We start from the raw sequence: 451,625 nt of genomic DNA on the forward strand, positions 1-451,625 counted from the left end.
TCCCGCAGCTGTTGGTGGGTGCCGACCGTTGGTCGGCACATCTGTCGGATATCGAGTGAATTCATCCACGCATGGCGTGGATCTACTGGCAACGCCCGCTGTTGGTAGGTGTCGACCTTGGTCGACACATCTATCAGACATCGATATCCGACCCCGTGCCGACCAACGGTCGGCACCCACCATCAGCAGCAGGTTCCAACAGACCGCAGAAAACTGTCGAAGGCGGGGTGGGTCCGGTTGAGGGGGCGTGAGCCGCATGGATGCGGCGACCGAGCTTACATGGACGTACTTGCAGCGCCCCCCTCAACCGGACCCACCCCGCCATCCCACAGGAAACCAGCTTTTGAAGTTGCTTCGGCCGTTGCTGTGGCTTCTGCTGCTTCCGGGCGCCGCCCGGACGACTACAATCCCCTTTATGCTGAAATTCTCGAATACCTCCCGCCGGGGGCGCCGGTGAGCGGCCGTGGTGGCAATGACGGCCAGGTCCGCATCATCGGTGGCCGCTGGCGCAATACCCGCCTGCCGGTGCCGACCCTGCCGGGCCTGCGGCCAAGCAGCGACCGCGTTCGCGAAACGCTGTTCAACTGGCTGATGCCCCGGCTGGGCGGGGCGCGGGTGCTCGACCTGTTCGCCGGCAGCGGCGCGCTGGGCCTGGAGGCCGTCTCGCGCGGCGCCGCCCACGCCACCCTGGTCGAGCGCGATGCCCAGCTCGGGCGCAACCTGTCCGCCGCCGTCGCCAAGCTGCAGGCGGTAGACCAGGTCACCGTGGTCCAGGCCGATGCCCTGCGCTGGCTGCAAAGCGCCCCGGCGCAGCAGGCCGACCTGGTGTTCATCGACCCGCCGTTCGCCGATGGCCTGTGGCAGGACGTGCTGGCCCAGCTGCCGCGGCACCTGGCCGCCGATGCCTGGCTGTACCTGGAATCGCCGGCCGGCCACGTCCCGTCACTGCCGGCGGAATGGCTGCTGCACCGCGAGGGCGGCACCCGTGAGGTGCGCTTTGCCCTGTACCGCCGCGCCACTGCTACACTTTGACTTCATCTGAACATCTGCATCCGCCCATGACCGTGGCCAACCGCCGCATTGCCGTCTATCCCGGCACGTTCGATCCGATCACCAATGGTCATATCGACCTGGTGAGCCGGGCCGCGCCGTTGTTCGAAAAGGTCGTGGTCGGCGTGGCGCAGAGCCCGTCCAAGGGCCCGGCGCTGCCGCTGGAACAGCGCGTGCAGCTGGCCCGCGGCGCACTGGGCCACCACGGCAATGTCGAGGTCATCGGCTTCGATACCCTGCTGGCCCATTTCGTCCGTTCGGTTCAGGGGGGGGTGCTGCTGCGCGGCCTGCGCGCGGTGTCCGACTTCGAATACGAGTTCCAGATGGCCAGCATGAACCGCCATCTGATCCCCGAGGTCGAGACCCTGTTCCTGACCCCGGCCGAGCAGCACAGCTTCATTTCGTCCTCGCTGGTCCGCGAGATCGCGCGCCTGGGCGGTGACGTGTCCGGTTTCGTGCCGGCCGCGGTGCTCGAAGCCCTGCGCAAGGTCCGCGAAGCGAAGTCGGCACAGTCGTAAGTCCCGCTGTACCCGCACCCCATTACGTACACCACCACGCACCATTCCGGGAGGAAACCCATGAACACCACCATGCGCGCGATGCTGATCGCTTCGTTGGCCCTGGCCTTCACCGCCTGCAAGAAGGAAGAGGCCGCTCCGGTCGACGAAGCCAAGCAGGCGCTGGTCGCGCCGTCCAAGGACGACGATGCAGGCTGGAAGAAGTACCTGCAGGAAGTGGCCATCCAGAACATGGGCAACATCACCAACAGCCCGTTCCTGTACTACCTCTCGCCGGAATCGGACCCGGACTTCCAGGCCAAGTACGAGCGCCAGACCGAGAGCGCGACCCAGGCCGTGGCCCGTGGCGTGCAGCCGGGCAACATGCTGGCCTTCGGTTCGTCGGCCTCGGGCAAGATGGCTGACATGATCCAGGCCGTGTTCAAGGACGTGGGGCCGGATTCGATGAAGGGCGTGCGCGTCGTCTTCATCGGCCAGTCGGCCGACAACGCCCGCGTGCAGGCTGCGATCCAGCCGACCGGTGCCGAGTACATTTTCGTCGAAGCCAAGTAAGACCGAGCCATGGCGGCCATGCTCCGGCATGGCCCGGGCGGCGCTCCGCAAGCGCGCCGCTGATGACCTGACCGGCCCGCGCGCCCGCGCTGGCCGGTCCTTGTCCCAAGGCGCGGGCGAGGAGTATCGCCATGTCGCTGAAAATCAACGAGCTCTGCGTCAACTGCGACGTATGCGAGCCGGCCTGCCCGAACCAGGCCATTGCGATGGGTGAAACCATCTACGTGATCGACCCTGCGCGCTGCACCGAATGCGTGGGTCATTTCGACGAGCCACAGTGCGTGGTCGTCTGCCCGGTCGAATGCATCGATCCGGACCCGGAGATCGTGGAAACGGAAGGCCAGCTGCTGGCCAAGCTGCGCCAGCTGCAGCACGATCACCCCGAACTCTATGCGGAGCCCCCATCCGAATGAAGACGCTGATCGTCCGTCCGCTGTTGCTGCTCGGCCTGCTGCTGAGCCCGATCGCCTGGGCCGACAGCCCTGTCCGTGCCGAACGCCCCGACGGCGCCGCCATTGCCAGTGGCCATGCGCTGGCCACCCAGGCCGGCATCGACATCCTGGCGCAGGGCGGCAATGCCTTCGACGCGGCGGTGGCCGTATCGTCCACGCTGGCGGTGGTCGAACCGATCAGTTCCGGGCTGGGCGGCGGTGGCTTCTTCCTGCTGCACGACGCGGCCACCGGCAAGGATGTGATGCTGGACGCGCGCGAGACTGCACCGGCTGCGGCAACGCCCCAGGCGTTCCTCGACAAGCAGGGCAACCTCGACCGTGACCGCTCGGTCAACGGCGCCTGGTCGGCGGGCATTCCGGGCCTGCCTGCGGCGCTGGTCGAACTGTCGGCCAAGCATGGCAAGCTGCCGCTGTCGGCGTCGCTGCAGCCGGCCATCCGCATCGCGCGCGAAGGTTTCCCGGTGTACGAGCGCATGGCCAAGGGCTATGCCTCGCGCCGTGAAGTGATGGAGCGCTTCCCCGGCACCCGCGAGGTCTACCTGCGCAACGGCAAGCAGATCGCCACCGGCGATCTGTTCAAGCAGCCGGAACTGGCGCAGACGCTGGAACGCCTGGCCGCCGGTGGCTTCGACGGCTTCTACAGGGGCCAGACCGGCAGACTGCTGCTGGAAGGCGTGAAGCAGGCCGGAGGCAAGTGGACCGCCGAGGAACTGGCCGGATACCGGGTGAAGCAGCGCGAACCGATCGTCTTCAACTACAACGGCTGGAAGATCACCACGGCGCCGCCGCCGTCGTCCGGTGGCATCGCGCTGGCCAGCATGCTGCAGATCCTCGAAGGCTGGGACATCAAGAAGATGGACCCGGCCCACCGCACCCACCTGGTGGTGGAGTCGATGCGCCGCGCCTACCGCGACCGCACCTTCTTCCTGGGTGATCCGGACTTCGTGCAGATCCCGCAGAAGGTGCTGACCAGCAAGGATTACGCGCAGGGCCTGCGGGCCACCATCCATCCGGAGAAAGCCACGCCCAGCGACCTGCTGTCGGGCAATCCGACGCCGCTGGAAGATGACGAGACCACCCACTTCTCGATCATCGACCGCGACGGCAACCGCGTCGGTGCCACCCAGACCGTCAACCTGCTGTACGGCTCGGGGCTGATTCCGAAGGGCACCGGCGTGCTGCTGAACAACGAGATGGACGACTTCGCGCTGAAGCCGGGCACGCCCAACGCGTTCGGCGTGATGGGCTATGAAGCCAATGCGCCGAAGGCGGGCAAGCGCATGCTCAGCTCGATGACGCCCACCTTCATGGAGAACGCCGACAAGGTGGTGGTGCTGGGCACCCCGGGTGGCAGCCGCATCATCACCATGGTGCTGCTGGGCATCCTCGGCTACGACGCCGGCCTGGACGCACAGCAGGTGGCTGCGCTGCCGCGTTACCACCACCAGTGGCTGCCGGACCTGATCGAAGCCGAAGACGATGCGTTCGATGCCGGCACGGTGAAGCAGCTGCAGGCGATGGGCCACAGGATCGACCTGCCAGGCAACGTTGCTGCCGGTGGCCGCGGTTCCAGCCATGTGTGGGGCAACCTGCAGACCGTGGAATGGGACCGCAAGTCCAACACGCTGTTCGGCGGCAGCGACCCGCGCAACCCGGTGGGCAGCGCCCAGGTCGTGCCAGCGCGCTGATCCGGTCGTGCCGGCCGCGGGCCGGCAATCGGCTGGATCGTCGAAACCCCGCCTTTGCCGGCGGGGTTTTCCGTTTCCTTTCTAGCGATTATTTAACGAGCCGGCGCCGATAATCGACTCATGAAACTCTGGTCTATTCGTGGAAACTCGCAGCGCCTCGATGGCGGTGCGATGTTCGGCAACGCGCCGCGCGCGTTATGGGAAAAATGGGCAGCGCCGGACGAGCTCAACCGCATCGAGCTGGCCTGCCGTGCGCTGCTTGCCAGCCCGCTGGAAGGCAAGACGGTGTTGTTCGAAACCGGTATCGGCGCGTTCTTCGATCCGCGCATGCGCGAGCGCTATGGCGTGCAGGAAAGCCAGCACGTGCTGATCGATTCGCTGCGCGAAGCCGGTTTCGAACACGAGGACATCGATGTGGTGGTGCTCAGCCACCTGCACTTCGATCATGCCGGTGGCCTGCTGGCGGCATGGAGCGAAGGGCGGGAGCCCGAGCTGCTGTTCCCCAACGCGACCTACGTGGTGGGCGCACAGCACTGGCAGCGCGCCGTGCAGCCGCATCCGCGGGATCGGGCCAGCTTCATTCCGGAGCTGCCGGGCCTGCTGCAGGCCAGTGGCCGCCTGGAAGTGGTGGACGGCGAGTACTCAAAGGCGTTGGGGCGCAGCGTGCGTTTCAGCTACAGCGATGGCCACACGCCAGGGCTGATGTTGGCCGAGATCGTCGGCCATGCGCATGCCGGCGAGGGCGCGCATGGTGGCGTGGTGTTCTGCGCCGACCTGATTCCGGGCCGCTCATGGGTACACGTGCCGATCACCATGGGCTACGACCGCAATGCCGAGCTGCTGATCGACGAGAAGCGGCAGTTCCTCGAGGACAAACTGGCGCGCAACGTGCATCTGTTCTTCACCCACGATCCGCAGGTGGCGTTGGCGCAGCTCGGTCGCGATGACAAGGGTCGTTTCGTCACCCTGCATGAGCAGGGTGAACTGAAGGCGCGCGCATTGGGGTAATGAAATGGCCGGGCAATGCCCGGCCTTTCACTGATGCAGTAGAACCACGCCATGCGTGGATGGCGTTCTATCCGGGCGCGACGATTACGACGCCTTCAGGCAGCTGCTCATGAAGGTCTTGCGTGCATCACCGGCCAGCTTCTTGGCGCCTGCATCGGCATTGCACTTGCGCATGCGCTCCTGCTGCGGGTTGACCGCCTTGGTTTCGGCGGCGTGGCCGCTGAGGCAGGCGCTCTGCGCGGTCTTGTAGGCGTCGCCCTTCAGCCCCTTGTTCTTGGCCGAGCAGTCGGCCATGCGCTGCTGCTGGGGGGTGGTGGCGTTGGCGGCCAGCGGCAGGCCGACCAGAAGAACGGCGGCCAGCAGGAAAGAGGCTTTCATCAGGGTGCTCCAGGCGGTGGCGGGTGCGCGGAGCATTCGCTTCCGGCCCGCAAGGCCACGTGAAGAATCGCTGCCCGGTCGCGCCTGCTTGCGTCGGCATTCAGATCAGCGTATTACTTAGCCATATGGGTAAGTATGATCCCGCCATTCAAGAAATCTTCCACGCGCTGGCCGACCCCACCCGTTGCGCGATCGTAGCCGCGCTGGGGCAGGGGCCGTGCACGGTGTCGATGCTGGCCGAGCCGTTCCAGATGGCGTTGCCTTCGCTGATGAAGCACCTGGCCGTGCTGGAACGCAGCGGCGTCGTGCGCAGCCACAAGCAGGGGCGCATACGTACCTGCGAACTGGTGCCGGCGCGGTTGGAGCAGGCCGAGCAATGGCTGGCCGCGCAGCGCGCCGTGTGGGAAGCGCGCGCCGACCGCATGGTCGCGTTTGTTGAAACCCTTCACCGACAGGAGCAGGCCCATGGCCGTGGACGCAGGTAGCAATCCCGACACCGATCTGGTCATCAGCCGCTTGTTGAACGCACCGCGCGCGGCACTCTGGCGGGCCTGGACAGACCCCGAACTGCTGCGCCAGTGGTGGTGCCCGAAGCCGTGGACCACCGAGGTGCGTGCGTTCGACCTGCGCCCTGGCGGGGCCTTCCACACCTTCATGCAGGGCCCCGATGGCGGCAGCAGTGACAATCCGGGCAGCTTCCTGGAGGTGGTACCGCAGCAGCGCCTGGTGTTTACCTCGATGCTGGGCGCGGGCTGGCGCCCGCAGTCACCGTGGCTGGGCTTCACCGCCATCATCACGATGGAGGACGAGGGCCAGGGCTGCCGTTACACCGCGCGGGTGATGCATCCGGACAAGGCGCTGCGCGACCAGCATGAGCAGCTGGGCTTCTTCGACGGCTGGAACACCGCCATCGGCCAGCTGGAGGCCTTCGCGGCCGGGTTGTAATGCCGTGCCTGGGGTCAGATCCCCTTCGCAGCGAAAGGGTTCTGACTCCGGTTCAGCGGATCAACCGACGCGGGTACCGAAGATGCGGTCGCCGGCATCGCCCAGGCCCGGCAGGATGTAGCCCTTGTCGTTGAGCTGGGCGTCGATGGCCGCGGTGTAGATCTCCACGTCCGGGTGCACAGCCTTGACTGCGTCGATGCCCTCCGGCGCGGCGACCAGGAAGATGCCCTTGATGCGGCGGGCGCCGGCGCGCTTGAGCATGTCGATGGTGGCGATCAGGGTGCCGCCGGTGGCCAGCATCGGGTCCAGGATCAGCGCATCGCGCTCTTCCAGGCGACCGGTCAGGCGCTCGAAGTAGGGCACCGGCTGCAGGGTTTCCTCATCACGCTGCAGGCCGACCACGCTGACGCGGGCGGCCGGGATCAGCGACAGCACGCCGCTGAGCATGCCCAGGCCGGCACGCAGGATCGGCACCACGGTGATCTTGGCGCCGGCGATGCGCTGCACGGTGACCGGGCCGGCCCAGCCGGGCAGGGTGTGCGGCTCGGTGTCCAGGTCGGCGGTGGCCTCGTAGGCCAGCAGCGTGCCCAGCTCATTGGCCAGTTCGCGGAAATCCTTGGTGCTGAGTGCGGCGTTGCGCATCAGGCCGATCTTGTGCTGCACCAGCGGGTGGCGCACTTCGACGATCTTCATGGTCGGGAAGGGGAAAAGGAGAGAGGACGCCATTTTGCCGGATCGGTGGGCCGAACCCAAACCCGCGCTTCGTCAAATGTGCAGATCCATGTCATGGCCATGCAACCTTGCGGACATACCGTGCAGACCCATTCTTAACAGGAATGGGGATTCCCAGTGCATATCAAGACTCCGTTGGCCGTTGCCATCACCCTGACCCTGGCGATGGGGGCGGTTGCACCGCTGCAGGCCGCCGGGCAGCAGGCGGTTGCCGCCACTGGCGCGGTGGCCGCCGACGCGGTCGACCTCGACCGCATCGAAGTGCGTGCGCAGCTCGAATCGCAGATCCGCGCGGTCGACCTCAAGCGCAGCAGCGATGCCATCGAGGACGCCGTGTCCTCCGATGCGCTGGGCCAGTACCCGGACAAGAACGTGGCCGAGTCGCTGCAGCGCCTGCCGGGCGTCAGCGTGACCCGTGACCAGGGCGAAGGCCGCTTCGTGGTCATCCGCGGCCTGGACGCCAACCTCAACAGCGTCAGTGTCGATGGCATCGCCATTGGCACGCCGGAGGATTCCAGCCGCGCCGCGCCGCTGGACGTCATCCCGTCCGATTCCACCGAGCGCCTGCGCGTGGTCAAGTCGCCAACCCCGGACATGCCGGGCGATGCCATTGGTGGCGCGGTGCTGGTGGAGTCGGCCTCGGCCTTCGACCGCGACGGTCGCAGCCTGCGCGCCAAGATCGAGGGCAGCCACCAGCAGCTGTCCGGCGAGACCAGCCCCAAGGCCGCTTTCAACTACAGCGAAGTGTTCAACGACACCTTCGGCGTGGCACTGGGCGTGAACTACCAGAAGCGCAAGTTCGAGTCGGACAACACCGAAGTGGAGTACGACGGCGAGGACGATGCCGCACCTGGCGACGTCACCGCGATCAACCTGCAGCACCGCAAGTACGAGATCGAGCGCAAGCGCATCGGTGCCAACCTCAACCTCGACTGGCGCCCGAACGAAGACAGCAAGTACTACCTGCGCACGCTGTACAGCCAGTTCGACGATGCCGAAACCCGCCAGCGGGTGATCTTCAACTTCGACGACGCGAAGATGGTCAAGACCGGCACCGACCAGTACCGCCTGGATGGCATGCCGAAGGATTCGATCGACAAGCGCATGCGCTACCGCACCAAGAAGGAAAACACCTTTGCGGCAAGCCTGGGCGGCGAGAACAAGCTGACCAATGCCGTGGTCGATTACAAGGTGGGCTACACCCGCACCGAAGAGCGCGTGAACGACGAGATGGAGGCCCGCTTCAAGCTCAACGGCAAGGCCTTCAACGGCACCCTGGACCAGCGCAGCCGCCTGCCCAGCTACAGCTTCGACAACCCGCAGTGGCTGGACAACGGCAACTACGCGTTCGACCGCTTCGTGCTCTCGCCCAAGCAGGTCAATGACAAGGAGCACAGCGCGCAGGTCAACGTGCGCTTCGACGGCGACAGCGGCAGCATCAAGATCGGCCTGCTGGGCCGCTGGCGCGACCGCGACGTCAACGTTGATGAGAGCGAGCTGCGCGTCGGCCCGAAGGTGGCGCTGTCGAGCTGGACCACCTCCTCGCCGGAGCATCGCCACGGCAACATGGGTGACGGTATGGATTCGGCCGCGATGCGCGCGTTCTGGGCGGCCAATGGCAGCCAGTACAGTGCGCGGCCGCAGGACCTTGGCGGCAATGCAATGACCTCGCTGGAAGAAGACTACGTGGCCAGCGAGGACATCTTCGCCAGCTACGCGATGGGTACCTGGGACATCGGCGCACTGCGCATCATCGGCGGCGTGCGCGTGGAAAATACCCAGTTCAAGGCCACCGGCAACCAGGTGGACGTGGCGGCCAACGGCCGCAGCTTCACCGTCACCCCGCGCGTGGCCGGCAGCAGCTACACCAACGTGCTGCCAGGCCTGCACCTGCGCTACGACGCCGCAGACGACTGGGTGCTGCGCGCTTCGGCCAACAAGACCGTCTCGCGCCCTTCGTTCGGTGACATTTCGCCGCGCGTGGGCTACAGCCGCGGTGACGAGGAAGTGCGGTTGGGCAATCCGGAGCTGGATCCTTACGAATCGAAGAACATCGATCTGTCGGTGGAGAAGTACATCGGCAGCACCGGCATCGTGTCGCTGGGCCTGTTCCACAAATCGATCGACGGTTACATCGTGGAAACCGTGCGCACCAATGACCCGGACTATGGCGGCTTCGACGTGACCCAACCGATCAACGGCCGCAAGGCCACGGTGCGCGGTGCGGAGTTCAACTGGCAGCAGCAGCTGGCGTTCCTGCCGGCTGGCCTGGACGGGTTGCTGGTTGGTGCCAGCGGCACCTGGCTCGACACTACGTTCGATGCTGGCATCAAGGATCGTGCGGGCGAAGACTTCACCCTGCCGCGCGCCTCCAAGCACGTCTACAGCGCGCACGTCGGCTATGAAAAGTATGGCCTGAGCACGCGACTGGCGGCGGTGTACCGCAGCGAGTACCTGGACAGCATCGGCAAGGGCCGTGCCTTCGACATCTATGTGGCGCCCAACACCCAGCTCGACTTCTCGCTGGACTACAAGTTCACCTCGCGCGTGAGCATGTATTTCGAAGCGCAGAACCTGCTGGACAAGCCGCTTGAGCTGTACCAGGGCACGCGCTCGCGCACCCTGCAGATGGAAGAGTATGGCCGCACCTACGCGCTGGGCCTGAAGGTGGCGCTGTGATGGGGCGTGGCATCACCGTCCTGGCTGCCGCACTGATGGCCAGCCTGGCGGCTGGCTGCACGCCGGCCACGGGCAATGATCCGGCGGCGCCCGCGACGGCAGCGAAGGCCACCGGCGAGCGTGCGGTGGCCACCATCGCCGAGGCGTTCCTGTCGCCGATGACGCCGGCCGACAACATCGATTCGCCGGCGGCCTGGCGTGCACCGGACGGAGCGCTGTGGCTGATCGCCACCGCCAAGGCCACCGACAAGCTGGTGGTCTACGACGGCAGCACCGGCCAGCATCTGCGTGACGTTGGCAGCAGCGGTACCGCGAAGGGGCAGTTCGACCGCCCAAACGGCATCGCGGTGACCGACGACCTGCTGTGGATCGTGGAGCGCGACAATCACCGCGTGCAGGTGCTGAGCCTGCCGGACTTCACCCCGCTGGCGACGTTCGCTGCGGACGACCTGCGCAAGCCGTACGGCCTGTGGGTCGACCGCCGGGCCGATGGCTACAGCGTCTACGTCACCGACTCCTGGGACAACGGCGAGGATGCGCAGGGGCGTGACATCCTGCCGCCGCTGGCTGAACTGGACAAGCGCGTGCGCCAGTACCACGTGACCCGCGACGGTGCCAAGGTCGAGGCGACGCTGGTGGCCAGCATCGGTGATACCACCGAGGCCGGTGCGCTGCGCGTTGTCGAATCGATCTGGGGCGACCCCGAAAACGATCGCCTGCTGATTGCCGAAGAGGACGAAAGCTACGCCAGCGAGTTCAAGGTCTACACCCTGGCCGGCCGCTTCACCGGCACCACCTTCGGCCGCGACGTGTTCAAGGCACAGGCCGAAGGCGTGACCCTGCGCACCTGTGGCAAGGACGGCTGGTGGATCACCACCGAGCAGGGCAAGCAGCGCAGCGTGTTCCACCTGTTCGATCGTCACACGCTGAAGCCGGTGGGCGCGTTCCAGGGCAACACCGTGGCCAACACCGATGGCATCTGGATGATGCAGCAGCCCAGTGCGCGGTTCCCGCACGGTGCGCTGTATGCGGTGCATGACGACCAGGGCGTGGTGGCGTTCGACTGGGAGAGCATCGCCAAGCAGCTCGCGCTGCCGCTGGAGTGTGGCGCATGAGCGGGCGTCACATGATGCATGGCCTGGCGCTGGGCCTGATGCTGGCGTTGCCGTCGCTGTCGTTCGCGGCGGCCGAGCCGAATACCCAGGTGCCGGCGGGCAGCCGCCACTACGCAGCGACGACGGTGCCGGACCGCATCGTCGCCTCGCCGTCGGCTGATCCCAGCCACGCTTTCGCCGTGGCCTGGCGTACCGATGGCAGCGTGCAGGCGCCACTGCTGGAGATCGCGCTGGCTGCAGATTCGCCGGCCATCGAGGGCATCCGTCAGGTGCGTGCGACGACGCGCGCACTGCAGACCGAAAACGGGCTGTCGCATCACCATCGTGCCGACATCGGCGGCCTGCAGCCGGATACCCAGTACGTCTACCGCGTGCAGGGCAATGGCAGCTGGAGCGCGTGGAACCAGCTGCGCACGCTGGCGGCCGCCGACCAGCCGCTGACCCTGCTGTACTTCGGTGACACCCAGAACAAGAACGTGAGCCATGTCAGCCGGGTCGTGCGTGCTGCGCAGAAGGCGGCACCGCAGGCGCGCATGAGCCTGTTTGCCGGCGATCTGGTCAGCGGCGGCGACAACATGGACGACAGCGAGTGGGGCGAATGGTTTGCGGCTACCGGCTGGCTGGCGCAGGAAACGCTGGTGGCGCCGGCAATCGGCAACCACGAGTACTTCGAGGAGTTCGAGGACACCCCGCAGGAGCGCCGCGTGCTGGGCAAGCACTGGCCGGTGACCTTCGCGTTGCCGGGCAATGGCGCTGCCGCCGCACAGCAGACCAGCTACTGGTTCGATGCGCAGGGCGTGCGCGTGGCCGTGGTCGATGGCACCTCGGCACTCGACCTGGGTACGGCCAAGGCGCAGGCGCAGTGGCTGGACAAGGTGCTGACCGGCAATCCGCAGCCGTGGACCCTCGTGCTGCTGCACCAGCCTTTCTATTCGCCGCGCGAAGGCCGTGAGAACGCCGCGTTGCGTGACGTGCTGCTGCCGGTGGTACGCCGCCACAACGTCGATCTGGTGCTGCAGGGGCACGATCACACCTACGGCCGCCGGGGTGAAGGACACGCTGCGACGCCGCAGTACGTGGTGACTGTGGCCGGGCCGAAGCAGTACCGCCTTTCCGACGAAGCACGCAGGACGATGGATCCGGTGGCCGAGGACACCCAGTTGTTCCAGGTCCTGAACGTCGACCCGCAGCGCCTGCGCTATGAAGCGCGCACGGTGACCGGCCGTCTCTACGATGCCTTCGAACTGCAGCGTGACGCCAAGGGCAGCAAGACGCGAACGGAACTGACCGACGGCCGCATCACGCCGCGCGACTGCCCCCGTTCGCAGACCGCCAAGGGTCGCGCCGACCGTTGCTGGGAATGAGCGCGCACCGATGACCACTCCCTATCGTATCCTTCCCCTTGCTGCCATCGGCACTGCCCTGCTGTTGCTGGCCAGTGCGGTGACCGCCGCCGATGCCGTGCTGCACCCGTTCCTTGTGGCCCAGCCGAAGCAGGCGCCGCACGAAGTGAACCTGGCAGTGGAGATTCCGGCCGGCAGCTTCACCAAGTACGAGATCAAGGAAGACGGCCTGGTGCACGTGGACCGCTTCCAGTCGATGCCGGTCGCCTATCCTGCCAACTACGGTTCGATGCCGCGTACCTTGGCCGGTGACAACGATCCGCTCGATGCGCTGGTGCTGACCCGCGAGCCGCTGCATCCGGGTGTGATCGTGCGCTTCCGCCCGATCGGCTACCTGAAGATGATCGATGGCGGCGAGCACGACGAGAAGATCATCGGCGTGCCGACCGACAAGGTCGACCCGACCTACGCCAACATCCGCGATCTGGCCGATCTGCCGGAGATCGAACGGCAGCGCATCGAGGCCTTCTTCCGGGTCTACAAGGACCTGCCGGCCGGCCGCAACCCGGTGCAGCTCAATGGCTGGGGCAACGCTGCCGAAGCACGGGCATTGATCAGCGAGGCGATGCAGCGCTTCAACCGGTAGATCCACGCGATGCGTGGATGCCCCGCCCACGCATCACCTTCACCGTCGCTGGCTATCATGTGCGCCTTCCATATCGAAGGCGGTGCATGTGTCGGTAGCGTTGCTATGGTTCCGTCGTGACCTGCGGCTGCAGGACAATCCGGCCCTGCAGGCCGCGTTGGAGGCGGGCCACGAGGTGGTGCCGGTCTACATCCACGCGCCGCACGAGGAAGGTGAGTGGGTGCCGGGCGCGGCCTCCGACGCGTGGCGCCACCGTTCGCTGGCGGCGCTGGATGCCGACCTGCGCTCGCGCGGCTCGTCGCTGGTGCTGCGCCGCGGCGACAGCCTGGCGACGCTGCAGGCGCTGGTCGAACAGATCGGCGCCGAGGCGGTGTACTGGAACCGCAAGTACGAACCGGCTACCCAACCGCGCGACGCGGAGATCAAGCGCACGCTGCGCGAGCAGGGCATCGATGCGCAGAGCTGCAATGGCAGCCTGCTGTTCGAACCCTGGGACATCGCGACCCAGCAAGGCCAACCGTACAAGGTATTCACTCCGTACTGGCGCAACGTACTCAGCCATTGGCGCCTGCCGGCGCTGACGGCCGCATCGAAGGCACTGACAGCGCACGCGGTCGACAGCCTTGCGCTGGATGAGCTGCGGCTTTCGCCTGCGCTGGACTGGGATGCCGGTTTCTGGGAGCACTGGCAGCCGGGCGAGGCCGGCGCGCTGGAGGCGTTGTCCGTGTTCGAGGACGGTGCGTTGCGCGGCTATCGCGAGCAGCGCGACCTGCCGGATCGCGTCGGAACGTCGCGGATGTCGCCGCACCTGCACTTCGGCGAGATCGCGCCATGGCGCATCGCCCATGCGCTGGAGGGCCTGCGCAGTGCCGGCACCGACGCAGACATCGACGGCTATCTGCGCCAGCTGGGCTGGCGCGACTTCGCCTACCACCTGCTGCACCACTTCCCGAAGACCCCCACCGACAACCTCAACCCGCGTTTCGATCGCTTCCCGTGGGCCACGCCCAGCGCGGCGCAGCTGCATGACTGGCAGCGTGGCAACACCGGCGTGCCGATCGTCGATGCCGGCCTGCGCGAGCTGTGGCACACCGGCTACATGCACAACCGGGTGCGGATGATCGTGGCCAGCTACCTGTGCAAGCACCTGCGTGCGCACTGGTTGCATGGCGCGCGCTGGTTCTGGGACACCCTGGTCGACGCCGACCTGGCCAACAACACGATGGGCTGGCAGTGGGTGGCCGGTACCGGCGCAGATGCCGCGCCGTACTTCCGTGTGTTCAATCCGGTGACCCAGGCCGAGAAATTCGATCCGCAGGCGCGCTACATCACGCGCTGGGTGCCGGAACTGGCTGCGCTGCCGCTGAAGGCACGCTTCGCGCCATGGCAGCATCCGCTGCTGCTGGAGGCGCATGCCCCTGGCTATCCGCGCACGCCTCTGGTGGACCTGGCGGCGGGTCGCGATGCCGCTCTGGCTGCTTACCGCCAGTCGGCAGCGGGGTAAAGGGCGGGCTGAGTGATCTGGTCAGATAGCTGAACGCGGCCCTGTCGGCGTTCTGCATCATCATTCCGGCATCGCATCGGGCTGTTTATTCTCTTTGCGCCCGCAAGCCGCCGGCCGACCGGAAACCAAGGAGAACCCCATGATCCGCAACACCACCCGCAACGTCGCACTGGCCCTGATGAGTGCGGCCGTCCTGTCGGCCTGCGCCACCGGCGGCTCCTATGTGCAGAGTGACCAGTACGGCAACCCGACCGAGCAGCAGAACCGCACCGGCCGCAACGCGCTGATCGGTACCGCCATCGGTGTGGCTGCCGGCCTGCTGACCGGCGACAGCGCCACCGAGCGCCGGCAGCACGCGCTGATCGGCGCCGGTATCGGCGCACTCAGTGGTGCCGCTGTCGGCCAGTACCAGGATCGCCAGGAACGTGCACTGCGCGAGCGCACCGCCAACACCGGCATCGATGTGCAGCGCCAGGGCGACAACATCATGCTGAACCTTCCGGACGGCATCACCTTCGACTTCGGCAAGGCGACGCTGAAGCCGCAGTTCTATGGTTCGCTCAATGGCGTGGCAGGCACTCTGCGTGACTACAACCAGACCATGATCGAAGTGGTCGGCCACACCGACAGCATCGGCAGTGATGCGGTCAACAACCGCCTGTCGAAGGAGCGTGCCGACTCGGTGGCGCAGTACCTGATCGGCCAGGGTGTGCAGAGCGTGCGCATTGAAACGCTGGGCGCCGGCAAGTCGTACCCGATTGCCGACAATAGTACCGATGCCGGCCGTGCCAAGAACCGCCGCGTCGAGATCCGCGTGATTCCGCTCAAGCAGTAACGCGCAGCGTTACTGCTGTTCCGGCGCAGCCGGAACGAAAATGCCGCCCTTGCAGGCGGCATTTTCAGTAGGTGCCGAGCCTGCTCGGCACACCGATGGCGTTCCCGTTCGCTGCGTTTGCGTGCAGCGCCGACCAAGGTCGGCATCTACCGGGAGTCTGCCCGCCGGAACGAAAATGCCGCCCTTGCAGGCGGCATTTTCAGTAGGTGCCGAGCTTGCTCGGCACACCGGCAGCGTTTCCGGTTGCTGCGTTTGCGTGCAGCGCCGACCAAGGTCGGCATCTACCGGAAGTCTGCCCGCCGGAACGAAAATGCCGCCCTTGCAGGCGGCATTTTCAGTAGGTGCCGAGCTTGCTCGGCACGCCGATAGCGTTCCCGTTCGCTGCGTTTGCGTGCAGTGCCGACCAAGGTCGGCATCTACCGGAAGTCTGCCCGCCGGAACGAAAATGCCGCCCTTGCAGGCGGCATTTTTGTGGGTGCCGAGCGTTGCTCGGCACACCGCATGACCGCGTGCTTTTTCGCTTTTGTAGAGTCGAGCGATGCTCGACTGCGTGTATGGAGTCGAGCATGGCTCGACTCTACAGAAGGCGGTCGAGCAAGCTCGACCTCTACCAGAGCGGAATGCCCGGCTCACACCGTCGCCGTCGGCCGCACCACGATTTCATTCACGTCCACATCCGCAGGCTGTTCGATCGCAAATCTTACGGCGCGGCCGATCGCATCCGGTTGCAGGGCGATCGCGCGGTAGCCGACCATCATCTCGGCGGCGGCCGGATCGGTGATGCTGTCGGCCAGCTCGCTTTCCACCACGCCCGGATGGATGCAGGTCACCCGCAGCTCGCGGTGCTCCTGCCGCAGGCCGTCGGAAATCGCGCGCACCGCATACTTGGTCGCGCAGTAGACCGCTGCGGTCGGCACGACCGACAGCGCGCCGACCGAGGCGATGTTGATGATCTGGCCGCTGCGCTGGGCGATCATGCCGGGCAGCACGGCGGCAATGCCGTACAGCACGCCACGGATGTTCACGTCGATCATCCGGTCCCATTCCTCCACCTTCAGCGAGCCCATCAGCGACAGTGGCATCACGCCGGCATTGTTGACGATGACGTCGATTGCGCGGAAGCGTTGCCGGGCGGCTTCGGCGAAGGCCTCCACCTGCGCGCGCCGGGTCACGTCCAGGGCATGCACCAGCACCTCGGCCCCCTGCTGGCGCAGCTCGTCGGCCAGCACCTGCAGACGATCCACGCGGCGTGCACCCAGTACCAGGCGTGCCCCGGGTTGCGCGAGGGAACGGGCGATGCCGGCGCCGATGCCGCTGGAGGCGCCGGTGATCAGGATGGTTCGGGAAGGGGTCATGGCGGTGTCTCTGAAGGGTAGGGAGTGCCGGGGTGTGCCCGGCATTGCCACGGTAGACGGCGGACCTTGTCGCGATAAGATGGCGACTGCTGATCACCTTGTTCAGATTTGCTAACCAATGGCCATCGATCTCAACGCTCTGGGGGTGTTCCAGCGGGTGGCTGACTGTCGCAGCTTCACCGCCGCGGCCGAGCAGCTCGGCGTGACCCGTTCGGCGGTCAGCCAGACCATCGCCAAGCTGGAGCAGTCGCTCGGTGTAGCCCTGGTGCTGCGCACGACCCGCAGCGTCAGCCTCACCGATGCCGGGCAGGCACTGCTGGTATCGGTCAGCCCTGCGCTGGCGGAACTGGGCGATGCGCTGGAGGCCAGCGTGCGCCGGCAGGCCGTCGTGTCCGGGCAACTGCGGCTTGCCGTCTCCTCCATTGCCGAGGCGTTCCTGGCCGGCCCGATGCTGGCGGCATTCGCTGCGCGCTATCCGGAGTTGCAGCTGGACATCACCGTGACCGATGAAGCGTTCGATATCGTCGGCGCGGGCTTCGATGCAGGCGTGCGTCTGGGCGAGGTCATTGCCCAGGACATGGTCGCGGTGCCGGTATCGGCGCGGCAGCGCCAATTGGTGGTGTGCTCGCCGGGCTATCGTGATGCCCATGCGCTGCCGGCGCACCCACGGGAACTGGCCAGGCATCGCTGCATCGGCTGGCGCAGTGCGCCGGGCAGGGCGCCCTATCGCTGGGAGTTCGAAGAGCGGGGCCGTGAGTTCAGTGTCGATGTGCAGCCGGAAATCACCAGCAACGACATGGGGGTGATGGTCAGGCTGGCCTTGGCCGGCGCAGGCCTGGCCATCGGCATGGAAGAGACCTGGCGGCCGTGGCTGCAACGCGGCGAGCTGGTGTCCGTGCTGGACGCGTATTGCCCGCGGTTTGCCGGCTTTTTCCTGTATTACCCCAGCCGTCGGCAGGCCGAGCCGAAACTACGTGCGCTGGTCGGGCACGTGCTGTCCGAACTGTAGAGTCGAGCATGGCTCGACTCTACAAAAGCGCGGTCGAGCATGGCTCGACTCTGCAGAGGGCATCATGCCGCCGAGGCGGCAACCTTCTCCAGGATCCGCTTGCCGCTGCTCTCCAGCGCGGCGTCTTCCTGCGCCTTCTGCTGCTGTGCCAGCTTCGCGCCCGGGCACTGCGCCAGCATGTAGTTGGCGTCGAAGTTGAGCTTCTCGACCAGGAAGTCGACGAACGCACGCACCTTCGGCGAGACCAGGCGGCCACCGGCGAACACGGCGTTGAAGTCCACCTCCGGGCCGGTCCAGCCGGCCAGCACGCGGCGAACCATGCCGGACTCGACGAACGGTTTGGCCATCACATCGCCAGTCAGCAGCAGGCCTTCGCCGCACACCAGTGCGCCGTTCAGTGCGGACATGTCGTTGGCAGTCATCAACGGCGTGACCGGGAAGTCACGCAGTTCGCCACCGTTCTCGCCCAGCTGCCAGGTGAAGCGCGGCGAGTTGCCGGTGTGGTACGGCTTGCGCATCGCCAGGATGCGGTGGAACTGCAGCTCTTCCGGATGCAGCGGCTCGCCATAGCGTTCGATGTAGGCCGGGCTGGCGAACACCTGCGTGCGCAGGCTGCCGAGCTTGCGCGCGACCAGGTTGGAGTCGGGCAGGGCACCGACGCGCAGTGCAAGATCCGCTTCGCCGGCAATCAGGTCCAGCTTCTCGTTGCCCATGTGCATGTCCAGGCGGATCTCCGGATACTGCGCATGGAACTGGCCCAGCAGCGGCGCGATCCAGGTGATGCCGATCGAATAGGGAACGGTGAAGCGCAACCAGCCGCGCGGGCCGGACTGCAGCTGGCTCACCGCACTCTCGGCTTCTTCAAGCTCGCGCGCGATGCGCTGGCAATGCTCGTGGTAGATCGAACCGGCTTCGGTCAGGCCGAGGCGGCGCGTGGTCCGGTGCAGCAGGCGCGCGCCCAGGCGCGTTTCCAGTTCCTGCACTTTGCGGCTGACCGTGGTCTTGGGAAGGCCGAGCGATTTGGCAGCGGCAATGAAGCTGCCTTGCTCGACCACCTTGACGAAGATCAGCGTCTCGTTGAGATCGTGGGACATGGTCGGGGGTCCTGGACGTCGGGGATGGGACAATCGTGACAGAACGATTGGACCGGGAACGGGATGATTATTCCCCTTAATCAGGACTAATCAAGTAAAGGTTTGAGGTCTATCGTGGCGCCATTCGTTATTTGGAGCCCGTCCGCCATGAGCCTGCGCAACATTCTTGCCCGTCTCCGGAATGCCGGCCAGAACACCCTGGACCTGGCGATGACCGTTGAAGCCCGCCCGAGTTCCTTGGTGCACAAGGATTTCCGGGAGTTTACCGCGCCCATGCGTCAGCAGCGTGGCGGCGTCATCCGCCTGGCCCCGCACAAGGGGGACCGGCTGCGTCGAATTGGGACTATCCCGGATTTGGGAGGAAATGTCCCGTGAATGGGATGCTGACGCCCGAAGTCCTGGTCCTCGGCGGCACCGGCGCCGTGGGCCAGGGCGTGGTCGGTGCATTGCTGGAAGCCGGCAGCCCGGTGCTGGTGGTCGGTCGCGATCCGGGCCGGCTGGCGGCACTGCACGAACAGTTCGCCGATGAGCCGGGCCTGGAAACGCTGCTGGGTTCGCTCAGTGATGACGGCTCGGCACGGGCGCTGGCCGAGCGCATCGCGCAGCGTCCGCGTCCGTTGGCAGCGGTGATCGCCGCAATGGGCGGTCCCTACCGCCGTGGCCGCGTGACCGATCGCAACGGTGACGAGCTGATGGGCGCGATGCAGGCCGACCTGATGCCGCACGTGCATGCGGTTCGCCACCTGCTGCCGCTGCTGCAGGACAACGTGCACGCGCGCCGCTACGTGATGATCGGCAGCCCGGCCAATGCCAAGCCGTGGGCGGGTTACGGCGAGACCTCGATCACCACCGCCGCGCTGCGCATGTACGCGCAGGTGGTGCATCAGGAAGCGCAGGCGCTGGGCGTGCGTGCGCAGATGCTGGAAGTCTGCAGCCCGGTCTGTACCCCGGCCAACGCGGCCAACGCCTGCATCGAGTGGCCCAGCTCGCTGCTGGTCGGCCGTCGCGTGGTCTCGCTGCTCGATGGTTGCCGCGACAACCGCGCCATCGTCCGTTGCGACAGCAGCGATGCCGAACTGCCGCGCGGCCTGCTGCACCTGGAAGTACCCCCGCTCTGGCGCGATACCGCAGGCGTCGCTTGACCTCGACCAAGGTTGAGGTCGCAGTATGCGCCGCCGATTTTCGCAACACCTTTTCATATAGCTGTACCACCCCTCCGTACGGATGCATGCCATGACTTCCCCCAATACCACCCCACATCGTTTCGGCCATCGCATCGCGATGGCCGGCGTGTCGATCCTCGCCGCGGCCGTGCTTGCAGCCTGCAGCGGCGGCCATGCCGAAGAAGCCGGTGCGCCGCCGCCGCCGCAGGTCAGCGCCGCGCCGGTGCTGGTCAAGCAGGTCAGCCAGTGGGACGAGTTCAGCGGCCGCGTCGAAGCGGTGCAGAGCGTTGAACTGCGCCCGCGCGTGTCCGGCTACATCGACAAGGTCAACTATGTCGAAGGCCAGGAAGTGAAGAAGGGCGAAGTGCTCTTCACCATCGACGCACGCAGCTATCAGGCCGAGTACGATCGTGCCGCCGCCGAACTGGCCCGCGCCCGCACCCAGGCCACGCTGGCCCGCAGCGAGTCCGAGCGTGCCAAGCGGTTGTCCGAGCAGCAGGCGATCTCCACCGAGACCGCCGAGCAGCGTCGCGCTGCCGCCGACCAGTCCGGTGCGGCCGTGCAGGCGGCGCAGGCTGCGCTGGACGCGGCCCGCCTCAACCTGGAGTTCACCAAGGTGCGTGCCCCGATCGACGGCCGTGCCGGCCGCGCGATGGTCACCGCCGGCAACCTGGTCACCGCCGGCGACAGCGCCAGCGTACTGACCACGCTGGTCTCGCTGGATACCGTGTTCGTCTACTTCGATGCCGACGAAAGCACCTTCCTGCGTTACGCACAGATGGCACGCAAGGGCGAGCGCCCGAGCGAGCGCGACAGCGATCTGCCGGTGAAGGTCGGCCTGTCCGGTGAAGAAGGTTACCCGCACTCCGGCAAGGTCGACTTCCTCGACAACCAGGTGGCCCGCAGCACCGGCACCATCCGCGTCCGCGCGCTGCTGGACAATGCCGACCGCCAGTTCACGCCGGGCCTGTTCGCCCGCGTGCAGCTGCTCGGCAGCGGCCAGTTCCAGGCCATGCTGATCGATGACAAGGCCGTGCTGACCGACCAGGACCGCAAGTACGTCTACGTGGTCGACAAGGATGGCAAGGCGCAGCGCCGCGACATCCAGCTCGGCCGTACCGCCGAAGGCCTGCGCATCGTCGAGCACGGGCTGGCTGCCGGTGACAAGGTGATCATCGACGGCGTGCAGAAGGTGTTCATGCCGGGCATGCCGGTGCAGGCCAAGGCCGTGGCGATGCAGCCACAGGCCGCGCCGGCACCGGGCCGCGACGCCACCGCCGCACTGAACCACTGATCCGCCGTCTCCTGATTCGCGTTTCCGCTTAGCTGCCGGCGCCAGCGGCAGCCTTCCCTGCCTTCGTCATATCGGCGAGGGGCAGGGCGGCTGTTGCCCGCCGACGGCATTTCCCAGGAATTCCTCCATGGACTTTTCCCGTTTCTTCATCGACAGGCCGATCTTCGCGGCGGTGCTGTCGATCGTGATCTTCGCCGCAGGCCTGATCACGATTCCAATCCTGCCGATCAGCGAGTACCCCGAAGTGGTGCCGCCGTCGGTGGTGGTGCGCACGGTGTATCCGGGCGCCAACCCCAAGGTCATTGCCGAGACCGTCGCCACGCCGCTTGAAGAGGCGATCAACGGCGTCGAAGGCATGATGTACCTGAAGTCGGTCGCCGGCTCCGATGGCGTGCTGCAGATGACCGTCACCTTCCGCCCGGGCACCGACCCGGACGCGGCGGCGGTGAAGGTGCAGAACCGCGTGGCGCAGGCGCAGGCGCGCCTGCCCGAGGACGTGCGCCGGCAGGGCGTGACCACGCAGAAGCAGTCGCCGACCTTCCTGATGGTGGTGCACCTGACCTCGCCGCAAGGCAAGTACGACACCCTGTACCTGCGCAACTACGCACGCCTGCACGTCAAGGATGCGCTGGCGCGTATTCCGGGCGTGGGTGACGCACAGATCTTCGGTGGCGGCGATTACGCCATGCGCGCCTGGCTGGACCCGGACAAGGTGGCTTCGCGCGGCCTGACCGCCAGCGACGTGGTGCGCGCCATGCGCGAGCAGAACGTGCAGGTCTCGGCCGGCCAGCTCGGCGCCGAACCGCTGCCGAACAGCCAGTTCCTGACCCTGATCAACGCCCAGGGCCGGCTGAAGACCGAAAAGGAGTTCGGCGACATCGTGCTCAAGAGCGGCGTCGATGGCGAGATCGTGCGCCTGGCCGACGTGGCCCGCCTGGAACTGGGTGCCGGCGACTACACGCTGCGCTCGCAGCTGGACGGCAAGAACGCGGTCGGTATCGGTATCTTCCAGTCGCCGGGTGCCAATGCACTGGAGATCCGTGACCAGGTCATCTCGACGATGGACGAGATGCAGAAGACCATGCCGGCCGACGTGAAGTACGAAGCGGTGTATGACACCACCATCTTCGTGCGCGACTCGATCAAGGCCGTGGTCTCCACGCTGCTGGAAGCCATCGCGCTGGTGGTGCTGGTGGTGATCCTGTTCCTGCAGACCTGGCGTGCCTCGATCATCCCGTTGATCGCGGTGCCGGTGTCGGTGGTCGGTACCTTCGCTGCGCTGTACCTGCTGGGCTTCTCGATCAACACGCTGAGCCTGTTCGGCCTGGTGCTGGCGATCGGCATCGTGGTCGACGATGCGATCGTGGTGGTGGAGAACGTCGAGCGCAACATCGAAGAAGGCCTGTCGCCCACCGCGGCGGCCCACCAGGCCATGCGTGAAGTGTCCGGCCCGATCGTGGCGATCGCGCTGGTGCTGTGTGCCGTGTTCGTGCCGATGGCCTTCCTGTCCGGTGTCACCGGCCAGTTCTACAAGCAGTTCGCGGTCACCATCGCCATCTCCACGGTGATCTCGGCGATCAACTCGCTGACCCTGTCGCCGGCCCTGGCCGCGCGCCTGCTGAAGGCCCACGGCGCGCCGAAGGACGGCCCGAGCCGCCTGATCGACCGCCTGTTTGGCTGGGTGTTCCGCCCGTTCAACCGGTTCTTCAAGTCCAGCTCGGAGAAGTACGAGCGTGGCGTGGCCCGCATCCTCGGCCGTCGTGGCGCGGTGTTCGTGGTCTACGCGATCCTGCTGGTCGGTACCGGCGTGATCTTCAAGCTGGTGCCGCCGGGCTTCATCCCGACCCAGGACAAGCTGTACCTGATCGCCGGTGTGAAGCTGCCGGAAGGCTCGTCGATCGCGCGTACCGATGAAATGCTGCGCAAGGTCGCCAAGATCGCCCAGGAAACCGACGGCGTGGCCCACACCATTTCGTTCCCGGGCCTGAACGCGCTGCAGTTCACCAACACGCCGAACACCGGTGTGGCGTTCATTCCGCTCAAGCCGTTCGCCGAGCGTCATGGCCGTACCGCCGCGCAGATCAATGCCGAGATCAACCAGAAGATCGCCGGCCTGCAGGAAGGCTTCGCGTTCGCGATGATGCCGCCGCCGATCCTCGGCCTGGGCAACGGCAACGGCTACCAGATGTTCATCGAGGACCGCGGCAACCTGGGTTACGGCGCATTGCAGAATGCCGTGCAGGCGATGCAGGGCACCGTTGCGCAGACCCCGGGCATGGCCTTCCCGATTTCCAGCTACCAGGCCAACGTGCCGCAGCTGGATGCGGAAGTGGACCGCGTCAAGGCCAAGGCGCAGGGCGTGCAGCTCACCGAGCTGTTCGACACCCTGCAGACCTACCTGGGTTCGGCCTATGTCAACGACTTCAACCAGTTCGGCCGTACCTGGCAGGTGATCGCGCAGGCCGACGGTCCGTTCCGCGAGACGGTCGAGGACATCGGCAAGCTGCGTACCCGCAATGACCGCGGCGAGATGGTGCCGATCGGTTCGATGGTCACCATCAAGCAGACCTTCGGCCCGGACCCGGTGCTGCGCTTCAATGGCTATCCGGCAGCGGACCTGGCCGGTGAAGCCGACCCGCGCCTGCTGTCGTCGGCCGAGGCGATGAACAAGCTGACCGAGATTGCCGGCAAGGTGCTGCCGGTGGGCATGACCACCGAATGGACCGACCTGAGCTACCAGCAGGCAACCCAGGGCAAGGCGGCCTTCATCGTGTTCCCGGTGGCGATCATGCTGGCCTTCCTGGTGCTGGCCGCGCTGTACGAGAGCTGGTCGCTGCCGCTGGCGGTGATCCTGATCGTGCCGATGACCCTGCTGTCGGCGCTGTTCGGCGTGTGGCTGACCGGCGGTGACAACAACGTGTTCGTGCAGGTCGGCCTGGTGGTGTTGATGGGCCTGGCGTGCAAGAACGCGATCCTGATCGTCGAATTCGCCAGAGAGCTGGAGATGGGCGGCAAGGGCATCGTTGAAGCTGCGCTGGAAGCCTGCCGCCTGCGTCTGCGCCCGATCGTGATGACCTCCATCGCGTTCATCGCCGGCACCGTGCCGCTGGTGCTGTCGCACGGCGCAGGCGCCGAGGTGCGCTCGGTGACCGGTATCACCGTGTTCGCCGGCATGCTGGGCGTGACCCTGTTCGGACTGTTCCTCACCCCGGTGTTCTACGTCGCCCTGCGCAAGTTCGTCACCCGCAACGGCGGTGGCCAGCTGGTGCAGCACGGCGAGCCGACCATCCATCACTGACATGGAACCCCGTCGCCGCCGGTCACAGGCCGGCGGCGGCTTTCCCCTCACAAGGCATGCATCCATGAATACCCATCAGAACAAGATCGCGCTGGTCACCGGCGCTACCCGCGGCATCGGTGCCGAGACCGTGCGCCAGCTGGCGCAGGCCGGCGTGCACACGCTGCTGGCCGGCCGCAAGCGCGAGACCGCCGTGGAGCAGGCACTGAAGCTGCAGGCCGAGGGCCTGCCGGTGGAAGCGATCCAGCTGGACGTGACCGATGCTGCCAGCATCGCCGAGGCGGTCGAGCAGGTGCGCCAGCGCCATGGCCGGCTCGATATCCTGGTCAACAACGCCGGCATCATGATCGAGAACCCGGCGCAGGCTCCCTCGGAACAGTCGCTCGATACCTGGAAGCGCACCTTCGATACCAATGTGTATGCGCTGGTGGCGGTGACCCAGGCGTTCCTGCCGCTGGTCAAGCAGGCCAAGTCCGGTCGCATCGTCAACGTGTCCAGCATGCTCGGCTCGCAGACCCTGCACGCCGACCCGGCGTCGGGCATCTACGACTTCAAGATTCCCGCCTACAACGCCTCCAAGGCGGCGGTGAACAGCTGGACGCTTAGCCTGGCCTACGAACTGCGCAACACCCCGATCAAGGTCAACACCGTGCATCCGGGCTACGTGAAGACCGATATGAACGGCGGCAACGGCGAGATCGAAATCAGCGAAGGCGCACGTTCCAGCGTGGAAATGGCGCTGATCGGCGAATCCGGTGCCAGCGGCAGCTTCACCTACCTGGGCGAGGTGCTGCCATGGTGATCCGCACGTTGGCGATGGCCGTCTCCAGCCTGGTGCTGGCAGGCTGTGTCAGCGTCGGCCCGAACTACAAGGCGCCGGTGCAGGAACCGGTCGTCCTGCAGGGCGCACAGCAGCCGGTGTTCACCAGCACGTCGCCGGTGGCCAGTTGGTGGGCGCAGTTCGATGATCCGGTGCTGGAAGAACTGGTGCATGGCGCACTGTCGGACAACCTCGATCTGCGCGTGGCCGTGGCCCGCGTCAGCCAGGCCCGCGCGGTGTTCGTCGAAAGCCGTTTCGACCAGGCCCCGCACATCACCGCAGGCGGCAGCTACGACCGCCGCAAGCAACCCGATCCGCAGCTGGGTGGGCAGCGGGTGTTCAGTGAAAGCTACCAGCTCGGCTTCGACGCCGGCTGGGAGCTGGATCTGTTCGGCCGCAAGCGCCGCGCTGCAGAAGCCGCGCGTGCCGACCTCGATGCCGAGCAGGCCAACCTGGCCGACGCGCAGGTGCTGGTCGCCGCCGAAGTGGCGCGCAATTACTTCGAGCTGCGTGGCACGCAGAAGCGCATCGCGGTGGCCCAGCACACGCTGGAAAACCTGCGCGATACGCAGAAGCTGACCGAGGCGCGCTGGGAACTGGGCGCCGGCAGCGAACTGGATGTGCAGAGCAGCCGCGCCCGCCTGAAGGCGATCGAGGCCGACATCCCGCTGCTGGAAGTGTCCGAGGCACAGTCGCGCAACCGCCTGGCGGTGCTGCTGGGTCAGCGTCCGGAAGTGCTGACCGCGATGCTGGCGCCGCAGGACGTGCCGGCGTTCGCCAAGGCGTTGCCGCTGGGTGACACCCGCGAACTGCTGCGCCAGCGCGCCGACGTGCGCGTGGCCGAACGTCGACTGGCGGCCGCGACCGCACGCGTCGGCGTGGCCACCGCCGATCTGTTCCCGCGGCTGTCGCTGTCCGGTTTCGTCGGCTTCCTTGGTGGCGATGCCAGCGGCCTGGTCAACGGCAACAACAAGGCCTGGTCGCTGACCCCGTCGCTGAGCTGGGCGGCCTTCGATTTCGGCACCGTGCGTGCACGCCTGCGTGCCAGCAAGGCCGAGGCCGAAGGTGTGGCCGCGCAGTATGAGCAGGCGGTGCTGCTGGCGCTGGAAGACACCGAGAACGCGCTGACCCGCTACTCCAAGCAGCAGGCGCGGCTGGCGATCGTGGTCGAGCAGGCGCAGGCGGCACGACGTGCCGAATCGCTGGCACAGATCCGCTATCGCGAGGGATCGGAGGACTTCCTGACCCTGCTGGACGCGCAGCGCACGCAGCTGGCCGCCGACGATGCATTGGCCGCGGCCGAGGCAGAAGTGAATGTCAGCGTGGTGGGTGTGTACAAGGCACTGGGCGGCTGGGGACAGTCGCCGCAGCCGCCCAGCGTGGCGCAGCTGCAGTAACCCCGAGGGGACGGAGGCGGTAGCGTCCGTCCCCTTCTTGTTTCAGGGCCGTTGATCGGCCCCCCGCCATCGTGCCGCCTTCTCCGGCAGCCAGCGCCTGGCAGTGGATGATGAATCCGCAGTTCGGCAACCGGGGCAGGGAAGCACCGTGCAGGCTGTGCACGTTGTCACAGTCATGACGTTTCTGACTCTGCCGGAAGCCGTGTCCGCCGTGTAACTAGTGGGACAGGCTCTTGGGAGGACAGGTGATGACCGATGGCAAACACGATACCCAGCGCAGGTTGTTCGGAGATCCGGGGCCACCCGGCGCGGGGCTTTCGGTGGCGGTGGTGGTACTGATGGTGCTCGCGTCGATGGCGGCTGCGATCGGGTTCATACGGCTGCCGGATCCGCTGCTCGGCCTGGGGCTGATCGGCGTGTCCGTGTTTCTGGCCGTCGGTGCCCGCATCTGCCAGGCACGCGACCAGCATCAGGCACTGTACCGCCTGCTGTCACGGCAGCCGCCGCCGTAGCCGCGGCTGCCGTGCAGGTTCAGCGCTTCGGCCAGTCCAGCTCGACCACCAGCGGGAAATGATCCGATGGCAGCACGCCGTCGATGCGGCGGTCGTCGGTAAGGAAGCTGCGCGCATGGAAGCCGCGCACCAGCACCCAGTCCAGCTGTGCGGTGGCGTTGCCGGTGAAATCATGGAAGGTCAGGCGCGGGCCCTGCGGTGCCTTCACCTGGGGGCGGGTGTCCTCCAGCACGTGGGTGAACGCTTTGTAGGTATCGCCGCCGGGTTCGCTGTTGAAGTCGCCGGTCAGCACCACCGGCAGGTCGGCCGGCAGGGTGGCCAGACGCTTGCCGATCAGCTCGGCACCCTTCACCCGGCGCGGTTCGTCCTCGTCGCGGTAGGGCAGGTGGGTATCCATGAAGTAGAAGCGACGACCATCCTCCAGGCGCCGGAACAGCGCCCAGGTGACCATGCGCGGATACAGGTTGCCCCAGGTGATGCTGCCGGGCACGTCCGGCGTATCGGACAACCAGAAGTTGCCGGACGCCTCGATGGCCAGCACCTTGCTGTCGTAGAACACGCCCATGTGCTCGTCGCCGCTGCCACCCCGGCGGCCTTCGCCGAACCAGCGGTAGCCGGGCAGGTGCTCGGACAGGTAATCGGCCTGTTCCTTCACCAGTTCCTGGGTGCCGATCACCGCCGGGTGCGCATCGAGAATGACCTTGACCATCGCATCGCGACGGTCCGGCCAGCGCTTGCCAGGCTCGGTATCGGCCGGGGTGCGGACATTGAACGACATCACTTTCAGCGGCGCAGGCGTGGCCGCGCAAGCGAAGACAGGCAGAGCAAGTGCCAGCAGCGCGCACAGCGCCCGGCGATGGAAACGCGGCAACATCGTGGAATCCCTCCATTCCATGAAAACGGTTTCATGGAGCATGCCATGGAAGGCGAGGGCAGCGGTATGCCGGGATGGGCGGCTGGCAATGCCGGGCGGGCGGTGAGAGCGCCGCCCGGCGGATCGCGTGAGGGCGGTCAGGAGATCACGGGTACTCAGTCGGCGGGCAGGTACCACTGGCCATTCTGGTCAATCCAGTACACCCGGATGTAGGGAGTGCCGTCCTCTTCGAAGTACGTCACTTCGCAACGCTGATGGTAGTAGGGCCCCATCTTGACCCGGACGCAGTTCGTGTTCTCCGGACCACCGCCACCACCGCTGGCGGCGGCCTGGGACGGCGAGGAGAGAGCTCCAACGGCAAGCATCAGTGCGGCCATCGAGGCCAGGTGCAGTTTCATGGTCATCATCCTTGTGTCTGCAATCGCGCATCTGCGCGTTGTCGTGCAACGTCCCGCGCGACGCCAGGCTGACGTGCGGGAGTTGCTGCATGCGCGCCGGCCCGCTGGGCGACCCGGCGCATTTCCCCGGCTCAGTCGCGCAGGTAGGGGTTGCCGTACTCGTCGATCCAGTATTCGGCTGTGTAGACGTTGCCGAATTCATCGGTGTAGGTTTCCGTGCAATGGTGGTGGACGCGGTTGCGGTCCACATTCACTGGCACACAGGAAACATTTTCTCTCGGGACCCCTGTGTTGGCGTCCGCCACCGGTGCCAGGGTTGCAGTGGCTACCACCAACGCGGCCATTGCGGCCAGTTGCAGTTTCATAAGCATCATCCTTGCTTCTGCAATCGCGCACATGCGCACGGGGTGTGTATCACGCGAACCCGACCATCGGAAGTGCCTCGCTGCGATCAGTCCTCGATCTCACCGCGACGAGTTGCAGCGCGTACCGCCTGCGCGGTAGTCGCAACACCGAGGCGCTGGCGTGCATGGCGCAGGTGGTTTTCCACGGTGCGTGCGGAAAGCCCGAGCGTGGCGGCAATTTCCGCCTGGCGACGCCCGGCAGCGACCCAGCGCAGCACCTCGCGCTCGCGCGTGCTCAGCAGGCTTCCGGAAAGTTCTGCAGGAACTTCAGCCAGACCGCGCGCGGCGCGGAATGCTGCGGTTGCAGCAGCCTCCAGCTGCAGGCGTGCGCTGGCGGATGCATCGATGGAGGTGCCTGCGAAACTGATTGCACCCTCCAGCCCGGTGGTACCGAACACCGGCACCTGCAGGCCGTGCAGGCCTTCGCCACGCGGTTGCTTCACCACCTGGTAGCGCTCACCGCGCAGACCTTGGCGTTTGCTCCAGAAGAACGGCGCGTCGCTGTCCAGCACGTGGCGATTGACCGGGCAGGCATGCAGATAGCGGGCGAGGTCGGTATCGCTGCCATCGCCGAACCAGTCGCCGTCGATCCAGTACACGCGCTGCGTGCCGCGCTCCAGTCCGGTGCCGGTGGCGAACACCAGCACGCGGTCGTAGCCGAGCGGTGCGGCGATGCTGCGCAGTACCGCGCCCACCGCGTCCAGCGAGCGGGCGCGTTCCAGCGCCAGCAACGCCTGCACCAGCGCGGTCATCCGGATCAGCGCCCGGCCAGTGCGTCGAGCAGGGTGCGTGCAGCCAGCTTGCCGAGCGCATTGCCCGCCAGCGGGCTGTCGCCGGTCAGCAGCAGGCGATCCTGCAGCACGCTGCCATCGATGCCTTCGTTGACGATCTGCACACCCTGCTGCGCCAGCCGCTCACCGAAGAACCACTGCAGCTGGCCCGGCATGTAGCCGATCTCCGGTGTCTGCCGGTCCATTGCATCGGGGAAGGCGCAGATGCGGTAGCCGCGGAACAGCGAGCCGCCATCGGCTTCGTCGACGCCTGCGGCCAGCAATGCCGCAGGGCCGTGGCAGAGGGTGATGATGTGGCGTTGCTCGGCCATCGCCCAATGCAGCACCGCCTTCACCGCGCGGCTCTGCGGCAGCCCGATCAGCGCGCCATGGCCGCCGGGAATGAACACTGCCGCATAGTCCGATCCTGCTCCCAGTGCGGCCACGACATCGTCCAGCGCCAGCGGCTGGCGGAAGCGTTCTTCATAGCGTTCGTACAACCCGCCGATCTGCTTGTCCTCGCGCGGGAAGGCCCACCACTCGAACTTGGTGGCGTTGCCCGACAGCGTGGCCACGTCGATGTCGAAGCCGGCCTTGTCCAGGTGATACATCGGCAGCAGGGTTTCCACCGGATGGTTGCCGGTGGAGAACAGATGGCCGTTGGCGGTAGGCAGGTAGCGCTCGTCGGCGGCGATCATCAGCACCTTCCAGCGACCATCGCGGCGTGCGTCCGGATAGTCGGCACCGGACAGGTTGCTCTTCGGCGACGTGAACTGCGACAGCGAGTACGGCGAGGGGAAGAAGGCATCGCGCTCGGCCGGATCGGGGCTGGGCTGGCGACTGGGCTCTTGCGTGTTCATGCGGACCTCCTGCGGGGAACGTAAGGCCAGCATAGAAGCGTGGATGCGCACGCGCGATGAGGGATTTCCCTCAATCGCCCGAGGCTATCTGGCTGCTGCCCCGTGCTGCTGCATGTCCTCGTGCAGGATCCGCCGCAGCTCGATGATCGCGGGCGTGGCTTCCTGCACGCTGTGCCCGGACACGATCACCTTCTCCGACACGGCGTTGGGCAGGTGCGAGCTCCAATACGGCACCAGCCCGTCATCGGTCTTTTCCAACGGCCCGTCGGCCTTGGCGCGGGCGATGATCGAGTGGTACTGCACCTTGGGCGCCATCGGCAGGTCAGCCACGGCGCGGACGAACGCGTCGTCCTTGTCCAGATTCTGGATGCTGTTCATCTGGTAGCCGTGCTTGCCATCGTTGCGGTCGACCTGGCCATCGTTGGCGATGGTGGCGACATCCTCCAGCACGGTCAGCGGCAGCCGCACCAGGCGACCGATCCAGCGGCCCAGACGGGTGCCGGCGACGTCGGTGCCACGGTGCGGCGTGGCGATGAACACCACCCGTGATACTTCCGGCTCCGGCAGGAAGGTCAGTACCGGCGCCCCGCGGGTGCGCAGCAGTTCGCGCTGCGCCGGTGTCATCTGCGCAGTGGCCAGCAGGGTATCGACCAGGTGGTCGCCGGACGACGAGACCATAAGCCGCGCGATCACCCCGCCCATGCTGTGCCCGACCAGCACCATGTCATGCGAGGCCTGTGCCTTGCCGCTGGGGTCGAAGTGCCTGAACACGTCGGCCAGCGTGTGGCGCATCGCATCGTGGCTCATCGCGATGGGCATGTTGGTCGGGTAGTAGAACTGCCAGATCTGGAAATCCTGGCGGATCTCGTCGTCGCGCATCAGCTCGTTGGCAACGTTGACCCAGGCTTCCGGGCTGCTGGCCAGGCCATGGATCATCAGCAGCACGCGCCGGTTCGGATCGTAGGGCTGCATCATGTACAGGTGCGGCGTGTCGATGCCGCCCTTGCCGCCGAACAGCGAGCGCAGCGACTGGTGGCTGAAGTTGGATCTCGCCAGCCACAGCGCGTAGCCGGCGGTAAAGTTCGCCGCCAGCGGTACCTCCTGCCCGTGCAGGGTGACTTCGGTGACCTGGTAGGGATCGTGGATCTCCAGTTCCGGCTCGTCGTCGTGCAGCACTTCCCATAGATTCTTTCCGGAGAAGCGCAGCAGCACCGTCATCGACGGCGAAGGCATCTCGCTCCAGCTCTGCGTGGTCGCAGGGGCGGTGTGCGTGGGGGGTGCCGTGGTGGCGGTGGTGCCTGCCGGATCATCCATCACCGCCACCAGCTCGGCGCCGAAGCCGTCGCGGCGGTGCACGCTGCGCAGCGTGCCGGTGAATGACAGCGAAGCGGCCGGCACCAGCTCGGTCGGCGTGCGCGTGTCCAGCGGCGACGCCTCGGTGGAAGGCGCCAGCACGAAGGTCCAGCGGCCCAGCTGGAAATGACTGGCCTCACTGTGCACGCGGCCGGTCGCGTAGGCGTTGTACAGCTGCACCGAGGCTTCCTGCACGGCCAGGTTGTAGTAGTCGCGCACCTGGGTCTGGCGGTCTTCGAAGCCGCGCTGGTTGGCGGTGCGTTCGGTGAAGAACAGATAGGCATAGGCCTGGCGTGCGACCTGCATCCACGCGTCCAGGCGCGGCTGGAAGTCGGCGTCCAGTTCGGTGATCGCGGTCTTGGCGCGGCCTGACGCGGAGTACTCGCGCTTGGGGGCGGGCAGGGTCATCGCGTACTGCAGCCACAGCTCGGCCAGGCTCGAACGCTTGTCTTCCTCGCGCACCACGATGCTGCCTTCCATCGCCTCGATGCAGGGCAGGCCGGGCTTGGCACAGACGCCTTCATCAAGGCCGGCCACGCGCAGGGTCTCGGTGGTCGCTGCGCTGAGCTTGCCGGAGGTCAGGATGTCGCCGCGCTTGAGGGCGATGTACTGCCCCGGCGTGACCGAGGCGACCTGTACCGACGGCCCGAACTGGCGCAGCGTCGCGCAACCGCCCAGGGTGAGCAGCACGGTGATGATGAGGGTCGTGCGGCCGATGAAGCCCAAGCCCGTGGTAGCCATACGATCCTCCTGCGCGGTGGCGCCACTCTATCGTCCGGCCAGTCAAAGCGGAAGATACCGGGCGGTCGGTTTGTGCCTTGAAACCGCCGCCATGCAAGCGATTCAGGCATTCGCGTGTGACACTAGGGTGAATGGAGGCATGCAAGGACGGCGATGCGTTGGCTTGAGACACGGATTCCACCACCGCTGGTGATGCTGCTGTGCGGTGGCATCGGCTACCTGGCCAGCTGCCTGGCAGCGGGCCTGGCGGTGCCGCTGCCGATGCCCGCGCTGCTTGCAGGTGCTCTGGTGACGCTCGGTGTGACGCTGAACCTGCTGCCGAAGCTGGCCTTCCGCCGTGCGCGCACCACGGTCAATCCGCTGCGCCCGTCGGCCTCGAGCGCGCTGGTCACGCACGGGGTATACCGCTACACACGCAATCCGATGTATCTCGGTCAGGCGATCGTTCTGACTGGTGCCGTGCTGTACCTGCAGAACCCGGTCGCGTGGCTGGCCGTGCCGCTGTTCGTGCTGTACATCACCCGGTTGCAGATCGTGCCGGAAGAGCGGGTGCTGTCGGCTCGTTTTCCCGAAGCGTATGCGCTGTTCCGCCAACGCGTACGCCGTTGGCTGTAGCGCGGGCCGGGTGGTCACGCGGCACACTGCCTGCACGAAAAACAGGCACAAAAAAGCCGGAACCCCGTTGATGGAAGTTCCGGCTTCTTGTGGCCTCGACAGGCCATACAGATGGTGGAGGTGGGCTCTACCGTAGTTGGGTCGCAGGCCTTTGTTGTGTGTGGTTCGGTGCCTATGCAGCGTCGGCGATACCCCCATCCATACCCCCGGTTTCGCCCGCCTGATCGCGCTGCTCCATCTGGTCCTGAATCCAGGAATCGATCTCCGATTCGACCCAGCGAACGGAGCTGCCCAGGTGGACCGGCTTCGGGAACTTACCAGCCGAAATGCGCAAATACAGGGTCGACTTGGCCATGCCGACGCGTGCCAGCACCTCCGCGCGACGCAGGAGGCGGCTGGGGGTGACTGCGGTGCTCTCGTTCATGCTTCCTCCTTCGGCGCGCCGGCGGCGGCCAGATTGGTGCCGCGGCGGCGGCGTTTCGATACGGGGGCCATGATGCGTTCGGCTTCGGCCCGGTCCCCTCGGGAGAGCTCGATCAGGGCCAGGCCACGGGCCTCCCAGGTGCGCACGGTGGCCTTGCTGGCCTTGGCGAGGTCCACCCCCGACAGGCTGGCCAACACGTGGCCCATCTCGCGGAAGTCGGGAACGATGTCCTGCAGGAGGTCATCCATGCTCGAGCACCTCTCGGATCACGCCCGTGGCAGAATTCCGGCCGGCGAACAGGGAGATCAGGGAATGGATTGGTGGCTTGGCTTCAATCAGTGCTGGCCGATGGGCGAGACGTGTGCGGTCGATTGGGGCGCTTGGGGGCTGATATTGGCAGGCGGCACTCTTTTCAACGCATGGCTGGGCGTGCTGGTGACCGCGACCTCGGCTGTCGCTGTGTTCTGGCTGGGTAGGCAGGCTAATGCGGTGGCCCAGGCTTCCCACGGCATCGCAACGGCCTCGCAGGAGGTTGCCAGAGCTGAAAGACAGCGAGAGGCGCACTTCATCCTGGCATACCTCTATTCGGAGGTCTTGGATACGTATTCCAGCATTAACGGATGGCTGGAACAGGCTGATGTAGTTGAACAGCATTTCCTGCGGATGTCCGACCATGATCGGAAGCAGATTCTCGACGGACTTGGGCCTCTGACCATGCCCCAGACAGAGGCCATTTTCGGCAGGCTTCACGTCATCGATGAGGACGTCGGCCTGCGCTTGGCGCGTGCTTTGGGCACGTTGAAGATACTTCGTCTTGCGCGCGAGCCGATGCTCCGGCTCGCAAACGACGATGAAGGCAGAGCAAGAGTGCGAGCCATAATCACATACGTAAGGAGCCTTAGCGCAGACCTTCGTGTCGTCCATGACGCGGGCATGGAAGCCAATCGACCGCTGGCCTGATAGGGTTCTTTCAGACATTTGGCATCTCCTGCGGCAGTAGTTTTTGGTGCTGCACGTGCTCGATAACCGTCTGCCCACTGGGCAGCAGGATGTGCGACAGGAACGCGGCCTCGAACGTCAGCATGCCGATCTCGATTGCCGTGACCTGGCCTTTCACCCAGTCGCGCAGGATGGAATAGACGGCGATACCGCCGATCTTGAGCGCCTTGGCCTCATGCTCGGTCCGCGTTGCCCGGATCCGTGGGCCGTAGGGGTGTTCCCGCAGCCACGCGGCGGCGTAGCCGCGGGCACTGGCCTTGAGCTGTACCTGCCGCCCGCGGTGCTCGAACTGAATGAACAGCTCGCCGGTCTCGTAGTCCTCACCCGTTGCGAAGCGCTGGCACCCGAAGGATCGCAGCATCTTTTGGATGTCATTGATCGCGTTGTTGCCGCTGGTGGCGTTCTCGTAGGGGAGGCTCATTTGCCCACCGCCTGGCTGTCTGCCTTCCGCTGCCGCCGGACATCGATCACGTCCAGCACCGAGTTGCGGCGCACCACGTCGTGCCCGTCGATCTGGCCGACCACGTTGACCACGCAGACGGCGCGGCGCAGCTCGTCCAGGTCCACGGCCTGCGCGGTCGGCGCGGCGTAGAGTGGGCGCGACCGTCCGCCCTGGACAGGCTCTTCCGCAAAATAGTGGCCGAGGTCAGGCTCCCCCGGCCAATCGATCAGCCACGCCACCGGCTCCCCCACCGGCTGGCGGGCGGCGAGGGCGGCGGCCGCGTAGTCCCTCATCTGCCCCGCCGTGTAGCCGCGAATGGTTCCTTGGCGCATGGTCGAGTCGGTGTAGTGCCCCATCTCGCACGGCTCTGGCAGCGGCGGCAGATCGCCATAATTACCGGTCGGCGGCGGCTGGGCAGTGCTGGCTGCTTGCCATGCGGCCCATGCGATTTCGTACGCGAGTTTTCCGCCATCCAGCGGGCGAGCGGAATCCCACCACGCTTTGAACTGCGCTCGCGCATCCCCCTGACCACCCGGGGAGGGCTGGGCGGAGAGGGCGCGCGTATTCCAGTGTTCTGTCATCGAGGCCCGCAACCATTCGATGCCGTAGCGGAGGGTGCGCTGGTGCCGCTGGATGCAGCCCATGCTCTTGCACTTCAGGGTGAGTCCGTTGTTCTTGTAGGGCACGAACACGGCATCGTTTCCGCAGAGCGGGCAGGGCAACAGGGCATCCCCCAGCCTCACCCTCCCACCGGGCTGCGCGTCCGCCAGGGTCTTGTTGTCGGTGCTCATGCTCGTTTCTCCAGAAGGAAGTTGGGGTCGATCTGCCAGCCGGCCTCGCGGGCTCCCTGCAGGCGAAGCTCGTTGGCGTCGAATTCGTCCAGACCGAGCGCCTGTATCGATGCCTCCAGGTGCTCGGGCGCCAGTGGACGGTTCACAGCGAACAGGGAATAGACGGTGTGTGAGCTGCGGCCCCATGCCGGGGCCAGGTCCATCAGCCGCATCCCTTCTTCGCGGAGGTGGCGGCGTAGCAGCTCCCGCACGGTGCGTGCGTCCTTGGCGATGACCAGCGGGCGGCCGGTGATCTTCCGGCGCACGTGCATTACCTGGTGGCGACGAGCGCTCATGCTGCGTCCCTCATCAGGCCCATGGCCAACGCCTTCGCCGTTCGGTTCGGGACCGCGTTGCCGATCTGCTTGGTGATCTCGGTGGCGTTGCCGGCGAAGTCGTAGACCTCGCCCTCGTCATCGAACGACGTGGCCCGGGCCAGCTCGCGCCAGTGCAGCATCCGGTAGTTGATGTCGATGCGGACCTCGTCGGCGACGTCGGCTGCAGGAGTTGCCAGCTGCACGTGGCCGGTGGCAGTGACGGTCGGCATCGGATCGTCAATGCTATGGGTACGCGGGGTCTGGCCCGGGGCCTCGCCGAAGTTCGGCACCAGGAACGGCTCGGCCAGCGCCAGCGATTCGGAGCAGGTAATGGTGGGCATCGGCTCGCTCGCTCGGCGCATGTCGCCAGTCCGGCCGGTACCGACGTTGCCGCGCATGACGATGGGCTCGGCCAGAGCCATCTCGTTCGATCCGGTCAGCGCAGGCATCGGCGCGTCAGCGTCCAGAACGCGGCTTACGGGATTGCGGCCGTCGCTGTCGCCGTGCCCGGCGCGCATCAGCACAGGCTGGGCCAGGCCGAAGCGGGCCTTGGTGGTGACCGACGGCACCGGCTCAGCCACAGACTGCGCGGTGGCGGTGGCGCCGTAGTACTGGGCCACCAACGGCACAGCCAGCGCCTGGTCGCCGCCCTTGGCGGTGGTGACTGTGCGGATAGGCTCAGCAGCAGAGCGGGGCACGCCCGCGCTGCTGGTGTTCGAGGTGGGCACGATGATCGGCTCCACCAGCTGCGGCCGCGCGCAGCCCGGGCGCTCGGCACCGGCGCCGCCCGTGGTGATGGTGGGAAGCGGCTGATCCAGGTCGCGCGCTGCGCCGCCGCTGCTGGTGGCCAGCACCAGGCCGACGTGGCCGCCGCCGGCAGTGAGCGAGGGCAGCGGCTCATCGGCGGACTTGGCCGTGGCCTGCAGGTGCTGCTCGCTGGTGCCGCGCAGGTGCACCAGCATCGGGTCCGCGCTGACCAGGCCCAGGGCGACGGCCTCTGCGCGGGTGAACACCAGTTTTGGGGTCTGGCCGTCGAGCAGGGCCTGGACGGCATCGATGTAGGGCCGGGGCCAGCTGTACTTCACCGCGCCGGCAAGGATCCGCCGCAGGGTGTTCGGCTTCAGCGGCTTGGTGCGGGTGAAGATGCTCTTGCCGGTCATGGTCCAGTCGATGACCTCGCGCGCGCCGCGCCAGCGCGGGCGGCTGCCCAGCAGGTCGGTACCGCCCACGCGATCGTGCGTGAACTCTGGCCAGGTGAGGCGCTTGCCGTCGCTGCGGCCGATCAGGAAGAAGCGGCGGCGCGTGGTCGGGTCGCCGAAGTCTGCGCAGCAGACGACCTTCCAGTCCACCTTGAAGCCAACGGCCTCCAGCGCGGCAACCCATGCGCGGAAGTACTCGCCGCGGCGCGACTTGATCGGCCGGCCAGTGACCAGACTGCACGGGCCCCAGTCCATGAACTCCGGCACGTTCTCCACCAGCACACGGGCGACGCGCAGCTCGGTGCACCAGCGCACGACGTGCCACGGGTCCATGCGCTGCTGGTCGTGCACCGGCCGGCCGCCGCGCGCGCGGCTGTGGAAGACGCAGGACGGGGCAGCGGTGAGCAGGTCCAGGCGACCCTCGGGGACGATTGTCAGCGGCAGTGCCGACTCCAGGTCCGCGCAGTGGATGCGGTCCGCATGCTCCTTATGGTTGCGGCGGTTCGTCTCGATGGCGACCGGCCAGTGGTTCACGCCGATCATCTGGACCGGCAGGCCCAGCTGGCGCATTGCGCGGGCGGTGCCGTTGGACAGGCCGCCGGCGCCGCAGAACAGGTCGGCCACCAGCATCGGGCGGACCTTTCGCGCGACGCGGATCTCGGGGACGCGGGAGCCGTCAGCCATCAGAAGTCCTCCATGGCGAACAGGCGCGGGAAGGAGCCGCCGGCGGCGACCTCGATGGCCAGCTGCTCACGGAAGGTGCGCTTCTGGCCCGTCGGCCGGCCGTCTTCATCGCTGTCGGAGAAGTTCAGCGAGTCGAGGTCGGCATCGACCAGTTCGACGGCATCCGCCACGTCTTCATCGTCCAGGCCATATTCCTCCTGGGCGGCCTTCACCACGGAAGCGAGGTCAGTGCCCATCCACCATTCGGACTCGGTGACGGCGAAGATCTTGATGGGTGCGGTATCAGTCACGGGATGCTCCTGTCAGTTCTGCGCGCAGCTGCTCAACGCGCGTGCGCCAGTAGTCGATGGTTTCGTCGCTGCTGCTGCGCAGCGTTTCGTGGTGCCCGAGGGCAGTTGCAGCGGTGATCAGGTCGGTAACCAAGCCCGGCCGCGTGGTGCTGGTGCTGCCGCCGGCGCGCAGCTCGGCCACCTCGGCCTGCAGCTGTTCGATGCGCTCGTTGGCCTGGGTCAGCCACTGGCGATAGGCGTCCTTCGTTGGCTGCCGCATCCGGGCGGGGATGCCCGGGACCTCCGGCGCCGGCACCAGCACCAGGCCGCTCATCCCCGGGCCTCGCGGCGGGCTTCGGCCAGGATCTCGCGCAGGTCGTCCTGCACCTTGCGGTCTTCGCCTTGGGCAACGGCAGCGGCCAGGGCACGCTCCAGCGCGTAGACCCGGTCGTTCGGATGGATGTAGGTCATGGCAGAATTCTCAAATTCGACAGGAGGGCGGTCATGGGAGAGAGAGAAATCAACGAGGCGTTCCGATTCCAGATGAAGGACGGAACCATCAAAGGCCTCGGTGTCGATAGCGACGGCAATCTGTACTGGGACAAGAAGCCGATCGAACTGAAACAGCGTTTGACCTTCAGCTGGTGGGTCAACGCGGCGGCTATCCTGGCTGCCATCGCCACCGCCGTGCAGGCAGTTGTGGCGGTGCTCGCATACGTGCAGTCACTCAAGCTGTAGCTCCCATCGCCACCAAGTCGATGTCGTCGACCTTGTCGCGCAGGCAGCGGCGCGCGCGGCGCAGGCGGCCGGCGATGACGGCGCGGTCTTCATGGGCGAAGAAGGTCTCCGCGTGCATGTGCAGCGCACGGCGGTGGTCGCGGCGGTACAGCCGCCAGGTGACGGCGCTGCCGTCGACGGTCGGGAACCGACCCCAGGCGAAGCCCAAGGTCTCCTTCGGCGCCCGGCGGGCGCTGTGGCGGCTCATGGGTTCACCCCGTGCGCGTCACGCTGGTGGTCGGCCAGGCCGATTTCGCGCACCCGGCGCCCGCAGGCGGGACACGGCACTTTCTTCTGGCGGGCCTGCTCCGCGGCGTGGCGAGCAATGTTCTCGGCTTTGCGTTCGGCCTTGGCCGGGCGGCAATCGCAGCAGAGGCGGGCGAATCCCTGGCCGCAGCCGGGCATGTTGACGCCACAGCCCTCGCACACGTCACCGTCGATCATCATGTCGGCGTACTCACCCATGGCTCGCTCCCTTCTTCCCGGCCTTGCGCCGAGCCGAGCCACCCTCGACTACCTGCCGGCGGCTGATCGTGCTTTTGTCGATGCCGGTGGTGCCGAGAACCTGGACCTGCCCGCCAGCGGCGGCGAAGCGCGCCATGTCGCTGGCCAGCTTCTGCCGGTCCTGCTCCTTCTCGCGATCGGTGGCGCCACTGAAGACGGGCTTCACGTGGATGCTGGTCATGCTGCCTCCGCGAGATCAGTGGCGATCTGGCGCAGCGCGGCGCGGCGACCGGCCACCTCGTACTTCCAGTAATCGATCAATCCCTGCAGCGCCTTCAGTGCGCCGAGGTGGATCATTTCGCGCCCACGGACCAGAGCGCCCTGGTAGGAGCCATCCATGACCGCGACGCTGATGGCCACGCCGTTGACGTGCACGCTGTAGCCCTGCTGCTCGCCGAGGCCTTTCACCTTCGCGTAGTCGCTCTCGGCCTTCTTCAGCCCATCAAGCGCGGCACTCAATGCCTCGGCTGCCATCGTGACTTCCTTGGGTTCGGGCATCTTGCTCATGCTGCTGCTCCTTCGTAGACCCAGCGGCGCACGGTCCCGAACGGGACGCCGAGCGCGGCGCTGATCTGGTTGACGGTGTTGCCGCTGGCCCGGAGCTGCCGGGCGCGGCGTTTGGTGGTGGCCGGCCAGTACCGGCCGTGAGGCTGGCGGGGTACCGGCATCCCTTGGCAGCGGGCCATGTCCTGGACCGCGCGGGGCGAGCGCCCGAGGGCAGCCGCGACGGTCATCGCGTCGCGGCCCTCCATCTGGCGCAGAACCCGCAGTTCGCTGGTGCGCCAGAGTTCCATCAGGCGGCCAGCGGGTAGCTGTTGGCCGCGTCCTGCAGACCGTCGATCATGGCCCGGCACATCGCCGGGAACTGCGCCTGGTCGTACAGCTTGGCCGCGCCGGTGGCGTTGATCGGCTTGAACCCCAGCAGGGCCAGGCCGTCGGCGCTGATCGACAGCGGGGCGATGCGCGCGTTGATGTCGCCCAGCTTGATCTTCACCACCTCGCGCGGGGTGGCGGCGGCCGGTGCTGCGGCCTGCGATGCCGGGGCCAGATTCGGCACGCGGTGATGCTGCTCAAACCGTGCGGCGCCTTCCTGCTCATGCAGCGCCTGCGCCGCCGGCGACAGATCTGCACCGCTGGAAGCCTTCGCGGCAGCCAGCTCGGCCTTTGCCGCCTCTGCCTTGGCCGCTTCCTCGGCCTGAGCCTTCGCGCGAGCCTCTTCCTCTGCCAGCTTGCGGGCGCGGGCCTCTTCTTCCTTGCGGATCTTCTCGCGCTCGGCGTCCAGGCGTTCCTGCTCCGCCTGCTGGTGCTGGGAGATGCGTGCCGCCATCAGGTTGCGCAGATCTTCCGCCGACTTCGTGGAGCACAGCTGCACACGGTCCGGGAACAGTGCGGCGTGCGTGCCCACCTCCATCTCCATGACACGGATGTTGGCGCGGATCCGCTCGGCCGATTGGCTGGCGTCGACCTTGGCGTTGGCAGCCACCGAATCCACCGCTTCCTGCATGCTGGCGAAAGAGCGCTTGCCCTTCATGGCGTCGCTGATGTCGGCGATCAGCGTGGCCGGCATCGGGATGGCGTGCTCGCCCAGCGTCTCGTTGATGGCCAGCACGTGCTGCTGCACCGCGCGGCGGGCGGCATTGCCGATCTCGGTGCGGCGCTCGTCCTTGCGGGTCTTGACGCGCTTCTCCAGCGCCAGGCGCTTGGAGCGGGCTTCATCGGCGATGGCGTCGATGGTTTTGAACAGCAGGTCGATGCTCTGGGTCTGGCTGAGGGCGTGCTGCTTTGCCGCCTTCAGCTGGTCCTCGATTTCGCCGCACCACTTCACGGTCTTCTCGGCATCGGCAAAGTCCTGGTCGCTGACCAGCTCGGTGCTGATGCCCTGGAAGACGGCGATGGCCTGCTCCTTCCACTCGGCCAGATTCGACGCGGTGACCATGCCGGTCACTTCGATGCGCAGGGCCGGCATCTGGTCCGGCGCGCGGCCAGCGGCCACCGGCTCAGCCGCCGGCGCCGGGTCATAGGCCATCACGTCAGCATCGAACTGAGCCCAGCCGGCCACGATCTTGGCGCGCAGCTCCGGGTTCGGGGTGTACCAGCAGTGGCGCTCTTCGACCAGCTCATCGCCGGCCCACTTCGACGCCATGAACAGCACGCGTTCGGCGCCGCTGACCATGGCCTGGTGTTCCATCTGCACCTGGTAGTGCAGCGGCAGGCAGGCGTCGCCGCCGTCCACCGGCATCGCCAGGCGCAGGTCGTCGTTGAGCGACTTGTGCTCGAACGCCTTGTCCTCCAGCAAGGTCAGGCCGTCGAAGCTGGCCGAGAACTTGCCGTCCACGCCGACGCAGGGGTAAAGCTCCTCGCCAATGATCTGCTCGGCCAGCGGCCGCGCCAGGTCTTCGAAGCGGTGGCCGTCGGCGAAGCGCTGCAGCGTGGCAGCGTCGTGCTCGATGGTCGCGCCGGTGGCGAACTCGCGCAGCAGCTGGCTGCGGGTCTTGTACGGGCTGCAGCCCATCATTGCCGGCGCGTCGCTGGCGTTGAAGTGGGTGGCGCGGTGCTGGTGCCACGCATCAGTGCCTTGAATCAGGTCCACGGTAAGCATGCTCAGTACTCCAGTGCAGTCTGGGTCAGGCCGCCGGCAGCGGCGGCAACATCACTCTGGGGTTCGCCTTGATCGGCCCTCTGCAGCCGTTCGATCTCGGCGACGATCAATGCGCCAGCCTTTACAAGTTCCCTGACACGGTCATCGGGCGAAGGCTTCCACCAACTGGCATCCCAAGGCCACGAATCCGGAGGATCAGGGCAGTAGTGCTCGCCGGGAGGGATGGCATAGCAGGAGGCGGCCAAGGCAAGTTCGCCGGCCAGGTGTTGGTCGTCTCCGTGAAGCGACCAGCCTTCCTGTTCGATCTGGCGCTGGCGCTCATCGGCAATGAGTTCGATTGCAGTCTTCATTCGGCAACCTCCTCAGCCACAGCCGGACCGGTCTGCTGCGCACCTTCAGGCTTCTGCGCCAGCCCGAGGATCTGCTTCTTCTGCTCATCGCTGAGCGCGCCCTTCGTCTGCGCCATCGTGATGATGGCCTCGGGCGTCTTCTTGCCTGCCTTGATGGCGGCTTCCCACTGAGGCAGGGCTGCTGCGAAAGCTTCATCGGTGTAGGCCGCCAGCGTCTTCTTCTGGGCGGCGGGCGCGCCTTCGGTGGCAAAGGCATCTTCCGGGGTGGTGTCGCCTTCCTTGATGGCGGTGACGATGCCACGCAGCAGGACCAGGTGCTCCAGACCGATGTCCTCGACACCGGCCACGCCAAGCTTCGCGCAGACCTGCTCGGCGGTGACGCCGAAGCGCTGGAAGTGGGCGAGGGCATCGGCGCGGCGGTTGGCCAGCGTCTTGATGTCGCCCATGATCACCTTCCGGGCTTCGACGTACATGTCCTCCCAGAAGGCCTTGGGCACGCCCTTCAGCACCGCGTTGCGCAGCGCGATGGAGCAGGCAGCATTGGCGGTCACGCCGATCATGTCGGGCTTGAAGCGGCGGCCCTGCCGGTCCACGATCCGGCGCTGCACCTCGTAGGTGATGGCGACGTTCCGCTCCAGGTCGTGGAAGACGCCCTGGGCGATGATGAACTCGCCCTTGTCATCGATGACGCGGGCGCCGGCGCGGTTGTTGCCCCACGCAGAGGCAATCACCTCGGCGAACCGAGCGGAAGGGCCTTCGATGGTCTTGCCGTCGCGCGGCAGCGCATAGACGCACTGCTCAGCGATGCTCTGGCTCAGCGTGACCATCTGGATGGCTTCGTCGCGGAACTTCTTCAGCGAGCGGGGGAAGCGGCGGGCGGTGCTGATCTGCTGCTCAATTTCCGAGCGGTTGATCATCGCGGCCATGCCCTCCTCGGGGACGAGCTGGCCTTCCTGTACCTGGGCATTCATTGAATGAAGTCTCCGGCCGGCATGGCCGGCGATGTGGGAATGGGGTGCCCCGTCATCCCGGGGCCACGGAGGGAACGATCGATCCCTGCGCGATGAGTTCAGTGCCGGTCTTTCCCGACTGTCAGCGGCGTTGCATCCGCGCCACTCGTTTACCCATGAGCTTGCGCTGGGGCCTCCGTCACGGCGTCGGCTTCCGGGCATGCTGTGAGGGCATGCCAGCACTGAGGGTTCTCTCCGCGTTTTGTTCCGCTGCAGGAGCCCACAACCCGCCCAGAATTCGGTCAGGCCGCCTGCTGCTGCTCGGCGACCTTGTGGTACGGGTACTTTTCCGGGAACGGCTTGATGTACGCGCCGAAGTGCTTGCCGATGGATTCGGCATCCTTGAACGCCTGGAACTCCTCGGCGCTGAAGTTGGCGTAGTGGTAGACCGAGCCCGGGCCGCGCGCATCGCCGCTGCCGCGCTTGAAGCAGATGGCGAGGGTGTTGGTGGCGGCGTCGTGGCCGATGCTGTGGATCTGCGAGCTGTCGACGTCGAACAGCTGGATGCGGCCGTTGGCCGGGGTGGTGCTGGTCATGTTGTGCTCCAGGGCGGTTAGAGAGGTGCCCGTCTGTTCCGGGCTGTCAGCCATGCGCCACAGGGGGGAAGCGCAAAGCAGGGGGATCAGGCAGCGAGGTCTTCCTGCTGCGTGGTTTCGTTGGCCTGGCCGGGCTGCAGGGTCAGGACCACGTTTTCGCGGATCAGCGCTTCGGTCAGCTCGGCGACTTCGTCGGGGGTGACGCTGGCCGAGGCCTTGAACGTCAGCTCGACGCTGCCGCCTTCCTTCGGGGCGATCACGAACTTCTTCAGCTTCACGTCCACCAGGAAGATCGGCTGCGTGTTGTCGAGCTCACCGTCAATCTGCAGCTCGAAACCCTTGAATTCGTGGCCCACCTTGATGGGCTCCAGGCTCGGGATCTTGATCTCGGTCAGGTGGTCGCCGATGGTCGGCAGCGACTGCTGCTCGCCCTTGCCCGGCTTGCGGAACAGGGCCTTGCGCAGTTCCTTATCGAAGTGGTCCAGCACGAGGTTGCTGGTGCTGGTGGTGATGGAAAGGTCGACCGCCAGGTGCCGCTCATCGCCGTGCTTCTCGATGCGCAGGTTCACGTTGGAGACGGCCGCCGGGTTGTTCTTCAGGTGGAACATGTGGACCTCGTCGGTTGAGCCGGCCGGGCCGGCAGTGGCTTACTGCAGGTCTTCCGCCGGTACCGGCATGGCGGAGGTCAGGGACTGGATGCCGCTGCGGCGCTCGGCAAGCGCTTTCTCGGCGCGGAACCATTCCAGTGCGGTCTGGTAGGCGGCACCGGCAAGCACCGCGCGGGCCATCAGCAGCGACAGGTAGTTGCCGTGCATCACGGCCAGCAGCGCGCCGGCGGCAGCGAAGCCGCAGATCAGCCCCCACATCAGCACCGGCGCAAGGATGTAAGCGAGGCGGCGGCTCACGACATCACCGCCTGCAACATGTCCTGGAAGATCAGGACGGCGGACGCGCCGACGATGAAGCCGATCAGTCCGCCGTAGGCCATGAACTCCAGCGACATGCGCACCGTCTCCTTCCGGATGGCCTGTTCGAAGCTCATGCGGCCTCCGGGTCGGGCTGGTTGCTGAATTCGTCGCGGAACTGGCGACGCAGGCGCAGCGCGTTGTCGACCACCGACAAGCCGCGATGACCCTTGCGCTGCTCTGCATTGAGGCGCTGGAACAGCGGCGCCGGGCTCAGGCCAGTGCAAGCGATCGCATCGCGCACGGCCTGGAACTCGCGGATCTGGCGAACGTTGGTGTTCATGCGGTTTCTCCTTTCAGGCGTGCGAGGGCGGTGTCGATGCGTTGCAGCGTTCCGCCGTTGGGAATGCCCTTGCGGTCGCCCACCTCCGTGATCCATTCGCGGGCGCACTCCAAGGTCTCGATGGCGCCAGCAATGGATGCGTCGGCTTGTTGGAAGCGCTGGACGCCGAGATCGGTGTCACCGAAGGGGTTCTTTCGGGTGGCGAACTCGAGGAGGGCCGCGCGGACAGACACTGGCGTGCTCATGCCGCCACCTGCAGGTCGGCACCCAGGGCAAACGGGTTGGGAAGGGAGCGGCAGGTATCGATCAGCGCCTGGCGGCGCTTGCGCATTGCTTCGGCCTTGCTCAGGTCGGTGCCGGTGTCGGAGATCTCATCGGGGAAGCCGATCAGGACCAGCTCATGGCGGCGGGCCGCTTCCCAGGCCATTTCATCGGTGGCGCCGGCGAACAGCGCCGCGCGGTAGGCGCTGTCCACGCCGGGCATGTTCAGGCCGGCGGCCTTCAGGTTGCCGATCAGGACCGGGATGTTCCGGCGCTGGCGGCGGACGTTTGCCTCGGGGTGAAGGTCCTGGACAGCTGTGTTGTGGGCGGTGTGGTCCATCTCGGGCTCCGGCGGTCCAGCACGGGTTGCTGGGCGACGGCCGCAGATTAGTGGGCTAAACGGTTGAAGTCAAGCACCCTAAACGAGATTCACTAAACGAAGATCGGGTTCGCCTATGGCCGGACACAAAAAAGCCCCGACTGGCGGGGCTTTCTGTTGTCCGACGGGGTATCAGGGGTCTCTTCCCCATCTGAGGCGATAGTCATCGCGCATCTTTCGGCATGCCTGCGAGTGGAACTGCAACATCTCCGGCGTGTACTGTCGGTCCGCGTTCATTTCCTTGTATCGATCGTCGCAGTACTCCACGGCACGCCGATCCTTTGCGCGGGCGGCATCGGTCGCCTGGCGCTCGGCCCATGCGCTATCAGGGCGCTGCTGTTGTGCCCGAACAACGATGACCATGACCACCACGAAGATCACCGCTGCGACAATCGCGGCCACGGCCATTGGAGTGAAGGTAACGGCGCGAGCTCGAGTTTGAGGGACAGGGCCTGGAGAGAGCATGGCTGCCACAGGTGCTCCACATTTGGGGCACGACGCTGCCAAGTCGCTTACTTGGGTACCGCATTCTGCACAGTTGATCAAAGCCATCGGATCCTCCTTGAGCCGCGCTAGAACTCTTCGCCGCGGCGCATGATCGCACCACCGACAATTCGCCCTGCAACATGGAGCGTGTCGACTTCACCGGCCGGTAGCACCGCGCTCTGGTACTTCGGGTTCGTGCTTACGATGTGGAGCCCATTCGGAAGCATCTGCAACCGCTTCACCATGGTGTATCCGTTGAGGTTGATGAGATACACGCCGTCACCCTCGAAGAATCGGCGAGCCGTATCCACCATGAGCACGTCACCAGTTCGAATATCCGGGTACATCGAATCGCCATGCACCGTGATCAACTGGACGCGTCCTTCCTCGGGCAGGAAGCCAATCTGGCTACGAACCTGCCACTCGGCGACGTCTACCTCACGTAGGACCGCAGGGAAGTCTTGATTCACCATGCCACCTCCACCGGATGCCTGACCTTCCATCATGTGGAAGCGAACATACCCGGCGGGAATCTCAGGCGCGGAGACGGTTGGCGAAGGGTTGGAATCGCCTCGCATGGGTAGTTCCCCATAGAGCAGCCAGCGCGGCCGAATAGCCAACGCTGAGCAGATGCTCTCGACGACGTGAGCCTTGATGTTCTCGGGCTGGACCTTCCCCTCCGTCTGCCACTGGCTCACCTGGCCCTTAGTTGTCCCGGCGAGGGTGGCAATCTCCTGGAGGGATCGGCCGGACTCGCGAACGGCCAAAGCCATGCGGGCGGCAAATGTGTCTCTCATTTAGTGAGCTTAACGATTAGGTCGTTTAGTGGGCTTGTACGAATGCGTTTAGCGCTCTACACTCGCGCCATGAACATGACCAAACGTGCAGTGCGAGAGGCCCTCGGCGGCAAAGACGCCGACGTGGCTCGCTTCTTCGGAGTGACGGCCGGGGCGGTCTCCCAGTGGCCCGACGATGAGCTGCTGCCCGAAGGCCGGCAGTGGCAGGCGAGGGCATTGCGCCCTGACCTTTTCGGCGACTACCGGCAGCCACCGGCCAACGATCCCGACCAACACGACGTGGCTGCCTGACCGTGCTCCATGCCCCTCTCCAGCTTTCCCGTGCGTGTGGTGACCGCGGGCCTGGCGTTGGAGAGGGGCTCCCTTCATCCCTGATGTGACGTTGTCCATGGCGCCATCGTGCGCCGCAGTCGCCGCCCCGTCTCCAATCGAGAAAACCGCCCATGAATGTCACTGATGCCGCCTACGACACCGTCCACCAGTACCCGGGCGGCAGTGAGGCCCTGGCGCCCAGGATGGGCATGTCAGCCGCGACCCTGCGCGGCAAGGTCAACCCGAACACCGACCGCAACCTGCTGAGCCTGCAGGAAGCGGACGCGCTGATGGCACGCACCGGTGACTTCCGCATCCTGCACGCGCTCTGCGCGGAGCACGGTTTCATCGCGCAGCGTGTCGATGCACCTGAGTCCGGCACCCTGATCACCGCATTGCTGTCGGCCGCCGCCGCGAAGGGGGACCTGGCCGAACTGGTCTCGAAAGCGATGGCCGACAACCGCATCACCCCGAACGAGGCTGATGACATCTCGCGCGCCTGCCAGCAGGTCATGGCCGCGCTTGTCCAGGTCAGCCAGCACGCCGAAGCGGCGGCGGAGCGGGGTGGGGCATGAGCGTAGCCCCAGGTCACAACGCGGCAGTTAGCGTGCGCCGCCGCCGCCGGCGTGCCATAGGGTGGGTGTCCACCCGAAACGGAGGACATCCCATGAAAGCGCGGCCCGACACGCTCAGGCACCTGCAGTGCTGCCTGGACGTCATCGCCAGTAGCGAACCTATGACCGAGGCCGAGCGTGCGGAGCACCGTAGCCGGTGTGCCGAGGAGCAGGCGAGGGCCGAGGCCCGGCGCGCTGGCGACGGTGCGCCTGACCTTCTGGGGGCACCCCATGCGTGACTACGCCAAGATCGTGCCCACCTTCTGGACGGGCGCCACGGGCAAGGCCATTCGCCGGAGGGGCTCCGAAGGGGTGGTTGTGGCCATGTATCTGATGTCCTCGCCGCATTCCAACATGCTTGGTCTGTTCTACCAGCCGATGCTCTACATGGCCCATGAGACCGGTTTGGGCTTGGAAGGGGCTTCGAAGGGGCTTCTGGTATGTATCGAAGAGGGGTTCTGCCACTACGACGAAGCCAGCGAAATGGTGTGGGTTGTGGAGATGGCCAAGTACCAGATCGGTAACAGCCTCAAGGCTTCCGACAATCGATGTGCTGGCATCCAACGTGAGTACAACAGCCTGCAGGACAACCCTTTCCTCTATCCTTTCTGGCGTCACTATCAGGCGGAATTCCACCTGACGAACGCAAGGGGTGCAGAAGCCCCTTCGAAGCCCCTTGGAAGCCAAGAGCAGGAACAGGAACAGGAACAGGAACAGGATTCTTCATCCTCGCTTCGCTCGGATTCGTCCGCGCCGTTGGCGCTGACCCTCGTCGGCGGAACCGATAAGGAAAAAGAACAGAAGGCCGACCTGAAGGCACGGAAGGCTGACCGCATCCGTCAGATCGCTGAGGAGGCCCAGGTCGCGTTCAACGCAACGCTGGCCAAGCCTGTTGGGCTGCTGGCGAAGTGCACGGTGCTGAACAAGACACGGCTGAAGGCGGTCGAGAACGCCTTGCCGACTGTGCGCCAGCTATGCCAGCAGCTGTTCGGCAGCGAGCGGGTAACGCCGCAGTTCTGGAAGCTGTATTTCGAATCTGTAGCCGAGGACGACTTCAGCTGCGGCAAGGGCCCTTACAACGCACCGCACGAAAACTGGCGGCCGGATTTCCTGTACCTGCTGCGCGATGAAGTGATCGCGAAGCTCGCAGACCGTGCCCTGTCGGAGGCCGCATGAGCGCTCTGCCAGACTTCTACCGTGAGGAGAGGCTGCGGATGTTGCCGCAGGCCATCGAGGCCGAGCAGGCGGTGCTTGGCGGGCTGATGCTGCGGCCGCAGGCCTGGATGGACGTGCAGGACGTGCTGAGCGCGCAGCAGTTCTACCGCCGTGACCACCAGCTGATCTGGCAGGCCATCGAGGACGTGCTGAAGAAGGGCCGCGAGGCAGACGCCGTCACCATCGGCGAATGGTTCGAATCGCGCGGCAAGCTGGAACTGGTCGGCGACGGCGCCTACCTGATCGAGCTGGCCAGCACTACGCCGTCGACGGCCAACATCCGTGGCTATGCCGAAATCGTGGCGGAGACAGCCAAGCGCCGCGCCCTGATCGACGCCGGGCAGGAGCTGATCGATGCCGCGTACAACCCCGAGGGCCGCAGCGCACTGGATCTCATCGGCACCGCGCAGACCCGAATCGGCGGCATGCTGGACAGCGAGCCGTGCGATCTCGAGCCAGTGGCACCGGTCATGGCCCGGGTGTACGACCAGCTTTCGTTGGCCGCGAACACGGGTGGCGGCATCACCGGCCTGCGAACAGGCGTTGCGGATCTGGATGACCTGCTCGACGGCATGCAGGCCGGTCGCCTGTACGTCCTGGCCGCCCGGCCGAAGATGGGCAAGACCACGCTGGCGCAGAACATTGCTGAGCACGTGGCGATGGTTGCAGGCCTGCCGGTGGCGTTCTTCAGCTTTGAAATGACCCCGGAAGAACTGGGCAAGCGGATGCTGGCCAACAAGGCCGGGATCACTGGCAGCAAGCTGCGCGCCGGCAACCTGGACGAAATCGACTGGCAGAACGTAACGCACTGGACCCGGAAGATCGGGGATGCGCCGTTGCACATCAGTCGACCGCGCATCGCCAAGGTTCAGCACGTGTGCGCCCAGGTGCGCCGCATGAAAGCCCGGGACCCGGACCTGGCACTGGTGGTGATCGACTACCTGCAGTTGATGCACGTCGACGGTGACAACCGCGCCGCCGGCATCGGCGACATTACCCGCGCCCTGAAGCTGCTGGCCAGCGAACTGAAGATCAGGGTGCTGCTGCTCAGCCAGCTGAATCGCGACGTGGAGAAGCGTACCGGCGATAAGCGCCCGATCGTGGCCGACCTGCGTGACTCAGGTTCGATCGAGCAGGACGCGGACGCGGTGATCTTCATCTACCGCGACGAGATCTACCACAAGGACAGCCGCTGGGAGGGGACTGCAGAGCTGATCGTGGCGATTCAGCGTGACGGCGCCCCGGGCATGGCCCGCACCTTATACGAGCCAGGCCTGTTCCGATTCTCGACCCTGCCGGAATGGTGGCAGCCCAAGCAGACCAGCGCCAGCGCGCCGGCAGCCGGTACCGGTCCGAAACCTCGCCGTGGCTTGGCCGCCGCTCTCTACCCAGAGGATGCTGCATGACCGCGATGACTGCAGCAGCGCGCAAGATCCGCGCGAAGCGGGCCAGCCGGCCCATCTACGCGACCTGCATGCGCCTGGTCGAGCCGGCCACCGGTGAGGAACTGGGCGCATTCGTGCCCAGCAACGACATCGACCGTCGGCTGGCCAAGGACCGCGGCTACCGCGTCGGCCATGAGTATCGGCTGGAGATCAAGGCCTCGCGCAATGCCGCCTTCCACCGCCTGGCCCATGTCATCGGCCACCTGCTGGTCGACAACGTCGAGGCGTTCCGTGACCTGGACGCGCATGCAGCGCTGAAGCAGGTGCAGCTGGAGTCAGGCATCTGCTGCGAGATGGTCGAGATGGACGCCAGCCCGGTGGTGCAGGCGCTGCTGGATGCCGCCGAGACTGTACTGGGCGCCGGCGCGCGCAAGGTGCTGTCGGGCGTGTTGCCGGAGATCCGCACCATTCCGGTGAAGGTGGCCCAGTCCCTGGCCTTCGATTCGATGGAGGAGGAGGACTTCGCCGCCTTCTTCAAGGGAATCACCGCCTGGATCGGTGACCACTACGCGCACGTCATGCTGGACGACGTGCGCGCGGACTACTGGCGGATGGTCAATGGCCGGCAGCAGCCGGGGAGGGCGGCATGAAGGCGGCAGAGATCAAGGCGATTTATCCGACCGAGGCTTCGCTGTGCGAGCGGCTGATCGAGTGCATGACCGCGTCCGGTGGCTGGGAGGTGTACCCGGAGACGGCCGGCTTCGACATTCTCGCCGTGTGGAAGGCCACCGGCCACCAGCTCGGCGTTGAGGCGAAGCTGCAGCTAAACGCGAAGGTAGCGGACCAGATCCTACCGGCGCACTGGAGCAGCGGCAGCGGCGAAGGGCCAGACTTCCGCGCGGTACTGGTGCCGTGCACGACCGAGGCGAGTTACGGAATCGTGCGCATGCTCGAACTGCTCGGCGTGCAGGTTCTGGTGCCTTCGGATCGGTATCGCTACAGCCGTCCAGGAGAAGGCATCCAGCGGGCCGTGCATCGCAGCGAGCTGACCGATGCTCGCCCATGGGACGCCGCTGCCGGCGCACTGGGGGAATGGAGCAACTCCGCCTGGTTCGATTGGAATCCGGACAAGCGCTGCACGCTGCCGGAAATCGTGCCGAAAGTCGCCGCCGGCGTCCCTTCACCGATCCAGCTGACGCCCTGGAAGATTGGCGCGCTGAAGGTGCTGGCCGACATCGAGCTGGATGGTTTCACAACCGCCAAGGGCGTCCGCGCCCACGGCATCGACCCGCGCCGGTTCTGCGCCTCCGATGGCTGGCTGCAGCAGCTCGGCGATGGCCGCTGGGGGCGCGGGACTATTCCGGCGTTTGACCAGCAGCACCCCGAGGCATTTGCCCAAGTTCTGGCAGAGGCCCGTGCGCGCAGAACTGAGGTGGCGGCATGATCCCCATCGACCGCAGTCTGCTCGCCATCGTTCTCGCGGCAGCGATCAGCCGTCGTGGCTACTGGCCTGCAAGGGCGACCGGCAAGCACTCCCAGGCCCGCCGCTTGCGTGCGGCGGCACGTAGGGGACGAGAGGTGCGTCGATGAAGCACGGGCGATCCACAGGCAACAAGACCAAAGCCCAGCTTGCCCGGCTCGACGCTATCAAGGATATCGGGTGCATCGTGGCACACAGCCTCGGGATCCGACTCGGTGAGGATCCGGTACCGGCTGAGGAGCACCACCTGACCGTTGGGGGGAAGCACGGCCAGAAGCGGCGTGGGCATGACTTCACCATCGGGTTGAACCCCTGGTCCCACCGCGGCGAGCCTTTCGGAGGCATGTCCGCTGCACGGTGCGAAGAACTGTTCGGCCCGTCCTATGCCCGCCAACCGCGCAAATTCCGGGAGGAGGTCGGCAGCGATGACTACCTGCTGGACCTGCAGAACACCCTGATCGAAAAGCATCTGGAGAAGACCTCATGGCGATCCGCCGCCTGATTATCAGCATCGACCCCGGCCGGACCGGCGCCATCGCGGCGCTAGTCGATGGAGCAGCAGGTCCGGTGATCGACATGCCGCTGCTGACCGTCGGGGAGAACCAGGAGGTCGATGCCCGCGGCATCGCTCTGTTCATCCGCGCGGCGAAGGACCTGAACCCCGGCGCGGAGGTAGTGGGGGTGATCGAAAGGGTGCGCGCGATGCCGCCGAGGAAGGGGCCGGACGGAAAGGAGGAGCGCAAGGCCGGTCCCCAGTCGTCCTTCAACTTCGGCGACCATTACGGCAAGGCCAAGGCAGCATTCGAGCTGCTGGGTATTCCCTACCTGCGGGCGGAGCCTGCCAGCTGGAAGCGCCGTTTCGGGCTGACCGGCCAGGACAAGGACGCCGCGCGGCTGCTGGCGATTCAGCGCTTTCCGGCCGCCGCGCTGCAGCTGCAGCGGAAGAAAGACAACGGCAGGGCCGACGCGCTCTTGATCGGACTCTGGGCCGAGCACCAGCTGGCCATGGGAGTAGCAGCATGAGTGACGAAAATGTGGTGCGGCTGCCGGTCAAGCCGAAGGACGCCCCGGCCAATGAACTGACGATCGTCCGCACCTACGGCAGCTGCGCCCACAGCCACTTCCTGGTGGATGAGCGCGCATCGGAAGTGACTTGCCGGGACTGTGGCGAGAAGCTCAATCCGGTCTGGGCATTGGCGCAGCTGGCCCGCGAGGACAGCAGCCTCATCCAGCGCTGGTCTCTCCTTTCGGCCCATGTTCGCCTGCTGCAGGGCCGTACGAAGGTGAAGTGCACCAGCTGCCAGAAGATGGTCACGATCCCCAGCGGGGTTTCCGATTGGAAGGTCAGGGACTTGGCCGAGCACATCCGCAAGGAAGAGGGCCTGTGACGGCGGCCGAACTGCGCATGCAGAAGCGGTACCGGTCCTACGTGCAGAAGCACGGCCGCTGCTCGGTCTGCCAGTTCCGCGCCGCCGGCGCAGCTGGCTTCCACTGCAAGGGCTGGCCTGAGCGGGCCGGATCCTGCGACACCGACAGCAAGCTGCCGGTTTTCCGTTTCGATGACGCCGTACTGGAGGGCATGCGCGATGCGCGCTGAGGTGACCCATGGATAAGAAGCAGCTCGAAGCGCGCCTGGTCCAGTGGGCTGAGGAGTATGGCGGCGGCCGTTACGAAAACATCGGTTTCGCAAGTCGGAACGTTCTGCAGTCGCTGATCGAGCACCAGGGTTTCATGCCGGGCGGTGGCGGATATCGCGGCATCCTGATCAACACGCCTGGCGATGAAGTGCAGTCCGCCGTGCTTGCCATGGAGGCATTCGGCTACATCCGCCCGGCCCGAACCCTTCGTTGCGAGTACTTCCTGAAGAGCGCGCCCTTGGAGCTGAAGCTGCAGAACCTAAGGCGCGTGGGCATTGATATCAAACGTCCCACCTACTACGACTACCTCGCAATCGGAAAGGCATTCGTAATGGGTCAGCTTTCAAAGGAGATGGCAGCATGAAGATGGTCGTTTACATGATGATCGCTGATGCTTGCTGTGGAGATAGTTTCTGCAAGATCGGTGTGACAACCGACCTCGCGGCTAGGGTCAGCGCGGTGCAGACCGGATGTCCGATGCCGATCACTGACGTGGCGTATCTGGAGCTTCCACGCGGCGCCCGGCAGGCAGAGACGCTGTTCCACAGCAAGCTTCAGGCGTTCCACACGCAAGGCGAGTGGTTCCGGATGAACCTGTCGAACCCTGACCACAAACGCGCCATGGCCGAGGCAACGGCAGTGGTGCTGCGGCACCACGGGCTGAGCGAAACGCGCTGGAAGCATATGAGCCTCGACGCCGTTCGATCGCTCTGCAGGGTGTTGCGTCTAGACAATGCGGCCTAGAAACTGGGCACCTTCGCGAAGTACCAACTTCCGACACCTGATGACCACATTCGAAGCCCTGGCAGTCGCCGGGGCTTCGTCGTTTCTACCGATCAACCACCGCGCCGAATCCCCCTCCGCTCGCCGTGAGGCGATTGGGGCTGGCGTCTATGCAACCGGGCGGTTTGCATCCTTGGCGCTACGGCGCAGGGAAGCGCCTAGGCAGCGGTGGTGATCGGCCCTACATCGGGATGAGTTGCCAGATGGGCGCTGGGCCGGACTGTAAATCCGGCGTCTTCGACTCGCGTGGTTCGACTCCACGTCATCCCACCACCTACGCCCGCAGCCCCCCGGACCAACCACATCCTCGCGCACCAGCCGGTTGCGGGGCGGGCACCTATGCAGGAGAAGTCGCCATGGCGCAGATCACCGCACAACAGGCTGGCGGCGTGAACGTCGTGGCCTTCCTCGACATGCTGGCCTGGTCCGAAGGGACCGACAACGGCAAGCAGGTGACCAAGGACCGCGGCTATGACGTGATCGTGGGAGGCAAGCTGTTCAACGGCTACCGCGATCACCCGCGCGTGCTGGTGGACCTGCCCAAGCTGAAGATCCAGTCGACCGCTGCCGGCCGCTACCAGCTGTTGCGCCGCTACTACGACGCTTATCGCAAGTCGTTGGGCCTGAAGGATTTCAGCCCGATGAGCCAAGACTTGATCGCGCTGCAGCAGATCCGCGAGCGCCGCGCGCTGCCGCTGATCCAAGCTGGCAAGATCCCGGAGGCGATCAAGGCGGTTAGCAGTATCTGGGCAAGCCTGCCCGGCGCTGGCTACGGCCAGCACGAACACAAGCTCGCCGACCTGTTGGCGATGTACCGCAAGGCCGGTGGGGCGGTGGCGCCGTGACCGAGCCCGTGAGCACGCTGAAAACCATCGTGGGTACGTTCACTGCAGCCGTGGTGGCGCCGGCGACGGCGGACGCTCTGCGCGAAGCTGAGCGCGTCATCCTGGGCGTGCCACAGTCGGTGCTGTTGGTGGCCATGGCCGGCGCGTTGATCGGCGTTCTCCTTCTGCCGGAGAAGGACGCAGAGCGTGTTGCAGCGGACGCCAGCCGCCGGCGCGGCCACCGGTTCCTGCAGACTGCGGCGCGTTGGGCGGCGCTGGCGGTTGCGGTTGTGGCCTACGCGATCGTGGCCGCATGGGTCATCGCAGTGGCTGCCTCGATCTGGCCAGCACTGGCCGGCGCGCCGCAGCTACCTCTGGCCGGCCTTTCCGGCGTCCTGATTCGCCGGCTGCTGCCGGGCTACGTGCGCCTGGTGGAGAAGGCCACCGGGGCCATCGGAGGCGAGAAGCCATGAGCGTTCTGATTCGATTCTTCAAGGCCCTCTGGGACCTAGTGATTGGCTGGGCTGCCGAGGTGCTGGTCTGGTTGCGCAAGCCCGGTAGCGTCATGAAGGTCTGTTGCGGTGTGCTCGCGTTCGGTTGCATGGTCGCGGGCCTGTCGGCTTACGAGAAAGAGCAGCAGATCAAGGATCTGAGCGCCCAGGTCGTGAAGGTTCGGGCCGACTGGAAAGCAGATGCAGACCGCCTGCAGGCCGACGTGGACACCCGTGATCAGCGCCTGGCCGAAGTCGCCGCTGCACTTAGGGCAGAAGCCGAGAAGCTGGAATCCCTCAAGGCAGAAAGCGCGGCGGCGCTGCAGACCCTCGCCGGCAAGATCGAGGCATCCGAAAAAGAGGCTTCCACCTGGCGCGGTCGTTACGAGCAGCGTCCAGATACCTGCAAGGCGGCGTTGGAGCTGCTCGACTCAGCCTGCCCGGCACTGAAGGGGTACTGACATGCGCGTCTTTCTGATCGCTGCGGCGCTGTTGCTGGCCGGATGCCAGTCGGCACCGCCCAAGACCAATCTGCCGGCCCCGGACATCATCAAGGTGCCGGTGGCCACCTATGTCCCCATCGACGCGGCCCTGATGAAGCGCTGCACCTGGGTGCGGGCTGGCAAGCCCTCGGCGGTGTTCGAGGTCAGCAACGGCCGGAAGCGCTGCTTGGATCAGTACGAGGCGCAGTTGGACACCATCGAACAGGTGCAGGGCAAGCCGGTACCGGAGCGCTGACCCATGGCCGCGAAGAAGACCACCGCCGACAAGGCGATCGGCCTGACCCCGAAGCAGCAGCGCTTCGTGCTGGAGTACCTGAAGGATCACAATGGCACGCAGGCGGCCATCCGTACTGGTTACAGCGAGAGCACAGCCCGGCAGCAGGGATCTCGGTTGCTGACCGACCCGCGCGTTCTTGCCGCTGTCCGGGCTGGCCAGAAGAAGGTGGCCAAGAAGGCAGAGGTCACGGTCGACAGCCTGATGGCAGAGCTGGAACAGGCCCGGAAGCTGGCGCTGAAGGAAAAACAGGCCAGCGCGGCGGTAACCGCCACGATGGGCAAGGGGAAGCTGGCCGGCCTGCTGGTGGAGAAGCACAAGCACAGCGGCGCCGTGGGCACCTACGACCTGAAGAACCTCTCAGACGATGATCTCGACCGCCTTGAACAGATCCTCGGTCCGCTTGCCGACGCTGGCGGAGATTCGGGCGGAGCGGGCGAGGAGGGCGGCTGATCGGGAGCGCGCGCGCATCGCGGAGGACGTCGAAGGCATCCGGGCGCGATCGCAGACGCTGGAGGGCTTCATCAAGGAGCACTGGCGGGTTCTGGAGCCGACCAGACCGCTGAAGTTCGGATGGGCGTTGCGGGCCATGTGCCGGCACCTGGAGGCAGTCACCGAAGGCCGTATCCAGTTCCTTCTGATGACCGTGCCCCCGGGCATGATGAAGTCGCTGCTGATGGTGTTCTGGACGGCGTGGGAATGGGGCCCAGTAGGCCGCCCGGACCTGCAGACGCTGGCCACCTCCTACAGCCAGCCGAACGTGCTGCGCGACAACCTGAAGCTGCGGCGCCTCATCGAGAGCGACCAGTTCCAGGCTGCCTGGCCGATGAAGCTGCGGGGCGACCAGAACGCCAAGGGAAAGTTCGAGAACACCGGTAACGGCTTCAGCGAGGCCAGGCCCTTCAGTTCCATGACCGGTGGCCGCGGCGACCGGGTGAAGGTGGACGATCCGCATTCGACCGAGACTGCCGAGAGCGACGCCGAACGGAACACTGCCGTCCGCATCTTCCGGGAGGGCATCACCGACCGCCTCAACGACATCATATCGTCGGCCATGGTCATCATCATGCAGCGCCTGCACCAGCAGGACGTTGCAGCGGTGGCGATGGAGCTGGACCTGGGCTTCGTCCACCTCAATCTCCCGATGGAGTTTGAGGCGGAGCGGGTCGACAAGGACGGCAAGAAGACTGGCGGCCCGTGCCGCACCTACATCGATGGTGAGCTGTTCTTCGAAGATCCACGTACCGAAGAGGGCGAGCTGCTGTTCCCGGAGCGCTTCCCGCGCCTGGAAGTGGACCGGCTGAAGCGCGCCAAGGGCTCGTATGCGTGGGCCGGCCAGTACCAGCAACGACCGACCCCACGCGACGGCGGCATGTTCAAGCGCGAGTGGTTCGAGATTGTGGACGCCGCGCCGGCCATCTCGGCGGCGCGAAAGGTGAGGCGCTGGGACTTCGCTGCGACCGATCCCAAGGAGAAGACCAGCAGCGACCCTGACTACACGGTAGGCCTGCTGCTGGGCGAAGTCGGCGGCATCTACTACGTCCTGGACGTGGTACGCGACCAGGTATCGCCCGCCGGCGTCGAGCGGTTGCTGAGGAACACCGCTCTGCAGGACGGCAAGGCCATCAAGGTCCGCATCCCGCAAGACCCGGGTGCCGCTGGCAAGAGCAACGCTGCTCACCAGGTGAAGCTGCTGGCCGGCTGGGACGTGAAGGCCGTGCTTGAGTCTGGCTCGAAGCAAGTACGCCTGACCCCGGTGGAGGCCCAGGCAGAAGCCGGGAATGTGAAATTGGTGAGGGCGCCATGGAATCAGGCGTTCTTGGACGAAGTCTGCGAAATACCCAACGCAAAGCACGACGACCAGGGCGACGCGCTGTCAGGCGGATTCGCTGAGCTGGTCACCGGCAGCACCTACAACCTCGGGGACGCACTCTGATGGGCAAAATCGCACAGATCAGGGACGGCCTCGTCAACCTGGTTGCCAACCTGGGCACGCCGCGCGACAAGGCGGCATCGACGTTCTACGGCATGCCGACACTGTCGGAGCAGGAGGCAGACAACGCCTACCGCGGCACTTGGCTGGCGCGGAAGGTGATCGACATCCCGGCGATGGACAGCTGCCGAAAGTGGCGTGGCTGGAGCGCAGACCAGAAGCAGATCAGCGCGATTGAGACCGAGGAGAAGCGGCTCGGCCTGCAGCAGAAGGTGCTGAAGGCGATGATCCGTGCACGGCTCAGCGGCGGCGCCGCGCTCTACATTGGCACAGGCCAATCGGACCCCGCGCTGCCGCTGAAGCCTGAGTCCATTGGTAAGGGCGGGATCCGCCACATCAACGTTCTCTCGAAGCGTGTGCTGCAGGCCGGCGAGCAGGACCTTGACCCGGAATCGCCGGGGTACGGCCTGCCGGCGTTCTACACCCTGACCAGCGGTACGGCTGGCCAGGTGCAGATTCACCCTTCGCGCCTGGTGATCCTGCACGGCGCGGAAAAGCCGGATCCGGAATCTGGCATCGGCGACGGGTGGGGCGACTCGGTGCTTCTGGCCATCAGCAAGGCAATCAAAGATGCTGATGCCAGCGCGGCGAACATCGCCTCGCTGGTGTTTGAGGCCAAGGTCGATGTCATCAAGATCCCGAACTTCATGTCGAGCCTGGCCGACCCGGAGTACGAGCAGAAGGTCCTGCAACGCCTGACCCTCGCGGCGATGGCAAAGGGCGTCAACGGCGCGCTGCTGCTGGACGCGGAGGAAGAGTACGAGCAGAAGCAGGCGCAGTTCGGCGGTCTGGTCGACCTGCTGATGGGGTTCATGCAGCTCACGTCCGGCGCCTCCGACATCCCTATGACTCGCCTTCTGGGCCAGTCGCCGGGCGGTCTCAACGCTAGCGGCGAGAGCGACCTACGGAACTACTACGACCGCATCAGCAGCAACCAGGAGCTGGTGCTGCAGCCGTCGCTGCAGATCCTCGATGAATGCCTGATCCGCTCCGCGCTGGGCAGTCGGCCGCCGGAGGTGTTCTACAACTGGCGCAGCCTGTGGCAGACCACCGACACCGAGCGCGCGGCCATCGGCAAGACCACCGCTGAGACCATCAAGACCATCGCTGAGACCAAGCTGCTGCCGGATGAGGTCATGTCGACGGTGGCGGTCAACATGCTGACCGAGGCAGGTGTCGCGCCAGGCTTGGAAGCCGAGATGCTGGAGTACGGCAAGTCGACGCCGCAGGATGAACCGGGCGAGGACGACGAGGAGATTGCAGCGGCAGTGCCGGTGACCGATGCTCAGCCGCGTTCGCTCTACGTCAGCCGCAAGGTGATGAACGCGGAAGAGATCGCAGCCTGGGCGAAGGAGCAAGGCATCGGCGAACTGCAGGGCGACCTGCACGTCACCGTTGCCTACTCGCGGCAGGCCTTCGACTGGATCAAGGCCGGCAACGCAAACGAGTGGAGCAACAGCGGCAAGGATGAGCTGGTGATCCCGGAAGGCGGGCCGCGCGCGGTAGAGCCGCTGGGCGGTATGTCGGCGGTAATCCTGTTCGCGTCGTCGCAGCTGTCCTGGCGGCATGAAAGCATCACCCGCGCTGGTGGTTCCTACGATTGGCCGGAATACACCCCGCACATCAGCCTGACCAAGGCGACCGTCGACCTGTCGAAGGTCGAGCCGTACCGCGGCCGCATCGTGCTGGGCCCGGAAATCTTCGAAGAGATCCGCGAGGACTGACCATGGTGTTCCTGACTGATCGTGTCTCGGTGTCGGCTCCCCGCCGCACTGCGGACGGCTATCTCGTGGCCGATGCCTACGTGGCCCGCACCGGCATCCAGGAATACCTGGGTGAGGAGCTGGGTCGGCCCGACCTGCTGAAGGTCAAGGTTTACCGGCCACCGGAGGAGGTTTTCTCCGACGCAACGCTGCGCAGCTTCGCGCACCGACCCATGACGAATGACCACCCGCCGGAGATGGTCACCGCCGACAACTGGAAGAAGTACGCGGTCGGACAGACCGGCGACGAGGTTTCGCATGACGAAACGCGCGTGCGCGTCCCGTTGGTTCTGATGGACCAGGCGGCCATCGCCGACTGGGAGTCTGGCAAGCGTGAGCTCTCTCAGGGTTACTCGGCCGAGATCGTATGGGAGGACGGCGTAACCCCCGACGGCGAGGCCTACCAGGCCAAACAAATCAACATCCGCAACAACCACCTGGCCATGTGTCGCCGTGGCCGGGCCGGCTCCCAGTTTCGCATCGGGGATGGGCGCACCCCCGGTGCACCGGATCCGAGCGCCCATCCCCAACCGCAGGAGAACCACATGAGCAACCAGCAGACCCGCATCGTGGTGGTCGACGGCCTGCCCGTCGAGTGCACCGACGCGTCGGCCGCCGCCATCGGCAAGCTGCAGCAGCAGCTCCAGGACGCCCACACCGCCGCTGGCACTGCCGCGGCTGCCCACCAGGCGACCATCGCCGCCAAGGATGCTGCCATCGCGAAGGTCGAGGGCGAGCGCGACGCGCTCAAGAACCAAGTCCTCAGCGACGCGGACCTGGACCAGCGCGTGCAGCAGCGCGGCGACCTGATCGCCAAGGCCAAGGCCGTGCACGACGCCGACTACAGCGGCAAGAGCGACGCCGACGTCCGCAAGGCGGCCGTGGTGGCCAAGCTCGGTGACGCAGCCGTGGCCGGCAAGCATGAGGCCTACGTCGAAGCGCTGTTCGATGGCCTCTTTGCCCAGGCAAAGCCGCGCGACCCGGTGGTCGTTGCCCTCGGCGACCGCACCACCCACCGCCAGCCGGTGCAGGACAACGGCTACGCCGCGTCCGTGGCCGGCCTGGACTACCGCACCGCCGGCCAGAAGGAGGCCTAAGCCATGGCACTGCAGACCACCTATCCGGATACCCAGCCCACCGCCATCGCCGGTGCGCCGGCGACCATGCTGCCGGCCACCGAGATTTCCCGCACCGTCGAGGGCGCGGCCATCGCCTTCGGCAAGGCCGTGGAGCAGGGTGCCACCGACAAGTCGGTGAAGGCCTTCGCCGGTGGCAAGTACGTCGGCATCGCGCTGCTGGACCGCTCGGCCTCGGGCCTGACGGTCACGGCCGGCCAGGTCACCGGCCGCGCCACCGACGCGTTCGGTGTGGGCGATTCCGCGCGCGTGCGCACCAAGGGCGACATCTGGGTCGTCGCCTCGGTCGCCGTCGCCGCGCGCGACGCGGTCTATCTGACCGCTGCCGGCGCATTCACCAACGTCGCCACCGGGAACACCGCAATCCCCGGTGCCAGCTGGGACACCAGCACCACCGCCGCCGGCCAGCTGGCCGTCGTCCGTCTCGGCTAAGGAGCCAAAACCATGCGTGGACAATCCATCCCTCTGATCGATGCCCAGGTAGCTCTGGGCTTCGTGATCGCACAGACCACCATCATCGAGCCGGGTGTCTACCGGACCGTCTATCCGGACATCCAGTACCGCGGCCTGATCCCGGTGGATACGGAAGGCAGCGAGTTCGCCACTTCGGTGACCTACATGTCGCAGGACCAGTTCGGCAAGGCGGACTGGATCAACGGCAACGCCGACGACATCCCCAAGGCAGGAACAACCCGCGCGAAGTTCGAAACTCCGGTCTACACCGCCGGTATCGGCTACGGCTACGGTTTCGAGGAGATCGGGCGCGCACAGCTGCTGGGCATCAATCTCCCGAGCGAAGATGCAGCCGCCGCGCGCCGTGCGTCCGAGGAGATGGTCGATCGCGTAGCACTGCTTGGTGATGCTTCGAAGGGCTTCACCGGCCTGTTCAATGCCTCCAACGTCGCGCCTATCGCTGCGCCGACCGGCGCCTGGGGCACGCTGCAGGCGCCCGGCACCGCCACGCCGGACCAGATCGTCGCGGACATGAACGCGTCGCTGATGAACGTCTTCAACGGCACCAACACCACGGCGATCGCGGATCGCCTGCTGCTGCCGTGGTCGAAGTTCATGCTCATCTCCACCAAGAAGATGAGCGAGTTCAGCGACCTCACCATCCTGCAGTACTTCCTGGCCAACAACGTCTACACCGCCACCACCGGGCAGCCCCTGACCGTGCGCGGCCAGCGCGGTCTGGACAACGCCGGCGTCGGCGGCGTGCCCCGCCTTGTCGCGTACCGCTACGACCCGAACGTGCTGAAGCTGCACATGCCGATGCCGCACCGCTTCCTGCCGGCCTGGCATAGCGGCCCGCTGCGCTGGGACATCCCGGGCGTGATGCGCCTAGGTGGCCTGGACGTCCGCCTGCCCAAGCAGGTCGTCTACCTCGACGGCATCTGATCCGCCTGGCCCCGGCCATGCGCCGGGGCCTCACTGGAGCAAAGCATGAAGATCACGAACAACCACAAGGGCCCGCTGGGCCTTCCGGACGGTACCATTCTGCAGCCGGGTGTGCAGACCCCGGTCGACGGCTGGGAGCAGCTGAAGAAGAACTCGGTAGTGCAGGGCTGGCTCAAGGCCGAGATCCTGATCGCCGAGGGCGGCAAGCCCAGCGCACCGGCACAGGAATCGCTGCTCGGCTCCAACGTGCTGCCGGCCAACATCGAGCTGGGCGAGGGCGTCTCCGTGCAGCTGGGCGAAGTGGTTCGCCAGGCGTTCGAGCACACTGGCCTGACCGTTGCCGACTGGAACGCGCTGGAAGAAGGAGACCGCGAAGCGGAGCTGGCGGCAATGGTGCGCGAGCTGCAGTCCCGTGCAGAAGCCGAGGCCGAGGCCAGGAAGGCCGCTGCCGCTGCCGAAGCTGAGAAGGCCCAGGCCAGCGCCGGCACGGGCACGCAGAACCCGTCGGCCGTCGACAAGGATGCGCTGCTGGTGCGCGCCAAGGAGCTGGAGATCGACGCGAACCGCACCTGGGGTGTGCCGAAGCTGCAGGCGGCCATCGCCGAGGCCGAGGCCAAGAAGGGCGAGGGCTGACCATGTACGGCACGCTGGAAGGCGCGGATCTATACCACCAGGCGCGCGGCAATGCCGCCTGGGCTGCCGGGACGGATGACGCCCGCACTGGGGCACTGGTCCGCGCCACGGACTACATCGACGGCCGGTACCGGGTGCTGCTCGCATCCGGCCGCTGGGCGTCCATGTTCCCCGGCGTGCGTACCGCCGGGCGGGGCCAGCCGAACGAGTGGCCCCGCACCGGTGCGGTCGACTATGACGGTGACCCCATCCAGCCGGATGAGGTGCCCGACGAGGTGGAGCGCGGAGCCTACGAGGCCGCACTGCGCGAGCTGGCCAGCCCGGGCAGCCTGTCGCCGGACTACGTGGCCACCGAGGCAGTAACCAAGGAGAAGGTCGGCCCCATCGAGGTCACCTATGCCGATTCCACGGCCGCTGGCCAGGTGCCCAACCGACCGGTGGTGCCGGCCATCGATGAGATCCTGGCGCCGCTGCTGCGGACGCCAGCAACGTTCCCTGCAGTGAGGGTTGTCTGATATGAGAATCATGAAGCACGGCACCGCGCCGGGCGACAACAAGCACCGCGCCACTTGCAGGAACTGCGGAACGAAGATCGAGTTCATGCAGTCCGAGGCCGCCTACGTTGCCGACCAGCGCGACGGCGACTATCTGCGCATCAAGTGCCCGGTGTGTCCGCGTGACATCACCAAGGCCATCGAAGTTCGGCACTGGGCTTGAAGCCATGAGCGCCTTCTATGCCCGCATGCAGGCGACAGCAGAGCGGTTGATCGCTCGCTTCGGCTATGCCACGCAGCTGGAGCGAGACGGTGCGCCCACGGGGCCGCCGCACAACCCGCAGCCGGGTCCGCCGACGCGGCACGACTGTACGGTGGTGGATCTGGACTACAGCCTGACCGATCGCGACACCACGCTGGTGCAGCAGGGTGACAAGCTGGGCCTGATCTCCACCGCGATCGACATCAAGCTCGGCAAGGACGACCGGCTGCTGCTGGGTGACCAGCTGTATCACTTCATCGACCTGCAGCCGCTGTCCCCTGGCGGGCAGGTTCTACTATTCGAGTTCCACGCCCGACGCTAATGGCCGACTACACACCCCGCGAGCTGGAACTGCTGGCCCGGCGCCTAGAGCCGGCCATGCGCCGCGCGTTCGAGCAGGCCATCGCCGGCGTGCGATCGCAGGTGCAGCTGGACCTGCTGGCGAGCCTCCTGCAGGCCGGGCAGGTGGACGCTGTGCTGGAGGCGCTGGGCTTCGACGGCGAACGCTTCTCGCCGCTGGCCGAGCAAGTGCGCCAGGCGTTTGCCACCGGCGCGGAGGTCGGTATGAAGGAGCTGCCCACGCTGTCGCTGCGGCAGCAGTTACGCGGGCGCTACAACCCGGCCAACGACACACCGCGGCTGCGGTTCGGGTTCGACATGCGCAACCGCGGCGTGGAGAGTTGGCTACAGACGAACTCCTCGCGACTGATCACCGGCGTGGTGGAGGATCAGCGACAGTTGGTGCGCCAGCACCTGGTGCGCGGCATGGCCACCGGCACCAACCCGCGCCAGACGGCGCTGGAGCTGGTCGGCAGAGTGGGAGAGACCGGCCGCCGCAGTGGCGGTATCGTCGGCCTCACCGCGCAGCAGGCGCAGTTCGTGGCCAACGTCCGGCAGCAGCTGGCGAGCGGCGATCCGGCGCAGATGGCGGAGTACTTCGGCCGCAAGCGGCGCGACAAGCGCCTGGACGGGATCGTCAGCCGGGCCATCAAGGCCGGCCAGCCGGTGGCGCCGGCAGACGTCGAGAAGATCGCCGCGCGTTATGCGGACCGGCTGCTGGCGCTGCGTGGCGAGATGATCGCGCGCACCGAGTCGCTGACGGCCATGGCCGCAGGTAGGGAGGAGGCGTTCCGGCAGCAGATCGAGAGCGGCCGCCTGGCGCCGGAGAACGTCGAGGGCACCTGGTCAGCCACCGGTGACGACAGGACCCGCCACAGCCACCAGGCGATGAACGGCCAGGTTCGCCGGTTCGGTGAACCGTTCCAGACGCCCAGCGGTGCGTTGATGCGGTTCCCTGGCGACACCTCGCTCGGTGCTGGGCCGGAAGAAACCATCGGCTGCCGCTGCATGAAGCAGTACCGCGTGAACATGGCGGCGGAGGTGAAGCGTGGCCAGTAAGTTCGGGAGCCAGGTCCGCGCCTTTACCGAGAAGGCCAAGGCCATGCAGGGGGCGATCTTCCGCGAGTCAGCCACCAAGCTGATGGAGGAAGCCAGCACGCCCGAGGGGCAGGGCGGGAGGATGCCGGTGGATACCGGCTTCCTGCGCAACTCTGCAGCTGCATCGGTCGAGGGCATGCCCTCGGACAGCGCGCAGGCCCCTGAGCTGGTGTTCGCCACCATGGAGCTGGGGCAGACCGTGTGGGCTGGCTGGACAGCGAAGTACGCCATGCGCATGGAACACGGCTTCTTCGGCGAGGACAGCCTGGGCAGGACCTATGCGCAGGCGGGCAAGGGCTTCGCGCGCGCGGCGGCACAGCGCTGGGATTTCATCGTGGCCGAGGTCACAGCCGACGTTAAAGGACGGATGGGATGAGCGACACCGCGATCTATGACGCGTTCGCCACTCTCGTGGGGCAGTTCGCCGTGCAGCAGGGCTTGCCCTGCGCCTACCCGGGGCAGGGCTTCACGCCGCCGACTGGCAAGGATGCTCGCTGGCTGGAGCTGCAGTGGTTCCCGAACCAGACGCAGAACTACGGCCTGGCTAACGATGGCCCTTCGCTGCTGCAGGGATTCGGCCAGCTGTCGGCGTGTTACCGGCCGGGGCAGGGGATCATGGTGGGCACGCGGATCACGGACCAGATCATCGCCGCCTTCGCCAAGGGCACGACCTTCGCCGGCATGCGGGTGGAGAGGAAGCCCTGGACCTCCAGCATCATCCCAGACCCGGAGCGGATCATGCACCCGGTCACCATCCCTTGGCGCGGCTTCGTTTCGGGGTAGACTCCGGCCATGAGCCCCAAGCCGCCCAACCTGCACCTGGTCAGCAGCAACGAGATCCCGAACGAGGGTGAGCTGCAGGCCATGCGCGATGCCATCACCCGCATGAAGCGGAACCGGCAGTTGCTGGACGAGTTCTGCGCCGAGCAGGCGCGGTTTGTCAGGGCGGAGTACTTGGCCTACGTGGAGGCAGGGTTCACGCGGCCGCAGGCCATGCAGCTGGTGGCGGCAAAGCTGGGACCCAGCAAGAAATAGCAGTGTTCTACTTTGGAGAGCGTAGGGGAGATGGTTCACCCCAATGGCAGTAGCGCCGGATGACGTGGTCATAACAGGCTGCGATCAGCGCACGTTCGAATCGTGCCCTCTCCACTTATTCAAAGGCCCGCCGCCCAGCGGGCCTTTCTGTTTTCCAACGACCCCGCCCCGTGGCGGGTTTTTTTACGCCCATCGCGAGGAGATACGGCTATGGCCGCTGAAGCAAAGACCAACGCAGGTTCCAAGCTCTACATCTGCGCCGCCCCCAAGAACACCGACCTGACCGAGACCGAGTTCAAGGCCTTGACCTTCGTCGAGGTGAAGAAGGTCGGCAGCGTCGGTGAGCGCGGCATCAATACCAACATCGTCCAGTACGACACCTGGGACACCCAGGTTGCCCTGAAGGGCAAGGGCATCACCAACGCTGGTGATCCGCAGGTGGAGGTGGCCGAGGACCTGGCCGATCCGGGTCAGATCGCCATGCGCGCAGCCGGTGCACCGAACGTCCCCGATGCCTACGCCTTCAAGGTCGAACGCCCGGATGGCTCGCTGGAGTTCCTGCGCGGCCTGGTGGCCGGTCCCAACAGCCCGGGCGGCCGCAATGAGGACTTCGTGTTGAACACCTACACGCTGGCCCTCAACCAGGCGCCCATCCGCGTGGCTGCCCCGGTCACCCCGTAACCCGAACACCCCGGGGGATAGGGCGGCCGCCTGACACGCCGGAACTGATCCGGCCGGCTTCCCCCGGGGCTCTATACCGGATTGCTATCAAGGATCTCGAACATGACCGAACTGACCAACATCGTGGCGGAAGCGCGCCGCCTGGACATCGTGCACCCGGCCAACCAGGAGGCGGTGGGCCTGGTGCTGACCCTGCTGCCTGACAGCCACCCGCAGGTGAAGGCCGCTGGGCGCAAGGCGATCAACGACCGCATCAACCACCGCGGCAAGGTGGGCGCCGAGCAGATCGAGGCGAGCCGCATCAGCATGCTCTGTGCATCGATCGGTGGCTGGGAGTGGCAGGGGGAGCTGACCTTTCACGGGGAGAAGCCCGAGTTCACCCAGCAGACGCTGCAGCAGCTGCTGAAGGAACTGCCATGGGTGGGGGAGCAGGTCGACGTAGCCCTGACCGACCGGGCGGAGTTCTTTCGCCGACCTGACGAAACGGACGGCTGAGGCCGTCTACATCGCCGTCCGCTACGACATGGCGGATGAGAACGGCGAGACCCGGCGCCAGCGGAATGCCCGCTTCGGCATCACCGAAGCGCCAGAGATGGAGATCCCGGACGCGGCTGCCCACGTCTGGGGCTGGTTCTGGGAGCTATCCGCCCGCCGGCACAGCGGCCCGGAGGCGTTGACGTTTGCTGACATCGGCCAATGGGCCTCCCTGCTGCAGATGGAACTGCTGCCGGAGGAGGTCCAGATGCTGATGGCGATGGATGACCAGTACCTGCGCGCGGTGCGCGAAGACCAAAAGGCCGCGCGCGAGCGGGCAATGCAGAACAACGGGAGCGCCTGATGGACATCGCCGAACTTGGCTACAAGGTCGACAGCAGCGGCCTGGTCGAAGGCACCAAGGCCCTGGACGAGAATGCTGCAGCTGCTGACCGTGCTGGTGCTGCCGCCGAGCGCTTGGATAAGCAGCAGATGGACGCCAGCCGGACGGCCTCCTACTGGGCCAATGAGCAGGCCAAGATCAACGCTCGCGTGCAGGAGATGGAGCGGATCGAGCAGAGGGCTGCGGTAGCCACGCGACAGGCAGCCACCGCCACGGAAGCGCATGAGCTGAACCTGCAGCAGCTGCTCGGGCAGATCAACCCGACCGTGGCGGCGCTGAACAAGCTGGCCGAGCAGCAGGACCGACTCGCGCGGGCGCGGGATTTGGGGTTGCTTAAGCCCCAGGTGTGGCAGCAGTACCAGGCCAACATTGACGCCACCCGCGCCTCGGTGCTCAACGCCACCGGCGCGCAGAACGGCATGGGTATGTCCGCGCGGCAGCTGCAGAACAACCTGCGCATGATCCCCATGCAGGTGACTGACATCACCACCAGCCTGATCAGCGGCCAGCCGGCGTGGATGGTTGCGATCCAGCAGGGCGGCCAGCTGAAGGACCAGTTCGGAGGCATCGGGCCAGCCGCGCGCGCCGTGAGCGGCTATGTGCTGGGGCTGATCAACCCGCTGACGCTCACTGCGGCAGCACTGGCGGCCCTGGCCATCGCCGCAAAGCAGTCGGAAGACCAGCTGTTCGATTTCCAGAAGGCTCAGATCCTGAGCGGGCAAGGTGCCGCCATCGGTGCCGCTGGATTCCTGGAACTGGCCAACAGCATCGATCACCTGCAGGGCGTGTCGCGAGGCGGTGCTGTGGCAGCGCTGACGGAGACAGCAAAGGCCGGTCGCTTCGCCGGCGAGCACTTTGAGATGGTGGCGGCTGCGGCAGCCCGTATGGAGGACTCCACGGGTCGGTCTGCCCAGGAGACCGTCCGAGCGTTCGAATCCATCGCGAAGGAGCCGGTGGAGGGCCTGCTGAAGCTCAACGATGCAGAGCGGTTCCTGACCGCCGCGCAGCTGCAGCGCATCACGACGCTGCGAGAGGAGGGGAGGTCGCAGGAAGCCGCCAACGAGGCGATCAGGATCTATGCCTCCCACCTGGACGACGTGGCTAACCGCACTGAGGCAGTGATGCCCGGGATTTCGAAAGGCTGGCGCGACATCAAGGATGACATCGGCGGCGCATGGGGCGCGCTGGGTAGTTTCACCAGTGCAGTGGTCGAGCTGGCTGGCGAATGGGGCGTGCTGGCGCGCCTACCGCGCCTGAGCGACGTTCTTGGGCTCGGCCTGGCCGGTGGCACGCTGGTCAAAAACCTCGGTCTTCCGTCTCTCACCGACGCGCTGAACGGCGCGGCGGCTGCGATGCGAGGCCTGCCGCCGCTGCCCAAGCCCATCGATGAGGGTGGCGCGTTGGATCCACAGACCGCGCGTGACCTGGCTGCGGTGACGCAGGAGCGCGCCACAGCCGAGCAGGCTGCTGCCGAGGCCATCAATGCCCAGGTTGCAGGCCTTGACCGGGCCAGTGCCAAGGAAGCGGCTCGACTGAAGATCATCGCCCAGTACAACAAGCTGGCCGACAACGATGCCCGGCACTTCGACGGGTCCATGCAGCGGCTGATTGCGAAGGCCCAGGCCGACGTCGACAAGTCTTTCAACCGCCGCGACGGCGTAGGTAAGCGCAACGGCGACGACAGCGCCGCGCAGAACATGCTGGCCGCTGCCCAGCGGCAGATCGAAGCCAACAAGCAGCTGGTGGAGACAGGCGTCAAGGTGACCGAAAGCGAACGCCAGGCGATGGCGATCGAGCAGGTGCTGGCCAAGAGCAAGAACACCATGACGGCTTCCACACGGGCGCTGCTGGAGGCGGCGAGGGAGGAGCTTCTGGCATCGGGGCAGCAGTCGGCTGCGTACCTGAAGCAGAGGGAGGCAGCAGAAGCCCTTGCCCGGCAGAAGGCGATCTTGGCTCAGGCCGGCGACAACCGAGCCCGCTCGAACGAGCTGGACCTGATGGGCATGGGTCGCGGTTCGGATGCGGTAGGGATGCTGCGCCGGCAGCTGGACATCCAGCGCGAATACCAGGACGAGATGAAACGCCTCGGTAGCAAGGACGTTGCGAGCGATCAGGCCACGTGGGAGCTGCTGGCGGCGAACGCAGCGGCGCACCGCGACAAGGAGCTGGCCAAGGAGCGCACGTTCCAGGAGCAGCGCCTGGCGATGCTGGGCGACTGGCGCGCAGGCGTGAACCGGGTGTGGGAGGACTACGTCTTCGCTGCCCGCAACGCGATGGACCAGGCCAGCGGGGTGATGAACACCGCGCTCAGTGGCTGGGAGGACCTGTGGGTCCGGTTCGCCGATACCGGGAAGCTGTCCTTCAGTGACCTCGCGCGGTCGGTGATCGCGGATCTGGTCCGCATCCAAGCCAAGCAGGCAGCGGTTGGCCTGCTGGGTAGCCTCGGCGGAAATGGCCTTGGCAGCTTCCTCGGCTTGGGCGGCGGCGTTGGCGGGGTAGTGAAGGAGTCGATTCCGCTACTGGGCTTCGGCGGCGGCCGTGCGCGTGGTGGCGGCGTCACCGGCGACTCCTTCTACGAGGTGGGCGAGGGCGGCCGCCCGGAGCTGTTCCAGCAGAACGGCAGGACGTACCTGATCCCGGGCAATGACGGCAACGTGGTGCCGGCCGCGCCCTTGGCGAGTGGTGGAAGTGGTGGCGGCCAAGTGGTGCAGATCAACAGCACGATCAACGTGCAAAACGATGGCAGCACTGCCGTTGAGACGAATGCTTCTGGAACCAATGCGGCAGAGCTGCAGCGCAACTTCAATGCGATGGCGAATCAGTGGGCGATCGAGCAGTCCCGAGGGAACGGAATTCTCTGGAAGATGCGGAATGGTCGTTGATCAAACGAAAAGGGCCTGCTCGATGCAGGCCCTTTCTTCTTCACAGCGATTCGAGCACTCGGTCTATTGCAAGTCGCTCAACCTCGGCGAACGTCAGGCCCGTGGGATTCGGGTGCTCGAACGAGATTCCGATGTCACCGGCGACTCCCAGCGTACCGATCCCCTTGTCGCTGAACACGATCTCCAGAGTTGCCCCGACCACGTTGGCGGCATGGCCATCGTTCCCGTGTACCGAGAATTTCGAGAGTTTCAGTTTCATGTCAAGCCACACGCTCAGCATATGGAGGAAGCCGGATGGTAGCAGAGACCTTCACTTGGAAGCCGACCAGCACCGGCGGCAGCACGATCAAGGACGCGGTGAAGCGCGTCCAATTCGGTGACGGCTACCGGCAAACCTCGCCGGATGGCATCAATCCCAGGACACGCAGCTACCCGCTCACGTTCACCGGGACCAAGGCGGTGATCGACCAGATCATTGCCTTCCTCGATGCCCATGTTGGCCGCTCCTTCTACTGGCAAAGCCCGCGCGGCCTCCTGCTTTTCGAGTGCACAGCGCAGGGCGAGCCCTTCCCCAACGGCCTGGTGCACAGCGTCACTGCCACTTTCGAACAAACGTTCCAGCCGTAAGGAGATCCCATGGCACGCCAGATTATCGATACCAGCCCGCCGAGTGGTGATCCGGCGCCGACGGCCTTCAACAAGGTCAATGCGATGACTGCGGAGCTCTACCCGTTGGCCACTGGGGCGCTGCAGAAGGATGGCGGCGGGGCGATGACCGGAACCCTGAACAGCTCCGCAAATCTTGGACTGGCCGTGGGTGCGGCAGGCTTTGCTGCGGTATCGCTGTTTGCTACTGGCCCTGGCGGACGAGACTACCGGATCGTCTCCACCGACAATGACAATGGCCTGGGCGGTGGTCAGTTGATCACGTACAACCAGACAGCTGGAGTCATGGCCAGTCGAATCGATACTGGATACAACCAGCTGCCTGGTGCGGACAACAGTCGCACTCTCGGTTCCGCATCGGCGCGATGGTCAGTGGTTTACGCGGGAACTGGCAGCATCAATACATCCGATGCCAGGCAGAAGACCGAAGTACTGCCCTTGGACACCGCGGAGATCGAAGCAGCGATCGCGCTTGGCAAGGAAGTAGGAACATTCCGCTTCTTGGACGCAATCAATGCCAAGGGCGATTCAGCCCGGCTCCATGTTGGCATGACTGTTCAAAGGGCGATTGAACTGATGGAGGCTCACGGCCTGGACGCAACCAACTATGCGTTCATCTGCCACGACACATGGTCGGCTCGGCAAGAGCTGAAGGATGAGCAGGGAGTTGTGATGGACCCTGGATGCTCTGCTGGGGATCTCTATAGCTTCAGAACGGATCAGCTGCTGCTTTTCATCGCCAGCGGCTTTGAGGCGAGACTGCGACGACTGGAGGACGAATCAGCGTGATCACCGCCGACGCTCAACAACTCGAGCCTGGCGGCCGTGTGACCGTGTACGAGCTGGACGCCACCAGCATTGGTGCGGACCAGTTGTGGTTCCACCAGCACCTGCAGGCCGGCGTAATCTGGTGGCAGGGCCAGCAGTACGGGGCCTGGCCGATCGAGGCCACCGGGTTCGCCCAGACCGGCGACCAGCAGCCAGCGCCGCGTCTTCGGGTCGGCAACGGCGACGGCCGCATCGGCGTCATGTGCCAGCTGTACGACGATCTCGTCGGAGCCAGGATCATCCGCCGGCAGACGCTGGTGAAGTATCTGGACGCGGCGAACTTCGCAGAGGGAAACCCGACCGCCGATCCTGGCGAGCACTTCCGGGACGAAATCTGGTTCATCGAGCGCAAGGTCGCCGAGAACAAGGAGATGGTGGAGTTCGAGCTGGCCACGGCCATCGACCTCAACGGGGAGGTGCTGCCGGGGCGCCAGATCATGTCCAACGTGTGCACCTGGCTGCTGCGTGGCGGCTACCGCGGCCCTTACTGCGGCTACACCGGGTCGGCCTACTTCGACATCAACGACGATCCGGTGAGCGATCCAGGGCAGGACGTGTGTGCGGGCCTAGTGCGCAGCTGCAAGCGCCGTTTCGGGGAGAACAACGAACTTCCCTATGGAGGGTTCCCGGCGGCAGGCCTGGTCCGCACCTGATCGCGGCGGAACATCGACAGCTACCCACAGCCCGCCTTGTGCGGGCTTTTTCGTGAGCGAACCATGGAACAGAGCACCCTGCAGGCCATCCAGGCGCATGCCATCGCCGAGTACCCGAGCGAGTGCTGCGGCCTGATCGTGGTCACCGCCGCCGGCGAGGCCTATGTGCCCTGCGCCAACACCGCGGCCAAACCTTCCGACCAGTTCCGCATGCCGGCGGAGGACTATGCCGCGGCGGAGGATCGGGGCGATGTGATCGCCGTGGTGCACAGCCACCCGAACGCCTCCGCTGCGGCGTCCGACGCGGACCGTGTCATGTGCGAGGCCAGTGGACTCCCCTGGCACATCGTCAGCGTGGGCCAGCTGGCTGGCGAGGCGCCTACGTGCCACGACATCCAGACCATCGAGCCGTGCGGCTATGTGGCGCCACTGGAGGGCCGTCAGTTCGCCCACGGCATCCTCGACTGCTACAGCCTGGTGCGGGATTTCTACGCGCTCGAGCTCGGCATCACGCTCAGCCAGTACGTGCGCGACGACAACTGGTGGGACAACGGCCAGGACCTCTACAGCCTGGACCGCCTGCGCGCCGAAGGCTTCGAACTGATCGATGGCACCCCGCGCCGCGGCGACATGATCCTGATGCAGGTCCGTTCGCCGGTTCCGAACCACGCTGGCGTCTACCTGGGCGACGACCTGATGCTGCACCACCTGTACGGTCGGCTGTCTGAGAAGGCCGTCTACGGCGGTATGTGGGCAGAGCGCACCCGCTACATCGTGCGGCACCGTGAGGCACGCCATGACTGACCGCCTGCGCAAGATCCGGCTCTACGGAGCACTGGGCAAGCGCTTCGGTCGTGAGCACTGCTTGGCAGTGGCCAATGCTGCCGAGGCCGTGCGCGCGCTCGGCGTGCTGTTCGACGGCTTCCAGCAGTACCTGCTTGAGGCTGAGGGCAAAGGGGTTCGGTTTGCGATCTTCGTCGGCGGCGAGAACGTCGGAAAGGATCAGCTGCTCGACCCGCCTGGCGAGGAAGTGATCAAGATCGCCCCGGTGCTGGTGGGCGCCAAGAGCGGCGCGCTGCAGACCATCGTCGGCGGCGTGCTGTGGGGCGTGGCCACCTTCATGAGCATTGGCGCTACCGGCTTCGCGCTGGCAGCGTGGTCGGCAGCAGCAAACGTCGGCATGGCCCTGACGCTCGGCGGCGTGTCGCAGATGTTGGCGCCGCCTCCGAAGACGCTGGGCAGCAAGGAAAAGCCCGACAACACCCCGAACTACAGCATGAACGGCACCGTGAACACGCAGGCCGCTGGCGGCCCCGTGCCGCTGGCATACGGCGGCCACGACACCAAAGGAATGCTGGTCGGCTCGGCAATCATCAGTGGCGGCATCTACGCAGAGGATCAGCTGTGACCATGACCCAACCCAGCGCGGCAGTCATGCGCCAGCTGCCGATTGTCGGCGCCATCCGAAACGAGCTCACCACGGCCAAGCCGAGCCACCTGCACCTGGTTGGCGCCAAGAAGGGACAGAGCAAGTCGCGGGAGCCGGTCGAAGGTCCTGACACCCTGCGATCGCGTTCGTTCGCGCGCGTGCTCGACCTGATCAGTGAGGGCGAGATCCGTGGCCTGGTCGCGGGCAACCAGTCGATCTACCTGGACCAGGTGCCGATCCAGAACGCCGACGGCACCCTGAACTTCCAGGGTGTCAGTGTCGAGACCCGCTCAGGGACGCAGGACCAGCCTCACATCGCGGGCTTCCCATCGGTGGAGAACGAGATCGGTGTGGGCGTTGAGCTGCGCAGCAATGCGCCGGTGACGCGTGCCGTTTCGGGATCCAGCTTGTCGGCAATTCGTGTGCGCTTGGCCGTTCCACAGCTGGTGAAGCGCAACACCGAGAACGGCGACGCAGAGGGTTACACCATCGACTACGCCATTGACCTGTCGACGGACAATGGGCCGTTCAATACGGTGATAACGTCTGCCTTCACAGGCAAGACCACGACCGAGTATCAGCGCAGCCATCGCATCGATCTTCCCGCGGGGAGTCAGTGGCAGGCCCGCGTCCGACGGCTGACACCCAACGCTGACAGCCAGACCATCGCCGACACGACCACCGTCGCCTCGATCACTGAGGTGATCGACGCAAAGCTGCGCTATCCGAACTGCGCGCTTGCCGCGATCCAGGTCGACGGCAGTCAGTTCCAGGGCAAGCCGAGCACCGCCTATCGCATCTGGGGCCGCATCATTCGGGTGCCGTCCAACTACGACCCGCTGACCCACACCTATTCGGGTGTGTGGGATGGCACCTTCAAGTCGGCATGGACGAACAATCCAGCGTGGGTGTTCTACGACATCGTGACCAACGACCGGTTCGGCCTCGGCCACCGGATCCCGCAGGCCTACGTCGACAAGTGGAACCTGTACGCGATCGCACGCTACTGCGACCAGCTGGTGAGTGATGGCGTGGGTGGCATGGAGCCGAGGTTCACCTGCAGCCTGTACCTGCAGACCGAGGCCGACGCGTTCCGGGTGCTGCAGGACATGGCGTCCGTCTTCCGCGGCATCAGCTTCTACGCAGCAGGCCAGGTGATCGCCTCGGCGGACATGCCCAAGGATCCGACGTTCACCTACAACCAGGCGAACGTGGTGGAGGGCCGCTTCACCTACGAGGGCACCGGGCGCAAGGCGCGCCACACCGTCGCCCAGGTGTCGTGGACCGATCCCGACGACTTCGGCCGGCAGAAGCCTGAGACGGTGCAGTTGCGCAGTGGCATCGCCCGCTACGGCATCAACAGCACCAGCGTGACCGCGTTCGGCTGCGACCGCCGCAGTCAGGCCCAACGCATGGGCAACCACATCCTCTACAGCGAGAACCTGGAGACGGAGACGGTGGCCTTCGCCGTGGGCCTGGACGCGCTGCGCGTCACGGTCGGGGACATCATCCGGGTGGCCGATCCGGATCGGGCGGGGCGCCGCATGGGCGGCCGTATCCGCAGCGCCACGGCCAGTGCGCTGGTGCTGGACCGGGTGCCGGAGGCCACCGCGGCCGGCCAGACGATCCACGCCACGCTGCCCAGCGGCGTCACCGAGACCCGGACGATTCAGTCGGTGAGCGGCAACGAGGTGCGCGTCACCGTGCCGTGGTCGACCGTACCGGTGGCGCAGTCGGTGTGGGCCATCGAATCGCCCGAGCTGGCGCTGCAGCTGTTCCGGGTGATGTCGATCACCGAGCGCCCGATCACCGGTGAGGATGGCATCACCTACGACGTGGTCGGCCTGAAGCACGTGCCCGGCAAGTTCGCTGCGATCGATGACGGAACCCGGATCGAGCAGCCGCCGATCAGCATCATCCCGCCCAGCGTGCAGCCGCCGCCGGCCAACGTGCACCTGTCGTCGCATTCGGTCATCGACCAGGGCATTGCCACCCACGTGTTGACGATCGCGTGGGACCAGGCCGAGAAGGCCATCGCCTACGACGTGGAGTGGAAGCGCGGCGACCTGGACTGGGTTCGAGCTGGCCGCTCTTCCACGCAGAGCATTGATGTTCCTGGCGTCTACGCCGGGCAGTACCTGGCGCGCGTGCGGGCGATCAATGCCGTGGGGGCGGTGTCACAGCCTGCGATCAGCCCGCTAACAAACATCGAGGGCAAGACCACGCCGCCGCCGGCGCTGACATCGCTTACGGCCACCTCGTTGCCATTCGCGATCGCGCTGAAATGGGGGTTCCCACAGGGCGCCACCGATACTCAGCGGACCGAGATCTGGCGCAGCACCGGCCCCAACCAGGACAGCGCGGTGAAGCTGGGTGACTACGCCTATCCGCAGGATCGATTGCAGCTGGACGGCCTGGCCGCCGGCGCCCGGTTCTACTTCTGGGGCCGACTGGTGGACCGCAGCGGCAACATCGGTCCGTGGTATCCGGCCGGCGCCGGTGTCATGGGCGAGGCCAGCACCGACCAGAGCGACTACGACGCCTACCTCGCTGGAAGGGTCAGTGAGAGCGCGCTGGGCCAGAGCCTGCTGGGCAAGATTGAATCGATCACCAGCCTGCAGCCGCTGCTACCGCTGCTGTGGAGTGCCGACGCCACCTACAGCCAGGGCCGGACCGTGGTGTGGGATGGCAGAACCTACAGCTGGACCAACCCGACGCCTGGAAACCAGCTGCCTCCTGGACCCAACTGGCAGGACGTGGGTGCCGGCATGGCCGGTTACGGCGCGCTGGTGAGTCAGGTCAGCACCAACTCGCAGAACATCGGCATCATCGATGGGAAGGTGACGGCGCAGGGGCAGGTGATCTCTGGAATCAGTGCGCAGGTGTCGCCGAAGGGGGCAGGGGACGCGAGTTGGGGCGCGGGTAGCGTTGACGTGTACGCGGGCACCGTCACGATCCAGAGCGTGTTCGCCAATGCAGACCTGGCGCAGGCCATTCGTACCGATCAGGTCGAGGTCGGGCTGGGCCAGGCGAATGCGGCAGTGCAGTCGGAGGCCACTGCGCGGGCCACTGCGGATGCTGCGCTGGGAAGCCGGGTCGATACAACCAATGCGAGCCTCGCCGGCACGAATGCGACCGTGCAGCAGGTGAGCGAATCGGTTGTCACCCTGAACGGGAAGGTCAGTACGACCTACACCGTGCGTGCGCAGGTGAGCAGCGGCGGCGAGGTGTACATGGCCGGCATGGGTCTCGGTGTCGAACAGCAGCCAGACGGCAGCTACCAGAGCCAGGTCCTGATCCAGGCTGACCGTTTTGCTGTCATCAACCTGGCCAACAACAACGTCACCACGCCGTTCGTGATCCAGGGCGGGCAGACGTTCATCAGCCAGGCGCTGATCGGCACTGGCTGGATCCAGAACGCGATGATCGGTGACGTGATCCAGTCGACGGCGGTCGGTGCTGGCGGGCAGCCGCGGTGGAAACTCGACAAGAACGGAACGTTGACAATGACGGGACCGAGCAATGGGGGATACCTCACGATCAGCGATAGCCTGATCAGAGTGTTCGACGGGAATGGGGTTCTGCGCGTACGAGTGGGGGTGGGCTTTTGAGTCAGGGACTGCAGGTTTTCCATGCTGACGGAAGCGTGGCGCTGGACACGAATTGGCGGATCACTCGCGTCATGGGCAGCGTCGTAACGGGAATCGTGGATGGATTCATTGATGTGCCCAGCCTGGCTCAGGGGGCGCCCTGGTACAGTCTCCTAGCTGCAGATTTCGGCAACATCGTTCCAAACGTAGAGATCAGCGGAACTAGGATCAGCTGGAGTTTCTTCAATGCAGGTGGGACTGCTTATGCCCGCTCTGCGACCATTGTCTATGGGACCTACTGATGCCAGCCGGGATAACCGTATACAACGACGCCAACACCGTGCAGATCGGTGACGACTACAACAACCTCTGTCTCATCAGTAAGGTGTCAGGCCAGTCCACCTTCGACGTCGGCTCAACGGAATCCTGGGGCACGCGGCCGCACGCCGATGTCTCGTTCACCGTGACCGGCTCGAACCCGCCGATGGTTGCGGTGGACACAAGCCAGATGCACTTTTTGCAGCTCAGGAGCGTGGTTGGTAACACTTACAACTACCGAATCTGCTTCGGCGCAAACGCTGGTACTTACGCATACACCTGCTACTTCTTCGACAAGCCGCCGAACTCATCACCGTCAACATACGGGTTGCAGGTCTTCGGTGCCGACGGGTCACTTAGGTACGACTCGCTATTTCGATATGCGCGGGTCGTGGATTTCCTTCGGATCGCCTACAACTCCGGATCGGAGCTGTCCTATCCGGTTCCGGCGGGGAGGACCTACCTGATGGTGCATGCGCAGCCAGGAATGGTTACCGCGAACGTGCCCATTCCAGGTGGCCCGAACTCGTACTACAACATTGTCCAGATCAGAGGCAGCTACAGGCAATCCGCTGATCTGAAGACGGCCATCTATACTGTGCAGACTGGCCCCTCTTCATTCCTTAATCCTATCGTCAACTACGATGCCAGATTTCTGGTGCTCGACGTAACGGGATTTTGAAGCCCGGCCGATGAAGCGGCCGGTTCCTGGCCCATCTTGGAAATAGACATTCCTTCCATGCACCAAGTAGCCGGGCGTTTCGTAGTCGCTCGCGGAGAATTCTGGAGTGGCAATACGAGGATGGCTATGGACCGTGATGAAATCACCCTTGGGAACATCACAGCTCGTCAGCCTTTTGCTGGTTCGTACGTCAACTATGTGCCGGTCATTGTCATTGACAATGACGGCGCAGACCTCCGCATTGATCCTGTCAGTCTCCTTGGAGATACGGTAAGCAATTCGCAGCACGAAAGCCTCCACGCTCTCACCCTGGAAAGAGGCTTCCTGGAAAAGGCTGACGGTTCGCGGCTGGCCAATGATGGCGTCAGCCGCAGAACCCTGTGAGGACGCAGCAAGACCGATGATGGCGGCGATGACGGGCGCACGCATCCAACACTCCCGGTACAGGGGGACTGGGAAGAGGTTACGCCCAATCGGGGGCATGCGCCTTATGGAAAGCCGTTCGCGTTTGGCTGCCGCGACCATGTTCAGGCCACCGGATCGAGCAGATCCTCGCGGTTGTTCCGCGGCGTGTTCACCGCGCGGCTGACGCGGTAGGCCTCCATTGCCGGCGGCTCGCTGGCCAGCAGCATTGCCATGGCGTCGTCAGGGCTGGCGCCCATCCACTCATCGATATGGCCGGCCGTCAGCCACACCGGCATTCGGTCGTGGATGTCGGCCGAGACGCCGCTGCTGTCGCCGGTGATGATGGTGAAGGTGCCCAGGTTGCCGTCGGGCAGCAGTGGGCTGGTGTCTTCCCAGAGCCCGGTGGCCAGTAGCGGCCCGGCGGCGTGGATGAACCACGGATCCTTCTTCCCGTCCTCGGGGCTGACCGACCACTCGTAGTAGCCGGCCATCGGGATCACGCACCGGCGCTTCTTGAACGCCGACCGGAATGCCGGCTTGGTGGCCACTGTCTCGATGCGGGCGTTGATGGTCGAGCCCTGCAGGCCCTTGGCCTTGGCCCAGAACGGCAGCAGGCCCCAAGCTAGGCGGGTGACCTGCCGCCCTTCGCCGCGGTCCAGGATCACCGAAGCGCGCTGCGTCGGCGCCAAGTTGTAGCTGGGCTGGATCTCGGCCAGGCCGGGGGCAAGGTCAGCCAGCCCCGGCTGGCCGAAGTCGATCACGGGGAGCTGGACGAATCGGCCGCACATGGCCGGAGGGTAGCGCTGCAGGCCGTAGCCGGCGTGTGATCCAGAACGGTTCATGGAGGTGGGCGGCCCGTTCGCAGGATCTGCGACGGCCGGTCGTATCCTTCCGGCCATGTATTCCTCCCACGGCTTCCGCACTGCCCCGATTCCCTCTGGCTGGGTCCAGACCGGCGAGCGCTGGGCGCTCTGGTACAACGGCCGGGAGACGGCGAACGTCACGTTCGATGGCGGTCCTGGCGTCCGGCTGTGGATGGAAGGCCAGAAGATGTGGCAGACCAAGGAAGCGCGCGCGGCCAACGTCCGGCAGGCGAAGCGCTACGCCGAGCGCTGGTGCGCGGCCAGGCTCTATCCGTATCTGCCCCTTCGTGAGGCCGTCGCTCGCCTGACCGACAGCACCCCGATCCAGCCCCCGCCACCACTGCCCGGCCTGCCGCCGACCCGTGAGCAGCAGCAACAGGCTCGGCGCCTGGCCGAGGCCGGAGCGAAGGAAGTCGAGCGGATCAAGGCAGCGCTGGAGCCGCGCAAGCCGCCGGCAGAGACCAAGCCCCGCCCGAAGGACGCGCGCAAGGCGTGGGTGAGGGCAGGGCTGCAGCAGATGCGTCGCGGCGTGTAGGCATCAAGCAACCCGCAGCTGCACGACGTTCCCGTCGCGCAGCCGGTCCAGGTAGTCCGCCCATTCCTGCATCATCCGGACGCGCTCATCGAGGTGGGTCGTGCGGTTGTAGGCACGGCCGTTCGGGTCGCGCACGGCGTGCGCCAGCTGGTGCTCGATGATGTCTGGGCGGAACCCGAGCACCTCATCCAGCAGCGTGCGCGCGGTTGCCCGGAAGCCGTGACCCGTCACAGTGTCCTTGTCGAACCCCATGGCGCGCAGGGCAGCCAGCACCGCCACCTCCGACATCGGCCGATCCTTCTTGCCCCGAGCGGGAAACACGTACTTTCCCGACTCGGTGTAGGGCTTCAGTTCGCGCAGGATCTCAACCGCCTGGCGCGCCAGCGGCACGATGTGAGGCTGCCGCATCTTCATGCGTGCTGCCGGAATCGACCACAAGCCGGCATCCAGGTCCATCTCAGCCCATTCGGCCTGCCGTAGCTCCCCTGGGCGCACGAACAGCATGGGCGCCAGCTTGAGCGCTGTGCTGACGATGCCGGCGCCACGGTAGGCATGCAGGGCGCGCAGAAGGCCACCCAGCTGGACCGGGTCGACCACTGCGGCATGGTTCCGTTCTGGGGGCGGGACCAGGGCGCCGCGCAGGTCTGCGACGGGGTTCCGCTCGGCCCGGTCGGTCGCCACGGCATAGCGCATGACCTGGCCACAGTTCTGCATGACGCGGTGCGCGGACTCGAACGCCTGGCGCTCCTCCATCTTCCTGGCGATCTTTAGAAAGTCGGAGGCCTTCAGGTCCGCAGCGCGCAGCTTCCCGATCTGGGGGAAGACGTCATTCTCGAACCACGCCTCGACCTTCTTGCTATACGTCGGAACCCAAGGGCGGGCCGTCAGCCACTCCCGGGCAATCGCCTCAAAGGTGGAGGCAGCATCCACGACGGCGGCCGTTGCCGCCGCCTTCTTCTGCTCGCCGGGATCCACGCCACTGCGCAGGAGGCGCCGGGCGTCGTCTCGCGCGTCTCTGGCGTTGGCCAGCGTAACGTCCGGGTACAGGCCCAGCGCCAGCACCTTTTCCTTCCCCCCGAAGCGGTACTTCCAGCGCCAGCTCTTGGCGCCGGCCACGGTGATGTAGAGGTAGAGGCCACCAGCATCGGACAGCTTCTGTGGCTTGTCGGCTGGCTTCGCGCGGCGGATCGCGACGTCGGTCAGGGGCATGGGGGTATCAGCTTTTCGTGGGCGGTGCGATACCCCTAGATATACCCCCACCGTCTCATAGCCTGCAACGGAACGGCATGGACAAGGGTGGAAAACGAAAAAGCCGGAACCCCTTATTTGACGAGGGATTCCGGCTTTTCGTGGACCCTTGCGGACCCGGTATTGGTGGAGGTGGGCGGAATTGAACCGCCGTCCGAAGGCACTCCATCCCCAGCACTACATGCTTAGCTCGCCGTTAAATCTCGTCCCCGAACAGCACGGCGTGCAAAGCGCATCCGGGAACCAGCCTGTTGTGTTCTAGTGCCGGACTGACAGGCAGCCGCCCAGCGCGATTCCATGATAATGACTCTACGCTGCGAGCATGGACACAAGCAGTTTCGAGGCTCCGCCTAAGTCGGCAGAAGGTCACGCACCGCAGTTTTTAGGCTGCGAGAGCGACCGGAGCGTAGTTGTCGTCGTTGGCAACTAGAGTTTTGCAGCTGGATTTACGAGGAAAGCTACCCCCTCGGCATGCGCCAGGCGACTTCACAACCCCCGTCGAAACCAATGCACCCCCGGTTTCTACAGTGCTGCAAGGTACAGGGCCAATTCCGTGTCGCCACGGTCAGGGCCTGCCCAACGTTGGCAATGCTACGGCAAAACAGCTGAACAGTCACCTTGGCAATCCTCAGGAAGTTGTAGTGCGGCTGGCATAGCGGATTGGTAACTTCATTGGCACGAATTTGCGACACACTGGCGACGACCATCCAAGCCAGGACAGACACGGAGACGGTGGGTGACCGATGCAAGCCAACAACGCAGCCTGCGACAGCTGATCGGGCCGGTCGGTGCCGATTATCAGCGGCGCGCGCTGCCCCCCGGCTGGGTCTGGGCGCTGCTGGGGCTGCTGCTCGCAGCCACCTGGCTGACCGAGCTGCCGGCAACGGCGGCGGCGGCGCTGGTGGCCAGCGCGGTGGTGGTGCACTGGGCGCAGCGCGGTCGCATCCATTGGTTGGGGTGGCGGCTGCCGGGCCTGGCGGTGCTGGCGGCCCTGCTGTGGGGGCCGGAGGTGTTGTCGCAGTGGTTCGAGCACGGCCTGGCCGTGGTGCTGATGTCGCTGGCCAGTTTGAGCATCGGCGTGCATGTGTGGCAGTCGAGGCAGGTCGCCAGGCAGCTGCAGGTCGCGGCCGACGCGCTGGACGATGCGCAGTTGCTGGCGCTGCTGCCACCCGATGCGGCGCAGCTGGCACAGCGGTGGCGCGCGGGCGATGAGCGCCACGCGCCGGAACTGGCGGTGGTGATGCACCTGGCGGTGATGCACGCGGCGCTGGTACCGCGGATGCGGAAGCTGGGCGCGCTGGCCGGTTGAGCCGCGTGTAGAGTCGAGCCTGCTCGACTGATTCTTGTCCAAGCCGAGCATGGCCCGGCTCTACAGAAGGCCAAAGCAGTCGAGCAAGCTCGACTCTACAGGGGCATGCGCAACCGCTTACGCGTCGCGGTTGCCGCGACGCATCACGCGCTGCTTCTCGATCGCCCAGTCGCGGTCCTTGGCGGCATCGCGCTTGTCGTGGGTCTGCTTGCCCTTGGCCAGCGCGACTTCGAGCTTGATCTTGTTCTTGCTCCAGTACATCGCGGTGGGCACGATCGTGTAGCCATCGCGCTCGACCTTGCCAACCAGCTTGTCGATCTCGCTCCGGTGCAGCAGCAGCTTGCGCTCGCGCCGGTCGTTGGCCACCACATGGGTCGAGGCCTGGATCAACGGGGTGATCTGCGCGCCGATCAGGAAGATCTCTCCATCCTTGACGTAGGCGTAGGCGTCGACGATGTTGCCGCGGCCGGCACGGATCGATTTCACTTCCCAGCCCTGCAGGGCCAGGCCGGCTTCGAAGCGATCCTCGATGTGGTACTCGTGGCGGGCACGCTTGTTCAGCGCGATGGTCTTGTTGGCCGTCGCGCTCTTTGCTTTATCCTTGCCGCTGTTCTTGCTCATTTCCGTATTGTCTCCGATTCGGGCCCGCCCGGTCGATTGCCGAAACGTCCTGTATTCATGCCTACTATCCGCCGCAGCGCCCTGGTCGAACATTCGGCCGCGCGCATGTTCGACCTGGTCAACGATGTCCAGGCCTATCCGCGCCGTTTCCGCTGGTGTTCGGCCGCCCAGATCCTGGAGCAGGGCGAAGACCGGCTGGTGGCGCGCCTGGACCTGGGCCTGGGCTCGTTCAGCACCTGGTTCCAGACCGAAAACACCCTGCAGCGCCCGCACAGCATCGACATGCAGCTGCGCGATGGCCCGTTCAAGCAACTGCACGGCCGCTGGGAATTCCATGCGCTGGCCGAAGATGCCTGCAAGGTCACCCTGACCCTGGAGTTCGAGCCCAGTTCGCGCCTGCTGGGCCCGGCCCTGGCGATCGGCTTCCAGGGGCTGGCCGATCGGATGGTCAACGATTTCGTCCGCGTCGCCGACGAGGGCTGAGCGATGATCGAGGTCGAGGTGGTGCTGGCCTGGCCGCAGCGGGTGCTGTCGCGCCGGCTGCAGCTGGAAGAGGGCGCGACCGTGGCCGATGCCATTGCCGCCGCCGCGCTGGACGCCACTGCCGGATGCCCGGCAGTGGCGGTGCATGGCGTGCTGGCGCGCCCGCAGCAGGTGCTGCTGGAGGGCGACCGCATCGAGCTGCTACGCCCGTTGCTGGCCGACCCCAAGGACAACCGCCGGCGGCGCGCGCTCGGCGGTTGATGCCCGCGACCCGTCCGTGCGGACGGGCAGGGCGCCTCAGCGGCCCTTCTTCTTCTTGTCCTTCGGCAGGTTGCGGCCGAACTGGCGCACGGTCTGCTGGGCCAGGGCCTTGTCGTTGCCCGGGAAGTAGTCGCCTTCCCAGCGGGTCACGGTGTCGTTGTCGAAGAACACGACGAAATTCTTCACCTCGGTACGGCCCAGGCGGTTCACGCGCTGGCTGGAGGTGTAGTCCCAGCGCTGGGCGTGGAACGGGTCGGGGATGGACGGGGTGCCCAGCAGCGCGGTGACCTGCTGCTTGCTCTGCCCGACCTGCAGCTTGGCCACGGCATCTTCCCGGATCAGGTTGCCCTGATAGATGGGTTGCTTGTAGATGATGCCGCACCCGGTGGTGGACAGGGCGACGGCGGCGACCAACAGGAGATTGCGCATCGGGACTGGCGGTTGGGGAAATCAAACCGATGATACACTCCCGGCGTGCCACCGCGACCCAATCCGAGGCAGCTGGCGCTAAATCGCCAATGAACGGAGACCTATGGAAACCCACGACCTGCGTAAAGTCGGCCTGAAGGTGACCCATCCGCGGATGCGGATCCTGGCGCTGCTCGAGCAGCGCAATGCCCAGCACCACATGACCGCCGAAGACATCTACCGCCAGCTGCTGGAGCATGGTGACGAGATCGGCCTGGCCACGGTCTACCGGGTGCTGACCCAGTTCGAGGCTGCCGGCCTCGTGCTCAAGCACAATTTCGAAGGCGGCCAGGCCGTCTACGAGCTGGACCGCGGCGGCCACCACGACCACATGGTCGACGTGGACAGCGGCAAGATCATCGAGTTTGAAAGCCACGAGATCGAAGAGCTGCAGCGCAAGATCGCGGCCGATCACGGCTACGAGCTGGAAGAGCACTCGCTGGTGCTGTACGTGCGCAAGAAGCGCAAGTAAGCCGTTCCGGCCAGCCGGACGCGACAGAACCCCGGGCTTGCCCGGGGTTTTTCGTTGTTCACAGTAGATCCACGCCATGCGTGGACGGCCCCATCAGCACCTCCAGATCCACCGCCTCGGCCATCGCCTGGTTGCCGGCATCGCCCGGATGCAGGTGGTCGCCGGAGTCGTAGGCGGCGGCCATCCGTGACGGATCGGCCGGGTCGCGCAGGGCCGTGTCCAGATCGATCACCGCGTCGAACGGGCTGCGTGTGCGCAGCCAGGTGTTGAGCTGTTGGCGCAGCGCCTCCTTGCCGGGCTGGTAGTAGTCGTCCAGCGGCGTGCCGGGCAGGGCGCCGGCGAAGGGCGGCAGGGTGGCGCCCAGGATGCGCAGTCCGCGCCGATGGGCCTGTTCGGCCAGCGCCCGATAGCCGTCCTGCAGCTCGGCCAGCGTAGGACGCGCCTGTTGCCGGGCGAAGGCGGTGCCGGGCCAGCTGATGTCGTTGATGCCGATCAGCACGATCACGCTGGCCACGCCGGGCTGATCCAATGCATCGCGCTGCAGGCGGGCCAGAACCGACTCGCCCATGCCGTCACGCAGCAGCCGGCCGCCGGAGATGCCAGCGTTGACCACCGCGACGCCTCGGGGTGCCAGCCGCGCGGCCAGATGGTCGGTCCAGCGCTGGTCCTGGTCGAGGCTGGCGGTGGCGCCGTCAGTGATCGAGTCGCCGATCACCACCACGCTGCGTGCGCCGGGTGCGGCCTCGACTTCAATCCCGGTCAGGAACAGGCGTGCGGTGGTGGGGGTGGCTCGATCCAGGTCGCGCGCCAGGCTCTGGTTGCCGCCGGCGATCCAACTGGTCTGGCGGCCGTCCCAGTGGAAGGTCTGCAGCGGCGTCGGCCCCGGCACGAAAACGCTGACCTGCAGGGCCTGCTGATTGCCGGTGGGCAGTGCCAGCGGATCGCTCAGCCGTTCCTGGCCCGCGCCGATCAGCACGCCGGGCTGGCCGTCGAAGTGGAGCGGCCGTGGTGCCGCGCCCGGTCGTGCGGCCACGCTGGCCGCTCCTATCCGCAGCGGCTGCGTGCCGTAGGCATTGCTCAACCTTACCCGCAGGCGCGGCCCGCCCAGGCTGATGCGCGCGGCCTGGCGGAAGGTCTGGTCGTGCAGCGATGCCGGGATCAGGGCCGGGAACAGGAAGTCTGCGCCCCACACCGGTTGCGGGCTGGCCTGCCAGCTGGCCACCCAGTGCGGGGCAGGGGTTGCGCTGGCGGCGCCGGACAGGGCGAGCAGGGTGCTGGCAGCGAGCTTGCGGAGGCGGTCCATGGAGCGATTCCGGGGAAAGGAGCCGCCATGGTGATTCCGCCCTCATCTGTGAACTAGACTGCGCATGGACAATCATCTGTGAACTGGATTCATCGCCATGGCGCGACCCGACATCAACCGATCCGGCGAACTGGAAGTCTTCGTGCGGGTGATCGAGACCGGTGGCTTTTCCGCGGCCGCCCGCACCCTGGACATGACCCCGTCGGCGGTCAGCAAGCTGGTGGCGCGGCTGGAACAGCGGCTGGGCACCCGCCTGCTGCAGCGGTCCACCCGCCAGCTGCAGCTGACCCCGGAAGGCTGCGCGTTCTACGAGCGCGGCCTGCGCGTGCTGGCCGACCTGGAGGAAGCCGAACGCTGTGCCAGCGCCCACGCCGAGCCGCGCGGGCGGCTGCGGGTCAATTCCAACGTGCCGTTCGGCCAGCACTTCCTGTTGCCGCTGCTGCCGGCGTTCCTCGAGCGCAACCCGCAGGTGGGGGTGGACCTGACGCTCAATGACGAGGTAATCGACCTGCTTGAGCAGCGCACCGACGTGGCGGTGCGCGCCGGCCCGCTGAAGAGTTCCAGCCTGGTGGCGCGGCGATTGGGCGCGACGCGGATGATGATCGTGGCCGCACCGGCCTACGCGCAGCGGCACGGCCTGCCGGCCAGCGTCGAGGAGCTGCAGGCGCACAACCGCCTAGACATCGGCCATGCGCGGGCGATGCAGGGCTGGCCGCTGCTGCAGGATGGTCGTGAGCGCATGCTGCTGCCCAGCGGCAACGCCCGTGCCAGCAATGGCGATGCGCTGCGCCAACTGGTGCTGGGCGGGCTGGGCATGGCGCGGCTGGCCGCGTTCCAGGTGCAGGCCGACATCGCCGCCGGGCGGCTGCTGCCGGTGCTGGAAGAGGCCAATCCCGGTGACCTGGAGGAGGTGCACGCGGTGTTCCTGGGGCAGGGCGGCTACCTGCCGCTGCGAGTGCGCGCGTTCCTCGATTTCCTGGTGGAAAACGTCGATCTGACGCAGCCACGGGGGTAGTGCCGGCCGCTGGCCGGCAACCTCACGATCTTCGCCGACCCGCATCGGGCTGCCGGCCAGCGGCCGGCACTACCGTGTGGAAGCCGAGCATGGGCTCGGCCGGCGTCAGACCTGCAGCAGCTTGCGCGCGGCGGCGCGCGCTTCCTTGCTCACTTCCACGCCGCCGAGCATGCGCGCCAGTTCTTCCTCGCGTGCCTTGCTGTCCAGCTTCTCCACCGCACTCTGGGTCATGCCTTCCACCGGCGCCTTGCTCACCCGGTAATGCGCGTGGCCCTTGGAGGCGACCTGCGGCAGGTGGGTCACGCACAACACCTGGCGCTTCTCGCCCAGCGCGCGCAGCTTCTGGCCGACGATGTCGGCCACCGCGCCGCCGATGCCGGAGTCGACTTCGTCGAATACCATGGTCGGCACCGCATCCAGGTCCAGCGCCGCCACTTCGATGGCCAGCGAGATGCGCGACAGTTCACCGCCCGAGGCGACCTTGCGCAGGGCGCGCGGCGGCTGGCCGGCATTGGCCGCGACCAGGAACTCCACGCGCTCGGCACCCTGCGGATCGGGCTTGCCGTTGTCCTGCGGCTCCAGTTCGATCAGGAACTGGCCGCCGCCCATGCCCAGCTCGGCGATGATGCCGGTGGTGGTGGCCGACAGTTCGGCGGCGGCACCGCGACGGCTGGCGGTCAGTACTTCGGCCTGTACGCGCCAGGCGGCGGCGGCCTTGTCGATCTCGCCGGCCAGGCGCTGCAGGCGCTCGTCGGCGCCGCGCAACTGTTCCACTTCGGCATGCATGCGTTCGCGCTGCGCGCCCAGCTCGTCCATCGGCACGCGATGCTTGCGCGCCAGGTCGTGCAGGCGGCCGAGGCGCCGCTCGTTCTCTTCGAACTGCTCGGGGTCGGCGTCGAGGTCGTCATGCACGCGGTCCAGCAGCGAAAGGGCTTCGTGCAGCTGGATCGAGGCATTCTCGATCAGGCCGTCCACCTCGCCCAGGCGCGGGTCATGTTCGATCAGGCGCGACAGCTCGTGGCGCACCTGCTGCAGCAGGTCCAGCGCGGAACTGCCGTCGTCGCCGTTGAGCTGGTTGCTGGCTGCCTGGCAGGCGGTCAGCAGGGCGCTGGCATGGGCCTGGCGGCGGTGGCTGGCGCCGAGCGCGGCGATCGACTCCGGTTCCAGGTCCTCGCGGTCCAGTTCGCGCAGCTGGTGCTCCAGGAAGCCGATCCGGTCACTCACGTCGCCCTGTTGCGACAGCGCCAGTGATTCGTCGACCAGTGCCTGCCACGCGGCGGCGGCGCGGCGCACCTGGCGGCGCGCGTCCTCGTTGCGGGCGTAGGCATCGAGCAGGGCCAGCTGCGACGGACGGGTCAGCAACGCCTGTTGTTCATGCTGGCCATGGATCTCCACCAGCAGCGCGGCCAGGTCGGCCAGCTGTGCGAGGGTGACCGGACGGCCATTGATCCAGGACCGCGAGCCGCCGTCGGCGCGGATCACGCGGCGCAGCTGGCACTGATCTTCATCGTCCAGCTCGTTGTCGGCCAGCCACTGGCGCGCGGCCTGCAGCTGGTCCAGCGCGAACTCGGCGGAAAGCTCGGCGCGGGCCGCGCCATGGCGGACCACGCCGCTGTCGGCGCGCAGGCCGGACAGGAAGCCCAGCGCGTCGACCATCAGCGACTTGCCGGCGCCGGTCTCGCCTGAAACCACGGTCATGCCGGGCCCGAACTCCAGTTCGGTGGCGCGGACGACGGCGAAATCCTTGATCGAAAGATGTCTGAGCATGGGTAAGAGGTATCAGCAGCCGCGCAACGCTAGCACGCGGGCGAGGGAGGTCCAATGACTTGCCAAGGGGATGCGCCGCCATTATCTAGTGTCCGTGTCTCACAGGTTGATTCCATGCACGGTTCTCCCGACCAGCTTGCCCCGCGTGCGCGCCATCTGCTGCGCACGCTGATCGCGCGTTATATCCAGGACGGCGAGCCGGTCGGCTCGCAGACGCTGGCGCGTGTGGCCGGCCTGGAGGTCAGCCCGGCCACCATCCGCAACATCCTCGGTGACCTGGAGGACCTGGGGCTGCTGGCCTCGCCGCATACCTCGGCCGGGCGCATTCCGACCGCGCATGGCTACCGGGTGTTCGTCGACAGCCTGTTGCAGATGCAGCCGCCGGGGGAGGGCGAACTGGCCCGCCTGCGCCAGGAGCTGGCCGGCGGCGGCAGCACCCAGGCCCTGCTGGGCAGCGCCTCGGAGCTGCTGTCGGCGATGAGCCACTTCGTCGGCGTGGTCAGCGCGCCACGGCGCGAGCAGTTCGCCTTCCGCCAGATCGATTTCGTGGCGCTGGACGGGCGCCGGGTGCTGGCGATCCTGGTGTTCGCCGACAACGAGGTACAAAACCGGGTCATCGAGACCCGCCAGGAGTTCGCGCCGGGGCAGCTGGAGCAGGTCGCCAACTACCTCAACGCCCATTTCGCCGGGCTGCCGATGGCCGAGATCCGCACCCGCCTGCTGCTGGAGCTGCGCGACGCCCGTTCCGAACTGGAGCAGCTGCTGGCGCACAGCATCGAGCTGGCTGAGCAGGCCCTGCAGCCAGCGGCCGACGACATGCTGGTGGCCGGCCAGACCCGGCTGATGGGCGTGCAGGACCTGTCCGACCTGGAGCGCCTGCGCGAGCTGTTCGAGCTGTTCTCCAGCAAGCGCGAGATCCTGCAGCTGCTGGAGCGGACCATCCAGGCCCCGGGCGTGCGCATCTTCATCGGCGAGGAAACCGGAATGATGCCGCTGCAGGGCGTTTCGCTGGTCACGGCCCCCTATACCGCCAACGGCCAGGTGCTGGGCGTGCTGGGCGTGATCGGGCCCAAGCGCATGGCCTATGACCGCATGATCCCGCTGGTCCAGGCCACCGCTGATGTGCTGGGCGCGGCCTTTTCGCCGGCCGGTCGCACGCCGGGGACATCCGACGCTTGAAACGCAGCATCCCGCCCACACTAGGGTGGGTGGAGGCGGAGATTGACCGCCAGGGACCCAGACATGAACCACGAACATCCAGATATCGAATCCCAGCAGACCGCCGCCGATGCGGCCGCCACCGCCGGCGTCAACGACGAACTGGAGCGCCTGCGCGCCGAAGTTGAACAGGTCAGGGCCGATGCGCTGCGTGAGCGCGCCGACCTGGAGAACCAGCGCAAGCGCGTCGCCCGTGACATCGAGCAGGCCCGCAAGTTCGCCAACGAGAAGCTGCTGGGCGAGCTGCTGCCGGTATTCGACAGCCTGGATGCCGGCCTCAAGGCCACCGGCGATGATCCGCACCCGCTGCGCGAGGGCCTGGAGCTGACCTACAAGCAGCTGCTGAAGGTCGCCGCCGACAACGGCCTGGTCCTGCTGGACCCGACCGGCCAGCCGTTCAACCCGGAACACCACCAGGCCATCAGCCAGGTTCCGACCCCGGGCGCCGCCCCCGGCACCGTGGTGACCGTGTTCCAGAAGGGCTACCTGCTCAACGAGCGCCTGCTGCGGCCGGCGCTGGTGGTGGTGGCCGCCGACTGACGGCAGCGCCGGGCCTTGCCCGGCAACGTTTTCCAGGCGCTGAACACAGCGTTCGGGAGATGGCTTGAATGTTCCACGAGCCTCCCCCACATCGTATTCATCCACCGGCCGAACGGCCGGACTGACCCCAACAAGCATCCTCAGGAGTCTCCCCCATGGGCAAGATCATTGGTATCGACCTCGGCACCACCAACTCGTGCGTGGCGATCATGGACGGCGGCAAGGCCCGCGTCATCGAGAATTCGGAAGGCGATCGCACCACCCCGTCGATCGTCGCCTACACCAAGGACGGCGAAGTCCTGGTCGGCGCCTCGGCCAAGCGCCAGGCCGTGACCAACCCGAAGAACACCTTCTACGCGGTGAAGCGCCTGATCGGCCGCAAGTTCACCGACGCCGAAGTGCAGAAGGACATCGCGCACGTCCCGTACGGCATCCTGGCCCATGACAATGGCGACGCCTGGGTGTCGACCAGCGACGGCAAGAAGATGGCGCCGCAGGAAATCTCGGCCAAGGTGCTGGAAAAGATGAAGAAGACCGCCGAGGACTTCCTCGGTGAGAAGGTCACCGAAGCGGTCATCACCGTGCCGGCCTACTTCAACGACAGCCAGCGCCAGGCGACCAAGGACGCCGGCCGCATCGCCGGCCTGGACGTCAAGCGCATCATCAACGAGCCGACTGCGGCCGCGCTGGCCTATGGCCTGGACAAGGGCGACAACAAGGATCGCAAGATCGTGGTGTACGACCTGGGCGGCGGTACCTTCGACGTCTCGGTGATCGAGATCGCCAACGTCGACGGTGAGAAGCAGTTCGAAGTGCTGGCCACCAACGGCGACACCTTCCTGGGCGGCGAAGATTTCGACAACCGCGTCATCGAGTACCTGGTTGAAGAGTTCAACAAGGACCAGGGCATCGACCTGCGCAAGGACCCGCTGGCCCTGCAGCGCCTGAAGGACGCCGCCGAGCGTGCCAAGATCGAGCTGTCCAGCGCCCAGCAGACCGAAGTGAACCTGCCGTACGTCACCGCCGACGCCTCGGGCCCGAAGCACCTGAACATCAAGCTGACCCGCGCCAAGCTGGAAGCGCTGGTGGAAGACCTGATCAAGAAGTCGATCGAGCCGTGCCGCGTCGCCCTGAACGATGCCGGCCTGCGTTCGAGCGACATCAGCGAAGTGATCCTGGTCGGTGGCCAGACCCGCATGCCGAAGGTGCAGCAGGCGGTGACCGAGTTCTTCGGCAAGGAACCGCGCAAGGACGTCAACCCGGACGAAGCCGTGGCACTGGGTGCGGCGATCCAGGGCGGCGTGCTCGGCGGCGACGTCAAGGACGTGCTGCTGCTGGACGTGACCCCGCTGTCGCTGGGCATCGAGACCATGGGCGGCGTGTTCACCAAGATCATCGAGAAGAACACCACCATCCCGACCAAGGCCTCGCAGGTGTTCTCCACCGCCGAGGACAACCAGTCGGCCGTGACCGTGCACGTGCTGCAGGGTGAGCGCGAACAGGCCCGCTTCAACAAGTCGCTGGCCAAGTTCGACCTGTCCGGCATCGAGCCGGCCCCGCGCGGCCTGCCGCAGGTGGAAGTGTCCTTCGACATCGACGCCAACGGCATCCTGCACGTGTCGGCCAAGGACAAGAAGACCAACAAGGAACAGAAGGTCGAGATCAAGGCCGGTTCGGGCCTGTCCGAGGAAGAGATCGCACGCATGGTCGCCGACGCGGAAGCCAACCGCGAGGAAGACAAGAAGTTCCAGGAGCTGGTGCAGGCCCGCAACCAGGCCGATGCCCTGATCCACGGCACCCGCAGCGCGATCACCGAGCACGGCAGCAAGGTCGGCGGCGAAGTGATCGGCAAGGTCGAGGCGGCCCTGGCCGACCTGGAAACCGCGATGAAGGGTGACGACAAGGCGCAGATCGAAGCCAAGTCGAAGGTGCTGGAAGAAGCCGGCCAGTCGCTGTTCGCCGCGGCTTCGGCCGACCAGGGCGGTGCCGCCCCGGGTGCCGACGCCGGCAACGCTGGCAAGGGCAACGACGATGTGGTCGATGCCGAGTTCACCGAAGTCAAGGACGACAAGAAGTCCTGATCCGGACCGACGCGGGACGCTGCCTGGCAGCGTCCCGTTGTCGCATCAGGGTCCTGGCCGCCACCGGCGTGTCGGGGCGCCCGACGCAAGAGCGGACCTGGTTCCGCTCTTCCGCTTTGACGAATCCCGACTTTCCGGAACCAGATTCACGATATGAGCAAGCGCGATTACTACGAAGTGCTGGGCGTTGCCCGCACCGCCACCGACGACGAGCTGAAGAAGGCCTATCGTCGCTGCGCGATGAAGTTCCACCCGGACCGCAACCCGGGTGATGCGGCGGCCGAAGCCTCCTTCAAGGAGTGCAAGGAAGCCTACGAAGTGCTGTCCGACGGCAACAAGCGCCGCATGTACGACAGCCACGGCCACGCTGCGTTCGAGCACGGCATGGGCGGTGGTGGCGGTCCGGGTGGCCCGGACATGAACGATATCTTCGGCGATATCTTCGGCAACATCTTTGGTGGTGCAGGCGGTGGCCCGCGCCAGGCCCGTCGCGGTGCCGACATCGGCTACGTGATGGAGCTGGACCTGGAAGAAGCGGTGCGTGGCGTTGAGCGCCGCATCGAGATTCCGACCCTGGCCGAATGCGGCGACTGCGATGGCAGTGGCTCCGAAGACGGCAAGGTCGAGACCTGCAATGTGTGCCATGGCCGCGGCCAGGTGCGCATCCAGCGCGGCATCTTCGCCATGCAGCAGGCCTGCCACAACTGCGGCGGCCGCGGCCAGATCATCGCCAAGCCCTGCAAGACATGCCACGGCAACGGCCGTGTCGAGGAAGACAAGGTGCTGTCGGTGAAGGTGCCGGCCGGCGTCGATACCGGCGACCGCATCCGCCTGCAGGGCGAGGGCGAGGCCGGTCCGGCCGGTACCCCGCCAGGTGACCTGTACGTGGAAGTGCGCGTGCGCGAGCACGCCATCTTCCAGCGCGATGGCGACGACCTGCACTGCGAAGTGCCGATCCGCATCTCGCAGGCCGCATTGGGCGACACCGTGCGCGTGGCCACCCTGGGGGGCGAGGCGGAGATCCGCATCCCGGCCGAGACCCAGACCGGCAAGCTGTTCCGTCTGCGCGGCAAGGGCGTGCGTTCGGTGCGCAGCCGCAGCGAGGGCGATCTGTACTGCCGCGTGGTGGTGGAGACCCCGGTCAACCTCACCAACGAACAGCGCAAGCTGCTGGAGCAGTTCGAAGCCACCTTCGTCGGCGAGGAAGCACGCAAGCACTCGCCGAAGTCGGCCACCTTCATGGATGGCGTGAAGGGCTTCTGGGACCGCATGACGTCCTGAGTTTTTCAACGGAAGCGTTGAACGAAAGCGCCGGGCCAAGCCCGGCGTTTTCGTATGCGGTCAACGGAAAAACGCCGCTGGCGTCTGCCCCAGCTGCCGCTTGAACATGCTGGTGAACGCGCTCGGGCTGTCGTAGCCCATCGCCAGCGCCACATCGATGACCTTGTCGCCGACCGCCAGTCGCTCCAGGGCGGCCAGAAGCCGCGCCTGCTGCCGCCATTGCCCGAAGGTCATGCCCAGTTCGCTGGCAAAATGGCGCTGGATGGTCTTCACGTCCACCTCCAGTGCCTGCGCCCAGTCCTGCAGCGTGGCGTCATCGCCAAGGTGCTTCTGGATGTGCTGGCAGATCCGCTGCAGGCGCGGGTCGGTCGCGGCAGGCAGATGTAGTGGCAGGACGTCCATGCGATGCAGTTCGTCCAGCAGCAGGCGCACTACGCGGCCATCGCGGCTGTCTTCGATGTGCTCGCCCTTGATCAGCGTGGCAGCCTGCAGCAGCTCGCGCAGCAGGGGTGCCACCTGTACCGCGAACGGTTCGGCCGGCAACTGCGGCGCGAACAACGGGTCGATGTACAGGCTGCGCATGTGCACGGCGGCGATGCAGTCGACCGCGTGCACCATGCCGGCCGGCATCCAGATCGCACGGGTCGAGGGCACCACCCAGCGGCCCACTTCCGAGCGCACCACCATCAGCCCCGAGATGGCGTAGACCAGCTGGTGGCGCAGATGCTTGTGGCCTGCGATGTGGCTACCGGCCGGGTAGTGGGTGACCCGATAGGTGACCGGGCGATGCTGGGGGACGTCGCGCCAGGGCGCCGCCGGATCGACGTCGCTGGCAATGTCCTTTTTGCGATAGGCCATGACCCGAACGCGGCAGAAGGGAGGGGAGGGCAACCGTAGCATGCGTGGCTCGCCCCCAACCTGACTGCGTCCATGTCCGCCCTGGCTTCTCCCGCAACGACCCCACGCCCGGTGGCTCCCGGTGTGCTGGCTGCCATTTCCACCTCGCATGTCGTCAACGACATGATGCAGTCGCTGATCCTGGCCATCTATCCGGTGATCAAGGGCGGCTTCAATCTCAGCTTCACCCAGATCGGCCTGATCACGCTGACCTACCAGCTCACCGCCTCGATCTTCCAGCCGTTGGTCGGCATGGCCACCGACCGGCGCCCGGCGCCGTACTCGCTGCCGATCGGCATGGCCTCGACCCTGTGCGGCATGCTGCTGCTCGGCTTCGCGTCGAGCTACGCCGTGGTGCTGCTGGCCGCCGCGATGGTCGGCATCGGTTCGGCGATCTTCCACCCCGAGGCCTCGCGCATCGCGCGGCTGGCCTCGGGCGGCCGTCATGGCTTCGCGCAGTCGGTGTTCCAGGTCGGCGGCAATTTCGGTACCGCGCTCGGCCCGCTGATCGCCGCTGCGGTGATCGTGCCGTATGGCCAGCACGCCGCCTCGTGGTTCGCCGGTGCCGCCCTGATCGGCATCGCGCTGCTGACCTATGTCGGCCGCTGGTATGCGCTGCACCTGGGCACACCGCGTCCGGCCAGCACCGCATCGATGGCGCCGCGGCATCCGCCGCGCACCGCGGCCAAGGTGCTGGCGATCCTGCTGGTGCTGATCTTCAGCAAGTACTTCTACATGGCCAGCATCGGCAGCTACTTCACCTTCTACCTGATCCACCACTTCGGCGTTCCGGTGGCACAGGCGCAGCTGCACCTGTTCGCGTTCCTGGTGGCCTCTGCCGCCGGTGGTTTCCTCGGCGGCCCGCTGGGTGACCGCATCGGTCGCAAGCCGATCATCTGGACGTCGATCCTGGGTGTGGCGCCGTTCGCGCTGATGTTGCCGCATGCGGATCTGTTCTGGACGACGGTGCTGGCAGTGCTGATCGGCTTCGTGCTGTCCTCGGCGTTCTCGGCGATCGTGGTCTACGCGCAGGAGATGATGCCGCATCGCATCGGCATGGTGTCGGGCCTGTTCTTCGGCTTCGCGTTCGGCATGGGCGGATTGGGCGCGGCCGTGCTCGGCCTGCTGGCGGACAAGACCAGCATCGAGTACGTCTACCAGCTGACCGCGTTCCTGCCGCTGCTCGGCATCGTGGCGGCCTGGCTGCCGCCGTCGCGGCCTGCGCGCTGAGGGGTTCTGGTTTGCAGGGCTTGCAGTCCTGCACCTGCGGTAGTGCCGGCCGCTGGCCGGCAACCTCAACAGCAAGAGCTGGCTTTCCGTGGGTTGGCGGGGTGGGTCCGGTTGCAGGGGACGCCGTGAACCCATCCATGGGCGCTTGGCCGCGGCATCCATGCCGCGGACACCCCTGCAACCGGACCCACCCCGCCTTCGACAGTTTTCCGCGATCTGTCAGAGCGGCGTTTTGCTCTGGTAGGTGTCGACCTTGGTCGACACGGATGAATTCATTCGATGTCTCACAGATGTGTCGACCAAGGTCGACACCTACCAACAGCACACGGAATCTGTCAGATGTGGGGCGGTGTCGGAGTGCGGGGTGTCCGCGGCATGGATGCCGCGGCCAAGCCCCCATGGGTGAGGGCGCTTTGCTTGCGAAGCACTGCTTCGCAAGCGCCCGAACGCACAGCCGCCAGCGGTTGGGCCGGACCGCGGAGCGGGGTTCACGGCGTCCCCGCACTCCGACACCGCCCCGCCATCCCACGGGATGCCCGCTTTTGACGTTGACGTTGACCTGGCTTGCAAGCAGGTGCAGGGCTGCAAGCCCTGCCGAACCCTCCACCGGGCGTAGAATGCTGGCATGAGCGAATCCCTTGACAACCACCTGGTCCACGGCCGCCGCCAGCGGCCCGACGGCCCGTCGCCGATCGATGTCATTTCGGTCCAGTCGCAACTTGTCTACGGCCACGCCGGCAACAGCGCCGCCGTTCCGCCGATGCGCGCGCTCGGCGTTCGCGTGGCGGAAATCCCGACCGTGCTGCTCAGCAACGCGCCGTTCTACGACACCACCCGCGGCCGCGTGCTGCCCGCCGACTGGTTCGCCGACCTGCTGCTCGGTACCTACGAACGCGGCCTGCCGCAGCGGGCCAGGATGCTGGTGTCCGGTTACTTCGGCAGTACCGCCAACGGTGCCGCGTTCGCCGACTGGCTGGACGAGATCCTGCCGGCCTGCCCGCAGCTGCGCTACTGCCTGGACCCGGTGATCGGTGATACCCATACCGGGCCCTATGTCGAGCCTGGCCTGGAAGCAATCTTCGCCGAGCGCCTGCTGCCGCATGCCTGGCTGGTCACGCCGAATGCATTCGAACTCAATCGGCTCACCGGCATGCCCGCACTGGCCGAAGCCGATGCCATCGCTGCCGCCCGTACGTTGCTCGACCGTGGTCCGCAGTGGGTGATCGCGCATAGCGTCGGTGGAAACCCCGGCGAGCTGGTGACCCTGGCGGTGGGACGCGAGGAAACCTGGCGCTGGACCTCGCCGTTGCTGCCGGTGGATGTGGCCGGCACCGGCGATGTGCTGATGTCACTGGTGGTGTCGTTCCTGCTGCGCGGCGAATCGATGCAGCAGGCGATCTCGCGCGCCATTGCCGGTACCCATGCAGCGCTGGAGGCGACCCTGGACAACGGCTTCGAAGAGTTCGACGTGATCGCCGCGGCGCCTGCTGCGCTGGCCGAAGGTACGCGCTTCCGCGCCGAACGCGTGGCATGAGCGATCTGCACGAACGCACGCCGCGCACGGTCGGCATTGTCGGGAGCGCCGGCGCCTACGGGCGCTGGTTGAGCCGCTTCTTCCAGCAGCACATGCAGCTGCAGGTGATCGGCCATGATCCCGCGGACCCGGCGTCGCACACGCCGGAGCAGCTGTTGGCGCAGGCTGACGTGCTGGTGTTCTCGGCACCGATCCGGCACACGCCTGCGCTGATTGCCCAGTACGTGCAGCAGTCGGCGGGGCGCGAGCAGGACCGCCTGTGGCTGGACGTGACGTCGGTGAAGGAAGCGCCGGTGCAGGCGATGCTGGCCTCGCAGGCTGAAGTGGTCGGCCTGCATCCGATGACCGCGCCGCCCAAGGCACCGACGCTGAAAGGCCGGGTGATGGTGGTCTGCGAATCGCGGCTGCAGCACTGGCAGCCGTGGGTCGACGCGTTGTGCGCGGCGCTGCAGGCCGAGTGCGTGCGTGCCACCCCGCAGCACCATGACCAGATGATGGCGCTGGTGCAGGCGATGGTGCATGCCAGCCACCTGGCCCAGGCTGGCGTGCTGCGCCAGTACCAGCCGCAGCTGGGCGATCTGGCCGCGATGATGCCGTATCGTTCGGCGTCGTTCGAGCTGGATACCGCGATCATTTCGCGCATCCTGTCGTTGAATCCGGCCATCTACGAAGACATCCAGTTCGGCAACCCGTACGTGGCGCCGATGCTGGAGCGGCTGATCGGCCAGTTGCAGTCCCTGCAGGCACAGGTCGGGCAGGGCGACGACGGCGCACGCGGCGCATTCCGTGAGCAGCTGTTGTCGGCCAACCGCAGCGCCTTCGGCGAGCAGGCACTGGCTGACGGCAACTACACCTTCGAGCGGGTGGGCTACCTGTTGGCTGACCTGACCGAGCGCAATGCGCTGTCGGTGCATCTACCAGAAGACCGGCCCGGTTCGCTGCGTGAGCTGCTGAATGTGTTCGAGCAGCACCGCATCAGCCTGGCCTCGATCCACTCCTCGCGCACGCCAAGCGGCGAAGTGCATTTCCGTATCGGGTTCGTGGCGGGTAGCGACCCGGCAGCGATCGCAGCGGCGGCGGCCAAGGTGGACGCCAGCGGCATCGGCCGGGTGCTCGGCTGAATTCATCCACAGGCAGTGTGGATGATTTCTGCGCAAACATGTGGATAACCGCGCGCAGGCCTTGGCAGCCAAGGCTGTCAAGACGGTTGGCGATAAATTGATCACGCTATTGATAGCGTCGAGCCATGCTCGACTGCCTTGGCAAAAAGCGTCTCGACCAAGGTCGACACCTACCAGCGCGGGGCGATGCGGAATCCCCAGCGCGGGGCGATGCGGAATCCGGTGGCGCCGGGCCATGCCCGGCAAACCTCAGATCGTCAGCCGCAGCTCGCCGCCGCTGGTGGTGAACTCGCGGCCGTTGCGCACCAGCTGGCGGCCATCATCCAGCTCGTAGCGCGGCGTGGCCTCGGAGTGGTGCCCGCTGCCATTCGCCTCGGGCTTGAACTCGATGATGATGTGGCTTTCGCCATTGCTGTCGACGGCGGGAAACTGACGGAACGACATCGTGCACCTCCTTCTACGGACTGCGAACGCTGCTTTTGGTCGCCAGCTTGGTCCGGCCGATGTTAGGCGACCGTCATCAATCGATGAACTGCAGCCTAGCCAGTTCAGCGTACAGACCGCCTTCGGCCAGCAACTGTGCGTGCGTGCCCTCGGCCACGATACGGCCCTGGTCCATCACCACGATGCGGTCGGCCTTGAGCACGGTGGCCAGGCGGTGGGCAATCACCAGCGTCGTGCGGCCGGCCATCAACCGCTCCAGCGCCTGCTGCACGCTGTACTCGCTCTGCGCGTCCAGCGCGCTGGTGGCTTCGTCCAGCAGCAGGATCGGTGCGTCCTTCAGCAGCGCACGGGCAATCGCCACGCGCTGCTGCTGGCCGCCGGAGAGGCGGGCGCCGCGCTCACCCAGTTCACTGTCGTAGCCCTGCGGCAACGCACGCAGGAAGCCATCGGCCTCGGCCGCGCGTGCGGCCTGCTCGACCTCGTCGTCGCTGGCCTGCAGACGGCCATAGCGGATGTTCTCGCGCGCACTGGCCGCGAACAACGTCGGCTGCTGCGGTACCAGTGCCAGCTGCGCGCGCAGTTCGGCAGGGTCGGCCTGGCGCACGTCGACGCCATCCACGCAGATGCGGCCGCTGGCCGGATCGTGGAAACGCAGCAGCATCGACAGCACCGTGCTCTTGCCGGCGCCGGACGGGCCGACCAGGGCGACGGTCTCGCCGGGCCGCACGTGCAGGGTGAAATGATCCAGCGCGGCCTGGTCCGGCCGCTGCGGGTAATGGAACACCACATCGTCGAACTGGATTTCGCCACGCAGCGGCTGCGGCAGTGCGTGCGGCTGTGCCGGCGCACGGATCTCGATGTCTTCCTGCAGCAGTTCACCGATGCGGCCCATGCCACCGGCCGCCCGCTGCAGCTCGTTCCAGACTTCGGCCAGCGCGCCGACCGAGCCGCCGCCGATCAGCGCATACAGCACGAACTGGCCGAGGGTGCCGGCGCTCAGGCGCCCCTCGATCACGTCGTGTGCACCCAGCCAGAGCACTCCCACGATGGCGCCGAACACCAGCAGGATGGCGCTGGCGGTGACCAGCGACTGCGCACCGATGCGGCGGCGCGCGGCCTTGATCGCGTCGCCAAGCGCGTGGTCGAAGCGGCCGCGTTCGTATGGCTCACGGGCATGGGCCTGCACCGTACGCACCGCACCGAGGGTCTCGCTGGCCAGGCTGTTGGCATCGGCGATGCGGTCCTGGCTGTTGCGCGCGACGGTGCGCAGCTTGCGCGCGCCGATGATGATCGGCAGCACCGCCAGCGGGATGCCGAGCAGCGACCATGCGGCCAGCCTCGGGCTGGTGACGAACAGCATCGCCAGGCTGCCGACCACGGTCACGCTGCTGCGCAGGGCGACCGACATCGTCGAACCGACCACGCTGCGCAGCAGTTCGGTGTCGGCGGTCAGCCGCGAGACCAGCTCACCGCTGCGGCTGCGATCGTGGAAGCCGGCGCCCAGCTGGATCAGGTGCGCGTACAGCTGGCTGCGCAGGTCGGCGACGACCTTTTCGCCCAGCAGCGACACGAAGTAGAAGCGCGCGGCGGTGCCCAGCGCCATCACCACCGCCACCAGCATCAGCAGGGCGAAGGCACGGTTGATCTGGCCGCCGCTGCTGAAGCCGTGGTCGATCATCTGCTTCACGGCCGGTGGCAGGCTCAGCGTGGCTGCCGAGGACACAGCCAGGGCGAGCAGCCAGGCCGTGAACAGGCCACTGTGGCGGCGCACGAACGGCCATAGCGTGCGCAGGCTGCCAAGGCGGCGCAGCGGCGGGGTCGAAGCGGGGGCGTCGTCCTTGTCAGTCATCCTGGTCGTCGTCTTCTATGCGGATACGATCACGGGTGGCGTCGCGCAGGCGGATTTTCAATGCGTCGACCTGATCGGCAGGCAATTCGATCCGCAGGCACACGCCATTGGCATCGAACTGTTCATCACGCTTCCCGGCACCAAAGGCGGGCAGGGTGGCATGCAGGCTGCCCAGGTCCTCGAAGCCGGCCAGCAGCTGCAGGCGGGCCATGGTGACCAGCGGCAGGCGTGGCGCGGTGCGCAGGCACTCGGCGGCGGCACCGCCGTAGGCGCGGACCAGGCCGCCGGCACCGAGCTTGATGCCGCCGAACCAGCGCGTCACCACCACCATCACCCGGTCGAAACCCTGGCCATCGATGGCGGCCAGGATCGGCCGCCCGGCGGTGCCTGCGGGCTCGCCATCGTCGCTGGAGCGGTAGTCCTGCCCATGGCGGTAAGCCCAGCAGTTGTGCGTGGCATCGGCCACTGCAACCTGCTGCAGGAACGCCATCGCCGCCGCGGCGCCATCAATCGGCGTGGCATGGGCAATGAAGCGGCTGTGTTTGACTTCCAGCGTGTGACTGACCGGCTGGGCGAGGGTATCGGGCATCTCCACCATTCTACGGTGTTGCGCCCGACCTCCGTGGGTCTCAGTCGTCCAGCAACGGGCGAAGGTCGCGCGGCAGGCGCGATTCCGGATACTGCTCGATGTAGCGTTCCAGGCTGGCGCGGGCAAGGTCGCGCTGGCCCGCATCGCGGCGGTCACGGATTTTTTCCAGCCACTGCCGGCGTGGCAGGCGCGCGTCGGCGCCGACTTCTGCCTGCACCGCATCGGCACTCAGGCTGGCATCGCTGCTGCGGCGCATGACGCCCGCCGCGGAACGGCTGGCGGCCTCGCGCTTCATCGAGGTGATCTGTACCCGATCCAGTGCCTGCGCCGGCTCGGCGTTGGCTGCGGCGTTGTCCATGGCCGCTTCGGCCGTGCGTGCCTTGAGCGCCGCTGCCGGAGCGGGCGCGAATGCCGGAGCAGGTGCCGAGTAGGCTGCCGGGGCCGGTGGCGCAGGCGGAGCCGCTGCTGGTGCGGCTGACGGTGTGGCAAAAGGCGCATCGGCGGCGGCCTCTGCCGCCCTTGAACGCGCGGCGCGTGCCGGTGCGTCCACGGGTGCAGGCTTGGGTGCTGCCGCCACTGCGGGTGCACGCGCGGCGGAAGCCGGTGCGGGCGTGGGGGCGGCCATCGGAGTTGCCATCGGAGCAGCCTCAGGCGTTGCCGGCGGTGCAGCCGGTTCTGCGGCTGCGATCTCGGCAGCAGCAGGCGCGGCAGCGACGGCTGCTTCACCTGCCGGGACCGGTGGTGGTTCCGGGCGCAGCTGCCAGGCGATGCCGATGGCGAACACCATCGAGGCGGCGATACCGAACACGGCCGGCCAGCGCGAGCGTGAGCGCCGTGCGCGGGGTGCTTCCGGGGAGGCGGCGGTTGCGGCGGCCGGTGCGTCCACGGCGGCGCGCGCCGCGGCCAGGATGGCGGCGTCGAGCGCGGCCGGCGGCGCCTGTTCGGCGCGACGGCCGAGCAGGCGGGCCAGCTCGCGTTCTTCCGGCGTCAGCGGTTCGTCTCGGTTCATGCGTTCAATCCCGCACGCAGCTTGTCCATCGCATAGCGCAGCCGCGATTTCACTGTTTCCCGGCCTACGCCGGTGATCTGGCCGATCTCCTCCAGGCTCAGTTCCTGATCCAGCCGCAGCTGCAGCACTTCGCGCTGCTCGGGCGGCAGTTGTTCCATCGCCAGCTGGATGCGGCGACGTTGTTCGAATTCGGAAAGCTCGGCTTCCGGGGTCTGCCCATCCTCGATCGCGGCCAGGCGCAGGTCGGCGTCGGCTGGTGCGGAGGGACGATGGCGGGCGGCACGCCAGTGATCGTTCAAGCGGTTATGGGCGATGCGGAACAGCCAGGTGCTGAATGCCGCCTCGGGCTGCCAGCCGGCGCGGGCGCTGATCACCCGCTGCCAGACGTCCTGGAAGATCTCCTCGGCCAGCGCACTGTCGCGCAGTTGCCGCAGCAGGAACCCGAACAGCCGCTTGCGATGGCGCGCATACAGGCTTTCGAACGCGCGCAGGTCACCACCGGCCCAGGCCAGCATCAAGGCTTCATCGGTTGGCAATGCGCTGGCTTCCACGGCGTACAGGGTAAGGCCTGCAGGCGATGGCGCATAGCCGGTGGCGAGGGCGGGCAGGGCAGGGTTCATGGCGCGCAAGGGGCTACGGACAGCAGGAAAAACGTACGGGCGCACGATTCGGGGTTTGCGGGCTTCCATTGCCCCCCGGGTGGCGCGCTATGCTCGACGGCTCAGGGGAGGCGACGCACAGACGGCGCCAAGAGATTGTCATTTGTCCACGTATGCTGAACCGGCGGAAGAGCCACCACACGAGGTCGTGCTGAGCACGGCGCTGGTGCGCGCGCTGCATGCGCTGTTGCCGGAATCGGCGGTGGTCCGTGTGGGCTGGGATGACCCGCAGCTGGGCTGTGGCCAGGGCGGATGGCCCTTGCTGGCGGTGACGGGGTGCGCCTCCGGGGAACCCGGCATCGGCGATGGCCAGCACGGCTGGGAGTACGACGGTGCGCGGCTGCTGCTGTCGGTGGCCGGCGCGGCGCCCTCGTCCGCGTGGTGGGGGCTGGCCCGGCAGGCGATGGAACTGGCCCTGCAGCGTGGCCGCCAGGCCGGGCAGATCAAGGCGCTGGAAGAGGCCGAGCGCCTGCAGCAGGCGTTGTTCCAGATCGCCGACCTGGCCGGTGCCGACCTTGAGATGGGCGAGATGCTGCGCCACGTGCACGGCGTGCTGGGCACGCTGATGTACGCGGAGAACTGCTACATCGTCGAGTACGACGATGTGCGGGACCAGATCCGCTTCCTGTACTTCGCCGACCAGGTGGATGATTTCGTTGCCGATCCATCGCAGAGCCACGCCGCCAGCGAGATGCCTCGCAGTCTGACCGTAGCGCTGCTGCGCCATGGCAGGCCGCTCAGTGGCCCGTCGCGCGAACTGCTGGCGCGGGTGATGGAGCAGGAGCACGACCCCCAGCGCGGGCCGGAAAGCCTGGACTGGCTGGGCGTGCCGATGCTGCGCGATGGCCGCGTATGCGGCGCCATCGTGGTGCAGAGCTATGAACAGGCTGCCCGCTATGGTGAGGCCGAGCGGGCCCTGCTGGGGTTCGTGGCCCAGCACGTGCAGACCGCCATGGACCGGCGCCAGGCGCAGGTACGGCTGGAGCAGCAGGTAGAACGGCGCACGCAGGAACTGCGGCGCGCCAACCGCAGCCTGCAGGATGAAGTGACCGAGCGCCGTCGCGCCGAACAGCTGCAGACCGCGCTGTACAACATTGCCGAGATGGCGATGTCGGCCGACAGCCTGGCCCAGTTCTACGGGCAGGTGCATGGCGTGGTCGGGCGCCTGCTCGATGCGCGCAACTTTTACATCGCACTGGTCAACCCGGCGGGCAATGGACTGGATTTCGTCTATTCGGTGGACGAGCACAATGCCAGTCGTGCGCCGCGACCGTTCAGCCGCGGCCTGACCGAGTACGTGGTGCGCAACCGGCGCCCGCTGCTGGCCTCGCGTGCGCAGATCGACGCGCTGCTGGCCACCGGCGAAGTGCGCGAATCCGGCGCCCGCTCGCATTGCTGGCTGGGCGTGCCCCTGCTGCGCGACGATGAAGTGGTGGGCGCGATCGTGGTGCAGAGCTACAGCGAGAGCAGCACGTTCAGCGTGCACGACCAGCGCCTGTTGACCTTCGTCGCGCAGAACATCGGCACCGGCCTGGCCCGCCAGCGAGACCAGCAGCGGCTGCGCTCGGCGCATGCCGAGCTGGAAAAGCGGGTGGAGGAGCGTACCCGCGAACTGGCCGAGGTGAACGAAAAACTGCTCGGCCAGATCGGCGAGCGCCTGCGTGCCGAACAGCGCCTGACCCATCAGGCCATGCATGACGCGTTGACCGGCCTGCCCAACCGGTTGCACCTGCTCGACCGCCTGCAGGATGCGCTGGCGCTGGCCAGGCGCGAGGGCGGCCCGGTGTTCGCCGTGCTGTTCCTCGACCTGGACCGTTTCAAGCTGGTCAACGACAGCATCGGCCATGCGGCCGGCGACCGCATGCTGGTGGAAGTGGCCAAACGCATCGTGTCGATGGCCGGCCCCGAGGATGTGGTGGCGCGGCTGGGCGGCGACGAGTTTGCCGTGTTGCTGCAGTGCCCGCAGGGCTTGGCACAGGCATTGGACTTCGGCCAGCGGTTGCTGCTGGCGCTGCAGGAATCGATGTGGATCGCCGGGCGCGAGCTGTTCCCGTCCGGCAGCCTGGGCATCGCCTTGTGGAACCCGCGCTACCGCACCGGTGAAGAACTGCTGCGCGATGCCGATGCCGCGATGTACCGGGCCAAGGCACAGGGCCACGATCGTTGCTCGATCTTCGATGAGGACATGCGCGAACAGGCAATGCGCAGCCTCGACCTGGAAGCCGATCTGCGCCGCGCGATCAACAACCGCGATTTCGTTCCCTTCTACCAGCCGATCGTGCGCCTGTCCGATGGCGAAGTGGTCGGGCACGAAGCGCTGCTGCGCTGGCAGCACGAGCGCCGTGGCCTGCTGCTGCCGGGTGCGTTCCTGGAACTGGGTGAGGAAAGCGGGCTGATCGAACAGGTCGACTGGCTGATCTACGAGCAGGTCATCGCCGGCCTGGGCAAGGGCGGCCAGGGCTACGTCTCGGTGAACGTGTCGCCGCGCCATTTCCGTTCAGCGGAATTCAGTGATCGCCTGTTCGGCCTGCTCGACACCCGTGGTGCCGATCCGCGCCGGCTGCGCCTGGAGATCACCGAGGTGGCGCTGCTGGACGATGGCCCGCATACGCTGCGCATCCTGCAGGGCCTGCGCGAGCGTGGCATCCAGGTGCAGCTGGACGATTTCGGTACCGGTTTCTCGGCGCTGTCCTACCTGCACCGCTTCCCGATCAGCACGTTGAAGATCGACCAGAGTTTCATCGCCGGCCTGCACGGCCCGGAAGTGCAGAGCACGCGCGCGCTGGTTGAAGGCGTGCTGTCGCTGGCGCGCACGCTGGGCATCGAGACCATCGGTGAAGGCATCGAGACCGAGGCGCAGCGGCAGACCCTGCGCGAACTCGGCTGTGATTACGGCCAGGGCTACCTGCTGGGCCGGCCCGCGCCCCGGGTGCACGCGGTGGCCTGAGCCGCCGCGTGCTGTTGCATTAGCGCAGGGCGGCGCGGCGTTTTTCGTCAATCCACTTCGAGGCCTGGGCAGGCTGGTAGTTCTGCATCCAGGTCAGCATCTCTTCGATGTCCGAGCCGTACCACAGGTCCTGGCGCTGGTCCGGATGCAGGAAGCGCTCCTCCACCATGCGATCGATCATGCCGATCAGCGGTGCATAGAAGCCATCCACATCGAGGAACGCGCATGGCTTGTTGCCGATGCCCAGCTGGCGCCAGGTCAGCATCTCGAAGATTTCTTCCATTGTCCCGAAGCCGCCGGGCAGGGCCACGAAGCCATCGGCCAGGTCGAACATGCGCGACTTGCGCTCGTGCATCGAGCCGACGATCTCCAGTTCGGTCAGGCCGCGATGGGCCACTTCCCAGTCGGCCAGCTGGCGCGGGATCACGCCGGTCACTTCACCGCCGGCGGCAAGTACGGCGTTGGCCACGGTTCCCATCAGGCCGACGTTGCCGCCGCCGTACACCAGGCGCAGGCCGTCGCGGGCGATGCGGTCACCCAGGGCAATGGCGCGCTCGGTATAGGCCGGCTTGCTGCCAGCGTTGGAGCCACAGTAGACGCAGATGGACTTCATGGGGGTTCCTGTCTCTTGGTGCGGAAACGAAAACGCCCCGCCGGCGACCGGGTCAGCGGTCGCGGGCGGGGTGTCCATGGAGTATGACGCGTTGGGCGGCGTTACGCTGCGGCGGCCTGCTCGCGGCGCGGGCCTTCGCGCAGGGCGCGGCCGACCATGCCCACCAGCAGGTCCAGCTCTTCGCTGTCCATGCCGAAGTGCGGGGTGAACCGCAGCGAGTTCTCGCCGCCGTGGATCACGTTGATGCCGTGCTGGCGCAGCCATTCCTCGGTGGAATTGGCGCCGTAGCACTTGAACTGCGGGGCCAGCTCGCAGGAGAACAGCAGGCCGGTGCCCTGCACCTTGGTGATCAGCCCGCCCAGTTCGCCCTTCAGCTGCTCCAGCTTGCGCACCGCTTCGGTACCCCGTTCGGCGATGTTGGCACGCACCTGCGGGGTCAGCTGGGCGAGGGTGGCGCAGGCCACATCCAGTGCACGCGGGTTGCTGGTCATGGTGTTGCCATAGATGCCCTTGCGGTACAGCTGCGCGGCATGCTCGGTCACCGCCAGCACCGACAACGGGTACTGTGCAGCGTTGAGGGCCTTGGAGTAGGTCTCCATGTCCGGCGGGTCCAGGCCTTCGAAGCCCGGGTAGTCGACCACCGACAACACGCCATGCGCGCGCAGGCCGGCCTGGATCGAATCGAGCAGCAGCAGGCTGCCGTGTGCACGGGTCAGTTCACGGGCCAGCGCATAGAACGCCGGCGGCACCGAACGGCCCGGGTCGCCTTCGCCCATCACCGGTTCCAGGAACACGGCTTCGACGAACCAGTGGTTGCGCGCAGCATCTTCGAACACCTTGCGCAGGCCAGCCTCATCGTAGGGCGCAACGGTGATCACCGAGTCTTCGCCGCGGTAGCTGGCCAGGTGCTGCATGTAGCTCTTGCGGCTGGAATCTGAGTACAGCGCCGGGCGGTCGGTACGGCCATGGAAGCTGCCCTTGACCACCACGCGCTTGATCGCCGCGCCAGCGTGGCGGGCGCCCGGGTCGGTCTGCAGCTTGGCGTTGACGTCGGCGATGCGGGCCGCCAGGCCGACCGCCTCGGAGCCGGAGTTCAGGCACATGAACCGGGCGAACGGGCAGCCGCCACGGCGATGGCCGATCTCGGCGCGCAGGGCCGTGATGAAACGCTGCTGCGACAGGCTCGGGGTCATGATGTTGGCCATCACCTGCGGGCGGGCCATCGCCTCCAGCACGGCATCCGGGGTGTGCCCGAAGCCGAGCATGCCGTAGCCGCCGGCGTCGTACAGCACCGCACCCTTCAGGGTCACCACCCAAGGACCGCGCGCGGCCAGCGCCACATACGGGGTCACTGCGTCATCGGCGTAGAAATTGACGAAGCCGTCCTGCATCGCGTCGATCTGCGCCTGCTCGTTCTGCGCCAGCAGCGGCCCCAGGTCGGCCTGCACGCGCGCGAATTCCTCGGCGGCGGCCTCCACCGCGGCAACCAGCTGCGGATGGCGGGCGGACAGGGCGGTCAGGGTGGCGTCGTCCAGGCCAGTAGTGAGGCGGGTGCCGGGCTGGTTGCGCAGGGGGGCGAGGCGTTCGATGAAGCTCATTGCAGATCTCCTGAAACAATGGGTCGCACGGGTCTTCAAAAGCAAAACGCGCGTCATCACGCGCGCTTGGGGGCAGGCTCGTGCAGCGGACTTCCGGCTCGATGCTAGCACTTGTTTTTTTGCGCGATAACCCCGCAGAAACCTGCTGCATAGCAGCATTTTGCACGACGTTCGCCGCGAAGCGCGCCGGCTCGCAGACGCTGGACGTACAATGCGCGCCATTGTCGACCTGTTGCCGCCCACTGCCTTGAAGAAGTCCGATTTCAACTACGACCTGCCGGCCGAACTGATCGCGCAGGCGCCCCTGGCCGAACGTTCCGCCAGCCGCCTGCTGCTGGTGCCACCCGCCCCGGCAGGCTTCACCGACCTGCAGGTGCGTGACCTGCCGTCACAGCTGCAGCCGGGCGACCTGCTGGTGTTCAACGACACCCGGGTGATTCCGGCCCGCCTGTTCGGGCAGAAGGCCAGCGGTGGCCGCGTGGAGATCCTGATCGAGCGCCTGCTCGGCGGCCAGCAGGCGCGTGCGCAGGTGGGTGCCAGCAAGTCGCCGAAGGCCGGCAGCCGCATCGCGCTGGATGCCGGCGGCGAAGCCGAGGTGCTGGGCCGCGACGGCGAGTTCTACGTGCTGCAGTTCCATGTGCCCGAGTCACTGGAGCAGTGGCTGCTGCACGCCGGCCGCCTGCCGTTGCCGCCGTACATCCAGCGCGAGCCCGGCGTGGACGACCGCGAGCGCTACCAGACCGTGTTCGCGCGTGAAGTGGGCGCGGTGGCCGCGCCGACCGCCGGCCTGCATTTCGACGAACCGCTGCTGGCCGCGCTGAAGGAGAAGGGCGTGGACTTCGGCCACGTCACCCTGCACGTGGGCGCGGGCACCTTCCAGCCGGTGCGTGCCGATGACCTGAAGGACCACGTGATGCACCGCGAGTGGCTGAATGTCGGTGCCGAACTGGTGCAGCAGGTGCGGCGCACGCGCGCGGCTGGCGGCCGGGTGATTGGTGTCGGCACCACGGTGGTGCGTGCGCTGGAAAGCGCGATGCGCGATGGCGAGCTGCTGCCGTTCGCCGGCGAGACCCAGATCTTCATCACCCCTGGCTACCGCATCCGCAGCGTCGACGCGATGGTGACCAATTTCCACCTGCCGGAAAGCACCCTGCTGATGATGATTTCCGCGTTCGCCGGCAAGGACCGCGTGTTCGAGGCTTACCAGCACGCGATCGAGCAGCGCTACCGCTTCTTCAGCTACGGCGACGCGATGCTGCTGTTCCCGCAGGCGGGTTGAGGCGCTGCGCCTGCTACTTGCAGTTCTTGCTGGTGAACGCCCCGGTGCCGGCTGGCTGCACGTCCGCCGCGAGGCGGAAGGCGCTGCCACGTAGCAGGCCTTCGGCCTCCGTCCACGGCGCAGTGCGTTCGCGGAGTGCGATCAGCTCGCGACCCATCTCGATTGCCGCGCGCAGGTTGGTCGCCAGCGGCTTCTTTCCCTCCGGGCCCTTGCGATCGGCCTTGGCGTGGCAGTGGCTGGACTGCCCGCGATAGGTCAACAGGCGTTCGATGGGTAAGCCATCGGCAGTGTAGTCGCGCTGGACATGACTCTGCGAGTAGGAATCCTGCAGCAGATGCAGCAGGGAGCCGAACGCCATGTCGCGTATCAGTGGTTCGTCGTACTCGTGGCCGAACATGAAAAGGTCGGCCCCCGTCCAGTGGCGCTTTTCGGCCTGGAACCAGGGCGCCAGGCCGGCGAACTGACGTACCGGTGCCTCCACGTCCAACTGCTCCAGGCCTCCGCGCAAGGAGAGGCGGTAGCTGTACTCGGCCCAGGCCATCATGTGTTCCAGCGTGGTCGACGCCGCTTCGCCGGGCGCGCTCGCCATGGCGTGCAGGAACTGCATGTCGCCGTAGTGCGAGCGCTGCGCCATCAGTGACGCTTCGCCGTAACCGGCATCGGGATTGCGCTTGGCCTCCAGCATATGAGCCAGCCAGCAGTTCCCGCTCCGGTGCGGCAGCATCACTACCTTCCCCTGGCAGGCGCCAAGGGAGGGCACATCCGGGGGATTGTCGTTCCATTGCAGCCCCATGCTGACATGGCCGCGCTCGGAATGGGCCGCGCAGGATGGTTGGCCGGGGCAGCCGTACGACATCAGCATGATGCGCTCGTGCACGGGCTCGTAGCCGCTATCCAGGATCATCTGCAACGAGACGCCGCGAACGCCAAGCTGGTCCAGCCTGGTGCGCAGATCCTTGGCTTGGGCACGGGTCACCATCTGCAGTTCGAAGGCCGCGCAGGGCGCGCAGGCCAGGGCAGCGGCCAGAATCAGGCAGCCGGCCCGCAGTGCTGGGTGCAGCATCGTTCCCCCCGGTTCGATACGTCGCAGCGGCAGTCTGGACCTTCCGACAGGCGGTCGTCCAGTGCCCGTGACCGCAGGCTAGGATCGCAGCGCGCAGACCCCGGGGAGGGGCCTGTGCCCCACCAAGGAGAACGCTCATGCGGCGGATTGCCGGCCTGTGCCTGATCGTGTGTGGTCTTTCGTCCTGTACCAGCGTGCCCGATATCGCCTACTGGCCCGAGCACGAGGCCGTGCGACTCGACGCACCGGCGCGCAGCGAGCGCATGGTGATCGAGATCGATGATGCAGGGCGGTTCCATTGGCCGGGCCAGTTCGACCGCCTGCAGCACTGGCTGGCGGTCGAGCCGGCCGGGCTGCCCGTGGTGGTATTCATCAACGGCTGGCACCACAACGCATCGCCCACAGACAGCAATTTCACCGATTTTGACCGGTTCCTTGCCAGCGTCGAGGCCAAGGCCGGAACGCCGGTCAGGGGGCTGTACGTGGGCTGGCGGGGCGATTCCATCGACACCCCGCTGGCCTGGGAGCCAAGCGACTTCCTGACCGTATGGGACCGGAAGAACGCGTCTATAACCGTTGGTGAGGGTGGGCTGGCGCAGGTGGTGACGATGCTGCGCGAGCAGCACCCCGAGCGTACGGTCTACATGATCGGCCACAGCTTTGGCGGCTCGGCGCTGTTCCATGCGATCAAGAGCGGGCTGGCGCAGGAGCAGTTGCACGGCTTCGAGTACTTCATGCTCAACCCGGCGGTGGCCGAAGGCGAATTCGATGCGGTCGAGCAGGCGCTGGTCGCAGCGTGGGCGGCATCGCCGGCGTTCAGCGGCGCGGTCTCGATCACGGCAGCAGACGCTTTGCGCCAGCATCGCAAGGTCACGGTGCTGCAGGCGCAGGGCGACAAGGCGGTGGGCTTGGGCTACCGGATCGCCTTCCGCGATACCCCGATCGGCTTTGACCGCCAGCGGCAGACCCACCGTGCCAGGGTCTGCGCTGCAGGGGATGCCTGTCGACCCTCGCCCGCGGATGCCTGTACCGCGACCCTGGCCGATGGCCGCTTCGTGCTGCACGCGGTCAGCGTACCCGGCCAGGGCTGCGTGCCGATGCAGCAGCGGCCGGTATGGGTGATTGCCGGCGAGGACAGCGTCTCGGCCAACCATAACGACATCCTGAATTCGATCCAGGCCGAGGCCTTGGCCGACCTGCTGGCGCAGCGTTGGCGCCAGCGGGCAGTGCGCTGAACGGCGCAGACAGGTCACGGGTTCGTCGGCGCCCGGTTTTGGGAGACAATGGGCGACTATTTGCCTGAATGACCGCTCCATGTCCCGACTGCAGTTCCAGCTCAAGACCCGCGACGGCCGTGCCCGCCGTGGCCGCCTGACCTTCCCGCGTGGCACGGTGGAAACGCCGGCCTTCATGCCGGTGGGAACCTATGGCTCGGTCAAGGGCATCCTGCCGGACCAGGTGCGCGCACTGGGCGCCGAGATCATCCTCGGCAACACCTTCCACCTGTACCTGCGCCCGGGCCTGGACATCATCGCCGACCACGGCGGCCTGCACGGTTTCTGCCGCTGGGATGGCCCGATCCTGACCGATTCGGGTGGTTTCCAGGTGTTCTCGCTGGCCCACCGCCGCAAGATCACCGAGCAGGGTGTCACTTTCGCCTCGCCGACCGACGGTGCCCGGGTATTCCTGGGCCCGGAAGAGAGCATGAAGATCCAGAAGGTGCTCGATTCGGACGTGGTGATGATCTTCGACGAGTGCACCCCGTACCCGGCCACCGAAGATGTGGCCCGTCGCTCGATGGAGCTGAGCCTGCGCTGGGCCCAGCGCAGCCGCAACGCGCATGACGAGCTGGGCAACGACGCGGCCCTGTTCGGCATCGTCCAGGGCGGCGTGCACACCGACCTGCGCAGCCGCTCGGCCGAGGCCCTGCAGGCGATCGGCTTCGACGGCTACGCCATCGGCGGCCTGGCCGTGGGCGAACCGGAGCACGAGCGCAATGCCATGCTGGATCACCTGGACCCGGAACTGCCGGGCGACCGCCCGCGCTACCTGATGGGCGTGGGCCGGCCGGAGGATCTGGTCGAGGGCGTTGCACGCGGCGTGGACATGTTCGATTGCGTGATGCCGACCCGCAACGCCCGCAACGGCCACTATTTCACCTCGTTCGGCACCGTCCGCATCCGCAACTCCCAGTACGCGCGCGACATGGACCCGATCGAGCCGGGCTGCGGCTGCGTGGCCTGCAGCGGCGGTTACACCCGCTCCTACCTGCGCCACCTGGACCGCTGCAACGAGATGCTGGCGCCGATGCTGGGCACCCTGCACAACCTGTTCTATTACGAAAAGCTGATGGCCGACATCCGTGCGGCGATCGAGGCGGGAACCTTCCTGGCCTTCCGTGAGTCCTTCTACGCGGCACGGGGGGCGGTCGCGCCGGCCCTGTAACCGGACACCCCCTGCCAAACGGCCCAAGGACGAACGCCCGGGGCCGTGGCATACTTCAAGGCTGACCCAGATCCGCGGTCGACACGCCGTGCCCGTGAACGGGCCGGAGCGCCGCCCAACCAAAGGACCAACGATGAACCTGCTTGCTTTCCTGATTCCCGCCGCCCACGCCCAGGCCGCCGGCGGCCAACCGCAGGGCATGGGCCTGACCACGCTGCTGTTCCCGATCATCCTGATCGCCATCATGTACTTCCTGATGATCCGCCCGCAGATGAAGCGGCAGAAGGAGCACAAGGCCATGCTGGAGAAGATCAAGCGTGGCGACGAAGTGCTGACCAACGGCGGCATCGCCGGCATCGTCACCGACATCGGCGACAACTTCATCACCATCGAAGTGGCTGACAACGTGCGCATCCGCGTGCAGAAGGGCGCTGTCGGCAACGTGCTGCCGGCCGGTACCCTGAAGTCGGCCCAGTAAGCCACTCCCTTTCCGAAGCACAACCGCGGCGCCGGGGATGGCGCCGCGCGGGACCCAAGCAATGCTCGAATTTCCACGCTGGAAGTACGTCGTCATCCTGATCGTACTGGCGCTCAGCGCGCTGTACGCGCTGCCCAACATCTACCAGAAGGACCCGGCCATCCAGATCACCGCCAACCGTGGCGGGCAGGTCGACGATGCGCTGCGCGACCGCGTGCTGGCCGACCTGAACAAGGCCGGTATCACCACCATTGGCGCCGAGAAGGAAGGGGAGAGCCTGATCGTCCGCCTGCCGGACCTGAAGGCGCAGTCCGCTGCCAGCGACGCCCTGCGTGACACCATCGGCGAGCAGTACACCGTGGCGCTGAACCTGGCCTCGACCGTGCCGGACTGGCTGGCCAACCTCGGCGGTCGCCCGATGGTGCTGGGCCTGGACCTGCAGGGCGGTGTGCACTTTGTGCTGCAGGTCGACCAGAAGGCCGCCCTGGACAAGCGCCTGGACGCCTACACCGAAGACGTGCGCAGCACGCTGCGTGACGCTCGCATCGCCTACCAGTCGGTGGAGCGTCGTGCCGACAACAGCATCGTGGCCAACCTGAGCCCGTCGGCCGGTGATGACGCGGCACAGCTCGCCCGTACCGCGCTGGTCAAGGCGCAGCCGACCCTCGGTTACGACGTCAGCGGCAGCCGCATCACGGTGACCATCCCCGAGGCCGAGATCACCCAGATCGCCAACGGTGCCATCGAGCAGAACATCAACACCCTGCGCAACCGCGTGAACCAGCTCGGCGTGGCCGAGCCGATCATCCAGCGCCAGGGTGCCGACCGCGTGGTCGTGCAGCTGCCGGGCGTGCAGGACACCGCCGAAGCCAAGCGCATGATCGGCGCCACCGCCACCCTTGAATACCGTGCGGTGGTTGATGGCAACGCACAGGACGCGATCGCCTCCGGCCGCATCCCGCCGGAAGCGAAGGTCTACCAGCGCCGTGATGGCGGTGGCCCGGTGCTGCTGAACAAGCGCGTGATTGTCACCGGCGACCAGATGGTCGGCGCGCAGGCGGTGACCGATTCGAACAGTGGCTCGCCGGCGGTCAGCGTCACGCTGAACAATGTCGGCGGCCAGCGCATGTTCGACTTCACCAGCGCCAACGTGAACAAGCCGATGGCGGTGGTCTACACCGAGCGCGTGCCGACCGTGACCGTCGTCGACGGCCAGGAAGTGCGTGGCTTCAAGGTCAACGAGGAAGTGATCTCGGTGGCCAACATCAACGGCGTGTTCGGCAAGAACTTCCAGACCACCGGCCTGCAGAAGAAGGAAGCCGAAGACCTGGCCAAGCTGCTGAAGTCCGGCTCGCTGGCGGCGCCGATGGACTTCGTCGAAGAGCGCGTGGTCGGCCCGAGCCTGGGCGCCGAGAACGTCAAGAACGGTATGCGCGCAGTGGTGTTCGCGTTCCTGTTCACCCTGGTGTTCTTCAGCATCTACTACCGCATGTTCGGCGTGATCACCTCGATCGCGATGCTGTTCAACCTGCTGATCGTGGTGGCGGTGATGTCGATGTTCGGCGCGACCATGACCCTGCCGGGCTTCGCCGGCCTGGCGTTGTCGGTCGGCCTGTCGGTGGACGCCAACGTGTTGATCAACGAGCGTATCCGTGAAGAACTGCGTGCCGGCGTGCCGGGCAAGACCGCGATCGTGACCGGTTACGAGCGTGCCTCGGGCACCATCCTCGACGCCAACCTGACCGGCCTGATCGTCGGTGTGGCGTTGTTCGCATTCGGTACCGGTCCGCTGAAGGGCTTCGCGCTGACCATGATCATCGGTATTTTCGCCTCCATGTTCACCGCGATCACCGTGTCGCGTGCGCTGGCGACGCTGATCTACGGCAGCCGCAAGAAGCTCCAGAACGTGGCCATCTGACGGGACGACACGCACATGAAACTGTTTCCGCTGCACATCCTCCCGAACGACACCAAGATCGACTTCATGCGCTGGCGCCATGTCGCCATGGCGGTCACCATCGTGGTGTTCCTGGCCTCGGTCGCCATCATCGGCTTCAAGGGCTTCAACTATGCGCTGGACTTCACCGGCGGCACGCTGATCGAAGCCCGCTTCGACAAGGCGGTGGACGTCGAGCAGGTGCGTACCAAGCTCGAGGAAAGCGGCTTTGACGGCGCGCAGGTGCAGAGTGTCGGTGGCAACACCGACCTGCTGATCCGCTTGGCCCCGCACGGCGAGCATGCCCCGGGTACCGGCGACGCCGCTGCCGAGGACAAGGCCACCGCCGCGGCCGTGGTGAAGGCACTGTCCACCGCCGACAACCAGGCCACCGTGCTGCGCAACGAGTTCGTTGGCCCGCAGATCGGCAAGGACCTGGCGATGAATGGCCTGTACGCCACCATCTTCATGCTGGCCGGCTTCCTGATCTACATCGCGGTGCGCTTCGAATGGAAGTTCGCGGTCACCGCCAGCATCGTGGCGATGTTCGACCTGATCGTGACGGTGGCTTACGTGTCCCTGCTGGGCCGTGAGTTCGACCTGACCGTGCTGGCCGGCCTGCTGTCGGTGATGGGCTTTGCAATCAACGACATCATCGTGGTGTTCGACCGCGTCCGCGAGAACTTCCGCAGCCTGCGCGTGGACTCGATGGAAGTGCTGAACCGTTCGATCAACCAGACGCTGTCGCGTACGGTGATCACCGCGGTGATGTTCTTCCTGTCGGCACTTGCCCTGTACATGTACGGCGGCAGCTCGATGGAAGGCCTGGCCGAGACGCACATGATCGGTGCGGTGATCGTGGTGCTGTCCTCGATCCTGGTGGCGGTGCCGATGCTGACGATCGGCTTCCTGCGCGTCAGCAAGCAGGACCTGCTGCCGAAGGCGAAGGACGTCGAGGCTCTGGCCCGTCGCCCGTAATCACCTGCGGCGCGCAGCACACAGAGAACCCCGCGCAAGCGGGGTTTTTTGTTGGCAGGGCTTGCAGCCCTGCACCTGCGGTAGTGCCGGCCGCTGGCCGGCAACAGCAACAGCGGGCATTCCGTGGGGTGGCGGGGCGGTGTCGGAGTGCGGGGACGCCGTGAACCCATCCCTGGGGGCTTGGCAGCCGCATCCATGCGGCTGACACCCCGCACTCCGACACCGCCCCACCTCTGACAGATTCACGCGGCTGTTGGACCGCGCGCTGTCGGTAGGTGTCGACCTTGGTCGACACATCTGTCAGATATCGAATGAATTCACCCGTGTCGACCAAGGTCGACACCTACCAGAGCTGGGTGCCGTTCCGACAGATTGCGGAAGTCTGTCGAAGGCGGGGTGGGTCCGGTTGAGGGGGTGTGAGCGGCATGGATGCCGCGACCAAGCCCCCATGGACGGGTTCACGGCGTCCCCCTCAACCGGACCCGCCGCGCCAACCCCCGGATAGCCGGCCTTTGACGTTGACGTTGATTGCAGCCGGTGCAGGGCTGCAAGCCCTGCGAAAAGAGAACCACCCTACGCCAGCGTCGGTTGTGCAATCTTCCCTCGCGCACTACGATCCTGCGGTTCGCGCGCGCAGGCGCGCACCCGTATTCCTGCTGAGCGCCCCGTGCGCCGCATCTGCCAACCCGAGGTATCCATGGTCATCAAACCGCGCGTCCGCGGCTTCATCTGCGTCACCACCCACCCGACCGGCTGCGAGGCCGCGGTCAAGCAGCAGATCGACTACATCCGTGCGCGCCCGCCGATCCAGAACGGCCCCAAGCGCGTGCTGGTGATCGGCGCGTCCACTGGCTACGGCCTGGCTGCGCGCATCACCGCTGCGTTCGGTAGCGGCGCGGCGACCCTGGGCATCTTCTTCGAACGTCCGGGCAGCGAGTCCAAGCCCGGCACCGCCGGCTGGTACAACTCGGCCGCGTTCCACAAGTACGCCGACGAAGCCGGCCTGTACGCCAAGAGCATCAACGGCGATGCCTTCTCCGATGAGGTGAAGGCCAAGGCCATCGAGATGATCAAGGCCGATCTTGGCCAGGTCGACCAGGTGGTCTACAGCCTGGCTGCACCGCGCCGCAAGCACCCGAAGACCGGTGAAATCATCAGCTCCACGCTGAAGCCGATCGGTGAGCCGATCACGCTGCGTGGCCTGGATACCGACAAGGAAGTGCTGACCGAGACCCACCTGCAGCCGGCTACCGCCGAAGAAATCGCCGGCACCGTCGCGGTCATGGGTGGTGAAGACTGGCAGATGTGGATCGATGCGCTGGCCGATGCCGGTGTGCTGGCCAACGGCTGCACCACCACCGCCTTCACCTACGTGGGCGAAGAGATCACCCAGGCCATCTACTGGAATGGCTCGATCGGTGCCGCCAAGAAGGACCTGGACACCAAGGTGCTGGGCCTGCGCGAGAAGCTGGCAAAGATCGGTGGCGATGCGCGCGTGTCGGTGCTGAAGGCCGTGGTCACCCAGGCCAGCTCGGCCATTCCGACCATGCCGCTGTACCTGTCGCTGCTGTTCAAGGTGATGAAGGAAAAGGGCACCCATGAAGGCTGCATCGAGCAGCTGGACGTGCTGTACGACATCCTCTACGGCGGCAGGGCTGACGGCGTGGCGGTCGATCGCCTGCGCCACGACCTGGTCGATGCCGATGGCCACACCGTCGCGCTGGTCGATGAGGAAGGCCGCCTGCGTGCCGACTACAAGGAAATGGCCGCGGACGTGCAGCGCAAGGTGGTTGCGCTGTGGCCGCAGGTGACCAACGAGAACCTGTACGAGATCAGCGACCTGGCCGGCTACAAGGCCGACTTCCTGCGCCTGTTCGGTTTCGGCGTGGACGGCGTCGACTACGAAGCCGACGTCAATCCGGACGTCAGGATCGAGAATCTGGTCGACATGACCTGATCAATGAAAAGGCCGGCGAAAGCCGGCCTTTTCGTTGGGTAGTGCCGGCCGCTGGCCGGCAGCCCCGTGGGTCAACCAAACTCGAACCCCATCTCCGGCAAGGCCGGGCCGACGAAGTCGCCCTGCACATAGTCCACGCCGGCACTGAACAGCAGGGTCATCGAATTGGCGTCGCTGACGAACTCGGCGATGGTGCGGATACCGGCTTCCTGCGCACGCGCGGTGATCTGGCTGATGCGGTCGATGTTCTCGCGGGTGGCGGCCAGATCGCTGGTGAAACCGCGGTCCAGCTTGAGGAACTGCGGCTGGAAGTGGGCCAGCAACTGGAACGAATCCAGCCCCGAACCGAACTGCTCCAGGCCGATGCGGCAGCCCAGGGGCGCGACCTCGGCAAGGAACTGCTGCGCGCTGCGCAGATGGGTGAACACCTTCGCTTCCGGTGCGTGCAGCCACAGCCGTTCGCCCGGCACGCCCTGTGCCTGCAGCTCGCGGCGCAGGGTGGCGATCATCTGCGGATCGTCGAACGATTCCGGGGTGACCTTCACCAGCACCTGGGTGGCATGGCCTTCGCGCGCACGTTGGCCCAGCACCGCGATGGCCCGCGAAACCACCCAGCGGTTGATGTCGGCCAGCAGCCCGTGCTCCTCGGCAATGCCCAGGAACGCGGTCGGGCTCAGCAGCTCGCCGTTGTGCTCCAGGCGCAGGTAGGCCTCGTACAGTTCCAGTGGCTCGCCCTGCAGATTCAGCACCGGCTGGTAGTGCAGCTGGAAGCCGTCGCCGGCCAGCGCTTCGCGGATGCGTGCCACCCAGCGCAGCACGCGCTCTTCCTCCACGCGGTCGGCAGCGGCGGGGTCGAAGATGCGGCAGGTATTGCCCAGCTCGGCAGCGGCCTGCGTGCATTCGCTGGCACGTGCCAGCACCTGGCCGATGCTGGCGATCTTCTCGCCCACCTGCACGCCGCCGATGCTGACCGTCACCGTGGCCGAGCGTGCGCCGATGCTGAAGACATGCGCGGCATAGGCTTCGCGGATGCGCTCGGCCAGCGCAACGGTCTGCGCATAGGGCCCAGCCTGCAGCACGGCGAAGTTGTGTTCGCCGAAGCGGGCCAGCTGCGCGTCCTCGCCGACCACCTCGGCCAGCAGGGCGGCGAGCGCGCCGATCAGCGCGTCGGCCGAGGCCAGGCCGATGTCCGGCAGCAGGCGTGCGTAATGGTCCGGTTCGATCAACAGCAGGCCGAACTGGCCTTCGCTGCGACCGGCCTGGGCCACCGCGCTTTCCAGCTGCAGCATGAAGGTCGGGCGGTTGAGCAGGCCGGTGACCTGGTCACGCTGGCGCAGGTCTTCAACTTCGCGTGCCAGCTCCGGATCGAATTCCATGCGGCGGCGGAGCACCACCTGCAGGCAGGATTCGCCCTCGTAGGTCGCCGCCGTGAATTCCATCGTTGCCGGGAACGCGCTGCCATCTTCGTGACGGGCGTCGAGCTGGTACTGCGGCGGCGGCGCTTCGCCACGGCTGAGGCCTTTCAGCAGCTGCTTGAAGCCTTCCACATGCTGCGCGGCGACCATGTCGAGCAGCGAAATGCCTTCGATGTCGTCGAAATGCTCGTAGCCGAACATCTCCAGATAGGCGTCGTTGGCCCGGATGTGCATGCCTTCATGCACATAGGCGATGGGGTCGCGCGAGGAGGCGATCAGCGCGTCGCAGCGGCGCTCGGTTTCGCGCATCTGTGCCTCGATGCGGCGCAGGCCACGGCGGGCCTGCAGGTCCACCCACTGGTCGCGGACCACGGCCAGCAGATGCTCGGGGCGCTGGCGCAGGGCGAGGGCGCGGATGCCATGGCTGCTGGCCTGCACCAGCTCGTCCTCATCGATGCGCTCGGCCAGCAGCACCAGCGGAATATCCTTGCCGCTGGCGGCGATGTGCTGGGCCACCAGCGGCAGTGGAATGCCCGGCGACGGCGAGGCCAGCACCAGGTCGATGGCCTGGCTGTCCAGCACCTGGGCCAGCTCGGCCGCATCCTGCGGGCGCCACGGGCGCACCGCGATGCCACTGTTGCGCAGGGCGCTGACGATGGCTTCGGCATTCTCGCCGCTGTCATCGACGATCAGCAGGCGGATGGTGATGTCGTTCGCGTTCTGCATGCACTGCTCCCCAATCTGCAAATCTAGATACACGATGCGCGCCGAACCGTCCATGCGCGCCCCCCTTGCGCGCATCGAACGGCGATGTGGTTCACACCACGCCGCCGGCCGCGTGGCCGCTGGCCCAGGCCCACTGGAAGTTGTACCCGCCCAGCCAGCCGGTCACGTCCAGTACCTCGCCAACGAAGTGCAGGCCGGGCACGCGCCTGGATTCCATCGTCGAGGACGAAACCTCGGCGGTGTCCACGCCGCCCAGGGTGACCTCGGCGGTGCGATAGCCTTCGGTGCCGCTGGCCACCAACGGGAACGCGCCCAGCAGCTGCGCGGCCTGGCGCAGCACCGGCTCGTCCAGCTGGCGCACCGGGCGGTCGGGCAGCCAGTGTTCGCACAGGCGCTGCGCAAGCCGCTTGGGCAGTACCTCGCCCAGCACCGTGCGCAGCTCGGCGGCCGGCCGCTCGCGCTTCATCTGGCGCAGCCACTCACCCGCATCCTGGCCGGGCAGCAGGTCCAGTTCCAGCGCGTCGCCGGGTTGCCAGAAGGACGAAATCTGCAGGATCGCCGGGCCGCTCACGCCGCGATGGGTCAGCAGCATGAAGTTCTGGAAGCTCTTTCCGTTGCAGCGCGCCTCGATCGGCAGGGCGACACCGCTGAGCTCGGCCAGCCGTTCCTGGTGCTTGCCGCTGAGCGTCAGCGGCACCAGCCCGGCGCGGGTCGGCAGCACCGCGTGGCCGAACTGGCGTGCGATCTCATAGCCGAAACCGGTGGCACCCATGCTGGGAATCGACAGCCCGCCGGTGGCGACCACCAGCGAGGCGCAATGGAACAGGCCGTGGCTGGTGTGTACGCGGAAGCCGTCGCTGCCGTGCTCGATGCGCTGCACGCTGCAGTCGGTACGGACCTGCACGCCAGCCGCCTGGCATTCGTCCACCAGCATCTTCACGATCTGCTTGGACGAGACATCGCAGAACAGCTGGCCCAGCTCCTTCTCGTGGTAGGCGATGCCGTGCTTGCTGACCAGCTCGATGAAATGCCAGGGCGTGTAGCGGGCCAGCGCCGACTTGCAGAAGTGCGGGTTGGCCGACAGGAAGTTGGCCGGGGTGGTGCCGGTGTTGGTGAAGTTGCAGCGGCCACCGCCAGACATCAGGATCTTCTTGCCGATCTTGTTGGCATGGTCGATCACCTGCACCTGGCGGCCGCGCTGGCCGGCGGTGATCGCAGTCATCAGCCCGGCCGCGCCGGCGCCGATGACCACTACATCGCAGCGGATCGTGCTCATGCCTTGGCGCGCTTGCGCCAGTTCGGGATGATGTCGAGCTGGATCTGGTCGTTGAGAATCTGCACTTCGCCATCCTGGATCAGCACGCTGAAGCGCATCGCACGCTGGATCTGCTGGCCCCACTGCTCGACGAAGGCACCGTCGAGGTCGACCACCGACAGGTTGTCGAAACGCGCCAGTCCCTTGCCCTGCTTGGTCCACCAGATCTCGGAGGCGTTGCCACCGTAGTTCACCACCTGCACCTGGCGGCTGCGGTTGCTGGCCTTGCGGATGCGCGATTCGTCCGGATGGCCCAGGTCGATCCACTGCAGGATGTCGCCGGTGTAGTCGTGTTCCCACAGGTCGGGCTCGTCATCGGTGCTCAGGCCGCGGCCGAATTCGAGGCGATCACCGGCGTTGAGGGCGAAGGCGAGCAGGCGCACCATCAGGCGCTCGTCGGTTTCGGACGGGTGCTGGGCCAGGGTCAGGTTATGGGTCGCGTAGTAGCCGCGATCCATGTCGCTGATCTGCAGTTCGGCCTTGCGGATGGTGGCGGTAAGAGCCATGGGGGATCCGTGGACTAAAGAGGACAATGATAGAGGTTTGCTCCTGGGGTGTCCGTTGCCGGGCTGTCGGCAGGGCGTCAACGTGGCACGCTTGCCGTCCTTGTCCGCCGCAGGAATGGACGCGATGACCCCTCCCAGCCGGTTGCAGCTGCCGCCCGGCCACTGGCCCAGCCTGCTTGATGGCCTGTGTGCGCGATTCCCGCGCATCGACCGCGCGCAATGGCAGGACCGCTTCGCCCGTGGTCGCGTGCAGGACGCGCAGGGCAGGGCGCTGGCGCCGGACCTGCCCTGGCAGGTGGGGCTGGAGATCCAGTACTTCCGCGAGGTGGCCGACGAGGCGGTGATTCCGTTCGCCGAGACCATCGTCCATCTGGATGCGCACCTGCTGGTGGCCGACAAGCCGCACTTCCTGCCGGTGACGCCGGCCGGCCGGCACGTGCGCGAAACCCTGCTGGCGCGTTTGATCGTCCGCACCGGCAACCCCGAGCTGGTGCCGCTGCATCGGCTGGATCGGCTGACGGCCGGGCTGGTGATGTTCTCCACGCAGCCGGCCTCACGCGATGCCTACCAGCGGCTGTTCCGCGAACGGCGCATCGAGAAGATCTATGAGGCACTGGCACCGGCCCTGCCGGGCGTGGCGTTTCCACTGCAGCGGCATAGCCGGCTGGTGCCGGGCGAGCCGTTCTTCCGCATGGCCGAAGCGCCGGGCGAGCCCAATGCGCGGAGCTGGATCGAACTGATCGAGGCGGAGGGACCGATCTGGCACTACCGGCTGCGGCCAGCGACCGGCCGCAAGCACCAGCTGCGCGTGCACATGGCCGCGCTGGGCGCGCCGATCGAGGGCGATGACCTGTATCCGCAACTGAGGTCGCGCCCGCAGGGGGCGGCCGAGCCGCCCCTGCAGCTGCTGGCACAGGGGCTGGCCTTCGATGATCCGCTCAGCGGGGAACGGCGGCAGTTCAGCAGCCAGCGCCGCCTGTGCCTGCCGGATCAGGCGGGGTAGCGCCGTTCAGCGGCCGGGACGCCGGGCCAGCCAACGGTCCAGTTCGGCGGCGAACAGCTGCCGGTCGCGTGGGCCGAGGGGCGGCGGGCCCCCGGTCTGGACCCCGGCGCCGCGCAGCTCTTCCATGAAATTGCGCATCGACAGGCGCTCGGCCATGTTGTTCGGGGTGTACAGCTGGCCGCGCGGGTTCAGTGCGACGGCCTTCTTCTCCAGCACCAGCGCGGCCAGCGGGATGTCCTGGGTGACCACCAGGTCGCCAGCGGCAACCCGCTCGACGATGGCACTGTCGGCCACGTCCAGGCCCTGCGGCACCTGGATCGAGCGCAACCAGCGCGAGGGCGGGGTGCGGACCCACTGGTTGGCGACCAGGGTCAGCTCGATCCCGACCCGTTCAGCGGCCCGGAACAGGATGTCGCGAATGACGCCAGGACAGGCGTCTGCATCCACCCAGATGCGGGGGAGGGCGGGTTCAGCTTGGGTTTCAGCTTCAGTCATTTACCCAGTGTAGGGTAGGAAAAACCTGAATGGGGACTCGGAGTTAGCCACGATCGGCTGCCAGCCCTTGTCACGCCTAGCGGGCGGGCCCTGCCCATGAACGTCCGGGCTATCGCTTTTTGCAGAAAACACGCGTATCGTTGGTCCCACTGTGTTTGCTAGGGTCACCGTGAATCGTGGCCTGGTGCAGTTGATCTCACGATCCGCTCATCGATCCGCTTTACCAACGCCTGCAACTCAGTCTCGGCCCCGATACCCGGTGGCTGCGATTTTTTCAACATGTGTTTCAGGAGTTAGTCAAATGTCTGATCGTCAGACCGGCACCGTCAAGTGGTTCAACGACGCCAAGGGCTTCGGCTTCATCACCCCGGAAAGCGGCCCGGACCTGTTTGTGCACTTCCGTGCCATCCAGGGCACCGGCTTCAAGACCCTGCAGGAAGGCCAGAAGGTTACCTTCATCGCCGTCCAGGGTCAGAAGGGTATGCAGGCTGACCAGGTGCAGGCGGTCTAATCCGTCTGCTACCGTTGGGTAGCCAGAACGCCGGAAGCGAAAGCTTCCGGCGTTTTTTATTGCCCGCCGTTTTGTAGAGTCGAGCTTGCTCGACTGCTTGCAACGACAGTCGAGCAAGCTCGACTCTACAAGCGGCATGCATCCTGCGCGGTACGATGCAGGTCTTCCCAAGGATCATCCTCATGCGCATCGTCCACCATCTGGAAAACTCCCGTTCGCTGCGCGTGCTGTGGATGCTTGAAGAGTTGGGGCTGGACTACGAGCTCCGTCGCTATCCTCGCGATCCGAAAACGCTGCTGGCGCCGCCCGAGCTGCGCAACGTGCATCCGCTCGGCAAGTCGCCGGTACTGCAGGATGGCGAGCTGGTGCTGGCCGAATCCGGTGCGATCCTCGACTACCTTGCCGACCGCTACGACACCCAGCGCCAGCTGTCGCCGCCAGCGATGCCAGCCGAAGGCGCCGAGCGCATTGCCTACCGCTACTGGCTGCACTACGCCGAAGGCTCGGCGATGCCGCCGTTGCTGCTGACCCTGGTGATGGGGCGCATCCGCAACGCGCCGATGCCGTTCTTCGCGCGCCCGATCGCGCGCAGCATTGCCGACAAGGCCGAGCGGGGCTTCATTGGCCCGCAGCGGCGCCTGCACCTGGACTGGATGGAACGCCGCCTCGCCGAAAGCCCATGGTTTGCGGGTGAGCGGTTCAGCGCGGCCGACATCCAGATGAGCTTCCCGATCCAGGCCGCCGCTGCACGTGGCGGTGGCCTCGACGACAAGCCCGCACTGCGTGGTTTCCTCAAGCGCATCGGCGAGCGCCCGGCCTACCAGCGTGCCGAGGCCCACGGTGGCCACCTGCAGGCGCTCAGCGGTAATTGAGGCGGGCGGCGGTCGCCCCCATCTTCAAGGCCATGGATACCGACAGCCCCCGTTTCGACAACCGCCTGCTGCACAGTCTGCCGGGTGACCCCGAATCCGGCCCGCGCCGCCGTGAAGTGCTGGGCGCGGCCTGGTCACCGGTGATGCCCACGCCGGTGGCAGCGCCCGCTCTGCTGGCGTGGTCGCCGGAGGTGGCCACGCTGCTCGGTTTCGATGCCGCTGACGTCGAGAGCGAAGGCTTCGCCCGCGTGTTCGGCGGCAATGCGCTGTACGCCGGCATGCAGCCGTGGGCGGCGAACTACGGCGGGCATCAGTTCGGCCACTGGGCCGGGCAGCTGGGCGATGGCCGTGCGATCTCACTGGGTGAACTGGTTGCGCCGGATGGGCGCCACTGGGAGCTGCAGTTGAAGGGCGCGGGCCCGACGCCGTATTCGCGCGGTGCTGATGGTCGTGCCGTCCTGCGCTCGTCGATCCGCGAATTCTTGTGCAGCGAGGCGATGCACCATCTCGGCGTGCCGACCACGCGCGCGATGTCGCTGGTCGGTACCGGCGAAGACGTGGTGCGCGACATGTTCTATGACGGCCACCCGCGTGCCGAGCCCGGTGCCATCGTGTGCCGGGTGTCGCCCTCGTTCCTGCGCTTCGGTTCGTTCGAACTGCCGGCTTCGCGCGGTGAAACCGCCTTGCTGCAGCAGCTGGTGGATGCCTGCATCGCCCGCGATTTCCCCGAGCTGGAGGGGCAGGGCGAGGCGCTGTATGGCGACTGGTTCGCGCAGATCGCGGTACGCACCGCCGAGATGATCGCGCACTGGATGCGCGTGGGTTTCGTGCATGGCGTGATGAATACCGACAACCTGTCCGTGCTCGGCCTCACGCTCGATTACGGCCCTTACGGCTGGGTCGAGGACTTCGACCCGGACTGGACGCCGAACACCACCGACGCGCAGGGCCGCCGTTACCGCTTCGGTACGCAGCCACAGGTGGCGTACTGGAACCTGAGCCGGTTGGCGCAGGCGCTGGCTCCGCTGTTTGCCGATGTGGCACCGCTGCAGGCCGGTCTGGCCGCCTACCAGTCCACCTTCGTGGCATGCACGCGTCGCGATGCCGCCGCCAAGCTCGGCCTGGCCGCGGCCGACGATGACGACCTGCAGCTCTACCTGCGCTGGCAGCAACTGATGCAGGACGGCGCCATGGACATGACCCTGGCCTGGCGCGCGCTGATGTGGGTCGATCCGGCGGCACCGGATGCGGCGGTGCTGGACGCGGTGTACTACGACGAGACGCGCCAGCAGGCGGTGCGGGCGCCGCTGCAGCAGTGGCTGCAGGACTACGCGACGCGGTTGCGCGCCGATCCGCTGTCGGCCGACGAGCGCGCTGCGAAGATGGGCGCCGCCAATCCGCTGTACGTGCTGCGCAACTGGCTGGCGCAGGAGGCGATCGACCGCGCGGAGCAGGGTGACCTCGGTGGCGTGCACGCCCTGCAGGACGTGCTGCGCGACCCGTATACCGAACGCGCCGGGCTCGAGCACTTCGCCGGCAAGCGCCCGGCCTGGGCCGACAACCGCGCCGGCTGCTCGATGCTGTCCTGCAGTTCCTGAGGGGGGGCTTTTGCAGGGCTGCGCCCTGCACCCGCAGAGGCGAGGTCAACAGCCAGAGCAAAAGCTGGATTCCGTGGTTTGGCGGGGCGGTGTCGGAGTGCGGGGACGCCGCAAGTACGTCCCTGTAGGCTTGGCAGCCGCATCCATGCGGCTGACACCCCGCACTCCGACACCGCCCCACCTCCGACAGATTTCCGGCTGCTGCAGGTAGGTGTCGACCTTGGTCGACACGTGGATCCACGCCAAGCGTGGATGTATTTCATTCAATTCTCGAAATATTCGATTTCGATGGAGATTCATCCACGCATGGCGTGGATCTACTGCAGATCGCAGAAATCTGTCGAAGGCGGGGTGGGTCCGGTTGCGGGAGTGTCCGCGGCATGGATGCCGCGGCCAAGCCCCCAGGGATGGGTTTACGGCGTCTCCCGCAACCGGACCCACCCCGCCATCCCTCGGAATGCGGCTTTTGCTTTCGACTTTGCTTGCGCGTTGGCCTCTGCAGGCGCCGGGCGCAGCCCGGCCGATACCCCTCAACAGGCAGGCAACGGCCGGAACAGGTACCCTATGCCGCCATCAGATAGCCAACGTGACATGACCGACGCCCTCGTCGCTCCGCAGTGGGCCTCCCGCCTGCGCGACATCGCCGACTTCCCCAAGCCCGGCATCCTCTTCAAGGACATCATGCCGCTGCTCGCCCACGGCGAGGACTTCCGTGGTGCGATCACCGCGATGGCCGACCGTTGGCGCGACCAGAAGCTGGACGCGGTGGTCGGCATTGAATCGCGTGGTTTCATCCTCGGCGCCGCGATGGCGCTGGAACTGGGCGTGGGCTTCGTGCCGGTACGCAAGCCGGGCAAGCTGCCGGGCCAGGTGCTGCGCGAGGAATACACGCTGGAATACCGCAGCGACTGCATCGAGGTGCACGCCGATGCGCTGCCGGCTGGCGCCCGCGTCGCGATCATCGACGACGTGCTGGCGACCGGCGGCACGCTGGTCGCCGCGTTGTCGCTGGTGCGCCGCCTGGGTGTCGACGTGGTCGGTGCCGGCGTGCTGGTCGAGCTGGACGGCCTGGGTGGCCGTGCCCGCTGGGAAGCGGAGCTGCCGCTGCACACCGAACTGGTGTTCTGATCGTAGGGTGAGTGCCAACCAAGGTTGGCACCTACCAGAGCGAACCGCCGTGAACCGGTAGTTGCCAACCTTGGTTGGCATCGCTTTTCGCAACCGACGCCATGGACGGGCCAACCAAGGTTGGCCGCTACCAGGTCATGCCGTTGCCAACCGTGGTTGGCAACGCTGCTTCAATCACATCATCCGCACGCGGAATCGACGGCCCTTGATCTTGCCGGCTTCCAGCTTCGCCACGGCCTTGTTGGCCTGCTCGCGCGCGATCGCCACGTAGGAGCGGGTCGGGAAGATCGCGATCTTGCCGATGAACTTGCTCGACAGGCCGGCGTCACCGGTCAGTGCGCCGAGGATATCGCCCGGGCGCAGCTTGTCGGTCTTGCCACCATCGATGCGCAGCGTGCGCATTGCCGCCTGCGGCAGCTCGGCCGGGCGCGAGGTTGCCAGCGGCGTTTTCTGCCAGTCCAGCGGCTGACCCATCTGCGCTTCGATCGCTTCGGCACGGGTCTTCTCGCGGCCGGCCACCAGGCTGATCGCCAGGCCACTGGCACCGGCACGGCCGGTACGGCCCACGCGGTGCTGGTAGCTCTCCACGTCGGTCGGCAGTTCGTAGTTGATCACCGCCGCAAGCTCTTCCACATCCAGCCCGCGCGCGGCCACGTCGCTGGCCACGAGCACGTTGCAGCTGCGGTTGGCCAGCAGCAGCAGTACTTCCTCGCGGTCGCGCTGTTCCATGTCACCGTGCAGGGCGAGGGCGGAGAAGCCGAACTGCTGCAGCGAGTTGGCTACTTCGTCCACGTCCTTGCGGGTGTTGCAGAACACCACCGCCGATTCGGGCGTGTACTTCAGCAGCAGGCCGGCCAGCGCCTTCTGGCGGTGGGCCGGTTCAACCTCGCAGAACAGGTGGCGGATGGCCGGTGCCTGGTCGGCGCCTTCCACGGTCACTTCCACCGCATCGCGCAGCAGGTCGCGTGCCATGGCGCGGATGCTGTCGGGGAAGGTGGCCGAGAACAGCAGGCTCTGGCGGTCCTTGTGGGTGCGGCCGGCGATCTCGCGGATCGGCTCCTCGAAGCCCATGTCGAGCATGCGGTCGGCCTCGTCCAGCACCAGCGTGCGCACCGCACCCAGGTTCAACGCGCGCTTGCGCGCCAGTTCCTGCACGCGGCCGGGGGTACCGACCACCACGTGCGGGTCATGGCCTTCCAGCGACGCCAGCTGCGGGCCCAGCGGCACGCCACCCACCAGCAGCAGCAGCTTCAGGTTGGGAATGCCGGTGGCCAGCTTGCGGATCTGCTTGCCGACCTGGTCGGCCAGTTCGCGGGTCGGGCACAGCACCAGCGCCTGCACGCGGATCAGGCTGGGGTCGATGGACTGCAGCAGGCCCAGGCCGAAGGCGGCGGTCTTGCCGCTGCCGGTCGGCGCCTGTGCGATCACATCACGGCCATCGAGGATGGCCGGCAGGCTCTGCGCCTGCACGGGGGTGAGGGTGGTGTAGCCGAGGGCATCCAGGCCGGGCTGCAGGGCCGGGCTCAGCGGCAGGGTCGAGAAGTCAGTCATGGCGCATTGTACCCGTCCGCGCGGCAGCTCCCGTCCTGGGGTCTTCATCCATGTGGGTGCCGACCTGGGTCGGCACACTCCTGCTCAGCCCAGCACCGCCAGCACGCCCTGGTGGATCGCCAGCCCACCGAACAGCAGCCAGGCGAACAGGATCAGCGCCAGCAGCAGCGGCTTCAGCCCAGCCTGGCGCAGCGCCGAGACGTGGGTGGTCAGGCCGAGTGCGGCCATCGCCATCGCCAGCAGCACCGTATCCAGCTGCACCAGCCCGGCCTGCAAACCAGCCGGCAGCAGATGCAGCGAGTTGAACCCGGCCACCGCCACGAAACCAAACGCGAACCACGGCACCACGATGCGCGCCTTGCTGCCATCGGCGCTGGCCTTGCCACCACGCGCCAGCCATAGCGACAGCGCGACCAGGAACGGCGCCAGCAGCATCACCCGGACCATCTTGGTGATCACCGCAGTATCGGCGGCGGCTTCACTTACCGCACGGCCTGCGGCCACCACCTGCGCCACTTCATGCACCGTCGCACCGGTGAACAGGCCGTACTGGCGTGCGTCCATGGCCAGCCAGCCGTGTGACTGCACCAGTGCATACAGCGCGGGGTACAGGAACATCGCCAGCGTACCGAACACCACCACCGTCGACACTGCGACGGTGACCTGCGCCGCACGGCCTCGCACCACCGGCTCGGCAGCCATCACCGCCGCCGCGCCGCAGATTGCGCTGCCGGCACCGATCAGCATTGCCGCCTCGCGCTCCATCCTGAAAACACGCACGCCCAGCCAGCAGGCCAGGCCGAAGGTGCTGGCGACCACGAGCACGTCCATCAGCACACCGGCCACGCCGACATGGCCGATGTCCTGGAAGGTGAGGCGCAGGCCGTACAGCACGATGCCGGCGCGCAGCAGCCAGTGCTTGGAAAAGCCGACACCGGCCGCGCTGCTCGGCGCCAGCCGCGGGTAGAGGGTGTTGCCGACCACGATGCCGGCGACGATGGCCACCGTCAGCGCGCTCAGGCCGTGCGCCTGCAGCCACGGAAGCTCGGCCAGGTATAGCGAGGCCGCCGCGATCAGGCCCACCAGTAGAAGGCCGGGCAGGCGCGGTTGCCAGCGTTGGCGCAGGGCGGGCAGGGACCAGGGGGAGAGGGCAGGGGCATTCATGACGGGGGCGGGGCGGAAATGATGGCGCCAGCGTGCGCCTGTGCGATTGACCTGTAAAACGAATAATATGGGTGAAAGCTACCTATCAAGCGGGTAATTGTCATGCGCCTGACCTTGCGCCAGCTGCAGGTCTTCGTCGCCATCGCTGACCACGGCAGCACCACCGCTGCGGGCCAGGCCATCGCGCTCTCGCAGTCGGCCAGCAGCGCCGCCCTGCAGGAGTTGGAGGCACATTTCGGCACCCCGCTGTTCGACCGCATCGGCCGTCGCCTGGCCCTGAACGGGCACGGCCGCGCGTTGCTGGAGCCGGCGCGCGCGTTGCTGGTCAATGCCGCCGACCTGGAGCGACAGCTGGCCGCGGGCGGCGACCCGGCGCAGGGTGCACCGCTGCGGCTGGTGCTGGCCGCCAGTACCACCATCGGCAACTACCTGCTGCCGCCGCGCATCGCCGAGCTGCTGCGGCAGGCGCCACAGGCCGAGGTCGACCTGCGCATCGACAACAGTGCCGGCGTGGTCGCTGCCGTGCAGCGGCTGGACGTCGACGCGGGCCTGATCGAGGGCCCGTGCCACGAGCGTGGCCTGCAGGTCACCGCCTGGCAGCAGGATCCGTTGGTGATCGTCGCGGCCGCCGACGCCCCGGCGCGATGGACATTGGATGAACTGCGCCGTGCCCGCTGGCTGCTGCGCGAGCCCGGTTCCGGCACCCGAGAAGCCGTTGAACAGGCCCTGCTGCCGCACCTGCGCGGTTTCGCCCAGACCCTGCAGCTGGGCAATACCGAAGCGATCAAGCAGGCCGCGATCGCCGGCCTTGGCCTGGCCTGCCTCTCGCGCCACGCGCTGGAAGAGCCCCTGGCTCTCGGCCGCCTGCGCGTGCTGGAGACCCCGCTGCCCACTCTGCAGCGCACCCTGTGGCTGGTACGCCACCCGGGCAAGCACTGGTTGCCGGGCTTGCAGGCGTTGTTGGGGGAAGTGGGGTAAGCCATCAGATTCCCATGTGCCGACCAAGGTCGGCACCCACCAGAGCAGAATGCCGCTCCGGCAGATCGCGGAAATCTGGCGAAGGCGGGGTGGGTCCGGTTACGGGGGTGTCCGCGGCATGGATGCCGCGGCCAAGCCCCCAAGGATGGGTTTACGGCGTCCCCCGCAACCGGACCCATCCCGCCATCCCACAGGAAACCAGCTTTTGACGTTGCTTTGGCTGCGGCCGTTGCCTCTGCGGGTGCCGCGTGCAACCCGGCCGACGCCCCCAACCCGTACAATATCCGGATGCCTCTGATTACTCTGCAGAACGTCGACTTCAGCGTCGGCGGCCCGTTGTTGCTGGAAAAGGCCGAACTGTCGATCGAGCCGGGCGAACGCATCGCCCTAATCGGCCGCAACGGCGCCGGCAAATCCACCCTGCTCAAGCTGCTGTCCGGCGACCACAAGCCCGATGACGGCGAAGTCCGCGTGCAGCAGGGCGTGCGCGTCACCCGCCTGGAGCAGGAAGTGCCGCACGGCGCCGCCGGTTCGGTGTTCGACGTCGTCGCCGACGGCCTGGGCGAACTGGGCCAGTGGCTGGCCGAGTTCCATCACCTCAGCCACGCCGAGGTGTTCGATGGCGAAGCACTCGGCAACGTGCAGGCGAAGATCGACGCCGCCAACGGCTGGGGACTGGACCAGCGCGTCAGCGAAACCCTGACCAAGCTCGACCTCGACGGCGACGCCGAGTTCGGCCGCCTGTCCGGCGGCATGAAGCGCCGCGTGCTGCTGGCCCGTGCGCTGGTGTCCAGCCCCGACGTGCTGCTGCTGGACGAACCGACCAACCACCTCGACATCGAAGCCATCGATTGGCTCGAAGCGTTCCTGAAGGGCTGGAGCGGCAGCGTGGTGTTCGTCACCCATGACCGCCGCTTCCTGCGTGCGCTGGCCACCCGCATCGTCGAGATCGACCGCGGCCAGGTCACCAGCTGGCCGGGCGACTGGGCCAACTACGAGCGCCGCCGCGAGGAACGCCTCAACGCGCAGGCGCAGGAAAACGCCCGCTTCGACAAGCTGCTGGCGCAGGAAGAAGTCTGGATCCGCCAGGGCATCAAGGCGCGCCGTACCCGCGACGAAGGCCGCGTGCGCCGCCTGAAGGCGATGCGCACCGAACGCTCGCAGCGCCGCGACCTCAGTGGCAACGTCAAGATGGAAGCCGCGCAGGGCGTCAGCTCGGGCAAGAAGGTCATCGACGTCAAGGATATTTCGTTCGCCTTCGGCGAGCGCACGATGGTCCGTGACTTCAGCACCACCATCCTGCGTGGCGACCGCATCGGCCTGATCGGCCCCAACGGCAGTGGCAAGACCACCTTGCTGAAGCTGTTGCTGGGTGAACTGCAGCCGGCCAAGGGTGAGGTCAACCCCGGTACCAACCTGCAGATCGCCTATTTCGACCAGTACCGCGCGGTGCTGCGCGAAGACTGGAGCGCGATCGAGAACGTGGCCGAAGGCCGTGATTTCCTCGAGTTCAACGGCAAGCGCAAGCACGTGCATGCCTACCTGCAGGACTTCATGTTCACCCCGGAACGCGCGCGTGCGCCGATCACCCGCCTGTCCGGTGGCGAGCGCAACCGCCTGCTGCTGGCCAAGCTGTTCGCGCAGCCGTCCAACCTGCTGGTGATGGACGAACCGACCAACGACCTGGACGTGGAAACCCTGGAGCTACTGGAAGAGCTTCTGGGTGAGTACACCGGCACCCTGCTGCTGGTCAGCCACGATCGTGACTTCATCGACAACGTGGTGACCTCCACGCTGGTGATGGAAGGCGACGGCGTGATCGGTGAGTACGTCGGTGGCTACAGCGACTGGCAGCGCTACGCGGCCAGCATCGCTGCACCTGCCGCGGCCCCGGCAGCCAAGCCGGCGGCAGCTGCACCGGCCGCTGCGGCGGCTACCCCCGCAGCGCCCAAGCGCAAGCTGGCCTACAAGGAAGCGCGCGAACTGGAACAGCTGCCGAAGACCATCGAGAAGCTGGAAGGCGACGTCGAAGGGCTGACCTCGGCGATGAACGACCCGTCGTTCTACACCCGCAGCAGTGCCGAAGTGACCGCGCACACCCAGCAGCTGGCCAAGGTGCAGGCCGAGCTGGATGCCGCGTACGCGCGCTGGGAAGAGCTGGAAGGCTGAGCGCTGGTTGGGTTCGTGCGGACCAACGGTCCGCACCTACCGGAGCCAATGCCCGGTAGATCCACGCCATGCGTGGATATTGGGATCCGTGCGGACCAACGGTCCGCACCTACCGACGCCGATGCCTGGTAGATCCACGCCATGCGTGGATAGCGCGATCAGTGCGGACCAAGGTCCGCACCCACCGGGGGCCAGCGGTCATTTGACCCCGTGCAGATCCCGCAGCTGGCTTGGCCGGCTGCCGAAATACGCCGCCAGATCGGCGATATCCTGATCACTCAGGTCCTTGGCCTGCGGGGTCATCAGCGCATGCTGGCGGTCACCGGCGCGGTAGGCCTGCAGCGCGTGCGCCAGGTAGTCACCGTACTGGCCACCCAGCTTTGGATAGGTCGCATCGATCGGCGCATTGCCGTCCGCCCCGTGGCAGTCGATGCAGCTCTGGTTGGTGGCCTTGCCCTTCACCTTGGCGCGGGCTTCGCCGGCGGCCTCGCGGCCTGCAGGCAGGCCGGCCGATGAAGAAGAACCGTGTTCGCCGCTGGCATGGCCCGGGTCGGCGGCGGATTTCTCGCTGTTTTCAACCTGCGACTGCGAACAGGCGGCCAGCAGCAGGGCAACGGACAGGGCGATGGCATGACGCATCGGATGCGCGGCTTTCGACATGGGCGGGCCTTACTTGACGGTGGACAGGTAAACAGAGAGATCGGCGATCTCCTGTTCGCTGAAGCTCATCGACTGCGCCTGCATCGTTGGATGCCGGCGCTTGCCCTGGCGGTACTCGGTCAGGGCCTGGGCCAGGTACTGCTGGGTCTGGCCGCCGATCTTCGGCACCCGGTAACTGGGGTAGGCGTTCTTGTAGCCGGTGATGCCGTGGCACCCCTGGCAGGTGTAGGCCAGGACGCGGCCATTGTCGAAGTTGCCGGTAGGGGCGGCAGGTGCCGTGGCAGCGGCGGGAGCCGGGGCCGGGGCAGGTGTGGCAGGAGCAGGAGCGGGCTGTGCGGCGGCCCCAAGGGGCAGGAGGACGGCCAGAGCGAGACAAGCGGCGAGCGGCTGCGGGCGCATGGTGTCGTTTCCGGGGATTCGGGTCTGGTCGTTCCGGCGTGGGGTACGGAACGCCCCGAGTATAGCCTCAGGTTTCATCTAGCTGAAATGGGGGTGGGCCGACCAGCGGCGTGAAGACACCATGACCTTTGGGATATGGTGTAGCCGTGAAGTGGTGCATTACTTTGCTACCACACCTGTCCACGCATCCTCCAGGGACCTGACGATGTCGCATCCAACCTTCCTGTCCGGCCGTCGCAGCGGAATCTGCGCTGCCGCACTGCTGATCTCCACCTCCCTGCTGCTGGGCGGTTGCGCCGCAGGGCCCAATTCCGAAGCCAAGGCCGCCGAGACCAAGGAGGAGAAGAAGGTCGATGCGGTCCCGGTCGAAGTGGCGGTGGCCAGCCACCGCGCGGTCGCGGCCAGCTACACCGGCACCGCTGCACTGGAACCGCGCGCCGAATCGCAGGTGGTGGCCAAGACCTCCGGCGTGGCGTTGGCGGTGCTGGTCGAGGAAGGGCAGCGGGTGACCGCCGGCCAGCCGCTGGTGCGTCTGGACCCGGACCGCGCGCGCCTGGCCGTGGCGCAGAGCGAAGCGCAGATGCGCAAGCTGGAAAACAACTACCAGCGCGCACAGAAGCTGGTTGGCCAGCAGATGGTCAGCGCCGCCGATGTCGACCAGCTGCGCTTTGACCTGGAAAACGTCCGCGCGCAGTACCGCCTGGCCACGCTGGAACTGTCCTACACCACGGTGGTGGCGCCGATCTCCGGCGTCATCGCGTCGCGCTCGATCAAGACCGGCAACTTCGTGCAGATCAACACGCCGATCTTCCGCATCGTCGACAACTCGCGGCTGGAAGCCACGCTCAACGTCCCCGAGCGCGAGCTGGCCACCTTGCGTGCCGGCCAGCCGGTGACGCTGGTTGCCGATGCGCTGCCGGGCCAGAGTTTCACCGGCACCGTCGATCGCATCGCACCGGTGGTCGATTCGGGCAGCGGCACGTTTCGCGTGGTCAGCGCCTTCGACGGTGCCGCGCACGCGCTGCAGCCCGGCATGTTCGGGCGCATCCGCATCGATTACGACCAGCGTGCCGATGCGCTCGTGGTGCCGCGCCTTTCGTTGCTCGACGACGGTGAGCCGGCGGTGTTCCGGGTGCGCGAAGGCAAGGTCGCACGGGTTCCGGTCAAGCTGGGTTACGCCGAGGGCCCGTGGGTGGAGATCCGTGATGGCCTGGCGGCCGGTGATCAGGTGGTCACCGCCGGCAAGGTCGCCCTGCGCGACGGCACCGCGGTGCAGGTGATTGCTGATCCGAAGGCCAAGGCGAAAACGGTCGCAGCGTCCGCCACGCCGACAGACAAGGCCGGGAGCAAGCAATGACCGCCCCGGGCCACGACCACGGTGCCTCGCCGGCGAGCGACGGCGCCGCCGCCGGCCTGCGCGGCGGCCTGGTGGAATTCGCCACCCGCCGCCGCGTGACCATCGCCATGTGCACGGTCACCCTGCTGCTGTTCGGCCTGATCGCGCTGGGCAACCTCAAGGTCAACCTGCTGCCCGACCTGAGCTACCCGACGCTGACCGTGCGTACCGAGTACACCGGTTCGGCGCCGACCGAAATCGAAACCCTGATCACCCAGCCGGTCGAAGAAGCGGTCGGCGTGGTCAAGAACCTGCGCAAGCTGAAGTCGGTTTCGCGCACCGGCCAGAGCGACGTGGTGCTCGAGTTCGCCTGGGGCACCAACATGGACCAGGCCAGCCTGGAGGTGCGCGACAAGATGGAAGCGCTGAACCTGCCGCTGGAGGCGAAGGCCCCGGTGCTGCTGCGCTTCAACCCGTCCACCGAGCCGATCATGCGCCTGGTGCTGTCGAGCAGGACCGCGCCGGCCAGCGATGCCGATGCGATCCGCGAGCTGACCGGCCTGCGCCGTTATGCCGATGAAGACCTGAAGAAGAAGCTGGAGCCGGTCTCCGGCGTGGCCGCGGTCAAGGTCGGCGGTGGCCTGGAAGACGAGATCCAGGTCGACATCGACCAGCAGAAGCTGGCGCAGCTGAACCTGCCGATCGACACCGTCATCAAGCGCCTGAAGGACGAGAACATCAACATCTCCGGCGGCCGCCTGGAAGAAGGTTCGCAGCGTTTCCTGGTGCGCACCGTCAACCAGTTCGCCGATCTGGAAGAGATCCGCAACCTGCTGGTCACCACCCAGGGAAGCAATGGCAGCGCGGCTGATTCGGCGCTGCAGCAGATGTTCAATATCGCTGCGTCGACCGGCTCGGCGGCAGCCATCGCGGCGGCCTCGGCGGCGCAGAGCGCATCGTCCGGCGGCGGTTCCAGCGTGGTCGCCAACGGTGTGCCGGTGCGCCTGAAGGACGTGGCCACCGTGCGCCAGGGCTACAAGGAGCGCGAAGCGGTGATCCGCCTGGGCGGCAAGGAATCGGTCGAGCTGGCGATCTACAAGGAAGGCGACGCCAACACCGTCTCCACCGCCGAGGCGTTGCGCAAGCGCCTGGAGCAGATCAAGGGCACGTTCCCGGCCGACGTCGAGATGACCACCATCGAGGACCAGTCGCGCTTCATCGAGCACGCCATCGCCGACGTCAAGAAGGACGCGGTGATCGGTGGCCTGCTGGCGATCCTGATCATCTTCCTGTTCCTGCGCGATGGCTGGAGCACGTTCGTGATCAGCCTGTCGCTGCCGGTCTCGATCATCGCCACGTTCTTCTTCATGGGACAGCTCGGCCTGAGCTTGAACGTGATGTCGCTGGGCGGCCTGGCGCTGGCCACCGGCCTGGTGGTGGATGACTCGATCGTGGTGCTGGAAAGCATCGCCAAGGCCCGCGAGCGTGGCCTGGGCATCCTGCAGGCGGCCATCGCCGGTACCCGCGAAGTGAGCATGGCCGTGGTCGCCTCGACGCTGACCACCATCGCCGTGTTCCTGCCGCTGGTGTTCGTCGACGGCATCGCCGGCCAGCTGTTCCGCGACCAGGCGTTGACGGTGGCGATCGCCATCGCGATCTCGCTGCTGGTGTCGATGACGCTGATCCCGATGCTGAGCTCGCTGAAGGGACGGCCACCGCTGGCGTTCCCGGAAGAGGCACCGAATGAACCGTGGCAGCCGCAGAACCGCTGGCAGAAGCCGGTCGCGCTGGGCCGCCGTGGCGTCGTCGCAACCGCGCGCTGGGGCTTCTTCGCGCTGGCCTGGTTGATCGTGCGTGTGTGGCGCGGCGTGGTGGCGGTGGTCGGCCCGGTGATGCGCAAGACCAGCGATCTGGCGATGAAGCCCTACGCGGGTGCCGAGCGCGGCTATCTGCGCCTGCTGCCGAGCGCGTTGGCCCACCCGGGCAAGGTACTGGGCGTGGCCACGATCATCTTCGTGGCGACCATGGCGCTGGTGCCGATGCTCGGTGCCGACCTGATTCCGCAGCTGGCGCAGGACCGTTTCGAAATGACGGTGAAGCTGCCGGCCGGCACGCCGCTGAAGCAGACCGATGCGCTGGTGCGCGAACTGCAGCTGGCACACGGCAAGGGCGAGGGAGTGGCATCGCTGTACGGCGTCAGTGGCAGTGGTACCCGGCTGGATGCGAGCCCGACCGAAAGCGGCGAGAACATCGGCAAGCTGACCGTGGTGATGGAAGGCGGCGGCAACGCACGCACCGAAGCGGCCATCACCGAACGCCTGCGCAGCACTATGGGCCAGCATCCGGGCGCCCAGGTCGATTTCGCACGGCCGGCGTTGTTCAGCTTCTCCACGCCGCTGGAAATCGAACTGCGCGGGCAGGACATGGCGACCCTGGAAGTGGCCGGCCAGCGCCTGGCGGCGATGCTGCGCGGCAATGCGCACTACGCCGACGTGAAGTCGACGGTGGAAGAGGGTTTCCCGGAAATCCAGATCCGCTTCGACCAGGAACGTGCCGGTGCACTCGGCCTGACCACCCGCCAGATCGCCGACGTGGTGGTGAAGAAGGTGCGCGGCGACGTCGCCACCCGTTACAGCTTCCGCGACCGCAAGATCGACGTGCTGGTGCGGGCGCAGGAAGGCGACCGCGCCAGCGTGGAGAGCATCCGCCGGCTGATCGTCAACCCGGGCAGCACGCGCCCGGTCACCCTGGACGCGGTGGCCGACGTGGTCGCGACCACCGGTCCGAGCGAGATCCATCGTGCCGATCAGACACGCGTGGCAGTGGTGTCGGCCAACCTGCGCGACATCGATCTCGGCGCGGCCATGCGCGAAGTGCAGCAGATGGTGGCCGAGCAGCCGCTGGGTGCGGGCGTTGGCCTGCACATCGGCGGCCAGGGCGAGGAGCTGGCACAGGCGGCGAAGTCGCTGATCTTCGCCTTCGGCCTGGCGATCTTCCTGGTCTACCTGGTGATGGCTTCGCAGTTCGAGTCGCTGCTGCATCCGTTCGTGATCCTGTTCACCATCCCGCTGGCGCTGGTCGGTGCGATCCTGGCGCTGATGCTGACCGGCAAGCCGATTTCGGTGGTGGTGTTCATCGGCCTGATCCTGCTGGTCGGCCTGGTCACCAAGAACGCGATCATCCTGATCGACAAGGTCAACCAGCTGCGCGAGGCCGGCGTGGCCAAGCACGAGGCACTCGTAGAGGGAGCGCGCTCGCGCCTGCGGCCGATCATCATGACCACCCTGTGCACGCTGTTCGGCTTCCTGCCGCTGGCGGTGGCGATGGGCGAGGGTGCCGAAGTACGCGCGCCGATGGCGATCACCGTGATCGGCGGCCTGCTGGTGTCGACCCTGCTGACCCTGCTGGTGATCCCGGTGGTGTATGACCTGATGGATCGTCGCGGCGATGCCTACTACCGTGAACGCGGCCGCAAGCACGCAGGTGAGATCGAGCAGGGTGCCGCCGGCAGCGCGGCGGGTGCGGAGGAACCGGCATGAGCGTTGCCGAGTTCTCCATCCGCCGTCCGGTCACCACCATCATGTGCTTCGTGTCGCTGGTGGTGATCGGCCTGATCGCTTCGTTCCGGTTGCCGCTGGAAGCGCTGCCGGACATCTCCGCACCGTTCCTGTTCGTGCAGATCCCGTACACCGGTTCGACCCCGGAGGAAGTGGAGCGGACCATCATCCGCCCGGTCGAGGAATCGCTGGCGACGATGACCGGGATCAAGCGCATGCGCTCGTCGGCGACCTCCGAAGCGGCGCTGATCTACATCGAGTTCAGCGACTGGGACCGTGATATCGCCATCGCCGCCTCCGATGCCCGCGAGCGCATCGATGCGATCCGCAGCGACCTGCCCGACGACCTGCAGCGCTACAACGTGTTCAAGTGGTCCAGCAGCGACCAGCCGGTCCTGAAGGTGCGCCTGGCCAGTACCACCGACCTGACCACCGCCTATGACATGCTCGACCGCGAGTTCAAGCGGCGCATCGAGCGTATTCCGGGCGTGGCCCGCGTCGATATCACCGGCGCGCCGCCGAACGAGGTGGAGATCGCCATCGATCCGAACCGGCTCAACGCGCACGGGCTGAGCATCAACGAGCTGAGCGAGCGCCTGCGCACGCTGAACTTCTCGATCTCGGCCGGGCAGATCGACGACAACGGCCAACGCGTGCGCGTGCAGCCGGTGGGCGAGATCACCGATCTGCAGGAGATGCGTGACCTGGTGATCAACGCCAAGGGCCTGCGCCTGGGCGACATTGCCGATGTTCGGCTGAAGCCGGCGCGCATGAACTACGGGCGCCGCCTGGACGGCAACCCGGCGGTCGGCCTGGACATCTTCAAGGAGCGCAGCGCCAACCTGGTGGAGGTCTCGCGTGCCGCGCTGGCCGAGGTCGAATCGATCCGCGCCGAGGCGTCGATGCGCGACGTGCAGATCAAGGTGATCGACAACCAGGGCAAGGCGGTGACGTCATCGCTGCTGGAGCTGGCCGAGGCCGGCGCCGTCGGCCTGATCCTGTCGATCACGGTGCTGTTCTTCTTCCTGCGCCATTGGCCTTCGACCCTGATGGTGACGCTGGCGATCCCGATCTGCTTCACCATCACCCTGGGCTTCATGTACTTCGTCGGGGTGACGCTGAACATCCTGACCATGATGGGCCTGCTGCTGGCGGTGGGCATGCTGGTCGACAACGCCGTGGTGGTGGTGGAGAGCATCTACCAGGAACGCGAGCGCATGCCCGGGCAGCCGCGGCTGGCTTCGATCATCGGCACCCGCAACGTGGCCATCGCGCTCAGCGCGGGCACGTTGTGCCACTGCATCGTGTTCGTGCCGAACCTGTTCGGCGAGACCAACAACATCAGCATCTTCATGTCGCAGATCGCGATCACCATCTCGGTCTCGCTGCTGGCTTCGTGGCTGGTCGCGGTCAGCCTGATCCCGATGCTGTCCGCGCGCATGGCCACGCCCAAGCTGGTGCACTCGCAGACCGGCATGATCGCCCGGCTGCAGCGCCGCTATGCCACGCTGCTGGACTGGTCGCTGCACCATCGTGGCTGGAGCCTGCTCGGCATCGTGCTGGTCGTGCTGGTCAGCCTGGTGCCGATGAAGCTGACCAAGATCGACATGTTCGGCGGTGATGGCGGCAAGGACATCTTCATCGGCTACATGTGGAAGGGCGCCTACACCTATCGGCAGATGTCCGATGAAGTGGCACGGGTGGAGAACTGGATCGACCAGAACCGCGAGCGCCTGCATGTGAAGCAGGTCTACTCCTGGTACAGCGAGCAGGAAGGCAGCTCGACCGTGGTCACCCTGGACGAGAAGTACGCCAAGGACATCAAGGCGCTGCAGGAAGAGCTGCGCAAGCGTCTTCCGAAGTCGGCCCGCACCGACTACTTCGTCGGCAACCAGGGCGGCGACGGTGGCGGCGGTGGCAACCAGGGCGTGCAGGTGCAGCTGGTCGGCGACTCCAGTTCGATGCTGCAGGAAATCGGCCAGGAAGTGGTGCCGCTGCTGGCCCAGCGCGCCGAACTGCGCGACGTGCGCATCGACAACGGCGAGAAGGGCGGCGAACTGAAGGTTCGCGTCGATCGCGAGCGTGCCGCGGCATTCGGCTTCAATGCCGAGCAGGTGGCCAGCTTCGTCGGCCTGGCGCTGCGTGGCGCACCGATGCGCGAGTTCCGCCGCGGCGACAACGAGGTGCCGGTGTGGGTGCGCTTCGCCGGTGCCGAGCAGAGCAGCCCGGAAGACCTGGCCGGCTTCAGCGTGCGTACCGGTGATGGCCGCAGCGTGCCGCTGCTGAGCCTGGTTACCGTCGATGTCGGTTCGTCCGCCACCCAGATCGGTCGTACCAACCGCCAGACCACGCTGACCATCAAGGCCAACCTGGCCGAGAAGGTCACCGCGCCGGATGGCCGCAAGGCGATGGAAGCGGTGCTCAAGCCGATGAACTTCCCGGCCGGCTACGGCTTCACCTTCGACGGCGGCGACTACGGCAACGACGACGAGGCGATGCAGCAGATGGTGTTCAACCTGCTCATCGCGCTGGTGATGATCTACGTGGTGATGGCGGCGGTGTTCGAATCGCTGCTGTTCCCGGCGGCGATCATGAGCGGCGTGCTGTTCTCGATCTTCGGCGTGTTCTGGCTGTTCTGGATCACCGGCACCTCGTTCGGAATCATGTCCTTCATCGGCATCCTGGTGCTGATGGGCGTGGTGGTGAACAACGGCATCGTGATGATCGAGCACATCAACAACCTGCGGCGCGGCGGCATGGGCCGCACCCAGGCGCTGGTGGAAGGCTCACGCGAGCGCCTGCGCCCGATCATGATGACCATGGGCACGGCGATCCTGGCGATGGTGCCGATCTCGCTGACCAATACGCAGATGTTCGGCAATGGCCCGGAGTACGCGCCGATGGCGCGCGCGATCGCCGGAGGCCTGGCGTTCTCGACCGTGGTCAGCCTGCTGTTCCTGCCGACGATCTACGCGGTGCTGGACGACCTGCGCAGTGCGGTTACGCGACTGATTCGGCGTGCGCGCGGCCTGGAAATGGTAGAGCCGGGCGCTGCCCGGCTGTAATGCGCGACAACGTGTTGTGGTGTGGGGGAGGCCGGTCGTAGTGGGGCGGCCTCCCCCTTTTTTCGTTCGCCGCGTCCGTTTGCCTTCTGTAGAGCCGAGCCATGCTCGGCTGCCTTTCGCCGCGTCGCGGCGCCGCCCGAGCATGGGCTCGGGCGCTACAGATTCTGTGGCCGGTTGGAAAGGCTTACCCGGCGACCTTGCCCCACACCTTGAAGGTGGTCAGCCACAGGCCGAGCATGCTGCCGATGTTGGTCAGCATGAAGGTCAGCACCACGCGGGTGACGCGGTTGCGGTACCAGCCCTTCAGGCTCTGCGCATCGTCGCGCAGTTTCAGGAAGTCCTCGTACGCCGGTTTGCGCAGCCGCGCTTCCACCAGCGCCGAGAACGCACCGGTCGGGATGCTCAGGCGGAACGGCTTGAACGGAGCCACCGCGATCGCGGTGAGGATGCTCAGCGGATGGCCACCGGCCAACAGGCAGCCCAGGCCCGCCAGGCCACCGGTATACATCGCCCAGGTCGCCAGCAGTTCGGTACCCACGCCCAGTCCACCGCGATAGAAGCCCACGCCGATGCCGGTCGCCACGATGGCCAGGATGCCCAGCGTGAACCACGGAATGTTGCGCTTCTTCGGCACCGCCTCCAGTTCCGCGCGCAGCGGCGCCGGTGCCTCGGTGTCGGTTTCCAGGTAGCGCGCCAGCCCGGCCAGGTGGCCGGCACCGACCACGGCCAGCACTTCGCGCTGCTGCGGGTCGTGCTCTTCGCGCAGGCGCGTGGCCATGTAGCGGTCACGCTCGCCGATGATGGTCTCGTACAGCGCCGGGCTCTCGCTGGCGAACTCGCCGAAGCTCGATTCCAGCATGTCGCCCTGCTTGAGTTTCTCGATCTCGTTCTCGCCCACTTCCTCGGATGAGAACAGGCCGGCACCGAGGCCGGCGACCAGCTTCAGCTTGCCGAAGAAGCCCAGCCGCTGCGACGCACGGCGGAAGGTCAGGCCGACCTCGCGGTCGATCAGGTGAACCGGCAGGTTGCGCTCGCGCGCCAGTTCCACCGCGCGCTTGAGTTCCGCGCCCGGCTCGATGTCGAGCTGTTCGGCCAGGCGGCGCTGGTAGGCGGACAAGGCCAGGTTGGCGGCGAACAGGGCGACGCGGCCCTTGCGGATCACCTCGACCAGGTCCAGCTTGGCCAGCGTGTCCGGGTCGCTCAGCGCCTGCAGGCGCTGCGGGTCCAGCTCGACGGCCACCGCATCGAAGCGGCCGCTGTCGATCGCCTTTTCCACGGCCTCGACGCTGGCGCGGGAGACGTGGGCGGTGCCCAGCAGGGTGTAACGCACGCCGTCGCGTTCGACGACGCGCACCGGCTGGCCGGCGAACAGATCGTCACCGGTCTCGGGAAGGGTTTCAGTCATGGATTCATTCATTGGAAGGTGCGGTGTCGGCGCCATCGCCGAGCGCGCGCTGCATCTGCACGGTATCCAGCCAGCGGCCATGCTTGCGGCCGAGGCCGCGGAACACGCCGACCAGCTCGAAACCGAAGTGTTCGTGCAGCTTGATCGAAGCGGTGTTGGTCGGTTCACCGATCACCGCCACCATCTGCCGGTAGCCGCGTGCCACGCAGGCGTCGATGAGGGCCTGCAGCAGGCCGGTGCCCACGCCCTTGCCCTGGAAACGGGCATCGACGTAGACCGAATTCTCGACGGTCCACTGGTAGGCCACGCGGGTGCGGTAGGTGTTGGCGTAGGCATACCCCGCCACCTGGCCGTCGATCTCGGCGACCAGGTAGGGGAAGCCACGGTCGATGATGTCGCGCATGCGGCGCAGCATCTCGGTCGCGTCCGGAATGTCGTACTCGTAGGTGTTGACGAAGTCGGTCACTTCCACCGCGTAGATCGCGGTGATCGCGTCGATGTCGGCCGCGCCGGCATCACGGATGAGGACGGCCATGCGCGGGCTCCGGCTCAGTCGATGTAACGCTTGAGCAGGTCGCCGTACGCATCGATGCGGCGATCACGCAGGAACGGCCAGATGCGGCGCACGTGCTCGCTGCGCTGCAGGTCGACATCGCACAGCAGCACGGTGGCGTCGGTGCCGGCCTCGGCCAGGAACTCGCCCTGCGGGCCCAGCACGTGGCTGTTGCCCCAGAACTGGATGCCCGACGCGCCCAGCGGCGAGGCTTCGTGGCCGACGCGGTTGCAGCTCAGCACCGGCAGGCCGTTGGCCACGGCATGGCCGCGATGGCTCAGCACCCAGGCGTCACGCTGGCGGGTCTTCTCGTCCTGCACGTCGTCCGGGTCCCAGCCGATCGCGGTGGGGTAGAGCAGCAGTTCGGCACCGGCCAGCGCCATCAGGCGCGCCGCTTCCGGGTACCACTGGTCCCAGCAGACCAGCACGCCGAGGCGGCCCACCGAGGTGTCGATCGGGGTGAACCCGATGTCGCCCGGGGTGAAGTAGAACTTTTCGTAGAAGCCCGGATCGTCCGGGATGTGCATCTTGCGGTACTTGCCGAGCAGGGTGCCGTCCTTCTCGAACACCACGGCGGTGTTGTGGTACAGGCCGGCGGCGCGGCGCTCGAACAGCGAACCGACCAGCACCACGCCATGCTTCTTCGCCAGCGCGCCCAGGCGCTCGGTGCTGGGGCCCGGAATCGGCTCGGCCAGGTCGAACTCGTCCACCGACTCGTGCTGGCAGAAGTACGGGCCGTTGTGCAGTTCCTGCAGCAGCACCAGCTTGGCACCCTGCGCAGCCGCCTCGGCCACGCGTGCTTCGATCACCGCCAGATTGGCGGCGGCGTCACCGTGGTTGCGCTCCTGGATCAGGGCGACGGTAAGGGGGCTGCGCGAGTTCATGCGGGGCGTTCCTGCGGGGGAAAACCTGCATGTTAGCGCGGATGGATGGCGACGGCGTGTTGCGCGCTGAATGGGTGCTGGTAGTGCCGGCCGCTGGCCGGCAATCCCGTGGATCCATCAGGCATTGCATGGTTGCCGGCCAGCGGCCGGCACTACCAATCCTTAAGCCTTCAACAACCCCGCCGGCAGCTGCATGGTGATGCAGTGCAGGCTGCCGTTCTGCCAGATCAGCGAGCGGCAGGGCACCTGCACGATCTCGCGGCCCGGGTGCGCCTTCGCCAGCACGTCGCGCGCCAGGTCGTCAGCCGGGTCGCCGTAGGCCGGCATCAGCACCGCGCCATTGACGATCAGGTAGTTGGCGTACGACGCGGCCAGGCGGCGGCCTTCGTCGATCACCGGCTGTGCCCACGGCAGAGGGAACAGGCGGTACGGCTGGCCATCCTTGGTGCGCAGCGCGGCCAGTTCATTGCCCATCGCCTGCAGCTCGGCATAGTGCGAGTCGCTCTCGTCGTCGCAGGCCTGGTAGACGATGCTGTCGGACGAGGCGAAGCGGGCGAGGGTGTCGATGTGGGCGTCGGTGTCGTCGCCTTCCAGGTAGCCGTGGTCCAGCCACAGTACGCGGTCCTGCTGCAGCCAGTCGGCCAGGTCGGCACTCAGGCTGGCGCGGTCGCGGTCCGGGTGGCGCTCGTGCAGGCACTTCCAGGTGGTCAGCAGGGTGCCTTCGCCATCGGTCTCGATGCCGCCGCCTTCCAGCGCGAACGGAATGCTGCGCACCGGTGCGTCGTTGAACACGCCGGCCTGGTCGAGCACGCCCACCAGCTGGTCATCCAGGGTGGCGTCGAACTTGCCGCCCCAGCCGGTGAAGCGGAAATCCAGCAGCTGGAAGCCGCCATCGGTGCGGCGCAGCGTGATCGGGCCGGAGTCGCGCAGCCAGGTGTCGTCGTAGGCCGCCGTGGTGAAGTGGACCTTGTCCATGTCGATGCGGTTGGAGCGCAGCCGCATCTCGGCATAGGTCTCCACGTCGTCGTCGGCCACGCAGATCAGCACCGGCTGGAAGCGGGTGATGGCCGCGACCAGGGCGATGTAGGTCTCTTCCACCTGGCCCAGGCGCTCGGCCCAGTCGGTGTCGGCGGTGGGCCAGGCAATCAGGACGCCGCTCTGGGCTTCCCACTCGGCAGGAAAACGAAGGGTCTGGTTCATGGTCTCGCTACACAGGCCCGCCCACGGCGGGTAGTAAAGGGATCAACGGATCGGTGGTTTCGGGCCGACTTCGTTCGGGTCCGCCTGGTTGGCCACCACGTCGATCACCTTCTGCTTCTCGAAGTAGACGGTGAACTGCGGGTAGACCCAGCGGTTGATGGTCGGCCATTGCCGTTTCTGCCCGCCGCGCGGCTGCAGCTGTTCGCTTGGCGCACCGAACTGCGCCTGCACCTGCTGCATGCTCTGGCCGCGCACGGGCAGGGCACCGGCCGGCTTCTCGCGGGCACGGTCGACAAGCAGGGTATCGGCCAGCGCCGGAGTGGCGGCAGCCAGGGTGGCCATCACGGCCAGGGCGGACAGGTAACGCTTCATCTCGATCTACTCCCCAGTGGTCAAGAACGGCGATTACAGCAAAATCGGCAGGAAAAAGCCGCATAAAACAAAAAACCGCCCGAAGGCGGTTTCTTGCATCGGGTCGGCCCCGCGTAGGGCCAGCCGCAGCCGGAAGGCTGTGAGGCTTAGCGCTGACGCGCCTTGAAACGCGGGTTCGACTTGCAGATGACGAAGATCTTGCCACGACGACGCACGACCTTGCAGTCACGGTGACGGGCCTTCGCCGACTTCAGGGAGGACAGGACTTTCATGGCATACCTCGGCGTAAACAGTAGTTGTTCGGGTGGAGCGTGGCCGCGATATGCGAAAGACAATCGGCAGTTGACGCTCGTTCAAGCCCGCCATTCTACCGGGCTTTTCCTCATGGTTTCAAGTGGTTGCACAAAAGATCCCGCTGGGGGCGTCGGGCAGGGGCTAGAATGACCCCTTCGAACGCTCTGGGAACCCCATGAATCCACTCGCTCCCGTCCTGACCATCGACGGCCCTTCCGGGGCTGGCAAGGGTACCATCAGCCGCATCATCGCGCGCCGGATGGGCTGGCATTACCTGGATTCGGGCGCGCTGTACCGGGCGGTGGGCGTGGCTGCGAGCTGGGCCGACATCGATACCTCCGACGCGTCGGCCCTGGTGCGCTGCACCTTCGATACCCACGTTCAGTTTGTTGAACAGGGCGAGTCGATGCGGGTCATGGTGAACGGTACCGATGCGACCGACGAGCTGCGCCTGGAGACCACCGGGGCGCTGGCCTCGGCCATCGCGGCCATTCCCGAGGTGCGGGCTGCGCTGAAAGAGCGCCAGCGCGCATTCAGGGAGCTGCCCGGCCTGGTCGCCGACGGCCGCGACATGGGCACGGTGATCTTCCCGGACGCCTCCTACAAGGTCTTCCTGACCGCCAGTGCCGAGGAGCGCGCCGAGCGCCGGCATAAGCAGTTGAAAGACAAGGGGGTTTCTGTTAACTTTGATGACCTCCTGCGCGAGATCATGGCCCGCGACGCCCGTGATGCTCAGCGTACCGTGGCGCCCCTGAAGCCGGCAGACGATGCTGTCCTCATCGACACCACAGGCATCGGCATCGCAGATGTCGTTGCCAGAGTGATGGATCTGCTCCCGGTTCCGGCTGCCTGATCCGTTCGCGCGGGAGCACTGCCAGCAGCATCGGTGGTGGTCGCGCATAGCAGTGCTGTACCAGCTCCGTCGCGCAATGATGCGTGGCGGTTTTCCTACTACACACGACCTGCGTTTCCGGGGTCGACCAACAGGCGGGCGGTCGCCATTCCCCTGAAGGGGACGCCACCGACCCATGTGTCCAACAGAGTAAATCTAATGACCGAATCATTTGCCGAACTGTTTGAAGCCAGCCAGGCCAACCTGGCCAAGCTGAAGCCGGGCGCCATCGTCAGCGGTACCGTTGTTGAAGTCCGCGGCGACGTCGTGGTGATCAACGCTGGCCTGAAGTCCGAAGGCATCGTGCCGATCGAACAGTTCCGTAACGACGCTGGCGAAATCGACGTCGCCGAAGGCGACATCGTCAAGGTCGCCCTCGACTCGATCGAGAACGGCTTCGGCGAAACCGTCCTGTCGCGCGAGAAGGCCAAGCGCGCGATGGTGTGGGACGAGCTGGAAGAAGCGTTGGAAAAGAACGAAACCATCACCGGCCGCATCAGCGGCAAGGTCAAGGGTGGTTTCACCGTGGACATCAAGGATGTCCGCGCCTTCCTGCCGGGTTCCCTGGTCGATGTGCGCCCGGTGCGCGATCCGGCCTACCTGGAGGGCAAGGAACTCGAGTTCAAGCTCATCAAGCTGGACCGCAAGCGTAACAACGTCGTGGTCTCGCGCCGCGCTGTCGTCGAAAGCGAGCACTCGGAAGAGCGCGAGCAGCTGATGGACAAGCTGCAGGAAGGCGCGATCCTGAAGGGTGTCGTCAAGAACCTGACCGACTACGGCGCGTTCGTGGACCTGGGCGGTATCGACGGCCTGCTGCACATCACCGACATGGCGTGGAAGCGTGTGCGTCACCCGTCGGAAGTCGTGAACGTCGGCGACGAGCTGGACGTCCGCGTGCTGAAGTTCGACCGCGAGCGCAACCGCGTTTCGCTGGGTCTGAAGCAGCTGGGCGAGGATCCGTGGGACAACATCGGTCGTCGTTACCCGGCCAACAGCCGCGTCTTCGGCAAGGTCTCCAACGTCACCGATTACGGCGCGTTCGTCGAGATCGAGCCGGGCGTCGAGGGCCTGGTGCACGTCTCCGAGATGGATTGGACCAACAAGAACGTCAACCCGTCCAAGGTTGTGCAGGTCGGTGACGAAGTTGAAGTCATGGTCCTGGACGTCGACGAAGAGCGTCGCCGCATCTCGCTGGGCATGAAGCAGGTTGCCGCCAATCCGTGGGAAACCTTCGCTGCCACCCACAAGAAGGGTGACAAGGTGTCGGGCCAGATCAAGTCGATCACCGACTTCGGCATCTTCATCGGCCTGGACGGCGGCATCGACGGTCTGGTCCACCTGTCCGACATCAGCTGGAACACCACCGGCGAAGACGTCGTTCGCAACTTCAAGAAGGGCGATACCCTGGACGCCGTCGTCCTGGCTGTCGATCCGGAGCGCGAGCGCATCTCCCTGGGCGTGAAGCAGCTGGAGCAGGATCCGTTCGGCCAGTACATGGCTGCCAATCCGAAGGGCTCCAAGGTCGAAGGCGTGGTGAAGGAAGTCGACGCCAAGGGCGCGATCATCGAGCTGGCTGACGGCATCGAAGGTTACGTCTCGGCACGCGACATCGCCAACGAGCGCGTTGACGACGCCACCCAGCACCTGAAGGTCGGCGACAAGGTCGAAGCGAAGTTCGTGGGCATGGACCGCAAGGGCCGTACCCTGCAGCTGTCGATCAAGGCCAAGGACGACGCGGAAATGCGCGAAGTGCTGGAGGAATACCAGTCCTCTTCGGCTTCCAGCGGCACCACCCAGCTGGGCGCGCTGCTGCGTGCACAGCTGAACGGCAACAAGTCCGAGTAATCGGCCTTACGCTGTACGTTGTTTCCTGGACGGCCCGGGCGTTTGCCCGGGCCGTTTCAGGCTGAGATGCCCTTGATGTGAGCCGGTGATGACCAAATCCGAACTGATCGAAATCCTTGCGCGCCGCCAGGCGCACCTGAAGGCCGATGATGTCGATCTGGCGGTGAAGTCGTTGCTGGAAATGATGGGCGGTTCGCTGTCCGCCGGGGATCGCATCGAAATCCGTGGTTTTGGCAGCTTCTCGCTGCACTATCGTCCGCCGCGCCTGGGTCGCAACCCGAAGACCGGCGAATCGGTTGCCCTGCCGGGCAAGCATGTTCCCCATTTCAAGCCGGGCAAGGAGCTGCGCGAGCGGGTCAGCAGTGTGCTGCCGCTGGACGCCGATCCGGCCTGAGCCTCCCGTCGCGCCACCGCGTGCGAATACCGCGGCGAGTCGGATAAGCTACGACCTCCTGCCACTGGAGCTGTCGCATGAAGGTTTTTCGTCTGCTGGTCCTGCTGGCGGTGCTGCTTCTCGGGTTGATCATCGGTGCCATGAACATGGACGAGATGACCATCAACCTGGTGTTCACCCAGCTCAAGACCTCGATCGGCGTGGCGATCATCGCTTCGCTGCTGATCGGCGTCATCGTCGGTGCGGGCCTGGTGCTGGTGAGCGTGGTCATTCCGCTCTACGCCCAGCTGCGCCGTGCCAACAAGTCGGTCGCCACGCCCGTGGCCCCGGTTTCCCCCTCCCAATCTTTTGATGGACGCTGATCGAAGATGGATTTCGTCACCGAGTGGTTCTGGTTCTTCCTGTTCGTTCCCCTGGCGGCGCTGGCCGGCTGGGTAATCGGTCGGCGCGGCGGGCAGCGTCACGGTGACAGCCAGGTCAGCCGCCTGTCGAGCACCTATTTCCGGGGCCTGAACTACCTGCTCAACGAGCAGCCGGACAAGGCCATCGAGCTGTTCCTGCATATCGCCGAGCTGGACAAGGAAACCTTCGAGACCCAGGTCGCGCTGGGCCACCTGTTCCGCCGCCGCGGCGAAGTCGACCGCGCCATCCGCCTGCACCAGGGCCTGGTCAACCGCCACGATCTGAGTGATGCGCAGCGCGTGCAGGCCCTGCTGGCGCTGGGCGAGGACTACATGAAGTCCGGCCTGCTGGACCGTGCCGAGACCGTGTTCACCGAACTTGCGCAGCTGGACCAGCGCGCCCCGCAGGCGCTCAAGCACCTGATCGGCATCTACCAGGCCGAGCGCGACTGGGAAAAGGCGATCGACAACGCGACCCGTTTCGAGGACGTGACCGGCGAGCCGATGGGCAAGCTGATCGGTCAGTTCGAGTGCGAGCTGGCCGAGCGCTTCCGTGGCGCCGGCAAGCTGGAAGAGGCGAGGGCAGCGATCGCCCGTGCCTACCAGGCCGATGCGATGTCGGTGCGCGCGGGCATCATCGAGGGTCGCCTGGAGACCGATGCCGGCAACGCCGAAGCCGCGGTGCGCGCGTTCGAGCGCGCGGCCCGCAACGATCCGGAGTACCTGCCCGAGCTGCTGCCGGCGCTGATGGCGAACTATCGCAAGGTCGGTGACCTCGCGGGCGCGCGTGCCTTCCTGTCGGAAATGACCGAGCACTATCGCGGCATCGCTCCGGTACTGGCGTTGACCCGGCTGATGGAAGAGCAGGAAGGCGTGGCGCCGGCCCGAGCCTACCTGGGGCGCCAGCTCAAGGATCGTCCGTCGGTGCGTGGCGAGTCCGCACTGATCGACCTGACTCTGGCCGAAGGCGCCGACTCCACGGCCACCCTGCATGACCTCAAGCACATCACCGATCAGTTGCTGGTGCGTAACCCGGCCTACCGCTGCACCCGCTGCGGTTTCGGAGCGCGGACGCATCACTGGCAGTGCCCGAGCTGCAAGGAGTGGGGGACGGTCAAGCCGCTGCTGAACTACGCGGTGCTCTGATCCATGCCGTGGTTCGTGATGGGGGCGCTGCTGGGGCTGGCCCTGCTGAGCGCAGCCCTGACCTGGGCAGCCCGTGGCTATGCCGTGCGGCAGCAGTTGATGGACCAGCCCGGCGAACGCCGCAGTCATAGCGTGGCGACGCCGCGCGGCGGTGGTATCGCCATCGTCATCAGCCTGCTGGTTACGGCGGGCGTGGCCATGGTGGCCTGGCCGCACGCCGCGCCGAGCCTGCTGGTCGCCAGCCTTGGCCTGGTCCTGGTGGCCGGCATCGGCTGGTGGGACGACCACAGGCCCCTGCCTGCCCTGCGCCGCCTGCTGGTGCATTTCATTGCGGCAGCGCTGCTGGCCATGCTGGTCAAGGCCAACGGTGGCAGCTGGCTGCTGGCCGGGCTGGTGCTGCTGTTCACCGCCTCGCTGATCAACATCTGGAACTTCATGGATGGGATCAACGGCATTGCCGCCAGCCAGGCGATTGTTGTCGCATTGGGACTGGCGCCGCTTCTGCCCTGGCCCTATTCGCTTGCGGCCCTGGCATTGGGCCTGGCCTGCCTGGGCTTCCTGCCGTTCAATTTTCCGCGGGCGCGGATCTTCATGGGTGATGTCGGAAGTGGCGCGTTGGGCTATGCGGTGGCGGCCGTGCTGGCCATCGCCAGCGTGCGCACGGACATCAACTGGCTCCTGCTGCTGGTGCCGGCCTCGGCTTTCCTTGTGGACGCAGGCTTCACACTGCTGGCGCGCATCATTTCCGGACAACGCTGGATGGAACCCCATACCCAGCATGTCTACCAGCGCGCGGTGCAGGCAGGAGCCAGCCACGCCCGGGTGACAGGGATGTACTTTGCTTTGGGCCTGTTCAGTATTACAGTGACTGTTGTCTGCTCCAAATTGCAGCCGAGGTGGGAGGCTGTCGTGGCGATCGCGTGGTTCAGTGCGCTGAGCGTCCTCTGGCTCCTCCTGCGCAATGGATTGCGCCATCGACAAGGAAATACCTGACTTATGGCTTCACCCTGGCGGGACAGAATCCTCGGCCTGATGCCGCGTTCGGCCATCGTCTGCCACGACCTGTTCATGGTCTGGGCATGTTGGCAGCTGCTCCACGCGGGGCGCTACTCGATCCTGCCCAACGCGCCCGAGCTTCCCCTCTGGAATATCGACACCACGCTGGTACTGCTGCTGCAGGGCCTGGTGTTCTGGCGCGTCGGCCTTTACCGCGGACTGTGGCGGTTTGCCAGCGTCAGCGACCTGCTGAACATCTTCAAGGCCAGCTTCATCGGCATGGTCGCGATCGTGCTGGTGCTGATGTGGAAGCGCTTCGATGGCGTGCCGATGTCGGTGCTGGTGATCTATCCGTTCGCGCTGTCGGCCCTGCTGGGCGCGCCACGCCTGCTGTACCGGGCCTGGAAGGACTACCAGGCGCTGCAGTCCGATTCCAGCGCACGTCGTGTGCTGATCCTCGGTGCCGGCCAGGCGGCTGAGACGCTGGTGCGTGACCTGCGGCGCTCGGGCAACTTCGAGCCGGTCGGCCTGCTCGACGACGCCCCCCATCTGCGCGGGGCCAAGCTGCAGGGCCTGCCGATCCTTGGCACCCTGGACGACGCGCCCACCGTGGTCCGCGAGACCGCGGCCAAGCTGCTGGTGATTGCCATCCCCTCGCTGGATGCCGCCGGCATGCAGCGGATCGTGGCCATCTGTGAAAGCACGGGCGTGCCGTTCCGCACCGTGCCCAAGCTCAGCGACATCCTGCAGGGCCAGTCGCTTCCCGGGCAGCTGAAGGAAGTGGCGATTGAGGACCTGCTCGGCCGCAAGCCGATCATGCCGGACTGGAACCTGATCCGTGGTTGGCTGGGCGGACGTACGGTGATGGTGACCGGCGCCGGTGGCTCGATTGGCTCGGAACTGTGCCGCCAGTGCGCGCGCCATGGTGCTGGCCGGATCATCCTGCTGGAGATCAGCGAACTGTTGCTGCTGACCATCGAGGGCGAACTGCGCCGCAGTTTCCCCGATGTCGAGATCGAAGCCGTGCTGGGTGACTGCGGTGACCCGGCCGTGATCCGCCATGCGCTGTCGCTGCATCCGGTGGATACCGCGTTCCACGCGGCGGCCTACAAGCATGTGCCGGTGCTGGAGCGCCAGCTGCGTGAAGCGGTGCGCAACAACATCCTGGCGACCGAGAACGTGGCCCGGGCCTGCCTGGAGGCGCGCGTCGAGCATTTCGTCTTCATCTCCACCGACAAGGCGGTGGACCCGGTCAATGCGCTGGGTGCCAGCAAGCGCTATGCCGAGATGATCTGCCAGAGCCTGGACCAGAAGTCCACGCACACCCGTTTCGTTACCGTGCGTTTCGGCAATGTGCTGGCCTCGGCCGGCAGCGTGGTGCCACTGTTCCGCGAGCAGATCCTGCGCGGTGGGCCGGTGACCGTTACCGATCCGGAAGTCAGCCGCTACTTCATGACCATCCCGGAGGCCTGCCAGCTGATCCTGCAGGCGGCTGCGTCGGCATCGCACGGTGCGATCTATACCCTCGACATGGGCGAGCCGGTGCCGATCCGCGTGCTGGCCGAACAGATGATCCGCCTGGCCGGCAAGCAGCCGTACAAGGACATTCCGATCATCTATACCGGCCTGCGCCCGGGCGAGAAGCTGCACGAGACGCTGTTCTATTCGGACGAGGACTATCGTTCAACCGCGCACCCGAAGATTCTCGAGGCCGGCGTGCGCACGTTCTCGCGCGACCTGGTGCTGGGTAATGTCCCGCGCCTGCGCGAGGCGATTGCCAGCTACGACACTGCCAGCATCCAGGAGATCCTGTTTGCGACCATGCCGGAGTTTTCGCCAATCGCACAGGATGCTTACATTTCATCCGCTAAAGTCCTGCCTTTTCCGGCACGTGAGGCCAACAGGTACCAATGAGCAAGCGAATCCGCAAAGCGGTTTTCCCGGTGGCAGGGCTGGGGACGCGTTTTCTGCCAGCAACCAAGACCGTGCCGAAGGAGATGCTGCCGATCATTGATCGGCCGCTGATCCAGTACGCCGTGGATGAAGCCATCGAGGCCGGCTGCGATACGTTGGTGTTCATCACCAACCGCTACAAGCATGCAGTCGCCGACTATTTCGACAAGGCCTACGAGCTGGAACAGAAGCTCGAGCGCGCCGGCAAGCAGGAACAGCTGGAGCTGATCCGCCACGTTCTTCCGGAGGGCGTGCGTGCGATCTTCGTGACCCAGGCCGAAGCACTGGGCCTGGGGCATGCGGTGCTCTGTGCCAAAGCCGTGATCGGTGACGAGCCGTTCGCCGTGCTGCTGCCGGACGACCTGATCTGGAACCGCGGTGCGGGTGCGCTCAAGCAGATGGCCGATCTCAACGAGGCCAGTGGCGCCAGCGTGATCGCCGTTGAAGACGTGCCGCACGAAAAGACCGCCAGCTACGGCATCGTGGCCACCGAGGCCTTTGATGGCCGCAAGGGCCGCATTTCGGAGATCGTCGAGAAGCCGAAGCCGGAGGACGCGCCGAGCGACCTGGCGGTGGTGGGCCGTTATGTACTGAGCCCGAAGATTTTCGAGTTGCTGGAACAGACCGGCAGCGGTGCTGGTGGCGAGATCCAGCTGACCGATGCGATCGCGCAGCTGCTGAAGACTGAAGAGGTCGATGCCTATCGATTCGAGGGCACCCGCTTTGACTGCGGCACGCACCTGGGGCTGGTGGAGGCGACGATCCGGTTCGCGCTGGATAACCCGAAGCTGGCTGGCCCGGCGCGCGAGAAGCTGGCGGCGATGCTGGCGGAGTAAGGTTTATCAGGCGCTCCGTGCTGCGCCTTGATTGATACGTGGGGGAGGGGGCGGATGGCCCTCTCCAAAACACGCCAAAGCCCTTCCATGGTGCTCGATGGCGCCATCCATGGCGCCAACGGTTTTGGAGAGGGCCATCCGCCCCCTCTCGATAGTTTCCGTGTTGCGCGGACGGGAAGGGCGGAATCAAGGGCAAGAGCAAAAGCAAAAAGGCAGCCAGTGGCTGCCTTTTTTGCTTGCTGGGGTCAGATCCCTTTGCTGCGCAAAGGGCTCTGACCCCAGCTCTTGATCCTGCCTTTGCTCACCCCTCCGCCGCAGGGAGGCTGGAAGGGCCGGGTCGGCAGGGCTGCCCGGGACCGTTGGCGCCATGGATGGCGCCATCGAGCCCCCATGGATGGGTTCACGGCGTGTCCCGGGCAGCCCTGCCGACCCGGCCCACGCCATGAAGCCCAACGAGGCAGCGCCTTGAACCTTACAGCGCCTCGAAAATGCCCGCCGCGCCCATGCCGGTACCGATGCACATCGTCACCATGCCGTACTTCTGCTGGCGACGACGCAGGCCGTGCAGCAGGGTCGCGGTACGGATCGCGCCGGTTGCGCCCAGCGGATGGCCCAGGGCGATCGCGCCGCCCAGCGGGTTGACCTTGCTCGGGTCCAGGCCGCAATCACGGATCACCGCCAGCGACTGCGCGGCGAAGGCTTCGTTCAGCTCGATCCAGTCCAGCTGGTCCTGGGTCAGGCCGGCCTGCTTCAGCGCCTTCGGGATCGCGGCGATCGGGCCGATGCCCATCACTTCCGGACGCACGCCGGCCACCGAGAAGCTGACGAAACGCGCCAGCGGGGTCAGGCCGTAATCCTTGATTGCCTGCTCCGAAGCCAGCAGCACGGCGCCGGCGCCATCGCTCATCTGCGAGGAGTTGCCGGCAGTGACGGTGCCGCCGAACTGGCCGTTGCGGAATACCGGGCGCAGCTTGGCCAGGCCTTCGGCCGAGGAATCCGGACGCGGGCCTTCATCGGTGTCGGCCACCTTGTTGCGGGTGATGATGCGCTGGCCATCGGCCAGGTCCGGCAGGTGCGAGACGATCTCGTACGGGCTGATCTCGTCCTTGAAGTCACCGTTCTGGATCGCGGCCATGGCCTTCTGGTGCGAGGCGAGGGCGAACGCATCCTGGTCTTCGCGCGAGACCTTCCATTCCTCGGCCACCTTCTCGGCGGTGATGCCCATGCCGTAGGCGATGGCGACGTGGTCGTTGTCGAACACGCTCGGTGCCATCGCGATCTTGTTGCCCATCATCGGCACCATCGACATCGATTCGGTGCCACCGGCCAGCATCAGGTCGGCGTTGCCCAGGCGGATCGCGTCGGCGGCCTGCGCCACGGCCTGCAGGCCGGAGGAGCAGAAGCGGTTCACGGTCTGCGCGGCGATGGTGTTGGGCAGGCCGGCCAGCAGTACGCCGATGCGCGCCACGTTCATGCCCTGCTCGGCTTCCGGCATGGCGCAGCCGATGATCGCGTCATCGATGCGGTTGACGTCCACGCCCGGTGCCTGTGCGACGACGCTGCGCAGCACGTGCGCAAGCATGTCGTCGGGGCGGGTGTTGCGGAACATGCCCTTGGGCGCCTTGCCCACCGGGGTGCGGGTGGCGGCGACGATGTAGGCGTCCTGGATTTGCTTGGTCATTGCAGTGATCTCTTGAATAGGGGTTGGAAGAGGTTGCCGGCCAGCGGCCGGCACTACCGATGTCTTCCGTCAGTTCCGCAGCGGCTTGCCGGTCTTCAGCATGTGCGCGATGCGGGCCTGGGTCTTTTCCTGCTGGGCCAGTTCGACGAAGTGCTTGCGCTCCAGGGTCAGCAGCCACTCTTCGTCGACCAGGGTGCCGCGGTCGACCTTGCCGCCGCACAGCACGGTGGCGATGCGCTCGGCGATCTCGTAGTCGTACGGGCTGATGAAACGGCCCTCCAGCATGTTGACCAGCATCATCTTGAAGGTGGCGATACCCACGTCACCGGCCACCTGGATGCGGCGTGCCGGCAGCGGCGGACGGTAGCCCGCTTCGGCCAGCGCACGGGCTTCGGCCTTGGCGATATGCAGCGCCTCGTAGCTGTTGAACACCACCTTGTCGGTGCTGCGCAGCAGGCCCAGTTCCTTGGCGTTGACCGCCGAGTTGGACACCTTGGCCATCGCCACGGTCTCGAAGGTCTTCTTCAGTTCGGCGAACACGTCACCGCCCGGACCGGCGGCCTGCGAGGCACGCACGGCCAGTTCCTTCAGGCCACCGCCGGCCGGCAGCAGGCCCACGCCGGCCTCGACCAGGCCGATGTAGCTTTCCAGGAAAGCCACGGTCTTGGCGCTGTGCATCTGGAACTCGCAGCCGCCACCCAGGGCCAGGCCGCGCACGGCAGCCACCACCGGCACCAGCGAGTACTTGATGCGCTGGCTGGTGCGCTGGAAGTTGGCGACCATCTCTTCGAACTGGTCGACCTTGCCGGCCTGCAGCAGGCCGAGGGCACCGGCCAGGTCGGCACCGGCGGAGAAGGGTTCCTTCTGCTGCCAGATCACCAGGCCCTGGAAATCCTTCTCGGCGCGGCTGACACATTCTTGCAGGCCATCCAGCACCTGGTCGGACACGGTGTTCATCTTGGTCTTGAAGCTGACCACGGCGATGCCGTCGCCGTCATGCCACATGCGCAGGCCGTCGTTCTCGAACACGGTCTCGCCCGGCGCGAACGTCTCGCCCAGCAGCGGATCGGGGAAGCGCTGGCGCTGGTACACCGGCAGCGACGAACGCGGCAGCTTGGCGTTGCGCGACGGGCTGTAGCTGCCCTCGGCGGCGTGCACGCCGTCGCGGCCATCGAACACCCAGTCCGGCAGCGGGGCGTTGCTCATGCTCTTGCCGGCGACGATGTCATCGGCGATCCACTGCGCAACCTGCTTCCAGCCAGCGGCCTGCCAGGTTTCGAACGGGCCCAGCGACCAGCCGTAGCCCCAGCGGATGGCCAGGTCGACGTCGCGCGCGGTCTCGGCGATGTCGGCCAGGTGGTAGGCGCTGTAGTGGAACAGGTCGCGGAAGGTCGCCCACAGGAACTGCGCCTGCGGGTGCTGGCTCTCGCGCAGCTTGGCGAACTTCTCGGCCGGGTTCCTGATCTTCAGGATCTCGACCACTTCCGGTGCCGCGCTGCGGTCGGCCGGGCGGTAGTCCTGCTTCTCCAGGTCCAGCACCACGATGTCCTTGCCGACCTTGCGGAAGATGCCGGCGCCGGTCTTCTGGCCCAGTGCACCCTTGGAAATCAGCGCCTCCAGCCACTTCGGCGACTTGAAGAATTCATGCCACGGGTCGTTGGGCAGGGTGTCGCCCATGGTCTTGATGACGTGGGCCATGGTGTCCAGGCCGACCACGTCGGAGGTGCGGTAGGTGGCCGACTTCGGGCGGCCGACCAGCGGGCCGGTCAGGCCGTCCACTTCATCGAAGCCCAGGCCGAACTGCTGGGTGTGGTGGATGGTGGACAGGATCGAGAACACGCCGATGCGGTTGCCGATGAAATTCGGGGTGTCCTTGGCGTACACCACGCCCTTGCCCAGGGTGGTGACCAGGAATTCTTCCAGGCCTTCCAGCACGGCGGCATCGGTGGTGGTGGCCGGGATCAGCTCGGCCAGGTGCATGTAGCGCGGCGGGTTGAAGAAGTGCACGCCGCAGAAGCGGTGGCGCAGCTGCTCGGGCAGCACGTCGGCCAGCTTGTTGATGCCCAGGCCCGAGGTGTTGGAAGCCAGCACGGCGTGGTCGGCCACGAACGGGGCGATCTTCTTGTACAGGTCCTGCTTCCAGTCCATGCGCTCGGCGATGGCCTCGATGATCAGGTCGCAGTCCTTCAGCTGCTCCAGGCCGGACTCGTAGTTGGCCGGGGTGATGGCTTCGGCCAGCGACTTGCTGGCCAGCGGCGCCGGGCTCAGCTTGCCCAGGTTGGCGATCGCCTTCAGCACGATGCCGTCGGCCGGACCTTCCTTGGCGGGCAGGTCGAACAGCACGGTGTCGACGCCAGCGTTGGTGAGGTGGGCGGCGATCTGGGCGCCCATGACGCCGGCACCCAGCACGGCGGCGCGGCGGACTAGCAGGGAATTGGACATGGTGTAGGGCCTTTGTTGGTCAGCAGTTACTGGGTGGGTCACACCCGGTGGAATCACGGGGAAGCGGGCAGGGCGCTGGCGCGTGCGGCGGCGCGGAACCCGGCTTCGGCGAAATGGATCAGTTCGTGGGCGGCATGGGCACGATGCGCCGCTTCGGTGACACCGGCGGGACGCTTGATCAGCCCGAAGTCGGCCATGGCATAGGTGAGCGAGCCGGCCAGGAAGTCCAAGCGCCAGTACAGCTCTTCCTTGCTCAGGTCGGGCGCGCATTCGGCAATCGCCTTGCCGAACGCACGCAGCACGTGGCCGTAGTGGTCCGACAGGAACTTGCGCAGGTTGTCGTTCTTCTCGGCGTAGGCGCGCGCGATCACGCGCACGAAGGCACCGCCGTTCTGGCGGTCCTGGGCCAGCGCCAGCGCCGGCTCGACGAAGGCGGCCAGCACCGGGCGCAGCTGCCCAGGATGTTCGCTGCGGGCGCGCTCGAGCTGCGCCAGGCGGGCGCCGGTCATCTCGTCCATGCGGCGGCGGAACACCTCGTTGACCAGGTTTTCCTTGGAGCCGAAGTGGTAATTGACCGCCGCGATGTTGACGTCGGCCTGGCTGGTCACCTGGCGCAGCGAGGTGCCGGCGAAACCGTGCTGGGCGAACAGCTCCTCGGCGGCACCGAGGATGCGGTCCTTGGTCGAGAAGTGGGCGGGCTTGGCCATCGGCGGGCAGACCTTAATCAAACGATTGTTTGATACTAGGACCAGACGGTAGCGTATGGCATTTTGCAGTGCAGCAAAAATGCCCGGGGCGGTCAGAATCCGCTCAGGTGGGTGAATGGGCGCAAAGGGTAGTGCCGGCCGCTGGCCGGCAACCGTGGGCAGCCCGGCGGGCGCCAGCCTGCCGGCCAGCGGCCGGCACTACCACGCCAGCCCTTTATCTTTTACAATTCGCCTACGTTTATCAGGCTAAGCCCGCGTCCCGACGCGGGTTTTTTTCATGTTACCCTTCGGGCCATCAGCGGCCCGATTCCATTGGAGACATCCCATGGCGCTGGAGCGCACCCTTTCGATCATCAAGCCGGACGCCGTTGCCAAGAACGTCATCGGCGAAATCTACGCCCGCTTCGAGAAGGCCGGCCTGAAGGTCGTGGCCGCCAAGTACAAGCAGCTGTCGCGCCGTGAAGCCGAAGGCTTCTACGCCGTGCACCGCGAGCGTCCGTTCTTCAACGCGCTGGTCGAGTTCATGATCTCCGGCCCGGTGATGATCCAGGCTCTGGAAGGCGAGAACGCCGTCCTGGCCCACCGCGACCTGCTGGGCGCCACCAACCCGAAGGAAGCCGCTGCGGGCACCATCCGCGCCGACTTCGCCGAATCCATCGATGCCAACGCCGCCCACGGCTCGGACTCGGTCGAGAATGCCGCGATTGAAATCGCCTACTTCTTCGCCGCCACCGAAGTCGTTTCGCGCTGAGAGTAATGCCGTGAACGAGGTCGTACAGTCCCCCGCCATCCAGCCGCTGCCGAAGTCGGCACCCACGGCTGGCAAGCAGAACCTGCTCGACCTCGATCGCGCGGGCCTGGAGAAGTTTTTCGTCGAGGTTCTCGGCGAGAAGAAGTTCCGTGCCCATCAGGTGATGAAGTGGATCCACCATCGCTACGTCACCGACTTCGATGAAATGACCGACCTCGGCAAGGTCCTGCGCGCCAAGCTGCAGGCCCATGCCGAGGTGCTGGTTCCGAACATCGTGTTCGACAAGCCCTCCGCCGACGGCACCCACAAGTGGCTGCTGGCGATGGGCGTGGATGGCAAGAACGCCATCGAGACCGTGTACATCCCCGACAAGACCCGCGGCACGCTGTGCGTGTCCTCGCAGGTCGGTTGCGGCCTGAACTGCACGTTCTGCTCCACCGCCACCCAGGGCTTCAACCGCAACCTGACCACCGCCGAGATCATCGGCCAGGTGTGGGTTGCCGCACGCCACCTGGGCAACGTGCCGCACCAGATGCGCCGCCTCACCAACGTGGTGATGATGGGCATGGGCGAGCCGCTGATGAATTTCGACAACGTCGTGCGCGCCATGAGCGTGATGCGTGACGACCTGGGCTACGGCCTGGCCAACAAGCGCGTGACCCTGTCGACCTCCGGCCTGGTGCCGCAGATCGATCGCCTGTCGGCCGAAAGCGACGTGTCGCTGGCGGTGTCGCTGCATGCGCCCAACGATGCGCTGCGCGAGACCCTGGTGCCGCTCAACAAGAAGTACCCGATCGCCGAGCTGATGGCCTCGTGCGCACGCTACCTGCGCGCCAACAAGCGCCGCGAATCGGTCACCTTCGAATACACCCTGATGAAGGGCATCAACGACAAGCCCGAGCATGCCCGTGAATTGGCCCGCCTGATGCGCCAGTTCGACAATGCGGTGCAGGCCAAGGATTCGGGCAAGGTCAACCTGATTCCGTTCAACCCGTTCCCGGGCACCCGCTACGAGCGTTCGGAAGAAGCGCACATCCGTGCCTTCCAGAAGATCCTGCTCGACAGCAACGTGCTGACCATGGTCCGCCGCACCCGTGGCGACGACATCGACGCCGCCTGCGGCCAGCTCAAGGGCCAGGTGATGGACCGCACCCGCCGCCAGGCGGAGTTCAACAAGACGCTACAGGCGGGGAAGGGGAGCGATGCCGCGGCCTGACCGCCTCTGGCTGGCCCTGTTCGCAGGCGTGCTGGCCCTCTCGGTCGGCGGCTGCAAATCCCAACCCAAGGCCAAGCTGGGCCCCATCGTGGCGCCGGTGTACTCGGTCCGCGATCCGGACAACGTCCGCCGCCAGATACGCTGGCAGGATCTGCTCGCACTGGCCGCCCGCGACATGCAGGTCGGCAACCTCGATGCGGCCGAGCGCAAGGCCCGTGAGGCGCAGAAGCTGGCGCCGGAGGCTCCGGATGCGCTGGTGCTGCTGGCCGGCATCGACGAGCGCCGGGGCCGCACCCCGCAGGCCGGCGAGAGCTTCCGCAGGGCCGCCGAACTGGCGCCGCAGCGTGGCGACATCCTCAACAATTACGGTGCCTGGCTGTGCCAGCAGGGCCGGCCGGCCGAGTCGCTAGTCTGGTTCGACCGCGCGCTGCAGGCGCCGGGCTATGCCACGCCGGCCGAGGCGCAGGCCAATGCCGGCGGCTGCGCACTGGATGCCGGCCAGTTTGAACGTGCCGAACGCGACCTTCGCGCGGCGCTGACGACACTGCCTGACAACCCGGTCGCACTCGAGGCGATGGCCCAGCTCAGCTTCCGCCAGGGCCGCTACATGGAGGCCCGGGCCTTCGCCGAACGTAGGATTGCGGCTGCACCCGCAACGCGTTCCGTGTTACAACTTGCGTCTCAAATCGAAGCGCGGCTGGGCGATCGGGCGGCATCTGATCGCTATCTCCAGCGGATTCGACAGGAATTTCCGCAGGAAGCGGGCTCCTAACTCCAGGGTTGATGCATTGTGATTGATGACCAGACTGTGAGCGCTCTCGAGACTGCGGCCGGCTGCGGCACCCGCCTGCGCCAGGCCCGCGAAGCGGCCGGACTGACCCTCGAGGATGTCGGCACGCGCCTGCGCATGCCGGTCCAGGTGGTCAAGTCGCTGGAAGAGGAGCAATGGCAGAAGCTCGGCGCGCCGGTGTTCGTGCGTGGCCAGCTGCGCAGCTATGCGCGCCTGCTCAACGTGGATGTGAGCCAGCTGCTGGAGCAGGCCCAGGTCGGCCCGGTGGTTCCGCCCACCCTGGTCAGCCATACCCATACCCCGCGTGCGCGCCGCATTGCCGAGAACCTCGGCCGGCGCATGCTCTATGTCGGCATCACCGCTGTCCTGGCCGTGCCGGTGTGGTTCGCCACCCGTGGCCACTTCGACGGTAGCGCCACCCCGTCGCCGAACACCGCCTCGCTGGACGCGATCCCGGCCGCCGTGCCGGTGGCTCCGTCCGCCGCGGGCGTCGAGCCGGCCACCCCGGTTGACGTGGCGAGCGCCCCGGCCAGCAAGCCGGCCGCAACCCCGTACGTAGCCTCGCTGGCCCCGGTGCCACGTTCGGCCCCGGCGCCGGCCGCTGCCGCCAACACGTTGGAGATGCAGTTCAGCGGCGACAGCTGGGTCGATATCGGCGGCCCGGACGGTGCCACCGTCGAGAAGGCGCTGATCAAGTCCGGCGAAAGCCGCAGCTTCACCCCGGGCCAGGTGACCCGGGTGACCCTGGGCAACGCCTCGGCGGTCCAGGTTCAGCAGAACGGCGCTATCGTCGATCTGACCCCCTACCAGCGAGCCAACGTGGCACGCTTTCAGGTATCCTCTGAAGGCTCCGTAGTCCCGGTTTCGCACTGAGGCGCGGTTTCACCACCTTCGATTAAACCCAATGGTCCCTCCCGATGGGCGGGGCGAGAGTACGCATGGCGATCGACGATCTGCTCGACGAGCACGAACAAAGTGAACGCGTCCGCAGCTGGCTGCGGAAGAATGGCGCCAGCATCCTTGGTGGCGTGGTCATCGCCATCGGTGCCATCGCCGGCTGGCAGTGGTACCAGAAGGATCAGGGCGGCAAGCTGGCCTCGGCCAATGTCGAGTACCAGAAGGCGCTGCTCGGCCTGCAGCAGAACAAGCTCGACGATGCCTCCAAGGCAGTGAAGGCGCTTGAAGCCGGCCCGTCCAGCATCTACGGCGACCTCGCGGCGCTGCAGCTGGCCAAGGCCCAGGTCGACGCCGGCAAGAACGAAGAGGCGCTGGCCACCCTGCGCGGCGTGAAGGTCGAAGGTGACCTGCAGCGCGTGGTCGACCAGCGCGTGGCCCGCCTGCTGGTGGCCACCGGCAAGAGCGACGAGGCGATCAAGCTGCTGGGCAGCGCCGCCGACAGCAGCAGCCTGGAAATCCATGGCGATGCGCTGATGGTGCAGGGCAAGCGTGACGATGCCCGTGCACAGTACGAGAAGGCGCTGAAGTCGCTGGACGTGGCAGCGCCGCAGCGGCGCCTGCTGGAAACCAAGGTTATGGATGCCGGCGGCACGGTCGCCGCCCCTGCGGAGTCGGTTTGATGAGTCAGAAGGTCATGATCACCCGCGTCGCCACCGTGCTCCTGATGGGCATGGCCCTGACCGGCTGCAGCACCGTGAAGGGCTGGTTCGCCGGCAAGGACGCGGCAGCGAAGAAGGCCCAGGAGCCGGCTGAGCTGGTCAAGTTCGAGCCCAGCGTCAAGGTCAACAAGGCCTGGTCGGTCAACCTCGGCAAGGGCGAGCGCCGCATCGGCGTGCGCCAGGGCCCGGCGGTGGCCAACGGTCACGTGTTCGCCGCGGCGATCACCGGTGGCGTGCACGCCATCGACCTGCAGACCGGCAAGAAGGTCTGGACCTGGGAGCCGAAGAAGGAAAAGAAGAAGCCGAAGCTGCGCCTGTCCGGCGGCCCGGGTGTCGGTGAGAACCTGGTCGTGATCGGCACGCTGGATGGCCAGGTCATCGCCCTGGACATCAACGACGGCAGCGAGAAGTGGCGCGCCCGTGTTCCGGGTGAAGTCATTGCCGCACCGGCCGTGGCCCAGGGCCTGGTGTTCGTGCGCAGCAACGATGGCCGCGTGACCGCCTTCGATGCCGGCAACGGCACCCAGAAGTGGTTCAACCCGAGCGAACTGCCGGCGCTGACCGTGCGCGGCAACGCGCCGGTGGTCACCGGCCCGGGCGTGCTGTTCATCGGCAAGGACGAGGGCGCGGTTGCGGCCCTGGCCCAGCAGGATGGCCGCACGCTGTGGGAGCAGAACATCGGCAACGGCGAAGGCCGTACCGAGCTTGAGCGCATGGCCGACGTTGACGGTGCTCCGGTACTGGAGGGCAACACCCTCTACGTGAGCAGCTTCAAGAACCAGACCATGGCCATCGAAGGCCCGACCGGTCGCCCGCTGTGGGCGCGCGACCATGGCGGTGCCGGTGGCGTGGCGGTGTCGTCCGGCAATGTGTTCGTCACCGACAACAAGGGCGGCGTGTTCGGCCTGGACAAGGCGACCGGCGCGGCGATGTGGTCGCAGACCGAGCTGGCGCGTCGTTCGCTGACCGGCCCGGTGCTGCAGGGTGATTACGTGGTCGTCGGTGACTACAAGGGATACGTGCACTGGTTGAAGACCTCCGATGGTGCGATGGCGGCACGGGCGAAGAGCGGCGGTGACGCCCTGCTGGCCCAGCCGGTCGTCGCAGACGGGGTGCTGCTGGTGCAGAACGTTGATGGCAAGCTGACCGCCTTCCGGTTGGCAAATTAAAAATTGGAGTAATCGCGATGCTGCCTTTGGTCGCCCTGGTTGGACGGCCGAATGTCGGCAAGTCGACTATTTTCAATGCGCTGACGCGCACCCGTGACGCGCTGGTCCATGACCAGCCCGGCGTCACCCGCGACCGCAACTACGGTGTCTGCCGTCTGGACGAGGACAATCATTTCCTCGTCGTCGACACTGGCGGTATCGCGGAAGAGGAAGAGGGTCTGGCCGGTGCCACCACCCGCCAGGCCCGCGCCGCTGCGGCGGAAGCGGACCTGATCCTGTTCGTGGTCGACGCCCGTGAGGGTACGTCGGCAATGGACGATGAGATCCTGGCCTGGCTGCGCAAGCTGTCGCGCCCGACGCTGCTGCTGATCAACAAGATCGACGGCACCGACGAGGACAGCGTGCGTTCGGAATTCGCCCGTTACGGCTTCGGCGAGATGCTGACCGTGTCGGCCGCGCATCGCCAGGGCCTGGACGACCTGCTGGACGAAGTGATCCAGCGCCTGCCCGAAGAAGGCAGCGGCGAAGAGCTGGACAACGATCCGAACCGCATCCGCATCGCCTTCGTCGGCCGCCCGAACGTGGGCAAGTCGACGCTGGTCAACCGCATCCTCGGCGAGGAGCGCATGATCGCTTCCGACGTGCCGGGCACCACCCGCGATTCGATCGCGGTGGACCTGGAGCGTGACGGCCGCGAGTACCGCCTGATCGATACCGCCGGCCTGCGCCGCCGCTCGCGCGTGGACGAGGTCGTCGAGAAGTTCTCGGTGGTCAAGACCATGCAGTCGATCGAGCAGTGCCAGGTGGCCGTGCTGATGCTGGATGCCACCGAAGGCGTGACCGACCAGGATGCCACCGTGCTCGGCGCCGTGCTCGATGCCGGCCGCGCGCTGGTCATTGCCATCAACAAGTGGGATGGCCTGACCGAGTACCAGCGCGAGCAGGCCGAGACGCTGCTGTCGCTGAAGCTGGGCTTCGTGCCGTGGGCCGAATCGGTGCGCATCTCGGCCAAGCATGGCTCGGGCCTGCGCGAGCTGTTCCGTGCGGTGCACCGCGCGCACGAATCGGCCAACAAGACCTTCACCACCAGCGAAGTGAACAAGGCGCTGGAAGTGGCCTACGAGACCAACCCGCCGCCGACCATCCGCGGCCACGTCTCCAAGCTGCGTTACGTGCACCCGGCCGGGGCAAACCCACCGACCTTCATTGTGCACGGCACGCGCCTGAAAGAGCTGCAGGAATCGTACAAGCGCTACCTGGAGAACTTCTTCCGCAAGCGCTTCAAGCTGATCGGCACCCCGGTGAGCTTCATCTTCCGCGAGGGTACCAACCCGTACGAGGGCAAGAAGAACGTCCTCACCGAGCGGCAGGTCAAGGCCAAGCGGCGCTTGATGAAGCACGTCAAGGGCAAGTGATGCAGAAGAAGGCGGCCTCAGGGCCGCCTTTTTCGTTCGCGCTGGGTAGTGCCGGCCGCTGGCCGGCAACCTCGCGGAGTCTGACGCGTTCATGGCGTTGCCGGCCAGCGGCCGGCACTACCCCCGCGTTTGCGGATATCGGTCAAGGCGGCCTGGCGGCACCTGCGCGATAATGCGGCCATGAGCATCCGAGAGCTTTCCCCAGCGCAAGCGCGCGAGCGCCTGGCCCACGGCGCCGTGCTGATCGATGTGCGCGAGGCGCACGAACGGGCCGGGGGCATGGCCGAGGGCGCGCGCGGCGTGGCCAAGGGCGAGCTGCAGGCCGACCCGGCTGCGCATCTGCCGCGGCACGACCAGGAAATCCTGCTGATCTGCCAGAGCGGCAAGCGCTCGGCCGATGCCGCGCAGTTCCTGCTGGAGGCTGGATACACCAATGTGGCTTCCGTGACCGGCGGTACCGTGGCCTGGCGCGAGCAGATGCTGCCATTGGTGCAGCCGCTGACCAGTGCGGCCGACCGCGACTTCTACGACCGCTATTCGCGCCACCTGCTGCTGCCGCAGGTGGGCGAGGCCGGCCAGCGCCGCCTGCAGCAGTCGCGTGTGCTGGTGCTGGGCGCGGGTGGGCTGGGCGCACCGGCCGGCTTCTACCTGGCTGCGGCCGGGGTAGGGCATCTGCGCTTCGCTGACCACGACCGCGTGGAGCGCAGCAACCTGCACCGGCAGATCGTGCACACCGAAGCCAGTGTCGGCCAGCTCAAGGTCGATTCCGCGCGCGAGCGGTTGCTGGCGCTGAACCCGTCGATCGAGGTGGAGGCAGTGCCGGAGCGGGTCACCTCCGAGAACGTGGATGCGCTGCTGGACGGTGTGGACGTGGTGCTGGACGGCTCGGACAACTTCCCGCTGCGCTACCTGCTCAACGACGCCTGCATCAAGCACGCCAGGCCGCTGGTGTACGCCGCCATCGAGCGCTTTGACGGCCAGGTAAGCGTGTTTGACGCCGGCCGCCAGCGCGGCGTGGCACCGTGCTACCGCTGCCTGTTCCCGGCGCCGCCGCCGCCGGAGTTTGCGCCGAACTGTTCCGAGGCAGGGGTGCTGGGCGTGCTGCCAGGGCTGGCCGGGGTGCTGCAGGCCACCGAGGTGCTGAAGCTGCTGCTGGGTATCGGCGAGCCGCTGGTGGGGCGGCTGCTGCGCTTTGATGCGCTGGGCATGCGCTTCCGCGAGACCGGCATCCGGCCGGACCCGCAGTGCCCGGTGTGCGCGCCGGGGGTGCCGTTCCCGGGGTATATCGATTACGCCGCGTTCTGCCGGGGTGGCTCTCTGTAAAGTCGAGCCATGCTCGACTGCTCCGCGCGCTGAGGCCAAAAGCAGTCGAGCATGGCTCGACTCTACAAGACATGGTTTCAGGATGATCTGAGGGGTCACTCCCCACATCGTTCCATCTCCAAGACAATCCGGCGCAACATGCGTGCTATTGCCGTCATCGGCATTGCTCTATTGTTGAGCCCGATTCTGGATCTTGGGGAAAGCACCGCATGGCGGTAGAAGCAGCGACCAGCGAGCTGGTCAAGGTCGTGGCCCTGTTGGGCGCGGCGGTGGTGATGGTGCCCTTGTTCCGCCGGGCCGGCCTGGGCTCGGTGCTGGGCTACTTCGCCGCTGGCCTGGCGATCGGACCGTTCGGCTTGGGCTGGTTCTCCGACCCGCAGGCGATCCTGCATACCGCCGAGCTCGGCGTGGTGATGTTCCTGTTCGTGATCGGCCTGGAAATGCGGCCCTCGCACCTGTGGAGCCTGCGCAAGGAAATCTTCGGGCTGGGCACGCTGCAGATCGTCACCTGCGCGCTGGTGCTGACCAGCATCGCCAAGCTGTTCGGCTTCCCCTGGCAGGTCGCCTTCATCGGCGCCACCGGCTTCGTGCTCACCTCCACCGCGGTGGTGATGCAGCTGCTGGCCGAGCGCGGTGACATCGCGCTGCCGTCGGGGCAGAAGATCGTCTCGATCCTGCTGTTCGAAGACCTGCTGATCGTGCCGTTGCTGGCGCTGGTGGCGTGGATGGCGCCGAGCGCGGGCAGCGCGGATGGCGAAGGGTCGCGCTGGCTGTCGGTGGCGATCGGCGTGGGTGCCATCGTCGGCCTGGTGCTGGTCGGCCGCTTCCTGCTCAATCCGCTGTTCCGGGTGCTGGCCGAATCGAAGGCACGCGAGGTGATGACCGCCGCCGCGCTGCTGGTGGTGCTGGGTGCGGCGCTGCTGATGCAGCTGTCCGGCCTGTCGATGGCGATGGGCGCGTTCCTGGCCGGCGTGCTGTTGAGCGAGTCGACCTTCCGCCACCAGATCGAAGCGGACATCGAACCGTTCCGCGGCATCCTGCTCGGCCTGTTCTTCCTCAGCGTGGGCATGGCGCTGGACCTGAGCGTGGTGGCCGCGCACTGGCAGCTGATCCTCGGCCTGGTGCTGGCGTTGATGGCGGCCAAGGCGCTGTGCATCTACGTGGTCGCGCGCATCATGGGCAGCGACCACGCGCAGGCGCTGGACCGTGGCGTGCTGATGGCGCAGGGCGGCGAGTTCGCCTTCGTGCTGTTCTCCGCCGCCGCATCGGCCGGCGTGATCGACCTGGACATCAATGCCAACTTCACCGCCGTGGTGGTGCTGTCGATGGCGCTGACCCCGCTGGTGGTGCTGGTCTACAAGCGCGTGGCGCCGAAGCCGACGGTGAACATGGACGGCGTGGACGAGGCCGACGGCCTGTCCGGCAGCGTGCTGCTGATCGGCTTTGGCCGCTTCGGCCAGGTTGCCAGCCAGTCGCTGCTGGCGCGCGACGTGGATGTGACCATCATCGACAACGATGTGGAGATGATCCAGAGCGCGGCGCGGTTCGGTTTCAAGATCTACTACGGTGATGGCACGCGTTTGGACGTGCTGCATGCCTCGGGCGCGGCCACCGCGCGTGCGATTGCGGTGTGCGTGGACAAGGCCGAAGCCGCCGACCGCATCGTTGAGCTGGTGGCGCATGAGTTCCCGCAGGCCAAGCTGATGGTGCGCTCGTTCGACCGCGAACATTCGCTGCGGCTGATCCACGCCGGCGTCGATTTCCAGATCCGCGAGACGTTTGAGTCGGCGGTGCTGTTCGGCCAGGCCGCGCTGGTGGAACTGGGGGCGGATGAGGATGACGCGGTGGAGATTGCCGAGCAGATCCGCCGCCGCGATGCCGAGCGTTTCGAGCTGGAGATTGCCGGTGGGGGTTTGAATGCCGGCGCGCGGATGATCTACGGCAACAGCCCGCAGGGCGTACCGACGCCGACCCCGTTTACCGCACCGAAGCGCGCGAGCAAGACGCTGAACCCGCAGGACGTGCCGGAAGAGGAAGAGTAGAGCCCGGTCGTGCCGGCCACTGGCCGGCAACCTTGGAGCACCATCCGTCGGTAGTGCCGGCCGCTGGCCGGCAGATACGGAAACGTTCCGACGCCATGAGGTTGCCGGCCAGCGGCCGGCACTACCGGCAGATACGGAATCATTCCGATGCCATGAGGTTGCCGGCCAGCGGCCGGCACGACCGGTGCGCGGTGTCGACGCGCGGCGGTGGGCGAGGGGGCCTGAATCGGGGACAATAGCGTCCCCGCCGCCCCACGCCCGCTCCCGATGACCGATTCCGCCTCCCAGCTTCCTGCCCGCATCCTTGATGGCCGCCGTATCGCCGAGGACCTGCTCGACAGCCTGAAGGTGCGCGTCGACGCCCGCGTGGCCGCCGGTGGCAGCCGCCCGGGCCTGGCCGTGGTGCTGGTCGGCGGCGACCCGGCCTCGACCGTGTACGTGCGCAACAAGCGCCGCGCGGCCGAAAAGGTCGGCATCGAAGCGCATGACTACGATCTGCCGGCCGGTACCACCGAAGCCGAGCTGCTCGACCTGATCGACCAGCTCAACGCCGATCCGAAGATCAACGGCATCCTGATCCAGCTGCCGCTGCCGGGCATCCCCGACGCGCGCAGGCTGATCCAGCGCATCGACCCGCGCAAGGACGTGGACGGTTTCCACCCGGAAAACGTCGGCCACCTGGCGCTGCGCGAGTTCGGCCTGCGCCCGTGCACCCCGCGCGGCATCACCACGCTGCTGGGCCACACCGACCAGCCGGTGCGCGGCCGCAACGCCACCATCGTGGGCGTGAGCAACCACGTCGGCCGCCCGATGGGCCTGGAACTGCTGATTGCCGGCTGCACCGTGACCAGCTGCCACAAGTTCACCCCCAAGGACGTGCTGGAACAGGCCGTGCGCAACGCCGACATCCTGGTGGTGGCGGTGGGCCGCCCGGGCATCGTGCCGGGCGAGTGGGTGAAGCCGGGCGCGGTGGTGATCGACGTGGGCATCAACCGGTTGGATGACGGCCGGTTGGTGGGTGACGTCGGGTTTGAAGCGGCCGCCCAGCGGGCCAGCTGGATCACCCCGGTGCCGGGTGGTGTGGGCCCGATGACCGTGGCCACGTTGATGCAGAACACCCTGGAAGCGGCCGAAGCGCTGAGCTGAATGGTAGTGCCGGCCGCTGGCCGGCAACCCGGTAAGCCGTCCGAAGGTTCATGAGGTTGCCGGCCAGCGGCCGGCACTACCTGCTTTGGTGCGGCCCCTGAATGGATCGCCGCCCGCGCGACACTGCGTCGCATCTACCCCCTGCCACAGGGCGCTAAAACAGGGTAAAATGTCGCGCTTCCCCACATCTCGGGTATGCCGATGCTGCGCATCCAGGCTGAAGCACTCACTTACGACGACGTCTCGCTCGTCCCCGCCCACTCGACCATCCTGCCCAAGGACGTCAACCTCGAAACGCGGTTGACTCGCGACCTGAAGCTGAAGCTTCCGATCCTGTCCGCAGCCATGGATACCGTCACCGAAGCCCGCCTGGCCATCGCCATGGCACAGCTCGGCGGCATGGGCATCATCCACAAGAATCTCAGCCTGGAACAGCAGGCCGCGGAAGTGGCCAAGGTCAAGAAGTTCGAGGCCGGTGTCATCCGCGACCCGATCACCGTCGGCCCGGAAACCACCATCCGCGACGTGCTGGCCCTGACCCAGGCGCACAACATCTCCGGCGTGCCGGTGGTGGGCAGCGACGGCCTGCTGGCCGGCATCGTGACCCACCGCGACATGCGCTTCGAGACCGAGCTGGACGATCCGGTCCGCCACATCATGACCAAGAAGGATCGCCTGATCACGGTCAAGGAAGGCGCCGCCTCTGACGAAGTGCTGCAGCTGCTGCACCGCAACCGCATCGAAAAGGTGCTGGTGGTCAATGATTCGTTCGAACTGCGTGGCCTGATCACCGTCAAGGACATCCAGAAGAACACCGACTTCCCGAACGCTGCCAAGGACCTGTCGACCCGCCTGCTGGTCGGCGCTGCCGTCGGCGTGGGTGGCGATACCGATCGCCGCGTGGAAGCGCTGGTCGCCGCCGGCGTGGACGTGATCGTGGTCGATACCGCGCACGGCCACTCGCAGGGCGTGCTGGACCGCGTCAGCTGGGTCAAGAAGAACTTCCCGAACGTGCAGGTCATCGGTGGCAACATCTGCACCGGCGAAGCCGCACTGGCGCTGCTGGACAGCGGCGCGGACGCAGTGAAGGTCGGCATCGGCCCGGGCTCGATCTGCACCACCCGCGTCGTCGCCGGCGTCGGCGTGCCGCAGGTCACCGCCATTGACTTGGTGGCCGAAGCGCTGCAGGACCGCATCCCGCTGATCGCCGACGGTGGCATCCGCTACTCGGGCGACATCGGCAAGGCGCTGGCCGCCGGTGCCTCGACCATCATGGTCGGCGGCCTGCTGGCCGGTACCGAAGAATCGCCGGGCGAGACCGAGCTGTACCAGGGCCGTTCGTACAAGAGCTACCGCGGCATGGGTTCGCTGGCCGCCATGGAGAAGGGGTCGAAGGACCGCTACTTCCAGGACGCCGCCACCGCCGACAAGCTGGTGCCGGAAGGCATCGAAGGCCGCGTGCCGTACCGCGGCCCGGTGGGCGGCATCATCCACCAGCTGATGGGCGGCCTGCGCGCCACCATGGGCTACGTGGGCTGCGCCACCATCGACGACATGCGCACCAAGCCCAAGTTCGTCAAGATCAGCGGCGCCGGCCAGCGTGAGAGCCACGTCCACGACGTGACGATCACCAAGGAACCGCCGAACTACCGCGCCTGACGCGGGCCGGGCAAAGAGGAACGAGGAAGCTGATTCCCGTTCCTCTTTTTCCATCTGCTGCTGCAAATCTGATTTCGTTTTCCCTACTGCATTGCCAGGGCGCCATGACCAACATCCATAACGACAAGATCCTGATCCTCGATTTCGGCGCGCAGTACACGCAGCTGATTGCCCGCCGCATCCGCGAGCTGGGCGTCTACTGCGAAATCTGGGCGTGGGACCACAACCCGGCCGAGATCGCGGCGTTCGGCGCCAAGGGCATCATCCTGTCCGGTGGCCCGGAATCGACCACGCTGCCGGGCGCCCCGGCCGCGCCGCAGGAAGTGTTCGACAGTGGCCTGCCGATCTTCGGCATCTGCTACGGCATGCAGACCCTGGCCGCGCAGCTGGGCGGTGCCACCGAAGCCGCTGACCAGCGCGAGTTCGGCCATGCCGAAGTGAACGTGATCAACCCGGATGCACTGTTCAAGGGCCTGAGCGACCACGGCGGCGAGCCGAAGCTGAATGTCTGGATGAGCCACGGCGACCACGTCTCCGTTGCACCGCCGGGCTTCACCATCACCGCCACCACCGACCGCATTCCGGTGGCCGCCATGGCCAACGAAGAGAAGCGTTGGTACGGCGTGCAGTTCCACCCGGAAGTGACCCACACCCTGCAGGGCCAGGCGCTGCTGCGCCGCTTCGTGGTGGATGTGTGCGGCTGCCAGACCCTGTGGACCGCCGCCAACATCATCGACGACCAGATCGCCCGTGTGCGCGAACAGGTGGGCGATGACGAAGTGATCCTGGGCCTGTCCGGCGGCGTCGATTCGTCCGTGGTGGCCGCGTTGCTGCACAAGGCCATCGGCGAGAAGCTGACCTGCGTGTTCGTGGATACCGGCCTGCTGCGCTGGCAGGAAGGCGATCAGGTGATGGCGATGTTTGCCGAGCACATGGGCGTAAAGGTGGTGCGCGTGAATGCCGCCGATCGTTACTTCGCTGCGCTGGAAGGCGTGAGCGACCCGGAAGCCAAGCGCAAGATCATCGGCAACCTGTTCGTTGAGATCTTCGACGAAGAGTCGAACAAGCTGAAGAACGCCAAGTGGCTGGCGCAGGGCACCATCTACCCGGACGTGATCGAGTCGGCCGGCAGCAAGACCGGCAAGGCGCATGTGATCAAGAGCCACCACAACGTGGGCGGCCTGCCGGAGCACATGAAGCTGGGCCTGGTGGAGCCGCTGCGCGAGCTGTTCAAGGACGAAGTGCGCCGCCTGGGCGTTGAGCTGGGCCTGCCGCGCACCATGGTCTACCGCCATCCGTTCCCGGGCCCGGGCCTGGGCGTGCGCATCCTGGGCGAAGTGAAGCGCGAATACGCCGAGCTGCTGGCCAAGGCCGATGCCATCTTCATTGATGAGCTGCGCAAGGCGGATCTGTACGACAAGACCAGCCAGGCGTTTGCCGTGTTCCTGCCGGTGAAGTCCGTGGGCGTGGTGGGTGATGCGCGCGCTTATGAGTGGGTGATTGCGCTGCGTGCGGTGGAGACCATCGACTTCATGACGGCGCATTGGGCGCATCTTCCGTATGAGTTCCTGGGGACGGTGAGCAACCGGATCATCAATGAGTTGCGGGGGGTTTCAAGGGTTGTCTATGACATCTCGGGGAAGCCGCCGGCTACTATTGAGTGGGAATGAGTTGAAAGAGCTAGGGCGCCGAAAGGCGCCCTTTTTCTTAATTCCCCGGGTTTCCCTGTCATTTAATCTGAATCATCTTTGGAGTTAACGCCAAGTCACCGGGCTATCTTCTCGGCCTGCGGCCTGCTCCTGACTGCCTGCGCGGTAGGTCTGACGCCGAAGGGACGCTAGTCTGTGGTTGATGTAGATCTCACGAAGTTGCGACTGCAGATCCTCAAATTGAGATCACAGCTGCTCTAAGTGGTCGCTATCGTGTGGGGATTGCCGCGTGGCTTTGAAGCAGCTTTGGTACTGACTGAGAGACAGAAGCAGCTTTGGTACTGACTGAGAGACAGGAGTAAGAGCTGGAGCGCGTAAGAAAATACAGGTGGCTTCAGGTTGTCTCTATCTCCAGATGACGAGTGCTCTATGGACTGACTAGTTGATCCAAGGCTGCCACGGAGGATAGTAGTTGAAGGTGTGGTAAACAAGATAAATGCGAAGTGTGAGGTTGCGTGAGCGTCGCTAGATATCAGTAGTGCACGTCGGGCGGTCACGCTTGGGCATAGGCGCTGTTCTACGAGTGTCGACAATCGGACAACTTCGATCCCGTAAGTGGAAATGCGCCTTGCCTGCTGCGTGCGGAAATTGAATGTCGCGGATGATGTTGAGTTTGATGAGACAATCGCATCTCTTCAAGAGCGAGTTCATGAATGCGGCTAAGCGCTGCGCGTGGTGGCGCTCTCTCCCGATCCTCTAGTTCTCCTTAGTCCGCTACAGGTGGCTCCTAAGCTTGCTTGCGACGAGCCTGCTCGATCAAAGATGGAGGGCGGATTGACGGGGTGCCTTCCGAGGGCGATGATCTCCGCGTTAGGACGGAGGTAGGGGGCAAGGATGGTTGCGGAAGGGAACACGGGGACTCCACCGCAGTTGCATGAAATTCCTCCGCGTGAGGTGGCTGGGCGGGATACTGTGGCTCGTTTCCAGGCGCAATTCCGCGGAGCAGCAGTGGCCTGTCTTCGGATTCTTGATCAGAAAGGGCCTGATCGCGTCTATTGCGATTTTCAAGACGACTTTGTTACCCGGGAGCAAGTAGATGGTTTGCCGGTTTATCATTTTATCCAGGTAAAGACCAAGGCTGCCCGGAAGTACCAGTGGACGCGCTCGGATCTCTTTGGGTTGGCGAAGAACGTTCCGGGGGCTTCAAAGAGTGCGGCAAGCTGTGGCTCTAAGCAGAGGTATAAGGCGCCTAGTAGTGAGCAGCTGGCTAAGGTCAAGGACAGCTTTGTTGGTAAGTTGTTGGATCACACCGCGCGATTTTCCACTGCCTGCGGAAGCGTTACGTTCCTCACGAACTCGCACTTATCTGACGACGTCGAAAGCATCGCCAATGCGATCCTGGAGGGTGACTTCGACGAGCGCACGGTCGGCTATCTGATTCAACACTACGCTTTGATAAATAGTTTGCTGGATCCGCCCGAGGAGGATGAGGTCCGGGCGGCAATCAAGAAGCTTGCCTTCACCGCTGACGTTGACTATGTAGATCCCGGGCATAAGGATTTCGAGATTAAGGCCGGTAAAGTGCTTTTGGAGTTCAGTGAGATTGATCTCAATCACAATGAAAGCAGTGAGTTAGCCACGAAGTTGCTCGCTCTCGTCCAATCCAAATCCAGTCGGAAATTGGTAGCAGAGCTCACTGCCAAAGAGTTGGATGACATGGCTGGTATAGGTCTTGAAGACCTGTTGGCCTTGCTTCCTATATCGAAAGCGGCTTACTACAATTTCATCAATGGCGGTGACGAAAAGGCCCTGAAGAACGCTTCAATTCTACAAAGAAGGCTCAGTCAAGCGGGAGCATCTTCCGAGATCATTGAGACCGCTTCTCGCTGGAAGATCGAATGGGACAATTGGTTCCGAACACATCGTCACGCATACGAGTACGATCTTCTTTTTCTTAAGGCAGAGGTTGCCGCCATCTACGACAAGTGGGCAAAGGGCAACGTGTCGTTTGCTGGGCTACGACACGAAGTTTTGGCGTTGAGATCCACAATCACTGCACGACCCATTGCTGCAATGGTGAGCGATGAAATTCTCGTTGGCGGCGTGCTCGCGTGCCTGGTCCGAGGAGAGACAAATGGAGTTTGATCAGTTCTTCTCTAGAATTAAATCAGAAGCAGTCGAAGTCGATTTTAGGGGCGTGTCGCATTTGCCCTTAGCGGTTCCTCGGCTGAGTAATGAGGCGATGTTTCATCTCCCGCTCATTGCAATCACAATCCTGATGCTCTCCAAAGGTCAGTCAAAGCCGGTGGTAAGTGAGGTTGGTCAACTGGTTGGGGATTGCTATGAGCGTACCTTCCCTGGCTTTCGCGGGTCCGCACAGCATCTCGGTTGGTCTTCTGCTCTAAGGGTAAGAACCGTTCAGGCGCTTGCGTTCTTGGAGCAATCCGGCTTGGTTGATGTTGAGCGTATTCATAAGAAGATATCAGCGACTTGTGCAGGGCGGGATGTCCTAAGCAGGGCGCTAGATGCAAATGGAGATCTTGCATCGAACCTAATGGCCGTTGAGAGGCGGTATCGAGACATTCGTGCGGAAAGGCAGCTGAGGCTGAGCCCAAGATGAGATTAGTTAGCCTAAAGATTGAGGGCAGGAGCCCCAGTGGGTGGTCGTCGGATACACTATATTTCGGTGAGAGAGTTACGCAGCTGTTTGGGAAGAACGGCTGTGGAAAAACGCCGCTCGTCCAGTCAATCGTTTATGCCCTCGGCTATAAGGTGGATTTCCGGGATGAGCTCGTTGCGCACTGTGAATCCGTAGTTCTCGAAGTTGCGAGCGATACGAGAAAATTCTCTATCCGCAGAAGGTTTCACGGCCAGTTCTCCGTGTCAGTTTGGGAAGTTGATAGCGCTCCCGTAGAGTTTCTTAATGAACGGGAATATAGTGCCTTTCTGCTTTCCCTGTGGGGGGTGGAGGATCCAGTCGTGACTACGGTTGGGTCTGTCGCTACGCACATGTACAGTGCGCAGATTCTGCCTATATTCTACCTTGATCAAGACCGGGGTTATTCCGAAGATTATTTTTCCGCAAGTAAATTTGTTAAGGATCAGTATTCTGAGGTCATGCGCCTATTGTTCGGTCTCTCTCCAAAGAACCCATTCGATAAGAGGCGTGAGCGAATTGGTCTGAAGGATCGCTTGGAGCAGCTCGACAGAGGCGTGCTTAGGCTGCAGACCAGCATCTCGGATCTGGGAGCAGACTTGGGGGCGCCTAGGCGCTCGGTCGACGAACTGGACAGAGAGCTGCGGCAGGCGATAGAGCGTCTTAACGCTCTGAGGGAGAGTGGGGGAAGCACGCAAGAGCTGGAAGTTGAACTCGATGCACGCATTGCCGCTCTGGCAGCGCGAGAACGCGAACTGAGTCGCGAGCGAGCCGCTACCGAGGCCAGGATTCGAGGATTCTCTCAGATCAGAAATGAGATTGAAGTCGAGGCTGACACCCTCTATATGAACGAGGAGGCGAGGAGGGTCTTCGCTTCGTTTGATTCGATATGCTCAAAGGAAGGGTGTGGCCTTTTTGTGCGTAGCTCCGAGTCGTATGGCAAAAGTCTTCTGTACTTGAAGGATCAGATCAAGGACTTGGAGGCGACGAACCGTGTGCATCTTCGGAGAATCGATAGTATTGACGAGGAGCTCGGTTCTATTACGCAGCAGCTGGCCGCCCTTCGGGCAGAGCGATCTGAGGCAGCCGGGAAATCTAACGTGAATTCGTTGGTCGAGGCAGTCGCGGGCCTGACCGAGGCTGTGATCAGTCTTAGGCGAGCGAAGGGAATCGAAGAGGAGTTGACCCGGGTTGAAGCGTTGTATGTAGAGCGCCTCCATGAGCGCGATAGCCTTCAGATCCGATTGAGTGATCTTGAAGGAAATCGTGGAGCTGCTGATCTAGATGCGCTTCGGGTTCGCAACTCCCTTGCTGAACGAATCAAGCATTGGTTGGTGGTGCTTGGTACTTCAAATGTCGATCTTCAGGTTCAGGTCGACACGGATTTTGGCGTGACCTTCGGTGGACAAAGGATTTCCAAGTTTAGGGGAAGTACGCTTACTAGAGTGGTTCTTTCTATCCGGACGGCTGCATTCGATTTGTTGGCGCGAAAGGCGGGGCGTCTTCCAAGATTTTTGATCCTAGATACGCCTCGTCAACAAGATATTTCTAGAGAAGATTTGGCTAGGTACATTGCAGAGCTGCAAATGCTCGCGGGTGAGTGGGAAAGCCAGGTTGTGTATTCAACTACCAACCACAGATATGATTTGGGTGAGGGAGATAAGGAGTGGCAGCCTCGTTTCCCAGGCGAGAATCACGACATGTTTCTGGGGCTGGACGTGAATTGAGCGCTTTTTTTGAAGGGGGCTCAGCCTAGGGGGGAGTACATGATTGCCATCGATTCGATGGAATTTGCGTTATGTAAGGCATTAGCGATCAGTAAGTATCAAGCTGGTGGCCGGCCAGCGCCTGCATTTGATGGGCGGGGGGAGTGCCGCCGACGCGGCTTCAGCAAGGTGTCCTACCATCTGTCGCGTACCAAATTTTGGCGCCATGAGCAGGCCGAATGCCAAACGTCTCAAGCGATGAAGGCGGAGAATGCGCACCGGAGGAGGCTGCTTTCCGAACAGTTGCTGGAGGACGACGTCCTAGGGGGCGCCCTGTGCCCCGGTCCTGATCGTAAAGTCGACGAGCACGAATGGACCCTGGGATGCCCTGAGTCTCTCGGCCCGTTCCAAGCAGTTCGCGGCAAAAGACCACTACGGATTAGGCCTGCATTCTAATGAGTTCCGCTACTGAAGGCGGAGGGGGCGTTGAGGGGGAGTAGTCGAGGCGTGCCCGAAGTTCTATAGCTATCGGCGCCAGCGATCGGCTGGCACGGAAGACTCTGGTGGAATTGACCTGCAAGCATAGGCACTAAACGAACTTCTTGGCGTCGGTGTAGAGACGCCGCACTGGCGATATTGTTGAGATCTGTGGGTCGTGGAGGAGAAGCTGTGGCGGAAGTTCTTTACAATACCGTTCCCTTTGATGGGTTATTCAAGGGTAAGGTAACTTTTCTGTTGGGTGAGAATGGCGCAGGAAAGAGCCGCGAACTGGGACGGCTCGCATCTGATTTTGAATCGCGGGGTGTAACTACCATTGCTATTAGTAACACCGCCTTTGACCGATTTCCTGTCAAGAGGAGCCTCCACTACGCTCGCCTCACGCCGGCAATGGGTAAGGGATATGTAAAAAGTGCGTTAAGGCAGGCGCTCTTTAATGGAGATGACGAGCGTCGCGATGCTCGGCAGGTAGCTAGAACGTTCCAGTATGCTGGTTTTGACGAGGTCATTGGTGTTGCGCCACGCTTGCGGAAGTTCGACGTGCGGGAGGCGATGGATACAGTCATAAGGGACGAAAAAATTTCGTCGCAGGACGCTCGTCTAATTGCTATGGCTCTGGAGTCATTCCTGGTGCCTGACGGCGACTCTGGTGCTGGTCCATATTGGCGGGATCTATCAGGGGGTTATTCTGATTATGACTCGCGTGGCTTGGCGGCTGTTGTGCGGAATGAGGTTTCTCTAAAAAGGCTCAGGATTATACGGGAGGTGGATTTCTTCCTCCGAAAAAAAGAAGAAATTTTTCCGCTATATCATGCAAGTTCTGGAGAGCTTACGCTGATTGCTATGTATGCATTTCTCGCAACGCGCATGAAGCAAGGTGCTGCTATTCTAATTGATGAGCCTGAGAATAGTTTACATCCTAGATGGCAGAGTGAATATTGCAGTCGATTGTTCGATCTATTTCATCTCTACGAGCCAAGGATTTTTCTTGCAAGCCACTCTCCTATCGTTGTTTCTGGAGCTGATTCTGGTGGAATTCGGACGAAGATTGTAAATCTCAATCCAGTTTCTTCTTCAAGTGGCGCTGCGATTGTTTCAGAAGGCATCGATAAGAGCATTGACGGAATACTGCTGGAGGCATTCGGAGTTCTTTCGCCTGCAAGTCACTATTTGAGCGAACTCGTTGCGGAGATGTTGAGTGATCTATCCACAAGAAAGAGGAGCTTGAGCTCAGTGTTGTTTGAGATCGATCAACTAAGGGATCGATCATATGACCGCAGACAAATAGAATTCTTGGCTGGCGCCAAAGATCTCGCGGCGGCGGTTGATCGTGAAGCGGGCCAGATTGGGGGGGGGCGTGAATCCTGAGATTGAAAATTTTGTCTTTGATGACGATGAAAAGTCCGCAATCGCGGAAGCGATGTGTGATGTCAAGCCTTGGAAGCACTCAGGGGTGAAAAGTATTCGAAGGAGAATTAAAGATTTTCATTTGAGAATGACCAAAGATACGTGCTGCTATTGCCAGAGAGACCTTACGGGGGAATTCTCGCTTGTTATCGATGTTGAGCACGTGCTCCCGTCTTCGCTGTACAAGCCTCAAACTTTTCTTATGTGGAATCTGAGTGCATCGTGTAAGCGATGCAATATGGATATCAAGAACGACGATGTTTCATTTCTTCAGGGAAGCGGTTCCTTGGAGAGCTCGGCACGCTACAAGTTTGCCCACCCAAACTTCGATGAAGCGGAAGACCACATTGTGCGAGTGGCCGAGCAGGTTGGAAAGGCTCGAATTGTGAAATATGTGAAGAAGTCTGAGGGCAAGGGGCAGTACACATACGAATATTTCAATCTGAGTGAACTTGAGATCGGCTCCTACGATGAGGCGCAAGGCGCAAGCAAGACTGATCCAGAACGAGTGGATATCATTGAAAGCATGCGATGTCGCGTCAATGAAATTACACGGTCTATCTTGGGGGCGGTTAGTTTGAGGTGGCGACGTGGCTGATGCTGTTAGGTTGTCTCTACTTGCGACGCCTCAGCTGGGTGTGGCTATTAATCGGAAACTTGGTTTCGTCCATTTGGGCGGATGCAACTCACTAAAATTTACTCCGGCCTAACCTCCCGACAAGCCCACTCAACCAATCCACGGCAAGCCAGAAACAACCCATCAACAACCCCCTCATCCAAGTGCCTTTCCGGCTCCGCTGCCACCCGGCAGCGGTCCGCCGCGTGCAGCACCTCCAGCACCGTAAGCGCGCCCACCATCGCGCGTTCGCTCTTCGCCAGGCTTACGCGGCGGCCGGGTGACACATCTTTCTCCGGCCAGGGCAGCCCATCGGCTCCCTCTCCCGCACGAATTCGCGTGAGGATGCCGAGCAGGGAGTTCAGGTCGGGCAGGGGCGTGTCGTCGTTGATGGGCTCAACAACGGTGTACGAGGAAAAGGTGTCGGACTTTTTCATGGCGTCGGCTTCCGTGGCTGTACTTAACAGCGCCACCGTGAAGAAGGTGGCGGACGATGCGTGGCTGCAAACCGGGATGAAGTAGCGTCATATGGCCGGTGGGTCCGAAGACCCCCACGCACCGCCCGCCATACAGGCCGACGGATTGCCCGCCGGCACCGCTTGGGGACGGTGCCGACGGGCAAGCGCAAACTACAGACGCATACATCAAACGCGGGTTTGCAGACCCGGCCACCCGTTGTCGGTGGCGCGCCATGGTGTTTACGCGGTCGCTCCGAATACCAATTGAAATTCGCGAAGAGAACGCAGAATTCGAGAGCGGGAATCTATTGTGGCATGCACTATTCGTGCCGTACGCCTCACGATCCGACGCATTCGCGCAGACGCGCTGCTGATCGCGAACAAGAGCGTCGTAATCGCCCGTGCCTTCAGGGGATAGCGAGACAGCCGCCTTTACAACAATTCGTATTCCGAACCGGGCCGCAACGCCGCCCGATCAGAGAGACAGTCCGAAAAGCGAGCCAAAGCCGACACCGAGGTTAGGCGGAAGAAACCTCAACCCACGCCGTCCTCAACCACAGCCGCATTCGCAACCAGCAACTCAATCATCGCCCGCGCCGCAGCCGACTGCCGCCGATGCGGCGCATAGATCACCGAGAACGGCCGCGACCTTCCACGTAGCTGCGGCAACACCTCCATCAGCTGCCCACGCTGCAACCGCTCGCGCACGATGAACGCATAGCTCTGGCAGATGCCGATGCCCTGTTCGGCCAGCGACACCACGCCCAGCACATCGTCGGAGGTCTCGATGGACGAACGCGGCAGCCAGTCCACGTCGCGCCCGTCGTCGCGGAAGATCCACGGCGCCAACCGCCCGGTACGCGGCATCACGAACGGCAGGCACAGGTGCTGCTGCAGGTCGTCCAGCGTCTGCGGCGTACCCCAGCGCTGCAGGTACTCCGGCGAAGCCACCAGCACCAAAGGCGCATCCTCCAGCTTCCGCCCCACCAGCCCACTATCCGGCAGCTGCCCCAGCCGAATAGCCAGATCGAAGCCCTCAGCAACCAGGTCCACGTTGCGGTTGGTGATGTTCAGTTCCACCTGCACCTGCGGGTACTGCTGCGCAAAGCGCGCCAGCACGGGCGGCAACCGGTAGTGGCCATAGGTGGTGGGCACGCTCAGGCGCACGCGGCCGGCCAGCGCACCATCCTGGGCCAGTACGTCGCGCTCGGCGTCGTCCAGCAGGCCGAAGGCGGTGCGCACCTGTTCCAGATAGAGCCGCCCGGCGTCGGTCAGGCCCACGCGGCGGGTGGTCCGCTGCAGCAGCTGCCGGCCCAGCCGCGCTTCCAGGCGGGTGACCGCGCGGCTCAGCACCGAGGGAGTGGTGGACAGCGCCACCGCGCCGGCCGTGAACGAGCCGTGCTCGACCACCGCCAGGAACACCTCTACATCGCCCAGGTAGTCGAACTTGCGGCTCATTAGGCTCTCCGGGGAACAGATGTTTTGCGATGGGGCCAATTTATCGCCGCTGTGGCGATGAATAAAGTGGCGGCCATTCCCCGATAGGAGCTACCCCATGAACCTGATGACCCGGCTGGCCGCAGCGCTGGCCCTGACCCTGGCCGCCAGCGGCGCGCATGCCGCCAACGTGCTGGTGGTGCTGTCCGACGAAAACCACCTGGACCTGAAGGACGGCAAGGTGCTGTCCACCGGCTTCTATCTCAACGAGCTGATGCAGCCGGTCAAGCTGCTGCTGGACGCGGGCCACGAAGTGACCTTTGCCACGCCGCAGGGGCGGGCGCCGACGGTGGATACGTCCTCGGTGACGCCGGCGTACTTCGGCAACGATGCCGCGCAGCTGACGTTGCACAAGGACCTGTTGGAGAAACTGGCGTTGACCTCGCCGACGACCTCGCCGGTGGTCAGCCTGGCGCGCATCGAGCAGCAGGGCTACGCGCGTTTCGATGCGGTCTACATTCCCGGTGGCCACGCGCCGATGCAGGACCTGCTGAAGAGCCCGGCGCTGGGCCGGCTGCTGGCCGACTTCCACCAGCGCAACAAGACCACCGCGCTGGTCTGCCACGGGCCGATCGCGCTGCTGTCCACGCTGCCGGATGCGGCGGGTTTCGTGGCAAAGCTGGAAGCGGGTGCGATGCCGGCTACGCCGAAGTGGATCTACAGCGGCTACCAGATGACGGTGATCAGCAATCAGGAAGAAGAGCAGGCCAAGCCGTTGCTGGGCGGCGGCGAGATGAAGTTCTATCCGCAGACTGCGTTGCAGCGAGCGGGTGCGACGTTCAGCAGCAATGCCACGCCGTGGACCGGGCATGTGGTGGTGGATCGTGAGCTGATTACCGGGCAGAACCCGGCTTCGGCGTTGGAGGTAGGGCAGCGGTTGGTGGAGCGGTTGAAATAGACCCGTTCGCTCCAAGCGCTGTTTTGACGAAGAGCTTCACTAGCGGCTTTTCAGTGGGTCATGACATCGCCGAACGATTCAAAGCCGCACACCCAACGCATCTAGTGTAGGCGTAGTCATCGTCCCCGTAGCACGAATGCCGTGCGCCAACTGGAACATGCGAAGTGCCGACTGTGTCTCCGGCGTCAGTGTTCCGTCAATGGCGCCCGGGTCGTAGCCCTTCGAATAAAGTGCGGCTTGCACACGCATGATCAGCAGCTTGAGCGCATCGGCATCGCGCCCCTCAGAAATCGGCTTGGCTGAGGAGCCGTGATCCACTGTCAGATTGTTGGTTGTAGCAGCCTTGGTCCGGCTCGCGGGCTGAAGGCTTTGCCCCTGATAGGTACCTGTGCCGCTTCCACTTCCACCGCTGCTTGTCGAACTGGCAGGTGCTGTGTAGGTGCTGGGTGGAGGTGTATAGGTCGCTGGTGGTGGGGAGTAGGAGCGATATGAACTGCCAGACCCGGAGGAATGGGAGCGGTGGGAGCTATGCGATCGATGTGAGCTGTGGCTGCGGTGCCCGGCGTACAGATTGTGGCGCCCTGCATTGAGCGAGGTGCTGAGTACGGTTGCGTACTTGCCATCCATCTCCGAAAGTCTGGACAGGTCGGATTGACCCTTGGGTGGCTCGGTGCCAAGTGCCCCCAGCGTGGCGGCGCTGACAATCATCAATGCATTGGACATGATCAGATTTCCAGTACAGGGGAGATCGCCCGGCTGGTCCAGGCAGGGGTGATCCAGGAAAAGAACCCGCCGCATCGCGATCGTACGGCGCACGCGTCACAGGCGGGAAGGTAGTCATTCTTCCATGGAGAGATGCTCTGGACCGCATAAGGCCAAAGCGAGCGGTCCAGTGCGCAAAGAGGCAGGTTGTAGAGCGAAACCGGGATGCCCGCTTCTGCGAGAGTCTCAACCGCTTCAGTCAGGGTGTGGGCATAGTCAATGGGGTCTGCCCATAGATCAGCCTGGTGTGCTTTGGCAAAGCCAATCGGCTCAATGCCCATGAGTGCGACATGCTCGACGAATGGCAGGTTTCGCCAGATGTAGCGGGCAAGCTGCACCAGTCGCTCGACGGTAGGCCGAACCAGAACGACTCGGATTTCCACCCGTTGGCGCGCTGCATCCAGTGCGTACAGGCCGCGTAGTGTCTGGGAGAACGCACCTTCGCTTTGCACGACGTAATCGTGAAGGGCGTAATGGTCCCCATAGAGCGGTACCCCCCAGCTCAGATTCGGATGGAGGTCCGCAAACCGGCTGTGTAGCTCAGGATCGCGCAACCGTCCATTGGAAAGGATATGGATGTGGGTATTCGGTAGTTTCTCAGCGCACTTGCGTACGATGTCGACCAACCCGCTGCCCAGCAATGTAGGTTCGCCGCCACTGATCGCCAGTGATGGCTCTGCGACATCGATCAGGTCGATCAAATCGAGGAGATGATGTACACGCCAGTCGTCCTCCACCTCGCGCGGGGGCTGTGAACACATCAGGCAGTAGCTGTTGCAGCGTTCGGTGGCAAACAGAACGTTGCCGGTATCCCCGCGCCGATAGCGGATGGCTACCTTGCGTTGAAGGGGATTGAGCTCGACGACATCACCGGACTTGCAGAGGGCTGACGGGCCATCCAGGCGCACGTGTGGAACATCGTCAGGAACGTCGAAGCCTTGCGGCGTGAGGACAGCTCCCCAAGGGAGGCGCAACAACGCATCGCTGAGCTGTTCGGGTGCCACCTCCCTGACATCCAGCGCCATTCGCTGCAGGGGCAGGGAGGCTTGGGGGAAGTCGCCAAGATCGACCACCTTCAGCAAAGATGCCTTCGCCGATGGCGACAGAACCGCTTTGGTTTCAAGCGGCAGCATCAATGAGATCCTCAGTGTTCGCTTTCGGAACAGCCCAGGAACGCATCATCCGACGGCCCACTAGATCTTCCCGCTCATAGCGTTCCAGCAGGAAATCGAATAGCCCCATGTTCCGGGCGCAGAAATCGCTGCTCGGTCGGTGACCAATCGGGTCACCCTGGCGTGCGTAGTGCTCGATCGGGTCAGCACCGCACAGTGGCACGAACGCGCAGTCAGCACAGGTCGGAAGCGCCTCAGCCACGCCCGCTTCAAGCAGTCGGGTCATGGCAGGGGAGCCAAGCCAGTGCGCTACCGGTTGCGAAACATCGCCCAACGCGAATGTGTCATCTCCCATGGCCGCCAGCATCCGCGCCTCGTCAGACGGATAGACGCGCCCGTCATGGTCATAGATCACCGCACCAAGACCCGCGCCTGAAGGGGAGCGAAGATCAACGTAGCCATGCCCGAATGAGGTGAAAAGCTGGGAGAGCAGCAAAGATGCGTAGGACTCCTCCATGGCGTAGCCAGAACGATTGACCACCATCAGATGCGCGAAGGCACGCCGGTAAAAGGCGAGGAAATCCGCCGTCGAATAGCCTGTGCGGTGGGCAGTTCTGTTGGCGAATCCATAGGGACTCAGAGGGCGCAGCGAGATGCTGTGGAAACCAAGCTTCTGGTATTCGTCAATGATGGCTTCGGGCACCTCAAGGCTGCGCCGGGTCAGCGTCGTCAGCGCCGACACGCCGTCATCACCCAGCCAGCGGCGTCCGAGCTCTATGCCTTCCACGGTCCGCCGATAGCTGTCGCGGCCCGGGCGGGGGCGGTTGGCATTGTGGAGCGATTCGGGGCCGTCGAGCGATGTCGATAGCTTGAAGCGATGCTCAGCGAGGAATGCCAGTTGGGCTTCAGTGAGGTCGTGCAGAGTGGATGCAAGAACAAAACGAAGGTTACGGCCAGCAGAGCGGTTACGTTCGACAATGCGCCGAGTAATGGCTATGACCTGCTCGAAGTTGAGCAGTGGCTCGCCACCTTGGAACTCAATGGTCAGCTCCCGGCTTGGCCACTCAAACAGCCGCTCTACCGCCTGTTCGGCGTGCGAGCTGGCCATGTCGAAGGCTGTGGCTGTTGTCTCCTGCCGCGACACCTGGCAGTAGCTGCAGGTGTGGTGGCATCGAAGCGAGACCACAAAGATGTGCAGCGCCGGCCCGCCCAGGATATAGGACTTGCGGCTGCGAATCTGGCTCAGCAACGGGGACAGGCTGCTGCGTTCGGTGCCTGCGACTGCCAGATGGCGGGCTTCCAGATCAGCAAAGAGAGCCGAATTTGCCGGTAGCTCGTGGGCGGCGAAGCGCTGCAGGTCTTGCATGTGCATGAGCAGCCAGTCTCCCGCCATGGAGGACACGAATGCCCGATCTGGATCCCAAGGCAAGCGTCGGAAGCGGAACGGCAGCAACTGATATGCCTGAGAGGCGGCAAACGCCTCTGGATGTCTGAATTTGGACATCAGGCAGCAGCCGAGGGCTGGGCCTGGTGTAGCGCGGCCCTGATCAGTTCGAGTTGAAGCCCATGTGTTTCGGCTCGAACGGACGCTCTGATGCGTTCGTCGAGCAGATCACGCGAAAACCGTGTGGAAAGGTCGACCGGCAGCGGGGAGCCATCCGTGGTAGAAAAAACCACCGCAAGATCAGCGCCTTGATTCAACAGTTCCACACCAAACTTGCCCGTGTAGCGATGCGCTGCGCGGGCCACCATGTCATCCGAAAACAGTTGTCGATCAACAATATAATGCGAGCGTTCCATTGCTCATCCCCCCTGGATACGCGAACTTTGCGCCCTACGGGAGAATGTTGCAACTGTGGCAGGGGGGGGGCCGCGTTTAAGGTGGCCGGAGGCAGGGGCTGGCACAGGTTCATCGGACCATCCTTGGGTGAATGGGGCTGACTAGGGGGTCAAATCAGCCTTCTGCCGAGAGCTAGGGCATCCACGCGTGGCGTGGATCTACACTTGGGCCTCCGTCGTAAGGAATCTCTCCCATGTTCTCTGGAAAGGTCGCGGTGGTTACCGGCTCGACCAGCGGTATCGGTCTTGGCATCGCCACCGCGCTGGCGCGGCAAGGCGCCGACATCGTGCTGAATGGGTTCGGCGATGCGGCGGAGATCGAACGCATTCGTTCCCACCTGGAAACCGAGTTCGGCGTGCGGGTCGCGCATGATGGCGCCGACCTTTCGCGAGGCGAGGCGGTGCGCGGAATGATCGAGCACGCCGTTGCGAAGATGGGCCGCATCGACATTCTGGTGAACAACGCGGGCATTCAGCACACCGCATCGATCGAGGAATTTCCCACCGAAAAGTGGGATGCGATCCTGGCGTTGAATCTCTCGGCAGTGTTCCATGCAACGGCGGCGGCACTGCCGCACATGAAGCAGCAGGGCGCCGGGCGCATCATCAACATCGCGTCGGTACATGGGTTGGTAGGCTCGGTGAACAAGTCGGCCTATGTGGCGGCCAAGCATGGCGTGGTGGGGTTTACCAAGGTGACCGCGCTGGAGAATGCGGGCACCGGCATCACCGCCAATGCCATCTGCCCGGGCTGGGTGCGTACCGCGCTGGTCGAACAGCAGATCACCGCGTTGGCGGAGAAGGAGGGCACGGATCAGGAATCCGCCGCGCGTGCGCTGCTGGCTGAAAAGCAGCCTTCGTTGCAGTTCGTGACGCCCGAGCAGCTGGGCGAGATGGTGGTGTTCCTGGCTTCGGACGCTGCCGCGCAGATCACCGGCACAGCATTGCCGGTGGATGGGGGCTGGACGGCCCGCTAATTGGCCGGCTGTGCGCGCCGCTGCAGCATCGGCAGCGCCACCAGCGTGGCGAGAATGGTGAACAGCACCAGCGACGACCCCACCGTGCCGAAGCCCAGGCCGCCCTTTTCCAGCGGCTTGGTGAGCAGGTCGCCGAAGGTGGCGCCGAACGGGCGGGTGAGTACGAAGGCAATCCAGAACAGGATGACCCGGTTGATGCCCTTGATGCGGGTGGCCAGCGCGGTGAGCGCGATGAGGCTGCCGATCAGCAGCGCGCCGCCGGTGAAGCCCAGCCCGGAATCGTCGGCGAGGAAATCCCCCAATGCGGTGCCGAGCGTGTTGGAGAACAGCACGGCGGTCCAGTAGAAGCCTTCGGCGCGACGCGATGCGATGTTGCTGACCGAGATCGACTTCTCCGACAGCCGCCACGCCAGCAGCACCAGTGCCAGGCAGCCGGCCAGCAGGCTGGCGCCGGTGGCGTAGCCCAGGCCAAGCGTGCGGTCGAGCAGGTCGGACATGGTGGTACCGGCGGTGCTGGTGGCCAACACCACCGACCAGAACAGTACCGGGTGGAAGCGCCGCGCCGACAGCTGCACAGCCAGCAGGCCGGCGAAGATGGTGAGCAGGATGGCCGAGCTGGCCACGTAGCCCAGGTTGAGCGTCATCGACAGCAGGTCGCCCGCGGTCTCGCCGAGGGTGGTGGCGGCTATCTTCATCACCCAGAAGCCAAGGGTGACCGCCGCCACTTTGCTGTGCAGGGAATCTGCGTCTGAAGCACTCATCGAACATCGCCTGGGGAGCCTGCGGGTGATGCTGTGGCGGGCGGCGTCGGAGTGTGGTCGGAACCGGGTTTGGCAGCAGTGAGCGTGAGGCGGGCGTTCAGCAGAGGAACGCGCTACGCTGCGGCCAGCACCCGGGACAGGGAGACAGGGAATGGCCGGTTCGATTCCATCGTTTGCGTTGGTAGTGGGTCTGCTGGTGTTGTCCGCGCCGGTAGCCAGTGCCAACGCGGACCCGCGGGACGCCACGTATTCCAGCGTCTGCAGGCACGCCGAGTCGGGCGATCTTCTTGGCCTGGAGGTGTCGTTTGTCAGCGAGGCCGATGGCGGCTACGCATTGGTCCAGCGTTACGAGGGCGCAGCCATCGCGCCGGTGCTGATGCAGGTCAAGCAACGCGGGCGTGATCTTGTGCTGGTGAGTGGCGCTACGGATTCCATTGCGCTGCGCCAGGACGGGAAGATCCTGCGGCTGACCTACCTTGATGGGCAGCTGAGCGCTGCGGGCAGCTCGTCGGAAACCCTGATCCCATCGTTGCCCGTGTGGCAGGGAAAGAGCGTCGCCGCTTGCCGTTAGCGCGGCGACGCTCCTTCAGCTCGGGCTGGGGTGTTCAGCTCGGCTTGGCAAACACATCCAACCCCTTGCCCGTCTCCAACAACGACTTCAGGCTCGACAGCACGATCGGCCAGCCCTGGCGGATGCCGGTATCCATGCCGCTGCCCGGTTCCAGTTCGTCGTGGGTAACGGTCAGCCGCACCATGTCCTGGTAGGGCACGATGTCGAAGGTGACCCGACTGTAGGCATCGGGGTTGTCGGCCTGCGAGGCGGCAGCCCAGGTGATCACCAGCCGCGAGGGCGGGGTGCTTTCCACCACCTCGCCAACCAGTTCAACCGAGCGCGTTTCGTTGGCACGTACATGCTGCCAGCGCGAGCCGGGTTTCCAGTCCGAGACGTTTTCGTGGCCCCAATAGCGGCTGGCGATCTCGGGGCGGGTGATGGCCTCGAACACCTTCTGCGGGGTGGAGGCGATGTAGATCACGTGGATGAAGCGGGTGGACTCTGCGGACATCGTCATTCTCCTTCCAGTTCTCGTTTCAGGTCATGCAGCAGGCTCAGGCGCTGCTGCTCGAACTTGCGTACCCAGCGCTCGTAGACTTCGTGCAGCGGCACCGGGTTGATGAAGTGCAGCTTCTCGCGGCCACGGCGCATGGTGCTGATGAGGTTGGCGTCTTCCAGCAGGCCCAGGTGCTGGGTGACCGATTGCCGGGCCATGTCCAGGTGTTCGCAGAGCTGGCCCAGGGTCTGGCCGTTGTCTTCGCAGAGCAGGTCCAGCAGCGTCCTGCGCGTGGGGTCGGCCAGTGCCTTGAACACCTTGTCTGCATTCATGCGGGGCGTCTTCAGTTCCAGTTGTCGATCCTGACGTCGTGCGGGTTGGGGTGGCCCGTGCCGGTTTCCAGCAGGGCCTTGAGGCTGAGCAGGAACACCGCCCACTTGGTGCTGCAGTGGGAGGTGAATTCGACGCGTTCCTTCCAGCCTTCGTGGGTGAACAGGACGATGCAGTAGTCGCCTTCCTGTTTCAGCGCGAAGCGCGCGTGGGTGCCGATCCATTCGGCGGGGCCGGCGAGGAATTCCCAAAGCACCAGCTGGCCGGGAATGAGCTGTTCCAGCTTCATTTCCATGGCGCCGATTTCCTGGCCGTTGTTGGTGAAGCGCACCTTGACCGTGCCGCCGACGTCGCGGTCGCCATGGCTGTCTTCGGCCCACCAGGCGGCGACGCCTTCGGGGGTCGCCAGGGCTTGGTACACCTGGCTTGCGGGGGCCTTGATGCCGACCCTGTGTGCGATATCCACCATGGCAGGTTCCTCGCGATGGGCGGGCAGGTGCCGGCCTTGGGGTGGACTATAGGCAGGCAAATGCCTGCATGTCAATCATGGTTTGCGGAGAGGGTTTGCCAGGCATGGCCGGGCACTGCTGCGGCATTTGGTCGCAAGCGCTCGCAACTATTCCTAAGCGGTGCTGACGCATGCGGCGTTTACAGTGGGGCTACCCCCTCCAGGAAGGAGCAGTGCATGTACTACAGCAGTGGCAACTACGAAGCCTTCGCGCGCCCGCGCAAGCCGGCGGGTGTTGATGGCAAGCGCGCGTGGTTCGTCGGTTCGGGGCTGGCGTCGCTGGCCGGTGCGGCGTTCCTGATACGCGACGGCCGCATGGCCGGTGAGCGCATCACCATCCTTGAGCAGCAGCAGATTGCCGGCGGCGCGCTGGATGGACTGAAGGTGCCGGAGAAGGGTTTCGTGATCCGCGGCGGCCGCGAGATGGAAGACCACTTCGAGTGCCTGTGGGACCTGTTCCGCTCGATTCCGTCGCTGGAGATCGACGATGCCAGTGTGCTGGACGAGTTCTACTGGTTGAACAAGGATGACCCGAACTATTCGCTGCAGCGGGCCACGATCAATCGCGGCGAGGATGCGCATACCGATGGCCTGTTCACCCTCACCGAGCAGGCGCAGAAGGACATCATCGCGCTGTTCCTGGCCACCCGGCAGGAGATGGAGAACAAGCGCATCGACGAGGTGCTGGGCCGCGATTTCCTGGACAGCAACTTCTGGCTGTACTGGCGCACCATGTTCGCGTTCGAGGAGTGGCATTCGGCGCTGGAAATGAAGCTGTACCTGCATCGCTTCATCCACCACATCGGCGGATTGCCGGATTTCTCGGCGCTGAAGTTCACCAAGTACAACCAGTACGAATCGCTGGTGCTGCCGTTGGTGAAGTGGCTGCAGGACCGTGGCGTGGTGTTCCAGTACGGCACCGAAGTGACCGATGTAGATTTCGATCTGCAGGCCGGCCGCAAGCAGGCCACGCGCATCCATTGGACCCGCGATGGCGTGGCCGATGGCGTCGATCTGGGCGCGGATGACCTGGTGTTCATGACCATCGGCTCGCTGACCGAGAATTCAGACAATGGCGATCACCACACGGCGGCGCGCTTGAATGAAGGCCCGGCACCGGCGTGGGACCTGTGGCGACGCATCGCCGCGAAGGATGCGGCGTTCGGGCGACCGGATGTGTTCGGTGCGCATATTCCCGAGACCAAGTGGGAATCGGCCACGGTAACCACGCTGGATGCGCGCATTCCCGCCTATATCCAGAAGATTGCCAATCGCGACCCGTTCAGTGGCAAGGTGGTGACCGGCGGCATCGTGAGCGTGCGCGACTCGCGCTGGCTGATGAGCTGGACAGTGAACCGGCAGCCGCATTTCAAGAACCAGCCCAAGGACCAGATCGTGGTGTGGGTGTATTCGCTGTTCGTGGATACTCCCGGCGACTACGTGAAGAAACCGATGCAGGAGTGCAGCGGCGAGGAGATCACCCGCGAGTGGCTGTACCACCTGGGCGTGCCGCTGGACGAGATCGACGAACTGGCTGCGACCGGTGCGAAGACGGTGCCGGTGATGATGCCGTACGTGACCGCGTTCTTCATGCCGCGCCAGGCCGGTGATCGCCCGGACGTGGTGCCGGAGGGTGCGGTGAACTTCGCTTTCATCGGCCAGTTCGCCGAGTCGAAGCAGCGCGACTGCATCTTCACCACCGAGTATTCGGTGCGCACGCCGATGGAAGCGGTGTACACCCTGTTGGGTATCGAGCGCGGCGTGCCGGAGGTGTTCAATTCCACCTATGACGTGCGTTCGCTGCTCGCCGCAACCGGCCGCCTGCGCGATGGCAAGGAACTGGACATTCCCGGGCCGGCCTTCCTGCGCAACCTGCTGATGAACAAGCTGGACAGGACGCAGATTGGTGGCCTGCTGCGCGAGTTCAAGCTGGTGCAGGAGGACTGAGCAGGCGGGAGGGAGGCAGCCGGTGAGCGCATCGGCTGCCTCCACGCCTCACGCGATGCCGTCAGTGGAGCGGCTCAGCTGTTCCCAGGCATCGATTGTGCTGGCCATCGATGCCAGCTTCGCGCGCACCAGCTGCAACGCGTCGCTGCCCAGCAGCAGGTGGCTGGGTGGCGCGTCGCTGTTGATGATCTGCAGCATCGCCTGCGCGGCCTTCACCGGATCGCCGAGCTGATGGCCGCTCTTGGCCTCGCGCGCGCTGCGGATGGGGTCGAACAGTGCGTCGTAGTCTTCAATGCTGCGCGGTGCCCGTGCCATCGAGCGGCCTGCCCAGTCGGTGCGGAAGGAGCCCGGTGCAACGGCGGTGACGTGGATGCCGAACGCCGCCACTTCCTTGCCCAGCGCTTCGCTGATGCCTTCCAGCGCGAACTTGCTGCCGCAGTACCAGGCGATGCCGGGCATGGTGATGAAGCCGCCCATGGAGGTGATGTTGAGGATGTGGCCACGGCGACGCGCACGCATGTGCGGCAGCACCGCCTTGATCAGCGCGGCCGGGCCGAACACGTTCACTTCGAACTGATGGCGCAATTCGGCCAACGTGGATTCTTCGAGGATGCCTTCGTGGCCGTAGCCGGCATTGTTGACCAGCACGTCGATGGCGCCGACGTTTGCTTCGACATCGGCGACGAGCGCATCGATGGCATCGGCATCGGTCACGTCGAGCAGGCGACCGAAGGCGCGGCCGGGAGCCAACGCTTCGAATGCCACGCGCGCTTCGTCGTTGCGCACGGTACCGACCACGCGGTGGCCGGCCTGCAGGGCCTGCTGGGCCAGGGCGCGGCCGAAACCACTGCTGACGCCGGTGATGAGGATGAGGCGGGAGGAGGTCATGGCTATGAGGCTCGTTGGGGGAGGGCTTGCACGTTAGTGCTTGAACCGGTGGCTGCCCAGGCCTAGGATTCGCCCAATCTTGCCTATTCCTCTGGAGTGCTCGTGCCCGTGGTCGATTCCCAGCAAGGGCAGATGCAGGCGCGCATGGTCGGCCTGCTGCAGACCCTGGCGGTGGAGGAGGGCTACACGCTCACGCCGCTGCCCGGCGTGCGCCTGCTGCGCTCCAACCGCCCACTGGCGCGCACGCCGGTGCTGTATGACCCGGGCATCGTGATCGTCTGCCAGGGCGTGAAGCGTGGCTACCTGGGCGGGCAGGTGTACCAGTACGACGCGCAGCACTACCTGGCGGTGTCGGTGCCGGTGCCGTTCACGATGGAAACCGAGGCGTCGGAACAGGCGCCGCTGCTGGCGATCTATCTGCACCTCGACCTGCAGCTGGCGGCGGACCTGCTGATCGAACTGGGCGAGCAGGCAGGTGCGGGGCAGGTACCCGCACAGAGCATGATGTCCAGCCCCATGCAGGCACCGATGCAGGCCACGGTGCTGCGCCTGCTGGAAGCGTTGGCCGATCCGCTGGAAGCCGCAGTGCTCGGGCCGGCGCTGGTGCGTGAGCTGTACTTCCGCGTGTTGACCGGTGCACAGGGCGCTGCGATGCGCGATGCGCGAGGCGCTGGCTATGCGCGGGCGCTTCGGCAGCATCGGCAAGGCGCTGCGCACCATTCATGCGGCGTATGCCACGGCCCTGGATGTGGGTCAGCTGGCGGCCGAGGCGGGCATGAGCGTGGCGACCTTCCATGACCACTTCCGCGCGATTACCGGTACGTCGCCGATGCAGTACGTGAAGTCGACCCGCCTGCATCAGGCGCGGTTGCTGATGCTGCGCCAGCGCATGACGGCCGAGGCCGCGTCGCTGGCGGTGGGCTACGCCAGCCCGTCGCAGTTCAATCGCGAGTTCAAGCGCCTGTTCGCGCTGCCGCCGGCGGCCGAGGTGGCGCGCATGCGGCGCAGTTTTGCCGTGCCGCCGGGGCCGGCAGAGGCGGTGTACGTGTCTTCGCATTGAGGGGCTCGGAACAGGACCGGCCTGGTTTGCTGGGATGCCGGCCAGCGGCTGGCACTACCGATGGGGTATTGACTGAGCGTCTACCTACTAGTAGGTTGCGGCATATGAAAGAGTCGCTCTCGCCCAAGGCCCTGGAGATCCTGGCCCACGCCCGTTCGCTGCTGGAGGCCGGCGGCTACAACGGTTTCAGCTATGCCGACGTGTCGGCGCGGGTCAACATCAGCAAGGCCAGCATCCATCACCATTTCCCCAGCAAGGCGGATCTGGTGCGCACGGTGGTCGAACTGTACCGGGCCGAAGCCCGCGAAGGCCTGGCGCTGCTGGACCGGCAGCTGGACGACCCGCTGCAGGAGCTAAATGCCTACGTGGACTACTGGTCGGCCTGCATCGCCGGCGGCACGTCGTCGTTCTGCATCTGCGCGATGCTGGCAGCCGAGTCGCCGATGATTCCTGCGGAGATTGCCGAGGAAGTGCGCGGCCATTTCGAGGACCTGAGCGGCTGGCTGGCGCTGACCCTGCAGAAGGGGGCGGCGACGGGGCAACTGCATCTGCAGGGCTCCGCAGCCGATGAGGCCAAGGCATTCATGTCGGCGGTGCATGGCGCGATGCTGGCCGCGCGCGGTTTCGGCGATGCCGGCACGTTTGCCACGCTGGCGCGGCTGGCGATTGCGCGGGTGAGCACCGCCCGCTGAATCCGGTTGTCGAGGCCTGCGAGGTTCGCGGGCCTTTCTTTTGAACACAGAGTCTACCTACTAGTTGGTTCATTCAATCCGAAGGAGCTTTCCCCATGTCACACGCACTTTCCGCCCTCGGGGTGATCCACACCGCCGTGAGCCTGGTTCCGGTACTTGCCGGTCTGTATGGCTTCATCCGTCACCGCGCCATCGACCCGGCCACGCATTCGGGCAAGGCCTATCTGGTCGGCCTGGTGCTGTCGGTGGCGACCTCGTTCACCGTGTCCAGCACCGGCGGGCTGAATCCGGGCCACGCCTTCGGTGTGATCGTGTTGCTGGCCGCGTTCGGCGGTGTGCTGGCCGGGCGACTGCAGTTCCTTGGCCGCGCGCGGCCGTACCTGTCGACCTTCGGGCTGTCTTTCAGCTTCCTGCTGTCGCTGGTGCCGGGCGTGAATGAAACGCTGACGCGGGTACCGCTGTCGCACCCGATTGCCGCCGCACCGCTGGCGCCGGTGATCGTGCAGACGCTGCTCGGTTGTGCTGTGGTGTTTGTGCTCGGCTTCCTGGCGCAGTGCTGGAGGATCCATGCACGTGCTGTGCGTACGCGTGGCTGAGAACGCCAGCGCTGTGGATCAGTCGGCCAGCACGGCGTCGGCATCATCGCCGTAGCCAGCCCGAGCGCTGCCACACCGCGCGAAGGCGGCAGCGCTGGCCGGCAGGCCGGTGGCCTTGATGCCACGCCGTGTGTCGCCGTCGAACACCTCGGCATAGCGCTCGGCGGCCAGCATGCCGTCGGGCAGTACGTACAGCAGAACGCGCCGCAACGAGGATTGGCCCGGCAACGGCTGCGCCTGCCGGAACGCAGGCACCTGCACGCGCGCGCTGTGCCACTGTGTCGGCGCATCGACGGTTTGCCAGCGCACCTGCAGCGGCAGGTCGAGTGGCAGCAACGCGACGCCGGCCGGGTAGCCATAGGCTGTGCAATCCGCAGGCGCCACCGGGATGTTCTCGATGGCCCTGTCACCGATGTCCAGTGCGATGCCATTGGCTTCCATCCGCACGATGGGCGCGCTGCCATAGTTGTGGATGGTGAACAGCACCAGGCCCTCGAAGCGGCTGCGCTGCAGATCGTCGGCAGTGGAGCCGCTGAGGCGTGCGAGCGTGGGCGCGACCTCCACATGATCGCTGTAGTGGTAGTAGAGATGTACGAGCTCCGGTGTGCCTGTGCGGCCCCATCCGGTGTTGAAGCGTGTGGTGTCCGGATAAGGCTGGCGGACCAGTGGCACGTCGGTGACGGCGCGATCCCCGGACGGCGTGGCGTAGCGATAGTGGTCAACGGAACGCTTCAGGCGACCCTCTTCATACGGGAAGGCCCTGTCTGCATCGGACTGCGCGTTGGGGTAGCGGTGGAAGGCCACGAAGTGCCCGGGTGTGTCGCCTTGCATGGGCAGGTCCGGGCCTGTGCCGGAGCCGGTGGACGCGTACGGCGCGGTGTCCAGCCACAGGGGCTGCCCGCTGAGATTGATGTGCCGCTCGGCAATCGGGTCACGCGACCCGCCTGCCACGGTGGACCACGTGTGCTGCAGGGACTGCCACAGGGGAATGATGAGCATGGCCGCGACGGTCGGCACGAACATCAACGCATGGACGCGGCCGGGAACGCGCCCGCGCTGCCGCACCATGTAACGCAGCCAGGCCAGCACGAGCACCAACAGCAATGGCAAGCCGACCCAGAGTGCGATGGTGGCCAGCGCCACGACACCCCAGCCCAGGTTGGGAGTGGCCACCGCGATGAGCGAGAGCGTGGCGATGAGCGCGGCCAACACCAGCGAAACGCCGATTCCGACGCGGTAGGTCCTGTAGGGGCTGTCGTTCATCACCGTTCCATCGGCAGTGTGGGGCGTGCCCCTATCTTGCAGCGATGATGACGGCGTGGAAAGTCGGGACAGAGGGCGCTCAGCAGCCCACCAGGCGATCCGCACCGATGCCGCTGCGATGCTGGCTGCGGTACTCGGTGGGGCTGGCATCGACCTGGCTGCGGAAGTGTCGCCGGAAGGATTCCTGCGAACCGAATCCTGCGTGCTCGGCGATCCATTGCAGCGGCCGGTCGGTGGTTTCCAGCAACTCGCGGGCGAAGGCCACGCGCTCGCGGATCAACCAGTCGATGGGTGACAGGCCGGTGGCGTCCAGGAACTGTCGTTGCAGGGTGCGCTGGCTGAGCGCGGCCTGCTCGGCGAGGCTGCCGAGCGAGTGCGGCTCGCGCAGGTTGCGGCGCATCCATTCCATCAGCTTCGCCAGGCGGCTGGGCTCACCATTGGGAATCGCGCGGCTGACCCGCTGGCTGCGCCCGGCATCGCGCCACGGCGCCAGCACCAGCCGTTCGGCTACCAGGTTGGCCACGCGCGCGCCGTAATCCTTGCGCACCATGTGCAGCATCATGTCCATGCCCGTGGCCGAGCCGGCCGAAGTAATGATGCTGCCCGCATCCACGTACAGCACATCCTCGCGTACATCGACGCGGGGGAAGTCGCGTGCAAGCGCTTCGGTGAGGCGCCAGTGGGTGGTGGCCTGGCGGCCATCGAGCAGGCCGGCCCAGGCCAGCACGAACGCACCGGAGCAGATCGAGGCGATGCGTGCGCCGCGTGCGTGGGCGCGGTTGAGCGCATCGAGCAGTGCCTGTGGCGGGCGCTCGCTGGGTTCGCGCCAACCGGGGATGACGATGATGTCGGCGTCATCGACGCTGCCCAGATCGTAGGGCAGCTGCACCTGGGTGTTGCCGAGCATGCGTAGTGCGCCGGGTTCGCCTGCGCACAGCTGGGTGCGGTACCAGGCCACGCCCAGTTCCGGCCGCACCGGTGCGAACAGGCCGACCGCGCAGCCGAACTCGAACAGCCCCTGGCCATGGCAGGCGACGATGGCGACCAGCGGTGCGTTGGGATCGGCGGACAGGGTGGGCATGGCTTGATGCTACGGGCGGCGGTGCGTGGCGCTGCGTGGTGCGCGGGCATGAGGTGATGCCTGTGGGGCATGTAGCGCTGCAGACCGCGTTGCCGCCTAACGTCATGACCAGCGGTCATGTGGGTGGCCGGATGTTACGGCTGGGTGACGCGATCACGCCTGTCGTGGCGGATGAACACGCTCTTGAATGGAAGCGTGTTTCCGGCCCATCCCCCACGAGCCCCCATGCCTGCCGCCCACACCCCCGTACTGAGCACGCTTGCTGTCCTGATCGCCGCGGCCCTGGCGGCATCGCCCAGCCATGCCGCTGAAGCCGATGCCGAGCCCGCCACCACCGCAGCGGCCGCCAATGTGGCCGCGTCCACGCTGGATGCCGTTGTGGTGACTGGTTCGCGTACCAGCACGCGCACGGTGAAAAACAGCTCCACGCCGATCGATGTGATCTCCGCCGAAGACCTCACCGCCACCGGCCAGGGCAACCTGCTGGAAGCGCTGCAGCGTGCGCTGCCGTCGCTGAGCCAGATCGGTGGCTACCAGAGCGATCAGGAGAGCCTGATCCGCGGCTACCAGCTGCGCAACCTGTCGCCGGGCTACACGCTGGTGCTGGTGAATGGCAAGCGCCGCAATGCCAGCGCCTATGTGAGCGGGGCCAATGGTGGTGGTTTTCCCGGGCACGCCTGGGCCGATCTGGCGCTGATTCCGGTTGCTGCCATCGACCATGTGGAAGTGCTGCGCGACGGCGCCTCGGCGATCTATGGCTCGGACGCGATCACCGGTGTGGTCAACGTGATCCTGAAATCGCAGGCGCACGGTGGCGATCTGTCGGTGGAAAGCGGGCAGAGCATCGATGGCGATGGCTCGCGTACCAGCGTGCGTGCCAACGTCGGCCTGCCGTGGGGCGCCGATGGCTTCGTCAACCTGTCCGGTGAGAGCACGCGCCAGCACCATGCAATCCGTACCCGCCGTTACATCGATGGCTACCTGAGCTACCCGGCGGTAGACGCGAACGGCAACCTGGTGGCGCTGCGCCCCAACAACCGGCTGCCGGCGGGAGCCTCGCCGAACCCGGCCGAGGCCAGCCGCAATGCCGAGGCCAACACCATCCTCAGTTCGCCGTCGTATGCGTTGAAGGCCTTCGCCGTGAATGTGGGTCATGGCCTGGGTGAAAGCGCGCAGTTCTATGCCAACGCGACCGCCAGCGACCGCACCGCGCAGGCGATCCAGAATTTCCGTCTGCCCGCGACCATCTTCACCACGTACAAGGCACCAGGCGTGCTGAGCGTGTTTCCGGACGGCTTCCTGCCGGTGCTGGAAACCAAGGAGAAGCAGTACACCGGTACGGCCGGCGTGAAAGGCCAGCTCGCGGGCTGGGACTACGACGCCAGCCTGACCGGCAACCGCAGCACCGTGCGCACCTACACACGCAACTCGGTGAACTACTCACTGCCGTACCCGGGCTCGCCCACCGATTTCTATGACGGCAAGCTGGACTACCAGCAGGGCATCGCCAACCTGGATCTGCGCCGTGGCTTCGAGGTGGCGGCGTTCGCATCGCCGCTGGAAGTGAGTGCGGGCGTCGAGTACCAGCACGAGCAGTACGAGCGTGGGGCTGGGCAGTGGGAGTCGTATACCGGCTTCGGTGCCGCCGCGTTCGTCGGCTATTCCACTGCGGATGCAGCGAAGGCCACGCGCAACAGCAAGGCGATGTATGTGGGCGCGGCGACCAACATCACCTCGCGCTGGTACCTGGACGCGGCCGCGCGCTGGGAAGACCATTCGGATTTCGGCAGTGTCTCGACCGGGCGCCTGACCACGCGCTTTGATTTCACCGATGCACTGGGCCTGCGCGCGACGGTCAGCAACGGCTTCCATGCCCCCAGCCTGGGCGCGCAGTTCTACCAGGCCACCGGCAGCTGCCCCTGCGGCACCACGCTGGTGGCGCAGGTGTCCTCGCCGGCGGCGATCGCGCTGGGCGCAACGCCGCTGCAGCCGGAGAAGGCCACCAACTACAGCCTGGGCGTGACCTGGGACCCGAGCCCGGCGTTCCATCTGGCGGTGGATGCATACCAGATCGACATCCGCGGCCAGCTCGGCCAGTCCAGCCAGATCGGATACAACGCGCAGGACCCGGCGCGGGTGACCGACAACAGTGGCACGGTGCTGAGCGCGGCGCAGAAGAACACCATCGATGCGCTGCTGGGTTCGGCCGGCATCAGCATCCTGCCCGGTGATGCGTTCTACGCCAGTTACTTCACCAACGTGGGCAACACCCGCACGCGCGGCGTCGAGCTGACCCTGGAAGCGAACCAGGAAACTGCGTGGGGCAAGCTGCGCTGGAGCTACGCGGCCAACGTCGGCCGTACCACCATCCAGAAGGTCAGCGACATTCCGGCGGCACTGCAGGGTCTGCCGAACATCAACCTGCTGACAAAGTCCAGCGAGTACGCGCTGCGCTTCCGCACGCCCAGCTACACGCAGGTGGCAGGGCTGGGCTGGCAGAACGGGCGTTGGCGCTCGAACGTGGACTTCACCTACTACGGCCCGATCAAGCGCCTGAACAACGGCGTGGAGTACAAGCAGCCACCCGTGCTGGTGACCAACCTGTCCGGTGCTGTGGAGCTGGGTGCGGGCTGGAGTGCGGCACTGGGCATCAACAATGTGTTCGACAAGCGCACCCGCAAGGTGCCCGAGTACGCGCGCAGCGCCACCGATGTTGCCAGCATCGAGACCACGTGGGATAGCGGCGATGTGCTGGGCAATGTTGGCGCGTACTGGTACGGGCGGGTCAATTACCGGTTCTGAGGTTCAGGCCAAGGGCAGTCGAGCATGGCTCGACTCTACAAGGGCGAAAGCAGTCGAGCAGGGCTCGGCTCTACATGGGAGCAGTTCATGTCTTCTGCATTGAAGGTGGTTGCATTCGTCGGTTCGCCGACCAGTTCCGCGACATCGCGCACGTTGCTGCTGGTTCGGCACCTGTTGGAATCGCTGCAGCAGCGGGTGCATGCCAACGTGGAGCTGGTGGAGCTGGCGCCGATCGCGCGTTCGTTGGGGCAGTCGCTGTCGCGCGCCGAGGCGCAGCCGGAAGTGGAGCAGGCACTGCAGGCGATCGAGGGTGCCGAACTGCTGGTGGTGGCCGCGCCGGTGTATCGCGGCTCTTATCCCGGCCTGTTCAAGCACCTGGTGGATTTCATCGAACTGGAGGCATTGGTGGATACGCCGGTACTACTGGCGGCAACCGGTGGCAGCGAGCGCCATGCACTGGTGATCGACCACCAGCTACGGCCGTTGTTCAGTTTCCTGCAGGCGCACACGTTGCCGATCGGGGTGTATGCCACGCCGGCCGACTTCGACGGCGAGCGCATCCACAACGCTGCCTTGCAGGCCCGGATCGCGCTGGCGGCCGAGCGTGCGGTCGGGCATCTGGCCGCGCAGGCTCGCGTGCTGCCGGTGCCGCTTCGGCGCATTGCCTGACGCCATAACCGGCGGCGCTTTGCTTATGGCCAAGGCGCATCTGCATGGCCGGATCTGACCGCCGATTGTCGCCTGGCATCGCTGTTGCCGGCGCTGGCTTCTCTAGCATCGAAATCGAATCGGCATTGCATTGCCGGCCCTGATGAGGACGACTCCGTGAGTCTGCACGCAACTGACAAACCCATCCTGTTCCTGCTCGATCGTGAGTTCGAGGACGGGCAGCTTCCCGGGCAGCGCTTCTTCTGCCGGCACAGCCTGTTGCTGGAGGGAGCGCTGTCGAGCATCGATGGTCTCGATGCACAGCTGGATGTGCGACGCATTGGCTTCGCGCGGCCGCGCCGCGAGGTGATCGCCGAGATCGGTGAACAGGATCAGTCGTTGCCGAAGCTGGTGCTGCCGCAGGGCGTACGCAGTGAGCTTGCCAGCGGTGCGCACCAGGATCGCCAGTACATCTCCGGTGCCGAACCGATCCTGGCCGCGCTGAACGGGTTGCTTGGCATTCCCGTGGCCCACCCCTGAGCGAGGACGCGACGATGAGCTACCTGATCAGCGTGTTGGACAAGAGCCCGGTGGCCGAAGGTGCGTCACCCGAGCAGGCGCTGCGCCACAGCCTGCAGCTGGCGCAGCGCGCCGAGCAGCTGGGTTACCACCGCTACTGGTTTGCCGAGCACCACGCCGCACCCACGCTGGCCAGCCCTGCACCGGAAGTGCTGGCGGCGTGGGTACTGGCGCAGACCCGGCGCATCCGCATCGGCAGTGGCGGCGTGATGCTGCGCCACTACGCACCTTACAAGGTGGCGGAGAACTTCAACCTGCTGGCGGCGCTGGCGCCGGGGCGGGTGGATCTGGGCGTGGGCAAGGCACCCGGCGGGTTGCCCGCGTCGACTGCCGCACTGGCGGCAGGACGACCGGGCTTTGCAGATTTCGACCAGCAGCTGCGCGACCTGGAAGGCTATCTGTCTGGCGCCGAGGGCGAAGCACTGGCCCGGCCCCTTCCGCAGCAGGCACCGGAACGCTTCCTGCTGGGGGCCAGCCCGCAGAGTGCGAAGCAGGCGGCCGAACTCGGGTGGCGTTTTGTCTACGCCGCGCACTTCGACGGTGATCCAAAGCATATCGAGGCGGCCTTTGAGGCTTACCGAAGTGCGTCGACGCAACCACCGCTGCTGGCCACGGTGGCTTTCGCTGCGCCGACCACCGAGGCTGCCGCGCGCCATATCGGTGCGCTACGGGTCTACAAGCTGCACCTCGGTCCCGGGCAGACGGTGAATCTGCCCAGTCCGGAAGCCGCAGCTGAGTACGCGCGCCAGGTAGGCGTGGCCGACTTCCGCATCGAAGAAACACGCCCGAGCGTGCTGTCCGGCGATGCGCAGCATGTGCGAGACGAACTGGACGCGCTGCATCGGCGTTTCGGCGTGGGCGAGTTCATCCTCGACGCGCCGGTGGCCGACCTCGACGCACGCCTGACATCCCTTGAGCTGCTGTCGCCCGCGCCACGCGCGGCGGTAGCCTGACCTGCAGGAGCGATTCCCATGAGCACGACCCCGCGCCACATTCCGTTCGGCATCATGCTGCAGGGCCCCGGCAGCCACATGCATGCCTGGAAGCATCCGTCCAATCCGGCCGACGCCAGCGTCAACCTGCAGTTCTACATCGACATCGCGCGTACCGCCGAGGACAACGGCATCGCCTTCGGCTTCGTCGCCGACGGGCTGTACATCAACGAGAAGTCGATCCCGCACTTCCTCAACCGCTTCGAGCCGATCTCGCTGCTGTCGGCGCTGGCGACGGCAACGAACAAGATCGGGCTTGCCGGCACACTGTCGACCTCCTACAGCGATCCGTTCACCGTGGCGCGCCAGTTTGCTTCGCTGGACCTGCTCAGCGGCGGTCGCGCCGGCTGGAATGTGGTGACCTCGCCGCTGGAAGGTTCGGGGCGCAACTACGGGCGGCCACACCCCGAACATGCGCTGCGCTACCAGATTGCCGACGAGTACCTGGAGGTGGTGCAGGGGCTGTGGGATTCGTGGGATGACGGTGCCTTCGTGCGCGAGCGCGACACTGGCACGTTCTTCGCGCCGGACACGTTCCGTCGGCTCGACCACAAGGGCCGCTTTTTCCAGGTGGAAGGGCCGCTCAACATCCAGCGTTCGCCGCAGGGCCAGCCGGTGATCTTCCAGGCTGGCTCGTCCGATGATGGCATCGCGCTGGCCGGCAAGTATGCCGATGCGGTGTTCACCCATTCGCCGTCGCTGGAAGAAACCCGTGCATTCACCCAGAAGGTGAAAAATTCGGCGATCGCGCATGGCCGCAGCGGCAATGACGTGAAGATCTTCCCGGGTATCGGCCCGATCGTCGGCCGTACTGCCGAGGAGGCCGAAGCCAAGTACCAGGCGATTGCCGCACTGGCGACTCTTGAAGATGCACTGGCCTATCTCGGCCGCTTCTTCGACCACCATGATTTCAGCCAGTACGACCCGGATGCGCCGTTCCCGGAGTTGGGCGGGATCGGCAGCAACTCGTTCCGTTCCACCACCGACCGCATCAAGCAGGACGCGCGCGAAAAGGGCCTGAGCCTGCGCCAGGTGGCATTGGAAGCCGTGAGCCCGCGGCCAAACTTCATCGGCACGCCGGAGCATGTGGCCGATGAATTGATCCGCTGGTTCGATGCCGGTGCCAGTGACGGCTTCATTCTCGGTTTCGCTGCACAACGCGAAGGCCTGGACGATTTCGTGACCCAGGTGCTGCCGATCCTGCAGGCGCGCGGCTATCACCAGCACGAGCTGCAGGGGCAGACCCTGCGTGAACATCTGGGCCTGCCATACAAGGCCAGCCGCCATGCGACCGACGCCGAACCGGCGCGGAAGGCGGGGTAGGGCGATGAGTGGAGAAACCGCGGCAGTGCCGGACCAGGTCCGGCGGACACCCACGTCGAGCGGTGTGCTGCCCGAAATCGCAGCACGCGCCGACGCGGCCATCGCGATCCGCCACGACCTGCACCGGCACCCGGAGCTGGCCTTCGAGGAACACCGCACCAGTGCCCGCGTAGCCGAGCTGCTGCAGCAGTGGGGCTATGAGGTCACCACCGGCCTGGGCGGCACCGGCGTGGTCGGCACGCTGCAGCGCGGGCAGGGCAGCCGTCGCCTCGGCCTGCGCGCCGACATCGATGCACTGCCGATCCACGAGGATTCCGGACTGGCCTATGCCAGCCAGACCGACGGCCTGATGCATGCCTGCGGCCACGATGGCCACACCGCCATCCTGCTGTCGGCCGCGCATTACCTGGCTCACCATGGCCGTATCGACGGCACCCTGCAGCTGGTATTCCAGCCGGCCGAGGAAACCGGCTCGGGCGCGTCGAAGATGATTGCCGACGGCCTGTTCGAGCGCTTCCCGGTGGATGCAATCTATGGGCTGCACAACTGGCCGGGCGTACCCGTGGGCCACTTCGGCTTCGTCGACGGTCCGGCGATGGCATCGGTGGACTGGGCGCGGCTGAAGGTGATCGGCAAGGGCGGCCATGGTGCCGAGCCGCAGGGCAGTGTCGATCCGATCCTGGTGGCGGCGCACATCATCACCACGCTGCAGAGCGTGGTGTCGCGCAATGTCGATCCACGGCAGATGGGCGTGGTCACGGTCGGCTCGATCCATGGCGGGCAGGCCGCCAATGTGATTCCGGACGTGGTCGAACTGACGTTGACCGTACGCGCCTATCTGCCCGAGGTGCGCGACACCCTGCGCCGCCGGACCATCGAGATTGCCGAGCAGACCGCCGCCGCCTTCGGTGCGCGGGCCGAGATTGCGTTCCCGCGTGGCTTCCCCAGCGTGATCAACCATCCGCAGCAGACCGCCTATATCCGTGGCGTGGCGGAAGCGGGCTTCGGCGCCGAACAGGTGGTGCCCGGCTTCGCGCCGCGCACGGCCAGCGAGGACTTCGCCTTCCTGCTGCAGGCACGGCCCGGCAGTTTCGTGTTTGTCGGCAACGGCGACAGCGCACCGCTGCACAGCCCGCGCTATGTGTTCAACGACGCCGCCATCGCGCCGGCCGCCAGCCTGTGGGCACGGCTGGCCGAAGACTACCTGGTGAAGGACGTGGCATGAGCAGCAACGAACGCTTCTTCTATACCTCGGTGGATGATCCGCTGGCGCGGCCCCTGTTCGATGGCCTGGAACAGGAGTACGACAGCCGCTATGCGGATGTTCGCCGACGCATCGGTGGCAGTGCCCGCGAGGAGCTGCAGCGCTACCCGGCGCAGGCATTCGCCTCACCGGTAGGCGCGTTCGTACTGTTGCTGCGCGACGGCGTTGCGATCTCCGGGGGTGCCTTCATGCCGCACCGTGATCCGGAGACCGCCGAGTTCAAGCGGATCTGGACGCTGCCGGGATTGCGCCGCCAGGGCATCGCGCGGCGCGTGCTGCAGGAACTTGAAGACCAGGCCGCGCGCCAGGGCTATCGGCGGGTGTTCCTGACCACCGGCTTCCGCCAGCCCGAAGCGGTCGGGCTGTACCTCAGCCACGGCTACACCGCGCTGTTCGACCTGCAGGCGGATCCGGAAACCATCGCGCACCTGCCGTTCGAGAAATATCTTCAGGCGCCTGCGTCGCGGGTCGCGCAGACGCAAGCTGTGCTGCACGGAGCCCACGCATGAGTACGCCGTCGACTGCACTGGATGGAATCGCCGCACGCCCTTCACAGGCGCCGGAACCCGCGCTGAAGATCGTGCCGGCCCGGCATCCGTTGCAGGTGTTCGGCACCGTGCTGGCGTTGGCGCTGATCCTGATCGCGCTGCAATCGGTGCTGGGCAATCCGCGCTGGGGCTGGGGTACGTTCGCCGAGTGGTTCTTCGCGCGCCCGGTGCTGGAAGGCTTGGGCCGCACGCTGCTGCTGACTGCACTGGGTACCGGCCTGGGCTTCGCGCTGGGCACCCTGCTTGCGCTGGCGCGCGTCTCCGGCTCGCCACTGCTGTCGGCGGTGTCGTGGGGCTACGTCTGGCTGTTCCGCTCGATCCCGCTGCTGGTGCTGTTGTTGCTGCTGAACAACCTGGGCTACCTGTACAGCACCATCGAACTGGGTGTGCCGTTCACCGGCATCAGCCTGTTCTCGTACCCGACCACCCAGCTGATCGGTGTGTTCACGGCGGCGGTGCTGGGCCTTACGTTGAACCAGGCCGCATTCTCGGCCGAAGTGATCCGCGGTGGCATCCTGTCGGTGGACCATGGCCAGTACGAGGCGGCAGCCGCACTTGGCCTGCCGCGTGGCCGCCAAGTGCGCCGCATCATCCTGCCGCAGGCGATGCGCTCGATCCTGCCGGCGGCGTTCAACGATGTGATCGGCCTGGCCAAGAGCACCTCGGTGGTCTACGTGCTGGCGCTGCCGGAGCTGTTCTACACCGTGCAGGTGATCTACCGGCGCAACCTGGAAGTGGTGCCGTTGCTGATGGTGGCCACGGTCTGGTACCTGGTGATCCTGACAGTGCTGTCGCTGCTGCAGCGACGGGTGGAGCAGCGCTTTGCGCGCGGCCAACTGCAGCGCGAGCGCTCGGTATCGCGTGTCTCGTCGCCGGCGCGCGCCACAGATGAGGCTGCACCGCGCGTGGTCAATCGCCCGCGCATCGCCGCGCAGGTTGAAGCGGGCGAGGGCGCGGCGGTGTCGCTGCATGGCGTCGGCAAGGTATTCGGCGACCAGCCGGTGCTGGAGGACGTGAACCTGGACCTGCGCGCCGGCAGCGTTACCGTGCTGATTGGCCCGTCCGGCGCCGGCAAGTCCACGCTGCTGCGGCTGATCAACCACCTGGAACGCGCCGACAGCGGCTACGTGACCGTCGGCGGCCAGCTGATCGGCTACCGCCGTGACGGTGACACCCTGTACGAGCTGCCGGAGCGCGAGATCCGCCGTCGCCGCGCCGAGGTGGGCATGGTGTTCCAGGGCTTCAACCTGTTCCCGCACCTGACCGCGCTGGAGAACATCATCGAGGCGCCCATCGCCGTGCGCGGCGTGTCGCGCGCGCAGGCCGAGCAGCAGGCGCGCACGCTGCTGGAGCGGGTGGGCCTGGCCGACAAGGCCGATGCCTTCCCGCGCCAACTGTCGGGCGGCCAGCAGCAGCGCGTGGCGATTGCCCGCGCGCTGGCCCTGCAACCGAAAGTGCTGCTGTTCGACGAGCCGACCTCGGCGCTGGACCCGGAACTGGTGGCCGAAGTGCTCAGCGTGATCGAGGAACTGGCCCGCTCCGGCACCACGCTGGTGATCGTGACCCATGAGTTGAGCTTCGCCCGTCGCGTGGCCGACCACGTGGTGATGATGGACCAGGGGCGGGTGATCGAGCAGGGCACGCCCGAGGTTCTGTTCCAGCGCCCGCGCCAGCAACGCACCGCCGATTTCCTGGCCAAGACTCCGTAACCCTGAAAGGAACGCCATGAGCCCTGCAGCACCGCGTCGGCCTTCGCGCAGCACCCTGTTGATCGTGGGCGTGCTGGTCATCGGCATCGCTGGCATCGTCTATTCGCGCGTGCGCCAGGCACCAGATGCTGGCAACGTGGCCGCGGCCAGCCTGGCCGGCGCGAACACCGCCGTGCTGAAAGGCACACTCGATCCGAAGGCGCAGGCGTTGATTCCCGCTGGCTACCGCTTCGTCACGCCCGGCACGTTCACCGTGGCCACCCACCCGGGGCAGCTGCCACTGGCCGACTATGGTGCCGACAGCAAGGAGGTGGTCGGTATCGAGCCGGACATCGCGCGGCTGATTGCCGATGCGCTGGGCCTGAAGCTGGTGATCGTGCCGGTGGCTTGGGCCGACTGGCCGCTGGGGCTGGAATCGGGCAAGTACGATGCGGTGGTGTCGAACGTGACGGTCACCGAGGAGCGCAAGAAGAAGTTCGATTTCTCCAGTTACCGCTACGACCTGCTGGGCATCTATACGCGCAGCGATGGGCCGATCCGGAAGATCGACAAACCTGCCGATGTGGCCGGGTTGAAGGTGGTGGTCGGTGCGGCCACCAACCAGGACCAGATCCTGCGGCAGTGGGACCAGCAGAACATTGCGGCCGGGCTGAAGCCGGTGGAATACCAGTACTTCGATGATGCGGTGGTGGGGCGGCTTGCGGTGATCACCGGCCGCGCCGACGTCTCGTTCGAACCCAATGCCACCGGCGCCTATTCGGCGCGCGACGGCAAGGTGCGGCGCGTGGGCCTGTTCCCCGGTGGCTGGCCAAATGCTGCGGCGATCTCGGTGACCACCCGCAAGGGCAGCGGCCTTGCCGACGCAGTGACGCAGGCTTTGAACACCCAGATCGGCAGCGGCACGTATGCGCAGGCGCTGGCGCGCTGGAACGTGGCCGAGGAAGCGGTGCCGCAGTCGCAGACGAACCCGCCGGGGTTGCCTGCACTCTGACGCCGGGCGTGGCCCGGCGCTACCGCCGCTTTTGTAGAGCCGAGCCATGCTCGGCTGCAGTTCGCTCGGTGCGCGATGAGTCGAGCATGGCTCGACTCTACCAGCGCGCTTCCAGCGTCCGGAACGGCTTCGCCAGGCGCACGCCCTCGGCATCGAAGTCGGCAACTGGCCGCCCATCCACACGCACCAATTTCGGTATCGTGCGCTGCGGCCACCAGACCTTCACCGCCGTGCCGTTGCGCAGTCCGTCGCCCAGCGTGACCACCAGCGCGCCGTCGCGCTGCCGCGCCTGCATCTGCAAAGTGCCATACGCAGTGGGCAGCCGTTCCACCGACAGCCCATCGCCGGCCACCCAGGACGGCGGAGTGCCCGGCAGCAATGACAGCGCATCATCGTCTTCGCGCATCAACATGCCGAACAGCGTGCGACCATACTCGGCACCGATCCAGGTGTGTGGCATGTCACCCAGGTAGCGCGGGAAACGCAGCCGCGAATGCACGACCTCGGCCAGCACCTGCCACTCCAGTGGGCGCCGGTCATGCAGCAGGCCCTGCAGCAGTTCGTCGGCGGCCTCGGGCTGGCCCAGGTGCACGTAGCTCAGTACATTGCGGATCTCATAGGGCGTGTAGGCATACAGCGCACCGGGCTGGTTGCGCTTGCGCACGTCCTCCAGATAGCGGGCGAAGGTGGTCCGCAACGCATCGGCAGGCAACACGCTCTGCGCGCCGGTCGGGTCCAGGGCGATCGATACGCCCGTGGGATCGCCATCTCCCAGATCCGCCGAGGACGGGATGAAGTCGATGCCCTTCCACGCCATCGTCGCCCGGATCGAGGCGTGCAGCGCGTCGTACAGGGCCTTGTACTGCTGGCGCGCCCACACCGCGGTTTGGTGATCGCCCAGTGCGTCGGCCAGCCACGCGCCATCGTGCCAGCCCTTCAGGCCCCAGTAGTCATCCCAATAGCTGTGGGTCGGTGATGGATAGCCCTCATGACTGATCGATGGTGCAAGGATGCCGGCGAAGCGTTCCGGCGACGGCTGGTCAGCCATGTAACCCGCTACCAGCGTGCGCTCGCGCAGCTGCTGCAGGAACCGCAGCGCCGCTTTCACTTTCGGCAGGTACGCACGCACCGACTCTGGCCCGCCATCGAGCCGGGCGACATCGGCAACCAGCGCCACGTATTGACCCTGGCTGTCGTACTCGATGTCCGAACCAAAACCGGTGTTGACGCTGCCATCGTCGTTGAGGATCGGCGAAACCAGCCCGTTGGCGTGCACGCCGTGCTCGCTGTACCACGCCAGGTAGTCGCGCGCGACCTTGGCTTCGCCCATGCGCAGCAGCACCGCCGACGTGGCCATGCCGTCGCGGATGAAGGAACGGTTGTAGTTGCGTGGCCCCGGTTGCATGGCCGGCCCGGTCTGGTTGATCAGCATGTACGCCGCCTGCGCGCGCAGCATGTCGACCAGCGAGGGATCGGGCAGGCGCAGCCCCACCTGGCCCAGCCGTGCCTGCCAATCCGCCGAGGCCTGCGCGGCCAGCGTGTCGAACGCGGCATCGGCGTCGTGCGGCAGCGAGGACAGATCGAGCGGTGGCGCTTCTGGCAGCGCACCGTTGGCATCGGCGGCGGCGGTACCCAACGGGAAGGCGGCCACGATGGCCTCGCTGGCGCCGGGCGCCAGCGAAACGCGATAGCTCAGGGCCGCTGCGGCAAGGCCCTGGTCGTCCTGCGCCTGTTGCGTGTCGGGCAGCGTGCCGGCGGCGATTGCAGCAGTGATTTCCGTTGTGCCTTCCGCACCGAAAGGCGCGGTGCCCGACGCCGTGACCGGGGTGAGTGAATGCAGCAGGGTACGGCCATTGATGCGCACCGCCTGACCTTCGACGGACACATCGCGGATGGGTGACAGGCCACCGTTCTGCCACGGCGGGTTCATCTGCATCGGGCGTACAACCAGGGTCAGCGTGCCGTTGATCGTGGTCGTGCCGCTGTTGTGCAGCCGGTGGCGAAGCAGGGTGACCGGCTGCCCGTCGCGCTCGATGGCGAAGGCCTCGCTGCGCAGCTCCAGTCCGGGCTGCGGCGCCCAGGTGGCCGACGGCATCGGCTTCCAGCCATCGCGCAGTGCATGCTGCACCGTCTGCCCGGCGGCACCTGCAGCGTGCCCGTCGGCATTGCGCCAGATCGGCTGCACCAGCGGTGCGCCCTTGAAGGCTTCGAGGTTGCCGTATTCGTCGAAGATCGATTTCTGCCGGCCCGCGTGCACACCCACAGCGGTCCAGTAGGTCTGCTGCATCTGCAGCGAGGCGGGGAACAAGGCTCGTTGCGCACCGCTGGCGGCAATCTGGTAACGCTTCATCGGCGTCATCACCGCCTTCGGGCCCAGCAGGCGGATGCGGGCGATCTGCGCAGCGTCGCCGTGCACCGTCAGCCGCAGAGCCTGGATGTCGAGCGGCGCGCTGGCGGCAAGCCAGCTCTGCTGCCGGGTCGCGGCCTGCGCATCCATCGCCAGCGCATGCCAGCGGCCTTCTGCATCCTGGGCCTGCAGCGCTGCGGCGCCATGCACGTTGGCCCAGTCCACCGCCAGCCCGGTGCTCGGCTGCGGGCGCGGCAACGTGATGTCGAGTGTATGGACACCGCCCTTGCCAGCGGGAATGGCTACCGCACTGCCGCCTTGCCACAGCGCCGCGGACTGCGTGGCATCGAGTCCGAGCACGCGCGCACTGAGCGACGTATCGAGCGGTTCCATTTCGAAGATCGACACGCCCCAGTCGGAGGTGCGCTGCGGACTGGCCAGGCGCAGGTAGCGGGCCTGGCGTGGCGCGAAGTACAGCGTTTCGACGCCGCCGAGTGAATCGCCCATGGTGTAGGCGGTCTGCCACTGCGTCCCGTCCAGCGAGGTCTGCAACATGTAGCCCTCGGGATTGGAGACATCCCAGGTGAGGCGCACGCCAGCGAGCGTGGCCGGCGCGCCGAGGTCGATCTGGAACCAGTGGCCGGGACTGAACGCGCCGCCGGTCACCGTGCTCGGATCGTTGTCGATCAGGTGGCTGATGGCCATGGCCGGGACCTGCTGCGATGAAGCACTTGCCCGCCACTGGTCGCGGGCCGGCAGGTTCTGGGCCTGCGCGGAAAATGCCAGCCCGACAAACAGCAGGGCTGCGGTGGGACGGAAAGAGGAGGGCAGCTTCAGGACCGTGGAGCGTTCAACGCGAAATGCCATTACAGACAACCTCGCAGGTTCGGCCGGGATCGGGCGAGCGCTACGCTAGCAAGGGTTGTAACCGTTTACATGACGCGCTGCGGTAGGCGATGCAGCGAGCGCTGACGGATGTGGCTCTGGACGCGTGGCCAGGATCGCCTAGGGTCATTGCTCAAGGTTGAGTGCCCGGGTTGTCATTTGACAACCCGGGCCTGTCATGTGCAGACTGGGGAGAACAAGGAATGTCTCGTGCTCGTCATCCCGACAAGGACATCGAATCGGTGCTGCGGTTCGCGGAAGCTCGAGGCTGGAGTCTCCGTGTAGGTGGGAGCCACGCGTGGGGCCGGATGTATTGCCCTTACAACGACACCGACTGCCGATGCGGAGAATTCTGTGTAGTGAGCATCTGGAGCACGCCGCGCAGTCCTGGCAACCTCGCGCGCGCCTTGCGCCGCGTGGTCGAGAACTGCAGTCGTGAGCAATGAAATCAGGTTTCGATGGAAGCGAGGTGGCAGATGATGGAATTCAATTTCACCCTGAAGTACCGCTTGCCCGAACGCTACGATGACGTCGGAGTGCTTGAGCGGCGGCTGGCAGAGGCGGGGTGTGACGACGCGCTTCTGGGCAGCGGCTTGCCGGGAAGGATGGCGCTGGCCTTCTGCCGTGACGCCGACAGCGCGGTGGTCGCGCTGTGCTCGGCAGTGGATGATGTGCAGCGGGCCGTGCCAGGTGCCGAGCTGGTGGAGGTGAGCCCCGATCTGGTGGGGCTTACGGATGTGGCCGATCTGCTCGGGATGTCGCGACAGAACATGCGAAAGCTGATGCTGGCCAACCCGCAGTCGTTTCCGTCCCCGGTGCATGACGGCTCAACCTCCATCTGGCATCTGGCCGACATTCTGGGTTGGTTGCGCGCGCGTGGCAGCGAGAAGGTCACCACGGAAATGGCCGAACTGGCCGCGGCCGCATTGCAGTTGAATCTGGCCCGGGAAGGGCGCAGGTTGCAGCCGAAGGCGTAGTGCCAGGCTGCCGCATCAGCGCTGTCACCCGCGCGCTGGGGTCCTGCAGAAAGGGCGCCCGAAGGCGCCCCGCAGGTGCATTGATCTTCCCGGCTCAGCCTCGTGGCGAGAGCAGGTCTGCAAGACCGATGGAGGCATACATTTCGCGTCGCATGCGATCGGCAACGGCATTGACCACTTCGGCGCCGTCCTGTGAGGGGTCTACATGTACCCGGAACGGCCGATGTCCGTGTGGCAGGCCCACCACCTGCACGATCTGCCGCGCGACCTCCTCGGGATCGGCATCTGCAGGCTCCAACCCTGCCAGGCCCTTCAGTGCCTGGTCGGCGACACCGGCGTAGGGACCGTTCTCATAGTCGGCCACGATGGCGCTATCGGCGGGCGTGCCCGAATGCAGGAAGTGATTGGTGCCCTTGGTGAATGCACCCGGCACCATGATGGTGGTCTCGATGCCCCACCGCGACAGTTCGGTTGAATAGGACACGGCCAGTGCATCCATTGCGGCCTTGGCGGCGAAATAGGGCGCAAGGAACGGAGGAGTGCCACCGCGTGTGGAGGACGAGCCGATCCAGACAAGCAGGCCGTTGCCACGGCGGCGCAGGTGCGGAAGCGCGGCGCGGTTCACCCGCTGTGTGCCCAGCACATTGACGTCGTACTGTTGCATCAGCTGTTCCGGGGTGAATGCTTCAGCCGGACCGAACACCATGTGCCCGGCGTTATGCACGATGACGTCGAGCGCGCCTGCTTCGGCCAGCACGTGTTCGACCGCCGCCTGGCTGGACGCGTCCGACTGTACGTCCAGTTCGACGCTGCGAAGGTCGGCATGATGTACGTCTGCCCACTGTGCGATGTCGGCCACGCGGGTTGCATTGCGCCCGCGTGTTTCGCGCATCGAGGCGTAGACGACGTGGCCGGCAAGGGCCAGTGCCTTGGCGGTCATCAGGCCGAAGCCGGAGGATGCGCCGGTGATGAGGATAGTGTGTGACATGGGAGCTCCAGAAGAAGAAAGGGTCATGGCCGGGCGCGGGCCAACAGGCGCTGCGGCACGGTGTGCGCGGTCCAGGCGGCCAGTGAACCGAGGGCGCTGGCTGCGGTCAGCTCGGAGAGATGGGCCAGCGAGGGCTCAAGGTGGGCCGCGAACCAGCTGACCAGTCCTAGGAAGTACCCCAGCAGGTTGTTCAGCACCGGCAGGCCACGCAGGGCAACCACGCACAGCGCTACGACCAGTACAACGACGGGCACGGCCAACGAGGGACCCAATGAGGGAGAGAGCAGGCCCACTGCAAGTGTTGCCAATGCGCCGATGCCCAGCCCGAACCAGACGCAGGCCAGGTTTTCGATCGTGGAGCGCGTGCCCTGCAGCCGCGTGAAAAAGGCAATCCAACCGATGAACATCGTCCACACCGGCCAGCCGGCATGCAGCGCACCGGCAGCGGCGAAGGCCGCGGTGATCGCCGCAGTCACGGTGACGAGGGCGTAAGCGCTGCGGGAAACGGGAATCGGATTCATGGCGTCTCTCCGTGGTTCAGACCGCGCCGCCGTTGGCTCGCAGGACCTGACCGTTGATCCACCCGCCGTCGGCACCGGCCAGGAAGGCCACAGCAGCGGCGATGTCATCCGGCGTACCCAGGCGTTCAAGCGGGCTCATCTTTGCCAGCCGGTCGATCAGTTCGGCTGATTTGCCTTCCAGGAACAGGCTCGTGGCCGTCGGCCCCGGTGCGACGGCGTTCACGGTGATGCCGCGGCCGCGCAGTTCCTTGCTGAGGATGGCGCTCATGGTTTCCACCGCCGCCTTGCTTGCGGCATAGACGCCGTAGCGCTCGAGCTTGAATCCGACCACGCTGGTGGACAGGGTGACGATGCGGCCGCCGTCGCGGACACGGCGTGCGCTCTCACGCAGCACATTGAACGCGCCCTTCAGGTTGATGGCGATGAGGCGGTCGAACAGGGAATCTTCGCTCTCGGCCAGCGAAGCGAGTTCCAGTACCCCGGCACTGTTCACGACCACATCGACACCGCCGAAACGTGCCTCGATCGCATCGAACAGGGACTGCACGGATTGCGGGTTGGCGACATCGGCTTGAAGCGCGAGTGCCTGGCCACCGTCGGCGATCAGTTCGGTGGCCAGTGCTTCGGCTTCTTGGTGGCGACCGGCGTAGTTGATGGCCACCGCAAAGCCATCGGCGGCCAGGCGGCGGGAGATGGCGGCGCCAATGCCGCGCGAGCCGCCGGTGACAAGGGCAACGGGGGTTGAGGAAGCGATGTTCATGTTCAGATCCAGGAAGGCGCACCCACATGGCGCACGGTCATCCTGGACGTGATTGCGGGGCGGATAATCCCCCTTGATCCGGCAATATCATTCGGGCAGCCGAACAATCAGGTCGCCGACCCGCTGCAGGTCCCCGTCCGGGCCGCCAGGGGCGGCTGTGCCTGCTGCAACACCCGCGCGAGGCGGGTGCGGCAGAGGGTTCCAGGCAGGGCGCGATCGCTGGCTACAACTGCACCTGCTCCCACCAGCGCGTGCCGGCGTTCGGCGCCTGCATGTCCAGCGCTTCGCCCATCATCGGCGTGGCGACCGGCACGCTGTTTGCCTTCGCCAGGGCGGTGATGCGCTCGAACGGTTGCTGCCAGGCATGCAGGGCCAGGTCGAAGGTTCCGTTGTGGATGGGCAGCAGCCACTTGCCGCGCAGGTCCAGGTGCGCCTGCAGGGTCTGTTCCGGTTGCATGTGCACGAACGCCCAGCGCGGGTCATACGCGCCGGTTTCGATCATGGTGAGGTCGAACGGGCCGTACTTCTCGCCGATGGCCTTGAAGCCATCGAAGTAGCCGGTGTCGCCACTGAAGAAGATGCGGAAGTCACCATCCTGGATCACCCACGACGCCCACAGGCTGCGATCGCTGTCGCCCAGCCCACGGCCGGAAAAGTGCTGGCCCGGGGTGGCGGTCAGGCGCAGGCCGCTGGCTTCGGTCGACTGCCACCAGTCCAGCTGTTCCACCTTGGCGGCATCCACGCCCCAGGCGATGAGCTGGTCGCCCACCCCCAGCGGCGCAATGAAACGCGCGGTCTTGCCGGCCAGCTGCATCACCGCGGCGTGGTCGAGATGGTCGTAGTGGTTGTGCGAGAGGATCACACCGGCGATCGGTGGCAGTTCGTCGATGCTGATCGGGGGTGCGTGGAAGCGCGCCGGGCCCATCCACTGCACCGGGGAGGCGCGTTCGGAGAACACCGGGTCGGTCAGCCAGTACTGGCCGCGCAGCTTCAGCAGGATCGTCGAGTGACCCAGCCGGAACAGGCTGCGGTCGGGCGCGGCGTCGAGGCGGGCGCGGTCCAGCGGCAGCACCGGAATGGGGTGCGCCGGCACCGTGCCCTTGGGCTTGTTGAACAGGAACGTCCACCAGATCTCCGCGCCGTCGCGCAGGCCCATTGCCGGCCGCGGCAGGGCGTTGCGGAACTTGCCGTCGCGGTACTGCGGCGAATCGGGGAAGTCGGGGAGGGACCAGGACTTGCAGAAGGTGTAGGCGGTCACGGCGAGGATTCCAAGCAAAAGGACAAGGAGCAGGCGCTTCATGGGTGACGTCCGCTGGGTACACTGCACAGTGTAGTTTCGTGTTTTTCAAAAGTACACTGCTCGGTGTAAAATGTACGCATCCGTTCAGCTGACTGGTTCCTGCCATGCCCCGTGCCCCGCAACGCCTGACCGACCGCAAACGCGACGCCATCGTGCGCGCGGCGGTGGAGGAGTTCCGTGCATCGGGGTACGAGGCCACCAGCATGGACCGCATCGCCGAAGCGGCCGGGGTCTCCAAGCGCACCGTCTACAACCACTTCCCCAGCAAGGAAGCGTTGTTCTCGATGATCCTGGAGGAGCTGTGGGAGCGCAGCGTGGCCAGCGACACGCTGCCGTACCGCGCCGACCAGCCACTGCCGGCACAGCTGCTGCAGCTTGTGGGGCAGAAACTGGAGCTGCTCAGCGACGCCAACTTCATCGATCTGGCGCGGGTGGCGATGGCCGAGATCATCCATTCGCCGGAACGCGCGCAGGCGATCGTGTGCCGCATGGGCGAGAAGGAAAGCGGCGAGAGTGCGTGGATCCGTGCGGCGATTGCCGATGGACGACTGCGCGCGGTCGATCCGGAATTTGCCGGCCACCAGCTGCACGGCTTGGTGAAGAGCTTTGCGTTCTGGCCGCAGGTGACGATGGGGCAGGCACCGTTGAACGCCGAGGAGCGCGCGCGCGTGGCCGAGTCGGCGGTGGCGATGTTCCTGGGCTACTACGCGATCTAGCTGGCGGCGAAACGACGGAATTCGTCCGCCGGTAGCGCTGCCGAATACAGATAGCCCTGGCCGACATCCACGCCCAGTGCGCGCAGTTGCTGTTCCTGCGCCAGGGTCTCGGTGCCTTCGGCTACCACGATCGCGCCGCAGCGATGCGCGACTTCGACGATGAAACGCACGATCGACTGTGACTTGGCATCGGACAGCGTGGCGATCAACGCCTGCTCGATCTTGACCTCGGCGATGGCCAGCTGCGAGAGCAGGATCAGGGTCGAGTAGCCCGCACCGAAATCGTCCAATGACAGGGTCACCCCGGCCGCCAGCAATTGCGCGATGTTGGCATCGACCACATCGCGTTCGACGATCTCGGTCCACTCGACGATTTCCAGCCGCAGCATCGTCCCGGGCACATCATGCAGCTGCAGCAGTTCCTGCAGGCGCAGGCCGAAACCGGGCAGGCGCAGCGACTCGGCGGAGACATTGACCGCCACGGTCAGCTGCAGGCCCTCACCCCGGCACTGCTGCAGGAAGTGGATGGCCGACTGCAGCGTGGCCCATTCCAGGTCGGCCAGGCGGCCCTGGCGGCGCAGCAGCGAGATCACCCGCATCGGCGTGATCATCCGGCCCTCGCCGTCGCGCATGCGCAACAACGCTTCGGCACCGACCAGGCGCCGGTCCTGCAGGCGATGCTTGGGCTGGTAGCACAACGGCGCGTCGCCGTGGCGGAGCCAGCGTTCCAGTGCACCTTCGATCAGCACGTCGATCTCGCTGTCGCGCTGGACCGGATCGTCGAAGAACACGACGCCCGACTCGATCGCGCTCAACGCCAGGGTGATCGCGCGGAAGGGCAGGTGCCCATCGTCGGCGTCACCGGGTGGCTTCAGTTCGACCACCGCGCAGCGGACCAGCGGCCGGAAGCCTGGCCACTCCTCGCTGATGCGCTCGGCCAGCCCGGACGCCAGTTCGGTGATGTGGGGCTGCGTGCGCAGCTCCGGCAACGAGAGGCCCTGGACCAGGATCGCCAGCGCGGCATCACCGAACTGGTAGATCTCCAGCCTGTCCGCAGGCAGTGATGGCAGCAGGCGGTGCACATCGTCGCCGCTGTCGCGCCGCCACAGTCCGTTATCCTGCAGCGGCCCATAACGCAGCCGCAGGTCACGCAGGTTGCCCATCTCGGCGACGATCAGGCAGGCATGACCTATGCCGTCGTTGTCGCGCCAATAGTGCTGCAGGCGTTCGCCGAGCGCGCGCATGTTGGGCAGGCCGCTGATCGGGTCGATGCGCAGCCAGGCCTGCTCGCGCTGGCGCTGGGCATCGATCTGCGCATCGTTGTAGACCAGTGCGAACACGGCGCCCAGCATCAACAGCGACACGGGCAGTGCCAGCAGGCGTTGGATCGCCAGTTCTGCCACCGGCAGCTGATCGGCGCCGATGATCGCCACGCCGAGGGCCAGGCCCAGCGCGGTCACGCCGATGCGCACGCCCCAGGCCTGCAGGATCATCGGCAGCGAGAGTTCGTTGAGCATGCGGGGGTGCAGGCGCCGGCGCAGCCAGATGCCGGCCAGCATCTGCAGCAGGGATTCAAGGGCCGCAGGCAGGAAGAACTGGGTGCCGGAGAACTGGTAGCGGGCCAGCAGGCTGGCGGCCAGGCAGGCCAGCCCACCGCGCCAGCCACCGAGCAGGCCGCTGACCAGCAGGATGTCGAAGCCGAGGTGGAGCTTGACCACGCCCTGGGTATAGCGGGCCACGAACCAGGAATTGAACAGATAGATCAGGCCCAGCGCCACGCCCACATACAGGCGGCGCCCTTCGATGGCATGGCCGGCGCGGCGGGTGGCGATCAGCAGCACGCCGATCATGCCGATGACGGCGGTGGCCTGCAGCAGGTACAGCGGCAGGCTGGGCAGGGCGCTGTCCAGAACCTGGGCCGTAACCCGTGAAAGCGCATCCATAGCAGGTTCCCGCCTGTGACCGACGGCCAGTGAGGAGCAGGGTAAACCACGGCCGCGCGCGCGGCCACTGACGCCTCCCTGCGCTGGCCGCCGTGGTCAGTAGCGCGGGTCGGCGATGGCCGGCAGCACCAGTTCGCGCACGAAGCCTGAAGGCGACAGCTGCAGCAGTGCACGCACCATGGCCACCACGTCGTGCACGGGCACCAGCCCGCCTTCGCCGCGCGCTGCGGCGTCAGCCACCGGTACCGACAGTGCATCGTCGGTATTGAGATAGCCCAGCTGCAGGCTGGTGACTGCCAGACGGCGCTCGCGGAAGCCTTCGCGCAGCGCTTCGGCGATGCCGTTGAGCGCGAACTTCGAAGCGCCGAAGGCCACTTCCGGTCGGCCGCTGCGCGGCAGTGCCGAGGTCGAACCGGTCAGCACCAGCTGTGGCCGTGCTGCATTCAATACACGGGGCAACAGGCGCTGCAGCAGCATCAGGGTGGCGGTGATGTTGACGTCGACCAGCTGCGCGAGCGCGGCATCGCTTTCATCGAGAAAGGCGTACTCGTCGCTGAAGGCCTTGTCTTCCCAGATGCCCAGGTTGTGGATCAGCACATCGATATCGGCTGGTGCCTGCGCTGCGATATGGTCGGCAGCGTCGGTTGGCCGCGACAGGTCCGCTTCGATCCATTGCAGCTCGACGCCTTCGGGACAGGCAATGTCGTGCGGGCGACCGCGCGAGACGCCGATGACGGTGTCGCCCGTGCCGCACAGGCCTTCGACGAATGCCCGACCGAGGCCCCTGCTGGCGCCGATGACCATCAACTTCATGTTGCTTCCTTGTATGCGGGAGTTGCAGCGACCATCGCGGCGCCGGCCACTGTGGACGGCTGGCAGTGATTCGTCCATCGAACCGCGCGTTGGCGTATGGGCCTGGTTCAGCGCGGCGACGCACCTGCCGGAAGTGCGCGACAATCGCCATCGTCACCGACCGACGCTGGACCTGCGCATGTGCATGGACGAAACCGGATCCACTCCTGCCGAGATGCCGCTGCCGCAGGCGTGGCAGCAGGACCTGGCTGGCGCGCGTTTTGAGCGGCAGTCGATCGGTGTCTCACGCGCGGATGTTGCCCGCGTGCACCGGCCCGGACAGGCCGATGCGTTCCTGAAATCGGAAGTGATCGATGCCTTCAGCGAACTGGGTGATGAGATCGCGCGCCTGCGCTGGTTGCAGGCACAGGGCCAGCCCGCACCGACGGTGATGGCCACTGCCGAAGAAGCGGGCCGGCGCTGGTTGCTGATGAGTGCGCTGCCGGGCCGCGACCTGGCCACGTCTGCGGATCTGCCACCGCAACAGGTGGTGGCCGTGCTGGCCGACGCATTGCGCGACCTGCACGCCTTGCCGGTTTCAGCCTGTCCGTTCGACCAGCGGTTGGCGTCGCGCCTCCATGCCGCGCAGGCACGCGTCGAAGCCGGTGTGGTCGACGCCGACGACTTCGACGACGAACGCCTGGGCCAGAGCGCGCAACAGGTCTTTGTCGAGCTTTGCGCGAGCCGGCCGGCGCACGAAGACCGGGTGGTCTGCCATGGCGATGCCTGCCTGCCCAACCTGATGGTGGCCGACGGCCGCTTCAGCGGTTTCATCGATTGCGGACGATTGGGCGTGGCCGACCGCTACCAGGACCTGGCCTTGGCCGCGCGCAGCCTCGTGCACAATTCTGGTGACACGCGCTGGGTGGCGCCGCTGTTCCAGCGTTACGGCGTGATCGCCGATGAGCGGCGCCTGGCGTTCTATCGGTTGCTCGACGAGTTCTTCTGAAGCGAGCGGGGGCTGAACGCCGGCCTGCCGGTGGCTTTGCGCGCACTGTGAAATGGACGAACGTTCGTTCACTATTGGCGCCATGAGCCGAATCGACCGCAATGAGCAGCGCGTGGCCCTGATCCTGCAAGCGGCGCTGCAGTGTTTCCTGGCCAAGGGCTTCCACCAGACCAGCATGCGCGACATCGCGCAGGTGGCCGGCGTCAGCTTGGGCAATCTCTACAACCATTTTCCGGGCAAGGAGGCGATCATCCTTGCGGTTGCGGTGGCCGAGAGCGAAGAACTGGCACCGATGCTTCAGCGGCTGGCGGCCGCCGAAGGCGAGCGCGCGCAGGTGATGGCGTTCCTGCTGGATCTGCATGCGCTGTGCCGGCAGCCGCAGTGGGCGACGCTTGCGGTCGAGGTGCTGGCCGAGAGTGCGCGCACTCCCGCCGTGGCCGAGGCTTTCGCGGCCAATCGCAGGCAGCTGCAACAGGCTCTGGCCGATGCCCTGCAGCGCGTGGCACGGCGCGAGCGGCGGCGCCCGGCGCTGGCTCCGCCACTGCAGGCGCAGGTACTGCTGGATGCCATCGAAAGCGATGCACTGCGTCGGGGGCTGGGCGAGGCCGATGTTGCGGATGCCGAGCCGCTGGATATCGGGCTGCTGGTATTGCTGCTGGGTGCGCGCGCATGAGCACCGATGACCGGCGCCTGCACGGCCTGGATCTGGCACGCTACCTCGCGCTGGCCGGCATGGTGCTGGTCAACTTCCGCCTGGCGATGGCCGTGCCCGCAGAGGGCAACGGTGGGTTGGCAGGCTTCTTCCACCTGCTGGAAGGCAAGGCCTCGGCCACTTTCGTTACGCTGGCCGGGCTGGGCTTGGTGCTGGCCACGCAGCGGCAGGGATGGTGGTCGGCCAGCGTGCAGACCTGGCGACGCGCACTGTTCCTGCTGGTGCTGGGGCTGCTCAATCTGACACTGTTCCCAGCCGATATCCTGCACTACTACGCGGTGTACTTCGCACTGTCGGTGCTGTGGCTGCGTGCGTCGCCACGGCTGTTGCTGGCCAGCATCGTCGGCCTGGCCGCCGGTTCGTTCTGGGCGCTGCTGCAGTGGGACTACAGCGAAGGCTGGAACTGGCAGACGCTGGAGTATGCCGGCCTGTGGCAGTGGCCCGGCATGGCGCGCAACCTGTTGTTCAACGGCTTCCATCCGTTGCTGCCTTGGCTGTGCTTCTTCCTGCTGGGCATGCTGCTGGCACGCCTGCCGTTGTCGCAGCCTCGGGTGCAGCGCGCACTGCTGGTGCTGGGCCTGCTGCTGATCTGGGCCGGGCATGGCGTGCAGCAACTGGCGCAGGGAACACCCTGGCAGCCGTGGCTGGGAACACAGCCGATGCCGCCGGGGCCGGCCTATGTGCTGACGGGCGCAGGAGCGGCCTGCAGTGTCATCGCAGCCTGCCTGTGGCTGGCGCGTCTACGCCCGGGCGAGTGGTTGGCACCGTTCACTGCGGCCGGGCGAATGACCCTGACCCTGTACGTCGGGCATATCCTGCTGGGCATGGGCACGCTGGAAAGCCTGGGCCTGCTGGATGGCCGTGCCTCGCTCGCCTCGGTGCTGCTGTGGGCGCTGCTGTTCCTGCTGCTGGCGACCGGGGCGGCGTGGCTGTGGTCATGGCAGTTCGCGCGCGGCCCTCTGGAAACGGTGATGCGGCGCATCGCGGGTTAGCCCTTGGGTCGCGACGCACGATGTTGTGACGGACATGTCTGTGTCGTAGCGAACGCATCTGCGATAGTAGCGGCAGGTAATACTTTCCGTTTGCATCCATGTCATTCGCTTCGGCGCAGCATCTCGGCGAAGTCCTGCAGCAATCCTATGGCATCACCGCTACCGCAGTGGTGCCACGCCCGGTGGGCGCCGATGCCAGCGCCAGCGTTTACCGCGTGGATGCGCGGCGCGGGCAATGGTGGTTGAAGTGCCGCACCTACCAGGTCGATCCAGCGGTGTGGGACAGCCTGCACTGGTTGCGCGGCACGTTGGGTATCGATGAAATCGTCGCGCCCTGGCCGGCGTTGACGGGGGGCGCGTCGGTGCAGCGCTGGGGCTTGCAGTTCACCTTGTTCCCCTACATCGAAGGGCAGTCCGGCTTCGAGGCAGCGCTGAGCCATGCGCAGTGGCAGCGGCTGGGCGACGTGCTGCAGCGCCTGCACGCGGCGCAGCTGCCAGTGGAGCTGCAGCAGGCGTTGCCCACCGTGCGGCTGGAAACCGCCGCACTGGAAACGGTGGGGCAGTGGCTGGTGGGTGAGGGGCTGGCGGTGGCGCAGGACGGTCTGGGCCGCGCATTCGCTTCGGTCTGGGATCAGCAGCATGCGCGCATCGCGGCGCTGCATGCGAGCGCGCTGGAGCTGCACGCTGCATTGAAGGATGCACCGGTCGATCTGCACCTGTGCCACACCGACCTGCATGCCGGCAATCTACTGATGGGGAACGATGGTGGCCTGCATCTGATCGATTGGGATGGCCTGTCGCTGGCGCCACGCGAGCGCGACCTGATGTTCATCGGTGGCGCCGTGGGCGGGCGTTGGGGTCGCGAGAATCCGCTTGATTTCGCAGCGGGCTATGGCAGCGACCTGGGAGATCCGCGCTGGATCGCGTGGTACCGCCACTGGCGCATCCTGCAGGACCTGATCGAGTTCCAGCAGGTCCTGCTGGGCAGCGATGGAGAAGAGCGTTCTCCGCAGTTGCGCCGGCAATCGCTGCATTACCTGGGGGAGCAGTTTGCTCCGGGCAATGTGTTCGATGCGGCGGAGCGGGCGTATCGGGCGCTGTAAACGCACGTCACCTGCCATTGATGAGGCTTCGCGCTGCGCGCGATGCGTCGAGTATGGCTCGACGCTACAGGGAGACCTACTCGGCAGGTTTGGCTGCGGCGGAGGCGGCGGCACTGGCGGCGCGGCGTGACAGCACGGCTTCGCGGTGGGCGATGTAGGCGTTGGCGGCAAGGATGATGCCGGCGCCGGTGATCGTCCAGCGGTCCACGCTTTCGTTGAACAGCAGCCAGCCGAACAGCGTCACCAGCGGAAGTTGCAGGAAGCTGATCGGGGTCAGTGCCGAGACTTCGCCCAGGCGCAACGCGCGTGTCCACAGCAGCTGGCCGATGGTGCCCAGCACGCCGGTGGCCAGCAGCCACAGCCAGGCAGTGCCGGTTGGCCAGACCCAGACGAACAGGGCGGGAACCAGCGACAGCGGCACCCAGAACACGTAGGTGTAGAGCACCACGGTGTCGGCGCTGTCGACGCGGGTCAGCTGCTTGATCTGGATCGCCACCAGCGAACTGAGCAGGGCGGCGGCCACCGCTACCAGGCTGCCGGCGGTGAAGCCAGCGGTACCCGGTCGCACGATCACCAGCACGCCGATGAAGCCGACCACCACCGCTGCCCAGCGACGCACGCGCACGGTTTCGCCCAACCACAGTACCGCCGCAATCGTGACGAACAGCGGGGTGGAGTAGGACAGGGAGACCGCCTGCGCCAGCGGCAGATGGCCCAGCGCCCAGAAGGCGCACAGCATCGAGCCCAGGCCGATCGCGCTGCGCAGGAAATAACGCGGCAACTGCTGGGTTTTCAGCGGCGCGTGGCCCGGGCGCAACAGCATCGGCAACAGTGCGAGCAGGCCGAAGGCGTTGCGGAAAAATGCCACTTCCTGGGTCGGCACGTAGCGGGTGGCATAGCGGATCGCCACCGCCATCAGGCCAAACGCCATCGTGCTGCCGAGCATCAGCAGCGCCGCCCGCATCGGGGTGGCGCCTGGGGAGAGGGTGGGGGTGTTCACCACTGCGCGCCGAGCAGGCGGGGCTCCGGTTCGATCGGCACGCCGAACTTTTCCAGCACCGAGGCCGAGATGCGGCGCGCCAATGCCAGCAGTTCAGCGCCAGTGGCGTTGCCGTGGTTGACCAGTACCAGTGCATGGCTGGGCGCCACCCCGGCATCGCCCTCGCGGAAACCCTTCCAGCCACAGGATTCGATCATCCAGGCAGCCGAGACCTTGCGCTTGCCTTCCTGGTCGGACGGGAACACCGGCAGCTCGGGGAAGTGCTGCAGCAGTACGTCGACCTGTTCCAGCGGCAACACCGGATTCTTGAAGAAGCTGCCAGCGTTGCCGAGCACGTCGGGGTCCGGCAGCTTGCGGCGGCGGATCGCGATCACCGCATTGGCCACGTCCACCGCGCCGGGCAGTTCCACGCCCTGCGCCTGCAGTTCCTCGCGGATGCCGGCGTAGTCCATGCGCAGGTCATGCAGCAGCGGCAGTTTCAGTTCGATGGCGGTGATCAGGTAGCGGTCCATCTGCTGCTTGAACACGCTGTCGCGGTATCCGAAGCCGCACTGTTCGTTGTCCAGCCGCACCCAGGCCTGCTCGTGGCAGTCCCAGGCTTCGACGGCCTGGATGAATTCGCCGATCTGTGCGCCATAGGCACCGATGTTCTGGATCGGCGCGGCACCGGCGGTGCCGGGAATCAGCGCCAGGTTTTCCAGCCCGGACAGGCCCTCCTGCAGCGACCACATCACCAGGCCATGCCAGGGCACGCCCGCACCGGCACGGATCACCGCATGGTCGGCGCGGTGTTCGAGGAAGCTGATGTCACGGTTGCCGAACACCAGCACGGTGCCGGGCAGGTCCTCGGCGATCAGCACGTTGCTGCCGCTGCCCAGCACCAGCAGCGGGCCGTTGCCCACCTCGGGCAGTGCCAGCACGTCCGGCAACAGTGTGGGGTCGTGCAGTTCCAGCAGCTGTGCGGCGCTGGCCTGCACGTGGAAGGTGTTCAGCGCCTGCAGCGGTGCATTGCGGGTGAGTGTCCAGCGCAGCGGTGCGGTGCCGTCGGTGGTGTCCATGGGCGCGCTCACAGCGGCGCCACCGCGCCACGGCTGGGCGCTTCGCGGCGGCGACGGATCGCCTCCACGCACTCGGAGACCAGGGCAGGGCCACGGAAGATCAGGCCGCTGTAGCATTGCACCAGCGCGGCACCGGCGGCCATCTTGGCCACTGCATCGGCGCCGGACAGGATGCCGCCGACACCGACCAGCGGTACCGACTCGGGCAGGCGCGCGCGCAGGCGGCGCAGCACCAGCGTGGACTGCTCCAGCACCGGTGCGCCGGACAGGCCGCCGGCTTCGTTGGCCAACGGGTCGCCGGCCACCTTGCTGTGGTCGACGGTGGTGTTGGTGGCGATCACGCCGTCCACCTTCAGTTCGCCCAGCACGCGCGCAGCGGCATCGATGTCACGCTCGCTCAGGTCCGGCGCCACCTTCACCAGCATCGGCACGCGGCGGCCGTGCCGGGCGGCCAGTGCCTCCTGGCGGTCGCGCAGCTGGCTGACCAGCTGGCGCAGCGCGGTTTCCTCCTGCAGTTCACGCAGGCCGGCGGTGTTGGGCGAGGAGATGTTGACGGTGATGTAGTCCGCCAACGGGTACACCTTGTCCAGGCAGGCGATGTAGTCATCCACGGCCTGTTCGTTGGGGGTGTCCTTGTTCTTGCCGATGTTGATGCCGAGCAGGCCACGGCGGTTGCGCGCGCGCTCGACGTTGCGCACCAGCGCATCCACGCCCGCATTGTTGAAGCCCATGCGGTTGATGATCGCGTTGTGTTCCGGCAGGCGGAACAGGCGCGGCTGTGGGTTGCCGGCCTGCGGGCGCGGGGTGATGGTGCCGATCTCGACGAAGCCGAAGCCGAGCGCGAACAGCGCATCGATGTGCTCGCCGTTCTTGTCCAGGCCGGCGGCCAGGCCAACCGGATTGGGGAAGGTCAGCCCGAACACGGTGCTCGGCATCGGCGCGATGCGGGCGGCCAGCAGCGGCGTGGTGCCGGTGCGATAGGCCAAGTCCAGTGCGGACAGGCCGAGGCCGTGGGCGCGCTCGGCGTCGAGCGAGAACAGGAAGGGGCGGGCAAGCGAATACATGCGTCGGTTCAGTCCAGCGTGCCGAGGAAGGCTCGGGTTTGATATTCAAAAGCGACCTGGCCGTCGACCGCGTGGGCGGCGAACAGGTCCTGCAGGGCATCGATCATCGGCGCGTGGCGCGGATGACCAGGTTGCGGTGCGTAGGAAGAAGACAACAGGCGACCGCGCAGGGCGTCCAGGTCCAGGTACTGCACGTTCGGCAGCTGCACCATGCCGCGCAGCCCACTACCGAACCAAGCCTGCATGGTGGCGTCGTCCTGGTAGCGTTCGGCCACCGCGCTGTAGTCGGTGCCGTAGTCCAGCAGCAGCTGCTCGTAGCCGACCAGGAACGGGCTGGCGTCGAGCAGGCGCGAGTTCCAGTAGATCAGTGCCTGGCCGCCCGGGCGCAGGATGCGCTGCCACTCGGCGCGCACTGCCACGGTGTCGAACCAGTGGAAGGCCTGCGCGACGCTCACCAGATCGATGCTGGCATCATCCAGGCCGGTTGCTTCGGCGCGGCCGTCGACCGCACGGAACTGCGGATACTGCGGTGCCAGCCATGCTTCGGCGGCGCCGCGCATGGCCGCATTCGGCTCAACGGCCACCACCGGATGGCCGGTGGCCAGGAACAGGCGGCTGGAAATGCCGGTGCCGGCGCCGATGTCGGCCACCTGCGCCTGATGGCTGACGCCCATCGGGTGGTGCAGCCATTGCAGCAGCGCGGGCGGGTAATCGGGCCGGTAGCGGACGTAGTCGGCGACGCGGCTGCTGAAGCGTTCAGTGCTGTCGGAGGCGGTCATGGCGGTCAGCTCGATACAGCGGCGAGCCAGGCCAGGCCGCCGAAGAACAGGATGAAGACCAGGATCGCGGCGATCACCGCGCCGACCATCACCCAGCCCAGCACCAGGCCGGTGACGGCCAGGCCGTCACCTTCAAGTTCAAGCGGGCGGCGGCGGATTTCGGCGCGGGCCATGTGGCCGGTGACGATGGCGACGATGCTGGCCACGAAGGGCAGGACGGTCCAGCTGGCGATGCCCATGACCAGGCTGACCACGGCCAGGGCGCTTGTCTGTCGGGGTGCCACGCTCATCGGGGTCCTCCTTGGCAGTGTGCACATGATAGTGCCTCTGCCCGGGCAATCCCATGCCCGGTGAATCCAAGGGTGCCAACCGAGGTTGGCCGCTACGGCAGAAGTCGACCTTGGTCGACGAAAGGCATTCCAGCCAGGTAGGCGTCGACCTTGGTCGAAGAAAGGCATGCCAACCAAGGTTGGCAGCTACCGGGATGCCGGTGTCAGCCCATCAGCACCTGGCCGCCATCCACGTTGAGCACGCTGCCGGTGATCCAGCGCGCCAGCGGCGAGCACAGGAACAGCGCGGCATCGGCGATCTCGCGCGGATGGCCGAAGCGGCCGAACGGAATCTTCGCCAGGGTGCCGTGGTACAGCGCGGGATCTTCGCTGCGGCGGCGGTCCCACAGGCCGTCGTCGAACTCGATCGAGCCGGGCGCGATGGCATTGACCCGGATCCGGTCCTTGGCCAGCGCCAACGCCTGCGAGGTGGTGTAGTGCGAGAGCGCAGCCTTGGCCGCAGCATAGGGCGCGCCACCGGGGCGCGGCTGCTGCGCGGCAATCGAAGACAGATTGAGGATGCAGGCGTCGTCGGACATGCGCAGCCACGGCAAGGCCAGGCGCGAGGCACGAACGGCCGCCATCAGGTCGACCTGCAGGCTGGCCGCCCATCCGTCCTCGTCGTCGGCCATGCCGTAACCGGTGGCATTGTTGACCAGCACGTCGATGCCACCGAGTGCGTCGGCGGCGGCCTGCAGCCAGCCCTGGATCTGACCGGTGTCAGCCAGGTCGGCGGCGAACGCGTGCAGCACGACGCCCTGTGCGGTTGCATCGGCGCGCAGCACGTCCAGGCCGGACTGGCCGCGGGCGCAGACCGAAACCTGCGCACCGGCGCCGGCAAACGCCAGCGCCATTTCACGACCGATGCCCTTGCTGCCGCCGGCGATCAGCACGCGGCGGCCGCTGTAATCAAGGATCGGAGCCCCGCTGGGGATCCGATCCGGTGCCGTGGGTGCGGCGTTGTCCATCACAGGTCGAACTTGATGCCCTGGGCCAGCGGCAGCGAATCCGAATAGTTGATGGTGTTGGTCTGGCGGCGCATGTAGACCTTCCACGCATCCGAGCCGGACTCGCGGCCACCGCCGGTGTCCTTCTCGCCACCGAAGGCGCCACCGATTTCCGCACCGGACGTGCCGATGTTGATGTTGGCGATGCCGCAGTCGCTGCCGGCGGCCGACAGGAACTTCTCGGCGGTCTTCAGGTTGGTGGTGAAGATCGAGGACGACAGGCCCTGCGGCACGCCGTTCTGCATGTCGATGGCTTCGTCGAGGCTGTCGTACGGCATCACGTACAGGATCGGCGCGAAGGTCTCATGCTGGACCACGGCGTCGCTGTTCTTCAGGCCGGAGACAATCGCCGGCAGGACGAAGTTGCCGGCGCGGTCGATGCGGGTGCCACCGGTTTCGATGGTGCCGCCGGCGGCCTTGGCCTGGGCGATGGCATCGAGGAACTGCTGCACGGCGCCTTCACTGTTCAACGGGCCCATCAGGTTGGCGGCGTCGGTCGGGTCGCCGATCTTGCCTTCCACCTGCTTGTAGGCCTTCACCAGCGTGGCCAGTACGTCGGCGTAGATCGAGCGGTGCACGATCAGGCGGCGGGTAGTGGTGCAGCGCTGGCCGGCGGTACCGACCGCACCGAACACGATGCCCGGCACGGCCAGCTTCAGGTCGGCGGTTTCGTCCAGGATGATGGCGTTGTTGCCGCCCAGCTCCAGCAGGCAGCGGCCAAGGCGGCGCGCCACCTTCTCGTTGACCGTGCGGCCGACCTGGGTCGAGCCGGTGAAGCTGATCAGCGGCACGCGACGGTCATCGACCATCTTTTCCGACAGCGCGGTACCGGCATCGTTGATCAGGAAGAAGATGTCCGGGAAGCCGGCCTCGCGCAGCGCGTCGTTGCAGATCTTCAGCGAGGCGATGGCGGTCAGCGGGGTCTTGTTGGACGGCTTCCAGATGCACACGTCGCCACAGATGGCGGCCAGGAACGAATTCCAGCTCCACACCGCAACCGGGAAGTTGAAGGCCGAGATGATGCCGACCAGGCCCAGCGGGTGGTACTGCTCGTACATGCGGTGGCCGGGGCGCTCGGAATGCATGGTGTAGCCGTACAGCATGCGGCTCTGGCCGACGGCGAAATCGGCGATGTCGATCATCTCCTGCACTTCGCCATCGCCTTCCGGCTTGCTCTTGCCCATTTCCAGGGCCACCAGCGAACCGAGGGCATCCTTGTGCTTGCGCAGCGCTTCGCCGCACAGGCGCACGGCTTCGCCGCGGCGCGGGGCCGGAGTGGTGCGCCAGACCTTGAAGGCTTCCTGGGCACGGGCGACGACGGTGTCGTACTCGGCCTCGGTGGTGGCGCGGACCTGCGCGATCGGCTCGCCGGTGGTCGGGTTGACCGGGGTGATGAGCTCACCGCTGGTCGCGCTCGACCACTCCCCGTTGCCCAGGTACGTGCCAGCGTTGATCGCGTCCAGGCCAAGGGACTTGAGCAGCTCGGAAGACATGCAGACTCCTGTGTTTCGTTACGTTGTTTGGTGCCATCGCGGGCAGGTGGGAGACGCGATGAACTGAATCGCCGATGGTAGCAGAGCGGCCCATGCGGCCATGGTGCAACGCGCCAGCGCAGCCGGGTGGAACATGAATGCTTGGAGGGCAGGGCGTGTTGCCTGTAAACTTCCCGGCTGCATGGCCCCGTAGCTCAGCTGGATAGAGCGTCCCCCTCCTAAGGGGAAGGTCGCCCGTTCGAATCGGGCCGGGGTCACCATAATGGATAGCGTATCGCGGCGGCTCGTTTCCGCCCGCTGCATGCGGGGTCGTTGGCCATCGTCTGGCCCCACCGCCCGAGCTCAGGGAGGAGCTGATGTCGTTGATGCCCGAATTGCGGTACTTCCCGGAGAGCAAAGACGAGCTGCTGTATCACTACTGCTCCGCAGATACCCTCCTGGCGATTCTCAGCCACGGAACCCTTCGTCTTTGTGATCTCACAACGATGAACGACTCAATGGAACTGAGTTGGGGAACGAAGCTGCTGGGAGAGATTCTGGCCAAGGATGAAGTGACCAGGGTGGTCAAGACCAGGACTCCCATTGATGAGTACCTGGCGTCGGGCCGCAACATGTTCAAGGTGCTCGCCTGCTGCTTCTCCACAAGAAGAGACCAGCTCAGCCAGTGGCGTGCCTATGCGAACAACGGGGCAGGGTTCTGCGTTGGTTTTTCCGCGAAATCCATCGCCGCGATGAAAGGCAACAAGATTCGCGTTTGTTATGACGTTGATGCGCAGCGCAGAATGCTGGGGAATGCGTTCAAGCAGATTCTGATCAGTTCCACAACGCCGGCAGGACTTGATTCAGAAAAAGTGAAGTGGGGCATCATGGAGCTGCTTATAGACACGGCTGGCATGAAGAATCCCGCATTCAGTGAGGAATCCGAGGTTCGGCTGTCCAATCCTATCGTCGTGGACGGTGTGGGGCCCATGCTGAAGCTTGCCTACCCCTCGCAACTGAAGGCGGCTTCAGAGCTGAAATTCCTCATGCGCGGTACCAATCCTACCCCGTACTCGGACCTGCGGTTGCCCGACAGGGTCGAGGCGATCCGCGAAGTCTGGATCGGGCCGCGAGCCGAGGCCAGCGAGATGCAGATGCAGATCATGCTGGGGACGATGGGTTATACGTCGACGCGCGTTTTGAAATCTGCAGCGTCGTACAGATAGCATGAGAAAAGGGGACGGAGGGAATTAAGTCGTTTGTGCCTCAAATGACCTAATTCCCTCCGTCCCCTTTTTCACGTTCCCCGGTCTAGCGCAGCCCCAGGCCTTCCAGCACTTCGGCCACCTGCGCCCGGTCATTGCCCTGCAGCCCAAGCAGCGGTCGCGGCAGGCAGTCGTCACTACACAGGCCCATCAGCGCGGCAGCGCATGCCATCACGCGGATGCCGCCGAAGTGGTCGTACAGCGCCCAGAGCGGTGCCAACCGCGCGGACACAGCCTCTGCGGTGGCCATGTCACCGCCGCGCGCTGCGTGGGTGATGCGCAGCGCCACCTCGGGGAACAGGCCAGCGATCACCGAGTACCAGCCAGCACAGCCCGCGGCCAGTCCGCGCACGGCGGCGGCGTCACCACTGATGCCCAGCGTGACGTGCGCCGGAATGTGGGCGCGCAACGTTGCGACCCTTGCTGCGGCTTCCACCGGATTGTCGGAGAGGCGGGGGATCTTGATCGAGCCGATGTTGGGCAGCGCGGCGATCCGCCCATGCAGTTCATCGGAGAACTGGAAGCGGGTGGTGCCGGGATTGTCGTAGACGCAGATCGGGGTGCGCACTGCCATGCACACCGATTCGAAGAGCGTGTAGACCTCGTGCTCCTTCAATGGCTGGTAGGACACCGGCGCCAGCAGCAGGCCGGCAGCGCCGGCATCTTCGGCATCCCTGGCCATTTCCAGCACGTCGCGGGTGCGCAGGGCGCCGACGCCGACGATCACCGGTACGCCGCCGGCATGGGCGAGGGCCTGGCGCAGCACGCGCTTGCGCTCGGCTTTCTCCAGATAGGCATAGCTGCCGGTGGAGCCGAGAATGCCCATCGAGTCCACGCCGGATGCGGCCAGGCGCTCGACCAGTGCGGCAAAAGCGCGTGTGTCGATGTCATCTCCACTGAGCGGAGTAAGCGGAAACGCGCTGAGGCCTCTAAACATGGGATACCCGGGAGTGAGAATGAGACAGGCTGCCGTTGGGCGGCAGGCGTGTGGACGCCCGGAATTGTTTATTGTCCTAGGACAAAATTCAAGGGCTGTGCTGCGGTGTGACGGCGCGTCCTGGAGCACGCACAATGGACATCCACGTCATGCACGTATCGCCATGCCCATGCAGCTGCAACCGGTCACGCCTTCGCACTACGCGCGCATCGCCCGGTGGCTCGATTCGGCCGCAGCCACGCAGCGCTGGGCCGGCCCGGGTGTTGCATTCCCTGTACCGGCCGGAGCGTTCGCGCAGGTGCTTGGGCTGGGCACTCGTCCGGGTCGGGTGCTGCTGGACGGGCAGGGCGACTGCGTAGGCTTCGGCCAATACTGGTTGAGCGAACCTGGCACCACCCATCTGGGCCGGATCATCGTTTCGCCCCAGGCACGGGGGCGCGGGCTGGGGCGCGTGCTGATGCAGCTGATGATCGCCGAGGCCCTGCAATCCCCGGGCGTGCAGCGCCTGACCCTGCGGGTCTATCGGGACAATGCCGCGGCGGTAGCCCTGTATCGCGACTTCGGCTTCCAACCCGTGGACGATGCCTCGACGCCCGACTTGCTGTTCATGCAGCGCGGTGGCGGATGACGGCTGCCGCTTGCCGGGCCTTGATGCCTTCGGTACTTTTCACAACAGGCGGGCTGACGCGGCTACGCTGGGATCCGGAATCCGGCCGGATCGGCTCATGGACCGCATACCCCGGCTTCTGGATCAGGACGAATCCATGCGCCTGGAGGTCAGTACGCTGGCCGAGGGGCAGGGTGTCCTGTCACAGCTGACCCGCGAGTGCTTCGGCCAAACGCCGAAGGCGTTGATCGACCGCGAGGTGGTGCTGGAGATCAAGGCGTGGCTGAGCTACAGCGAACTGCCGATCGGACGCATTGCCGAGCGCCTGTGCTTCGAGGATGCGTCCTACCTGTGCCGCTATTTCCGGCGGCATACCGGGCAATCGTTGACCGCCTACCGCCGCGCGGGGCAGGGCCTCGCTAGTGGGATACGAACAGCGGTGCCGGAACCTCGGCCAGCAGGTTCTCTGTGACCCCGCCGAGCACGCGTTCCACCACCCGGCTGCGGCTGTAGGGGCCCAGCACCAGCAGGTCCGCTTCGGCATCGAGGACATGCTGGCGGATGGTTGCGGCAACGCCACCCTGCGAGGAACTGATCGCCTGGATCTCGACCTCGACACCATGCCGGGCCAGGTGCTGGGCCATTTCCGCGCCCGGTGCGGCCTCTGCCTTGGGGGTGTCGACCATCAGCAGGTGCACGGCCTGCGCGCGGGCGAGCAGGGGAAGCGCATCGGCCACCGCGCGGCGTGCCTGCTTGCTGGCATTCCAGGCGACCACGATGCGCTGGCCGACCTGTTCGCCGCGCCAGTGCGGCGGCACCAGCAGCATCGGCACACCGGTCTGGCGTAGCGTGCCGAGCGGGTGCCAGCCGCTGGGCGCCCCCGGCGTGTGTGGATAGCCGGCGATGATCAGGTCGCAGTACAGAGATTGCAGGGAGAGATCAGCGCCGCCCAGATAGTCTGAAACGATGCGCAGCTCGGTGCTGATCCGCAGCGGCTCGGCGGCCGCGCGCAGGTTCTGCATCAGCTGCGCGGTGCAGGCGGCATCGGCACGTGCTTCATGGTCGAGTGCAGCGGCAATGCCGGCACCACGGGCGAAGCCGCTGGCGATGTCGGTGGGGTGCTGGGCGGTGGAGACCGCGATCAGGTGGGCCTGCTGGACCTGCGCCAGGCGGGCGGCGATGTTCAGGACCCGGTGCCCGGTGTCGCCGGCATCGAACAGCACGGCAATGTCGCGTAGCGGATGCAGCATGGCGTTGTCTCCTTCGATGCCTCTGTAGCGATCCCTGCGTGCACCGACCCGGGTGCACCGGACGCACTGCAGTTGTAGCTCAACCGTGATTCTGATGAATCATCTTTGATTCAGTTCATTAATTGATGATTCATGCTAGCGTGAGGGCATCCCGAATCCGGTGCCTCCATGCGTCCTGCCGCACGTTCCCGCCGCGACCTGCACCATGCCCTCGCAGCCACGCTGGTCAGCCACCCGCGCTGCACGCTCAGCGAACTGGCCAGCGGTGCCGGTATCAGCCGGGCGACGCTGTACCGGTTCGCGCCCACCCGCGAAGCGATCGACGAGGCGTTGTTTGCGGCGGGGTTTGAACGGCTGGAGGCGGCGGCCACCTGGTTCGACGCGGATGCCGACGCGATGCAGGTGCTGGAACGCGTGACCGAGGTGTTGCTGGCCGATTGGGAGCTGGTGACGCTGCTGTTCGCGCGCATGATGGAAGAGCAGCAGCGTCAGGGCGATCTGCATCTGCTGCCCGGGCGCTGGGCGCCGATTGGCGAGCGTTTCGAGGCTTTTTTCCTGCGCGGCCAGAAAGCCGGCGTGTTCAATCTCGGATTCACCGCCGTGTGGCTGGGCGACTTCTACTGGACCTGCTTCTACGGCATCACCTGGTCGCTGGCACGGGGCCGGTTGGCGCCGGCGATGGCGTCGTCGACGCTGCTGGCGTCCTTCCTGCAGGGCGCGAAGCAGCCCTGACGCCCCACACCGCTGCCGAATCTGCGTGCTGTTTTGCCGGAAAGTAGGCGGCGGCTGCCGGAATCGTGCCCGGCCCGAACCTGTGTGCCCGCTATAACTGGACGCGTGGAGCTGACGCCAGACTCTGCAAATGTGAATGTGATTTGCATCACATAATTGTTTGCAATATGTTATGGCCGTCACAGTTATATGTGCCTGACCAACCGGGGACAAGGGACGAAGCAGATCGCCACGGACCCGGCGGAACACGCAGTCAAGTGTGCCGCCGCACCGGGGAATTCGTTGCTGGTCACCCACTGACCTTCGGCCCGGCAAGGGTCGACGACGGGGAAATCAACCATGTGGCAGTCGACGACGTCGCGCGAAAGCGCGGGCGGTGGATGCGTTCATCCCAGAAAACGTGCCCGGACAGGGCGATCCAACGGCTGGCTGAGGGCCGGCCTGCTGGCCCTGTTGTCGCTGACGATGCCGTCGCTGGCCTGGGCCGCCGCCTACGCCACCGGTGGCAGCAGCCCGTACCGCAACACCGTGCTGTGGTTGACCTGGGGTGGCGGTGCCAATGGCGTGAACAACGTCGCACTCAACGATGGTGCGATGTCGTCCATCGACATGCCGGTCGCGGCCGGGGTGAACCTGCGCGTCGATTGCCGTTTGAACACGGCCGAGACCAACGTGCTGCGCAGCTATCGTCCCGGCAACTTCGGTGGCGACAGCCTTGACGACCTGTACAACATCGGCGGCACCGGCACCGCCAACCAGCTGATCGCCGGTATCGCACGTGCCAGCGGCACCTCCAGCTTCAGCATCACCTGTACGTCGACCCTGGGCGGCGCCCCGTACCGCCTGCGCGGCGTGGTGATGGCCGACGCCGAGTCGATCAACAACAGCGGCGAATTCGTCGAAGCCAGCGCGCAGGGCACCTGGAACGTGGTCGAGGTCCGCAAGAACCTGGCCAACGCCACGCCGTACCTGGTCAACAAGTCGACCAGCGGTGCCAACCAGGTCATCCGTTTCGGCCCCGGCAACGACGACAACACGGCAGCGGTCACCTTCCTCAGTTTCGACAACGCCGCACACGCGCCGGGCAACCTGGCAGTGAACATGGGCTTCTCGATGCGCGGCGGCGGCACCACCGCGATCGCGATCGGCCTGCTGGTGCCTTACGCCGACTTCGGCGACGCGCCGCAGAGCTATGGCGATGCCATGCACGTGGTGGACGATCTGCAGTTCCGTTCCGACGGCATCCCGCAGGGCGCCAGCAACTTCAACATCAACACCGCAGGCTACACGCCGGGCGGCCTGGCGCCGCCGTTGACCGACTTCCTCGGCAGCATCGGCCCGGATACCGAGCAGCGCAGCAGCTACAGCCTGGATGCGCTGGGCGATGACAACTTCCCGCAGGTGGGAAGCCGCGAAGAGGATGCCTGGCCGACCAGCTACCGCCTGACGGTGATGCAGGCCGGTACCCAGATCAACCAACCGGTCGCCTGCGTGGGCAATGGCAGCGTGGCCGGCTGGATCGACTTCAACCGCAATGGCGTGTTCGATGCCAACGAGCGCAGCGGTATTGCGGCCTGTAGTGGTGGCCAGGCGAACCTGACCTGGACCGTGCCCGCCCAGGTACTGGCGGGTACCAGCTACGTGCGCCTGCGCTACTCCACCAACGCGGTCCAGATCCAGAACCCGACCGGCGTGGCCGACGACGGCGAGGTTGAGGACCACCGGATCACCATCACCGCGCCGTCGCTGAAGGTGGTGAAGAGCAACAATGCCACCGGCGGCATCTGGAATTATGGCCAGGCCGGTACCGAGTACACGCTGACGGTGAGCAACACCAGCGATGTGCCGACCGGCAATCCGCCGAATGTGGCGGCGGGCACGATCACCGTGCGTGACCAGCTGCCGGCCGGCATCGCGCCGAACTGGAGCGGCACGCATGTCAGTGGCAACTGGAGCTGCACCGCCAGCGGCCAGGACGTCACCTGCACCAGCACCCAGGTCCTTGCAGCGGCAGGCAGCGCAGGGTCCAGTTCGGTGTTCACCCTGCCGGTGACCGTCACTGCAGCGGCGACCGGCGTGTTGACCAATCACGCCAGTGTCGGCGGTGGCTACGACCCCTTCAACAGCGGGAATGCGCCCGCACCGGGCGCCAGCTGCACCGATGCCGACCACTGCACGCGCAGCGACGTGACCGTGCCGGTGACCCGCGTAGGCTATGCCAAGCGCTCCAACACGGCCGGCCCGGTCGCGGTGGGCACGACGGTGAGCTACACCGTCGATGTCACCGTGGCCGATGGCAACACCCGCGACCTGTTGACGCTGACCGATACCCTGGGCACCGGCCTGGATTTCGCCAGTGTCAGCAACGCCGGTGCGTTCACCTGCAACGCCGCCAATCCTCTGGTGTGCACGCTGCCGGCCGGGACCGTGCCCGGAACTTACAGTCTGAGCTACACGGCCACCGTCAATGCGCAGGCCAGCGGCCAGGTGGTCAACACCGTGGTCGGTACCGGCACCGATAACCCCACCTGCAGCAGCAACTGCACCACCACTACGCCCGTGGCCGCGCCGAGGATCTCGGTGTCCAAGGCCAGCAGTACCGCCGGCCCGGTCGCGATCGGTGATGCGGTGGCCTTTACCGTGACGGTCGTGGTGGCCGACGCGCGCACCCGCGCGGTGACCACGCTGACCGACACGCTGGGTACCGGTTTGGATTTCGGTGGCATCACCAACGCAGGCGCTTTCAGCTGCGCACCGGGCAATCCCCTGGTCTGCACGCTGCCGGCGGGCACCGTTCCGGGCAGCTATGCGTTCTCCTATACCGGCATCGTCAATGCACAGGCCAGCGGCCAGGTGCGCAACGCGGTGGTGCCCAGCGGCACCGACAATCCCTCCTGCGTGGGCAGCTGCGATACCACCACGCCGATGGCCAGCGCGCTGGTGGTGTATGCCAAGCAGGCGTCTACCGGCGGTCCGGTGCGGATCGGTGACGTCATCGACTACACGCTGAGTGCAACCGTCACGCGCGCGCGCACCACTGGCATGGTCACCCTGACCGACATCCTGGGCAGCGGCCTGGACTTCAGCGGCGTCAGCAGCGCAGGCATCTTCACCTGCAATGGCACCCAGCCACTTGTGTGCACGTTGCCGGCCGGCACCGTGCCGGGCACCTACAGCCTGACCTACCGCGCCACCGTCAATGCGCAGGCCAGCGCCAGTGTCCGCAATGCCGTGCTTGGCAGCGGCACCGACAATCCGTCGTGCAGTGCCAACTGTGATACCACCACCCCGGTGGCGGCGCCCGGCGTGAGCTATGCCAAGTCGGTGAGCGGCACCGGCCCGGTCTCGGTGGGCGATCGCCTGACCTATACGCTGACCACGGTGGTGACCAACTCGCGCACCACCGATGTGGTGACCCTGACCGACACCCTGGGTACGGGCCTGGACTTTGGCGCTGTGACCAGTGCGGGCGCCTACAGCTGCAACGCGGCCAATCCGCTGGTCTGCACCCTGCCTGCGGGGACCGTGCCGGGCAGCTACAGCCTTACCTACACCGCGGTGGTGAATGCGCAGGCCAGCGGCCAGGTCACCAATGCCGTGCTGGGTAGCGGCGGCGACAATCCGTCCTGTACCGCCAACTGCGATACCACCACGCCGGTCACCGGCAGCCAGATCGACTATCGCAAGACTTCGGCAGCGGCGGGTCCGGTCAAGGTCGGTGACAGCATCGCCTACACGTTGACCGCCGTCGTCAGCCACTCGCGCACCACGGCGGTGTTCACCCTGACCGATACGATGGGCCCCGGCCTGGACTTCGGTGCGGTGGCCGGCAGCCAGGGCTTCAGCTGCAATGCCGCCAACCCGCTGGTGTGCACGCTGCCGGCCGGGACTGCGCCGGGTACGTACACGGTGGACTACACCGCGAAGGTGAACGCGCAGGCCAAGGGCAGCGTGAGCAACGCGGTGCTGGGTGGTGGTCCCGGTACCACCACCTGCACCAGCAACTGCAGCACCACCACACCGGTGCTGGCAGCGGTGGTGACCTACCGCAAGCAGTCCTCCACTGTCGCACCGGTTGGCGTCGGCGATGCGGTGGACTACAGCGTTGAAGTGACCGTCGCGAATTCGCAGACCACCGATACGCTGGTGCTGACCGATACGCTGGGCGTGGGCCTGGACCTGCAGTCGGTCACCCAGCCGGGACCGTTCACCTGCAACGCCAGCAATCCGCTGGTCTGCTCGCTGCCGGCCGGCACCGCGCCGGGCACCTACACGCTGGGCTATCGCGCGCTGGTCAATGCACAGGCCAGTGGCAGTGTGCGCAATGCAGTACTGGGCAGCGGCGGTGACACGCCCACCTGCAGCGGCGACTGCAGCACCGAGCACGCGCTTGCAGAACCGCGCGTCGTGCTGGAGAAGCAGGCCGGCCCGGCCAGTGGCACCGAGGTGCGTCCTGGCGACAGGCTGCGCTATACCCTGGTCGCCACGGTCGAGCGCGCGTCCCTGCGCAAGCCGCTGCAGCTGGTGGACACGCCCGATGCCGGACTGAGCATCGAGAGCCTGCCGGCCGGATGCGTGCAGCAGGGAACGGACATCGTGTGCACGCTGCCGGCGGGAACCGCGGTTGGCCGCCACGAATGGGTCTACCAGGCGATCGTCAATCAGGAAGCGCGTACCGAAGTACTGAACCGCCTGCGCGGGCAGTACCCGGATGGCTCGCCGCCGCCCGAGTGCACGACCTGCGAGACGCGCCACAAGGTGGTGTCCGATTTCGCGCTGCGCATTACCAAGACCGCAAGTCCGCGCCGGGTGAAGGTGGGCGATCTTGTGCGCTACCAGCTGGTGGTCGAGAACGTGGGCAGCAGCCACTGGCGCGATGGCGTGGTGGTTGATACGCCGCCGCCGGGCTTCAGCTACGTGGATGGTTCGATGCGCGTGGCCGACGATGACGGTGCGTTCTCGCTGGCCAGCAGCCAGTCGCCGCTGCGCATCGGTGCGGTGGATATCGCAGTCGGCCGCAGCGCCACCATCACCTACCTGCTGCGCGTCGGCGCTGGCGTACGCAGTGGCAATCACGTGAACCAGGCCGTGGCGACGGCCGACGATGGCAGCCCGCTGTCGAACATCGCCACCGCCGAAGTGGCGATGGATGCCGACCCGCTGCTGGAAGACAGCCTGGTGTTCGGTACCGTGTTCGATGACCGCGATGGTGACGGCTGGCAGGACAGTGCCGAGCTGACCGGTGTGCGCGTGCAGGGCGGCTTCGCGCCCTCGTCCTATGTGGCCGGCTCGACCACGCTGGATCGGGGCGATGGCCCGCAGCCGCTGGCCGATGCCAGCGCACCGCTGCTGCACGGCGTGCAGATCGGCACGGTGCACGGCCGCGCGTCGACGTCCGACAGCGCCGAGGCACATCAGGTGGTGGTGCGGCAGCGCTTGCGCGAACTGGCTTTCACCGATGACTTCGTGCTGGAAAGCGCGCAGGGTCACCGCCTGCGAATGGACGCACAGGGCGGCACGGACGTGCAGCGCGGTGGGGAGGCCGGCAAGGGCCTGACCTCTGCCGAGCCGACCGTGCGCCGCGAGATCGCGCGCGTTTCCGAGGGCTATGAAGTGGCCTATGTGATCGGCAACGAGGGCATCCAGGAGCAGGGCATTCCGGGCGTGCGCCTGGCCACGGTGGAGGGCCTGCTGGTGGAGACCGATCCGTTCGGCCGCTATCACCTGGCCGACGTCCACGGCGGTGATGCGCGCCTGGGCCGCAACTTCATCATCAAGCTGGACCCGGCCACGGTGCCGGCCGGTGCGGAGCTGACGACCGAGAATCCGCTGCTGCGGCGGGTGACCCAGGGCGTGCCGACGCGCTTCAGCTTCGGCGTGCGCCTGCCGCCGTCGCCACAGGCGCCGGCCGAGCGCATGGAGCTGGCCTTGGGCGAAGTGCTGTTTGCCCCGGGCAGCAGTGAACTGCGTGCCGACTACCGCCCGGTGCTGGTGAAGATGGCCGAGGTGGTGAACCGCTACCAGGGCGGCGATGTGGTGATCGCGGCCAATGGCGAAAGCCAGGCGCTGGCCTTCGCCCGTGCCGCGGTGGTGCGCGATGCACTGCAGGCCGAAGTGGCCGAAAGCGCGCGTGCTGGCCTGACCGTGCAGCTGCGCACCGATGTGCAGGACCCGCATTCGCTGCTGGCCGGTGTCGATGCGAATGGCGCGTTGCTGGGCAACGTCCTGTTCGACACTGACAAGGCCACCGTGCGTGAGGCGTTCAAGCCGTTGCTGGCGGCGATCGCCGCGCGCCTGGAGAAGATGGGCGGTGGCCAGGTCAGCCTGGTCGGGCACACCGATGTGCGCGGCAGCCATGCCTACAACCAGGCACTGGGCCTGCGCCGTGCCAGCGCCGTGTTCGAGGCGCTGCGCAGCCAGCTCAGCCCCGCCGTGCAGCAGCGCCTGCGCGTCCGCAACGAGGAGAGCGCCGCTACCCGTGCGGCCGCCCGCCAACAGGAGGCCCGCCGATGAGCGCGCATCACTCTGCCGCCCGTCGTGCGGCCCGCCTGCCACGTGCCGCGCTGTACCAGGCGCTGCTGCTGGGCCTGGCCGCTACCGCCCAGGCCGCCCCGCCCGCCGCCGATCCGGCGCCGATCCGGTGTGACGGCACCCAGTGCAATGCCGAGGGAGAACTGTTGTTCAGCCTGCGCTCGCGCAGCTACGACGATCCGGTGACCGAGGGAACGTCCACGCGTTCCAGCTCGCAGGCGTTGCAGCCGGATCGCCGGGTCAGCGTGGCCATCGATGAGCCGGGCAAGGCCACCGTGCGTGGCGAGTTCATGATCCGCCTGCCGGAAGGTGGCGCGATCTGGGCCACCGAAGACCCCGCGATGGGCCAGCCGGAACTGTCGGTGTCAGCGCCGGGCATGGTGGCCTTCGACGAGGGGCGCATCGTGCGTCCGGTCGAGTTCTACGTGCGCGGCAACTACACCGCTTTCATCCAGCGCCTGGAAGTCAGTGTCTACCGCGGCAGCGACTCCGACCGGGTCGCGCCGCTGGCGACGTTTGAACTGCCGGTGGCCGCCGTTGCACAGGGCACCTGGGATGGCACCCTGCCGGCATCGACACCGCTGCGTCGCGGCGACCGCCTGGTCTACGTGCTGCGTGCCTTCGACGCCGAGGGCAATGTCGATGAAACCACCGCGCAGTCGATGCAGCTGGTCACTCCGGCGGAGTTCGAGCGGGGCAACCAGCAGCTGCGCGATGCGCTGGAAGACCGCCGCGGCACCGCTGTCGATGCCAATCAGGCGGCATCACTGTCGCTGCTGCAGCAGGTGTTCGACAGCAACGGCCTGCGCCAGCAGAACATTCCGGTGTACGGCTCGCGGGTGCGCCTGCGTGGCCGCGACCTACCGCTGGGGGCCTCGCTGAAGATCAACGGCGACAGCTACCCACTGGACCAGGATCGCAAGTTCGCCGCCGAATACCTGATGCCGATCGGCCACCACGCCTTCGATGTGCGTGTCGAGCGGCCGGATGCACCGGCCATCGCGCGCACGCTGCAGGTCGATGTCAGTGGCCAGTACCTGTTCGGTGTCGGCCTGGCCGACATCACCGTGTACCAGAACAAGGCCAGCGGGGCAGGGCAGGACCTGGCCCGAGGCGAGCGCAACGATGATGTGCTCAGCGATGGCCGCCTGGCCTTCTACCTGAAGGCCAAGACCCGTGGCCGCTACCTGCTGACCGCGCAGGCCGATACCCAGAATCGCCCGCTGGACGAGCTGTTCACCGGCTTTACCACCGCCGATCCGCGCGATCTGTTCCGCAGCCTGGATCCGGACCTGTATTACCCGACTTACGGCGATGATTCGCTGACCCAGCGCGATGTCGACAGCATGGGGCGCTTCTACCTGCGCATGGACTGGGACAAGAACCAGGCGTTGTGGGGCAACTACAACACCGGGCTGACCGGCACCGAATATGCGCAGTACGTGCGTTCGCTGTACGGTGCGGCGTTGTCGTGGCGCTCGCGTGGTGCCAACGCCTGGGGCGACGCGCGCAGCGAGCTGCGCCTGTTCGGCTCGCAGGCCGAGACCGCGCCCGGCCACAGCGAGTTCATCGGTACCGGTGGCAGCCTGTACTACCTGCGTCACGCCAGCATCCTCAGTGGTTCGGACCAGGTCGTGCTGGAAATCCGTGACCGCACCACCGGGCGCGTGGAGCAGCGTGTACCGATGGTGCGCGGTGCCGACTACGAGATCGACGCCCTGCAGGGCCGCATCCTGCTGACCCGCCCATTGGCGCAGGTCAGCCGCGAGAACCTGCGCCGGATCAGCCGTGATGTGCCGCTGGATGGTTACGAACAGCGCCTGATCGTGGATTACGAGTGGGTGCCGACCGGCTTCGACAGCGATGACATCACCGCGGGCGTGCGTGGCAAGCACTGGTTTGGCGATCATGTCGCGGTGGGTGCCACCTATGTGGACGAGCAGCGCGCCGGCCAGGACTATTCGCTGAAGGGCGCGGACCTGACGTTGCAGGCCGGCCGTGGCACCTATCTGAAGGTCGAACACAGCCGCAGCGAGGCGACCAGTGCACCGGTGTTCTTCTCCGACAATGGCGGCCTCAGCTTCAGCCGCCTGAATCCGGAAGGGCCGCGCGAAGGCGAGGCGACCGCCGTCGAGGCACGCGTCAACCTGCGTGAGCTGGGCTGGACCCAGCGCGACTGGAGCGCGGGTGCCTGGTGGCGGCAGGTGGACGGTGGCTATTCGGTCGGGCGCTTCGATACCGGCCAGCGGGTGCGCGAACAGGGCGCCGAGCTGCTCGGTTATGTGACCGACGACTTCAGCCTGTACGCACGCTACAGCGAGGCACGTCGTGGTGCGCAGTCGCTGATCCAGGCACAGGCCACTGCCGAATGGCGGATCGGCGAGAACGATCGCCTGTCGGCCGAGCTGCGCCGGGTGCAGGAAGACCGCGGCAGTGGTAGCAACGTGGCCGGCGTGCTGGCTGCAGCACGCTACACCCACCGCATCGGCACGTCGCTGGATGTGTACGGTGGCGGCCAGCTGACCGTGGACGACGACCATGGCCGCTACGCCGACAACGATGCGGTGGTGGCCGGCGGCACCTGGACCTTCGCCAACCTGTCGACCGTCGGCGCCGAGGTCAGTGATGGTGATCGCGGCACGGCCGCGCAGGTCAATGCCGAGTACCGGTTGACCCCGCAGCACAGCTTCTATGGTGCGTTCACCCAGTCGACCGACCGCAGCGAGTACGACCCGTTGTTCAGCCCCAACGCGCAGGATGGCTGGACGCTGGGCCAGCGCTGGCGGTTGTCCGACCAGGTCAACGTGTTCAACGAAAGCCAGTTCCTCAAATCCGGGCAGGAATCCGGGCTAGCGCACACCTTCGGCATGGATTTCTATCCTGCCGTAGGCTGGAACGCCGGCTTCACGCTGAGCAACGGCAAGCTCGACGCCAGCACCGGGCAGGTCGACCGCAAGGCGGTGAGCCTGTCCGGCGGGCGGACCTCGCCGGGTACCGAATGGCAGAGCAAGCTGGAATGGCGCCGCGACACCGGCGCGGAGCGACGCACGCAGTGGGTCAGCACCAACCGCTTGAGTCATCGCCTCAACGACAGCTGGCGGATCGCGGCGCGCTTCAACTACGCCGACACCGATGATGCGATCAATCCGGTGGCGGGCGCGCGTTTCATCGAGGGCAACCTCGGCTTCGCCTATCGCCCGTGGGACAACGATCGCTGGGCGCTGTTCGGCCGTTACAGCTACCTGTATGACCTGTCGACGATGGGGCAGGTCAACGGTGTCGACTACGACCAGCGCACCCAGGTGCTGTCACTTGAGGGCGTGTATCGCATCGACCAGCGCTGGGAAGTGGCGGCGAAGGCGGCCCGCCGCGAAGGCGAAGTGCGCTATGGGCGCGGTACCGGTCCGTGGTTCGACTCGGCCACCAACTTCGCCTCCGGCCAGCTGCGTTACGACCTGTACTACCAGTGGCATGGGCTGCTGGAGTACCGCCTGCTGGACGTGCGCGACGGCGGCAGCCGGCAGGGTTGGCTGGCCGGTGTCGACCGCGATATCGGGCGTAATTTCCGCGTCGGCGTGGGCTACAACTTCACCGATTTCAGCGATGACCTGACCAGGTTCGACTACACCCATCGCGGGTGGTACCTGAACCTGGTGGGGCGTTACTGAGCACCGCTGCCGAGCATGGACTCGGCGCTACAGGAACGGATACGCCGGGCCAAGCCCGGCGGATTCTCAATCCTGCTTCAGCAGCTGCACCAGCTGGCGCAGGCGGTAGGGCTTGGGCAGGAACTCGACCTTCTCCGGCAGCGGCGGAAGCTGCGAGCGCGCGTAGCCGGATGAGAGGATCATCCGTGCCTGCGGCTGTTCGCGCGCCACGTGCTCGCTCAGCTCGATACCGGACATGCCGTTGGGCATGCTGACGTCGCTGAACACCACATCGAAGCGCGCTTCGCCCTTGAGCAGCTCCGCGGCCTCGTGGCCATCGGCGGTGGTGGCCACCTCGATGCCGAAGTCGCGCAGGGCCAGGCCGATCATCTCGCGAAGATCGGTCTGGTCCTCCACCATCAGTACGCGGATCGGGTCATCGGTCATCGGGTGCTTCCTCTGTTGCGGGGAGCAGCAGGCTGACCGTGGTGCCAACACCGGGGGTGGTGGACACGTCGACGAAGCCGCCGCTCTGGGTAGTGAATCCGAACACCTGGCTGAGGCCCAGGCCGCTGCCCTTGCCGATGTCCTTGGTGGTGAAGAACGGCTCGGTCGCCCGCTCGGCGATGTCGGCGGCCATGCCGTGGCCTTCATCGCAGACGCTGAGGGTGACATATCCGCGTTGCAGCGTGGTGTCCGCATCCGGGTCGAGGCGGTGTTCCAGTGCCGTGCCGATCAGGATGCGGCCGCCATCGACGGTGGCCTCCACCGCATTGGCCACCAGGTTGGCCAGCGCAGTCTGCAGCTGCAGCGCATCGGTGCTTACCGGCGGCAGGCCCGGAGTGAGGCGTGCGTCCAGGGTAACCGTGGGCGGGCAGGCACGCTGCAGATCCGGCAACCACTGCCGGACCAGCGCGTTCATGTCCAAGGGCTCGCGGATCAGGGTCTGGCCGGTGCTGAAGGCCAGCAGCTGGCGGGTCAGCAGGGCGCCGCGGTCGGTCGCGGCCTGGGCGGCATCGAGCAGTTCGGCGGCACGCACGTCGTCACCGCTCACGCGCAGTGACAGCAGGTCCAGCGCGTTGCCGATGGTGGTCAGCAGGTTGTTGAACTCGTGCGACAGGCCACGGCTGAGCCGGCCGACCGTCTCGAACTGCTGGGTGTTGCGCAGTGCACGCTGGGCATCGCGCAGCAGGCGCTGTGCCTGCCATTGCTCGGTGATGTCGCGGGTGATCTTGACGAACCCGAGTAGTTCGCCACCCTCGATGACCGGTTCGATGACCACGCTGGCGCGGAACGAAGAGCCGTCGTGGCGCACCCGCCAGCCCTCGCTGGCGACATGGCCGTGCTGCGCCGCCAGGCGAAGCAGGCGTTGCGGCTCACCGGCATCGCGCTCGGCCGGCAGGTAGAAACGACCGAAATGCGTTCCCACCACTTCGTTGGCTGAATAGCCCTTGATGCGTTCGGCGCCCGGGTTCCAGCTGCAGACGATGCCTTCGGGATCAAGCAGGTACAGCGCATGATCGCGCACGCTGTCAATCAGCAGTCGCAGTTGTCGGGAAGGGTCCGTCAGTACGGACGTCGTAGAGGCTGCAGCGTCCACGTGGAAATAAGTGTTACCCCTGTGAGGGACGTGAAGCTAGGCATTGAAGTGTGAAGGATGCGTGCAGGTACGGCACGTGCCAAAGGTCCTGTGCGGCTGAATGCGACACGGAGTACCATCACCCACCCTTTGCTCTCTGGAACCGACCTGCATGCGTCCTGGTGCGACCACGCGTGACCGCTGGATCTGGCTGACCTCCGCCGTACTGCTGGCGGCTACCATCGCCCTGGAGCTGGTGGTGCCACTGGGCTATGCGGTGTGGCTGGCCTATTTCCTCGCGGTAGGCGTGACGGTATTCCAGCGCAGCGCACGCGCGCCGTTCATCGTTGCCGCGATCGCCTGCGTGCTGCTGGTGATCGGCTTCAACGTGGCGCCGGCCAGCAACAATTCGTCGTTCTCGTTCGTCAATCGCAGCATCGGCGGTTGCGCGTTCCTGATGATCGCGTTGATCGTCTCCCGTGCCATCGAAGCGCGGCGGCAGGCCATGCGCGCGCTGTGGCTGCAGGAAGCAGAGAACGCGGTGGCAATGAGCCTGCGTGGCGACCTGGGGCCTGAGCAGATTGCCGAGGCGGCGGCTACCCAGCTGGGCGGCCAGCTGCAGGCAGACATTGGCGCGGTGTACCGGCTCGAAGGTGGGCGCCTGCAGCTGACCGGTGGCATGGCGTTGCCGTCGGGCATGCCGGCATCGCTGGCATTGCAGGAAGGCGTGGCCGGGCAGGTGGCCCGTGACGAACGCATCCGGCACCTGCACGGCGGTGACGCCGCCGTGCTTGAACTGCAGACGAGCCTGGGGCGGTTGCCGGTGAGCGAGCGCATCCTGGCGCCGATCAGCAGCGACGGCGCCGTAGTCGGGGTCATCGAACTGGGCCGCGCCCAGGCAGGCGGGCAGCGCGACCTGGATCGGGAGCTGCTGGAACGTTGCGGCGAGACCATCGGCATGGCCTTGCGGGCCTCGCTGCTGCGTGCACAGCTGGTGGTGCTGCTGGAGGAATCGCAGCGCCAGGGTGAGGAACTGCAGGCGCAGCAGGAAGAACTGCGGGTGGCCAACGAGGAACTGGAAGAGCAGAGCCGCAGCCTGCTGCAGTCGCAGAGCCACCTGGAAGAACAACAGGCCGAGCTGGAACAGAGCAACGTCCAGCTGGAAGAGCGCACCCACGAGCTGGAGGCGCAGAAGCAGGCGCTGCTGGTGGCGCAGGGCCAGCTGGTGCGTAACAGCAACGAACTGGCGGCCACCTCGCGCTACAAGTCCGAGTTCCTGGCCAACATGTCGCACGAACTGCGTACGCCGCTGAACAGCTCGCTGATCCTGGCCAAGCTGTTGGCCGACAACAAGGACGGCACCCTGACCGACGAGCAGGTGAAGTATGCGCGCGCCATCCTGTCGTCCAACAACGACCTGCTGGCGCTGATCAACGACATCCTGGATCTGTCACGCATCGAGGCCGGCCATGTCGAGCTGGCCGACGAAGTGGTGGTGGTGGACAGCGTCGTGCAGCGCCTGCGCGAGACCTTCGAGCCGATGGCCCGACAGAAGGGCCTGGCGTTGCAGATCGAGGCCGATGCGCTGGCGCCGAGCCAGCTGGTGGCCGACAGCCAGCGCCTGCAGCAGATCCTGAAGAACCTGCTGGCCAATGCGCTGAAGTTCACCGAGCACGGCAAGGTCAGCCTGCACGTTCGTGCTGCTGGCAGCGGCCGCATCCGCTTCGAAGTCGCCGATACCGGCATCGGCATTGCCCGCGAGCAGCTGCAGGTCATCTTCGAAGCATTCCGCCAGGCCGATGGCAGCACCCGCCGCCGTTACGGCGGCACCGGCCTGGGCCTGTCGATCTCGCGCGACCTTGCCGAGCGCATGGGCGGCAGCATCCACGTCGACAGCGAGCCGGGCCGCGGCAGCTGCTTCATCCTGGAACTGCCGCTGCAGGGCGCGCCGGTCGCGGCATCGGGTGAAGCGCCGGCGCCGGTATCCATCCCGGCTTCGCCGCAGCCTGCGGCAGCGGTCGCCGCACGCACGGTTGCCGCGCCTGCGGTCACCCCGGCGGCATCGCCGGCCATCGCCAATGTGGCCGATGACCGCGGTCGTCGCCAACGCGCCGGGCGCTTGATCCTGGCGGTCGAGGACGACGCCACCTTCGCCGAAGCGCTGGTGGTGCTGGCCCATGAGCTGGATTTCGACTGCGTGGTCGCGACCACGGCCGAGGAAGCCCTGTCGCTGGCCGCGGAGCTGCGCCCCAACGGCATCCTGCTCGATATCGGGCTGCCTGATGTGTCCGGCCTGAGTGTTCTGGAACGCTTGAAGCGCAATCCCGACACACGCCATATTCCGGTGCATGTGGTCTCGGCGATGGACCGCGGCCAGGTGGCGCGTGAGCTGGGTGCGATTGGTTTTGCGATCAAGCCGACCACGCGCGAGCGGCTGGTGGCGGCCATCGAGCAGCTGGAGCAGACCAGCCAGCGCGATGTGCGGCGCCTGCTGATCGTCGAAGACGACAGCGAGCTGCGCCACAACCTGGAACTGCTGCTCGGCCGCGAGCAGCTGCAGATCATCGCGGTGGGCACCCTGGCCGGCGCGCTGGAGCAGCTCAGCACCGTCACCTTCGATTGCATGGTGATGGATCTGTCGCTGCCCGACGGCAGTGGTTACGACCTGCTGGAGCACATGGCCGGCAACGACGATGTCGGTTTCCCGCCGGTGATCGTCTACACCGGCCGCGCGCTCAACCGCGAGGAAGAGCAGCGCCTGCGCCGCTATTCGAAGAGCATCATCATCAAGGGTGCACGTTCGCCGGAACGCCTGCTGGACGAAGTGACCCTGTTCCTGCACAGCGTCGAGGCCAGCCTGCCGAGCGACCAGCAGCGCCTGCTGCGCGAAGCACGGCGCCGCGATACCGTGCTTGATGGCCGCACCGTACTGCTGGCCGAGGACGATGTGCGCAACATCTTTGCCCTGTCCAGCGTGCTTGAGCCGCTGGGCGTGATCCTGGAGATCGCGCGCAACGGCCAGGAGGCGGTGGATCGCCTGGCCGAGCGCGAGGTTGATCTGGTACTGATGGACATCATGATGCCGGAGAAGGACGGCTTGGCGGCGATGCGCGAGATCCGTGCGCAGCGCCACCTGCAGGACCTGCCGATCATCGCGCTGACCGCCAAGGCGATGCCGGACGACCGCGAGCGCTGCCTGCAGGCCGGTGCCAACGATTACATCGCCAAGCCCATCGACGTCGACAAGCTGGTCTCGCTGTGCCGTGTCTGGTGCTCGCGGCAATGAACGAGCAGGCGCTGTTCGACTTGGAGCTGAAGATCCTGCTGGAGGCGCTGTACCAGCGCTACCACTACGATTTCCGCAGCTACGCGGTGTCGTCGCTGCGCCGTCGCATGCGCCAGGCCATGCAGCGTTACGAGTGTGATCGGCTGGTCGATCTGCAGCACCGCCTGTTGCACGAGCCGGAGCTGTTCGCCCAGGCCATGCAGTTCTTCACCGTGCAGGTCTCGGAGATGTTCCGTGACCCGGCCTATTTCCGCGAGCTGCGCGAACAGGTGGTGCCGGTGCTGCGCACCTATCCCTCGGTGAAGCTGTGGGTGGCCGGGTGCAGTACCGGCGAGGAAGTGTGGTCGCTGGCGATCCTGCTGCATGAGGAAGGCCTGCTCGAGCGCAGCATCGTCTATGCCACCGACATCAATCCGGCGGCACTGGCCACCGCCGAAGCCGGTGCGTATGGCATCGACCGCATGGCGCAGTTCAGCCGCAATTACCTGGCGGCGGGCGGCACGGCATCGCTGTCGGACTATTACGCCACCGCCTACGATGGCGCGGTGTTCGACCGCCAGCTGCGCCGCAACGTGGTGTTCGCCGACCACAGCCTGGCCACCGACACCGTGTTTTCCGAAGTGCACCTGGTGTCGTGCCGGAACGTGCTGATCTACTTCAACCGCGACCTGCAGGACCGCGCGGTCGGGTTGTTCCGCGAGGCGCTGGTGCACCGTGGTTTCCTCGGCCTGGGCAGCAAGGAGTCGCTGCAGTTCGGGCATCACCACGATGCTTTCGACGTCTGCTCGCGCGAACACCGCCTGTACCGGAAGGTGGCCTGATGATGGTGCAGGCTCGCCCTGCGGTAGTGGTGGTGGGAGCGTCGGCGGGAGGCGTTGCCGCGTTGCAGGCCGTGCTTGGCGCACTGCCGCCCAGGCTGCCCGCGCCGGTGCTGGCCGTGCTGCACCTGCCGCGCGATCGCTCCAGCCGTATTGCCGAGGTGCTGGCGCCGTACTGCGCGCTGCCGGTGCGTGAAGCGGAGGACAAGCAGCCGCTGCAGCCGGGTACCGTGACCTTCGCACCGCCGGACTACCACCTGCTGGTGGAAGACCCCGGTACGGTGGCGCTGTCGGTCGATGCGCCGGTGCTGTTCTCGCGTCCGGCCATCGATCCCCTGTTTGAATCAGCGGCTGCCGTGTTCGGTGCGCAGGTACTGGCACTGTTGCTGACCGGTGCCAGCAGCGACGGCAGCGAAGGTGTTGCCGCGGTGCGCGCTGCGGGCGGCCGTGCCTGGCTGCAATGCCCCGAGGAGGCCGAAGCATCGATGATGCCGGCCTCCGCCCTGCAGCACGCCGGCGCCGACGCCGTGCTGCCCCTTGAATTGATGTGTCGTCGCCTGAAGGAGTTGTTTGCATGAACCTGCTGCCACCGGACCCTGCGCAGTCGCAGACCCCGGTCAACCTGCTGATCGTCGATGACGTGCCGCAGAACCTGGTAGCCATGCAGGCCCTGCTGCAGCGCGAGGGTGTGAACCTGCTGCTGGCGGGCTCGGGTGCGCAGGCCCTGGAGCTGCTGCTCGAGCATGAGGTCGCGCTGGCCCTGCTGGACGTGCACATGCCGGAGATCGATGGCTTTACCCTGGCCGAGCTGATGCGCGGCTCGCACCGCAGCCGCACGGTGCCGATCATCTTCCTGACCGCCTCGCCGGACGATCCGGTGCGTGCGTTCAAGGGCTACGAAACCGGTGCGGTGGACTTCCTGCACAAGCCGGTGGCGCCGCAGGTGATCCTGAGCAAGGTCAATGTTTTCATCGAACTGTACCAGCAGCGGCAGTTGCTGAAGGCGCGCAATGAAGCGCTGGAGCGAGCGCTCAAGCTCAATGAGACGATGGCCGCGGTGCTGACCCACGACCTGCGTACGCCGCTGTCGGCCATCCTGCTGTGTGCCGACAAGCTGGCACTGGAGCTTCCCGAGGACAACGCCGGTGCACAGCAGACGCTGCAGTACCTGGAGGCCAGCACGTTGCGCATGGCGCGGATGGTCGAGCAGCTGCTGGATTTCTCGCGGATCCGCAGTGGCGGCCTGCGGCTGCAGGCCAGCGCCTGCGACCTGGCCGAAGTCACCCATGCGGTGATTGCAGAAGCGGGCAGCGCGCACGGTCATGAGCGCATCCGTTTCGACGCCATCGGCGATACCCGCCTGCAGGGTGACATGGATCGGCTGGGGCAGATCGCCGCCAACCTGGTGGGCAACGCGTTGACCCATGGCAGCGAGGCCCTCGTGCAGCTGGATGGACGCGATGCGCGCACGGTGGTGATGCGGGTCAGCAACACCGGCCACATCGATGACGCGCTGTTGCCGCGCCTGTTCGAGCCGTTCAAGGCCAGCTTCCACCAGAGCAAGGGCCTGGGCCTGGGCCTGTACATCGTCGATCAGTTCGTCCGGGCCCATGGCGGCCATATCGGTGCGCGCAACGAGGCGGGGCAGGTGGTGTTCGAAGCGAGGCTCCCGCGCCGGTGGGACGGTACCGGCGTCGTCGCAAGCTGAATTCTTCAGGCAACGCGCGCCCGCAATGAGACGGACTCGTCCGCAACTGCTACCGTGCGTTCACACCCTGCCAAGGAAGCACCATGCCACTTCGTGCCATCGCCTACGTCAGCCGGGCGCTGCCGGAGCTCTCCGTTGAGCGGCTGCAGGCGCTGGTCGAGGATGCCGCGCGCTTCAACAAGATGGCGGGCGTGACCGGCGTGCTGCTGCATGACGGTGATCGCTTCCTGCAGTACATCGAAGGTCCGCCAGACGGAATCGATTCGGTGTATGAGCGCATCCTGCAGGCGGGCAGCCACATCGACATCATCGAGCTGGCGCGCGGCCGCCTGGGCCAGCGCCAGTTTCCGTACTGGTCGATGCGTGCCTTGCCGGTGGAGGCAAGCTTGCTGCGCCAGCTTTCGAGCAGCGACTGGTCCGGTTTCAGCCGGACCCTGGAAGGAGATCGTTCGGCACCGACCCCGGTCGACCTGCTGGATGCGGTGGTGCAGCCGGCACTGCACGCCGGTTGAGATTCAGCGCACGCCGCCTCCGCAATAGGCGGTGTACAGCGCCTGCAGCACCCCCAGCGCCGGGCCTTCCTGCATGCGGTAGTGGATTGCCTGCGCCTCGCGCCGGGTCGCCACGATCTGCATTCCGCGCAGCACCGCCAGGTGCTGGGACAGCGCCGAAGCGCTGAGGCCGGTCAGCGCCTGCAGTTCCGGCACCGGCGCCTCACCCTCGACCAGCCGGCACAGCACCTGCAGCCGGGCAGGGTGGGCCAGGCTCTTGAGCAGCGCAGCCGCCTGCGTGGCGTGCTCGGCCATCGTGGCAGTGTCGAGCGGCGGGTGGGTCATGGTTGACCTTTTTGTTTAGAGGCGTCTAATTTAGGGAAATCTAAATTTGAGGGCAACCGATGCATGGCATCAAGGAAGGCGGGGCATGAACCTGCCATGGAGCGCGCTGGCGGGTGGTGCGTTGATCGGTATGGCTGCCGTGTGGTTGCTGGCTGCCACCGGGCGCGTTGCGGGCATCAGCGGGATCGCTGCGGGCAGCCTGCGCGCAGGTAGAGGCGAGCGTGGCTGGCGCTGGGCCTTCCTCATGGGGCTGCTGGCAGCGGCAGGGCTGGTGCTGTGGTGGCAGTCGGTGCCCGGCAGCGCTCCACGTGTACTGCTGCGCGATGCCTTGCCCGCCTGGCAGCTGATCGGCGCGGGCCTGCTGGTCGGCTTCGGTACCCGCCTGGGCAGCGGCTGCACCAGTGGCCACGGCGTTTGTGGCATGGCCCGTGGTTCGAAACGGTCGCTGCTGGCGGTGCTGGTGTTCATGGCCTGCGCGATGCTGACCACGTTCGTGGTTCGCCACGGCGGAGCCCTGCTGTGAGCCGCGCCATCAGGGCTGCCGCTGTGGCGGGCGCATTGTTCGGCGCCGGGCTGGCGCTTTCCGGAATGACCGATGCACGGCGCGTGCTCGGCTTCCTCGACATCAGTGGCGCGTTCGATCCCACGTTGATGTGGGTGCTGGGCTCGGCGCTGCTGGTCAGTGCCATCGGCCAGCGTTGGGTGCTGCGTCGCGCGCAGCCCTGGTTTGCCCTTCGCTTCCAGCTGCCGACGGCACATGATGTGGATGCTCGCCTGCTGCTGGGCGCGGCACTGTTCGGCATCGGCTGGGGATGGGCCGGCTATTGCCCCGGGCCGGCCATCGCCGGGTTGGCCGTGGCATCGCGTGAAGCGCTGTGGTTCGTGCCGGCGATGGTGCTGGGCTTCTGGCTGCACGATCGCCTCGTGCGTTGAGGCTTCACCCCTGTGTCACGATCGATCGGGTCAGATCCATGGACCACGGGGAACGGAGCGCAGTGACATGGCACGGATGAAGTGGAAGGGAAGGGCGATGCTGGCAATGGCGCTGGCGTCCGCGATCGCACCGGCGCTGGCCTGCACGCGCGCGGTGTACCTGGGCGACAACGGTGATGTGATCACCGCGCGTTCGATGGACTGGAAGGTGGATGTCGCCACCAATCTCTACGTACTGCCGCGTGGCATCGCACGCACCGGGCAGGCTGGCCCGAAGTCGCTGGCCTGGACCGCCCGCTACGGCAGCGTGGTGGCCACCGGCTACGACGTGTCGACCACCGACGGCATGAACGAAAAGGGCCTGGTCGCCAACCTGCTGTGGCTGGTCGAGTCGGAGTACCCGCAACAGCGCGGCAACAAGCCGGGCCTGGCGATCTCGCTGTGGGCGCAGTATGTGCTCGACAATTTTGCCACGGTGGACGAGGCAGTGGCCGCCCTGAAGCGTGAGCCGTACTCGATCGTCACCGACAAGGTGCCCGGCGAGGACCGGCAGGCGACGCTGCATCTGTCGCTGTCCGATGCTACGGGTGACAGTGCCATCGTCGAGTACATCGGTGGGCGCCAGGTCATCCATCATGACCGGCGCTACCAGGTGATGACCAACTCGCCGATCTTCGACCAGCAGCTGGCGCTCAACACCTACTGGCAGCAGATCGGTGGCACGGTGATGCTGCCGGGCACCAACCGTTCTTCCGATCGCTTCGCCCGCGCCTCGTTCTACATCAACGCCATTCCCAAGGCGGAAGATCCGGTGGAGGCACTGGCCAGTGTGTTCAGTGTGATCCGCAACGCCTCGGTGCCGTACGGCATCACCACGCCGGGCGAGCCGAACATCTCCTCCACGCGCTGGCGTACCGTGGCCGACCACAAGCGGCGGCTGTACTTCTTCGAGTCGGCGTTGACCCCGAACACGTTCTGGGTCGATCTGAACAAGGTCGATTTCGGTGGCCCGGTGCTCAAGCTCGACCTTGGCAAGGACCAGCGCAACACCTTCGCCGGCGATGCGCTGGGCCACTTCGTGCCCAGCGCGCCGTTCACCTTCCTCGGCGTCGACGGTTAGTTCGACGCCTGGCTGGAGGCCGGGTACACCGCCTGGATGGTGCAGGCACCGCGGCGGCTGAAGCGGGGCAGTGGCGCCAGTTCGTCGCTGCGCTCGTCGTAGCTGGCGAAATCAGCGGTGACCACCCGATCGCCCGGGTTGCCGCAGATCAGACCATTCTGCATGCCCGACTGGAAGCTCAATTCGGGCGACCGGTCGAGCTGGAGGCAGTGGCTGCCCAGTTCGACCCGGTAGAAGCGATGGCCGCCGCTGCGCCGTGGATTGGTTTCCACCAGCATGCCCTGCGTGTCGGACGACCAGCCACGTACATTGCGGGTGGCGAAGCAGTACGAGGGCGAGCCGCCGAAACCGCGGCGGACTTCCTTTCGCTCGCGGATGGTCAGGGCTGGCAGCGTGGCGGTGCGCAGGCGATCGCTGTCGCGCGCAACGCTGGCGTAATCGCGGTTCTGCACTGGCGTAACCGCACTGACGGCGCAGCTGTGGCCGTCCACCACCACCCGCTCGCTGGGACGACCGCAGGCCCAGCCGGCAGGTGCCTCCAGTTTCAGCGTGGTGGCACCGCGAACGCCGGGGCAGTCTTCGTTGAAGTCGATCCGATAGGCCTGGCCGGAGGCGGAGCGCAGCGCGATCGAGCGCGGTGAGGCCTGCTCGATCTCCTGCACGCCGACCGCGTCCATGCAGTGTGGGGCCGGCGGCGTGCGCTCCTGGGCGGAAGCGGTAGCGGCGAGAGCCAGGCCGAGGCTGGCGGCGAGCAGCAAATACGCGTGCTGATGGGTCATGACCTGCACTCCTTGCGTGGGTTGACACCTCGACTATAGCAACGGTTTGCACGGCCCGTGTTACACGCGCACACTGCCCGGATGGGCGCGATCTTCCATCTGCGGCACTATGGCCAAGCCACCGGCCTGGACCGCCATGACTACGCGCAGTGGGTGCTGCCGCTGCAGGGCGAACTGCAGTTCGAGATGGAAGGGCGTGGTGGCCGCCTGGACCTGCTGCAGGGCGCTTTCGTGGCTGCCGGCGAGGCCCATGACCAGATGGCCGATGGTCCGAACGGCTTCGTGATCGTCGACTGTGCGCCGGGCGTGCTGGATGACGGCACCCAGGAGCATCTGTGCCGCCAGCGCTGGCTGCACCTGCCGCTGGCGCTGCGCCGGTGCCTGGCCGATGTGCAGGCCGGCCGGCCGATGCCAGCCCTGCTTCCGCAGTTGCTGCAGGCGTTCGCACCGGCCGGCAGCGGCGCTCGCATGCAGGGACTGTGCGCGGCGGTGCAGGCCGACCCGGGCCAGGCATGGCCGGTGGCCCGCATGGCGGCGTTCGTTGGGGTCAGCGAGAGCCGCCTGCACGCGCTGTTCCAGCGTGAATTCGGGCTCAGCCCGCAAGCCTGGCTCAGCGCCAGCCGGTTGCGCTGGGCCAAGCACCAGCTGCGCACCAGCACCGCGCCGATCAGTGACATCGCGCTGTCTGCAGGCTATTCCGAGCAGAGCGCACTGACCCGTGCGCTGCGCCGCGAGTGTGGGCAGACCCCGGCCGCGTGGCGCAGGAGCGCAGGGCTGTAGCGTCGAGCCATGCCCGGCTGCCGTTCGCGCGCTAGCCGCTGCATAAGCAGTCGAGCATGGCCCGACGCTACAAGGGCAGCAGGGCAGTAGCCTGGGTCAAGAGGGCTCCGCCGCCCACCGACTACACTGCGCGGCCTCTTCTCCCCCGAAGAATTCCAATGCGCAACAACCCGATGGCCCGGGGCATCGCCAATGGCGTTGCCGCTGGCGCGCTGTGGGGCGTGGTCTTCCTCGCCCCGGCCGTGCTGCAGTCGTTCAATGCCCTGCAACTGTCCGCCGGCCGCTACCTGGTCTATGGCCTGATCGCCGTAGCCCTGCTGCTGCCACGCTGGAAGCGGCTGGCGCCACAGTTGGGGCGCACCGAGTGGTTGGGTCTGCTGTGGCTCAGCCTGGCCGGCAACCTGGTCTACTTCCTGCTGCTGGCGACCGCCGTGCAGTGGGCCGGTGGTGCGGCGGCCTCGCTCATCGTCGGCCTGATCCCGGTGGTAGTGACCCTGGTGGGCGTGCGCGAGAAAGGCGCGGTGCCGCTGAAGCAGCTGTTGCCGGCACTGGGCCTGTGCGTGCTCGGTGTAGCGCTGGTCGGTTGGGAAGCGCTGATGTCCGAACACCTGGCGACACCCTGGCGGCAGCGCCTGATCGGCCTGTTGTGCGCGTTCGGTGCGTTGTTCTCGTGGGCGCTGTACTCGATCGGCAACAGCCGCTGGCTGGCGCGGCGGCCCGATCTGTCCAGCCACGACTGGTCGCTGTGACGGGCGTCACCACCGGTGGCCTGGCCCTGCTGCTGGTGCCGATGGCCTTCATCGGCCACACCGGCAGCCACACGCCGGCACAGTGGGGCGGCTTCTGGGCGATCAGCGCCGGCGTGGCGGTGGTTGCCTCGATCCTTGGCAACGCGTTCTGGAACCGCGCCAGCCGCCTGCTGCCATTGACCCTCACCGGCCAGATGATCGTGTTCGAGACGCTGTTCGCGCTGCTCTATGCCTTTGCCTGGCAACAGCGCTGGCCCTCACTGCTGGAGGCGCTGGCGATCGTGTTCCTGGTGGCCGGGGTGATGCTGTGCGCGCATGCCCATCGTGCACCGCGGGCGATCGCCGAACATGCCGGCTGAATGCGACCGTCAAGCGTGCTGATGGCTGCTTTGTCTCAGATGCAACCAAATACCGGCACGTTGGCCGATGATCGCGGCAGCGTATTTTTGCATCGCAGCACTTGACAGCGGCAGGGCGCGCGGTGTTTTCTGTGCGCCATGGTCCTTGATGCCGCCCACGCCAGCCTGATCGCACCCGCCACCGCGGGCCGTTCGACTGCGCCGGTCGCCACCACCACCATTACCATCACCACCGTCACCACTGCCCTGGTGCGGCCCGTCGTCTTCGTGTAACTCCCGAAAACCACGGCCCCGCACCATACAGGTGGCGGGGAAACTCGACACCTGCATGCGACGGGGCCTCCTACCGAGGTCTGCATGTCTTCCCACGCCCCCGCCCATTCCGTTGCTCCGGCCGACCTGGCTGCGCCGTCCATCGTCGTGCACAAGTTCGGTGGCACCTCGGTAGCCGACGCCGAACGCTACCGCCATGTTGCCGGCCTGCTACTGGCCCGCCCCGAATCGCTGCAGGTCACCGTCGTCTCGGCCATGAAGGGTGTCACCGATGCGCTGATCGAGCTGGCCCAGTTGGCCGCCAAGGGTGACGAAGGCTGGCGCGAGGCCTGGCATGCGCTGCGCGCGCGCCATCGTGGTGCTGCGGTGGCGCTGCTGGGCGAGCAGGTGGGCGATACCGTGGAATGGATCGACGCGCGCTTCGAGCAGCTGGCCGAGGTGCTGGCCGCGCTGGCGGTGATCGGCGAGCTGCCGCGCGAGGTGCTGGACCGCGTGCAGGGCCTGGGCGAAGTGTTCTCCGCACAGCTGCTCGGCACCCACCTGCGTGCCTTGGGCGAAGACTGCGCGGTGCTCGACGCGCGCGAGGTGCTGGTGGTCGGGCATGGCGAACTGGGCGTCGATGTCGACTGGGAGGCCAGTGCGGACCGCCTGGCCAAGTGGCGCCTGCAGCATCCGCAGCTGCGCCTGGTCGCCACCGGTTTCGTGGCGCGTGACCGCCATGACCGCATCACCACGCTCGGCCGCAACGGCAGCGACTATTCCGGGGCGATCTTCGCCGCGCTGTTCAACGCCGATGAGCTGCACATCTGGACCGACGTCGATGGCGTGCTGTCGGCAGATCCGCGGCTGGTGCCCGAGGCGGTGCAGCTGGAATCGCTGAGCTATGACGAGGCCTGCGAACTGGCCTACTTCGGCGCCAAGGTGGTGCACCCGCAGACGATGTCACCGGCCATCCGCCTCGGGCTGCCGATCTTCATCCGCAACACCTTCCAGCCGGCGCATCCGGGCACGCGCATCAGCGCCGAGCGCTCGCCGCGCGGGCCGGTGAAGGGCCTGACCCTGAGCCCCGGCTTGGCCCTGCTGAACCTGGAAGGCACCGGCCTGATTGGCGTGCCGGGTACCGCCGAGCGCGTGTTCGCCGCCCTGCGCCAGGCGCAGGTGTCGGTGGTGATGATCTCGCAGGGTTCGTCGGAACATTCAATCTGCTGCGTGGTGCGTGCCGCCGAAGCTGCGCGCGGTCGCGACGCCCTGCTGCATGTGTTCGCGCATGAGTTGTCGGTGGGCCAGGTGCAGCGCGTGCAGGTCAGCGAGGGGGTCAGCGTGCTGGCCGCGGTCGGTGACGGCATGGCCGGCCAGCCCGGTGTGGCGGCGCGCCTGTTCGAGGCGCTGGGCCGTGCGCAGGTGAACATCCTGGCGATCGCGCAGGGTTCGTCCGAACGCAACATCTCGGTGGCGGTGGACAGTGCCGATGCCACCCGCGCGCTGCGCGCCGCACATGCGGGCTTCTGGCTGTCGCCGCAAACGTTCGCAGTGGGCGTGATCGGGCCGGGCAATGTCGGTGCCGCGCTGCTGGACCAGTTGCTGGCCGCGCGCCCGCAGTTGCTGGCCAAGGCCAATGTCGACCTGCGCCTGCGTGCGCTGGCCTCGCGTTCGCGCATGCGCCTGGAAGTGGATGGCCTGCATGCCGACTGGCGCCAGGCATTGCAGGAAGCCGGCGAGTCCAGCGACCTGGATTGCTTCACCGAGCACCTGCTGGCTGCGCACCTGCCGCACGCGGTGGTGATCGACTGCAGTGGCAGTGCCGAGGTGGCCGAGCGCTACGAGGGCTGGCTGGCCGCCGGCATCCATGTGGTCACGCCGAACAAGCAGGCCGGCGCAGGGCCGTTGCCGCGCTACCAGCGCATCCGTGCCGCGGCGGCGGCCAGTGGCGCGCGTTTCCGTTACGAGGCCACGGTGGGTGCGGGCCTGCCGGTCATCACCACGCTGCGCGACCTGGTGGATACCGGTGACGAGGTGCTGGCGATCGAAGGCATCTTCTCTGGCACGCTGGCCTGGTTGTTCAATCGCTTCGATGGCAGCCAGCCGTTCTCGGCGCTGGTCGCGCAGGCACGGTCGATGGGTTACACCGAACCGGACCCGCGCGATGATCTGTCCGGCGTGGACGTGGCGCGCAAACTGGTGATCCTCGCCCGCGAGGCCGGCCACGCGCTCAGCCTGGAGCAGGTGCAGGTGGAAAGCCTGGTGCCGGCCCTGCTGCGCGACGGCAGCGTGGATGCGTTCATGGCAAGGCTGGGCGAGTCCGATGCCAGCCTGCTGCAGCGGCTGCAGGAGGCACGCGCGCGTGGCGCCGTGCTGCGCTATGTCGCCAAGCTCGGCGCCGACGGTGCCTCGGTGGGCCTGCAGGAGCTGCCGGCCGACCACGCCTTCGCCAATCTGCGGCTGACCGACAACGTGGTGCAGTTCCGTACCCGCCGCTACTGCGACAACCCACTGGTTGTGCAGGGGCCGGGGGCTGGCCCGGAAGTCACCGCGGCCGGTGTGTTCGCCGATCTGCTGCGTGTGGCGGCCGGTGAAGGAGCGCGCCTGTGATCGCACGTGCATACGCACCCGCCTCGGTGGCCAACGTGGCAGTGGGATTCGACATTCTCGGCCATGCCATCGCCGGGGTCGGCGATACCGTAAGCGTGCGCCGGATCGACGAACCGGTGGTGCGCATCGAGGCGATCCGTGGCAGCGCGGTGGAACTGCCGCTGGACGCGGCCGGGAACACGGCGGGTGCTGCGTTGATGTCGCTGCGCGAACGGCTGGGCCTGGACTTCGGTTTCGCCGTCGAGATCGACAAGGGCATTCCGTTCGGCTCCGGCATGGGCGGCTCGGCGGCGTCGAGTGTTGCGGCGCTGGTCGCGGCCAATGCGCTGCTGGATGCGCCGCTGCCACGCGAAGCGTTGTACCCGCATGCGCTGGATGGCGAGGCGGTGGCCAGTGGCGGCCGCCACGGTGACAACGTCGGTCCGCTGCTACTGGGGGGACTGGCATTGTGCACCGCCGATCGCCTGCTGCCGATCCCGGTGCCTGCCAGCTGGCACAGCCTGCTGGTGCATCCGCACGCGGTGCTGGAAACGCGCCGTGCCCGCCAGGCCCTGCAGGGCAGCTATGCGCTGGGCGAGTTCGTGGCACAGAGCGCGAACCTCGCGCTGGTGCTCAGTGGCTGCCATCGCAGCGACGCGGCGCTGGTACGCGCGGGCCTGCGCGATGTGCTGGTCGAACCGCGACGGGCCGGACTGATTGCCGGCTTCGAAGCCGCCCGTGATGCGGCGCTGTCGTCCCATGCAATGGGTGCGGGCATCTCCGGCGCCGGACCCAGCGTGTTCGCTTGGTTCGAGGATGCCGACCAGGCGCGTGCCGCTGCGGCGCCGGTGCAGGCAGCGTTCGCTGCGGCCGGCTTCGACAGCGACGCCTGGGTATCGCCGCTGGATGCGCCGGGAGCCCGGCTGTGCTGAATCCTTCCCCTTCTCTGGATACCGAACCCATGCAATTTGTTTCGACCCGCGGCCAGTCTCCGGCCGTCGGCCTCAGCGCGGCGATCGCCGCCGGATTGGCGCCCGATGGCGGGCTGTATGTCCCCGCGCTTCTGCCGGCCGCCCGCGAACTGCAGGCCGGGCCGACCCTGGCCGATACCGCCGCCGATCTGCTGGCACCGTTCTTTGCTGGCGACGCACTTGAGACCGCGCTTCCGGCGATCTGCCGCGAAGCGTTCGACTTCCCGGTGCCGCTGCGCCCGCTCGGCGGCGGTGACCACGTGCTGGAGCTGTTCCATGGGCCGACGGCGGCGTTCAAGGACATCGGTGCGCGCTTCCTCGCTGGTACGCTGTCGCGGCTGCAGGCGGGCAAGGGCCGCGACCTGACGATTGTCGTTGCCACATCCGGTGATACCGGTGCAGCGGTGGCAGCGGCGTTCCATCGCCAACCCGGCGTGCGCGTGGTGGTGCTGTATCCGGATGGCCGCGTGTCGCCACGGCAGGCGCACCAGCTCGGCTGTTTCGGCGACAACATCCAGGCCCTGCGGGTGGCCGGTGCATTCGACGATTGCCAGGCGATGGTCAAGCAGGCGCTGGCCGACCGCGAACTGCAGGTGCAGGTGCCGTTGAGCTCGGCCAACAGCATCAGCCTGGGCCGCCTGCTGCCGCAGATGAGCTACTACGCGCATGCGGCACTGACCCATCATGCCGAAACCCGTCGCCGGCTCAATCTGGTGGTGCCGACCGGCAACCTCGGCAACGCGATGGCCGCAGTGCTGGCGCGCGCACTGGGTGTGCCGATCGGGCAGATCGTGCTGGCCACCAATGCCAATGCGGTACTTCCGGCCTACTTCAATGGCGGTGACTACCATCCCCAGCCCAGCGTCGCCACGGTGGCCAATGCGATGGATGTGGGTGCGCCGAGCAACTTCGAGCGCCTGCGCTGGCTCTACCACGGCGATGATGCCGAACTGCGCGCAGCCTTCCGTGCGTTCGCGGTGGACGACGTCACCATCCGCGCCACCATTGCTGCGGCGCACGCCAGCGGTGGCGAGCTGTTCTGCCCGCATACGGCCACGGCGGTCAAGGTCCTGCAGGACCTGCGTGCACGCGGCGCCAAGGGCGACTGGGCGGTGGTGGCCACCGCGCATCCGGCCAAGTTCGAAGCGGTGGTCGAGCCGTTGATCGGCGCCCCGGTGGCGGTGCCGCCGGCATTGGGTGCGCTGTTGCAGCGGCCAGCGCACGCTGAACCGCTCGCGGCTGACTATGCCGCGCTGCGCGAAGTGCTGCTGCGCTGACCGAGGCGGGGCACGGTTGCCGGCCAGCGGCCGGCACTACCGGAAGGATGCACACGGGTTGGGCATGACCGGATGGATGCAGCAGGGGTAGTGCCGGCCGCTGGCCGGCAATCCCATGAACCGCGATGCGGTCAGATCAACCCTTCACCGGCCAGTTCGCGCAGCCCGTCCTCGTCGAGGATCTCCACCACGTTCAGGTGGGGCAGGGCGATCAGGCCCTGCTGGCGCAGCTTGGTGAAGGTGCGGCTGACCGTTTCCATGGTCAGGCCGAGATGGTCGGCGATGTCGCCGCGGCCCATCGGCAGCGATACGCGCAGGCCGTCACCGCCGAGGCGGGCCTCGCGCGCGGCCAGGCGCAGCAGGAAGTCGGCCAGCTTCTCGGCCGGCTGCAGGCGCGCCAGTGCCAATGCGGCGTCCTGCGCGGCATCCAGTTCCTGGCAGGCGCGCTGCAGCAGCTTGCGCTCCAGGTGCGGGAAACGGCTGCGCAACACCTTCATCTGCGGCAGTGCGACGCGGCACACGCGGCTGTCGGCGATGGCCTCGATGTCGTAGCGGTGATGATCGCTGCTGCTGAGGCCGAGGTAGTCCCCGGGCAGCACGAAACCGTTGATCTGGCGGCGGCCGTCGGCCAGGGTGCGCACCAGGCGCAGCGCCCCGGCGGTCAATGTATAGACATGGTCACGCTCTTCGCCGGTGCGGGCCAATGTGCTGCCCATGCTGACCTGCTGTGAAACAGTGACCTGCTCCAACGCCTGCACTTCGTCGGGCGACAGCGCCGAGCACACCGCCAGGTGGCGAACCGAGCAGTGCAGGCAGTCCAGCGTGGGGCAGGACGGCGAGGCGGGATCGTTGTTGGCGGGCGGAGCGCCGGAAGGCCGTGACATGTTGCGGGGGCGTATCGCGGTCGGGGAGGGCCTTATGATACTTCAAGCGGCCGTTCGACCCTGCCCGAGGTGGGGGCGCTAGAATGTCGCCCCCTCCCACGTCCCGTTCCAGCAGGAGTTCCGCCCGTGATCAAGCCCCGTACCCCGCCCGGCACCCTTGAACTGCTGCCGCGCGAGCAGATTGCGTTCCAGCGCATGCTGGACGTGATCCGCCGCAACTACGAGCGCTTCGGGTTCCTGCCGGTGGAGACGCCGGTGTTCGAGCTGTCCGACGTGCTGCTGACCAAGTCCGGTGGCGAGACCGAGCGCCAGGTGTACTTCGTGCAGTCCACCGGTGCGCTGGCCAATGCCGCCGAATCGGGCGACCGCTCGCTGCCGGAAATGGCGCTGCGCTTCGACCTCACCGTGCCGCTGGCGCGCTATGTGGCCGAGCACGAGCATGAACTGACCTTCCCGTTCCGCCGCTACCAGATGCAGCGCGTCTACCGCGGCGAGCGCGCCCAGCGCGGCCGCTTCCGCGAGTTCTACCAGTGCGACATCGATGTGATCGGCAAGGACAGCCTGAGCGTGCGTTACGACGCCGAAGTGCTGGCGGTCATCCATGCGGTGTTCTCGGAACTGCGGATTGGTGATTTCAGCATCCAGCTGAACAACCGCAAGCTGATGCGCGGTTTCTTCGAGAGCCTGGGCGTGGCCGAGGGCGAACGCCAGCTGGCCGTGCTGCGCGAAGTGGACAAGCTGGACAAGCGTGGCGCCGACTACGTGCGCGAGACGCTGGTGGGCGAGGACTTCGGCATTCCGGCCGAGCAGGTCGAGAAGATCCTGGCCTTCGTCGCCGTGCGTTCGCAGGGCCATGCCGATGCGCTCGCGCAGCTGGCCGCGCTGGAGGCCGGTGCGGCTTCGTCGGAAACCCTGCGTACCGGCGTGGCCGAGCTGCGCGAAGTGCTGCAGCTGGTGCAGGCGCTGGGCGTGCCGGAATCCGCGTACTGCCTGAATTTCTCCATCGCCCGCGGCCTGGATTACTACACCGGCACCGTCTACGAGACCACGCTGACCGACCACCCGCAGATCGGCTCGATCTGCTCGGGCGGCCGTTACGAAGACCTGGCCAGCCACTACAGCAAGTCCAAGCTACCGGGCGTGGGCATCTCCATCGGCCTGTCGCGCCTGTTCTGGCAGCTGCGCGAGGCTGGCCTGATCGATGGCATCGAAGGCAGCAGCGTGCAGGCACTGGTCGCGCTGATGGACGAGCAGGGCATGCCGCAGTCGCTGGATATCGCCCGCCGCCTGCGTGCCGGTGGCATCAACACCGAGGTGCAGATGGAGCCGAAGAAGATCGGCAAGCAGTTCCAGTACGCGGCCAAGGCCGGCATCCGCTTCGTGGTGCTGGCGGGCGAGGACGAGCTGGCCCGCGGCGTGGTGGCGGTGAAGGACCTGCTGCGCGAGCAGCAGTTCGAAGTATCGCGCGACGAGCTGGCCAGCACGCTGCAGGTGGAGCTGGAGCAGTCCAAGGCGATGGCATGAAGCGAGCCGCCGCAGGAGCGTTGAGCGTGCTCCTGCTGGCGGGTTGCCAGAGTGATCCGGCGCTGCACAGCGCCCGGATCGGGAAGGCGCAGTACCGGTTGCAGGTCGATCGTTGCCATGTGATCGATCGCGCGCAGCTGGAGGAGGACCTGCGGGCCCTGGCCTCACGGAAGTGCCCGACGGGCGCAGGTGAGCTGGAGAACACCCAGTCCGTGCCAAGCCGGCAGGGCAGCCTGTTCGGGGAGTGCCTGCGGCGTGGTGCGCTGCAGGCGGAGGTCCGCTGCTCGCCCTGATTGTTTCCAAATGGCTGATTTAAAAGAAGAACGCCCGCCCTTTGGTGGGCGTTCTGCGTTTCAGGGCAAACAGCAGTCGAGCATGGCTCGACTCTACAAAAAGCCGGTTTCGATGCGACCCACGCCGTTCTGAAAGATCGCGGGAAACTGTCGAAGGCGGGGTGGGTCCGGTGGCAGGGGTGTGAGCGGCATGGATGCCGCGACCAAGCCCCCATGGACGGGTTCACGGCGTCCCCTGCCACCGGACCCAGTCCGCCAACCCTCAGTAGCCCGGCTTTTGCCGTTGCTCATGCCTCTGCGGGTGCAGGGCGGCAGCCCTGCCATGCCCCCCAAGCCACGATTTGACGCACTGCGCAAGAATGCGTTAATGTACTAACGCGCTATTACATTGATGCATGGAAACGACCCCGTGAAAGCCCGCCCCGAGATTGCCGCCAAAGACCCGAAGGCCGACCTGCAGGCCCTGGCCCAGGCCTTTGCCGCGCTGCGCGAGCCGGAACAGGTCGAGGCCTTCCTGCGTGACCTGTGTACCCCGGCCGAGCTGGAAGCCATGGCCGATCGATGGAAAGTGGTGCCGTTGCTGCAGCAGGGCGTGCCATACCGCGAGATCCACGAGCGCACCGGCGTCAGCGTGACCACCACCGGGCGCGTGGCGCGCACGCTCGAACATGGCCATCGAGGCTATGCCGCCGCCATCGACCGCCTTGCTTCGCGCTGATCCGCGCCCCGTTCCGACCTTCGAGACCTCCCCCATGAGTGCAACCCAGGCAGCGCCGGCACGAGACCGGTTGCGTATCGCCATCCAGAAGAGTGGCCGGCTGGCCGAACCCGCCCGCAACCTGCTCAGCGCCTGCGGCCTGAGCTGGCGCGAGAGCCGTGACAAGCTGTTCTGCTACGGCGAATCGCTGCCGGTGGACCTGCTGCTGGTGCGCGACGACGACATCCCCGGCCTGATCGCCGACGGCGTCTGCGACCTCGGCATCGTCGGTCGCAACGAGCTGGACGAACAGGCCGCGGCACGCCGCCAGATCGGCCTGCCCGACGCCTACCAGGCGCTGCGTGGGCTGGGCTTTGGCCAGTGCCGGCTGATGCTGGCGGTGCCCGAGGAATGGCAGTGGCAGGGTCCGGCGCAGCTGGCCGGTACCCGCATCGCCACCAGCTATCCGGCCATCCTCACGCAGTGGCTGGCCGAGCAGGGCGTGGACGCACAGGTGGTCGAGCTGTCCGGTTCGGTGGAAATCGCTCCGCGCCTGGGCACCGCCGACCTGATCTGCGATCTGGTGTCCAGCGGCGCCACGCTGCGCGCCAACCAGTTGACCCCGGTGCACAACCTGCTCGACAGCGAAGCGGTGCTGGCCGGTGCAGTGCGCGAGCCGGACGATGCGCGCGCCTCGCTGCGCGCGATGCTGCTGCGCCGCCTCGATGGCGTGGTGCAGCGCCAGGACCGCAAGCTGCTGATGTTCCGCGCCAGCGAGGATCGCGTCGATGCGCTGGCACAGCTGCTGGCTGATGCCGAACCATTGGTGCGGCTGCCGGCCGATGGCGGCGCGCTGCGCCTGCAGACCATGTGCCCCGGCCCGTTGAGCTGGCAGCGCATGGAAGAACTCGAGCGCGCCGGTGCGCAGGGCCTGATGGTACTGAGCGTGGAGCGGTCGCTGGCATGAACCGTCTGATCTGGTCCCGACTTGATGAGCCCGCCCGCAGCGCGGCATTGACCCGCCCGGTGCAGACCGTGGCGCAGCAGACCCGCGATGCCGTGGCCGCGCTGATCGCGCAGGTGCGTGCACTGGGCGACGACGCGCTGCGTGCGATCACCGCGCGCTTCGACGGTGTCGAGCTGGCCTCGTTTGAAGTTTCCGAAGCCGAATTCGCCGCTGCTGAAGCCGCCGTGCCCGCCGAACTGCGCCAGGCGATGGTGGACGCCGCCGAGCGCATCGCGCGCTTCCACGCCGCCGGCATGGGTAAAGGCTATGCAGTTGAAACCGCGCCGGGCGTGGTCTGTGAACGCATGCTGCGGCCGATCGGCCGCGTCGGCCTGTATGTGCCGGCGGGCAGCGCGCCGCTGCCGTCCACGGCACTGATGCTGGGCGTGCCGGCACAGCTGGCCGGGTGCCCGCAGGTGGTGCTGTGCACGCCGCCGCGTGCCGATGGCAGCGCCGATCCGGCGGTGCTGGTAGCCGCCCGCCTGACCGGCGTGCAGCGCGTGTTCAAGCTCGGCGGCGCGCAGGCGATCGCCGCGATGGCCTATGGCACCGCCACCATCCCGGCCTGCGACAAGCTGTTCGGGCCGGGTAACAGCTTCGTCACCGAAGCCAAGCAGCAGGTCGCGCAGGGCGGCGCCGCCGCCATCGACATGCCGGCGGGCCCGTCGGAAGTGCTGGTGATTGCCGATGCCGGCGCCACCCCAGCGTTCGTCGCTGCCGATCTGTTGTCGCAGGCCGAGCACGGCCCGGATTCGCAGGTGCTGCTGCTGACCGACGACGCGGCGATGCTGGCCGCGGTTGAGGCGGAAGTAGAGCGCCAGGTGGCATTGCTGCCGCGGCAGCAGATCGCGCGCCAGGCATTGTCGGCGTCGCGGCTGATCCAGGTCGAGACGTTGGACGAGGCCTTTGCGATCAGCAACCGCTATGCGCCCGAGCACCTGATCCTGGCCCTGCGCGAACCGCGCGACTGGCTGGGCCAGGTGCAGGCCGCCGGCTCGGTGTTCCTCGGCGACTACACCCCGGAAGCACTGGGCGACTACTGCAGTGGTACCAACCACGTGCTGCCTACCGCCGGTGCCGCGCGTGCCTACAGTGGTGTCAGCGTGGCCAGCTTCCAGAACCTGATCAGCGTGCAGAGTGCCAGCGCCGACGGCCTGGCAGCGATTGGTGGCTGCGCGCGCATCATCGCCCGTGCCGAAGGACTGGATGCGCATGAGCGTGCGGTGGCGCTGCGCATGGAGGTGGCGGCATGAGCGCCATTGACGATGTGCTGGCGCTGGTGCGCCGGGATCTGCAGGCCTTCGCCGGCTACAGCTCGGCGCGCAGCGCGGCGGTGCAGGGTGAGGTCTGGTTGAACGCCAACGAATCGGCCTGGGCCAATCCGGCCGATGCCGCAGGCAGCAGCCGGCGCTATCCGGAACCGCAGCCGTTGGCGCTGCGTGAGGGCCTGGCAGCGCTGTACGGCGTGACGCCGCAGCAGCTGCTGGTCGGCCGTGGCAGTGACGAAGCCATCGATCTGCTGGTGCGCGCCCTGTGCGTGCCGGGTCGCGATGGCGTGCTGGTGACCTCGCCGGTGTTCGGCATGTATGCCGTCTGCGCGCGACTGCAGGGTGCGCCGTTGATTGATGTGCCGCTGGTCGATGGCGAGGATGGCTTGCGCGCCGATCTCGATGCGGTCATCCGCACGGCACGGGAGCAGCGCGTCAAGCTGGTATTTCTGTGCGCACCGTCGAACCCCGCTGGCAGTGACATCGCCCTGGACGAGGTCGAGCGTGTGGCGGTTGCATTGCGCGGGCAAGCGCTGGTGGTCGTGGACGAGGCCTACGTCGAGTACGCGCAGCGTGCATCTGCGACTACGCTGTTGGCCGCGCATGCCAACCTGGCGGTGCTGCGCACGTTGTCCAAGGCGCATGCACTGGCTGCGGCGCGCGTCGGAGCCCTCATTGCCGCACCGGATCTGATCGCCGTGCTGCGCCGTTGCCAGGCGCCGTACCCGGTGCCGACCCCATGTGCGGAACTGGCCGTGCAGGCCCTGCAACCGGCTGCCCTGGCGCGTACGGCCGAGCGCGTGGCCACGGTCATCGCCGAGCGCAAGCGTCTATGCACGGCACTGGCCGGCCTGGCCGGTGTGCGCCGGGTGTATGCCTCGGCCGGCAACTACCTGCTGGTCCGCTTCGCCGACGCGCAGGCCGCATTCGACACGTTGCTGGAAGCCGGGGTGGTGGTGCGTGACCAGCGCGCCGCGCCCCAGCTGGGCGACGCGCTGCGCATCAGCATCGGCAGCCCCGAAGACAATGACCGCGTGCTTGCGGCCCTGTCGGCGCGGAGGGCCGCGGCATGACCCCGATCCTGTTCATCGACCGCGACGGCACCCTCATCGAGGAGCCGGCCGACTTCCAGATCGACGCCTACGAGAAGCTGCGCTTCGTGCCGCAGGTGATTCCGGCGCTGCTGAAGCTGCGCGACGCCGGCTACCAGTTCGTGATCGTCACCAACCAGGATGGCCTGGGCAGCGAGAGCTATCCGCGTGCCAGCTTCGAGGGTCCCAACGACCTGATGCTGCAGATCTTCGAAAGCCAGGGCATCACCTTCCGTGACGTCCTGATCGACTGCAGCTGGCCGCAGGACAATGCGCCGACCCGCAAGCCGGGCATCGGCCTGATGACGGCTTACCTGCAGGACCGCAGCATCGATTGGGCGCGTTCGGGCATGGTCGGCGATCGCATCACCGACCTGCAGTTTGCCGACAACCTCAACGTCCGTGGCTTCCAGCTGCGCACCGAACAATTTGGTGGTGAGTGGGACTGGCCGGGCATCGCCCACGCCCTGGCCGACGCACCGCGTACCGCAGTGGTCCAGCGCAATACGAAAGAAACGAGGATCCGCGTTGAGCTGGACCTGGATCGAGTCGGCGATGCGCGCATCTCCACGGGCCTGCCGTTCTTCGACCACATGCTCGAACAGATCGGAAAGCACGGTGGCTTCGCGCTGGACATCCAGGCCGAGGGCGACCTGCACATCGACGAGCACCACACCATCGAAGACACGGGTCTTGCCCTGGGGCAGGCGCTGCGCGAAGCACTGGGCGACAAACGCGGCATTGGCCGCTACGGCTTCACTCTGCCGATGGATGAAACGCTGGCCAGCGCCGCGCTGGATTTCAGCGGACGCCCGTACTTCGTGTTCGAGGGCGAGTTCAAGCGCGAGCGGGTGGGCGACATGCCAACCGAGCTGGTACCGCATTTCTTCCGCTCGCTGTGCGATGCCAGTGGCCTGAACCTCAACCTGCAGGTGCGCGGCGACAACGATCACCACAAAGTGGAGGCCTGCTTCAAGGCCCTGGCGCGCGCGTTGCGCCCGGCACTGGCCCGCCAGGGTACGGCGTTGCCGAGCACCAAGGGGGCGTTGTGAGCGACGTCGCGCTGATCGATGCCGGCGGCGCCAACCTGGGCTCGGTGCGCTATGCGCTCGAGCGCCTGGGGGCGACGGTACGGCTGGTGCGTGATGCGGACGGCCTGGTCGGCGCGCAGCGGGTGATTCTGCCGGGCGTGGGTGCCGCAGGCCCGGGCATGCAGCGCCTGCATGCGCAGGGGCTGGTGGAGCCGTTGCAGCGACTGGAGGTGCCGCTGATGGGCATCTGCCTGGGCATGCAGCTGCTGTTCGAGCGTTCCGAGGAAGCCGGCGTGGAGACACTCGGGCTGATTCCCGGGGTAGTGCGCAAGCTGGTGCCAGCGTGTGGCATCCGCGTGCCGCACATGGGCTGGAACCGCCTGCTGCCGCTGCGCGAATCGCTGCTGCTGCAGGGCGTGCCGGAGCGCGCCAGCGCCTACTTCGTGCACAGCTATGCCGCGCCACTCAATACCCACACCGTCGCCGCCTGCGACCACGGTGGCCTGTTCACTGCGGTGGTGGAGCAGGGGCGCTATTACGGCGCGCAGTTCCACCCCGAGCGCTCGGGCGAAACCGGTTCGCGGATGCTGCGCAACTTCCTTGAGGGCACCGCTGCATGAGCTTCATCGTTTACCCCGCGCTGGATATCCGTGATGGCCGCGTGGTGCGGCTGCGCCAGGGCGACTACGCGCAGGAAACCTCGTATGGCGATGATCCATTGCCGCGTGCGCAGGCCTTCGCCGCGCAGGGCGCGCAGTGGATGCATCTGGTCGACCTCGATGCTGCGCGCGCCGGTGGCTATACGCTGGCGCCATTGCTGGCGGCGATCCGCGCGCAGACGGCGCTGCAGGTGCAGACCGGCGGTGGCGTGCGTGGCCGCGACGACCTGGCACGCATTCTCGACGCCGGCGCCGGTCGCGTGGTCGTCGGTTCACTGGCGGTGCGCCGCCCCGATGAGGTGGTCGGATGGCTCGATGAATTCGGCGCCGAGCGCATCACCATTGCGCTGGACGCACGGCAGGATGCCCAGGGCCAGTGGCAGCTGCCGGTGCACGGCTGGACCGAGAACGCCGGGGTGACGCTGGATGACCTGGCCCTGCGCTACGCGCGCGCCGGCATGCGCCACCTGCTGTGCACCGATATCGCCCGCGACGGCATGCTGGCCGGGCCGAACATCGGGCTGTACGCGCACCTCTCGGCGCTGTTGCCGGGCGTGGCCGTGCAGGCGTCCGGTGGTATCCGCGACGTGGCCGATGTCGGCGAGGCGCGTGATGCGGGCTGCGGCGGCGCCATCCTCGGCAAGGCCTTGCTGGAGCAGCGCATGGACCTGGCGGAGGCGTTGGCATGTTGAGCCGCCGGATCATTCCCTGCCTGGACGTGCGCGATGGGCGCGTGGTCAAGGGCGTGCGCTTCCGCGACCACGTCGACATGGGCGACATCGCCGAGCTGGCGCAGCGCTACCGCGACCAGGGCGCCGACGAGCTGGTGTTCTATGACATCGGCGCCAGTCCCGAGGCGCGTTCGGTGGACGTGGCTTGGATCGAGCGCATCGCACGCCTGATCGACATCCCGTTCTGCGTGGCCGGTGGCATCGACACCGTGGAAACCGCGCGTCGCGTGCTGTTCGCTGGTGCCGACAAGGTGTCGATCAACTCGCCGGCGTTGGGTCGCCCGCAGCTGATCACCGAGTTGGCGGACGAGTTCGGCGTGCAGTGCGTGGTGGTCGGTGTCGACTCGGTGCGCGAGGCCGATGGGCAGTGGCGCGTGCGTCGCTTCAGCGGTGACCCGGGCAAGACCCAGGCGGTGCCGGTGCGCACCCTGGACTGGATCGTGGAGGCACAGCAGCGCGGGGCCGGCGAAATCGTTCTGAACTGCATGGACAGCGATGGCGTGCGCCGTGGCTACGATGTCGCGCAGCTGCAGCAGGCACGGGCCCTGTGCCAGGTGCCGCTGATCGCCTCCGGGGGTGCCGGTGCGATGGAGCATTTCGCCGAGGCCTTCGACCAGGCCGACGTTGACGGGGCCCTGGCGGCCAGCGTGTTCCACAGCGGCGCCATCGCCATTCCGGAATTGAAGCGCTACCTGCGCGGACAGCAGATCGAGGTGCGGGATGTCTATTGAAGTCAGGCCGTCACTGGACGCGCTGCAGGCGCTGGACTGGGGCAAGGGCGACGGCCTGCTGCCGGCGGTGGTACAGGATGCCGATACCCTGCAGGTACTGATGCTGGGCTATGTGAGCGCCGAATCGCTGGCGGCCACGCTGGCGATCGGTCACATGACCTTTTTCAGCCGCAGCAAGCAGCGCTTGTGGACCAAGGGCGAGCAGTCCGGCAACGTGCTGGTGGTGCAGTCGATCCGTGTCGACTGCGACGCCGATACGCTGCTGGTGATGGCACGCCCGGCGGGACCGACCTGCCACACCGGTGCCGAAAGCTGTTTCGACCAGGCGCCGAAGGACTTCCTGGGCGGGCTGGGCCAGCTGGTGGCGATGCGCGAGGCGCAGCGCCCGCCGGGCAGCTACACGACCAGCCTGTTCGAGGGCGGCATCCGCCGTATCGCACAGAAGGTGGGCGAGGAGGGCGTGGAAACCGCGCTGGCGGCGGTGGCGCAGGATGATGAGGCGTTGTTGGGTGAGGCCTCGGATTTGCTGTATCACCTGCTGGTACTGCTGCGCGCGCGCGGGCTGTCGCTGGACGATGCGCGGGCGGTGCTGGAAAAGCGCCATCGTTGAGGTGCGGTAGTGCCGGCCGCTGGCCGGCAACCACACGATACCCGACGATCATGAGGTTGCCGGCCAGCGGCCGGCACTACCGGCAATGCGCCACGCGTGCGCGATGTCATCAACGGAAACTACAATAGGGGGTCTTCTTCTTTCCCGGACCGTCCCATGAAACTGCCTGCCGCCTGGCTGTGCTGCCTGTTGCTGACTTCGCCGGCCTGGGCCGCGGATACCGTGGTCAGCGGCAAGGTCTATCTGGAGCGCGACGGCAAGCCGGGCCGGGGCGCGACCGATCCGGGCCTGGCCGGGGTGCAGGTCTCCAACGGCGAGACCATCGTCAAGACCGCCGCCGACGGCAGCTACAGCCTGCCGGTGCGCGATGGCCAGACCGTGTTCGTGATCAAGCCCGATGCCTACGCCTTCCCGAAGGCGGGCGACGGCCTGCCGGCGTTCTGGCGGCATTATCGCCCGAACGGTTCGCCGGCGCTGAAGTACGGCGGCATCGCAGCCACCAGCGACGTCACCCGCAACTGGGATTTCGCCCTGCAGGCGGAGCGCCATGACAGCCGTCGCGGCTTCCAGATGCTGGTGTTCACCGATTCGCAGACTGCCAGCCTGAAGGACATCGGCTACTACCAGCAGTCGATCGTGGCGCCGCTGGTCGGCCAGACCAAGGCGCGCATGGGCACCACGCTGGGCGACATCGTCAACGACGACCTGGCCCTGTACCCGGCGATCAACAAGGTCACCACGTCGCTGGGCGTGCCGTGGTTCCATGTGCCGGGCAACCACGACCTCGACTTCGATGCGGCCAGCGACGAACACTCGCTGGACAGCTGGCGCAAAATCTATGGCCCGGACACCTATGCGGTGGAAGAGGGTGGCGCCAGTTTCGTGTTCCTCGACGACGTGGTGTATGACCCCAAGGCCAAGCCGAAGTACGTCGGCGGCCTGCGCGAAGACCAGTTCACGTTCCTTGCCAGCTACCTGAAGGGCCTGCACAAGGACCGCCTGCTGGTGCTGGGCATGCACATCCCGCTGTTCGACGCTGCGCCGGGGCGCGAGACGTTCCGTCACGCCGACCGCCAGCGCCTGTTCGACCTGCTCAAGGACTTCCGCAACGTGCTGGTGCTGAGCGGCCACAGCCACACCCAGCAACACGTCTACCACGGCAGGGCCGAGGGCTGGAACGGCGACAAGCCGCTGCACGAATACAACGTCGGTGCCAATTGCGGTGCGTTCTGGTCGGGGGTGAAGAATGCCGCCGGGGTACCGGACAGCACCATGAGCGATGGCACGCCGAAGGGCTACGCGCTGCTCGACGTCGCTGGCAACGGCAGCTATCGCCTGCAGTACCGCGTGGCCGGCAAGCCGGCCAGCGAGCAGATCGGCCTGCATGCACCGAAGGTATTGCGCCAGGGCGCCTACCCGGCGTGGGGCATCTACGCCAACGTCTACATGGGCGAGGATGCCAGCGTGGTCGAGTACCGCGTCGATGGTGGCGCCTGGCAGCCGATGAAACAGGTCAGCCAGCCCGACCCGCGGCTGATGGTGGAGAACGTTGCCGACGACCTGGCCGTCACGCTGCGTGGCTATGACCGCTCGCCGGAGGCCACCGCGTCGCCGCACCTGTGGCGGGGCGCGCTGCCGACCGACCTGGCCGTGGGCAGCCACAAGGTCGAGGTGCGTTCCACCCAGCCCGACGGTGCGGTGTTCACCGCCACCACCAGCTACAGCCTGCAGACTGCCCAGCCCTGACCCGCGGCAGTGCCGCTCCAGCGAAAGGAACCCGCATGGATATCCGTTTCATGGCCGGCACTACGCCGGTCACCCTCAGCCGCCACTGGTTCACCGGCGCGATGCTGCTGCAGAGCGCCACCGAGAAGGTCTGGGTGCAGCATCCGTGGCACCCGGGCACGCATTTCTCGTTCTCGCTGGTACAGTCGTGGCTGCGCCACATCGCCGGCCATGAAGTGCTGGTCGAACGTACCCGGCCGCTGCTGTTCGCCGGTTTCCGCCCGCAGCGCCTGCGTGTGCTGGTGGATGGTGTGCAGGTGGCCGAGCAGGAAGGCATGTAGGCCAACCTGAACCACCGGCGCGCTAGGCAAAGCCGCCCCGATGCCTGAGAATCGGGGCGATTCAATCGATCCAAGCAGGCCCGCGTGACCATCGCAGCAGCGTCCCCGGTTTCCACCGACTCCGCCCGCGGCGGTCTTCCGCGCCGTCTCGTTGTCGCCGATGTCGGCGGCACCTTCGCTCGCCTGGCATTGGCCGAGACGCTGGCCGGGCAGCCGCCGCGCCTGGGCAGCCATCGCACCTATGCCTGCGCCGAGTATCCAAGCCTGGCCGCGATCCTGGCTGATTTCACTTCGGGCCTTGGCCAGCCGGTGAAGACCGCAGTGGTGGCCATTGCCGGCCTGCTCGATGGCGATGTGCTGATCAACTCCAACTTGCCGTGGACGGTGTCGCTGTCGGCCACCCGCGCGCAGTCGGGGCTGCACGAACTGCAGCTGATCAATGATTTCGAAGCGGTGGCGCTGGCCATTCCTTACCTGCAGGCCGATACCCTGGTGCCCTTGAACGGCGACGCCGATCCGGCGCAGGCGTTCCCGGCACTGGTACTGGGCGCCGGCACCGGACTCGGTGCCGCACTGCGCTTTGCCGATGGCGAACGCCCGGTGCTGGCCAGCGAGATCGGCCATGCCGCGCTCGGCGCGGGCAACGCGCTGGAGCTGCAGGTGCTGGGCAAACTGCTGCAGCGCTGGCCGCACGTGGACAACGAACGCGTGTTGTCCGGCAGTGGCCTGATGAACCTGTATCCGTGCCTGTGCGAACTGCGCGGCGCCACTCCGGTGTGGACCAGCACCGAGGCGCTGATCGGCGCCGCCCGCAGTGGCGAGGATGCGTTGGCGGTGGAGACCCTGCAGGTGTTCTGTGCCTGGTTGGGCAGCCTGGCCGGCGACGCAGCGATCGCCGTCGGCGCGCGCTCGGTGTACCTGGCCGGTGGCATTTCCGCGCATGTGCAGGATTTCCTGGCCGATGGCCGCTTCCGCGCGCGCTTCCTCAACAAGGGCGTGCTGAGCGAGGTGCTGCGCCAGGTGCCTGTATGGCGCGTGGAGCACGGCCAGCTGGGCGTGCTCGGTGCAGCGGTCTGGCACGCCGCACGGCAGCCCACGCACGACTGATCGGCAGGGCCGGCATCGGGCCGGCCGTGCATTGCAGACTGGGAGGGGAAGATGGTGGATCGCAGGCAGTTCCTGCAGGCCGGTGCGCTGGCCGCAGGCATGGCGGCATTGCCGGGTGTGCAGGCGCGCACGCAGGGCGGGGCCAAGGTGGTCTCCACCTGGGACTTCGGCGTGCCGGCCAACCAGGCCGCATGGAAAGTGCTGGCAGAGGGAGGCAGCGCGCTGGATGCCGTCGAGGCGGGCGCACGCTGGGCCGAGAGCGAACTGTGCAACCCCACCGTCGGCCATTGCGGCAATCCGGATCGCGATGGCGTGCTCAGCCTGGACGCCAGCATCATGGACGGTGATGGCCGCTGCGGTGCGGTGGCCGCGCTGGTCGACATCCTGCATCCGGTGTCGGTGGCGCGCAAAGTGATGGAGAACAGCCCGCACGTGCTGCTGGTGGGCGACGGCGCGCAGCAGTTCGCGATGCAGCAGGGTTTCGAGCGCAGACATCTGCTGACGCCGCAGGCCGAAGCCGCCTGGCGCGAATGGCTGAAGACCGAGAAGTACCAGCCGCAGATCAATGCCGAGCGCCGGGGCATCCCCGGCAACAGCGACAACCACGACACCATCGGCATGCTCGCGCTGGATGCCAAGGGCCACCTGGCCGGTGCCTGCACCACCAGTGGCATGGCCTGGAAGCTGCACGGCCGGGTCGGCGACAGTCCGATCATCGGTGCCGGCCTGTACGTCGACAACGAGGTCGGCGCCGCCACCGCGTCGGGCGTGGGTGAGGAGATGATCCGCAACGCCGCTTCCTTCCTGGTGGTCGAGCTGATGCGGCAGGGGCGCTCGCCGGCGCAGGCCTGCCGCGAAGCCATCGACCGCGTTGTGCGCAAGCGCCCGGAAGCGAGCAGGACGCTGCAGGTGTGCTTCCTGGCGATGAACAAGCAGGGCGAGGTGGGTGCCTATGCACTGCACCGCGGCTTCGTCTACGCGGTGTGCGATGCGCAGCGCCAGGATGACCTGCGCGATTCGCCATCGATCTACACGAGCACCCAGACATGAGCACGCGCCTCAGCCTGGAGATCGCCAGCAACTCGGTGGCCTCGGCGCTGGCCGCGCAGGCCGGCGGCGCCGACCGCATCGAACTGTTCGACAACCTGGCCGAGGGTGGCACCACGCCGTCGTTCGCCAGCATCGCGATCGCCCGCGAACGCCTGTCGATTCCGCTGTTCGTGCTGGTGAGGCCGCGTGCGGGCGACTTCCACTACGACGCGCTGGAAACCGAACTGATGCTGCGGGACATCGCGCAGTGCCGCGCGCTGGGCTGCGATGGCGTAGTGATTGGTGCGCTGGACGTGCAGGGTGGCATCGACCTGCCGTTGTGCCGTGAACTGGTGCAGGCCGCCGGGCCGTTGCAGGTGACCTTCCATCGCGCTTTTGATGCAGCCCGCGATCTGCCGGCGGCGCTGGAGCAGGTGATAGGTCTGGGCTGCCAGCGGGTGCTGACCTCGGGTGGCCAGGCCAGCGCCGAGGCCGGGGCTGAGGTGCTGGCGGGCCTGGTCACGCAGGCCGCTGGCCGTATCACGGTGATGGCCGGCGCGGGGCTGGCCCCGGGCAACATCGCGGGCGTCGCGCGACGCAGCGGCTGTACCGAACTGCATGCTTCAGCCAAGGGCCTGCGACGCTCGGCCATGCAGTTCCATAATCCGGCGCTGCGCGGCCTGGACCCGGACTGGAGCCGGACCGCCACCGCGACCGTGGCGGCACTACGGCAAGCGCTGGACGCCTGACCCCAACCGGATACGCACGCGTTGCCGAAAAGTGACGCTTTTGACGCGTGCGGATGGCCAGGCCGTCCGCCAAACAGCGGAATGCAGGGGCATCCGTACTTTGGGATGGACGATCTGGTTGGGAGTGCCGACAGTGGGGCCCAACGCCTGGTGGCAACGATTCTCCTTCTGCATGCCTCGACTGCTCTTGCTGTTTCTGTGTTTGCTGCCCGCCGCCGTAACAGCTGCGGAAGAGGGGCAATCACCCGTATTGATCTGGAGGGCGGCCGGTCCCGAGGGAAGCCGCATCGACGCCGTCCTGGGCGGGGTGACGCTGACTCCCGCTGCGGAAGGTGCGTTCGTCGACACGCGCGTACATCCGGTTGGAAACCAGCGCTTTCGGGCGGTGTACCAGGTATTCGATTCAAACGCCGATAACCCGATGGGCCGTTGTGGCGCGGGGCGCGAGATCCAACTCTTCGTCTACGAACTGATCCCGCCCACGCCTGTCGAGCGGGGCAGGATGCTGATCAGTAGTTGCCTTGAGGCCGTGTCCCTGGCTAGCCAGAACTCGGGAAGTTCCGAAAGTGAGTCCGACTTTTCCTCCGTGGTCTGGCAGAACGACGGGTTCACCATCACGTGGTGGGGTGCAGGGCCCGACGGACAGGCCTCAAGCCGCTATGCACTCCGCAATGGCCGTTTCGTCCCGGCTCAATCGAGTGATAGAAGCCGCTGAGGGCGGACAAAACCGTTCCGCGCGCGTTTGTCGCGATCGTGTCATCGATCTCTGCGCCGTTCTCTCAGCATTGTCTGGCAACTATTTGATTGTCATGGCCAACGGCGGCCGGTAGCGGCAATCCGCGGCCTGTTGCTGCGTCGCCGCATGCCGGATGTGGTTCAGCTGTGCTTTAGTTTGGATCGATCCACAGGGGAGGGTGCCGCATCGGTCCTGGACCGATCCAGGCGCCCGGATCAGCCGTAGTGCCGCGCCACCACCCGTCCGTGCGTCCACACCTTCGAAGAGCAACCACCCATGGCTCAGTCCGTCCGCAAGCGCCGTCACCTGCTGTCCCAGGCTCTGGTCCTGGCCCTGTTGCCCCTGGCGGCCAGCGCGCAGGAAAGTTCCAGTTCGTCCACCAAGGATCTCGATGCGGTCACCGTTACCGGCTCGCGCATCAAGCGCGCCAGCGTCGAAGGCCCGGCGCCGGTCAACGTGATCACCGCCGCGCAGATCCAGAAGGAGGGCTTTGTCAGCGTGTACGACGCGCTGAAGACCCTCACCGAAGCAACCGGTACCGTCGAAGCGGCGTCGCAGTGGGGCTCGCATACGCCCAATGCCAGCGGCCTGAACCTGCGCGGGATGGGCCCGAACCGCTCGCTGCTGCTGGTCAACGGCCGTCGCGTCGCCGACTACCCGCTGCCCTATGGCGGTGAAACCAACTTCTCCAACTACGGCAACATTCCGGCTGCGGCGGTCGAGCGCATCGAAGTGCTGACGGGCGGTGCCTCGGCCATCTATGGCTCGGACGCGATCGCCGGCGTGGTCAACGTCATTCTGAAAACCAACTATGACGGCGACGAAGTGCGTGTGCGCGGCGGTACTTCCACTGAAGGCGGCCGTGATACCTGGGATCTGTCCTGGGCAGGTGGCAAGACCGGCGACACCTGGAGCGTGACCTACGCGCTGCAGTACACCAAGCGCGATCCGTTGTTCGGCCGTGATCGCCCGCAGATGGACGATGCCGATGATGCGCCGTACTCCTCCTGGAACATGGAACAGCGCAAGGTCGGCTTCCGACCTACCGCCGGCCTGGCGCTGATCGATCCCACCACGGGCCAGCGCCTGGCGCCGCCGGCAGGCACCTGCGAGAAGTTCAACGGCGAGTATTACACCGCCGATCGCCTGGTCTACAACTACGCCGCCAACACCATCACCAACACCGGCCGCCTGTGCGGCATGAGCGCCGACTACGCCAACTGGCTGTTGACCGGCGGCGCCGAGAACGTCTCCGGCAACCTGTACGCCACCTTCGATTTCAGCAATGACCTGCAGGCGTGGACCAACCTGGCGGTGTATCACTCCGAAGCCATCTGGGGCACCAACCCGCCCGGCGTGTCGCTGATCGACGATGACAATGGCTACTACTGGGATGCGAACCGCAACCGCCCGATCCTCGGCGTGCGCCAGTTCACCCCGAACGAAGTGGGCGGCCTGGACACGCTGCGCAACACCAACCGCGAACTGTCCTGGGATTGGAGCGCCGGCCTGCGTGGTCGCCTGGCCGATCGCTTCGACTGGAGTGCGACGGTGGGGCGCTCCTACTATCGCGTGGAAGAGCGGCAGAACGTGGTGGACAAGCAGAAGTCCTACGACTACTTCCTCGGCCCACGGCTGGGCACCACCGCCGGGGGTGAAGCGATCTATGCGTTGAACGAGTCACGCTGGTGGAACCCGCTGACGCCGGAGCAGTACTGGCAGATGGGGACCGTTGCGAAGAATCGCGCCAGCTCCTGGGTCAACCAGGCCTCGGCGGACATCACCGGTGAACTGGTCCAGGGCTGGGCCGGCCCGATTTCGTTCGCCGCCGTGGCCGAAGTGGCGCAGCAGGGTTATCACCTTAGTCCCGATCCACGCGCCGGCATCAACTTCGACCTGCAGAACGTCGACCGCGGTGGCGGCGAGCGCACGCGCTACTCGGCCGGCGTCGAGTTCAAGATCCCGCTGCTGGACAGCGTGATCGCCACCGCGGCGGCGCGCTATGACCGCTATGGCAGCTACAAGGCCGACGACAGCAGCGACGCCCTGAATATCGGCAGCCAGAAGGAAACCACCTGGAACGTCGGGCTGGAATGGCGCCCGGTCGAATCGCTGCTGGTGCGAGGCTCGTATGCCACCAGTTTCCACGCGCCGGACATGCACTACCTGCTGGGCCAGCCGAGCAGTTCCGAAGTGCAGACCTATGACCGCCTGCGCTGCATCCAGAGCGGTGCTTACCTGGTCAACAACTGCGGCGTGGGCAACACCGACGTCTGGTACACGTTCGATGTGAACCGGCGCGGCACGCCGCTGCTGCGCTCGGAAACCGGTGATTCGTGGACGGTCGGCTTCGTCTGGGACGTGATGCCGAACCTGTCGGTCAGCGCCGACTACTGGGCGATCAAGCTGGAAGACATGATCGTCGACGTCGGTGCCGACGAAGTGCTGGCCAGCGAGGCCGGCTGCCTGACCGGCAAGAACATGGACGGCACGCCGTGGGCCAATCCGGCCGGCGGCGAGTACTGCGCGGGCATCCTGGCGCGCGTGAACCGTGACAGCAACGGACGCCTGGTGTCGATCGAGCGTGGCCCGTTCAACCTGGCCAGCCGCGAGGTACGCGGCATCGACCTGACCGCGCGCTACCGCCTGGAGACCGCGCAGTGGGGCAGCTTCCAGCTGGGCGTGAACTACACCAACCAGATCTCGACCAAGGAACAGCGCTACGCCGCCGACCCGAACCCGGAACGCCGCGACCGCGACCTGCGCAGCAAGCTGCGCGCAAGCCTGGCCTGGCAGCGTGGCAACTGGAACGCGAATGTCTATGCCGACCGCATCGGCTCGGTGCCGGGCGTGCGCTACCACTGGGGTACCGACCGCCTGGACAACCCCGGCGGCTGCCTGCCGTTCGCCGATGGTTACGTGCCCAGTGACAGTCCGTCGCTGAACTGCCTGGAGCCGGCGACCCGACCGGACGGCTCGCCCAATCCGAACCCGAACGCCGGCCAGCAGACCGCGCGCTACTACGGCCGGGTCGGGCCGTTCATTACCTGGAACTTCAATGTGGGCTATCAGGTGACCGAACGCGCCAAGGTCAATGTCTACGTCAACAACGCGTTCAACTCGGCCAGCTGGAACCACAAGGACCCGTACAAGCTGGACTACGACTTCGCCCCGACCCGCCTGCTCGGTGCGGTCGGCCGCGAATTCGCACTGGAGTATGTGTTCACCTTCTGAGGAGACCCACCTCCGGCGGTAGATCCACGCCATGCGTGGATGCGGACACCTGGATGCCCATTCAGGAAATGCGGACAGGCTGGATTTGACCTTCCCACGATGGCAAGGTTTAGCCTGTCCGCATCCAGAAGGAATCCATGGGAATCCGATCATGAGTGCACCCCGCGCCAGCGCAGCCCCCGCCAGCCTGCCCACCATCAGCCTGCCCATCGAGGGCATGACCTGCGCCAGCTGCGTGGGCCGGGTCGAAGCGGCGCTGTCCAAGGTCGAGGGCGTGGGCAGCGTCTCGGTCAACCTGGCCACCGAACGTGCGGATATCCGTGCGTCCGGTCCGGTCGATCGCGCCGCGCTGATCCAGGCGGTGGAGCGGGTGGGCTACGACGTACCCGCTGCGACCCTTGAGCTGGCTGTGGAGGGCATGACCTGCGCGTCCTGCGTCGGTCGTGTCGAGCGCGCGCTGCGCGCGGTGCCCGGCGTCAGCGAAGCCAGCGTGAACCTGGCCACCGAGCGCGCCACGGTGCGTGGCGTGGCCGACGTGGGCGCGCTGGTGGCGGCCATCGACAGGGTCGGCTATGCCGCCCATGCCATCGAGGCTGGGGTTCAACCGGATGACGAAGCGACGGAAAAGAAGGATGCCGAGCGCGCGCAACTGAAGCGCGACCTGATCGTGGCCGCCGCGCTGGCACTGCCGGTGTTCGTGCTGGAAATGGGCTCGCACCTGATTCCCGGCATGCACGGCTGGGTGATGGCCACCCTGGGCATGCAGGCCAGCTGGTACCTGCAGTTCGCATTGACCCTGCTGGTGCTGGCCATTCCCGGCCGCCGTTTCTACCAGAAGGGTTTCCCGGCACTGCTGCGGCTTGCGCCGGACATGAACTCGCTGGTGGCGGTGGGCACCGCTGCGGCATTCGGCTACTCGGTGGTGGCGACCTTCGCGCCGAGGCTGTTGCCGGCGGGCACGGTGAACGTCTACTACGAAGCCGCGGCGGTGATCGTCGCGCTGATCCTGCTCGGTCGCTTCCTTGAGGCGCGCGCCAAGGGCCGCACGTCCGAGGCGATCAAGCGCCTGGTCAACCTGCAGGCCAAGGTCGCGCATGTGATCCGTGACGGCCGCACGGTCGATATCCCGGTCAATGAAGTGCTGAGCGGCGATGTGGTGGAGGTGCGTCCGGGCGAGCGCGTGCCGGTCGATGGCGAGGTGGTCGAGGGCCGCAGCTACATCGACGAGTCGATGATCAGCGGCGAGCCGATTCCGGTCGAGAAGCAGCCGGGCAGCAGCGTGGTCGGCGGCACCGTCAACCAGAAGGGGGCGCTGACCGTGCGGGCCACGGCGGTAGGCGCGCAGACCATGCTGGCGCAGATCATCCGCATGGTCGAGCAGGCGCAGGGCTCGAAGCTGCCGATCCAGGCGGTGGTCGACAAGGTCACGCTGTGGTTCGTTCCGGCGGTGATGCTGGCCGCGCTGGCGACCTTCTTGGTCTGGTTGATCTTCGGCCCATCGCCGGCGCTGAGCTTCGCGCTGGTCAACGCCGTGGCGGTACTGATCATCGCCTGCCCATGCGCGATGGGACTGGCGACGCCGACCTCGATCATGGTCGGTACCGGTCGTGGCGCCGAGATGGGCGTGCTGTTCCGCAAGGGTGAAGCACTGCAATTGCTGAAGGATGCGCAGGTGGTGGCAGTGGACAAGACCGGCACGCTGACCGAAGGGCGTCCACGCCTGACCGACCTCGAGATCGCCGACGGTTTCGCTCGCAGCACGGTGCTGGCAGCGGTGGCGGCAGTGGAGTCACATTCGGAGCATCCGATTGCCCGTGCCATTGTTGATGCGGCGACCGGGCAGGGCATCGCGCTGCCGGCCATGCTCGACTTCGAATCGGTCACCGGCATGGGCGTGCGCGCCCGTGTCGATGGAGCCCGGGTCGAGGTCGGTGCTGATCGCTTCATGCGCGATCTTGGCGTGGACATCACCGCGTTCTCGACGCTGGCGGCGGAACTCGGCACGCAGGGCAAGTCGCCGCTGTATGCCGCTGTCGACGGCCGCCTGGCCGCGATCATCGCGGTATCCGACCCGATCAAGCCGAGCACGCCGGCCGCAATCGCGGCGCTGCACCAGCTGGGCCTGAAGGTGGCGATGATCACCGGCGACAACGCCGGCACCGCGCAGGCGATCGCGCGCCAGCTGGGCATTGATGAGGTGGTGGCCGAGGTGCTGCCGGAAGGCAAGGTCGAAGCGGTGCGCCGGCTCAAGGCCACGCATGGGCACGTCGCCTTCGTCGGCGACGGCATCAACGATGCACCGGCGCTGGCCGAGGCCGATGTCGGCCTGGCGATCGGTACCGGCACCGACATCGCGGTGGAGTCGGCCGATGTGGTGCTGATGTCGGGCAACCTGCAGGGCGTGCCGAATGCCATCGCGCTGTCGAAGGCAACGCTGGGCAACATCCGGCAGAACCTGTTCTGGGCCTTCGCCTACAACACCGCGCTGATCCCGGTCGCGGCCGGCGTGCTGTACCCGGTCTGGGGCGTGCTGCTGTCGCCGGTGTTCGCTGCCGGTGCGATGGCGCTGTCCAGCGTGTTCGTGCTGGGCAACGCGCTGCGCCTGCGCCGCTTCCAGCCACCGATGGCGGACGCTCCCGCCGCGAGCCATTGAAAAGGAGAGGGCCGCATGAACATCGGTCAAGCTGCCAAGGCCTCCAGTGTTTCGGCGAAGATGATCCGCTACTACGAGCAGATCGGGCTGATTCCCGCGGCCGATCGTACCGAGTCGGGCTATCGCGCGTACTCGCAGGCGGACATCCACCGCCTGCGTTTCATCCGCCGCGCCCGCGATCTCGGCTTCCAGGTGGCCGAGATCACCGACCTGCTGGGTCTGTGGAACGACACCTCGCGGCACAGTGCCGACGTCAAGCGCTTGGCCGAGCAGCACATTGCCGACCTGGAACAGCGCATCGAAAGCATGCGGCAGATGGCCGACACGCTGAAGTCGCTGATCAGCTGCTGCGCGGGTGACGAGCGCCCGGAGTGCCCGATCCTGCAGCGGCTGGGTGACGGCGATGAGTTGCCGGTGCCGGTCGATGCAGCGAAGACCGGCGCGGTGCGGCGGCGCGCGCACAAGCATTGAACCCACACCTCATGCATGAAAAAGCCCGCCGGGTGCAGTTGCACCCGGCGGGCCTGGTGTTGCGGGGCAGGGCGGCAGGTCAGGGAGTACGCGGCGGGAAACCGGCATCGTTCACTGCGGCGAAGACCTGCTCCTGCGATGCGGTGGTCTGCACCTTGACCAGGCCGGTCGGCGGATCGGCGACCACGCTGGCATTCGGATCGATCTGCTGGATGGCGCGGGTCACGCTGCGTGCGCAGCCGCCGCAGGTCATGCCGTCGACATGGAATTCCATCTGTAGCTCCTTCGGTGCTCTTGGGGGTGGAGCCAGTGTGCACCTTCCAACGATGGCAGGGTCAAGCACCGGGCTGAACGGCCGGCAAGGCACCCATGAAAAGGGATCAATGAAAACGGCAGCCACCTGTACCAGCGCGGCTGCCGTGGAGGAACGTCCCCGCATGAGCGGGGTGTGGATTGCGCCGGAGCGGGCCCCGGGCAACCCGGTGTGGCCTTAGAACTTCCAGGTGGCGCCGAAGTACAGCTGGCGGCCAGCGTAGGTGTTGGAGATCAGGCGGGCCTTGCTGTCGTTGCCCAGGTGTACGCGCTGCTCGGACTTGGTGGCATTGATCACCGACGCGGTCAGGGTCCAGTCCGGGGTCAGGTTGTAGGCCACGTTCAGATCCAGCTGGTCATACGGCTCGGTGTAGACCGTCATGCCGTTCTGCAGGCCACCCACCACTTCGCCGCGACGGTTGAACGACGCGCGCGCGAGGAACTTGTCGTTCTCGTAGAACACGGTGACATTGGCCTGGTTCTTGGCGCTACCCACCAACGGCGACGAACCGATGTTCTGGCCGTCCAGGACGATCGACGCCAGGTTGGTGTCGTTGTAGGTGTAATTGGCCTGCACGCCGAAGCCGAAATCGAAGGTGTACTGGCCGTACAGCTCCACGCCCTGCGAAACGCCATCCTGGCCATTGGCCCTGGTCTTGTAGTTCTGCACGGTCACCATTTCACCGCCGACATTCATCTGCATGTCGCGCACGACCGGCACGGTGAAATTGCTGACGTCCTTGCGGAACAGGCCGACACCGGCCACGGCGCCCGGCTGGAAGTACCATTCCAGGCCGAGATCGTACTGCGTGGCCTTGAAGGGCTGCAGCTGCTTGTTGCTGCCCTCACCCGCCCAGCCCGGATTGGGCGCACCGCCCGCCACGCGGCGATCGTCGACGTACTCTGCGCTGTAGTAGCTCAACGCACCCGGGGTTGCGATATCCGTGTAGCCCGGACGGGCGATCACCTTCGACGCGGCGCCGCGCAGCACCAGCGTGTCGGTGATGTCCCAGGCGATGTTGAAGCTCGGCAGCACGTCGGTATAGGTGCGGTCGACACCGATCAGCGCATAGCTCTTGCTCTGCGCCAGGTCGTACGGCAGGCGCACGAAGCCGCTCTCGCAGCCGTAGGTCGGATAAGCCGCGGCAGCCGGGTCGGTGCATGCCATCGGCGCGCCGGACGCGTTGTCCAGGAAGTAGTCGTTGAACTTCTCGATCGAGTCGGAAGACTGTGCGAACTGCTTGGTGCGCACCACGCGCACGCCGACATTGCCGCGCAGGCGTTCGGTGCGGAAGTTGGCCTGGAAGTAGCCCGAGTAGATCTTCTCGTTGACGTTGTAGACGAAGTCGTCCTCGGTACGGTTGTGCGAACCGCCGTAGGTCTTGTTCAGGTAATCGATGTAGGCCGGATAGTTGATGCCCGGGAACACGTTGGCGTTGAAACCGCCGGCGATGTTGCTGATCGGATTGGACAGGAAGAAGCCCGGCTGTGCATCACCGGCGGTCGGGTCGCAACCGGCCTGATAACGGCCGTCCTTGTAGTCGGCCGGATCACGGCCCGGGCACACCCAGTAGGTGTTGCCGGTGTTGCGGTGGACCTTGCCGTCGCGGTACTTGGCACCGAACTGGATCGAGTCCAGCCAGCCCGATTCAAACAGCTTGGTGACGTCGGCCTGGAAGTAGTTCTGCTTGACCTCGGTGCGCTTCCACGACGAGTCGGTCGAGCCGGTATCCACCTCGGCAATGCCGTTCATCAACTGCTGCTGCAGGTCGGGCGAGAAGGTGGCCGAGGGCGTGCCGGTCAAGTCCCAGGCGCTGTACTGGTTGCCGGACAGGTAGTCGTTGCCGACCTTGCGGCGCGGCTTGGCCGACATGCGGAAGTTCATCGACGGGCCACCCTCGGACCAGGTGCGGCCACCGGTGAACGACGCCTTCCACAATGGGCTGATGTCCCAGTCGATGGTCAGGTCGGCGGTCTGCGAGAGCGCCTTCTCTTTGCTGTAGCCACCGGTCAGCTGCGGGGTAGGCATGGTGCAGTCGTCCGGCCCCCAGCCACCGGGCTTGAGGCCGGCGGCCTTGGCCTGGTCTTCACTGCAGATGTAGGCCTTGCCCGGAAGCTTCTCGAACTGGCCACCGGTGACGATGCTGCCGCTGGGGTCGAAGTCCAGGCCATTGAGCAGCCGGCCGCCGTCCCAGTTGCCGTCCTGGTTGTAGCGCGCCATGCTCCATTCCGGAATCTTGAGCATGTTCTGGGTGTAGTCACCCTGCAACTCGAAGCGGAAGTAATTGGCGGTCATCGTGACGTTGTCGACCGGCTTGAACTGGAAAGTCAGCTGGCCGCCCTTGCGCTCGCGCTTCTCTTCCTTCACCGCGAAGTTGACCGACGTCGGCATGAAGAAATCGCTGTAGTTGCCGCCGGTCTGGTTGTTGAAACCGGACTTGCCCCACCAGTAGTGGATGCCATCCTGCGACTGCACGTTGCCATAGGCATCACGCGCCTTGCCGGCGCCATACCACTGGTAGTCCTCGGTGGTGGCTTCCATGGTGCGGGTGGTGCGCTTCTGCTGGGTCACGCCGACCAGCACGCCGAACCGCTCGTCCTTGCTGTGCCACGAGTACAGCGCCGACGCCTGCGGGTCGATATCGTGATGGGTGTCGGAGGAGGTGCCTTCGAGCGTGACGAATCCGGAGTTGGATTCCATGTCCAGCGGACGTCGGGTGTGCAGGATGACCGTACCGCCGATGCCGCCTTCGTCGATGCGTGCTTCGGGTGACTTGAACAGCTCCGCGCTGGACAGCATGTTCGACGGCAGCAGGGTGTAGTTGAACGAGCGGGTCGCTTCGTCGTTGGTTTCCGACGTGGCAACATAGTTTCCGTTCAACTGGGTCAGGGTCAGGTCCGGCGCCAGGCCGCGCACGCTGACGCTCTTGCCCTCACCACCGCTGCGGGTGATGACCACGCCGGGCACGCGCTGCAGTGCGTCGGCGACGTTCTTGTCGGGGAACTTGCCGACGTCTTCGGCGGTGATCACTTCGACCACGGCATTGGCGTCGCGCTTCTGCTCCAGGCTCTTTTCAATGGCGTAGCGGTAGCCGGTGACCTGGACGCTGTCCAGGGTGGTGGCGTCCTGCGAGCCGGTGGAAGCGGCCTGCTGCGCGGCGGCGCCGGCCGGAATGACGGCGGCGGCCAGGGCCAGCGCGATGGCCAGCGACAATGCGTCCTGGCCGTGCGTACGTGTTGAATGCTTCATTCCCATCTCTCCCTCTCTCCTGGATTGATCCGGTGACGTGGCACGGACAACTTGAATCGATCTAATTTGAAGTGACATTGTCGCTATCGCCATGCAGTGGCAGTAGCACCGTGCGCGTGGCCTGGTACGTCCTGTGACTGCCTCCCCAATTCCCGGCCATCGCAATGTCGTCTTGGATCGATCTAAGCGATGGGCGGGCGTTTTTTAGCATGGGTCGCCCGCGGGCGCATGCTGCTGCGCAATATGGTACTGGCGTGGCGAAGGGATGACGGTTTGCTGAAATCAGTGGAAACGTTTTCGTGCGCAGGGGAGGGTGGGTCGGCAGGGCTGCGCCCTGCACCTGCGGTAGTGCCGGCCGCTGGCCGGCAACAGCCAAAGCCAAAGCCAAAGCGGCTCTGGTTTTCCGATGGTTTGGCGGGGCGGTGTGGGCTGGCAGGACACGCCGTAAACCCCCCTCCGGGGTCCGGCCCAGCCGCTGGCGGCTGGGCGTTCGGGCGCTTGCGAAGCAGTGCTTCGCAAGCAAAGCGCCCTCACCCATGGGGGCTCGATGGCGCCATCCATGGCGCCAACGGTCCTGCCAGCCCACACCGCCCCACCTTTGACAGTTTCCCGGTGACGGCTGGATGGAGCGTGGAATCGCGTGGGGTCATGGGGTCAGAGCCGTTTTCCTTTGGAAAACGGCTCTGACCCCGATTGATTTCGTTATCTGACAGAGATTCATCCACGCACGGCGAGGATCTACTGCAGATCGCGAGAAACCGTCGAAGGCGGGGTGGGTCCGGTTGCGGGGGTGTGAGCCGCATGGATGCGGCGACCGAGCTTACATGGACGTACTTGCAGCGGCCCCCGCAACCGGACCCACCCCGCCATTCCTCAGGAAACCCGCTTCTGCTCTTGCCGTTGAGGTTGCCGGCCAGCGGCCGGCACTACCAGGGGTGCAGGGCGCAGCCCTGCCAAACCCCCCCCTCATGCTGCGGCGCAGAATGCATTCGGCGGAATCGGCATGCTCTACTTGAATCGATCTAAATCCACGGTTCAACGGGTCGCGCGTCATTCCAGGGGAAGCTGTCTGCCGGTCAAAGGCGGAGCTCGGTGGAACGGTGCCGGACGGCCCGCACCGTATGCCTCCGTGTCATCGACTACAGGAACCCGACATGCGTCCAGTGCCGTCCGCTCCCGCCGTCCCATCGTCTTCGCGCCCGCTGGTGCGCCTGGCCTGCCTGCTCGCCCTGTCGGCCACGCCGATGCTGCTGCAGGCCGCGCCGGCGGCGCTGGAGCGTGAGGTCAATACCTTCATCGGCAGCAAGGACGACGGCAACACCTTCCCGGGCGCGTCCGCACCGTTCGGCCTGATTCAGGTCAGCCCGATCGGCAGTCATTATTCGGGCTGGCGCTATGACGATGACAAGATCCGCGGCTTCGGCCATTCGTTCATCTCCGGCGCCGGCTGCTGGGAACAGGGCGGCCAGGTGTCGGTGCTGCCGGTGACCGGCTCGATCGGCCCCGGTGGCGATTTCGATACCGCCAACCCCAAGCAGTTCGACCACAAGGCCTACGCCGCGTCCTATAGCCACGACGGCGAGGTCGGCCAGGCCGGCTACTACAAGGTGCGCCTGACCAGCTACGGCGGCATCGATGCCGAGACCACCGCACGTACCCGCGCCGCCGCCGAGCGCTATACCTTCAGCCAGCGCCAGGGCGACGGCCATGTGCTGGTCAATGTCGGCCAGGCCAACGAGCGCCATTCGGTGATCGGCAGCGTGGTTGATGTGGTGGGCGACCGCGTGGTCGAGGGCAAGCTGGTCACCAAGAGCTTCTGTGGTGGCCATCAGTACACCACATGGTTCCGCATCGAGTTCGATCGCCCGTTCAAGGCGCATGGCACCTGGGGCGAGGGCGGTGGCCTGCCGGGTGCGCGCCACAGCATGGAAGGCGAGCAGAAGCCGAATGGTGCCTGGCTCAGCTTCGACCTGGCCAAGGGCCAGTCGGTGACCGCAGTCAGTGCGATCTCGCACGTGGACGCCGAGGGCGCGCGCATCAACCTGCGCGCCGACGGCATGCAGGGTGGGGCGCTGCTCGGTTTCGACCGCATGCGCGCGCTGTCGCAGCAGGCGTGGCGCGAGCAGCTGGGACGGGTGCGCGTGCAGGGCGGCAATGCTGACGACCGCGCGGTGTTCTACAGCGCGGTCTACCACGCGCTGCTGCAGCCGATGACCGGCAACGATGCCGACGGCCGCTACCGTGGCTATGACGATGGCATCCATCGCGCCGATGGCTGGACCTACTACGAGTACTTCTCGCTGTGGGATACCTACCGTGCGCAGAACCAGTGGCTGGCACTGACCCGCCCGGACGTGGCACGCGATATCGGCCGCACGCTGCTGGCGATCGATGAGCAGGGTGGCTGGCTGCCGCGCTGGGGCTATGCCAACTTCGAGACCAACATCATGACCGGCGACCCGGTCACGCCGTTCATGGTCGACCTGTGGCGCTTCGGCGCGCTCAAGGGCCGTGAATCGCAGGCGTGGGATGCGCTGCGCCGCAATGCCTTCGGTACGCCGCCGTTGAACTCGCGCATGGCCGGCCGCTCCGGCAACCCGACCTACCTGGACAAGGGCTATGTGGTCTACGACCGTGCGTTCCCGTCCAAGGGAATGGACGTTGATCCGCATCACGGCGGCTCGGCAACGCTGGAGTACGCGCTGGCCGACTGTGCGCTCTCGCAGATGGCCGATGGCCTCGGCCATGCGCAGGACGCGGCGACGCTGCGTGAGCGCGGCCGCAACTGGCGCAAGGTGTGGGACCCGCAGGTGCGTGATGCCGAGACCGGCTTCACCGGCTTCCCGCGCCCGCGCACCGAGGATGGCCAGTGGTACACGCCGGCCGATGGCCACTACAGCCCGCGTTCGCACCACGGCTTCCATGAAGGTACGGCATGGCAGTACCAGTGGCTGGCGCAGCAGGACGTGCCGGGCCTGGTCGAAGCGATGGACGGCCGCGAGCAGGCCGGCCGCCGCCTCGACGCGTTCTTCGCGATGGATGCGCTGCAGGCCGACCCGCTCAACGCCGCCCGCAAGGAGTGGGTGGTAGGGCCGTACAGCTACTACAACCAGTTCCGCTACAACCCGAACAACGAGCCGGACCTGCACTCGCCGTGGCTGTACACGCTGATCGGCCAGCCGTGGAAGACCGCTGCGGTGGTGCGTGCCGCGCAGCAGTTGTTCACCAATGCGCCGAACGGCGTGACCGGCAACGATGACCTGGGCACGATGTCGGCCTGGTACCTGTTCAGTGCCATCGGCGTGTACCCGGCGGTGCCGGGTAGCGGCCAGTTCCTGCTGCACACCCCGCGCTTCAGCAAGGTGGAAGTGGACATGGGCAATGGCCGTACCCTGCGCATCGACGCGCCGGGTGCGGATGGCCGGCGCCTGCAGTACGTGCAGGGCGTGAAGGTCGATGGCCAGGCGCATGCGCCGGTATGGCTGGACTGGAACCGCCTGCAGCAGGGCCCGCGCCTGCAGTTCGCGCTGGATGCGAAGGCGCCGGAGCAGGGCTGGGGCACGGCGGTGAAGGACCTGCCGGTGTCCTGGTGCGCGGCACCGGGCAGCCAGCTGCGCTGAGCCGGACTGTGCCGTTCGCGGTGACCCAGCGAACGGCACGGCACGACACGGCCCTGATCCATTAGGCTTGAGCCTCCAGCGGAGTCCGGGAAGACGATGAACGACAACGGCAGCAGTTCCAGCAAGCGCGCCGGCAAGGCGGTGACGGTGACCGACATCGCGCGTGCCATCGGCGTGTCGCGGGCCACCGTGTCGTTGGTGCTGCGCGGCAGCCCGCTGGTCAACGTCGATACCCGGGCCAAGGTCGAGGCCGAACTGCGCCGCCAGCGCTATGTCTACAACCGCGCGGCGGCCAACCTGCGCCGTCGTACCTCGTCGAGCATCGCGCTGGTGATCAACGATCTGTCCAACCCGTTCTTCGCCGAATTCGCGTCCGGCGTGGACGAGGCGCTGGGTGGCCGCGGTTATGTGACCCTGCTCGGCAGTACCGGTGAATCGCCCGAGCGCCAGCAGGCGGTGCTGTCCACGTTGATGGAGCACACCCCGGCCGGCCTGATCCTGTCGCCGGCCGAAGGAAGTGATACCGCGCAGTTGCGCCAGGCATTGGGTGCCAACGCCAACGTGCTGCTGTTCAACCGCGAACTGGAAGGTGCCGACTGGGACTTCCTGACCCTGGACAACCAGCACGGTGCCTACCTGGCCACGCGCCACCTGATCGAGCGCGGCCATCGCCAGATCGCGTTCTTTGGTGGCCATGCCGCCTCCAGTTCATGCCATCAGCGCCGCGCCGGTTTCCAGCAGGCGCTGGCCGAGGCCGGTCTGTCGCTGCCGCCGGGCTGGATGATCGAGTCGGCACCGAACCGCCTGGAAGCCGCGGCGCGCACCGATGAGCTGTTTGCCGATGGCCATCGACCCAGTGCGGCGGTCTGCTACAACGACACCGTGGCGCTGGGCCTGATGCTGGGCCTGAACTCGCGCGGCATCCGCCCGGGTGGCGACTTCGCCGTTACCGGTTTCGATGATATTTCCGAGGCGTCGGTGGCGGTGCCGCCGTTGACCACGCTCACTGCCGATCCGCGCGAGCGGGGCCGGCAAGCTGCCGCTCTGCTGCTGCAACGGCTGGACGAACCGGACGCGCCGCCACGGCGCACCGTCGCGCCGGTGCAGCTGCGCATCCGCGAAAGCAGTGCCGCACGACCGAACTGATTCCTTCCATACACCCCTTCCACGCAACAACGACCTTCCGCGCATCGAGGCGCGTACCGCATGCCGATTTCCGCAACGCCCCGTCCATCGGGTTCTTCGGGCAACGCACCCGCCGTCACCAACGGCAAGGCGCTGGCCGTGGTCACCACGATCTTCTTCATGTGGGGCTTCCTGACCTGCCTCAATGACATCCTGATCCCGCACCTGAAGGCGGTGTTCGAGTTGAACTACGCCAAGGCGATGCTGGTGCAGTTCACCTTCTTCGGCACCTATTTCCTGATGTCGCTGCCGGCGGGCCGGTTGGTCGCCGCGCTGGGTTACAAGAAGGGCATCGTGGCCGGCCTGGTGATCGCCGGCATCGGTGCGCTGGGCTTCTGGCCGGCGGCCGAGCTGCGCGTGTATGGCGCCTTCCTCGGCGCGCTGTTCGTGCTGGCCAGCGGCATCACCGTGCTGCAGGTCGCTGCCAATCCTTACGTGGCGCTGCTGGGCCCGGAACAGACCAGCTCCAGCCGCCTGACCCTGGCGCAGGCGCTGAACTCGCTGGGCACGGCCATCGCGCCGATCTTCGGCGGCATGCTGATCCTGTCCAACACGGTGAAGAGTGCCGATGACATCGCGGCACTGCCGGCCGCCGAGCAGCTGGCCTACCGTGCCGCCGAGGCGCAGGCCGTGCAGGGCCCGTACGTGGGCCTGGCGGTGGCGCTGGTGCTGCTGGCGCTGTTCGTGTTCCTGTTCCGACTGCCGGCGTTGAGCGATGCCACCGAGCAGGCCGACCAGGGCCACCACCACAGCTACCTGGATGCGCTGCGCAAGCGCCACCTGTTGCTGGGCGTGCTGGGCATCTTCTTCTACGTGGGTGCCGAAGTGTCGATCGGCAGCTTCCTGGTCAACTACCTGTCGATGCCGAACATCGGCGGCTTCAGCGAGCAGCAGGCCACGCACTACGTGTCGGCCTACTGGACGATGGCGATGATCGGCCGCTTCGCCGGTTCGGCGCTGCTGGCGCGCTTCTCGCCCAGCCGCCTGCTGGCGATCTTCGCGCTGGTCAACGTGGGGCTGCTGGTCACGACCATGCTGAGCTCCGGCAGTGTCGCGCTGTATTCGGTGGTGGCGATCGGCCTGTTCAACTCGATCATGTTCCCGACCATCTTCGCGCTGAGCATCGAGCGCCTCGGCCCGCTGACCAACAAGGGCTCCAGCCTGCTGATCATGGCCATCGTCGGCGGTGCCGTGGTGCCGTACCTGCAGGGCGTGCTGGCCGACCACATCGGTGTGCAGGCCAGCTTCATCCTGCCGCTGCTGTGCTACGGCTACATCATTTTCTACGGACTGGTCGGCGCGCGTACGCCGGCCTCCGCAACGCAGGGAGGCTGAGTCCGGTATGGGTGCCATCGTTTGCTTCGGCGAAATTTTGATCGATCTACTAGCGCAGCCGCCGGCCTCGGCCGATACCCCGCGCGCGTTCCTGCAGTACGCCGGCGGTGCGCCGGCCAACGTCGCCGTGGCCGCCGCGCGGCTGGGTGCGAAGACGCAGTTCGTCGGCATGCTCGGCCGTGACATGTTCGGCGACTTCCTGGCCGACAGCCTGGTCGAGCACGGCGTGGGCACGGATTACATCGTGCGTACCGATGCGGCGAAGACCGCACTGGCCTTCGTTGCCCTCGACGCCAGCGGCGAGCGCAGCTTCAGTTTCTACCGCCCGCCGGCGGCCGACCTGCTGTTCCGTGACAGTGACTTCCAGGCGGAGTGCCTCGACAGCGCACAGTGCTTCCACGTCTGCTCCAACAGCCTGACCGAGCCGGCCATCGCCGAGGCGACCTTCGCCGGCATGGACCGGGCCCGTAAGGCCGGCGCGGTGGTCAGTCTCGATCTGAATCTGCGTCCGGCCCTGTGGCCTGCCGACGTCGATCCGACGCCGCGCCTGTGGCAGGCGCTGGAGCGCGCCGACCTGGTCAAGCTGTCGCGCGAGGAACTGGATTACCTGGCAGCTCCGCTGGGCGCCGATGGCGAGGCGGCGGTGCTGCGGCGCCTGCTGGCCGCGCAGGCACGCTGGGTCATCGTCACCGATGGTGCAGCCACGCTGCACTGGTACACCCGCGACAACCACGGCACGGTCACCAGCTTCCGCGTGGCCACCGTCGACACTACCGCGGCCGGTGATGCCTTCGTCGGTGGCGTGCTGGTCGGCCTGCTGGAGCGGGGTGGGGCGGGCGCAGGTTTCGCCGCCTTCTGCAAGGACCCGGAGGCGATCACCGCCACGCTGCGCTTCGGCGCTGCAGTCGGTGCGCTGGCGGTTACCCGCAAGGGCGCGTTCGCCGCGATGCCCTCGCTTGATGAAGTGCAGCAGCTGCTGCAGTCCCAGGACATTACCGCATGAGCACCTCGCCCGACTTCCGTTCACCCGCGTTCCTGCGTGCGCACATCGCCGACACGATGGCGTTCTACCACCCGCGCTGCATCGATCCGAACGGTGGCTTCTTCCACTACTTCCGTGACGACGGCAGCATCTACGATGCCAGCCATCGCCACCTGGTGAGCAGCACGCGCTTCGTCTTCAACTACGCGATGGCCTACCGCGAGTTCGGCAATGCCGAATATCGCGAGGCGGTCGAGCACGGCGTGCGCTACCTGCGTGAGGTGCACCGCAACCCGGCCACCGGCGGCTATGCCTGGACCCTGCGCGATGGCAAGGTCGAGGACGACATGAACCACTGCTATGGCGTGGCCTTCGTGCTGCTGGCCTACAGCTGCGCGCTGAAGGCCGGCATCGAGCAGGCCCGCGAGTGGATGGACGAGACCTGGCAGCTGCTGGAAGCGCGCTTCTGGGAGCCGCAGCACGGCCTGTACAAGGACGAGGCTGATGGCCATTGGAACTTCACCGGCTATCGCGGCCAGAACGCCAACATGCACATGTGCGAGGCGATGCTGGCCGCATTCGAGGCCAGTGGCGAACAGCGCTATGTCGAGCGCGCGCTGCTGCTGGCCGACAACATGACCCGCCGCCAGGCCGCCAAGGCCGGTGGGCTGGTCTGGGAACACTACGACGTGAACTGGGAGATCGACTGGGATTACAATCTGGACGACCCCAAGCACCTGTTCCGCCCGTGGGGCTTCCAGCCCGGCCACCAGACCGAGTGGGCCAAGCTGCTGCTGATCCTCGATCGCCACGTGCAGGCCGATTGGCTGGTTCCGACCGCGCAGCACCTGTTCGACGTGGCCGTGGCGCGCAGCTGGGACGACGCCCGCGGTGGCCTGTACTACGGCTTCGCACCGGAATCGCGCCGGCAGCCGGGCATGGACGGCGCACCGATCGGTGGCGACAGCTTCGTCTGCGATGACGACAAATACTTCTGGGTGCAGGCCGAGACCCTGGCCACCGCCGCACTGATGGCCAGGCGCACCGGCGATGACCGCTACTGGCAGTGGTACGACCGCCTCTGGGCGTATTCGTGGGAGCACTTCGTCGACCACCGGTACGGCGCCTGGTTCCGCATCCTCGATGCCGACAACCGCAAGTACAGCGACGAGAAGAGCCCGGCCGGCAAGGTGGATTACCACACCATGGGTGCCTGCTACGAAGTGTTGAACGTCGTGCGCTGAGGCGCGATGTATTGGAATCGGTAGCGCCGGGCCGCACCCGGCGGCAGAACAGGAGCATCACGTGCATCGCCTTTCCCTCGTTGTCCGTCTGCTCCTGCTGCTGATCGCAGCCTCCGTGTTTCCGGCAACTGCAGCCCCGCTGCAGGCGCAGTGGGAGTTCCGCATGCTGCCCGGCGACGCGCAGGGTGCGGCGCATCCGGGCCTGCAGCAGTGGCGCGCGGCAACGGTGCCGGGCAGCGTGCACACCGATCTGCTGGCCCATGCGTTGATCCGCGATCCCTACGTCGGTGCAGCCGAGGCCGAGCTGCAATGGATCGGCCTGGCCGACTGGGAATACCGCGCCCGTTTCGACGTGGATACCGCGACGCTTGCCAAGCCCAATGCCGAGCTGCGCTTCGATGGGCTCGATACCTATGCGGAGGTCCTCCTCAACGGCAAACCGCTGCTGCGTGCAGACAATGCACATCGTACCTGGCGCGCGCGCGTGGAGGGCCGGCTGCGGGCCAAGGGCAATGAGCTGCAGATCGTGTTCCGTTCGCCGATCCGCACGCTGCTGCCGGGCGTGCAGGCCATGCCGCACAAGATTGCTGGCAACTATCCGTCGCCCTATGGTGATGAGCCGAAGGAGGCGATGGTCGGCAACTTCGCGCGCAAGCCGGCCTACCACTTCGGCTGGGACTGGGGCCCGCGTTATGTCACCGCCGGGGTCTGGCGTGGCGTCGACCTGCAGGCCTGGGATGCGCACCGCCTGGCCGATCTGGCCGTGCGTACGGATGCACTGGACGCCCAGCAGGCGAAGCTGGCGGTGCTGCTGCAGGTGGAGCAGGGGGCGGTGTCGGGCTCGGCCGTGGTGCATGTGGAGGTGCGCGATCCGCAGGGCCGCAGCGTGGCCCAGGTGCAACGCACGGTGCCGCTGATGCCCGGCCAGAACACCGTTGAGCTGCCGGTTGAGCTGACCAAGCCGCAGCGCTGGTGGCCGGTGGGTCATGGTGCGCAGGACCGTTACACCGTGCAGGCACGCCTTGACGACGGCAGCACACCGGAACTGGCGCGCGAGCAGCGCATCGGCCTGCGCACGGTCGAACTGCGCCGCGAGCAAGACGGCAAGGGCGGGCAGGGCTTCGCTTTCGTCATCAATGGTGTGCCGATCTTCGCCAAGGGTGCCAACGTGATCCCGTTCGACGCGTTCCCCGCACGCGTCGATGCGGCGCGACTGCGCCAGGTGTTGACGGCGGCCCGCGATGCCAACATGAACATGCTGCGCAACTGGGGCGGTGGCTACTACGAGGACGATGCGTTCTTCGACATCGCCGATGAACTCGGCCTGCTGGTGTGGCAGGACTTCATGTTCGGCGGTGGCATGCAACCGGGCTACGATCCGGCGTTCCGTGCCAGCGTGGTGGCCGAAGCACGCGACAACGTGCGCCGCCTGCGGCATCACCCCAGCATCGTGCTGTGGTGTGGCAACAACGAGGAAGAGACCGCCTGGAAGGACTGGGGCCATGGCCGCGACCTGAAGGCGGCCGACCCGGCATTTGCGGCGAAGGTCTGGCAGGGCTATGTCGACCTGTTCGGCAACGACCTGCGCCAGGTGGTCGGCGAGGAAGGGCTGGGCGTACCATACTGGTCCAGCTCGCCCAGCAACGATCTTGACGAGAAGGCCAACGATTCGACCCGTGGTGACAAGCACTACTGGCAGGTCTGGGGCAATCCGGCATTGCCGGTGCAGGCCTACCTGCGCGAGACCCCACGCTTCATGTCCGAGTACGGACTGCAGGCGTGGCCGTCGGTGGCGACCGTGGACCAGATCGCCACCCGCGCCGAGCAGCGCATCGACAGCCCGGTGATCCGCGCGCACCAGAAATTCATGGCCGGCGAGGGCAACAGCCGCCTGCTGCACTACATCGAGCTGGGCTACGGTACGCCGAAGGACTTCGAGGATTTCGTCTACCTGAGCCAGGTGATGCAGGCCGATGGCATTGCACTGGCGGCGTTGCATCATCGCGCCTCGCGGCCGTACACGATGGGTTCGCTGTACTGGCAACTCAACGATGTCTGGCCGGGGGCTTCGTGGTCCAGCGTGGACTACTTCGGCCGCTGGAAGGCGCTGCATTTCGCCGCGCGGCGATTCTTCGCGCCGGTCACCGTGGCCGCGCTGCGCGACGAGGGCCGTACGCGGGTGCGGCTGCTCAATGATGGCGCCGCGCTGGATGCGCGCTGGCGGCTGCGGGTGATGGACGTGGACGGCAAGGTGCTGCGCCGTCGCGAGCAGGCGGTGACGCTTGCCGCTGCCGGCGTCACCGACATCGGCACCTACAGCGATGCCGAGCTGCTGGCTGGCGCCGATTCGAAGCGGACGGTCGCGGTGTTCGAGCTGCTGCAGGACGGCAGGGTGAGTGCGCGGCAGGTGGTTGGTTTCGTCGAAGCCAAGGACCAGCAGCTGCCGCGACAGAAGCTGAAGGCTGCCCTGAGCATCGAGGGCGACCACTATCGACTGCGGCTGGAGAGCGCGACGTATGTGCGGGCGGCGTGGATCGACTTCGGTGCGCTGGACGTGCAGGTCGAAGACAACCTGCTGGACCTGTTGCCGGGGGAAACCCGCGATATCGCCGTACGCGGCCCGGTGGATCTGACGACGCTGCGCGAAGCGTTGAAGCTGAGGACCCTCAACGACCGTTGAGGGCGGCACATCCTGTTCTGGTAGGTGCCAACCTTGGTTGGCACACCCGGAACATGCCAACCAAGGTTGGCATCCCCCGTTGATTACAGCTGGATCTGCTGGAAGTTCTCGACCCGCTCGTGGCCGTTGGCGGCCTGGCCGGTGCGCGGCAGCGGGTAGTCGTCAAGGCGGTCGATCAGGCGGGTCTGCAGGCCGGCTTCGCGGGCTGCGTCGAGTTCTTCGACCACGTCGGACAGGAACAGGATCTCACCCGCCGGCACGCCGATCGCCTGCACGATGCGGCGATAGCTGTCGGCCTCACGCTTGCCGCCGACCTCGGTGTCGAACCAGCCCGACACCAGTGGGCTGAGGTCACCGGCATCGCTGAAGCCGAAGAACAGTTTCTGCGCCGGTACCGAGCCGGAGGAGTACACGTACAGCGGCAGGCCGGAGGCGTGCCAGCCGTTCAGCACCGGCGCCACTTCCGGATAGAAGTGCGCGGTGTAGTCGCCGCGGCGGTAGCCTTCGTCCCAGATCATGCCCTGCAGCGCCTTCAGCGCGGTGTGCTTGCGGTCCTGGTCGATCCAGCCCTGCAGCGTCTCGGCCACCAGGCTGTCCTGGCAGGCGCCGCCGATCTCGCTGGCCACCGCATCCAGCCAGCGGCGGACCTCCGGCTGCTGGCCATGCTCGGCCACGAACGCGGGCAACGCCTTGCGGGCATAAGGGAACAGCACGTTCTTGACGAACGAGATGCTGCTGGTGGTGCCTTCGATGTCGGTCAGGATGACGCGGGGCTGCATGGATCAGGACGCCTGGGTGGGTACGTAACGGGGGAACTTCTGCGCGATGTCGGTGCCGGTGAAGTGACCGACCCAGCCATCCGGCTCGGTGAAGAAGCGGATCGCCACGAAGCTCGGCTCGTCGCCCATGTCGAACCAGTGGGTGGTGCCATCGGGCACGGCGATCAGGTCATCCTTCACACACTCGATCTCGTAGACCTTGTCACCCACGTGCAGGGTGAACAGGCCCGAGCCGGCCACGAAGAAGCGCACCTCGTCTTCCTTGTGGAAGTGTTCGTCGAGGAACTTCTTGCGCAGTTCCGCCCGGTTCGGGTTGTCCGGGGCGATCGAGGCCACGTCCACGCTCTTGAAGCCACGCTCGGCGACCAGGCGGTCGATGTCGGCGCGGTAGGCGGCGAACACTTCATCCTGGCTGGCACCCGGCGCGACCGGCGCGGTGGCCTGCCAGCGCTCGAAGGTGACACCGATCTTATGCAGTTCGGCAGCGATGATCGCGCCGTCCTGGGTGTCCAGCAGTGGCGATTCGGGGCGGGTGTCGTCGTAGATGCGCAGTCGGCTCATGGCGGCAGCTTGAACGTCTCGGGGGGAAGACAGGGTAGCAGGGTGGGGGCGCGGCGCAGATTCCTGATCGGCATCTGCACCTGCGCGCGGGTTCAGCCGCGCAGCTTGCGCAGTTCCAGCTCGCAGTGGAACAGGAACTCGAAGGCTTCCAGGTGGCGGCGCGCCTCGGCCATGTCGCGGCCCCAGGCGTACAGGCCGTGGCCGTCGATCAGGTAACCCCACAGGTTCTGCCGGTCCAGCAGGTCGTCGACCTGTTTCGAGAGCACATTCATGTCCTGGGTGTTGGCGAACACCGGCACGTCCACGGCCATTTCATGGGTGCTGTTGCCGGCGAAGGCCTTCAGCAGCTCGTAGCCTTCCAGGTGCACATGGCCTTGCGGCGCATACAGGCGCGAGGCGATGGTCTGCACCGGGGAATGGGTGTGCAGGACGCAGCCGATCTCCGGGAAGCGGCGGTACAGCTGGGTGTGCAGCAGGGTTTCGGCGGACGGGCGCAGCGGGCGGCCGACGGCCTTGCCGTCGAAGTCCACCACCATGATGTCGTCCTCGATCAGGCGGCCCTTGTCCTTGCCGGACACGGTGATCGCCGCGTGGCCGTCATCCAGGCGGTGGGAGAAGTTGCTGCTGGTGGCCGGGGTCCAGCCGGCGTGGGCCAGTTCGCGGACGTTGTCGATCAGCAGCTGGGCCAGTTCGCTCAGGCGCGCGGTGTCGTAGGGGAAGGTGGGGGCGTTCATGCCGTCGATTTTACTGGATTCGGCCAACGGCTGAGCCCCTCGTGGCTTGCGTAAGAAGCAGGTTCCGTGGGTTGGCCGGTTGGGTGGGCTGCGCAGGGGACGCCGTGAACCCATCCATGGGGGCTTGGCCGCGGCATCCATGCCGCGGACACCCCTGCGCAGCCCACCCGACCGGCCACGGACAGGTTCCGTCGTGCGGCCAGCCACGGAGTGAAGAAGGAAAAGCGAAAAGCGGGTCGCCGCGCTGCGCTTGCTCGGAGCCGAGCATGGCTCGGCTCTACAGGGAATTCATCGACCGGAGGGAATTCATCTCTCAGACGCAATTCATCCACGCATGGCGTGGATCTACTGGACGTGCCAGCAGACTGTCGGAGGTGGGGCGGGTTGGGTTCGCGGGGGTGTCCGCGGCAGGGATGCCGCGGCCAAGCCCCCATGGATGGGTTCACGGCGTCCCCCGCTAACCCAATCCGCCCCACCAAAGCCTCAGCCCAGCTGTCGCCGTTGCCGTTGCTCCGGCTTCAAAGGCGGGTGCAGGGCCGCAGGCCCTGCAATGCAAAACCCCTTACTTCCCCCGCAGGCGGCTGTGCTTGAAGCCGTAGCAGAAGTAGATGACGAAGCCGACGAACGTCCACACGCCCATCAGCATCCAGTTGTGCATCGTCATCGCCGACAGCAGCGCCAGGCAGCTCAGCACGCCCAGGCTGCAGATCAGCCACGCCATCGGCATGCGGAACGGACGCGGCAGGTCCGGCTGGGTGCGGCGCAGGATCAGCACGCCGGCACACACCGCAGCAAACGCGATCAGCGTGCCCATCGAGGTCAGCTCACCGAGGATGTCCAGCGGGAACAGCGCCGCCAGCAGCGCGATGCCGATGCCGGTGATCACGGTGTTGATGTGCGGGGTGCGGTACTTCGGATGGATCTTGGTGAACACCGGCGGCAGCAGGCCATCGCGGCCCATGATCATGAAGATGCGCGGCTGGCCGATGATCATCACCAGCACCACCGAGGACAGGCCGACCAGCGCGCCGACCTCGACCACCCAGCGCAGCCAGCCCAGCTGCGGATGCGCGGCCACCGCGGTCACCACCGGCTCGTCGGTGCCCAGCAGCTGGTACGGCACCAGGCCGGTCATCACAGCGGCCATGGCGATGTACAGCACGGTGCAGACCGCCAGCGACAGCATCATGCCGATCGGCATGTCGCGCTGCGGGTTCTTCGATTCCTGCGCCGCCACCGACACCGCCTCGAAGCCGATGTAGGCGAAGAACACCATCGCCGCGCCGCGCAGCACGCCTTCCATGCCGTACTTGCCGGGGCCTTCGTTGGCGGGAATGAACGGGGTCCAGTTGCTGGTGTCGACGTACTTCCAGCCGACCACGATGACCAGCACGATCAGGCCGGTCTTGAGCACGACCATCGCCATGTTCATCGCCGAGGACTTGCTGATGCCGACGTAGCACAGCCAGGTCAGCAGCAGTACCAGCGCGGCGGCCGGCAGGTTGGCGATCGCGCCGGTCGGGCGCAGCTGCGCGTCGAGTGGCGCGCTGACCAGCGCCGCCGGTAGATGGATGTCGAACTGGCTGAGCAGGCTGAGGAAATAGCCGGTCCAGCTGACCGCCACGGCTGACGCGGAGACGCCGTACTCCAGCACCAGCATCCAGCCGATGAACCAGGCCGAGAGCTCGCCGAAGGTGGCATAGGTATAGGTGTAGGCGCTGCCGGACACCGGCACCATCGAGGCGAACTCGGCGTAGGCCAGTGCGCAGAAGGCGCAGCAGATGGCGGCCAGCACGAACGACAGCATGATCGCCGGGCCGGCGTGGTTGGCGGCGGCCTGGCCGGTGATGACGAAGATGCCGCCGCCGATCACCGCGCCGATGCCGAGGGCGGTCAGCCCCCAGGGGCCGAGGTGGCGGCGCAGGCTGAGGCCGTTGGCGTCTTCATGGGCGGCATGCGGGTGCTTGGTGGCCCACAGTTGCTTGAACATGTGTGGTGGTCTTGTCGAAGCGCGCCATGACCGGCGCGCGGGGAAAACGGACGGGCCGGCGCGAGGCCGGCCCGTAGGCGGATCAGGGCGACTTGGCCAGCTTGCTGTTGCGGATGCCGTAGCCCAGGTAGATCAGCAGGCCGAGCAGCGTCCAGCCAACGAACAGGTGCCAGTGCACCACGAACGCCTGCCAGAACAGGAACAGGCAGGTGGCCGCGCCCAGCGGGCAGATGATCCACACCATCGGCACGCGGAACGGGCGGTGGATCTCCGGCTTGGTATAGCGCAGCACCAGCACGCCGATGCAGACCGTGGCGAAGGCCAGCAGGGTGCCCATCGAGACCAGTTCGCCCAGCACGTTCAGCGGCACCAGGCCGGCCAGTGCGGCGGCGATCACGCCGACCACGATGGTGGCGACGTACGGGGTGCGGAAGCGGGCGTGGACCTTGCCGAAGAATTTCGGCAGCAGGCCGTCGCGGGAGATGGTGTAGGCGATGCGGGTCTGGCCCATCATCATCACCAGCACCACCGAGGACAGGCCGGCGATGGCGCCGATCTCGACCAGGGTCTTCAGCCACGACAGGGTCGGGTAGGGCTCCAGCGCGGTGGCCACCGGCTTGTCGGTGCCCAGCAGGTGGTACGGCATCATGCCGGTCAGCACCGCGCAGACGATGATGTAGACGATGGTGCACACCGCCAGCGAGCCGAGCAGGCCGATCGGCATGTTGCGCTGCGGGTCCTTGGTCTCGCCGGCGGCGGTGGAAACCGCATCGAAGCCGATGTAGGCGAAGAACACGATGGTGGCCGCGCGGAATACGCCGCTCCAGCCGAACTCACCCGGCACGCCGGTGTTTTCCGGGATGAACGGCTGCCAGTTGGCCGGGTCGATGTGGGCCGCACCGATGCCGATGAACAGGCAGATGACGGTGACCTTGATCGCCACGATGATCGCGTTGACGAAGGCCGACTGGGTCACGCCCACGTACAGCAGGCCGGACACCGCCGCCACGATCAGCACCGCCGGCAGGTTGAACAGCTTGCCGGAGGAGACGAACTCGCTGCCGGTCCAGGCGATGGGCGCGGCGCTGAGCAGGTCCGGGAACGGCATGTGCAGCGTAGTGGTGATGAAGCTGATCAGGTACGCCGACCAGCCCACCGCGACCGAGGCCGAGGCGAACAGGTACTCCAGCACCAGGCACCAGCCGATGAACCAGGCCATGCCTTCGCCGAGGGTGGCGTAGGAGTAGGAATAGGCGCTGCCGGAGACCGGCATCATCGCCGCGAACTCGGCGTAGCACAGGCCTGCCAGGGCGCAGGCGAAACCGGCGATCACGAACGACAGCATGACGGCGGGGCCGGCGTGGTTGGCCGCGGCCTGGCCGGTCAGCACGAAGATACCTGCGCCGATCACCGCACCCACGCCAAGCAGGATGAGGTGTTTAGCCGTGAGGGTCCGTTTCAACGTGGCTTCGCCGTCCAGGCTGCCTTCGATGGGTTCGCCGGCATCGACGTGCCCGGCCGGTTGGACCGGCTTGACCCTCAACAGAGCTTTCAGCATGCAGTACTTCCTAGTGATCGGATTGGGTGGGCCGCCGATACGTTGCCGGCAACCCTGGAATGGTGAAGGCCGCGCGAACGGCCCGCTGTACCTTAGCCAAAGCTGAAGGCAACGCACAAGCGCAATCGCAACAATGAACGGCGATAATGAGCAGTATTTTTCCAGACGCCGCCCATTCATGAGCCAGACCGCCGAAACCCTTGCCGTGCTTGACGATCGCCTGCGTGGCCTGCTGCGGGACTATGCCCGCCGCGAGCCGGCCCACGACGCACTGGCTGCCGAATTCGGCACATTGTTGGACGATCCGGAAGATCCGTTCCGGCGCGAACGGCTGACCGGCCACTTCACCGCCAGCTGCTGGCTGGTCAGCGCCGATGGCCAGCGTCTGCTGCTGACCCACCACCGCAAGCTGCAGCGCTGGCTGCAGCTGGGCGGCCACGCCGACGGCGACCGCGACCTGGCCCGGGTGGCGCTGAAGGAAGCCGAGGAAGAATCGGGCCTGGGCGGCCTGGTGCTGGAAGACCCGGCCATCTTCGATCTGGACAAGCACTGGATTCCGGAGCGCAAGGACGTGCCGGGGCACTGGCACTACGACGTGCGTTTCGTGATCCGTGCGCTGGGTGGCGAAGCCTTCGTGCTCAGCGAGGAATCACTGGAGCTGGCCTGGCGGCCGGTGACCGAGGTCGCGGCCGACCCACAGTCCGATGAATCCATGCAGCGCATGGCACACAGGTGGCTGGCACGTTGAGAAAAAAGGGGACGGAGGGGATTAAGTCGTTTATGCCACAAACGACTTAATCCCCTCCGTCCCCTTTTTTTCAGTACAGGATGCGCGTGCGCAGCGTGCCCGGGATCGCGGCCAGTTCGTCGCGCACCGCCGCGGCCTGCTCCTCGCTGGCAGTGATGTCGATCACCACGTAGCCCACCTTCGGGTCGGTGCGCAGGAACTGGCCGTCGATGTTGACGTTGTGGCGCGAGAAGATCTCGTTGACCTTGGACAGCACGCCCGGCACGTTCTGGTGGATGTGCAGCAGGCGCAGGCTGTCGGCGTGCTCGGGCAGGGTCACTTCCGGGAAATTGACCGCCGACAGGGTGCTGCCGTTGTCGCTGTAGCGCACCAGTTTGGCGGCCACTTCCACGCCGATGTTGTCCTGCGCTTCCAGCGTGCTGCCACCCACGTGCGGGGTCAGGATCACGTTGTCGTGGCGGGTCAGCGGCGATTCGAAGATATCGCCATTGCCCTTCGGCTCGACCGGGAACACGTCCAGCGCGGCGCCACCGACGTGGCCGCTGGCCAGCGCCGCGTCCAGCGCATCGATGTCGACCACGGTGCCGCGCGCGGCGTTGATCAGGTGCGCGCCCTTGCGCATCTTCGCCAGCTCGGTGCTGCCGATCATCCATTGCGTGGACGGGGTTTCCGGCACGTGCAGGGTGACGATGTCGGCGCGGGCGAGCAGATCGTCCAGGCTGGCCGCGGCCCGGGCATTGCCCAGCGCCAGCTTGGTTTCCACGTCGTGGAAGATCACCTGCATGCCCAGCGATTCGGCCAGTACGCCGACCTGGGTGCCGATGTGGCCGTAGCCGATGATGCCCAGCGTCTTACCGCGTACTTCGTGGCTGCCGCTGGCCGACTTCGACCAGCCGCCGCGATGGCATTCGGCGTTCTTCTGCGGGATGCCACGGGTCAGCATGATCGCCTCGGCGATCACCAGCTCGGCCACGCTGCGGGTGTTGGAATAGGGGGCGTTGAATACCGGGATGCCGGCCAGCTCGGCCGCGTCCAGGTCGACCTGGTTGGTGCCGATGCAGAAGCAGCCCACTGCGATCAGCCGCTTGGCCTCGGCCAGCACCTCGGCGCTGAGCTGGGTACGCGAGCGGATGCCGACGATGTGCGCCTCGGCGATGCGCGCCTTCAGTTCGTCCTCGGGCAGCGCCTTGGTGTGCGCTTCGATCTGGCTGTAGCCGGCGGCGCTGAACACCTCCACGGCGGTCTGGCTGACCCCCTCCAGCAACAGCACGCGGATATCCTGCTTCGGGAACGAGGTCTTCTTCGGCGACATGGGGCAACACGGCCAGTGGGACAGGGGCCAATCACTATGCCAGATCGCGAAGCCCATGGTGCAGTGCGCAATTGGTTGCATCCGTAGCTATCTGTACCGGTGTGGGGCTGGACGCTGGCGCGTGCCACTGGCACGCTTGCCCGTTCTTCACGCACCGCGCTGGACCGTCATGACCGATTCCCGCATTGCCTCGCTGCAGCAGGCCTGTCCCGGCCTGAAACTGAAGACCGATCCGGCCGACCTGGAGCATTACGGGCGCGACTGGACCCGGCGCTGGACGCCGGCGCCGCTGGCGATTGCATTGCCGGCCACGGTTGAGGAAGTGCAGGCGGTGATGCGCTGGAGCGCGGCCGAGGGCGTGCCGGTGGTGCCGTCGGGTGGACGCACCGGTCTGTCCGGTGGCGCGGTGGCGGCCAACGGCGAACTGGTGCTCAGCCTGGAGCGGATGAACAAGGCGCTGGCCTACGACGCGGTCGATCGCACGCTGGTGGTGCAGGCCGGCATGCCGCTGGAGGCGGTGCACAACGCCGCGCTCGACCACGGCCTGATCTACCCGGTTGATTTCGCGGCGCGCGGTTCCTGCTCGATCGGCGGCAACATCGCCACCAATGCCGGCGGCATCCGCGTGATCCGTTACGGCAATACCCGAGAATGGATCGCCGGGCTGAAAGTGGTCACCGCCAGCGGCGAGCTGCTCGAACTCAACAAGGGCCTGATCAAGAACTCCAGCGGCTATGACTTCCGCCAGCTGCTGATCGGCTCGGAAGGTACGCTGGGGGTGATCGTCGAGGCGACGGTGAAGCTGACCGACCCGCCGCCGGCCAGCAATGTGATGCTGCTGGCCGTCCCCAGCTTCGAGGTGCTGATGCAGGTGTTCGCCGCGTTCCGCGCGCGCCTGCAGCTGCAGGCCTTCGAGTTCTTCACCGAGCGGGCGCTGGAGCACGTGCTGGCGCATGGTGCGCAGGCGCCGTTCGACGAGGTGCACCCTTATTACGTGGTCACCGAGTTCGCGGCCAACGACGACGCGCAGGAAGCGGCGGCGATGGCGGCGTTCGAGGACTGCATGGGCAACGGCTGGGTCAGCGATGGCGTGATCAGTGCAAGTGACGCCCAGGCCGCCCAGCTGTGGCGCCTGCGCGAGGGCATCACCGAGTCGCTTGCACGCTACAAACCGTACAAGAACGATGTCTCGGTGCGGATCTCGTCGATGCCGGCGTTCCTGGCCGAGACCCAGGCGCTGATCGGGCAGGCCTATCCGCATTTCGACGTGGTCTGGTTCGGCCACATCGGTGACGGCAACCTGCATATCAATGTGCTCAAGCCGGACGACACCCCTGACGCCGATTTCGTGTCGCAGTGCGAGCACGTGACCAAGCTGCTGGCCCAGGTGCTGGCCCGTTTCGATGGCAGCATTTCCGCCGAGCACGGCATCGGCCTGGTCAAGAAGGGCTACCTGGACAGCACCCGCGGCCCGGCCGAGATCGCGCTGATGAAGGCAGTCAAACGCGCGTTCGATCCCCAAGCGCGGCTGAATCCCGGCAAGCTGTTCGACGTCTGAGCCGGGCAAATCCTTCACGTACCCGTTACGCTCCACGCATTCCCACAACCGGCTTCGAATCGATGACCCGTCCGCTTGTTCTGCTTGCCCTGCTGTCCCTGCCGCTGGCCGGCTTCGCTTCCAGCTTCGCAGGCACCTCGGCCGGCTCGGCCACCGGTGCTTCCTCCGGTTCCTCGGCCAGCAGCTCGGGCGACGACAAGGTGGTACAGGCCGCACGCGATGATGCCGCTGCGTTCGTCGCCAGCGACGGCCAGATCCGCGGCGCACGCCTGCAGGCCGCGCTGGTCCACCTGCGCGAGCAGGATGCCGCTGCCCAGCAGCAGAGCGACCTGCAGCTGGCCCGCGCGCTGCTGGCGCGCTGATCCGGCCTTCGGGTAGTGCCGGCCGCTGGCCGGCAACGCCATGACATCTGCACGCAACGCAGCCACGCATGGCGTGGCTCTACTGCTGATCGCCCACGTCGCGCACGCAGCCGACCGCCTGCAGCTCGACCCGGCAGGGCTGAGCCGTGTGCAGCAGCAGGTGGCTGGCCAGACCCTGGCCGATGTGCAGTCACTGCTGCCGGACGGCCTGCTACGTGCCTTGCCGACCCAGGTACAGGTACGCTGGGGCGCTGACCTGCCCGCCGAGGTGCATGGCCGTGCATTTGCTGGCCGCATCACGCTGCGCCGCGACCTGCTGGACGACCGCGTGCCCGGTGCGCGACGGGCGCGACGCAGCGCACTGGTGCACGAACTGACCCATGTCGCGGATCGTGGTGGTGCTGGCTGGTCGCGCAGTGCGCGTTGGCGCGATCTGGCAGGGTGGCAACGCAAGCCGTGGCATCTCGGTCGCGGCCACAACGACTTCCGTGCTCGCAGCCCGGACGGTTATGAGCTGAAAGATCCGGCTGAGTATCTGGCGGTGAACGCCGAGCATTTCGTGCTCGATGCCGAGTTCACCTGCCGTCGCCCGGCACTGGCGCAGTGGTACCAGGAGCACTTCGGCACGCCGCCGTCGCTGCCGCAGCCGCAGTGCGATAGCCGCGTTCCGTTGCTGCAGGCGGAGCCGGAGGAGGGGGCGGCATCACTGCTGCAGCTGGATCCCTCACGGGTTTACGCGGTGGATTACCTGTTTGCCGAAGGCAGCGCACAACCGATGAGCCGCTGGGGCCACAGCATGCTGCGGCTGGTGATCTGCCGGCCCGGCCGCGCGCCAGGCCCGGACTGTCGGTTGGACCTGGAGTACCACCGCGTGCTGTCGTTCCGCGCCTTTGTCGGCGACGTGCAGATTTCAAACTGGCGCGGCCTGACCGGCGGCTACCCCTCGCGGCTGTTCGTGCTGCCACTGCAGCAGGTGGTGGACGAGTACACCAAGGTTGAACTTCGCGGGCTGCAGTCGTTGCCCCTGCAGCTGGAACGCGACGAGATCGCCAGCCTGCTCGAGCGTACCGCGCAGGTGCACTGGAGCTATGACGGGCGCTATTACTTCGTCAGCAACAACTGCGCGGTGGAGACCGCGAAGCTGCTGCAGGCCGGTGTGCCTAGGCTGGGGAGCGCCGGCCTGGCGCAGCTGAGTCCGCGCGGGCTGAAGCGCCGGCTGGCGCGCCTGCAGGTGCTGGACGAGCACGTGCTGGCCGATCGCGATTCAGCACAGGCGCAGGGCTATTACTTTGCCTCGGCGCGTGACCACTATCAGCAGTTGTTCGATGTGGCTGCCGGCCAGCTGGCGCTGCCCACGCGCGATGTACGCGGCTGGCTGAAGCTGCCCGCACGGCAGCGGGCACCGTGGCTGCTGCAGGGCGACCTGCGCGCCAGCGCGGGCCTGCTGCTGCTGGAGCAGGCTGCGCAACGGCGTGCCGAACTACGCGCGCGCGATGTGCTCAAGCGGCAGCTGCTGGGTGCACCGGACAGTGCCCAGGCCCGCAACCTGCGCGGGCTGCTGGAGCAGAGTGGGCAATGGCTGCGTCCGGGTACGTTGCTGCATGGCGATGGCTATGGATTGCCGTTGGCCGACGAACAGGCGCTCCTGATGCAGGCCGTGGCCACTGCCAGTGCGCAGGCGGTGCCGGCGTGGCAGGCGCTGCGCCTGCAGCTGCGCCAGCAGTTGCCGGTGAACCAGCGCGAGGAAATGGATGCGATCGATGCCAATCTGGCCGCGCTTGGTGCTCACCTGCGCACGCAGGCCGCCAGCTCGCCTACTGGCGCGGCAGTTCGATGACGAAGCGGCTGCCGCCGGCGCTGCCCGGGATGCAGTAGACGCGGCCACCGTGCGCGTCGGCGATGGCTTTGACCACCGCCAGGCCGAGCCCGCTGCCGCCGCCCTGGCGCGAACGCGAACCGTCGGCGCGCATGAACGGAGTGAAGATATCGGCGTGCAGGGCGGGGTCGATGCCCGGTCCCTCGTCTTCGATGGCCACCTGTACATGCCCCGGCGTGTCATGCACGGCAATCCGTACCTTGCCCGGGCTGGCGTAGCGCCGCGCGTTCTCCAGCAGCGCCAGCAGCGCCTGGCGCAGCCGGGTCGGATCGCAGTGCGCGTTGTGTTCCTCACGGCTGGTTTCCAGTTCCAGCACGAAACCGGCGGTGCGGAACTGCGGGTCGACCAGGGTCATCACCGAATGCACCTCGGCCACCACGTCGGTGCGCGCGCGGCGCACGTCCAGCCTTGCATTGTCGGACAGGCTCAGCACGCGCAGGTCCTCGATCAGGCGCGACAGGCCTTCGACCTGGGCAAGCAGGCTGCGGAACTGTGATTCGTCAGGCTGGAACACGCCCTCGGCCAGCCCCTGCAGGCGGCCACGCAGGATCGTCACCGGCGTGCGCAGCTCGTGGGCGATGGCGGCGTGCCACATGGCCCGCTCGCTCTCCATGTGCTGCAGGCGCCGCGCCATCGCATTGAAGTCTTCGACCAGGGTGGCTACTTCGCCCGGCGAGTTTTCTTCGACACTGGCGCGTGCACCGAGATCGCCGCTGGCCAGCGCGCGGACGCTGTCGACCAGCGAATTCAACGGCGACAGGATACGGTGCGCAAGCCGGAACGAGGCGGCGATGGCCAGGGCCAGTCCGGTCAGGATCACCCCGACCATCCACGCCAGCTCCGGCCCGGTAGGCAGCCAGCTTTCCGGCTCCTCGGCACTGCCGGGGAAGAACTCGACCAGCACCGCATACAACAGCCACGACGACAGGATCATCATCACGATCACGCCGATCACCATCAGCGACATCGAGACGATGATGTGGCGGCTCAGACCGGAGCGGCGCAGGGTGCCCATCAGCGGTCGGCCATCAACCGGTAACCGACGCCGCGTACACTGGCCGGTACATTGAGCATGCCCACCTCATCCAGCTTGCGTCGCAGCTTGCTGACATGGCTGTCGACGGTTCGCTCCAGCGCCTCGCTCTCCGGCAGGCACTCGTGCATCAGTTCGCTGCGGCTGAAGATGCGCGTGGGGGCCAGTGCCATGCAATGCAGCAGCTTGAACTCGGTGAGGGTGAGCAGGACTTCATGGCTGTAGCCGTCGCCCTCCACGTGCACGGCATGGGTTGCCGAGTCGATCAGCAGCGGGCCCACGCGCAGCGCGCTGGGTGCATCCACGCGCGAGGCGCGCAGCGTACGCCGCAGCACGGCGCGCACGCGCGCCGCCACCTCGGCCGGGTTGAACGGCTTGACCACGTAGTCGTCGGCGCCCATGCGCAGTGCGGTCAGCTTGTCCAGGTCCTGGTCCAGCGCGGTCAGCATGATCACCGGCGTTTCGCCACGTTGGCGCAGCTGGGTCAGCACGCTCCAGCCATCCAGGCGAGGCAGTTGAACGTCCAGCAGGACCAGGTCGGGGCGGGCGCTGCGGTGCAGGTCGAGCGCGTCGTGGCCATCGGCGGCACGCAGGGTGCGCAGTCCTTCGCGTTCCAGATAGGCGGTGAGAATATCGGCGATCTCGGCCTCATCCTCGACAATCAGGACGAGGGCGGCCAGGGCAGGGGAGGCATGCATGCGGGGGCGGGGCCTTAAGGTGCTTGCCTCCATCGTATCTCCACAGTTCCTCCATCGAAACCCCATCATCGCCCCGCACACTGCGTTCTTCAGAACCTTTCAGCCGCCCGCGCGGCATTGTGCACAGCAATGAGAACCTTCAGGACTCCGGCCGCGTTGATCGCGGCCATCGCTCTGGCCATGACGGCCTGCTCCTCCCCCGAAGCCACCCCCGAAGCCGCACCGCGCGTCAGCGTGGTCACCGTCGGCCCGCAGGTGGTGCAGCGTGACGACGAACTGCCCGGTCGCGTGGCCGCCGTGCGCACCGCGCAGATCCGCGCGCAGGTGGGCGGCATCGTGCAGCGCCGCCTGTTCGAGCAGGGCGCCGAAGTAAGTGCTGGCCAGGCCCTGTTCCAGATTGATCCGGCGGCATTCCGTGCCGACGTCGATTCGGCGCTGGCTGCGCTGCAGCGCAGTGAAGCAGCGCTGGGCCGCAGCCGCGTGCAGTCGCAGCGCCTGCATGCGCTGGCTGCCGCGCAGGCGGTCAGCCAGCAGCATCGCGATGATGCCAGTGCCGAGTACGAACAGGCACGCGCGGCAGTGAACGAAGCACGCGCGATCCTGGCCCGCCGCCAGCTCGACCTGCGCTACGCCACGGTCAGTGCGCCGATTGCCGGCCGCATCGACCAGGCACTGGTGAGCGAAGGCGCGCTGGTCGGGGTCGCCGATGCCGAGCCGATGGCGGTGGTGCAGCAGATCGACCAGGTCTACGTCGACGTGCGCCAGCCGGCCGCGCAGCTGGAGTCGCTGCAGCGCAGCGCCGCCGGCGGTGGCGAACTACCGGTGACGATCATCGGCGCGGCCGGCAAGCCGCTGACCGAGCGCGGCCAGCTGCTGTTCTCCGGCATCAACGTCGATGCGCGCACCGGTGATGTGATCCTGCGCATCCTGGTCGACAATCCGCAGCGCCAGTTGCTGCCCGGCATGTACGTGCGTGCCAAGGTGCCGCGTGGCGCCCCGGCCAGTGCATTGACCGTGCCGCAGCAGGCGGTGCTGCGCAGCGCGGGTGGCCAGGCCTATGCCTGGGTGATCGCGGGCGATGGCAAGGCGGTGATCCGCACGCTGGAAGTCGACGGCAGCGTTGATCGCCAGTGGCTGGTCCGGCACGGGCTGAAGGCCGGCGAGCGGGTGGTGGTCGAGGGCCAGGAGCGCCTGCAGGAAGGCGTGGTGGTCGATGCGCGCGACTGGCAGCGGCCGGTCGCCAGCGCCGGTGCGATGCAGGCCGGCAGCAAGGGCTGAGCCCTTCCCGGGCCAGTCTCTCCAGGGAAATCCAACATGGCACGTTTCTTCATTGATCGCCCGGTGTTCGCCTGGGTGCTGGCGATCTTCATCATCCTGGCGGGCGTACTGGCGATTCCGCGCCTGGCCGTGGAGCGCTATCCGGCCGTTGCGCCGCCCAGCGTCAGCATCTATGCCAGCTACCCGGGGGCCAGCCCGCAGACGCTGAACGATGCCGTGGTCGGCCTGATCGAGCGCGAGCTGTCCAGCGTCAAGCACCTGCTGTACTTCGAATCGTCGGTGGATACCTCCGGCGAAGCCTCGATCACCGCCACCTTCAAGCCGGGGACCAACCCGGAGCTGGCGCAGGTGGATGTGCAGAACCGGATCAAGGCGATCGAACCCCGCCTGCCGCGCAGCGTGCGCCAGAACGGCCTGTTCGTGGAAGCGGCCGATTCCGGCTTCCTGATGCTGGTCGGCCTGCGCTCGCCGGATGCCAGTGTCAGCGAGGCGGCGCTGGGTGACTTCATGGCGCGCAACATCATCGAAGAGCTGCGCCGCATCGATGGCGTCGGCCGCGTGCAGCTGTTCGGTGCCGAGCAGGCCATGCGGGTATGGCTGGACCCGACCCGGTTGACCGGCTATGGCTTGACCATGGGCGATGTGGCCGCGGCCATCGAGCAGCAGAACCTGGAGATCTCGCCAGGCCGCATCGGCGATTCGCCGGGCGTCCCCGGCCAGCGCATTACCGTGCCGCTGAGTGCCGATGGCCAGTTGTCCACGCCGGAACAGTTCGCCGCCATCGTGCTGCGGGCGGCCGCCGACGGTTCGCGGGTCGTGCTGGGTGACGTCGCACGCGTGGAGCTGGGCGCGCAGAGTTACGCCTGGGGCACGCGGGAAGACGGCCATCCGGCGACGGCGGCCGGCGTGCAGCTGCGCCCGGGCGCGAACGCGGTGCGAACCGCCGGCGCAGTGCGCGAGCGCATGGCCGAGCTGGCACCGCTGCTGCCGCGTGGCGTGGAGTCGAGCATTCCGTTCGACACCGCGCCGTTCGTCAAGATCTCGATCCAGAAGGTGGTGCAGACGCTGCTCGAAGCGATGCTGCTGGTGTTTGCGGTGATGTACCTGTTCCTGCAGAACTGGCGCTATACGCTGATTCCGGCGCTGGTCGCCCCGATCGCGCTGCTGGGCACCTTCGCGGTGATGCTGGCGCTGGGCTTCTCGATCAACGTGCTGACCATGTTCGGCATGGTACTGGCGATCGGCATCATCGTCGACGATGCGATCGTGGTGGTCGAGGGCGTGGAGCGGATCATGGCAGAGGAGGGCCTGCCACCGCGCGAGGCCACCATCAAGGCGATGCGCGAGCTGACCGGCGCGGTGATCGGCATCACCCTGGTACTGACCGCGGTGTTCATTCCGATGGCGTTGGCCAGCGGCTCGGTGGGCGCGATCTACCGCCAGTTCACCGTGGCGATGGCGGTGTCGATCCTGTTCTCGGCGCTGCTGGCGCTGAGCCTGACCCCGGCGCTGTGCGCGACCTTGTTGCGCCCGAACAGCCATGGTCATCACGGTCGTGGCGGGCTGTTCGGCGCCTTCAATCGCGGCTTCGAGAGGATGACCGGGCGCTACCAGCGTGGCGTGGCCTCGGTGCTGCAGCGGAGTGGGCGGGTGATGGGCGTGTTCGCCGCGCTGGTGGCCGCGTTGCTGCTGGGCCTGCACTGGCTGCCGGGTGCGTTCCTGCCGGAAGAGGACCAGGGCTATTTCATGACCTCGATCCAGCTGCCCGCCGAAGCCACGGCCGAGCGCACCCTGGCCGTGGTGGAAGCCTACGAACGGCACGTGGCGTCGCGCCCGGGCATCGGCTCCAACCAGTCGATCCTCGGCTACAGCTTCTCCGGCTCCGGCCCAAGCGCGGCGCTGACCTACACCATGCTGAAGGACTGGGGCGAGCGCGCCGGTGCCACCGCAGCCGGTGAGGTGGCGGCGGCGCAGAAGGCGATGGCGGCCGTCGCCGAGGGCGAGGTGATGAGCGTGATGCCACCGGCAATCGACAGCCTGGGGCGTTCATCCGGCTTCTCGCTCGCCCTGCAGGCGCGGACCGGGCAGAGCCAGGCCGAGTTGCGTGCAGCCCTGCAGCAGCTGCTGAAACTGGCCGAGGCCAGCCCGCTGCTGTCGGAGGTGCATGCCGATGGCCTGCCGGCCGGCACCAGCGTGCGGCTGGACATCGACCGCGCCAAGGCCGAGGCGATGGGCGTGGGCTTCGAGCACATCAGCAGCACGCTGTCGGCAGCGATGGGCTCGCAGTACGTCAACGATTTCCCCAACAAGGGCCGGTTGCAGCAGGTGATCCTGCAGGCCGATGCGCCGCACCGGATGGAACTGGAGGACGTGCTGAAGCTTTACGTGCGCAACAGCGAAGGCGGCATGGTGGCGCTGTCCGAACTGGTCACGCCGCACTGGACCGAAGCGCCGCTGCAGCTGCAGCGCTATCTCGGTTTCCCGGCGCTGAATCTGTCCGGCGCACCGGCATCGGGCGTCTCGACCGGTCAGGCCATGGCGGAAATGGAGCGGTTGGCCAGGCAGCTGCCCTCCGGCTTCGCCCTGCAGTGGACCAGCCAATCGCTGCAGGAGCGCGAATCGGGGGCACAGGCGCCGTGGCTGCTGCTGTTGTCGATGCTGGTGGTGTTCCTGGTACTGGCGGCGCTGTACGAGAGCTGGTCGATTCCACTGGCGGTGATGCTGGTGGTGCCGCTGGGCCTGCTCGGTGCGGTCGCCGCGGTGTTGTTGCGCGGCATGCCCAATGATGTGTTCTTCAAGGTGGGCATGATCACGGTGATCGGGCTGTCGGCGAAGAACGCGATCCTCATCGTCGAGTTCGCGCGGCAACTGCAGCAGCAGGGGCGCGGACTGGCCGAAGCGGCGCTGGAGGCGGCGCGGCTGCGCCTGCGGCCGATCGTGATGACCTCGCTGGCGTTCGCGCTGGGCGTGGTGCCGCTGATGCTGGCGCAGGGTGCGTCGAAGGAAACCCAGCAGGCGATCGGAACCGGCGTGTTCGGCGGCATGGTCAGTGCGACCGTGCTGGCGGTGTTCTTCGTGCCGGTCTTCTATGTAGTGGTGCAGGGCGCGCGGCAATGGATCGCGCAACGCCTGCGCAGGCGCCGGCCGATGCCGGAAGGATCCGTGGATGGAACGGAACATCGTTGAAGACCTGCATGAACTGCAGTTGATCGCACTGGAGCAGCGCCTGTGCCAGGCACTGCTGGCCGACGACCACGATGCGCTGGGCACGCTGGTATCGCCAGCGCTGTTCATGATGGATGGCCAGGGCGGGCGCATGCTCGACCTGCCCTGGCTGGGCGAGTGGCTCGCAGGCCACCTGCAGGTGCGCAGCCTGCAGGTGGACACGGTGGAGACGCTGCTGTGCGGGCGGTTGGCGCTGTTGTCCAGCGACGTGCGCCTGGCGGTGTGCCGGCAGGACCGCGAGCGCGAACTGAAACTGCGCCTGCTGCGGGTGTGGACCTGCAGTTCCGGGGACAGCGGCGCTCAACTGCTGTCGATGGCGGTGCTGGCCGCGTGAGCGTGGTCAGGCCGCTTTCAGGCCCCGCTCACCGCCAGGTGATAGGGTCGAACCTCTCAGTAGTGTCGACAAGGAGTCGAGCCATGCGTGTAGTTCCCAGTCTGTTGGCAGCCTCCCTGGCATTGGTGCTGGCCGCGTGCCAGCCGGCACAGCCGCCCGCCGCGGGCGGCAATGATGCCGCGCCGCCGGCCGCGCCCGAACCGGCTGCCAGCACCGGCGCCGGCAGCGAGACCCTGTACCAATGCGGCGATCTGAACGTGCGCGCGACCTTCAATGGCGAGGATGCGGCCACGGTGGTGATTGGCGATCGCACCTTTGCGATGACCTCCGAGCGCGCGGCGTCGGGTGCGAAGTATGGTGATGGCCAGGGCAACAGCTTCTGGACCAAGGGCAGCGATGACGGCCTGTTGAGCCTGAAGGGCAAGCCGGACCGCGAATGCCACGCGGTGGAGGCCACCGAGGGCGATGGCAGCGCGGGCAACGCGGCGTTCCGTGCCACCGGCAACGAACCGGGCTGGCTGGCGGTCGTGGATGGCGACAGGCCCGGCCTGCAGGTGGAAGTGGATTATGGTGAGCGCCGCTTCGACGTGGCCAAGCCCACCGAAGGCGCCGATGGCTGGAGCGGAAAGGCGGCCGATGGTACCGACGTCAAGCTCAGCTTCCAGCGCACCACCTGCCAGGACGACATGAGTGGCGAATCATTCGACGCCAAGGTGAATCTGACCATTGGCACGCGCCAGTACCACGGTTGCGGTAATTTCGGTGCCCAGCAGCCGTAAGTGATCCGAGCAGCCGGGACAGTGCCCGGCTGCATGGAAGATGCTGCCTGTGGCGGCGTGCGCCGCAGGCAGCTCGAGGCGCTTAGTCGGCGCGTCCGGCGAATTCACCGGTGGCGGTGTTCACCAGCACGCGTTCGCCGTTGACGATGTACTCCGGCACCATGATCTCGATACCGGTGTTGAGCTTGGCCGGCTTCGGGCGCTTGGTGGCGGTGCCACCCTTCAGTTCCGGCGGGGTCTCGATCACTTCCAGCACCACCGAGGCCGGCAGCTGGATCGCCACGGGCTGCTCGTCAATGACCTGCACGTAGATGCCGGTCAGGCCGTCGGTGATGTAGCCGGCGTCGTCGCCGATCACGTCCGCGTCCAGCGTGTACGGGGTGTAGTCCTCGTCATCGAGGAACACGAAGGCGTCGCCGTCCTTGTACGAATAGGTGGACTGGCGGCGCAGCAGTTCGACCTCGACCAGGTTGTCGTCGGCATCGAAGCTGGCGTCGAGCTTGTTGCCGCCCGGCACGCTGTACATGATGAAGCGGAAGCGGACGTTGCCGCCGCGACCCTGCGGCGAGCTGCGCTCGATGTCGCGGATCTGGTACACGCCGTTGTTGTACTCGACGACGTTGCCCTTCTTGATGTCGTTGGCTTTCATGATGATGTTGGTCGTTGGGGGAGGGCGCCGTCCCGGCGCCCGGGGGAATCACTTCGGAGCGAGGCGGGTAGCGCCGTCCAGGCGGATGGTCTCGCCATTGAGGTAGGTGTTGCCGAGGATGAAGCCAACCAGGCTGGCGAAGTCTTCCGGCTTGCCCAGGCGCGACGGGAACGGGATCGAGGCGGCCAGCGACTGCTGCACGGATTCGGGCATGCCGTCGACCATCGGCGTCCAGAACACGCCCGGTGCAATCGTGTTGACGCGGATGCCGAAGCGCGACAGTTCGCGTGCCATCGGCAGCGTCATCGAGACCACGCCGCCCTTGCTGGCGGCATACGCGGCCTGGCCGATCTGGCCTTCATAGGCGGCGATGCTGGCGGTGTTGATGATCACGCCGCGCTCGCCGTCGGTGCCGGCCTCGTTGTGCTGCATGCGGTTGGCCGCGGCCTTGGCCACGTTGAAGCTGCCGACCAGGTTGACCATCACCGTGCCCTGGAAGCCGGCCAGCGGCATCGGGCCCTCTTTGCCCAGCACGCGACCGGCGCCGAGGATGCCGGCGCAGTTCATCGCCACGTTCAGGCCACCGAGGAAATCGTGGGCCTGGTCGATGGCTGATGAGACGGCCGCCTCATCGCTGACGTTGACGTTGAAATAGCGGGCCTTGTCGGCACCCAGTTCGGCAACGGCGGCTGCGCCCTTGTCGTCGTTGAGGTCGAACAGGGCCACCTTGCCGCCCTGGGCGATGAGGTGCTGGGCCACGGCCAGGCCGAGGCCGGAGACGCCGCCAGTGATCACGGCACGTACGGAAGACAGCTGCATTGAACGGTCCTGCAGGTTCGAGAACCGCCGATTCTAACGGAAGCCACGACCGTCGCTGTTGTGCACTGCGCCGCCTTTGCGCGGCGGCGCGGTGCGGCGGTCAGCCGGCGGCGGCGAGGGCCTGTCCGGTGCGGCTGGCGGTGGCGCGGCCAAGCAGGCCGGCCAGCCAGCGGCCGGTCTCGGCCAGTGCCGGCAGGTCCACGCCGCTGTCCAGGCCCAGGCCCTGCAGCAGGTAGACCACGTCTTCGCTGGCGACATTGCCGCTGGCGCCCTTGGCATACGGGCAACCACCGGCGCCGGACACGGCGCTGTCGACCACGCGCACGCCTTCTTCCAGGCAGGTGGCGATGTTGGCGATGGCCTGGCCGTAGGTGTCGTGGAAGTGCACGGCCAGCGCCGCCATCGGAATCTCGGCGGCGACCGCCTGCAGCATCGCCCGCGCCTTGCGCGGGGTACCGACGCCGATGGTGTCGCCCAGCGAGATTTCGTAGCAGCCCATCTGGTGCAGGGCACGGGCCACGCGCACCACGTCGGCCAGCGGTACTTCGCCCTGGTAGGGGCAGCCGAGCACGGTGGACACATAGCCGCGCACACGCACGCCATCGGCGGCGGCCCGGCGCAGGATCGGCTCGAAACGGGCCAGCGACTCGTCGATGCCGGCATTGGTGTTGGTGCGGTTGAACGCTTCGGAGGCGGCGGTGAACACCGCCACTTCCTCCACGCCGACCGCGCGGGCACGGTCGTAACCCTGTTCGTTCGGCACCAGCACCGGATAGCTGACGCCGGGCCTGCGCTGGATGCCGGCATAGACCTCGGCGGCATCGGCCAGCTGCGGGATCCACTTCGGGCTGACGAAGCTGGTCGCCTCGATGCTGCGCAGGCCGGTGGCCGACAGGCGGTTGATCAGTTCGATCTTGTCGGCGGTGGACACCGACTGCTTTTCATTCTGCAGGCCGTCACGCGGACCGACTTCGACGATGCGGACGTAGTCGCTCATGCCTCTACCTCGGAGCCGGGGCGGTGGCAGACCGCTTCGATGTTGTTGCCGTCCGGGTCGAGCACGAAGGCGCCGTAGTAATCCGGGTGGTACCACGGGCGCAGGCCGGGGGCGCCATTGTCGCGGCCGCCGGCGGCGAGGGCGGCGGCATGGAAGGCATCTACCTGCGCGCGGCTGGCACAGGCGAAGGCCACGTGCACGCCGTGGCTGGCGGTGCCGCCATTGCCGAGCCAGAAGAACGGCTTGCCGTCGCTACCGAAACCGATGTGGTCGTGGGCGCCGCTCTGTTCGGCGGTCACTTCCATCACCACGCCGATCTGCAGCGGCGCCAGCGCGTGCAGGAAAAAGGCCTTGCTGCGCGCCAGGTCGGCGCTGGTCAAACCAAGATGATCGAGCATGTTCAGGCTTCCGTGACCCAGTGGGGGGCGCGCTTGTCGAGGAACGCGCCCAGGCCTTCCTGGCCCTCGGCGGAGACCCGCAGGCGCGCGATCAGCGCGGCATTATCCCGATCCAGCGCGTCGCGGTCATGGCTGTCGCGGACCTGCCGGACCAGCTGCTTGGCGGTGGACGAGGCGATCGGGCCGGCCTTGTCGAGCAGGGCCAGCTGGCGTTCCAGTGCCTCGTCCAGGCGCTCGGGCTCGACCAGCTGGTGGACCAGGCCGATGCGCAGGGCGGTATCGGCGTCGAAGTGCTCGCCGGTGGCGAACCAGCGCCGGGCCTGGCGCGGGCCGATGGCCTCGATCACGTAGGGCGAAATCACCGCCGGCAGCAGGCCGAGGCGGCTTTCGGTCAGGCCGAAGCGGGCCGAGGTGCTGGCGATGGCGATGTCGCAGCAGGCGACCAGGCCGACGCCGCCACCGAAGGCGGCGCCGTGGACCCGGGCCAGGGTTGGCTTGGGCAGCTCGTCCAGGGTACGCATCAGTCGCGCCAGCGCCAGCGAATCCTCGCGGTTGTCGGCCTCGCTGGCGGCGGCCATGCCACGCATCCACTGCATGTCGGCGCCGGCCGAGAAGGAGGCGCCGTGGCCGGCCACCACCACCGCGCGGACCGCATCATCGCGGCCGGCGGCTTCCAGCGCGGCAGTCAGCCGCGCGATCAGGCTGGCGTCAAAGGCGTTGTGCAGCTCCGGCCGGTTCAGCCAGAGGGTGAGGACGGCGCCACGGCGCTCGATCTGCAAAGCATCGTTCATGGGATTCCAGGGTCACTCCATACCTGTATGGATCATAGCGGGCCATTGGTCATGGGCCATGACGCGACGCGGGAATGTTAGAATCGAGAACCATTTACATCCAGCAGAGATTACGCTAGATGACGCTGTCCGAACTGCCGCTGCACACCTCGGCCGTGGTCGAGTCCGTGCAGGACCTGCATGCCAACGATGCGATCGCCCGTCGCCTGCGCGAACTGGGCTTCGTCAAGGGCGAGGAAGTGCGCCTGGTGGCCAAGGGCCCGGTGGGCGGGGAGCCGCTGCTGGTGCAGGTCGGGTTCACCCGGTTCGCGCTGCGCATCAGCGAAGCCAAGCGCGTCGTGGTCGACGCCGCCAGCCAGGAACGACGTGCATGACCGCTACTGCCTCCACCGCCCCCCTGCGCGTTGCGCTGGTCGGCAACCCGAACAGTGGCAAGACCGCCCTGTTCAACCAGCTGACCGGCAGCCGGCAGAAGGTCGCCAACTACACAGGCGTCACCGTCGAGCGCAAGGAAGGCCGCCTGCGTGCGCCGTCCGGCCGTGAATTCGCGGTGCTCGACCTGCCGGGCGCGTACAGCCTGCAGCCGGCCAGCCTGGACGAGGCGATCACCCGCGACCTGTGCCGTGGCTTCTACCCGGGCGAAGCCGCGCCGGACGTGCTGCTGTGCGTGATCGATGCCACCAACCTGCGCCTGCACCTGCGCTTCGCGCTGGAGCTGCGCGAGCTGGGCAAGCCGATGGTGGTGGCGCTGAACATGGTCGATGCCGCCCAGCGCCGCGGCATCCAGGTGGACGTGGCTGCGCTGGAGCGCGAGCTGGGCGTGCCGGTGGTGGAAACGGTGGCGGTGCGCAAGCAGGGTGCCAAGGCGCTGGTCGAGCGCCTGGATGCGATGGTGCCGCACCTGGATGCACCGGTGCCGGGCCCGGAAGGCGGCATCGACTACCACGCCAAGGTGCGCCAGATCCTGTCGGTGGCCGTGCGCATGCCGGCACGTACCGCCAAGATCGATGACGCGCTGGACCGCTGGCTGCTGCACCCGGTGTTCGGCCTGGTCAGCCTGGCGGTGGTGATGTTCCTGATCTTCCAGGCGGTCTACGCCTGGGCAACGCCGCTGATGGATGCCATCGAGGCCGGCTTCGCCTGGCTCGGCGCCTTCGTCGGCAGCGTGCTGCCGGAAGGGCCGCTGGCCAGCCTGCTGACCGACGGCATCATCGCCGGCGTCGGCGGCGTGGTGGTGTTCCTGCCGCAGATCCTGATCCTGTTCTTCTTCATCCTGGTGCTGGAAGAGTCCGGCTACCTGCCGCGTGCGGCCTTCCTGCTCGACCGCATGATGGCGGCAGCCGGCCTGTCCGGCCGCTCGTTCATCCCGCTGCTGTCCAGCTTCGCCTGTGCGGTGCCGGGCATCATGTCCACCCGCAGCATCCAGGACCCGCGCGACCGCCTGGCCACGATCCTGGTCGCGCCGCTGATGACCTGCTCGGCGCGCCTGCCGGTGTATGCGCTGCTGATTGGTGCGTTCATCCCGCAGAAGACCGTGTGGGGCGTGTTCAACCAGCAGGGCCTGGTGCTGTTCGGCCTGTATGCGGCCGGCATCCTCAGTGCGCTGGCGATGTCGTGGATCATGAAGAAGTGGCGCCGCGACAAGAGCGAGCATCCGCTGATGCTGGAACTGCCGTCGTACCGCCTGCCGCATGTGCGCGACCTGGCGGTGGGCCTGTACGAGCGCGGCATGATCTTCCTCAAGCGCGTCGGCGGCATCATCCTGGCGCTGACCATCCTGCTGTGGGTGCTGCTGTCGTTCCCGGCGGCGCCGGTGGGCGCCACGATGCCGGCCATCGACTACAGCTACGCCGGCCAGATCGGCCACGCGATGGCGGTGTTCTTCGCGCCGCTGGGCTTCAACTGGCAGATCTGCATCGCGCTGATCCCGGGCCTGGCCGCGCGCGAAGTGGCCGTGTCCTCGCTGGCCACTGTGTACGCGCTGTCGGCGGCCGATGACGATGCCGCCAGCCAGGCGCTGACCCCGCTGATCAGCGACGGCTGGTCGCTGGCCACCGCATTGTCGCTGCTGGTCTGGTACATCTACGCCCCGATGTGCATCTCGACGCTGGCCACCATCAAGCGCGAAACCAATTCGTGGAAGACGATGGCCTTTTCGGCGTTCTACCTGTTCGCCGCGGCCTACGTGGCGGCGCTGATCACCTACCAGGTGACCCGGGCGCTGGGAGGCGGCTGATGGACAGCGGATTGCTGCTGCAATACCTGATCATCGCGGTGGCCGTGCTGGTCAGCGCCTGGGTGGTGTTGAAGAAGCAGTTCCCGGGCACCGTGCGCAGGGTGCGCGGCGCACTGGCGCTGGCCCTGCTGAAGCCGGGCCGCGCTGCCTGGCTGCAGGCGCTGGGCCGGAAAATCGCGCCGCCGACTACGGGCGGCGGTGGCGCATGTGGCGGTTGCGACAGCTGCGGGCCGACCAAGAAGTAGCGCCGGGCTTGCTCGGCTGCGGCCGCCCGATAGGTGTGAACTTCGCGCAGTGGGTGCGACCTTCACCCGGTGGGTGCGAACCTTGGTTCGCACGCCTCCCGGGTTCAGACCTCCCTGCGGATGAGCGCGCGGAAGTTTCCGTCCCGATTCAACCGCCGCACCGACTCGCGGTTTCCGTGGGCTTCCGCGAAGCCCGCCACATCGGCAAGGGCACCGAGCAGCAGGCCTTTCAGCGCATCACGATTGCCTGCCTCAAGCAGATCATCCAGATCCTGCTGGATGAAGGCCCGGCGCAGGCCGGGCGTCTCTTCGATCCGCCAGTCGACATGCGGCGTGGGAATGCTGGAGCGGTACCTGAACGCAGTTTCCAGGTCGCAAGGCGCAAGCGGATACTCAAGCAGCTCTGGAAAGTAGAGCCCGGCATTCACATAGAAGCCCCGGTGTTCGCTGGCGCGTTGGTGATTCACGACAAGCAGGGCGCCCTCCAGCAGCCGGTAGCGGGTGGTGGTGGTCCCGGCAAAGCCTGTCTTCCTTGCGCATCTGCTGAAGACCGTCGCGGATTTCATGGGGCCCGCCTGGGCTGGAGGAAGGGCCCACAGCCTTGTCGCGCCGTGCGCGGGGGTCAATTGGCAAACGCGACACGCGCAACGAGCGCCCCAGGTGGGTGCGAACCTTGGTTCGCGCGCCTTGCCCATGGCGTGGGCCTACCTGGCGCGGGACCCCAGCTCCGCTGCCAGCGCCAGCCAGCTGCTGCGTTGCGCCGGCGTGCTGCTGCGCACCGCACCGAGGCGGCTGATCTTCACTGGGCGGAAGCCGCAGAACGCCAGGATGGTGGTGCGGATCTGCACAATGCCCGGGTCGCGGTAGATCCAGCGGTAATACCAGGGCGGTGTGTCCAGGGTGGTGATTACCCGTGCGCTGCGGCCGGCCAGCAGCCGGTCCCACCACACCGAATCGCGCCGGTAGCGGAAGGCGTACCCCGGCAGCAGCACGCGGTCGAAGAGGCCCTTCAGCAGGGCCGGCATCGCGCCCCACCAGGTGGGATAGACCAGCACCAGGTGATCGCAGGCTTCGATCGCATCGGCGACGTCCTGCAGATCGGCTTCCAGGGGCTGGATCTGGCGGTAGCCGTGGCGCAGCACCGGGTCGAATTCGAGCTCGCCCAATGCGATCAGGCGCACCCGGTGGCCGGCGTTTTCGGCAGCGGTGGCGTAGCGCTGGGCGAGGGCGCCGCACAGGCTGTCGCGGTCGGGGTGGCCCAGCAGGACAAGGATGGAGCGGGACACGGCAACCTCGGGCAATGGAAAGTGCGCGAGGTTGGGCTATGCCCCTGGGGCAGAGTCAAACGCCGGGTCAGGCGCCGACAGGGCAGCCGCTGGGTTGCAGGACGCAGTCGCCACTGCCGGAGTGCAGCCACTGCCGTAGTTCGTCGCTGACCTGCTGCAGGTCAAGCTCGACCTGCTCCAGCCGTGCGCGCTCACACGCAATGCGGCTGCGCTGCTGCTCCAGCAGGGCCAGCACGGCCGGCCAGTCGAGCCGCCCATCGCCACCCTGCAGCCGGGAGACCGCCGCCAGGGTGATGCCCAGTGCCAGCGCCTGGCGGATCAGCTGCACCCAGGCCACGTCCTGCTCGCTGTAGTCGCGGTAGCGGTTCACGCGCGGCACCGGTGGCAGCAGGCCGCGCGCCTCGTACAGGCGGATGGCCTTGGCGCTGGCGCCGGTCAGGCGACTGACCTCGGAGATGCGCATCGGCTCAGTCCCGCACCAGCCCGCCATCGACCACCAGGTTCTGGCCGGTCACCGCGCGTGACCAGGGGCTGGCGAAGAACAGCGCCGCATCGGCGAACTCGGCCGGGGTGGTGACGCTGCGCAGCGGGGTGTTGGCGGCGATGTAGTCGAACACCGCCTCGGGCGTGGCAGCGCTGGCATCGGTGGTGCGCAGCAGGCCGCCGGACAGCATGTTGACGGTGATGCCATGCGGGCCGAGGTCGCCGGCCAGGGTGCGGGTCAGTGACAGCAGCGCGGCCTTGGCCGCGGTGTAGTCGTGGTAGGGCACGACCGGGTTCTGGAACAGGTTGGTGCCGATGTTGATGACGCGGCCGAAACGGCGCGCCTGCATGCCGGGCAGGGCGGCCTGCACGGTGTTGAGCGCGCCACGCACGCTGCCCTCGAACTGGGCCTGGAAGGCCGGCCAGCCGATATCGGCAGCGCTGTCGCGCGCATCGCCATTGAACGAGAAGCTCGCCAGCGCGTTGTTGACCACGGTGGTGACGCCCTGGCCGAAGTGCGCCAGCGCCTGCTGCAGCATGGCGTCGACCTGGGCGCGATCGGTGACGTCGGCCGGCAGCGCGATCGCCTGTCCGCCCAGTTCGGCAGCCAGGGCCCGTGCGGTGGCCTCGCTGCGGTGGTAGTTCACGATGACGCGCGCACCCTGCGCGGCGAAGGCGCGGGCAATGTGCGTGCCAAGGCCGCGGCCGGCGCCGGTGACCAGCACCAGTTGTTCGCTGATCTGCATGGTGGAACTGCCATCCATTGCGTGAAAGGGCATGCAGCGTAGCAGCGATGGCGCTTGCCGGAGCGGGTGCGCTGCCGCTAGCCTGCGGGCATGAACCAGACTCCCCTGCGATTGCTCATTCACGGCGCCTCCGGGCGCATGGGCCAGGCCCTGCTGCGGCTGGCCGCCGAACACCCCGAAACCCTGCAGATCGTGGCGGCGGTGACCGGCCGCGCGCCGGCCCAGCGCGTGGTCGACGGCGTGCCGTTCTTCGCCGCCAGCGAGCTGCCCGGCGCGCCGGTGTTCGATGTGGCAATCGACTTCAGCCTGCCGGAGGGTTTCGACCCGATGCTGGCGCTGTGCGTGGAGCGGGGCGCGGGCCTGGTGTCGGGCACCACCGGCATCTCCAGTACGCAGCGCCAGGCGCTGGAGGCCGCGGCAGCGAAGATCCCGCTGGTCTGGGCTTCGAACTTCAGCCTGGGCGTGGCGGTGCTGGACGAGCTGGTCGAGCGCGCCGCACAGGCGCTGGCCGGCTGGGACTGTGACATCGTCGAATCGCACCACACCCAGAAGAAGGACGCGCCGTCGGGCACCGCGCTGACCCTGGGGGCGGCCGCGCAGCGGGGTGGGGCGCAGCCGCACTACGCCAGCCTGCGTGCCGGCGATATCGTCGGCGAGCATCTGGTGCAGTTCGCCGGCCCCGGTGAGCGCATCGAGCTGGTGCACCGGGCCAGCAACCGCGACATTTTTGCCCGCGGCGCGCTGTTCGCCGCCCGCCAGCTGCATGGCCGGGCGGCCGGCAACTACCGGGTGCGGGACCTGCTGCAATAGAGCGGGTAGAGCCGGCCGCTGGCCGGCTGCCTCGGGTGGCTGAGGCCATTGGGATTGCCGGCCAGCGGCCGGCACTACCTGGCGGCGGCCCCGCATACGCCGCCGGATTGAAATGAATGCGCAATCGCCTGTTCATGAACAGCGATAACCGCTGGCGCGAGCGCCCCGGCAGCGCTACAATTCGCACTCGCCGAATCACGAAAGCCGGACCGGTCCCAGACCGTACGTCCGCGCTTTTTTGCAACCGGATTTCCGTGAAGCGCAGGCGTGACTTCGGCAGCCCCCTCGGTAGCCAAAGTGAGATTTCCGTGACCCAAGCCGCAATCCTCGTCCTCGAAGACGGCACCGTATTCGAGGGCGAATCCGTAGGCGCGCCCGGCCTGTCCGTCGGTGAGGTGGTGTTCAACACCGCCATGACCGGTTACCAGGAAGTGTTGACCGACCCGTCCTACGCCCGGCAGATGGTCACGCTGACCTATCCGCATATCGGCAACACCGGCATGACCGACCAGGACAATGAAGCGTCCAAGGTGTGGTCGGCCGGCCTGATCGTGCGCGACGTGCCGCGCCGCCCCAGCAACTGGCGCAGCCAGGTGTCGCTGCAGGACTGGCTGATCCAGCGTGGCGTGGTCGCCATCGCCGGCATCGACACCCGCAAGCTGACCCGCATCCTGCGCGAGAAGGGCGCGCAGAACGGTGCGCTGATGGCCGGCGACATCGACGTGGAAAAGGCACTGGAAGCCGCCCGCAAGTTCCCGGGCCTGAAGGGCATGGATCTGGCCAAGGTCGTCACTACCGAGAAGACCTACACCTGGACCGAGGGCCAGCTGGACCTGGATGCCAATGCCTTTGTCAGCGTGCCGGCCAAGTTCAAGGTCGTGGCCTACGATTTCGGCGTGAAGACCAACATCCTGCGCATGCTGGCCGAGCGCGGCTGCGAAGTGACCGTGGTGCCGGCGCAGACCCCGGCCGCCGAAGTGCTGGCGCTGAAGCCGGACGGCGTGTTCCTGTCCAATGGCCCGGGTGACCCGGAACCGTGCGACTACGCCATCGAAGCCATCAAGGCCTTCATCGACGTGAAGATCCCGACCTTCGGCATCTGCCTGGGCCACCAGCTGCTGGGCCTGGCCTCGGGCGCCAAGACCATGAAGATGGGCCACGGCCACCACGGTGCCAACCACCCGGTACAGGACCTGGACAACGGCCGGGTGATGATCACCTCGCAGAACCACGGCTTCGCGGTTGATGAATCGACCCTGCCGGCGACCCTGCGCGTGACCCACCGTTCGCTGTTCGACGGCACCAACCAGGGCATCGCCCGCACCGACGTGCCGGCGTTCTCGTTCCAGGGCCACCCGGAAGCGTCGCCCGGCCCGACCGATGTCGGCCCGCTGTTCGACCGTTTCGTGGCCCTGATGGAACAGAGCAAGGCGTGATCAGTACGTCGCCGGCTTGCCGGTGGCGTCGCGATGGACCGTAAGCCCCCGCATCGCTGCTGCCGCTGGCGCGGCGCTGCGGATCAAGATTCCTGATCGACAGCGTGCGATCACCCCCCTTGTCACGCTGTACTGACTTAGAGAAGAAAATGCCCAAGCGCACTGACCTCAAGACCATCCTCATCATCGGTGCTGGCCCGATCGTCATCGGCCAGGCCTGCGAGTTCGACTATTCCGGCGCCCAGGCCTGCAAGGCCCTGCGCGACGAGGGTTACCGCGTGGTGCTGGTCAACAGCAACCCGGCCACGATCATGACCGACCCGGAGATGGCCGATGCCGTCTACATCGAGCCGATCAACTGGCAGACGGTCGAGAAGATCATCGCCAAGGAAAAGCCTGACGCGCTGCTGCCGACCATGGGTGGCCAGACCGCGCTGAACTGCGCGCTGGACCTGGCCGACCACGGCGTGCTGGAGAAGTACAACGTCGAACTGATCGGCGCCAAGCGCGAAGCGATCCGCATGGCCGAAGACCGCGAGCTGTTCCGCGTGGCCATGGGTGAGATCGGCCTGGAATGCCCGACCGCTGCCGTCGCCCACACCCTGGACGAAGCGCTGGAGATCCAGACCCGCGTCGGTTACCCGACCATCATCCGCCCCAGCTTCACCCTGGGCGGCAGCGGCGGCGGCATCGCCTACAACCGCGAAGAGCTGGTCGAGATCGTCAGCCGCGGCCTGGAGCTGTCGCCGACCACCGAAGTGCTGGTCGAAGAGTCGGTGCTGGGCTGGAAGGAATTCGAGATGGAAGTGGTCCGCGATACCGCGGACAACTGCATCATCGTCTGCTCGATCGAGAACCTGGACCCGATGGGCGTGCACACCGGTGACTCGATCACCGTGGCCCCGGCGCAGACCCTGACCGACAAGGAGTACCAGCGCCTGCGCGATGCCTCCATCGCCGTGCTGCGCAAGATCGGCGTCGATACCGGTGGCTCGAACGTGCAGTTCGGCATCAACCCGAAGACCGGCCGCGTGGTCGTCATCGAGATGAACCCGCGCGTGTCGCGTTCCTCGGCGCTGGCCTCCAAGGCCACCGGCTTCCCGATCGCCAAGGTCGCGGCCAAACTGGCCGTGGGCTACACCCTGGACGAACTGAAGAACGAGATCACCGGCGGCCTGACCCCGGCCTCGTTCGAGCCGTCGATCGACTACGTGGTCACCAAGATTCCGCGTTTCGCCTTCGAGAAGTTCCCGGCTGCCGACGCCCGCCTGACCACCCAGATGAAGTCGGTGGGCGAGGTGATGGCGATGGGCCGCACCTTCCAGGAGTCGGTGCAGAAGGCCCTGCGTGGCCTGGAAACCGGCAAGGTCGGCTTCGACCCGACCGGCCTGGACCTGGCCAACGAAGAAGACCTGCAGACCCTGCGCCGCGAGCTGAAGGCGCCGGGCCCGGAGCGCCTGTTCTTCGTCGCCGATGCATTCCGCGCCGGCATGAGCGTGGAAGAGATCTACGCGCTGTCGTTCATCGACCACTGGTTCCTGGACCAGATCGAGGAAATCATCGCGGCCGAAGCTGAAGTGACTGCCGGTGGCATCGATGCGCTCGACGCGGCGCGCCTGCGCAAGCTCAAGCGCGCCGGTTTCTCCGACGCCCGCCTGGCCCAGCTGACCGGTACCAACGAAGCGGCCATCCGCGCGCTGCGCCGTGCGCACAAGGTGCGCCCGGTCTACAAGCGCGTGGACTCCTGTGCCGGTGAGTTCTCCACCGGTACCGCCTACCTGTACTCGACCTACGAGGACGAGTGCGAGGCCGCGCCGACCAACCGCGACAAGATCATGATCCTGGGCGGTGGCCCGAACCGCATCGGCCAGGGCATCGAGTTCGACTACTGCTGCGTGCACGCGGCACTGGCGCTGCGCGAGGATGGTTATGAAACCATCATGGTCAACTGCAACCCGGAAACCGTGTCGACCGACTACGACACCTCCGACCGCCTGTACTTCGAACCGCTGACCCTGGAAGACGTGCTGGAAATCGTCGAGCTGGAACAGCCCAAGGGCGTGATCGTGCAGTACGGCGGCCAGACCCCGCTGAAGCTGGCACGTGCGCTGGAAGCCAACGGCGTGCCGGTGATCGGCACCAGCCCGGACTCCATCGACCTGGCCGAAGACCGCGAGCGCTTCCAGCAGCTGGTCGACACGCTGGGCCTGAAGCAGCCGCCGAACCGCATCGCCCGCAACGACCAGGAAGCGCTGCTGCTGGCCCGCGAGATCGGCTACCCGCTGGTGGTGCGCCCGAGCTACGTGCTGGGTGGCCGCGCGATGGAAATCGTCTACGGCGAATCCGACCTGGCCCGCTACGTGCGTGACGCGGTGAAGGTGTCCAACGATTCGCCGGTGCTGCTGGACCGCTTCCTCGACAACGCCGTCGAGTGCGACGTGGACATCATCGCCGACAAGGAGGGCAACGTCCTGATCGGTGGCGTGATGGAGCACATCGAAGAAGCCGGCGTGCACTCGGGTGACTCGTCCTGCTCGCTGCCGCCGTACTCGCTGTCGGCCAAGACCCAGGCCGAACTGCGCCGCCAGGTGGTGGAGCTGGCCAAGGCCCTGAACGTGGTCGGCCTGATGAACACCCAGTTCGCGATCCAGACCAGCGAAGAGGGCGATGACACCATCTACCTGCTGGAAGTGAACCCGCGTGCCTCGCGCACCGTGCCGTTCGTGTCAAAGGCCACCGGCATGCCGCTGGCCAAGATCGCCGCGCGCTGCATGGCTGGCACGACCCTGGCCGAGCAGGGCGCGACCAAGGAAATCGTGCCGGACTACTACTCGGTGAAGGAAGCGATCTTCCCGTTCGCCAAGTTCCAGGGCGTCGACCCGATCCTCGGGCCGGAAATGCGCTCCACCGGTGAGGTGATGGGCGTGGGCCGCACCTTCAACGCCGCCTTCGCGCGTGCGCAGGAAGCCGGTGGCATCAAGGCGCCGCCGGTCGGCAAGGCCTTCGTTTCGGTCCGCGATCCCGACAAGAAGCGCGTGCTGCCGGTGGCCAAGGCCCTGCTGGCGCGTGGCTACAGCCTGGTGGCCACCCGTGGCACCGCCGCATGGCTGCAGCAGCACGGCATGGACTGCGAGATCATCAACAAGGTGGTCGAAGGTCGCCCGCACATCGTCGATTCGATCAAGAACGGCGAGATCGTGTACATCGTCAACACGACCGAAGGCCGTTCGGCGATCAATGACTCGTTCTCGATCCGTCGCGAGGCGCTGCAGCACCGCGTCACCTACTCGACCACCATTGCCGGCGCCAAGGCGCTGGTGGATTCACTGGAATTCCGCGGTACCGGCCCCGTCTGGTCGCTGCAGGAGCTGCACAAGGAGTTGAATGCATGAGAGCCCCCATCACCATGAAGGGCGCGCAGAAGCTGCGCGACGAACTGGATCACCTGAAGTCGGTCAAGCGCCCGAAGGTGATCGCCGCGATCGCCGAAGCGCGTGAACACGGCGACCTGAAGGAGAACGCCGAGTACCACGCCGCGCGCGAGGAACAGGGCTTCATCGAAGGCCGCATCAAGCAGCTGGAAGGCGAGCTGTCGCACGCCGAGATCATCGACGTGAGCAAGCTCAATGCCGGCTCCAAGGTGGTGTTCGGTGCCAGCGTGACCCTGGCCGACGTGGAAACCGACGAAGAGAAGAAGTACCAGATCGTCGGCGACCTGGAAGCGGACATCAAGCTGGGCCTGATCGCCATTTCCTCGCCGGTGGCGCGCGCGATGATCGGCAAGCTGGAAGGCGATTCGATCGTGATCGACGCCCCGGCCGGCCAGCGCGAGTACGAGATCGTCAGCGTCAGCTACGTGGACTGACGAGGTGGCAACGGCGACCCTGCTGTTGCCGGCGCGCAGCCGCCTTGCGGCGGCTGCATTGCCGGATGACGTGGCGCGTGCCCTGGGTCGCGCCACTGCCTTGCAGCTGGACGCCGGTGAACGCGCCCAGCTGCAACGGCATTTCAGCGTGGCCGCGCCGCAGTGGCCGGTGGCTGCGTTGACCCGCCAGCGTGACGTGGGTGATGCCGCCGGCGCCCGCTGGCTGCGCGCCGATCCGGCCTGCATGGTGCCGGACATGCACGGTGCGCGGATGATGGCCTACGGCGAAACGCTGCGGCCGACCCTGGCCGATTGCCTGGCCTTGCTGCCGGTGTTGCAGCCGTTGTTTGCTGATGCCGGGTTCGTGCTCGACGCACCCGATCCTTCGCGCTGGTACCTGCGGCTTCCGATCGACCTGGCGCTGCCCGAGTTCGACAACCCGGACGAAGTGCTGGGCGATGACCTGTTCTCACATCTGCCAGAGGGCGAGGGCGGCCGTCGCTGGCGTGCGCTGATGACCGAGGCGCAGGTGCTGCTGCACAATCATTCCTGGAACCAGCAGCGCGTGGCCCAGGGCCAGCAGCCGATCAATTCGCTGTGGTTCTGGGGCGGTGGCGTGATGCCGGTATCGGTCAGCACGGCGCACGCGCAGGTGCGCAGCCGAGATGCCCTGCTGCAGGGCCTGGCCCTGGCGGCCGGCGTGGCGGTGGATGGCGAGCAGGCGGTGGATGCGCTGGTCGACCTGCGCCAACTGCGTTCATCGCAGCAGCTGGGCAATGATGCGATCCGGCCGCTGCTGGCCGCGCTGAAGCGAGGCGAGCTGCAGCGACTGGTGCTGGACTTCGAGGACGGCCTGCAGTTCCAGTTGGACCGTGGCCAGCGCTGGCAGTTCTGGAAGAAGCCGCGTCAGCTGCACGACTGATCGGGGTCGGATCCGTTTTTCGTCGGAAAGCGGCTCTGACCCCCGATGGTTACCGGGGTTGCCGGCCAGCGGCCGGCACTACCGCAGCTGCCGGGCGCAATCCCGCCAGCCTCTCCCACGCGCGGTATCATCCCTCTGTCTTTCGTAACCGGCGATGCCGATGTCCCTTGCCGCCGATGCTGTGCAGCCATCCACTGATACGGTTACGATCCGCCGTCGCGATGCGGTCGCACCCGGCAACTGGCCGGACGGCACACTGCCGCTGCTGGCGCGGCTCTACGCCAGTCGCGATGCAGGTACCCCGGAGCTGGCGCTGCCGAAGCTGGGCAATCTTCATGCGCCCGAACTGCTGACCGGCATCGATGCAGCGGTGGGCCTGCTGGTCGAGGCCATCGCCAATGACAAGCGCATCCTGGTGGTCGGCGATTTCGATTGTGATGGCGCTACCGCCTGCGCGGTGGGCGTGCGCGGCCTGCGCATGCTCGGCGCGCAGCATGTCTTCCACGCGGTGCCGAACCGCATGGTGCACGGCTATGGCCTGTCGCCGTCGCTGGTGGACGAACTGGCCGCGCTGCAGCCGGACCTGCTGGTTACGGTCGACCACGGCATTGCCTGCCATGCGGGCGTGACTGCGGCCAAGGCGCGTGGCTGGCAGGTGCTGGTCACCGACCATCACCTGCCGGGCCCGCAGCTGCCGCCGGCTGATGTCATCGTCGATCCGAACCTGGATGGCGATGCCTTCCCCAGCAAATCGCTGGCCGGTGTCGGCGTGATTTTCTACGTTCTGATGGCGTTGCGCCGGCAGATGCGCGAGGCCGGTGTCTTCGCCGATGGCAAGGGGCCGGACCTGACCACGCTGCTGGACCTGGTGGCGGTGGGCACCGTCGCCGACCTGGTGGCGCTGGACCCGAACAATCGTGCGTTGGTCAGTGCGGGCCTGCGCCGGCTGCGTGCCGGGCAGGGCTGTGTCGGCCTGCGCGCCCTGATCGAAGCCAGTGGCCGCGATGCCGCACGGCTGACCGCCACCGACATCGGCTTCGCACTTGGGCCGCGCCTGAACGCTGCGGGCCGGCTGGAAGACATGGCGCTGGGCATCGCGCTGCTGCTGACCGAGGACCCACGGCAGGCACGCGACATCGCGCAGACACTTGAGCAGATCAATTCGGAACGGCGCGCGGTGCAGCAGTCGATGACCGACGACGCCGAGCAGGCGTTGACCCGCGTGGTGCTGGACATGGATGGACAGCGGCCGGTGGCGGCCTGCCTGTTCGATGCCGACTGGCACCCGGGCGTGGTGGGCCTGGTCGCGTCGAAGATGAAGGACCGCCTGCATCGCCCGGTGATCGCCTTCGCCCCGGCCGAGCCGGGGGCCGACACGCTGCGTGGCTCGGCGCGGTCGATTCCCGGCCTGCACATCCGTGACGCACTGGCGCTGGTCGACGCGCGCCATCCCGGCCTGATCGAACGTTTCGGTGGGCATGCGATGGCCGCCGGCCTCAGCCTGCGCCTGGATCACATTGACGACTTCAAGGCCGCCTTCATCGCCGTGGTGCTGGAAATGCTCGACCCGGCGGCCCTGCAGCAGCAGGTATTGAGCGACGGCGAACTGGCGGCGGACGAGCTCGACCATCGTCATGCCGACGCGCTGCGCCTGGCCGGGCCGTGGGGGCAGGGCTTCCCGGAACCGCTGTTCGACGGCCATTTCGAAGTGGCCAACTGGCGCGTGCTGAAGGAGCGCCACCTGAAGCTGGAACTGCGCCTGCCGGGCGTGCCCGGCACGATCAACGCCATCCACTTCGGCGGCTGGCACGGCAATGCGCCGGGCCGCCATGTGCATCTCGCCTATCGCCTGGCCTGCGATGACTACCGTGGTGGCAGCGCGATCCAGCTGATCGTCGAGCACTGCCTGCCCGGCTGAAAAAAGGGACGGAGGGGATTAAGTCGCTTGTGCCTTGTTTGCCAATTGCGACTTAATCCCCTCCGTCCCCTTTTTCCACTTCGGTCACCAGCGTCGGCAGTTCCCAGGTGCCACCGGGCACGCCGCGGCACAGGCCTGCTGCGATTTCGGAGGTCGCGACGAAGGTCGTGCCAGTCCAGGTCCAGGTGCTCTGCGAGATGCAGTCGCCCAGTCCGCGGCCCTTCTGCGCGGCGATGATCTGCCCATCGTCATAGTCGATCGCATCACTGGTCACCCACTGCGGTTGGAACGGGGCCTTCGGGCGGGCCACCCAGTAGCCTTCGCCGGTGTTGTAGGCCGCGCGCCAGCAGGGCACGTTGACCAGCACGTGCTGCGCGTCCAGGCGACGTATCTCCAGTGCCGAGTTGCTCAGCGGGATATCGGCATCGGCCTGCAGCAGGCCCTCGCAGCTGTTGTCCTTCAGCGTGGCACGCAGCGCCGCGCGCAGCGCGGGCGAGGCGGCCAGCTGCGCGAAGGCCGGGTCATCCGGAATCGAATCGGCAGTCGGTGCGCTGTGCACCATGGGCACCGGCAGCGCGGCCGGAACGCTGGATTCAGGCGTGCTGCCCTTGCGCATCACGGCACCGGGCGTTCCGAGGCGGCCCTGGTACTCGTCGATCTTCAGCAGGACTGCGGCAGCGCCCTTGTCCGACAACGCCCAACGTTGACCGGCGGCATCGCTCACACTGATTCCACCGTCGCGCACCAGTGCGGACAACAGTGCGGCGGTCTGCGCGGCACTCAGGGTATAGGTGCCTTCGCTCTGGTCCGGTACCAGCACACCCAGGTCCTGCTGCCGGACATGCAGGCGCAGCGCGCCGGCGGGGCGGGCCTGGCCTTCATCCGGCTGCAGCGAAAGACGGCCCTGCATGGCCTGGTGGGCGCCGCCCTTGCGGGTCAGCAGCACGCTGAGCGTGCTCTGCTCGTCGGCGGCGTAGCCGGCGGCGCGGCAGGTGCGGGTGTTGTCACAGGCCACCACCCAGTCGTGGTGCTGGAAGTACAGCCGGCTGGAGGGTGCCCCGGCGTTCGCAGCGGGCGGGGTGACCAAGGCCAGCAGGGCGATGGGCAGGAACTGACGCATGGGCATCCATTCACATGGGCGGGGCCTCAGAGTGCCCAGCCAGGACCGCCGGCGCCAGCCTGAATGGCTGCGCTGTGCTCGCCGTATTTGTGACGTGATTCGCGCTGTCGTGAAAATCCTTAATGAATTCATCTCCTTATCCAGTGCTGATTGCGTCAAAAAGCTGGCACATGGCACAGGTCAATGGCAAAGTCGGGCCACGACCAACATGGGACGACGGAACGCCCGATGTACGCCGAATCACTGCTTCCCGGCGCCACGCTGCAGCGCCTGCACCAGGACCGACGCCTGATCCGCGTCGAAACCGCTTTGGATCCGGACACGTTCCTGGTCAAGCGCTTCGACGGCGCCGAATCGGTGTCCGCGCCGTTTGCGTACCGCATCGATCTGCTCTCGATCCAGCCGCGACTGGAGCTGAAACAGCTGGTCGGGCAACCGCTGCGGCTGCAGCTCGGCGATGAGTTCGGCAACCGCAGCGTGCATGGTTTCGTGCGCGAGTTCGCCAGCAGCGGGCAGCAGGCGCAGTTCAGCGCCTATCGTGCCGAGCTGGCGCCGTGGTTCGCCTTCCTCGACTACACCTGCAACTGCCGCATCTTCCAGGACCGGAACGTGCTGCAGATCATCGAGGAAGTCTTCGAGGGCTATGCGCAGCTGGCCAGGTTCCGCTACGACCTCAATGCCGGCAAGCTGGCGCCGCTGCCGTATTGCGTGCAGTACAACGAATCGGACTTCGCCTTCGTCAGCCGCCTGCTGGAAGATGCCGGCCTGTACTACAGCTTCGTCCACGACGAAGAAGGCCATGAGATGGTGATCAGCGACGATTCGACGCTGAGCACTGCCCATGGCGAGCCGCAGCCGATCGCGTTTGTTTCCGACCAGGGCACCCTGGCCAGCACGGGCCTGCATCGCTGGGGGGCGCGGCGCCGGGTCGGGCCGAGCGTGCAGACGCTGCGCAGCTTCGACTTCAAGCAGCCGGGCGAACGGCTGGATGGCAACCAGGGCAACCAGGTGCCGCTGGGCCTGCTGCCGCCGTTGGAGCAGTACCGCTACGACGGTGCCGCGCGCTTCATGAACAGCCGCATCGGTACGGCGCTGGCCGCGGTGCGCAACGAGGAAGTGACCTGGCCGACCAAGCTGTTCGAGTGCGCGGGCAATGCCGGCGAGATGGAGGCCGGCGGCTGCTTTGACCTGGAACGGCATCCAGACTTCATCGGCCGCGATGACACTGATCGCAGCTTCTTCGTGGTCAGCGTGCAGCGCGAAGGCCATAATAATTTCGCCAGCGATTTCGGCAGCGCCGAAGCGCCCAGCGTGGAGGTGCAGGCCGAAGTGCTGCGCCGGCGCATTCCGTACCGGCCGTTGCGGCGCACGCCGTGGCCGCGCATGCCCGGGCCGCAGACCGCGACCGTGGTGGGGCCGCCGGGTGAAGAGCTGCATGCCGACCGTTACGGGCGGGTCAAGGTCCAGTTCCATTGGGATCGGCAGCTGGACCGCCGCGAGAACGCCTCGTGCTGGATCCGCAGTGCCAGCCCCTGGGCCGGCGCCGACATGGGCGGCGTGTCACCGCCGCGCGTGGGCCAGGAAGTGATCGTCGACTTCCTCGACGGTGATCCGGACCGTCCGATCATCACCGGCCGCGTCTACAACGAAGACAACATGCCGCCGTTCGGCATGGAGGTCAGCGGCCTGAAGTCGAAGACGGTGAAGGGCGCGGGCTGGAACGAGATCACCATGCACGATGGTGCCGGTGGCGAGCTGCTGAACATGCGCGCGCAGCGCGACATGGTCACCACCGTGCTCAACGACCAGAACGCCAGCATCAAGAACAACAAGTCGACCACGGTGGCGGTCAACCACACGATGGGCGTCGGCGCCAACCAGGACATCAGTGTCGGCGGCAACCGCGGCATCACCGTGACCGGCACCGATACGCTCGGCGTCACCGGCACCCGCACCACCAATGTGACCGGCGCGGTGACCGAGAAGTACGAGACCGGCGAAACCAAGACGATTGCCGCCGCTGGCTACACCGAAACCATCACCGGTGATTTCAAGACCACGCTGACCGGCAACTACACCAGCCAGCGCACCGGCACCTGGACCGAGACCGTCACCTCCACCTCCAGCCGCACCGTCGGTGGGCTGGTCACCGAGACCCTGCAGGCCGCGCGTGAAGTGACGATCACCGGGCAGGACAAGCGCAAGGTGCAGGGCAAGGTCGACGACAGCAACGTCGGCGAGCGCGTCATCGATGTCACCGGCAACTTCAGCCAGGATGCCAGTGGCACCCACAGCCAGGGCTCGGACGGCGCAATGAGCCTGGAGTCGGCGGTCAAGCTCACCAGCAAGGTCGGCGGTTCGGTCATCGAGATCACCGACAGCGCGATCAAGATCACCGCCGGTGGTTCGGAAGTGGTGATCGACGCCGGTGGTGTATCGGTCAACGGCAGCGAGATCAAGCTCAACTGCTGAGCCGCAAGGGAGAAGCACGATGCTGGACACCCCCATGCTGCGCGGCCTGAATGCACTGCGCGATGCCTGGCTGGAGGCCAGCGCCGACGGCAGCCGGCGGCTGCTGGTCTGGCGCCTGCCTGCGGCGGCGAGCCGTTTGCTGGCGGCGTTCTTCGAAATGCAGCGCAACGATGCCGGACGCGATACGCCGGACTACTTCCTGCGCATCGATACCGCCTACGAACTGGGCTTCCGCTACAGCCGGCAGCTCAAGCAGGACCTGCTGGACCGCTATCTGGCCAGCCAGGAAGATCTGCGCGCCCAGCAGGTGCCGCTCGGCTGGCGCGGCCCGCATGAAGGGCATCCGGACAGCGCACAGGGTGTGGTCGAGGTGCTGGAGAGTTTCATCGATCACCACGGCGAACATCTGCGCCTGCTGGCGGCGGTGCTGGAGCCGGAGCGCAGCGTGCCCGGCGAAGGTTTCGAGCGCTGGGTGGACGCCGCGCTGGCCGCTGGCCCCGGCCCGCGCCTGCGCCTGGTGCTGGTGGATACCGACGAGGATCCGCGCTGGCAGTCGTTGCTGGAACGGCACGGCAGGATCGCGCGCGTGGTCAGTGCGCCGGTCGACATGTTCGGCATCGCCCGCGATACCGCCGCGCAGTCTGGCGGCCGCGGCCCGGAAGTGCTGTACCGGCAGCTGCTGGCCGACCTGATGCTGCTGCTCGAACGCGGCAGCCCCTCGCAGGTGGTGGCCCGCGCCGAGCGCGCACAGGGGCTGGCGCAGCGCCACGGTTGGCAGGACCAGCAGTCGGTGGTGCAGATGATGGTGGCCGGTGCATGGTTGAAGCACGGCGATCACGGCCAGGCCATCAACAGCTATCGGCAGGCGCGCAGCGCGGCCGCTGGCGCGCGCGCCAGCGGCAACCCTGCTGCACCGGAACTGGTGATGCAGAGCTGGTTCGGCGAGGCAGGCTGCTGGCTGGCGGCCAAGCAGCCGGAGCGCGCCGCACAGACCTACCTGCAGGCCTCGACGTCGGCAGCGAGCATTCCGCACCCGATGTTCGCGCTGGAAGGCCAGCGCATGGCCGGCTGGTGCCAGTTGCAGGCCGGCCAGCGCGAGGCTGCCCGAACCCAGCTGCTGGAGGCGATCCGCATCGCCAAGCCGCTGGCGCCGGCCGACCGCAAGGCCACTACGCTGCCACAGGCACTGTGGGACCTGCTGCAACTGCAGGATGCGCGCCGCTGCGAATCGCTGCAGCAGGTGGCGGCTGATTACCTGCAGGCCAGCACCGGCCTGCTGGAGAAGGCCGACGCGCAGGGGCATGCGCTGGGCCCGCGGCCGGTGCGGCCGGCACTGGATGCCATCGACGCGGAGCTGGATGCCGCGCTGGAACGTGGCTTCCACCGCGCCCAGCAGGAGCGCGAGCGGCTGATCCAGGGGGGCGACGAATTCTTCCGCAAGATCGTGGCCGTCGGCCGCGACTTCCTCGACCCGGGCTGGAACGGCCTGCCGGCCATCGAACACCCGCTCGATCACGAGATACCGGTGTGGAGCGAGCCGCCGGCGATGCAGCCGTTGCCCGACCCCAGTGGCCTGCTGCAGGCGTCCGTGGCGGCGCCGGCCGGGCCTGCCGTTACAGGAGTGGCTGTTGCATGAAGTCGAACAAGACCGTGGTGATGCTGGTGGCCATCGTGCTGGGCATCATCGTCGTGACCTGGATCAGCGCCGAGTACCGTGACGAAGTAAAGGCGTTCCTGCGCGCGTTGTTCCGCGCCTTGTAAAGCAACAAGGAGTGTTGCCGTGAGCATCGCCGCCAAGCATTTCGATCCGCAGCTGGGCATCGACATCCACATGTACGCGGTGCCACCGTGCCCGCTGCCGACGCCGCACATCGGCCTGGTGCTGGATCCGTTCGATTACATCCCGTTCATCGGCTCGACCATCAAGGTCAATGGCGTGCATCGCGGCACTGCCGGCACCGGCGGCCTGGACATCCACATTCCGCTGGGGGTGTGGGGCCCGCCGCTGGCGGCGCCGATGGGGCCGCAGTTCGACGGCGAAGAAATCTTCATGGGCAGCCGTACCGTGTCTGCCGACGGCGAACCGTTCTCGCGGCTGGCGATGCCGGTGCTGGACTGCAACCTGGCCGGGATGATCAATCCGTTCCGGATGAAGAAGCCGAAGAAGCCGCTGCGCGCGATGTCGCTGCCGACCGGCTTGAACGTGGCCATTCCCACCAGCGTCACCGTCGGCGGTCCGCCGACGGTGTCATGGACCGCGCTGGCGTTCCGCGCCGCATTCGCCGGGCTGGGCAAGCTGCGCAAGAGTGCTTTCTTCCGCAAGAAGATGGATGCGTTCGCCAACTGGCGGCGCGGCAAGTGGGGCCATCTGCCCTCCAGCTTCCTGAAATGCAAGGTGCTGCGTGCCGAGCCGGTGGATATCCGCGATGGCAGCGTGGTGGTCAGCCACCAGGACTTCGACATTCCGGGGCGGCTTTCCTTTGCCTGGCAGCGTAGTTACGGCTCGCGCCGCGCGGGCGAACCCGGCCTGTGCGGCGCGGGCTGGCAGACGCCGGCCGACATCCGCCTGGAACTGCTGGACGACGGCAGCGTGTGGTTGTCCGGCCCGGACCAGGCCGCGTTCTTCCCCGAGTTGCCGCCCGCTGAAGGCGAGGCCGGGGCCATCCTCGATTTCGTTGATGGCGCGCGCCTGCTGCGTCGGCGTGGGCAGTGGCTGGTGCGCTTCAAGAGCGGCCTGAAGTACGTGTTTGGCGGCGAACTGCCGGCAGGCGTGAGCGCACTGCCGAATCCACAATCCTGGCCGATCGAGCGCATCGAGGACGCGCACGGCAACCACTGGCGGTTCGAGCGTCGCGATGGCCACCTGGTGCGCATCGTCGAAAGCGGTATCGGCGACCTGCAGGGCCGTTTCATCGAAGTGGAGGCGCGCCACGGTCACATCGATCGCATGGCGCTGCATGACCCGGCCACCGGCCTGGTGCATCCGCTGGTGAGCTATCGCTACAGCGCCGACGGCGATCTGCTGGCGGCGGTGGACGCGCTTGGAGCGCCGCGCACCTTCGCTTACGAGCAGCACCGCTTGGTGCGGCACACCGACCGCGTTGGCCTGTCATTCCATTACGAGTTCGACGTGCAGGGCAGGGTGGTGCATTCGTGGGGCGACGGTGGCCTGTACGACTACCACTTCGAGTACGACGCGCTACTGCGCGAGACCCGGGTGACCGACTCGCTCGGCCATCTGAGCGTGGTCAAGTTCGACGAGAACCAGCTGCCGCTGTGCGAGATCGATCCGCTCGATGGCGTGACGCTGTTCGAGTACGACGATTTCGGGCGGACCGTGGCGGTGACCGACCCGGAAGGGCTGCGCACGGCGTTTGCCTATGATGCGCATGGCAACCTGGTCTGCCTGACCCGCGCCGATGGCACGTCGATCCAGATGGAGTATGACCCGGACGACCATATGGTGTCGCTGCGCACGCCGGATGGCGTCGACTGGCAGCAGGCATACGATGGCCAAGGCCTGCTGGTCAGCCAGACCGATCCATTGGGAGCGACAACCCGATTCGACTACGATGCGCAGGGCCAGTTGCAGTCGCAGACCAATGCCCGCCAGGCGGTGACACACCTGCGCTATGACCGTCATGGGCTGGTGGCTGCCGTCATTGATGCGCTCGGCCATGAGAGCCGCTTCGAGCATGATCCGCTCGGCAACCTGCTGCGCCAGGTGGATCCGTTGGGGCAGGCCAGTCGCTACGAGTACGACGCCAAGGGGCGGCTGCTGGCCACCGCTGGCCCCGATGGCGCGGGTGTGCGCTGCGAATATGATGCTGAAGACCAACTGCTGTGCTATACCGATGAGGCCGGCGCGCAGACGCGGCTGCAGTACGTGGGCATCGGACAGATCGGCAAGCGCCTTCAGGCCGATGGCCACAGTGTGGAGTACCGCTACGATACCGAAGAGCAGCTGGTCGCGGTCATCAACCAGCGCGGCGAAACCTATCAGTTGGTGCGCGATGCGCTGGGCCGCATCGTCGAGGAAGTGGACTACTGGGGGCAATCACGGCGTTACAGCTACGATGCTGCCGGGCGGCTGACGACGACCCTGGATCCACTGGGCCAGCGCATCGCGTTTACCACCGACAAGCTTGGGCGCATCACCCGCAAGACGCTGTCCGATGTGCGCCATCCTGGTCAGCAGGTACAGGAACACTTCGTCTACGACGTGCAGGGACAGATTGTCGAGCTGCGCAATGCGGCGCGTACGGTGAAGCGCCGGTACGACCCGCTGGGGCAATTGCTGGAGGAACTGCAGGACGGGTTCTGGGTGGGCTACGCCTATGATGAAGTGGGCAACCGCGTGCTGCGCCAGACCGCTGCCGGCAATCGGGTGGCGTTCGGCTACGACCTGCGCGACCAGACCGTATCGGTGGCCATCAACGACGAATCGCCGATCTCGATGGAGCGCGACGCGCTGGGCCGCACCACGCGCGAGCAGCTGAGCCCGCACTTACAGCGCGAGTTCACCTACGACAGCCGTAACCTGCTGACCTCGCAGTCGGTACTGAAGGACGCTGCGCCGCTGTTCGAGACTCGCTACGACTATGACCGCAGTGGCAACCTGACCCGCCGCAGCGACAGCACGCAAGGCGTGGACGAGTACCGCTACGACGCTATCGGGCGCCTGCTGCAGCACATCGACCCGAAGGGAAGGGTCGAGCGCTACTTCAACGACCCGGCCGGCGACCGGCTGCGTACTGAAGTGAAGCAGGTACAGGCGCGCAAGGTAGTAGGCGGCGACGATGACGACCTGGCCACCTGGACGCGCGAAGGCATCTATCAGGGCGTGCACTACGTGTTCGACCGGGCGGGTGATCTGGTGCGCAAGGGCGCACCGCAGGGCGATGCGCCGGATGACCTGACGCTGATCTGGGATGCCAACCATCGGTTGGCGGAGAGCCGCCGCAACGGGCAATCAACGTACTACGGCTATGACCCGCTGGGACGGCGGGTTTTCAAGCGCAACCCGACGCAGACAACGTGGTTCTTCTGGGATGGCGATGCGTTGCTGGGTGAGGTGCAGCAGGCCAACGACGCCGAAGAGGCGGCGCCAGTGTGGGTCGGTAATGTGGCCAGCCTGGTGGAGATGAGGCGGCGGCAGCGGCGGTTGGAAAAGCTGCATGAGCGGGTGCGGGAGTATGTGTACTACCCCGGGACGTTTGTGCCGTTGGCCTGGGTCAGACCTCTCGATCTAGAGAGGATATCTGCTCCAATTTCGGAGGTATCAGGAGCCCCCGATCCTGTGCACGAGGCCGCATCGTTTGTCGCCCCTGTTGATCCGCCAGGTGCAATCGGGTGTGAGGTAGAGCAAAGGACAACGTCTCGCTCGTTTGGCGGTGGACTTGGCCAGTTGGGTGCATCTTCCTTGGGACTCAGGGGATCTGCGTGTACCGACAAGCTTGAATCGACTACTGCTCCGGCATCCGCGCAGCTCACTCGTTCGGCAGAGAGCAGGAAAAGCCCCAGTTTGACCTTCCCGACCAGAAAAGCACCGGCCAACTCCGCGTCGCTGGCGGATCAGTCCGCATGCAGTACTGCTCGGGCGGGCCTATTTTGGGTGGATCCGAATGGTGCGGTAGTTAGAGCGCTGGATGCGTCAGGAGTACATGAGTGGGCGGTCAGATACGGGTCATGGGGGGCTGATGAGAACAGCACCCAGGGCGGGATGGAGTTCTTTATACGTCTGCAAGGGCAGTATCGGGACATTGAGACAGGTCTCTATTACAATAGAAACCGATACTTTGATCCGTTGGTCGGAAGCTTCATATCTCCGGATCCGCTCGGTCTCGATGCAGGAGAGTGCATATACGAATATTCTCTAAACGCAATTGCGTACTGCGACCCGTTGGGTCTGAAGTACCGGAAGACTACGGCGAGTGATGGTAGAACCGTTTATCAGAATGATGATGCATTCAATCCTCATAGAAAGGTGTCGTGGGAAGATGCAGAGACGGGTGAGTTCAGGCGGGGTACGAATCTTGACCGGATGTCGGAGGGCTTGGCGCCGATCGGAAAAGATGGGCGGCCAGTTCAGTTGCACCATCTGACGATGACCGAGGCGCCCGGGATGAATGGGCGGAGAGGTTCCTTGGCCGAGGTCAAGGCATCCATCCATTCGAAGTACACATCGATTCTCCATATTCCTTTCCCGAGGAATCCAAACAACAAGAGGCAGACCTTGCCTCGATATCCGAGTTTTAGAAGAAATAACGATGGAAGCGCGTCCCTGCTGGCAAGTCAATTCGACAGCTTCAGGGAGTCATATTGGAAGGCGAGAGCGCAATCAATACTTGCTGGCTGCCGACAATGAGGTGTGTTCATGTTTGATAATCTGGAGGCGCTGGTGGCGCAGCACCCGCGAGTCAAGGTATTTCCTGGGCGGCAGGTTGAACCTGGCCTTATCCGCGAGGCCGAAGCTGAGCTGGGGATTCCATTGCCTGATTCGTACAAGGAGTGGTTGCTCAAGTATGGGAATCTGAGGGTCGGCGCTTATCCTGTTCTGACCCTTGCGCCTCGGGATGTGCGTGACATTTCCGATAGTGATCTGATCTACAATTTCAGGTTGGATTCCCGTGATGGCGAGCTGCCGGTCGGGTATATCTCAATTCATCTGCCGGATACGGATGAATCATTCTATTTCGATACCAGCAAGGGGCTGGTTGGCGGAGAGTATCCCATTGTCAGGCGGGATTGGTCTGACGGATCGTATGAGCCGTTTGCCGACAGTTTTGTGGGTTTTCTAGAGGAGATTGTCCGGCAGGCTTGATGTGACCTGATTAGCACGAACTTCCAGCACGGATTAGGCTCAACTTCCAAGCGCAATACCCCCAGTTCCTGATGTTGCCATGTCAACGACAAGAACCTATCACCACCTCAGTGCAGAAAAACGTGCTGTGATCATGATCAAGCGCCAGTATGCGCAGCATCGTCCGATGTCTCGGGCGCTCGTTCGCGAGTGCGTTCCCTGAGACGCACACGAGACTAGGCATCTTCGGTGAGTCGATTGCTGAGGAGGCGTTGCTTGTGGTGCCATTGGCCGCACCAAGGAAGCGACGTGAAGACTGGGCAGGTGGGATCGCAGAGTTGAGGCGTTTGGGTATTGTCTCGGGTTAGGCGAGTTTCCGCTCATGCTTAGCGCTCCTCCCACTGGATTGTAAAGAGTCTTGGGTGAGTGCCTGTTTCGACGGCATCTCCCCACCCAACCCCATTTGCCCCAGCCACGCGTTGAACCGTCCAACCTCCCGCTGGAGCAGTCCGATGCCCCTCGTCCGCCGCGTGATTCCATCCGTACTGGCCCTACTGCTCTGCGCTGTCGCCGGGGTTGCCCAGGCGCAGTCCACCAAGGCCGTCCGGCCCGTCTGGTCGGTGCCGCTGCTGCAGGTTGCCGGCGCCGAGCAGCCCATCGCGCTGCGCCAGGCCCGCATCGAAGGCGACATCCAGGCCGGCATCGCCCAGACCCGCATCACCCTGGAATTCCACAATCCGAACCGGCGCGTGCTGGAAGGGGAGTTGCAGTTCCCGTTGGCCGAGGGCCAGCAGATCACCGGGTTTGCCCTCGACATCGGTGGCGAGCTGCGCGAGGCGGTGCCAGTGCCCAAGGAACGCGGCCGCCAGGTCTTCGAGGAGATCGCCCGCCGTGGTGTCGACCCCGGCTTGCTGGAGCAGACAGCAGGCAACCAGTTCCGCCTGCGCATCTACCCGCTACCGGCCGGTGGCAGTCGCCGCGTGCAGCTGGTGCTGCGCGAGCCGCTGGCCTTCTCGGGCCAGGACTGGCGGTGGACGCTGCCGCTGCAGTTCGCCGCCGGTGCTGCCTCGGTTGAGGTGAAGGTGCAGGCGCCAGGGGCGATGGCCGCAGGTACCGCACCGTTCCAGATCACGGCGGGCCAGCTGCACTGGCAGGGCCGCGGCGCGCAGCTGCCGGCACAGCTGCAATGGACCCTGCCCGCCGAACGCAAGCCGCAGGTGCAGGTGGCACCGTGGCAGGACGGACACTATCTGCTGGCGCAGCTGCCGGTGCCGGTCAGCGGCACTCCCCGCGCGCTGCCGAGCGAGGTCGGCCTGCTGTGGGACGGCTCGGGTTCCTCTGGCCAGCGCGACCGCGCGCGTGAGTTTGCGTTGCTGGATCGCTACTTCACCGCGATGGGCAACGGCACGGTCGCGCTGACCGTGCTGCGTGACCGCGCCGAGCCGGTGCGCCGTTTCCGTATCCGTGCAGGCAACTGGAGCGAGCTGCGTGCGGCTTTGCAGGCGGTGCGCCCGGACGGTGCCAGCGCGCTGGCCCAGTGGCAGCCGCAGCCGAGCGTGAAGGAGTACCTGCTGGTCAGCGATGGCCTGCTGACCTATGGGCCGGAACAGCTGCCGGCAATGGCGCCGGAGCAGCGCCTGTTCGCGGTCAGCAGTGCCGGCGCGCGTACCGATGCAGTGCGCTTGCGTGGCTGGAGCGAAGCGCATGGCGGCCGCTTCGTCGCGCTCGGCAAGGATGTCGACGCCGCTGCGCGTGAGCTGCTGTCCCCGCCGCTGGACGTACAGATCGATGCGGGCCGCGGCGTGCAGGACGTGGTGATCGACCGTCGCAGCGAGGCTGATGGCTGGCTGTGGCTGCATGCCCGGTTGGCGGCGGACGGTGTGCCGATGCGGGTGCGTGTTGGTGGTGGTGAGTGGCTGGCGCTGCCGGCCACGCAGAAGAGCGACGACGGTGAACTGCTCGCCGGCTTGTGGGCGCAGGCGCGCCTGCAGCAACTGGGGGCCGACCGTCGCGGCAACCGCGAGGCAATGCAGCGCCTGTCGCAGCAGTTCGGCCTGGTTGGGCCGGATACCTCGTTGATCGTGCTGGAAACGCTGGAGGATTACCTGCGCTACGCGATCCGTCCGGCGGGCACGCTGCGCGCCGAGTACGACGCCCGCTTCGCACGCCAGGTGAGCGACCGCGCCGCTGCCGATCGCCGTCGTCTGGACGAGGTTGCTGAACGTTGGAAGGAGCGCCAGCAATGGTGGAGCCGCAGCTGGCCGAAGGATGCGCCACCGCAGTTGAAGGGCAGGGCACTGGAAGTGGCGTCCGCAGATGCTGCGATGGAATCGGCGCCAGTGGCGATGCTGGCTGCCCCCGCTCCGGCGGCCCCGCCTGCGCCTATGGCGGCGGCAGCCGAGCAGCGTATGGAGGCCAGCAGCGCACGCGCGCGACGCTCCGTGTCCGCGGCGAACCAGGCGCTCGACGCGGTGGTGGTCACCGGTTCGGCCATCGATCAAGCCGGACCCGCCAACGACGGCGAGCTCGGCATCCACCTGGCCGCATGGCAGCCGGATTCAGCCATTGCCCGCCGCCTGCGCCAGGGGCCGTCCTCGCAGCTGTACAACCGCTACCTGGACGAGCGCGAGGCGCATGCCGACAGCAGCGCGTTCTTCCTCGATGTGGCCGATCTGCTGTTGGAGCAGGGCCAGCGCGAGCTGGCGCTGCGCGTGCTGTCGAACCTGGCCGAGATGGACCTGGACAACCGCCACCTGCTGCGCGTGCTCGGCTACCGGCTGATGCAGGCCGATGCCCCCGCGCTGGCGGTGCCGGTGTTTGAGCAGGTGCTGGCGATGGGCCAGGAAGAACCGCAGAGTTTCCGTGACCTCGGCCTGGCGCTGGCCGCCGCCGGCAAGCCGCAGCAGGCGCTGGCGCCGCTGTATCAGGTGGTGGTGCGGCCGTGGGACAACCGCTTCGATGGTATTGCGCTGATCGCGCTGGATGAATTGACCAACCTGGTATCACGCAGCCGCCCGGTGCTGGACACCACGGGCATCGACCCGCGCCTGCTGCAGGCGATGCCGCTGGACCTGCGCGTGGTGCTGGCCTGGGATGCCGACAACAGCGACATGGACCTGTGGGTGACCGACCCGAACGGCGAGCGCGCGTACTATGGCAACCGCCTGACCTACCAGGGCGGGCAGATGTCGCAGGACTTCACCGGTGGCTACGGCCCGGAGCAGTTCTCGCTGCGCAACGCCAAGCCCGGCAGGTACAAGGTGGAGGCGAACTACTTCGGCAGCCGCCAGCAGCTGGTGACCGGTGCGACCACCCTGATGCTGCGCCTGACCACGCACTGGGGCACGCCGAAGCAGAAGGACCAGATGGTCACGATGCGGCTGAAGGACCGCGCCGAGACCGTGCTGGTGGGTGAGTTCACGGTGGAATGAGTCACCCAGGGTCGATGCGGAGCCGAGCAGGGGCTCGGCTCTATGAGGCCGCCGTCGCGGCGTGTACGGTCCGCAATGATCGTGGCTCGGCACGCAGGCCGAACAGCGGCCGCAGCCAGCGCACGCGACGGATCAGCAGCTCGTGGATCAGCAGGCAGCCGCCCACGGTGCCGCCGAGCAGCAGCGCCGGCTCGGTCCACGCGCCAAGCTGCAGCGGCTTGAGCCAGAACAACAGCGCGATGATCAGGCTCTGGTGCAGCATGTACCAGGGATAGATCGCCTCGGTGCAGTACGGCAGCCAGCGGAACGGGCGGTCGAGGAAGACCTTGCCCCAGCCGAGGATGGCCAGCAGCGCGGTCCAGACGTACAGCGACTGGCTGGTCCGGACCTGCAGGTCCCAGAAAGGAGCGGGCCACTGACGCAGCGGCGAGTCGGCCGGCAGCACCTGGCCGAGGATGCGCAGGCCCATGTACCAGCCGACTGCGGCAAGCGCCAGCCACAGCATGGTGCGGCGCAGGGCGACCACTCGATCCCAGAACACGGGCTCGCGGCCAAACAGGTAGCCGGCGAGGAACACCGTCGCGTACTTCGCGTGCTGGTACCAGTCGCCGAGCAGGGCATTGGTGGACGGGTAGATCGGCTCCAGCCAGACCACCCAGGCCAGCAGCAGCACGAACGGAATGCCGATCAGCAGCGTGGGCGATGCGGCAACACGGGCCACGGTCCTGCGCACCCCAGGCCTGCCCAGCACCGGCATCAGCAGGGCCAGCGCCAGCGTGTAGTTCCACAGGTAGGCCAGGTACCACAGGTGGTTCCAGGTGATGCCGTACTGCCAGCCGGCAAAACTGCCTTCCGGCCACGGCCGCACCTGCCAGTAGCGCAGCAGGAAGGCGCCGAAGCCCGGTGCGACATGGCCGTTGGCCACACCTTCGCAGTAGGGTTGGATCGGCACGATGATGAACATGCCGAACAGCAGCGGCAGCAGCAGCCGCCACGTGCGCAGGCCTGCAAAGCGCAGCACCCTGCCTTCCGGCCGCATCAACGCGATGGCGATGCCCGAGATCAGGAACAGCAGCGACATCCGCCAGCGGTTGACGAACACCATCGGCCACTGCAGCCATTCGGCGGTATGTACGCTCTTGAGGTGGAAGCCCCAGTCGTCCACGTAGGCCATGCCGGTGTGGTAGAGGATCAACAGGGCGAAGGCGAACACCCGCAGGGCGTCGATGTCGTGGCGTCGGTTCATGGGCAGGCCGGGCAGGGAGGTCAGGCCACGGTGAGCGCCGCCACGCGCCGTGACCATGGCGCTGGGCCCGCCGGTACCGACCAGGTGACCAATGGCGGGCGGCGGGGGACCAGTGGAGCCGCTACCCTCGGCCCCTTGAGGCACGCTGGAGCACCGCAACGAGATGGATGCAGCAATGGCACAGGGGCGCCCGCCGCGCTGGCGTACGTCAACCCGCATTCTGGTATGGACCGCGATCCTGTCAGTATCAGCGGTGAGCAATGCGCTGGTGGAGGTGATGGACGCAGGGCGCCGGGGCGCGGATCTGGGCCTGTGGGAGCCACTGATCTGGGAGTTCAGCAGCCTGAGCCTGATCCTGGCGACCCTGCCGCTGCTGTGGTGGGGGTGCGAGCGCTGGCCCCTGCATGCCGATACCTGGCGCCGGCGGTTGCCGCTGTACCTGCTGGCCAGCGTGGGCTGGTCGCTGATTCACGTGGTGGGAATGATGCTGGTCCGGCACCTGGCCTACGCGGCAGTGGGCTATCGCTACCAGGACGATGCCGGCTGGCTGGAGCGCTTTGCCTACGAATACCTGAAGGATGTGCGTACGTTTGCGCTGTTCGTGGCGCTGGAGCACCTGGCCAGCTGGCTTGGGCGGCGGCGCCAGGGCGAGGCGAGCCTGCTGGCCGAGCCTGACGTTGGCGTCCCGGTGGAGCCGGTCGAGCGTCCGCAGCACTTCCTGGTACGCAAGCTGGGCAAGGAGTTCCTGGTGGCCACCGAAGACGTGGAATATGCCCAGGCGGCAGGCAACTACGTGAACCTCCACGTGCGTGGCCATGATTACCCGCTGCGGATCACCATGGCCGTGCTGGAGCAGCGGCTGGACCCGGGCGTGTTTCTACGCCCGCATCGCAGCTGGATGATCAATCGCGGCCAGTTGCGCTCGATCGAGCCACTGGAGGGCGGCGAGGCGCTGCTCCACATGGCCGATGGCGTCAAGGTGCCGTGCAGTAGACGACAGCTGCCCCAACTCCGGCTCGCCCTGGCGGGTGGGTGAGCGGGCGGGCCGTGCGGCCCGCCCGCGGTCAACTTACTTCTTGTCCTTCTTGATCATCGCGTCGATGCGCGCAGCGCGGGCTTCCGAGCCCGGGTGCGAGGACATCAGGCCGCCTTCGCTGGACAGCTTGCGGAACATGCTGGCCAGGGCCGCCGGGTCGTAGCTGTGGCGTTTCATGAACTGGTAGCCGTACTCGTCCGCCGCGCTCTCTTCCTTCTGCGAGAACTGCGCGTTGACGAAGCCTTCGGCCAGTTCGCCCAGCTGGCCCTGGCTGAGCTGGGTCAGGTTGCCATTGCCCGAGGCGGCCAGGCCCTCGCGGCCAGCCGAGGCGAGCAGGGCCGTGCGCATCTTGGTCTTGCTGTGCCCCAGCTTCACGTGGCCGATTTCGTGGCCGATCACGCCACGCACTTCGTCGTCGCTGGCCATGTCCATCAGGCCGGTGTAGACGCGCACGCAGCCGTTGGCCATCGCCCAGGCGTTGACGTCGGCGGTGCGGTAGACCTTGAAGTTCAGGTTCAGGCCGTCCTCGTTGGCCAGGCCCTGGGTGATCTTGGCCAGGCGCTGGGCATAGGGATCATTGCCGGCAACCACCTGGTTGTCCTTGTCCATGTAGGTGCAGGCCTGGTCGGCGGCGGCCGAGACCTCGGCGTCGGACAGGGTCAGCGCCTTGCCGGCCTTCATGCCGGTGCTGGTCAGGCCCTTCAGGTCGATGGCCGAGGCATTGGCGGCCAGCAGGCAGGCGGCCAGGCAGAGGGTGGAACGCATGATCGTCATTGAATTGATGCTCCTTGGATGGGAATGGACCGCGCGTCCCCCTGTTCCCGCGGCGGTCGGGAAGTCTACCGGCATCGTGCAGGCCCGTGTCCAGGCGCGGGACCGCCGGGTTCGGGCCGCCTCGCCGCGGGCCGGGTGGCTGCGGTATCATTCGCAGTCATCTTTTGAATGCATGACCGCCGACATGATCGAACTGAATCCTGTCCGCCAGCGCATCACCGATCTGACCGATCGCGTGCTGTCGCTTCGGGGGTATCTTTGACTACGACGCCAAGAAAGAGCGTCTTGAAGAAGTAACGCGGGAGCTGGAAAGCCCCGACGTCTGGAACAACGCCGAGTACGCCCAGAACCTGGGCCGCGAGCGTTCCAGCCTGGAAAAGACCGTGGGCGGCATCGCCTCGGTACTGGACGGCCTGACCGACGCGACCGAACTGCTGGAGCTGGCCGAGTCCGAACAGGACGAGGACACCGCGCTGGCCGTGGTCGCCGACCTGGACAAACACCAGGCGCACGTCGAGAAGCTGGAATTCCAGCGCATGTTCTCCGGCGAGATGGACAATGCGGCGGCATTCGTCGACATCCAGGCTGGTGCCGGTGGTACCGAAGCCCAGGACTGGGCCGAGATCCTGCTGCGCATGTACCTGCGCTGGTGCGAATCGCGCGGCTGGAAGACCGAGCTGATGGAAGTCTCCGGCGGCGACGTTGCCGGTATCAAGTCGGCCACGCTGCGCGTGGAAGGCGACTATGCCTATGGCTGGCTGAAGACCGAGACCGGCGTGCACCGCCTGGTGCGCAAGTCGCCGTTCGATTCGGACAACCGCCGCCACACCAGCTTCACCTCGGTGTTCGTGTCGCCGGAAATCGATGACAACATCGACATCACCATCAATCCGGCCGACCTGCGTACCGATGTCTACCGTTCGTCCGGTGCCGGTGGCCAGCACGTCAACAAGACCGAGTCGGCGGTGCGTATCACCCACATCCCGACCAACATCGTCGTGGCCTGCCAGACCGGCCGCAGCCAGCACCAGAACCGCGACAACGCGATGAAGATGCTGGCCGCCAAGCTGTACGAGCTGGAAATCCAGAAGCGCAACGCCGAGAAGGATGCGGTGGAAGCCACCAAGTCCGACATCGGCTGGGGCAGCCAGATCCGCAACTACGTGCTTGACCAGAGCCGTATCAAGGACCTGCGTACCGGCATCGAGCGTTCGGACACGCAGAAGGTGCTCGACGGTGACCTGGACGAATTCGTCGAGGCCAGCCTGAAGGCCGGCCTGGCCGTGGGTTCCAAGCGCGTCGATGCCTGATCCACGCGCCTGCGCGGATATCATCGCCTTCCGCAACGGAGGGCGATGATGCGCAGCGAAAGTGAACGCAAGGAACTGGGCGGCTTCCTCAAGGCCTGTCGCGCCCGTGTCGACCCCACCACGCTCGGCCTGCCGGCCGGGCGCCGGCGTACCCCGGGCCTGAAGCGCGAGGAAGTGGCGCTGGCGATCGGGGTCAGCGTCAGCTGGTACACCTGGATCGAGCAGGGCCGCGAAGTGCGCGCCTCGCCCGAGGTGCTGGAGCGCCTGGCGCAGGTGCTGCGCATGAGCGACGACGAGCGCGCCTATGCCTTTGCGCTGTCCGGTTACGGCGTGCCACTGGAGTCGCCCGACGAGAGCGTGACCGACGGCCTGCGCCAGCTGGTGGAGGCGATGCAGCCGATCCCGGCCTACGTGCGCAACACCCGTTTCGACATCCTGGCCTGGAATCCGGCCATCGCCGAGCTTTTTGTCGACTACAGCCAGCTGGCGCCGCATGAGCGCAACACGCTGCGGCTGATGTTCCTGTACCCGCCGTACCGCACGCTGATCCTCAACTGGGAAGAAATGACCCGCGGCCTGCTGGCAGGCTTCCGTGCGGCGATGGCGCAGGCGCCGGACAAGGCGCCGTTCCTGGCGCTGGTCGAGGATATCGCGGCGCACAGTGAAGAGTTTCGCCAGTGGTGGCCGGAGCACGACGTGCGCCGGTTCGACGAGGGTGCGAAGAAGCTGAACCATCCCACGCGCGGGTTGCTGGACCTGCAGTACGTGGCGCTGGTGCCGGAGAGCCGGCACGACCTCTCGCTGGTGACCTACCTGCCGCGGAAGTAGGGGGGGGGCGGCAGGGCTGCGCCCTGCACCCGCAGAGGCCGAAGCAACTGCAACAGCAACAGCAACAGCAACAGCAGGCTATCCGTGGGGTGGCGGGGCGGTGTCGGAGTGCGGGGACGCCGCAAGTACGTCCGTGTAGGCTTGGCAGCCGCTTGCTCGTGTGCGCGTTCCTGCGCACACGGCAAGACCGGGGTTGGGCGTCCTGCCCAACCCGCCCGAGGCATGCCTCGGGCCCATGCGGCTGACACCCCGCACTCCGACACCGCCCCACCTCTGACAATTTCCCGCGGCTTTTGGTGGGTGTCGACCTTGGTCGACACATCTGTCAGATATCGATATTCACGATGGGATCCGACCCCGTGCCGACCAAGGTCGGCACCCACCAACAGCAGCAGGAAACCGTCGAAGGCGGGGTGGGTCCGGTTGCGGGAGTGTCCGCGGCATGGATGCCGCGGCCAAGCCCCCAAGGACGGGTTTACGGCGTCTCCCGCAACCGGACCCACCCCGCCATCCCGCAGGAAACCAGCTTGTGCTGTTGCTTCGGCTGTTGCTGTTGCTTCGGCGGGTGCAGGGCGCAGCCCTGCAAAGAGCCCCCCCATTCAGGCAGGTAAGTGCAGGTCACAGGATAAGCAGACGCCTTGTTGCTGCCATCGAACAGGTCCACATTCCTGTGCAGGAGACGGGCCACTGCCCGTCGTCGAGACACCAGGAGACCTGCATGTCCGCTGCCCCCAGCACTGCCATTTCCCGCGATCCGGCCACCGGCCAGCTCATCGCCAGCCATCCCTTCGCCACCGACGCCGAGCTGGAAGCGATCCTCGACCGCGGCCAGGCCGGCTTTGCTGCCTGGAGCGCAACCAGCCTCGAACAGCGCGCCGGGGTGCTGCGCGCGATGGCGGGCGTACTGCGCCGTGATCGTGAAAAGCTGGCCGCGCTGGTCACCGCCGAGATGGGCAAGGTCCAGGCCGAAGCGCTGGCTGAGATCGAAAAGTGCGCCGTGCTGTGCGACTGGTACGCCGACCACGGCGCGCAGTTCCTGCGCGACGAACCGACCCAGGTGCCCGACGACAAGGCCTACGTGTCCTACCTGCCGTTGGGCGTGGTGCTGGGCATCATGCCGTGGAATTTCCCGTACTGGCAGGTGATGCGCGCCGCGGTGCCGATCCTGATGGGCGGCAACGGCTTCCTGCTGAAGCCGGCCGAGAACATCGTGGGTACCGCGCAGCTGCTGGATGCGGCCTGGCGTGATGCCGGGTTGCCGGACGGCACGTTCATCGCCGCCAACATCAGCCGCGAGGGCACCAGCCGCGCGATTGCCGATGACCGTATCGCCGCGGTGACCCTGACCGGCAGCGTGGCGGCCGGTCGCAGCATTGCCGCCCAGGCCGGGCAGGCGCTGAAGAAGGTGGTGCTGGAGCTGGGTGGCTCCGATCCCTTCATCGTGCTGGCCGATGCCGATCTCGATGCCGCCGTTGATGCCGCAGTGGCCTCGCGCTTCCAGAACACCGGGCAGGTCTGCATCGCCGGCAAGCGCATCATCGTCGAAGACGCGGTCTACGACCGGTTCGTGGCGCAGTTCTGCCAGAAAGTGCAGGCGCTGACGGTCGGCGACGGCCGCGAGGCCGGCAACCGCATCGGCCCGATGGCGCGCCAGGACCTGCTTGAACAGCTTGATGCGCAGGTGCGTGCTTCGGTGGATGCCGGTGCACAGCTGCTGGTCGGTGGTCACCAGCTGCAGCGCCCGGGTGCATTCTATGCACCTACCGTGCTGGCCGGCGTGGAGCCGGGCATGCAGGCCTTCGATACCGAGACCTTCGGCCCAGTGGCGTCGATCAGCCGCGCGCGCGATGCCGATCACGCGGTGGAACTGGCCAACCAGAGCGAGTTCGGCCTCAGCGGCAACCTGTGGACCGGCGACCGCGCGCGCGCCATGCAGCTGGCGCGCCGGCTGCAGACCGGCGGCGTGTTCGTCAACGGCTTCTCGGCGTCCGACCCGCGCGTGCCGATCGGCGGCGTGAAGAAGAGCGGCTTCGGCCGCGAGCTCTCGCACTTCGGCATCCGTGAATTCGTCAATGCGCAGACGGTGTGGTTCGACAAGCCTTGACGCGCGGCTCTCATCCTTCCTGCAACGATCCACCATCAGTCCAGCGAAAAGGACGGCATTCCAATGTCCAAGGGTTCAGACCTGCTCGTCGCCGCGCTTGAGAACGAAGGCGTCGAGCGTATTTTCGGCATCCCCGGCGAAGAAAACCTCGACGTGGTCGAGTCACTCCGCCACTCCAGCATCGAGCTGGTCGTCACCCGCCATGAGCAGGCGGCGGTGTTCATGGCGGCCACCTATGGGCGCCTGACCGGCAAGCCCGGCGTGTGCCTGGCCACGCTTGGCCCGGGCGCGCTCAACTTCACCACCGGCGCGGCGTATGCGTTGCTGGGTGCGTGGCCGGTGATCATGATCACCGGGCAGAAGGGCATCGTCGCCAGCAAGCAGGCGCGCTTCCAGATCGTGGACATCGTCAGCACGATGAAGCCGTTGACCAAGCAGGCACGGCAGATCGTCTCGGCGCGCACCATCCCGACCATTGTCCGCGAGGCGTTCCGCGTGGCCCAGGAAGAGCGGCCGGGTCCGGTGCTGCTGGAACTGCCGGAAGACATCGCGGCCAACGAGGTCGAGGGCGTGGCATTGATTCCCCCGCACGCGGTGGATCGCCCCATTGCCAGCCCGGAGGCGCTCGACCGTGCGGCGGAGATCATCCGCAACGCCAAGCGTCCGCTGCTGATGATCGCTTCGGCGGCGTCGCGGCCACAGTCCAGCGAAGCGCTGTCAGCGTTCGTGCTGCGTGCCGGCATTCCGTTCTTCACCACGCAGATGGGCAAGGGTGCGGTTGCCGGTGGCTCGGGCCTGTACATGGGCACCGCGGCGCTGACCGAGCGCGACTACGTGCACATGGCGATCGACCAGGCCGACGTGATCGTCACCATCGGCCACGAGGTCACTGAAAAGCCGCCGTTCGTGATGCGCCCGGGCGGCCCGACCGTGATCCATATCGGCTACTCGCAGGCAGCGGTGGAACAGGTGTACTTCCCGCAGGTGGAGGTGATCGGTGACATCGGCCGCGCGCTGACCCAGCTGGCCGACCGCATCGAGGGTGCGGTGCCGAACGCCGATGCGCTGCTGCCGCTGCGCGCGACCATCCTGGAGCACATCGCCGACCGTGCCGAGGAGCAGGCGTTCACCCCGCAGCGGCTGGTGCACGACGTCCGCCAGGTGATGCCACCGGACGGCATCGTGGCGCTGGACAACGGCATGTACAAGATCTGGTTCGCGCGCAACTACCGCACCCAGGTGGCCAATACGCTGCTGCTGGACAACGCGCTGGCGACGATGGGCGCGGGCCTGCCTTCGGCGATCATGGCCTCGATCCTGTACCCGCAGCGGCGGGTACTGGCGGTGTGCGGGGATGGCGGTTTCATGATGAACAGCCAGGAGCTGGAAACGGCGCGCCGGCTGGGCCTGAACCTGGTGGTGCTGATCCTCAACGACGGCGCCTACGGGATGATCCGCTGGAAGCAGGCGGTGGATGGTTTCACCGACTACGGCATGACCTTCGGCAACCCGGATTTCGTCAAGTACGCCGAGGCCTATGGCTGCAGGGGCCATGAGGTGACCGCCATCGAGCAGTTCATCCCGACCCTGGAAGCGGCGTTCAACGAGGGTGGGGTGCACCTGGTGTCGGTGCCGATCGACTATTCGGAGAACGAGCGGGTGCTGGTGGACGAACTGCGCCAGGCGTTCCCCGGCACCCGCTGACGCCGGCGCCGCGCGGCCCGGTAGGTGTCGACCTTGGTCGACACACGAAGCGCCAACCAAGGTTGGCGACTACCGGGGCTTGTCGGCGCGAACCAGGGTTGGCGGCTACCGGGCGGGGCCGCCAGGGGCCGGGGCAGGGCGGTTTTGGTATGCTGTGGAACCGGCTGTGCCGGGCGCAGCATCCCCCCTCACTACACGATTCCCGCAGATCCATGAGCGAAGCTACCGATACCCCCCCCGTCGACGAAAACAAGTTGATCGCCGAGCGCCGTGAGAAACTCAAAGCGCTGCGTGGGCAGGGCATCGCGTACCCGAACGACTTCCGCCGCGAGGACTTTGCCGGACGGCTGCAGGAAGAATTCGCCGATGCCGAACAGTGGACCGCCGAGGCCCTGGAAGGCAACGGCCGCCAGGTGAAGATGGCCGGCCGTCTGATGGCCAAGCGGATCATGGGCAAGGCCAGCTTCGCGCAGATCCAGGACGAGTCCGGCCGCATCCAGCTGTTCCTGCAGGGCACCGTGCTCGGCGATGCCTACACGGCCTTCAAGGGCTGGGATGTCGGTGACATCATCGCCGTCGAAGGCGGCCTGACCCGTACCAAAACCGGCGAGCTGTCGGTCAAGGCCGAATCGATCCGCCTGCTGACCAAGTCGCTGCGCCCGCTGCCGGACAAGTGGCACGGCCTGGCCGACGTCGAGCAGCGTTACCGCCAGCGCTACGTCGACCTGATCGTGACCCCGGAATCGCGCGCGGTCTTCATCAAGCGCTCGAAGATCATCCGCGCCATGCGCGCGTGGCTCGACAACCGCGACTTCCTGGAAGTCGAGACGCCGATGATGCATTACATCCCCGGCGGCGCAGCGGCCAAGCCGTTCACCACCCACCACAACGCGCTGGACCTGGACCTGTACCTGCGCGTGGCGCCGGAGCTGTACCTCAAGCGCCTGACCGTGGGTGGCCTGGAGCGCGTGTACGAGATCAACCGCAACTTCCGCAACGAAGGCGTCAGCACCCGGCACAACCCGGAATTCACCATGATGGAGCTGTACGAGGCCTATGCCACGTACAACGAGATCATGGACCTGACCGAAGGCGTGATCCGTGACGTCGCCAGCGCTGTCAACGGCACCACCGAAGTGGAGTGGGACGGCGCGAAGATCGACCTGGGCCCGGCGTTCCGCCGCTGGCGCATGGACGAAGCCGTGCGCCACCACAACCCGGAGATCTCCGCCGCCGACTGCACCGATCGTGAGGCGCTGCTGCGCCATTGCGAGCGCCTGAAGATCAAGGTCAAGCCGTCCTACGGCTGGGGCAAGCTGCTGCTGGAGATCTTCGAAGCCACCGTCGAGCACACCCTGATCCAGCCGACCTTCATCACCGATCATCCGGTCGAGGTCTCGCCGCTGGCCCGTGCCAACGACAACGATCCGGGCTACACCGACCGCTTCGAGCTGTTCGTCAATGGCAAGGAGCTGGCCAATGGCTTCTCGGAATTGAATGATCCGGAAGACCAGGCCCAGCGCTTCCAGGCCCAGGTGGCCGCGAAGGAAGGTGGCGACGACGAGGCGATGCATTACGACGCCGACTACATCCGTGCGCTGGAGTACGGCATGGCCCCGACCGGCGGCCTCGGCATCGGCGTCGATCGCTTGGTGATGCTGCTGACCGGCAGCAGTTCGATTCGTGACGTGCTGCTGTTCCCGTACATGCGTCCGGAGCAGTAAGCCGTCTTTCTGACTCCTGATTGTGCGCGCCGTCGCGAAACGAGACGGCGCGATTGACGCGTCCCGCACTCGGCGTATCGTTAATGCACTACCTTGACGCCTGTTATGGCTTGATCGGCGCCAGGGGGATGGTGCATTGTGGAGCGTCCGCTTCACAATGTGATGACGATCATGAACCGGGACGTATGACACGGGAGTCAGGCCGATGCAGGGTGCGAGCGTTCGCAGCGGCAGAGTATCCTCGCCTGCTGATGATCCAGCATGGTCGAGAAGCCAGGCAGAGTACGCGTTGAACATCGTCATTGTTGATGATCAGACGTCCGCGCGGACGATGCTGCGTCATGTCATCGAGGACATCGCGCCGGAACTGAGCGTGTATGACTTTGGTGACCCGCTGACCGCGTTGGCCTGGTGCGAGGCGCATCCGGTCGACCTGCTGCTGCTCGATTACCGCATGCCGGAGATGGACGGGCTGGAGTTCGCCCGCCGTTTCCGCCGCCTGCCCAAGCACCGCGATATTCCCGTGATCCTGATCACCGTTGTTGGCGACGAGCCGATCCGGCAGGCGGCGCTGGAAGCGGGTGTCATCGATTTCCTGGTCAAGCCGATCCGCCCGCGCGAACTGCGCGCGCGCTGCTACAACCTGTTGCAGCTGCGCCAGCAGACCGAGAACGTGAAACAGCGTGCGTTGTCGCTGGAACAGCGGCTGCTGGCCAGCATGCACGAGGTCGAGGAACGCGAACGCGAAACCCTGTCGCGATTGGCCCGTGCGATCGAGTTCCGTGATGCCGGCACCAGTGCCTATCTGGAACGCATGGCGCGGGTCGCCGGACTGATCGCCGAGCAGCTCGGCCTGCCCGAGGATGACGTCAAGCTGATCGAGATGGCGGCGCCGCTGCATGACATGGGCAAGATCGCGATTCCCGATGCCGTGCTGCTCAAGCAGGGCAAGCTCAACGACGAGGAGCTGGCGATCATGCGCCGGCACCCCAGGATCGGCCATGAACTGCTCAGTGGCAGCCAGAACCGCTTCATCCAGGTCGGCGCATTGATCGCACTGCGCCATCACGAGCGCTATGACGGCAGCGGTTACCCGGACGGCCTGGTGGGCGAGGCCATTCCCCTCGAGGCGCGGATCGTGGCCGTGGCCGACGTGTTCGACGCCCTGATTTCGCCCCGTCCGTACAAGGAAGCATGGACCATGGAAGCCACGCTGGCCTATCTGTATGCCCAGCGTGGCCGGTTGTTCGACCCGCGCTGCGTGGATGCGCTGATGCGCGGCCACTCGCAGCTGATGGATATCTGCGCCCAGCACTCGACGGCATCGACGCGACCGGGTGGGTGACATGCAGGACCTGTTCGCACGCGTGAGGCGCAAGCTGGCGCAGCGTCCGGATTCGGAGCATGGCCAGGCGATCGTGCGGATGGTACTGATCTCGCTGATCCTGGTCTATGTGCTGTTGTCGGGCGCCCGCCTGCATCGGCTCGAGCAGTACCAGGGCGTGCTGGCGACGGTGTTGACCGGGCTCGGCCTGTCGCTGCTGCTGTTCGGCTGGCTGCTGTGGAAGCCGGGCCGCTCGGACCCGCGACGGGTGGCCGGGATGCTGGCCGACTACGGGTTGATCGCGATCGGCATGATCCAGATGGGCGAGCCGCTGGCCTGGGTGTATGCCGTGGTGATGTGGGTGACGGTCGGCAATGGGCTGCGCTTCGGCCCCCGCTACCTGGCCGCTGCCATCGCGTTGGCAATGGCCAGTTTCGGTGCCACCGTGCTGTTGACCCCGTACTGGCGGGCCAACCCTGGCCTGGCCCTTTCCCTGTGGCTGGGGCTGCTGGCGGTGCCCCTGTGCTGCTCTTCCCTGCTGCGCCGAAGGATGCGACATCCGACCATGGATACCACCCCCGCCGCCGCCACCGTCTCGCGTTCGCTGCTGGCCCGCTTCAGGCAGCGCCTGTCCGGGCGCGAAGACAGCGAACACGCGCAGAACCTGATCCGCATCGTCATCACTGCACTGTTCATCAGCTACCTGGGCTGGCGCTCGCTCAGCGGCGGCGGTGAAGCGCTGACGGCCACCTGGCTGATCCTGGCCTTCGAACTGACCATCTCCGCCGGCCTGCTGGCGGCGATCCTGGTGCATCCGGGCGTGTCGCATGTGCGCCGGGTGATCGGCATGCTGACCGACTACACCTGCATGGCCTGGATCATGACCATCCAGGGCGAGCCGGCGGCACCGTTGTACGCGGTGATGCTGTGGGTGACGATCGGCAACGGCATGCGCTACGGCAGTACCTATCTGCGCGTGGCCACCGCGATGGGCTGCTTGGCCTTCCTGTGCACGGTGATGCTGTCGCCGTACTGGCGGGGCCACGACTATCTGGGCTGGGGCCTGCTGCTGGGCCTGGGCGCGATCCCGCTGTACTTCGACTCGTTGCTGCACGCACTGACCCGCGCCGTGGCCGAAGCACGCCAGGCCAACGAGGCCAAGAGCCGCTTCCTGGCCAACATGAGCCACGAGTTCCGTACACCGCTGAACGGCCTGGCCGGCATGACCGAAGTGCTGGCCACCACCCGCCTGGACGATGAGCAGCGCGAATGCCTGAACACCATCCAGGCCTCGACCCGCAGCCTGTTGGCGCTGGTGGAGGAGGTGCTGGACATCTCCGCGATCGAGGCGGGCAAGGTGCGGGTGGAGTGGCACGAATTTGCGCTGGCCGATGTGCTGCAGGCGATCAACCTGATCCTGACCCCGCAGACCCGCTCGAAATCGCTGGACTACCGCGTGCAGGTGGACGAGAACGTGCCGCCGCGCCTGCTGGGCGACGCCGGCCATCTGCAGCAGATCCTGCTGAACCTGATGGGCAACGCGGTCAAGTTCACCGACAGCGGCTACGTGCAATTGCACGTGTCCAGCCCTGATGCGCTGGGCAGCGAGCGGGTACGCCTGCGCTTCGAGATCGTCGACAGCGGCATCGGTGTGCCGGTGGCGCTGCGCGGCCGCCTGTTCAATGCATTCGAGCAGGGCGATGTCGGCCTGGCCCGCCGCCATGAGGGCACCGGCCTGGGTACGGCCATTGCCAAGGGCCTGGTGGAGTCGATGGGCGGCCAGGTCGGTTACGCCCCGAACAGCCCGCGCGGCAGCGTGTTCTGGGTTGAAATCACGCTGGACGTTGCAGACCCCGTGGCGGCGCCGGTGGCGGCGTCCGAGGTGGCCGAAGCCGGCAACGTCATTGCGTTCTCCAATCCGTTCCTGCGCCATCGGGCGCGGGTGCGCAGCCTGCGGGTGCTGGTGGCCGATGACCATGAAGCCAACCGGATGGTGCTGCAGCGCCTGCTCGAGAAAGCCGGCCACAAGGTCACCTGCGTCAATGGTGGCGCCGAAGTGCTCGACGCGCTTGAGCAGGCAAGCTACGACGCGGCGATCGTCGACCTGCACATGCCCGGCATGAGCGGCCTGGACCTGCTCAAGCAGCTGCGGGTGATGCAGGCCAGTGGCATGCCCTATGTGCCGGTGATGGTGCTCAGTGCCGATGTCACACCCGAGTCGATCCTGCGCTGCGAACAGGCGGGCGCGCGCGCGTTCCTGGCCAAGCCGGTGGTCGCCACCCGGCTGCTGGAAGTACTGGCCGACGTTGCGGCCAATACCCGTGCCGAAACCGGCATCCAGTCGGTGCCCGCCTTGCCGGTCGGCGATGGCGTGCTCGACACCGCCGTGCTGGACGAGCTGGCCGCGCTGGGCATGGGCGATGGCTTCGAACGCAAGTTCATCGACCAGTGCCTGGCGGATGTCGACGCCAGCATGGGCCAGCTGCAGGCCTGCGGTGAGCGCCAGGCCTGGGAAGACTTCCGCGAGCATGCCCACGCCTTGCGGGGTGTGGCGAGCAACCTGGGACTGGTCCAGGTTGCCGCCTCCAGTGGCGAGATCATGCGCATGGCGGACTGGCAGCTGAAGGGCGAGTGGAACACCCGGCTCGGCAACCTGTCGGCCGCCCTGCGCAACGGCAGGAATGCGCTGGCTGTGCGTAGTGCGGGGGCACCGCACCGCGACGACAGTGAGCGCAGCCCGTCCTGAACCGCCGGGCTGTCAGGCCGGGTCGCCATTGCGCCGGGCCTGCGCCCGCACCAGCCGATCCATCGTACGCAGGGACTTTTCGCCGAGCTGCATGGCGGTGTCGACCCAGATCTCGGTGATCCGCATCATTTCGTGCAGCGGCACCATGGTGGCGATCTCGTTGACTTCGCGCATCGCCGCCCAGGCGTGCGGAATCCGCTTGCTGTCCTTGATCACCTGTTCCACTGCGGCCACGCCTTCGCCGACCGGCACGACGATGTCCACCAGGCCCATCTCCTTGAGCTGGCGGGCCGTGTAGAGATTGCCCTCCAGCATGATCTTCTCGGCCAGGCGCGGGCTGATCCGCTGGCACAGGAAGGAGTAGGCGCCCATGCCGGGGAACAGGTCGAACAGCACCTCCGGCAGGCCCATCAGCACGCCTTCCTCGGCGACGATGGTGTGGCAGCTCAGCGCCGCTTCGAAGCCGCCACCGAGTGCATTGCCCTGGACCAGCGCGATGCTGTGCGCGCGGGCGCCAAGACCGGCATGGAAGGCATGCACGCCGCGCACGCAGCGCTGCGCGTAGTCAAGCAGGCGGGCGCGATCCCCTTCGCGGATCAGGCGGCAGAACAGTTCGAGATCGCCGCCCAGGTTGAACACGTCGCTGTCCGAGGCCAGAACGACATGGGGTGACAGAACATGCGAGGCGCTGAGACGATCGCCCAGTTCGCGCTGGTAGTCGACGATGTCATCGACCAGGCGCGAAGCGAAGCACGGCCGGCCCGGCTGGTTGACCAGGTTGGCGTGCATGTGGATCCAGTAGACATTCCGCTCCAGTTCCTCGGTGATACGCAGGGTAGGGTGCTGGGCGGGGCGGGTGATGATGGGGCGTACTGCGGACATGGAAGTTCTCCGTGTGACCGTCCGGCCAACCGCAGAGCGGACGGAGAAGAGTGAGGGGGCGAGCTGAACGTGCGGCGGCGACTGATTCTATGCACCCGTCGTGAACCGCCCGCAAGCGCTGGGCCGGCCATGTTCCGGCAATGAAAAGGCCCCGCCGTCGCCGGCGGGGCCCCTGTTCTGCCTGCTTGCCCGCAAACCCTTACTGGGCGGGCGTATCACGCAGCTCGCGACGGAGAATCTTGCCGACGTTGGTCTTCGGCAGCTCTTTTCGGAATTCTACGATTCTGGGGTGCTTGTATCCGGTCAGGTTTGCCCGCGCGTGCTCCTTGACCATTTCGGCGGTCAGGTTCGGGTCCTTCTTCACGATCACGACCTTCACCACTTCGCCGGATTTCTCGTCCGGAACGCCGACTGCGGCCACTTCCAGCACGCCCGGCATCATCGCGATGACGTCCTCGACCTCGTTCGGGTACACGTTGAAGCCGGACACCAGAATCATGTCCTTCTTGCGGTCGACGATGTAGAAGAAGCCGTGCTCGTCCATCTTCGCCATGTCGCCGGTGTGCAGCCAGCCGTCGGCATCGATGGCCTTTTCGGTTTCATCCGGGCGCTGCCAGTAACCCTTCATCACCTGCGGGCCCTTGATGCACAGCTCACCGACTTCGCCCAGCGGCAGGATGTTGCCGTTGTCGTCCTTGATGCAGGCATCGGTGGACGGGATCGGCAGGCCGATCGAGCCGTTGTACTCGGGCAGGGTGAGCGGGTTGATGCAGGCCGCCGGCGAGGTTTCGGTCAGGCCGTAGGCCTCGACCAGGGTGACGCCGGTGGTCTTCTTCCAGCGCTCGGCCACCGCGCGCTGCACCGCCATGCCGCCGCCCAGGGTGAACTTGACCGAAGAGAAATCGATCTCGTCGAAGCCGGGGGTGTTGAGCAGGCCGTTGAACAGCGTGTTGACGCCGGTGATGGCGGTGAAGCGGGTGCCCTTCAGCTCCTTGACGAAGCCCTTCATGTCACGCGGGTTGGTGATCAGGTGGTTGCAGCCACCGAACTTCATGAAGACCAGCCCGTTCGCGGTCAGCGCGAAGATGTGGTACAGCGGCAGGGCGGTGATGATCACTTCCTTGCCCGGCTCGATGCCCGAGGTGGACAGCCACGCCGACGCCTGCTGCATGTTGGCGATCAGGTTGCGGTTGGTCAGCATCGCGCCCTTGGCCACGCCGGTGGTGCCGCCGGTGTACTGCAGGAAAGCGATGTCGTCGTGATCGATCTCGACCTTCGGAAGCGCGTGGCGGCTGCCCAGCTTGAGCGCCTGCTTGAAGCGGACCGCGCCCTTGACGTGGTAGTTGGGCACCATCTTCTTGATGTACTTCAGCACGAAGTTGACGATCGCACCCTTGGCGCCGAGCAGGTCGCCCAGGCCGGTGGTGATCACGTGCTTGACCGGCGTGTCGGCGATGACCTGCTGGACGGTGTCGCCGAAGTTGTCGACCACCACCAGCGCGCTGACGCCGGCGTCGACCAGCTGGTGCTTGAGTTCGCGCGCGGTGTACAGCGGGTTGACGTTGACCACGGTGAGGCCGGCACGCAGCACGCCGAAGGTGGCCACCGGGTACTGCAGGCAGTTGGGCATCATCAGGGCGACGCGGTCACCCTTCTTGAGCTTGAGCTCGCCCAGCAGGTAGGCGGCGAACTGGGTGACCAGCGCATCGGTCTCACCATAGGTGATGACCTTGCCGAAGCTGGAGTAGGCGGGACGGTCGCGGAATTTCGCGACGGAGGCGTCGAAGACCGAGGCGACCGAATGGAACTCGTTGACGTCGATTTCGGCGGGAACGCCTTTCGGATAGCTCTGCAGCCAGGGACGATCCAGACTCATATTCCCCCTCCAGGAATCGTGATGTATTAGGTTCCGGCCCTGAGCGTATCGACAATGGCCGGTCATTGCAGCATACCCCGCCGTAGGGAAAACGCGAAGAGGCCCCGTAGGGCCTCGTTGTTCTGATGGATGCCGGCCAGCGGCCGGCACTACCTCTGGCCCGGTCCGGTCGCCTGACTCAGCCCTTGCGTACCGGTGCGCCGTTGGCCTTGTAGTACGGCGCGGTGCTGCGGGCGAGCGGGGTGCGGCCGCGGATCACGTCGGCCAGCTTCTCGGCCATCATGATGGTCGGCGCGTTGAGGTTGCCGGTCACCACCTGCGGCATGATCGAGGCATCGACGATGCGCAGGCCTTCCAGGCCGTGCACGCGGCCCTGGCCGTCGACCACCGCCATCGGATCATCGGCGTGGCCCATCTTGTTCGAGCAGGACGGGTGGTAGGCGGTTTCGGCGTGCTCGCGCACGAACGCGTCGATCTGCGCGTCGGTCTGCAGCGCGCTGCCCGGCGAAATCTCGCGGCCGCTGTACGGCGCCAGCGCCGGCTGCGCGAAGATCTCGCGGGTGATGCGGATCGCCGCGCGGAACTCGCGCCAGTCCTGGTCATGCGACATGTAGTTGAACAGGATGCTGGGATGTTCGCGCGGGTCCTTCGAGCGCACGTGGATGCGGCCGCGGCTGGGCGAGCGCATCGAGCCGACGTGCATCTGGAAGCTGTGTGCCTTGATCGGGTTGGAGCCGTTGTAGTTGATCGCCACCGGCAGGAAGTGGTACTGCAGGTTCGGCCAGTCGAACTCGGCGTCGCTGCGGATGAAGCCGCCGGCCTCGAACTGGTTGCTGGCGCCGATGCCGGTGCCCAGGAACAGCCACTCGGCGCCGATCGCCGGCTGGTTGTACAGCTTCAGTGCCGGCGCCAGCGACACCGGCTTCTTGCACTCGTACTGCAGGTACATCTCAAGGTGGTCCTGCAGGTTGGCGCCGACGCCCGGCAGGTGGTGCACCAGGTCGATGTCGAGGCTGCGCAGCAGGTCGGCCGGGCCGACGCCCGAACGCTGCAGGATCTGCGGCGAGGCGATGGCGCCGCCGCACAGCAGCACTTCGCGGCGCGCGGTGGCACGCTGCGGCTGGTCGTTGTGCAGCCACTGCACGCCCACCGCACGCTTGCCCGAGAACAGGATGCGATCGGTCAGCGCGTGGGTGACGATGGTCAGGTTCGGGCGCGGCTTGGCCAGGTCCAGGTAGCCGCGGGCGGTGCTGGAGCGACGGCCCTTCGGGGTCACCGTGCGGTCCATCGGGCCGAAGCCTTCCTGCTGGTAGCCGTTGAGGTCGTCGGTGCGCGGGTAGCCGGCCTGCACGCCGGCCTCGACCATCGCCGCGAACAGTTCGTTGTTGCCGGCCTTCGGCGTGGTCACGCGCAGCGGGCCGTCGCCACCGTGGTAGTCATTGGCGCCGATGTCGCGGGTTTCCGCCTTGCGGAAGTAGGGCAGGCAGTCCAGGTAGGTCCAGTCTTCCAGGCCCGGCATGCTGGCCCAGTTGTCATAGTCCATCGCGTTGCCGCGGATGTAGCACATGCCGTTGATCAGCGACGAGCCACCCAGGCCCTTGCCGCGGCCGCAGTCCATGCGGCGGTTGTTCATGAAGGGCTCGGGATCGGTCTTGTACGCCCAGTTGTAGCGCTTGCCCTGCAGCGGGAACGCCAGCGCGGCCGGCATCTGGGTACGGAAGTCGAGCCGGTAGTCCGGGCCACCGGCTTCCAGCAGCAGCACGCTCACATCGGCATCTTCGGTGAGGCGGGTGGCCAGCACGTTGCCGGCCGAACCGGCGCCGATGATGATGTAGTCGTACTCGTTATGGGTGCTCATGGGTGTCTCCTGCAGGCCGGGGCGCGCTGCATGCAGGCGTCCCGGCGGAATGTCGGATCGGCACGGTGGCCGGACGATGGGGCGCGCTCAGGGCGCGCCGATCAGAACACGCTGGCGTAGTCGCCCAGCTCGACCTGCACCGACTTGATGCGGGTGTAGTGGCCGAGGGTGGAGATGCCGTTCTCGCGGCCGACGCCGGATTCCTTGTAGCCGCCGACCGGCATTTCGGCCGGCGATTCACCCCAGGTGTTGATCCAGCAGATGCCGGCTTCCAGGCGGTGGATGATGCGGTGGGCGCGGCTGACGTCCTTGCTGACCACGCCGGCAGCGAGGCCGAAGGTGGTGTCGTTGGCACGGCGCACCACTTCGTCTTCGTCGTCGTAGGCGAGGATGCTCATCACCGGCCCGAAGATCTCTTCGCGGACAATGGTCATGTCATCGCGGCAGTCGGAGAACACAGTCGGCAGCACGTAAGCGCCGTTGGCCAGCGCACCTTCGGTGGCACGGCCGCCGCCGGTCAGCAGGCGGGCGCCTTCGGCCTTGCCGCTTTCGATGTAGCGCAGCACGTTTTCCATGTGCGGGAAGCTGGTCAGCGGGCCGAAGTTGGTCTCGGCAGCCATCGGGTCACCGATGCGGATGCGCTTGACGCGCTCGACAACGGCGGCTTCGAACGCGGCCAGCATGCTGCGCGGCACGAACACGCGGGTGCCGTTGGTGCAGACCTGGCCAGAGCTGAAGAAGTTGGCCATCACCGCGATGTCGGCGGCGCGGTCGAGGTCGGCGTCATCGCAGATCACCAGCGGCGACTTGCCGCCCAGCTCCATGGTCACTTCCTTCAGCGACGAGGAGGCGGCACTGGCCATGACCTTCTTGCCGGTGGCGACGCCGCCGGTAAAGGAGATCTTCTCGATCACCGGGTGCTCGGTCAGCCACTGGCCGATTTCGCGGCCCGGGCCCTGCACGACGTTGAACACGCCGGCCGGCACGCCGGCTTCGGTGTAGATCTCGGCCAGCCGGATCGCGGTCAGCGGGGTCACTTCGGACGGCTTGAACACCATCGCGTTGCCGGCAGCCAGGGCCGGGGCCGACTTCCACATGGCGATCTGGATCGGGTAGTTCCACGCGCCGATGCCGGCGACCACGCCCAGCGGCTCGCGGCGGGTGTAGAAGAAGCTCGATTCGCGCAGCGGCAGCTGGATGCCTTCGATGGCGGTGGCCAGGCCGGCGTAGTACTCGACCACGTCGGCACCGGTGACGATGTCCACGGTGGTGGTCTCGGCCAGCGCCTTGCCGGTGTCCAGGGTTTCCAGGTGGGCCAGCTCATCATTGCGCTCGCGCAGGATCTCGACCGCACGGCGCAGGATGCGCGAACGCTCCATGGCGGTCATCGCGGCCCACACCTTCTGGCCTTCGGCCGCGCTCTGCACGGCGCGCTCGACGTCGGCCTGGCTGGCGACCTGCACTTCGGCGATCACCTCACCGGTGGCCGGGTTCACCGACTTGAAGGTCTTGCCGCTGGTGGCATCGACGCGCTGGCCGTGGATGTACAGCTGTTGGACGGGCAGGGTGGTCATGGGGGCGTACTCCTTGGAAGGGGGCGGGTGCTGAAGCGCTTATAGCGCGACAGCCTGCAACTGGAAGTCGATGTAGCCGTAAGCGATGCGCCGGGACTTCTCGGCATTGAACTGGCCGCCGACCAGGCTGCCGCGCAGCCACAGGCCGTCGATCATCGCGGCCAGGCCGCGGGCGGCCAGGCGGGCCTGCGGGTGGGGCAGCAGGCGGTTGAACTGGTGGCACAGGTTGGAGAACAGGCGCTGGTCGTTGGCGCGCTGCAGCCGGGCCAGTTCCGGCTGGTGCATGCTCGCGGCCCAGAAGGTGAGCCAGACGCGCATCGCGGTGCCGTTGATCTGGCTGTCATCGAAGTTGCCATCGACGATGGCACGCAGCTGGTCGCGCGGGTCATCGCCGACATCGGCGCGGTAGCGCGCAACGGCGTCCTTCAGTTCGCGCAGGATTTGCCGCATTGCAGCATTGAGCAGGCCGTCCTTGTCGCCGAAGTAGTGGGCGACGATGCCGCTGGACAGCCCTGCCTTCTTCGCGATGGTGGCGACGGTCGCATCGGCCATGCCGATCTCGTCGATGGTCTGGAAAGTGGCCCGGATCAGCTGCTCGCGCCGTACCGGTTCCACGCCTTTCTTCGGCATTGTCTCTCCACGGATTGCGACCCGAAGGATCGGGCTGCCCGCCATTATGCTTTTTATTGATTGAACGTTCAATCAATAAACCCTAGGATGCGCTCGCGCCCCACGCCATGGGCCCGGTTTACCGGTCCGGCCCCGCCCATGTGCTCCCTCGGACTTGATGAGACGACCCCATGTCTTCCCTGGCTCATCCCAAGCGTTCGCCCCTGCGCTTGAACCGCTTTGTGTTCTTCAGTTCCTCGGTGTCGATCGGCATCCTCGGGCTGCTCACCGTTCTCTATCCCGAAGGCAGCGAGCACTGGCTGCAATGGGCGCAGGCCGAGGTGTCGGCGGCGTTCGGCTGGTGGTACATGCTGCTGATCGTGCTGTGCCTGGGCTTCGTGCTGTGGCTGGCGTTCTCGCCGTATGGCCGCATCCGCCTGGGCCACAACGAGGAATCGCCGGCCTTCGGCTACGTGCCCTGGGTGTCGATGCTGTTCTCGGCCGGCATCGGCATCGCGCTGCTGTACTACGGCGCCTACGAGCCGCTGGATCACTTCCTCAATCCGCCCGGCCAGCCCGGCGGTACCGTGGCCGCCGGCCGCGAGGCGATGGTGCTGACCTTCCTGCACTGGGGCCTGCACGGTTGGGCGCTGTACGCGCTGGTGGGCGTGGCGCTGGGCTATTTCGCCTACCGCCGTGACCTGCCGCTGGCGCTGCGCTCGGCGCTGTACCCGATTTTCGGCGAGCGCATCCATGGCCGCATCGGCGACATGGTTGATGGCTTTGGCATCCTTGCCACGCTGATCTCGATGGTGACCAACCTCGGCATCGGCGCGCTGGTGGTGCAGTCCGGCCTGGTCTACCTGTTCCACATTCCGGATACGCCGCAGGTGCTGGTGGCGATCGTGCTGGTGATGATGGTGGTGGCCACCATCGGCGTGGTGGCGGGTGTGGAGAAGGGCATCGCCTGGCTGTCCAACCTCAACGTGCGCCTGCTGTGCGGCCTGCTGCTGTTCGTGCTGGTCACCGGCCCGACGCTGCACCTGTTCGACGGCCTGATCCAGAACACCGGCGACTATCTGGGTGCGTTCGTGCGCAAGAGCTTCGACATGTACCTCAACGATCCGAAGGGTCGTGAATGGATGGGCTCGTGGACGCTGTTCTACTGGGCGTGGTGGATCGCCTGGGCACCGTTCGTGGGCCTTTTCGTGGCGCGCATCTCGCGTGGCCGCACCATCCGCGAAGTGATCGTGGGCGTGCTGCTGATCCCGCTCGGCTTCACCCTGGCGTGGCTGTCGATCTTCGGCAATACCGCCATCGACCTGGTGCTCAACCATGGCCAGGCGGTGCTGGGCGAGGTGGCCCAGCACGATGCGGCGATGACGCTGTTCAAGCTGCTGGAATACCTGCCTGCCGCGCCTTACGTGGCCGGTGCCGCGGTGGTGATCGGCTTCGTGCTGTTCCTGACCCCGGTCGATTCGGGCACGCTGATGATCGCCAACCTGTGTACGCGTCGCGTTGATGATGGCGTGGAGGATGGCCATGACGCGCCGATCTGGCTGCGCGTGTTCTGGGCGGCCGGCATCACCGTGGCCAGTGTCGGCCTGCTGCTGGCCGGCAACTTCAGTGCGATGCAGACGGCGGTGGTGCTGTGCGGCCTGCCGTTCTCGTTCACCCTGGCGTTCTACATGTGGGGCCTGCTGAAGGCGCTGCGCACCGACCCGGACGCACCGCGCCGGTGACCGGGCATCTGGCACGTATCCCGACGTTGCCGGAGACGCAGTAGCGCCAGGCCATGCCAGGCTGCGAAGAAACCAGAAGGGCCGGGTCCGCGAGGACCCGGCCCTCTTGTTGGATGGCCGACCAGCAGTCGACGCCACCCAGGGTGAAGCGTTCGCTGCTGGACAGCTGGAGGCACCCGGCCGCACGGAATTTCGTAGCACTCTGAAAGACAGGCAGGGCCGTTCGCGGTAATCATCGTTCAACGATCCATTTCCGGAGTTGAGCAATGGTCCGAATCCTGAGCTGTGCGTTGATGGTCTCGCTTTCGATGAGTGCGCATGCGGTGCCGGGCGCGATGGTGCAATTGAATTTCCCGGTGATCGCGCTGGGTGAAACGGCAGAACTGAAGCTGCAGCTGGCACCACATCCGGGTGGGCTGGTGACCTATTCGATCCACACCAATGTCTATGCCAGCGAGGAGAGCAGCGGCTACCGGGTGCTGGATGTGCGCTGCCCGCAGGGCTTCCTCTCCAACGTCTACCAGGGAAACGCCGGTGCGGTGTGCTATCGCATCGAGGATACGCCGCATCCCGCCGGTGAGATGTCGGTGACAGTGTTCAACGAGGATGCGCCGGATGGGCATCTTGAGTGGGAGGAAGGCCTGTGGTCGCTGGACACCATGGGCCCCGCAGTGAAAACGTCGTGGCACCTGTTTGGCGTGCGGCCATGATCTGGAGGGTCGACGCGTGACCTGATGCCGGCGGCACGGTGTGCAGACGAAAAAGGCCGGATCCGTGAGGATCCGGCCCTTCTTCTTGTAGAGCCGAGCCATGCTCGGCTGACGCTGTGGCGATGTGGCCGAGCGCGGGCCCGGCTCTACCGTTGATGCGTTACTTGCCGGCCAACTGGCGCAGCACGTACTGCAGCAGGCCGCCATGACGGAAGTATTCGACCTCCTTCGGGGTCAGCAGCATCACCGAGACTTCGAAGGTCTTCTTCGTGCCATCAGCCTTGGTGGCAGTGACCGTGGCGCGCTTGCTGGCGCCATCCTGCAGGCCGGTGATGTCGATCACTTCCGAGCCGTCCAGGCCCAGGCTCTGCGCGTTCTCGCCATTGCGGAACTGCAGCGGCAGCACGCCCATGCCGACCAGGTTGGAGCGGTGGATGCGCTCGAAGCTCTCGGCGACGACCGCCTTCACCCCCAGCAGCAGGGTGCCCTTGGCCGCCCAGTCACGCGACGAGCCGGTGCCGTATTCCTTGCCGGCCAGCACCACCAGCGGCACCTTGTCGGCCTTGTACTTCATGGCCGCATCGTAGATCGCCAGCTTCTCCGGCTGGCCACCGCCGGCCGGGTAGTACAGGGTGTTGCCGCCTTCCTCGCCACCGAACATCAGGTTCTTGATGCGGATGTTGGCGAAGGTGCCACGGACCATCACGTCATCGTTGCCGCGGCGGCTGCCGTAGCTGTTGAAGTCGGCCGGCTGCACGCCGCGTTCCTGCAGGAAGCGGCCCGCGGGCGAGTCCTTCTTGATGTTGCCGGCCGGGGAGATGTGGTCGGTGGTGATCGAGTCGCCGAACAGGCCCATCACGCGTGCACCGTGCACGTCGTCGATGCTGCCGGTCTGCATGGTCATGCCATCGAAGTACGGCGGGTTCTTGATGTAGGTGGAGGCATCGCTCCACTCGTACAGGTTGCCGTCCGGCGAGGCGATGGTGTTCCAGCGGGTGTCACCCTTGAACACATCGGCATAGTTCTGCTTGAACATCTCCGGGCCGATGGTGGCGGCGATGACGTCGCCGATTTCCTTGTTGCTCGGCCAGATGTCGCGCAGGAACACCGGCTGGCCATCGCTGCCGGTACCCAGCGGCTGGGTGGTCAGGTCGATGTCGGTGGTGCCGGCGATGGCGTAGGCCACCACCAGCGGCGGGCTGGCCAGGTAGTTCATCTTCACTTCGGGATGCACGCGGCCCTCGAAGTTGCGGTTGCCCGACAGCACCGAGGTGACCACCAGATCGCCGGCGGCAATGCCGGCGCTGACTTCGGTCGGCAGCGGGCCGGAGTTGCCGATGCAGGTGGTGCAGCCGTAACCGACCACGTAGAAGCCGATCTTCTCCAGCTCCTTCAGTACACCGGCCTTTTCCAGGTAGTCGGTGACCACGCGCGAGCCCGGGCCGAGCGAGGTCTTCACCCACGGCTGGCGGTTCAGGCCCTTGGCCGCCGCGTTGCGGGCCAGCAGGCCGGCACCGATCATCACCGCCGGGTTGGAGGTGTTGGTGCACGAGGTGATGGCGGCGATGACCACCGCGCCATCCTTCAGCCGCACCTTGTGGTTCTCGATCTCGATGTCGGCGAAGCCCTTGGCCAGCTGTTCGTTGCCGACCGCCGCACCGCCGCCTTCATTGACGAACGAGGACACATCCTCGCTGCGCTTGTCGCGGTTGGCGGTCATGCCCACCAGCGCTTCGCGGTAGTTCTTCTGCACGTCTTCCAGCAGCACGCGGTCCTGCGGGCGCTTCGGGCCGGCCAGCGACGGCTTCACCGTGCCCATGTCCAGTTCCAGCGTGGTGCTGTACTGGGCATGCGGGCTGCCCGGCTCGTGCCACAGGCCCTGCGCTTTGGCGTAGGCCTCGACCAGGTTGATCTGCTCTTCGCTGCGGCCGGACAGGCGCAGGTAGTTCAGTGATTCGGCGTCGATCGGGAAAATGCCGCAGGTGGCGCCGTATTCCGGGGCCATGTTGCCGATGGTGGCGCGGTCGGCCAGCGGCAGGTGCTGCAGGCCGTCACCGTAGAACTCGACGAACTTGCCGACCACGCCCAGCTTGCGCAGCATCTGGGTGACGGTCAGCACCAGGTCGGTGGCGGTGGCGCCCTCTGGCAGCTTGCCGGTCAGCTTGAAGCCGACCACCTGCGGGATCAGCATCGACGACGGCTGGCCGAGCATGGCCGCCTCCGCCTCGATGCCGCCCACGCCCCAGCCCAGCACGCCGATGCCGTTGATCATCGTGGTGTGGCTGTCGGTGCCGAACACGGTGTCCGGATAAGCGATGGCCGTGCCGTCCTTGTCGGCGGTCATCACCACGCGGGCCAGGTTTTCCAGGTTCACCTGGTGGACGATGCCCGTGTTGGGCGGCACCACCTTGAAGTTGTCGAAGGCCTTCTGGCCCCAGCGCAGGAAGCCGTAGCGTTCCTGGTTGCGCTGGAACTCGATCTTGCCGTTGAGGTCCAGCGCATCGGGCTTGCCGAACACATCGACCTGCACCGAGTGGTCGATGACCAGTTCGGAGGGAATCTGCGGGTTGATCTGCTCGGGCGAGCCGCCGAGCTTGACCACGGCGTCGCGCATCGCGGCCAGATCGACCACGCAGGGCACGCCGGTGAAGTCCTGCAGGACCACACGCGCCGGCATGAAGGCGATTTCGGTGTCCGGCTCGGCGGACGGATTCCAGCGGGCCACGGCTTCGATGTGGTCCGGGCCGACGGTGGCGCCGCCGTCCTCATGCCGGAGCAGGTTCTCCAGCAGGATCTTCATCGAGTAGGGCAGGTGGGAGATATCGAAGCGCTGGCCCAGCGTGGGCAGGCTGAAGTAGTCGTAGGTCTTGCCGCCGACGTTCAGCTGGCTGCGGGTGGAGAACGAATCGCTCATGCGGGGTAACTCCTTCTTGCGGATGGCTTGCAGTGGCTCGCGCATGGGCGGGCCTGCTTGCGGTCGCCGCGGGCCTGGTGGCCCCGGTGGCTCCAGTATGAACCCGAAACTGAATGGATTCACCCGGACCGGTTCCGGCCTGCGGCATCGGTTCCAGACTACAGGGGAAGGTGTATGGCGTATGTCACGTTTGTGGCCGATCCTTTGCGAGGCAAGGGCTGGCGGGGTGCCGGTCCGGGTCAGGGTGGAAGTATGCCCGGGGAAGTATGTATAATTTGTGCATACTCTGGAGGGCCTACCGATGGAAGCCACTGTTGCAGAACGCGGACAGATCACCCTGCCCAAGGCGGTGCGTGATGCCCTCGGCCTGACCAAGGGCACGCTGCTGAAGGTCGAGCTGGACGGCAGCCGCATCATCCTGCGCAAGAGTGTTGACGATGCCATTTCACGGGCGCGCGGCAAGTTCGCGCTGGACGGCTTCGAATCGTCCGACGCGGCGGTGCGTTCGGTCCGCGACGAGGACTGACCGGTGATGATCGCCGTCGATTCGCCGGTGCTGGTCGAACTGCTCAGCAATGGCCCGCAGGCCGATGCGGTGGAAGCCATCCTGCGGCAGAGCCTGGTCGGCGGCCGCGTGGTGGTCTGTGGCGCGACCCTGGCCGAGGTCTGCGCCTCGCTGCGCGGCGGTGCCGAGGTGCTGGAAGCGCTGGAAGAGATGGGCGTGCATTTCAACCCGATGGAAGCCAAGTCGGCGCTGCGCGCTGGCGAGATGCACCGCCGCCACCGCCAGCGCAGTGGCAGCCGCCGCAGCCTGGACGAATTCATGGTCGGCGCCCACGCACTGCTGCAGTGCGACGGCCTGATCACCTGGAACGACACGTTTTACCGCGACTACTTCAAGGGCCTGAAGCTGATCGTGCCGCAAGCCTGAGCCCACTTTGTTTTTTCAACCTACGCATTACCCGGGAGTTGTCATGTTGGAAGCCTACCGCCACCACGTCGCCGAGCGCGCTGCGCTTGGCATCCCGCCGCTGCCGCTGAGCGCGCAGCAGACGGCCGATGTCATCGAACTGCTGAAGAACCCGCCGCAGGGCGAGGCCGAGTTCCTGCTCGACCTGCTGACCCACCGCGTGCCGGCCGGCGTTGATGACGCTGCCAAAGTCAAAGCCTCGTACCTGGCGGCGATCGCGCTGGGCAGCGAGCAGAATCCGCTGATCAGCCGTGAGCGCGCCACCGAACTGCTGGGCACCATGCTCGGCGGTTACAACGTTGCCCCGCTGGTGCAGCTGCTGGACGACGCCAGCGTCGGCACCATCGCCGCCAACGGTCTGAAGAAGACCCTGCTGGTGTTCGATGCCTTCCATGACGTGCAGGAAAAGGCCAAGGCGGGCAACGCCAACGCCCAGGCCGTGCTGCAGAGCTGGGCCGATGCCGAGTGGTTCACCGGCAACCCGGAAGTGCCGCAGAGCCTGACCGTCACCGTGTTCAAGGTGCCGGGCGAGACCAACACCGACGACCTGTCGCCGGCGCCGGACGCGACCACCCGCCCGGACATCCCGATGCACGCGCTGGCGATGCTGAAGAACAAGCGCGACGACGCGCCGTTCACCCCGGAAGAAGACGGCAAGCGCGGCCCGATCCAGCAGATCCTGTCGCTGAAGGACAAGGGCCATCTGGTCGCCTACGTGGGCGATGTGGTCGGTACCGGTTCCTCGCGCAAGTCGGCCACCAACAGCGTGCTGTGGTGGACCGGCGATGACATTCCGTTCATCCCGAACAAGCGCGCCGGTGGCGTCTGCCTGGGCGGCAAGATCGCCCCGATCTTCTACAACACCATGGAAGATGCCGGCGCCCTGCCGATCGAGCTGGACGTTTCGCAGATGGAGCACGGCGACGTGGTCGAGCTGCGTCCGTACGACGGCAAGGCACTGAAGAACGGCGAAGTGATCGCCGAGTTCGAAGTGAAGAGCGAAGTGCTGTTCGACGAAGTGCGCGCCGGTGGCCGCATTCCGCTGATCATCGGCCGCGGCCTGACCGGCAAGGCGCGTGAAGCGCTGGGCCTGGCCCCGACCGACCTGTTCCGCCTGCCGGTGCAGCCGGCCGACAACGGCAAGGGCTTCTCGCTGGCGCAGAAGATGGTCGGCCGCGCCTGTGGCCTGGCAGAAGGCCAGGGCATGCGCCCGGGCACCTACTGCGAACCGAAGATGACCTCGGTCGGCTCGCAGGACACCACCGGCCCGATGACCCGCGACGAGCTGAAGGACCTGGCCTGCCTGGGCTTCTCGGCCGACCTGGTGATGCAGTCGTTCTGCCACACCGCCGCCTACCCGAAGCCGGTGGACGTGAAGACCCACCACACCCTGCCGGAGTTCATCTCCACCCGTGGCGGCGTCTCGCTGCGCCCGGGCGACGGCGTGATCCACAGCTGGCTCAACCGCATGCTGCTGCCGGACACCGTCGGTACCGGTGGTGACTCGCACACCCGTTTCCCGGTGGGCATTTCGTTCCCGGCCGGTTCGGGCCTGGTCGCCTTCGCTGCGGCCACCGGCGTCATGCCGCTGGACATGCCGGAATCGGTGCTGGTGCGCTTCAAGGGCCAGATGCAGCCGGGCGTGACCCTGCGTGACCTGGTCAACGCGATCCCGCTGTACGCGATCAAGTCGGGCCTGCTGACCGTGGCCAAGGCCGGCAAGAAGAACATCTTCTCCGGTCGCATCCTGGAAATCGAAGGCCTGCCGGAACTGAAGGTCGAACAGGCGTTCGAGCTGTCCGACGCCTCGGCCGAACGTTCGGCCGCCGGTTGCTCGGTGCGCTTGAACAAGGAACCGATCATCGAGTACCTGACCAGCAACATCACCCTGCTGAAGTGGATGATTGCCGAGGGTTACCAGGATCCGCGTTCGCTGCAGCGCCGCATCGAGAAGATGGAAGCGTGGCTGGCCAACCCGGAGCTGCTGGAGCCGGATGCCGACGCCGAGTACGCCGCCGTCATCGAGATCGACCTGGCCGACATCCACGAGCCGATCGTGGCCTGCCCGAACGACCCGGACGACGTGAAGACCCTGTCCGAAGTGGCCGGTGCCAAGATCGACGAAGTGTTCATCGGTTCGTGCATGACCAACATCGGTCACTTCCGTGCGGCCGCCAAGCTGCTGGAAGGCAAGCGTGACCTGCCGACCCGCCTGTGGGTGGCCCCGCCGACCAAGATGGATGCCTCCGAGCTGACCAAGGAAGGCGTGTACGGCACCTTCGGCGCCACCGGCGCACGCATGGAAATGCCGGGCTGCTCGCTGTGCATGGGCAACCAGGCACAGATCCGTGAAGGTTCCACCGCGATGTCGACCTCGACCCGCAACTTCCCGAACCGCCTGGGCCGCAACACCAACGTGTACCTGGGTTCGGCCGAACTGGCCGCGATCTGCTCGCGCCTGGGCCGCATCCCGACCAAGGAAGAGTACATGGCCGATGTGGGCGTGATTGCCGCCAGCGGCGCGGAGATCTACCGCTACATGAACTTCGACCAGATCGAGGAATACCAGGACGTGGCCAAGACGGTCGCTGCCTGATGCGGTAATGCCGGCCACTGGCCGGCATCCCGTTGAAACGAAGAACCCCCGGTGAGAGCCGGGGGTTTTTTGTGGGGCGTATCGCTAACAGCTCATTTCGTACGGTTGCCGATTGAGGGCTTGGAGTCCTGTGCTACGCTCAACTGCGCACCGAATGTTTCTCAAGTGCGAGAGTGGAAATTGGGCAAAGACCTATAGGGAGAGTTGAGATGGGAAGCTCAGGTTCAGGTCGTTTTTCTGATTATCCCGGCACTCCTGCGGCGCAGGTTCCTGCTGGCAGTGGTGGGGGTATTTCCGGCGGCGGGAGTGGAATTGATAGGTGTGCTCAGGCGTTTAGTGTGGTTCTGGATGATGTCGGAAACTGCGACTATTTTTCGAATTTCAAGGCTGTCCCGCCTGTCGGTACAACGCTAACAATTACTATTGGAGCGGCAAGGCTTTTTGCGAAAGATTCTAACGGCGTTAACGTTGGCGCTATTCCTACGCGATTAAATTACTTGGCCGCATGCCTTGATGACGGATTTTCTTATGAGGGGGTTGTAACCGCTAGTTCTACATCTCCTTTTCCCTTGGTGGCTGCCGATTTTGTGGCGGTTTAGTCATGGAAAAGTCCGTTCTGGTAGTGGGGGAGTTGTATGTTGATTACACTCATTCGCAGGGTGGTGGAGGAAGTAAGCTTCGGTTAGGGGGTGTTGCTCACGCTGCTAGGGGGCTATGGGCTGCAGGCATTGATTATTCGGTAGCTGCTGTATGCCCATCCTATTTGGTCGATCAGGCGCGCTCGTTCCTTTTGGAGTACGCCTGCAAGGAGTTCATTTGGTTGGCGGAGGTCAAAGGGTCTCCTAATGTGGTGCTAATTGGGGACCCGCAAGAGGTGGGGCATCAGGGTTACGAAGATCTAATGCGGGATTCTAAGTGCGTGTCCATGAATCCCGTGGATTTGAGCGCTTATGAACGTGTCGTTGTTTTCCCGGGCAAGTTTGATCTTCACCTTGTGGCGGAGATGCTCTCAGAAAGTTCAAATGTGTCCCTCGACATAGCCTATGACGTTCGCGATCTAGGAGATCTTTCTGTTCTCAGAGGTAGAATCGGATTGCTCGCAATATCAACGTCATCGCCGCTCTTTATGGATGTTGGCTCGGAGGATGTTGATAAGCTGCTTTCAAAGCTATTTGAGCTGGATCCGGAGGCGGTGCTTCTAAAGGAGAACCGAGGGGGGAGTAGGTTGTTCGACGGTTCGGGTGTTATCGGTGAGGAAATTCCAGCAGTCTTGGGTAGAACTGTAAATTCGGTTGGCGTCGGCGACGTCTACACTGCCGTCATGGTAGGCCATCAGTCACATGGATGGAGTTGCGCTGCATGGAGAGGCGCTCAGGCTGCGACCGAGTACTCTGGATCGACTTTCCCAGATGACATAAGAGTTGGGGTTCAACGACAGCTTTCCCTTGATGTCAGCGTTGTTCAGGGTCTTGGTGGCGTGTCTCTGCCTTGGCATGACAGAAGGCGCTATGCGATTTACTTGGCGGCGCCAGATTTTTCGTACTTGAATAATCCAGAGATTGGCCTGGCGATTCAGTCGATGGAGTATCACAATTTCTCTGTGCGGCGTCCCATTGTCGAGAATGGTGAGCTCACTCGCCCGGCTGGAGAGTTTGAGTTGATACATGCGTATCATAAGGATTGCGAGCTTCTAAAGGAGTGTGATGTCATTTTTGCAATTCCAATTGATCGTGATCCCGGCACTTTGGTGGAGGTTGGGATGGGGATTGAGCTCGGAAAGCCGGTTATAATCTACGACCCTCGCGGTGAGAATGAGAATACAATGGTCGTGGCGGGAAGCTATTCCTATTCCTCCAGTCTAGATGTTTCCCTGAATGCACTCTATTCGGCACTTTCTATGCTTAGGCGGAAGCCATGAGTAGCGCAATCTTACTTTCATCTGGCGGGCTAGACTCGACCACTGTGGCCTATCAGCTCGTATCAAAAGGGTGCGAAGTAATTCCCATTTTCTTTGATTATGGGCAGCATTGTGCGGAGGTTGAATGGAATAAGGTTAATGAGGTGCTACCTGAGGGCGTGAGGGCTCCAGAGCGAATCGATATTAGTGATATCTATAGGGGCTCGCGCTCTCGATTAATAGCGGAAGCGGATCTCTGGACTGAAGAGGTTCAGGATGATGATTTGTACATACCGTATAGAACAATGCTATTCTTTGCGGTTGCTGCCGCTCGGGCCCAAACGATTGGTGTGCTGGATGTATACACTGGATTTATTAACAGTAACCACGCCAAAGAAATAGACTGCACTTCTGAATTTATGAATGGAATTGATCGACTCTCTGAGAGTATTGGGCCTGTTAGGTTTCACTCCCCATACAGATTCCTCTCTAAGTCGGACGTGGCGGTCCTAGCAAGCAGCTTGGGCGTGCCAATCGGCAGGACGTATTCGTGTCAGGCCTCTTCTGCGTTTCCATGCGGCGCATGTCCCAACTGCGTTGAGCGACTTGATGCGCTCGAGGCTTTAAGAGCGATATGAATCAAGGCGCTATCAATACACTCTTGGCTGCTCGAGCTATCGCAGATCATGCGCTGAATCAGGGCGTTCTTGTTAGCGACTCTGAGCCTCGAGGCGTGTGTTTGCATATGGGGGCAGTCTTGGCTGACTCCATCTTGCAGGCAGGATTGAACTACTCAAATGTAGTTCGTCCTAGGATTGAGGCGATCCTGCGGAACCATCCGGAGGCGAGTACTGTCTCGGCTCTTGTTCCGATACTGAATTCTGGCCGAGCAGGGGAGTTCTTGGGCTGGAGTCACATGGAGAAAATTCAACGGTTTATCCGATTGGTAGAGTTTCTCGATATGCAGGGCGTGGACAGTGTCTTTGACTTGAGGCAAAGGCTGATGTTGCCGCTTTTCGGTGTGGAGATGCAGAGCCTCAATGGCGTGGGTCCTAAGACTGTAGACTATATGGGGTGTCTAGTAGGTATCGAATCAATAGCTGTAGATCGGCATGTCCGTTCTTTTGCTCGAGCCGCCGGTCTGGTGAACGAAGAGTATGATTACTTAAAGAAAAGCTTCTGCTTTGCAGCTGATCTGCTTTCGCTGCCGAGGAGAGAGTTTGATGCTTGGTTGTGGCGTCGGGCTGCCCAATCTGAAGTGGTTCAGATGTCTCTTGCAATCTGAGGGCGGCCGCTGGTTACTTGGGAGAGCTCTGCGCGCGCGATCTGCTCGCGTCTGGGCCGCATCCCGACCAAGGAAGAGTACATGGCCGATGTGGGCGTGATCGCCGCCAGCGGCGCGGAGATCTACCGCTACATGAACTTCGACCAGATCGAGGAGTACCAGGACGTGGCCAAGACGGTCGCTGCCTGATGCGGTAATGCCGGCCGCTGGCCGGCACCCCGTTGAAACGAAGAACCCCCGGTGAGAGCCGGGGGTTTTTTGTGCGTGCAGCGTTAGACTTGCCGCCCCGCTTGTTGGAGTACACGGATGTTGCAGGATCGATTGAAGGGGAGTCGCACGTGCTGCGGTCACTGGGCTGGCAGTGCGGTGGTGCTGGCCACGCTGATGATGGGGCATGCCGCGATGGCACAGCAGGCGGTGCAGCACGCCGTTGTCGAGCGCGCCCGGCCGGCGCATGTGCCGGCGTCGATCGTGATGGAGACCAAGCACAGCAATCCGCCGCGCTATCCGTCGCAGGTATTCCGTGATGAGAAGGAGGGGGAAGCGATCCTGATGGTGCAGGTGGCGGCCGACGGGCAGTGGGCCGGCGCGACCGTGCTGCAGAGCACTGGATGGCCGGAACTGGATGAGGCGGCGCAGGCGGCGACACGCAAGTGGCGCTACCTGCCGGCCAGCGAGGATGGCGTACCCGTGCCGGGAGAGATCCGCGTGCCGGTGTCGTTCAAGCTGTGATCACGCAGTAGTGATGCCGTTGCCAGGCACTGCCTGGCAACGGCACCCGTCCCGCTGCGGTTCCGACGCTTTACTGCGCGGCACACGCCTTGGGGGCGTGCACGAGGTTGACGCGCAGGCTGCCATCGGCAGCCACCTGCTTGCTCTCGAGCACGCACATCTCGTTCTCGAGCCGCATCATCACTTCGTAGTCCTGACCCGCCTTCGGCACGAACTGGATCGACAGCGAGTCCGGTGCTGCTCCGCAGCGGAGGTGGGCGACGTTCTGGAACTGTGCGTCGAAGATCAACGGCTTGCCGGCCTCCACCGAATACTCCTGGAAGTTCGGGTTAGAGAACAGGACGCTTTTCATCGCACGCACGGTGTCGGTTTCCGGCATTCCGATGGAAATGTTCTGCGGGCTGCCGCCCACCAGGCTGCCTACGGCTGCGCTGTTGCTGCGCGCGACCACGACTTTCCTTCGCGCGTCGCCACGGCATTGGCCACCGATATGCATGGTGATGCTGCGGCCGTTGGCACCGAAGATGCGGATGCGGGAGCGATTGCCGGCGGGCAGGGCAGCAGCAATGGCGCTGGCAGGCGCTGCGGCGCGCATCGCGGACGGAAACGCTTCTGGCAGACGCGCGACGAATCGCGCCACGCACTGCTCGGCCAGCTCGTCGGACACGCTCCTCACTTCGGTATAGTCATCCGCCTGCCACTGTGGCAGCGCAGCGGACTGCGTGCCATCGGTGCAGTCAACGGTCATGGCCGATGCGCCCGAGGCCGGCAGCACCTCGATCGTGGTGCGGTGCTTGAGCTCGTAGGGGATCTGCGAGCCACTGAGCTGCCCGTAGACCAGCGCCCACTCGTGCGGGTCGGCCCGCACGGTCACGGGGGCGCTGGGAACCGCGTCGGGATAGGCATTGAAGTACTCGGAAAGACGCTGCTGCAGCAGTGCCGGCACCCGCTCCACTGCGGGGCTTGACACGCCTTCGACGGTGTCGCCGCGCAGGGTGTCCTTGGAGAAGCCACGCGCCTTGCGTGCACCGACCACGGCCAGGGCGAAGATGTTCATCTTGGCCAGCGTGGCCACGCCCATGTCCGATCGGGTCACCAGTCGCAGGTCTGCGTCACCGGAACGCTTGCCCTTGGCATCGGTGTCGGTGCCATGGTCGATGTGGACCGCCTTCATCCAGTCCGTGGACAGTACCGGTGCCGGATGGCCGGCGTCTGTGGCCGTTGCGGCCTCGTCCTGGGTTGGCACTGGATCGAGCGAGGCGGCACTGATCGCAGCGGCCAGCTGGACGCTTGGCGAAGGGAACACGGTGGGCAGCTGTTCCACGAGCCGGTCAACGCAGCGCTGCGCGAACTGGCGTGCCGCGGTCCTGACCTGCGCGTAGTCATCTGCCTGCCAGTCTTCCAGCGGCGCCGTCTGTACGGGATCGCTGCAGGTGATGCTCAGCCAGGGCGGGCTGCTGGGGGACGACTGTGCAATGGTGAGGGTGGCCTCATGCTGCAGATCGTACGGAACCGCGTTGCCCGACAGCGACTGGTAGGTGAGCGACCACAGGCCGGCGTTTGCGCTGACGATCTGCGCGTGCTCGGGAAGCGCATCCGGATGTGCGATGAAGTACTCGGCCAGATGGCGGCGCAGCAGTGCGGGGATTTCGTCGACGGCCGGGCTGGGCACTGATTCGATGACGGTGCCCCGCAGGTTCTTCTTGGAGAAGCCATCGACACGGCCACCGCCGGCCTTGGCGGCGGCCGCCAACTGGACAAGCTTGAGCGTGACCACTTTGCCGGTGTCGCCGCGCGAGACCAGGCGCAGTTTCAGATCGACATCGCGGTGTCCAGGCAGACTGGCAGGCGCGCCCTGTACCACCTGGATGCGGGTGCTCCAGTCATCGGGAGAGGGCGCAGCAGCCGCGCCGTCGACCGCTTGGGTGCGGTCTGCGTCGGTGGCAAGGGCAGCGTCGTGTACCGGGACGGCAGCGGGGTCTTCTGCCGATGCCGGCGGAGTCAGCATCAGGCCCAACGCGATGGCGGCAGGCAGGCAGTTCAGGCGTAGTGCCACAGTGGAGCTCCTTGGGGAAACGCGATGAAGAACGGCCGGGTCCCCTTGGCCGGCCGTTCGGGAAAGGTGTGGTGCGCGTGGGCTCAGCCGCGCGCCAGCGCCAGCAGCCGTTCGGCAATCCGCTCGAGAGGGACCTGTTCTTCGGCGGCGCCCAGCTTGAACGCGGCGCCGGGCATGCCCCAGACCACGCTGCTGGCCTCGTCCTGCACCAGCGTCGGTGCGCCGGCCTGGCGCATTTCCAGCAGGCCGCGTGCACCATCGTCGCCCATGCCGGTGAGGATGGCACCGATGGCGTTGCCACCGGCGCTCTGCGCCACCGAGCGGAACAGCACGTCCACCGCTGGCTTGTGCCGGTTCACCGCCGGGCCGTCGTCGACCCGGCAACGCCAGCGCGCACCGTCACGGATGATGCGCAGGTGCTTGCCGCCCGGGGGCAGGTAGGCATGCCCGGGCAACACCGCTTCGCCGTCGCTGGCCTCGCGCACGGCCATCGCCGAGTGCCGGTCCAGGCGCTCGGCGAAGGCCGTGCTGAAACTGGCCGGCAGGTGCTGGGTCATCACCACGGCCGGCGCGTCTGCGGGCAGGCCTTCCAGCACCACGCGCAGGGCTTCGGTGCCACCGGCGGATGAGCCGATCGCGATCAGGCGGTCGGTGGTACGGAACTGCGGCGCGGCCGGGCGCATCGCCGGGGCGGCTTCGAGCGTGAGCTTTGGCGTGGCAGCGCGCACCAGCGGGCGCACCCGCGAGCGTGCCGCCATCTTCACCTTGGCGATGATCTCGTCGGCATAGCCCTGCAGCCCACGGGCCACATCGAGCTTGGGCTTGGAGACGAAATCGACGGCGCCCAGTGACAATGCCTGCAGGGTGGTGTCGGCGCCGCGCTCGGTCAGCGAGGAGATCATCACCACCGGCAGTGGATGCAGGCGCATCAGGTTTTCCAGGAACGCCAGCCCGTCCATGCGCGGCATTTCCACGTCCAGCGTGATCACGTCCGGGGCCAGGCGCTTGATCTTCTCGCGCGCCAGCAGCGGGTCGGCGGCGGTGCCGACCACGTCGATGGCCGGATCGCTGGACAGGATCTCGGTGAGCATCTGCCGCACGACGGCAGAGTCGTCGACGATCAGGACCCGACAGGGGGCGTTGGCGGTCAGGGTCATTCGAACAGCTCCACGCCACCGGTGACCGGGGCCTTGGACAGGCGTGCACGCACGGCCGATTCGGTCGCGGCCACTTCGGCTTCATGGGCGTGCGGCAGGCGCTGCACCACCACGCGGCCGGTATCGGCGAAGAACCAGATCTTGCGCGGATGGATGCCGCACAGGTCCTCGGCGATGATCGGGATGTGCTCGGCCTGCAGGTACTGGCGCACGAACTCGGCGTTGCGGGTGCCGACCGGGTTGCTGGTGAAGCCCTTGAGCACGTTGGCGCCGCCGAACACCTTGGCTTCGATGCGCTTGCGGTGCGCACCGCGCTTGAGCATGTCGTTGATCAGCAGTTCCATCGCGTAGCTGCCGTAGCGCGCGGGGGCGCCATCACCGGCGTTGCCTTCGGGCAGCAGGAAGTGGTTCATGCCACCGATCTTCAGCACCGGGTCGCGCAGGCATGCGGCTACGCAGGAGCCGAGCGTGGTGGTCAGCGCGGTGGTGTCATCGACCACCAGATACTGGGTGGGCAGCAGCTTGGCGGCGATGGTCTTGAAGCGTGCGTCCTGGTAGCGCATCACATCGTCGGTACGCAGCGAGGCATTCATGCGCCGGCCTTTGCCGCACGGCGGTACAGGGTGCGCCCGCAGGGCTGGATGAGGTCGGCCGCGTGCAGGTAGTTCTCCGAGTGGCCGGTGTACAGCAGGCCGTCGTCGGCCAGGTGCTGCACCAGGCGGCCGAGGATGGCGCGCTGGGTGGGCTTGTCGAAGTAGATCATCACGTTGCGGCAGAACAGGGCGTCGAACGGGCCGCCGACGTCGTAGCGCGGGGCCAGCAGGTTCAGCGGGCGGAACTCGATCAGGTCGCGCAGCGCCGGCAGCACGCGGCACTGGCCCTCGTTGGGGCCGCTGCCGCGCTGGAAGTAGCGGCGGCGCAGGTCCGGATCGAGGTTGGCGACACGGTCGATGTTGTAGACGCCGCGGCCTGCAGTGGCCAGTACCTGGGTGTCGACGTCGGTGGCGACGATGCGTACCGGCGGCTTCAGCGTGCCGAATGCTTCGCAGGCGGTGATCGCCATCGAGTAGGGCTCTTCGCCGGTGGACGCGGCGCACGACCACAGCAACAGCGGCGTGCGGCCGTTGCGCTGCTGCAACTCCTCGCGCAGCTTGTCGAAGTGGTGCGGCTCGCGGAAGAACGAGGTCAGGTTGGTGGTCAGCGCATTGGTGAACGCCTGCCACTCATCGCCATCTTCCTGTTCCAGATGATCCAGGTACTGCTGGAAGCTGCGCATGCCGAGCGTGCGCAGGCGGCGCGACAGGCGGCCATAGACCATGTCGCGCTTTGCCGGCGCGAGGGCAATGCCCACGCGCTGGTAGATCAGGTCGCAGACGCGGCGGAAATCACGGTCGGCGAACTCGAATTCGCGGGGGCCGGTGACGATGGGAGTAGGACTTTGCACGTGGGACGTGTCCATCGGCGGGGGCGGCGGCCGAAGCCGCCGCGGGTGGGTCTCAGAATTCCTGCCAGTCGCTGTCGCTGGCGACGAAGGTGCTGGCGTTGCTGCTGCGGCGGACCGCTGCCGGCGCAGGCGCCGCCTGCGGGGGCGGCGCGCTGGCGGTGACGCGGGCCGGCTCGACGTGGGCGGCCACCGCCTTCATCGCGGCCGAGACCTGGTTGTCGAGGCGGAAGATCGCCACCGCGTCCGCCAGTTGGCCCGCCTGGTCCTCCATCGCGCGGGCGGCGGCGGTGGCTTCTTCCACCAGCGCGGCGTTCTGCTGGGTGGTTTCGTCCATCTGCACCACGGTCTGGTTGACCTGCTCGATGCCGGCCGACTGCTCCTGCGAGGCGGCCGAGATCTCGGCCATGATGTCGGTCACGCGCTGCACCGAGGCGACGATCTCGCCCATGGTGCTGCCGGCCTGGTGCACCAGGCTGGAGCCCTCGGCGACCTTGCCGACCGAATCGTCGATCAGGCCCTTGATTTCCTTGGCGGCAGCGGCCGAGCGCTGGGCGAGGGTGCGCACTTCGCTGGCGACCACGGCGAAGCCACGGCCCTGCTCACCGGCACGCGCCGCTTCGACCGCGGCGTTCAGCGCCAGGATGTTGGTCTGGAACGCGATGCCGTCGATGACGCTGATGATCTCGGCGATCTTCTTCGACGAAGCTTCGATGGCCGACATGGTGGTGACCACCTGGCCGACCACTTCGCCACCCTGCGAGGCGACGCCCTGCGCGCCGATGGCCAGCTGGTTGGCCTGGCGGGCGTGTTCGGCGTTCTGGCGCACGGTGGAGGTCAGTTCCTCCATCGAGGCGGCGGTCTCTTCCAGGTTGGCGGCCTGCTGCTCGGTACGGCGCGACAGGTCGCCGTTGCCCGAAGCGATCTCGCCGGCGGCGAGGGTGATGCTGGAGGCGCTGGCCTGGATCTGGCCGACGATCTGGGTCAGCTGCGCGACGGTGGTGTTGGCGTCGTCGCGCATGCGCGCGAACACGCCCTGGTAGTCGCCGTGCATGCGTGCGGTCAGGTCACCTTCGGCGATGGCCGACAGCAGCTGCGAGAGCTTGCCGAGGTTGTCATCGCTGACCGCCATCATCGCGTTGAGGTTTTCCAGCATCAGGCGGAAATCATGATCGAAGCGCTGGGCGTCGCCACGGCGGCTGAAATCGCCTGCGGCGGCGGCGCTGGCCAGCTGCTTGATCTCGGCGTTGATGCGGCCGAGATTGGTCTTGACCGTGTCGACGGTGGCGGTCATTGCCGCCTTCTCACCCGGGTAGCGCGCGATGTCGTGGCTTAGATCGCCGACCGCATACTGCTGCACCACGTCGAGCACGTCGTGCAGGGTCTGCACATGGCCGCCGACCAGGGCGTTGGTCTCCTGCACCATCAGCCCGTACTCGCCGGGGAAGGCGCTGGCGTCGATGCGGTAGCTCAGTTCGCCGGCATCGTGGCGTCGCGCCATTTCGCGCTGGCCGCCGATCACCGCATGCAGCTGCTGCTGCATGCCAGACATCGCATGCAGCAGGCGGCCGGGTTCGTCGTGCGGCTGCGGGCCGATGTGGCTGTCCAGCTTGCCGCTGGCAATGCCTTCGGCGACGGCGGTGGCCTGCTTCAGCGGGCGCGCGATGCGGTTGCCGATGACCCAGCTCAGGGCCAGCACGATCAGCACCAGCACGCCGCCGGAGACTGCCATGATGGCGGTGAACACCAGTGCCTGCTTCTGCACGTCGTCCATGTAGACGCCGCTGCTGACCACCCAGTCCCAGGGCGCGAACAGGCCGGCGTAGGCCACCTTCCCGACGTCGCCCTTGCTGCCGGGCTTGGCCCAGCGGTAGTTGACGAAGCCGCCACCGGCCTTGGCCGCTTCGACCTGGTCGTAGTAGATGCGTACACCATCGTCGGTGCGGAAGTCCTTCATGTCCTTGCCGACCAGGTCCTTGCGGAACGGGTGCATCAGCAGGCGGTAGCCGGTGTCGTAGATGTTGAAGTAGTACGTATCGTTCTCGGCGCGCATCGATTCCAGCGCCTGCAGCGCGGCGCCCTTGGCGGCCTCTTCGCTGAGCTCGCCGGTAGCGGCCAGGCGGTGGTAGTGCTGGAGGATGCCGTAGCTGAGTTCGACCTGGGTCTTCAGCGCGGTCTTGCGGGTCTCGGTGAGGTCCAGGTACTGCATGCGGGCGGCGATCACCGAGAGCGCGATCACGCCGAGCGCGATGAGCAGCGTCAGCAGGTTGAGCTTGCGCCGGACGGAGAGGTTGCTGAAGTAGTGTTGCCAGCGATGCAGGAGATTCATCGAGCAGGACCAGGTCGAAACGGGCGGGCGGCGCCGAGCCGGTCACGGCGGGACAAGCGGTGACAACTCCGTTATCGGCCGCGCGGGCCCAGGGTTGAGCCGCGCGCGGAAAGCAGGCCGCGGCCGTTCAGCCAGCCAGCTGGTCCAAGCGCAGGCGGATCTGCACCAGGGCGCGTTCCAGGGTGGACGGATCGACCGTTCCCAGCGCGATGCGCAGCGCGTTGGGAACGTGGGTTCCGACCGCGAACGGCGCGGCGGTCGAAAGCGCGATGCCCTGCTCATGCAGGTCCTGGCAGATCGCCTCGGCGCGGTCGCGCCCATCCAGTGGCAGCCACAGCAGGTAGGAGCCCGGGTGGCCGACCAACGCGACACCTTCCAGCAGGCGCCGTGCCAGTGCCTGCCGGTGCCGGGCGTCGGCGCGGCGGTGGCGTTCCATGCGGTCGACGGTTCCATCCATCAGCCAGCGGCACACCAGCGCCGTCACCAGTGCCGGCGAGTTGACCGTGGTGGCGCGGATGGCGCGCTCGATCGCACCCATCATCGCCGGCGGCGCACTGATGTAGCCGAAACGCAGGCCGGTGGCGAGGTTCTTGGACAGGCCGCCGATGTACACGGTGCGTTCCGGTGCCAGCGCCGCCACGGGTACCACGGCGGGCGCGGCCAGATAGGCATAGGCTGCGTCTTCAAGCACCAGCAGCCCATGCTGGCGGGCGATCGCGGCCAGCTCCTGGCGCTGTTGCAGCGTCAGGACGAAGCCCAGCGGGTTGTGCATGGTCGGCATGCAGTACACCGCCTTGACCCGGCGCTGGCTGCACAGCGTACGCAGTGCCTGCAGGTCGGTGCCCTCCGGGCCGACCGGCACCGGGATCATTTCCATCCGCAGCATCGCCGCGATCTGCCTGAATCCAGGATAGGTCAACGCATCCACGGCGATGGCATCGCCCGGGCACAGTGCGCCCAGCAGGGCGACGGTCAATCCGTGCTGGGCGCCCTGGACCAGGGCCACGCGTCCGGCATCGGTAGCTACCCCGCGCTGCACCAGGTAGTCGGCCACGAGCTGGCGCTCCTGGGGCCGACCCAGGGGCGGCTGGTACAGAAGCAGTGCTTCCAGGTCGCCCTGCTGCGAGAGGTGGCGCAGGGCCCGGCGAAGCTGCGTGTCCTGGCCGAATGCGGTGGGCATGTTGGCGTTGAGGTCGATGCCGCCGCCGAGACCGGCCAGCATGTCGCAGGCCATGCCCTGTGCGCCGAACGCCTCGCGCACATAGGTGCCGCGACCGATCTCACCGATGACCAGGCCCATCCGGGCCAGCTCGGCATAGACGCGGCTGGCGGTGGCAAGCGCCAGATCATGGCGGCGGGCGAGCTCGCGGTGGGTGGGCAGGCGGGTTCCAGGGCGCAGGTTCCCGCTCTGGATGTCCGATACGAGGCCATCGACTACCTGCTTGAACCGTGAGCGTGCCATCCGTGCGCCGAGTGTATCTAGGACAATTTGTTGATTGTACTGATGCCATTCCTAGACTTCGATCGCACCGCCGGACGGGCGGAAAGGAATGGAGCACATCTGTACGGCGATGGAAGGTCACATCGAATTATTGAACTATGCAGCGCATGCACTGGAAGAAATGAACGCGCTGATTCCCCGGATCAAGGGCAGCATGCCGGGCATCCGCCAGGCCCATGAAGCCATCGCCAGCTACCTGCACCGCAGCGTGAAGTTCCTGCTGCCCAATTGCGCGGAGATGATCGATCTGCGTGAACTGCGCCAGGTGCACGTGGACATGGCGCGCCCGCCGTTCGAGGTGATGGCGCTGGAAGCGGCGTGGATCCTGCCTGACGGGTTGCCGGGACACAAAGGGGCGGGCCATGCGGCGCCCCGGCGCATCGCGCTGTGCCTGAACATGAACCGCGAAGTCGCCGCGGCCTTTCCGGCCACGGAGTGCTTCCTGGATGAACCGGCCGGTGGCGTGGTGGTGATCCCGATCTACTGGCAGGCCGATGCGGCCGCGTGGAAAGTGCCGCTGGGAGGCGTGTTCCTGCCGCACCAGAATCCGTTGAGCCTGTACCGGCCAGAGGAGGCCAGCCTGCCCACGCGCCTGGTCAATGCCCCGGTGGAAGCGATGGCGTCCGGAAAACCCTTGCAGCAGTTCCGGGTTGCGCCGTTCGCGCTGCTGCCGGAATGGCACGCCTGGGCGGTGGAGCAGCAGGGCAGTGCGGCGGTGAAGGCGCAGATCGTGCAGGACTGTCGCGACGAGGTCGCCATGCTGTTGCAGACCTGCTGCGTGCTCAACTGCGCCAATGTCGCGTCGGTGGAGCGGCCGGCCTCGGTGGCGCTGAACAAGCGGCGGATGCGCAGAGGCAAGCAGCCGTTCTTCAGCTACCGGGTGTTCGAGGTGGATGGCGCCACGGCCGCGTCGGACGGCACGGGGCCGGGCGGGGGTGCGGCAGGGCCACGCACCCACGTGCGCCGGGGTCACATCCGGCGATTGAAGGAAAAGCTGGTGTGGGTGCGCGCCGCCATCGTCAATGCGGGCAGCCCTGATGGCTTGCTGCACAAGAGTTACAGGCTCCGTCAGCCGCAGTGACGGCTGCGCCGGAAAGGAGGGCCGGTGTTGCGACCGGCCCTCCAGGCGTGGCATCAGAACTCCTGCCAGTCTCCGTCGGCCAGTTCGGTGGCCATCGGGCGCCCGCCTGCGGTGCGGCGGGCCGGCGGTGCCACCGCAGCCGGAGCTGCCGGGGCGGCGGCGCGCGGTGCCGGGGTGGCGACGCGCGGGGCGGTCACTGCCTCGGCTTCGTCGACCACGAAGATCGACACGGCTTCGCTGAGGTGGCCGGCCTGTTCTTCCATCGCGCGCGCAGCGGCGGTGGCTTCTTCCACCAGCGCGGCGTTCTGCTGGGTGGTTTCGTCCATCTGCACCACGGTCTGGTTGACCTGCTCGATGCCGGCCGACTGCTCCTGCGAGGCGGCGGAGATCTCGGCCATGATGTCGGTCACGCGCTGCACCGAGGCGACGATTTCGCCCATGGTGGCGCCGGCCTTGTGCACCAGCGCCGAGCCGTCGTTGACCTTGCCGACCGAATCGTCGATCAGGCCCTTGATTTCCTTGGCGGCGGCGGCCGAGCGCTGGGCGAGGGTGCGCACTTCGCTGGCGACCACGGCGAAGCCACGGCCCTGCTCGCCGGCACGCGCCGCTTCCACCGCAGCGTTCAGCGCCAGGATGTTGGTCTGGAACGCGATGCCGTCGATGACGCTGATGATCTCGGCGATCTTCTTCGACGAGGCCTGGATGGCGGACATGGTGGTGACCACCTGGCCGACCACTTCGCCACCCTGCGAGGCGACGCCATGCGCGCCGATGGCGAGCTGGTTGGCCTGGCGGGCATGTTCGGCGTTCTGGCGCACGGTGGAGGTCAGTTCCTCCATCGAGGCGGCGGTTTCTTCCAGGTTGGCGGCCTGCTGTTCGGTACGGCGCGACAGGTCGCTGTTGCCCGAGGCGATTTCGCCGGCGGCCGAATTGATCGCGCGGCTGGACTGCTTGATGCGGGTGACGATTTCGCTCAGCTGTGCGGCGGTTGCGTTGGCATCGTCGCGCATGCGGGCGAACACGCCCTGGTAGTCGCCGTGCATGCGCACGGTCAGGTCACCCTGCGACAGCGCGGCGAGCAGGCCGGAGATCTGTTCGATGCTGCCGGCGTTGGCGTCGAGCAGGCCGTTGATCTGCTGGGCCAGCTGCAGGAAGAAGCCATCCTTGTCGCTGGCGTCGATGCGGCCGGACAGGTCGCCGGCGGCGGCCTGGGCGATCACGCGGGCCACTTCGGCCTCGACCAGCGCTTCCTGGGTGCGGTCACGCCATTCCACCACGTAGCCGACGGTGTCGCCGCCTTCATTGCGGATGGTCGAGACCACCTGCGCGAACTGGGCATCGCCGTACTGCATCGGGCGACGGGCGACGCCGTGCGCCTTCAGGTTGCCGAGCAGGGTCTGGTCCATCTCGCCGCGGTGTTCCAGCACGGTGACCGGCTTGCCGATCAGCGAGGCCTGGGCGTCGAAGTCCGGCAGGTCGCGGCGCACTTCATCCTGGTACTGGCTCAGGGTCTGCTGCAGGGCGCGGTTGCTGTAGACGATGGTGTTGCTGGTGTCGGTCAGGTACACGCCGGTCGAGCTGTAGTCCAGCGCGGTGCGGATGCGCAGGTTCTCGCGGGCCACGGCCTGGTCGGTTTCGATGCGCTCGCGCAGGTCGCGCTGCATGCGCTGCATGGCCTGCATCAGTTCGCCCACTTCGTCCTGGCGGCTGACATCGATGTGGCCATCGAGCTTGCCGCCGGCCACGTCGTTGGCCACCGAGACGGCGCCACGCACGCTGCCGACCAGGGCGCGGGCGAACAGCCAGACCAGCACCAGGCCGAGTGCGGCGCCGCCCAGCAGGGCGATCACGGTCAGCACGGACGAGGCGGCGTAGGTGGATTCGGCCTCTTCGCGCGAGGCGCGGGCGAGGCGGTTGTCTTCGGCGATCAGTGCTTCCAGCGCCGAAGCGGCCTTGCGGTGCTTGGTGCGGGTCTCGCCGACGAAGGTATCGATGGCGTCGTCCGGCAGGTCCAGTTCCAGCATCTCGGTGACGCTGTCATAGGAGGCCAGGGCGTCCTTCCATTCCTTGGCGAAGGTGTCGAACAGCTTCTTCTGCTGCGCATTGTCGACCAGCGCCGGGTAGCCCTTGATCGACTTGTCCATGTTCCCGCGCAGCTCGACGGCCTGCTTGCGCGCGTCGGACTTGACGTCATCGCTGGCGCGGATCAGCTGCTGGTAGGCGGCGTTGCGGTACTCGCCCAGCATGCCGCGCATCTCGCCGGCCATGCGGATGCTTTCCATGCGCGAACCGGCCAACTCGGTGGTGACGTTGTTCAGCGAATGCAGGCCGCGATAGGCGACGATGCCCTGCAGCAGCATCACCAGCAGGAGGACGCCGAAGGTCAGCAGCAGCTTCGGCATCAGTTTCAGGTTGTTGATCCACGGCATGGGCGTTGCGAGCTCCTAAGGCAGACGCGCCCGGGCATCGGGCCCGGTTGCAGCAGAAACCACGCCGGCGCCAGGTCCGGCATGGTTCGACGGACAGCGGATTACTTGATGTTGGCCAGCTTCAGGCCAGCCGGCGAGCTGACTTCGATTTCCGCACGCGAGGCGTCGCGCTGGATCTTGCCGATCACGCACACGGTCTTGCCTTCCAGGGTTTCCAGCGGGAAGGAGAACTTGCCGCGGTTCTCGCCGGCGATGCGGGCCGAGAAGGTGTGGCGCGGGAAGGCGCCGCCCATGTACAGGAAGGTCGGCTGGCCTTCGGAACCTTCTGCGTAGCGGGCCTTTTCGACCTTGCCACAGACCATGCCGTCCTTGCCGACCGAGCGCGGTGCCAGTTCCGGCGGGATCATGTCGGCCGACTGCGCGAACGCGGAGGAGGCGGTGGTGGCCAGGACAGCGGCCGAGACGAACGCAAGCAGGGACTTCATCGAGGTGTATCTCCGGGGATGGTGATGGTCGTTCCGGTTCTGCGCGCTCCTGCGCGACCGGCTTCTGTCCCCCTATCGGCACCGCCGCGGGGAACTGAAGGGTTGTGTGACCAGAACGTGAAGCAGGTCCGCTGGATCAGGCGGCGGCGTCTTCGGCAACGGCGGCCTGGCCCATGTCGGCGCTGTCGAGCAGGGTCTCGATGTCCAGCAGGATCAGCATGCGGTCATCGTGGGTACCGATGCCGGAGATGAAGCGGGTATCGACGGCGGCGCCGAACTCCGGGGTCGGGCGGATCTGCTCGGCCGACAGCGGGATCACGTCCGAGACGCTGTCCACCACGATGCCGACCACGCGGTCTTCCACGTTCAGCACGATCATCACGGTGAAGGCGTCGTAGCGGGCGTTGTCCAGGCGCAGTTTCAGGCGCAGGTCGATGACCGGCACGATGGTGCCGCGCAGGTTGATCACGCCCTTGATGTAGTCCGGGGCATCCGGCACGCGGGTGACCGCGTCATAACCGCGGATTTCCTGCACCTTGAGGATGTCCACGCCATAGTGCTCGGCACCGAGGGTGAAGCTGAGGAATTCGCCACCGGCGCTGGCGGCGGAGCTGGTCTTGTCGTTCATCGAGGGGTCCTGGTTCTGCCGGAAGTCCCGGTGTCAGGCTCGATATCGGCCCCGCCGTGGGGGACTTTAGCTGTGGCGCCCTGGGCATCCTACCGGGGAGCGGTAGTGCCGGCCGCTGGCCGGCAATGGCCGTACCCGCATGGTCGCGAGGTTGCCGGCCAGCGGCCGGCACTACCACGTGACTACATCTCGCCGTTGCGGCGGGCCTTGCGCTGGCGGTCGATGCGGAAGATGTAGCGCTGGATGGCGCTGTCGGCGCCGCGCGGCAGGCTCTCGAAGCGCATGCCCACGCGCTTGACCTCGATGCCGTTGGGCTGGCGCTGCGGCAGCAGGTTGCAGACCACCAGTTCGATATCCAGGTCCGGGCCATCAGGCAGTGACAGCTGCGCCGGATAGCGCTTCTGCAGGCCGAACACCGCGCAGTCGTTTGGCACCACCACGGCCAGGCCACCGCCACTGATGTCCACCACCCGCATCGACAACGCTTCGGCGCGGGCTTCGCCGGGCGGCAGCAGCAGCTGCGGAGAGTCGGTAACCGGCGTCTCCAGCCGGTACAGCTCGCGTCGCTGCAGGTGCACCAGCTCGTCCGGCAAGGGCGCACGGAACGCAACGTGGCCGTCGTTGTCCACGCGCTGCAGTTCATGCAGGCGGAACCGCACCAGCACCCGTTCAAGCTGGGCGAAGCACAGCAGATGGTCGGCCTGTTCGGCGGCGCGGTTGGACGCCTCCTGCGGGCTGCCGTCAAGCAGAAGGAAGTCTTCGTCCTCGTCAAGATCAAGCAGCGCCGTCGGGAATGAGCGGTCGCGGCCGTCGATATGCGCATTGATCAGTGATCGCTGGTCGATCAGCGAGCGCAGCAACTGGCGCAGCTGGCGCGGGTTGCGGACCAGGAAACGTTCGTCAGCGGCATCGGCCGCGTGGACATCATGCACTGCAGTGTCGTTGCCGTCGGACATGGAATCTACGGTCAGGGGCGGGCGCCAGCACGCGTTGGCGCGAGGCTCGATGGGGATATCGGCCTCTGCATCGGATTATGAAGTGAGAATTACATCACTTTCCATGCGTGAGGGGTCAGATCCCTTTCCCGGAGGAAAGGAACCTGACCCCGATGTGCCACGCAGGTAGATCCACGCCATGCGTGGATGCTTTCCGCGTGGGGTCAGAACTCCTGCCAGTCGCCGTCGGCGGCCAGTGCCGGCTGGGCGCTCGAGCTTCGCAGCGCACGTGCAGGTGCCGGCCTGTGGGCGGGCGCAGCGGCCGCTACCTGGCGCGGCAGCGGTGCGGTGGCCAGGCGCGGCGTGGCGCCCGGGGTCGCCTGCGATGCCAGCCGGAAGCGGGCCACGGCTTCACCCAGCTGCACGGCCTGGTCTTCCATGGCGCGGGCGGCGGCGGTGGCTTCTTCCACCAGCGCGGCGTTCTGCTGGGTGGTTTCGTCCATCTGCACCACGGTCTGGTTGACCTGCTCGATGCCGGCCGACTGCTCCTGCGAGGCGGCCGAGATCTCGGCCATGATGTCGGTCACGCGCTGCACCGAGGCGACGATCTCGCCCATGGTGCTGCCGGCCTGGTGCACCAGGCTTGAACCTTCGGCGACCTTGCCGACCGAATCGTCGATCAGGCCCTTGATTTCCTTGGCGGCGGCGGCCGAGCGCTGGGCGAGGGTACGCACTTCACTGGCGACCACGGCGAAGCCGCGGCCCTGTTCACCGGCACGCGCCGCTTCGACCGCGGCGTTCAGCGCCAGGATGTTGGTCTGGAACGCGATGCCGTCGATGACGCTGATGATCTCGGCGATCTTCTTCGACGAAGCTTCGATGGCCGACATGGTGGTGACCACCTGGCCGACCACCTCGCCACCCTGCGAGGCGACGCCATGTGCGCCGATGGCCAGCTGGTTGGCCTGGCGGGCGTGTTCGGCGTTCTGGCGCACGGTGGAGGTCAGCTCCTCCATCGAGGCGGCGGTTTCTTCCAGGTTGGCGGCCTGCTGCTCGGTGCGGCGCGACAGGTCACTGTTGCCCGAGGCGATCTCACCGGCGGCGAGGGTGATGCTGGAGGCGCTGGCCTGGATCTGGCCGACGATCTGGGTCAGCTGCGCGACGGTTGTGTTGGCGTCGTCGCGCATGCGGGCGAACACGCCGTTGAACTGGCCGTCCATGCGTGCGGTCAGGTCACCGGCGGCGATCGACTGCAGCAGCTGCGACAGCTGGCCGAGGTTGCCGTCGGCCACCTGCATCATGGTGTTGAGGTGCTCGATCATCAGCCTGAAGTCGTGCTGGAAACGCTGGGCATCGCCGCGCTGGCTGAAGTCACCGGCGGCGGCGGCCTCGGCCAGCTGCTGGATCTGCGTGTTGATCGCCAGCAGGCTGGCCTTGGCCGCGTCCATCGATTCGTGCAGGATCGCGCGGCTGCCGGGCAGGCGGCGCGCATCCGGGGCCAGATTGCCGATGGCGTACTGGTTGAGCACGTCGATGGCATCGCGGATCGCGTCCAGGTGCTCGAAGATCACCGTGTTGATGCCGCCGGCCAGCTGGCCGTAGACACCCGGGAAGTCTTCCGGGATGCGGTGGCTGATGTCCGGGCCGGCATGCATCTGCGCCATCAGCTGGGTCTGCTCGCTGAAGCGGCGCAGCATGGCGGTCATCTCGGCGGTGGCGGCCAGCATCTTGCCGGCCTCATCCTTGCTGGTGGCCTGGGTGCTGACGCTGAGGTCGCCGCGGGCGACGGCCTGGATCGCGTGCACGGCCTTGCCGAGCGGGCCGGTGACGGCGCGCGAGATCACCGTGGCCAGCGCGGCCGCGACCAGCGACAGCAGCACGATGCAGCCGATGATGGCGATCATGCTGGTGCGGTGGGTGGCGTTGGCGGCAGCGATCTTGGCGTCCATCAGGCCGGCGATGTGCGTGCCGAGCGCCTTCATCGCCGCGAACAGTTCACGGCGTGCCGGGCGCGACTGCTCGTCGGAGATCTGCTGCGCGAGTGCGCCGTCACCGGTAGCCACGGCGTCACGCATCGCCTTGTTGGCGGCGAAGTAACGCTCCAGCTGCACGTTGGCGGCCTGGTACAGCTCGCGTTCCCTGGCCAGCGCCGGCAACGCCGCGTACGCGGCCAGCTCGTCGCGTACGGTCTTGGCGGTGTCATCCATGCGCTTGTTGTAGTCGGCCACCTTGTCGGGCTGGTCGAGCATGCTCAGTAGCGCCAGTTCGTAGGTGCGGAATTCACCCAGCTGCGAGCGCGCCTCGCCCAGGTGCTGGACCGACGGAATATCGTTACCGGCCATCTCGCCCAGCTGCGTATTGGCCTCGCTCAGGCGCAACAGTGCGAAGGCGCCGAGGACCAGGGTCATCAACGTGGTGAGGGTGAACCCCACGGCCAGCTTGCGGGCGATGGGCAGATCTTGGAACCACTTCATGCAGGGTGCTCCAGGTGGGCAGGGTGCCGGCGCAGTCGCGGCGGCTGGGGGTGGTTGCAGAGCGAACGGGAGTGCCCGGTGGGGTTCGGTGACGGCCGTCATTGCGGGATAACGGCGCGGGCTGCGCGGACTTTATGGACGCAGATCACATTCGGTTGCGTAGGGGCGCGGGTGCGAAAGTGCTGCTGTGATGGGACTTTCGCTTGGGTGGCGTAGTTGCATGCGAAAGCACGGCGCCGACGGAGTTCACAGAAGGGGTGGGGTCAGATCCCTTTTCCCGGAAAAGGCATCTGACCCCGGGTGGAATGGAGCGCGCAAACAAAAACCGCCGCCCTGAAGGGCGGCGGTTCTGGACAGCCTGCAATGGGAATCAGGCGGCCTGCGGCATCCGCAGCGAGCGCACCAGGCCGCCGATATCGACGATCAGGGCGACGCGGCCGTCGCCGAGGATGGTGGCACCGGATACCCCGCCGATGCGGCGGTAGTTGTTCTCGATGTTCTTCACCACCACCTGCTGCTGGCCGACCAGCTCGTCCACTTCCAGCGCGATCTTCTGGCCATCGCCCTCGACCACCACCACCAGCGATTCGCTGCCCGGTGCACGGTTGCCGTAGCCGTAGTACTCGCTGAGCGAGAGGATCGGCAGGTACTCGCCGCGCACGCGCAGCACGCGGCCTTCGCCGGCCATGCTGCGGATGTCCTCGGCCTGCGGCTGCAGGGCTTCCAGCACATAGGCCAGTGGCAGGATCAGGGTTTCACCGGCCACCGCCACGGTCATGCCATCAAGGATGGCCAGGGTCAGCGGCAGGCGGATCAGCGTGCGGGTACCGGCGCCGAGGCTGCTTTCAATCTGCACCTCGCCACCCAGCGCCTGGATGTTGCGGCGGACCACGTCCATGCCGACGCCACGCCCGGACAGGTCGGTCACCGCATCGGCGGTGGAGAAGCCGGGCTGGAAGATCAGGTCCCAGACCTGCGAATCGGTCGGGTTGTCCGGCACGGCCAGGCCACGCTCGTGCGCCTTGGACAGGATCTTGGCGCGGTCCAGGCCGCGGCCATCGTCGCTGACTTCGATGACGATGTGGCCGCCCTGGTGCGAGGCGGCCAGGGTGATCGTGCCGGTCTCGTCCTTGCCCGCACCGCGGCGCACGTCGGGCATTTCCAGGCCGTGGTCGATCGAGTTGCGCACCAGGTGCACCAGCGGATCGGCGATCTTTTCGATCAGGCCCTTGTCCAGCTCGGTGCCTTCGCCGACGGTGCGCAGGCGCACCTGCTTGCCGAGGCGGCTGGACAGGTCGCGGACCAGGCGCGGGAAGCGGCGGAACACCGCATCGACCGGCAGCATGCGCACGCCGATCACCGCTTCCTGCAGGTCGCGGGTGTTGCGCTCAAGCTGGTCCAGGCCGGCGAACAGGCTCTCGGCAAGAACCGGGTCCAGCGCGTGCGAGACCTGCTTGAGCATGGCCTGGGTGATGACCAGTTCGCCGACCAGGTTGATCAGTGCATCGACCTTGTCGACGCTGACCCGGATCGAGGTTTCGGCTTCCTGGGGTGCGCCGCCGCTGGCCGCGGGCGCGGGTGCGGCAGGTGCCGCAGGAGCCGGTGTGGAAGGGGCTGTTGCGGACGGGGCCTGGGTGGCCAGGCTCGGCGGCGCCGCCGGACGGATGTCCAGTTCGCAGTCGTCCAGCACCCAGGCGAAGGTGTCTTCGATCTTGCTGCGCGGCACCTTGCCGACCAGGCCCAGGTCCCACGCCAGGTGGGCCTCGAGCGGGTCGAGCTGGGCGAAGCCGGGCAGGCGCTCGATGCGCGCGGCGACCTGCAGCGACCCGAGGTGTTCCAGTTCGCGGATGATGCGCAGCGGATCGTTGCCGCTCATGAACAGCGACGGTGCCGGAGTGAAGCCGATCTGCCAGGCTTCCGGCGTGTCGTCCACCTTGGCGGCCGCGGCGGCCGGGGCACTCGGCGCGGCCTGGCCGGAGAGCACCGCTTCCAGGCGTGCCTTCACCGCGGCGACGGCCGCGGGATCGGCGGCCTGGCCGTGTTCGGCTTCGCGCAACAGGGCGCGCAGCACGTCCACCGAGGACAGCATGGCGTCGACGGCGTGGCCTTCCAGTGCCCGCTTGCCGGCACGCAGCTCATCGAGCAGCGTTTCCAGCACGTGGGTCAGGCCGGCGATCGCATCGAAGCCGAAGGTGCCGGCGCCGCCCTTGATCGAGTGGGCGGCGCGGAACACCGAATTGATGATCTCCGCGTCCTGCTGCCCCGATTCCAGGGCCAGCAGGCCAGCCTCCATCGCGTCGAGGCCTTCGCGGCTCTCCTCGAAGAAGGTGGCGTGGAAGCGTTGCAGGTCCATGCTCATGGCAGTGGTGGTCCGGAAGCGAAGAAGGGGAGCGGTGCCGGGCGATCAGCCCAGCACTTTCTGCACGGTGGCGACCAGCTGTTCCGGATTGAACGGCTTGACCAGCCAGCCGGTGGCACCGGCGGCCTTGCCTTCGGACTTCTTGTCGGCGGCCGACTCGGTGGTCAGCATCAGCAGCGGGGTGAACTTGTAGTCCGGCAGCTGGCGCAGTTCGCGGATCAGCGCGATGCCGTCCATGTTCGGCATGTTGACGTCGGTGACCACCGCATTGAAGCGCTGGCCCTTGGCGCGACCGAGCGCGACCGCGCCGTCTTCAGCTTCTTCGACGGCAAAACCGGCCGAGGTGAGGGCGAAGGAAACCATCTGGCGCATCGACGCCGAATCGTCCACCACCAAGATACGTGCGCTCATGCAGCGTTCTCCACAGATTTCAGGTTGTCATGGGTTGCGTCCAGGCCCAGGGCCTGGGTGACGCCCAGCAGGCGCGCGGCGTCACGGAAGGTTGCAGTGCAACCGTGGAAGCCGGTGCCCAGGCCTGCCTCGCGGCGGGCCTGCACGAACGCACACAGCACCTGTATGGCGGCGGTGTGGATGCGGGCGACCTGGCTTGCATCCAGGGTCAGCTCGCCGGCCTGCGCCACCAGCGGGGCGAGGCGGTTCTTGAGCTCGGTGCTGCTCTCGATGCCGAGATCCTCACCCAGTTCGACAGTGCTCATCGTTGCTCCGGACAAACGGTTCCGTGATCCATAACGGCACCCCGGCGGGGTTCTTTAGAAGAATCGGCGCGATGGGCCGACTCAGCTCAACAGTTGGGTGGCGTCGAGCAGGATCATCGGGCGCTGGCTGACCCGGGCCACGCCGCGGAACAGATCGTTGGAGATCTGGCAGATGCGCGCGGTATCGGGTGGCTCGATCTGCGAGTCGGTGAGGTTGGCGACGTCTTCCACCGCCGACACGCGCAGGCCGATGGTCTCGCCGTCTTCCTCCAGCACCACGATGCGGGTCTGCGCGTCGTCCTCGGCGGCAGCGGCACCGAGGTGCAGGCCGAGGTCCATCACCGGCACCACCTGGCCGCGCAGGTTCATGATGCCGAGCATGGCCGGTGCGGTGCCGCGCAACGGCAGCAGCGGCACCGGCAGCACCACTTCCTGCACCTTCAGCAGCTCCAGCGCATAGGCCTGGGTGCCGCAGCGCAGGCGCAGCCAGCGCGAGGTGCGCTCGCCGGCGCGGCGGTTCTGCGGGTGCGGACTGCTGGCCGGGTGGTGCGCCTGCGCCTGCAGTTCCTGCCAGCTGCTGGGGCGGCTGGCTGCGGGGGCGTCCACGGCGACCCGCGGTGGCGATACGGCTGCGGTGCGTGCGGCGGGTGCAGCGGCTGCCCGCGGTGCTGCCGGTGGTACCGGCGCGGCAACCACGGCCGGCGCCGGCGTGGCGACGTCTTCGCCGCCCGCGGCGGCTTCGAATGCCGCCTGCAGGCCTGGGCTGTCGGTATGGGCGAGGCGATGGCTGTGAGCCGTATCGGTCTCGTAGATCACTTCGTCCGGCAGGTCGTCCCAGGTGGGTTCCGGGCCGGCGCTAGCGGTGGCCGGCGCCGGGGCTGTCTCGTGCAGCACCTCGTCTGGCAGGTCATCCCAGGTCGGTTCGCCGTCGGCGGCGGCCGGCGTTGCGGCGGCCTCGAATGCGGCCTCCAGCGCGGCGTCGTCCGCGGCCGGGGCAGCGGCCACGGTGTCGGTTTCGTAGATCACTTCAGCCGGCAGGTCGTCCCAGGTCGGCTCGCGCTCGATCGTCGCCGCCGCCTCGAACGCGGCCTCGAGCGCGGCGTTGTCGGTGCACGGGGCAGTGGTCGCCCTTTCGGTTTCGTAGATCACTTCGGCCGGCAGGTCATCCCAGGTCGGCTCGCGCTCGGTGGCCGCTTCGCTCGGCCCAGCGCTTGCTGGCGGCGCAGCGGGCGGTGCGGCGACAATGGCTTCGCCCAGCAGTTCGTCCAGGTAATCGTCCAGTACGCCGGTGCTGTTCATGCGGCCTGCTCCAGGGCGCGCGCGTCCTCGCCGAGAATCCAGTTCAGGGCGCGGCGATACGCGGCCAGGCCGCGGCCAGGGTAGTCCTCGCCGACGCTCGGCAGGGTCAGGCCGGCGGCGTTGCTGATGCGGGTGTCGATCGGAATCGCGTCTTCCCATACGCGCGCGCCATGACGGTCCTGCATGGTGCGCAGCGACTCGTTGCCGGCGCGGGTGCGGCGGTCGAACAGGGTGGGCAGGATCGAGATCGGCAGCGGACGGCGGCGCGAGCGCTCGACCATCTCGCCGGTGCGGACCATGCCATCCAGGCCGTGCAGGGCCAGCGGTTCGGCCTGGGTCGGGATGATCAGGCGATCGGCAGCCGCCAGCGCATTGATCATCAGCAGGCCGAGGGTCGGCGCGCAGTCCAGCAGGATGTAGTCGTGCTGGCCCTGGTGGCGCGCCAGTGCATTCTGCAGGGCCAGTCCGAGGCCGGGCTGGTTGGCGCTGCGACGCTCCAGCGTGGCCAGTGCCGACTGCGCGCAGACGTAGTCCAGGCCGTGGATGCTGCTGGCATGGCAGAGGCTGGACAGGTCGGCCGGCGGGGCGCCGAACAGTTCCAGCACGCCGGCCGGCGGCGGATCCACCGGCACGCCGAAGGCGCGGCTGAGCGAGGCATGCGGATCGAGGTCGATCAGCAGCACGCGGTGGCCGAGCGCGGCCAGGCCGCGGCCGAGGGCGAGGGTGGTGGTGGTCTTGCCGACTCCGCCCTTCTGGTTGGCGACTGCCCAGATGCGCATCGGTTTACTCCTTCATTGCCGGGGGAACGGCGGCGCCGACGCGGCTGCCAGCCGGCACCGGCGGCAACTTCACCGGTGCGATGGGGGAGGTGGGGGCGGTAGCCGGAGTTGCGGCGGCTTGTTCGGTGGCGCTGTTGTCGACGGCGCCGGTGGCAGCGTTCAGGCGCTGCCCGAGCGGATCGACCGAGTGCGAGGTGTCTGCCAGGATGATGACCATCACCCGGCGGTTGCGGTTGCGGCCCTGCGCGCTGTCGTTCTCTTCGCGTGGGCGGAACTGGCCGTAGCCGACCATCGCCAGTCGTGACGGCTGCACGCCCTGGTCGGCGAACAGGTGCACCACGCTGGCCGCGCGCCCGGCCGACAGTTCCCAGTTGGACGGGAAGGTGGCGGTGGCGATCGGCACGTTGTCGGTGTGGCCTTCCACGCGCACGCTGTTGGGCACATCGCGCAGCACGTCGGCCAGGCTGGCCAGGGTCTGCCGTGCGTGCACGTCCAGCGCGGCCGAGCCGGTGGGGAACAGGATGTCACTGTTGATCTCGACCTCGATCCACAGTTCGGTGCGTCGCACACTGATCATGCCGCGGTCGATCAGCGGCGCCAGCGCAGCGGTCAAGCGGTCGGCGATGCTGTTGAGCTGGCGCTCGGCGCGCGCGATCTGTTCCTGGTTGTGCACCGATACCGGCATGCGCATCTGCGAGGCCATCGATGGCAGCAGCGTCGGGTCATGCGACGGGGCCGGTGCGGACGGACCGATCTTGGTGCCGGACTTGATCACCGACGGGCTGTCCCAGCCGCCGCCCTGCACCTGCTTGTTGCCGACCTGCACCGGGTTGATGGTGCGCGGTGCACCACCGAAGGCGTCGGTGAGCGCGTCGGCCATGATCCGGTACTTGCCCTCGTTGACCGAGGAAATCGCATACATGACCACGAAGAAGGCGAGCAGCAGCGTCATCAGGTCGGCATAGGGGATCGCCCATGCTTCATGGTTGGCGTGCTCTTCGTGGTGCTTGCGGCGGGCCATGTCAGTGCAGGAAGCCGGAGAGGTTGGTTTCGATGTTGCGCGGGTTCTCGCCCTGCGCGATCGAGATCAGGCCTTCGATGACCATTTCGCGGTCGCGGGTGTTGTGCGAGATCACACTCTTGAGCTTGGCGGCGATCGGCAGGAACAGCAGGTTGGCCGAGGCGATGCCGTAGATGGTGGCGGTGAACGCGGCGGCGATGCCGTGGCCGAGCTTGCTCGGATCGGCCAGGTTCTTCATCACCGCGATCAGGCCCAGCACGGCACCGATGATGCCGAGCGTCGGCGCGTAGATGCCCATCGCCTCGAAGACCTTGGCGCCGGCCTGGTCCTGGTGTTCCTGGCTGCCCAGTTCGATTTCCAGCATGTGCCGCATCGACTCCGGTTCGACGCCGTCCACCAGCAGCTGCAGGCCCTTGCGCAGGAACGGGTCCTGCTGTGCTTCCACCTGCGATTCCAGGCCCAGCAGGCCCTGGCGGCGGGCGATGTTGCTCCACTCGACGATCTGCTGGATCAGCTCGCGGCGGTCGCTGTGCGGCGGCCGCACGACCCAGCGCACGATCTTGAACGCGTGCTTGAACACTGCCGGCGAGGTGTGCAGCAGGATCGCGGCGATGGTGCCGACGATGACGATCACGAACGCCGCAGGCGACCACAACGACGCCAGGCCGGCGCCCTTGAGGATGCTGCCACCGACCAGCGAGGCCAGGGCGAGAAAGAGTCCAATGAGGCTGAGTCTATCCATGGTTCCGGTATCGGCGTGTATGAATGGGACTTGAGACACCGGGAGATCGCGTACAGACGGTAGTCACAGTTTTGGGGCCGCCGGGCAGGGCCCGGCGGGGTTCATCGCAGGCCGTCCACGTCCAGGATCAGCGCCATGCGACCATCGCCGATCAAGGTTGCACCGGCGTAACCGCGCAGCCCGCGCAGGGCTTTGGGCAGCGGCTTGATCACCACTTCCTCGCGCCCGCGCACCTGGTCAACGACCAGGCCGAAGCGGGCCTCGCCGGCCTGCAGCACCACGATGGTCAGCAGGGTCGAGGCGGCCGGCGTCACATCCAGCCACTGGCGCAGATCGACCAGCGGCAGGGTGTGCGAGCGCCGGTCGAGCACGGCACGGCCATCGAACCAGCCCAGCGAGGTGCGCGGTGCGTGCAGTACTTCCATCACGCGCGCCAGCGGCAGCGCGTAGACGTCCTCGCCGGCCTGCACCAGCAGGGTAGGAAGAATGGCCAGGGTCAGCGGCACGCGGATCAGGAAGCGGCTGCCGCGGCCCAGTTCCGACTGGATCTGGATCTGGCCGCTCAGTTCGCGGATGCGCGACTGCACCACGTCCATGCCGACGCCACGGCCGGAGATATCGGTGACCTGTTGCTTGGTCGAGAAGCCGGGCAGGAACACCAGGTGCAGGCATTCCTCACTGCTCAGGCGGGCCGCGGCTTCCGGATCGATCAGGCCCTTCTCGCGTGCCTTCGCACGCAGCTTTTCCGGGTCGATGCCGGCGCCATCGTCCTGCACCTCGATGCTGACATAGTCGCCTTCCTGCTGGGCTGACAGGCGCACATGGCCCATCCGTGGCTTGCCCTGCGCTTCGCGCAGGTCGGGCATTTCCACGCCATGGTCGATGGCGTTGCGGACCAGGTGCACCAGCGGGTCGGCCAGAGCCTCGACCAGGTTGCGGTCGAGCTCGGTCTCGGCGCCGATCAGCTCCAGGTCCACTTCCTTCTTCAGCGAGCGGGCGACGTCGCGGGCCACCTTGGGGAAACGCGAAAACACCTTGCCGACCGGCTGCATGCGGGTACGCATCACCGCCGACTGCAGGCGCGCGGTGGCGATGTCCAGGGTGGAGACCGCGCGGTCCAGCTCTTCGTCGCGCAGGCGTGCGCGCAGGGTCTTCAGCCGGTTGCGTGACAGCACCAGTTCGCCGATCAGGTTGACGATCGCATCCAGGCGCTTGGTGTCCACGCGCACGGTGTGTTCGGCCTCGGCCAGTGGCTTGGCGGCCGGCTTCGCGGGCGGCGTGGGCGCCGCCGGGCGGGGTGCCGGCGGCGGAGCAACCGGCGCGGCGGCGACCGCTTTGCTGCCGGGGGCCGCACCACCGTGCAGCTGGTCAAGCAGGGCTTCGAATTCGTCCTCGCTGATCAGCCCGTCGTCGGCCTTCTTCGCCGGCGTCACCGCAGTGGGCGCGTTGCCGCCGTGCAGCTGGTCGAGCAGGGCCTCGAATTCGTCTTCGGTGATCAGGTCGCCGCCGCCGGCAGCGGGTGCCGAGGCGGTGGGGGCCACGGTTCCGCCACCGTGCATGTCGAACTGTGCGATCAGCTCCGGCGGGGCGTAGCCCGGTTCGGTGCCGGAAGACACTGCATCGAGCATCGACTGCAGGTAATCCAGCGATTGCTGCGCCGCGTCGAAGTGATGGGCCTGCAACACGGCCTGGCCAGCGCGCGCGATGCCGAGCGCTTCTTCGGCGGCATGGCACAGCTCGACCATGGCGGTGACGCCGAGGAAGCCGGCACCACCCTTGAGCGTGTGGTAACCACGGAACACCGCATTGAGCTGCTCGCTGTCCTGCGGTGCCTGCTCCAGCGACACCAGCTGTTCGCCCAGGCGGTCCAGGATTTCCTGTGCCTCGATGATGAAATCGGCAGTGATGTCGTCGGATACCGCGCTCATGCTTACAGCCCCAGGTCCGACAACAGGTCGTCGGCGTCGTTCTGCGAGACCGCGTGGCGGTCCAGTCCCTTCAGTGCCGGCCCGGCCAGTTCCGGGTCGGTGCGATGCTGTTCCGGCGGCAGGCCGAGCGCGCCGAAGCCTTCGTGCACGCGGCGGACGATGCCGACCACGCGACGGATGATCTGCCCGGTCAGGTCCTGGTAGCTCTGGGTCAGGGCGATCTCGGTGAGGTTGTGGCGGATGCGCTCAAGCTGCGCATCCTGGCCCGGCTGCAGGCCTTCGGCGCGCAGTTGTTCGGTCAGGCTGCGGCATTCCTCGGCCAGGTCGAGGGTGCGGTGCGTGGCCTGTTCGGTCATTGCCACCACGTGGTCCAGGCGCGCGCAGGCGTCATCCAGCTCACCGGCTTCGCTGGGTACGGTCGGCAGTTCACCCAGCGCCTGTCCCAGTTCGCGGGCCAGCCGCGAAAGGCCGCTCATCATCGGCTGCGTGCGCAGCGCGACCAGTCCGTCGATGCGCTGCCGCCAGGCGGCCTCGTCACCGGACTCCAGTGCGTCCAGGGCTTCCTGCAGGCGCAGGGCGAGGGCATTGCGGTCGACCGTGGTGTCCATCAGGCGCTGGCCGCCAGGCGTTCGAAGATCTTGCCCAGCTTTTCTTCCAGGGTCTGCGCGGTGAACGGCTTGATGATGTAGCCGTTCACGCCGCTCTGGGCGGCTTCGATGATCTGCTCGCGCTTGGCTTCGGCGGTGACCATCAGCACCGGCAGGGTCTTCAGCTTGGCATCGGCACGGATCGCCTTGAGCAGCTCGATGCCGGTCATCACCGGCATGTTCCAGTCGGTGACCACGAAATCGAACGGCTGGCTCTGCAGCAGCGACAGCGCAGCATGCCCGTCCTCGGCTTCGGCGGTATTGGTGAAGCCCAGATCGCCCAGCAGGTTCTTGACGATTCGACGCATGGTCGAGAAGTCGTCGACGATCAGGATGCGCATGTTCTTGTTCAAAGCAGAGTTCCTTTGTTGTTCATTCCGGGCGGCCGGGGGCAGCCGCCTCGGGGATGTTCATTCTTCCAGGCCGGCGTCCGCCGCCTCGAAGATTTTCAGCCGGCCACGCAGGCGCAGCACGGCCTGGCCGTGGATCTGGCAGACCCGCGACTCGCTCACGCCGAGCACCGCGCCGATCTCCTTCAGGTTCAGTTCCTGCTCGTAATAGAGCGAGAGCACCAGCTGTTCGCGCTCGGGCAGATGGCCGATGGCCTTGCCCAGCTCGCGGCCGAACTCGCCGCGCTCCAGCACCTGCTGCGGGGTCGGGCCGCCTTGGGCGACGGTGTCCAGCTCGCCCTGGTCCTCGATGCGCGACTCCAGGCTCAGCACCTGGCCACGCGCGGCGTCTTCCATCAGCCGCAGGTATTCGGGCAGCGGCATCTCCATCGCGGCAGCCACTTCGGTAGCGCTGGCGGCACGGCCACTGCTCTGCTCGAGCCGGCGGATGGTGGCGGCGGCGTCGCGGGCGCGGCGGTGCACCGAGCGCGGCACCCAGTCGCCCCGCCGGATTTCATCGATCATCGAGCCGCGGATGCGGATCGAGGCGTAGGTCTCGAACGAGGCGCCCTGGTCGGCGTCGTAGCTGCGCGAGGCCTCGATCAGGCCCATCATGCCGGCCTGGATCAGGTCGTCGACTTCGACGCTGGCCGGCAGGCGTGCGGCAAGGTGGTGGGCGATGCGCCGCACCAGGTCCGAGTGCTGGGCGATCACCTCGTTGGCGGCCGAGCGCTGGACCTCCCGGTACTGGGCTGCGCCTTTCATGCCGCCACCCCACGTTGCTTGAGGATGCGTTCGAGGAAGAACTCGACGCCGCCGCGCGGTTCGGTCGGCGCCTGCCAGCGTGCGGTGCGGCGGGCGATCTCGGTGATCGCCAGCGCCGCCGGGCTGGACGGGTAGGCCTTCACCACCGGCTGCTGGCGCTGCACCGACAGGCGCAGCCAGTCATCCTGCGGCACGCAGCCCAGGTAGTTCAGCGAGACATCGGCGAGGAATTTCTCGCAGACGCGGGTCAGCTTCTCGTACAGCACGCGGCCCTCGTTGGGGTCGCGCACCATGTTGGCCACCACCTGGATGCGGTCCACGCCGCGTTCGCGCGACAGCACCTTGATCAGTGCGTAGGCGTCGGTGATCGAGGCCGGCTCGTCGCAGACCACCACCACGGTGTCCTGCGCGGCCTGGCAGAAGGTCAGAACGCCGTCGGTGATGCCGGCGGCGGTGTCCACCACCATGATGTCCAGCTCGCGTTCCAGTTCGGAGAACACGTTGACCAGGCCGACATGCTCGGCCGGGGCCAGCTCGGCCATGTGCCGGCGGCCGGACGCGGCCGGGACCACCAGCACGCCGTTCGGGCCTTCGACGATGACGTCTTCCAGCGAGCAGCGGCCGGCGACCAGGTCGGCCAGCGTGAAGGTGGGGTTCAGCCCCAGGATCACGTCGATGTTGGCCAGGCCGAGGTCGGCGTCCAGCAGCAGCGTGCGCTTGCCCATGCCGGCCAGCGCCACGGCCAGGTTGGCCGAGACGTTGGTCTTGCCCACGCCGCCCTTGCCGCCGGTGACGGCAATGGTGCGCACAGGGCCGAGCGGCTCGCTGCGGGTGGCCGACAGCGGGAAGGTCTTGGTCAGCTTGGCGTACTCACGCGACGGCATGGTTCAACTCCGGGTTGCAGGGCATATCGGCCGCTCGGCGCAAATCTTCAAGGCGAAGTACAAGATTGGCTGCGCTGGCCCGGTGCAGGTCCTCCGGAACATCCTGGCCATCGGTCACCCAGGTGATCGGCAGGGCGTGGTCGACGGCCACCGACAGGGCGTTGCCGAAGCGGCCGGTCTCGTCCAGCTTGCTCAGTACCAGCCCTTGCAGGTTGGCGGCGCCGAAGCGGCGGACCACCTCGTCCATGTCACCGAAGCTGGTGTTGGCCGGCAGCACCAGCAGGGTGCGGACCTGGCGGGCGGCGCGCAGCCACTGCAGCTGGGCGGCCAGTGCACGGTCGCGCGGGCCCAGGCCGGCGGTGTCGATCAGCACCAGTTTGTAGTCCTTCAGGCGTTCCAGCAGCTGGTCCAGGTCGGTGCCGCTGTTGGCCTCGTGCACGGCGATGCCGAGCTGGCGGCCGTAGCCGTACAGCTGCTCGCGGGCGCCGATGCGGGTGGTGTCGGTGGTCACCAGGGCGACGTCACGCGGGGCGTGCTTCTCGGCGAAGCGCGAGGCGAGCTTGGCGATGGTGGTGGTCTTGCCGGCGCCGGTCGGGCCGACCAGGGCGATCACGCCGCCTTCTTCCAGCGGGTCGACCGGAGCGATCGGCAGCTTGCGCGAGATCAGCCCCAGCATCAGGCCGCGGCCACGGTGCGCTTCGGTCTCCAGCGGGATCTGCATGGCCACGTCGCGGGCCAGGCCGGCGTCGAAGCCGTATTCGTCCATCAGGTCCAGCGCGGTGGCGCGTACCGGGCAGCCGCGCAGGCGCTCGTCGGTGAAGCGGTTCATCTCGCGCTCGATCACCTGGCGCATGCCGGCCACTTCGTGGCGCAGCTGGCGGATCTCGGCATCGTCCTGGGCGACCACCGTCAGCATCGGGGCCGGAGCCAGCACCGGGGCCGGGCTGGCTTCGTCGTTGGCGTCCACCGCTGCCGGTTCGCTGGCGGCGATGCCGGGCTGCACGTCGGCCACGGCAGCGGTCGGCAGCGGCGGCGGCTGTACGGCCGGCGCCGGGCCTTCGTGATGCGCCTCGTGCGGCGGGTCGATCGGGAAGCGGGCGCGGTTGGCCGGTGCGGCCGGCGCGACGATGGCTTCGGCGAACGGGGCGAAGATCTGCTCCGGCAGCGCCGGTTCGTTGACGGCGGCGCGTGCCAGCGTGGCGGCGAAGCCGGTGCTGCCGCGGGTCGGCACGATTTCGTCGGCGCTGTCCAGGGTGCGGCCGGTGGCGCCGACCGCCGCACGGGCGAGGGCGGCGACGGCCGAGGTGGTGGCGGCCACCGGTTCCGGTGCCGGGGTGTTGCTGCGGCGGCGGGTGACCGCGGCGATCACCGCATCGGCGGCGGTACGCGGCTTGGGCGCCGGCGGCGGGGCCACGTCGCGGCGCGAGGCTTCCAGTGCACGCTGCACGGCGCTCTCGTCGTAGTTGGCGGCAGCGACGATCTCGATGCCTTCCTCGATCCGGCGGTTGGACAGGATCACGGCGTCAGGACCATGTTCCTTGCGCACCAGGTTCATGGCCGAGCGCATGTCGGCGGCGACGAATCGTTTGATTTTCATGCTGTGGTCACGGGACGAAGACGGCGGAGTGGCGGTCGGGGAACTCGGGTGGTCGGTGGTCTGCACGGTGCGGGTTCCCCTTGGTGTCTGTCTGTTGCGTTGGTTCGAAGGTGGTGTCTGTTTTCTGGCGCATCGAAGGGCGGCGTCAGCTGATCGTTCCGACCAGCTTCAGGCGCTTGTCTTCCGGCACCTCGCTGTAGGCCAGGACCGACAGCGACGGAACGCTGTGGCGGACCAGGCGGGCCAGCGCGGCGCGCACCGGGCCGGGTACCAGCACGACCGCGGGCTCGTTGCGGGCTTCCTGCTTGCTGACACATTCGGCCAGGCTCTGGTGCAGTCGCTCAGCGAGTCCGGGTTCCAGCGCGGCGCCGTTGCCCTGCGTGGACTCCTGCAAGACACGTTCCAATTGCGGGTTGAGGGTGAACACCGGCAGCTCCGCCGACATTCCGGCGATCTCCTGCACGATGAAACGGCCCAGCGCAGTGCGCACCGCGGCGGTCAGCACGGCCGGGTCCTGGCTGCTGGGCGCATGCTCGACCAGCGCTTCGGCGATCTTGCGCAGCTGGCGGATCGGAATGCGTTCCACCAGCAGGTTCTGCAGCACGCGCACCACCGCCGACAGCGGCAGCGCCTTCGGCGTCAGATCTTCGACGAGCTTGGGCGCGCTCTTGGCCAGGTTGGCCAGCAGGTGCTGCACCTCCTCGTGGCCGAGCAGTTCCGGCGCGTGCTCACGGATCAGGTGCGAGAGGTGGGTGGCGACCACCGTGGCCGGGTCGACCACGGTGTAGCCCAGCGTCTCGGCCTGGGCACGCTGGTGCGGCTGGATCCAGGTGGCATCCAGGCCGAACGCGGGGTCCTTGCCGGCGATGCCTTCCAGTGCCCCCAGCGCGCTGCCCGGGTCCAGTGCCAGCTCGCGGTCGGGATGGATCTCGGCGGTGGCCACCGGCACGCCATGCACCAGCACGCGGTAGCCGTTGGCTGGCAGTTCCAGGTTGTCGCGGATGTGTACCGAGGGGATCAGGAAGCCGACGTCCTGGGTCAGCTTGCGACGCACGCCCTTGATCCGCGCCATCAGCTCGCCGCCCTGGTTGGCGTCCACCAGCGGAATCAGCCGGTAGCCCACTTCCAGGCCCAGCGGATCGACCGGGCGCAGCTCGTCCCAGCTCAGTTCGGCGGTCGGTGCCGGTGCGGCCGGGCGGCCCAGCGCATTGAGCGCGGCCGCGTCACCGCCCGCGGCCGCCGCATTGGCTGCCGGTGCCTTCTCCTTGCGGTACAGCTTCCAGGCGATGAAGCCGAGGATCGCCGCCAGCGTCAGGAAAGCGACGTTGGGCATGCCCGGCACCAGCCCGACCAGGCCGAGGATGCCGGCGGTGATCGCCAGCGCGCGGTACTGGCCGAACACCTGGCCGGTCATGGCTTGGGCCATGTCCTGAGAACGCGAGGCACGGGTGACCAGCATCGCCACCGCGCTGGACACCAGCAGGGCCGGCAGCTGCGCCACCAGGCCGTCACCGATCGACAGCAGGGTATAGGTGGCGGCCGCCTGGCCGAACGGCATGCCGTGCTGCATCACGCCCACGGCCAGGCCGCCGAGCATGTTGATGAACAGGATCAGGATGCCGGCGATGGCATCGCCGCGGATGAACTTGCTGGCACCGTCCATCGCGCCGTAGAAGTCCGCTTCCTCGCGGACTTCCTCGCGGCGCGCCTTGGCCTCTTCACGCGTCAGCAATCCGGCGTTGAGGTCGGCGTCGATCGCCATCTGCTTGCCGGGCATCGCGTCCAGGATGAAGCGCGCGGTCACTTCCGAGACGCGGCCGGCGCCCTTGGTGATGACCACGAAGTTGATGATGGTCAGGATCGCGAACACCACGATGCCGACCGCGTAGTTGCCGCCGATCACGAACTCGCCGAACGCGGCGATGACCTTGCCCGCGGCGTCATGGCCGTTCTGGCCGTTGAGCAGGATCACGCGGGTGGAGGCCACGTTCAGCGCCAGCCGCAGCATGGTGGTGATCAGCAGCACGATCGGGAAGATGGTGAAGTCCAGCGGGCGCTTCACGTAGACCACCGCCAGCAGCACCATCAGCGAGATGGCGATGTTGAAGGTGAACAGTGCATCGAGCACCGGCGCGGCCAGCGGCACCACGACCATGGCCAGCAGGGCCAGCACGATCAGCGGCGCGCCAAGTCCCTGGCGGATCATTTCCAGGGCGCGGCGGGTGTTGAAGCCGGAGGAGGGCTGGGCGCTCACGGGCGGCCTCCCTTGCCGAATTCATCCACCTGGATGTGCGGGGCGTCCGGCATCGGCCCAGTGCGCCAGGAGCGCAGCTGGTAGACGTAGGACAGGACCTGGGCGACGGCCGAATACAGTCTCACGGGGATTTCCTTTCCGAGTTGGCCTTCCCGATACAAGGCGCGTGCCAAAGGCGGGGCAGAGACGATCGCGACCTTGTTGCCGTCGGCCACTTCACGGATGCGCAGGGCGGTCTCGTCCACGCCCAGGGCGACCACGGTGGGGGCGTTCATGGCGCCGCCTTCGTACTTCAGGGCCACCGCGTAGTGGGTCGGGTTGACCACCACCACGTCGGCGGTGGGGACCGCTTCCATCATCCGGCGGTTGGCCATCTGCTGCTGCAGCTGGCGGATGCGCCCCTTCACTTCAGGGCTGCCCTCGCTTTCCTTCATTTCCCGGCGCAGCTCTTCACGGGTCATCTTCAGCTTGCGCATCCAGTTCCAGCGCTGGTACGGGGCATCGATGGCGGCCAGCACCAGCATCGCGCCGGCGGTGGCCAGCAGCAGCCGCAGGGTGAAGCCCAGGCCGTCGGTGATGGCGGTTTCCAGCGGGTGGTGGATCAGCCCGCGCAGGGTGTCGAAGCCGGTCCACACCACCAGCCCGGCGGCCACGCCGACGAAGGCCACGCGCAGTAGCGATTTGGTGAACTCGGCGATGGCTTCCGGGCCGTACAGGCGCTTGAGCCCGCTCATCGGGTTCAGCCGGTTGATGTCGGGCAGCAACGCCTTCTGCGACCAGCGCAGGCCGCCCATCACCAGCGGCGCGACGAAGCTGGCCAGCAGGCAGACCAGTACCAGCGGTGCGATCACCAGCAGGAACTGCAGCAGCAGGTCGCCGAAGTGGCCGAACAGTTCCTTCGGGTTCTGCCGCAGGCTCTGTTCCGGGCTGAGCGCATGCTTCATCCAGGCCGTGGCGCCACGGCCGATCGAGCCGCTCATGGCCATCACCGCCAGCACGCCGGCGCCGAACACGGCGGCCGTGCCGAGTTCGCGAGAGCGCGGCAGGTTGCCCTGTTCACGGGCGTCGCGCAGGCGTTTTTCGGTGGGTTGTTCGGTCTTTTCGCCGGCGGATTCGTTCTCGGACATCACGGGCACTGCGGCAGGGGATGCCGGGGTGCGTGCAAGAACTGTTCCGTGACGGGTTCAGGTGCCAACCAGGATGGGCACCTGCCAGGGCAGGTGCGGGCAGCACCAGGCCGTACCCCGCAGGCGTGCAGCCCGGAGTTACCCGGGTGGATGCTGGGTCGGCGGGCTCTGCGCCAGTTCCACCCGTGGCCGGGGCAGGTCGTGCAGCTGCATGAAGCGGGCGGCATCGACCGGGCGACCGAGCAGGTAGCCCTGCAGGTAGTCGCAGCCCAATCGTTCCAGGTAGGCGCGCTGGGCAGCGGTCTCCACCCCTTCGGCCACGATGTCCATGTCCAGTGCGTGGCCCAGCGCCACGATCGCCGAGACGATCACCACGTCCTCAGCGCTGTGCTCCAGGTCGCGCACGAAGGCGTGGTCGATCTTGATCTCGGTGGCCGGCAGCCGCTTCAGGTACAGCAGGCTGGAATAGCCGGTGCCGAAGTCGTCGATGGAAATGCCGACGCCGAGCGCCGACAGCGCCTGCAGCAGGCGCAGGCTGGTGTCGGTATCGCGCATCACCGTGCTTTCGGTGATCTCCAGCACCAGATGGCGGGGCGCGATGGCGTGGCGTTCGATCACCGAGCGCACGTCCTGCAGCAGATGCGGCGAACTGAACTGTACCGGCGACAGGTTCACCGACATCGACCAGCCTTCGTGGCCGGCGTCGTGCCAGCGCCGCAGCTGCTGGCAGGCCTGGTCCAGCGCCCAGCGGCCGATGTCGTTGATCGCGCCGCTGCGTTCGGCCAGGCGGATGAAGCGATCCGGCGGAATCAGGCCATGCTCGGGATGGCGCCAGCGGATCAGCGCCTCGGCGCCGGCCACCTTCTGCGTGGCCACGCGGATCTTCGGCTGGTAGTTCAGGAACAGCTGATCGCTGCCGATCGCCCGGCGCAGGTCGGCCAGCAGGCGGAACTGCTGCTCGGCGCTGTCGTTCATCCAGTCGGCGAACAGCACGAAGGCGTTGCGCCCGGACTCCTTGGCCTGGTACATCGCTGCATCGGCGAAGGCCATCAGCTGGCGCTCGCTGGCGGCGTGGTCGGGGCAGATCGCCACGCCGATGCTGGCGGTCACCTGCAGTTCGTTGTCGGGCAGCAGCGGGCCGCTGCCCACCGCCTGCAGGATGCGACGGGCCAGGGTCGGCAGGTCCTCGTCGTGCTCGATGCGCACCACCAGCACGAATTCATCGCCGCCCAGCCGTGCCAGCATGTCGTGCGGCCGCAACAGCTGGCGCGTTCGCTCCGCCACCGCCACCAGCAGGGCATCACCGGCCTGGTGGCCATAGGCATCGTTGACCTGCTTGAACCCGTCCAGGTCCATGAACATCACCGCGAAGCGGTTGCCGCCCTGTTCCGCCTCGGCCAGCGCCTGCACGATGCGCCGTTGCAGCAGCAGGCGGTTGGGCAGGCGGGTCAGCGGGTCGTGCAGCGCGGCCTGGGTCAGTTCCTGCTGGGCGTCGGTCAGCGAGGTGCTCAGCAGTGAATTGCGCAGGCGCAGCAGCTGCGCTTCCACGCGCTGATCCAGCCACGACACCACCAGCACCACGGCCAGGATGGCCACGGTCAGCACCACCACCAGCATCGCCAGCCATTCGCTCTGCAGCCCGTCGCCCACCGCCGCGCCGCAGATGCTGCCTTCCGGGAAGCGTGCGGCGGCCATGCCGGTGTAGTGCATGCCGACGATGGCCAGCCCGAGCAGCCCGGCCGCGGCCAGCCGATCACCCACCCGCGTGCGCTGCGCGCGCAGGCGGAACGCCACATACAGCGCGGTCCACGAGGCGGCGACCGCCACCATCAACGAGAACAGCAGCCAGCCGGGGTCGTATTCGATGCCCGGGCGCATGCGCATGGCGGCCATGCCAACGTAATGCATGCCAGCAATGCCGGTGCCCATCAGCAGCGCACCACCGGCCAGCCGCGGATGCGGCAGGGTGCGCAGCGAAACCAGCCACAGCGCGAACACCGACGAAGCGATGGCCAGTGCCAGCGAAAGCAGGGTGATCGGCAGGTCGTATCCGAGCGGAATGGGCAGGCTGAAGGCCAGCATGCCGATGAAGTGCATCGACCAGATGCCCAGGCCCATGGCGAAGCCGCCGCCCAGCCGCCACCACCAGGCCGCGCCCTTGCCGGGTGCAGTGACCGTGCGCCCGGCCATCGCCAGCGCGGTGTACGAGGCCATCACGGCAACCAGCAACGAGATCGCCACCAGCCACGGGTTGTACGTGCCTACCAGCATTCGTCAGTCTCCCGGACCTGCCTGTCGACGGAAACCACGGTGGGGCATGCATGAGGCGGGCCGGCGCGGAACGCTGGCCGATCGTGGCGTCCCCCCTGGACACCACGCATTCACTCTAACGCGCAGACCCGGGGGAAGGGCAAGCAGCAAAGCGTGATGATCACGTCAGCGTGTGACCGCGTCCGCAGCCTGGAAGGCGGCGTCGAACAGGCGCTGTACCGGCGGGCCCATTTCCCCGGCCAGCAGGGCCAGCAGGAACAGGCCCAGCAGCAGCGAGACCGGCAGGCCGAGCTGGATCGGGTTCAGCGCCGGCGCGGCGCGGGCCAGCACGCCGAAGGCCAGGTTCACCGCCAGCATTGCCACTGTCAGCGGAATCGCCAGGGTCAGCGCGCCACGCAGCACGGTCAGCAGGAAGGTCGGGGCGATGCTGAAGAACGCGTGCGGGTCCGGCAGCGGAGCGCCGATCGGCAGCGCCCGGTAGCTGTCCACCACCAGCGAGATCAAGGCCAGGTGGCCGTTGGCAGTGAAGAACAGCAGGCCGAACAGCAGGTAGAACCACTGGCCGATCACGCCCGAGGTGCCGCCGCGCAATGGGTCGCTCATCTGCGCGAAGGCCAGGCCGGTGCCCTGGGCGATCAGTTCGCCGGCCATCGCGCCGGCCTCGAACACCAGCCGCAGCAGGAAGCCGATGGCCACGCCGATCGCCAGTTCACGGGCGACGGTCAGCACGGTGGCGGCATCGAAGCCGGTCCACTCGGGTACGGGCGGCAACAGCGGTGCCAGCGCGATGGCCAGGGTGCCGGCCAGCACCACGCGGACCCGCGCCGGTACCGCGCGGGTACCGACCATCGGCATGGCCATGGCCACCGCGCCGATGCGCAGCATGGTCCACAGCACGGTGCCGATCATGCCGAAGGCCTGCAGGCCGTCGGCGGCCATCTGGGTGGCGGCATCCATCGAGTTGCGCGTCCTAGCCGATCAGGTGCGGAATGCGCTGGAACAGCAGCGTGGTGAATTCAACCAGGTGGCCGATCAGCAGGCTGCCCAGTGCGAACAGCACGGCTGTCAGTGCCGCCGCCTTGGCGACGAAGGCGATGGTCGGTTCGTTCAACTGGGTCGCGGCCTGCACGACACCGACCACCACGCCCACCACCAGCACGGTAAGCAGCAACGGGCCGGCCACCCACAACACGGTGATCAGGCCGCCACGCAGTTCGGTCAAGGCAAGTTCGGGAGACATCGTCTTTCCATCGGTAGCGCCGGGCGCTGCCCGGCGACGCTCATGTAGAGTCGAGCCATGCTCGACTGCGCTTTACGAGGGATATCAGGCCGGATTGAAGCTTGCCGCCAAGGTGCCCACGGTCAGCACCCAGCCATCGACCAGCACGAACAGCAGGATCTTGAACGGGGCCGACACCAGCATCGGCGACAGCATCATCATGCCCATCGACATCAGCACGCTGGCCACGACCAGGTCGATGATCACGAACGGGATGAAGATCAGGAAGCCGATCTCGAAGGCGGTCTTCAGCTCGCTGGTGACGAACGAGGCCACCAGCACCGGGAACGGGATCGCGTCGGGGCTGGCATAGGTACCGTGCCCGGCGATGCCGGCGAAGGTCATCAGGTCGGTCTCGCGGATCTGCGCCAGCATGAAGCCACGCAGTGGCGTGGTGGTCAGCGTCCACGCGGTCTGGAAGTCGATCTCACCGTTGAGGTAGGGCGCCATGCCGGCACTCCAGGCCTTGTCCCAGGTCGGCATCATCACCATCGCGGTGAGGAACAGGGCCAGCCCCAGCAGCACCTGGTTGGATGGCGTCTGCCCGGTGCCCAGTGCCTGGCGCAGCAGGCCCAGCACGATGATGATGCGGGTGAACGAGGTCAGTACCAGCAGCATCGACGGGATCAGGGTGATCGCCGTCATCAGCAGCAGGGTCTGCAGCGGCAGGCTGACCGGCGCACCGCCGATCTTGCCGACGTTGATGTCCGGCAGCGGCGTGGTCGGCGCGCCGGGCGCGGCGAACGCCAGTGCCGGCAACAGGCACAGGGCAAGCAACAGCAGCCACGGCATCAGGGTGGCAACACGGGTACGGGTGACACGCATGTCAGGGGTCCTTGCGCAGCCGCTGCTGCAGCAGCTGGGCGAAATTCGGCAGGTTCTTGAAATCCGGCACGCGCACCGGTGCCGGCGGCGGCAGCGGTTCGGGCAGGGTGTGCAGGGTATTGATGCCACCGGCGGTCACGCCCAGCAGCAGCTGCTGGCCGTTGACCTCCACCACCACCACGCGTTCCTTGGCACCGACGCTCAGGCTGGCCACCAGCTTCATGCCTTCGGCCGGGCGGAAGCCGCTGCCGGGCAGGCGCTTGAGCAGCCAGCCCAGGCCGATGACCAGGGCCAGCACCGCCAGCAGCGCCAGCACCGCACCGAACAGGCTCGGTGCGGCGGCCGCGTGCTGGCCGACCTGCGGGCCAATCGGCGCGGCGGTCTTGCCGACCGCCAGCAGGGTGGAGGCCAGCAGGCTCAACGCAGTCTCCGGATCCGCTCGCTCGGGCTGACCACGTCGGTCAGGCGCACGCCGAAGCGGTCATTGATCACCACCACTTCGCCGTGGGCGATCAGGGTGCCGTTGACGAACACATCCAGCGATTCGCCGGCGCCGCGTTCCAGTTCCACCACCGAGCCCTGGTTGAGCTGCAGCAGGTTGCGGATCGGCAGGCGGGCGCGACCGACTTCCAGCGACAGGGTCACCGGCACGTCGAGGATCACGTCCAGGTTCAGGTCGGGACCGTTCGCCTCATCGGCCTGCAGGCTGCTGAACTGGGCCGGGGTCGGTTCGAGGGCGTCGATATCGTTCATTGCGGGTCTTCCTGGATGACGGGTACGCGCGGACGGGTGCCCGGCGGATGGGTAGCGGTGATCTTCACGGCGTTCATGCCGTTGGCGATGCCGAACTCGCCGGTGAACACCGGAATGTTCTCCACGCACAGCGGCACCTGCGGATTCAGCTCGATCGGCAGCACATCACCAACCTTCAGCCGGGTCAGGTCGCGCAGGGTCATGCGCTTGCTGGCCAGCACGCTGGACAGCGTCACCTCGGCGATGTTGAGCTGCTCGCGCAGGGTCTGGCCCCAGCTCTCGTCGCGGTCGTTGCGGTCGCTCTGGATGCCCGCGTCGAGCAGTTCGCGGATCGGCTCCAGCATCGAGTAGGGCAGGGTGACGTGGATGTCGCCGCCGCCACCGTCCAGTTCCACGTGCAGGCGGCACACCACCACGTATTCGCGCGGGGTCACGATGTTGGCGAAGTGCGGGTTGATCTCCGAGTTGATGTACTCGAAGTCGACGTCCATCACCGGTGCCCAGGCCTCGCGCAGGTCGGCGAAGGTCTGCTTCAGCAGCAGGTGGATCACCCGCATTTCGGTGGCGGTGAACTCGCGGCCCTCGATGCGCGTCGGGTAGCGCCCGTCGCCGCCGAAGAAGTTGTCGACGATGGCGAACACCAGGGTCGGCTCGAACACGATCAGGCCGGTACCGCGCAGCGGCTTGAAGCGGATCAGGTTCAGGTTGGTCGGCACATACAGCGAGTGCATGTAATCGTTGAACTTGATCAGTTCGATGCCGCGCACCGACAGCTCGGCCGAGCGGCGGATCAGGTTGAACAGGCCGATCCGCCACAGGCGCGCGAAGCGCTCGTGGACCATTTCCAGGGTCGGCATGCGACCGCGGATGATGCGGTCCTGGCTGGCGAAGTCGTACGAACGTGCCTCGCCTGACGGCGGTTCCGGATCGGTCTCGACCGCGCCACTGTCCACGCCGTGGAGCAGGGCATCGATCTCATCCTGGGACAGCAGGTCATTCATCGGTGGGCCCTTACTGGGTCACGAAGCTGGTGAACAGCAGATCGTCGGCGCCGTTGCTGCCGGTCTCGGCCTTGAGCACCTTCTGCACTTCGGCGAGCGAGGCGGCCTGCAGCTTCTGCTTGCCGGCGATATCGGCGATCTGGTCGGGGCTGACCTGCGAGAACAGCATCAGCAGGCGCGCCCGGATGGCCGGGGCGTGGGTCTTGATCGCTTCCAGCGCGGCCGGGTCGCGGGTCATCAGCTGCACTTCCAGCTGCAGGTAGCGCGGGCCGTCGACCGGGCCGTTGAGGTTGACCACGAAGGCCGGGTCCAGCGCGAAGTACTGGGCGGGGGCGGGCGTGGTGGTCTTCTTCGGCGCCTGCGCGGCCTTCTCTTCGTGCTTGGACTGGGTGAAGAACCAGACGCCACCACCGGCGGCTGCGGCGGCCAGTACGGCCACCAGTGCGGTGATCAGGATCGGACTACGCGGCTTGGCGGTCTTGTCCTTCTCGGCGGTCTTCTTGGTTTTTTCAGCGGCTGCGGCCACGGGGTGAAGCTCCTGAGGGTTGCTTCACCGGGATATGCAAGGGGCGTGCCGAAGGGCGGGTGGAGGGGTGCGACGGAATTCCGTCGGATACCTGTGTCGGTGGGTGCCAACCTTGGTTGGCACACCTGTCAGGCATAGGCGTCCAGCAACCCGCGCTGGCGGATCAACTGGGCGGGGGAGACGCTGGCGTCGCCCGGCGTCGGTTCTCCGTCACCGGCCAGCCCGCCGCCACCGGATGGTCCCGACGCATTGCCGTCACCACCGGGGGCCTGGTGGCCGACATCGGCGTGGGCCAGCTGGAAGCCCTGCTCGCCGAGCAGCTCGCGCAGGCGCGGCAGGCTGTTTTCCAGGGCCTGGCGCACGTCCACATGCGGGCTGCTGAAGCTGGCATGCACCTTGTCGCCATTCAACTGCAGGCGCACATCGACCGGGCCCATGTCATCCGGGCTCAGCCGGATGTGGGCGTGGCCGATCTTCTGGTCGGCCAGCCAGCCCAGCCGCGCGCCGATGGCCTGGTCGAAGCCATCATCACCGAGCACCGGCTTCGGCGTCGGCTCGCCGTTGAAGATCGCGTTGCCAGCAGCGAGTGCGGCCTTCAGGTCCTGCACCGCGGCGTTGGCCGGGGCGTGCAGCAGGGGCGCCGCGGTGCGCTCGCCGATCAGGGGCGCGTCGCCGTCTTCACTACGCTCGCTGCGTTTTCCGGGCAGCAGCATCTCAGGCAGTGGCAGCGTGGTCGCCTGCTCGGTGCCGGACGCGGCGTTGGCCTTGCCTTCGGTGGCGGCGGCAGCCGGTGTGGTAGCGGCCGGCACAACCGCAGCGGCCGATTGTGCAGCTGTGGCAGGCAGGGCAACGCCGTCTGTGTCGGTGGCCGGCACAACCGCAGCGGCGGGCAGGGCAGCGGCAGGATCGGCGGGAAGCGGTACCGCCAGCACCAGCCCGGCCAGGCCCAGCGGCGGCCAGGGCGCTTCCTCGGTTGCAGCCGGTGCGTCCTTCTCGGCAAGGGGCTTGGCCGGTACTGCAGGCACCACGGCCGCGGTGTCCTCGGGTGCGGCGGCAGTGTCCGGGTTGCGCTCGCTGCCAGCCTGACCCCTGCTGTCCGACGCTGGACCCTGCGGGGTGGTGGGTGTCGGCGCGCTCGACGCCCGGGCGGGCGCATCGGCAGCCGGCGCGCCTCCCTGCAGCAGCTGGCTGAATTCCTTGTTGCTGTCGCTGCGCGGGGTGCGCGCGGCACCATTGCCGGAGCCCTGCGGCTGGGCGCTGGCGCTGCCGCTGAGTGGAGCGGGCATCACGCGCGGCCTCCCTGCTCGGCACCGTCCTGGTCTTCGGCCTGCACCAGCCGCGCCCGGCGCGCGCCGATGTCATCCATCTCGCGCTGGTCGCGGCGGTCGGTCACCACTTTCTCCTGCGCGCGGTAGCTGGCGGCCAGCTGCTCCAGTACGGCCTTGTCGCGGCTGGCCAGGATCAGTCGCGCCCGCTCGGCTTCCACTTTCTCGCGGTTGCCGTCGACGGTGCGCTGCTGCTGCTCCACCGCGCTGTCGAGGCGGTCGAGGAAGGCGCGACGGTTGAGCAGTTGCGCCGGGCTGGTCGCCGCCATCTGGGCGTTGGCGTACTCCTCGGCATAACGGCGCAGTTCGTCCAGTCGCGATAGATGGGTATCGAGCACGCGCTGGCGTTCGGCGAGATCGCGGGCCACCGCGTCCTCGTGTTCCTGGGCCCGCTTGAGCAGGGGATCGATGCGCTTGGACTGGTTCATGGCTTAGCTCTCTTGTTCCACCAGGCGCTGCAGCGCCGCCTGGCTGTGCGGGAGATCTGCGGCCTTGGCAACGTCCTGGCCGAGGAACTCCATGATTTCCGGCCAACGTTCCAGGGCTTCGTCGGTCGCGGCGTCGTTGCCGCGCTGATAGGCACCGATGGCGATCAGGTCGCGGTTGGCCGAGTAGGCCGACACCAGCCGCTTCAGCTTGCGGATGCGCAGGCGCCACGGCTCGTCGGCGATTTCCGTGACCACGCGGCTGACCGACGATTCGACGTCGATGGCCGGGTACAGGCCACTGTCGGCGACGCGGCGCGACAGCAGGATGTGGCCGTCGAGGATCGCGCGCGCCGCATCGGCGATCGGATCCTGCGGATCGTCGCCCTCGGTCAGCACCGTGTAGAACGCGGTGATCGAGCCGCGGCCCTTGGCACCGTTGCCCGCGCGTTCAACCAGCGCTGGCAGCTTGGCGAACACCGACGGCGGGTAGCCGCGGGTGGTTGGTGGTTCGCCCACCGACAGGCCGATCTCGCGCTGCGCCTGCGCGAAGCGGGTCAGCGAGTCCATCAGCAGCAGCACGTTCAAGCCCTGGTCGCGGAACCACTCGGCGATGGCGGTGGCGCGGTAGGCGCCGTGCAGGCGTGCCAGCGGCGGCCGATCGGCGGGGCTGGCGACCACCACCGCGCGGCGCAGGCCTTCCTCGCCCAGCGTGGTCTCGACGAAATCGCGCACTTCGCGGCCGCGCTCGCCGATCAGGCCAACCACGATCACGTCGGCGGCGGTGTAGCGGGTCATCATGCCCAGCAGCGTCGACTTGCCGACGCCGGAGCCAGCGAACAGGCCGACACGCTGGCCGCGGCCAATCGGCAGCAGCGCATTGATCGCGCGCACGCCGACGTCCAACGGCTGGGTGATCGGTTCGCGCGCCAGCGGATTGATCGACACGCCGGCCATGCCGACATGCCCTTCGGCGCGGATCGGGCCCTTGCCGTCCAGCGGTACGCCGTCGCTGTCGATCACGCGGCCGAGCAGGCCTTCGCCCACTGCCACGCCGCCACGGCGCGCCGAGGGCACCACCCGCGCGTTGGGCAGCAGGCCGTGCAGTTCGGCACTGGGCATCAGGTAGGTACGTTCGCCGGCAAAGCCGACCACTTCGGCATCGACCCAGCCGCCATCGACCACTTCGACCTTGCAGCTGGCGCCCAGTGGCGCCTCGCAGCCGACCGCTTCCAGGGTCAGGCCGACCGCGCGGCGCAGCACGCCTTCGCGGATCAGCCCGCGACCATGCGCGGTGTCCACGCGCAGGCCGTCGAGACGGCTGGCCAGGCGCAGGTTGCGGGCCACGGCCCAATCGGCCGGCTGCGCCGCCGGTTGTGGCGCGGCTTGCGATTCCGGGCTCATGCGGTTGCTCCGGTCTGGCGGATCACCGCATCCAGCGCACCGCGCAGGCGCGCTTCCAGGGTGCCGTCGATGCGCACGGCTTCGGCGTGCACGCGCAGGTCGCCACGACTGAGGCTGGTATCCGGTACCAGGCGCTGCTGCGGCGACAGGTTCAACAGCGGGGCGAGGGCGGCAATGTCGTCCGGGTGCAGGCGGACTTCCACCTCGCGGGTACTGCCACCCACGGCATCGATCGCTTCACCGACCAGCTGCGCGAGCAGCGCCGGCTCGGCCTCGTAGGCACGACCGACCAGCGCACCGGCGATACGCACCGCCAGCTCGCCCAGCGCGCCGACGACTTCGTTTTCCAGCCGCACCAGCGGCCGGCTGAAGTTGTCGAGGATGCCCTCGATCTGCGCGGCGAGGCGTCGCACCTCGGCCTGGCCCTGGCCATAGCCTTCGGTATGGCCGTGCTGGAAGCCTTCCTTCTCGGCGCTCTCCTGGATTGCCTGGATTTCCTCCAGGGTCGGCAGCTGCAGCGGCGGTTCCGGTTCGTGCTCCGGGTCCGGCTCGGTGAGTTCGAACACATCCTCCTGGGCCCGCGCCGGTTCGGGCTGGGCCAGCAGGTCCGGGGCAAGCCAGCGCACGACGTTGCTCACAGCATGGCCTCCGCGCTGCCACCGATGGTGACAGTGCCTTCATCGGCCATGCGCTTGACGATGGCCAGGATCTCGCGCTGCGCGCCTTCCACGTCGGACAGGCGCACCGGGCCACGGGCCTCCATGTCTTCCAGCAGGATTTCCGCCGCGCGCTGCGACATGTTGCGGGTGATCTTGTCGCGCACCTTGATGTCGGCACCGCGCAGGGCCAGGCCCAGGCGCTCGCCGCTCACTTCGCGCAGCACCAGCTGCATTTCGCGGTCGTCCAGGTCGACCAGATCGTCGAACACGAACATCAGGTCCTGGATGCGGTTGCTCAGCGGTGCGTCGATACGGGCGATCTCGCCCAGGATCGCCTGGTCCTGGCCGCTGTCCATGAAGTTCAGGATGTTGGCCGCACACTGCACGCCGCCGATGTTGGACGACTTCAGGTTCTGGTTGCCGGCGAACTGGCGCTCCATGATCTCGTTGAGTTCATTCAGCGCGTTCGGCGGAATACCGTCGAGGGTGGCAATGCGCAGCAGCACGTCCACGCGGGTACGGTCGGGCAGCAGCTTCAGCGCATCGGCAGCCTGGTCGGTTTCCAGGTGGGCCATCACGATGGCGATGATCTGCGGGTGCTCGTTGCGCACCAGGTCGGCCACCGCACGCGGGTCCATCCACTTCAGCGCATCCAGGCCGGTGGTGTTGCGGCCGAGCAGGATGCGGTCGATCAGGTTGCCGGCCTTCTCGCTGCCCAGCGCCTGCACCAGCATGTTGCGGATGTAGTCGTCCGAGCCCACGCCCAGCGAGGTCTTCGAGCCCAGCTCCTGGCCGAACTGGTCCATCACCCGTTCCACCTGCTCGCGGGTGATGTCGGTCATGGTGGCCATGGCGATGCCGATCTTCTGCACTTCCTTGGGTTCCATGTGGCGCAGCACCTCGGCCGCGTCCAGCTCACCCAGGGACAGCAGCAGTACCGCCGCGCGCTGCACACCGGTCAGTTGTGCCTCAGTCATTGGCCACCCAGCCCTTGACCACCTGGGCCACGCGCTTGGAGTCGGTCTTCACGGCTTCACGCGCCATCCGCAGTCGTTCCTCATATGAATCCACCGGCAGGGCCAGTGCATCCGGCCCGCCCAGGCTGGCCCGGTCGGCGCCCAGCGCCGGCAGCGGCATGCCATCGTCATCCACCAGCTGCACGTCCGCGGTATGCGGCTCCAGTGCCTGCTCGTCGCTCTTCTTCTGGCCGGTGATCGCACGCAGCGCCGGGCGCAGCACGCCGAACAGCAGGGCCAGCACCACCACCGCGCCCAGCAGCATGCGGCCGGCATCGTGCACCCACGGCAGTTCCCACCAGGCCGGGCCTTCGACCGGCGTGGTGTCACGCACGAACGGGGCGTTCATCACCGACACGGTGTCGCCACGCTCGGCGTTGAAACCGACCGCCTGCTTGACCAGCGCTTCGACCCGGGTCAGTTCGGCGGCCGACAGCGGCTGCGGCGCAACCTTGCCGTTGGCACCGGCGCGCGGCACGTTGTCCACCAGCACCGCCACCGAGACGCGTTTGATGCGGCCGGCCGGCTGGCGGGTGTGCTGCAGGGTGCGGTCCAGCTCGTAGTTGCGGGTCGCGTTCTTGCTGCTTTCGGTCGGCGCCTGCGCGGTGGCCGGTGCGGCCTGCTGGCCCGGCGGGCTGTTGCTGGTCGCACCCGGCACGCCCTGCGGGCCCGGCGTGGTGGTGCTGTTCTCGCTCATCTGCTCGCTGCGCAGCTTCTGCGGCTCACCGTTGTAGAGCTCACGGGCTTCCTCGGTCACCGAGAAATCCATGTCCACGCTCACTTCCGGGTTGACCCGGCCGGGGCCGGTCATCGGTTCCAGCAGTTCGCGGATGCGCTGGTTGAACGAGGTTTCCTGGCGGCGCACCTGCTCGAACTGGGCGGCGTTGACCGCAGCCTCGCTGTTCGGATCGCTGACGCTGAGCATGCGGCCGCTCTGGTCGACCACGGTCACCCGTTCAGGCGCAAGGTCCGGGATGCTGGCCGCGACCATGTGCACGATGGCGTCGACCTGGCTGCGTTCCAGCTGCTGCCCGCCACGCAGCTCCAGCGTTACCGAGGCGCTGGCCACGTCACGCTGGCGGGTAAAGGCGCTGGGCTTGGGAATGGCCAGGTGCACGCGCGAATCGCGCACCGGCCGCAGCGTGTTGATGGTGCGCGACAGTTCGGTTTCCAGCGCGTGCTGGTAGCGCGCGCTTTCCACGAACTGGCTGACGCCGAAGCCGGGGTCGCGTTCCATCAGCTCGAAGCCGAGCTTGCCGCTGTCGGTCAGGCCCGATCCGGCCAGCTTCAGGCGGGCGTCGTGCAGGTTCTTTTCCGGCACGGTGATGCCACCGGTGGCCGGGTCGAGCGCGAACGGGATCTGCGCGGCGCGCAGCAGGTCGGTCGCTTCAGCGGTCGCCTTCTGGTCCAGGCCGGTATACAGCGGGACCATGCCCGGCTTCTGTGACCAGAAGAACACGGACAGGCCTGCCGCCACCGCCACCGCGATCATCGCCATCAGGCCCAGCCGACGGGTGATCTGCAGACTCTGCAGGCGGTCGAACCATTGCCCGGCCTTCTCGGCGTTCAGGCTGTCCTTGGAGAGCGTCAGTGCCATGCGTCAACGTTCCTTACAGCGGCATGTTCATCACGTCCTGGTAAGCCTGGACGAGACGGTTGCGGACTTCCACGGTGGCGCGGAAGGCGATCTGGGACTGCTGCGAGGCGACCATCACCTTGGCCAGGTCGGCACTGGGGTCACCCATTTCGAAGGCCTTGGCCAGGGCGCCGGACTTCTGTTGCGCATCGTTGACGCCGGCAATCGCTCCGCGCAGGGTTTCGGTGAAGCTGGCGGGCTGGACCTGCGGCGCATCCAGCACCGTGCCCGGCAGGGCATTGCTACGCGGCGCTTCGGCCAGCGGGTTGAGCGCCGCGGACTGTCCCACCTGGGTCTGGTAGGAGCGGATCTGGGAAAGGATCGAAGTGACGGAGTGGGACATCTGCAACGGTTCCAGAAACAGGGATGGGGTTGTCTGCTGGAGCTTGTGCAAGTGCCGTGCCGAAACCGGTTTTCGATTCAGTGTCGTGAGGGTGTGGGTGTGCTGGCAGGGCTGCGCCCTGCACCCGCGGTAGTGCCGGCCGCTGGCCGGCAACTTCAACAGCAACGGCAGAAGCTGGTGTGCTGAGGGGTGGCGGGGGGGGTCCGGTTGCGGGGGACGCCGTGAATCCCCCTCCGGGGTCCGGCCCAGCCGCTGGCGGCTGTGCGTTCGGGCGTTTGCGAAGCAGTGCTTCGCAAGCAAAGCGCCGTCACCCATGGAGGCTCGGTCGCGCCATCCATGGCGCTCACGCCCCCGCAACCGGACCCACCCCGCCTTCGACAGTTTCCTGCTGCTGTTGGTGGGTGTCGACCTTGGTCGACACGATTTGGCCGGCACGGGCGCTGACCACCATTGATGGCGCCATTTAACCGGCGTCGGTTTTCTGGCCTAGGGCTGCAGGGTCCAGTGGCCGGAATTCTGGCGCTGGCGCGGTGCGATGGGGCCGTCGTGCTGGGTGTAGATGAAGCGGCCCTGGCGGTCGCCCAGGCAGGTCAGCAGCAGGGTGTAGCGGGCAGGGCCAGCCGGGTGGGCTTCGGTCATCTGGATCTCGGCGATGTGCGGGGCCAGGCGCTGGTAGCGGTAGCTGCCGCCGATGCGCAGATCGGTGCCGAGGATGTCCAGCACGTACTGGTTGCCGGCGAAGCTGACCTGCACCATGCGCCCGGCATTGGGGTTGTCCGGTGCGTACAGTGGATCGCTGAGGTTGGTGAACTGGCGTTGATCCAAAGTGGTGGGCAGGCTGCAATCGGCGGCAGTGGCCACGACCGGGAAGAGCAGGGTGGCGAGCAGGGTGAGGCGATGCATGGTGGGACCTCCTTGGGATGTCCTTGCCATGCTCCGCATTGCGGCGGCGTTGTCTTTAGGAAAATGTGCAAATGCATCGGGCACGCAGGTAGCGCGTGGATCTTCGGCGCCACAAACACCAACGCCTGGGCAAGCCCAGGCGTTCGTGCCCCCCTCATGCTGGAAACGCGGTTCAGCCGGCCAGTTCGGCCTGCTCGCGTTCGATGCCGTACTTGCGCAGCTTTTCCACCAGGGTGGTGCGGCGCAGGCCAAGCAGCTGGGCGGCGTGGGCGACCACGCCCTGGGTGCGTTCCAGTGCTTCGTTGATCAGGCCCAGTTCGATGTTGGCCATGTGGTTGCGCAGGTCCATGCCCTCGTCGGGCAGGGCGGCCGGTGCTGCCACACGATTGACGGCGATGCCATGCTCCAGCGCCGGCTGGTTGCCGCTGCCCGGGGTATGGAACGAGAAGCTGCGCAGGTCCAGGCGCTCTTCGCTGGCGACGGACTGCACCGGTGCCGGTGCGGCGACTGCCGCCAGCGCGGCGTCGCCCCGGTAGCGGGCCGGCAGGTCCTGCACGCGCACCGAGCCACCCGGGTGCAGCACTGCCAGGCGCTCGACCAGGTTGGTCAGCTCGCGTACGTTGCCCGGCCATTCGTAACCGGCCAGGGCCTGAAGCGCCTCGGCGGTGAAGCGCACTTCGCCACGGCCGGTACGCGCCAGCTGCGCGGCGATGGTTTCCACCAGCGCCGGCAGGTCCTCGCGGCGTTCGCGCAGGGCCGGCACGTCGATCGGGAACACATTGAGGCGGTAGAACAGATCCTCGCGGAATTTGCCTTCGGCAATGCGCGTCTCCAGATCGCGGTGGGTCGCGGCGACGACGCGCACGTTGCAGCGGATGGTCTGGTTGCCACCCACGCGTTCGAAGCTGCGCTCCTGCAGCACGCGCAGCAGCTTGACCTGCATCGGCAGGCTCATGTCGCCGATTTCGTCGAGCAGCAGGGTGCCGCCCTCGGCCATTTCGAAACGGCCCTTGCGCGCGGTGAGCGCACCGGTGAACGCGCCCTTCTCGTGGCCGAACAGTTCGCTTTCCAGAAGGTCGGCCGGAATGGCGCCGCAGTTGATCGCCACGAACGGGCCGTCACGGCGCGGCGAGCGCTGGTGGATGGCGCGCGACACCACTTCCTTGCCGGTACCAGATTCGCCCAGCACCAGCACGGTGGTATCGAAGGCGGCGACCTGTTCGATCATCGTGCGCAGCGCGGTAACGGCCGCGCCGTTGCCGGTCGGGCCCTGGTCCTGCGCGGCGCCGGCCTGGTGCTCGGCGTCCAGGCGCTTGAGGCTGGCGCGACGCAGCAGGGCTTCCATCTGGGCGTGGCGCAGCGGTGTCTCCAGCGGCCAGATGTTGGCCTCGTGCAGGCCATGCTGCAGCGCGAAAGCAGCGGCATCGCCGTCGGCCAGCAGCACCGGCGGCGGCAGGCTGCTGCCGCCGAGCCAGTGGTACAGCGCAGTGCTGGCGGCGCTGTCATCCAGGCTGCCGACGATCACCGCCATCCAGTCGTTCTGGCGCTGGCGGCCCAGGTCGAAATCGGCCGCGTCGGAGACCCAGCGCGGGTTGAAGTCCATGAATTCCAGCAGGGCAACGGTGCGCTCGGCACGCACGGCGTCGTTGTCCAGTACAAGGATGCGCGATTCGCTCACGATCGATCCTCCCTGAGGCCTTCCAGTATCGGCATGACTTCCTGGATGTAGGACAGCTTGCTGACGAAATTGTCGGCGCCGGCGCGCAGCGCGTGTTCGCGGTGCTCGGCGTCGTCGAAGTGGCTGGCGATCACGATATACGGTGCGTCGTCCTGCGACTTGATCAGGCGGGTGGCCTGCAGGCCGCCCATTTCCGGCATGGCCAGGTCCATCAGTACCACCTGCGGGCGCAGCGTTTCCGAGCGCTCGATCGCTTCCAGGCCGTTGCCGGCGCTGCCGACGATCTGCAGCCAGTCGATCTTGCGGAAATGGCGCATCGCCGCGTTGATGAAGCCCTCGTGGTCATCGACCAGCAGGACCGTAAGCTTGTTCATGTCCAACATCCTTTTCAGCCCACCCGGGCCAGCTGCGGTTGCCTGGCGCCGAGCCGGCGCCGTTCACGGGCCGGGGCGATGTCCAGTTGTTCCCGGTATTTTGCGACGGTTCGGCGGGCAATGTTCACCCCCTGGCGCGAGAGCAGGCCGGCAATGGCCTCATCGGCCAGCGGCCGGCCGGCCGGTTCGGCGTCGATCAGGCGGCGGACCATGGCCTTGACCGCCTGGCCGGAGACGCTGGCGCCTTCCAGGCGCACGGCGAAGAAATGCTTCAGTTCGAAGGTGCCGCGCGGGGTCTGCAGGAATTTGCCGGTGGTGATGCGCGAGACGGTGGACTCGTGCATGCCGATTTCCTCGGCCACTTCCTTCAGGGTCAGCGGCGCCATGGCCTCCTCGCCACGCACCAGGAAAGCGGCCTGGCGCTCGACGATCACCCGCGCGGTCCGCAGCAGGGTGTCGTAGCGCATCGACAGGCCGCGGCTGAACCAGCGCGCTTCCTGCAGCATCTCGCGCAGGGCCGGGGCGGCTTCGCTCGTCTCCGACAGCGCCTGCTCGTACTGGCTGTTGATCGACACGCGGCGGCTGGTGGCCGGGTTCAGCGCCACCTTCCACTGCGCGTCGGCGTGCCAGGCGACCACGTCCGGCACCACCACGGCGTTGCGCTCGGGCAGCAGGCTGTCGCCCGGGCGCGGTTGCAGCGAGAGGATCAGGCGCACCGCCTCGCGCACGTCGTCGATCTCGGCGTCGTGCTGGCGGGCGAGGGCGGGGTAGTCATGCGCGGCCAGCGCATCGAGCGCGCTGTCCAGGATGCGCGCGGCCAGATGACGGGCAGCCACCACGCCGTGCAGGCTGCGCAGCTGCGCCTGCAGGCCTTCGCGCAGGTCCTGCGCTGCCATGCCGGCCGGTTCGCCGTGCAGCAGCTGCTGGCGGATCGCTTCCACGCCGTCGGCGTCGATGTCGAACTGGGCGCTGGCCAGCAGCTGCAGCTGGCCCAGTGGCGCCTGCAGGTAGCCGGCGTCATCGCAGTGGTCCAGCCAGAAGGCAGCAACGGCCAGCCCGCGGTCGTCCATGTCCAGCGACAGGCGCTGCAGCACGCGCAGCTGCGGATCGGTCGATTCACCGGCGGCGATGCGCGCCATGCGATCGTCGTCGCCGTCCTGCCAGCTGGTGCCGGCCACGTCCCACATCGAGGATTCCGGCAGCTCGTCAAACGCGGCCGTCTCCAGCGTGGTGGTGCTGGCCTCAGTGGCCTCGGCGGCGGGGGCTTCGGCCTCTTCGATCTCCAGCAGCGGGTTGGAGTCCAGCAGGCGCTGGATTTCCTGTTCCAGGTGCAGGCCATCGAGCTGCAGCAGCCGGATCGACTGCAGCAGCTGCGGGGTGAGGTGAAGTTGTTGGCCCAGCTGGGTCGAGAGTGCAGCCTTCATCGTGGTTCCCCGGCACCGCTCCCCGGCGCCTTGTGGAACGCATCTTGCTTTTGATCCGACGGGTGCGGAATCGGGGGGTTCCTGAGGGCTTTCGTATATATCCCGACAGGATGTAGGGATTTTCCCTACATGGACGCGGGATGTTGACGAAGGTCGTCGCCAAGTCATTGATTCGTGGTGCCGAGCCGGCCGTGCTCGCGGGGCGCCATGTACGGATTCCTGTCAGGGCCTGTCAGGGTGACGGGAATTCGTCGCCGATGCGGGGATGTCGCGGGTTGGTAGAGTCGACTGTTAGTCGACTGCTCTCAGATCAGGCTCTGGAAAAGTCCCGCGCTCCGCGCGCAAATCGACTAACTGTCGACTCTACCGACAATCGACTCCACCCCGGCATTGTCCGGCGATCACGGTGAGGCCGATTCACTCCAGCTCGTGCTGGTGGCGGGCGGCCAGCAGCAACAGATCGTTGGCGCGGCGGCAGCCCAGCGATTCCATCATGCGCGCGCGGTGGGTCTCCACCGTCTTGACGCTGATGCCGAGGTCAGCGGCGATTTCCTTGTTGCTCTCGCCCTTGCCGATGCGGCGCAGGATCTCGCGCTGGCGCGGCGACAGCGCGGCGATGCCGGTGGGCTTCTCGCGGCCCAGCATGGGCGCCAGCATCTTGGCCGAGATCTGCGGGCTCAGGAATACCTGGCCGGCGTGCGCGGCACGCAGGGCCAGTTCCAGCTCCTGCGGCGCGGCATCCTTCACCACGAAGCCAACCGCGCCGCGATCGAGTGCATCGCGCACATGCGCGGCGTCGTCGTGCATGGTCATCATCACCACGCGGGTACCGGGGGCGCGCAGGCGGATGTCACTGAGCGCTTCCAGGCCGGTGCGCCCGGGTAGCGACAGATCCATCAGCACCACATCCGGCGCATGCTGCAGGGCCAGCTGCAACGCCTGTTCGGCATTGCTGGCCTCGGCAACCAGCTGCACGTCGGCAAACCCCTGCAGCAGCCGCGCCAGGCCGGCACGGACCAGGGTGTGATCGTCGACGATGAGAACTCGCACAGGCACGCAACTGGTCCGTGTAGGGGAGTCCACCTTAACTTAGCTGAACGGGCGCGCCAAGCGTTGCCTGTCCTGCATCGCAATGCTGGGTTTCAGCGGGCCCGGCGAGCCTCGGCCACCTGGCGGCGGTGCAGGCGGAACAGGTGCCGCTCCATGGCCATTTCCAGGCCGTCGCCGAGGCGCTGGAAGCGCAGCCAGAGATAGTGGCCACCGCCGCCATCGGCGGCTTCGGCGATCACTTCCACCGGCAGGTCGATATGGTCGGGCAGCCAGTCGCTGGGCTGCAGCCGCACCAGTCCGGCCTGGCCAGGCGTGGCGCCGCTGCGCGGGCCCAGCTGCAGGCGGATGCCACGGCGTGACCAGCGCACCGGGCGCAGGGTCAGTTCCTGGCCCTGCTGGCGGACCAGCCGGCCGAGCAGCACCATCGCCAGGTCCAGCTTGGCCTCGAGCCGCTGCAGCTGCAGGCTGGCCTCGTTGCGGTCGTCATGCTCGTCAACGCGGCTGTCTTCCACCAGCGCCAGGCTGCGCAGCAGGCCTTCGGCGCTGCTGGTGCGGCCGGCGGCACTGCCGGGCTGGAACTCGGCCGGCAGGGCCAGTTCGCAGCTGAGCGTTTCGTCGAACAGCTCGCTTTCGGCGGGGTGGTGCAGCGACGTTGTCGGCAGTTGTGTCATGCCAGCGATTCTGCCTGCAGGTAGGCATGCGCCGCGCGAAGAGAGCGCTGTCCATCGTTCATCAGGGCAGCGACCGCGTCGCGGCGCTGGCGCAGCAGCCCGAGCAGGTTCTGCTGGCGTTCGAACAGCGCGCTCAGTGGTGCGTGGTCGGCCGCGGTGAGCGGCTGGCTGAGCAGGGCATGCAGGGCGCTGTCGTGGCCGTCGAGCAGGCTGTCGGCCTGGTCGAGGGCTTCTTCGCCCAGCGCCTTCTCGAACGCGTCCAGCTGCGCGTGCAGTTCGTGCAGGCTCATGGTGCCACCGCGGCCGGGCGGCGCTGTTCGTGCGGGATCGCGTTCCAGGCGCTGTCGATTTCGCCGAGCAGCTGCAGGGCTTCGTCCAGCGCTGCACGATCATTGTGCAGGTTGGCCTCGGTCAGGCGCTGCAGCACGTAGTCATAGAGTGCCGACAGGTTGCCGGCGATCTCGCCGCCGGCCTCATGGTCCAGCGAGCCGTTGAGGTGGCCGACGATCGCACAGACTTCGCCGATCGCCTTGCCCTTGCCGGCCTGGTCGCCACGCTCGAGGCTGGCCTGTGCGCGGCGCACGCGCTCCAGCGCGCCGGCCAGCAGCATCGCCACCAGCTTGTGCGGATCGGCGTCGGCGACCGCACTGGTCACTCCCACCTGGCGGTACTGTTCGGCATATTGACGGCTGGAACCGTACATTCGTGATTCTCCTTGCGCGGGGTGCCGCCGGGCGATCGAGGGGACCGTTGCCGGCGGCGCGGCGATGATTGCTGTTGCGTCCGTTATCGGTGCGTTGCACGCCAAACTTGAGCGTTGCGCGTAGACCTTCAGCGGTTCAGCTGTGCCAGCTGCTGCTGCAGCGACGTATTGCTCTGCTGCAGCTTGCCCATCAGGCTGTCCAGCGCGATGAACTGCTTCTTGTAACGCTCTTCCACGCTCTTCATGCGCGTGTCCAGGTCCTTGCGGCGCTTGTCGATGTTGTCGAGCGTGGTGTTGAGGCCTTTGGTGCGGGCGACGAAGGCGCCTTCCTTGCCGACCGTGGTGCTGACATAGCCGTCGACCATGGTGTAGAGCGTGCCGGCACCGCCGGTGTCACCGGTGATGGCCGAGCGGATCTTTTCAGGCTGGCTGGCCAGTGCGGCGGCAAACTTGGTGGTATCCAGCACCAGGCTGCCGTCGGCGTTTGGATAACCGCGTGTCTGCAGGCCCAGTACCTTCGGGTCCAGGCCGTCGGCGGAAAGCTCCTTCAGCACGCCCGACATCATGGAACGCAGCTGGCTGGCGGCACCACGCATCTGCGCGTCGCCGGTCAGCGTGGCCGCTTCCTTGGTCTTGGCGTCGTACTTGGTTTCGGTGTTGATCGCTGCGATGGCCGCGTTGTAGGCGGTCACGAATTCCTGCATCACCTTGGTGGCGGCGGCCGTGTCGGTACTGATCACGACCGTGCTCTTGCCGGGAACCTTCAGGTTCAGGGTCAGGCCAGGCACCGCATCTGCCACCGTATTGCTGGCGCTGACAACCTTGACGCCATCGATGGTCAGTTCGGCGTCCGCTGCAGCGGTGTTCTGTTTCAGGCTGCCGACCAGTGCGCTCAGCTTGGGATCACTGCCGCCGTACTCCAGCTTGATCGCATTGGCGGCACCGGTCTTCTCCTGGGCGATCGACAGGTACTGGTTGTCGCCGGAGGTGATCAGTGTGGCCTGGACGCCTTCCTTGCGGCCGGCGGCATCGATCTTGTTGCGGATGGTGGTCAGCGTGTCGCCGTCCTCCACCGCCACGTTCATGGTCTTGGCCTTGTCGCCCACGCCGACGGTCAGCGTCAAGGTTCCGGCGCCGAAGGTGTCGGTCTTCGGGAACGAGGTGTCGGCAATCAGCTTGTGCGCCGTGGCGAGGGATGTCACCTCCACCTGGTGCGTGCCGTTCGACGCGGCCGCCTTGGTCGTGCCCAGGTCGTACAGCGCCACCGATGCGGTGAGCACATCCTCGGTGTTGGCGGGCTGCGCCTTGCCGCTGGCGGTCACCGTGCGGGTATCGAAGGCGGTGGTGGCCTTCAGCGCGGTCAGTGCAGTCTTCAGCTTGTCGAAGGCCGAGGTGACGGTGCCGATCGACGACAGCTGCATCTTGGCTTTGGACTGCTGCAGGTTCAGTGCATTGTCGGCCGGCTTGCGGTCTGCTGCGACCAGCTGGTTGACGATGCTGGAGATATCCAGTCCCGAGCCAATGCCACCGTATCCAAAGTCTGCCACGTCGTTTCTCCTGGTATACGGGCCTGGCCGTCGTGCGGTGGCCCGTCGTCAACGAAAATAGCGGCCTGCGCCGCTGGGTCTTGAGGACTTCGTTGATGCATGCGCCGTGCCAATGCTCTGGCGCAGGTTCTGGCACGCAGGTTGCAGGAGGGTTGGGGCAGGGTGCGGGGAGGTTCACCGCGGGCTGCCGGGAGTCTGCAAAAAACCCTCCCCCAATGCAGGGGAGGGGTCAGGCTACTGACAATCGGGGGGAGACGAAGCCGCCCGGTACGTACAGTCAAAGGTACAGCGCTGAAAGAGAGGTCCGCAGGAGCGGGCGATGCCAAGCCGGTTCGGGAGGGTTCCCGGGCCGGGCATGGCCCGCGCCTTCGCGCATCGTGGCTTCCGGGTTGCCGCTGCCGTCGGTTCAATCCGACGGCAGCGGCGCCTTCTTGCCGTGGATCAGCGCAGCAGGCTGAGCACGCCCTGCGGCACCTGGTTGGCCTGGGCCAGCATGGCCGTACCGGCCTGCTGCAGGATCTGGGTGCGGGTCAGCTCGGCGGTTTCCTTGGCGAAGTCGGTGTCCTTGATGCGGCTGCGCGACGCCGACAGGTTTTCCGACGAGGTCTGCAGGTTGGCCACGACCGAGGTGAAGCGGTTCTGGATGGCACCGAGGTCGGCGCGGGTGCTGTTGATCGCACCCAGGGCCTTGTCGACCACTTCCAGCGCCTGCTGGGCGCCGAGCACGGTGCTCACGTCCAGCTTCTGCACGTTGGCGGCGGTGGCGGTGCCAGCGGTGTAACCAGCGGCTGCATTCTTCGCGCCCCACACGCCGGTGCCGGCGTTCAGGTCGCTGCGCTCAAGCGCGATGTCGGCAGCGACGACCGCCTTGCCTTCCTTCACCGAGCTCAGCTTCATCGTGCCGTCGGCATTGGCTTCGGCGTAGATGCCGGCCTCGCCGATCTTGGCGTTGATCGCGGTGGCGACTGCCTTCGAAGCATCAGCGGTGGTTGCACCGGCCTTCAGTTCGACGGTGCCGATGTCCACGCCCATCACCTTGCCGGTGATGCGCGAGCCATCGGTGCTGGCGACCAGCGCGTCAGTGGCACCGCTTGCGAAGGTCGAGGTGCCCAGCGAACCCGCCTTGGCGTCGATGGTCTTGTCGATGGCGATCGACTGGCCTGCGTTGGCGCCGACCTGGAACAGCTGGCTGGAGAACGAGCCGTCCAGCAGCTTGGTGCCGTTGAAGTCCGACTGCTTGGCAACGCGATCGATTTCCGAGACCAGCTGGGTCACTTCGGCCTGCAGCGCCTTGCGGTCGCTGGCCGAGTTGGTGGCGTTGGAGGCCTGCACCGACAGCTCGCGGACGCGCTGCAGGTTGTTGCCGATTTCGGTCAGCGAACCTTCGGCGACCTGGGCCAGCGAGATGCCGTCGTTGGCATTGCGGATGGCGACGTCGGTACCGCGGATCTGGGTGCCGAAGCGCTCGGAGATCGCCAGGCCGGCCGCGTCGTCCTTGGCGCTGTTGATGCGCGAACCGGAGGACAGGCGCTGGATGGTGGTGGCCAGCGAGCTGCCGCTGGTGCTCAGGTTGCGCTGAGCATTCAACGACATCGTATTGGTGTTGATGACTTGTGCCATGGTGCTTTTCCTTTGGCGAAGGTGGAACGTGTTTCAGGATCCGGGCGCCGCCTCATGCGGCGCCCGGAGGTCGATCAGAGAGCGGATCAGCGCAACAGGCTGAGCACGCCCTGCGGCACCTGGTTGGCCTGGGCCAGCATGGCCGTACCGGCCTGCTGCAGGATCTGGGTGCGGGTCAGCTCGGCGGTTTCCTTGGCGAAGTCGGTGTCCTTGATGCGGCTGCGCGACGCCGACAGGTTTTCCGACGAGGTCTGCAGGTTGGCCACGACCGAGGTGAAGCGGTTCTGGATCGCACCGAGGTCGGCGCGGGTGCTGTTGATCGCACCCAGGGCCTTGTCGACGATTTCCATCGCCTGCTGGGCGCCCTTCACCGTGCTGACGTCCAGGTTGCTGGCGTACTTCGAGGCCGGTGCCGCGCCGGCGGCGGTGGCGGTGAAGGTGGCCTGCGTGTTGCCTGCCCAGGTACCCGGAGTGGCAGTGATCGCCTTGAACGAGCCATCGGCGTTGACGCTGTCCTTGACCGAGGTCAGGGTGACACCGGCGGTGCCGTTCACTTCGGCGTAGACGCCGGTTTCGCCGATCTTGGCGTTGATCGCAGTCACCAGTGCTTCACGCGAGGCCTTGCCGGTGGCAGCGGCGTCGGCGCCCTGCTTGACCGAGACATCGGCGATGGCCACACCATTGATGGACAGACCGGTGGTGGTGAAGTCCGCATTCGCGGTCGGATCGGCCAGGGCCAGCGAGTTGGTATCGAACTTGGCACCGCCCAGGGCATTGGCCTTGGCGTCGATGGTCTTGTCGATGGCGATGGCCTGGCCGGCGTTGGCGCCAACCTGGAACAGCTGGCTGGAGAACGAGCCGTCCAGCAGCTTGGTGCCGTTGAAGTCCGACTGCTTGGCAACGCGGTCGATTTCCGAGACCAGCTGGGTCACTTCGGCCTGCAGCGCCTTGCGGTCGCTGGCCGAGTTGGTGGCGTTGGAGGCCTGCACCGACAGCTCGCGGACGCGCTGCAGGTTGTTGCCGATTTCGGTCAGCGAACCTTCGGCGACCTGGGCCAGCGAGATGCCGTCGTTGGCATTGCGGATGGCGACGTCGGTGCCGCGGATCTGGGTGCCGAAGCGCTCGGAGATCGCCAGGCCGGCCGCGTCGTCCTTGGCGCTGTTGATGCGCGAACCGGAGGACAGGCGCTGGATGGTGGTGGCCAGCGAGCTGCCGCTGGTGCTCAGGTTACGCTGAGCATTCAACGACATCGTATTGGTGTTGATGACTTGTGCCATGAGGAGAGGTCCTTGAGCGGTTGCACGTGAGTTGGGTTAGACGCCCCCGACGTGCCCCGGGGGCGGCTCATGTCAGCGCTGCAACAGGCTGAGCACGTTCTGCGGTACCTGGTTGGCCTGGGCCAGCATGGCCGTACCGGCCTGCTGCAGGATCTGGGTGCGGGTCAGCTCGGCGGTTTCCTTGGCGAAGTCGGTATCGCGGATGCGGCTGCGCGAGGCCGACAGGTTCTCCGAGGAGGTCTGCAGGTTGGCCACCACCGAGGTGAAGCGGTTCTGGATCGCGCCGAGGTCGGCGCGGACGCTGTTGACCGATTCCAGGGCCTTGTCGACGATCGACAGCGCCTTCTGCGCGCCTTCGGCCGTGGTGACGTTCAGGTCCTTGACGAAGTTCGACGCAGCGCCGGTCAGCAGGCCGCCGTTGGTGCTGGTCTCGGTCAGGCCGAGGCCGGCGATGGTCGCCGCGGTGGCGCCGGTCGGCGGGGTGGCGGCGCTGACGCCCAGGGTGAAGGTCTGGCCGTCCTTGACCGAGGCCAGGCTGACCACGCCGGCGTTGACCGAGGCCATGACGCCGGTTTCGCCCAGCTTGCCGTTGATCGCGGCGGCGGTGGCCGAGGTGATCGACTCGCCCGCCTTCACGGTGAAGTCGTTGATGGTGACCGTGGTGGCGGTGCCGCCCGGCGGGGTCACCGAGATCTGCAGGCCGGAGTAGGTGGTGTCGGCGGTGGCCTTGTCGGCGGCTGCCAGGCTGGTGCCGGTGTAGCCGTTGGCGAAGGTGGCGGCGCCCAGCGAATCGGCCTTGGCGTTGACCACGCTGTTGATGGCGATGGCCTGGCCGGCGTTGGCACCGACCTGGAACAGCTGGCTGGTGAAGGAGCCGTCCAGCAGCTTGGTGCCGTTGAAGTCGGCCTGCTTGGCGACGCGGTCCACTTCCGAGACCAGCTGGGTCACTTCGGCCTGCAGCGCCTTGCGGTCGCTGGAGGAGTTGGTGGCGTTGGAGGACTGCACCGCCAGTTCGCGGATGCGCTGCAGGTTGTTGCCGACTTCGCTCAGCGAACCCTCGGCGACCTGGGCCAGCGAGATACCGTCGTTGGCATTGCGGATGGCCACGTCCAGACCACGGATCTGGGTGGTGAAGCGCTCGCTGATGGCCAGGCCGGCCGCGTCGTCCTTCGCGCTGTTGATGCGCAGGCCGGACGAGAGGCGCTGGATGGTGGTAGCGAGCGAGCTGCCGCTGGTGCTCAGGTTGCGCTGAGCGTTGAGCGACATCGTATTGGTGTTGATTACCTGTGCCATGGGGTCGTCTCCTCTTATATGGAACCCGTTGGTGAATGAAACGAAGCGCCGCCGGTTTTTTTGTGTGGCTGTGTGCTTCGCTGTTGCCAAATGAATAACGGCGCTTTGTCAACAACCTTTAGCCGTGAATTCCGCTGGAGCCGAAATTCGGTGCTGGAGGCTGTTTTTCCCGGGTTTTTCAGCCCTGGAAGGGCGTGAAGGCAATCCCGGAAAGGGGCGGTCGGGGCAGGCCCGACCAGCGCTGATGAAGGTATCGGCGGGGCAGCGCCGGCCTTGATGGGCAATCACGGGTATTCCGCCGCAGCGGGCATGGCGCCGGGCACGGAAACGAAAAAGGCCGCGATGCAGGGCATCGCGGCCTTTCAGGGGTGACGCAAGGAAAGCGTCAGCGGATCTTGTTGAACAACGACATCGACTGCATCTGCGAGAAGATCGTCTGTGCCGCCTGCAGCGCGGTGCTCTGCAGCTGGTACTGGCTCAGGGCGTCGGCATAGTCCAGGTCGCGCATCTGCGACAGTGTGGTTTTCAAGGTCACGCCGTTGGCCTCGCGCATGTCCGCGGCGTTATCCAATGCCTTCAGCTGTGCGCCGCCTGCGGCACGTGAATCGATCATGCGTTCGGAGGCGCGTGCCACGTCGCGCAGGGCACTCTGCAGCTCGTTCTGCTGCGCGGACATCTTCGCGGTGGTTCCGGTGTCGGCATCCAGCGCGGCGATCAGCTTGTCCATGGTGTCGAAGATGTCGCGGCTGCTCGCGGGCGTGACGTTGAAGCTGTCACCCGCAGCGGGTGCACCGGTGATCTGCAGGCGTACGCCGTTCACTTCCACGTTGTCACCCGCCTTGTAGGTGCCGGTACCGGTGACGTTGCCCGCGCCGTCCAGCACCTGGTACTGGTCGGCAGCGGTGAAGCGGATGCTGAAGGCCTGCCCGTTCCAGCTGTCGCTGCCATCGCGGGTGATGTTGGTCAGCACGCCGTTGCCGGTGTTGCCGGCCGCCGCGCCGCCATCGACAAAGCCATCGCCAGTGGGGATGCGCATGAATATCTCGCTGCCGGGCAGCGCATCGCGCACGTAGGTATCCGGGCCGACTTCGATCTGGCGCTGGGTCTGGTCGCCCCGGTAGACCACCTTGCCGTTGATCTTGGCAAACGGCGGGTCGCCGTCGTTGGTGCCGCCGAACACATAGCGGCCGGTACCATCGTCGGCATTGGCCAGCGACAGCAGGCCATCGCGGATCTGGTTCAGCTCGGTGATCAGGGTCTTCTTGTCCGGTGCACTCAGCGCCGGGTTGCTGGCCTGGATGGTCAGATCATTGACGCGCGCCATCAGGTCGTTGACCTGGGCCAGGGTGTTTTCCTGCACGCCCAGCCGGTTCTGCACGTTGCCGGCGTTGAGCTTCATGCGGTCAAGCGCGGCCAGGCTGCGGTCAAGACCCACGGCGGCACCGGCGGCGACCGGATCGTCCTTGGCGCTGACGATCTTGCTGCCGGTGGCGATCTGCTGCTCCAGGTGGCTGAGCTTGGCCTGCTTGGCCATCATCAGCGACACGGACTGGTTGAACATCATGCTGGTGGAGATGCGGCTGCTCATCGGCGGACGGCTCCCAGGATGGTCTGGAACATGCTGTCGGCGGTGGAAATCAGCTGCGAGGCGGCCTGGTAGGCCTGCTGCAGGCGCAGCATGTCGGCCGCTTCCTCGTCCAGGTTGACCCCGGACACTTCATCACGCGCTTCCTGCGCCTTGTCGTTGATCACCAGCTGCGCTTCCAGCGAGTACTCGGCCGAGCGGGCCGCGGCACCGACCTGGGTGGTCAGGCCGCCGAGGGCGCCGTTCAGGGTGACCGTGCCGCTGTTGAACGCCTTGGCGCTCTCCACCTTGGCCAGCCGGGAGGCATTGCTGTTGTCCGACGAGCCGGCCGGGGTAGGGGTGATGTTGAAGGTGTCGCCGACCTTCGGCGCACCGTCCAGCACGAAGCTCCAGCCATTGGCGCTGATGGTCTGGCCCGGGGTGTAGGTCTGCGGCGGGCCACCATCGATGGTGTAGGTGGTGGCCGAGGTGAACACGATCGCAGCCGGATTGCGCAGGTTGGCGTTGGTCGAATCGCTGACGGTGACCCCGCTCAGCTTGCCGGTGCCGGTGTTGGATGTGGCGGCAGCACCCTTCACCGCCGCAGCGGCGGCGATGCGCGAGGGATCGGTGATCGCCACTTCCATGCTGCCGGCCACGCCAGCGGTGGGCTGCAGCAGGAATCGATCATTGGCAGCCGGGGTACCGCCGACCACCAGCTTGACGCCATTGATCACCAGCGGATCGGTGGCGGTGCCGGTACCGGTCAGCGGCACGTTGGCGCCGGTGTCGGCGCGGCTGGCCTTCCACTGGGTGCCATCGAACTGCAGCACCACGTTCTGCGCGTCCAGCTTGCCCAGGTCGCCATAGGTGGCGCTGAGGCTGGCCGTGCCGGTGTTGGCATTGTTGGCGGTGACGCGCGGATTGCCGATGTTGAAGAAATCACCGCCCAGCTGGCCATACATGTCCACACCCTGGTGATGGGTCTGGTTGAAGGTCTCGGCCAGGCCGACGGCCAGCTTGCCCAGTTCGGCCTGGGCCGGGGTCAGCACCGTGTCGCGGAATTCCAGCAGGCCGCCGATCTGGCCACCGACGGCCTTTGCGTCAAGCCGGATCGTGTTGCCCTGGGTCTCCAGCGCCAGCTGCAGGCGCTCGGGCTGGTAGGGGTCGGCCACGGTGGTGACCTTGGTCGCCGTGGTGCCCACCACCAGTGCGTTGCCGCCGGCGGTGTAGACATTCATGATGCCGCCGTCCTGGATCACCGCCGTGCCGCCGGTGTAGCCGATCAGCTGGGTGATCAGCTGGTCGCGGCGATCAAGCAGGTCCGGCGCGGCATTGGCGATGTTGGTGCCGATGGCGCCGTTGATCTGCGCGATTTCCTGCGCCAGGCGGTTGACTTCGGTGGCACCGGCCAGCAGGCCGTTGTTGACCTCGCCATTG

Annotated in this window: 417 protein-coding genes, 3 tRNA genes, 1 other RNA gene and 4 pseudogenes (1 of these 425 running past the window's edge); 236 read left to right on the forward strand and 189 right to left on the reverse strand. The window is 66.5% G+C overall.

Translation table 11 applies throughout. The features are described 5' to 3' along the window. Positions 1-453 precede the first annotated feature (453 nt). From rsmD to N5C18_RS10610, 6 genes are all read left to right on the forward strand, one after another. Positions 454-1,032 carry a 16S rRNA (guanine(966)-N(2))-methyltransferase RsmD gene (rsmD, locus tag N5C18_RS10585; protein WP_053449398.1) on the forward strand — a complete coding sequence of 193 codons (579 nt, stop codon included), beginning with the start codon at positions 454-456 and terminating at the stop codon, positions 1,030-1,032. A gap of 26 nt (positions 1,033-1,058) precedes the next feature. Then, positions 1,059-1,568 carry a pantetheine-phosphate adenylyltransferase gene (gene coaD, locus N5C18_RS10590; protein WP_006433094.1) on the forward strand — a complete coding sequence of 170 codons (510 nt, stop codon included), beginning with the start codon at positions 1,059-1,061 and terminating at the stop codon, positions 1,566-1,568. 60 nt (positions 1,569-1,628) lie between these two features. Further along, positions 1,629-2,120 (forward strand): hypothetical protein, encoded by a 492-nt coding sequence (locus tag N5C18_RS10595; RefSeq protein WP_006433096.1) that lies wholly within the window; start codon positions 1,629-1,631, stop codon positions 2,118-2,120. Positions 2,121-2,251: 131 nt separating this feature from the next. Then, complete coding sequence (locus N5C18_RS10600; protein WP_279944526.1) at positions 2,252-2,533, forward strand: YfhL family 4Fe-4S dicluster ferredoxin; 282 nt, start codon at positions 2,252-2,254, stop codon at positions 2,531-2,533. Next, positions 2,530-4,260, forward strand: coding sequence for a gamma-glutamyltransferase (gene ggt, locus N5C18_RS10605; protein ID WP_279944527.1), 1,731 nt, complete (start codon positions 2,530-2,532; stop codon positions 4,258-4,260). The genes N5C18_RS10600 and ggt overlap by 4 nt, the downstream gene beginning before the upstream one ends. A gap of 120 nt (positions 4,261-4,380) precedes the next feature. Continuing rightward, positions 4,381-5,268, forward strand: a complete 888-nt coding sequence (locus N5C18_RS10610; protein WP_053449400.1) for an MBL fold metallo-hydrolase — start codon at positions 4,381-4,383, stop codon at positions 5,266-5,268. Positions 5,269-5,352: 84 nt separating this feature from the next. On the opposite strand, the gene N5C18_RS10615 is transcribed toward N5C18_RS10610, so the two are convergent. Then, positions 5,353-5,646 (reverse strand): PsiF family protein, encoded by a 294-nt coding sequence (locus N5C18_RS10615; protein ID WP_279944528.1) that lies wholly within the window; start codon positions 5,644-5,646, stop codon positions 5,353-5,355. Positions 5,647-5,705: 59 nt separating this feature from the next. On the opposite strand from N5C18_RS10615, the gene N5C18_RS10620 reads away from it, so the two are divergent. After that, positions 5,706-6,131, forward strand: coding sequence for a metalloregulator ArsR/SmtB family transcription factor (locus N5C18_RS10620; protein WP_279944529.1), 426 nt, complete (start codon positions 5,706-5,708; stop codon positions 6,129-6,131). Then, positions 6,112-6,591, forward strand: coding sequence for an SRPBCC family protein (locus N5C18_RS10625; RefSeq protein WP_279944530.1), 480 nt, complete (start codon positions 6,112-6,114; stop codon positions 6,589-6,591). Before N5C18_RS10620 ends, N5C18_RS10625 begins: the two co-directional genes overlap by 20 nt. A 60-nt stretch (positions 6,592-6,651) precedes the next feature. Here the strand turns inward: N5C18_RS10625 and upp are convergent, their stop codons facing one another. Beyond that, complete coding sequence (upp, locus tag N5C18_RS10630) at positions 6,652-7,284, reverse strand: uracil phosphoribosyltransferase (RefSeq protein ID WP_049457648.1); 633 nt, start codon at positions 7,282-7,284, stop codon at positions 6,652-6,654. 156 nt (positions 7,285-7,440) lie between these two features. Between upp and N5C18_RS10635 the strand changes: the two genes are divergently transcribed. The 6 genes from N5C18_RS10635 (at position 7,441) to N5C18_RS10660 (ending at position 15,445) form a co-directional block, all read left to right on the forward strand. Continuing rightward, the gene (locus N5C18_RS10635; protein WP_279944531.1) at positions 7,441-10,002 is read left to right on the forward strand and encodes a TonB-dependent receptor; all 2,562 of its coding nucleotides are present in this window, start codon (positions 7,441-7,443) and stop codon (positions 10,000-10,002) included. After that, positions 10,002-11,117: a phytase gene (locus tag N5C18_RS10640; RefSeq protein WP_180879862.1), complete on the forward strand. Its 1,116-nt coding sequence runs from the start codon at positions 10,002-10,004 to the stop codon at positions 11,115-11,117. The genes N5C18_RS10635 and N5C18_RS10640 overlap by 1 nt, the downstream gene beginning before the upstream one ends. After that, positions 11,114-12,481, forward strand: a complete 1,368-nt coding sequence (locus N5C18_RS10645; RefSeq protein WP_279944532.1) for a metallophosphoesterase family protein — start codon at positions 11,114-11,116, stop codon at positions 12,479-12,481. Before N5C18_RS10640 ends, N5C18_RS10645 begins: the two co-directional genes overlap by 4 nt. A 10-nt stretch (positions 12,482-12,491) precedes the next feature. Continuing rightward, positions 12,492-13,106, forward strand: a complete 615-nt coding sequence (locus tag N5C18_RS10650; RefSeq protein WP_197607400.1) for an inorganic diphosphatase — start codon at positions 12,492-12,494, stop codon at positions 13,104-13,106. Between the two features lie 88 nt (positions 13,107-13,194). Beyond that, a complete protein-coding gene (locus N5C18_RS10655; protein ID WP_279944533.1) occupies positions 13,195-14,610 on the forward strand; it encodes a deoxyribodipyrimidine photo-lyase in 1,416 nt (471 codons plus the stop codon). 139 nt (positions 14,611-14,749) lie between these two features. Further along, positions 14,750-15,445 (forward strand): OmpA family lipoprotein, encoded by a 696-nt coding sequence (locus N5C18_RS10660; RefSeq protein WP_008267948.1) that lies wholly within the window; start codon positions 14,750-14,752, stop codon positions 15,443-15,445. 629 nt (positions 15,446-16,074) lie between these two features. Here the strand turns inward: N5C18_RS10660 and N5C18_RS10665 are convergent. Further along, positions 16,075-16,800: an SDR family oxidoreductase gene (locus N5C18_RS10665; protein WP_053449408.1), complete on the reverse strand. Its 726-nt coding sequence runs from the start codon at positions 16,798-16,800 to the stop codon at positions 16,075-16,077. Positions 16,801-16,918: 118 nt separating this feature from the next. On the opposite strand from N5C18_RS10665, the gene N5C18_RS10670 reads away from it, so the two are divergent. Further along, entirely contained in the window at positions 16,919-17,809 is an 891-nt protein-coding gene (locus tag N5C18_RS10670) for a LysR family transcriptional regulator (protein ID WP_279944534.1), read from the forward strand. Positions 17,810-17,871: 62 nt separating this feature from the next. Here N5C18_RS10670 and N5C18_RS10675 read toward each other — a convergent pair whose 3' ends face one another. Then, positions 17,872-18,903: a LysR family transcriptional regulator gene (locus N5C18_RS10675; protein ID WP_005416157.1), complete on the reverse strand. Its 1,032-nt coding sequence runs from the start codon at positions 18,901-18,903 to the stop codon at positions 17,872-17,874. A gap of 147 nt (positions 18,904-19,050) precedes the next feature. Here N5C18_RS10675 and N5C18_RS10680 point away from each other — a divergent pair, with 147 nt between their 5' ends. The 7 genes from N5C18_RS10680 (at position 19,051) to N5C18_RS10710 (ending at position 27,387) form a co-directional block, all read left to right on the forward strand. Then, positions 19,051-19,278, forward strand: coding sequence for a hypothetical protein (locus N5C18_RS10680; RefSeq protein ID WP_049456214.1), 228 nt, complete (start codon positions 19,051-19,053; stop codon positions 19,276-19,278). Beyond that, a complete protein-coding gene (locus N5C18_RS10685; RefSeq protein WP_053449410.1) occupies positions 19,275-20,045 on the forward strand; it encodes an SDR family NAD(P)-dependent oxidoreductase in 771 nt (256 codons plus the stop codon). Before N5C18_RS10680 ends, N5C18_RS10685 begins: the two co-directional genes overlap by 4 nt. Before the next feature lie 91 nt (positions 20,046-20,136). Next, positions 20,137-21,360 carry an efflux RND transporter periplasmic adaptor subunit gene (locus tag N5C18_RS10690; protein ID WP_053449411.1) on the forward strand — a complete coding sequence of 408 codons (1,224 nt, stop codon included), beginning with the start codon at positions 20,137-20,139 and terminating at the stop codon, positions 21,358-21,360. A 127-nt stretch (positions 21,361-21,487) separates the two neighbouring features. Further along, entirely contained in the window at positions 21,488-24,658 is a 3,171-nt protein-coding gene (locus tag N5C18_RS10695; protein WP_049456792.1) for a multidrug efflux RND transporter permease subunit, read from the forward strand. A gap of 64 nt (positions 24,659-24,722) precedes the next feature. After that, a complete protein-coding gene (locus tag N5C18_RS10700; RefSeq protein ID WP_006433769.1) occupies positions 24,723-25,460 on the forward strand; it encodes an SDR family oxidoreductase in 738 nt (245 codons plus the stop codon). Continuing rightward, on the forward strand, positions 25,454-26,875 hold the full coding sequence (locus N5C18_RS10705; RefSeq protein WP_279944535.1) for an efflux transporter outer membrane subunit: 1,422 nt from the start codon (positions 25,454-25,456) through the stop codon (positions 26,873-26,875). The genes N5C18_RS10700 and N5C18_RS10705 overlap by 7 nt, the downstream gene beginning before the upstream one ends. Before the next feature lie 248 nt (positions 26,876-27,123). After that, the gene (locus tag N5C18_RS10710; RefSeq protein WP_053510746.1) at positions 27,124-27,387 is read left to right on the forward strand and encodes a hypothetical protein; all 264 of its coding nucleotides are present in this window, start codon (positions 27,124-27,126) and stop codon (positions 27,385-27,387) included. A 19-nt stretch (positions 27,388-27,406) separates the two neighbouring features. Here the strand turns inward: N5C18_RS10710 and N5C18_RS10715 are convergent, their stop codons facing one another. The 6 genes from N5C18_RS10715 to N5C18_RS10740 all read right to left on the reverse strand — a co-directional run bounded on the left by N5C18_RS10715 (position 27,407) and on the right by N5C18_RS10740 (position 32,787). Next, positions 27,407-28,261, reverse strand: coding sequence for an endonuclease/exonuclease/phosphatase family protein (locus tag N5C18_RS10715; protein WP_053449414.1), 855 nt, complete (start codon positions 28,259-28,261; stop codon positions 27,407-27,409). A 155-nt stretch (positions 28,262-28,416) separates the two neighbouring features. After that, a complete protein-coding gene (locus N5C18_RS10720) occupies positions 28,417-28,659 on the reverse strand; it encodes a hypothetical protein (protein WP_053451286.1) in 243 nt (80 codons plus the stop codon). Between the two features lie 131 nt (positions 28,660-28,790). Next, entirely contained in the window at positions 28,791-29,024 is a 234-nt protein-coding gene (locus N5C18_RS10725) for a hypothetical protein (RefSeq protein ID WP_006433851.1), read from the reverse strand. 86 nt (positions 29,025-29,110) lie between these two features. Next, positions 29,111-29,815 (reverse strand): PA1136 family autoinducer-binding transcriptional regulator, encoded by a 705-nt coding sequence (locus tag N5C18_RS10730; RefSeq protein ID WP_164087546.1) that lies wholly within the window; start codon positions 29,813-29,815, stop codon positions 29,111-29,113. Between the two features lie 5 nt (positions 29,816-29,820). After that, positions 29,821-30,693, reverse strand: coding sequence for a glyoxalase III HchA (hchA, locus tag N5C18_RS10735; RefSeq protein ID WP_279944536.1), 873 nt, complete (start codon positions 30,691-30,693; stop codon positions 29,821-29,823). Between the two features lie 84 nt (positions 30,694-30,777). Beyond that, the gene (locus N5C18_RS10740) at positions 30,778-32,787 is read right to left on the reverse strand and encodes an alpha/beta hydrolase (protein WP_164241848.1); all 2,010 of its coding nucleotides are present in this window, start codon (positions 32,785-32,787) and stop codon (positions 30,778-30,780) included. 153 nt (positions 32,788-32,940) lie between these two features. On the opposite strand from N5C18_RS10740, the gene N5C18_RS10745 reads away from it, so the two are divergent. After that, the gene (locus N5C18_RS10745; RefSeq protein WP_279944537.1) at positions 32,941-33,402 is read left to right on the forward strand and encodes an isoprenylcysteine carboxylmethyltransferase family protein; all 462 of its coding nucleotides are present in this window, start codon (positions 32,941-32,943) and stop codon (positions 33,400-33,402) included. 172 nt (positions 33,403-33,574) lie between these two features. Here N5C18_RS10745 and N5C18_RS10750 read toward each other — a convergent pair whose 3' ends face one another. Further along, positions 33,575-33,826: an AlpA family transcriptional regulator gene (locus N5C18_RS10750; protein WP_053449419.1), complete on the reverse strand. Its 252-nt coding sequence runs from the start codon at positions 33,824-33,826 to the stop codon at positions 33,575-33,577. Further along, positions 33,823-34,074: a hypothetical protein gene (locus N5C18_RS10755; RefSeq protein ID WP_279944538.1), complete on the reverse strand. Its 252-nt coding sequence runs from the start codon at positions 34,072-34,074 to the stop codon at positions 33,823-33,825. The genes N5C18_RS10750 and N5C18_RS10755 overlap by 4 nt, the downstream gene beginning before the upstream one ends. Between N5C18_RS10755 and N5C18_RS10760 the strand changes: the two genes are divergently transcribed. After that, a complete protein-coding gene (locus N5C18_RS10760) occupies positions 34,073-34,786 on the forward strand; it encodes a hypothetical protein (RefSeq protein WP_279944539.1) in 714 nt (237 codons plus the stop codon). The two genes, N5C18_RS10755 and N5C18_RS10760, sit on opposite strands and share 2 nt — an antisense overlap. Positions 34,787-34,796: 10 nt before the next feature. On the opposite strand, the gene N5C18_RS10765 is transcribed toward N5C18_RS10760, so the two are convergent. Genes N5C18_RS10765 through N5C18_RS10795 form a run of 7 tightly spaced genes read right to left on the reverse strand, consistent with a single transcriptional unit; the run spans position 34,797 to position 39,037 of the window. After that, positions 34,797-35,246 carry a hypothetical protein gene (locus tag N5C18_RS10765; RefSeq protein WP_279944540.1) on the reverse strand — a complete coding sequence of 150 codons (450 nt, stop codon included), beginning with the start codon at positions 35,244-35,246 and terminating at the stop codon, positions 34,797-34,799. Next, positions 35,243-36,058 (reverse strand): hypothetical protein, encoded by an 816-nt coding sequence (locus tag N5C18_RS10770; protein ID WP_279944541.1) that lies wholly within the window; start codon positions 36,056-36,058, stop codon positions 35,243-35,245. Before N5C18_RS10770 ends, N5C18_RS10765 begins: the two co-directional genes overlap by 4 nt. Next, positions 36,055-36,393, reverse strand: coding sequence for a hypothetical protein (locus N5C18_RS10775; protein ID WP_279944542.1), 339 nt, complete (start codon positions 36,391-36,393; stop codon positions 36,055-36,057). Before N5C18_RS10775 ends, N5C18_RS10770 begins: the two co-directional genes overlap by 4 nt. Further along, positions 36,390-38,297 (reverse strand): DNA cytosine methyltransferase, encoded by a 1,908-nt coding sequence (locus N5C18_RS10780; RefSeq protein ID WP_279944543.1) that lies wholly within the window; start codon positions 38,295-38,297, stop codon positions 36,390-36,392. Before N5C18_RS10780 ends, N5C18_RS10775 begins: the two co-directional genes overlap by 4 nt. Then, positions 38,297-38,587: a hypothetical protein gene (locus tag N5C18_RS10785; protein ID WP_279944544.1), complete on the reverse strand. Its 291-nt coding sequence runs from the start codon at positions 38,585-38,587 to the stop codon at positions 38,297-38,299. Before N5C18_RS10785 ends, N5C18_RS10780 begins: the two co-directional genes overlap by 1 nt. Beyond that, a complete protein-coding gene (locus N5C18_RS10790) occupies positions 38,580-38,900 on the reverse strand; it encodes a hypothetical protein (protein ID WP_279944545.1) in 321 nt (106 codons plus the stop codon). Before N5C18_RS10790 ends, N5C18_RS10785 begins: the two co-directional genes overlap by 8 nt. After that, a complete protein-coding gene (locus N5C18_RS10795; protein WP_154583161.1) occupies positions 38,897-39,037 on the reverse strand; it encodes a hypothetical protein in 141 nt (46 codons plus the stop codon). The genes N5C18_RS10790 and N5C18_RS10795 overlap by 4 nt, the downstream gene beginning before the upstream one ends. 33 nt (positions 39,038-39,070) lie before the next feature. Here N5C18_RS10795 and N5C18_RS10800 point away from each other — a divergent pair, with 33 nt between their 5' ends. After that, on the forward strand, positions 39,071-39,304 hold the full coding sequence (locus N5C18_RS10800) for a hypothetical protein (protein WP_279944546.1): 234 nt from the start codon (positions 39,071-39,073) through the stop codon (positions 39,302-39,304). Here N5C18_RS10800 and N5C18_RS10805 read toward each other — a convergent pair. From N5C18_RS10805 to N5C18_RS10885, 17 genes are all read right to left on the reverse strand, one after another. Beyond that, a complete protein-coding gene (locus N5C18_RS10805) occupies positions 39,294-39,551 on the reverse strand; it encodes a hypothetical protein (RefSeq protein ID WP_279944547.1) in 258 nt (85 codons plus the stop codon). The two genes, N5C18_RS10800 and N5C18_RS10805, sit on opposite strands and share 11 nt — an antisense overlap. Beyond that, positions 39,548-39,808 carry a hypothetical protein gene (locus tag N5C18_RS10810; protein ID WP_279944548.1) on the reverse strand — a complete coding sequence of 87 codons (261 nt, stop codon included), beginning with the start codon at positions 39,806-39,808 and terminating at the stop codon, positions 39,548-39,550. Before N5C18_RS10810 ends, N5C18_RS10805 begins: the two co-directional genes overlap by 4 nt. Continuing rightward, entirely contained in the window at positions 39,801-40,028 is a 228-nt protein-coding gene (locus N5C18_RS10815) for a hypothetical protein (RefSeq protein ID WP_279944550.1), read from the reverse strand. The genes N5C18_RS10810 and N5C18_RS10815 overlap by 8 nt, the downstream gene beginning before the upstream one ends. Beyond that, positions 40,025-40,354 carry a hypothetical protein gene (locus N5C18_RS10820; protein ID WP_279944551.1) on the reverse strand — a complete coding sequence of 110 codons (330 nt, stop codon included), beginning with the start codon at positions 40,352-40,354 and terminating at the stop codon, positions 40,025-40,027. Before N5C18_RS10820 ends, N5C18_RS10815 begins: the two co-directional genes overlap by 4 nt. Further along, positions 40,351-40,641: a hypothetical protein gene (locus N5C18_RS10825; RefSeq protein ID WP_279944552.1), complete on the reverse strand. Its 291-nt coding sequence runs from the start codon at positions 40,639-40,641 to the stop codon at positions 40,351-40,353. The genes N5C18_RS10820 and N5C18_RS10825 overlap by 4 nt, the downstream gene beginning before the upstream one ends. After that, the gene (locus tag N5C18_RS10830; RefSeq protein ID WP_279944553.1) at positions 40,641-42,446 is read right to left on the reverse strand and encodes a lambda-exonuclease family protein; all 1,806 of its coding nucleotides are present in this window, start codon (positions 42,444-42,446) and stop codon (positions 40,641-40,643) included. Before N5C18_RS10830 ends, N5C18_RS10825 begins: the two co-directional genes overlap by 1 nt. 2 nt (positions 42,447-42,448) lie before the next feature. Then, positions 42,449-42,796 (reverse strand): hypothetical protein, encoded by a 348-nt coding sequence (locus tag N5C18_RS10835; protein ID WP_279944554.1) that lies wholly within the window; start codon positions 42,794-42,796, stop codon positions 42,449-42,451. Continuing rightward, positions 42,793-43,767 carry a hypothetical protein gene (locus tag N5C18_RS10840; protein WP_279944556.1) on the reverse strand — a complete coding sequence of 325 codons (975 nt, stop codon included), beginning with the start codon at positions 43,765-43,767 and terminating at the stop codon, positions 42,793-42,795. The genes N5C18_RS10835 and N5C18_RS10840 overlap by 4 nt, the downstream gene beginning before the upstream one ends. Positions 43,768-44,048: 281 nt before the next feature. Next, a complete protein-coding gene (locus tag N5C18_RS10845; RefSeq protein ID WP_279944557.1) occupies positions 44,049-44,342 on the reverse strand; it encodes a KTSC domain-containing protein in 294 nt (97 codons plus the stop codon). A gap of 86 nt (positions 44,343-44,428) precedes the next feature. After that, a complete protein-coding gene (locus tag N5C18_RS10850) occupies positions 44,429-44,950 on the reverse strand; it encodes a hypothetical protein (RefSeq protein WP_164242169.1) in 522 nt (173 codons plus the stop codon). Positions 44,951-44,989: 39 nt separating this feature from the next. Beyond that, on the reverse strand, positions 44,990-45,247 hold the full coding sequence (locus N5C18_RS10855) for a hypothetical protein (protein WP_164242168.1): 258 nt from the start codon (positions 45,245-45,247) through the stop codon (positions 44,990-44,992). After that, positions 45,244-45,384, reverse strand: coding sequence for a hypothetical protein (locus tag N5C18_RS10860; RefSeq protein ID WP_154583160.1), 141 nt, complete (start codon positions 45,382-45,384; stop codon positions 45,244-45,246). Before N5C18_RS10860 ends, N5C18_RS10855 begins: the two co-directional genes overlap by 4 nt. Further along, positions 45,381-45,590 carry a hypothetical protein gene (locus N5C18_RS10865; protein ID WP_053506048.1) on the reverse strand — a complete coding sequence of 70 codons (210 nt, stop codon included), beginning with the start codon at positions 45,588-45,590 and terminating at the stop codon, positions 45,381-45,383. The genes N5C18_RS10860 and N5C18_RS10865 overlap by 4 nt, the downstream gene beginning before the upstream one ends. Continuing rightward, positions 45,587-45,835, reverse strand: coding sequence for a hypothetical protein (locus tag N5C18_RS10870; protein ID WP_164242166.1), 249 nt, complete (start codon positions 45,833-45,835; stop codon positions 45,587-45,589). Before N5C18_RS10870 ends, N5C18_RS10865 begins: the two co-directional genes overlap by 4 nt. Beyond that, positions 45,832-46,191 (reverse strand): hypothetical protein, encoded by a 360-nt coding sequence (locus tag N5C18_RS10875; RefSeq protein ID WP_164242164.1) that lies wholly within the window; start codon positions 46,189-46,191, stop codon positions 45,832-45,834. The genes N5C18_RS10870 and N5C18_RS10875 overlap by 4 nt, the downstream gene beginning before the upstream one ends. A gap of 171 nt (positions 46,192-46,362) precedes the next feature. Further along, positions 46,363-46,632 carry a hypothetical protein gene (locus N5C18_RS10880; RefSeq protein ID WP_164242162.1) on the reverse strand — a complete coding sequence of 90 codons (270 nt, stop codon included), beginning with the start codon at positions 46,630-46,632 and terminating at the stop codon, positions 46,363-46,365. A gap of 170 nt (positions 46,633-46,802) precedes the next feature. Continuing rightward, on the reverse strand, positions 46,803-47,414 hold the full coding sequence (locus N5C18_RS10885; RefSeq protein WP_279944559.1) for a helix-turn-helix transcriptional regulator: 612 nt from the start codon (positions 47,412-47,414) through the stop codon (positions 46,803-46,805). Positions 47,415-47,582: 168 nt separating this feature from the next. Between N5C18_RS10885 and N5C18_RS10890 the strand changes: the two genes are divergently transcribed. From N5C18_RS10890 to N5C18_RS11065, 36 genes are all read left to right on the forward strand, one after another. Continuing rightward, on the forward strand, positions 47,583-47,804 hold the full coding sequence (locus N5C18_RS10890) for a hypothetical protein (RefSeq protein WP_164242082.1): 222 nt from the start codon (positions 47,583-47,585) through the stop codon (positions 47,802-47,804). Positions 47,805-47,956: 152 nt separating this feature from the next. Further along, a complete protein-coding gene (locus N5C18_RS10895) occupies positions 47,957-48,400 on the forward strand; it encodes a phage regulatory CII family protein (RefSeq protein ID WP_164242158.1) in 444 nt (147 codons plus the stop codon). A gap of 270 nt (positions 48,401-48,670) precedes the next feature. Then, on the forward strand, positions 48,671-49,615 hold the full coding sequence (locus tag N5C18_RS10900; protein ID WP_279944561.1) for a hypothetical protein: 945 nt from the start codon (positions 48,671-48,673) through the stop codon (positions 49,613-49,615). Then, positions 49,612-51,060, forward strand: a complete 1,449-nt coding sequence (gene dnaB / locus N5C18_RS10905) for a replicative DNA helicase (protein WP_279944562.1) — start codon at positions 49,612-49,614, stop codon at positions 51,058-51,060. Before N5C18_RS10900 ends, dnaB begins: the two co-directional genes overlap by 4 nt. Beyond that, complete coding sequence (locus tag N5C18_RS10910; RefSeq protein ID WP_279944563.1) at positions 51,057-51,689, forward strand: hypothetical protein; 633 nt, start codon at positions 51,057-51,059, stop codon at positions 51,687-51,689. Before dnaB ends, N5C18_RS10910 begins: the two co-directional genes overlap by 4 nt. After that, entirely contained in the window at positions 51,686-52,483 is a 798-nt protein-coding gene (locus N5C18_RS10915; protein WP_279944564.1) for a hypothetical protein, read from the forward strand. Before N5C18_RS10910 ends, N5C18_RS10915 begins: the two co-directional genes overlap by 4 nt. 142 nt (positions 52,484-52,625) lie before the next feature. Continuing rightward, on the forward strand, positions 52,626-53,021 hold the full coding sequence (locus N5C18_RS10920; protein ID WP_279944565.1) for a Ref family recombination enhancement nuclease: 396 nt from the start codon (positions 52,626-52,628) through the stop codon (positions 53,019-53,021). Continuing rightward, the gene (locus tag N5C18_RS10925) at positions 53,003-53,542 is read left to right on the forward strand and encodes a hypothetical protein (RefSeq protein WP_279944566.1); all 540 of its coding nucleotides are present in this window, start codon (positions 53,003-53,005) and stop codon (positions 53,540-53,542) included. The genes N5C18_RS10920 and N5C18_RS10925 overlap by 19 nt, the downstream gene beginning before the upstream one ends. Then, positions 53,539-53,907: a hypothetical protein gene (locus tag N5C18_RS10930; protein WP_132809869.1), complete on the forward strand. Its 369-nt coding sequence runs from the start codon at positions 53,539-53,541 to the stop codon at positions 53,905-53,907. Before N5C18_RS10925 ends, N5C18_RS10930 begins: the two co-directional genes overlap by 4 nt. Further along, positions 53,904-54,116, forward strand: coding sequence for a hypothetical protein (locus N5C18_RS10935; protein ID WP_279944567.1), 213 nt, complete (start codon positions 53,904-53,906; stop codon positions 54,114-54,116). Before N5C18_RS10930 ends, N5C18_RS10935 begins: the two co-directional genes overlap by 4 nt. A gap of 8 nt (positions 54,117-54,124) precedes the next feature. Then, a complete protein-coding gene (locus N5C18_RS10940; protein ID WP_279944568.1) occupies positions 54,125-54,520 on the forward strand; it encodes a hypothetical protein in 396 nt (131 codons plus the stop codon). Next, positions 54,517-54,900, forward strand: a complete 384-nt coding sequence (locus tag N5C18_RS10945) for a GIY-YIG nuclease family protein (protein WP_132809872.1) — start codon at positions 54,517-54,519, stop codon at positions 54,898-54,900. Before N5C18_RS10940 ends, N5C18_RS10945 begins: the two co-directional genes overlap by 4 nt. A 227-nt stretch (positions 54,901-55,127) precedes the next feature. Continuing rightward, a tRNA-Tyr gene (locus N5C18_RS10950) sits at positions 55,128-55,212 on the forward strand. Positions 55,213-55,295: 83 nt separating this feature from the next. Further along, positions 55,296-55,784, forward strand: a complete 489-nt coding sequence (locus N5C18_RS10955; RefSeq protein WP_279944569.1) for a glycoside hydrolase family 104 protein — start codon at positions 55,296-55,298, stop codon at positions 55,782-55,784. Between the two features lie 8 nt (positions 55,785-55,792). Continuing rightward, a complete protein-coding gene (locus N5C18_RS10960; protein ID WP_241881766.1) occupies positions 55,793-56,236 on the forward strand; it encodes a hypothetical protein in 444 nt (147 codons plus the stop codon). Next, a complete protein-coding gene (locus N5C18_RS10965) occupies positions 56,233-56,715 on the forward strand; it encodes a hypothetical protein (RefSeq protein WP_279944571.1) in 483 nt (160 codons plus the stop codon). Before N5C18_RS10960 ends, N5C18_RS10965 begins: the two co-directional genes overlap by 4 nt. Position 56,716: 1 nt before the next feature. Then, entirely contained in the window at positions 56,717-56,992 is a 276-nt protein-coding gene (locus N5C18_RS10970) for a hypothetical protein (protein ID WP_279944573.1), read from the forward strand. 3 nt (positions 56,993-56,995) lie between these two features. Further along, the gene (locus N5C18_RS10975; RefSeq protein ID WP_279944574.1) at positions 56,996-57,484 is read left to right on the forward strand and encodes a terminase small subunit; all 489 of its coding nucleotides are present in this window, start codon (positions 56,996-56,998) and stop codon (positions 57,482-57,484) included. Then, positions 57,399-58,967, forward strand: a complete 1,569-nt coding sequence (gene terL / locus N5C18_RS10980; protein WP_279944575.1) for a phage terminase large subunit — start codon at positions 57,399-57,401, stop codon at positions 58,965-58,967. Before N5C18_RS10975 ends, terL begins: the two co-directional genes overlap by 86 nt. Further along, complete coding sequence (locus N5C18_RS10985) at positions 58,967-60,748, forward strand: phage portal protein (protein ID WP_279944576.1); 1,782 nt, start codon at positions 58,967-58,969, stop codon at positions 60,746-60,748. The genes terL and N5C18_RS10985 overlap by 1 nt, the downstream gene beginning before the upstream one ends. A gap of 2 nt (positions 60,749-60,750) precedes the next feature. Then, entirely contained in the window at positions 60,751-61,884 is a 1,134-nt protein-coding gene (locus tag N5C18_RS10990; protein ID WP_279944577.1) for a DUF2213 domain-containing protein, read from the forward strand. 3 nt (positions 61,885-61,887) lie between these two features. Further along, complete coding sequence (locus tag N5C18_RS10995; protein WP_279944579.1) at positions 61,888-62,355, forward strand: hypothetical protein; 468 nt, start codon at positions 61,888-61,890, stop codon at positions 62,353-62,355. Between the two features lie 12 nt (positions 62,356-62,367). After that, positions 62,368-63,321, forward strand: coding sequence for a major capsid family protein (locus N5C18_RS11000; RefSeq protein ID WP_279944580.1), 954 nt, complete (start codon positions 62,368-62,370; stop codon positions 63,319-63,321). A gap of 45 nt (positions 63,322-63,366) precedes the next feature. Beyond that, positions 63,367-63,954 carry a hypothetical protein gene (locus N5C18_RS11005; RefSeq protein WP_279944581.1) on the forward strand — a complete coding sequence of 196 codons (588 nt, stop codon included), beginning with the start codon at positions 63,367-63,369 and terminating at the stop codon, positions 63,952-63,954. A gap of 2 nt (positions 63,955-63,956) precedes the next feature. Beyond that, positions 63,957-64,469 (forward strand): DnaT-like ssDNA-binding protein, encoded by a 513-nt coding sequence (locus N5C18_RS11010; protein WP_279944583.1) that lies wholly within the window; start codon positions 63,957-63,959, stop codon positions 64,467-64,469. Between the two features lie 10 nt (positions 64,470-64,479). After that, positions 64,480-64,671, forward strand: coding sequence for a hypothetical protein (locus N5C18_RS11015; protein ID WP_053506989.1), 192 nt, complete (start codon positions 64,480-64,482; stop codon positions 64,669-64,671). A gap of 4 nt (positions 64,672-64,675) precedes the next feature. Then, positions 64,676-65,032, forward strand: coding sequence for a hypothetical protein (locus N5C18_RS11020; protein WP_279944584.1), 357 nt, complete (start codon positions 64,676-64,678; stop codon positions 65,030-65,032). Next, on the forward strand, positions 65,032-66,108 hold the full coding sequence (locus N5C18_RS11025; RefSeq protein ID WP_279944585.1) for a phage minor head protein: 1,077 nt from the start codon (positions 65,032-65,034) through the stop codon (positions 66,106-66,108). The genes N5C18_RS11020 and N5C18_RS11025 overlap by 1 nt, the downstream gene beginning before the upstream one ends. Further along, positions 66,098-66,523, forward strand: a complete 426-nt coding sequence (locus tag N5C18_RS11030; protein ID WP_279944586.1) for a hypothetical protein — start codon at positions 66,098-66,100, stop codon at positions 66,521-66,523. The genes N5C18_RS11025 and N5C18_RS11030 overlap by 11 nt, the downstream gene beginning before the upstream one ends. Further along, positions 66,520-66,930 (forward strand): phage tail terminator-like protein, encoded by a 411-nt coding sequence (locus N5C18_RS11035; protein WP_279944587.1) that lies wholly within the window; start codon positions 66,520-66,522, stop codon positions 66,928-66,930. The genes N5C18_RS11030 and N5C18_RS11035 overlap by 4 nt, the downstream gene beginning before the upstream one ends. 9 nt (positions 66,931-66,939) lie before the next feature. Continuing rightward, a complete protein-coding gene (locus N5C18_RS11040; protein ID WP_279944588.1) occupies positions 66,940-67,182 on the forward strand; it encodes a hypothetical protein in 243 nt (80 codons plus the stop codon). Between the two features lie 14 nt (positions 67,183-67,196). Next, positions 67,197-67,296, forward strand: a tRNA-OTHER gene (locus N5C18_RS11045). Positions 67,297-67,392: 96 nt separating this feature from the next. Next, entirely contained in the window at positions 67,393-67,863 is a 471-nt protein-coding gene (locus N5C18_RS11050; RefSeq protein ID WP_279944589.1) for a hypothetical protein, read from the forward strand. A gap of 102 nt (positions 67,864-67,965) precedes the next feature. Further along, positions 67,966-68,358, forward strand: a complete 393-nt coding sequence (locus tag N5C18_RS11055) for a hypothetical protein (RefSeq protein ID WP_279944590.1) — start codon at positions 67,966-67,968, stop codon at positions 68,356-68,358. A 28-nt stretch (positions 68,359-68,386) separates the two neighbouring features. Further along, positions 68,387-68,701, forward strand: a complete 315-nt coding sequence (locus N5C18_RS11060; protein ID WP_279944591.1) for a hypothetical protein — start codon at positions 68,387-68,389, stop codon at positions 68,699-68,701. Next, the gene (locus N5C18_RS11065) at positions 68,701-71,622 is read left to right on the forward strand and encodes a phage tail length tape measure family protein (protein ID WP_279944592.1); all 2,922 of its coding nucleotides are present in this window, start codon (positions 68,701-68,703) and stop codon (positions 71,620-71,622) included. Before N5C18_RS11060 ends, N5C18_RS11065 begins: the two co-directional genes overlap by 1 nt. A gap of 40 nt (positions 71,623-71,662) precedes the next feature. Here the strand turns inward: N5C18_RS11065 and N5C18_RS11070 are convergent, their stop codons facing one another. Then, positions 71,663-71,881, reverse strand: a complete 219-nt coding sequence (locus N5C18_RS11070) for a hypothetical protein (RefSeq protein WP_164242101.1) — start codon at positions 71,879-71,881, stop codon at positions 71,663-71,665. Between the two features lie 35 nt (positions 71,882-71,916). On the opposite strand from N5C18_RS11070, the gene N5C18_RS11075 reads away from it, so the two are divergent. The 7 genes from N5C18_RS11075 (at position 71,917) to N5C18_RS11105 (ending at position 79,788) form a co-directional block, all read left to right on the forward strand. Then, positions 71,917-72,249 carry a phage tail protein gene (locus tag N5C18_RS11075; RefSeq protein WP_279944593.1) on the forward strand — a complete coding sequence of 111 codons (333 nt, stop codon included), beginning with the start codon at positions 71,917-71,919 and terminating at the stop codon, positions 72,247-72,249. Positions 72,250-72,258: 9 nt separating this feature from the next. Beyond that, positions 72,259-73,077, forward strand: a complete 819-nt coding sequence (locus tag N5C18_RS11080) for a tail fiber domain-containing protein (protein WP_164242098.1) — start codon at positions 72,259-72,261, stop codon at positions 73,075-73,077. Beyond that, on the forward strand, positions 73,074-73,769 hold the full coding sequence (locus N5C18_RS11085) for a phage minor tail protein L (RefSeq protein ID WP_279944594.1): 696 nt from the start codon (positions 73,074-73,076) through the stop codon (positions 73,767-73,769). Before N5C18_RS11080 ends, N5C18_RS11085 begins: the two co-directional genes overlap by 4 nt. A 63-nt stretch (positions 73,770-73,832) precedes the next feature. Continuing rightward, positions 73,833-74,573 (forward strand): C40 family peptidase, encoded by a 741-nt coding sequence (locus tag N5C18_RS11090; RefSeq protein ID WP_279944595.1) that lies wholly within the window; start codon positions 73,833-73,835, stop codon positions 74,571-74,573. Then, the gene (locus tag N5C18_RS11095) at positions 74,566-75,177 is read left to right on the forward strand and encodes a tail assembly protein (protein WP_279944596.1); all 612 of its coding nucleotides are present in this window, start codon (positions 74,566-74,568) and stop codon (positions 75,175-75,177) included. Before N5C18_RS11090 ends, N5C18_RS11095 begins: the two co-directional genes overlap by 8 nt. A gap of 2 nt (positions 75,178-75,179) precedes the next feature. Further along, positions 75,180-78,809 carry a phage tail protein gene (locus N5C18_RS11100; RefSeq protein WP_279944597.1) on the forward strand — a complete coding sequence of 1,210 codons (3,630 nt, stop codon included), beginning with the start codon at positions 75,180-75,182 and terminating at the stop codon, positions 78,807-78,809. Between the two features lie 319 nt (positions 78,810-79,128). Beyond that, complete coding sequence (locus N5C18_RS11105) at positions 79,129-79,788, forward strand: hypothetical protein (RefSeq protein WP_279944598.1); 660 nt, start codon at positions 79,129-79,131, stop codon at positions 79,786-79,788. On the opposite strand, the gene N5C18_RS11110 is transcribed toward N5C18_RS11105, so the two are convergent. Then, the gene (locus N5C18_RS11110) at positions 79,723-80,217 is read right to left on the reverse strand and encodes a hypothetical protein (protein WP_279944599.1); all 495 of its coding nucleotides are present in this window, start codon (positions 80,215-80,217) and stop codon (positions 79,723-79,725) included. The two genes, N5C18_RS11105 and N5C18_RS11110, sit on opposite strands and share 66 nt — an antisense overlap. A 98-nt stretch (positions 80,218-80,315) precedes the next feature. After that, positions 80,316-80,981, reverse strand: a complete 666-nt coding sequence (locus tag N5C18_RS11115) for an SOS response-associated peptidase (RefSeq protein ID WP_279945038.1) — start codon at positions 80,979-80,981, stop codon at positions 80,316-80,318. A gap of 109 nt (positions 80,982-81,090) precedes the next feature. On the opposite strand from N5C18_RS11115, the gene N5C18_RS11120 reads away from it, so the two are divergent. Continuing rightward, entirely contained in the window at positions 81,091-81,591 is a 501-nt protein-coding gene (locus tag N5C18_RS11120) for a hypothetical protein (protein ID WP_279944600.1), read from the forward strand. Positions 81,592-81,594: 3 nt separating this feature from the next. Here N5C18_RS11120 and N5C18_RS11125 read toward each other — a convergent pair whose 3' ends face one another. Both N5C18_RS11125 and ssrA read right to left on the reverse strand, forming a co-directional pair. Then, positions 81,595-82,800: an integrase arm-type DNA-binding domain-containing protein gene (locus N5C18_RS11125; protein ID WP_279944601.1), complete on the reverse strand. Its 1,206-nt coding sequence runs from the start codon at positions 82,798-82,800 to the stop codon at positions 81,595-81,597. A gap of 163 nt (positions 82,801-82,963) precedes the next feature. After that, positions 82,964-83,356, reverse strand: a transfer-messenger RNA (tmRNA) gene (ssrA, locus tag N5C18_RS11130). A gap of 219 nt (positions 83,357-83,575) precedes the next feature. Between ssrA and N5C18_RS11135 the strand changes: the two genes are divergently transcribed. Further along, on the forward strand, positions 83,576-84,148 hold the full coding sequence (locus N5C18_RS11135; protein ID WP_279944602.1) for a hypothetical protein: 573 nt from the start codon (positions 83,576-83,578) through the stop codon (positions 84,146-84,148). A gap of 117 nt (positions 84,149-84,265) precedes the next feature. Here N5C18_RS11135 and smpB read toward each other — a convergent pair whose 3' ends face one another. Further along, complete coding sequence (gene smpB / locus N5C18_RS11140; protein ID WP_040007975.1) at positions 84,266-84,769, reverse strand: SsrA-binding protein SmpB; 504 nt, start codon at positions 84,767-84,769, stop codon at positions 84,266-84,268. A gap of 57 nt (positions 84,770-84,826) precedes the next feature. Here smpB and N5C18_RS11145 point away from each other — a divergent pair, with 57 nt between their 5' ends. Both N5C18_RS11145 and N5C18_RS11150 read left to right on the forward strand, forming a co-directional pair. Then, positions 84,827-85,252: a type II toxin-antitoxin system RatA family toxin gene (locus tag N5C18_RS11145; protein WP_032959119.1), complete on the forward strand. Its 426-nt coding sequence runs from the start codon at positions 84,827-84,829 to the stop codon at positions 85,250-85,252. A gap of 3 nt (positions 85,253-85,255) precedes the next feature. Then, positions 85,256-85,513: an RnfH family protein gene (locus tag N5C18_RS11150; protein WP_279944603.1), complete on the forward strand. Its 258-nt coding sequence runs from the start codon at positions 85,256-85,258 to the stop codon at positions 85,511-85,513. A 36-nt stretch (positions 85,514-85,549) separates the two neighbouring features. Here N5C18_RS11150 and bamE read toward each other — a convergent pair whose 3' ends face one another. Further along, positions 85,550-85,942: an outer membrane protein assembly factor BamE gene (gene bamE / locus N5C18_RS11155; protein WP_006434042.1), complete on the reverse strand. Its 393-nt coding sequence runs from the start codon at positions 85,940-85,942 to the stop codon at positions 85,550-85,552. Between the two features lie 103 nt (positions 85,943-86,045). Here bamE and fur point away from each other — a divergent pair, with 103 nt between their 5' ends. After that, on the forward strand, positions 86,046-86,453 hold the full coding sequence (fur, locus tag N5C18_RS11160) for a ferric iron uptake transcriptional regulator (protein ID WP_005409235.1): 408 nt from the start codon (positions 86,046-86,048) through the stop codon (positions 86,451-86,453). Positions 86,454-86,511: 58 nt separating this feature from the next. Here the strand turns inward: fur and N5C18_RS11165 are convergent, their stop codons facing one another. Then, entirely contained in the window at positions 86,512-87,756 is a 1,245-nt protein-coding gene (locus N5C18_RS11165) for an SGNH/GDSL hydrolase family protein (RefSeq protein WP_053510741.1), read from the reverse strand. Positions 87,757-87,853: 97 nt separating this feature from the next. Between N5C18_RS11165 and N5C18_RS11170 the strand changes: the two genes are divergently transcribed. Then, positions 87,854-88,771 carry a LysR family transcriptional regulator gene (locus tag N5C18_RS11170; protein WP_053510739.1) on the forward strand — a complete coding sequence of 306 codons (918 nt, stop codon included), beginning with the start codon at positions 87,854-87,856 and terminating at the stop codon, positions 88,769-88,771. 105 nt (positions 88,772-88,876) lie between these two features. Here N5C18_RS11170 and recN read toward each other — a convergent pair whose 3' ends face one another. Further along, on the reverse strand, positions 88,877-90,538 hold the full coding sequence (gene recN / locus N5C18_RS11175) for a DNA repair protein RecN (protein WP_053449489.1): 1,662 nt from the start codon (positions 90,536-90,538) through the stop codon (positions 88,877-88,879). A gap of 114 nt (positions 90,539-90,652) precedes the next feature. On the opposite strand from recN, the gene hrcA reads away from it, so the two are divergent. The 4 genes from hrcA to dnaJ all read left to right on the forward strand — a co-directional run bounded on the left by hrcA (position 90,653) and on the right by dnaJ (position 95,658). Further along, on the forward strand, positions 90,653-91,717 hold the full coding sequence (hrcA, locus tag N5C18_RS11180; RefSeq protein WP_008266321.1) for a heat-inducible transcriptional repressor HrcA: 1,065 nt from the start codon (positions 90,653-90,655) through the stop codon (positions 91,715-91,717). Positions 91,718-91,780: 63 nt separating this feature from the next. Beyond that, a complete protein-coding gene (gene grpE / locus N5C18_RS11185) occupies positions 91,781-92,296 on the forward strand; it encodes a nucleotide exchange factor GrpE (protein ID WP_279944604.1) in 516 nt (171 codons plus the stop codon). Between the two features lie 155 nt (positions 92,297-92,451). Next, positions 92,452-94,377, forward strand: coding sequence for a molecular chaperone DnaK (gene dnaK, locus N5C18_RS11190; protein WP_006434175.1), 1,926 nt, complete (start codon positions 92,452-92,454; stop codon positions 94,375-94,377). Between the two features lie 153 nt (positions 94,378-94,530). After that, positions 94,531-95,658, forward strand: a complete 1,128-nt coding sequence (gene dnaJ, locus N5C18_RS11195; RefSeq protein ID WP_006434177.1) for a molecular chaperone DnaJ — start codon at positions 94,531-94,533, stop codon at positions 95,656-95,658. Between the two features lie 60 nt (positions 95,659-95,718). Here the strand turns inward: dnaJ and N5C18_RS11200 are convergent, their stop codons facing one another. Further along, entirely contained in the window at positions 95,719-96,516 is a 798-nt protein-coding gene (locus N5C18_RS11200) for a helix-turn-helix transcriptional regulator (protein ID WP_279944605.1), read from the reverse strand. A gap of 72 nt (positions 96,517-96,588) precedes the next feature. On the opposite strand from N5C18_RS11200, the gene N5C18_RS11205 reads away from it, so the two are divergent. The 3 genes from N5C18_RS11205 to N5C18_RS11215 all read left to right on the forward strand — a co-directional run bounded on the left by N5C18_RS11205 (position 96,589) and on the right by N5C18_RS11215 (position 100,440). Beyond that, a complete protein-coding gene (locus N5C18_RS11205) occupies positions 96,589-97,785 on the forward strand; it encodes an MFS transporter (RefSeq protein ID WP_279944606.1) in 1,197 nt (398 codons plus the stop codon). Positions 97,786-98,410: 625 nt separating this feature from the next. After that, positions 98,411-99,319 (forward strand): pyridoxal kinase, encoded by a 909-nt coding sequence (gene pdxY, locus N5C18_RS11210; RefSeq protein ID WP_197564575.1) that lies wholly within the window; start codon positions 98,411-98,413, stop codon positions 99,317-99,319. Then, the gene (locus tag N5C18_RS11215) at positions 99,316-100,440 is read left to right on the forward strand and encodes a prephenate dehydrogenase (RefSeq protein WP_279944607.1); all 1,125 of its coding nucleotides are present in this window, start codon (positions 99,316-99,318) and stop codon (positions 100,438-100,440) included. Before pdxY ends, N5C18_RS11215 begins: the two co-directional genes overlap by 4 nt. 249 nt (positions 100,441-100,689) lie before the next feature. On the opposite strand, the gene N5C18_RS11220 is transcribed toward N5C18_RS11215, so the two are convergent. The 5 genes from N5C18_RS11220 to N5C18_RS11240 all read right to left on the reverse strand — a co-directional run bounded on the left by N5C18_RS11220 (position 100,690) and on the right by N5C18_RS11240 (position 104,846). Further along, positions 100,690-100,884 (reverse strand): hypothetical protein, encoded by a 195-nt coding sequence (locus N5C18_RS11220; protein ID WP_005416191.1) that lies wholly within the window; start codon positions 100,882-100,884, stop codon positions 100,690-100,692. A gap of 76 nt (positions 100,885-100,960) precedes the next feature. After that, the gene (locus N5C18_RS11225; protein WP_279944608.1) at positions 100,961-102,733 is read right to left on the reverse strand and encodes an ABC transporter transmembrane domain-containing protein; all 1,773 of its coding nucleotides are present in this window, start codon (positions 102,731-102,733) and stop codon (positions 100,961-100,963) included. Further along, positions 102,726-103,322, reverse strand: coding sequence for a YigZ family protein (locus N5C18_RS11230; protein WP_053451288.1), 597 nt, complete (start codon positions 103,320-103,322; stop codon positions 102,726-102,728). The genes N5C18_RS11225 and N5C18_RS11230 overlap by 8 nt, the downstream gene beginning before the upstream one ends. Positions 103,323-103,362: 40 nt before the next feature. Beyond that, entirely contained in the window at positions 103,363-104,331 is a 969-nt protein-coding gene (locus N5C18_RS11235) for a hypothetical protein (protein WP_279944609.1), read from the reverse strand. Beyond that, the gene (locus tag N5C18_RS11240) at positions 104,328-104,846 is read right to left on the reverse strand and encodes an RNA polymerase sigma factor (RefSeq protein ID WP_271260418.1); all 519 of its coding nucleotides are present in this window, start codon (positions 104,844-104,846) and stop codon (positions 104,328-104,330) included. Before N5C18_RS11240 ends, N5C18_RS11235 begins: the two co-directional genes overlap by 4 nt. Positions 104,847-105,093: 247 nt before the next feature. On the opposite strand from N5C18_RS11240, the gene N5C18_RS11245 reads away from it, so the two are divergent. Continuing rightward, positions 105,094-107,937 carry an EAL domain-containing protein gene (locus tag N5C18_RS11245; RefSeq protein WP_279944610.1) on the forward strand — a complete coding sequence of 948 codons (2,844 nt, stop codon included), beginning with the start codon at positions 105,094-105,096 and terminating at the stop codon, positions 107,935-107,937. Between the two features lie 19 nt (positions 107,938-107,956). On the opposite strand, the gene N5C18_RS11250 is transcribed toward N5C18_RS11245, so the two are convergent. Together N5C18_RS11250 and N5C18_RS11255 are read right to left on the reverse strand one after the other, a co-directional pair. Next, positions 107,957-108,550, reverse strand: a complete 594-nt coding sequence (locus tag N5C18_RS11250) for a TIGR00730 family Rossman fold protein (RefSeq protein ID WP_006434211.1) — start codon at positions 108,548-108,550, stop codon at positions 107,957-107,959. Between the two features lie 101 nt (positions 108,551-108,651). Then, positions 108,652-110,148 (reverse strand): aminotransferase class III-fold pyridoxal phosphate-dependent enzyme, encoded by a 1,497-nt coding sequence (locus N5C18_RS11255; protein WP_279944611.1) that lies wholly within the window; start codon positions 110,146-110,148, stop codon positions 108,652-108,654. A gap of 211 nt (positions 110,149-110,359) precedes the next feature. Here N5C18_RS11255 and queA point away from each other — a divergent pair, with 211 nt between their 5' ends. Then, the gene (gene queA / locus N5C18_RS11260; RefSeq protein WP_053512025.1) at positions 110,360-111,427 is read left to right on the forward strand and encodes a tRNA preQ1(34) S-adenosylmethionine ribosyltransferase-isomerase QueA; all 1,068 of its coding nucleotides are present in this window, start codon (positions 110,360-110,362) and stop codon (positions 111,425-111,427) included. 13 nt (positions 111,428-111,440) lie between these two features. On the opposite strand, the gene N5C18_RS11265 is transcribed toward queA, so the two are convergent. Next, positions 111,441-112,406, reverse strand: coding sequence for a hypothetical protein (locus N5C18_RS11265; RefSeq protein WP_279944612.1), 966 nt, complete (start codon positions 112,404-112,406; stop codon positions 111,441-111,443). A 221-nt stretch (positions 112,407-112,627) separates the two neighbouring features. Between N5C18_RS11265 and N5C18_RS11270 the strand changes: the two genes are divergently transcribed. The 6 genes from N5C18_RS11270 (at position 112,628) to fabV (ending at position 120,284) form a co-directional block, all read left to right on the forward strand. Beyond that, positions 112,628-113,725, forward strand: a complete 1,098-nt coding sequence (locus N5C18_RS11270) for an alpha/beta hydrolase (protein WP_279944613.1) — start codon at positions 112,628-112,630, stop codon at positions 113,723-113,725. 79 nt (positions 113,726-113,804) lie between these two features. Beyond that, positions 113,805-114,935 (forward strand): tRNA guanosine(34) transglycosylase Tgt, encoded by a 1,131-nt coding sequence (gene tgt, locus N5C18_RS11275; protein ID WP_279944614.1) that lies wholly within the window; start codon positions 113,805-113,807, stop codon positions 114,933-114,935. A 133-nt stretch (positions 114,936-115,068) separates the two neighbouring features. After that, positions 115,069-115,413, forward strand: a complete 345-nt coding sequence (gene yajC / locus N5C18_RS11280) for a preprotein translocase subunit YajC (protein WP_006434333.1) — start codon at positions 115,069-115,071, stop codon at positions 115,411-115,413. 61 nt (positions 115,414-115,474) lie between these two features. Then, entirely contained in the window at positions 115,475-117,331 is a 1,857-nt protein-coding gene (gene secD, locus N5C18_RS11285; RefSeq protein ID WP_164242437.1) for a protein translocase subunit SecD, read from the forward strand. A 15-nt stretch (positions 117,332-117,346) separates the two neighbouring features. Beyond that, positions 117,347-118,327: a protein translocase subunit SecF gene (gene secF, locus N5C18_RS11290; protein WP_053512183.1), complete on the forward strand. Its 981-nt coding sequence runs from the start codon at positions 117,347-117,349 to the stop codon at positions 118,325-118,327. 697 nt (positions 118,328-119,024) lie between these two features. Further along, entirely contained in the window at positions 119,025-120,284 is a 1,260-nt protein-coding gene (gene fabV / locus N5C18_RS11295; protein ID WP_164242436.1) for an enoyl-ACP reductase FabV, read from the forward strand. Positions 120,285-120,355: 71 nt separating this feature from the next. On the opposite strand, the gene N5C18_RS11300 is transcribed toward fabV, so the two are convergent. The 3 genes from N5C18_RS11300 to N5C18_RS11310 form a co-directional block, all read right to left on the reverse strand. Further along, on the reverse strand, positions 120,356-122,425 hold the full coding sequence (locus N5C18_RS11300) for an EAL domain-containing protein (RefSeq protein ID WP_040009725.1): 2,070 nt from the start codon (positions 122,423-122,425) through the stop codon (positions 120,356-120,358). 91 nt (positions 122,426-122,516) lie between these two features. Continuing rightward, entirely contained in the window at positions 122,517-123,701 is a 1,185-nt protein-coding gene (locus tag N5C18_RS11305; RefSeq protein ID WP_008265205.1) for an NAD(P)/FAD-dependent oxidoreductase, read from the reverse strand. After that, positions 123,698-124,246 (reverse strand): YaeQ family protein, encoded by a 549-nt coding sequence (locus N5C18_RS11310; protein ID WP_053449505.1) that lies wholly within the window; start codon positions 124,244-124,246, stop codon positions 123,698-123,700. Before N5C18_RS11310 ends, N5C18_RS11305 begins: the two co-directional genes overlap by 4 nt. A 124-nt stretch (positions 124,247-124,370) precedes the next feature. Here N5C18_RS11310 and N5C18_RS11315 point away from each other — a divergent pair, with 124 nt between their 5' ends. Then, a complete protein-coding gene (locus N5C18_RS11315) occupies positions 124,371-125,249 on the forward strand; it encodes a pseudouridine synthase (protein ID WP_053512043.1) in 879 nt (292 codons plus the stop codon). A gap of 6 nt (positions 125,250-125,255) precedes the next feature. On the opposite strand, the gene N5C18_RS11320 is transcribed toward N5C18_RS11315, so the two are convergent. Next, entirely contained in the window at positions 125,256-125,744 is a 489-nt protein-coding gene (locus N5C18_RS11320) for a YaiI/YqxD family protein (RefSeq protein ID WP_053512042.1), read from the reverse strand. A gap of 301 nt (positions 125,745-126,045) precedes the next feature. Here N5C18_RS11320 and N5C18_RS11325 point away from each other — a divergent pair, with 301 nt between their 5' ends. The 4 genes from N5C18_RS11325 to N5C18_RS11340 all read left to right on the forward strand — a co-directional run bounded on the left by N5C18_RS11325 (position 126,046) and on the right by N5C18_RS11340 (position 129,853). Continuing rightward, the gene (locus tag N5C18_RS11325) at positions 126,046-126,255 is read left to right on the forward strand and encodes a cold-shock protein (protein ID WP_004153307.1); all 210 of its coding nucleotides are present in this window, start codon (positions 126,046-126,048) and stop codon (positions 126,253-126,255) included. Between the two features lie 182 nt (positions 126,256-126,437). Continuing rightward, positions 126,438-127,127, forward strand: a complete 690-nt coding sequence (locus tag N5C18_RS11330; protein WP_053512174.1) for a glutathione S-transferase — start codon at positions 126,438-126,440, stop codon at positions 127,125-127,127. Between the two features lie 32 nt (positions 127,128-127,159). Next, positions 127,160-128,725, forward strand: a complete 1,566-nt coding sequence (locus N5C18_RS11335) for a protein adenylyltransferase SelO (RefSeq protein WP_164242433.1) — start codon at positions 127,160-127,162, stop codon at positions 128,723-128,725. Positions 128,726-129,316: 591 nt separating this feature from the next. Then, positions 129,317-129,853, forward strand: coding sequence for an adenine phosphoribosyltransferase (locus N5C18_RS11340; protein ID WP_279944615.1), 537 nt, complete (start codon positions 129,317-129,319; stop codon positions 129,851-129,853). A gap of 174 nt (positions 129,854-130,027) precedes the next feature. Here N5C18_RS11340 and dbpA read toward each other — a convergent pair whose 3' ends face one another. Together dbpA and N5C18_RS11350 are read right to left on the reverse strand one after the other, a co-directional pair. Continuing rightward, on the reverse strand, positions 130,028-131,404 hold the full coding sequence (gene dbpA, locus N5C18_RS11345) for an ATP-dependent RNA helicase DbpA (RefSeq protein WP_005413029.1): 1,377 nt from the start codon (positions 131,402-131,404) through the stop codon (positions 130,028-130,030). A gap of 84 nt (positions 131,405-131,488) precedes the next feature. Continuing rightward, positions 131,489-132,568, reverse strand: coding sequence for a YeiH family protein (locus N5C18_RS11350; protein ID WP_279944616.1), 1,080 nt, complete (start codon positions 132,566-132,568; stop codon positions 131,489-131,491). A gap of 102 nt (positions 132,569-132,670) precedes the next feature. Between N5C18_RS11350 and N5C18_RS11355 the strand changes: the two genes are divergently transcribed. Both N5C18_RS11355 and N5C18_RS11360 read left to right on the forward strand, forming a co-directional pair. Further along, positions 132,671-133,546 (forward strand): LysR family transcriptional regulator, encoded by an 876-nt coding sequence (locus N5C18_RS11355; protein WP_279944618.1) that lies wholly within the window; start codon positions 132,671-132,673, stop codon positions 133,544-133,546. 288 nt (positions 133,547-133,834) lie between these two features. Further along, positions 133,835-135,715, forward strand: a complete 1,881-nt coding sequence (locus N5C18_RS11360) for an ATP-binding cassette domain-containing protein (protein WP_279944619.1) — start codon at positions 133,835-133,837, stop codon at positions 135,713-135,715. 198 nt (positions 135,716-135,913) lie between these two features. Here N5C18_RS11360 and N5C18_RS11365 read toward each other — a convergent pair whose 3' ends face one another. Continuing rightward, positions 135,914-136,375 (reverse strand): cytochrome c, encoded by a 462-nt coding sequence (locus N5C18_RS11365; protein WP_006430887.1) that lies wholly within the window; start codon positions 136,373-136,375, stop codon positions 135,914-135,916. 9 nt (positions 136,376-136,384) lie between these two features. Then, positions 136,385-136,774, reverse strand: a complete 390-nt coding sequence (locus N5C18_RS11370; protein WP_053449512.1) for a c-type cytochrome — start codon at positions 136,772-136,774, stop codon at positions 136,385-136,387. Between the two features lie 205 nt (positions 136,775-136,979). Between N5C18_RS11370 and N5C18_RS11375 the strand changes: the two genes are divergently transcribed. The 3 genes and pseudogenes from N5C18_RS11375 to N5C18_RS11385 all read left to right on the forward strand — a co-directional run bounded on the left by N5C18_RS11375 (position 136,980) and on the right by N5C18_RS11385 (position 144,732). Continuing rightward, a complete protein-coding gene (locus N5C18_RS11375) occupies positions 136,980-138,131 on the forward strand; it encodes an efflux RND transporter periplasmic adaptor subunit (RefSeq protein WP_164242665.1) in 1,152 nt (383 codons plus the stop codon). Between the two features lie 62 nt (positions 138,132-138,193). After that, positions 138,194-141,649 (forward strand): annotated as a pseudogene (locus N5C18_RS11380) (efflux RND transporter permease subunit); the annotation flags it as partial. After that, the gene (locus tag N5C18_RS11385) at positions 141,646-144,732 is read left to right on the forward strand and encodes an efflux RND transporter permease subunit (RefSeq protein WP_279944621.1); all 3,087 of its coding nucleotides are present in this window, start codon (positions 141,646-141,648) and stop codon (positions 144,730-144,732) included. The pseudogene N5C18_RS11380 and the gene N5C18_RS11385, both read left to right, overlap by 4 nt. A 184-nt stretch (positions 144,733-144,916) precedes the next feature. Here the strand turns inward: N5C18_RS11385 and N5C18_RS11390 are convergent, their stop codons facing one another. The 6 genes from N5C18_RS11390 to ykgO form a co-directional block, all read right to left on the reverse strand. Continuing rightward, positions 144,917-146,149 carry a TraB/GumN family protein gene (locus N5C18_RS11390; protein WP_164087773.1) on the reverse strand — a complete coding sequence of 411 codons (1,233 nt, stop codon included), beginning with the start codon at positions 146,147-146,149 and terminating at the stop codon, positions 144,917-144,919. After that, positions 146,142-146,672: a GNAT family N-acetyltransferase gene (locus tag N5C18_RS11395; RefSeq protein ID WP_279944622.1), complete on the reverse strand. Its 531-nt coding sequence runs from the start codon at positions 146,670-146,672 to the stop codon at positions 146,142-146,144. The genes N5C18_RS11390 and N5C18_RS11395 overlap by 8 nt, the downstream gene beginning before the upstream one ends. A gap of 14 nt (positions 146,673-146,686) precedes the next feature. Beyond that, positions 146,687-147,574, reverse strand: coding sequence for a carbon-nitrogen hydrolase (locus N5C18_RS11400; RefSeq protein ID WP_049442792.1), 888 nt, complete (start codon positions 147,572-147,574; stop codon positions 146,687-146,689). A 162-nt stretch (positions 147,575-147,736) separates the two neighbouring features. Further along, complete coding sequence (locus tag N5C18_RS11405) at positions 147,737-148,774, reverse strand: agmatine deiminase family protein (RefSeq protein WP_053511268.1); 1,038 nt, start codon at positions 148,772-148,774, stop codon at positions 147,737-147,739. Positions 148,775-148,816: 42 nt separating this feature from the next. Then, positions 148,817-149,146 carry a hypothetical protein gene (locus N5C18_RS11410; protein ID WP_006430960.1) on the reverse strand — a complete coding sequence of 110 codons (330 nt, stop codon included), beginning with the start codon at positions 149,144-149,146 and terminating at the stop codon, positions 148,817-148,819. Between the two features lie 146 nt (positions 149,147-149,292). Then, entirely contained in the window at positions 149,293-149,418 is a 126-nt protein-coding gene (ykgO, locus tag N5C18_RS11415) for a type B 50S ribosomal protein L36 (protein ID WP_005409283.1), read from the reverse strand. Between the two features lie 197 nt (positions 149,419-149,615). Between ykgO and cmk the strand changes: the two genes are divergently transcribed. The 8 genes from cmk (at position 149,616) to galU (ending at position 157,903) form a co-directional block, all read left to right on the forward strand. Continuing rightward, a complete protein-coding gene (gene cmk / locus N5C18_RS11420) occupies positions 149,616-150,293 on the forward strand; it encodes a (d)CMP kinase (protein WP_008265652.1) in 678 nt (225 codons plus the stop codon). A 198-nt stretch (positions 150,294-150,491) separates the two neighbouring features. Beyond that, positions 150,492-152,177 (forward strand): 30S ribosomal protein S1, encoded by a 1,686-nt coding sequence (gene rpsA, locus N5C18_RS11425; protein ID WP_005416230.1) that lies wholly within the window; start codon positions 150,492-150,494, stop codon positions 152,175-152,177. Between the two features lie 88 nt (positions 152,178-152,265). Next, a complete protein-coding gene (locus tag N5C18_RS11430) occupies positions 152,266-152,571 on the forward strand; it encodes an integration host factor subunit beta (RefSeq protein ID WP_005409286.1) in 306 nt (101 codons plus the stop codon). A 77-nt stretch (positions 152,572-152,648) separates the two neighbouring features. Then, complete coding sequence (locus tag N5C18_RS11435; protein WP_053511270.1) at positions 152,649-152,933, forward strand: LapA family protein; 285 nt, start codon at positions 152,649-152,651, stop codon at positions 152,931-152,933. A 6-nt stretch (positions 152,934-152,939) separates the two neighbouring features. Continuing rightward, entirely contained in the window at positions 152,940-154,118 is a 1,179-nt protein-coding gene (lapB, locus tag N5C18_RS11440) for a lipopolysaccharide assembly protein LapB (RefSeq protein WP_053511271.1), read from the forward strand. Between the two features lie 3 nt (positions 154,119-154,121). Continuing rightward, positions 154,122-155,111 (forward strand): glycosyltransferase family 4 protein, encoded by a 990-nt coding sequence (locus N5C18_RS11445; RefSeq protein ID WP_279944624.1) that lies wholly within the window; start codon positions 154,122-154,124, stop codon positions 155,109-155,111. A 3-nt stretch (positions 155,112-155,114) separates the two neighbouring features. After that, positions 155,115-157,028: a nucleoside-diphosphate sugar epimerase/dehydratase gene (locus N5C18_RS11450; protein ID WP_053511273.1), complete on the forward strand. Its 1,914-nt coding sequence runs from the start codon at positions 155,115-155,117 to the stop codon at positions 157,026-157,028. Beyond that, positions 157,025-157,903, forward strand: coding sequence for a UTP--glucose-1-phosphate uridylyltransferase GalU (gene galU, locus N5C18_RS11455; RefSeq protein ID WP_053511274.1), 879 nt, complete (start codon positions 157,025-157,027; stop codon positions 157,901-157,903). Before N5C18_RS11450 ends, galU begins: the two co-directional genes overlap by 4 nt. 472 nt (positions 157,904-158,375) lie before the next feature. Here the strand turns inward: galU and N5C18_RS11460 are convergent, their stop codons facing one another. From N5C18_RS11460 to N5C18_RS11470, 3 genes are all read right to left on the reverse strand, one after another. Further along, complete coding sequence (locus N5C18_RS11460) at positions 158,376-159,584, reverse strand: acetyl-CoA C-acyltransferase (RefSeq protein WP_006431022.1); 1,209 nt, start codon at positions 159,582-159,584, stop codon at positions 158,376-158,378. A 69-nt stretch (positions 159,585-159,653) separates the two neighbouring features. Beyond that, positions 159,654-162,026, reverse strand: a complete 2,373-nt coding sequence (locus N5C18_RS11465) for a 3-hydroxyacyl-CoA dehydrogenase/enoyl-CoA hydratase family protein (protein ID WP_164242793.1) — start codon at positions 162,024-162,026, stop codon at positions 159,654-159,656. 53 nt (positions 162,027-162,079) lie between these two features. Next, positions 162,080-162,733 (reverse strand): TetR family transcriptional regulator, encoded by a 654-nt coding sequence (locus tag N5C18_RS11470; RefSeq protein ID WP_006431024.1) that lies wholly within the window; start codon positions 162,731-162,733, stop codon positions 162,080-162,082. Between the two features lie 325 nt (positions 162,734-163,058). Between N5C18_RS11470 and ndk the strand changes: the two genes are divergently transcribed. The 16 genes from ndk (at position 163,059) to N5C18_RS11550 (ending at position 184,374) form a co-directional block, all read left to right on the forward strand. Then, positions 163,059-163,484 carry a nucleoside-diphosphate kinase gene (ndk, locus tag N5C18_RS11475; protein ID WP_008265389.1) on the forward strand — a complete coding sequence of 142 codons (426 nt, stop codon included), beginning with the start codon at positions 163,059-163,061 and terminating at the stop codon, positions 163,482-163,484. Positions 163,485-163,494: 10 nt separating this feature from the next. Further along, a complete protein-coding gene (rlmN, locus tag N5C18_RS11480; RefSeq protein WP_005409296.1) occupies positions 163,495-164,700 on the forward strand; it encodes a 23S rRNA (adenine(2503)-C(2))-methyltransferase RlmN in 1,206 nt (401 codons plus the stop codon). Continuing rightward, positions 164,687-165,472, forward strand: coding sequence for a type IV pilus biogenesis/stability protein PilW (gene pilW, locus N5C18_RS11485; protein ID WP_279944625.1), 786 nt, complete (start codon positions 164,687-164,689; stop codon positions 165,470-165,472). The genes rlmN and pilW overlap by 14 nt, the downstream gene beginning before the upstream one ends. Positions 165,473-165,490: 18 nt before the next feature. Beyond that, positions 165,491-166,363 (forward strand): RodZ domain-containing protein, encoded by an 873-nt coding sequence (locus N5C18_RS11490; protein ID WP_049458294.1) that lies wholly within the window; start codon positions 165,491-165,493, stop codon positions 166,361-166,363. A gap of 65 nt (positions 166,364-166,428) precedes the next feature. Then, complete coding sequence (locus N5C18_RS11495) at positions 166,429-167,067, forward strand: tetratricopeptide repeat protein (RefSeq protein ID WP_279944626.1); 639 nt, start codon at positions 166,429-166,431, stop codon at positions 167,065-167,067. Further along, positions 167,067-168,275 carry an outer membrane protein assembly factor BamB gene (gene bamB / locus N5C18_RS11500; RefSeq protein WP_040007922.1) on the forward strand — a complete coding sequence of 403 codons (1,209 nt, stop codon included), beginning with the start codon at positions 167,067-167,069 and terminating at the stop codon, positions 168,273-168,275. The genes N5C18_RS11495 and bamB overlap by 1 nt, the downstream gene beginning before the upstream one ends. A 17-nt stretch (positions 168,276-168,292) precedes the next feature. Then, on the forward strand, positions 168,293-169,690 hold the full coding sequence (gene der / locus N5C18_RS11505; RefSeq protein ID WP_008264979.1) for a ribosome biogenesis GTPase Der: 1,398 nt from the start codon (positions 168,293-168,295) through the stop codon (positions 169,688-169,690). A 135-nt stretch (positions 169,691-169,825) separates the two neighbouring features. Continuing rightward, on the forward strand, positions 169,826-171,013 hold the full coding sequence (gene moeB, locus N5C18_RS11510) for a molybdopterin-synthase adenylyltransferase MoeB (RefSeq protein ID WP_279945039.1): 1,188 nt from the start codon (positions 169,826-169,828) through the stop codon (positions 171,011-171,013). Positions 171,014-171,222: 209 nt separating this feature from the next. Next, positions 171,223-173,055 carry a monovalent cation:proton antiporter-2 (CPA2) family protein gene (locus N5C18_RS11515; RefSeq protein ID WP_053449528.1) on the forward strand — a complete coding sequence of 611 codons (1,833 nt, stop codon included), beginning with the start codon at positions 171,223-171,225 and terminating at the stop codon, positions 173,053-173,055. A 267-nt stretch (positions 173,056-173,322) separates the two neighbouring features. Next, complete coding sequence (folD, locus tag N5C18_RS11520; RefSeq protein ID WP_005409307.1) at positions 173,323-174,201, forward strand: bifunctional methylenetetrahydrofolate dehydrogenase/methenyltetrahydrofolate cyclohydrolase FolD; 879 nt, start codon at positions 173,323-173,325, stop codon at positions 174,199-174,201. Between the two features lie 201 nt (positions 174,202-174,402). Next, positions 174,403-175,860 carry an IMP dehydrogenase gene (guaB, locus tag N5C18_RS11525; protein ID WP_006435286.1) on the forward strand — a complete coding sequence of 486 codons (1,458 nt, stop codon included), beginning with the start codon at positions 174,403-174,405 and terminating at the stop codon, positions 175,858-175,860. A 104-nt stretch (positions 175,861-175,964) separates the two neighbouring features. Further along, complete coding sequence (guaA, locus tag N5C18_RS11530; protein WP_005413109.1) at positions 175,965-177,530, forward strand: glutamine-hydrolyzing GMP synthase; 1,566 nt, start codon at positions 175,965-175,967, stop codon at positions 177,528-177,530. 873 nt (positions 177,531-178,403) lie between these two features. Further along, positions 178,404-179,654 carry a dsDNA nuclease domain-containing protein gene (locus N5C18_RS11535; RefSeq protein WP_279944627.1) on the forward strand — a complete coding sequence of 417 codons (1,251 nt, stop codon included), beginning with the start codon at positions 178,404-178,406 and terminating at the stop codon, positions 179,652-179,654. A gap of 471 nt (positions 179,655-180,125) precedes the next feature. Further along, entirely contained in the window at positions 180,126-181,892 is a 1,767-nt protein-coding gene (locus tag N5C18_RS11540; RefSeq protein ID WP_279944628.1) for a hypothetical protein, read from the forward strand. Between the two features lie 648 nt (positions 181,893-182,540). Then, positions 182,541-183,737 (forward strand): ATP-binding protein, encoded by a 1,197-nt coding sequence (locus N5C18_RS11545; protein WP_279944629.1) that lies wholly within the window; start codon positions 182,541-182,543, stop codon positions 183,735-183,737. Then, positions 183,727-184,374 (forward strand): hypothetical protein, encoded by a 648-nt coding sequence (locus tag N5C18_RS11550; protein ID WP_279944630.1) that lies wholly within the window; start codon positions 183,727-183,729, stop codon positions 184,372-184,374. The genes N5C18_RS11545 and N5C18_RS11550 overlap by 11 nt, the downstream gene beginning before the upstream one ends. Positions 184,375-184,472: 98 nt before the next feature. On the opposite strand, the gene N5C18_RS11555 is transcribed toward N5C18_RS11550, so the two are convergent. Both N5C18_RS11555 and N5C18_RS11560 read right to left on the reverse strand, forming a co-directional pair. Further along, on the reverse strand, positions 184,473-184,829 hold the full coding sequence (locus N5C18_RS11555) for a hypothetical protein (protein ID WP_279944631.1): 357 nt from the start codon (positions 184,827-184,829) through the stop codon (positions 184,473-184,475). Between the two features lie 555 nt (positions 184,830-185,384). Further along, a complete protein-coding gene (locus N5C18_RS11560) occupies positions 185,385-186,308 on the reverse strand; it encodes a LysR family transcriptional regulator (RefSeq protein ID WP_279944632.1) in 924 nt (307 codons plus the stop codon). Positions 186,309-186,405: 97 nt separating this feature from the next. On the opposite strand from N5C18_RS11560, the gene N5C18_RS11565 reads away from it, so the two are divergent. After that, positions 186,406-187,245 (forward strand): type 1 glutamine amidotransferase domain-containing protein, encoded by an 840-nt coding sequence (locus N5C18_RS11565; protein ID WP_279944633.1) that lies wholly within the window; start codon positions 186,406-186,408, stop codon positions 187,243-187,245. A gap of 78 nt (positions 187,246-187,323) precedes the next feature. On the opposite strand, the gene hxsA is transcribed toward N5C18_RS11565, so the two are convergent. The 4 genes from hxsA to N5C18_RS11585 are packed head-to-tail and all read right to left on the reverse strand — an operon-like array spanning position 187,324 to position 190,919. Then, positions 187,324-187,968: a His-Xaa-Ser repeat protein HxsA gene (hxsA, locus tag N5C18_RS11570; protein WP_279944634.1), complete on the reverse strand. Its 645-nt coding sequence runs from the start codon at positions 187,966-187,968 to the stop codon at positions 187,324-187,326. A gap of 2 nt (positions 187,969-187,970) precedes the next feature. Further along, positions 187,971-189,140, reverse strand: coding sequence for a His-Xaa-Ser system radical SAM maturase HxsC (gene hxsC, locus N5C18_RS11575; RefSeq protein WP_279944635.1), 1,170 nt, complete (start codon positions 189,138-189,140; stop codon positions 187,971-187,973). Then, positions 189,127-190,623: a His-Xaa-Ser system radical SAM maturase HxsB gene (hxsB, locus tag N5C18_RS11580; RefSeq protein WP_279944636.1), complete on the reverse strand. Its 1,497-nt coding sequence runs from the start codon at positions 190,621-190,623 to the stop codon at positions 189,127-189,129. The genes hxsC and hxsB overlap by 14 nt, the downstream gene beginning before the upstream one ends. After that, a complete protein-coding gene (locus tag N5C18_RS11585) occupies positions 190,623-190,919 on the reverse strand; it encodes a hypothetical protein (RefSeq protein ID WP_279944637.1) in 297 nt (98 codons plus the stop codon). The genes hxsB and N5C18_RS11585 overlap by 1 nt, the downstream gene beginning before the upstream one ends. A gap of 233 nt (positions 190,920-191,152) precedes the next feature. On the opposite strand from N5C18_RS11585, the gene N5C18_RS11590 reads away from it, so the two are divergent. Then, positions 191,153-191,935, forward strand: coding sequence for a 3-hydroxybutyrate dehydrogenase (locus tag N5C18_RS11590; RefSeq protein WP_279944638.1), 783 nt, complete (start codon positions 191,153-191,155; stop codon positions 191,933-191,935). Here N5C18_RS11590 and N5C18_RS11595 read toward each other — a convergent pair. Then, entirely contained in the window at positions 191,932-192,696 is a 765-nt protein-coding gene (locus N5C18_RS11595) for a hypothetical protein (RefSeq protein ID WP_279944639.1), read from the reverse strand. The genes N5C18_RS11590 and N5C18_RS11595 overlap by 4 nt on opposite strands. A 151-nt stretch (positions 192,697-192,847) precedes the next feature. Here N5C18_RS11595 and N5C18_RS11600 point away from each other — a divergent pair, with 151 nt between their 5' ends. After that, positions 192,848-193,267, forward strand: a complete 420-nt coding sequence (locus N5C18_RS11600; RefSeq protein ID WP_279944640.1) for a hypothetical protein — start codon at positions 192,848-192,850, stop codon at positions 193,265-193,267. 34 nt (positions 193,268-193,301) lie between these two features. Here the strand turns inward: N5C18_RS11600 and N5C18_RS11605 are convergent, their stop codons facing one another. Genes N5C18_RS11605 through N5C18_RS11615 form a run of 3 tightly spaced genes read right to left on the reverse strand, consistent with a single transcriptional unit; the run spans position 193,302 to position 194,544 of the window. After that, the gene (locus tag N5C18_RS11605) at positions 193,302-193,760 is read right to left on the reverse strand and encodes an SRPBCC family protein (protein WP_164087860.1); all 459 of its coding nucleotides are present in this window, start codon (positions 193,758-193,760) and stop codon (positions 193,302-193,304) included. Positions 193,761-193,762: 2 nt separating this feature from the next. Next, positions 193,763-194,077: a metalloregulator ArsR/SmtB family transcription factor gene (locus N5C18_RS11610; protein ID WP_095377718.1), complete on the reverse strand. Its 315-nt coding sequence runs from the start codon at positions 194,075-194,077 to the stop codon at positions 193,763-193,765. Positions 194,078-194,088: 11 nt separating this feature from the next. After that, positions 194,089-194,544, reverse strand: coding sequence for an SRPBCC domain-containing protein (locus tag N5C18_RS11615; protein ID WP_279944641.1), 456 nt, complete (start codon positions 194,542-194,544; stop codon positions 194,089-194,091). Between the two features lie 216 nt (positions 194,545-194,760). Between N5C18_RS11615 and N5C18_RS11620 the strand changes: the two genes are divergently transcribed. Next, positions 194,761-196,530 (forward strand): oleate hydratase, encoded by a 1,770-nt coding sequence (locus N5C18_RS11620; RefSeq protein ID WP_279944642.1) that lies wholly within the window; start codon positions 194,761-194,763, stop codon positions 196,528-196,530. A gap of 48 nt (positions 196,531-196,578) precedes the next feature. Here N5C18_RS11620 and N5C18_RS11625 read toward each other — a convergent pair whose 3' ends face one another. Then, a complete protein-coding gene (locus N5C18_RS11625; protein ID WP_279944643.1) occupies positions 196,579-197,418 on the reverse strand; it encodes an oxidoreductase in 840 nt (279 codons plus the stop codon). A gap of 108 nt (positions 197,419-197,526) precedes the next feature. On the opposite strand from N5C18_RS11625, the gene N5C18_RS11630 reads away from it, so the two are divergent. The 4 genes from N5C18_RS11630 to N5C18_RS11645 all read left to right on the forward strand — a co-directional run bounded on the left by N5C18_RS11630 (position 197,527) and on the right by N5C18_RS11645 (position 199,766). Continuing rightward, positions 197,527-198,216 (forward strand): AraC family transcriptional regulator, encoded by a 690-nt coding sequence (locus N5C18_RS11630; RefSeq protein ID WP_279944644.1) that lies wholly within the window; start codon positions 197,527-197,529, stop codon positions 198,214-198,216. Then, entirely contained in the window at positions 198,194-198,478 is a 285-nt protein-coding gene (locus N5C18_RS11635; protein ID WP_279944645.1) for an AraC family transcriptional regulator, read from the forward strand. The genes N5C18_RS11630 and N5C18_RS11635 overlap by 23 nt, the downstream gene beginning before the upstream one ends. 104 nt (positions 198,479-198,582) lie before the next feature. Next, on the forward strand, positions 198,583-199,170 hold the full coding sequence (locus tag N5C18_RS11640) for a TetR/AcrR family transcriptional regulator (RefSeq protein ID WP_008265334.1): 588 nt from the start codon (positions 198,583-198,585) through the stop codon (positions 199,168-199,170). Positions 199,171-199,265: 95 nt separating this feature from the next. Then, a complete protein-coding gene (locus N5C18_RS11645) occupies positions 199,266-199,766 on the forward strand; it encodes a hypothetical protein (protein WP_279944646.1) in 501 nt (166 codons plus the stop codon). A gap of 18 nt (positions 199,767-199,784) precedes the next feature. On the opposite strand, the gene N5C18_RS11650 is transcribed toward N5C18_RS11645, so the two are convergent. Both N5C18_RS11650 and ftrA read right to left on the reverse strand, forming a co-directional pair. Beyond that, a complete protein-coding gene (locus tag N5C18_RS11650) occupies positions 199,785-201,029 on the reverse strand; it encodes a hypothetical protein (protein ID WP_279944647.1) in 1,245 nt (414 codons plus the stop codon). 79 nt (positions 201,030-201,108) lie between these two features. Next, complete coding sequence (gene ftrA / locus N5C18_RS11655) at positions 201,109-202,110, reverse strand: transcriptional regulator FtrA (protein WP_279944648.1); 1,002 nt, start codon at positions 202,108-202,110, stop codon at positions 201,109-201,111. 225 nt (positions 202,111-202,335) lie between these two features. Here ftrA and N5C18_RS11660 point away from each other — a divergent pair, with 225 nt between their 5' ends. The 9 genes from N5C18_RS11660 (at position 202,336) to N5C18_RS11700 (ending at position 212,966) form a co-directional block, all read left to right on the forward strand. Next, the gene (locus tag N5C18_RS11660; RefSeq protein ID WP_279944650.1) at positions 202,336-204,912 is read left to right on the forward strand and encodes a TonB-dependent receptor; all 2,577 of its coding nucleotides are present in this window, start codon (positions 202,336-202,338) and stop codon (positions 204,910-204,912) included. An 87-nt stretch (positions 204,913-204,999) separates the two neighbouring features. After that, positions 205,000-205,581, forward strand: a complete 582-nt coding sequence (msuE, locus tag N5C18_RS11665) for an FMN reductase (protein ID WP_279944651.1) — start codon at positions 205,000-205,002, stop codon at positions 205,579-205,581. A gap of 156 nt (positions 205,582-205,737) precedes the next feature. After that, on the forward strand, positions 205,738-206,100 hold the full coding sequence (locus tag N5C18_RS11670; RefSeq protein WP_008268044.1) for a DUF3088 family protein: 363 nt from the start codon (positions 205,738-205,740) through the stop codon (positions 206,098-206,100). A 14-nt stretch (positions 206,101-206,114) separates the two neighbouring features. After that, positions 206,115-207,092 carry an LLM class flavin-dependent oxidoreductase gene (locus tag N5C18_RS11675; RefSeq protein WP_279944652.1) on the forward strand — a complete coding sequence of 326 codons (978 nt, stop codon included), beginning with the start codon at positions 206,115-206,117 and terminating at the stop codon, positions 207,090-207,092. 18 nt (positions 207,093-207,110) lie between these two features. Beyond that, positions 207,111-208,454 (forward strand): LLM class flavin-dependent oxidoreductase, encoded by a 1,344-nt coding sequence (locus N5C18_RS11680; RefSeq protein ID WP_279944653.1) that lies wholly within the window; start codon positions 207,111-207,113, stop codon positions 208,452-208,454. 4 nt (positions 208,455-208,458) lie between these two features. Beyond that, positions 208,459-209,679 (forward strand): M20 family metallopeptidase, encoded by a 1,221-nt coding sequence (locus N5C18_RS11685; RefSeq protein WP_279944654.1) that lies wholly within the window; start codon positions 208,459-208,461, stop codon positions 209,677-209,679. Beyond that, complete coding sequence (locus N5C18_RS11690) at positions 209,676-210,227, forward strand: GNAT family N-acetyltransferase (protein ID WP_279944656.1); 552 nt, start codon at positions 209,676-209,678, stop codon at positions 210,225-210,227. Before N5C18_RS11685 ends, N5C18_RS11690 begins: the two co-directional genes overlap by 4 nt. Then, entirely contained in the window at positions 210,224-211,975 is a 1,752-nt protein-coding gene (locus N5C18_RS11695; protein ID WP_279944657.1) for an amino acid ABC transporter permease/ATP-binding protein, read from the forward strand. The genes N5C18_RS11690 and N5C18_RS11695 overlap by 4 nt, the downstream gene beginning before the upstream one ends. 16 nt (positions 211,976-211,991) lie before the next feature. After that, positions 211,992-212,966 carry an ABC transporter substrate-binding protein gene (locus N5C18_RS11700; RefSeq protein ID WP_279944658.1) on the forward strand — a complete coding sequence of 325 codons (975 nt, stop codon included), beginning with the start codon at positions 211,992-211,994 and terminating at the stop codon, positions 212,964-212,966. Between the two features lie 97 nt (positions 212,967-213,063). On the opposite strand, the gene N5C18_RS11705 is transcribed toward N5C18_RS11700, so the two are convergent. Then, entirely contained in the window at positions 213,064-216,180 is a 3,117-nt protein-coding gene (locus N5C18_RS11705) for a discoidin domain-containing protein (protein WP_279944659.1), read from the reverse strand. A gap of 221 nt (positions 216,181-216,401) precedes the next feature. Here N5C18_RS11705 and N5C18_RS11710 point away from each other — a divergent pair, with 221 nt between their 5' ends. Together N5C18_RS11710 and N5C18_RS11715 are read left to right on the forward strand one after the other, a co-directional pair. Then, positions 216,402-216,644 (forward strand): hypothetical protein, encoded by a 243-nt coding sequence (locus tag N5C18_RS11710; protein WP_279944660.1) that lies wholly within the window; start codon positions 216,402-216,404, stop codon positions 216,642-216,644. A gap of 33 nt (positions 216,645-216,677) precedes the next feature. Further along, positions 216,678-217,175, forward strand: a complete 498-nt coding sequence (locus N5C18_RS11715) for a DNA-binding protein (RefSeq protein ID WP_271260373.1) — start codon at positions 216,678-216,680, stop codon at positions 217,173-217,175. Between the two features lie 94 nt (positions 217,176-217,269). Here the strand turns inward: N5C18_RS11715 and N5C18_RS11720 are convergent, their stop codons facing one another. The 4 genes from N5C18_RS11720 to N5C18_RS11735 form a co-directional block, all read right to left on the reverse strand. Further along, the gene (locus N5C18_RS11720; RefSeq protein ID WP_279944661.1) at positions 217,270-218,163 is read right to left on the reverse strand and encodes an SDR family oxidoreductase; all 894 of its coding nucleotides are present in this window, start codon (positions 218,161-218,163) and stop codon (positions 217,270-217,272) included. Between the two features lie 23 nt (positions 218,164-218,186). Next, positions 218,187-218,684 (reverse strand): DUF1097 domain-containing protein, encoded by a 498-nt coding sequence (locus N5C18_RS11725; RefSeq protein ID WP_279944662.1) that lies wholly within the window; start codon positions 218,682-218,684, stop codon positions 218,187-218,189. A gap of 16 nt (positions 218,685-218,700) precedes the next feature. After that, positions 218,701-219,444 carry an SDR family oxidoreductase gene (locus N5C18_RS11730; RefSeq protein ID WP_279944663.1) on the reverse strand — a complete coding sequence of 248 codons (744 nt, stop codon included), beginning with the start codon at positions 219,442-219,444 and terminating at the stop codon, positions 218,701-218,703. A gap of 223 nt (positions 219,445-219,667) precedes the next feature. After that, positions 219,668-220,744 (reverse strand): MBL fold metallo-hydrolase, encoded by a 1,077-nt coding sequence (locus N5C18_RS11735; RefSeq protein ID WP_279944664.1) that lies wholly within the window; start codon positions 220,742-220,744, stop codon positions 219,668-219,670. 104 nt (positions 220,745-220,848) lie between these two features. On the opposite strand from N5C18_RS11735, the gene N5C18_RS11740 reads away from it, so the two are divergent. Beyond that, the gene (locus N5C18_RS11740; protein ID WP_053449559.1) at positions 220,849-221,460 is read left to right on the forward strand and encodes a TetR/AcrR family transcriptional regulator; all 612 of its coding nucleotides are present in this window, start codon (positions 220,849-220,851) and stop codon (positions 221,458-221,460) included. On the opposite strand, the gene N5C18_RS11745 is transcribed toward N5C18_RS11740, so the two are convergent. Both N5C18_RS11745 and N5C18_RS11750 read right to left on the reverse strand, forming a co-directional pair. Beyond that, the gene (locus N5C18_RS11745; protein WP_279944665.1) at positions 221,457-223,403 is read right to left on the reverse strand and encodes an EAL domain-containing protein; all 1,947 of its coding nucleotides are present in this window, start codon (positions 223,401-223,403) and stop codon (positions 221,457-221,459) included. The genes N5C18_RS11740 and N5C18_RS11745 overlap by 4 nt on opposite strands. Before the next feature lie 96 nt (positions 223,404-223,499). Continuing rightward, positions 223,500-224,216 (reverse strand): SDR family NAD(P)-dependent oxidoreductase, encoded by a 717-nt coding sequence (locus tag N5C18_RS11750; RefSeq protein WP_279944666.1) that lies wholly within the window; start codon positions 224,214-224,216, stop codon positions 223,500-223,502. Positions 224,217-224,400: 184 nt separating this feature from the next. Between N5C18_RS11750 and N5C18_RS11755 the strand changes: the two genes are divergently transcribed. The 4 genes from N5C18_RS11755 (at position 224,401) to N5C18_RS11770 (ending at position 228,011) form a co-directional block, all read left to right on the forward strand. Further along, positions 224,401-225,204 carry an APH(3')-II family aminoglycoside O-phosphotransferase gene (locus N5C18_RS11755; RefSeq protein WP_279944667.1) on the forward strand — a complete coding sequence of 268 codons (804 nt, stop codon included), beginning with the start codon at positions 224,401-224,403 and terminating at the stop codon, positions 225,202-225,204. An 82-nt stretch (positions 225,205-225,286) separates the two neighbouring features. Beyond that, positions 225,287-225,877 (forward strand): helix-turn-helix domain containing protein, encoded by a 591-nt coding sequence (locus N5C18_RS11760; RefSeq protein ID WP_279944668.1) that lies wholly within the window; start codon positions 225,287-225,289, stop codon positions 225,875-225,877. Beyond that, positions 225,874-226,908: a heparan-alpha-glucosaminide N-acetyltransferase domain-containing protein gene (locus N5C18_RS11765; protein WP_279944669.1), complete on the forward strand. Its 1,035-nt coding sequence runs from the start codon at positions 225,874-225,876 to the stop codon at positions 226,906-226,908. Before N5C18_RS11760 ends, N5C18_RS11765 begins: the two co-directional genes overlap by 4 nt. Positions 226,909-227,006: 98 nt before the next feature. Continuing rightward, positions 227,007-228,011: an aminoglycoside phosphotransferase family protein gene (locus N5C18_RS11770; RefSeq protein WP_279944670.1), complete on the forward strand. Its 1,005-nt coding sequence runs from the start codon at positions 227,007-227,009 to the stop codon at positions 228,009-228,011. A 76-nt stretch (positions 228,012-228,087) separates the two neighbouring features. Here N5C18_RS11770 and N5C18_RS11775 read toward each other — a convergent pair whose 3' ends face one another. The 7 genes from N5C18_RS11775 to N5C18_RS11805 all read right to left on the reverse strand — a co-directional run bounded on the left by N5C18_RS11775 (position 228,088) and on the right by N5C18_RS11805 (position 234,741). Then, complete coding sequence (locus tag N5C18_RS11775; protein WP_053449565.1) at positions 228,088-228,975, reverse strand: DMT family transporter; 888 nt, start codon at positions 228,973-228,975, stop codon at positions 228,088-228,090. A 32-nt stretch (positions 228,976-229,007) separates the two neighbouring features. Further along, a complete protein-coding gene (gene murB / locus N5C18_RS11780) occupies positions 229,008-230,069 on the reverse strand; it encodes a UDP-N-acetylmuramate dehydrogenase (RefSeq protein ID WP_164241089.1) in 1,062 nt (353 codons plus the stop codon). 8 nt (positions 230,070-230,077) lie between these two features. After that, positions 230,078-231,133 carry a quinone-dependent dihydroorotate dehydrogenase gene (locus N5C18_RS11785; RefSeq protein ID WP_006435836.1) on the reverse strand — a complete coding sequence of 352 codons (1,056 nt, stop codon included), beginning with the start codon at positions 231,131-231,133 and terminating at the stop codon, positions 230,078-230,080. Between the two features lie 8 nt (positions 231,134-231,141). Then, positions 231,142-231,912: a class I SAM-dependent methyltransferase gene (locus N5C18_RS11790; RefSeq protein ID WP_279944671.1), complete on the reverse strand. Its 771-nt coding sequence runs from the start codon at positions 231,910-231,912 to the stop codon at positions 231,142-231,144. 5 nt (positions 231,913-231,917) lie between these two features. Beyond that, a complete protein-coding gene (locus N5C18_RS11795) occupies positions 231,918-232,202 on the reverse strand; it encodes a DUF4190 domain-containing protein (protein ID WP_053449569.1) in 285 nt (94 codons plus the stop codon). Positions 232,203-232,405: 203 nt separating this feature from the next. Next, entirely contained in the window at positions 232,406-233,209 is an 804-nt protein-coding gene (locus N5C18_RS11800) for an SDR family oxidoreductase (protein ID WP_204275096.1), read from the reverse strand. Next, positions 233,209-234,741 (reverse strand): aldehyde dehydrogenase family protein, encoded by a 1,533-nt coding sequence (locus N5C18_RS11805; protein ID WP_279944672.1) that lies wholly within the window; start codon positions 234,739-234,741, stop codon positions 233,209-233,211. Before N5C18_RS11805 ends, N5C18_RS11800 begins: the two co-directional genes overlap by 1 nt. 183 nt (positions 234,742-234,924) lie before the next feature. On the opposite strand from N5C18_RS11805, the gene N5C18_RS11810 reads away from it, so the two are divergent. After that, a tRNA-Arg gene (locus N5C18_RS11810) sits at positions 234,925-235,001 on the forward strand. A gap of 96 nt (positions 235,002-235,097) precedes the next feature. Next, entirely contained in the window at positions 235,098-235,946 is an 849-nt protein-coding gene (locus N5C18_RS11815; RefSeq protein WP_053510058.1) for a DUF2971 domain-containing protein, read from the forward strand. An 85-nt stretch (positions 235,947-236,031) separates the two neighbouring features. Here N5C18_RS11815 and N5C18_RS11820 read toward each other — a convergent pair whose 3' ends face one another. Beyond that, entirely contained in the window at positions 236,032-236,922 is an 891-nt protein-coding gene (locus tag N5C18_RS11820) for a dihydrodipicolinate synthase family protein (protein WP_279944673.1), read from the reverse strand. 163 nt (positions 236,923-237,085) lie between these two features. On the opposite strand from N5C18_RS11820, the gene N5C18_RS11825 reads away from it, so the two are divergent. Together N5C18_RS11825 and N5C18_RS11830 are read left to right on the forward strand one after the other, a co-directional pair. Further along, complete coding sequence (locus tag N5C18_RS11825; RefSeq protein WP_279944675.1) at positions 237,086-237,550, forward strand: GNAT family N-acetyltransferase; 465 nt, start codon at positions 237,086-237,088, stop codon at positions 237,548-237,550. Positions 237,551-237,728: 178 nt separating this feature from the next. Then, positions 237,729-238,001: pseudogene (locus N5C18_RS11830) on the forward strand (helix-turn-helix domain-containing protein); the annotation flags it as partial. Here N5C18_RS11830 and N5C18_RS11835 read toward each other — a convergent pair. Beyond that, positions 237,949-238,779: a universal stress protein gene (locus N5C18_RS11835; protein ID WP_279944678.1), complete on the reverse strand. Its 831-nt coding sequence runs from the start codon at positions 238,777-238,779 to the stop codon at positions 237,949-237,951. The pseudogene N5C18_RS11830 and the gene N5C18_RS11835 overlap by 53 nt on opposite strands. A gap of 168 nt (positions 238,780-238,947) precedes the next feature. Between N5C18_RS11835 and N5C18_RS11840 the strand changes: the two genes are divergently transcribed. From N5C18_RS11840 to N5C18_RS11850, 3 genes are all read left to right on the forward strand, one after another. Next, positions 238,948-239,511, forward strand: coding sequence for a TetR/AcrR family transcriptional regulator (locus N5C18_RS11840; RefSeq protein WP_053510070.1), 564 nt, complete (start codon positions 238,948-238,950; stop codon positions 239,509-239,511). 453 nt (positions 239,512-239,964) lie between these two features. Beyond that, positions 239,965-246,024, forward strand: coding sequence for a CshA/CshB family fibrillar adhesin-related protein (locus tag N5C18_RS11845; protein ID WP_279944680.1), 6,060 nt, complete (start codon positions 239,965-239,967; stop codon positions 246,022-246,024). Then, entirely contained in the window at positions 246,021-249,710 is a 3,690-nt protein-coding gene (locus N5C18_RS11850) for a hypothetical protein (RefSeq protein WP_279944682.1), read from the forward strand. The genes N5C18_RS11845 and N5C18_RS11850 overlap by 4 nt, the downstream gene beginning before the upstream one ends. 66 nt (positions 249,711-249,776) lie before the next feature. Here N5C18_RS11850 and N5C18_RS11855 read toward each other — a convergent pair whose 3' ends face one another. Both N5C18_RS11855 and N5C18_RS11860 read right to left on the reverse strand, forming a co-directional pair. Next, the gene (locus tag N5C18_RS11855; RefSeq protein ID WP_053449578.1) at positions 249,777-250,136 is read right to left on the reverse strand and encodes a response regulator; all 360 of its coding nucleotides are present in this window, start codon (positions 250,134-250,136) and stop codon (positions 249,777-249,779) included. After that, positions 250,126-251,289 (reverse strand): PAS domain-containing sensor histidine kinase, encoded by a 1,164-nt coding sequence (locus N5C18_RS11860; RefSeq protein WP_271260393.1) that lies wholly within the window; start codon positions 251,287-251,289, stop codon positions 250,126-250,128. Before N5C18_RS11860 ends, N5C18_RS11855 begins: the two co-directional genes overlap by 11 nt. A 151-nt stretch (positions 251,290-251,440) precedes the next feature. On the opposite strand from N5C18_RS11860, the gene N5C18_RS11865 reads away from it, so the two are divergent. From N5C18_RS11865 to N5C18_RS11885, 5 genes are all read left to right on the forward strand, one after another. Further along, positions 251,441-254,554, forward strand: coding sequence for a response regulator (locus N5C18_RS11865; protein ID WP_279944683.1), 3,114 nt, complete (start codon positions 251,441-251,443; stop codon positions 254,552-254,554). Then, positions 254,551-255,375 (forward strand): CheR family methyltransferase, encoded by an 825-nt coding sequence (locus tag N5C18_RS11870; protein WP_006436197.1) that lies wholly within the window; start codon positions 254,551-254,553, stop codon positions 255,373-255,375. Before N5C18_RS11865 ends, N5C18_RS11870 begins: the two co-directional genes overlap by 4 nt. Further along, positions 255,375-255,950: a chemotaxis protein CheB gene (locus N5C18_RS11875; RefSeq protein WP_164241098.1), complete on the forward strand. Its 576-nt coding sequence runs from the start codon at positions 255,375-255,377 to the stop codon at positions 255,948-255,950. The genes N5C18_RS11870 and N5C18_RS11875 overlap by 1 nt, the downstream gene beginning before the upstream one ends. Beyond that, positions 255,947-257,080, forward strand: coding sequence for a hybrid sensor histidine kinase/response regulator (locus N5C18_RS11880; protein WP_053510080.1), 1,134 nt, complete (start codon positions 255,947-255,949; stop codon positions 257,078-257,080). The genes N5C18_RS11875 and N5C18_RS11880 overlap by 4 nt, the downstream gene beginning before the upstream one ends. Positions 257,081-257,163: 83 nt before the next feature. Then, on the forward strand, positions 257,164-257,592 hold the full coding sequence (locus tag N5C18_RS11885; RefSeq protein ID WP_053510081.1) for a BLUF domain-containing protein: 429 nt from the start codon (positions 257,164-257,166) through the stop codon (positions 257,590-257,592). A 3-nt stretch (positions 257,593-257,595) separates the two neighbouring features. On the opposite strand, the gene N5C18_RS11890 is transcribed toward N5C18_RS11885, so the two are convergent. Further along, positions 257,596-257,916, reverse strand: a complete 321-nt coding sequence (locus N5C18_RS11890) for a metalloregulator ArsR/SmtB family transcription factor (protein WP_053449584.1) — start codon at positions 257,914-257,916, stop codon at positions 257,596-257,598. 85 nt (positions 257,917-258,001) lie between these two features. On the opposite strand from N5C18_RS11890, the gene N5C18_RS11895 reads away from it, so the two are divergent. The 3 genes from N5C18_RS11895 to N5C18_RS11905 all read left to right on the forward strand — a co-directional run bounded on the left by N5C18_RS11895 (position 258,002) and on the right by N5C18_RS11905 (position 259,969). After that, positions 258,002-258,439, forward strand: coding sequence for a hypothetical protein (locus tag N5C18_RS11895; RefSeq protein ID WP_006436205.1), 438 nt, complete (start codon positions 258,002-258,004; stop codon positions 258,437-258,439). Then, positions 258,436-258,849, forward strand: coding sequence for a DUF6691 family protein (locus tag N5C18_RS11900; RefSeq protein WP_164241099.1), 414 nt, complete (start codon positions 258,436-258,438; stop codon positions 258,847-258,849). Before N5C18_RS11895 ends, N5C18_RS11900 begins: the two co-directional genes overlap by 4 nt. Positions 258,850-258,916: 67 nt before the next feature. Continuing rightward, positions 258,917-259,969 carry a linear amide C-N hydrolase gene (locus N5C18_RS11905; protein ID WP_053449587.1) on the forward strand — a complete coding sequence of 351 codons (1,053 nt, stop codon included), beginning with the start codon at positions 258,917-258,919 and terminating at the stop codon, positions 259,967-259,969. Here N5C18_RS11905 and N5C18_RS11910 read toward each other — a convergent pair. After that, positions 259,966-260,748 carry a DUF6491 family protein gene (locus N5C18_RS11910; RefSeq protein ID WP_053510090.1) on the reverse strand — a complete coding sequence of 261 codons (783 nt, stop codon included), beginning with the start codon at positions 260,746-260,748 and terminating at the stop codon, positions 259,966-259,968. The genes N5C18_RS11905 and N5C18_RS11910 overlap by 4 nt on opposite strands. A gap of 81 nt (positions 260,749-260,829) precedes the next feature. On the opposite strand from N5C18_RS11910, the gene N5C18_RS11915 reads away from it, so the two are divergent. Together N5C18_RS11915 and N5C18_RS11920 are read left to right on the forward strand one after the other, a co-directional pair. Beyond that, positions 260,830-261,528 (forward strand): AraC family transcriptional regulator, encoded by a 699-nt coding sequence (locus N5C18_RS11915; RefSeq protein ID WP_049457207.1) that lies wholly within the window; start codon positions 260,830-260,832, stop codon positions 261,526-261,528. Positions 261,529-261,686: 158 nt separating this feature from the next. Next, a pseudogene (locus N5C18_RS11920) lies at positions 261,687-262,636 on the forward strand (DMT family transporter). A 9-nt stretch (positions 262,637-262,645) separates the two neighbouring features. Here N5C18_RS11920 and N5C18_RS11925 read toward each other — a convergent pair. Continuing rightward, on the reverse strand, positions 262,646-262,966 hold the full coding sequence (locus N5C18_RS11925; protein ID WP_279944684.1) for a hypothetical protein: 321 nt from the start codon (positions 262,964-262,966) through the stop codon (positions 262,646-262,648). Between the two features lie 27 nt (positions 262,967-262,993). Here N5C18_RS11925 and thrA point away from each other — a divergent pair, with 27 nt between their 5' ends. The 3 genes from thrA to thrC are packed head-to-tail and all read left to right on the forward strand — an operon-like array spanning position 262,994 to position 267,725. After that, positions 262,994-265,498: a bifunctional aspartate kinase/homoserine dehydrogenase I gene (gene thrA, locus N5C18_RS11930; RefSeq protein ID WP_279944685.1), complete on the forward strand. Its 2,505-nt coding sequence runs from the start codon at positions 262,994-262,996 to the stop codon at positions 265,496-265,498. Continuing rightward, on the forward strand, positions 265,495-266,409 hold the full coding sequence (locus tag N5C18_RS11935) for a homoserine kinase (protein WP_053510098.1): 915 nt from the start codon (positions 265,495-265,497) through the stop codon (positions 266,407-266,409). Before thrA ends, N5C18_RS11935 begins: the two co-directional genes overlap by 4 nt. Before the next feature lie 29 nt (positions 266,410-266,438). Further along, positions 266,439-267,725, forward strand: a complete 1,287-nt coding sequence (thrC, locus tag N5C18_RS11940; RefSeq protein WP_053510100.1) for a threonine synthase — start codon at positions 266,439-266,441, stop codon at positions 267,723-267,725. Between the two features lie 131 nt (positions 267,726-267,856). Here thrC and N5C18_RS11945 read toward each other — a convergent pair whose 3' ends face one another. After that, on the reverse strand, positions 267,857-268,609 hold the full coding sequence (locus N5C18_RS11945; protein WP_006436589.1) for a helix-turn-helix domain-containing protein: 753 nt from the start codon (positions 268,607-268,609) through the stop codon (positions 267,857-267,859). Positions 268,610-268,735: 126 nt separating this feature from the next. Here N5C18_RS11945 and hisS point away from each other — a divergent pair, with 126 nt between their 5' ends. The 20 genes from hisS to cueR all read left to right on the forward strand — a co-directional run bounded on the left by hisS (position 268,736) and on the right by cueR (position 290,295). Next, a complete protein-coding gene (gene hisS / locus N5C18_RS11950) occupies positions 268,736-270,133 on the forward strand; it encodes a histidine--tRNA ligase (RefSeq protein ID WP_053449593.1) in 1,398 nt (465 codons plus the stop codon). Continuing rightward, entirely contained in the window at positions 270,130-270,426 is a 297-nt protein-coding gene (locus N5C18_RS11955) for a hypothetical protein (RefSeq protein WP_279944686.1), read from the forward strand. The genes hisS and N5C18_RS11955 overlap by 4 nt, the downstream gene beginning before the upstream one ends. A gap of 409 nt (positions 270,427-270,835) precedes the next feature. Further along, a complete protein-coding gene (locus N5C18_RS11960; RefSeq protein ID WP_008267046.1) occupies positions 270,836-271,144 on the forward strand; it encodes a YerC/YecD family TrpR-related protein in 309 nt (102 codons plus the stop codon). A 34-nt stretch (positions 271,145-271,178) separates the two neighbouring features. Further along, positions 271,179-272,090, forward strand: a complete 912-nt coding sequence (gene hisG / locus N5C18_RS11965) for an ATP phosphoribosyltransferase (protein ID WP_053512041.1) — start codon at positions 271,179-271,181, stop codon at positions 272,088-272,090. Further along, positions 272,087-273,382: a histidinol dehydrogenase gene (gene hisD / locus N5C18_RS11970; protein ID WP_053512040.1), complete on the forward strand. Its 1,296-nt coding sequence runs from the start codon at positions 272,087-272,089 to the stop codon at positions 273,380-273,382. Before hisG ends, hisD begins: the two co-directional genes overlap by 4 nt. After that, positions 273,379-274,470, forward strand: a complete 1,092-nt coding sequence (hisC, locus tag N5C18_RS11975) for a histidinol-phosphate transaminase (protein ID WP_279944687.1) — start codon at positions 273,379-273,381, stop codon at positions 274,468-274,470. Before hisD ends, hisC begins: the two co-directional genes overlap by 4 nt. Beyond that, positions 274,467-275,540, forward strand: a complete 1,074-nt coding sequence (hisB, locus tag N5C18_RS11980) for a bifunctional histidinol-phosphatase/imidazoleglycerol-phosphate dehydratase HisB (protein WP_164241106.1) — start codon at positions 274,467-274,469, stop codon at positions 275,538-275,540. The genes hisC and hisB overlap by 4 nt, the downstream gene beginning before the upstream one ends. Further along, on the forward strand, positions 275,537-276,139 hold the full coding sequence (gene hisH / locus N5C18_RS11985) for an imidazole glycerol phosphate synthase subunit HisH (RefSeq protein WP_164241107.1): 603 nt from the start codon (positions 275,537-275,539) through the stop codon (positions 276,137-276,139). The genes hisB and hisH overlap by 4 nt, the downstream gene beginning before the upstream one ends. Continuing rightward, positions 276,136-276,870, forward strand: a complete 735-nt coding sequence (gene hisA / locus N5C18_RS11990; RefSeq protein ID WP_279944688.1) for a 1-(5-phosphoribosyl)-5-[(5-phosphoribosylamino)methylideneamino]imidazole-4-carboxamide isomerase — start codon at positions 276,136-276,138, stop codon at positions 276,868-276,870. Before hisH ends, hisA begins: the two co-directional genes overlap by 4 nt. After that, complete coding sequence (hisF, locus tag N5C18_RS11995) at positions 276,864-277,640, forward strand: imidazole glycerol phosphate synthase subunit HisF (RefSeq protein ID WP_279944689.1); 777 nt, start codon at positions 276,864-276,866, stop codon at positions 277,638-277,640. Before hisA ends, hisF begins: the two co-directional genes overlap by 7 nt. Further along, positions 277,630-278,250 carry a bifunctional phosphoribosyl-AMP cyclohydrolase/phosphoribosyl-ATP diphosphatase HisIE gene (gene hisIE / locus N5C18_RS12000; RefSeq protein ID WP_075674606.1) on the forward strand — a complete coding sequence of 207 codons (621 nt, stop codon included), beginning with the start codon at positions 277,630-277,632 and terminating at the stop codon, positions 278,248-278,250. The genes hisF and hisIE overlap by 11 nt, the downstream gene beginning before the upstream one ends. 156 nt (positions 278,251-278,406) lie before the next feature. Then, positions 278,407-279,996, forward strand: a complete 1,590-nt coding sequence (locus N5C18_RS12005; protein WP_279944690.1) for a calcineurin-like phosphoesterase family protein — start codon at positions 278,407-278,409, stop codon at positions 279,994-279,996. A 35-nt stretch (positions 279,997-280,031) separates the two neighbouring features. Further along, the gene (locus N5C18_RS12010; RefSeq protein WP_006436871.1) at positions 280,032-280,316 is read left to right on the forward strand and encodes a hypothetical protein; all 285 of its coding nucleotides are present in this window, start codon (positions 280,032-280,034) and stop codon (positions 280,314-280,316) included. 84 nt (positions 280,317-280,400) lie between these two features. Continuing rightward, positions 280,401-281,423, forward strand: coding sequence for a glucokinase (locus tag N5C18_RS12015; protein WP_053511626.1), 1,023 nt, complete (start codon positions 280,401-280,403; stop codon positions 281,421-281,423). Between the two features lie 51 nt (positions 281,424-281,474). Next, entirely contained in the window at positions 281,475-282,473 is a 999-nt protein-coding gene (locus N5C18_RS12020) for a N(4)-(beta-N-acetylglucosaminyl)-L-asparaginase (RefSeq protein ID WP_053511625.1), read from the forward strand. After that, complete coding sequence (locus N5C18_RS12025) at positions 282,470-283,201, forward strand: copper homeostasis protein CutC (RefSeq protein WP_279944691.1); 732 nt, start codon at positions 282,470-282,472, stop codon at positions 283,199-283,201. Before N5C18_RS12020 ends, N5C18_RS12025 begins: the two co-directional genes overlap by 4 nt. Positions 283,202-283,373: 172 nt before the next feature. Next, positions 283,374-283,916 carry a hypothetical protein gene (locus N5C18_RS12030; protein ID WP_279944692.1) on the forward strand — a complete coding sequence of 181 codons (543 nt, stop codon included), beginning with the start codon at positions 283,374-283,376 and terminating at the stop codon, positions 283,914-283,916. Positions 283,917-284,213: 297 nt separating this feature from the next. Continuing rightward, the gene (locus tag N5C18_RS12035) at positions 284,214-287,171 is read left to right on the forward strand and encodes a TonB-dependent receptor (protein WP_164241112.1); all 2,958 of its coding nucleotides are present in this window, start codon (positions 284,214-284,216) and stop codon (positions 287,169-287,171) included. Between the two features lie 151 nt (positions 287,172-287,322). Beyond that, positions 287,323-289,824 (forward strand): heavy metal translocating P-type ATPase, encoded by a 2,502-nt coding sequence (locus N5C18_RS12040; RefSeq protein ID WP_164241113.1) that lies wholly within the window; start codon positions 287,323-287,325, stop codon positions 289,822-289,824. Between the two features lie 15 nt (positions 289,825-289,839). Then, complete coding sequence (gene cueR, locus N5C18_RS12045; RefSeq protein ID WP_164087071.1) at positions 289,840-290,295, forward strand: Cu(I)-responsive transcriptional regulator; 456 nt, start codon at positions 289,840-289,842, stop codon at positions 290,293-290,295. Positions 290,296-290,374: 79 nt separating this feature from the next. Here the strand turns inward: cueR and N5C18_RS12050 are convergent, their stop codons facing one another. Both N5C18_RS12050 and N5C18_RS12055 read right to left on the reverse strand, forming a co-directional pair. Beyond that, positions 290,375-290,569 carry a heavy-metal-associated domain-containing protein gene (locus N5C18_RS12050; RefSeq protein WP_053449609.1) on the reverse strand — a complete coding sequence of 65 codons (195 nt, stop codon included), beginning with the start codon at positions 290,567-290,569 and terminating at the stop codon, positions 290,375-290,377. 216 nt (positions 290,570-290,785) lie between these two features. Continuing rightward, the gene (locus tag N5C18_RS12055) at positions 290,786-293,863 is read right to left on the reverse strand and encodes a TonB-dependent receptor (protein ID WP_279944693.1); all 3,078 of its coding nucleotides are present in this window, start codon (positions 293,861-293,863) and stop codon (positions 290,786-290,788) included. Positions 293,864-295,011: 1,148 nt separating this feature from the next. Between N5C18_RS12055 and N5C18_RS12060 the strand changes: the two genes are divergently transcribed. From N5C18_RS12060 to N5C18_RS12085, 6 genes are all read left to right on the forward strand, one after another. Then, on the forward strand, positions 295,012-297,477 hold the full coding sequence (locus N5C18_RS12060) for a GH92 family glycosyl hydrolase (protein ID WP_164242873.1): 2,466 nt from the start codon (positions 295,012-295,014) through the stop codon (positions 297,475-297,477). A gap of 96 nt (positions 297,478-297,573) precedes the next feature. Continuing rightward, positions 297,574-298,623 carry a LacI family DNA-binding transcriptional regulator gene (locus N5C18_RS12065; protein WP_049434977.1) on the forward strand — a complete coding sequence of 350 codons (1,050 nt, stop codon included), beginning with the start codon at positions 297,574-297,576 and terminating at the stop codon, positions 298,621-298,623. Between the two features lie 60 nt (positions 298,624-298,683). Continuing rightward, positions 298,684-299,997 (forward strand): L-fucose:H+ symporter permease, encoded by a 1,314-nt coding sequence (fucP, locus tag N5C18_RS12070; RefSeq protein ID WP_006439404.1) that lies wholly within the window; start codon positions 298,684-298,686, stop codon positions 299,995-299,997. Positions 299,998-300,004: 7 nt separating this feature from the next. Then, positions 300,005-301,000, forward strand: coding sequence for a carbohydrate kinase (locus N5C18_RS12075; protein ID WP_053511796.1), 996 nt, complete (start codon positions 300,005-300,007; stop codon positions 300,998-301,000). Beyond that, positions 300,997-302,223, forward strand: a complete 1,227-nt coding sequence (locus N5C18_RS12080) for an AGE family epimerase/isomerase (protein WP_164242874.1) — start codon at positions 300,997-300,999, stop codon at positions 302,221-302,223. Before N5C18_RS12075 ends, N5C18_RS12080 begins: the two co-directional genes overlap by 4 nt. 61 nt (positions 302,224-302,284) lie before the next feature. After that, complete coding sequence (locus tag N5C18_RS12085; RefSeq protein ID WP_279944694.1) at positions 302,285-304,903, forward strand: glycoside hydrolase family 2 protein; 2,619 nt, start codon at positions 302,285-302,287, stop codon at positions 304,901-304,903. Between the two features lie 83 nt (positions 304,904-304,986). Here N5C18_RS12085 and mtnC read toward each other — a convergent pair whose 3' ends face one another. The 5 genes from mtnC to N5C18_RS12110 all read right to left on the reverse strand — a co-directional run bounded on the left by mtnC (position 304,987) and on the right by N5C18_RS12110 (position 310,525). Further along, positions 304,987-305,682: an acireductone synthase gene (gene mtnC / locus N5C18_RS12090; RefSeq protein WP_053511799.1), complete on the reverse strand. Its 696-nt coding sequence runs from the start codon at positions 305,680-305,682 to the stop codon at positions 304,987-304,989. 3 nt (positions 305,683-305,685) lie between these two features. Then, positions 305,686-306,243 carry an acireductone dioxygenase gene (locus N5C18_RS12095; RefSeq protein ID WP_164242877.1) on the reverse strand — a complete coding sequence of 186 codons (558 nt, stop codon included), beginning with the start codon at positions 306,241-306,243 and terminating at the stop codon, positions 305,686-305,688. 92 nt (positions 306,244-306,335) lie between these two features. After that, a complete protein-coding gene (locus N5C18_RS12100; RefSeq protein WP_279944695.1) occupies positions 306,336-306,977 on the reverse strand; it encodes a methylthioribulose 1-phosphate dehydratase in 642 nt (213 codons plus the stop codon). Positions 306,978-307,539: 562 nt separating this feature from the next. After that, positions 307,540-308,967, reverse strand: a complete 1,428-nt coding sequence (locus N5C18_RS12105; protein ID WP_164087018.1) for an amino acid permease — start codon at positions 308,965-308,967, stop codon at positions 307,540-307,542. A gap of 82 nt (positions 308,968-309,049) precedes the next feature. Next, positions 309,050-310,525, reverse strand: coding sequence for an amino acid permease (locus N5C18_RS12110; RefSeq protein WP_006439800.1), 1,476 nt, complete (start codon positions 310,523-310,525; stop codon positions 309,050-309,052). 133 nt (positions 310,526-310,658) lie between these two features. Here N5C18_RS12110 and N5C18_RS12115 point away from each other — a divergent pair, with 133 nt between their 5' ends. Beyond that, on the forward strand, positions 310,659-311,273 hold the full coding sequence (locus N5C18_RS12115) for an NUDIX hydrolase (protein WP_164241726.1): 615 nt from the start codon (positions 310,659-310,661) through the stop codon (positions 311,271-311,273). Between the two features lie 70 nt (positions 311,274-311,343). Here the strand turns inward: N5C18_RS12115 and serA are convergent, their stop codons facing one another. Continuing rightward, complete coding sequence (serA, locus tag N5C18_RS12120; protein WP_014037034.1) at positions 311,344-312,585, reverse strand: phosphoglycerate dehydrogenase; 1,242 nt, start codon at positions 312,583-312,585, stop codon at positions 311,344-311,346. Between the two features lie 169 nt (positions 312,586-312,754). Here serA and N5C18_RS12125 point away from each other — a divergent pair, with 169 nt between their 5' ends. From N5C18_RS12125 to N5C18_RS12135, 3 genes are all read left to right on the forward strand, one after another. Next, positions 312,755-314,143 carry an FAD-binding oxidoreductase gene (locus N5C18_RS12125; RefSeq protein ID WP_279944696.1) on the forward strand — a complete coding sequence of 463 codons (1,389 nt, stop codon included), beginning with the start codon at positions 312,755-312,757 and terminating at the stop codon, positions 314,141-314,143. A 62-nt stretch (positions 314,144-314,205) separates the two neighbouring features. Next, positions 314,206-314,505: a DUF2388 domain-containing protein gene (locus tag N5C18_RS12130; protein WP_006439835.1), complete on the forward strand. Its 300-nt coding sequence runs from the start codon at positions 314,206-314,208 to the stop codon at positions 314,503-314,505. Between the two features lie 40 nt (positions 314,506-314,545). Next, positions 314,546-316,342 (forward strand): DUF4105 domain-containing protein, encoded by a 1,797-nt coding sequence (locus tag N5C18_RS12135; RefSeq protein ID WP_279944697.1) that lies wholly within the window; start codon positions 314,546-314,548, stop codon positions 316,340-316,342. Here the strand turns inward: N5C18_RS12135 and N5C18_RS12140 are convergent. Both N5C18_RS12140 and N5C18_RS12145 read right to left on the reverse strand, forming a co-directional pair. Beyond that, entirely contained in the window at positions 316,320-317,396 is a 1,077-nt protein-coding gene (locus N5C18_RS12140; protein ID WP_053511599.1) for an ATP-binding protein, read from the reverse strand. The two genes, N5C18_RS12135 and N5C18_RS12140, sit on opposite strands and share 23 nt — an antisense overlap. Next, positions 317,396-318,112, reverse strand: a complete 717-nt coding sequence (locus N5C18_RS12145) for a response regulator (protein ID WP_195842664.1) — start codon at positions 318,110-318,112, stop codon at positions 317,396-317,398. The genes N5C18_RS12140 and N5C18_RS12145 overlap by 1 nt, the downstream gene beginning before the upstream one ends. Before the next feature lie 129 nt (positions 318,113-318,241). Between N5C18_RS12145 and N5C18_RS12150 the strand changes: the two genes are divergently transcribed. The 4 genes from N5C18_RS12150 to N5C18_RS12165 all read left to right on the forward strand — a co-directional run bounded on the left by N5C18_RS12150 (position 318,242) and on the right by N5C18_RS12165 (position 323,728). Then, positions 318,242-319,390, forward strand: a complete 1,149-nt coding sequence (locus tag N5C18_RS12150; protein ID WP_279944698.1) for an efflux RND transporter periplasmic adaptor subunit — start codon at positions 318,242-318,244, stop codon at positions 319,388-319,390. A 36-nt stretch (positions 319,391-319,426) separates the two neighbouring features. Continuing rightward, positions 319,427-322,576: a multidrug efflux RND transporter permease subunit gene (locus N5C18_RS12155; protein WP_279944699.1), complete on the forward strand. Its 3,150-nt coding sequence runs from the start codon at positions 319,427-319,429 to the stop codon at positions 322,574-322,576. Further along, positions 322,557-322,949 (forward strand): nuclear transport factor 2 family protein, encoded by a 393-nt coding sequence (locus N5C18_RS12160; protein WP_279944700.1) that lies wholly within the window; start codon positions 322,557-322,559, stop codon positions 322,947-322,949. The genes N5C18_RS12155 and N5C18_RS12160 overlap by 20 nt, the downstream gene beginning before the upstream one ends. A gap of 83 nt (positions 322,950-323,032) precedes the next feature. Further along, complete coding sequence (locus N5C18_RS12165) at positions 323,033-323,728, forward strand: MliC family protein (RefSeq protein WP_053511603.1); 696 nt, start codon at positions 323,033-323,035, stop codon at positions 323,726-323,728. A gap of 82 nt (positions 323,729-323,810) precedes the next feature. On the opposite strand, the gene yeiP is transcribed toward N5C18_RS12165, so the two are convergent. From yeiP to N5C18_RS12190, 5 genes are all read right to left on the reverse strand, one after another. Next, entirely contained in the window at positions 323,811-324,377 is a 567-nt protein-coding gene (yeiP, locus tag N5C18_RS12170) for an elongation factor P-like protein YeiP (RefSeq protein ID WP_005409468.1), read from the reverse strand. 48 nt (positions 324,378-324,425) lie between these two features. Beyond that, the gene (locus N5C18_RS12175) at positions 324,426-325,196 is read right to left on the reverse strand and encodes an SDR family NAD(P)-dependent oxidoreductase (protein WP_279944701.1); all 771 of its coding nucleotides are present in this window, start codon (positions 325,194-325,196) and stop codon (positions 324,426-324,428) included. Between the two features lie 100 nt (positions 325,197-325,296). Further along, entirely contained in the window at positions 325,297-326,193 is an 897-nt protein-coding gene (locus N5C18_RS12180; RefSeq protein ID WP_053510347.1) for a hydroxymethylglutaryl-CoA lyase, read from the reverse strand. Next, positions 326,190-326,591 carry a VOC family protein gene (locus N5C18_RS12185; RefSeq protein WP_008265306.1) on the reverse strand — a complete coding sequence of 134 codons (402 nt, stop codon included), beginning with the start codon at positions 326,589-326,591 and terminating at the stop codon, positions 326,190-326,192. The genes N5C18_RS12180 and N5C18_RS12185 overlap by 4 nt, the downstream gene beginning before the upstream one ends. A gap of 2 nt (positions 326,592-326,593) precedes the next feature. Beyond that, positions 326,594-327,382, reverse strand: a complete 789-nt coding sequence (locus N5C18_RS12190) for an enoyl-CoA hydratase/isomerase family protein (protein ID WP_049457462.1) — start codon at positions 327,380-327,382, stop codon at positions 326,594-326,596. A 119-nt stretch (positions 327,383-327,501) separates the two neighbouring features. On the opposite strand from N5C18_RS12190, the gene N5C18_RS12195 reads away from it, so the two are divergent. Genes N5C18_RS12195 through N5C18_RS12205 form a run of 3 tightly spaced genes read left to right on the forward strand, consistent with a single transcriptional unit; the run spans position 327,502 to position 329,863 of the window. Continuing rightward, positions 327,502-327,756: a FeoA family protein gene (locus N5C18_RS12195; RefSeq protein ID WP_005409473.1), complete on the forward strand. Its 255-nt coding sequence runs from the start codon at positions 327,502-327,504 to the stop codon at positions 327,754-327,756. After that, entirely contained in the window at positions 327,753-329,618 is a 1,866-nt protein-coding gene (locus tag N5C18_RS12200) for a ferrous iron transporter B (RefSeq protein ID WP_008265453.1), read from the forward strand. The genes N5C18_RS12195 and N5C18_RS12200 overlap by 4 nt, the downstream gene beginning before the upstream one ends. After that, entirely contained in the window at positions 329,618-329,863 is a 246-nt protein-coding gene (locus N5C18_RS12205; RefSeq protein WP_164087009.1) for a DUF6587 family protein, read from the forward strand. The genes N5C18_RS12200 and N5C18_RS12205 overlap by 1 nt, the downstream gene beginning before the upstream one ends. A 104-nt stretch (positions 329,864-329,967) precedes the next feature. Here the strand turns inward: N5C18_RS12205 and N5C18_RS12210 are convergent, their stop codons facing one another. The 4 genes from N5C18_RS12210 to N5C18_RS12225 all read right to left on the reverse strand — a co-directional run bounded on the left by N5C18_RS12210 (position 329,968) and on the right by N5C18_RS12225 (position 332,396). Further along, positions 329,968-330,429, reverse strand: a complete 462-nt coding sequence (locus N5C18_RS12210) for a DUF4304 domain-containing protein (protein WP_164241714.1) — start codon at positions 330,427-330,429, stop codon at positions 329,968-329,970. 138 nt (positions 330,430-330,567) lie between these two features. Beyond that, positions 330,568-331,149 (reverse strand): NAD(P)H-dependent oxidoreductase, encoded by a 582-nt coding sequence (locus N5C18_RS12215; RefSeq protein ID WP_164241713.1) that lies wholly within the window; start codon positions 331,147-331,149, stop codon positions 330,568-330,570. A gap of 67 nt (positions 331,150-331,216) precedes the next feature. Then, positions 331,217-331,612: a MerR family transcriptional regulator gene (locus N5C18_RS12220; protein ID WP_053449633.1), complete on the reverse strand. Its 396-nt coding sequence runs from the start codon at positions 331,610-331,612 to the stop codon at positions 331,217-331,219. Positions 331,613-331,616: 4 nt separating this feature from the next. Next, positions 331,617-332,396, reverse strand: a complete 780-nt coding sequence (locus tag N5C18_RS12225) for a 3-oxoacyl-ACP reductase (RefSeq protein ID WP_180878202.1) — start codon at positions 332,394-332,396, stop codon at positions 331,617-331,619. A 72-nt stretch (positions 332,397-332,468) separates the two neighbouring features. Between N5C18_RS12225 and dapB the strand changes: the two genes are divergently transcribed. The 6 genes from dapB (at position 332,469) to recJ (ending at position 341,329) form a co-directional block, all read left to right on the forward strand. After that, complete coding sequence (gene dapB, locus N5C18_RS12230) at positions 332,469-333,188, forward strand: 4-hydroxy-tetrahydrodipicolinate reductase (RefSeq protein WP_164241712.1); 720 nt, start codon at positions 332,469-332,471, stop codon at positions 333,186-333,188. 308 nt (positions 333,189-333,496) lie between these two features. Beyond that, positions 333,497-334,624, forward strand: a complete 1,128-nt coding sequence (gene carA / locus N5C18_RS12235) for a glutamine-hydrolyzing carbamoyl-phosphate synthase small subunit (protein ID WP_164087005.1) — start codon at positions 333,497-333,499, stop codon at positions 334,622-334,624. Positions 334,625-334,773: 149 nt separating this feature from the next. Beyond that, positions 334,774-338,016, forward strand: a complete 3,243-nt coding sequence (gene carB / locus N5C18_RS12240; protein ID WP_053510354.1) for a carbamoyl-phosphate synthase large subunit — start codon at positions 334,774-334,776, stop codon at positions 338,014-338,016. 8 nt (positions 338,017-338,024) lie between these two features. Beyond that, the gene (greA, locus tag N5C18_RS12245; protein ID WP_026347191.1) at positions 338,025-338,489 is read left to right on the forward strand and encodes a transcription elongation factor GreA; all 465 of its coding nucleotides are present in this window, start codon (positions 338,025-338,027) and stop codon (positions 338,487-338,489) included. 4 nt (positions 338,490-338,493) lie between these two features. Beyond that, positions 338,494-339,411 carry a phosphoglycerate mutase gene (locus N5C18_RS12250; protein WP_053449637.1) on the forward strand — a complete coding sequence of 306 codons (918 nt, stop codon included), beginning with the start codon at positions 338,494-338,496 and terminating at the stop codon, positions 339,409-339,411. 160 nt (positions 339,412-339,571) lie between these two features. After that, positions 339,572-341,329, forward strand: coding sequence for a single-stranded-DNA-specific exonuclease RecJ (gene recJ, locus N5C18_RS12255; RefSeq protein ID WP_053510358.1), 1,758 nt, complete (start codon positions 339,572-339,574; stop codon positions 341,327-341,329). A gap of 52 nt (positions 341,330-341,381) precedes the next feature. On the opposite strand, the gene N5C18_RS12260 is transcribed toward recJ, so the two are convergent. After that, a complete protein-coding gene (locus N5C18_RS12260; RefSeq protein WP_279944703.1) occupies positions 341,382-342,449 on the reverse strand; it encodes a DUF1176 domain-containing protein in 1,068 nt (355 codons plus the stop codon). 228 nt (positions 342,450-342,677) lie between these two features. On the opposite strand from N5C18_RS12260, the gene tssI reads away from it, so the two are divergent. From tssI to N5C18_RS12290, 6 genes are all read left to right on the forward strand, one after another. Further along, on the forward strand, positions 342,678-344,921 hold the full coding sequence (gene tssI, locus N5C18_RS12265) for a type VI secretion system tip protein TssI/VgrG (protein ID WP_279944704.1): 2,244 nt from the start codon (positions 342,678-342,680) through the stop codon (positions 344,919-344,921). Between the two features lie 19 nt (positions 344,922-344,940). Next, complete coding sequence (locus N5C18_RS12270) at positions 344,941-346,557, forward strand: hypothetical protein (RefSeq protein WP_279944705.1); 1,617 nt, start codon at positions 344,941-344,943, stop codon at positions 346,555-346,557. Next, the gene (locus N5C18_RS12275; RefSeq protein ID WP_006441023.1) at positions 346,554-346,682 is read left to right on the forward strand and encodes a hypothetical protein; all 129 of its coding nucleotides are present in this window, start codon (positions 346,554-346,556) and stop codon (positions 346,680-346,682) included. The genes N5C18_RS12270 and N5C18_RS12275 overlap by 4 nt, the downstream gene beginning before the upstream one ends. A 19-nt stretch (positions 346,683-346,701) precedes the next feature. Continuing rightward, positions 346,702-351,288 (forward strand): HNH/ENDO VII family nuclease, encoded by a 4,587-nt coding sequence (locus tag N5C18_RS12280; protein WP_279944706.1) that lies wholly within the window; start codon positions 346,702-346,704, stop codon positions 351,286-351,288. A 9-nt stretch (positions 351,289-351,297) separates the two neighbouring features. After that, positions 351,298-351,744, forward strand: coding sequence for an SMI1/KNR4 family protein (locus N5C18_RS12285; RefSeq protein ID WP_053510365.1), 447 nt, complete (start codon positions 351,298-351,300; stop codon positions 351,742-351,744). Positions 351,745-352,235: 491 nt separating this feature from the next. Further along, positions 352,236-355,154, forward strand: coding sequence for a VIT domain-containing protein (locus tag N5C18_RS12290; RefSeq protein WP_279944707.1), 2,919 nt, complete (start codon positions 352,236-352,238; stop codon positions 355,152-355,154). A gap of 40 nt (positions 355,155-355,194) precedes the next feature. Here N5C18_RS12290 and N5C18_RS12295 read toward each other — a convergent pair whose 3' ends face one another. Further along, entirely contained in the window at positions 355,195-356,400 is a 1,206-nt protein-coding gene (locus N5C18_RS12295) for an acyltransferase family protein (protein WP_279944708.1), read from the reverse strand. Between the two features lie 175 nt (positions 356,401-356,575). On the opposite strand from N5C18_RS12295, the gene N5C18_RS12300 reads away from it, so the two are divergent. Further along, a complete protein-coding gene (locus tag N5C18_RS12300; RefSeq protein WP_180878102.1) occupies positions 356,576-357,436 on the forward strand; it encodes a LytTR family DNA-binding domain-containing protein in 861 nt (286 codons plus the stop codon). A gap of 33 nt (positions 357,437-357,469) precedes the next feature. On the opposite strand, the gene N5C18_RS12305 is transcribed toward N5C18_RS12300, so the two are convergent. Continuing rightward, positions 357,470-358,210 (reverse strand): M48 family metallopeptidase, encoded by a 741-nt coding sequence (locus tag N5C18_RS12305; RefSeq protein ID WP_080374907.1) that lies wholly within the window; start codon positions 358,208-358,210, stop codon positions 357,470-357,472. Here N5C18_RS12305 and N5C18_RS12310 point away from each other — a divergent pair. From N5C18_RS12310 to N5C18_RS12345, 8 genes are all read left to right on the forward strand, one after another. After that, positions 358,200-358,472, forward strand: coding sequence for a hypothetical protein (locus tag N5C18_RS12310; protein WP_053510374.1), 273 nt, complete (start codon positions 358,200-358,202; stop codon positions 358,470-358,472). The genes N5C18_RS12305 and N5C18_RS12310 overlap by 11 nt on opposite strands. Beyond that, positions 358,395-359,520, forward strand: a protein-coding gene (prfB, locus tag N5C18_RS12315) for a peptide chain release factor 2 (RefSeq protein ID WP_099551678.1) whose coding sequence is annotated in 2 segments (ribosomal slippage) — positions 358,395-358,469 and positions 358,471-359,520 — 1,125 coding nt in all. Because the reading frame shifts where the segments join, the coding sequence is not laid out codon by codon here. The genes N5C18_RS12310 and prfB overlap by 78 nt, the downstream gene beginning before the upstream one ends. Before the next feature lie 45 nt (positions 359,521-359,565). Next, on the forward strand, positions 359,566-360,348 hold the full coding sequence (locus N5C18_RS12320; protein WP_197564482.1) for a helix-turn-helix domain-containing protein: 783 nt from the start codon (positions 359,566-359,568) through the stop codon (positions 360,346-360,348). A 718-nt stretch (positions 360,349-361,066) separates the two neighbouring features. After that, a complete protein-coding gene (locus N5C18_RS12325; RefSeq protein WP_279944710.1) occupies positions 361,067-362,452 on the forward strand; it encodes an NAD-dependent succinate-semialdehyde dehydrogenase in 1,386 nt (461 codons plus the stop codon). A 63-nt stretch (positions 362,453-362,515) separates the two neighbouring features. Beyond that, positions 362,516-364,156, forward strand: a complete 1,641-nt coding sequence (locus tag N5C18_RS12330; protein WP_279944711.1) for an acetolactate synthase large subunit — start codon at positions 362,516-362,518, stop codon at positions 364,154-364,156. A 212-nt stretch (positions 364,157-364,368) separates the two neighbouring features. Beyond that, positions 364,369-365,880, forward strand: coding sequence for a lysine--tRNA ligase (lysS, locus tag N5C18_RS12335; RefSeq protein WP_053449648.1), 1,512 nt, complete (start codon positions 364,369-364,371; stop codon positions 365,878-365,880). 205 nt (positions 365,881-366,085) lie between these two features. Continuing rightward, on the forward strand, positions 366,086-367,225 hold the full coding sequence (locus tag N5C18_RS12340) for a two-component system response regulator (protein WP_053449649.1): 1,140 nt from the start codon (positions 366,086-366,088) through the stop codon (positions 367,223-367,225). A 1-nt stretch (position 367,226) separates the two neighbouring features. Then, positions 367,227-369,950, forward strand: coding sequence for a response regulator (locus tag N5C18_RS12345; RefSeq protein WP_279944712.1), 2,724 nt, complete (start codon positions 367,227-367,229; stop codon positions 369,948-369,950). Positions 369,951-369,962: 12 nt separating this feature from the next. Here N5C18_RS12345 and N5C18_RS12350 read toward each other — a convergent pair whose 3' ends face one another. From N5C18_RS12350 to betI, 5 genes are all read right to left on the reverse strand, one after another. Continuing rightward, positions 369,963-370,832, reverse strand: a complete 870-nt coding sequence (locus N5C18_RS12350; protein WP_053449650.1) for a crotonase/enoyl-CoA hydratase family protein — start codon at positions 370,830-370,832, stop codon at positions 369,963-369,965. Between the two features lie 199 nt (positions 370,833-371,031). After that, entirely contained in the window at positions 371,032-372,708 is a 1,677-nt protein-coding gene (locus N5C18_RS12355; protein WP_053449651.1) for a long-chain fatty acid--CoA ligase, read from the reverse strand. Positions 372,709-372,886: 178 nt separating this feature from the next. Next, positions 372,887-374,566 (reverse strand): choline dehydrogenase, encoded by a 1,680-nt coding sequence (gene betA, locus N5C18_RS12360; protein ID WP_133934573.1) that lies wholly within the window; start codon positions 374,564-374,566, stop codon positions 372,887-372,889. 101 nt (positions 374,567-374,667) lie between these two features. Next, positions 374,668-376,140, reverse strand: coding sequence for a betaine-aldehyde dehydrogenase (gene betB, locus N5C18_RS12365; protein WP_053449653.1), 1,473 nt, complete (start codon positions 376,138-376,140; stop codon positions 374,668-374,670). A 39-nt stretch (positions 376,141-376,179) separates the two neighbouring features. Beyond that, on the reverse strand, positions 376,180-376,770 hold the full coding sequence (gene betI / locus N5C18_RS12370; protein WP_049455864.1) for a transcriptional regulator BetI: 591 nt from the start codon (positions 376,768-376,770) through the stop codon (positions 376,180-376,182). Between the two features lie 170 nt (positions 376,771-376,940). On the opposite strand from betI, the gene N5C18_RS12375 reads away from it, so the two are divergent. Both N5C18_RS12375 and N5C18_RS12380 read left to right on the forward strand, forming a co-directional pair. Then, positions 376,941-378,491, forward strand: a complete 1,551-nt coding sequence (locus tag N5C18_RS12375; RefSeq protein WP_279944713.1) for a BCCT family transporter — start codon at positions 376,941-376,943, stop codon at positions 378,489-378,491. A gap of 266 nt (positions 378,492-378,757) precedes the next feature. Further along, entirely contained in the window at positions 378,758-379,201 is a 444-nt protein-coding gene (locus N5C18_RS12380; RefSeq protein WP_164241639.1) for a hypothetical protein, read from the forward strand. 160 nt (positions 379,202-379,361) lie between these two features. Here the strand turns inward: N5C18_RS12380 and acnA are convergent, their stop codons facing one another. After that, positions 379,362-382,115 carry an aconitate hydratase AcnA gene (gene acnA / locus N5C18_RS12385; RefSeq protein WP_279944714.1) on the reverse strand — a complete coding sequence of 918 codons (2,754 nt, stop codon included), beginning with the start codon at positions 382,113-382,115 and terminating at the stop codon, positions 379,362-379,364. Positions 382,116-382,416: 301 nt separating this feature from the next. Here acnA and N5C18_RS12390 point away from each other — a divergent pair, with 301 nt between their 5' ends. The 8 genes from N5C18_RS12390 to N5C18_RS12425 all read left to right on the forward strand — a co-directional run bounded on the left by N5C18_RS12390 (position 382,417) and on the right by N5C18_RS12425 (position 389,595). Then, positions 382,417-382,641, forward strand: coding sequence for an AbrB/MazE/SpoVT family DNA-binding domain-containing protein (locus tag N5C18_RS12390; RefSeq protein ID WP_008268694.1), 225 nt, complete (start codon positions 382,417-382,419; stop codon positions 382,639-382,641). A gap of 6 nt (positions 382,642-382,647) precedes the next feature. Continuing rightward, positions 382,648-383,046 (forward strand): type II toxin-antitoxin system VapC family toxin, encoded by a 399-nt coding sequence (locus tag N5C18_RS12395; protein ID WP_008267153.1) that lies wholly within the window; start codon positions 382,648-382,650, stop codon positions 383,044-383,046. Positions 383,047-383,089: 43 nt separating this feature from the next. After that, positions 383,090-385,681: a bifunctional aconitate hydratase 2/2-methylisocitrate dehydratase gene (gene acnB / locus N5C18_RS12400; RefSeq protein ID WP_279944715.1), complete on the forward strand. Its 2,592-nt coding sequence runs from the start codon at positions 383,090-383,092 to the stop codon at positions 385,679-385,681. Positions 385,682-385,890: 209 nt separating this feature from the next. Next, positions 385,891-386,280 carry a hypothetical protein gene (locus N5C18_RS12405; RefSeq protein ID WP_274512586.1) on the forward strand — a complete coding sequence of 130 codons (390 nt, stop codon included), beginning with the start codon at positions 385,891-385,893 and terminating at the stop codon, positions 386,278-386,280. A gap of 2 nt (positions 386,281-386,282) precedes the next feature. After that, on the forward strand, positions 386,283-387,599 hold the full coding sequence (locus N5C18_RS12410) for a nucleoside 2-deoxyribosyltransferase (RefSeq protein WP_279944717.1): 1,317 nt from the start codon (positions 386,283-386,285) through the stop codon (positions 387,597-387,599). Further along, complete coding sequence (locus N5C18_RS12415) at positions 387,596-388,216, forward strand: 7-cyano-7-deazaguanine synthase (RefSeq protein ID WP_279944718.1); 621 nt, start codon at positions 387,596-387,598, stop codon at positions 388,214-388,216. The genes N5C18_RS12410 and N5C18_RS12415 overlap by 4 nt, the downstream gene beginning before the upstream one ends. Positions 388,217-388,494: 278 nt before the next feature. Beyond that, positions 388,495-388,863 (forward strand): hypothetical protein, encoded by a 369-nt coding sequence (locus N5C18_RS12420; RefSeq protein WP_274512587.1) that lies wholly within the window; start codon positions 388,495-388,497, stop codon positions 388,861-388,863. Between the two features lie 306 nt (positions 388,864-389,169). Continuing rightward, on the forward strand, positions 389,170-389,595 hold the full coding sequence (locus tag N5C18_RS12425) for an energy transducer TonB (protein WP_279944719.1): 426 nt from the start codon (positions 389,170-389,172) through the stop codon (positions 389,593-389,595). A gap of 70 nt (positions 389,596-389,665) precedes the next feature. On the opposite strand, the gene N5C18_RS12430 is transcribed toward N5C18_RS12425, so the two are convergent. The 6 genes from N5C18_RS12430 to N5C18_RS12455 all read right to left on the reverse strand — a co-directional run bounded on the left by N5C18_RS12430 (position 389,666) and on the right by N5C18_RS12455 (position 398,040). Continuing rightward, positions 389,666-391,651, reverse strand: coding sequence for a hypothetical protein (locus tag N5C18_RS12430; protein WP_279944720.1), 1,986 nt, complete (start codon positions 391,649-391,651; stop codon positions 389,666-389,668). A gap of 83 nt (positions 391,652-391,734) precedes the next feature. Then, on the reverse strand, positions 391,735-392,808 hold the full coding sequence (locus tag N5C18_RS12435) for a chemotaxis response regulator protein-glutamate methylesterase (RefSeq protein ID WP_279944721.1): 1,074 nt from the start codon (positions 392,806-392,808) through the stop codon (positions 391,735-391,737). Then, complete coding sequence (gene cheD / locus N5C18_RS12440; protein WP_008264676.1) at positions 392,805-393,401, reverse strand: chemoreceptor glutamine deamidase CheD; 597 nt, start codon at positions 393,399-393,401, stop codon at positions 392,805-392,807. The genes N5C18_RS12435 and cheD overlap by 4 nt, the downstream gene beginning before the upstream one ends. Further along, positions 393,398-394,267, reverse strand: a complete 870-nt coding sequence (locus N5C18_RS12445; protein WP_279944723.1) for a CheR family methyltransferase — start codon at positions 394,265-394,267, stop codon at positions 393,398-393,400. Before N5C18_RS12445 ends, cheD begins: the two co-directional genes overlap by 4 nt. A 37-nt stretch (positions 394,268-394,304) precedes the next feature. Beyond that, the gene (locus N5C18_RS12450) at positions 394,305-396,578 is read right to left on the reverse strand and encodes a methyl-accepting chemotaxis protein (protein ID WP_279944724.1); all 2,274 of its coding nucleotides are present in this window, start codon (positions 396,576-396,578) and stop codon (positions 394,305-394,307) included. A gap of 127 nt (positions 396,579-396,705) precedes the next feature. Beyond that, the gene (locus N5C18_RS12455) at positions 396,706-398,040 is read right to left on the reverse strand and encodes a PLP-dependent aminotransferase family protein (protein WP_053512169.1); all 1,335 of its coding nucleotides are present in this window, start codon (positions 398,038-398,040) and stop codon (positions 396,706-396,708) included. An 88-nt stretch (positions 398,041-398,128) separates the two neighbouring features. Between N5C18_RS12455 and N5C18_RS12460 the strand changes: the two genes are divergently transcribed. Continuing rightward, on the forward strand, positions 398,129-399,160 hold the full coding sequence (locus N5C18_RS12460) for a hypothetical protein (protein WP_279944725.1): 1,032 nt from the start codon (positions 398,129-398,131) through the stop codon (positions 399,158-399,160). A gap of 53 nt (positions 399,161-399,213) precedes the next feature. Here the strand turns inward: N5C18_RS12460 and N5C18_RS12465 are convergent, their stop codons facing one another. From N5C18_RS12465 to flgK, 49 genes and pseudogenes are all read right to left on the reverse strand, one after another. Then, on the reverse strand, positions 399,214-401,589 hold the full coding sequence (locus N5C18_RS12465; RefSeq protein ID WP_279944727.1) for a methyl-accepting chemotaxis protein: 2,376 nt from the start codon (positions 401,587-401,589) through the stop codon (positions 399,214-399,216). Positions 401,590-401,690: 101 nt separating this feature from the next. Next, complete coding sequence (locus N5C18_RS12470) at positions 401,691-402,074, reverse strand: hypothetical protein (protein ID WP_006442858.1); 384 nt, start codon at positions 402,072-402,074, stop codon at positions 401,691-401,693. Positions 402,075-402,210: 136 nt separating this feature from the next. After that, positions 402,211-402,702, reverse strand: coding sequence for a chemotaxis protein CheW (locus tag N5C18_RS12475; protein ID WP_006442860.1), 492 nt, complete (start codon positions 402,700-402,702; stop codon positions 402,211-402,213). Positions 402,703-402,884: 182 nt separating this feature from the next. Beyond that, a complete protein-coding gene (locus N5C18_RS12480; protein WP_053449662.1) occupies positions 402,885-403,658 on the reverse strand; it encodes a flagellar brake protein in 774 nt (257 codons plus the stop codon). A 203-nt stretch (positions 403,659-403,861) separates the two neighbouring features. After that, positions 403,862-406,111 (reverse strand): methyl-accepting chemotaxis protein, encoded by a 2,250-nt coding sequence (locus N5C18_RS12485; protein ID WP_279944730.1) that lies wholly within the window; start codon positions 406,109-406,111, stop codon positions 403,862-403,864. Positions 406,112-406,481: 370 nt separating this feature from the next. Continuing rightward, complete coding sequence (locus tag N5C18_RS12490; RefSeq protein WP_279944732.1) at positions 406,482-408,470, reverse strand: chemotaxis protein CheA; 1,989 nt, start codon at positions 408,468-408,470, stop codon at positions 406,482-406,484. A 45-nt stretch (positions 408,471-408,515) separates the two neighbouring features. After that, positions 408,516-408,881, reverse strand: a complete 366-nt coding sequence (locus tag N5C18_RS12495) for a response regulator (protein WP_005409521.1) — start codon at positions 408,879-408,881, stop codon at positions 408,516-408,518. Then, positions 408,878-409,186 carry an STAS domain-containing protein gene (locus tag N5C18_RS12500; RefSeq protein ID WP_040007804.1) on the reverse strand — a complete coding sequence of 103 codons (309 nt, stop codon included), beginning with the start codon at positions 409,184-409,186 and terminating at the stop codon, positions 408,878-408,880. The genes N5C18_RS12495 and N5C18_RS12500 overlap by 4 nt, the downstream gene beginning before the upstream one ends. A gap of 81 nt (positions 409,187-409,267) precedes the next feature. Next, entirely contained in the window at positions 409,268-410,485 is a 1,218-nt protein-coding gene (locus tag N5C18_RS12505) for a chemotaxis protein CheW (protein WP_279944733.1), read from the reverse strand. Then, complete coding sequence (locus N5C18_RS12510; RefSeq protein WP_071229213.1) at positions 410,482-411,264, reverse strand: ParA family protein; 783 nt, start codon at positions 411,262-411,264, stop codon at positions 410,482-410,484. Before N5C18_RS12510 ends, N5C18_RS12505 begins: the two co-directional genes overlap by 4 nt. 175 nt (positions 411,265-411,439) lie before the next feature. Next, positions 411,440-412,285, reverse strand: a pseudogene (motD, locus tag N5C18_RS12515) (flagellar motor protein MotD); the annotation flags it as partial. Position 412,286: 1 nt separating this feature from the next. After that, the gene (locus N5C18_RS12520) at positions 412,287-413,027 is read right to left on the reverse strand and encodes a flagellar motor protein (RefSeq protein ID WP_006442919.1); all 741 of its coding nucleotides are present in this window, start codon (positions 413,025-413,027) and stop codon (positions 412,287-412,289) included. A 101-nt stretch (positions 413,028-413,128) separates the two neighbouring features. Then, positions 413,129-414,955 carry a chemotaxis protein CheA gene (locus N5C18_RS12525; RefSeq protein ID WP_053512126.1) on the reverse strand — a complete coding sequence of 609 codons (1,827 nt, stop codon included), beginning with the start codon at positions 414,953-414,955 and terminating at the stop codon, positions 413,129-413,131. Between the two features lie 2 nt (positions 414,956-414,957). Continuing rightward, positions 414,958-415,563: a protein phosphatase CheZ gene (locus N5C18_RS12530; protein WP_049465790.1), complete on the reverse strand. Its 606-nt coding sequence runs from the start codon at positions 415,561-415,563 to the stop codon at positions 414,958-414,960. After that, positions 415,563-415,955 carry a chemotaxis response regulator CheY gene (gene cheY / locus N5C18_RS12535; RefSeq protein WP_006365466.1) on the reverse strand — a complete coding sequence of 131 codons (393 nt, stop codon included), beginning with the start codon at positions 415,953-415,955 and terminating at the stop codon, positions 415,563-415,565. Before cheY ends, N5C18_RS12530 begins: the two co-directional genes overlap by 1 nt. A 57-nt stretch (positions 415,956-416,012) precedes the next feature. Then, positions 416,013-416,756: an RNA polymerase sigma factor FliA gene (locus N5C18_RS12540; RefSeq protein WP_005413248.1), complete on the reverse strand. Its 744-nt coding sequence runs from the start codon at positions 416,754-416,756 to the stop codon at positions 416,013-416,015. After that, a complete protein-coding gene (locus N5C18_RS12545) occupies positions 416,753-417,640 on the reverse strand; it encodes a MinD/ParA family protein (protein WP_008267550.1) in 888 nt (295 codons plus the stop codon). The genes N5C18_RS12540 and N5C18_RS12545 overlap by 4 nt, the downstream gene beginning before the upstream one ends. Next, the gene (gene flhF, locus N5C18_RS12550; protein ID WP_053511026.1) at positions 417,627-419,237 is read right to left on the reverse strand and encodes a flagellar biosynthesis protein FlhF; all 1,611 of its coding nucleotides are present in this window, start codon (positions 419,235-419,237) and stop codon (positions 417,627-417,629) included. Before flhF ends, N5C18_RS12545 begins: the two co-directional genes overlap by 14 nt. A 145-nt stretch (positions 419,238-419,382) precedes the next feature. Then, positions 419,383-421,443 (reverse strand): flagellar biosynthesis protein FlhA, encoded by a 2,061-nt coding sequence (flhA, locus tag N5C18_RS12555; protein WP_180878096.1) that lies wholly within the window; start codon positions 421,441-421,443, stop codon positions 419,383-419,385. 44 nt (positions 421,444-421,487) lie between these two features. Continuing rightward, positions 421,488-422,618, reverse strand: a complete 1,131-nt coding sequence (gene flhB, locus N5C18_RS12560) for a flagellar biosynthesis protein FlhB (RefSeq protein WP_006443036.1) — start codon at positions 422,616-422,618, stop codon at positions 421,488-421,490. A gap of 138 nt (positions 422,619-422,756) precedes the next feature. Next, positions 422,757-424,889 carry a bifunctional diguanylate cyclase/phosphodiesterase gene (locus N5C18_RS12565; protein ID WP_053511023.1) on the reverse strand — a complete coding sequence of 711 codons (2,133 nt, stop codon included), beginning with the start codon at positions 424,887-424,889 and terminating at the stop codon, positions 422,757-422,759. Between the two features lie 165 nt (positions 424,890-425,054). Then, positions 425,055-425,846, reverse strand: a complete 792-nt coding sequence (fliR, locus tag N5C18_RS12570) for a flagellar biosynthetic protein FliR (protein WP_164241653.1) — start codon at positions 425,844-425,846, stop codon at positions 425,055-425,057. Positions 425,847-425,859: 13 nt separating this feature from the next. Then, positions 425,860-426,129 carry a flagellar biosynthetic protein FliQ gene (locus N5C18_RS12575; protein WP_005413254.1) on the reverse strand — a complete coding sequence of 90 codons (270 nt, stop codon included), beginning with the start codon at positions 426,127-426,129 and terminating at the stop codon, positions 425,860-425,862. 84 nt (positions 426,130-426,213) lie between these two features. Further along, a complete protein-coding gene (gene fliP / locus N5C18_RS12580) occupies positions 426,214-426,993 on the reverse strand; it encodes a flagellar type III secretion system pore protein FliP (RefSeq protein ID WP_049456087.1) in 780 nt (259 codons plus the stop codon). A 1-nt stretch (position 426,994) separates the two neighbouring features. Continuing rightward, positions 426,995-427,414, reverse strand: a complete 420-nt coding sequence (gene fliO, locus N5C18_RS12585; RefSeq protein WP_008266130.1) for a flagellar biosynthetic protein FliO — start codon at positions 427,412-427,414, stop codon at positions 426,995-426,997. After that, positions 427,411-427,746, reverse strand: coding sequence for a flagellar motor switch protein FliN (fliN, locus tag N5C18_RS12590; RefSeq protein ID WP_005409543.1), 336 nt, complete (start codon positions 427,744-427,746; stop codon positions 427,411-427,413). Before fliN ends, fliO begins: the two co-directional genes overlap by 4 nt. Further along, positions 427,743-428,747: a flagellar motor switch protein FliM gene (gene fliM, locus N5C18_RS12595; RefSeq protein ID WP_008267348.1), complete on the reverse strand. Its 1,005-nt coding sequence runs from the start codon at positions 428,745-428,747 to the stop codon at positions 427,743-427,745. The genes fliN and fliM overlap by 4 nt, the downstream gene beginning before the upstream one ends. A gap of 10 nt (positions 428,748-428,757) precedes the next feature. Further along, positions 428,758-429,273 carry a flagellar basal body-associated FliL family protein gene (locus tag N5C18_RS12600; protein WP_053449671.1) on the reverse strand — a complete coding sequence of 172 codons (516 nt, stop codon included), beginning with the start codon at positions 429,271-429,273 and terminating at the stop codon, positions 428,758-428,760. A 128-nt stretch (positions 429,274-429,401) separates the two neighbouring features. Next, positions 429,402-430,559 carry a flagellar hook-length control protein FliK gene (locus tag N5C18_RS12605; protein ID WP_279944734.1) on the reverse strand — a complete coding sequence of 386 codons (1,158 nt, stop codon included), beginning with the start codon at positions 430,557-430,559 and terminating at the stop codon, positions 429,402-429,404. Beyond that, positions 430,559-431,026 carry a flagellar export protein FliJ gene (gene fliJ, locus N5C18_RS12610; protein WP_006443420.1) on the reverse strand — a complete coding sequence of 156 codons (468 nt, stop codon included), beginning with the start codon at positions 431,024-431,026 and terminating at the stop codon, positions 430,559-430,561. The genes N5C18_RS12605 and fliJ overlap by 1 nt, the downstream gene beginning before the upstream one ends. A gap of 3 nt (positions 431,027-431,029) precedes the next feature. Beyond that, positions 431,030-432,427: a FliI/YscN family ATPase gene (locus N5C18_RS12615; RefSeq protein WP_053511015.1), complete on the reverse strand. Its 1,398-nt coding sequence runs from the start codon at positions 432,425-432,427 to the stop codon at positions 431,030-431,032. Beyond that, positions 432,424-433,065, reverse strand: a complete 642-nt coding sequence (locus tag N5C18_RS12620) for a FliH/SctL family protein (RefSeq protein WP_279944738.1) — start codon at positions 433,063-433,065, stop codon at positions 432,424-432,426. Before N5C18_RS12620 ends, N5C18_RS12615 begins: the two co-directional genes overlap by 4 nt. Further along, positions 433,062-434,048 (reverse strand): flagellar motor switch protein FliG, encoded by a 987-nt coding sequence (gene fliG, locus N5C18_RS12625; RefSeq protein WP_024958226.1) that lies wholly within the window; start codon positions 434,046-434,048, stop codon positions 433,062-433,064. Before fliG ends, N5C18_RS12620 begins: the two co-directional genes overlap by 4 nt. A 7-nt stretch (positions 434,049-434,055) precedes the next feature. Beyond that, a complete protein-coding gene (fliF, locus tag N5C18_RS12630) occupies positions 434,056-435,699 on the reverse strand; it encodes a flagellar basal-body MS-ring/collar protein FliF (RefSeq protein WP_279944740.1) in 1,644 nt (547 codons plus the stop codon). 13 nt (positions 435,700-435,712) lie between these two features. Then, positions 435,713-436,081 (reverse strand): flagellar hook-basal body complex protein FliE, encoded by a 369-nt coding sequence (gene fliE, locus N5C18_RS12635; protein ID WP_006443488.1) that lies wholly within the window; start codon positions 436,079-436,081, stop codon positions 435,713-435,715. A 486-nt stretch (positions 436,082-436,567) separates the two neighbouring features. Next, positions 436,568-436,984, reverse strand: a complete 417-nt coding sequence (locus tag N5C18_RS12640; RefSeq protein WP_053511013.1) for a hypothetical protein — start codon at positions 436,982-436,984, stop codon at positions 436,568-436,570. Between the two features lie 172 nt (positions 436,985-437,156). Continuing rightward, entirely contained in the window at positions 437,157-438,662 is a 1,506-nt protein-coding gene (locus N5C18_RS12645) for a sigma-54 dependent transcriptional regulator (RefSeq protein ID WP_164240900.1), read from the reverse strand. After that, positions 438,659-439,036 (reverse strand): response regulator transcription factor, encoded by a 378-nt coding sequence (locus tag N5C18_RS12650; protein ID WP_010485922.1) that lies wholly within the window; start codon positions 439,034-439,036, stop codon positions 438,659-438,661. The genes N5C18_RS12645 and N5C18_RS12650 overlap by 4 nt, the downstream gene beginning before the upstream one ends. A 14-nt stretch (positions 439,037-439,050) precedes the next feature. After that, on the reverse strand, positions 439,051-440,460 hold the full coding sequence (gene rpoN, locus N5C18_RS12655) for an RNA polymerase factor sigma-54 (protein WP_279944741.1): 1,410 nt from the start codon (positions 440,458-440,460) through the stop codon (positions 439,051-439,053). 417 nt (positions 440,461-440,877) lie between these two features. Beyond that, a complete protein-coding gene (locus N5C18_RS12660; RefSeq protein WP_005413261.1) occupies positions 440,878-441,510 on the reverse strand; it encodes a response regulator transcription factor in 633 nt (210 codons plus the stop codon). 92 nt (positions 441,511-441,602) lie between these two features. Further along, on the reverse strand, positions 441,603-442,181 hold the full coding sequence (locus N5C18_RS12665) for a PilZ domain-containing protein (RefSeq protein ID WP_053511008.1): 579 nt from the start codon (positions 442,179-442,181) through the stop codon (positions 441,603-441,605). Then, entirely contained in the window at positions 442,178-442,471 is a 294-nt protein-coding gene (locus tag N5C18_RS12670) for a hypothetical protein (RefSeq protein ID WP_006443673.1), read from the reverse strand. Before N5C18_RS12670 ends, N5C18_RS12665 begins: the two co-directional genes overlap by 4 nt. Continuing rightward, the gene (gene fliS / locus N5C18_RS12675) at positions 442,468-442,884 is read right to left on the reverse strand and encodes a flagellar export chaperone FliS (RefSeq protein ID WP_006443675.1); all 417 of its coding nucleotides are present in this window, start codon (positions 442,882-442,884) and stop codon (positions 442,468-442,470) included. Before fliS ends, N5C18_RS12670 begins: the two co-directional genes overlap by 4 nt. 128 nt (positions 442,885-443,012) lie before the next feature. Continuing rightward, positions 443,013-444,431 carry a flagellar filament capping protein FliD gene (gene fliD, locus N5C18_RS12680; RefSeq protein ID WP_279944742.1) on the reverse strand — a complete coding sequence of 473 codons (1,419 nt, stop codon included), beginning with the start codon at positions 444,429-444,431 and terminating at the stop codon, positions 443,013-443,015. Positions 444,432-444,872: 441 nt separating this feature from the next. Then, positions 444,873-446,051: a flagellin gene (locus N5C18_RS12685; RefSeq protein ID WP_279944743.1), complete on the reverse strand. Its 1,179-nt coding sequence runs from the start codon at positions 446,049-446,051 to the stop codon at positions 444,873-444,875. An 86-nt stretch (positions 446,052-446,137) separates the two neighbouring features. Next, positions 446,138-447,328, reverse strand: coding sequence for a flagellin (locus N5C18_RS12690; protein ID WP_164240894.1), 1,191 nt, complete (start codon positions 447,326-447,328; stop codon positions 446,138-446,140). 72 nt (positions 447,329-447,400) lie between these two features. Next, the gene (locus tag N5C18_RS12695) at positions 447,401-448,621 is read right to left on the reverse strand and encodes a flagellin (protein WP_008266078.1); all 1,221 of its coding nucleotides are present in this window, start codon (positions 448,619-448,621) and stop codon (positions 447,401-447,403) included. A 385-nt stretch (positions 448,622-449,006) separates the two neighbouring features. After that, positions 449,007-450,209 carry a flagellar hook-associated protein FlgL gene (gene flgL, locus N5C18_RS12700; protein ID WP_008266080.1) on the reverse strand — a complete coding sequence of 401 codons (1,203 nt, stop codon included), beginning with the start codon at positions 450,207-450,209 and terminating at the stop codon, positions 449,007-449,009. Then, on the reverse strand, positions 450,206-451,625 hold the 3' portion of the coding sequence (flgK, locus tag N5C18_RS12705; protein ID WP_006443844.1) for a flagellar hook-associated protein FlgK. The gene runs 461 nt beyond the window's last position; the window shows 1,420 of its 1,881 coding nt (coding positions 462-1,881); its start codon lies beyond the right edge, outside the window — the gene reads right to left on this strand; it ends in the stop codon at positions 450,206-450,208. The genes flgL and flgK overlap by 4 nt, the downstream gene beginning before the upstream one ends.

Origin of the sequence: Stenotrophomonas sp. GD03930 (assembly GCF_029839665.1) — a bacterium.
Classification (GTDB): domain Bacteria; phylum Pseudomonadota; class Gammaproteobacteria; order Xanthomonadales; family Xanthomonadaceae; genus Stenotrophomonas; species Stenotrophomonas forensis.

What these genes read in the sequence shown, in the direction of transcription:
- tgt (WP_279944614.1), top strand. Translation starts at nt 113,805, where the DNA reads ATGTCCCGACTGCAGTTCCAGCTCAAGACCCGCGACGGCCGTGCCCGC.
- N5C18_RS10675 (WP_005416157.1), bottom strand. Translation starts at nt 18,903, where the DNA reads ATGTCCCACGATCTCAACGAGACGCTGATCTTCGTCAAGGTGGTCGAG.
- N5C18_RS11720 (WP_279944661.1), bottom strand. Translation starts at nt 218,163, where the DNA reads ATGTCACACACTATCCTCATCACCGGCGCATCCTCCGGCTTCGGCCTG.
- N5C18_RS10955 (WP_279944569.1), top strand. Translation starts at nt 55,296, where the DNA reads ATGGCGCAGATCACCGCACAACAGGCTGGCGGCGTGAACGTCGTGGCC.
- N5C18_RS10610 (WP_053449400.1), top strand. Translation starts at nt 4,381, where the DNA reads ATGAAACTCTGGTCTATTCGTGGAAACTCGCAGCGCCTCGATGGCGGT.
- N5C18_RS10765 (WP_279944540.1), bottom strand. Translation starts at nt 35,246, where the DNA reads ATGAGCCTCCCCTACGAGAACGCCACCAGCGGCAACAACGCGATCAAT.
- N5C18_RS12485 (WP_279944730.1), bottom strand. Translation starts at nt 406,111, where the DNA reads ATGAAGTGGTTCCAAGATCTGCCCATCGCCCGCAAGCTGGCCGTGGGG.
- N5C18_RS11795 (WP_053449569.1), bottom strand. Translation starts at nt 232,202, where the DNA reads ATGAGCGTGGCACCCCGACAGACAAGCGCCCTGGCCGTGGTCAGCCTG.
- N5C18_RS10660 (WP_008267948.1), top strand. Translation starts at nt 14,750, where the DNA reads ATGATCCGCAACACCACCCGCAACGTCGCACTGGCCCTGATGAGTGCG.
- N5C18_RS10895 (WP_164242158.1), top strand. Translation starts at nt 47,957, where the DNA reads ATGAATGTCACTGATGCCGCCTACGACACCGTCCACCAGTACCCGGGC.
- N5C18_RS11065 (WP_279944592.1), top strand. Translation starts at nt 68,701, where the DNA reads ATGGACATCGCCGAACTTGGCTACAAGGTCGACAGCAGCGGCCTGGTC.
- thrC (WP_053510100.1), top strand. Translation starts at nt 266,439, where the DNA reads ATGCAATTTGTTTCGACCCGCGGCCAGTCTCCGGCCGTCGGCCTCAGC.
- N5C18_RS10615 (WP_279944528.1), bottom strand. Translation starts at nt 5,646, where the DNA reads ATGAAAGCCTCTTTCCTGCTGGCCGCCGTTCTTCTGGTCGGCCTGCCG.
- hisF (WP_279944689.1), top strand. Translation starts at nt 276,864, where the DNA reads ATGTTGAGCCGCCGGATCATTCCCTGCCTGGACGTGCGCGATGGGCGC.
- N5C18_RS11885 (WP_053510081.1), top strand. Translation starts at nt 257,164, where the DNA reads ATGCCACTTCGTGCCATCGCCTACGTCAGCCGGGCGCTGCCGGAGCTC.
- N5C18_RS11220 (WP_005416191.1), bottom strand. Translation starts at nt 100,884, where the DNA reads ATGTCGTTCCGTCAGTTTCCCGCCGTCGACAGCAATGGCGAAAGCCAC.
- N5C18_RS12270 (WP_279944705.1), top strand. Translation starts at nt 344,941, where the DNA reads ATGCTGGACACCCCCATGCTGCGCGGCCTGAATGCACTGCGCGATGCC.
- N5C18_RS12420 (WP_274512587.1), top strand. Translation starts at nt 388,495, where the DNA reads ATGGAGAAAATTCAACGGTTTATCCGATTGGTAGAGTTTCTCGATATG.
- N5C18_RS11125 (WP_279944601.1), bottom strand. Translation starts at nt 82,800, where the DNA reads ATGCCCCTGACCGACGTCGCGATCCGCCGCGCGAAGCCAGCCGACAAG.
- N5C18_RS12160 (WP_279944700.1), top strand. Translation starts at nt 322,557, where the DNA reads ATGGAACGGAACATCGTTGAAGACCTGCATGAACTGCAGTTGATCGCA.
- N5C18_RS12285 (WP_053510365.1), top strand. Translation starts at nt 351,298, where the DNA reads ATGTTTGATAATCTGGAGGCGCTGGTGGCGCAGCACCCGCGAGTCAAG.
- N5C18_RS11805 (WP_279944672.1), bottom strand. Translation starts at nt 234,741, where the DNA reads ATGTCTTCCGAGCTGCTCAAGTCCCTTGGCCTGGACGCGATCAACGCT.
- N5C18_RS12375 (WP_279944713.1), top strand. Translation starts at nt 376,941, where the DNA reads ATGTCTTCCCTGGCTCATCCCAAGCGTTCGCCCCTGCGCTTGAACCGC.
- galU (WP_053511274.1), top strand. Translation starts at nt 157,025, where the DNA reads ATGAGCAAGCGAATCCGCAAAGCGGTTTTCCCGGTGGCAGGGCTGGGG.
- N5C18_RS11400 (WP_049442792.1), bottom strand. Translation starts at nt 147,574, where the DNA reads ATGAACTCGCGCAGCCCCCTTACCGTCGCCCTGATCCAGGAGCGCAAC.
- N5C18_RS11355 (WP_279944618.1), top strand. Translation starts at nt 132,671, where the DNA reads ATGCGCCTGACCTTGCGCCAGCTGCAGGTCTTCGTCGCCATCGCTGAC.
- N5C18_RS10875 (WP_164242164.1), bottom strand. Translation starts at nt 46,191, where the DNA reads ATGGACCACACCGCCCACAACACAGCTGTCCAGGACCTTCACCCCGAG.
- N5C18_RS11775 (WP_053449565.1), bottom strand. Translation starts at nt 228,975, where the DNA reads ATGCGGGCGGCGCTGCTGATGCTCGGCAGCACGATGGCGTTTGGCCTG.
- N5C18_RS12405 (WP_274512586.1), top strand. Translation starts at nt 385,891, where the DNA reads ATGGGAAGCTCAGGTTCAGGTCGTTTTTCTGATTATCCCGGCACTCCT.
- N5C18_RS12225 (WP_180878202.1), bottom strand. Translation starts at nt 332,396, where the DNA reads ATGGATGGCAGTTCCACCATGCAGATCAGCGAACAACTGGTGCTGGTC.
- secF (WP_053512183.1), top strand. Translation starts at nt 117,347, where the DNA reads ATGAAACTGTTTCCGCTGCACATCCTCCCGAACGACACCAAGATCGAC.
- N5C18_RS10745 (WP_279944537.1), top strand. Translation starts at nt 32,941, where the DNA reads ATGCGTTGGCTTGAGACACGGATTCCACCACCGCTGGTGATGCTGCTG.
- N5C18_RS11880 (WP_053510080.1), top strand. Translation starts at nt 255,947, where the DNA reads ATGAACCTGCTGCCACCGGACCCTGCGCAGTCGCAGACCCCGGTCAAC.
- N5C18_RS11035 (WP_279944587.1), top strand. Translation starts at nt 66,520, where the DNA reads ATGAGCGACACCGCGATCTATGACGCGTTCGCCACTCTCGTGGGGCAG.
- N5C18_RS12565 (WP_053511023.1), bottom strand. Translation starts at nt 424,889, where the DNA reads ATGCTGGTAGGCACGTACAACCCGTGGCTGGTGGCGATCTCGTTGCTG.
- N5C18_RS10860 (WP_154583160.1), bottom strand. Translation starts at nt 45,384, where the DNA reads ATGAGCTTCGAACAGGCCATCCGGAAGGAGACGGTGCGCATGTCGCTG.
- N5C18_RS10770 (WP_279944541.1), bottom strand. Translation starts at nt 36,058, where the DNA reads ATGAGCACCGACAACAAGACCCTGGCGGACGCGCAGCCCGGTGGGAGG.
- der (WP_008264979.1), top strand. Translation starts at nt 168,293, where the DNA reads ATGCTGCCTTTGGTCGCCCTGGTTGGACGGCCGAATGTCGGCAAGTCG.
- N5C18_RS11435 (WP_053511270.1), top strand. Translation starts at nt 152,649, where the DNA reads ATGAAGGTTTTTCGTCTGCTGGTCCTGCTGGCGGTGCTGCTTCTCGGG.
- N5C18_RS11360 (WP_279944619.1), top strand. Translation starts at nt 133,835, where the DNA reads ATGCCTCTGATTACTCTGCAGAACGTCGACTTCAGCGTCGGCGGCCCG.
- N5C18_RS11515 (WP_053449528.1), top strand. Translation starts at nt 171,223, where the DNA reads ATGGCGGTAGAAGCAGCGACCAGCGAGCTGGTCAAGGTCGTGGCCCTG.
- N5C18_RS12410 (WP_279944717.1), top strand. Translation starts at nt 386,283, where the DNA reads ATGGAAAAGTCCGTTCTGGTAGTGGGGGAGTTGTATGTTGATTACACT.
- flhB (WP_006443036.1), bottom strand. Translation starts at nt 422,618, where the DNA reads ATGTCCGAGAACGAATCCGCCGGCGAAAAGACCGAACAACCCACCGAA.
- N5C18_RS11075 (WP_279944593.1), top strand. Translation starts at nt 71,917, where the DNA reads ATGGTAGCAGAGACCTTCACTTGGAAGCCGACCAGCACCGGCGGCAGC.
- N5C18_RS11240 (WP_271260418.1), bottom strand. Translation starts at nt 104,846, where the DNA reads ATGCTGGCCTGGGCCGGTGGTGACCTGCGCGCGTTCGAAAGCCTGTAT.
- N5C18_RS11540 (WP_279944628.1), top strand. Translation starts at nt 180,126, where the DNA reads ATGAGATTAGTTAGCCTAAAGATTGAGGGCAGGAGCCCCAGTGGGTGG.
- rpoN (WP_279944741.1), bottom strand. Translation starts at nt 440,460, where the DNA reads ATGAAGGCTGCACTCTCGACCCAGCTGGGCCAACAACTTCACCTCACC.
- N5C18_RS10815 (WP_279944550.1), bottom strand. Translation starts at nt 40,028, where the DNA reads ATGACCAGCATCCACGTGAAGCCCGTCTTCAGTGGCGCCACCGATCGC.
- N5C18_RS12035 (WP_164241112.1), top strand. Translation starts at nt 284,214, where the DNA reads ATGGCTCAGTCCGTCCGCAAGCGCCGTCACCTGCTGTCCCAGGCTCTG.
- N5C18_RS11840 (WP_053510070.1), top strand. Translation starts at nt 238,948, where the DNA reads ATGCGTCCTGCCGCACGTTCCCGCCGCGACCTGCACCATGCCCTCGCA.
- N5C18_RS11875 (WP_164241098.1), top strand. Translation starts at nt 255,375, where the DNA reads ATGATGGTGCAGGCTCGCCCTGCGGTAGTGGTGGTGGGAGCGTCGGCG.
- N5C18_RS11585 (WP_279944637.1), bottom strand. Translation starts at nt 190,919, where the DNA reads ATGGAACGCTCGCATTATATTGTTGATCGACAACTGTTTTCGGATGAC.
- N5C18_RS12395 (WP_008267153.1), top strand. Translation starts at nt 382,648, where the DNA reads ATGATCGCCGTCGATTCGCCGGTGCTGGTCGAACTGCTCAGCAATGGC.
- N5C18_RS10750 (WP_053449419.1), bottom strand. Translation starts at nt 33,826, where the DNA reads ATGAACGAGAGCACCGCAGTCACCCCCAGCCGCCTCCTGCGTCGCGCG.
- N5C18_RS11215 (WP_279944607.1), top strand. Translation starts at nt 99,316, where the DNA reads ATGAGCGATCTGCACGAACGCACGCCGCGCACGGTCGGCATTGTCGGG.
- N5C18_RS11705 (WP_279944659.1), bottom strand. Translation starts at nt 216,180, where the DNA reads ATGGCATTTCGCGTTGAACGCTCCACGGTCCTGAAGCTGCCCTCCTCT.
- N5C18_RS11335 (WP_164242433.1), top strand. Translation starts at nt 127,160, where the DNA reads ATGGATACCGACAGCCCCCGTTTCGACAACCGCCTGCTGCACAGTCTG.
- N5C18_RS11615 (WP_279944641.1), bottom strand. Translation starts at nt 194,544, where the DNA reads ATGGTGGATATCGCACACAGGGTCGGCATCAAGGCCCCCGCAAGCCAG.
- N5C18_RS11060 (WP_279944591.1), top strand. Translation starts at nt 68,387, where the DNA reads ATGGCGGATGAGAACGGCGAGACCCGGCGCCAGCGGAATGCCCGCTTC.
- N5C18_RS11470 (WP_006431024.1), bottom strand. Translation starts at nt 162,733, where the DNA reads ATGGCCAAGCCCGCCCACTTCTCGACCAAGGACCGCATCCTCGGTGCC.
- N5C18_RS11850 (WP_279944682.1), top strand. Translation starts at nt 246,021, where the DNA reads ATGAGCGCGCATCACTCTGCCGCCCGTCGTGCGGCCCGCCTGCCACGT.
- N5C18_RS11755 (WP_279944667.1), top strand. Translation starts at nt 224,401, where the DNA reads ATGGACGAAACCGGATCCACTCCTGCCGAGATGCCGCTGCCGCAGGCG.
- N5C18_RS12130 (WP_006439835.1), top strand. Translation starts at nt 314,206, where the DNA reads ATGACCCGTCCGCTTGTTCTGCTTGCCCTGCTGTCCCTGCCGCTGGCC.
- hrcA (WP_008266321.1), top strand. Translation starts at nt 90,653, where the DNA reads ATGCACGGTTCTCCCGACCAGCTTGCCCCGCGTGCGCGCCATCTGCTG.
- N5C18_RS10940 (WP_279944568.1), top strand. Translation starts at nt 54,125, where the DNA reads ATGGATAAGAAGCAGCTCGAAGCGCGCCTGGTCCAGTGGGCTGAGGAG.
- dapB (WP_164241712.1), top strand. Translation starts at nt 332,469, where the DNA reads ATGAACCAGACTCCCCTGCGATTGCTCATTCACGGCGCCTCCGGGCGC.
- fliR (WP_164241653.1), bottom strand. Translation starts at nt 425,846, where the DNA reads ATGGATGCCGCCACCCAGATGGCCGCCGACGGCCTGCAGGCCTTCGGC.
- N5C18_RS11835 (WP_279944678.1), bottom strand. Translation starts at nt 238,779, where the DNA reads ATGCTGCATCCGCTACGCGACATTGCCGTGCTGTTCGATGCCGGCGAC.
- N5C18_RS11890 (WP_053449584.1), bottom strand. Translation starts at nt 257,916, where the DNA reads ATGACCCACCCGCCGCTCGACACTGCCACGATGGCCGAGCACGCCACG.
- serA (WP_014037034.1), bottom strand. Translation starts at nt 312,585, where the DNA reads ATGTCGCCGAAGAAGACCTCGTTCCCGAAGCAGGATATCCGCGTGCTG.
- N5C18_RS10775 (WP_279944542.1), bottom strand. Translation starts at nt 36,393, where the DNA reads ATGAGCGCTCGTCGCCACCAGGTAATGCACGTGCGCCGGAAGATCACC.
- N5C18_RS11150 (WP_279944603.1), top strand. Translation starts at nt 85,256, where the DNA reads ATGATCGAGGTCGAGGTGGTGCTGGCCTGGCCGCAGCGGGTGCTGTCG.
- N5C18_RS11430 (WP_005409286.1), top strand. Translation starts at nt 152,266, where the DNA reads ATGACCAAATCCGAACTGATCGAAATCCTTGCGCGCCGCCAGGCGCAC.
- dbpA (WP_005413029.1), bottom strand. Translation starts at nt 131,404, where the DNA reads ATGACTGACTTCTCGACCCTGCCGCTGAGCCCGGCCCTGCAGCCCGGC.
- N5C18_RS12140 (WP_053511599.1), bottom strand. Translation starts at nt 317,396, where the DNA reads ATGGGCACCCTGCGCCGCTCCGGTCTGAGCCGCCACATCATCGTCTCG.
- hisB (WP_164241106.1), top strand. Translation starts at nt 274,467, where the DNA reads ATGACCCCGATCCTGTTCATCGACCGCGACGGCACCCTCATCGAGGAG.
- N5C18_RS12040 (WP_164241113.1), top strand. Translation starts at nt 287,323, where the DNA reads ATGAGTGCACCCCGCGCCAGCGCAGCCCCCGCCAGCCTGCCCACCATC.
- bamB (WP_040007922.1), top strand. Translation starts at nt 167,067, where the DNA reads ATGAGTCAGAAGGTCATGATCACCCGCGTCGCCACCGTGCTCCTGATG.
- flhF (WP_053511026.1), bottom strand. Translation starts at nt 419,237, where the DNA reads ATGAAAATCAAACGATTCGTCGCCGCCGACATGCGCTCGGCCATGAAC.
- N5C18_RS11405 (WP_053511268.1), bottom strand. Translation starts at nt 148,774, where the DNA reads ATGAACCAGACCCTTCGTTTTCCTGCCGAGTGGGAAGCCCAGAGCGGC.
- N5C18_RS12575 (WP_005413254.1), bottom strand. Translation starts at nt 426,129, where the DNA reads ATGTCTCCCGAACTTGCCTTGACCGAACTGCGTGGCGGCCTGATCACC.
- N5C18_RS11315 (WP_053512043.1), top strand. Translation starts at nt 124,371, where the DNA reads ATGACCCCTCCCAGCCGGTTGCAGCTGCCGCCCGGCCACTGGCCCAGC.
- N5C18_RS12695 (WP_008266078.1), bottom strand. Translation starts at nt 448,621, where the DNA reads ATGGCACAGGTAATCAACACCAATACGATGTCGCTCAACGCTCAGCGC.
- N5C18_RS10965 (WP_279944571.1), top strand. Translation starts at nt 56,233, where the DNA reads ATGAGCGTTCTGATTCGATTCTTCAAGGCCCTCTGGGACCTAGTGATT.
- cheD (WP_008264676.1), bottom strand. Translation starts at nt 393,401, where the DNA reads ATGAATGCCTCGCTGCGTACCGACGATGTGATGCGCTACCAGGACGCA.
- betA (WP_133934573.1), bottom strand. Translation starts at nt 374,566, where the DNA reads ATGAGCACCCATAACGAGTACGACTACATCATCATCGGCGCCGGTTCG.
- N5C18_RS11445 (WP_279944624.1), top strand. Translation starts at nt 154,122, where the DNA reads ATGCCGTGGTTCGTGATGGGGGCGCTGCTGGGGCTGGCCCTGCTGAGC.
- N5C18_RS10715 (WP_053449414.1), bottom strand. Translation starts at nt 28,261, where the DNA reads ATGTTGCCGCGTTTCCATCGCCGGGCGCTGTGCGCGCTGCTGGCACTT.
- N5C18_RS10910 (WP_279944563.1), top strand. Translation starts at nt 51,057, where the DNA reads ATGACCGCGATGACTGCAGCAGCGCGCAAGATCCGCGCGAAGCGGGCC.
- N5C18_RS12185 (WP_008265306.1), bottom strand. Translation starts at nt 326,591, where the DNA reads ATGCTCGATCATCTTGGTTTGACCAGCGCCGACCTGGCGCGCAGCAAG.
- N5C18_RS12525 (WP_053512126.1), bottom strand. Translation starts at nt 414,955, where the DNA reads ATGAGCGCGGTATCCGACGACATCACTGCCGATTTCATCATCGAGGCA.
- N5C18_RS11750 (WP_279944666.1), bottom strand. Translation starts at nt 224,216, where the DNA reads ATGAAGTTGATGGTCATCGGCGCCAGCAGGGGCCTCGGTCGGGCATTC.
- betI (WP_049455864.1), bottom strand. Translation starts at nt 376,770, where the DNA reads ATGCCGAAGAAAGGCGTGGAACCGGTACGGCGCGAGCAGCTGATCCGG.
- N5C18_RS12110 (WP_006439800.1), bottom strand. Translation starts at nt 310,525, where the DNA reads ATGCTGAAAGCTCTGTTGAGGGTCAAGCCGGTCCAACCGGCCGGGCAC.
- N5C18_RS11115 (WP_279945038.1), bottom strand. Translation starts at nt 80,981, where the DNA reads ATGTGCGGCCGATTCGTCCAGCTCCCCGTGATCGACTTCGGCCAGCCG.
- N5C18_RS11120 (WP_279944600.1), top strand. Translation starts at nt 81,091, where the DNA reads ATGTATTCCTCCCACGGCTTCCGCACTGCCCCGATTCCCTCTGGCTGG.
- N5C18_RS12165 (WP_053511603.1), top strand. Translation starts at nt 323,033, where the DNA reads ATGCGTGTAGTTCCCAGTCTGTTGGCAGCCTCCCTGGCATTGGTGCTG.
- N5C18_RS12305 (WP_080374907.1), bottom strand. Translation starts at nt 358,210, where the DNA reads ATGACGATCATGCGTTCCACCCTCTGCCTGGCCGCCTGCCTGCTGGCC.
- N5C18_RS12435 (WP_279944721.1), bottom strand. Translation starts at nt 392,808, where the DNA reads ATGACCCTGACCGCCAACGCCCCCTGTCGGGTCCTGATCGTCGACGAC.
- N5C18_RS12320 (WP_197564482.1), top strand. Translation starts at nt 359,566, where the DNA reads ATGATGCGCAGCGAAAGTGAACGCAAGGAACTGGGCGGCTTCCTCAAG.
- N5C18_RS11050 (WP_279944589.1), top strand. Translation starts at nt 67,393, where the DNA reads ATGGCCGCTGAAGCAAAGACCAACGCAGGTTCCAAGCTCTACATCTGC.
- N5C18_RS12475 (WP_006442860.1), bottom strand. Translation starts at nt 402,702, where the DNA reads ATGAACGACAAGACCAGCTCCGCCGCCAGCGCCGGTGGCGAATTCCTC.
- N5C18_RS11310 (WP_053449505.1), bottom strand. Translation starts at nt 124,246, where the DNA reads ATGGCTCTTACCGCCACCATCCGCAAGGCCGAACTGCAGATCAGCGAC.
- murB (WP_164241089.1), bottom strand. Translation starts at nt 230,069, where the DNA reads ATGGACACCACCGACGGCACCGCACCGCTGCGCTGGACACTCACCCGC.
- fliN (WP_005409543.1), bottom strand. Translation starts at nt 427,746, where the DNA reads ATGAACGATATCGACGCCCTCGAACCGACCCCGGCCCAGTTCAGCAGC.
- N5C18_RS10740 (WP_164241848.1), bottom strand. Translation starts at nt 32,787, where the DNA reads ATGGCTACCACGGGCTTGGGCTTCATCGGCCGCACGACCCTCATCATC.
- N5C18_RS12010 (WP_006436871.1), top strand. Translation starts at nt 280,032, where the DNA reads ATGGATATCCGTTTCATGGCCGGCACTACGCCGGTCACCCTCAGCCGC.
- flhA (WP_180878096.1), bottom strand. Translation starts at nt 421,443, where the DNA reads ATGATCCGCCAGGGACTTGGCGCGCCGCTGATCGTGCTGGCCCTGCTG.
- N5C18_RS12415 (WP_279944718.1), top strand. Translation starts at nt 387,596, where the DNA reads ATGAGTAGCGCAATCTTACTTTCATCTGGCGGGCTAGACTCGACCACT.
- N5C18_RS12290 (WP_279944707.1), top strand. Translation starts at nt 352,236, where the DNA reads ATGCCCCTCGTCCGCCGCGTGATTCCATCCGTACTGGCCCTACTGCTC.
- N5C18_RS12495 (WP_005409521.1), bottom strand. Translation starts at nt 408,881, where the DNA reads ATGAGCGCACGTATCTTGGTGGTGGACGATTCGGCGTCGATGCGCCAG.
- N5C18_RS11370 (WP_053449512.1), bottom strand. Translation starts at nt 136,774, where the DNA reads ATGCGCCCGCAGCCGCTCGCCGCTTGTCTCGCTCTGGCCGTCCTCCTG.
- N5C18_RS10945 (WP_132809872.1), top strand. Translation starts at nt 54,517, where the DNA reads ATGAAGATGGTCGTTTACATGATGATCGCTGATGCTTGCTGTGGAGAT.
- N5C18_RS10930 (WP_132809869.1), top strand. Translation starts at nt 53,539, where the DNA reads ATGAGTGACGAAAATGTGGTGCGGCTGCCGGTCAAGCCGAAGGACGCC.
- bamE (WP_006434042.1), bottom strand. Translation starts at nt 85,942, where the DNA reads ATGCGCAATCTCCTGTTGGTCGCCGCCGTCGCCCTGTCCACCACCGGG.
- N5C18_RS10650 (WP_197607400.1), top strand. Translation starts at nt 12,492, where the DNA reads ATGACCACTCCCTATCGTATCCTTCCCCTTGCTGCCATCGGCACTGCC.
- N5C18_RS11070 (WP_164242101.1), bottom strand. Translation starts at nt 71,881, where the DNA reads ATGAAACTGAAACTCTCGAAATTCTCGGTACACGGGAACGATGGCCAT.
- N5C18_RS11910 (WP_053510090.1), bottom strand. Translation starts at nt 260,748, where the DNA reads ATGACCCATCAGCACGCGTATTTGCTGCTCGCCGCCAGCCTCGGCCTG.
- N5C18_RS12665 (WP_053511008.1), bottom strand. Translation starts at nt 442,181, where the DNA reads ATGACACAACTGCCGACAACGTCGCTGCACCACCCCGCCGAAAGCGAG.
- N5C18_RS10830 (WP_279944553.1), bottom strand. Translation starts at nt 42,446, where the DNA reads ATGCTTACCGTGGACCTGATTCAAGGCACTGATGCGTGGCACCAGCAC.
- coaD (WP_006433094.1), top strand. Translation starts at nt 1,059, where the DNA reads ATGACCGTGGCCAACCGCCGCATTGCCGTCTATCCCGGCACGTTCGAT.
- N5C18_RS12540 (WP_005413248.1), bottom strand. Translation starts at nt 416,756, where the DNA reads ATGAAAGGCGCAGCCCAGTACCGGGAGGTCCAGCGCTCGGCCGCCAAC.
- N5C18_RS11620 (WP_279944642.1), top strand. Translation starts at nt 194,761, where the DNA reads ATGTACTACAGCAGTGGCAACTACGAAGCCTTCGCGCGCCCGCGCAAG.
- N5C18_RS11535 (WP_279944627.1), top strand. Translation starts at nt 178,404, where the DNA reads ATGGTTGCGGAAGGGAACACGGGGACTCCACCGCAGTTGCATGAAATT.
- N5C18_RS11925 (WP_279944684.1), bottom strand. Translation starts at nt 262,966, where the DNA reads ATGCAGGTGTCGAGTTTCCCCGCCACCTGTATGGTGCGGGGCCGTGGT.
- N5C18_RS11460 (WP_006431022.1), bottom strand. Translation starts at nt 159,584, where the DNA reads ATGACCAAGCAAATCCAGGACGCCTACATCGTCGCCGCCACCCGCACC.
- ggt (WP_279944527.1), top strand. Translation starts at nt 2,530, where the DNA reads ATGAAGACGCTGATCGTCCGTCCGCTGTTGCTGCTCGGCCTGCTGCTG.
- hchA (WP_279944536.1), bottom strand. Translation starts at nt 30,693, where the DNA reads ATGAACACGCAAGAGCCCAGTCGCCAGCCCAGCCCCGATCCGGCCGAG.
- N5C18_RS11870 (WP_006436197.1), top strand. Translation starts at nt 254,551, where the DNA reads ATGAACGAGCAGGCGCTGTTCGACTTGGAGCTGAAGATCCTGCTGGAG.
- N5C18_RS12520 (WP_006442919.1), bottom strand. Translation starts at nt 413,027, where the DNA reads ATGGATAGACTCAGCCTCATTGGACTCTTTCTCGCCCTGGCCTCGCTG.
- N5C18_RS11730 (WP_279944663.1), bottom strand. Translation starts at nt 219,444, where the DNA reads ATGAACATCGCTTCCTCAACCCCCGTTGCCCTTGTCACCGGCGGCTCG.
- N5C18_RS12445 (WP_279944723.1), bottom strand. Translation starts at nt 394,267, where the DNA reads ATGGACACGTCCCACGTGCAAAGTCCTACTCCCATCGTCACCGGCCCC.
- N5C18_RS12195 (WP_005409473.1), top strand. Translation starts at nt 327,502, where the DNA reads ATGACGCTGTCCGAACTGCCGCTGCACACCTCGGCCGTGGTCGAGTCC.
- N5C18_RS11255 (WP_279944611.1), bottom strand. Translation starts at nt 110,148, where the DNA reads ATGAGCTTCATCGAACGCCTCGCCCCCCTGCGCAACCAGCCCGGCACC.
- N5C18_RS11625 (WP_279944643.1), bottom strand. Translation starts at nt 197,418, where the DNA reads ATGACCTCCTCCCGCCTCATCCTCATCACCGGCGTCAGCAGTGGTTTC.
- N5C18_RS10865 (WP_053506048.1), bottom strand. Translation starts at nt 45,590, where the DNA reads ATGAACACCAACGTTCGCCAGATCCGCGAGTTCCAGGCCGTGCGCGAT.
- N5C18_RS11025 (WP_279944585.1), top strand. Translation starts at nt 65,032, where the DNA reads ATGGCCGACTACACACCCCGCGAGCTGGAACTGCTGGCCCGGCGCCTA.
- N5C18_RS11095 (WP_279944596.1), top strand. Translation starts at nt 74,566, where the DNA reads ATGACTGACCGCCTGCGCAAGATCCGGCTCTACGGAGCACTGGGCAAG.
- N5C18_RS12530 (WP_049465790.1), bottom strand. Translation starts at nt 415,563, where the DNA reads ATGGACACCACGGTCGACCGCAATGCCCTCGCCCTGCGCCTGCAGGAA.
- N5C18_RS12030 (WP_279944692.1), top strand. Translation starts at nt 283,374, where the DNA reads ATGCCTCGACTGCTCTTGCTGTTTCTGTGTTTGCTGCCCGCCGCCGTA.
- N5C18_RS12490 (WP_279944732.1), bottom strand. Translation starts at nt 408,470, where the DNA reads ATGAGCATGGACCTGCAACGCTTCCACGCCACCTTCTTCGAGGAGAGC.
- N5C18_RS10790 (WP_279944545.1), bottom strand. Translation starts at nt 38,900, where the DNA reads ATGAGCGGCCTGGTGCTGGTGCCGGCGCCGGAGGTCCCGGGCATCCCC.
- N5C18_RS11205 (WP_279944606.1), top strand. Translation starts at nt 96,589, where the DNA reads ATGTCCGCCCTGGCTTCTCCCGCAACGACCCCACGCCCGGTGGCTCCC.
- N5C18_RS12200 (WP_008265453.1), top strand. Translation starts at nt 327,753, where the DNA reads ATGACCGCTACTGCCTCCACCGCCCCCCTGCGCGTTGCGCTGGTCGGC.
- N5C18_RS12345 (WP_279944712.1), top strand. Translation starts at nt 367,227, where the DNA reads ATGCAGGACCTGTTCGCACGCGTGAGGCGCAAGCTGGCGCAGCGTCCG.
- fliE (WP_006443488.1), bottom strand. Translation starts at nt 436,081, where the DNA reads ATGTCCCACTCCGTCACTTCGATCCTTTCCCAGATCCGCTCCTACCAG.
- N5C18_RS11555 (WP_279944631.1), bottom strand. Translation starts at nt 184,829, where the DNA reads ATGAAAAAGTCCGACACCTTTTCCTCGTACACCGTTGTTGAGCCCATC.
- N5C18_RS10900 (WP_279944561.1), top strand. Translation starts at nt 48,671, where the DNA reads ATGCGTGACTACGCCAAGATCGTGCCCACCTTCTGGACGGGCGCCACG.
- grpE (WP_279944604.1), top strand. Translation starts at nt 91,781, where the DNA reads ATGAACCACGAACATCCAGATATCGAATCCCAGCAGACCGCCGCCGAT.
- N5C18_RS11865 (WP_279944683.1), top strand. Translation starts at nt 251,441, where the DNA reads ATGCGTCCTGGTGCGACCACGCGTGACCGCTGGATCTGGCTGACCTCC.
- N5C18_RS12470 (WP_006442858.1), bottom strand. Translation starts at nt 402,074, where the DNA reads ATGAAGTCCCTGCTTGCGTTCGTCTCGGCCGCTGTCCTGGCCACCACC.
- N5C18_RS10670 (WP_279944534.1), top strand. Translation starts at nt 16,919, where the DNA reads ATGGCCATCGATCTCAACGCTCTGGGGGTGTTCCAGCGGGTGGCTGAC.
- N5C18_RS10995 (WP_279944579.1), top strand. Translation starts at nt 61,888, where the DNA reads ATGGCACTGCAGACCACCTATCCGGATACCCAGCCCACCGCCATCGCC.
- N5C18_RS11200 (WP_279944605.1), bottom strand. Translation starts at nt 96,516, where the DNA reads ATGGCCTATCGCAAAAAGGACATTGCCAGCGACGTCGATCCGGCGGCG.
- N5C18_RS11700 (WP_279944658.1), top strand. Translation starts at nt 211,992, where the DNA reads ATGAGCCCTGCAGCACCGCGTCGGCCTTCGCGCAGCACCCTGTTGATC.
- N5C18_RS10725 (WP_006433851.1), bottom strand. Translation starts at nt 29,024, where the DNA reads ATGAAACTGCAACTGGCCGCAATGGCCGCGTTGGTGGTAGCCACTGCA.
- tssI (WP_279944704.1), top strand. Translation starts at nt 342,678, where the DNA reads ATGTACGCCGAATCACTGCTTCCCGGCGCCACGCTGCAGCGCCTGCAC.
- N5C18_RS11745 (WP_279944665.1), bottom strand. Translation starts at nt 223,403, where the DNA reads ATGGATGCGCTTTCACGGGTTACGGCCCAGGTTCTGGACAGCGCCCTG.
- N5C18_RS10845 (WP_279944557.1), bottom strand. Translation starts at nt 44,342, where the DNA reads ATGACCAGCACCACCCCGGCCAACGGCCGCATCCAGCTGTTCGACGTC.
- N5C18_RS11710 (WP_279944660.1), top strand. Translation starts at nt 216,402, where the DNA reads ATGTCTCGTGCTCGTCATCCCGACAAGGACATCGAATCGGTGCTGCGG.
- N5C18_RS11765 (WP_279944669.1), top strand. Translation starts at nt 225,874, where the DNA reads ATGAGCACCGATGACCGGCGCCTGCACGGCCTGGATCTGGCACGCTAC.
- N5C18_RS11100 (WP_279944597.1), top strand. Translation starts at nt 75,180, where the DNA reads ATGACCCAACCCAGCGCGGCAGTCATGCGCCAGCTGCCGATTGTCGGC.
- N5C18_RS11735 (WP_279944664.1), bottom strand. Translation starts at nt 220,744, where the DNA reads ATGAAGCGCCTGCTCCTTGTCCTTTTGCTTGGAATCCTCGCCGTGACC.
- N5C18_RS12275 (WP_006441023.1), top strand. Translation starts at nt 346,554, where the DNA reads ATGAAGTCGAACAAGACCGTGGTGATGCTGGTGGCCATCGTGCTGGGC.
- N5C18_RS11770 (WP_279944670.1), top strand. Translation starts at nt 227,007, where the DNA reads ATGTCATTCGCTTCGGCGCAGCATCTCGGCGAAGTCCTGCAGCAATCC.
- N5C18_RS11690 (WP_279944656.1), top strand. Translation starts at nt 209,676, where the DNA reads ATGAGCAGCAACGAACGCTTCTTCTATACCTCGGTGGATGATCCGCTG.
- pilW (WP_279944625.1), top strand. Translation starts at nt 164,687, where the DNA reads ATGCCGCGGCCTGACCGCCTCTGGCTGGCCCTGTTCGCAGGCGTGCTG.
- N5C18_RS12205 (WP_164087009.1), top strand. Translation starts at nt 329,618, where the DNA reads ATGGACAGCGGATTGCTGCTGCAATACCTGATCATCGCGGTGGCCGTG.
- N5C18_RS12150 (WP_279944698.1), top strand. Translation starts at nt 318,242, where the DNA reads ATGAGAACCTTCAGGACTCCGGCCGCGTTGATCGCGGCCATCGCTCTG.
- hxsB (WP_279944636.1), bottom strand. Translation starts at nt 190,623, where the DNA reads ATGTCCAAATTCAGACATCCAGAGGCGTTTGCCGCCTCTCAGGCATAT.
- N5C18_RS11715 (WP_271260373.1), top strand. Translation starts at nt 216,678, where the DNA reads ATGGAATTCAATTTCACCCTGAAGTACCGCTTGCCCGAACGCTACGAT.
- N5C18_RS11170 (WP_053510739.1), top strand. Translation starts at nt 87,854, where the DNA reads ATGGCGCGACCCGACATCAACCGATCCGGCGAACTGGAAGTCTTCGTG.
- N5C18_RS11350 (WP_279944616.1), bottom strand. Translation starts at nt 132,568, where the DNA reads ATGAATGCCCCTGCCCTCTCCCCCTGGTCCCTGCCCGCCCTGCGCCAA.
- N5C18_RS12350 (WP_053449650.1), bottom strand. Translation starts at nt 370,832, where the DNA reads ATGTCCGCAGTACGCCCCATCATCACCCGCCCCGCCCAGCACCCTACC.
- N5C18_RS12545 (WP_008267550.1), bottom strand. Translation starts at nt 417,640, where the DNA reads ATGCCGTCGCGTGAGTACGCCAAGCTGACCAAGACCTTCCCGCTGTCG.
- N5C18_RS12175 (WP_279944701.1), bottom strand. Translation starts at nt 325,196, where the DNA reads ATGCAGCTGTCTTCCGTACGTGCCGTGATCACTGGCGGCGTCTCCGGC.
- N5C18_RS10825 (WP_279944552.1), bottom strand. Translation starts at nt 40,641, where the DNA reads ATGGAACTCTGGCGCACCAGCGAACTGCGGGTTCTGCGCCAGATGGAG.
- N5C18_RS11590 (WP_279944638.1), top strand. Translation starts at nt 191,153, where the DNA reads ATGTTCTCTGGAAAGGTCGCGGTGGTTACCGGCTCGACCAGCGGTATC.
- N5C18_RS11640 (WP_008265334.1), top strand. Translation starts at nt 198,583, where the DNA reads ATGAAAGAGTCGCTCTCGCCCAAGGCCCTGGAGATCCTGGCCCACGCC.
- N5C18_RS10600 (WP_279944526.1), top strand. Translation starts at nt 2,252, where the DNA reads ATGTCGCTGAAAATCAACGAGCTCTGCGTCAACTGCGACGTATGCGAG.
- N5C18_RS12025 (WP_279944691.1), top strand. Translation starts at nt 282,470, where the DNA reads ATGAGCACGCGCCTCAGCCTGGAGATCGCCAGCAACTCGGTGGCCTCG.
- N5C18_RS11560 (WP_279944632.1), bottom strand. Translation starts at nt 186,308, where the DNA reads ATGAGCCGCAAGTTCGACTACCTGGGCGATGTAGAGGTGTTCCTGGCG.
- hisIE (WP_075674606.1), top strand. Translation starts at nt 277,630, where the DNA reads ATGTCTATTGAAGTCAGGCCGTCACTGGACGCGCTGCAGGCGCTGGAC.
- N5C18_RS11390 (WP_164087773.1), bottom strand. Translation starts at nt 146,149, where the DNA reads ATGAATGAATCCATGACTGAAACCCTTCCCGAGACCGGTGACGATCTG.
- N5C18_RS12465 (WP_279944727.1), bottom strand. Translation starts at nt 401,589, where the DNA reads ATGCCGTGGATCAACAACCTGAAACTGATGCCGAAGCTGCTGCTGACC.
- N5C18_RS10625 (WP_279944530.1), top strand. Translation starts at nt 6,112, where the DNA reads ATGGCCGTGGACGCAGGTAGCAATCCCGACACCGATCTGGTCATCAGC.
- dnaB (WP_279944562.1), top strand. Translation starts at nt 49,612, where the DNA reads ATGAGCGCTCTGCCAGACTTCTACCGTGAGGAGAGGCTGCGGATGTTG.
- upp (WP_049457648.1), bottom strand. Translation starts at nt 7,284, where the DNA reads ATGAAGATCGTCGAAGTGCGCCACCCGCTGGTGCAGCACAAGATCGGC.
- N5C18_RS12690 (WP_164240894.1), bottom strand. Translation starts at nt 447,328, where the DNA reads ATGGCACAAGTCATCAACACCAATACGATGTCGTTGAATGCTCAGCGT.
- lapB (WP_053511271.1), top strand. Translation starts at nt 152,940, where the DNA reads ATGGATTTCGTCACCGAGTGGTTCTGGTTCTTCCTGTTCGTTCCCCTG.
- lysS (WP_053449648.1), top strand. Translation starts at nt 364,369, where the DNA reads ATGAGCGAAGCTACCGATACCCCCCCCGTCGACGAAAACAAGTTGATC.
- N5C18_RS11650 (WP_279944647.1), bottom strand. Translation starts at nt 201,029, where the DNA reads ATGAACGACAGCCCCTACAGGACCTACCGCGTCGGAATCGGCGTTTCG.
- N5C18_RS10890 (WP_164242082.1), top strand. Translation starts at nt 47,583, where the DNA reads ATGAACATGACCAAACGTGCAGTGCGAGAGGCCCTCGGCGGCAAAGAC.
- N5C18_RS11330 (WP_053512174.1), top strand. Translation starts at nt 126,438, where the DNA reads ATGCGCATCGTCCACCATCTGGAAAACTCCCGTTCGCTGCGCGTGCTG.
- N5C18_RS11895 (WP_006436205.1), top strand. Translation starts at nt 258,002, where the DNA reads ATGAACCTGCCATGGAGCGCGCTGGCGGGTGGTGCGTTGATCGGTATG.
- fliM (WP_008267348.1), bottom strand. Translation starts at nt 428,747, where the DNA reads ATGAATGACCTGCTGTCCCAGGATGAGATCGATGCCCTGCTCCACGGC.
- N5C18_RS11600 (WP_279944640.1), top strand. Translation starts at nt 192,848, where the DNA reads ATGGCCGGTTCGATTCCATCGTTTGCGTTGGTAGTGGGTCTGCTGGTG.
- N5C18_RS12260 (WP_279944703.1), bottom strand. Translation starts at nt 342,449, where the DNA reads ATGCGTCAGTTCCTGCCCATCGCCCTGCTGGCCTTGGTCACCCCGCCC.
- N5C18_RS12135 (WP_279944697.1), top strand. Translation starts at nt 314,546, where the DNA reads ATGACATCTGCACGCAACGCAGCCACGCATGGCGTGGCTCTACTGCTG.
- N5C18_RS11740 (WP_053449559.1), top strand. Translation starts at nt 220,849, where the DNA reads ATGCCCCGTGCCCCGCAACGCCTGACCGACCGCAAACGCGACGCCATC.
- N5C18_RS11680 (WP_279944653.1), top strand. Translation starts at nt 207,111, where the DNA reads ATGAGCACGACCCCGCGCCACATTCCGTTCGGCATCATGCTGCAGGGC.
- N5C18_RS11110 (WP_279944599.1), bottom strand. Translation starts at nt 80,217, where the DNA reads ATGCGTGCGCCCGTCATCGCCGCCATCATCGGTCTTGCTGCGTCCTCA.
- N5C18_RS11005 (WP_279944581.1), top strand. Translation starts at nt 63,367, where the DNA reads ATGAAGATCACGAACAACCACAAGGGCCCGCTGGGCCTTCCGGACGGT.
- N5C18_RS12080 (WP_164242874.1), top strand. Translation starts at nt 300,997, where the DNA reads ATGAGCACCTCGCCCGACTTCCGTTCACCCGCGTTCCTGCGTGCGCAC.
- recJ (WP_053510358.1), top strand. Translation starts at nt 339,572, where the DNA reads ATGTCCCTTGCCGCCGATGCTGTGCAGCCATCCACTGATACGGTTACG.
- N5C18_RS12450 (WP_279944724.1), bottom strand. Translation starts at nt 396,578, where the DNA reads ATGAATCTCCTGCATCGCTGGCAACACTACTTCAGCAACCTCTCCGTC.
- N5C18_RS11230 (WP_053451288.1), bottom strand. Translation starts at nt 103,322, where the DNA reads ATGCCCGATACCCTCGCCCAGCCGGTCAGTCACACGCTGGAAGTCAAA.
- N5C18_RS11685 (WP_279944654.1), top strand. Translation starts at nt 208,459, where the DNA reads ATGAGTGGAGAAACCGCGGCAGTGCCGGACCAGGTCCGGCGGACACCC.
- N5C18_RS12685 (WP_279944743.1), bottom strand. Translation starts at nt 446,051, where the DNA reads ATGGCACAAGTCATCAACACCAATACGATGTCGTTGAATGCTCAGCGC.
- N5C18_RS11300 (WP_040009725.1), bottom strand. Translation starts at nt 122,425, where the DNA reads ATGCAGAACGCGAACGACATCACCATCCGCCTGCTGATCGTCGATGAC.
- N5C18_RS12220 (WP_053449633.1), bottom strand. Translation starts at nt 331,612, where the DNA reads ATGCGCATCTCCGAGGTCAGTCGCCTGACCGGCGCCAGCGCCAAGGCC.
- N5C18_RS11450 (WP_053511273.1), top strand. Translation starts at nt 155,115, where the DNA reads ATGGCTTCACCCTGGCGGGACAGAATCCTCGGCCTGATGCCGCGTTCG.
- N5C18_RS12020 (WP_053511625.1), top strand. Translation starts at nt 281,475, where the DNA reads ATGGTGGATCGCAGGCAGTTCCTGCAGGCCGGTGCGCTGGCCGCAGGC.
- hisD (WP_053512040.1), top strand. Translation starts at nt 272,087, where the DNA reads ATGAACCGTCTGATCTGGTCCCGACTTGATGAGCCCGCCCGCAGCGCG.
- N5C18_RS12055 (WP_279944693.1), bottom strand. Translation starts at nt 293,863, where the DNA reads ATGGGAATGAAGCATTCAACACGTACGCACGGCCAGGACGCATTGTCG.
- guaA (WP_005413109.1), top strand. Translation starts at nt 175,965, where the DNA reads ATGACCAACATCCATAACGACAAGATCCTGATCCTCGATTTCGGCGCG.
- hisG (WP_053512041.1), top strand. Translation starts at nt 271,179, where the DNA reads ATGAGTGCAACCCAGGCAGCGCCGGCACGAGACCGGTTGCGTATCGCC.
- N5C18_RS10975 (WP_279944574.1), top strand. Translation starts at nt 56,996, where the DNA reads ATGGCCGCGAAGAAGACCACCGCCGACAAGGCGATCGGCCTGACCCCG.
- N5C18_RS12100 (WP_279944695.1), bottom strand. Translation starts at nt 306,977, where the DNA reads ATGAACGCCCCCACCTTCCCCTACGACACCGCGCGCCTGAGCGAACTG.
- msuE (WP_279944651.1), top strand. Translation starts at nt 205,000, where the DNA reads ATGTCTTCTGCATTGAAGGTGGTTGCATTCGTCGGTTCGCCGACCAGT.
- dnaK (WP_006434175.1), top strand. Translation starts at nt 92,452, where the DNA reads ATGGGCAAGATCATTGGTATCGACCTCGGCACCACCAACTCGTGCGTG.
- N5C18_RS12505 (WP_279944733.1), bottom strand. Translation starts at nt 410,485, where the DNA reads ATGAACAGCACCGGCGTACTGGACGATTACCTGGACGAACTGCTGGGC.
- flgL (WP_008266080.1), bottom strand. Translation starts at nt 450,209, where the DNA reads ATGAGCAGCCGCATCTCCACCAGCATGATGTTCAACCAGTCCGTGTCG.
- N5C18_RS11955 (WP_279944686.1), top strand. Translation starts at nt 270,130, where the DNA reads ATGAAGCGAGCCGCCGCAGGAGCGTTGAGCGTGCTCCTGCTGGCGGGT.
- N5C18_RS10870 (WP_164242166.1), bottom strand. Translation starts at nt 45,835, where the DNA reads ATGAGCACGCCAGTGTCTGTCCGCGCGGCCCTCCTCGAGTTCGCCACC.
- N5C18_RS10690 (WP_053449411.1), top strand. Translation starts at nt 20,137, where the DNA reads ATGACTTCCCCCAATACCACCCCACATCGTTTCGGCCATCGCATCGCG.
- N5C18_RS12605 (WP_279944734.1), bottom strand. Translation starts at nt 430,559, where the DNA reads ATGCCCGCTCCACTCAGCGGCAGCGCCAGCGCCCAGCCGCAGGGCTCC.
- N5C18_RS10640 (WP_180879862.1), top strand. Translation starts at nt 10,002, where the DNA reads ATGGGGCGTGGCATCACCGTCCTGGCTGCCGCACTGATGGCCAGCCTG.
- N5C18_RS11165 (WP_053510741.1), bottom strand. Translation starts at nt 87,756, where the DNA reads ATGGACCGCCTCCGCAAGCTCGCTGCCAGCACCCTGCTCGCCCTGTCC.
- ftrA (WP_279944648.1), bottom strand. Translation starts at nt 202,110, where the DNA reads ATGCCCACCCTGTCCGCCGATCCCAACGCACCGCTGGTCGCCATCGTC.
- N5C18_RS12460 (WP_279944725.1), top strand. Translation starts at nt 398,129, where the DNA reads ATGGAGCACATCTGTACGGCGATGGAAGGTCACATCGAATTATTGAAC.
- thrA (WP_279944685.1), top strand. Translation starts at nt 262,994, where the DNA reads ATGTCTTCCCACGCCCCCGCCCATTCCGTTGCTCCGGCCGACCTGGCT.
- N5C18_RS10730 (WP_164087546.1), bottom strand. Translation starts at nt 29,815, where the DNA reads ATGACCGCGCTGGTGCAGGCGTTGCTGGCGCTGGAACGCGCCCGCTCG.
- N5C18_RS11465 (WP_164242793.1), bottom strand. Translation starts at nt 162,026, where the DNA reads ATGTCCAATTCCCTGCTAGTCCGCCGCGCCGCCGTGCTGGGTGCCGGC.
- mtnC (WP_053511799.1), bottom strand. Translation starts at nt 305,682, where the DNA reads ATGCAGCCCCGCGTCATCCTGACCGACATCGAAGGCACCACCAGCAGC.
- N5C18_RS11905 (WP_053449587.1), top strand. Translation starts at nt 258,917, where the DNA reads ATGGCACGGATGAAGTGGAAGGGAAGGGCGATGCTGGCAATGGCGCTG.
- N5C18_RS11365 (WP_006430887.1), bottom strand. Translation starts at nt 136,375, where the DNA reads ATGTCGAAAGCCGCGCATCCGATGCGTCATGCCATCGCCCTGTCCGTT.
- N5C18_RS11410 (WP_006430960.1), bottom strand. Translation starts at nt 149,146, where the DNA reads ATGAAGCGTTACCTGTCCGCCCTGGCCGTGATGGCCACCCTGGCTGCC.
- ykgO (WP_005409283.1), bottom strand. Translation starts at nt 149,418, where the DNA reads ATGAAAGTCCTGTCCTCCCTGAAGTCGGCGAAGGCCCGTCACCGTGAC.
- N5C18_RS10810 (WP_279944548.1), bottom strand. Translation starts at nt 39,808, where the DNA reads ATGGGTGAGTACGCCGACATGATGATCGACGGTGACGTGTGCGAGGGC.
- hisA (WP_279944688.1), top strand. Translation starts at nt 276,136, where the DNA reads ATGAGCTTCATCGTTTACCCCGCGCTGGATATCCGTGATGGCCGCGTG.
- N5C18_RS10755 (WP_279944538.1), bottom strand. Translation starts at nt 34,074, where the DNA reads ATGGATGACCTCCTGCAGGACATCGTTCCCGACTTCCGCGAGATGGGC.
- yeiP (WP_005409468.1), bottom strand. Translation starts at nt 324,377, where the DNA reads ATGAAAGCCAACGACATCAAGAAGGGCAACGTCGTCGAGTACAACAAC.
- N5C18_RS11660 (WP_279944650.1), top strand. Translation starts at nt 202,336, where the DNA reads ATGCCTGCCGCCCACACCCCCGTACTGAGCACGCTTGCTGTCCTGATC.
- N5C18_RS12340 (WP_053449649.1), top strand. Translation starts at nt 366,086, where the DNA reads ATGCAGGGTGCGAGCGTTCGCAGCGGCAGAGTATCCTCGCCTGCTGAT.
- dnaJ (WP_006434177.1), top strand. Translation starts at nt 94,531, where the DNA reads ATGAGCAAGCGCGATTACTACGAAGTGCTGGGCGTTGCCCGCACCGCC.
- cmk (WP_008265652.1), top strand. Translation starts at nt 149,616, where the DNA reads ATGAATCCACTCGCTCCCGTCCTGACCATCGACGGCCCTTCCGGGGCT.
- N5C18_RS12390 (WP_008268694.1), top strand. Translation starts at nt 382,417, where the DNA reads ATGGAAGCCACTGTTGCAGAACGCGGACAGATCACCCTGCCCAAGGCG.
- N5C18_RS10645 (WP_279944532.1), top strand. Translation starts at nt 11,114, where the DNA reads ATGAGCGGGCGTCACATGATGCATGGCCTGGCGCTGGGCCTGATGCTG.
- N5C18_RS10850 (WP_164242169.1), bottom strand. Translation starts at nt 44,950, where the DNA reads ATGTTCCACCTGAAGAACAACCCGGCGGCCGTCTCCAACGTGAACCTG.
- N5C18_RS10805 (WP_279944547.1), bottom strand. Translation starts at nt 39,551, where the DNA reads ATGAGCCGCCACAGCGCCCGCCGGGCGCCGAAGGAGACCTTGGGCTTC.
- N5C18_RS11000 (WP_279944580.1), top strand. Translation starts at nt 62,368, where the DNA reads ATGCGTGGACAATCCATCCCTCTGATCGATGCCCAGGTAGCTCTGGGC.
- N5C18_RS12650 (WP_010485922.1), bottom strand. Translation starts at nt 439,036, where the DNA reads ATGAACAAGCTTACGGTCCTGCTGGTCGATGACCACGAGGGCTTCATC.
- N5C18_RS10835 (WP_279944554.1), bottom strand. Translation starts at nt 42,796, where the DNA reads ATGAAGACTGCAATCGAACTCATTGCCGATGAGCGCCAGCGCCAGATC.
- N5C18_RS12115 (WP_164241726.1), top strand. Translation starts at nt 310,659, where the DNA reads ATGAACGGCGATAATGAGCAGTATTTTTCCAGACGCCGCCCATTCATG.
- N5C18_RS10925 (WP_279944566.1), top strand. Translation starts at nt 53,003, where the DNA reads ATGGCGATCCGCCGCCTGATTATCAGCATCGACCCCGGCCGGACCGGC.
- N5C18_RS12425 (WP_279944719.1), top strand. Translation starts at nt 389,170, where the DNA reads ATGTTGCAGGATCGATTGAAGGGGAGTCGCACGTGCTGCGGTCACTGG.
- N5C18_RS11040 (WP_279944588.1), top strand. Translation starts at nt 66,940, where the DNA reads ATGAGCCCCAAGCCGCCCAACCTGCACCTGGTCAGCAGCAACGAGATC.
- terL (WP_279944575.1), top strand. Translation starts at nt 57,399, where the DNA reads ATGATCTCGACCGCCTTGAACAGATCCTCGGTCCGCTTGCCGACGCTG.
- ndk (WP_008265389.1), top strand. Translation starts at nt 163,059, where the DNA reads ATGGCGCTGGAGCGCACCCTTTCGATCATCAAGCCGGACGCCGTTGCC.
- N5C18_RS10665 (WP_053449408.1), bottom strand. Translation starts at nt 16,800, where the DNA reads ATGACCCCTTCCCGAACCATCCTGATCACCGGCGCCTCCAGCGGCATC.
- N5C18_RS10795 (WP_154583161.1), bottom strand. Translation starts at nt 39,037, where the DNA reads ATGACCTACATCCATCCGAACGACCGGGTCTACGCGCTGGAGCGTGCC.
- N5C18_RS11375 (WP_164242665.1), top strand. Translation starts at nt 136,980, where the DNA reads ATGTCGCATCCAACCTTCCTGTCCGGCCGTCGCAGCGGAATCTGCGCT.
- N5C18_RS10915 (WP_279944564.1), top strand. Translation starts at nt 51,686, where the DNA reads ATGAAGGCGGCAGAGATCAAGGCGATTTATCCGACCGAGGCTTCGCTG.
- N5C18_RS10720 (WP_053451286.1), bottom strand. Translation starts at nt 28,659, where the DNA reads ATGAAACTGCACCTGGCCTCGATGGCCGCACTGATGCTTGCCGTTGGA.
- N5C18_RS11385 (WP_279944621.1), top strand. Translation starts at nt 141,646, where the DNA reads ATGAGCGTTGCCGAGTTCTCCATCCGCCGTCCGGTCACCACCATCATG.
- N5C18_RS12105 (WP_164087018.1), bottom strand. Translation starts at nt 308,967, where the DNA reads ATGTTCAAGCAACTGTGGGCCACCAAGCACCCGCATGCCGCCCATGAA.
- N5C18_RS12210 (WP_164241714.1), bottom strand. Translation starts at nt 330,429, where the DNA reads ATGAAATCCGCGACGGTCTTCAGCAGATGCGCAAGGAAGACAGGCTTT.
- N5C18_RS11695 (WP_279944657.1), top strand. Translation starts at nt 210,224, where the DNA reads ATGAGTACGCCGTCGACTGCACTGGATGGAATCGCCGCACGCCCTTCA.
- N5C18_RS12125 (WP_279944696.1), top strand. Translation starts at nt 312,755, where the DNA reads ATGACCGATTCCCGCATTGCCTCGCTGCAGCAGGCCTGTCCCGGCCTG.
- N5C18_RS10695 (WP_049456792.1), top strand. Translation starts at nt 21,488, where the DNA reads ATGGACTTTTCCCGTTTCTTCATCGACAGGCCGATCTTCGCGGCGGTG.
- N5C18_RS11145 (WP_032959119.1), top strand. Translation starts at nt 84,827, where the DNA reads ATGCCTACTATCCGCCGCAGCGCCCTGGTCGAACATTCGGCCGCGCGC.
- N5C18_RS11305 (WP_008265205.1), bottom strand. Translation starts at nt 123,701, where the DNA reads ATGAGCACGATCCGCTGCGATGTAGTGGTCATCGGCGCCGGCGCGGCC.
- N5C18_RS12065 (WP_049434977.1), top strand. Translation starts at nt 297,574, where the DNA reads ATGAACGACAACGGCAGCAGTTCCAGCAAGCGCGCCGGCAAGGCGGTG.
- N5C18_RS10705 (WP_279944535.1), top strand. Translation starts at nt 25,454, where the DNA reads ATGGTGATCCGCACGTTGGCGATGGCCGTCTCCAGCCTGGTGCTGGCA.
- N5C18_RS12455 (WP_053512169.1), bottom strand. Translation starts at nt 398,040, where the DNA reads ATGGCACGCTCACGGTTCAAGCAGGTAGTCGATGGCCTCGTATCGGAC.
- N5C18_RS11320 (WP_053512042.1), bottom strand. Translation starts at nt 125,744, where the DNA reads ATGACTGAAGCTGAAACCCAAGCTGAACCCGCCCTCCCCCGCATCTGG.
- N5C18_RS10700 (WP_006433769.1), top strand. Translation starts at nt 24,723, where the DNA reads ATGAATACCCATCAGAACAAGATCGCGCTGGTCACCGGCGCTACCCGC.
- N5C18_RS11915 (WP_049457207.1), top strand. Translation starts at nt 260,830, where the DNA reads ATGGGCGCGATCTTCCATCTGCGGCACTATGGCCAAGCCACCGGCCTG.
- carB (WP_053510354.1), top strand. Translation starts at nt 334,774, where the DNA reads ATGCCCAAGCGCACTGACCTCAAGACCATCCTCATCATCGGTGCTGGC.
- pdxY (WP_197564575.1), top strand. Translation starts at nt 98,411, where the DNA reads ATGAGCGAATCCCTTGACAACCACCTGGTCCACGGCCGCCGCCAGCGG.
- N5C18_RS11265 (WP_279944612.1), bottom strand. Translation starts at nt 112,406, where the DNA reads ATGGTGACCCGTGCCCAAGCCAAGGATCTGCGCACCAGGCTGGACCAG.
- fucP (WP_006439404.1), top strand. Translation starts at nt 298,684, where the DNA reads ATGCCGATTTCCGCAACGCCCCGTCCATCGGGTTCTTCGGGCAACGCA.
- N5C18_RS12050 (WP_053449609.1), bottom strand. Translation starts at nt 290,569, where the DNA reads ATGGAATTCCATGTCGACGGCATGACCTGCGGCGGCTGCGCACGCAGC.
- N5C18_RS12325 (WP_279944710.1), top strand. Translation starts at nt 361,067, where the DNA reads ATGTCCGCTGCCCCCAGCACTGCCATTTCCCGCGATCCGGCCACCGGC.
- N5C18_RS11495 (WP_279944626.1), top strand. Translation starts at nt 166,429, where the DNA reads ATGGCGATCGACGATCTGCTCGACGAGCACGAACAAAGTGAACGCGTC.
- N5C18_RS11015 (WP_053506989.1), top strand. Translation starts at nt 64,480, where the DNA reads ATGAAGCACGGCACCGCGCCGGGCGACAACAAGCACCGCGCCACTTGC.
- guaB (WP_006435286.1), top strand. Translation starts at nt 174,403, where the DNA reads ATGCTGCGCATCCAGGCTGAAGCACTCACTTACGACGACGTCTCGCTC.
- N5C18_RS11235 (WP_279944609.1), bottom strand. Translation starts at nt 104,331, where the DNA reads ATGAACCGAGACGAACCGCTGACGCCGGAAGAACGCGAGCTGGCCCGC.
- N5C18_RS10840 (WP_279944556.1), bottom strand. Translation starts at nt 43,767, where the DNA reads ATGAATGCCCAGGTACAGGAAGGCCAGCTCGTCCCCGAGGAGGGCATG.
- fliJ (WP_006443420.1), bottom strand. Translation starts at nt 431,026, where the DNA reads ATGAACCAGTCCAAGCGCATCGATCCCCTGCTCAAGCGGGCCCAGGAA.
- N5C18_RS11675 (WP_279944652.1), top strand. Translation starts at nt 206,115, where the DNA reads ATGAGCTACCTGATCAGCGTGTTGGACAAGAGCCCGGTGGCCGAAGGT.
- N5C18_RS11855 (WP_053449578.1), bottom strand. Translation starts at nt 250,136, where the DNA reads ATGACCGATGACCCGATCCGCGTACTGATGGTGGAGGACCAGACCGAT.
- N5C18_RS10920 (WP_279944565.1), top strand. Translation starts at nt 52,626, where the DNA reads ATGAAGCACGGGCGATCCACAGGCAACAAGACCAAAGCCCAGCTTGCC.
- N5C18_RS11760 (WP_279944668.1), top strand. Translation starts at nt 225,287, where the DNA reads ATGAGCCGAATCGACCGCAATGAGCAGCGCGTGGCCCTGATCCTGCAA.
- smpB (WP_040007975.1), bottom strand. Translation starts at nt 84,769, where the DNA reads ATGAGCAAGAACAGCGGCAAGGATAAAGCAAAGAGCGCGACGGCCAAC.
- N5C18_RS12060 (WP_164242873.1), top strand. Translation starts at nt 295,012, where the DNA reads ATGCGTCCAGTGCCGTCCGCTCCCGCCGTCCCATCGTCTTCGCGCCCG.
- N5C18_RS10710 (WP_053510746.1), top strand. Translation starts at nt 27,124, where the DNA reads ATGACCGATGGCAAACACGATACCCAGCGCAGGTTGTTCGGAGATCCG.
- N5C18_RS12300 (WP_180878102.1), top strand. Translation starts at nt 356,576, where the DNA reads ATGGCACAGGGGCGCCCGCCGCGCTGGCGTACGTCAACCCGCATTCTG.
- fur (WP_005409235.1), top strand. Translation starts at nt 86,046, where the DNA reads ATGGAAACCCACGACCTGCGTAAAGTCGGCCTGAAGGTGACCCATCCG.
- cueR (WP_164087071.1), top strand. Translation starts at nt 289,840, where the DNA reads ATGAACATCGGTCAAGCTGCCAAGGCCTCCAGTGTTTCGGCGAAGATG.
- N5C18_RS12155 (WP_279944699.1), top strand. Translation starts at nt 319,427, where the DNA reads ATGGCACGTTTCTTCATTGATCGCCCGGTGTTCGCCTGGGTGCTGGCG.
- N5C18_RS10680 (WP_049456214.1), top strand. Translation starts at nt 19,051, where the DNA reads ATGAGCCTGCGCAACATTCTTGCCCGTCTCCGGAATGCCGGCCAGAAC.
- N5C18_RS12355 (WP_053449651.1), bottom strand. Translation starts at nt 372,708, where the DNA reads ATGAGTCTGGATCGTCCCTGGCTGCAGAGCTATCCGAAAGGCGTTCCC.
- secD (WP_164242437.1), top strand. Translation starts at nt 115,475, where the DNA reads ATGCTCGAATTTCCACGCTGGAAGTACGTCGTCATCCTGATCGTACTG.
- N5C18_RS11635 (WP_279944645.1), top strand. Translation starts at nt 198,194, where the DNA reads ATGAGCGTGGCGACCTTCCATGACCACTTCCGCGCGATTACCGGTACG.
- N5C18_RS11595 (WP_279944639.1), bottom strand. Translation starts at nt 192,696, where the DNA reads ATGAGTGCTTCAGACGCAGATTCCCTGCACAGCAAAGTGGCGGCGGTC.
- N5C18_RS11055 (WP_279944590.1), top strand. Translation starts at nt 67,966, where the DNA reads ATGACCGAACTGACCAACATCGTGGCGGAAGCGCGCCGCCTGGACATC.
- N5C18_RS11785 (WP_006435836.1), bottom strand. Translation starts at nt 231,133, where the DNA reads ATGTATTCGCTTGCCCGCCCCTTCCTGTTCTCGCTCGACGCCGAGCGC.
- N5C18_RS11270 (WP_279944613.1), top strand. Translation starts at nt 112,628, where the DNA reads ATGCGGCGGATTGCCGGCCTGTGCCTGATCGTGTGTGGTCTTTCGTCC.
- yajC (WP_006434333.1), top strand. Translation starts at nt 115,069, where the DNA reads ATGAACCTGCTTGCTTTCCTGATTCCCGCCGCCCACGCCCAGGCCGCC.
- recN (WP_053449489.1), bottom strand. Translation starts at nt 90,538, where the DNA reads ATGCTCAGACATCTTTCGATCAAGGATTTCGCCGTCGTCCGCGCCACC.
- N5C18_RS11250 (WP_006434211.1), bottom strand. Translation starts at nt 108,550, where the DNA reads ATGAAGTCCATCTGCGTCTACTGTGGCTCCAACGCTGGCAGCAAGCCG.
- N5C18_RS10985 (WP_279944576.1), top strand. Translation starts at nt 58,967, where the DNA reads ATGGGCAAAATCGCACAGATCAGGGACGGCCTCGTCAACCTGGTTGCC.
- queA (WP_053512025.1), top strand. Translation starts at nt 110,360, where the DNA reads ATGCGCGCCATTGTCGACCTGTTGCCGCCCACTGCCTTGAAGAAGTCC.
- N5C18_RS11010 (WP_279944583.1), top strand. Translation starts at nt 63,957, where the DNA reads ATGTACGGCACGCTGGAAGGCGCGGATCTATACCACCAGGCGCGCGGC.
- N5C18_RS12380 (WP_164241639.1), top strand. Translation starts at nt 378,758, where the DNA reads ATGGTCCGAATCCTGAGCTGTGCGTTGATGGTCTCGCTTTCGATGAGT.
- N5C18_RS11090 (WP_279944595.1), top strand. Translation starts at nt 73,833, where the DNA reads ATGGAACAGAGCACCCTGCAGGCCATCCAGGCGCATGCCATCGCCGAG.
- N5C18_RS11945 (WP_006436589.1), bottom strand. Translation starts at nt 268,609, where the DNA reads ATGTCACGGCCTTCCGGCGCTCCGCCCGCCAACAACGATCCCGCCTCG.
- N5C18_RS12180 (WP_053510347.1), bottom strand. Translation starts at nt 326,193, where the DNA reads ATGAGCGACTACGTCCGCATCGTCGAAGTCGGTCCGCGTGACGGCCTG.
- rpsA (WP_005416230.1), top strand. Translation starts at nt 150,492, where the DNA reads ATGACCGAATCATTTGCCGAACTGTTTGAAGCCAGCCAGGCCAACCTG.
- fliF (WP_279944740.1), bottom strand. Translation starts at nt 435,699, where the DNA reads ATGGCACTGACGCTCTCCAAGGACAGCCTGAACGCCGAGAAGGCCGGG.
- N5C18_RS11790 (WP_279944671.1), bottom strand. Translation starts at nt 231,912, where the DNA reads ATGACCGCCTCCGACAGCACTGAACGCTTCAGCAGCCGCGTCGCCGAC.
- N5C18_RS10760 (WP_279944539.1), top strand. Translation starts at nt 34,073, where the DNA reads ATGCTCGAGCACCTCTCGGATCACGCCCGTGGCAGAATTCCGGCCGGC.
- N5C18_RS10820 (WP_279944551.1), bottom strand. Translation starts at nt 40,354, where the DNA reads ATGAGCAAGATGCCCGAACCCAAGGAAGTCACGATGGCAGCCGAGGCA.
- N5C18_RS12330 (WP_279944711.1), top strand. Translation starts at nt 362,516, where the DNA reads ATGTCCAAGGGTTCAGACCTGCTCGTCGCCGCGCTTGAGAACGAAGGC.
- hxsC (WP_279944635.1), bottom strand. Translation starts at nt 189,140, where the DNA reads ATGCTGCCGCTTGAAACCAAAGCGGTTCTGTCGCCATCGGCGAAGGCA.
- N5C18_RS12005 (WP_279944690.1), top strand. Translation starts at nt 278,407, where the DNA reads ATGAAACTGCCTGCCGCCTGGCTGTGCTGCCTGTTGCTGACTTCGCCG.
- N5C18_RS11800 (WP_204275096.1), bottom strand. Translation starts at nt 233,209, where the DNA reads ATGGACAACGCCGCACCCACGGCACCGGATCGGATCCCCAGCGGGGCT.
- acnA (WP_279944714.1), bottom strand. Translation starts at nt 382,115, where the DNA reads ATGAGCGATTCGTTCTCCACCCGCAGCCAGCTGAACGTCGGCGGCAAG.
- N5C18_RS10780 (WP_279944543.1), bottom strand. Translation starts at nt 38,297, where the DNA reads ATGGCTGACGGCTCCCGCGTCCCCGAGATCCGCGTCGCGCGAAAGGTC.
- N5C18_RS12500 (WP_040007804.1), bottom strand. Translation starts at nt 409,186, where the DNA reads ATGAGCACTGTCGAACTGGGTGAGGATCTCGGCATCGAGAGCAGCACC.
- N5C18_RS11340 (WP_279944615.1), top strand. Translation starts at nt 129,317, where the DNA reads ATGACCGACGCCCTCGTCGCTCCGCAGTGGGCCTCCCGCCTGCGCGAC.
- fliS (WP_006443675.1), bottom strand. Translation starts at nt 442,884, where the DNA reads ATGTACGGTTCCAGCCGTCAATATGCCGAACAGTACCGCCAGGTGGGA.
- N5C18_RS11020 (WP_279944584.1), top strand. Translation starts at nt 64,676, where the DNA reads ATGAGCGCCTTCTATGCCCGCATGCAGGCGACAGCAGAGCGGTTGATC.
- N5C18_RS11725 (WP_279944662.1), bottom strand. Translation starts at nt 218,684, where the DNA reads ATGAATCCGATTCCCGTTTCCCGCAGCGCTTACGCCCTCGTCACCGTG.
- N5C18_RS11645 (WP_279944646.1), top strand. Translation starts at nt 199,266, where the DNA reads ATGTCACACGCACTTTCCGCCCTCGGGGTGATCCACACCGCCGTGAGC.
- N5C18_RS11325 (WP_004153307.1), top strand. Translation starts at nt 126,046, where the DNA reads ATGTCTGATCGTCAGACCGGCACCGTCAAGTGGTTCAACGACGCCAAG.
- N5C18_RS11605 (WP_164087860.1), bottom strand. Translation starts at nt 193,760, where the DNA reads ATGTCCGCAGAGTCCACCCGCTTCATCCACGTGATCTACATCGCCTCC.
- N5C18_RS12310 (WP_053510374.1), top strand. Translation starts at nt 358,200, where the DNA reads ATGATCGTCATTGAATTGATGCTCCTTGGATGGGAATGGACCGCGCGT.
- betB (WP_053449653.1), bottom strand. Translation starts at nt 376,140, where the DNA reads ATGACCACCCTGCCCGTCCAACAGCTGTACATCCACGGCCAGCGCGTC.
- N5C18_RS10800 (WP_279944546.1), top strand. Translation starts at nt 39,071, where the DNA reads ATGGGAGAGAGAGAAATCAACGAGGCGTTCCGATTCCAGATGAAGGAC.
- N5C18_RS12190 (WP_049457462.1), bottom strand. Translation starts at nt 327,382, where the DNA reads ATGAACGATGCTTTGCAGATCGAGCGCCGTGGCGCCGTCCTCACCCTC.
- N5C18_RS11080 (WP_164242098.1), top strand. Translation starts at nt 72,259, where the DNA reads ATGGCACGCCAGATTATCGATACCAGCCCGCCGAGTGGTGATCCGGCG.
- N5C18_RS12075 (WP_053511796.1), top strand. Translation starts at nt 300,005, where the DNA reads ATGGGTGCCATCGTTTGCTTCGGCGAAATTTTGATCGATCTACTAGCG.
- N5C18_RS12640 (WP_053511013.1), bottom strand. Translation starts at nt 436,984, where the DNA reads ATGCATCGCCTCACCCTGCTCGCCACCCTGCTCTTCCCGGTCGTGGCC.
- N5C18_RS11820 (WP_279944673.1), bottom strand. Translation starts at nt 236,922, where the DNA reads ATGTTTAGAGGCCTCAGCGCGTTTCCGCTTACTCCGCTCAGTGGAGAT.
- N5C18_RS12670 (WP_006443673.1), bottom strand. Translation starts at nt 442,471, where the DNA reads ATGAGCCTGCACGAACTGCACGCGCAGCTGGACGCGTTCGAGAAGGCG.
- hisC (WP_279944687.1), top strand. Translation starts at nt 273,379, where the DNA reads ATGAGCGCCATTGACGATGTGCTGGCGCTGGTGCGCCGGGATCTGCAG.
- N5C18_RS11825 (WP_279944675.1), top strand. Translation starts at nt 237,086, where the DNA reads ATGCCCATGCAGCTGCAACCGGTCACGCCTTCGCACTACGCGCGCATC.
- fliP (WP_049456087.1), bottom strand. Translation starts at nt 426,993, where the DNA reads ATGCGTGTCACCCGTACCCGTGTTGCCACCCTGATGCCGTGGCTGCTG.
- N5C18_RS12615 (WP_053511015.1), bottom strand. Translation starts at nt 432,427, where the DNA reads ATGAGCCCGGAATCGCAAGCCGCGCCACAACCGGCGGCGCAGCCGGCC.
- hxsA (WP_279944634.1), bottom strand. Translation starts at nt 187,968, where the DNA reads ATGTCCAATGCATTGATGATTGTCAGCGCCGCCACGCTGGGGGCACTT.
- N5C18_RS12295 (WP_279944708.1), bottom strand. Translation starts at nt 356,400, where the DNA reads ATGAACCGACGCCACGACATCGACGCCCTGCGGGTGTTCGCCTTCGCC.
- N5C18_RS11610 (WP_095377718.1), bottom strand. Translation starts at nt 194,077, where the DNA reads ATGAATGCAGACAAGGTGTTCAAGGCACTGGCCGACCCCACGCGCAGG.
- N5C18_RS10990 (WP_279944577.1), top strand. Translation starts at nt 60,751, where the DNA reads ATGGTGTTCCTGACTGATCGTGTCTCGGTGTCGGCTCCCCGCCGCACT.
- N5C18_RS12095 (WP_164242877.1), bottom strand. Translation starts at nt 306,243, where the DNA reads ATGAGCCGACTGCGCATCTACGACGACACCCGCCCCGAATCGCCACTG.
- N5C18_RS12145 (WP_195842664.1), bottom strand. Translation starts at nt 318,112, where the DNA reads ATGCATGCCTCCCCTGCCCTGGCCGCCCTCGTCCTGATTGTCGAGGAT.
- N5C18_RS12510 (WP_071229213.1), bottom strand. Translation starts at nt 411,264, where the DNA reads ATGCGCATCTGGGCAGTCGCCAACCAGAAGGGCGGAGTCGGCAAGACC.
- N5C18_RS11565 (WP_279944633.1), top strand. Translation starts at nt 186,406, where the DNA reads ATGAACCTGATGACCCGGCTGGCCGCAGCGCTGGCCCTGACCCTGGCC.
- N5C18_RS12480 (WP_053449662.1), bottom strand. Translation starts at nt 403,658, where the DNA reads ATGTCCGACGGCAACGACACTGCAGTGCATGATGTCCACGCGGCCGAT.
- N5C18_RS10970 (WP_279944573.1), top strand. Translation starts at nt 56,717, where the DNA reads ATGCGCGTCTTTCTGATCGCTGCGGCGCTGTTGCTGGCCGGATGCCAG.
- N5C18_RS11225 (WP_279944608.1), bottom strand. Translation starts at nt 102,733, where the DNA reads ATGACTGACAAGGACGACGCCCCCGCTTCGACCCCGCCGCTGCGCCGC.
- fabV (WP_164242436.1), top strand. Translation starts at nt 119,025, where the DNA reads ATGGTCATCAAACCGCGCGTCCGCGGCTTCATCTGCGTCACCACCCAC.
- N5C18_RS11395 (WP_279944622.1), bottom strand. Translation starts at nt 146,672, where the DNA reads ATGGCCGTCCTCATCCGTGATGCCGGCGCGGCCGACATCGACGCGATC.
- folD (WP_005409307.1), top strand. Translation starts at nt 173,323, where the DNA reads ATGACCGATTCCGCCTCCCAGCTTCCTGCCCGCATCCTTGATGGCCGC.
- acnB (WP_279944715.1), top strand. Translation starts at nt 383,090, where the DNA reads ATGTTGGAAGCCTACCGCCACCACGTCGCCGAGCGCGCTGCGCTTGGC.
- N5C18_RS10595 (WP_006433096.1), top strand. Translation starts at nt 1,629, where the DNA reads ATGAACACCACCATGCGCGCGATGCTGATCGCTTCGTTGGCCCTGGCC.
- N5C18_RS11815 (WP_053510058.1), top strand. Translation starts at nt 235,098, where the DNA reads ATGTCGTTGATGCCCGAATTGCGGTACTTCCCGGAGAGCAAAGACGAG.